Here is a 444481-nt window from a genome sequence, read left to right on the forward strand (position 1 = left end):
CTTTCTCCGGGATGTCACGGAGCGGCTTCGCCCGGGGGATGTGGTGGTCTTGCGCCTCGCGCGTCTGTTCTGTAGGCGCGTCCGCAGACGAGTCAAACGGACCGAGCGACGCCTCGAAGTGCTTGGCGATCTGTGAGATGTCGCCTTCGAGGAAGTTCATCAGCGCCGTCTCGGCCTCGTCGTCGAGGTTGTGGCCGGTCAGCAGTTTGTCCGCGTCGAGTTCCTCGGCGTACTCCGAGAGGAGGTCCCGACGGAACACGCCGCAGTAGGCACAGGCGGCCATCCCCTCGGGGTCGTCCTCGACGACGTCGTCCATCTGGACGCCGAACTCCTCGGCGTAGGAGACGGTGACGTGTTCGATGCCGAGGTCGTCGGTCAACTCCTCGCAGGCCTCCAGACTCGCGTCGCGGTAGCCCTCGATACCCTCGTGAATAGAAAGGGCGACCAGTTCGATGCGGGGGTCCTCGGCGAACGTGTCGTGGAGAATCTGCGTGAGGACGACGCTGTCCTTGCCGCCCGAGAGGCCGATGACCCAGGTCTCTGGGTCCTCAACCGTGGCGTCGTCGGACACGAGGCCGTCCTCGCGGATGCGACGGCGGACCCGTTTCGTGACCGCTCGGCAGAGATGAGACTCACAGAGGTGAAGCCCGGAATAGGCCGCGTGTAACACCGCGTTCTCGCCGCATTTGTCGCACTCCATCGTGACGAGTAGTCGTGGCCGCAATGGTGAGAGGGTTTCGTCTCGGCCCCGCCAGGCCAGGTCGTGCCGAATCGGTCACAGCCACACTCACAGCATGTCGGGGCCGTGCTGTAACGCGTCGAGGACCACCTCGACGGTGTCCTCGCGGCCGCTGGACGAGAACAGTTCGTGGCCGCCGTCGTACAGCCGGATGCGGTCGGCCGGCAGGCGCTCGCCGACGGCACGCGGGTCGACGACTGTGTCCGTGAGCGAGCAAAACGCCGCGGCGGCGTCCCGGGCCGGGGGAAGCGACCGCTGTGCCCGCAGCACCGTCCGAAGGAAGGCGGGTGAAACCGACGACGGGGCGTCCGCGAGCTGCCGGGCCGTCGCCAGGTCGCCGATAGAATCGGCGTCCAGCGTGTCAATCGGGATGAACGGTCTCGTGATTGGCAGGGACGCGATAGCGTCGAGCATCGGCCCCGGAACCGGGAAGTCACTGTCCCACCATGGGCTCAGGTACACCCGATTGCCGATGCCATCGGCGTCGAGGTGGGCCGCTGTCAGCCCGCCCGCACTGTGCCCGAGCAGGTCGAACCTGTCAAGGTCGGTAGTGTACTCCTGAATCGGCCCGACCCACTCCCGCCGGTAGTCGGAGATGTGTGTCGGCAGTTCGACGGCGTGGACGCGGTACGCTGCCGCAAGCTGGTCGATGAGCCACTGGACGTTCCGGTGTCGACACCGGTTCCCCCAGCCGAGGACGAGCAGGCAGTCCTGGGTAGCCCCCTCGTCGTACACGCGAATCTGCATACGCGACGTTCCCGCGGCGGAGACATAAGCCCGGGTGAACGCCTGACAGCCGCCCGTCGTGTTGCCGGCGTGGGTAGCCAGTTGGTGCGCTCAGGGCCGCCACGATAGCCACGCCCCGTGTGGCTCGTAGTCGGCGAGACGTGTCGTTTCGATGTCGCCATCAGTCCAGCGCCTCCAGTCCAGCCCCACCGACTCGCCGCCCGACAGGTCCCGCTGACCGGTGAGCCAGTGCAGCGGGCGCTCGGCCATCAACTCTTCGAGAAACGCCGTCAGCGCCTCGCTCAGTTCCGCCGAGACCTGATACAGCACGAGCGTGTTCACGACACAGACCGGTACGTCGGACGGAATCTCGTCGAGTACCGCTGGCAGGTCATCGAGCATATCGCCCTCGATAAGCTCGGGTGGGTCGTCCCGCGCAACCGACAGCGAACCGTCTAAAACGGCGCGCCGCGCCTCGTGTTCGGGCCAGACGAGCGCGCGGAGCCAGTCCCTGTCGGCCTCGTCGGTCACGTCGAGCGGATTGCGGTCGATGCCAACCCGGGAGCGGATAGCTGGAGGGGTCTCTGGAAGCGGCGGATCGCCGCGCCGGACGCTGCTCTCGATGGTGACTAGTGAGTCGCCGTTACCCACTACGCGACCGTCGTAATCGTAGCGGTAGCGGTCGAACAGGAGGTTCAGGCCGGCGCTCGGCCCGAGTTCCACCAGCGCGAGCGGCCCGTCGGCGGCGCGGGCCACCTGTGCGACGGCCGGATAGAGGACCGCGCTGCGCCGCACCGCGTTCGTCTGCGTGCGCCGACTCCGCAGGAGCGCCCGGATGTCGTCGGCATGGTCGAGACAGAACGCGCGGAAGGCCGGGAAACACTCCTCGTCGGGATCGCGCGCCGACGGGGAGACATTCGAATAGTACTCGGCCAGCCGGTGGTCCGGGTGACGCCGAAGCAGGTACTGGACCGCGGCCAGCAGGAGGTGCGGGGCCTGGCGGCCCGCCGGTGCGGTCGCCGCGAGGTCCAGTATTTGCCGGTCCGTCGCGGCGTGGTGGCAAAGGTGGGCGTACAGGGGGGAGGAATCGTCAGCCCACTCAGTCAGGTCCCGGAACTGCGTCTGGAGGGAGGACATAACGGCGGAGACACCGCACTGACAGATGAGTGTTCGGCTCCCGGTAGATACTATTTAGACCGTCACACATGTAGCTGGACCAATGAGTCTGTGCCGGCAAAACGAACTCGGACGAGTCACAGTCCTCACCGCGACGAGTGGGTGCGGGATACTCTCACAGGTGGGGAGTCATGGGAACTGAGTCCGCGGACGTGGCCGTCATCGGCGGCGGTGTCGCCGGGATGAGCACGGCCGCGCGACTGCAGGCGGACGGTTACTCGACGGTCGTTCTCGAACAGCACCACAGCGTCGGCGGCTGTGCGGGCTACTACGAGCGGGCGGGGTTCCGGTTCGACGTCGGCGCGACAACACTCGTCGATTTCGTGCCAGAGGGTGTCGGCGGCAAGCTACTGTCGGCCGTCGGCTTCGATCCCCCAGCGATAGCGATACAGGACGCCTACGATGTCTGGCTGCCGGACCGGACAGTGACGCTGTACCGCGACCAAGCCGACTGGGACGCCGAGCGGCGTACGAAACTCGGCGACGACAAGCGACATCTCGCGTTCTACGACTTCATCGACGACCTCTCGGCGCGGCTCTGGCGGCTCACCAGAACAGACGTCAAGATGCCGATACGGAGCGCCGGCGACCTCGTTCGGAACGCCCGCGCGGTCGGCCTTCGGGACCTTCCGCTGGCCAGATATCTCCGCTGGACGATGGCCGACGCGATGCGCGACCACGGCGTGTACGACGACCGACCGCTCCGAGCAGTCGTCTCGATGCTCGTCGAGGATACGGTCCATGCCACGCTCGACGACGCGCCGCTGTTGAACGCCGTCCTCGGGATGACGATCCGTCGGACGGGGCTGGGCCGGGCGACCGGTGGGATGTACGGCTTCTGGGAGTCCTTCGTCGACCAGTACACGGACATCGGCGGGCGAGTCGAGACCGGGCGAACCGTGACTGCGGTGACCGACTCCAACGGCGGCTTTCGCGTGGACTCGGCGGCTGGTCCGGTCGACGCAGATCAGGTCGTCAGCACTGTCCCAGTCCCCGTTACCAGAAGCCTCGCGCCGACGGTCGTCGGCGACAGACTCGACGACTACTGTTCGATGCTGCAAGCCCACGAAGGGAGCGCACTCGTGCTGTTTCTCGGCGTCCCGGCAGCCGAGGTCGACAGCCGCGAGCGGACGCACCACCAAATTCTGCAGGCCTACGACGAACCGCTGGGCAACGGGAACAACATGTTCGTCTCCGTCTCCGCGCCGGGTGACGACGTGAGCGCACCGGCAGGACACCGGGCAGTCATGCTGTCCACCCACTGTGCAGTCGAGCCGTGGCAAGGCCTTGACGAGGCGGCCTACGGGGAACAGAAGGCGGCCGCTCGCGAGCAACTACTTGCAGGCGGCCGGACCGTCTATCCCGACCTCGGGACCGATCCGGTCGTCTCCGAGGTGGCGACGCCGGTCACCTACGAACAGTTCACGAACAGACCCCGCGGGGCTGTCGGGGGATACAGGCAGACGCCGGCGAACGCGAACCAGGGGGCCGTCCCACAGGACGTGGGCGTCGAGGGGTTCTACCTCGCCGGTGACACCACATGGCCAGGCCTTGGCACCGTCGCCTGTGTCAAAGGGAGCGAAATCGCGGCCGACCACGTCCGGAGCTGACCACTACGGCGTGGCATAGATCGACCACCCCGACATGGTACGGGCGACACGCGACATGACGGGCACGGAGAGTCAGCGTTTAGGCCACGCAACTGGTAGCGGAGACAATGAGTCTGGACCGTCCGGAGGCAGTCGAGCGGGTCGAGGAAATCGTCGCCACAGTCGAGGACGAGACGATGCCGGTCCCGGTCCGGGAGGTGTGGGTGTACGGCGACGTGGCGCTCGGGCTGGACCCGGTCGAGCGACTGGACGTGTACGTCACCAAGGACATCCTGTTCAAGGACGCGCCGGAGCGCGCCGAAGAGTTCCAGCGCAGTCACGGCGTCGACGGCGTCGGCAAGACCGTCCGCGCCGCGTGGGCCGACGAGCATCCCGAGTACATCCGCGCGAACGCCAACGGCCACGCTGCGCCCGAAAAGTGCCTCGCCGCCCACCTCCTGAACGACGACGAGCCGGTCCACCTGGAGGTGTGTAACGCCTCCTTCGAGGACAACGTCACCCAGCGGCTCAAGGGGGCGAAGATGCGAAACGACTACGAACAGATTCTGGACCCGCGCGGGGCCTGCCTGTGGCTCGACGGCGAACGGTCGCCCGACGCGTTCCAGAAGCTCCGTGACAACGAGTTCGTCTTCCCGACGCTGACCCAGTCGCTGTCGATGCTCGGGATGGACGAGACGGAGGCCGGCGATGCCGCCGACGCGGTCAAAGAGTACCGGGCACAGCAGGAGGGAGCGACGGTTCGGGGCGACGTGGTGTAGGCGGTCGCCGCCGGCTTTGGTAGGCCGATTACTGCAGCCATGGCGCGTCGACCGTCGAGAATCGGTGTCCGCAGGCGGGACACTCGACGAGCCCCGAGCCGCGCTCGCCGTCGTCGACGGCAGCGAACCGACGGCTCCAGGTAACGTGTCGGCACTCCGGACAGCGGCGGACGAGCGGTGGTATCATGTAGAGACGCGAATCGGTACGTGTCGTCCGTAGCTGCTCGCCCCGCAAGGGTCTATCGGCGGTCAACATCGCCCCGCATGGGGCCGCCGGGCGCGAACACAGTCCATGACAACTACAACGCGATTTTGAGCGAACGGAAGGGATACACCCACACCACGGGAAGGGAATCGTATGCAACGGACGCGACGAGCGACCCTGGGACTGGTCGGTGGCATGGCAATGGGTGCCCTGAGCGGCTGTCTCGCGCCGGGCGGGAACGGCAGTGGGGACGGCGGCACGGAAACACGCACGCATCCGTCGCCGGGAACTGCTCCCGGCACCGAGACGGACGACGGAGCCACCGACACCGAGACGGAGGACGGCGGCACGGAGACGGCCACCGACGACGAAACGCCGACGGACACGCCGGACGGGCTGCCCGGCGACCTGGACCGGGTCGATACGCCGCCATACGAAATCGAGGACGTCGAGTGCGACTTCGACAACTCCGGCGAGGGCGACCGCGACCCGCTGTATCTCTGTGCGAACATGCCGGCCGAGCCGTCGCTGTCGTTCGAGCAGGCGTCGACGCGAGGGACGCTGTTTGCCGACGAAGGGCTACGGACGGGTTCAAACGACAACGGTGACCAGCTCTACGCGACACTGCTGACAGACGCCGACGACATCGAGCGACTCGAAGACAACAGCGGTGACGCGTACAGTCTCGCCGCCGACACCGACTTCGAGAGTCACGCCGTCCTCGTCGTTCAGACCGGCTGGGGCTCCGGGTCGATTCTCCCCCACCTGAAACGCATCGAGGAGACGGCGGACGGCATCCACGCGTTCGGCTGTTACACACAGCCCTGTGTCTACACCAGCGATTTCACCGCCCGGTCGACGGTCGCCAGATTCGAGCATCCGGACGCGCTCGACAGCGGCGTCGTCAGCCTGACTGTCGACCCGTCGACGCGGTACAACGTGGCGACGGGTGAGAACGTGGTGACAATCGACCAGTCAAACTGACCCCTGTGTTCTTTGCGACCTGCGGGTGAAGCGACAGCTATGGCAGCCCTCCCGATTCGAACCCTCCACGTCCTCGCGATGGCGGCCCTCGTCGGCGGTACGACCCTCCTCTGGTACAGCTATCGGAGCGGCGCTATCGCCTCGCTCGCGCCCGCGCGACAGTTCGAGTGGCTGTTCTGGGCCGGCGTCGGCGTGCTCGTGTTCACCGGCGTCGGCAACCTCGGCACGCTCGGACCGCCGGGTCCCGGAACCGACTGGGGACGGACCCTGCTGGTGAAACTCGTCGTCGTCGTCGCCCTCGTCGTGGGATCGGTCGTCCGGACGCTCCTCCTCGTTCAAGCCAGCGACCGCGAGGCAACATCCGGTGACCTGTCCCCAACCCTTCTGCGAACGCTTTCGCGGGCGTACGGCGTGACGGCAGCGGTCCTCCTCGGTATCGTCGTCCTCGCGGAGGTCCTCGCACATGGCTGAGGACCGCCGTGAGCGGAGAGCTGAAAGCGAGATAACGACCGGGGCCGAGACCGAGCCAGCACACACCGCGGAACGGGCCAACGCGCGACCGGTCTCGCTCGTGACGTGGACGCTCGCCACGTTCGACACCGCCCTGTTCGTCCTGCTCGGCGTCCTCGCCGCTCACGCGAGCGGCGGTCTCGCCGACCTGCTCGCCGGGCTGAACACCCTCGTCGGCGTGGCCGTCTTCTGCTACCTCTGGGCGCTGTTCGTCCTGGCGGTCCGATGGGTTCACGGCCGGGTGGCGCTCGACTCGGCCGGAGTCAGCACGCTCGTCCTCCACGGAGTTGCGGCCGGCTGTGCCACCGGCGTCGCGTTCCTGCTGGGCCTGTTCGCGGTGGCGCTCGTGCCGACAATACAGAGCGGCGGGGTCCGACTGCAGGCGGTGCTGCTTGTCTTGCTCATCGGGGCCGGTGTCGCCGCTGTCGTCGGCGGCGTCGTCGGACTGGTCGCCAGCCTGCTGGACGGCGCAGTCTACAGACTGGCGGGCTATTTCCTCCCTGAAGCCGAGAACGAGCAGGTCACGGAACCTCGCCGACAGTGACGAAGAACGGGACCGTCTCGCGGCGTTCGTAGGCCTCCGCTTGCATCTGCTCGATTACGTCACGGCCCATCGACCGCCAGCGCTCCCGGAGCGCGTCGTACTCGGCGGGCGTCGCCTCGCCGTTGAGAATCGTCTCGCGGTCGTGGGCCAGTCCGGTCCCGGTCGCCTTCCGCCGGGCCGCCTGCATCGCCGCGTCGTCGTAGGGCGGCTCGATGCGCTGCTCTTGGTCGTACTGTGTCGTCGAGACGACGGACAGCCCCGCGTCGCGGAACACGTCGGCGGCGTCGCTACCGAGGGTGACGTCCGTTCGCACGCCATCGAGAAAGAGCCGACGAGCGCGGCGGGCCAGTATCGGTTCCGCGTCGACGGTCGACTCGACGGTGACGGCGGCGTTGTTCGGCTCGATGGCGGCCACGCGGTCGGTGGCGACGCGGGCGAACTCCCGAACCGCGACCTCGGGGTCTGGGAGGTTGATGAGCAACGCCTGACACACCACCAGGTCGAAGCTGTCGTCGGCAAAAGGGAGTCGCGTCGCGTCCCCGCAGACGGTCGGGTCGCCGGCGGCGGCCAGCAGGTCCGTATCGGCGTCGAGGCCGACGACCGTTCCGTCGGTCTCCTCGCGGAGGACGCGGGTCAGCTCGCCGGTCCCACACCCCACGTCGAGGACGCGCTCGCACTCGCCCAACTGCAAGCCCGAGAGCGCCGCGCGGGAGTCGGCCCACATCCCCCGGCGGGTGGTTTCGAGGTAGTCGGCGGAGAACCTGCGCACAGTTCCGCAGAGTCGAGTCGACCTAAAAAGTACCGCGGTCGAACGCGCTCGCGCTCCCTCACAGAATCGAGGAGATCGGATACGTGCGCTCGATAGCGGCGTCTATTCGCCGCGCAGCTCTTTGACGCGCTCGATGTTCCAGGCGAAGCTCTTGCCGTCCTCGGTCGGCGTCTCGAGCACCAGCGGCACGTCGCGGATGGCGCCGTGGTTGACGAACGCGCGCATCCCGTCCTCGCCGATGTGGCCCTCGCCGATGTGGGCGTGTTCGTCCTTGTTCGTCCCGCACTCGTGTTTGGAGTCGTTGAGGTGGACGCAGGCGAGATCATCGAAGCCGACGACCTCGTCGAACTCCGCCAGCGTCTCCTCGACGGCCTCGGGCGTCGAGAGGTCGTAGCCCGCAGCGAACATATGGGCCGTGTCGAGACAGAACTCGATGTCCTGGTCGGTTCGTTCCCGGACCGTCGCCAGGTGCTCGAACTGGCCGCCGAGTTTCGTCCCGCTGCCCGCGTCGGACTCGACCAGCACGGTGACCCCCTCGGGGATGTCGAGGTCGTCCAGTACGCTCGCGGCGTTGTCCAAGCCGCCGTCGACGCCCGCGCCGGTGTGAGCGCCGAGGTGGACGTTGACGTACTCGATGCCCAGCTTCGCGGCGGCGTCGACCTCCTTCTGCATGGAGTCCAGCGACTTCTCGCGGAGGTCGTCTTTGGGCGTACAGAGGTTGACCAGATACGACGAGTGGATGACCCACGGGCCGACGCCGTGGTCGGCTGCGAGGTCGCGGAACTGCTCAGCCTCGTCGTCGTCGATGTTCGGGTCCTGCCAGACCTGCGGCGAATGGGAGAATATCTGCCCGCAGTTGCCGCTGTACTCGACCTGTTCCTCGACGGCGTTGTAGACGCCGCCGGCGATAGAGGTGTGTGCCCCGACTCGTACCATGCACACCGGTCGGTGATGCCCGACAAAAGAGGTTCCGGAGTGGTACGATCGGTTATAGCTCGTGTCCGGATTTCGCCGGAGCGGGACGACAGACCGGGGAACAGAGATACCCGACCGCCTCAGATCCACTCGCGGACGGGTGGGATCATGCGGAGGCTCGATAGCGCGAGGTATGCACCGAACAGGACGAGTACTACACCGATAGCTGCCGGGAGCGGCGTTGCTGACAGTAGTAACGCTGCGCCCCAGGAGGCCAGTACGATGCCGATACCGACCAACATGAGCGTGCCGAGCGCGCCGAGCACTGCGTCCTCGGTAGCCACCCGGACAATCGCGTACAGTTCTTCCTCGGAAAGCGTTGCGGCGCTGCCGTCGGCTGCCCGAGGGTCGGCGGAGGTGTCGGCAGAGCCGTCATCAGCGGGGGACGAGACCATGCTACTGCTTGGCCGGGTTGCCACAAAACGGTAACGTAGTTCTGTTGTCAGTAACGCTGGACAGTCCACCCTCGTAGCCCGTCATTGCAGGTGTGAGGGTCACGATGAATCGACCACGTATTCTTAGCAATAGCCAACCATCTAGTTTTGAGCGTCTTCAGTCGACTGGTAATCGACTTATACCGGCCTCGATAAGTTAGTAATAGCCAAATGACTGAATCACAGGCCGCAGTTGATGAAACACGCGAGTTCGAGTTCGTCTTGCAGTTCGACGCGGGAGCCGATAGCCTGATGGACGTGTTCCGGCAGTACGAAAGCCTCTCTGTGTGGTCCTCAGCCATCTTCGTCGGTGACGACCACATGTGGCGGCTGGACCACGCGAAAGGGACGCCCGAGGCCCTGAACGCGTTCGACGAGGTCTTCCTGGACGAAGACCGCTGTAACGAGTGTTTCGACGTCGTGAGCTGTGAGACGACGCGGACGTACCACATGCTGGACCGCGGGGAAACGTCACGGACAGTGTACACGTTACGTCGCGAAATCAGCGGCTGTCAGTCGCTGCCGAGTTTCCTGCACCGGCACGTCAGTGAGGGGACTATCTTCGAATCCCGGCGGACTGGCGACGAGTACCGCTGGCGCGTCCTCTATCCGGGGTCGAACCCCATCGGCGAGGTGTACGACAGAATCGAATCGAGCCTCCGCGACGGCGTCACGCTCTCGGTGTCTCACATCACCAGTGCCGGAAACTGGAAGGCCACCGAACGGGTCGCGACGAACTTCTCGCCCCAACAGTGGCGGGTGCTGAAGGCCGCCGTGACCCACGGCTACTACGAGCGGCCGCGGGAAGTCTCGGTCAAGGACCTCGCATCGATACTAGACGAGCCCCGGTCAACCGTGCAGTACCAGCTCCGGACTGCCGAGGACCGCCTTATCTCGCAGTTTGTCGAAGAAACACTCTGAAAGGCGATCTTTCAGGATAGGACGCGGCTCGTGGTGGCCCGGCACGGCCGTCATCGCCGGACCGCACCGCCAGCGTCAGGGCGACCGTCGAATCCACTCGTCTGCGTCGAACTTCTCTTCCGCGTGCTCGCGTGCGCATGCCAGTTCGTCGTCCGTCCACGAGCCCTCGGTCGCGTCGACCCACTCGGCCAGCGTCGAGCGGAGCGTCTCGACAGCCTCGGCGCGGTCGATATCGGCGTACTCGTCTATCGCTCCGACGCGTTCGGTGAACCGCTCCGAGTCGGGGTCGGCGGTGAAACAGCCGCAGTGGCGGTCGGGGCGCAGCGAGACGGACAGGGAACCGTGCTGGATGACGGCGTCCTTCTGGCGGTACTGGGCGTTCCCGCTGAGTTTGCGGCCATCGGGGCCGACGATATCGTGGGCCGGATGGAGTTGCCGCAGGTAACAGGCCGGCTGGTGGACCGCCGACCGCTCGTCGTCGGCAAACGACGCGTCGACGCCCATGCGTTCGAACGCTTCGAGCACCGGCTCGCAGAACTGCTCGTAACACGCCATCAGGTCGCCCGGCACGGCCTCGGCCGGCGCGATGATGCCGTACGAGATGTCCGCCACGCTGTCGTGGTAGATCGCCCCACCGCCGGTGGGCCGTCGCGTCACCCCAACGTCCTCGCGCTCGCAGAACTCCCAGTCGATCGTGTCGGGGTCCTGTCCGTAGCCCAGCGACAGCGTATCGGGCCAGGTGTACACTCGAACCGTTGCCGGACCGCCAGCGGCGACGGTTTCGGCAGCGGCCGCTTCCAGCGCCATCGTCATCGGTCCGGGTCGTGTTTCCTCGCCGATGACGCGCCACTCCAGGTCGGCCAGTGACATACCCGGGCTTCGTGACGCGATGCGATATGAATTGCGGGCTATAGTAGCCATTGAAAATCAATGCACACCTGATCGCACGATGGCAGTGTGATCAGTGTGTAAATCGTTTCAATTGTTACTATAGCAGCGGGTGGAATGACTGACGGGGTCGTTGTTTATGCAAAGAGCCAGAAAGCCCCCGCTCGCTCGACTCCTGCGACTCGCTGCGCGCTTCCTCGCTCCTCAACGTCGCTCGTCAGTGCTTGCATCGCCTCGAACGTCGAGCGAGCGGCCCCTTTCAGTCCCACCCGTAGCCGGTTGGACAAAGAATGCTGGGCGGGACTGAAAGGGGCGTTGTCGGCGCTGTGCGCCGACTGCTCGGGAGACCGCAGGTCTCCCGGTGGCCGGCTGGACGAAGGCGGGCGATGTAAGCACCACAGGAGCGACCGGAGGGAGTGACAAGGAGCGCAGCGAGCCCCCCGAGTTCAGCCGGCCGGGGCTTTCTGGCTGTACAAACACCTGTTTCCAATCACGAGAGCGACAGAAGTGGGTCCTAGCCCTGAACGTTCCCGCAGTCGGTACAGGTGAGTTCGAACCGGCCCTCGGCGAGGGCGACGCTCTGGGTCGTCTCCGCGTCACACTCCGGGCAGTGCGCTCTCGATTCCAGGTCGTCCCAGTCGTGAGTTGCACCGGGCGCGCCGAAGGCCCAGCCGACGACGCGCTCGTCGCCGGCGTTGTATCCCTGCTGGAACTCGCCGGGTTCGAAGCGAATGAGTTCGCCGCCCGAGACGTCGACCTCCTCGCGGTCGAGGCCCACCTCGAAGGTGGTCTGTCCCTGCTCGATGTAGAACACTTCTTCCTGGTCGTGGTGGCGGTGGAGGCTCCCCGAGAAGGAGTCACCGGGTTCGAGTTCGAAGTAGTTCGCCGCGAAATGCTCGGTCCCGAGTTTTCGGGAGACGGGCTTGCGGATATCGTGTACCTGCATCGGGTTCCGTTCGACCGGTACGTCGTCGATAGTTACTGTGTCCATGATCAGTGTCGTCCTGAGTCGGGCCACCGCTGGCCCCTGTGGTGTGTTCGCAACCCAGCATTAGTAGACACTGTTCCAGAGTTTATAGTTTTTCGGGAAGGCAAACAGTAGTCGGCCGCTCCGGCGGTTACCGTACAGAGCGGGCTATTCCGCTGATGTGGGCCGCTGTTCGAGTACGTCAGCCATCACATGGGCCTCGGCCTTCCGAAGGTGTTCGGCAGCGGTTCCGGGAGCACAGCCCAGTTCGGCGGCGACGTCGTCGACACCGCCCTCGCGGGGGTCAGCGTAGTACCCGCAGTCGACGGCAGCGGCGACAGCTTCGAACTGCCGGTCGGTGAGCGCCGCCCCGGTATCGAGCCGCCGGCTGTCGTACTCCCCGACCTCCCGAACGTCGACGGAGACGCCGTCGGGCACCGTCTCGACTGCCTGCTGGACCGTCCCGCCCGGGCCGACCAGCGTGAGCCCGACCGTTCCGTCGGCGCGGTAGGCCACCGGCGAGACGATGACCAGGCCGGCCCGTGTGAGCGCGTCGACGAGGTCGTGGCCGGTCGTCGACGGCGAGTCCTGTACGTAGAGGTAGAACGTCTCGTCGGGGCACGTCGAAATGGCGTACTCCCGGACGGTGTCAGCCTGTTCCAGCGCCGCCCGGTAGGGCTCCGGCGGGAAGCCGTCGACATGAAACAGCAGCGTCTGGAGGTCGGCACCTATGTCGTTGCCCCGGAGGAGATAGCTCGCCTCGTAGCCGTCGTGCTCGACGACGAACTGATGCATCGGGTGGCGGACCTCGGGGGCCATCCACAGCGAGAGCGTGACGTATTTCATACCTGGCTGTTCCGAGCAGTATTTAAAATAACCTCGGGCGTGAGGGGATAGTCCGAGGCACTCGGCCGCCGAACGCACGGACACTGAGATGGCCCAGACAGTCCACCGCACCGACGACGTCCATCCGCTTATCGAGCCGATTGCCGACCACGTCCTCTCCACCGAACGCCACGAGAACGCTCCGGCTGTCGTCATCCGCGCTGACGAAGTACAGACCGTCCTCTCGACGCTGAAAGAGAATGTCGGCTTGGACCACTGCGCCTGCGTCACGGCACAGGAGTACGCCGACCGGTTCGAAACGATCTATCACCTGCGGCGCTACGCCGACCCGACACAGGAACTCTCGGTCGTCGTTCCGACGCCCAGGGAGTCGCCGAGCAGCGAGTCAGCCGCACCCGTGTACCCGACGGCGGCGTGGCACGAGCGGGAGGCCTACGACCTGGTCGGCATCGAGTACGCGGACCACCCTGACCTCCGGCGCATTCTCCTGCCCGAGACCTGGCAGGGCCACCCGCTGAGCCGGGACTACAATCAGGACCAGCCACAGATCGTCTCCTTTCGCGAGCACGAGCGCCTGCTCGAAGACCGCCGCGAGGGGCCGGAGACGATGCACCTCAACATGGGGCCACACCACCCCTCGACCCACGGCGTCCTGCACCTGAACGCCCAACTCGACGGCGAGCAGGTGGCGGCCGTCGACCCAGACATCGGCTACATCCACCGCTGTGAGGAACAGATGTGTCAGCAGGGCACCTACCGCCACCAGATCATGCCGTACCCGGACCGCTGGGACTGGGGCGGGGCCGGGCTGTTGAACGAGTGGGCCTACGCCCGCGCGGCCGAGGACCTCGCCGACATCGAGGTGCCGGCCTACGCCCAGGTCATCCGGACGATGGGCGGGGAGCTCTCGCGCATCCTCTCGCACATGCTCGCGGTCGCGACCTACGCGCTGGACGTAGTCGGCGAGTTCACCGCTACCTTCCAGTGGGGGGTCCGGGACCGCGAACTCGTCCAGGACATCCTCGAAGACCTCACCGGCCAGCGGCTGATGTTCAACTACCTGCGGCTGGGCGGCGTCGCCTGGGACCTGCCCGAGCCCCGCGAGGCGTTCTTCGAGAAGATACGCGCGTTCCTCGACGACCTGCCCCACAAGCTCACAGAGTACCACGACATGCTCACCAGCAACGAGATCCTCCAGTTGCGGACGATTGACACGGGCCACCTCCCGCCCGAAACCGCGAAGGCCTACGGCTGTACCGGGCCGGTCGCGCGAGCATCCGGCGTCGACTACGACCTCCGACGGGACGACCCATACGGCTACTACGACGAACTCGACTGGTCGGTCGTCACCGAGCAGGGCGGCGACAACTTCTCACGCCTGCTCGTGCGCCTGCGCGAGGTGGAGGAGTCCGCGAAGATCATCGGCCAGTGTGTCGACCTGCTGGAGGACTGGCCCGAGGACGACCGCGAGATTCAGGCCAACGTCCCCCGTACGCTCCGGCCCGACCCCGACACCGAAATCTACCGCGCCGTCGAGGCCGCGAAGGGCGAACTCGGCATCTACATCCGCTCGGACGGGACGGAGACGCCGGCCCGGTTCAAGATCCGCGGCCCCTCCTTCTCGCACGTCCAGGCGCTGTCCGAGATGGCGCGTGGCGAGTACATCCCCGACCTCGTCGCGACGATAGGTAGTCTGGACACCATCATGGGCGAGGTCGACCGGTAGGCCGGCACCCATCTGCGACGAACACAGCCAGTGAGTTTTGTACGCCGGGCACGTACGTCCGGTGATGACTGAACAAGCGACATTCGCGGGCGGTTGCTTCTGGTGTACGGAATCGGTGTTCAAGCAGGTCGACGGCGTGACCGATGTGATTTCGGGCTACGCCGGCGGCCACGTCGCCGACCCCAGCTACGAGGCGGTCTGCCGCGGGGAGACGGGCCACGCCGAGTGTGTACAGCTCACTTTCGATCCGGACGAGGTGAGCTACGAGGACCTGCTCGCAGTCCACTTCACGACGCACACCCCGACGACGAAAGACCGGGAGGGCAACGACGTCGGCACGCAGTACCGCTCGGCCGTGTTCTACCACGACGAGGCCCAGCGCGAAACCGTCGAAGCCCTCATCGAGGAGATAGAGCCGGGCTACGACAGCGACATCGTCACCGAAGTCGAGCCGCTGGAGACGTTCTATCCCGCCGAGGAGCACCATCAAGACTACTTCGAGAAGAATCCGGACCAGAGTTACTGTCAGTTGACCATCCCGCCGAAAATCGAGAAGCTCAAAGAGAAACACGCGGAACTGCTGGCATGAGCTTCGAGTACACGACGGAGGTCGAGGTCCGGTACACGGACATCGACACGTACGGCCACGTCAACAACGCGACGTACGCGACCTACTTCGAGGAGGCTCGCATCGACTACCTGCACGACGTGGTCGACTGCGGCGAAGCGCTGCTCTCGGGCAGCGAGTCGGGCACCGGCATGGTCATCGCGAACCTCGAAGTCGATTACATCCAACCGGTCCGGATCAGCGACTCCGTCGCCGTTGCCGTCCGGGTGCCCCGTCTGGGCGGGAAGAGCTTCCCCTTCGAGTACGAGGTCCGGACCGAAGACGGTGTGGCTGCGACCGGGGAAACGACTGTCGTCACGTACGATCGCGACACGGAATCCTCGCGTCCGATCCCCGAAGACTGGCGGGAGCGGATTGCGCAGTTCGAAGGGCTGTAGCCACAGCCGATAGCATGACGCCGCCCATTTCGTTCCGCCCACGCTAGAAATCATCGAGCCGACCGGTGGTTTTATTTTTCATCGAGATGTTGTATTGAAAACATATGGAATATAGTACCGACCTCGGACGGCGCGCCCTCTTTGCCCTCGCAGGCGTAGCACTCCTCCTCGTGGTCGGGTTCGTCCTGTCCCAGTTCCTCCCGACGCTCGTGTTTACCGTCTTCCTGTACTACGCCAGCCGACCGATTTATCGACGGCTCGGGCGGCTCCCGATGCCCGATTCGTTCCTGAATCGAGCTGTCCCCTACCAGAAGCAGGTCCATGCGGCGGCCACGATTTTCTTCTTTCTCCTGCCGTTCGTGGTTCTGGTCGGCTACACGCTCGTCCTCATTGTCCCCGAGTTACAGGCGTTCTTCGGCGAGGGCGGCCTGGGCGCGGCGTACCTCGCGCAGTTCCAGGATCTCCAGGGTGGTTCACTGCCAGGGCCGCTCGCCGACCTCGGCTTCACCGATGTGCTGGCAATGGGACCGGCTGAGGTGATCGACCTGTTGCGAAACGCGAGAGTCCAGTCGTGGCTGGGGCAAATATCCGATACGCTCATCGACTCCGTAAGTATGCTTACGGCGCTACTGCTGCGCGTGTTCATCATGTTCGCCGGAACGTACTACCTGCTTACCGACGGACCGCGCCTCGTCGGCTGGTTCCTCGATACCTTCGACGGATCGGGCGTCCTCAGGGAGTACGCGGCAGCAGTCGATGAAGAACTGTCCTCGATTCTCTTTGGGAACATCCTGAACGCACTGGTGACTGGTGTCATCGGGATTTTCGTGTTCTCGCTGTACAATCTGGTCGCTCCCGGCTCAGTGCAGGTTCCGTTTGCACCACTCGTCGGCGCACTCACCGGCATCGGGAGCCTCGTTCCCGTTGTCGGAATGAAAATCGTCTACCTGCCCGTCACTGCACTGCTTGCGGTCTCCGCGGTCGTCACGGGACAGCCAGCGGCCCTGGCATGGGTTGTCCTCTTTCTCACAGTCACGCTGGTCGTCGTCGACACGATCCCGGATTTCCTGATTCGGCCGTACGTCAGCGGCGACCTGACCCACATCGGCCTGTTGATGTTCGCGTACATCCTCGGACCGATCGTGTTCGGCTTCTACGGCATCTTCCTGGGCCCGATCCTGCTGGTCCTTGCCGCCCAGTTCTTCCGGATTATCGTTCCCTACATCATCACGGGCTCAGTCGCAACGACGCAAACGTCGCTCTCCGACTACGACTCCGCGGAGTCGTAACCGTAACGGGCTATCCGTTCCCGAGTCGGGCGCTGGCGGTCCCGAAGTCGAGACAGCGACTGTCGACCGACGAGTCGACTCGGTCGAGCCACCGCAGTTCCATCACCGAGAGCCGGTAGTGACACGTCGACGGCTCGATCTGTTGCCAGTAGATGTACCGGACGTCCGGTACTGGTTCGGCCTCGTCGTAGGCCGCTGGGAGGTCGTGGGTTTCGAGGTCCGACATCGGCACCGGTCCCGGCGTCTCGACGGGTGTGAAGACGACGCCGACGCTACCGAGGAAGGCGACGTTCACGACGAGGACCAGCGCGAGGATGACGCCGAGATTCTGCGCCTGTTGTCTGTCGCGAAGCACCGTGGCAATCATGCCGATACCGATTGCGACGAACGCGAGCCCCGGAATGAGGTCGGTGTAGCCGCCAGTTTCGAAATCGACGAACAGTACCAGAAACGCGAACCACGCTGCGCCGACCGGAATCCACCATTCGGTGCGCCCGGCAACGCCGTCAGTGTCAGTGAAACAGCATCGAGCGGTGTGAGCGAGGCCGAGTCCACCGAGCAAGACGAACGGTGACGCCCATTTGAAGTGGACGACACCGGCGACGAACCGAGCGAGCAACGACGCGTGTTCCTCCGTTTGTAACGGTACGAGGAGAACCTGAACGACCATCTCCGAGGCTGAATGCCAGAGGAGAAACACCGGTATCAACATGACGACGGTAAAACCGAGACCGCCGGCGACGACACGCTCAAGCGCCCGCGTGTCGCGCCGTTGGATCGCTAGACCGACCACGATCAGCGGGAAGATGGCCCCAGCCTGCCAGTATCCAACACTGGCTGCCGCAGCCACGCCACTCAGTGCCGGGTAGCCACGCGTGTACAGATATATCGCCAGTAATCCACAGAGAACGAGGAGGTATTTCGCTTTGAACCCATACGCCGGCCGGACGGCAAACCCCGGCAACAGGAACATCGACAGGCCAGCCAGCAGCGCAGCGATATCATCGCCAGTGATGTCATAGACCAGTATCACGACGAGTCCGACGATTGCACACACCGCACCGCTCATCAGCACCACGCTGAGGAGGTGGAGTCGGTACATATCGCCACCGGACAGCAATGCCAGTATCCCGGTCGTCTCGTAGGACAGCGGCAACTTCGGTTCCCAGGCGTCGACGTACAACCGCCCTCCGCGTGTCAAATACCAGCCGAGATGCTGGAAGATACCGGCGTCGGGTGCCATGGGCGGTCGAGTGGAATCGAGTGTGATTGTCAGGAAAACGTACAGTTGCGTGCCGACGGCAAACAGTACCGGAAACGCGAGTCGTCTATCGTGGGGATGGAGGGCAAGCGAGCGAAGCAGATCTCTGAGTTGATCTTTGTTTCGTCTGCTCACACGGGCTGTTTGTGTTCAGGTGACCAAAAGTATAGACTAATTTAGAACATATTCAGTAGCCAAAGGCAGCTACTGTTCGCATTACATATACTGCTACCGAGATTAGGATTGTGTTTTTAGATTGATGTGTCGCTCGTGATTCCGTTCAGACACCGTTCATATAAAGGGAGTCTGCAACCGTTCAGAGCCCGTGTTCACGAGTACTCAGTCGTGATTTGAGCTACAGAAACGGTAGTACAGCGGTGATACCCGACCGATAATACTACTATATGAGCCTGTACCATGTGGGTTAAAGTATTCCCTACTCGGCAGGACATTGTCTCAGACGCTGTTGGGCGCGAAACATCGAAACCAAGTCCGTATCGGAGTAGCTAGATACCCATATTAAAGCAGGTATATTCAGCACGAGGGAACCTGGGCCCGCTTACGAGCGCACTGTGCTTTGATCTGACTCAGCACGGGGACGCTGGACTGGGTTTGAAACGTCTACTCGGCACGGAGCGACTGACAAGACCAACACTGGATACTCCGCAGAACAGCCCGCTCGCCCACCAGCGGTACTGATCGGCACATCGACAGTCCGATTGCAAACCGAACAGCGACGAGGCCGAGATATGATTTTGTATAGCGAATACTAATTTATCAATGCCCTCCGCCGAACGCGTCGGCCTTTTACCAGTTGGCCCAGTAGAGAACCCTAATGGTCCAGAACGTGGCTTCAGTGATGGCGGAGCTGGAACCCGAGGACTTCCATCTGCTCTCCGGCGTCGAACAGGGGATGCGGTTCTCGGAGTACGTCGCCCGCGAGAAGTTGACCGAGTTCTCCCGGCTGACGACGGAAGACGTCGACTACCGGCTCGACCGGTGTGCGGACCGGGGGCTGGTCGAGCGTAAGACCATCCAGTACGAGGGGTTCAAACTCACGTTCGAGGGGTACGACACGCTTGCGCTGCACACCTTTGCCGAGCGCGACACTATCGAAGGAGTTGGGTCGCCGCTAGGCGTCGGCAAGGAAAGCGACGTGTACGAGGCCCAGTCGTACAAACCGGTAGCGCTGAAATACCACCGCGAAGGGTACACCAATTTCCGTGAAGTGATGAAAGAGCGGGAGTACACCGCCGACCGCGACCACGTCTCCTGGCTCTACACCGCCCGGAAGGCCGCCGAACGGGAGTACGATGCCCTCGAAACGCTGTATCCGGACGTATCAGTCCCACAGCCTATCGACACGAACCGCCATGCGATTGTCATGGAGAAGATAGACGGCGTCGAACTCTCCCGAACGAAACTCGAACCGGAACAGGTACTGCCGATTCTGGATCTCGTGCTTGAGGAGATGCAGACGGCCTACCGCGAGGGGTACGTCCACGCGGACATGAGCGAGTACAACGTCTTCGTCACGAACGAGGGCGTCGTCGTCTTCGACTGGCCCCAGGCCGTCCCGACCGACCACGAAAACGCCAGGGAACTGCTAACCCGCGATGTGGAGAACATCGTGAGCTACTTCGAACGAAAGTACCCGCAGGAAATCAGCGACGTGGACAGGGACGCAGTCGCCGAACGGCTGGCGACCGACGCGTTCGAGTCTATTACCGAGTTTACCGAGTAGCGACGTTTTAGCCGCTACTCACCTTCTGTTGGCTGTTCACGGACGAGTCGGAGCTTGGCCGATCGCGGGCTGAATAAACCATATAATGCGATATCAAATCGGTCAAACCGTACTGAACGGGTCGGTTCGAGACAGCGGTGAGAGAGGCGGTGTGTTCCCGGTAGCGAGGTCGAGTACCACACGACGGACTCGCTTCGCCGAACAGTGGGTTCAACTGTTCCTTACCGAGCTTCACAGATTGGATTAGGCAGTCCTAAAAACCGCAGACGTTTTATATTATTAGGTTGGCCTAAAACATATGGCAGACGACGGTACTGCGTGCGGGGCACAAACGGGGAGAGACCCGCGGAGGGCTCGATGGCAAGCGGTTTCGTATCGTCGAGGACTACGTCGGCACCCTTCGCGGGGTAGCGGCGTGCACCGCGGGCCATATCCCGAGGTCCCAGTGGCGAGCAGTTGCTCGACCGCCCGTGCTCTGCCGACACTATTGGGGGGCGTCTGCCTGATGAGTGGCGACAGCGATAGCGGGATATCGGGGGAACCGGACGATGGGTAAACGCCCGCAACGGTCGCGCGCTCGACTGTGGGCTTGGGCCTACGCGGTGGTCTTCGGGACCGGGGAGCAGTCGAAGGGGGAATCGACGGCTGGTACGCCCGCAGCAAGCGGCGGGGATGGGGCGGATTCGGCGGAGCGATGAGAACGGCGCCGGAGTATTTGCTGGCGATCTACATCGCACAGCACCGGAACGACCCGCCAGTCGCACCGGGAGAGTTGGGGGAGATGCTCGATCGGTCTCCGGCGGCGGTGACGGAGATGTGCCAACGACTCGCCGAAGACGGTCTCGTCTCGTACGAGCCCTACGATGGCGTGACGCTAACTGAATCGGGGCGCGAGGAAGCCGCAGAGTTACACGAGACGTACGTGACCGTCTCGTGGTTCTTCCGAGGCGTGCTCGATCTCGACGACCACGAGACGGAAGCGATGGAACTGGCCGGTCTGGTCAGTCCGATGGTCGCCGAGCGGTTGGCGGCCACACTGCCCTGTGACGCCGGGGCAGAAGGTACACGGGGGGTTGCCGATTCAGACTCGACGACCTCCGATGGGGACACTGCGTGAGAGCGTATCGGTCAAGGTGCGAGGATTACAGCCGGCGTTCTGAGCGTCCGCTCGTATCTGGATCGCAACTGTCGGCATTTTCTCGATACTGGCCGGGTCTCGGTTTTATTCACACCGGACAGCGTTCGCCGTCGAGGAGAAGGCGGTGGATCGGCCGGACTGAGTCAGTGTGTGGACGGAGCCAGGTAGCTATCTGCGAGGATTCCAGGGCGGGAACTAGACCGGCAATGTATTCTCGGGGACCGTGCCGTCGTCGGACCAGCCGCGCGCGTCGTAGTACTCGTCGAGCGCTGCCTCGAACGACGGGAGTTCGTAGGGGAGCGCGTCGTCCGTCCGGTCGAAGCCGCGCTGGTTGTTGAAGTGGCGTTCGAGGGTCACGGTGCGAGCGCCAACGGCCAGCAGGTCCTCGAAATCGGCATCGAAGAGCTGTTCGTAGCGCTCGGGGGTCATGAAGTCCCGCGAGAACTTGCAGACGACGCCGCTGTCGTTCAGCGCCATCAGGTTCTCCCGCTCGACCAGCACGCCGGCTTTCCCGAGCGTCCCCTCCGGAGCCACCGCCTGTTCGTCGGGGACGAGCGGGTACTCGACGGAGTAGAACGTCGCGTACATGTGGTCCGCGCCGCGGTTGGCGACGGCGTAGGAGAGCCCCTGGCCGTGGAGGACACGGCCCTCGTGAGCCGCGAAGTCCATCCCCTTGACCGTCCAGTTCTCGACGCCGAGGTCGTCGTGGCAGCGGTCGATACCCTCCGCCAGCGTGTCGCCGATACCGTCGCGGTGGGCGATTTTCGCGACGGTCTCGTGAATCAACTCGGTATCGCCAAACGCGTCCTCGCTGTCGAGATACGCGGCGACGGTGTTGCCGGCGGAGATGGCGTCCATCCCGAGGCGGTCACAGAGTTCGTTGGACTGCATCACGTCCACGATGTCGTCGACGCCGGAGTTCGACCCGAACGCCATCGCCACCTCGAACTCGGGGCCTTCGGTTTCGACGCCGCGCTCCTCGTCCCGTGTCGGGAGCTTGCAAGCGAACGCACACGCCGAGCAGGTCCCCTTCTTGTACTTCTTCGATTCGACTGCGTCGCCGTTGATGCCCTCTACACCCGGGAACGACTGCTCGGAGAAGTAGTAGGACGGGAGCCCGTTGACCTCGTTGGCGAGGTCCATCACCGAGACGGTTCCCTGCCGTTTCATGATGTGGTCCGCTGTGGCGGCTTCCCGGTGAATGTCCGTCTGTATCGGTGGAATCTCGATGTCCGGCGGGGAGTCGCCCGCGAACGTGAGTCCCTTGACGTTTTTCGCACCCATGACCGCGCCGAGGCCGCCGCGGCCGAACGCTCGTTCCCCGCTCGTCATGATGGACGCGAACCGAACCCGGTTCTCGCCGGCCGGGCCGATAACGGCCGTCTGGTCGGCCTCGATACCGTGTTCGGCGTCGAGGTACTCCAGCGTCTCGGGAACAGTCGCGCCGGCGAGGTCGGGGACGGCCTCGAACTCGACGCCGTCGTCCCGAACGTGGAGGATGACGAGTTCGTCGCTCTCGCCGGTGAGTTCGACAGCGCTGTACCCGGTATCGGCGAAGTTCCTGGACATGAACCCGCCGGCGTTCGAGGAGAGCAGCCCGTCAGTCAGCGGCGAGACGCCGGTACAGTTCATCCGGCCGGTGAAGCTCATCTGGGCGGCCTGCATCGGCCCCGTCGAGAACACCAGTCGGTTCTCCGATCCGAGCGGGTCAACGTCGAACGGGATCCGCTCGTGGGCGAGCCGCGTCCCGACACCGCGACCACCGAGGTACTGTTCGAGGATGCCGTCTATCTCCTCCGTGTTTGTCTCACCCGCTGACAGGTCGACTGTCAGTAGCGGCCCCGTTGAATGTATCATGATTGTTCCTTGACTAGCGATGATCTTATCGATTGTGCCATGGGCGACTGTTCAACTGAAGCCGTTCCTACCTCCATCAGGAAGCAATAAAACCCATAGTCGGTGTAATGGCGTTTTACCGTGGTTTCGGTCGCAGTTCATGAAATCATGTTTACACTATAAGTATGATCAACAATAACACATATCTTACCCTCCGAGGGATGTGTTCATGTCTCAAGATGCAGATGCCAGCGGAACGTCGACAGTATCGCGACGACGGATGCTTCAGACTACGGGTGCCGCCACACTGGCCGCACTCGCCGGCTGTAACACCGGTACCAACGACGGAGCCAGTAGCGGAGGCGGCGGTGGGGCCCCCGACCCGGTCCGTGAGCGCGTCGACGTCGATGTCGACGAGATTCAGGACGGGGGGACCCTCCGGTTCGGCCTCGGTGCCGGAATCGACTCCTTTGACCCGTCCTACAGCACCAGTGCGCCGTCCGGGAACGTCCACGGCCTCGTCTACGAGAGTATCATCACACAGGACGCCGCAGGCACCGTCTATCCCTGGCTAGCGAAGTCCTGGGAACGGGTGGACGTACAGGAAATCGAAGACGGAGCCTACGAACCGTACATGGTGTCGGCGGATACGGACGACGACGGGAACCTCGTCGCCGACGACCAGATACTCATCCGGAATCAGGAGGCCGGTGAAGTTCTGACTGTCAACGAGGCCCCCGACGCCGTCGAAGACGGTACCTACGGCATCAAGTACCAGGCCAAACTCCACGAGGGCGTCACATTCCACAACGGCGAGGAGATGACCGCCGAGAACGTCGCCCGGTCCTACGAGGTCGTCGAGAACTCCTCGATTTCGGCCCAGACGTTCGACTCGTTCCTCTACGCCGAAGTTGTTGATGACTACACGGTCAACATCTACGGGCAAGAGCCCGATGCGGAAGCCGACAACCAGCTCCCGGTCGACGTGTACCCGATGGAGCACATCGAGGAGTACCCAGACACGGGCGCGGACCCGCGCAACGACCACACCCCCATCGGGACGGGACCGTACCAGTTCGAATCCTACGAGACCGAGGAACGTGCCGAGTTCAGTTCCTTCGACGACTACTGGCTCGACGACCTCGGCCTCGACGCGCTGGAGTGGTGGGACGGCCCGGACGGCTTCCCGACGAGTCCGGTCGTCGACGAAGTCGTGGTCGCTATCGTGCAGGACAACGCGACCCGTGCCGCGGCGCTCAACAACGGCGAGATCGACCTCACGTACGGGCTCAACACCGGCACGTACGGCGAGTACCGGAGTGCCGAGGACTTCCGGCTCAGCGTGACTAATGCCGGCGCGTACAACTTCCTCCAGTACCCCGTCACCCAGTCGCCGTGGGACGACCCGCGCATCCGCCGGGGCGTCAATCAGCTGATTCCCCGTGCCCAGATCGCCGAGAACATCTACAACGGGTATCGGAATCCGGCCTACACGCCGCTGCCTGAAATGGCCGCCAAAGCGGGGACGGTGGACTACGAGGCACTCACCGAGGAACTACGCCCACAGACCGAGCAGAACACCGAGGCGGCGACCGAACTGCTGCAGGAGGCCGTCGACGACCGCGGCGTCGAGACGCCAATCGAGGCCACAATCGAGACGAACGCGACGGACGACCGCCTGCGCGAGGCCGAACTCATCGCGCAGGTGCTGAGCAACACGGAGTTTTTCGACATCAGCGTCGAGGACTTCGAGTTCACAACATTCATCCAGCGCATCCTCGGCTCCGAGTACTACCAGCAGGGCAACATCGTCCTCATCGGCCTCTCGGGGACGTTCAACCCCGGCAGTTTCTACGACGCCGTCAACTCCATCGACAACTTCGGCCAGTGCTGTAACTTCAACCGGATTGACACGCCGGAGCTGGACGAAATCGCGACGGAGGCGCGGTTCTCCGTCGAAGCCGTCGAAGACTCACAGTTCCGGGGCGAGCAGTACGACAAGGTGTGGCAGGGACTTATCGAGCAGGCCCCGAACAGCTACACTGTCTTCGGGACAAACGTGACGGCGCTGTCGGCGGAGTACGTCGGCTACAACACGTACACGTTCTCCAGCAGCATCCTGCCCTACGGCCTGCACGCCCCAGAAGACCAGCAGGTCGCCTATCTGAACCGGGAGTAACCCATGGGTCTCAGACGCTTCATCGCAGTCCGGGTGCTCACGACCATCCCGATACTGTTCGGAGTCTCGATGTTCACCTTCGCGATGGTCCACCTGACGCCAGGAGACCCGATCGACCAGTTAGTGGCGCTAAACCCCCAGATTTCGGCCGCCGAGGAGGCGGCGATACGTGCCAGATACGGGCTCGACGGCCCGGTGTGGCAGCAGTACCTCACCTGGATAACCAACGTCCTCCAGGGCGATTTCGGGACGGTCATCAACGTCGACCAGCCGGTCGGTCCGTACATTATGGACCGGTTACCACAGACTATCGCACTGGGCCTGTTCGGCTGGGTTATTGCCCTGCTCATCGCGATTCCGACCGGCATCTACGCCGCCGTGAACAAGGACACGCTGGGCGACGACCTCTCGCGGGTGTTCGCGCTGTCGGGCATCTCGCTGCCGAACTTCTGGCTCGGCCTGATGCTCATCCTCGTGTTCGCGCTCTGGCTCGACCTCTGGCCGGTGCTGGCCCCGAACAAACCGCTGTTCTCGCCGGCAATGCTGAAGTATCTCGTCCTCCCGGGCGTCACCATCGGAACAGCGTCGTCGGCCACGCTGATGCGGGTGATGCGGTCGTCGATGGCCGAGGAGATGAACAAGGAGTACGTCACGGCGGCCCGGGCGAAGGGGTTGCCCGAGCGGACGGTCGTGTTGAAACACGTCCTGCGGAACTCGCTCATCTCGGTGACCACTATCGCCGCGTTCCTGACAGCAAGTATCTTCGCCGGCGCTGTCGTCGTCGAATCGGTGTTCGCCTGGCCCGGGCTGGGAAGAGCCTTCGTCAAGGCGATCTCCGGCCGCGAAGTCGACCTCATCATGGCGATCACGCTGTTTACCGGTGTGACGATCATCCTGGCGAACCTGCTCGCAGACATTGTGTACGCGCTGTTAGACCCACGAATCCGCTACGACTGACCAATGAGTACTGAACGAGGACGCATACGCATAACGGGGTTCGACGCCGACCGCGTCGAGTCCCGCGAACCGCTATCCGACTGGACAGAGGAACGAGACACCGAAACCGAGAGTCGCTGGGAGCGCGCCTGGGGCGAGTTCCGTGACAACCGGAGCGCGATGCTCGGGCTCTATATTGTTGCCCTGATGGGAATCCTGGCTGTATTCGCACGCCCAGTGACAATCGCGGGCGTGACGGTCCAGCCCTTCTCGCTGGCCCCCTACGACCCGAGCGCGATTCTGTACGTGCAGGGTCTCGACGTGAGCGCGTACGAGGCCCCGTCGCTGGCCCATCCGTTCGGCACCGACGGCTCCGCCCGGGACGTGTTCTCCCGCGTGCTGTACGGCGGCCGGTTCAGCCTCTCGATTGGCTTCATCGTGGTCTCGATTACCGCCGCCATCGGGCTGGTGTACGGTGCCATTGCGGGCTACTACGGCGGCCGGATCGACGAAGTGATGATGCGGCTGCTCGACCTTATCTTCGCGTTCCCCGGCCTCCTGCTGGCGTTGATTATCGTCGCCGTGCTCGGCAAGGGGTACTGGGAGCTGGTGCTCGCGTTCACCGCGTTCGGCTGGGCCGGCTACGCCCGACTGATACGCGGTGAGATACTGAAGGTCAAGGAAAACGAGTACGTCATGGCCGCGAAGGCGCTGGGCGCGCGTGACCGTCGCGTCATCTTCAGACACGTCGTCCCCAACGCTATCGCACCGCTGGTCGTCCAGGCCTCCCTCTCCATCGGGACGGTCGTCATCGGCGTGGCGGCGCTTGGCTTCCTTGGCCTCGGGCTCCCGCCCGGGTCCGCCGAGTGGGGGACGATGCTGGACGCGACGCGCGAGACCATCGTCCAGGGTCCCGGCGGGACGATTCCCTGGTGGGTCACCGTATTCCCCGGCGGCGCGATCTTCCTGTTCGTGATGTCGATGAACCTCATCGGTGACGGCATCAACGACGCGCTCAACGCGCAGGAAGGCACTGACGTAGCCACTGGAGGCGAGGTCTGATGTCACTGCTGGAAGTCGAAGACCTCACGGTGAACTTCTACACTGAGGAGGGCGTCGTCACCGCCGTCGACGACCTCTCCTTTCACATCGACCGCGGCGAGAAGTTCGGCGTCGTCGGCGAGAGCGGCGCGGGCAAAAGCGTCACCGCGCTGTCGGTGATGCGCCTCATCGAGGAACCGGGCCGCATCGAGAGCGGGACCATCCGCTTCGACGGCCAGGACCTGATGGAACTGTCCGATTCAGCGGTGCGGGACGTGCGGGGCAACGACATCGCGATGATATTCCAGGACGCCCAGACCGCACTGAACCCGGTGTACACCGTCGGCGAGCAGATCTCCGAGGCCATCCGTCACCACCTCGACTACGGCGACGCGGCCGCCCGGGACCGCACGATTCGGCTGCTCGATGACGTTGGTATCCCGGAACCGGAGGCCCGCTACGACGACTACCCCCACGAGTTCTCCGGCGGGATGCAACAGCGGGCCATCATTGCGATGGCGCTGTCCTGTGACCCGGAACTGCTCATCGCCGACGAGCCGACGACGGCGCTGGACGTGACTATCGAGGCGAAGATCCTGGACCGCCTCGACCGCCTCGCCGACGAGTACGACACGGCCATTCAGCTCATCACCCACGACCTCGGCGTCATCGCGGAGATGTGCGACCGGGTGCTGGTGATGTACGCCGGCCGCGCCGTCGAGAACGCCCCTGTCGAGGAGCTGTACTACGACCCGAAACACCCCTACACCGTCGGGCTGATGAGCGCCATCCCACGCATCGGCGACCGGCAGGACCGGCTCCAGACGATTCCCGGGACGATGCCGGACCTTGTTGAGGTCCCCTCTGGCTGTAGCTTCCACCCGCGCTGTCCCTTCGCCGAGGAGGCCTGTACGCGCAAACAGCCGCCGCTCGTCGACCCCGAAACCGGCGACGGTGTCGGTCCGTCCGACCGCTCGGCGGCCTGCCTGGCCTACACTGGGGACCTCGATAGCGAACTGGACTACGAAGTCGAAGTGAAAGGGGGTCGGGGGAGTCCGCCCGACGATACCCAGCCCGACCCCCGCGGCGGGCGCACGGACACGGAACCACCCCAGGCCGACTCCGACCCGGTCGGTCTCGACACCGACCTGTTAGACCGCGATGGCCCAGACGACTCGGGAGGGCAACAGGATGGCTAAGACGGCCGATAGCCCGATCCTGGAGGTCGAGAACCTCACGAAGTACTACGAGTCTGGCGGGACCATCGTTGACACCCTGCTGGGCCGGAGTCAGGAGGTGAAAGCCCTGGACGGCGTCGACCTTGAACTCTACCCCGGTGAGACGCTGGGTATCGTCGGCGAGTCCGGCTGTGGCAAGACGACGCTCGCCCAGACGCTGCTGCGGCTCATCGAGCCCACGGCCGGCTCGGTCCGCTACAAGGGCGAGGACTTGACGGGAGCCTCGGACGACCGCCTGCGGGCGCTCCGGAAGGACATCCAGTACATCTTCCAGGACCCCTTCGCCAGCCTCAATCCGCGGCTGACGGTCGGCGACATCGTCGGCGAGCCGCTGGACATCCACGGGATCGCGGACGGTGAGGAGCGAACCGAGCGTGTCAAAGAGTTGCTTGAGACCGTCGGGCTGAGCCCGCGTCACACACACCGCTACCCCCACGAGTTCTCCGGTGGCCAGCGCCAGCGTATCGGCATCGCCCGCGCGCTCGCCGTCGACCCCGAGGTCATCGTCTGTGACGAACCCGTCTCGGCGCTGGACGTGAGCGTGCAGGCCCAGATTCTGAACCTGCTTGCGGACCTGCAGTCGGAGTTCGGCCTCTCCTACGTCGTCATCGCCCACGACCTCTCTGTCGTCGAGCATATCTCCGACCGCGTGGGCGTCCTGTATCTCGGGGAGTTCGCCGAAGTCGGCCCAACCGAGGACGTGTTCCAGCCGCCGTATCACCCCTACGCCGAGGCGCTGCTGTCGGCCATTCCGGAGCCGGACCCCGGCTGGGAAGGGGACCGTATTTTCCTCTCCGGCGACGTTCCGTCGCCGCTGAACCCCCCGTCGGGCTGTCGGTTCCACACCCGCTGTCCGAAGGTCATCCAGCCCGAAGGCACCGACATGGCCCAGTCCGAGTGGCGGTCACTGATGGACCTGAAACAGCGGCTCCGCAAAGCCGACTCGCTCGAGGCCGTCACCGCCGTACAAGAGGGCGTCGAAGACGAAGACCTGAGTCAGCTCTCGCGGTCCGCACTCGAGACCCGGGTCCGCGCCGAGTTCGGCCTCCCGGACACGGTCGGCGACCGGGAGGCCGAGGACGTGCTCGCGGCGGTGCTCGACCACCTTCACGACGAGGCCTTCGAGGACGCGCTGGCGGCGATGAACGACGCCTTCAGCTCCCCCTGTGAGCGGACTGACCCCACGCTGTTCGGTGTCGGTGACGACCACCGCATCGCCTGCCTGTTGCACGACGACGAGCGGCCGGACACGCCGACGCGGACGGGGTAGCACCGAGCAACGCTTTTGCGCACGCCAGCCCACAATCCGACAATGCGTCGCATCTACGACTCGGGGGCGCTCCACCGCGACGACGACGAGCCACAGGCACCCACTGAGCGCGGGGCACGGCCACAGGCCGCACGCAGTATCGACGGCGGGGCCTGGAGCGACCGTCTGGTGCCGACGTGGCTCCGCTATCGCGCCGTCTCGGTCGACATCGAGGTACCACAGACGGAGTATCCGGCGGGAACCGAGGTGCCGTTCGTCGTGACGATGCAGAACGCGCTTCCGGTGCCGATAACGCTCCCGACGGACTCGCCGCGGCCGTGGACGTGGTACGTCGACGGGGTGCCCGAGGCGTCCCACGTCGACAGCGTGCCCAGCGAGGACGGCAGTCTCCGGTTCGACCGCGGCGAGCGGAAGCAGTTCAGACGTCGGTGGGACCGGATGTTCCGGGTCAGCGACGACGAGTGGGAGCCTGCATCGGCCGGGGAGTACACTATCGGCGCCGGGCTGAGCGTGGCCGACGCTGGCGAGCGTGGCCTGTACAGCGAGATGACAGTCAGCATTCGCGATCAGTAACGACGCGAGCAATCGCGCACCGGACGACGCGGATCAGGATTCGGCAGGGATCGGCGCAGGTGTGGGAGTCGGCTCTGCCGGTGTTTCAGTCGGGGTTACAGCTTCCTCGTCTGTCCCGAAGCCGCCACCGAAGGCACCCCCGGCATTCGGGTCGGGTGCTTCACCGTCGAGCAGGAACGAAAGCAGGTTCCCGATGAACACCTCGTTGTCGGCGTCGTATATCTCGGAACTCCGGATGAACGTCGAGTCGGTGACAAACACCATGTTGTCGTTGCGGACGACTGTCGCGTACGTGCCGGTGCGGCGCGTCTCCAGCGTTCGGGTGCCCTCGGCAGCGGTGAACTTCGTCTCGGCATCGCCGTTCACCACCGCGTAGCCGGCGGTGTCGAACGTGATCGTCTCGACACCGTCGGTCAGTTCGCCGTCGTCGCTCGGCGACGCGTAGATGGCCTTGAAGTTGTTGTCGTTGGCCTCGTCGTCGACGTTGTACAGCTGTTCGGCACCCATCCGGACGCCGTATCGCTCGGTGGCGTTGTTGGCCCCGAACGACACCGTCGTCGTCGACTGGGTGAACCCGGTCGACAGGCGCGTCTGTGTCGGTTCGGCCAGGACGACGACACGCCCGCCGTCGTCCGTGTACTCCTGTAGCGCTTCGCGTTCCGCTTGCGAGTAGCTCCCGAGCGGTTGGACGATGAGCACACCGTCGTACTGGCCCAGTGAATCGGCGAACGAGGCGGTGCCGGACGTGCCGTACTCGATGCTGTGGCCCGCCTCGAACACCGCCTCGGTGATCGGTTCGAGTTCCGATTCGGACACCTGATTGCCGTGGCTCGTGTCGACGAGTATTCGCTTGTCACTCGCCTCGGAGTCGACCGATATTTCCCCGTCTTCGGGGTCGACAGGCGCGTTGACGGCGTCGGGCTGGTACTGCGACGGCGACTGGCCGTCGATCGACTGCCCGTCCGGCGGACCGGACGACCCCGGGTTAGCGACTGCGAGGAGGAACGTCCCGCCCAGTATCGCCACGAGAACGACGATAAACACGGCGAGCGGCTTGACGATACGGCCCTCAGTCATTGCGGATCACCGTTGCGTTGTTGTCCTCGGCGGGGATTCCCCAGACGGCGTAGTACTTCACCGGCTCCCGGAACGTCGTCTCGCTGTCGTCGGGATGGACGAGATAGGTCACGTTGTTCGCGCCCTGTACGGTTTCAGCGCCGGCAGGGACGATGATGGCGTTGAATTGGGCACCGCCGCTTCCCAGATACGCCACGTCGTACCCGTCGCCCTCGATGTCGTTCGAGAGCGCGGCGGCCCGCTCGATGGCCAGTTCGGAGTCACCGATGCGGTCGGCGAAGCCGTTCTCGGTCGCCTGTGCGCCGAGGTACGTGCCCCCGTTGGCGACTTCCTCGCGGGAGACCGCCAGTTGCTCGCCGCGGTGGCGCATGACCGTCCCGACGAAGGACCGCTGGAGCACCTCGATGTCCTCGCGGAGACCGTCCTTGCTTATCTGGGCCTTGTCCGGACCCGAGCGGACGAACGTCTCGCCCTGCTGTTCGGTCTGCTCGATGAGGCTCAGCGGGGCCTGGACGATGACGCCGATACTGCCGACGTTCGAACTCGGCTTGACCACGATCTCGTCGGCCGGAGCGATGCCGTAGTAGCCGCCCGAGGCGGCCGTGCCCTCGACGTAGGCGACGACGGGCATCTCGCTGGCGGTCCGGTTCACGGCGAGGTAGAACTCCTCGCTCGAGTCGACCGGCCCGCCGGGGCTGTCGACCCGGAGGACGACTGCCTCGATTGATCCGTTGTTCCGTGCTTCGCGGAGGTCCTGCGTGACGGCGTTGACGTTAGCGTCGGTTGTGCCGCCGCGAAGGGTGACGACGGCGACGCTCGGGTCGTCGTCGCCACCGCTTGGCACGCCGTTCCAGATGACCGGCGCGAATATCGCGGCGACGACGAGGGCGAGCGTGACTGCGATCACGTACGACGCCGTCATCGCCGAGAACAGTTGTTCTCTCCCAAACATCTATACATCCCGTTCGGACTGCGGGAGTAATAAACCCCGGTCGGCGTCCCCTGTCGCGGTCTGCCGCACTGGACAGGCTGAGAGAGCAGCAACCAACGGTTATTGGGCTCCGGGTCGTGCAACCGGTATGGAAACCCGAGCACTGGGCGACACTGGGCAGGAGAGCACGGTGCTGACGTTCGGCTCGATAGCACTCAACTGGCTCGAACAGGCGGGGGCGAACCAGCTGGTCGAACTTGTACTCGACCACGGCGTCAACCACTTCGACGTGGCACCGACCTACGGCGACGCGGAGCTGAAACTGGGGCCGAAGCTCCGTCAGTACCGCGAGGAGGTCTTCCTGGGCTGCAAGACCCAGGAGCGCGAGTACGAGGGGGCAGCCCGGAAGATCGACCGCTCGCTGAACCGCCTCGGCATCGACACCATCGACCTCTACCAGATTCACGGCCTGGAGTACGAGGAGGAACTGGACACGATCACCGCCGACGGCGGCGCGCTGGACGCGATACGCGAGGCGAAAGACGACGGGAAAATCGACCACATCGGGCTGACGAGCCACGGTAATCCCGAACTCATCCTGGACGCCATCGACCGCATCGACGACCTGGAGACGGTGATGTTCCCACTGAACCCCGTCGTCGCCGGCAAGGACGGCGACGAGTACGACTACGAGGCCGTGCTGGACCGCTGTGAGGCGGAGGGCATCGGCACGCTGGGCATCAAGGCGTTCGCGAAGGGGTCGTGGCCGCCGACCGACGAACTGGCCGAGGCCGACCGCCCGTACGCGAACTGGTACGAGCCGGTCGACACGCCGGAAGTCATCCGTGAACGGTTCGACTTCGCCGCCGCCCAGGGCCTCGATACCGTCGTCAGCCCCGGCGACCCGAAGCTCGTGGCGATGGTGCTCGACGCCGCCAGCCGCTCGGAGGGGATGGACGAGGCCCGCCAGCGCGCGCTCATCGAGGAGGCGCGCCACGACGACAGCCCGGTGCCCGAGCAACTGCACCACTGAGCGTGGACGGCGTTCCGGAGACGGTGACGGCCGCCCTCGCCGACCGGCAGGTCGAAGGCCAGGTCTGTCTTGAGGCGGGGGCCGGCGTCGGGAACACGACGGCCGGACTGCTGGCCGCGGGCGCGAAGCGGGTGTACGCGGTGACGAACGACGCCGACCACGCCGCGACGGTCCGCGAGCGCGTCGGCGACGGGAACGCCGACCGCCTCGTGGTCATCGAGGCCGACCTCCGGGCGACGCCGCTTGGGACCGGCAGCGTCGACCTCGTCACCGCCCACGGGCTCTGTAACGTCCTGCCGCCTGCCGACCTGGACGCCGTCGCGGCCGAACTGGCACGGGTGGCGAAACCCGGTGGGCGTCTCGTCGTCGACGACTACGCGGTGCCACCCACCGACGGGGCTGTCAACCGGCTGTTCGCGCTTGAGAACGCCGCCGCGCGGGTGGTCGACGGCCGGCCGGCGCTGACGTTCTACCCCGTCGCCGTGCTGGCTGCGGTGTTTGCCGATCACGGCTGGACTGTCGAACGCCGAAAGACGCTGCTCGACCCCGTTCCCTGGACCGAGGCGCATCTGGACGCCCACGCCGACGTGGTGCGTGGATACGCAGACGAGCTTCCGGACGTGATTGGGGAACCGCTGGCCGCGATAGCTGCTGACCTCGTGTCTGCTATCGGCTCCGAGCGAACCGGGACGATGTACAGTCTCGCCTTCCGGCTAGTAGATGTGTGAGACGTTTGGAGACACTGCAGCGCGAGTGCGTAGTCTAACAGCCAGAAAGCCCCGGCTGGCTGAACTCGGGGGACTCGCTGCGGTCCTCGCTCGCTCCGCTCACTGTGGTCCTTACGTCGTCCGCCGTCGTTCAGCCAGCCGCCCCTTTCAGTCCCACCTCGTAGCTGTTTGGCCAGCCGGCAGGGATGGGACTGAAAGGGGCCGCGTTCTCAGCGAACCCCGACGACGCAAGCATCTACTGGAGCGCAGCGAGTCGCGGGAGCTGAGAACGCGGGGGCTTTCTGGTTGTTCAATCACGCAACCACACAAACAGATGCAACTTTTCCTAGCAACCGAACGGCTAAGGACGCCCCGGCCCACGGGCAAATATGACGCTCGACCGCTTGTCCGAGTTCGACGCCGAACCGGAAGAGGGCGAAGTCATCGACGGGGAACTGGCAGTGACCGACGACGTGCTGGTGAAGGCGTTCGCGCTGGGGCCGGACGCGACAATCGACCCGCACGAACACGATGACGCGACGAACGTGTTCCACGTCGTCCGCGGCGAGGTGACGGTCCAGCAGGAGGAGAGAGAGGAAGCCATCGCCGCGCCGGGGGTCGTGCTGAACGAGCGGGGGCAGGCCCACGGCGCGCACAATCACACCGATGGCGTCGTCGTGCTGACCGCGAGCCTCTGTCCGCTGCCGGGACAGTAAGGGGCCGCTGTCGGGATACCAGAACTGACCGGCCGTTTCCGCACCACGCTTATCGGTGTTGCAGTTCACTGACAAGACATGGCCGAACCACTGCCGACGAACGGACTCCGCAAGACAGTCGATAGCGGCGGCGTCGCGCTGGGCGTCCTCGATAACACATACAGCCCGACACTGGTAGAGTTCTACGGCGACCTCGGGGTCGATTTCATCTGGCTCGACTTCGAGCACGGCGGGCCGGACCCGTGGGACGCGGCGACAGTCGAGAACCTCCTGCGGGCGGCCGACGGCACCGGGACGGAGCTACTGGTCCGCCTGCCGGATACATCCCCGACGCTGGTGCGGAAGGCGCTGGACCTGGGGGTCAAGAACGTCTTCCTGCCGCGGGTCGAAACTGCCGAGGAGGTGCGCGAAGCGGTTAAATCCGGCCGGTTCCGGTACGACGGCGACCCGGGCGACCGGGGACTGGCCGCGCCCCGAGCGCGCCGCTGGGGCCTGGGCGAGAACTACATCGAGGCCTCGGACGAGGAGACGCTGGTCGGGACCACAATCGAGACGAAGGAGGCCGTCGACAATATTGACGCGATTCTGGACGTACCTGAACTCGGTTTCGTGTTCATCGGGCCGTTCGACCTGTCGGTGTCGCTCGGTTATCCCGGCGAAATCGAGCATCCGGAGGTGCAGGAGGCGGTGGAGACGGTCCGCTCGGCGGCAGTGGAAGCGGACGTCACCGTCGGCGGCCTCGGGTTCGGGATGGACGACGTGAACGAGAAGGCCGAATCGGGGTACCAGATACTGCACGTCGGGAGCACGACCGGCGCGATAGAGAGCGTCGTCCGCGGATGGCTGGACGATTTCGAGGGACAGCGGGGCTAAGAGAAGATTGGGGTTCCGTGACGGCTTAGGCGCTTGCGCCGGACTCGGCACCGCTCGTCGCGTCGACGGCGCTGTCGTCGAGTTCCGCTTCGGCTTCGAGCAGTTCGCGGTAGCGCTCGCGGATGGTCACGGTGCTGATGTCCGTGGCCTCGCTGACGGTTTCCTGGGTCATCTCCTCGCCCAGTAGCAGGCCGGCGGCGTAGATGGCCGCGGCGGCGAGGCCGACGGGGCTCTTGCCGCTGTGGACGTTCGCTTCCTTCCCCGCTTCGATGAGGGCGCGGGCCTGGCGTTCGAGGGCGTCGTCGGCGTCGAGTTCGGAGATGAACTTGCTGAGGTAGGTCGCGGGGTCCGGCGGGCCGACCTGCAAGGAGAGTTCCCGGTTGAGATAGCGGTACGCACGGGTGAACTCCATCTCATCGACGCGGCTGACGACGGCCATATCGTCGAGCGTCTGCGGGAGGTTCGACTGTCTGATTGCGGCGTACAGCGCGGCAGTCGCCATCCCTTCGATGGAGCGGCCGGGAAGCATCCCCTCATCGAGGGCGCGGCGGTAGATGACGCTGGCCGTCTCGCGGGCGCTCTCGGGGACGCCGAGGGCGCTCCCCATCCGGTCGATCTCGCCCAGCGCCTGCTTGAGGTTTCGCTCGGCGTGGTCGCGGGTTCGGAACCGCTCGTCCCAGGTCCGCAGGCGCTGCATCTTCTCGCGCTGGCGCGTCGACAGGGAGTTGCCGTAGGCGTCCTTGTTCTGCCAGCCGATGTTGGTCGACAGGCCCTTGTCGTGTTTCATCTCCGTCGTCGGGGCACCGACGCGGCGCTTGTTGTCGCGCTCCTGGCTGTCGAAGGCGCGCCACTCCGGTCCGTGGTCAATCTCGTCCTCGTCGACGACGAGGCCGCAGGATTCACAGACCGTCTCGCCGCGACTGTCGTCGGTGACGAGGCTCCCGCCACAGTCCGGGCAGGCGTGGCCGGTGCTCGCCTCGGACTCGGCCTGTTCGTCCACACTGTCACCGCGTTCGTCGGGGGAATAGATGCTGCGTGTCGTCATAGTGTGCCTCTGCGAGCGCGTGGGACGCCCGCGGTCGTACCCAATTATAGGGGTGCATCCCCCATGACGACTCGTTTGGCACACGCCGAACTTTGGACAGTCGGTGAGTTGTGTGAGATGTTCTACTGCAGTCCGGGACTCTGTTCCCGCTCTGAACCGCTGTGGACGGGGTGATACGCCCCGGTCCGATTCAGGAGCCAGAATGTGACGGCGACGACTACACGCCGGAGCGACCGATGCGGAGCCGTCCGCCCTCGGCGACGTCTTCGTCGGCCTGAACCGGCCCCATCGACCGCGTGACGAACGACCGGACGATCCACGCTTCGGCCCGCTGGAGGCGGTACTGGAGCGTCGACCGCGACACGTCGAGCGTCTCGGCGAGGTCGGTGAGCGAAGTGTCCCGCGGCGTCCGGTAGTAGCCGTGTTTGACGGCAGCCTCGACGGCGGCCTGTTGCTCCGGCGGGAGCTCCGCCAGTGTCACGGCCTCGTCGACCCAGTACGAGGGCGAGCTAAGCTGCCGGAACTCGACGGTGAGCCCTTCGCGGAGTTCGGATTCCATCTCCTCGAACAGCCCGTCGACGCCGGCGTCGCTGCACAGGAGCAGCCGCCACTCACACCGGCTCCCACGGCGTTCGGTCTCGACGAGGACGCCGCGGCCGACGTGGTCGATGGCCAGCCGCGGAATCGAGTGACAGTCACCCGCTTCGGAACGGTAGCTGTACACCGTCCGGGCCCCGGGGTCCGAGCCGATGACCTCGTACGTCCAGTCGGTCTTGCAGTTGCGGGTCCCGATGCACTCGGTACACTGGACCGGGTCGTCGTACACGTCGTCAAGCTGTTCGAGGGCGGTCTCCGGGCCGGCGACCCGTTCGAGCCGCCACATCCCGTCTCGCGTGACGTTGCACGCGATAGTCCGGGAGTGGGTCTCCGGGTAGTCGATGAACACGTCCATCACGGGGTCGACGTTCCGCTCGTAGTCGATAGTGAAGATGAACTCTCGCATATACGTCCCGTTGCGCGTCGAGCGGCTTATACGCACTGTCTCATTCGGCGTATGCCAAACAAGCCGTGATTAACACGCAAGGCCACCGATAGAGTATGTCGTGTCCTCTCTCCTCATCTACTGGCGAGTCGCCCGGTGGCCCGGTCACCGGCGGCACGCCGGACGACTCTTCGTCACGCATTCGCGGATACGAACTGCCGGCACACAACTGGCGACACACCGTCCTCTACGGGGTGGTGTCTTGGGCGGTCGTGGCCGCTGCGTGGCTCGCCGTCCCGGCCGGCCACCCCTTCCAGTTGGGCGTCACGCTTTCGGGACTGTTTGCGGCCCCGCTATTGCCGGTCGCGCTCTGCTGTGATTACCGGCAGGCCAGGCGCGTCGGGACGTGTGACCCCGGGCTTCGCGCGTATCTCTCGAACCTCGTCCGAGATATCAAGACAGCAGTCACGGGTCAGAGCGCCCTCGGCGACCAGCGTCGGGAGTTCATCCGCTGCTGAGTCGGGGTAATACCACTCGCCGACAACCGTTTCGACGGTGTTAGCGGTCAACCCTGGCCGTATATTTACAGCCAGTCCGTCTCGGGGTCGATCCGGTTCGGTGGCGTCTCACCGGCCAGCGCGGCCTCGACGTTCGCAGCGACGGCGGCGTTGAGGTCGTCGCGGGCTTCCTCGGAGTACCACGCCGCGTGTGGCGTGACGATACAGTTGTCGAGGCCGACCAGCGGATGGGCAGCCGTCGGCGGCTCTTCGCCCAGTACGTCGAGGCCGGCGGCCGCAATCGTCCCGTCGTCCAACGCCGCCCGAAGCGCTCTCTCGTCGACGAGGCCGCCGCGGCCGGTGTTGACGAGGACGGCGTGGTCGCGCATCGCCGCGAGCGCGTCAGCGTCTATCATCTCCGCCGTGCTCTCGGTCAACGGCGCGTGGAGGGAGACGTAGTCGGCCCGCTCGTATAGCGTCCCCAGCGTGACTTTCTCGACATCGGCTTCGGCCATCTCCTCGGCGTCGACGTACGGGTCGTACGCGATGACGTCGATGTCGAACCCTCGCAGTTGGTCGCGCACTCGCCGCGCGATGGGGCCGAAGGAGACGAGGCCGAGCGTCCGGTCGCGGACGCGATGGACCGGGCGGGTCCGCTCCCAGCCCCACCCGCCGTCGCGAACATCGCGGTCGTAGGCCGTGAGCGTCCGAACGCAGTCGAGCAGGAGCGTCACCGTGTGGGTCGCGACCTCGTCCGTGCAGTACTCAGGGACGTTCGTGACGGTCACGCCGTTGTCCGCCGCCGCGGACACGTCGATGTTGTCGATACCGACACCCGCTCGCGCGACGATCTGAAGGTCGTCCAGCGCGTCGAGCACCGCGGCGGTGACCGGCGTGTTCACGTCCACGACGAGCGCCGCTGCACCGGCGGCAGCGTCCCGGACCGCGTCCTCGTCATCTGTCTCCGCGACGACGACATCGGCGTCGAGTTCCGCCCGCAGTCGGTCGACAGCTATCATCGGGTCATCGCTTGCGACCACACGTTCCATACGCGGAGTCATGGGCTGGGACGCTAAAACGGGTCGAAGTCGTTCCCATCGGATAGGAATTCGAGGTCCATGATCGATTGAATACAACGAATAAATCAGTTGCTCGTTCGATTCACGCGGTCCGAGCGCTGTGATTTAAGCCACTCGACCGCCAACCCAGCGGTATGCAAATCGAGCTGCGGTTTTTCGCCAACTTCCGGGAAGCCGTGGGGCAGAAAACGGTTCAGCGTGAGTACGAGAGCGGCCTCCAGGCGGGTGACGTGCTCCGGCAGCTCTCCGAGGAGTACACCGAGATGGACCTGTTCGAGGACGGCGAACTGCGGGAGTACCTGACGATTCTCCGGAACGGAACGGATATTGCCCATCTCGACGGGCTGGAGACCGCGCTGGAGGACGGGGACGAGCTCAGCGTGTTCCCGCCAGTCGCCGGGGGGTAGCTCGGTCCGGCGGAGCAGGCGGGACTCGAATCAGCAGCAGAAGATGAACGGGAACATCAGCCCGACGCGGTCACCGGCTTCCAGTTCCGTATCCAGTCCGTCGAGGTGTTCGTTGAACTCGCCGTTGACCGTCACTCGCGCGTAGCATCTGGTCTGCTCGCCTTCGGGGTTTTTCGCCCAGTCGCCCGGCAGGTCCGCCATCTCCGGGGCCCAGCCCTCGGTGGTGGCGTCAGCTTCGGTTTCCGCGATGAGCATGTCGCTCACGTCGTACTCCCGGAAGAACGCGTCGAGGAAGTCACGCAGCGTGTCCCCTTCGAACGTGTACGACAGCGACGGTTCGCCGACGACCCGGCGAACGTGGCCGGTACACCTGACCTCGACAGTGGTCAGGTCCGGTGCTGACGACTGTCGCTCTACTGTCTCACTGCTCATACGTATTCTACAGCCCGCCGACACAAAGCAGTAGATGCGAACATGTTCGCCTATCGCTGGGATTTATTGGCCGCGAACTCTGTGTGGCGATATGGACGACATCGAACTGGGGATTCCGTCCGGGATTGTCGACTCGCTGCCGCCGGACAGCGAGGACACGAAACGCGACATGGAGCAGGCCGTCGGTGGCTGGGAGCGGGAACTCAACGCGGCCCTCGATTCCGAGGAGCCGGCCAGCGCCGTCGTCGACCACATCGAGCAGTTCGAGAGTCGGTGGGAGGCCTACGACGAGTACGTCGTCGAACTCCGGGCCTGGGGCCAGTCCCCCATCTACGCGATGGCCTGGCGCGACCTCCACGCCGCCGTCATCGCTCAGATTTACGACCACGCCGACCTAGACGAGCGCATCAGCCGCGAGCGAAACGCCCGCATCGTCGACGACGGCATCCGGCCAGGATAGAAGGTATCCGTCCGGGAGAGGTGGAGCCATCCGGGATAGCGCTGTTGTGGCAAACGAGCGCCGGACCGCCGATAGGTTTAGACGAGCGCACCCGTAACGACCACGTAATGGAGCGTGAACGGAGTTTTCGCGGCATCTCGGTGCGAGCCGCTATCGGCTATCTGGAGAACCTCGGCGGCGAGCAACGCGGCGAGGCGACCGTCGAAGGCGACGGCTGGGCGGCGACACTGTCGGAGGAGAAAGTCGCTATCGGGCCGAGCCTCCAGCTCAACGAGGTGACGATCCAGTTCGACGGCGACCCGGAGACGCTGGAGCCGCTCATCGAGAAGTTCGCACAGAAAGCGATGCGGGCGGGCGGCTGACCGGGGCGCGATGGCCGACCCGTCGTATCCCATCGAGGGGCAGATCGTCCTGCTGGCCGGTACGCAGGCCAGCGTCCCGCTCGATCGACTCCCCGACCTGCTCGGAAAGGTACAGACGTATCTCCGGGCGAACCGGGCGACCTACGACAGGGAGTACGAGCGCATCAGCGGCCCCAGAGAGGCCGATTACGTCTGCGCCGAGTCGGGCCACTGGGACAGTATCGGCACGAAACTCGGACTGAGCGACCGCGAGCGGGACGCGGTTCGGCGGGCCCACGCCACCCAGTTCGAGCGCGACGGCCGGCGGCTGGACAGAAGCGAGGAGTTCGAGACGACGCTGGAAATTAGAGACGTGCTAGCGGTCAGTTCCGAACCGTAATCGTCTCCAGCACGCGCTGGGAGAAGTCCGTCTCCGAGAGGTCGCCGTTTTCGAGGTCGTCGATCCATTCGCTGTCGACCGACCACTCGCCGAGTACGGTGTCGTCGAGGTCCGTCACGGTCGCCTCGATGTCGACCCCGGACCAGTCATCGGCGTGCAGATCCCGGAAGACGTTGATGACGCGGCCGATTTCCCGGTGGGGGATGACAGCCGCCTCGTCGGCCGAAATCGATTCGTAGGTGAGCCGGTACGTCTCGCCCTCGTCGTCGAACTCGGTGACGTAGACGCCGTGGCTGGTCAGTCGGGACTCTACCTGGAATTCGAAGTCGTCGATATCTTCCTTGCGCATTAGAGAACTGAAGTGTGTTCGGCGGTCAGTGCGAATTCAGTCGTCGCTCGGGGCCGCCGCGCCGCCGGAGCTGACGCCGGTTCCGGGGCCGATGTCGATGCCAAGTTCGTCGAGTTTCTCGTCGGGCACGACGCCGTCCTCCCAGTCACGCACCTCGTAGTACTCGTCTTTCATCTTCGAGAGCTCCGCGAGTTCCCCCTCGGAGCCGCCCTGTGCCGGCATCGCGTGCTCGTCGCCCTCGACGAACCGGTTGGGCAGGTCGTCGTCGGCTCCGTCGAAGCCGGCGAGGTTGTTGTAGTACCGTTCGAGGTTGTAGATGCGCTCGCCGGCTTCCATCAGTTCCTCCTCGCTCACGTCCAGCCCGGTCATGCCGTTGTACTGCAGGACGTACTCCTCGATACCTTCCGCGAAGGCGTTGAACTTGCAGATGTCGAAGGAGTCGCTGATGGCGTGGAGGTCCTGGAAGGTGGCACACAGTTCGCCTTTGCCCTCCCACTCTCGCGGATTGACCTTCTCTGGGATACCCAGGATTTCGGCTGCCGGCGTGTAGCCGCGCAGGTGACACGCCCCGCGGTTCGAGGTCGCGTACCCGATTGCCATTCCCTTCATGCACCGCGGGTCGTAGGCGGCCATGGTCTGGCCCTTGACAGCGAGAGAGTTGGTGTGGGCGTCGAACTCCTCGGCGAGGTGGTCCGGCCCCTCGGCGAGGTGGTCCGCAAGTTCCGTCTCGCGGTTGGCGATCATCTCGATCATGTCGATCATCGTGTCGGCGTCGCCCCAGTCCAGGCCGTCGCCGAGCTCGTCGAGCTTGCCCTCCTCGGTCATCTCCATCGCCATCGCCATGGTGTTGCCAACGTCGATGGTGTCGACGCCGACGTCGTTACACCGTTCGAGCATCACGGCGATCTTGTCGCGCTCGACGTGGCCGGAGTTCGGACCGAGCGCCCACGCGGACTCGTACTCGTAGGACTCCGTGCGGACGTTCATCTCCTCGCCCTTGTGCATCGCCTGCACCTCGACTTCCTTCTTGCAGGCGACCGGACAGGAGTGACAGGTCGGCTCGTCGACCAGGATGTTCTCCCGGACGTTTTCGCCGCTCACCTTCTCGGAGTCGATGATGCGTTCGCCGTCGCCCTCCGACTCGGACATCGATCGCGTCGAGGAGTACTTCGCGTTTTTCGTCGGGAGGCCGTCCATCTCCTCGGTGAGGTTCATCAGGACGTTCGTGCCGTACATCGAGAGGCCGCCCTCGTTGGGCGCGGTCACGTCGGACTCCTGAATGACCTGCATCGCCTGCTTGTGACCCTCCTGGAACGTCTCCTGGTCCTTCGGCTTGGGCATCCGGGTGCTGGACTTGACGACGACAGCCTTGAGGTTCTTGTTGCCCATCACGCAGCCGGTGCCGCCGCGGCCCGACGCGCGGTCGTCCTCGTTGATGATACAGGCGTACTTGACCTCGTTTTCACCGCCCTGTCCGATGGCCATCACCGAGAGGTTCTTGCCCAGCGAGCCGCCCTCGATTTCGCCTTCGAGGTCGTCGATGGTGTCGTGGACGCCCTGCCCCCAGAGGTGCGAGGCGTCGCGCAGTTCCACTTCGCCGTCTTCGACGAGCGCATACACCGGCTCGTCGGCCTGGCCCTCGAACAGCAGTCCGTCGAAGCCCGACCATTTCAGCCGCGCTCCGGACCAGCCGCCGTGGTGGGAGTCAGTGACCGTCCCCGTCAGCGGCGACTTCGTACAGATGGCGATCCGGCCGCTCATCGTCACCTGTGTCCCCGTCAGCGGCCCGTTCATGAACGCCAGCAGGTTATCCGGACCCAGCGGGTCCACGTCCGGTCCCTGATCGAAGACGTACTTCACGCCGAGCCCGCGTGCACCGATGTACTTTTTCGCGTCTTCCTCGTCGATACCTTCGTAGGCTACGTCCCCGTCCCCGAGGTCGATTCGCGCCACATGGTCCTGAAAGCCACCAAGGTCTGTCATGGTAATACATGACTCTCCGGCTGGGAACAACTTAACGATTTGTGTTGCTAAACCACAGATATCCGACGTTTTCAGCGGTCGCGTCCCTGCGTGAGCGGGTCACATCCGCGAGTCTGGTCCGAACCGTTTAAGACTCCGAACGGCAAACTCCGGGTAACTCGCTGGACGACGGGCACCAGCGGGCACCTGCGTGTGCAGGTCGGGATGTGAGTCGCGTCGAGCGCGACTTGAACCACGCAACGCCCGTGGTGAATACATATGGCACGAAGCGCATATTCGTACATTCGAGACGCCTGGAAGAACCCGGGCGACGGACAGCTCGCAGAACTACAGTGGCAGCGCCAGCAGGAGTGGCGCGACGAAGGGGCCGTCGAGCGCATCGAGCGCCCGACCCGCCTCGACAAGGCCCGCTCGCAGGGCTACAAGGCGAAACAGGGCGTCGTCGTCGCCCGCGTCTCCGTCCGCAAGGGCGGCGCACGCAAGCGCCGACACAAGGCCGGCCGTCGGTCCAAGCGCCAGGGCGTCACGCGCATCACCCGCCGGAAGGACATCCAGCGCGTCGCCGAGGAACGCGCCTCCCGCACCTTCCCGAACCTGCGCGTGCTCAACAGCTACTCCGTCGGCCAGGACGGCCGCCAGAAGTGGCACGAAGTCATCCTCATCGACCCGAACCACCCGGCCATCCAGAACGACGACGACCTGTCGTGGATCTGCGCCGACGACCAGGCCGACCGCGTCTTCCGCGGTCTGACCGGTGCCGGCCGCCGCAACCGCGGCCTCAGCGGCAAGGGCAAGGGGAGCGAGAAGACCCGCCCGTCGCTGCGCAGCAACCGCGGCAAGGGCAAGTAACCCACCTTTTTCCGCCTCGGGTGCGCGAAGCGCACCACTCGGCGCAAAAACGTGGTCCTCGTGAGCGAAGCGAGCGAGGTGGTTCGAGACGGCATTGCCGTCTCGTCATGCCGGAAATCTTCGATTTCCGAGCAGCTCGAAAGACGAGCGAGCAACGCGAGTCTTTCGGTGGCGAAAAAGGCCGAACGCTCGCTCCACTCGCGTTCGGTGAACCGCGCTTGCTTCGCTCGCGCGGATGCCCCTCCGTGATTTTCGACTTCAATTCTTCCAGACATCCGGCCCTAGCGCCATCTATAGAGGTAGCCGACTACACCCAGACGCCCTGTTGGCGGTCCATGATACTGACAACGACGACGTGTGGCAGCGTGACGACGGCGATGAACACCAGATACAGCGCGACCCATTCCGGAACCGACCCGGGCGGGTTCGGGACCAGGAAGTACAGCCCGCCGAGCAGGGCGAGCGAGGCGACGGTCAGGGGTGCGGCGTCGCGGGCGAACCGCGCCAGGGCGGCCGTCGGATCGCGGTTTTCGAGCGCGGCGGTAGCGTCGTCGTCGACCAGCAGCAGGCGGGCGACGTGGCGCAGCGAGTGCCAGAGACAGAAGTAGACGCCGATGGCAAGCACCGGCGGCACGAGGGCGAAGTAGGCAAGGAGTCCCAGCGTCTCACCGGCGTCGAGCAGCCACGGGCGTCGGGCGTCGGCGCGGGTGAACCCGACCGCCAGCGTTGCCACGACGAGCGCGCCGTAGGCGATTGCGAGCGCGGTTCGAACGTCCGTCCGGAACGCCCAGCCGATAGCGGCCACGGCGTCGGGCGCGAACAGCGATACCAGATCCGTCGCCACGCGGCGGTACCAATCGGGGAAGGCGAGCAACGGGACCAGCATCGGCAGGCCGCCGCGGACGAGGACGGTCCCGACCCGCTGTGGGAGCGACCGGAGGTGATCGGCGTCGGCCAGCGCGCGCAGCGCGTACAGGTCGCCCTGGCCCCAGTGGAACCACGTCACGGCGATGAAGAGGACAAACGCCGCCGCGGGCGCGAGGAACCAGGCGGCTGCGTAGGCTCCGCCGACGACGCCGTAGAGCGCGAACACGCGGGCGATAGCCCGCCAGTCCGGGCGCTCGCCGCGGGTGCGTGCGACCGCGAGGTGGTCGACCGCGCCGTGGGGGAGGCCGAGCAGAACGGCACTGACGACCAGCGGGGCGTACTGGAGCGCGGGCGGTATCGAGACCCCGGCGAGGAACGGAGCAACGACGGCGAGGCTGGCAACCCAGCCGGGGACCAGCGCGACCCGGTAGAGAACCGACGGCTCGACGGTGGTGCGGCGGCTCAATCCCATCTGTCCCGAAGCCAGACGTAGAGCACGACCCCCTGCACGACGAACAGCGTCGTCAGGAAGAAGAACACCGCCTCCTCGATGGGCAGGTCGAGCAGGGGAATCGTGTAGCCGGTCGTGTACTGTTTCGAGAGGGTCCAGACGCCGAGTCGGATGGCGACGCTGTCGATACCACAGAGATAGGCCGTCGGGACCAGTGTCGCGCCGCCGACGGTCCGCCACTTGCCGACGAGGAAGTGCCACCCGAACAGCCACTGGATGGCGAGAATCGGCCCGCTCCAGACCAGCAGGGACCCGAGGTACAGTCCCGAGTCGGAGCGCAGGAGCGCGAGGCCGGACAGAACGACGACGAGCGCGGCGGCGAGTCCGACGAGTCGCGTTCGCATCGGCGTGGTCAGTGGGCGCTCCGTGTCCACCCGAAACCGGGCCACCCACAGCCCGACCATCGCGGTCTGCAGGACGAAAAAGAGGTACTCGCCGAGGGGTATCGACCAGAACCGCGCCAGCACGGTGCCGTCGCCGTACCACCAGACGCCGCGCCGGATGAGCGCGCCGTCCCACGGCGTCGTGTAGACGAGGGCCAGTCCTGCGAGGATTGCCGTCCCCGTGAGTACGTCCCGGCGGCTCCCGAGGCGGTAGGTGGCTGTCAGTGCCAATCCAGCCACGACCGGCACCACGAACAGGGCGTGGAACTGGAGATACGTGAGCGTGGGCAACATTAGTTCAGGTACAACAGGGAGTCAGAAACGATACCCGGTGCGTGGCTGTCATCCACGCCACGCGGGTTGCCCGTGGCCGTGGGCGTCCGTCGGCGTCTCGCCGGGGCCGCGCTCGGAGACAGCGCTCACGGTGTAGAACGTCGCTTCGGGGTCGCCGTTGCGCCGCCAGTGCCACCACGTACGGGCGAGCAACCACAGCCGGCGGCGGCGAGTGAGGTCCGGCGTCTCCGTCAGCACGTCGTAGCCACGGTCACGGATGAGTCGGTGGTGGTCAGCGTACAGGACCGCAGCCAGCAGCACGCCGAACTGGCAGTCCTCCGGGAGGTATCGGATACCGGCCACGCCCTCGCGGTACAGTTCGTCGGTCCGAGCCAGTTCCTCCTGCATCACGGCTCGGAAGGCGTCGTCGACCTCGGCGTCGGCCAGTTGCTCCTCGGTGACGCCGTGGCGGTCGAGCGTCTCCTGTGGGAGGTACACCCGGCCGTAGTCGTGGATGTCCTCGCGGACGTCCCGCAGGAAGTTCGATAGCTGGAACGCTTCGGCCAGCGCCGTCGCGTGGGGCAGGGCCTCCGCCTTCTGTGGCGGGTCCATCACCTCCGTCATCATGTGGCCGACAGCGACGGCAGAGCCGCCCATGTACTCACGGAGGTCCTCGAACGTCTCGTAGCGGGCCTGTGCGATGTCCATCTCCATCGCGTCGATGAAGACGTTGATCGTCTCCTCGGAGATGTCGTGACGCTCGGTCAGGTCCTGAAACGCCGCCATGACCGCCTCGTGGTCGGTTTCGGCCGGGTCGACGTTCCCGAGCGCGGCCTCGCGGATTACCTCCAGTTGCTCGTGCTGGACGGTCGGGGGCGGCCCGTCCGTCTGGTCGACGACCTCGTCCGCGACCCGGAAGAACGCGTACATGACGTAGGTCGGGTGGCGGATACGCTCCGGAAGCAGACGCGTCGCGAGGTGAAACGTCCGTCCGGTCTCCTGCTGTATCGATTTGCTGGTCTGGATGTTATCGGAGTGCATTGAAAGCTATCGGGCGGTCATTCGGCGGGCGATGCGTCGCGCGCTTGTCGGCAGGCTGTCCGTAATAGTTCGGTCGATCCGTGAGTGTGCCGCTGTCACGGGGGACTGTGTCCCGTCGGTTCGCCGGAGACAAACAGGACACTGGTTCTGTATCACTACATGTATATACGGTTGTTATCGGTATAAGCGGACTACCAAACTGCTTCGGGGATCGTGCCAGGAGTCCGCCGCAGGCGTAGGGATTCGCAAGCACTGGTTACCAGTTTTCGAACACTTCTTCCAGTAGCTTTCGCTCACCCGCACGGAGGTGCTGGTGGAACGTCGACGGGCAGATGTCCATCGACTCGGCCAGTTGCTCGCCGGAGACGTCGCGTGGCCAGTCGAAGAAGCCGCCGAGAAACCCCTTCCGAAGCGCCGTTAGCTGGCGGTTGGTCAACCGCTCTTCGACGTTTGCGATGAACGCCTGCCGGGAGACCGGCGGTTCGTCCCGTTCTCGCACGGAGAGCAGTTCCGTCTCCGGATACTGGCTGCGGACCTGCTCGACCACGCTTCGGGTCTCCATCGACGCCGGGAGCGTGACGGTGACTGTCGCCTTCCCTGGTTCGACCAGAATGTCGCCCGTCTGGGCCCCGCGGTCGGCGACGACCGAGACGACCGGCGGGTCCGACACGGTGAATTCGAACAGCGCCGACGAGTCCGCCGTCGAGACGTGTGAGACGCCCGATACCTGCGGGTGGTCGGCGGCGACGGCACAGACAGCCGAGGGGTCGTCCGTCTCGACGAGGAAGAACATCACCGTCTCCTCGCCGTCGGGGACGCTCCCGCCGTACTCCATCGAGCAGCCGAGTTCGCTCGCCACGTCGATGTAGAACACGTCGGGGTCGGTGACCTGCAGTTCGAGTTCGGTGACGTTGTCGGCGGTCAACAGCCGGCTGGTCTCGCGGGCGTCGATGGCCGCCGCAGTCGCCCGGCCGATGGTCCCGAGCACGGCCTGTTCTCGGGGATCAAACACGTCGTCGCTGTCGGCGTAGACGGTGAGGACGCCGTACAGCGACTCGCCGGAGACGAGCGGGACTGCCGCGACCGACGCGACGTCGGAGTCGGCGAGTCGGCTGTGTTGCTCGTCGATGTCACCGGTCACGACCTGCATCTCCTCGGTTCGGGCCGCCTCCGCAACCGGGTCGTCGGCGTTAAGCGGGATGGACAGCGTTGTCGGGTGGTCGGCGGAGAGTGCCGTCGACGACAGCGTCTCGTCGCGTAGATCCAGTTCGGACACCCAGGCGAACTGGTAGGAGTCGACCTCGGCCAGCCGGTCACAGACGGTCTGCTGGATGGCCTCGCGCGAGTCGACGGTCAGTACGTCGCCCATCACCGCTTTCAGCAGCCCGTCGACCCGGTCGACGAGCTGTTTGAGGTTCTGGCGCTCGGCTTTGAGCTCCTCGCTGCGGCGCTCGGCCGCCAGTTCGGCGAGCTTCCGCTGGGTGATGTCGATGTGTGCGACGACCGCGCTCCCGGCCTCGTCGTCGGGGAGCGGTGCGACCCGCATCAGAAACCACTGCTTCTCCTCCGGGGAGTGACACGGGTACTCCATCGTGAACAGGTCCTGCTCACCGTCGATGACCGACTCGATGCCGCCGAGTGCCTGCCCGGCGTACTCGTCGGCGTCGATGTCGGTCGTCGCGAAGTAGTTCGTCCCCTCCATCTCCCCATCCTCGTCGCCCGCGAACTCCCGCCAGGCGCGGTTGGTAAACAGAATCGTCCCCTCGTCGTCGAGGACAGCGATGTTGATGGGTAGCGTGTCCAACGTCGAGTGAGCGAGTGTCTCTGGTGGCTTCATTCAGTGTCCCTGGCTCCGAATAGCCGATACCCTGTGTAGTGGCGGCGGGTGAATAAACGTGTGGCCCGGAACGGGGAACTGTTGCCTGTGCGGAAAACTCTAAGCGCTGTCAGTCGCAACTGGTTCGTATGTTCGGGTCCCGGAACTCCCGGGCGGAGTCGGTCACCTGTATCGCGTGTGGGGAGTCCGTCTCGCGGACCGAGGCCCGCGAGTACGACAAACACGGCGACCGGTGGGACCGCCGGAACAAGACGTTCGAACACCTCTGTAAAGCCTGTTTTGCCGACCTGTGCCAGCAGCCGCGGGACGGCCTCGAAACGACGCTCGACGCCGCCGGGGCCGGCGAGGCCGACCAAGAGACCTTCCTGAGACGGTTCCGAGAACTCTCCGAGGGCGACACGCACAGGGAATGAGACGGGGAAGTCACGGCCCAGTCCCACCCCGACAGCCCTAACTACGCCCTGTTCGTACCGGGTGACATGACTACAGAGGACGCGCAAGCGGCCGCCGGGACCGCCGAGGGGCAAGGCCCCGTCGAGATCGACCCGGAGATGGCCCGCCATCTGGAGAACAAGCGCGAGGAACTGTTCGAGAAGTTCGGCATCCCCGACGAATTCCCGCCCGAGGTACTGGAGGAGGCCAAAGAGCGCACGCAGGACGTGCAGGCCGAAATCGAGGACGAGGTCGACGAACGCGAAGACCTCCGTGAGATGACCACCTGGACGACCGACCCTATCGACGCCCAGGACTTCGACGACGCCATCTCCATCGAGGAGCGCGAGGACGAAATCGTCCTCTGGGTCCACATCGCCGACGTGACTCACTACGTCAACCCCGACACGAAGATGTGGGAGCAGGCCGTCGAGCGCGGGAACACCGTCTATCTCCCGGCCTACACCGTCCACATGCTGCCGCCCGTCCTCGCCGAGACGGTCTGCTCGCTGGTCCCCAACGAGGACCGGCTGGCCCACACCGTTGAGATGCACCTCGACAAGGAGAACCTCGGCTACGAGGAGATCAACATCTACAAGTCCGTCATCCGCAGCGACGCCCGGCTAACCTACACCGAGGCCGAGCGCCTGCTGGACGAGCCAGAGACCGCAGAAGACGTGCTGGAAGACCAGAGCGTCGACCTCGCGGAGAAAACCGAGCGCGTCTGGGAACTGGCCGACCGGATGCACGAGCAGCGCAAGGAGGAGGGCTCGCTCGTCCTCAACCCCGCCCGCGACCGCGCCCACACCATCATCGAGGAGTGCATGCTGAAGGCCAACAAGGCCGTCACGCACGAGCTGATGTGGAACCGCGGCGTCGAGGCGATGTACCGCGTCCACCCACAGCCGAGCCCCGACGAGTGGGACGAGGCGCTGGTCGAGATCCAGGAACTCGACGGCGTCTCTATCCCCGGCGACGCCTGGGACGACCCGCGGAAGGCCGTCAACGCGACACTCGAACAGGCCCCCGGTCGCCAGCTCGACAAGATTCAGTGGGCCGTGATGAAGGTGATGCCCCGCGCGAAGTACATGAACGACCCCTTCGGCGGCCACCACGCCCTGAACTTCGAGATTTACGGTCACTTCACCTCGCCGATTCGCCGCCTCTCGGACCTCATCAACCACTGGATTGTCTACACTAACGACGTGCCCGAGGACCTCATCGCGCTGTGTGACCGCGCCAGCGACCGCCAGAAGGACGCCGAGCAGTGCGAGCGCGAGTACAAGAACTTCCTGCAGGAGGTTGGGCTGGACCCGTCGGCGGTCAACAACCGCGGTATCGAAGTGGTGGAGAATGCGGATGACGAGGACGAGGATGAAGACGCTGAAGCCGATGCCGCCGACGCAGCCGTTGAAGAGTAACGGCTAGCTAAAGTATCGGGTTCTGTTGTGCATGGTTCTGCAGCTACGGCCGTCGGGAGCCAGAAAGCCCCGGCTGGGTGGGACTGAAAGGGGCCGTGCTATCGGCGAACTCCGACGACGCAAGCACGCGAAGCGCGCGCAGCGAGGCGCAGGAGCCGATAGCGCGGGGGCTTTCTGGCTGTTCAAATACCACCACAAAGCCGTAGCAGCACCAAACAACCATCCCAGAGAGTCGCGCATAGCAAAAGCAAGACCTTTTCACAATCGGTGCGGCACTGCCCGTATGTGCCCTCCAGCACCCGCAATCGTCACCGAGGGGTTGACGAAGCGCTACAGTGGGGTCTCGGCGATAGCGGACCTTGACTTCACAGTCCCGCGCGGGACGGTCTTCGGCTTCCTCGGTCCCAACGGCGCGGGCAAGACCTCGACGATTCGCATCCTGACGACGTTGACGAACCCGACAAGCGGCACCGCCCGAGTCGCGGGCGAGTCGGTCGCCGACCGCGCCGCGGTGGTCGAACACATCGGCTTCCTCCCCGAGGAACCGCCGCTGTACGACGAACTCACCGGCCGGGAGCAACTGGAGTACGTCGCCGGCCTGCGCGGCCACGAGGACTGGGACCGTGTGGAATCGCTGCTCGACCGGTTCGACCTCGACGGGGACGCCGACCGGCGCGTCGAGACGTACTCGAAGGGAATGAAACAGAAGCTCGGCCTCGTCCAGGCGCTGTTGCACGAGCCGGAGGTTCTCTTTCTGGACGAACCCACCTCGGGGCTGGACCCGCGGGCCGCCCGGACAGTGCGTGACACCATCAGCGAAGTCGCGGCCGCTGACACGACGGTCTTTCTCTCGACGCATATCCTGCCCGTCGTCGAGGAGCTGGCCGACACCGTCGGCGTCCTGTACGACGGGGACCTCGTCGCGGAAGGGGCTCCCGACGACCTGACCGGCAGCGTCGAGTCCGGAAGCACGCTCGAAGACGTGTTCCTCGACGTAACCAGCGAGCGCCCGGGAGAGCGATGAGACGGCCGGACGGACGGCGGACGCGGCTGATAGCGCGGACGGAGCTGCGGCGCACCTGGCGCAAGCTCATGGGCACGACGCGCGGGACGCTCCTACTGCTCGGCGGCGGGTTGGGCATCCTCATATACAGTCTCGCTATCGGCGCAGGGGCGTTCTTTCTCGGCGGCTTCCTCGCCGACAGCGACCCCCACACCGTCAGGCTTGCGACGACGGCGGGTATCGTCGGACTGCTCGGCCTCGTCGGCTTCTTCACGCTTCAGCATACGGTGAAGTCGGCCGGCGAGCCCGACGCCGCTGACGGCCTGCTGACGACGGTCCCCTACGAGGACGCGGCGGCCGGGCTGTTGGCCGCTGAGGCTGGTCGCGTGTCGCTCGCGCTCGCCATCCCGATTCTGGCGCTGGTGGGCGGGCTCGCGGCTGGTGATGCCGGGGTGCTCGTCGCAGCCGTGGCCCTCGTCGGGTCGGTCGCGGTCGCCTTGCTGGGGACGGTTCTCGGCTTCGGCCTGGGGCTGGTGACGAAACTGGTGGCGAACCGCTCGGCCTTCGTCGCCAGTCACCGCGCGAGCGTCGGAGCTGCTGTCTCGCTCATCCTGCCGCTTGGCTGGGTCGCAATGACGGCCGTCCCGACAGTACAGCTTCGCGTGCTCCAGTTGGCGACCCAGTCCCCGCTCTCGTGGCCCGCCGACGTCGTCCTGCTCGTACTGGGAACCGGCGGCAATCCGGTCACTGCCGCCGTCGCCACAGCGGGGATTTTCGGCGCGCTCCCGGTCGGCGCGGTTGCGTGTCTGTGGCTGGCCGGGCGGGCCTGGTATGCCGATCCGGTCCAGCCCGACCACGAGTTCGACGCCGACGAACGAACGCTTTCAGACCGCCTGCTGGCGGGGCGGGTCCCAACCGCGACCCGTGTAGTCGCACAGAAGTCGTGGCTCCGAGCCAAGCGAGCCCCCGTCACCGTCCAGTTCGCAGTCATGCCGTTCTTCTTTCTGGTGTATCACCTCCAGATTGTCATTCTGGAACGGGTAGTGCCGCCGACGCTCCCGCTCAGCGCCGGCCTCGCCAGCGCGGCGGCGTTCGGGGCCGCGTTCTCGCTCAACCCGCTCGGCGGCGAGGAGGGCGTGCTGCCGCTGACACTGACCGCCAACGTCTCCGGCCGGGCCTTCGTCACCGGACTCGTCCTCGCGGGCGCACTCCCCGGCGTCGTGGTGACGACGCTATTGGTCGTCGGCCTCGGCGTCGCGGCCGGGACACCGCCAGTCACGCTCGCCGCCGGACTCACACTCGCACTCGTGGCAACCCTCGCCGCGCCGGCCATCGCCGTCGGAACCGGCGTCGTGTTTCCGAAGTTCGAGTCGTCGTCAGTACAGGGCCGGGAAGTGGTGGTCCCGAGCGGCTGGGCGTTCGGGCTGTACTTCCTCGTCCTCGGCGTGGCCGTCGTGCCAGGAAGCCTGGCGTACCTGCTCGCCGTTCGCGGCCTGTTCGCGATACCATTCGGTGTGACGTGGCTCCTCAGCGGGGGACTGGTGGCGAGCGTCGGGATCGCCGTCGCTGGCGCTGTCGCCGGGTTCCTCTATGCCGCCAACCGCGTGGCGACCTACCGACTCGACTAGCAGATGGGCTTCGGGTCCAGTCCCATCGCCTCCAGCGTTTCCGCGTAGTCGGCGTACGCCGCGTCGATGGCTTCGGTCGCAGCCGCCGCTGCCGTCTCGCGCTCGGATTCCGGGAGGTTTCCGAGAGCGGCCTCCCCGTCATCGAGCGCTGCCGCTTCCTGTCGAACCTCGCGGAACGTATCGGCCCGCTGTTCGGCCGCCTCGTTGATGAAGAAGCTCACTACCTGCAGGTAGAACCGGTCGGCGACCAGCGGCGCGGCGACGAGGCCGGCCCCGACGCGCCGCGCAGTCCCACTGACGGTTTCGAGGTGATCAATGAACCCATCGGAGTTCCCAGCGTCTGCGTCGATACGGTCCGCCCGCTCGGCCGCGGCCTCGGCGGCTGCCTCGAACTGCGTCGCCACGTCGCTATCAGTCTCGGCAGCCCACCGGTCGAGGATATCTGCGAGTCCTGACTCGCGGGTCGCCGCTGCTGTGAGCACCGCCTCCGTCTCCAGCGTCGCATCTGTCGCTGCGATAAGCACCTTGTCCGAGCCCAGCCTGTCTCGCTCTGTCTCGGTCTGGTCACGGACGGCGTCGATAGTGGCTCCAGCGTCCATACGTCCGCTGGGCGCGGCAGGGGCTTGAAATCCCCGCCCGATTTATCCGCCGGGCAGCGCTACAGTCGGTATGGTCGAGGACTACCCTGACCCGCCGACGGACCCGCCGTCACTATCGGCAGCGGCGTTGCAGGCGAAACTGGACGCCGGCAAGTCGCTCCGGTTGCTCGACGTTCGCAACCGCGACGAGTACGAGCAGTGGCGGATTCGCGGCGCGTCGGTGACGGCGACACAGCTCCCCTTTACGAAGTTCCTCCAGGCGAAGGTGACCGGCGAAGTAGACGACGTCGTCGGCGACGTGGCCGGCACCGGCCCGATAACGGTCGTCTGTGGCCGCGGCGAGGCCAGCGCCTTCGTCGCCGGACTGCTGACTGAACACGGCGTGGAGGCACAGAACCTCAGCGACGGCATGGAGGGGTGGGCACGGCTCTACGAGGCCCGCGAGATTCCCTGCGACGCCGCAACCGTCCTCCAGTACCGCCGGCCGTCGTCCGGCTGTCTCGGCTACATGGTCGTCAGCGACGGCTCGGCCGCTGTCGTCGACCCGCTGCGGGCGTTCACCGACCGGTACGTCGCCGACGCCGCCGACCACGACGCCTCGCTCACCCACGCTATCGACACGCACGTCCACGCCGACCACGTCAGCGGCGTCCGCCGCCTCGCCGCAGAGACCGGTGCGGAACCGGTTCTCTCCGAGCGGGCAGTCGCCCGCGGCGTCGAGGACGTGACTGCACTGGCCGACGACGAAACGCTACCGGTCGGGTCGGCCACACTGGAGCCTCGCCCCCTGCCTGGCCACACAACTGGCATGACTGGCTTCACCGTCGGTGACGTGCTCCTGGCCGGCGACAGCGTCTTCCTCGACAGCGTCGCCCGCCCGGACCTCGAAGCCGGGGCCGACGGCGCTCGCGACCTCGCCCGCGACCTCCATCGCACGCTGACCGACCGACTCGCGGCGCTACCCGATGAGACGCTCGTCGCCCCGGGCCACTACAGCGGACCGACGACACCGGCTGACGACGGTACGTTCACGGCTACCCTGGGCACTCTCCGCGACCGGCTCCCGGGGTTCGCGATGGACCGCGAGTCGTTCGTCGAGTACGTCTGTGACGACATCCCGCCGCGCCCCGCCAACTTCGAGCGGATTATCGCCATCAATCTCGGAACGGAGACGGCCGACGACGACACCGCGTTCGAACTCGAACTCGGCCCGAACAACTGCGCGGCCGCGCCGTCGGACGCGGTGTGACACCGCCGCGAGACAGCAGCTACAACGGGAGTCGCTTGCGGATCTGATCGAGAATCGATTCGTCTTCGTCCGGCTGTGATTCCCCCACCACGCCCTCGCCCGGGAGAATGACGGTTCGCTCCCCGTTGTCCTCGACCTCGATGAGGCCGTCCGCCTTGAGAGCCGCGAGCGCGTCCTCGATACGGTCGATATTCTCTTCCGTCCGCGACCGAAGCTCGAAGACGGTCATCCCCTCATCGCGGCGGTCCGCGAGCGCATCGAGCACCGCAACCTCTGTGTCGTCCCGGTCGCGATACTCCGGCTTCGCTCTCATATGTCCCTCTAAAACCGGCTGGGTCTAATCTTTGTCCCTCGTGAATCTAATCTGGGAACCTGATCCGACGTGTTATAAACTTCTGAACCGGTAAGGTAGACCCCTGATCGAAGCGGTCGTCAGCGACAAACTCGCTGTGACTTATGATTCCGAACCGAGTGATTCGCTACCGTCCCTTTTCATGGTAAGCTGGCCCCTCTTCAGTGGTAGAGCCATACTTTGCCATGAAGACTTGGAGCGACCATTCGTCGGTATAGTACTTGTACGCCCAAATATATTTGATGTGAGTTGTTTCAAACACCCCGCCGTCTTCCGTAACAAACGTTACATTGACCGTATCAGGAATGTACGTGTGGTCCCGGTCTGGAAGGTGGTCATCATTATTGTTATAGTCTTCTACAATGGCATAATACTTCCAGAGCGGGTTTAGCCGGTCATTTCGGGTCTTAGTGAAGTTTGTGGTGTCACGCATTTCAACCGTTATGTGGTATGAGTCATTGTCAGGGAAGGCCTCCATCTCGACAGAACGGTTCTCCTCATCTGCATCGTATAGATACTGCATGTTCTCATCGAATTCCTCAAACTTCTCTGCCTTGCTGAGATCGCCTTCAGTAGTAGATTCGGTTTCCGTTTCAGTTCCTTTGGTAGCTACTGGCGTACTCTCGGTTTCCGTTGGCTCAGGTGTTTGGGTCTCAATACTCTCTGGCGTGGGTTCTGGCGTCTCCGTCGGCGAAACTGTCTCTTCGGCTGGCCCGCTGCCTCCCGCGAACGCAGAGCAGCCGGCAGAGATAATTAAGAGAGCAATGGCGACAGAGCTAACGATAGTTCTAGTCTCACTCATCGTTTTGGGTCTCATTGTTGAGGTCTGTTTCCTTGTTTTCTTTTTCAGTAGGTGGGAGATTCAGAGTTGCAGTCAGGTTTGGCGTTGGTTCTGGTAACGTGCCAGTTGCTGATCCGTCGCCGTCCACTCCCGCAGATGGTGAATCATGTACAGTCTCGCCACCGGCGCTCAAAAATGTGATTCCGCGGACAAGGACGGTGAAGACAGCCACGTAGGCGAACGCAGTCAAGATGCTAACGTACCCCTCTCCGGACTGGATTCCGGGCATCGGTGATTCCTTATTTGCATACCAATGGGCGTCCGTCCACATCATAAGCGGAGTGGTGACTGTGGGTAAGAGAGTGCCTGCAACCGTCGCTAACAGGCAGGCGACTACCTCTTGTGTACTATTCTTTACATAAATCATATTTAGAATTTATTTATTGTCATCTATAAGTTTTAATTCCGAAGTCAGATCTGAAATCTGTTACCAAAAACTCCACCCTCCGCTACCGTCGCCGCCACTGTCATCGTCATCGTCGCTACCGCCTCCGAACCAACTCCCGGTGTCACCGTCGTCATCACCACCGCTGTCCTCATCATCGTCATCACCGCCACCGATTATGCCGTCAAGGAGACCTCCCTGATCATCGTTATCACTGCCACCACTACCATCATCGTTACCGTTGCTATCATCATCGTCACTACTACTGCCGTCATCGTCATCGTATGACCAGTCATATCCACCGTTGTCATCGTCGCCACCGTCCTCATCGTCGTCATCGTCTCCGCTATCTGGGTTCATCAGGTTATTTGGCACGCTGGATGCTGGACGAGTACTACGACTCTCATCGCTGGAATCGTCGTCATTGTAACTGCCGCCATTATCAACATCAATGAAACCGTCCTGATTCTCTTCCTGTTCCTTTATATCGTCTTTTCGTTCATCGACAGTCTCCTTACTGAACGTGCCTCCGTAACCGTCCTCGGAGTACTTGTTCATGTTCTCTTCATCGATGATCTTGGTGAGTTCATTATCCACGTACACCCACAGGCCGTCCCGGCCGTCAGTGTCGACGATGGTGTCGCCGATAGTCATCGCGGCCGAAGTACAGCCCTTGTTCTGCCCGTCGACGTAGTAGCTTCCGCTACCACCCGGGCAATTACTGCCGCCGCCACCGTTGCCGGACGAGTCGGCGACCTGAACCGTTCGATTGGCGACGCCACGCCGTCCAGCGGCATCGTAGGCGACCGCACGGACGGACACGGAGCCGGACTGGTTGAATGTGTGCGTAATGGTCGCGGTCCCGTTCTCACCGGCGAGTCGCGTCTGGTTTTGGGCGGTGCCGTTGACGACCCAGGCGAGCGTTCGGAGGTCGGCATCACCGGCGGTCGCGTTTGCAGTTAGATTCCGCTGGAGGCCAACGGGAACCGCGGGCGGGGCCGACATCGAGACTGACGGCCCACCGGCGGCCACCACATCGACGTGGAGCGTGTCCGAGCGCGACGCTCCGTCGTCATCAGTAACCGTGACAGTGACGTTGTACTGGCCGGTCTCGGCCGGCGAGAACGTCGTCTGAACGCAGGTCTGGCAGTCAGGCGTGCGCGTCGTGCCGTCCGGCGTTTCGATGGACCACTCGACCCTCTCAATTGTGCCGTCGGGGTCGCGCGAGCCGTTGGCGTCCAACTGGACCGTCGTCTCTCGCTCGACGGACTGGTCCAGTCCGGCGTCGGCAAGCGGTGGCTGGTTCTCGGCCGCCACCGCTGTCCCGCCGAGAAGCGCCGAGAGGGCGAGGACCGACACCACGAGTGTCGTCGTCCGCTGCATTGGCGTAGCGTAGGGCCGGTATCGGTTATAAAATTTCACAATTCAGGTTGAAATTAATATAGCTGCGTCGTGAAACAGGTAGCGCTCTGTCACGAATGGTCGAGCTAACGGGCAGGGTTTAAGTACGCCACGGTGGGAAGTTCTGGCAATGGGTCTCAAATGTTCCGTCCTCGGGCACAAGTACGGTGAGACCACCGTCGAGCGCGAGCGCGAAGAGCAGGGTAGCGAAGTCGTCATCACCATCCAGGAACGGGAGACCTGTGAGCGGTGTGGAAATACGCGGATCGTCTCGGAGAACAAGGAGGTCACGGCAATCGAGACGCCGTCGGACATCGCCAGCGATCTCGTCGAAGACGAGTCCGAATCCGAAACGTCCGAATCCGAGTCACCGCCGGAAGACGAACCTGCTGACAGCGTGGCCGAACCCACAGACGAGGAATCGGAGCGCTCGGGTGGCTGGGATAGCGTCGACGACCCGGTCGAAGCACCGGACGATGCAGGAATCGGCGACGAAAGCGTAGACGCCGGGGAACCGGTCGATCCGTCGGCTGACGACGCTGAGATTATCGACGACAGTGACGATGGCGAGGAGGAAAGCGGCGACGTGGAACTGGACGAGCCGACGACGACGGTCGACGTCCCGGACGCCGAAGGCGAGGAACCGGTGACCGAGGACGAGACCGACCCGGAGAAAGACGACGGGCTCATTCTCGGCGAGGAAGAGGAATCGGAGTCGCCCGGCGACGACCGCCAGCCCGGTGAGTGGCCCGATGAACCGGGGGACGACGGGGACGGCTGGTCGCCGGAGACGATGCCGGTCGATACCGGAACGGACGACGATTCGAGCGTCGAACCGACCAGCGACAGCGCCGTGACGGTTCCGGAAGGCGAGTTCGCCTGTCCGGAGTGTGGATTCACCACCGAGGTGGAATCGACGTCGTTGCGCGCTGGGGACTTCTGTCCGGAGTGTCACAAGGGGTCACTTATCACCCGGGACGAGGAGTGAACGCAAAGGGTAAGACAGCCCCTCGCAAAAACTCGCCCATGCGAGAGTACAAGATGCGACGGGGCGAGCATCTCGAAGACCGCGTCCCAGACATGGAAGCGTTCGTCGAGGAATACTTCGGCGAAGTAACGGATACAGAAGAGTACGAAGGCAACGACCTGCTGGTCGTCGACGACCCCGACAACCCCGTGTTCGACCGGGTCGTCGCGGGCCGCGTCGAGTACGGCTCGAAGAAAGACAAGATCGCACTCCACATCGACGAGCGACCGGCAGAGGACGTCATCGCCGAGGGCAACGTTGACGCGGCCGAGGACGCCGTCGCTATCAAGAACGATTTCCTGGAGGAGGCAACCGACCGCGACGCGAAGGCGCGGCGCGACTCGCTGAAGCGTTCGGTCGAGGACGACGCCGACGCCCCGGACAACGTCTAACGACGGGCGTCGGGCGCACGCAGTCCGTGAGTACCGGCAGGCTGGTACTGCGTATCGGTTCGACACGGCCCGCGTAGCCATCCGGGAGTTCTTCGATATCGACACTGAGTACCGCCAGTATCACGCAGCGTCAGACGGGCGTCACATCTAAATACGCTTGTGACATAGGTTCACATACGCCTCACCCGGAGGCGCGCACAAGTATCCGGGGCACGAGACACCCCTCGTGTTGCCACGGAGCCAGCTCCGGGGCAGCCTGTCATAGTTTGTCCGCCCGCCGGAGCGGACCCAATCCGGCATTCGAGCGCGGCCAGGCCAGTTACCGAGCCGGCATTCCCGTTTTATCGGCGCGATATCGACGACAAAATGCAGCCGTTGATCGGAAAGATTCGAGAGTCAGAACGGCGCTACTCGGCGAGCCCGTAACCGCGCTTGAACAGCACGTAGTCGATTGACAGCACGACCACGGTCGTCCCGGTCAGGACGGCCAGCGACGTGTTCGGGTCGATTTCGGTGACGCCGATCATGCCGTAGCGAACGCCGTTGACCATGTACACCATGGGATTGAGCAGCGAGACGTTCCGCCAGAACGCCGGCAGGACTTCGAGCGAGTAGAACACCGCGCCGAAAAAGACCAGCGGCCGGAGGATGAACTGGTTCATCACCGTGAGGTAGTCGAAGTCGCTCGCCCAGAGGCCACCGATGACGCCGAGGCCGCCGAACAGCGTGGTAATCACCAGCAGGAACGAAACGAGATACACGGGGTTGGCGACAGGGACGGAGGTGAACACCAGTCCCACGCCGACGATCAGCAGCGACGTGACGACCCCCCGGAGTGCGCTGGCCGAGACATAGGCGGCCACCATGCTCCGGTTCGACATCGGGGAGGTGAGGACCGCCTGGATGTAGTCGTTCCGGCGTAGTTTTACACAAGTTTTATTCAATAGGCCTGTGACAGTAGAAGCACGATGGTAGAAAAAAAGCGTGTTAATCTGACCGTCAATCCCGAGACGAAAGCCGAGTGGGATAGTGCCGTAAATGATTCAACGGAGTACAGTAGCCTCTCCGACCTAATCCGTCAATCTGTCGCGCACGAACTCTCAGACTCGCCGGGCGCGGCCCACGCACCGGACGGCCGCGAGACGGAACAGGTGGCACAGCCGGAAGCGGACACAGAGATACTGGAACAGGTTACGGATACTCTGGATAGCATGGAAAGTACCCTCTCAAACTTAGACAACCGTCTCTCCAACGTTGAACAGGAGGTTACGGCCACTGCACAGGCAGACTTGAGAAACAAGGTATTCGACTCTCTCCCGAAACACGACTCTGACGACGGGCCAGATGGGAAATCAGCAGAGGAGATAGCGGAAGAAATCGGAGCAGACCGGGACAAAGTGAGTAACCTCCTGATAAAATTGGAAAACCAGACTGGCGTGGTCAGAGAGGTTATGAACGTCGAAGGTCAGCAGTTTTTTGCACGAGAGGATGACCAATGACCGACTTCGAGACGGTCTTAGAACGATTTGAAGACCGCCGGAGTCGTGACTCAAGCTCCGCCACTGTTGACAGGTACGCCCTTCACGTTCGTAACTGGCGAGAGTGGCTAAGTGAAGACCGGAGTAAGTCCCTCTGGAACGCAGACGCGGTTGACCTTCGAGTGTATATAGAGGAGCAGACAGACGAAGGCTTAGCCCCCACGACAATTAGCCAGCGAGTATCTGCTATCTCAAAATTCTATCAAGATTGCGACAAACTGGCTGATAGGTACGATATGCCAGAAGTTCCGGAAAACCCGTATGAGGGACTCGATAAGGATGATAAGAAATTATTCAGAGGCACTACGAAAAAGAAAGATGGGCTGAAAGACAGTAACACGGACGAGTACCCATATCTGGAACCGGAGAAAGTCGCAGAACTTGTTGAGAACGTCCCTGCGCCCCGTCTCCGTAATGAACTAATAATCAAAATGTTATTCAACTGTGGGTTTCGCCGTGGAGAAATAGCTAACGCGAAGGTGGAACATATCGACCGAGAGGATAGGTCGGTCTATATTCCCCCTCGAAAGTCGTCAGAGGGGCGTTACGTTGCCTACAACCAAGATTATCTCGGTTTCCAACTTGCCCAATGGCTTGATTATGGCGGGCGTGAGAGTATGACCTATGCCGCAGATTCTGACTATCTCTTTCCGACCAACGACAATGAACACCTCTCAGGAGATTACATCAACAGAATAGTCAAAAAGGCGGCAGAAAGCGCAGGGCTTCAAGAAACAATCAACGAGTACGCAGACGGTCGGTCCATACACAAGGTCACAGCTCACACGCTACGCCACTCTTTCGCAATGGCACAACTAAACGCCGGTACGGACGTTCGGTCACTTCAGACTCTCTTAGGGCATGACGAACTGGATACTACTCTCATCTATCTTCAGCAGTCGAAAGAGGAAGCCAAAGAAGCAAGTCGGGCTTTTCATCCGGGGGGATAGACTACCCTCACCCTATGGCCGGCGAATAAAGCCTAAGTGTGGTAGTCTGTTTAAAATCACTCTCCGGAGTCTTCATCTGACTCTTTTTGAGAGTCGTCAGCGCTATCGGATAAAGCAGTCATCTCAAATCCATCAGGGGCATCATCTGGTTTCTCGACTTCTTCCTCAGTATCGCTGTCATCATCGGACATATGACATTCTTCATCACTCCAGAGTATTATCTTTTCCCCAAAACACTACAACTGGAATGATAATCAGTAATGGGTATTCAAATTCGGGGGGGACTCCTCCAGAGATTTGAATGAGTCCAGCCACAGAAAAAAATAGAATTGCCGCTATGGACGCCCATAGTCCATTTTGAAAACAGGACTTTTCATGCTCGTGCGCATCTTCTGCCTTTTGTATTGCATCCGTATAAGCGTACAGTAGGTTTCGATAAAATTCATTTTCAGTAGACCCACTTGAAATCATCTTATCCATAGAAATTCCGCCTTTCTTCCCAATTCCCCGTTTAAATTCACGGGGGTGATATACCTGCACGCAAGACCAGATAGAGTATAGAAACGAGATAAACCCTGAAAGAAGCGTTAAACTGATATTTAGTCCGGCAAAGGAGACGCCTGTAACAATAACGCTCAACGAAAGAATATTAATTTTCACCAAATCAATCGCCCGCTGGCTGATTTCATGATGAGATTCAAGTATTTTGTCTAACGTGCTTTGTAGTTCTTCAGTAGATTTGGCATATAGGTCAGATTCTCGAACGTTTTCTGAGCTATTCACATCAGATGACATCATTCCATAACATTCGTTGAGAGTACAAATATGTACTTACTCTGCTTATTTCAGCCAGAGCGGGTAGTTTCAACTATCCGAAACTGTCAATACAACCTATATCTACCTCCGCAACTTGTCAAAGAGTGACAACTCCAACAAGTCCCGTCGCCAATCAGGGATTAGATGTCAACGCCGATTTTAATCTACCTCAGTTGATGCTAAGAGTGTTGTTTCCACGTTCTGATGTTCCCACTGTTGTCCGCTTGCTATTCGCGGCGCATCGGACAACAACATTCCCTCATACTGCACTTTCGGCCACATTCGTCCTTCTTGAAGAGTTCCGTTGAACGTTTTCGTTGAGAAGTTTCGTTGAAACTTTCGTTGAAAACATCGCCCCCGAGGGGGGACGATGCAACTCTCAAGTTGCAGACTCCCCCCGAGGGCAGAGATTGCATCCATCAGCCGCGAATCACCATCGGGCTATTGCCTAAGGACTCTTAGTCGCGTAACACAGGCACGGCTCTCCGGGTTGTATTCCCCTCAAGTCGCACTTATCAGCCTGTGGCGGTCCACCACCCAAGACTATCGCGCGAGGCCTACCCTGTGGATAAGCCCCTCTAACCTCAAACGGATGCACTACTTGCTTCACGTCGCGCCTCACTATAATGAAAGGTAAAGGGTTTATATAGGGCGGGGGTGGTTTGGTATAATGAAAACATTTCTTTGGCTTCAATAAAAGCAATAATAACCCAAAGTAATATATAATAACCCAAGGTTATAGAAGGCCCACGAAAGCGCAATTCTCGATTCTCGCGCGCACATCCAACCTCAAAGTTTTCCTCGGGAAGCCCCGCGCTGGCCTCTTGAGCAGTTGTGCCCTCGTAGGAAGAATATTTATGCCGTTAGTAACCAAGTGGTAAACGCCTCGTAAGAGGCACGTCACGAGACTTCTGCGGTCTGGTCTCGGACATTGCCGGGCTTACACCCCGATACCACTGTTTCAGAAAGGTCAACCCTCGCAGTTGTGTCCTCTCAGAAGCTACTTCGGGAAGCCCCGCGCCAGCACGACCTCGACCTTCCCGGCGTCAAAATCCACGGAATCCACGCCAGCAGGATATGCGGGGTTACTAACTATTTCGGGAAAATTCTACTCCAATGTTCCAACCTTCCCACCTATAACTACCTTAGAATAGTATATATCTATCCTTGAAGATTCTAAGGTAGTCTCCATGACATGGGTTTTCGTCTTCATTACACGGCTCTCGATTCCGGGCCGCGTGCAATCGTATACTGATGGTATGGAAGCTTACTCTGCCAGTCCGTAGCCGCGCTTGAACAGCAGGAAGTCAATTGATAGAACAACTACTGTCACCCCGGTTAGTACGGCTAAGGACGTGTTGGGATTGATTTCTGTAACCCCAATCATGCCGTACCGCACGCCGTTAACCATGTAGACCATCGGGTTAAGTAGCGAGACGTTCCGCCAGAGTGGTGGCAGTACGTCAAGTGAGTAGAACACCGCGCCAAAGAACACCAGCGGCCGGAGGATGAACTGGTTCATCACCGTGAGGTAGTCGAAGTCGCTTGCCCACAACCCACCGATTACTCCAAGCCCACCGAACAGCGTAGTGATTACCAGTAAGAACGCGACTAAGTACAGCGGATTAGCAACAGGGACAGACGTGAATATCAGCCCCACGCCGACAATCAACAGAGACGTGACAACTCCCCTGAGTGCGCTGGCCGAGACGTAGGCGGCTACCATACTCCGGTTTGACATTGGGGAAGTCAATACAGCCTGAATATAGTCATTCCATCTCCCGTGGAAAATGGTAAATGAAGCGTTCTCGAAGCTGTCTGAGATAGCTCCAAGTACCACCAGCCCCGGTAGAACGAACTGGAGGTAACTCACCCCTGCGATTTCTCCAATCCGACTCCCGAGTATCACACCGAACACGGAGAAGTACAGCGTGTTCGTAATAATCGGTGGCAGGAACGTGTTGTAAGGGCGTCTAACGAACCGGAGTATTTCCCGTCGAACCAGTGTCAAGAACTGAGTTGTGTTCTGGTTCATACCGCACCCCTGTTGAATAGAACTTGAGTACTTTCATTTCGGATGTAGTCGTTCCAGCGCCCGTGGAAGATAGTGAAGGAGGCGTTCTCGAAACTGTCCGAGATGGCCCCGAGTACGACCAGTCCGGGCAGGACGAACTGGAGGTAGCTCACGCCCGCAATTTCCCCAATCCGGCTCCCCAGAATCACGCCGAACACGGAGAAATACAGCGCGTTCGTGATAATCGGCGGGAGGAACGTGTTGTACGGCCGGCGGACGAACCGGAGTATCTCCCGGCGGACCAGCGTCAGGAACTGGGTCGCGTTCGCGTTCATGCGGACACCTCCGCGTACTCGCGGTCGTCGCGGGTCATGTCGACAAACACCTCTTCGAGCGACGCGCGGCGGATCTCCAGCGAGGTGACGGTGTGGCCCTGTGCTTCGAGTTCGCGCATTATCGCTGGCGCGGTCTGGCTCCCGCCCATCGCGGTGACGGCCAGCCCTTCGTCGGTCAGTTCGACGTCGGTGATCCCCTCCACGTCGAGTCGCGGGGCCGTCCGCGGCATCTCGGCGAGTTCGAGGACGATAGTGTCGGTGCCACGGGCCATCAGGTCGTCGGGAGTCGCCACCTCGACCTTCTGTCCGTCGTCCATGATCGCGACCCGGTCACAGAGGCGTTCGGCCTCCTCGATGTAGTGCGTCGTCAGCAGAATCGTTGTCCCGGCGTCGTTCATTCGGTTGATAATCTCCCAGAGGTCGTGGCGGAGCTGGACGTCCACGCCCGCCGTCGGCTCGTCGAGGATGAGCAGATCCGGATCGGAAACCAGCGCGCGCGCGAGGACGAACCGCCGTTTCATTCCGCCGGAGAGCCAGTCGAAGCGTGTGTCGCGCTTGTCCCAGATACCGACCGTCTTCAGCGCGTCTTCGGCGCGCTCTTGGGCCTCGGCCCGACCGATTCCGTGGTAGCCGGCCTTGTGTTCCAGCACCTCGATGATGGGGAAGAAACGGTCGACGTTGAACTCCTGTGGCGCGACGCCGATGCGGTCGCGGGCCTCCCGGTAGTCCTCTTCCACGTCGAAGCCGAACACTTCGGCGGTCCCCTGGTCCTTGTGGACGAGGCCGACCAGCGTGTTGATGAACGTTGTCTTGCCGGCCCCGTTCGGCCCGAGCAGCCCGAAGAACTCGCCTTGCTCTACTGTCAATTCTAGGTCGTCGAGCGCCTGGACGTCGCCGTAACGCTTCTGTAATCCACTGGCGCGTATCGCCGGTTCAGTCATTGCCGCTCTTAACGTGGCGACACCGAAAAACGCATTGAAGCCCCCGAAAACCGGCAGTTAGACTGATACAAGCTGACAAGATCGACCGAACGGCGAGGTCCCGTCGGCCGGGCTGTCACAATCCTACTGACCGAGGCGTTCCCGGGAGATGCCGACGCCAGCCGGCGTGATGATGAGCTGGTCGTCGTCCTTCTGGACGATGTCGCCGCCGACCTCGTTGGCGACCTGCTTGAGTTCGTCGCTGATGTGTTCCATCGTGCGGTCCTGCGTGGAGTGGCGCGTGATGTCCGCGACGACCACGTCACCGTCGTAGACGGCGTCTTTGATGTCGATGACGTCCTGCTTGTCGCTGATACGGGCGATCCGGACCTGGCGTTCGAGTTCCGTCCCGGTCATCTCGAATTCGTTCGCGTCCAGTTCGACGTAATCCTCGGTGTTCCGAGAGGATCCAGACTCCCCGAGGATCTTGCTCATCAGTCCCATGTCACTCACGGCGTGCGCTACCCGTTTCAACTTTTCGTCCATCGAACGTATCGCCACAGCACACCCTTATCAGCCGTGGTGACGATCAGGAACAGCGTGTACTGCACAAGACGTTATTCAGTGGCGGAACAAACACCGGAAACGATGCGCCCGCCCTCCATCAGGAAAACTCCCCTCACCGTCACGGCAGTCGGTGGTGTCCTTTATGCCGTCGCTGTGCTGTCGTGGCTGTTTGCGAACGGCGTCCACTTCGCGTCGCAGGACCCGACGACATTCGCGTTCGGGGCCGGCTACGCCGCCGTTGGGATGGTCCTCGTAGCCGCTGTCCCGCTGTATCTCTGTAGCCGCCTCTCACTCGTCACGCCGGTGCTCATGACACTCTGGCTGCTCGGCAACACTGTGTCTCAGTGGCTGTACGGGACGCATCTCCACCCGCTGTCGTCGTATCTCACCGTCTGGCCCCTGCTGCTCGGGGTGGCCGTGGGCGCTGGCGTGGTCGAAGCGGTGGTCAGAATCGGCATAGACCGTACCCTCGACCGGTCCGGGCTTCGGCCGCTGGTGTGACTGGAGTGCGATATCGGTGGACTGCGCTACACCGAGAACTCGAACAGGTCGTCGCCGACGTGGTGGAGCGACTTGACGACTTTCCCGCTGTCGCCGACCATGTCGTCGCCGCTGGTCTGTGCGCGGCCGACGGCGAGGAACTTCCCGTGGGACTCCTCGTTGATGACGATCAGGTCGCCCTCGCTGATGTCGTCGTCGGCCTCGGTGATGCCCGGTCGCATGATGTCGGCGCCGTCCGAGACAAAGGAGACGGCCCCGGCGTCGACGGTGACGACGTGTTTCTGTGGCGGATGCTGATTGGCACCTTGTACTGTGAGGAACGGTTCTTTCTCGGCGGCTTCGCCGCCTCCATCCGAGGGACGGGGTCCCTCGCGATCCAGATAAAGCACGAGCGGGTCGCCATCGACGAGGACGACGTCCCAGTCGCTGTCGTCGAACTCGACCTTCTCGAAGCTGTCCGCGTCGAGTTCGACACCGAGGTTGTCCGACAGCGCCGTCGTGATGGTGTCGACCTCGTCCGAACGGAGGTGGTGTCGCGACTTGACTTCCATACCCGCGTCTCCTCGGCGACAGAGGGTAAGCGTAACGAACCGTGCGGACGGTGTGGCGGACGCAGGTTTTTGTCCGCGCGGGCTAAGGTCAGGGTATGCGAGTCGTCACGCTGCTGCCCTCGGCGACGGAAATCGTCTACGCGCTCGGCGTCGAGCCGGTCGGTGTCTCACACGAGTGCGACTATCCGCCGGCGGCCCGCGAGAAGCCGTCGGTCAATCGCTCGCGCGTCGACCCGACGGCGTCGAGCGGCGAGATCAACGAGCAAGTCGCGGCTGCCGAGGAGAGCGGCGGCGTCTACGCTATCGACCGCGAGACGCTGGTAGAACTGGACCCCGACCTCATCGTCACCCAGGGCGTCTGTGACGTCTGCGCCGTCGACCACGTCATCGTCGCCGAGGCCGTCGAGGAACTGGGACTGGACGCCGACGTGCTGACGCTGGACGTCCACAGTCTCGACGACCTGTTCGAGTCCATCCACCGAGTCGGTGCGGCGGTCGGGCGCGACGACCGCGCCGCAGACCTCGTCGCGGACCTCCGGGACCGCGTCGCGGCGGTCGAAACCACGGCGGCGCGAGCCGAGACGACGCCCCGCGTAGCGGTGCTCGACTGGCTCGACCCGGTGATGGTCGGCGGGCACTGGGTGCCCGAAATGGTCCGGAAAGCCGGCGGCACCTACGGCATGGAAGAGGCGGGCGCTCACTCCCGGCCCCGCGAGTGGGAGGAGGTCGTCGACTACGACCCCGAGGTGCTGGTGGCCGCGCCCTGTGGCTTCGACGTGGCACAGACCCGCGAGAACCTCGCCGACCTGACTGAGCGGCCCGGGTTCGACGACCTGACCGCGGTCCGGGACGGCCGGGCGTACGTAATGGATGGCCACCACTACGTGAATCGGTCGGGGCCGCGCCTCGTGGACACGCTTGAGTTCCTGGCGGCGCTGTGTCACCCGGACCTGTTCGAAACGCCGCCGAAAGATGCTGCCGTCAAACTCGGGACCGTCCGGGCCTAAGCGGCGGCCGCGGCCAGGCCAACGTAGGTGTTGCCGACCACGACGGCCGCGCCGAGGGCGACGACGGACAGGAGCCAGGCCCGCCACAGCGGGACCCGCTCGACCACGTCACGACACTCAAGCAGGACGACGCCGACGTAGAGAACCACAGCCATCTTCAAAGCGATTACGAGCAGCGGTTCGTGGATAAGGAGGGTCCGTATCCAGGGGTTAGCTTCCAGTCCCGGCCCGGCAAACCGGGCGGCAAACAGCGTCGACAGCGCGTCGCCAAAGCCCCAGACGAGCACCAGCGAGAACACCAGTTCGACGTAGCTGGGCATCTGGAGACGAACCGAGAGGGGGTGAGACGCGTGGTCAGGGTGGGACATGTGAGTGGCTACCGTTACTCGCGGCTATCAGCGCATAAAACTCGGTTCCGCAGTATCAGCCGTGAAAACTGGCGCAAGTACAGAGCGAGCCGGCCAGTACAAAGCGAGCCGGTCAGTCCTCGGCGAGCGAACAGCGACCCTCGTAGCTGGCGTCGGCGACGCTCGCGATGGCCGGGTCGTCGCCACACACCGGGCAGTCGGGGTTGGCGGCGACGGGGATTTCCTCGAAGGACATCTCGGCGGCGTCGTAGGCGATGAGTCGGCCGTCCAGCGTCTCGCCGTAGTCCATCGCGAGCTTGACGACTTCGGTCGCCTGCATGCATCCGATGGTACCCGGTAGCACGCCTAAAACGCCCGCAGTCGCGCAATCAGGGACAGTTCCCTCCGGCGGCGCTTCGGGGAACAGACAGCGGTAACACGGGCTGTCGCCCGAGAACGTCGTCACCTGTCCCTCGAACTGGAAGATAGCGCCGTGTGAAAAGGGCGTGCCCGAGAGCGTGCAGGCGTCGTTGACGAGGAACCGCGTGGCGAAGTTGTCGGAGGCGTCGACGACGATGTCGTAGTCGGCCACCAGGTCGGTCGCGTTCTCCCGCGCCAGTCGCAGTTCGTGGCGGTCGACGGTCACGTCGGGATTGAGGCCGGTGACGAACTCGGCAGCGCTGTCGACCTTCGGCCGGCCAACGTCGTCGTCGCCGTGGATGACCTGCCGCTGGAGGTTCGACCGCTCGACGGTATCGTCGTCGACGATTCCGAGCCGGCCGATACCCGCAGCCGCGAGGTACTGGAGGACCGGTGCGCCGAGGCCACCGGCCCCGACGACCAACACGTCAGTGTCGAGCAGCGCGGCCTGGCCCTCCGGCCCCACGTCGTTCATGATGATATGCCGGGAGTACCGGTCAAGCTGTTCTGGGTCCAGATCCGGTCGCATAGCGAGGATTGGCAGCCCGGAGAAATAAACGCCGGGTTCGTCGTGGATGCAGTTCGGGACGGAGCGCCGAGACGCACAGCCAGAACAGCCGGCCGCTCAGTTGTTTCGCTCGAGGTCCGCAACGAGGTCGTCTATCGCCTGATTGATATCGCTGAGAAGGTCGGTTTGCTCATCGGATTCCTCGGCGATGTCGGCCGTACCGTCGGCGATATCCTCGGCTGCGTCCGTGGACTGGTCGATCATGCTGGCCACTTCCTCGGTCGAGGCGGCCTGCTGGTCTGTGGCGGTGGCGACCTCCTCGATACCGTTGTTGACCTCGCGGACAGTGTCGTCGATCTCTTCGAGGATTTCGGTCGACTCCTCGACAGTGTCGATACCTTCGTCGATCTCGTCGTTGCTCTCTTCGAGGCTCTCGACGGCGTTTTCGGTGTCGTCCTGAATGCCGTCGATCATCTGCTCGATGGTCGTCGCCTGCTCCTGTGACTCCTCGGCGAGGCTCTTGACCTCGTTTGCGACGACGGCGAACCCTTCACCTGCCTCGCCGGCGCGGGCGGCCTCGATAGACGCGTTCAGCGCCAACATGTTGGTCTGGTCGGCGATGTCGTTGATGACGTCGACGATCTCGTCGATCTCCTCGACGCTCTCCTGAATCGTCTTGACGTCCTCGGCGACGCTGTCGGCCGCCTGCTGGATGTTCTCCATCGCCTCGTGGACGTCGTCAGCGTTCCCCTGCCCGCGTTCGGCGAGTTCCTTCGCTTCGCGGGAGGCCGCGGACACCTCCTCGGACGACGAGGCGATCTGCTCGACCGACGCCGAGAGGTTCGACACCTCGTTTGCGATGTCTGTCAGTCCCTCGTACTGCTCGGCGGCCTGTTCGCGGATCTCGGCAGTTTCCTCCGCGATTCCGACCGACGAGTCCTCCAGCTCGGCCAGCATCGTCTGGACCTCGCTCGCTGCAGTGTGGCTGTAGCCGGCCTCCGTGTCGATATTCTCCGCGACGTCGTCCTGGATGTCTGTGTCGATCCCCGTCCCTGTTTGGTTCGGTACATTTTCCGTCGGTCTCTCAGCCATAGTAGTCGTCACAATGGGAGGGGAATATAAAACGAGTTGCCCGATAATATCAGAGTCGATATCTGGAACGGAGTCCGTCGACCGTCGTGTCAGCAGTCGTACAGCGCACGGTACTTCTCGTCGGCGTAGTCGAGGAAGTGTTCGGCAGTGAAGGACTCACCCGTCGCTTCTTCGACGAGGTCGTCAGTCCGATAGCGTGCGCCGTGCTGGTGGACGTTCTCGGTGAGCCAGTCGTGGATGGGGCCGAACTCGCCGGCGCGGACGTGGTCGTCGAAGCCGTCGATATCCTGCCGAGCGTGGTGGTCCAGTTGCGCGGCCAGCACCGACCCGAGCGTGTAGGTGGGGAAGTAGCCGAATGCGCCGTTGGTCCAGTGGATGTCCTGCAGGCAGCCCTCGGCGTCGGTGTCGGGGCGGATACCGAGATACTCCTCCATCTTGTCGTTCCAGACTTCCGGTACGTCCGCCACGTCGAGGTCCCCGCGGATGAGGTCCCGTTCGATTTCGAAGCGGACGATGATGTGCATGTGATACGTTAGCTCGTCCGCCTCGACCCGGATGAGGTTGTCGTCGTACACCTCGTTGAACGCTTCGTAGAACTGCTGGGCGGTGGCGTCGGTCCCGAGATGGTCGTTGGCCGTCTCGGTGAAGAAGTCCCAGAACGGGCGCGAGCGGCCGACGTGGTTCTCCCAGAAGCGGGACTGTGACTCGTGAACGGAGAGGTCGCGATTGTCGCCCAGCGGCGTGCCGTACGCTTCCTGTGGCAGGCCGAGCGTGTACGTCGCGTGGCCGAACTCGTGGATGGTCGAGCCGAGCGCGTCAAGCGGGTCCTCGGGGGTGAAGCGAGTGGTGACGCGGGCGTCGAACTGCGTCCCCATCGAGAACGGGTGGGGTGCAGTGTCGAGGCGGCCGCGGTCCCAGTCGTAGCCAAGCGTGTCAAGCGCCGTCTCGACGAGGTCGTGCTGGGTGTCGTCGTCGTAGGTGCCCTCGAATGGGTCGGCAAGCGTCACGTCGCTGTCGGCGATGTCGTCGATGAGCGGAACGAGCGCGTCACGGAGGTTCGTGAGTACTTCCTCGGCAGTGTCGATGCCGAGATACGGCTCGTACTCCTCGAACAGCACCTCGTAGGGGTCGCGGTCGGGGTCGATGGCGGCGGCGTACTCCCGGCGGAGTTCGACCAGTTCTTCGAGCGTGTCGGCGAAGGCGTCGAAGTCGTCCTCGGCCTTGGCCTCCTTCCAGACGGGGAGGGCGTTCGAGGACGCTTCGGAGAGGCGTTCGACGAGGTCCGCGGGGACCCTGGTGGCTCGTTCGTGGTCCCGCCGGACCTCCCGAACGACGGCCTTCTGGTCGGGGTCGAGGTCGGCGTCGTCGAGTTCGTCCAGCCAGTCGGCCAGGGCGTCGTCGGTAAGCAGATCGTGATGGAGCGTCGAAATGGCGGAGGTCTGTTTCGCCCGGGCCGGCGTGCCGGCGTCGGGCATCATCACCTGCTGGTCCCAGTTGAGGACGCCCCCGGCGTCCTCGATGTAGTGGAGGCGGCGGACGTGATCCAGGAACTGCTCGTACGTGGACTCGCTGTCCTCGCTCGCTGTTGCCATACAGCGGCGTTAGGCCGGGGTCCCTAAAGAACCGATGCCGCCGGTAAGGAGTGTGGTGGTTGGCATGACGGTTCAACGAAATCTGTTGGATTGGAGCACTGTCTTCAAACAGCCAGAAAGCCCCGCCATGTCGGCGGGCTAAACAGCGACCGGATGGGATTTCAGGCGCACTGAATTTGGTGAGAAGACGAATACGACACGCGGCCACACACTCACAGCCGAGACTGTGGCCACGACTCGGCAACACGCTCGTAGATGTCCTGACACCGTTCCAACACAGCCAGCGACACGCTCTCATCACCAGTGTGGGCCTCGCCGGGTTCGGCCGCGCCGACGATTACACACTCGGTCCCGGCCTGGGCGAGCCAGCCGGCGTCGGTCGCGTGCGGTTTGACGACGTGTTCGGGTGTAGCGTCCTGCGCGGCGGTAGCGGCGTCCAGTGCCGCGTTGGCGAAGTCGGCGTCGCCACAGGCCATCGGCGGGAGGTCCTGGTCGACGCGCCAGGAGACGCCGTCGATGGCCTCGACCCTGTCAAGCGGCGCGCGCTCGCCGGGGACCGTCCGCTCGTCGACCGTGACCGCACAGCGCTCGGGGATGACGTTCCAGGCCGAGCCGCCGTCGATTTCGGTGACGGCGACACTCCCGCTCATCTCGTGACCGAGCACGGTTGTCGACGGGAAGTCGAGGTCCCGGACCACGTCGACGGCGTCAGTCGCACGGTAGATGGCGTTCGCGCCGGCCTCGGGTTCGCTGGCGTGGGCCGCGGCACCCTCGGCGACGATAGTCGACCCCCGCCGGCCCTTGTGGGCGACGGCCACGTCCGTCGTTCCGGGTGCGGAGTAGCCGGTCGACCCCTCGCCGACGACAGCGTAGTCGGGGGCGAAGCCGTCCTCGATGGCAGCCTGACAGCCGACGCCGCCCTGTTCCTCGCCAGCGAAGGAGGCGAAAACGAGTTCCCCGGCGGGGTCGGCATCCCGGAAGGCCAGCATCGCCGCGGCGACACATCCCTTCATGTCTGCCGCACCACGGCCGTAGAGGCGGCTGTCGTGTTCCTCGACGACGTACTCGCCGCCGGCGTCAACCTGCGACCCGTCCGGCGGGACCACGTCGTGGTGGCCGACGAGGGCGAGCGACGTATCGCCCTGGCCCTTGCGGGCGATGACGTTCCCGTGGTCGTCGCGGGTGACCTGTGCGTCGGTGTGGTCCCGGAGCCACGCTGTGATGTGCTCTCCGGCAGCCGCTTCGTCGTCGTGACTGGGGATCGAAACGAGGTCGCGAGTCAGCGACGGCAGCGTCTCCATACCGTGGCTCGGGAGCGCGGGCAGCAAAAAATCCGCGACGGGCTCGGGGGGCTGTGTCTCGCCGAACAGAGAACTACGGGACAGGCCTAAACAGTTCGGTAGTGCCCAAATACATACCAAATACGTATATTGAGGTGATGCGTTCTGAAATAGCGGTCGAAGCGGCCACAGCCGAGGAAGTCAGCGAACTGCGGCGGGCACTGCGGGGCAACCAGCGCGTTGACCTCGTTGCGACGAACGCCGAAACAGTCGAACTCAGCGGTGAGCGGCGCGGCCTCCGAGAGCTGACCCGGACGCTCCTAGTTCGCGAACGTAGCGCTCGGGAGTTCGGACAGGCGGCGCTCGCCGCAGCCGACCGGAGTGTCCGAACGCGGTTGCAAAAGGCCGTCTAGGTCGGCTGCGCTACAGCGTCTGTCCCGTTTTCCCAGTTGTGGTGCACAGAGACAGCGTACGGACTCCACACCCTTATCAACGGCAGTCTCCAACTGCCGATATGGAAATCGTACCGGACACGAGCGTGGTCATCGACGGCCGCGTGTCCGACCAAGTGAAGGCCGATGCCGACCCCGACACCGACGTCGACGGCATGGGCTTTGCCGGCGCGACGGTCGTCGTTCCCGAAGCCGTCGTCGGCGAACTCGAAGCACAGGCGAACGACGGCCGAGAGACGGGCTGGGAGGGGCTCGAAGAGCTCCAGACGCTCGTCGACCTGGCCGAGGAAGGCACCATCGACGTGGAGTACGTCGGCCGGCGGCCAGACGCTATCGAGAAACGAGAGGCCGGCGAGGGGCAGATTGACGCGCTCATCCGGGACATCGCCGGTGACCGCGGTGCCACGCTCGTGACCAGCGACGACGTGCAGGCCCAGGTGGCCCGCGCGAAAGGGCTCGCAGTGGAGTTCGTCGAGCCGGTCAAGCGGACGGTCGACCGCCTGCAGATCGAGAACTTCTTCGACGAGGGGACGATGAGCGTCCACCTCAAGGTCGGCGTCCAGCCCTACGCCAAGAAGGGCTCTATCGGCGACATGCAGTACACGCCGATCCGCGACGACCCTGCAACCGAAAGTGAGCTACGGGAGTACGCCGCCGACATCGAGGAGAGCGCGCGCGCCTCGCCGGACGGCTTCCTCGAACTCGACGAACCCGGGATGACCATCACACAGTTCCGGGACTTCCGGATCGCCATCGCGCGGCCGCCCTTTTCCGACGCACTGGAAATCACGGCGGTCCGGCCCATCGTCAAGACCGAGCTGGACGATTACGAGTACGCGGACCAGCTCCGGGATCGCTTCACCGAACACCAGCGCGGCGTCCTCATCTCCGGCTCGCCCGGGGCCGGGAAGTCCACGTTCGCACAGGCGGTCGGGGAGTTCCTCGTCGACGCCGACTACGCAGTCAAGACGATGGAGAAGCCGCGGGACCTTCAGGTCGGCCCGAACATCACGCAGTACACCGAACTCGGCGGCTCGATGGAGAAAACGGCCGACTCGCTGCTGATGGTCCGGCCGGACTACACCATCTACGACGAGGTGCGCAAGACCGATGACTTCGAAGTGTTCGCTGATATGCGACTGGCCGGCGTTGGCATGGTCGGCGTCGTCCATGCGACCCGCGCCATCGACGCGCTTCAGCGGCTCATCGGCCGCGTCGAACTCGGGCTCATCCCACAGATCGTCGACACCGTCGTTTACATCGAAGCCGGGGAGGTCGACACGGTCTACGACGTGACGACGGAGGTCAAGGTCCCGCAGGGACTCATGGAGGAAGACCTCGCGCGACCGGTCATCATGGTCAAGGACTTCGAGACCAACCGACCGGAGTTCGAGATCTACACCTTCAACAACCAGGTCGTCACGGTCCCGCTGGGCGACGACGAGGGCCAAGAGGACTCCGGCGTCGACCGCCTCGCCAAGCAGGAGGTCGAGCGCGAGATTCGCTCTATCGCCCGCGGCCACGTCGAGGTCGAACTGCGCGGGCCTAACACCGCCGTCGTCTGGGTCGAGGACGACGACATCTCGCAGGTCATCGGCAAGGGCGGCGGCCGCATCTCCGACGTGGAGAACCGCCTCGGCATCGACATCGACGTGCGGACCTTCGAGGAACGGCCGTCAGGTCCCTCCGGCGGCCCCCAGACCGAGTCCGGCGGCAAGGAGGGCGAAATCGTCCAGCCGGAAGTCACGTCCCGGCACGTCATCGTCCCGCTCGACGGTCACGCTGGCGATACGGTCGAACTGCAGGCCGACGGCGAGTACCTCTTCACCGCGACGGTCTCCCGCAGCGGCGAGATTCAGGTCTCGCGCGGGTCGGGCATCGCCGAGGAACTAGAGCGAGCGATCGACCGCGGCAGCACGATTACTGTCGTCCCGTCGTAGAATATTGTAGCGGTCGCAAACGGTTTTGGTCCCTGTACGCCGAGCGGAGCGAGGCGTTTCACCGACGTGAGGCCGGAGGCCGAACCGTCGGCCTTTTTCATCGACGTTTTTCAAGGAGTGGTTCCTACAGTGGGCGAAGCGAACGAAGCAACCCGACGCTGAAAAAGGTCGTAGAGCGAGCCATCGACCGCGGCAGCACGATTACTGTCGTCCCGTCGTAGACTCGGCGAGCAGGACAGCCGCACAGGAGTTTGACTAGCGCTCTGTCGAATCGTCCAGCAGGATACGACATCGGTAACTAATCGTGTCGGATTCGACAGTCGAACTGCCGAAAACGACAGCTAAATTCCGGTGGAGCACGACCGACTAGCCATGACCGACGCAGTCGTCAGGAGCTTACAAGACCAGGCGACGCTGGCCGCCCGAGTGGAGCGCGGTGACGCACCGGAGTGGGTCGGGGCCCACTGGCGGACGTTCCGCGAGGGGCTGACCGGTGAGCGGAACGGCTCCCCGTTCCCCTGTTTCTTCGGGGCGGAGTCGGTTCGCGACGGCGACCCGCTGTACACAGCGGTCCCGTCGATGAGTGACCCGGACGCGCTGTTCGACCTCGGCCAAACGCTGCTCACGTATCTGGAGACCTATCAGGACCACAGCGAGCGGGCCTCACTGGTCACCTTCTTCCGGCCGCCCGAACGACCGCTAACGGAGGCCGAGTACCATGACCGGCTCTGGCATATCCTCCAGTTCCTCCACGTCCACGACCCGGAGCCGTGGCCCGAGGACATCCCGACCGATCCGGATGACCCGCACTGGGAGTTCTGCTTCGGCGGCGAGCCGATGTTCCCGACCTGCCGCGCGCCGTTCTACGACACGCGAAAGAGCCGCTACTGTCCGGTCGGGCTGGAGATCACGTTCCAGCCCCGGGCGCTGTTCGAGGACCTGAACGTCACGGCCGATGCCGAGGCTGGCCAGCACGCCCGCGAGATCATCCAGGGACGGCTGGAGGAGTACGACGGCGTCTGTCCTCACGCCGACCTAGGCGATTGGGGTGTCGAGGGCGACCGAGAGTGGCCCCAGTATATGCTGTCGTCGGACGAGGACGCGTCGCCGGACGAGTGTCCGATAACCGTGACGCGCGAGCACCCGAAATCGAAGTGGCTCATCGAGACGCCCGCCCCGGAGCCGGCTCACTGACATGGTCGACCTTCCCGAGACGCCGGTGCTCGTGCTAGTGGATTTCCAGCAGGGGTTCGACGACCCGGCGTGGGGGACGCGGAGCAACCCCGACGCCGAGGCGAACGCGACGCGCCTGCTTACCGAATGGCGAGAGCGTGGGCTTCCGGTCGTCCACGTCCGGCACAACTCGACGGAGCCGGATTCGCCGCTCCGGCGCGGCGAACCGGGGTTCGCGTTCAAGCCGGAACTGGAGCCCGAACCGGGAGAACCGACGGTCGAGAAGCGCGTCAACGGCGCGTTTGTCGACACCGAACTGGAGGCGTGGCTCCGCGAACGGGACCACGAGACGCTCGTCGTCTGCGGGCTGACGACTGACCACTGCGTGTCGACGACGACGCGGATGGCCGAAAACCGCGGGTTTGAGGTTGTCGTCCCGGACGATGCGACGGCGACGTTCGACCGAACGCTCGACGGCGAACGCTTCGACCCGTCGCTCGTTCACCGGACTGCATTGGCGCAGCTACGCGGTGAGTTCGCGGAGATCGCGACGACGGACGACGTAGTCGCGTCGCTGTAACCAGCGGCTGCGTGAACGCGTCGCGAAACAGCCAAGCGAGAAGGCGTGTCAGTCCGAGACGGCGGCGTCCGCTTCCGCCGGTTGGTCGATAATCTCGTAGAGATTCTGTCGCGCGTCGGCGAAGTACACGTCTTCTTCGATGACACCGACTTCGTCGAGTCGTTCCAGAGCGTAGCGAACGGTCCGTGCCGAGAGCATCGACTCCTCGACGATGCCTTTCTGTGTCAGCGGGCCGTCGTACTCCAGAACCTTGTATACGAGCTTTGCGCTCGGCGGAAGGTCTGCGATGGCCTCCCCATCAGAGTCCGTCATTACCCGTAATCACAAGCGCCGGGCGCATAAAGATTGAGGAGTCCATCTCGCCGCCGCACGCATTCGCGGCCGCGTCACAGTACTGAACCGCGCACCTTTTGGTTGCGGGTAGTGGAACGTGTGGTATGGCTACGGAAACGGCGGACGGAATGAGCTCCCATATGCGGGGGCTCACTGTCACGACGCTGACAGCCGTCGCTGGCATCGCCGCCGCGTTCGGTTCCAACGAGTTAGCGGCCACGCCGGACGCCCCGCAAGGGATACTTGTCCTCGCGGTCGCTATCGCAGCACAGTTCCCGATTCTGCGGGTGATCGGCATCGACACGGACGACCTCTCGGCGAAGGACGTGCTCTACATCGGCTTCATGACCTTCTCGCTGTGGTTCGTCTCGTGGGGCATTCTCCTCACGACGGGAGCGTAACGATGGCTGAAGACAGTATCGCCGTCGTCGACCTAGAGCGGTGTCAACCCGACCGCTGTAACTACGAGTGCATGAACTACTGCCCGCCAAACCGCAGCGGGAAAGAGTGCATCGTCAAGCGGGAGGACGAGTACGAGGAGGACGAGCCCTTCGAAGGCCAGCCCGACCAGGTCCGCATCTCCGAGGAGATCTGTCTGGGTGAGTCCTGCGGTATCTGCGTCAACAAGTGCCCGTTCGACGCTATCGAGATCATCAATCTCCCACAGGAGCTGACCGACGACCCGGTCCACCGCTACGGGGAGAACGCCTTCGCGCTGTACGGGCTTCCGAGTCCCGCCGAGGGCCAGGTCACCGGGATTCTCGGCCCGAACGGCATCGGGAAGACCACCGCCGTCCGCATCCTCGCCGACGAGATGCAACCCAACCTGGGCCGGTACGGCGAGGAACCGAACTGGGACGAAATTCTCGACGAGTACCGCGGGACCGCCCTGCAAGAGTACCTCGAACAGATGCGCGACGGCGACGTGAGCGTCGCTCGCAAGCCCCAGTACGTCGACCGGATTCCGGACCAGTTCGACGGCAAAGCCATCGAGCTGCTGGACCAGACCGACGAACGCGGCGACCTCGACTACCTCATCGAGCAGACGGGTATCGAGCCGGTCGTCGACAACCACATCGACGACCTCTCCGGCGGGGAACTCCAGCGGGTCGCGCTCGTCGCCACGCTGGCGCGGGACGCCGATTTCTACTTCCTCGACGAGATCACGCCGTATCTGGACATCGGCCAGCGGATGACCGCCGCACGGCTCATCCGGGAACTCGCCGAGGAGGAGGACCGCTCGATGCTCGTCGTCGAGCACGACCTCGCCATCCTGGACCTGCTCGCGGACAATATCAACGTCGCCTACGGGACCCCCGGCGCGTTCGGTGTCATCACGCCCCCAAAATCGACGAAGAAGGGCATCAACGAGTACCTCTCGGGCTACCTCGAAAACGAGAACATGCGCATCCGCCAGACGGACATCGAGTTCGAGGAGCACGCGCCACGGAGCGCTTCCACCGGCGACGTGGTTATCGAGTACCCCGAGCTCCAGAAGAGCTACGGCAGCGGCGAGTTCTCGCTGGACGTCGAGGCCGGCACCATCCGCGAGAGCGAAGTGCTGGGCGTCGTCGGCCCGAACGGTATCGGGAAGTCGACGTTCGCGAAGATGCTCGCCGGCCGGCTCGAACCGACCGCGGGCGACATCGACACCAGCCTCGACATCGCCTACAAGCCCCAGTACATCGAGATAGACCAGCCGATGCGCGTCGACGCCTTCCTCGCGTCGATTACGGACGACTTCGGGAGTTCCTACTGGAACACCGAAATCGCACAGCCGCTCCAACTGGAGTCGGTGATGGAACAACAGCTCACCGACCTCTCGGGCGGGGAGCGTCAGCGGGTCGCCATCGCGGCCTGCCTCTCGAAGGACGCCGACCTCTACCTGCTGGACGAGCCTTCTGCCCATCTGGACGTGGAGCAGCGCGTCATGGCGACCTCTGCCATCCGGCGCTACGCGGAGAACCACGACGCGACGGCGATGGTCATCGACCACGACATCTATATGATCGACCTGCTGGCCGACCGCCTGCTCGTCTTCGACGGCGAGCCGGCCCGGAACGGCCACGCCGCGCCGCCACAGGGCATGCGCGAGGGGATGAACGAGTTCCTGAAGAACCTCGATATCACCTTCCGCCGCGACGAGCGGACCTCACGGCCCCGCATCAACAAGCCCGACTCGCAACTGGACCGCGAGCAGAAGAACGCCGGCGAGTACTACTACGCGCCGTAGGCTCAGGGCGGAGCGAGGTCGGCGAGAGCCAGACGGCGACTGTCTCGTCATCGGAAATCTACGGGTGGAGGGAGCTCAGCCGGAGCCGTTTTTGCGAGAACAGCTGTGCTCAAGCGGTTTCGTCGACGGAGGTCGCTGCTCGACGGTCGCGCCTGCCGAACCGCGCTCGGCGTGCTGTTGAATCCACAGATCATCTCGGGAGTTAGCTGGTGAGACTACGTCACAGGTGGTAGTACAGCCGCTACTCGCAAAGGGGAGACGCAGGAATAGTCCGCGGCGTTACGCCGCTGGATCACTGTCACTGCTCGTCTCGGACCCTGCGACTGCATCGTCAAGACCGTCGGCGACTTCTGCCGGGTCGAACTCCTCATCGGGGTCGAGTTCGCGGTCGGTCTGCTCGTCTGTCTGGGGTTCAGTGACTGATTCGTCACCGGTGACCGTCACGAAGATGTCTCGCAGTTCCGCAACGCGCTCGGGGGACTGACTCTTGCTCATCGCGTATGTGTACAAGTACCACAGGAGTGTAGGCGCTATACCGAATCAGTTTGGTATCTGTTCGCAAACTACAGGACGTTTCGCTGGCAAGAGCCACACAGCGAGACTTCCTTCACGTCGACTTGTCGGACAGTGGGGGAGAAGTTCATCACGCAGCGCTTGTTGTCACAGTGCTCCAGCCCGAGGGTATGGCCGACTTCGTGGACGACCTCCTTGCGAACCCGCTGTGAGAAGATCTCGCCGGCCGAGCGGTTCGAGAAGCCGCCATCGGAGGAGGTCTGGAGCCGATACGTGGAGATGACGCTGCCGGAGCCGCCGAGGTACGCGAGACCGAAAACGTAGTTCCGACGGCGGTAGAAGAGGTCTTTCGGCGTGATAGCGATGTTTTTGCCGCCGGAGCCGACCCGGCGGGCGAGGTCGATAAACTCCTCTGCGCGGTACTGGTCGCGGTCCCCATCGTACGCGCCGGCGGGAATGGACTGTGGCTCGTGCATCGAGACCTCACAGTCGTAGACGGAGCGAAGTCCGTCCGAGGCCTCGCGTTTGACCTGGGCCGAGACCTCGCCCACCGGCACGATGTCGACGTGCATGGGAACGCATATGCGCCCGCATCTCATAAATTGTACGACGTGACCGACACCACCGACCCGCTCGTCGACCGACTGGCGTCCGTCGATTCGGTCGTCGAGGTCGGCGTCGGAAACCACCCTGACGTAGCCGGGGCCCTGGCCGAGCGGGGCGTGGACGTGACCGCAACGGACATCGTCGAACGGGCGGTCCCCGAGGATGTGCGGTTCGTTGTCGACGATATTCTCGACCCCGACGAGTCTGTCTATGCGGGGTGTGATATCGTGTTCGCCCGGAATTTACCACCGGAACTGCACCGGCCGACGCTAGCCGTCGCCAACGCCGTCGGGGCGGCGTTCTGGTTCACCACGCTGGGTGGCGACCAGCCGACGGTCGCCGTCGAGCGCGAACAGCTCCCGGGCGGGGAGACGCTGTACCGGGCGAAAGATAGCAAGGCGCTTGAGTGAGGACCGCCTTCGCTCGCTCATGCAAATCGACGCGGTCGTCCTCGACATCGACGGCGTGCTGGTGGACGTGGCCGACTCCTACCGCCGAGCTATCGTCGAATCCATCGACCGGGTGTACGGCGATACAATCGAGAAATCGGCGGTCCAGCAGTTCAAGGACGCCGGCGGGTTCAACAACGACTGGGAACTGACCTACGCAGCCGCGCTGTTCGTTCTCGCCGGCCGCGAGTCGGCTGTCTCCGACCTGGCGGCGTTTACCGACGCCATCGCCGAGCGCGGCGGCGGTCTCGACGCGGCCGAAGCCGTGGTTCGTGACCTGCTCGACGATTCGGCCGAAGACCGGGTCTTTGACGCCTGGGACCCCGAACAGCTCCGGGACGTGTTCCAGACGCTGTATCTCGGAACCGACCTCTACCGTGATATTGAAGGTGGGGAACCGATGTTTGACGCGCCGGGGTTCATTCATCACGAGCCGCTGCTGGTCGACGACGAGACGCTGGCGGCCCTGCAGGACCGCTTCGCCGTCGGCGTTGTCACCGGCCGCCCCGCCGCCGAGGCCGACATCGCGCTGAAGCGGGTCGGCCTTGACCTGCCGCCGGAACACCGCTTCACCATGGACGACTGGGACGAAGGCAAGCCCCACCCCGCCGCCCTGCAAACACTCGCCGAGCGCTTCGACGCCGAGCGGGTCGCCTTCGCCGGGGACACCCTCGACGACGTTGCGACCGCGGTCAACGCCGACGAAGCCGACGACGACCGCGTGTACTACGGCATCGGCGTCCTCACCGGCGGGCTGACCGGCGACGCCGGCCGCCGGACGTTCGCCAACAACGGCGCGAGCGCCGTCGTCGAATCGGTCACCGACCTCCCGGAACTTCTCGACGCGGCGTAGCCCGCGTCACCGGCAGCGCCCCTCGACCACAAACAGCAACGGTTTCACCGGCGGGACAGAGACCTCGGGTATGCGACGACTGCCGACGTTTGGCTGGGCAGTCCTGGTGAGCATCTGGGCCGGGCTCGTCGGGGGCGCGGTCATCCGTGAGCCGTCGGTCGATCTGGTGCCGCTGTACGCCGTCACCTGCCAGCTAATCGGCCTCGTCGCGGCCTACTGGACGATGCGCGAACGCGACGACATCCTCGAATCCGTCCACCGGCCGGGCCGTGTCGGGATGTTCATCATCGTCCTCTTTTTCGTGATGGTCCCGCTCTCGACGATATTTGCTCTCTGGCTCGGGGCCACCTCGGTCCCCGGCGTCGCGACACAGTGGCTCAGCTATCTGGTGGGCCTCGGGAGCGCGCTGTACGTCGCCTTCGCCGGCGGGTTCGACCGGGCCTGGGAAGAGTACACCTGATACTGTCGGCTGTACATCTGTGAAGAATTTCGCCACACGGGGTGGCGAATATCGGACACTAGGGACAGCCAACAGTATGACCGAACCTGTCACACAACGTTTATTCAGTGGTCGGCCTACGCCGTAAGTATGGACATCGCGTTGCTTGGCGGTACTGGAGACATCGGCCAAGGTCTCGCCCTCCGCTGGGCTGACGACACCAACCACACGATCATCATCGGCTCCCGGAAAGCCCAGAAGGCGGCGAACAAAGCGGAGGAGTACGAGACAGAACTGGCCAGCCGCGGCCACGACGACGTGGCAATCGCCGGCCTGGGTAACGAGGACGCCGCCGCCCGCGCCGACGTAGTGGTCGCCGCCGTCCCCGCCTACCACCTCACGGACACCATCGACGCCGTCGCCGACGAACTCGACGACGCCACGCTCGTTTCCCCCGCCGTCGGGATGCAACGCGACGAGGACGGCTTCCACTACAACCGCCCCGGTGCCGGCAGCGTCACGCAACTGGCCGCCAACGCCGCCCCCGACGACACGCCTGTTGTCGGCGCGTTCCACAACCTCGCGGCCGGTCGCCTCGCCAACCTCGACGCCGACCTCGACTGGGACACCATCGTCGTCGGCGACGACACCGACGCCAAGGACACCGTCTGTGAACTCGCCGAGGGCATCGAGGGGATTCGCGCCCTCGATGGCGGTCCGCTCGCCAACGCCGCCGAAATCGAGGGGCTGACGCCGTTGCTCATCAACGTCGCCCGCCACAACGACGGCCTGCACGACCTGGGCGTCCGCTTCCAATAGTACCTTTTTACGTCACCCCCTCTCCTCGCGCGCTCACAGAGCGCGCTGTGGGGAGCGGGTTCGCAAAAATCTACGCTAAAAACGACCTTCTCGCTCCCGCTGGTCGCGAGAAGTGAAACCGCTCGCCGCTGGCGAGCGGTATGTTTTGCTGCACTCACTCGGCTACCGCAACGGCGGCGCTACTACTAGTCCTGCTTCGGCGGCAGCCCTACCCTTCCCCGACGCCAGCGACGAGACGCTGGCGCGGCCGCTATCGGGGTGACGAACCACAAAAAACGACTGAGTTACGCTGAGGCCTGCTGCAGCGCGTCGTCGATGTCGTCAGCCTGCGTGACGCCGACGAAGCGCTCAACGATGCCGTCGTCGTTCTCGATGATGAGCGTCGGGAGGGAGCGCACCTGGTACTCGTTGGCAACGTCCTGTTCCTCGTCGACGTTGATCTTCTCGAACTCGACGTCCGTCCAGTCCTCCTCGAGGTCTTCGAGGATCGGGTCCTGCGTTTTGCAAGGGCCGCACCAGTCCGCGTAGAAGTCCTTCAGTGTAACCGTCATAGTACTCTGTTCGTGTTAGCCCGCGGTATCTGATAAGGGTTATCCATGTGTACCGGAGGCACGCAATCGCGGGCGACCCGAAAGGCTTAGTGTTGGTGATACACCACCCTGAAGTATGAGTGGCAGCGACGGCGGCGGACTGATGTCCAGTGCGGGACTGGTCCGATATTTCGACGCCGAAGACCAGAACACGATCCGTATCGACCCTCGAACAATCGTCGCGACCGGCGTCATGTTCGGGCTGTTGATGCTCGTGCTGAACGCGATGATCGTGTAGGCGATTCCGCACTGTTTTCTGCTCCCCGCCACTGACTCGCGGGTATGCACTTCACGCAACGCGAACAGCAGGCGCTCCGCGACGCCGGCGTCGATCAGGAGACCATCGAAGCGGCCTCCGACACAGTAGTGGACGCCACCGACGACGCGGCCGCAGAACTCGAAGCCTTCTTCGACGGCCGCGAGACGGTGTACTCCGATATGGACATCGCCCACAGTTCCAGCGAGATTCAGGAACACACTGTCGAATACTGCGACCTGTTCACCCACGCCGACGACATCCGGGGGTATCTGCGCTTCGGCACCTGGGGCGTCCCGGTCGAGGGCGGACGCGTTCTGAGCGACGAGAAAGTAGAGCTCTCGCTGGGGCCGACAGTCCACGGACGGGTCCGCTTTGCCGCCGCCGAGGACGCGCTATGACCGTCCGGGTCAGGGGCATCTACGCGACGGCGCTGACCCGGTTGCTGCGCGAGGCAGACCACGAGGTCGTTCAGGCGTCGGAACCGATCCAGAACCGCTTCGACGGCGAGTTCGCCGACGAGCGGGCGGCGGTCACCGTGGCGACGACGGACGACCAGCAGGGCGTCGGCGTCATGGGGGACACCGATATCGCCAAAGGTGTCATCGACCGCCTGACCGAAATTGGCCGGGACACGCTCCACTGGGACGACCCGACGCCAGAGGGCGCGGTCTACGCCGGCACCGTGACCGAGACGCTGGGGAGCGGGGCTGTCGTCGACCTCGGCGACGGCGAAGGCTTTCTCCCGTACTCGTCCTCGGACGAACGCGTCGAGACCGGCGATACGCTCCGGGTGCAGGTCGTCGGGGCGAGCGCGCCGTGGACGAACGGCCGACCCGTACTAGAGACGACCGTCGCGGTCCGCGGGTCGCTGCTCTCGCTCGTGCGCGGCGAGACCGCCAGCACACCGGGGACTGGCGGCCCGGCAATGCTTGACCTCATCGCTGCGGAGCCCCGGGACGGCTGGGGCGTCTCGTGGGAATCAGCGAGCGAGGACGCGAGCTTCGACGCGCTGGCCGAGGCCCTCGACGCCGCCAACGACCGCGCGGCGACCGTCGACGACGCGCTTGCGGGAGCCGACGCCCCCGAGGACTGCGCCCCCGGTCGCTACGACGAGGGGCTTTCGACGGCGTGGCTGTGGTTCGGCCGCGAGAGCCGCTTCGCGCTCGACGAGGCCCGCCGCGAGGTGACGGCGACGATGTCGGGCCACCACCGCGTGAAGGCCGGGGACCGCGCCGCCAGCGCCGCCGTCGACTACGTCGAGGCGCTGTGTGACGACATCGCGGCAGACGGCGAGACCGACTTCCCCTTCGCCGTGACAGCCCGGCAGTTCGGCCCGCAGGTCGGCGGGTCGCTGTCGCTGGGCCACGGCAAGCCCGACGGTCGGCTCATCACGCTGGGCAACGGCGAGGTCCAGTCGGTCGACGACGACGGAACGGTGACCATCGAGCGGGAGATGAGTCCCGGCGGCACCTACGACGCCCTCGGCGTCCCGAAGGAGGCCGGCGACATCGCCGAGACAAAGGTCAAGGAGGGGCGCTGGTGGTATCCGACGGTGTACCGCGACAGCGACGGCGAGAAGAAGGGCACCTACGTCAACGTCTGCACGCCCGTCGAGGTATTCCCCGACACCGCCCGGTACGTGGACCTCCACGTCGACGTGGTGAAACACGCCGACGGCACCGTCGAGCGGGTCGACGACGACGAACTCGACGCGGCCGTCGAGCGGGGACACATCTCCGAACCGCTGGCCGAGCGCGCCCGGAGCGTCGCCGCCGCTGTCAAGAGTGCGCTGGAGTGACGGAGCGAGGCCAGTCACGCGACGCGGCGTCAGTCGTGCCGGCGTCGGGCGCGCCAGGCTGCCAGCCCGACTGCAGCCAGCGCCGAGCCGACGCCGAAGCCGGGGCCGCCGACACCGAGGGAGGTGCCGTCAGTGCCACCGGCCCCGGCGTCCGTAGCCGACGCGTCGGCCGTCGGCGTCCGTATCCGCGGGTCCGGGAACGTGTACAGCGCGGGCTGGACCTCCGTCCCCTGACTCGCGTTCGTGCTCCCGGCGACGAAACAGCCGGCGGCCCGCTGGGCGGTCCAGAAGGAAGTCGCGTCGGTGTTTCGCCACTCGAAAACCTGTTCGGGGGCGGTCGGGTCCGTCAGGTCGTGAACGCGGACGCCGCCGTTGTACCACGCGGAGTAACAGCGGTTGTCGGTCAGTTCGAAGTTGTGTGCCGTCGTGAGGATGCCCCCCGGCGTGGGGTCCGAGGTCGGCGGTGGGTCGAGCGTCGACAGCAGCTCGGCGTCGTCCGGGTCGCTGATGTCGTACAGGTCGATGCCGCTCGGGCCGCCGCTGCCGTCGTCACTGAGGTCCCACGACTCGCCGCCGACGCCCAGCAGCGACGCGTCCTCGTCGACCGTCACGAAGTGGTCGTTGCCCGGCGGTTCGCTCCGCTCGGTTCCCGGGTCCTCGATGGCGACGAGGTCCTCGGGAGTCCGGCCGCGGACGTTCGCTACCAACGAGATATCACTCGGGTCTGATACGTCGACAATCCACGTCCCGCCGTCCCAGTACGCCAGATACGCCCGGTCGTGCTGCACCCACACGTCGTGCAGCGGCCAGAGGCTGGTCGGCACGTCGGCCCAGGCGTCACCGGCGTCTAACAGCGACCACTCGCCGACTTCCTGCTCAGTTTCAGTGTCGACGACGAGCAAGGGGTTACCGTCGCGGTCGTTCGCGGTCAGATAGGCGTAACGGCCGTCGAAGTGGCAGTTGTGGATACGCGTGTCCAGTTCGAGGCCCGCGATTCGTGTCGGGTCCCGCCTGTCGCTCACGTCGAAGACGACGAAGCCGTGGGCACCATCGGCGGGGTGGGCCGGCCCAGCGGCCAGCAACCGCGAGCCGCTGACAGCGAGGTCCTGCACGCGCTGTATCGGTCCGTTGTCACTGTCGGCCAGCAGGTCCGTCCGTCGGCTGAGCGGTCGCGGACTGGTCGGCGTGACGAGGTCGACGAGCGCGACGCCGTCGCCCGTCGCGACGTAGGCCGTGTGTCCGTCGGGGCTGGTAACGACCTCGTACACCGTCTCCATCTCCAGCACGCCCAGCGGGTCCTCGCCGACCGGGGTGTCGGAGGCCGCTGGCTCGGCCGTCCCGTCACCGGTCGGCGACGGATGGCCACGGGTCGTCCCCGTAGCCAGACCGACACCTGTTCCTGCGAGGGCGAGTCGTCGGAGGACCGTCCGGCGGCGCATAGCCGTCCCTGCGGGAGCCAGGGCAAGAAGGATTCCGGTGCCCGCAGATCGATTAGTTCCCCTGAATGGCGTCGATGACCATCGCTGCGGCGATGATCGGCTCCTTGGGGACCGTGCTGGCGTCGTCGATGGTGATCTCGTAGCGGTCTTTCAGCGAGAACTGCCCGTCGATGTTGCCGACGTGGTTGCCGTCCTGGTCGGTGATCTCGTACTTGTGGGGGATCCACCCGCCGAACGGGACGACGTTGCGGGCGATGGTCACGAGCGCGCCTTGAGAGTTGATTTCGGCGATCTTCGCCTCGGTACTGGCGTCCCGAATCTTCCACGTATCTTGGAAGATGGAGTAGTCGTTGTCGAGGATGACGATGTCCTCGCCGGTCTTGGAGTCGGTCAGCACGTAGTTACCGGCCACGTCGATGATGCCGCCGGCCTTGACCTGGAACACCTCGTTGTCGTTTGCGTCGACGAACGGGAACTCCTCTTTCATCTTCATCATCTTCTGTTTCCCGCGGAGGACGACGTTCCCGGCGGCGTCCATGGCTTTGTACTTGCTGCGTATCAGGCTCTGTTCGACTGTGTAGCTGTCGTCGGAGAGGTCGATTCCGGTGATATCGTAGTCGCTCGTTCCCATACCAATCTCATATTCGATATTCGTGGTAAATCTTTCGCCACACTGTTCAAAATAAAAATAGGCCCACGCAAGGAGTCCGCCGCCGAGACCCGAACCGACAGGGTTTCCCGCCTACCGACCAAGTAAAATCCAAGAATGAGCAAGGATATAATCGAGGTCCGAGGGGCCGAGGAACACAACCTCAAGGACGTCGACGTGGAGATTCCCCGCGAGGAACTGACAGTCGTCACCGGGCTGTCGGGGTCGGGCAAATCCTCGCTCGCATTCGAGACGGTGTACGCCGAGGGCCAGCGGCGCTACATCGAATCGCTCTCCGCCTACGCACGGAACTTCCTGGGGCAGATGGACAAGCCACAGGTCGAGAACGTCGAGGGCCTGTCACCGGCCATCTCTATCGACCAGAAGAACGCGGCCAACAACCCCCGCTCGACGGTCGGGACCGTCACTGAACTGCACGACTACCTCCGTTTGCTCTACGCGCGCGTCGGCACGCCCCACTGTCCGGAGTGTGGCCGCGAGGTCGGTGAGCAGTCCGCACAGAACATGGTCTCCCGGATTCTGGAACTCCCCGAGGGGACCCGCGCCAAGCTGTGTGCGCCGGTCGTCCGCGACCAGAAGGGGGCCTTCGAAGACCTGTTCGACGACCTCGTGAGCGAGGGGTACAGCCGCGTCGAGGTCGACAGCGAGGAGTTCGACCTCACGATGGACCGACCTGAACTGGACGAGAACTACGACCACACGGTCGACGTGGTCGTGGACCGCGTGAAGATCTCGCCGGACGCCCGCTCGCGCATCACGGACTCCGTCGAGACCGCGCTCGAAGAGGCCGACGGGACGCTGAAGGTCATCCTGCCAGACCCGGCGGCGGGCGCTGCGGAGACGCTCGGTGGGTCGGATGCCAGAGCCACCGGCGACCTCGCCGACGGGGACGAGGAAGGCGACGGAGCCTCCTCGGATCGTGTCGTCGTCGAACTCTCCGAGGATCTGGCCTGTACCCACTGTGGCATCGATATCTCCGAAATAGAGACGCGGTCGTTCTCGTTCAACTCACCCCACGGAGCCTGCCCGGAGTGTGAGGGGTTGGGCGAGACGAAAGAGGTCAGCGAGGACCTCGTCATCACCGACCCGACGAAGCCGCTCAAGCACGTCTTCGAGCCCTGGAGCTACGACCGGACGTACTACTCGCGGCAACTGGACAACGTCGCCGAGCACTTCGGCGTGGACCTCTCGACACCGTTCGAGGAGCTAGACGAGTCCATCCGGCGGCAGTTCCTCTACGGGACCGACAGCCAGGTCCACTTCGAGTGGCGAACGAAGAACGGCACCCGAGAGAAGACCGAGCGCTTCGAGGGCGTCATCCCCAACCTGGAGCGGCGACACGTCGAGACGGATTCGGACCGCGCCCGCGAACACATCGAGGAGTTCATGGCCACGACGACGTGCCCGGCCTGCGAGGGGACGCGACTCAAAGCCGAGTCGCGGGCGGTCCTCGTGGACGGCACCTCGATAACCGAGGTCAACGAGATGTCCATCAGCGACGCGCTGGCGCACTTCGAGGGCATGGAAGAGACCCTCTCGGCCCGCGACCGAAAGATCGCCGAGGAGATCCTCAAGGAAATCCGGGCCCGCCTTGGCTTCATGACCGAGGTCGGGCTGGACTACCTGACGCTGGACCGCGAGGCATCGACGCTCTCTGGCGGCGAGAGCCAGCGGATTCGGCTGGCGACCCAGATTGGGAGCGGCCTCGTCGGCGTCCTCTACGTCCTCGACGAGCCCTCCATTGGGCTGCACCAGCGGGACAACGACCGGCTGCTGAACACGCTCGAAGAGCTCCGGGACCTCGGCAACACCCTGCTGGTGGTCGAACACGACACCGAGACGATGCGTCGGGCTGACACCATCATCGACATGGGGCCGGGGCCGGGCAAGCGCGGCGGCGAGGTCGTCGTCAACGGCCCGATGGACGACCTCATCGACACCGACGAGTCGGTGACCGGGAAGTACCTCTCGGGCGAGCGGACGATTCCGGTCCCCGACAGCCGCCGGGATTCCGACGGCGAAATTACGGTTCGGGGCGCTCGCCAGCACAACCTCGCGGACCTCGACGTGTCCATCCCGCTGGGGACCTTCACCGCCATCACAGGCGTCTCCGGCTCCGGGAAGTCGACGCTGATGCACGACGTGCTGTACAAGGGCGTTGTCCGTCGGATGAACGATACTGACGTGAACCCGGGCGAACACGACGCCATCGACGGCCTCGACGACATCGAGACGGTGCGGCTCATCGACCAGTCGCCCATCGGCCGCACCCCTCGCTCGAACCCGGCGACGTACACCAACGTCTTCGACCACATCCGGGAGCTGTTCGCCGAGACGAACCTGGCGAAACAGCGCGGCTACGAGGTCGGCCGGTTCTCGTTCAACGTCAAGGGCGGCCGCTGTGAGGGCTGTGGCGGCCAGGGGACGGTCACCATCGACATGAACTTCCTCTCGGACGTGACGGTGCCCTGCGAGGAGTGTGGCGGCGCGCGCTACAACGACGAGACGCTGGACGTGACCTACAAGGGCGCGACCATCGCCGACGTGCTGGAGATGACCGTCGAGGAGGCCTACGACTTCTTCGAGAGCCATTCGGGGATTCGCCGCCGGCTGGAACTCCTGAAGGACGTGGGCCTGGACTACATGCGGCTGGGCCAGCCTTCGACCACGCTCTCCGGCGGCGAGGCCCAGCGCGTCAAGCTCGCCGAGGAACTCGGCAAGAAGGACTCCGGCGAGACGCTGTACCTGCTTGACGAACCCACGACCGGGCTCCACCCTGAGGACGAGCGCAAGCTCATCGACGTGCTCCACCGGCTCACCGACGACGGCAACACGGTGGTTGTCATCGAGCACGAACTCGACCTGGTGAAAAACGCCGACCACATAATCGACCTCGGGCCGGAGGGCGGCGAGAACGGCGGCGAACTCGTCGCCGAGGGCACCCCGGAGGACGTGGCCCGGACCGAGGCGTCCTACACCGGGCAGTACCTCCGTGACCTCCTGCCGAACGTCGAGCTTGAGGGGCCGCGAGCAGACCGCGAGCTATCGGCCGAACAGCCGGCTGCGGACGACGACTAATTGGCCGCGTCGTCGATCAATCGCTCCGCTCGCTTCACGAGACTCGCACTGAGGCGGGCTCCGACTTCATCCATCGCATAGAGCGTCTCCTTTGCGGCGTCTGGATCGATATCCCCGGTTTCCACGGCACGGACGAGTACACCGATTGTCCCCGAAACCGGTAGCGATATTGACTTACAAGCCTTCCGGAGCGGTTTGTCATCGGTGATGACGACACACTCGTCCGCAAGTCGAGCGCCGGTGAGCAGTGCAACATCGCCGTCGACGATCATTGGAACTTTTCTTTCGGTATCGATTACTGACCCAGGATCGTTCCCGAGTCGAGCCGCTGAATCGGAAACGAGTTCATCTTGATCTTCCTCTCCGGCCCAGGCGAGAATATTAGTTTGAACGATACTCCCTTCATCTATGCAGGTGTCGAGTGCTGATTTAGCAGGCTCTTTCGAGATCTCGAATTTTACCGCCCGAGGGACGACCAATCCTCCACGCACGGAATCGAGTAAATCAATCGACCCGGTTTCAGCTAATGTAATAATAACGCTCGCATCAAGAAGTACGACCCGCCCGTTCCAGATCATCGAAGTGCGTCTACGTCGTCAGCCAGATCGACCTCGTCGTAGTTCGACAGAACTCCGCGGTCGTTCGCTTCAGCCATCATCTCCGCGATGGTGAGCCCTGCCAACTCCGCCGCACCGCGCATCCCGACCGCTCCGTCCTGATAGCGCTGGAGGGCGACCCGAATGAGTTCCTCGCGAGCGCCTTGCCGGATCGCCTGTCGGATCGCGTCGCTCCGACTCTCTCCTTTCGCCTCAGCGAGACGCGCCACCAGATCGAGTTCCGTATCGCTCATTCGAGTAGTGACGTTCTCCATGCGAAATGCAACGTATTGCATCGTATTAAGCGTGCGGTCATACCTGAGAGTGATGCCGTGTTCCGGGATAAATCTCCGCACCTGCCACCACGTTTTAGTCGACGGCGAAACCTGATATAGCCAGCTATGGCGCAGTCGACAGCGGACCGCATCGAGCGGAAACGGGGTATCGGTGGGCTGGCGAAGCAGGCGAACCCGGCCTTTGCCGTGGGCGCAGTCGCAGTCCCGCTCATTGCGTTTGCGGGGGCCGTCGCCAGCGGCAACATCCGGGCGCTAACCTACGTACATGTGATGGCTGGGGTGCTGTGGACCGGCATCGACCTGTTCATGGGGCTCGTGTTGGGACCAGTGCTTGGCGGCCAGGAATCTGAGGCACGGGCCGACTTCTTCGCCTCGTTCACGCCCAAGATGACGTTCCTGATGCCGACACTGGCGACGGTGACCATCGCCGGCGGCATCCTGCTGGCGCTCAGGCTCGGGAAGTTCCCCAACGCCGACCCGTGGCTGGCGCTGCTGACCGCCGCGACGCTGATTCCGGTCGTCCTCCTCATCGGCTCCCAGTTCGATGCGCTGACCGACCCGAAGACGCTGGGCGTCCTCGGCGTCGCCGTCGTTGGTTCCGGCGCGTATCTGGCGGCCACGCTGCCGGCCTTCGCGATGACCTCGTGGTGGATCGTCGCGACGCTCGCTATCGTGACCCTGCTGTCCGTGCAGGGCTTCGGCGTCATCCTCCCCGGCGAAATCCGCATCTACCGGCAGGTCGTCTCCGAGAACCCGGACGTTGAGCTCGTCTCCGAGATAGGGATGCGAAACGCCAAGCTGGGCGGCCTGCAGGGGCTGTTGCAACTGGCAATCGTGTTCGTGATGGTCGGCCTGCGCTGGTGGACGCCGTAGTCTGTCTGTGGGTACCGCCCATCGGAGGCGACAGGAACAGTAATCCAGACCACATGCGCTCTCGTGTCGGCAGAACAACTACAATCTATCCGGAGTTAGCACACGTCGTATGTCCGACCCTGAAAGCGGTGAAACGGACCCCGAAACGGTACTGGAGGAACTCGCCGGACTCCCGACGCTGGCCCATCCGACGGCGTCCCCCGACGGCGACGAAGTGGCCTTCTACTACGACGTGAGCGGGCGCAACGAACTCCACATCCTCGATGTCGAGAGCGGGACCTGCGAGCAGTGGAGCGACGGCGAGGTGCCACGGAACGCCCGCTGGCACGTCGAGTGGGGAGCCGATGGCGAGCGGGTGTTCTTCCACCTCGACGACGACGGCAACGAACAGAACGACGTGTACGCCATCGACCGCGACGGGTCGGTCGAGGCAGTCGTCGAGATGGACGGGCAGGTGGTGATACAGGACGTGGGCGAGGACGGCGAGACGCTGCTTCTGGGGTCGACACGCGACGGCCAGATGAACCTCTACGGCCACGACCTCGCGAGCGGCGAGACGGCGAAGCTGACCGATTACGACCGCGCGGTTCACACGGGCATCCTCTCACCCGACGGCTCGCAGCTGGCGTACACGACCAACGAGACCGACGACTTCGACAACATGGACGTGTACGTGAGCGACGCTGACGGGGCAAACCCGAAGCCCCTCGAAATCGGTGTCACCGGCGCGGAGGCCGCCCCGGCCGACTGGGGACCCGACGGCGACCGCCTGCTGGTCGTGGACAACAGCGACGACCTGTCCCGGAGCGGCGTCTACGACCTGGAGACGGACGAGGTAACGTGGTTCGGTGGTGAGTACGAGGAGGAGCCACAGGCGTTCCTGCCCGACGGTGAGCGGTTCTTGGCCGTTCGGACCCGTGAGGCCACGAAGGTGCCCGTCGTGTACGGCATCGAATCCGGCGAGGAGCGCGAACTCGACCTGCCCGAGGGCGTCGCCTCCTTCGGCATGATGGGCGGCGACCCGGTGCTTTCCGGGGACCGCTTGCTGACGCTCCACACAACGCCGACGAACCGGCCCGAACTGCTCGCCTACGACCTCACCGCCGACGAAACGACGACTCTCGTCGAGGCGGAGTACGGACCGTTCTCGCCCGAGGCCTTCGCCGACGCCGAGTACTTCGCCATCGAGTCCGACGGCGTCCCAGAGACGTGGCAGGCCGCAGTCGAGTACGACCCTTACAACACGCTGGAGATCGGCTGTCTCCTCTACGATTCTGGCGAGCGGCCGTCGCCGCTCATCGTGAATCCCCACGGCGGCCCGCGCGGGATGGACAGCAAGTCTTTCGACCTCTACACGCAGTTCCTCGTCCACCGGGGCTTCTCGGTGTTGCAGGTGAACTACCGGGGCTCGACCGGCCACGGCCGCGAGTTCATCCGCGAACTGTACGACGACTGGGGCGGGGCCGAGCAGGGCGACGTGGCCTCGGCCGCCGAGCACGTCCTCGCGACGCGTGAGTGGGTAGACGAGGACCGCGTCGTCGTCTTCGGCGGCTCCTACGGCGGCTACTCGGCGTACTGGCAAATGGTCCAGTACCCTGACCTGTACGACGCCGGCGTCGCCTGGATCGGCCTCACGGACCTCGAAGACCAGTACGAGAACACGATGCCACACTACCGGACTGAGCTCATGGAGAAGAACATGGGCACCCCGGCGGAGAACCCGGCCCTGTACGAGGAGCGGTCGCCCGTCACCCACGCCGATAACCTCGACGCCCCGCTGTTCATCGTCCACGGCGTCAACGACCGCCGGGTCCCCGTCTCGCAGGCCCGCCTGTTCCGCGACGCGCTCGAAGCCGCCGGCTACACCGAGGGACCGGACGGCGATTTCGAGTATCGGGAACTCGGCGAGGAGGGCCACGCCTCTTCCGACATCGAGCAGAAAACGCGGCTGTTCCGCCTGCTCGATGGCTTCCTCGACCGCCGGATCGGGACCGAAACGGTCGCCGCCGACGACTAAGCTCGGCGGCTGCTTCGCCGCGCTGTACGTCTTCGCGTTGACGCGGTCGGTCAGTCGCTGACACCGCCAGTGTTCTTGGCTCGGGCGTCGTACAGTCGGCCATGCACACCGCCTACGCTGCGCTCGGTGATCGCGTCCTCGTCGGCGACGGCCACAGCGGCTGGGACGACGGCCTCCTCGGCCACAATATCGAGTGTGTCGCTGCAGGAGCGGCCGAATTGGGGCGTGCCTTCGTGGGAACCGCCGCTGCTGGCCTCCAGCGGACGACCGATGGCGGAGCGACGTGGGAGTCGGCCCTTGACGCCGGGGACCGCGTGACGAGCGTCACAGTCAGCCCACACGACGCCGACGTGGTGTGGGCCGGGACGGAGCCGAGCGCGGTCTATCAGTCGACCGACGGTGGAGAGACGTGGACTGAGAACTCCGGGCTGACGGAACTGGACTCGGCTTCGCGGTGGTCGTTCCCGCCGCGGCCCGACACCCACCACGTCCGGTGGATCGCCCTCGCGCCGGACGACCCGGAGCAGGTGTACGCCGCCATCGAGGCCGGCGCGTTCGTCCGCAGTCCCGACGGCGGCGAGAGGTGGGTCGACCACCCCGACGGCGCGCGGCGGGACAACCACACGCTGGCGACCCACCCCGACGCCCCGGACCGGGTGTACACCGCCGCCGGTGACGGCTACGCGCTGTCGACCGACCGCGGCGAGACATGGACCCACCCGCAGGAAGGATTAGAACATCGGTACGTGTGGGGGCTAGCCGTCCATCCTGACGATCCGGACTGCATCGTCGTCTCGGCGGCCAGCGGCCCTCGGTCGGCCCACAGCACCAGCGGCGAGAGCTACGTGTATCGATGGGGTGGTGACCGGTGGAGACAGTCGATGGACGGTCTACCGGGGCCGGCGGGACTGGCCCGGCCGATTCTCACCGCCGACCCGGACGACGGCTTCCTCGCGTTGACGAACTACGGCCTGTTCCAGTCGCAGCGCGGGGAGACGTGGACTCGGGAGGGTCCCGACGGCGTGGGCTGGCCAGCCGAGTACGACCAGGTCCCGAGCGGACTAGCCGTCGTGTGAGGGGCGGCCGAGCAAGTGGCCGGCATCAGAGTCCGTCCGCAGCTACGCCAGTCGGAGCAAAACGGCACCGAGACCACTCGTCACGGCCGTCGCAACGGTCGCGAGCAGGAGAATCTTCGCCGCCTTTCGCCGGTCGGCGCGAACAGCCTCGCTCGCGTCAACGCGCCCGCTGGAGCCGCCCGACCCGGAGAGGTCGTAGCGGGCGAGTGCCCCGAAGGCGACGCAGAACCGGAAGTAATCCTGCAGCGCGCCGACGTACCCGCCGAAAACAAAGGGAATAGCCGCCCACAGCGACAGGTCGGGTATCGCGCCGAGGGTGGTGGCGAGGGCGATACCGATGGCGACTGCAAACGAAGCAATGGCCGACAGTCGGCGGGCACGGCGCTGGTTCGCCCCGATGTTGCAGACGCCGGGCTGGTACTCTGCCATGGGCGGTGACAGGGGCTACACCGACAAATACGCCCTGCTTCGGCTGGTGACGCGACGGCCGTTTCGGCGGTTAGCCGAGAAACAGGCTCATTCGCGAGTCCCTGAGACGGATAGCTGACCCGGCGGTCGTCCGGAAAACGGGTACAACAGCCGTCTGAATCGAGAAGGTATTTGGTTCGTGACACCGAGAGAACGTGTATGCACGATGTTGTGGTGGTCGGCGCGGGTCCGGCTGGGTCCCGGTACGCGCGCCAGGCGGCGAGTCGGGGGCTCGACGTGGTGGTGTTCGAACAGGGGGAGATCGGCAAGCCGCTGGCCTGCTCGGGCCATGTGAGTACAGATATCTGGGATTTCACCGAGGACGCCCGCGACGAACTGTTCCAGAACGAGATCTCCGGCGCGCGGTTCCACACCGGCGGCCCCGGGAGCCAAGACCACCCATTCTACAAGGACGAGGTCATCTCGAACGTCATCGACCGCGTCGGCCTGGACAAGCACCTCGCGGGGTTGGCCCGCGACGCAGGCGCGGACGTTCGCGAGGAGCATTCTGTCGTTGGCGTCACCGAGGACCGCGACGGCGTCACCGTGGAGGTCCGGGGCGACGACGGCGTCGAGACGCACCGAGCGAAAATGGTTGCCGGCTGTGACGGCCCGAAGAGCCGCGTCCGGCGGGAACTGGACCTGCCGGAGCCCGACGAACTGCTCCACGGCGTGCTCGGGTTCAGCGACGAGGTGGACCACGGCGACTTCGTCGACGTGCACCTCACTGTGCCTCGCTTTTTCGCCTGGCGCATCCCGCGGGGCGAGGCCGGCGTCGAGTACGGGCTGGCCGTGCCGCCAGGGGATGACGCCCGCGGCCGCTTCGAAGAGTTCGTCGACGGCTACGGCGTCGAGACCGACCGCCGGTGCTCGGGGCTCATTCCCATCGGCCCGCCGAAGCGGGTCACCGGTCGGCGGTCGTTCCTCGTCGGCGACGCCGCGGCACAGACCAAGCCCTTCACCGGCGGCGGCATCCGCTACGGCATGACCGCGGCCGACCACGCGGCCCGGGAAATCGACCCCGGGGACCCGGCGACGCTGGGCGAGTACGAGCGAGCGTGGCGCGACGATCTCCGGCAGGAGATCCGTCTGGGCCATGCGGTTCGGGCCGGCTACTCCGCGCCGGAGCCGATACAGAAAGCCGGGATGAAGGCCTTCGAGGGCGAGATCGGCGTCCACATGGACCGACCGACGACGCTGTTCTCCCGCGAGCAGTTGGCGGCGCTGTTCTCCCGGTCCTGACGGACCTGTTACTCGACTGGTGTGTGCAGATAACGTTTTTACCGACCAATATAAAAGGACGGGCGTGGTAACACGCCGACGAACCTACGTCCTCGCGGGCCTGCTCGTTCTCACCGGCTGTCTGACGACAGTCCTGCTCGCGCGAGTGCTATCGACGATATTCTTCGCAATCACAGTCGCATACGTCCTGTTCCCCGTCTCGAAGTGGCTCGGGCGCCACGGGCTCAACAAGCGAGTGTCGGCGGCCGTGACGACTGGTATCGCCTTCGTCAGCGGCACACTCATCGTCGTCCCGCTCGGGGCCGTGCTGTATCTCCGCCGTCGTGACCTGTTTTCGTTCTTCCAGCAACTCCCTCCGATGGTGACCATCGATGTCGGCGGGTTTAGCTACCCGGTCGAGATCGCGCCGACGTTGCTATCAGCGCGACGGATACTCACGGATTTCGCAGTCGACCTCGCGGCAGAATCGCCCGTCCTGGCGCTGAAAGCCGTCCTGTTTACGATTCTCGTCTACGCGATGCTGTGGCGGCCACAGGCACCGAAAAAGGCCGCCTATCGGACGGTGCCGGCGTCGTATCACGAGGTCGTCAACCGACTCCATCAGCGACTCCGGGGGACGCTGTACGCGATTTACGTTCTCCAGGCGGCGACGGCGTTCGGGACCTTCGTCGTGGCGTGGGTCGTGTTTTGGCTGCTGGGCTATCAGGGCGCGTTCGCGCTGGCGGTGGTCGCCGGCATCCTGCAGTTCGTCCCCGTCATCGGCCCCAGCGTCGTCGTCCTTACCATCGCTGTCGCGGACCTCATCAACGGAAACATCACCGGCGCGATACTGGTGACCGTGTTCGGCCTCGTCTTCGTCGGCTTCCTCCCCGACGCAGTCATCAGGCCGAAACTCGCCCGCTACACGACCGGCCTCCCGGCCAGTCTCTACTTCGTCGGGTTCACCGGCGGCGTGCTGACGCTGGGCGTCATCGGCTTTATCGCCGGGCCAGTCGTCATCGCGCTGTTGGTCGAACTGTCGTCGCTGTTGACGAACGAGCAGCAAGGAGACCAGCAGCAACTGACGTAGTGTGGACTGTGTAAGCGGTCGCGACGCCGACTCAGTTTGTCTCCAGCGGCCGCCCCTGTGCCTCCCATTCGGTCAGGCTCCCTTCGTAGAAATCCACCTGCTCGAAGCCGAGATGCCGCAAGACGACGTAGGTGTGGCTGATGCGACGGGCGGTGTTACAGTAGAGGACGACGCGTTTCTCGGGGACGATGCCCGCACGTTCGAGAACGGATCGTGCCTCGTCTTTCGGAAGCAGTCCCCGCGTCTCGTCGTCGACGAGGTCCCGCCAGTCCAGCAGGACCGCACCGGGGATGTGGCCCTCGTCGTACTCCCCGTCCTCGCGTGTGTCGACCAGCACCGCGTCAGGGTCGTCCGCGGCGTCAGCGACCGCGTCCGGGCCGACCAGCGGCGTCGAGTCGGGACGCGTCACCTCGTAGTCGGTCGGCTCGACGGCCGGCGACTCGCTCGACGTTTCCCGTTCCAGTTGCCAACTGGAGAAGTCGCCGTCGAGGAGATGGAGCCGGTCGGGGTCGTGGCCGAATAGTTCGGCCGTGACGAGGAACCGCGCGGCGAAGACGCCGTGGTGGTCGTCGTACGCGACGATGTCGCTCTCCGGGGAGACGCCGGCCTCCGAGAGCAACTCTGCCCAGTCGCCTTTGTCGGGGAGCATCCCTTCGCCAGCGTCGGCGTCGGACTCCGCGCCGTGTTCGTCTGCCCGGAACGAATCGAAGGGCACGCTCACCGCATTCGGGAGGTGGCCGAGGCCGTCGTACTCCCAGGCGTCGCGCACGTCGACGATTCGGATACCCTCGTCCTGGCTCGCCACCCACTCCGCAGAGACGAAATCAGTCATTGTCGTGGCGTTACCGCTCTGTCCGCTTGAAAACTCCCATCGCAGTCGGTCGAAGGTGGTTGCAAATATTGCCCATTCTCGCGGGAGAACAGACCGAGCCGTCCCGGACATGGTACTCCATGGCCCTTATTCCCTCCACCGCTGGAACGCCGTCTTTCGCCCCCTCCAAATAGGGGTAATATATGCCGCCAGGGTGGATGAGTGGCCGAACATGCCGAAAGTCGTGGTAATATATGTCTGGTAGACTTACGCTTCGATGCACTATGACTGACTACGCTAACGACGTGCTCGTCTCGGCCGACTGGGTCAGCGAGCATCTGGACGAGTTCCAGAGCGACGACCCCGCCCACCGACTGGTAGAGGTGGACGTCGACACGGAACTGTACGACGAGAGCCACGCACCCGGCGCAATCGGCTTCAACTGGGAGACAGACCTCCAGGACCAGACCACGCGGGACATCCTCGACAAGGACGACTTCGAGGACCTGCTCGGTGCCCATGGCATCAGCGAGGACTCGACAGTTGTCCTCTACGGTGACAACTCCAACTGGTTCGCCGCCTACACATACTGGCAGTTCAAGTACTACGGCCACGACGACGTGAAGCTCCTCGACGGCGGCCGCGAGTACTGGGTCGAGAACGACTACGAACTCACCGACGAAGTGCCCGAGTTCTCCGAAGTCGACTACGAGGCCGCCGGTCCGCGCGAGTCCATCCGCGCCTACCGAGAGGACGTCGAGAACGCCATCGAGCGTGAACTGCCGCTCGTCGACGTCCGCTCGCCCGAGGAGTTCTCCGGCGAGATCCTCGCACCCCCTGGACTCCAGGAGACCGCCCAGCGCGGCGGCCACGTACCCGGTGCCCAGAACATCTCCTGGGCGGCCGTCACCAACGACGACGGCACCTTCAAGGACTACGACGAACTCGAAGCGCTCTACGCCGAGTACGGCATCGACGGCGACTCCACGACGGTCGCCTACTGCCGCATCGGTGAGCGCTCCTCCGTCGCCTGGTTCGCCCTGCACGAACTGCTGGGCTACGACGACACCATCAACTACGACGGCTCCTGGACCGAATGGGGCAATCTGGTTGGTGCGCCTATAGAGAAGGGCGAAGCGGACGACTAAGCGCAGCGAAGGAGTTCGCTTCGTAGTGGAACGGGGAGCCCGCAGGGCGACCCGTGGAACAGGCGAGGCTGAGTAAGCGCAAGCGCACGAAGCCTCGAATCGAAGCGGCGACCAACGGGAGCCGCGGAGAAAGGCGAAGCGGACGACTGACGCGAGATTCGACCGCAGGGAGAATCTCGGTTGAGCGAGCGGGCCTTGTCCGCGAGCAGCGTAGCGAAGGAATCGGCCTCGTAGCGGAACGGCGACCACCGGGAGCCGTGAAGCAAGGCGAGGCCGAGTAAGCGATAGCGTACGAAGCCTCGAATCGAAGCGGTGACGGCTTACTTTCTGATTTTTGTAGCGTTGTTCGAGAGCAAGAGCGTCGCTGAGACAGGGCTCCGCACCGAACAGTCAGTCGCCGACCTCGACATACAGCGTTGTCCCCAACCGTACATTCAAGTCAGATGCGGGTCGTACACCCGAATGTGGACCGAAAGGAACTCGAACGGGAACTCCGCGACGCCTTCGACGCCGACCCCGATATCGTCACGGTCGTGGCCAGACAGGCACGGGACCTCTCGGAATCGGACCAGTTCGTGACCGACTTCGGGGCGGAGCTGACGGTGGGGGATGTCGTCGACAACCTCGCGGACGCGCCCGAGGACTATCAACTCGCCGAGCGGTGGAACTGGTGGCTGGGTGCGCTTGACCTCTCACACGGCGGCTACGCGCGGTTCAGCGTGCGACAGGACATCGACAAGACGTCCTGACCTGTCGCTGTCGGTGTTTCTGCGTGGATGGAAAAACGGCGCGACGCCAGTCAGTGTACGCTAAGCCCGTGTGCCTCTCGTGCGTGTTCGAGGAGTTCCTCCGTCGTGTCGAACTCCTCACCGCAACTGCACGTGTGGTACGTCGTCGGGGGTTGCTGGCGTGTCGCCATGACAACTGAACAATGAGCCCCGAGTATAATAATTGTTTATGCTAGCGTGATAACACTGCCCAGTCGACGTGTTATCTTCACACAATACCGGAACCGAAAACAGTCCCCTGACAATTCAGAGTGGCTAAACGTCCAGATATCGTCATATTCTAGTTCATAGATATTCCGTCGGTCCGGTGGCTAAGAACACGGTTCGGTCAGAACCGACGAACGGAAACGGGCGCGACGCTTCCGTCCGCATAATGGATGTGCAGTTTCTCGGCGGGGCGGGTGAGATCGGCCGGAGTGCCGTCCTCATCGACGAGTCGCTGTTGCTGGATTTCGGGATGTTGACCGACTCGCCGCCACAGTTTCCGGTGCGAACGCCGTCTCCGGACGCCGTCGTCGTCTCGCACGGCCACCTGGACCACGTCGGGACCATCCCGGCGCTGGTGTCGGGCGACGCGCGGCCGCCGATTCACTGGACGCCGCCGACGTACGAACTGGCGATGACGCTCGCGCGGGACACGCTCAAACTCCACGGCGGGACGGTCAACTGCCCGTTCACCGAGACAAACGTCAGACGGGTCACGCAGGTGTCAGAGACCCACGGCTACCGCGAGTCGTTCGAGGCCGCCGGCTACGAAGTCACGTTCTACAACGCCGGCCACATCCCGGGGAGCGCACACGTCCTCGTCGACGATGGCGACACCCGACTGCTGTACACGGGTGATTTCCACACCGACGACCAGCGCCTCGTCTCGGGGACGACAGCACGCCCCGACGCGGACGCGATTATCTGTGAGAGCACCTACGCCGATGTCGACCACGAACCCAGGAAGACAGTCGAGGAGCGGTTCGTCGAGAGCGTCGAAACGACGCTCTGGGAAGGCGGGACCGTCGTCGTGCCTGCTTTCGCCATCGGCCGAACCCAGGAGATGCTGCTCATCTGCGAAGCGCACGACATCCCCTGTTACGTGGACGGGATGGGCAAACAAGTGACCGAGATGCTTGGGCAGTACCCCGAGTTCGTCCGCGACGCGGACGCGCTCCAGCGGGCGAAGTCCCACGCGCGGTTCGTCACAGGCAGGGACGGCCAGCGAAAGCGCATCACCGACCAGAAGGCGGCCATCGTCACCACCAGTGGGATGCTCTCCGGCGGCCCGGCGATGACGTACATCCCCGAAATCCGCGGGAATCCGATGAACAAGATCACCATGACCGGGTATCAGGTCGAGGGGACGCCGGGGCGGGACCTCATAGAGACCGGCAGCGCCGAGATAGACGGTCGGATTATGCCGGTCAGCGCGCGCGTCGAGCAGTACGACTTCTCGGCACACGCCGACCGCGACGGGTTGTTTGAGTTCCTCGACAGCTACCGTGACACGCCGGTACTCGTGAACCACGGCGACCGCTGTGAGGCCTTTGCGACCACGCTCCGCGAGGACGGCTACGACGCGACAGCGCCCGAGCTAGGCGCGACCGTCGCCATCGAGTAGACGGTTACACAGCCGACCTCGGCCCCGCTCAGTCACTCTCGTCCGCGTCTCCGGTGGCTCGCTGTTTCAGCCACTCGTCGAGCAGGTCGCGGATTGCGGCGTCCCGGTTGTCGCGGTGGTCGGCGAACGCCTTGTCGTCAATCGCGTCGAGCAACTCCTCGTCCAGTTCGACCTCAATCGATTCGAGGTCCAGAAACGCTTCGTCCATTGATTACGGGGAGTTGGACGGCCAGAGAAATATATCCTCGTCAGACAGCCGTCGGTCAGTCGCGTGACGGCGACCGCGAAGGCGGGGAGTTCCAGAAGGGTGTCAGGAGACCGCCATGCTTTGATTACGACTCGCGTCGTATCCATAGTCAGTGATGGGCTCGCTACAGTCTCTCATCGGTCCCCACCGGCTCGACGCGCTCGGCGCGTGGGCGGTAACGGGAATTCTCGTGGGTGGCGTCGGACGGTTCGCGGCCGGTGGCGAATTCGATTGGGCAGTGCTCACGGCACTCCTCGTGGCTATCGCGGTCACAGTTCCGTTCGCCACGCGGGACCTCGAAACGACGGTGCCCGCGGAGTTGCTCGGACTGGTCGCGGTACCGGTACTCGTCCGGGCGTTCGGCGGCTTCCCGCAGGTCACGCCGTTCCTCGTTGTCGCCGGGGTTGCGCTGTTGCTGGCCGTCGTGCTCGATGCGTGTACCTCACTGACGATGACGCCGCGGTTCGCGACGGTGTTCGTCGTCATCGTGACAATGGCCGTCGCGGGCGTCTGGGCAGTCGGCATCTACGCGACTGACACGCTACTGGGAACCACGTTTCTCGACGGGCAGACCGAACTGATGTGGGATCTCGTCACTGCAGCGGGTGCCGGTATCGTCGCCGGCGTCGTGTTCGAACTGTACGTCGAGCGGTCAGCACGCATCGCTCGACTCCGCGTCTCGAACCCGGATCCCCCGGCAGTTGACCAGTCGGAAGCGTCCCTTCCTGGAAACGGAACGCACCATCACATCGCTGTCCGGACGCTACAGGCTGTCCTCGGTGTGATATCCGCATTCGCGCTCGTTCGGGGCAACGTGACGCTGTTCGTCAACAGCGGCGGCCCGCTGGCGATAACGTTCCTGCCGGCGCTGTTCCGCCGGGAGTACGGCTACGCGATGGACACCGGTATCGTGCTGTGGATCACGGTGGCGTCGACGCTGCACGCGGCCGGCGCGTTCGAACTGTACGGAGCGTTTGGCTGGTACGACAGTCTGGCCCACGCCGTCTCAGCATCGCTCGTGGCCGGCGTGGGATACGCGGTCGCACGAGCAGTCGAACGCCACTCCGGAGCGGTTGCTTTCAACAGGAAGTTCCGCGCGACCTTCGTCGTTCTGTTCGTCCTCGCGGTGGGCGTCGGCTGGGAGATCATGGAGTTCACCAGCGGCGGCATCGCATCGATGATCGGCGGCGAGGCGGTCCTCGCCCAGTACGGCACGAGCGACATCGTGAACGACCTCGTGTTCAATACGGTCGGCGCACTCGTCGTCGCGGGCTGGAGTACCGCCCACTTCGAAGGGCTCGCAGCCCGACTCACCGGCCGGGTCGGGAGTCTCGCGGGCGGGGATTGAGTTCTTGCTGGCCGCTGTCCCCGAAAGCGACTCAGTAGCACAGCCGGACGTACACGCATGGAACAGACACATCTCGGTTTCGACCGCTACTTCGAGGTCGTCATGGAGACCGACGAGGCACAGGCCGCGGAGATGACCGTCGAATCGGGACAGTCCGTCGGCGGGCCGGAGAACTATCACGAGGACAGCGACCAGTGGTTGTTCGTGGTCAGCGGTACCGGCGTCGTCACCGTCGACAGTGACACCCGGCGGGTCGATGCCGGCGACCTCGTCCGCATCGAGGCCGGCGAACGCCACGGCATCGAAAACGACGGGGACGGACCGCTGGAGACAGTCAACTTCTACACGCCGCCGCGGTAGCCGTCTCAGGACGCCGTTTCCGAAGCCGAGACGGACAGTTCGTAACAGGAACCGCCCCGAAGGACGAACCCCACACCCGACTCGGCGAGTGTCCGAGCCAGACTGCCAGTGACGGTCGACTCTCCGTTGGACTGGAGCGCCGTATCGAGCGTCTCGGCCTGGGCGTCATCGAGCGACAGCGGTTCGAGCGTCACACACCGGTCGTCGTCGGCCTCTTCGAGCGTATATGTGACTACGACCGGCTTGTCGCCGTGGACGTCCAAGGTGAACACGTAGTACGACTCGTTGTAGATGTACACTGAGTCAGTCGGGTCGAAGCCACCTTCGTCGGAGTCGTAGCGGTGCTCTCCCGATTCTATCGCGTCGACGACGGCGCGCCGGTCGCTGTCCGGGAGGTCCGCCACACGCACCGTCGACTCGTTCCCGGGGTCGTCGACTTCGCTCACGCTGTACTTGTTGATGTAGCCGCCGGACCCGCTGGTCCGCTCGACGACCGCGTACGTCGTGCCCTCGAACGCGAAGCAGTCGAAGTCGCGAAGCACATGCGCCCACCTGTGTTCGGTCACGTCTGCCGACGTATCGCGGGTAGCCGCTTCGAGTTCCCCGAACGTCTCGGGAAGGACGCCGACAGTCGCCGTTTCGGGCACTGCTGCGGCGTCGACCGGTGACAGCACTACCGGGCCTGGCGTCGCTGTCGCCGTGGCTTCTTCTGTCGAGGGATCGTCGCTGAGCCCGGAACAGCCGGTCACGAGTGTACAGGCGATGGCTCCAAGAACGGTCCGGCGGGAGGGCATAGTCGCCGGTTTCCGGCCGAGCGGTAAATGCTTTCAGCGTCAGGCGACGCCGGCCTCGGCATCCATCGGGTCCTGAATGTCGCCGACGACCTCTTCGAGCAGGTCCGTGACCGTCACCAGCCCGATGACTTCGCCGTCCTCAAGGACGAACGCGAGTTCCTGATGCTCGGCCTGGAACTGGTCGATGGCGTCGCTGACGGTCGTGTCCGGCGACATCGTCATCGGCGGCGAGGCGACGGCTTCGAGGTCGATACCGTCCAGCAGACCGCCCGACCCGTCCTGCTCCTCACGCTCGTCGACGAGGGCGGGAATGTAAACGATACCGAGGAACTCTTCGAGCGTCTCGCCGACGAGCGGGTAGCGGGTGTGTGGCGTCTCGGCGATCCGCTCGGCGTTGGTCGCGTCGTCGTCGGTGGGCGACAGCGCAACGATGTCGTCCCGCGGGACCATCACCTCGCTGACTTCGCGGTCGCCGACGCGGAACGCGGAGAGGACCTCTTCACGGCGCTCGTCGGGCACGTCGCCGCGGTCCAGAACAGAGCCGAGTTCGTTGCGCAGTTCCGCGCGGGACTCGATGCTCTCGACTTCAGCTTCGAGCCACGCGCCGGACATCTCTACGCCGAACAGCCCCAGCGTCCACTTTGCGACCCCGTCGCCGACCTTGATAATCGGCGAGATGACCCACGCGAAGTAGTACAGCGGCGTCGCGCCGTACCGACAGACGAACTTCGCGCGCTCGACGCCGAGGTACGTCGGCGTCTGCTCGCCGTGGGTCAGGTGGACGAGGTTGATGATGAGGAAGGCGATGGCCGCGCCGGCCCCGACCCCGGCCAGCGCGGAGGACTGGAAGTACGGCTCGAAGATGGCCGCGAGCGCCGGTTCGGCGACGATACCGACGGCGATGCTGGAGGCGGTGATACCGACCTGACAGCTCGTCAGGTAGATCTCGAGGTCGTCGGTCATCTCCCAGGCGCGCCGGAGGCCGGGCTCGTCGAACTCCGATTCGGTGTACTGTCTGGCCCGCGTCAGCGCGAACTCGATGGCGACGAAGAAGCCGTTTGCGAGGATCAGGGCGATTCCTGCAAGCAGCCTGAACGCGATTTCGACTGGTTGCATGTGCCGGCAGGGTTCACGTTCCGGCGGTGAAAAAGTGGGGATTGCAGTCTCCACTCACGCCACGGCAGTACCGTTGGCCGTTCTCAGGTGCTTTCGAAGTCGTACTCGACGCCAGTGAGGTCGGTCGAGACCGCCCAGAGCCGCTCGGCGGTCTCCTCGTCACGCGAGGCCTCGTTCGACTGCTGGAACTCGGGCGAGCCACGCATATCGAACAGCCCGCCGGGTCCGACGTACTCGCCGCCGATGACGTCATCGGCGGTGGCGGCGTACAGCATCGGGAGCGCGCCCTGTTCGGCGGATTGCGCGAAGACGGCGTTGGCGATGCCCATGGCCGCAGTTCGCAGCGTCGAGCCCATCTCCCTCGGCCCGCGGAACTGGAGGTCGGTGTCGGCGTAGCCGGGGTGGCAGGCGACGCTTAGCACGTCGTCCCAGCCGTGGTTTCCCAGACGACGCTGGAGTTCGTAGGCGAAGAGGAGGTTTGCGAGTTTGCTCTGGCCGTAGGCCGACCACTTCCCGTAGGAGCGGTCGCGCTGGAGGTCGTCGAAGTCGATTTCTCCCATCTCGTGTGCGCCGCTCGACTGCGTGACGATCCGGGATTCGCCGTCGGCGGCCCGGAGCAGGTCGAGCAGGTGTCCGGTCAGGGCGAAATGGCCCAGGTGGTTGACGCCGAACTGCGTCTCGAAGCCGTCGGCCGTCTCGCTCCGGGGAATCGCCATGACGCCGGCGTTGTTACAGAGGATGTCGATAGCGTCGTAGTCGTCCCGGAGGCTGTCGGCGAACGACGCGACGTTCGACAGGTCGGCCAGATCACACTCCCGGATGTCGAGCGTCGCGTTCGGAACGGCCTCGCGAATCTCCGCGGCGGCTGATTCTCCGCGCTCGACGCTCCGGCAGGCCATCACCACTGTTGCACCCCTGCGAGCGAACGCTTTCGAGCCTTCGAGACCCAGCCCGCTGTTCGCGCCAGTCACGACCACAGTTCGGCCTCTCAGCGGGGGCATGTCTTCGATAGTCCAGCCAGTCATTGACGGAGTTACGGGCGCGAGACACTGAAACCCATCGCCGGTGGGAGAGTGAGAGTCTTATGCCGTCGCCCCCGTGTTTCCAGTAATGAGCGACGTGTCGGTCACCGTCTACACGCGGGAGGACTGCCATCTCTGTGAAGAGGCCATCGAGACAATCGAGCGGGTCGCCGACGACGAGGGGGTCGCCATCGAACTGGACCTCATCGACGTCGACGAGGACCCCGACCTCCGCGAGGAGTACGGCGAGCGCGTCCCCTACGTCTTCGTCGACGGGTCGCCGGCGTTCAAATACCACGTCGTCGAGGGAGAGTTGCGCGAGAAACTGCAGCGGTCGGCGTAACCGCAGGGGCCGGACCTACCAGAGCCGTTCGCTGTCGGGACCGGGTCGGCGCTATTGGGCAAGTACCAGTGCTGTTTATTATTTCTCGATGAGAACACGTCGGCGATGCCCTCCAGTATCAGCGAGACGCTCTTTAGTGAGCCGTCCGGACGCCCGATTACACTCGTCCACGCCGCCGGGGCACTCATCTTCGCCGGCCTGTATCTCTACGGCTGGGTCGTCGATGGCACCCCGGCTGCTTGGTTGCTCACCATGGTAATCGGGACCGGATTAGCCGGCACTGCGGAAGCGCTTCCGAAGAGCCGACACCAAGCGGCCGGTATCCTCCGGTCCGTCGCGATTCTCGTGTTCCTCAGTCTCGTCGTTGCGTCCATCGTTGCACCCGAGTTCATCGTTGGCTGACCGCTGTACTGTGTGGGAGTGGCATCGTTCCCCTTTGGCTGGGCTACTTCAGGAGTGTGCGCACGGTCGCCGACGAACGCCGGTGCTACTGACCGCGTTCGACCGCGTGTTTCAGTGCTTCAGCGGCCGCCGCCGGGTCGTCGGCCTGCGTAATCTCGGTGATAACAGCTACGCCGTCGGCCCCGGCTTCGACGACCTCGGTGGCGTTCTCGACCGTGACGCCGCCGATACCGACGAAGGGAATGTCCACTGCCTCGGCGATAGCGGCGACGCGGTCGGTGCCGATGGCGTACTCGTCGTCGTCGATGTCGTCTTTCGATCCGGTGGCAAACACCGCGCCGACGCCGAGGTAGTCCGCGCCGGCGGCCGCGGCCGCTTCGGCGTCTGCGACAGTCGAGACGGAGCGGCCGATGAGCGCGTCGTCACCCAGAAGCTCCCGCGCAACGGGAACGGGAAGGTCGTCGTCGCCGAGGTGGACCCCGTCGGCGTCGAGGGCCTGTGCGATGTCCACGCGGTCGTTGACGACGAACGTGACGCCGGCCTCGCGGGTCAGCGCTCGCAGTTCCCGACCGAGTTCGTAGCGTTCGCGCGCGGTCCGGTCCTTCTCGCGGAGCTGAACGACGCCGACGCCGCCGTCGATCGCGTCCGCGACGATGTCGGCGGTTGTCCGGCCCGCCGAGAGCGACGCCTGCGTGACGAGGTACACGTCCCAGTCGACCATAGCGGATTTCGGAACCGATGGCCCTTGTGTGCTGTGCGTTCGTCAGGACTCCGTTTCGGCTGTCGAACTCGGCGCGTTCGCCTCGTCAGTGCCGGCGTTGTCAGCCGTGAGCGCGCCGTCGCGGACGGCCATCCGAAGGCCGAACTCGGCGATGTTGCCGCCGTGTTCCGCTGTTCTGGAGAGGCTATCGAGGGCACGCGTGAGCCGGTAGTCGGCGTCGCCGGCTTCGAACAGCTGTCGGTCGAGGTCGGTTATCCGCTGGCGGACGGCCCGGCGCGTGGCCAGCGTCTGTCGAGCGGTAGCGACGCAGGCGTCACCGATGATGACGCGGACGGCGTCTTCGACGACGGTTCGGACTTCCTGAGCGATACCTTCGAGGGCTGTGACGATGGTCCGCCCTGGCTGGCCGTCGAGCTGGTCGGCGACGGTCCCGATTCGCTCGGCGTGGTCGGCAACGCGTTCGAGCTCGTTCGCGGTCGCCCAGAGGCTGAACAGTTCGGGACGGGTCAGCCCGAGCGCGTCGATCTCGTCGAGCCGTGCCAGTCCCCGCTCGAAGTAGCGGTCGATCATGGCGTACAGCCGGTCGGCCTGCTCGTCTCGGTCGGCCCACCGGTCGCTGGTCGTCCCGGTCGTGAGCGCGGCCATCGCATCCCGGTGCATCGACAGGGCGACGAACTGGAGCTGGCGGACCGACTGCCTGACCGACACCTCGCCGGCGTCGAGCAACGTCTGGACCGTGACTTGTGTCTCGGTTTCCTCGGCGACGGTCACGCCGGTCAGGTTCCGAGTGACGCGTTCGATAGCCCGGAGTTGTTCGTCAGTGTAGCCATCAGGGACTTCGAGGACGACTGATTCGACGCCGGCGGCGTAGGCTGCCCGAAGTAACTGTTCTATCTCGGCCGGGTCGTCGGTCCCGGCTTCGAGTTCGACGCGGTTCCGCGCCGTCGTCTGGGACTCGGGGGTCTGGATCACTAGCAGGCCGTCGATGTGCGTGTGGAGGTTCACCGTCGTCCCGGCCGTACAGTTCTCCGATTCGGCCCACTCTTTCGGCAGCGAAACGGTGTACGTGCCGCCGCCGACGGTCTGTATCTTTCGGGTGTCCATGCTTAGTAGATGAGTTCCGAGTCGGTTTCGACCATGTACAGCGTGCGTGCCGCGATGTTGACGGCGTGGTCGCCCACGCGTTCGAGGTCCCGCACCGTAAGCAACAGCGCCGAAACGTCGTCGAGGAGTTGCTCGACGGCCCAGCCGTCGTCGCCGTCGGCCTCCCGCTCGATGAGGTCCCGGGCAACGGTCTCGCTGGCCCGCTGACAGAGCGCGTCGAGTTCGTCGTCGTCAGCCGCGACGGCGCGGCATTCGTCAATGTCTTCACGTCTGTACGCGTCGATACTGCGCTCGACCATCTCGGTGGCCTCGCGGCCGATTGTGTCGACGTCGACTTCCGGGGCGAGACGACGGTCGGCGGACTGCGCGTAGGCCGCGAGGTTCGTGGCGAGGTCCGCGACGCGTTCGAGGTCGGTGATAATCTTGAACGAGGCGGCCACGAATCGGAGGTCGGTCGCGACCGGCTGCTGGAGGGCGAAGAGGTCGATGCAGTCGGCTTCGAGTGCCAGATACAGGTCGTTTATTTCGTCGTCGCCGTCGATGACCGACTGTGCCAGGTCCTCGTCGACGGACCGAAGCGCAGTGAGGGCCGCTTCGAGTCGCTCGACGACGAGTGTCCCCATGTCGACGACGGCAGCCCGGAGTTCGTCCAGTGCTTGCTGGTACGACTCTCGTGACATGGGTCACCCGAACTTGCCGGTGATGTAGTCCTCGACGCGCTGGCTCTCGGGGTTCTCGAAGATCTTGTCCGTGTCGTCGTACTCCACGAGTTCGCCGCCGGTGAGGAACACGGCGGTCTGGTCAGAGATGCGAGCGGCCTGCTGCATATTGTGAGTGACGATGACGACGGTGTAGTCCTTCGACAGTTCCTCGACGAGGTCCTCGATCTTCGACGTGGCGATCGGGTCGAGCGCCGACGCCGGCTCGTCCATCAGGATGACCTCGGGGTCGACGGCCAGACAGCGGGCGATACAGAGCCGCTGTTGCTGGCCGCCTGAGAGGCCCAGCGCGTTGTCGTCGAGGCGGTCGCTGACCTCGTCCCACAGCGCGGCCTGTTTCAGCGAGCGTTCGACGAGTTCGCCCTCCTGTTCCGTGTCATCGCGGCCGAACAGGCGCGCGAGCAGGCCCTTGTTGATGTCGCCGTGCTTGCGGGGACCGTAGGAGATGTTCTCCCGGATGGACTTGGGGAACGGGTTCGGCGACTGGAACACCATCCCGATGCGTTTGCGAAGCTCGACGAGGTTGGCGTTGGGGTCGTAAATCTCAGTACCGTCCAGCTCAACCGAGCCGTCGATTCGAGCGGCCTTGATACGGTCGTTCATGCGGTTCAGACACCGCAGGTACGTCGATTTGCCACAGCCCGACGGGCCGATGAGCGCCGTGACGCTGTTTTCCGGAATCTCCATCGAGACGTCTTTCAGCGCGTGGTCGTCGCCGTACCAGACGTCGAGGTTCTCGACCGAGAGCTTCGTATCGCCGTCGAACTCGTACTGCCGCCACTCCTCGCGGACCTGCTCCTCGCTCTCACCGGCCGTCGTTTCGGTGCTCGGCGAGGCGGCTGTGACCGTCTGCTCGCCGTTCGTTTGCGTGTCCGTGCTCGGCTCCGTGTTGATGCTATCACTCATAGTTGAGTTTCCTCCGGAAGTACGTCCGCGCCGTGATACCGACCGCGTAGAACGTCAGGACGACCATCAGCAGGATGAACGCGGTCGCCCATCCCATCTGCGGCGACCCCGACACTCCGGCCGCGATGACGGCCCACACCTGCGTCGGCAGTGACGCCGAGGCCGTCAGCAGGGCGTCGTTGGCGATGAACGGCGGCCCCGAGACGAAGCGGAAGCCGTCGATGACGTCGACGCTTTCTGTCGCGTTCAGCGTCGACCCCAGCACCAGAATGAGCGGGGCAGTCTCACCGGCGATACGGCCGACGCCGAGGATGACGCCGGTGATGACGCCCGGCATCGCCGCCGGCAGGACGACGCTCTTGATCGTCTCCCACTGGGTCACACCCAGGGCCGCGCTGGCGTCCCGGTACTCGTCGGGAACGGCCTTGATCGATTCCCGCGAGGTGATGAGCACAAGCGGCAGGAGCATGAAACCAAGCACCAGCATTCCGGCCAGCAGCGACTCGTCGCCGCCCAGCCGCGGAATCAGGAACGCCGCCCCGAACAGGCCGAAGACGATACTCGGCGTGCTCCAGAGCGCGTTCGTCGCGATTTCGACGACCGCGGTGAACCGGCCCTGCTCGGCGTACTCGGTGAGGAACACCGCCGCACCGACCCCCAGCGGGACGGCGAACAGCGTCGCCCCGACGACCAGCCACACCGTGCCGACGATTGCGGGCATGATCCCGCCGGGTTCGGCCCCAAGCGGGATGTAGGCCTGCATCACCATCGGCCACGAGAAGCTCCCCTCGTTCGAGACAGCGACGCCGAGCACGGTGAACGAGACGCCGGTCGCGGCGACGTGCAGGCCGACCAGGGCGGTGAAGCCGGCCGCGCCGACGAGGCCGAGGCGCGTCTCCTCGGTCAGCAACCGGCGGGTGATCGTCTCCTCGCTGGACCGCTTTGCGACAGTCGTGAGTGTCGCCAGTGCGAGCGAGGCGACGGCGGCCCCGAACGCGACCACGGGCACGAGGTTCACCGGGCCGACCCGCGGATTGATGCCGGCGACGGGCTGGAGCAACAGCGCGGCCAGCAACAGCCCGAGTCCGCCGAACACCCCCAGCGTGAACAGGGGAGCCTCGCGCTGTGCGCTGTCGGCCAGCGTCGGCCCGTCGCTGGTGAGCACGCCGACGAGGGGGGTGACGGCGAGGCCGCCCGCGGCGACTGCTCCGGCGACGACGGCGGCGAATCCGAGCGTCTCACCGAGAGGCAGACCGAACGGAGCCGGGCCGAGAATCAGGAAGAAGCCGATGAGGACGACCAGCACGAGAGCTGCGGTCGGGACGGCCTGTCGGATCGACCCGGTCCGCTCGGACTGCGTCCCGACGTTTCGGAGCGAGCCGAACGAGCGGAAGAAGGTGACTGCGAGCAGCACCGCTGGTGCGAGCAGCAGTAGCGGCCCGACCGTCGTGTCGGGGGTCACTGCGAGTGCCGTATCGAGTGCCTGCCCCTGTCGGTTGACCTGGACAGTGTAGGCGTAGGAGTAGCGCAGCGGGGACCCGGTGACGAGCACACTCACGAACGTTGCGGCGAGCGCACCGACCGCCGCCAGCGGGAGGACCCGAAACAGTTGTCGAGCGCCGTCGTTCCAGTCGTTTGTGCCCGCGGGTGTGCGAGCGAACTGGACGGCGGCGAGGAGGGCTGGCGTCAGGAAGACCAGCGCGGTCAGCGCACCGACCGAAAGTCCGCGGACAGCGTAGCCGACGCCCTTGAGCGTCACGAACACGACGATTGTCGCCATCACGGCCACCATCAGGAAGGCGTTGAGGTTGATGACGAGGAAGGCTCCGTACTCGCGGCCCCGAGCGCCGAACCCGGCCCGACACTTGGCGGCCGACCAGGCTGACAGGAGCGTCCCGACGAGGAGGAACACCGGGATGACCGCGCCGCCGGTGAAGCCACCGGAGAGCGTCTGGGGGTTCCACTGCCAGCCGACGCCGATGGTGCCGGTCACGATTGTCAGCCCGAGCGCGCCGACGACGAGCGCCGTCGGGAGCGTCGAACCGAGGTCCTCGCGGGGGAGAATCGCAAGCAGGAACAGGCCGACGCCGGCGACGGCGGCCCCGATGAGCCACGGGAGCGAGCCGAACCCGACGAGGGCACCCCCGACAGCCGCGCCCATAGCGAGGCCGATTGCGCCGAAGGCCACGCCGGAGAGCAGCCCGGCGCTCATGTTCGGTTCCGTGTCCACGAGTTCGAGTCGGGAGGTGACGCCAGCGGCAGTGATAGCCAGCGCCTCGACCAGTAACACGGCCCCGAGTAGCGTCGCCATCGTCACCGGAAGGAGCGCCGCGAGGACAGTCAGCGCGACCACCGAGACGACGAGGCCCAGCCCGATGCCGCGCACCCGCTGTGAGGTGACCGGGACGACGTTGGCGTAGGAGGCGAGGCCGGTGATTCCGACGGCCCCGACGACGACAGCAAGCAGTGTCCCGAGCGCCGTGGTGAGGCTGCTGCCGCTGGCACCGGGCGGAACCAGGTTCACGAGCGTGACGAGCCCGAGCGTGAAGCCGATAACGCTGAGTGCGATTGCCGCATCGAGCCCCCGGTCGTAGCTGTTCGAGTCCGCACTGACGAGTCGGTCGGTGGTCGCGTAGGCGTCACTCATTGTTGCCCCTTCAGTTTCCGCTGCATACGTCGCTCGATGTACTGCGAGACGATGCTCATCCCGGCGACGATGACGAACAGCATGACGCCGGCGACGAACAGCACGTCGACAGTGCTCTCGGATGCGCTCCCGTACTGGGTCGCAATCAGGCTGGTCAGCGTCGCGTTCGCGTCGAAGACGTCGAACAGCGGGTCGGCGAACTGCGTCCCCGAGGCCATGATCGCGGCGACGGCCATCGTCTCGCCGATGGCCCGGCCCAGTCCGAGAATGACGGCCGCGGAGATACCCGAGAACGCCGCCGGGATGGAGATGCTCTTCATCGTCTGCCACTCGGTCGCGCCCATGGCGACGGAGCCGTCACCCATCGACTGGGGGACGCTGGAGAGGGCATCCTCGCCGACGGAGACGACCGTCGGCAGCGCCATCACGCCAACGACGATACCGGCGATGAGGAAGCTCGCCCCGTCGTCGAGGAAGTTCGTCTGGATGAAGCCGTTCAGCACCTGAAAGCCGATGAACCCGTAGACGATAGAGGGGATGCCGGCCAGGATCTCGACGCCGGGCTTGATGATCTCCCGCAGACGGTCGCTAGCGACCTCGGCGATGAACAGCGCGCCGAACAGGCCGAGCGGCCCCGCCACCGCGCCCGCGATGACGGTGACGACTACCGTCGCCCAGATCATCGGTATCAGCGAGTACGCCCCGCTGAGCGGGTTCCAGTACGTCGAGTCCGACGGCAGGACGGTTTCGAGCCAGAAGAACCAGCGGGCCTCCCCGCCCTGCTCCGGAATCAGTAGCAGTCCGGTCCCGTGTTCGAGAAACGCCGGCAACGCGCTCGCGAACAGGAAGAACGTGATGAACGCGACGGTCAGCACCGTAAGGACCGTCGCGACCAGCGTGAGCAGGCGTGCGACTTCGGCCTGATAGGTAACCCAGCCGACCGCGGTGACGAACACGAACGCCAGCAGCATGGGCAACGCAAGAGCGGGCCGAAACAGGAAGACGAGAATCGTCGCCACCAGCGTCGTCGCGACCGCGCCGACAGCAAGCGTCGACCCGTCAGCTCTGTCCTCGCTCGACACCGTCTCGCCCTCCGTCGTAGGTATGTCCTCTGTCATAGTATGGAAAATCGACCGGCACGGTCGATAGTCGTCCGACGACTCTCAGTTGCGGTCGATCACACCTGGTCGGGGAGCTTGGCGCGCTCTTCCTCGCGGCGGCGCGAGCCGAGCTTGAAGTAGTTGTTCGGTGCGACGAAGGTGTCCTGACCGAAGTCGGACAGGATCATGTTGATGACCGCGGCCTCTTTCTCCGAGGTGCCTTCCCAGGTGTACATGTGGAGGTCGCGCGACAGCGGGTACGCCTTCGAGTCGAGACCGTTCTGGTCGTCCTGATAGCTGTAGGTTGTCCCCTCCCATTCCAGCGAGATGGGGGCCAGCCCGTCGGTGTCAATGAACGCCAGCGCGAGGTAGCTGATGGCGTTGTCGGCCTGTGCGATGGCCTGTGCGAGGCGCTGATTCTGCCCGTAGCGGTTGGCAACGGAGGTGTCTTCCTCGGAGTTGCCGAAGACGTTGGAGACGAAGGAAGTTCGCGTTCCGGAGCCTTTGACGCGGGCGAGGACCTGAATCTCACGGTCCGGACCGCCGAGTTCGCTCCAGTTGGTGATTTCGCCCTTGTAGAGCCCCTTGAGCTGGTCGCCGGTGATCTGCTCGACACCGGCATCGGCGATCTCCTGGGAGACGACCAGCGGCTGTCCGTCCACGCCGACGACGTGGTCGACGAACTGCTCGTAGGAGTCGCGGTCGGGCAGTTCGTCCTCGACGTTTCCGGAGGAGTTGCCGAGGTCGTTCTGCCCGTTCATGACCTTCTCGATTCCGGTCCCGGAGTGTGAGAGGCCGACAGTGTACTGGAACGGCGGCCCCTCCTCGCCGCCGGCTTCGAACCCGTACAGGCCGGCCCAGTAGTCGGCGAGGTTCTGGTCCGTGTCGATGTCGTACTCTTCGTGGGGCCAGTACTCGGTGTCGCTGGCCGGTCGGTTCGCGTTCCAGTAGGACGCTGCCGTGTTCGCGATGGGGTACACCGTCGAGGAGCCGCCGGACGAGAGTGCGCTGGTACCGCCGGAGCTACCGCCCTCGTCGGTGCTTTCGGTCGCTTCCATCTCCGTCGACACCGCTTCGGTGTCCGCACTCTCGCCGGAGCTCCCGTCCGACTCGGAGTCGCCGCTACCGCTGGAACAGCCAGCGATCGCAGCGATACCGGTCGCACCTGTCGTTGCGATGAATTTCCGCCGCGATACGAACTCTGACAGCCCGTCTGGGTCGTGCGCCATCACCAGAGTCAAGCAGGACGGCTAATAAGTAACCTGCTAAGATTGCTATATCTATTGGGTTATTACTATATAGATATAGTATGCTAAACAGCCACAAATGGGCAGGCATATATCAGCGAGCACGTCGTCATTGTGCCTTCAGCCCCCCGAATACGCCGCATATGGGCGAGTGGCCGAGTATAGCTTTTTCAGCCGTTTGAACTACCTACACCGGCGAATTTCGTCGCCGAATCGACGGTTATCCGGAGAATATGTCCCCAAATATTAGAGCTTGGATATAGTATATAGATATGAGTGGATTTATATCATCCCGTGAACGAGTGCCAGCCACATGGAGACACGCAAGGTCCAGGTGACAGGCGGGTCGACATACACCGTCTCCCTCCCCAAAGAGTGGGCGACAGAAAACGACGTGAGTGCGGGCAGCGTCGTCGAATTCCACGCCGAGCGGGACCTGCTGTTGCTCGCTCCACAGCGGAACAACGGCCGCGTGGAGGGGAGTCTCGACGTGGAAGGACTCGAAAACAGGCACGAACTCACGCGGGCGGTGATGACGATGTACGTCAGCGGCTTCGACATCATCCAGCTCGAAGCGACGCGGATAACAGCCGAACAGCGACGCATCATCCGCGATGCGACTCAGGGACTGGTCGGTTTAGAGATGATCGAGGAGACGACCGACCGGGTCGTCCTGCAGGACCTGCTGGACTCCTCGGAGCTGTCGGTCCACAACGCGATCACACGAATGCGGCTGGTCTCGCTGACGATGCTCTCCGACGCTGTCGAGGCGCTCATCGAGGACGACGACGACCTCGCGGCGGACGTGATCCAGCGCGACGACGACGTCGACCGCCTCTGGTACATGGTTTCGCGTGTGTTTCGCACCGTCCTCCGAAACCCGACGACAGCTGACGAGATCGGTTTCCCACGCGAGACCGTGTTCGATTTCCAGTCCAGCGCCCGCCAGCTAGAGCGTATCGCCGACCACGCGACCAAGGTCGCCAGCCTCTCCCAGGAAATCGGGGAAATAACTGGGGAAACCGCAGAACTGCTCGATCAGCTGGAAGCCGAGGCTATCGCCGTCCCCGAGACCGCGATGGACGCGCTGTTGACCGAGGACTCCGACGAGGCCGTCGAACTGGCAAACGAGGCCCGGAGCCAGATCCCCGACGTCGACGGAACCGCTCGCGAAGTCGACGGGCAGATCCGCGAGTTCGACCCACAGAGCGCACAGGTACTGGGCCTCATCGTCGACTCCCTGTCCCGGACCGCCGACTACGGCGGCAACATCGCCGAGAGCGCGCTCCAGAAGGCCGCACCGCGACCGCAGTCCTGACGGGTCGTCAATACAGAGAACGACGGACAGCCGTCCTGTGATCTCAACGTGTCGAAACCAGACAGTGACGGCGGTGCCGCCTGATCGTATCGAGGCACGCGAGGATGTCGGCGAGCGCCGGACACGTCGCCGAACAGTCGCCGTAGAGATACCGGACGAGACTGGTCCCGTCGATGCCCGAGATGGCAGCGGCCGACCGGCTGTGTAGCTGTCGCTGGCGGGTCGCTGCTGCCGTCTCACAGTCGGCTTCGATTTCGGCGAGCTGGTCGTCAATAGTGTCGAGTCGGGCTGGGTCGGTCGTTCGCCGTGCGTTCGCACCCAGTGCGGCCCCGCGGCGTTCACAGTCGTCGAGCGTCGCTCGTACCGACTGTAACGACTCCCGTTCGCGTTCGAGCGCCGGGAGCAACGTCTCGCGTTCGTCGCGTGCCCCCTCGCTCGCGGTCAGCAGTGCCTCGTACAGTTTCGGGGTCAAGCGTGTTCCCGTGGCGATCTGCGTGCCGAGTTCCGGCCCGAACTCCATCGACATATTCGCCTCCAGCGAGTCGTCGTACTCGGCCTCGAAGTGTGGCACGGCCATGACCGTCTCCCGGTAGGCTTCCCGGACGGCGCGCAGGCTCGTCTCTGGTTTCGGCTGCCGGGCACTGAGCGCCGACATCCCCCCGGCTGAGGTGTCGACAGTGCCTGCGGATTGTCCCGTCGGTTCGATGGACACGAGTCTGGTCCGAAAGCGCCTGAAAGCCGACAGTTCAGCCTCGATACAGTCAATCTCCCGCTGAACGACGGCGAGCGCCTGCTCGATCTGTGGCTGGCTCGTCTCAGTGTCAGACACGGAGTACTCGACCGAACCGTCAGCTGTCGTCGTATAGGTATTTTATATGTTCGCTATATAGTCGACAGTACCGCTATCGCCGAGCAGCCAACGGGTGGTTCGGGACAAGTTCGGCAGGCCGCGCGACTACTCTTGTTCCAGCGGTTTCGGGAATAGCAGGACGCGGGGAGATCATACCGGGCAGCCATGCTGTCAGATTGTCCGTTCGCATCGTCGTCAGCGGATGCACTTTTGCCACACGGGCAGGTACGGCTCGACGGTGGCGATGACGAGATGTTACCCCCGCTGAGCCTCGGTTTCTAGTAATATATGCGCTTATCGCTCGGGTAGCTTCCACCCCTGCTCGACATCGACAAGTTCGTCGGATTCGGGTAGTTGGTTCACAGGCCGTTCAACGATATCCATGATGTCGGCGGCTCTGAAGACGCGGTTTTGATTGTTTCCGGTTATCTCCTCCACGACGCCATCTGATTCGAGTGTTTCGACAGCATTGTTCGCAGTCTGATACACGACACCAATCCGCTCACTGGCTTCGCGGACGGTAAAATACGGATCTTCGAACAGTGCGAGTGAGAGGTGATGGACAGATTTCGCTGCGTCCGAGTATCGAGACTTGTACTCTTTTCGCTTGTCGACGAGCAGCCTTGCTCGGAGGAACGCCTCTTCTGCCTGCTCTCGGATGCCTCGGAGAAAGAACTGGAGCCATTCGTCCCAGGCGCCCTCTTCACTCACAGCGAGCAACCGATCGGCATACTCGGTGCGGTGTCGTTCGATATACGAACTGAGATAGAGCATTGGGTAGTGGAGTAATCCACTCGAGATGAGCATGAGGACCACGAGCAGTCGTCCCACCCGTCCGTTACCGTCTTTGAACGGATGGATCGTTTCAAACTGATAATGAGCGATTGCGACATCGATTAGATCGGGCCAATCAGAGCCCTGCTGAACGAAACGCTCTAAATCGTCCATCAGCCCCGGAACCATATCTGGCTTCGGCGGAACGAACCGAATCTGCGTCCCGATTCCGTGCGGCCCTTCCTCTTCTATTGCAGTATATCCCGGTCGAAACTCGCCAGGCAATGGTTCGTCGCCATCTGATCTTCCCTTGATCAGTAACTGCTCGTGGAGCGACTTGATGAGTTCTGTCGTGATGCTCTGTCGTTCAATACCCGCGGTCTGGAGAAACGAAATAGCATCGTCGAGAGCGGTGATGTAGTTTCGAGCCTCTCTGACATCGGCTTCGTGGGCACTCTCGACTGTCTCTCTAATCTGGAGTTCGTCGACATCGTATCGGTAGAGATCAGACACAGTCACGGCTGTCCCTTCGACCTGGGACGACTGCTCAGCCTCCTTGTAGACAAACGAACTGAACACAGCGCCGGGATTGTCGATCTCACTGCCGAGTCCCTCTAGTCTGCCGAGGGACCACATCGCTCTCGAGACTTCCGCAACAACGGCATCCGAGAGTTCCAGTGTCGGAGGCAGTTTATCCGGGAAGTACGCCTTCGAGAGATGTTCATCGGTCCGGAGTGGCATGTACTGCCCGGGTGCAGTTGAAGGGAGATCGTATCCGTCTCTCATTGCACATGCTTGAACCCCATTTGATTAAAAATTTCTGTGTATTATTAGAATTGCAATTGTGCTTGAGAGAGCGTATGACAATATCCACCTGAAAATTTGGATTGTGTGGTGCTAAATCACGACTATTGCAGTCCAAGCCGATATCGATGGTATCAGTTCAGTCTTGTCCGAGGGAACACGTCGGTCCCCACGCCGACGCCAGTCGGGGCCTGTTTCGTTAGCTCGGACAGTATCCAAGGCTATGCAACGAGAAATAAATCACGCAATCGATACCACACCAGGAACGGACTGCTTTTCAGCCCCGGCCTGCTACGGAACAACGGTGGCGATGACGAAATGTTACCCCCGCTGAGCCCCTTGTGACGATGGACTTTTCCTGAGCCACCATTTCGACTCCAAACAGCGGCTAAAACGGTGCAGCAGGGCCTTCGTCGGTGTCTCCGTCGGCAGTCGTACTGTCCGACATCGTCTCTCCGCCAGCGTTCTCGCGCTCCAGCGGTCCGTCCCAGCCGTTCAGCCCGGGTTCGAAGCTTACCACGTCGCCATCGAACCCTTCGTACGACGCGATGAGCCGGGCGGCCTGCACGCTTGACTTTCCTTTCGGACACACTGTCACGACCTCGTCGTCGCCTTCGAACCGTTCGACCTCATCGACGAGCGACGGGAACGGGATATTCTCGCTCTCCGGGATGTGACCTCGTTCGAACGCACCCGGGGACCGGATGTCGACCACTCGGACCGTCCCGTCTTCGAGTTTCGACCGCAGCTCGTCGGCGTCGATTTCGCCGTCCATATCCAGCCGCTAGCGGGCGATACCTAAACCTTCACCGGCTACAGCAAACCGTCAGCCTGTGCCAGCAGGATACCTTCGATGGTTGCGTCGTTGGCCGGTTCGCGCCGGGCGACCTGCAGCGCCTCGTCGATGGGTACCGTCGTCACCGAGAGGAACTCGTTGTCGTCGAGTTCCCGGTCGACGGGTTCGAGCCCCTCGGCGAAGACGATGCCTCGGCGATGGCGGAGCACGCCGGTCGAACACGAGAACTCCTCGATAAGTGAAACGCCGGCGGCCTCGAAGCCGGTCTCCTCGCGGAGTTCGCGCGCGCCGGCGGCCGTGTAGGACTCGTCGTCCTCGACGATTCCGGCCGGGAGTTCGAGACACTGCTCGCGGATGGTCGGGCGGTACTGGTCGACCATGACGAGTTCGTCGCCGGTCGTGGCGACCACGACCGCTGCATCGGGCAGTTCAGCCCAGTAGTAGTCCTTCTCGGAGCCGTCGGGCTGGCGAACCCGGTCGTAGCCGCCGGTGTACCAGCCGGTCTCGTACTCGCGTTCGCTCTCGACGATTGGCCACTCGTGGGCCGGTTCGCGGGTCATACGTCCTGTCGGACCGCGACGTGGTAAAACGTGCCGTTGTGCCTGACGACGACGCCGTCGTCGGTCACGGCCCCGTCGTACTGCTGGCGGAGCGCATCGCGTTCGTCGAAGGGCGAGTGGGTGAACGCGCCCTTGAATCCCAGCGGTCCGCGCCAGTACGGCTCTGACTGCCCGGTCGCCGACGGGGATGCGTCAGCCAGCGCCGCGCTCGTGTACGGGAAGCGTCGCTCGGACTGGGTGCTCCAGTTGATCGCCGTGCCGTTGTCGACGCTATACTCGCCGTCGGTGGGCGTGGCGACAGTGTAGTAGGGGTCCCCGCTCTTGAGGAGGCCCGGCAGCGCACCCAGCGCCAGCAACAGGATGACGACGGCGATGATGCCGAGCAGGGTGTTCCGTGTGACCGGGCGCATCAGACGACCTCGCGGTAGATGCGACCGAAGGCCTGGCGACGGAGCGTCCCGACGGCGGCCCGGCGTTCGTCCTGAAACGTCGCCGCGACGGCTTGCTCTGCGAAGGGCGCGGCGTGCCAGACGACGTTGTCGACGTTCTCCGCGCCGACCAGTGTCACCTCGCAGTCGGTGTCTTCGCGCCACTCCTCGAACTCCGCCATCGACCCGACCTGGACCGCGAGCGATTCCGCGAACAACACGTCGCGGGCGGTTTCGACCACCTCGCTGGTGACCCGCTCCTCGTAGGTCTCCGCGTCGAGACCCATCGCCTTCGCGACTTCCTTGACGACGACCTGCGCCGTCGGCCCGAACGCGTCGTAGCGCTCGCGGGCCTCGGCTGCCGATGCCGGCGCGAACTGCCCCTCAGTGTCCATACGTCCCCTTGCCGCCGGCGGGACTATTCGGTTTCGTCTCCGGACTCGCCGGCGTCGTCGTCAGCGTCGAACGCCGACGCGTCGCTGTCAGCGGCGTCCGCGTCGGTTTCGTCGTCGCTGTCGCGCAACATCTCCCGCGTCAGGTCTCGCGCCTCGGCTAGCACCTCGCTGTCGTGGTCGCTGAGCGCGTTCGACCCCCGGTGTTGGTCCGCGCCCTGCGGGAGGTCGTCGTGGTCGTGGCCTGTGCCGTGGTCATGTTCATGACTGTGCCCGTCGCCGCTACGGTCGACGGTGTCCTCGAACACCTGCGGGAACTCCGTCTCCTCGGCGTACTCGACGACCACGGTGGACAGTTCGTCTTCTCCGAGTTGGCCCCAGTCGGGGACGCGCTCGTCGAGCCACGCCTCGTGGTCGTCGCCGCCGGTCATCGCCGTGAACGCGAGGTGGTTCGCCAGATGCACGTCGTCGGCTTGCGGGTCGTCACACACTGGACAGGCGTATCCCATCGGTGTACGAACCGAGGACACGGAGCCGTATATGCGGTCGGGATCTCAGAGAGATGCGCGGCCCGGGGATGTAGCTGCTACGGCCAGAGACCACACTTACAGCAGCCGGACCATCACGAGCGCGTCCTCGCCGTTGCTGTAGTAGTTCGGAATGGTCTTCCGGTGTTCGAACCCGAAGCGCCGGTAGAGCCGTCGCGCTCCCTCGTTGTCGGCTCGGACTTCCAGTTTTATCGACCCGGCACCCGTCTCGCCGATGACCTCCATCGCGCGCCGCAACAGCGCGCTCGCAACCCCCTGCCGACGGTACGCCGGCCGAACGGCGAGATCCTTGATGTGGCCCAGCGGGGTCCCGTGGTTCGGCACTGTATCCGCGATGACGTAGCCCGCGACAGCAGGCGGGTCGCCGTCGTCGTTGCCGGTCTCGGCGACGAGAAATCCCGCTTCGTCGAGGTAGCTCTCCAGCGCCGAAAACGGCCACGGCTGTGGAAACGACGCCTGTTCGATGCGGTGGATCTCGATGAGATCCGCGCGGACGGCGCGCCGAACCGCTGGCGTATCCGGCGTCTCCGGCCCGTCAGGAGCGACCGTTGTCACATGTGTACTTCGGTGTGGCCCTACATATGTGTTACCGCCGACCGAAGATACCCTGGTATCTGACTGTTTGTCGATAGGTGCTGATAGTTCATGCATCGATAGGGCCAAGACAGAGTTAGAACGCCGGAAGGTTCTTTAGTCTGACGAGTCTACGTGTAATTGCACCCGTTTTGGGTGCCACCACCCCCACCCCCACCCCTCTTTCCGAACTTTTCCATCGCTGCCGAGTTGTACTAGATGTAGGTTCTGTCAGAACCGACTGCACACGCCGGGGAAGCGACAGCAGTCACAGAAGGGCACGATGGGTCTGGCACTGTCGCGAGGCAGACTTCGTATATCGCCGTTGACCTGAGACAGCCGTGGTACTAAGCCTGGTTTCACTGCCGGAAAAATCACGGTCGAGGGGCAACCCACTGTCTCACGGCGCGAAGCGCCGTTCGCACAAACCGAGCGTCTTCGCTATTCCGGCTTCACTGCTCACAAAAAAACCGCGTTCGCAAGGCGACCGCGCGACGCTCGGAATCGCTCTGCTCGCGGGACCTGCGGTCCCGCTCCCAATACGAGGTTTCTGCGAAACCTCGCGTGTCTCACGGCGCGACGCGCCGTTCGACCCGCAAGAGACTCCTCACTACGTTCGGAGTCTCTCTAGTCGTCTGCAGGTGCAGCGCCGCCTTCGTCGTGCTGCTGTTTCGTGTGCGAGAGCTTGCCACCGGCGGCGAGGATCTCGCGTTCGCGCTCGGAGGCGTCGAGCTGGCCGGTCGCTTCCCAGTCGTCGTTCACGCGGATGGTGAACTCTTCCTGGCCGGAGCGGACGGCTTCGGCAGCGTCGTCGACGACCTCGATGTCGTCGCCTTCCTCGATCTTCTCGTAGGTCTCCTCGTCGATGGTGAGCGGGACGATACCGAAGTTGAACAGGTTCGCCTTGTGGATGCGGGCGAAGCTCTGTGCGAGGACGGTCTCGATACCCAGATACATCGGGCACAGGGCCGCGTGTTCGCGCGAGGACCCCTGACCGTAGTTCTCGCCAGCGACGAGCACGCCGCCGTCGGCTTCGAGTGCGCGCTCCGCGAACGTGTCGTCGACGCGCGAGAGCGTGAACTCGGAGAGCTTCGGGACGTTCGACCGGTACATCAGGATGTCCTGCGTGGCCGGGATGATGTGGTCCGTCGTGATGTTGTCCTCCATCTTCAGGAGGGCTTCACCGCCGACTTCGGTCTCCAGCGGGTCCTTCAGCGGCACATCGCCGATGTTCGGGCCCTTGATGAGTTCGTCGTCGACGGCCTGGTCGGGCGCGATGAGGTCCGACTCGGAGTTGCCGATGTACTGGTCGGGCATCTCCAGACCGGGGGCGTCGAGGTCGCCGAGTTCGTCGGCGAGGTCCCGCGGGTCGACGATTTCGCCTTTGATGGCCGCCGCGGTGGCGACTTCCGGCGAACAGAGGTAGACGTTGTCGTCCTCGATCCCGGAACGACCCTCGAAGTTGCGGTTGAAGGTCCGCAGCGAGACGGAGTCGGAGGCCGGGACGTGGCCGATGCCGATACAGGCACCACACGTCGCCTCGGAGAAGTTGACGCCAGCGGCCATCATCTCCGCGGTCCAGCCCTCGCGGGCCAGCATCTCGGAGGCCTGCTTGGAGCCGGGGGCGACGATCATCTCGGTCTTCTTGTCGATGTTGCGCCCTTCCAGCATCTTCGCGGCCGGGAGGATGTCCTCGTAAGCGCCGTTCGTACAGGAGCCGATCATGACCTGCTCGACGTCGACGCCCTCGACTTCGCTGACGGGGACGACGTTGTCGGGCATCGACGGCTCGGCGATGAGCGGTTCGAGGTCCGAGAGGTCGACGACGATCTCGTCGGCGTACTCGGCGTCCTCATCGGGGCCGATGTCCTCGAAGACGTCCTCGCGGCCGAGGCGTTCGAGGTAGTCCTTGGTCTGGTCGTCCGTCGGGAAGATCGAGGAGGTGGCACCGAGTTCGGTCCCCATGTTGGTGATGGTGGTCCGCTCGGGGACGGTCAGCGTCTCGACGCCCGGGCCGGTGTATTCGAGCACCTTGCCGACGCCGCCCTTGACCGAAAGCCGGCGGAGCAGCTCCAAGATGACGTCCTTGGCGGTGGCCCATTCGGGCAGTTCGCCTTCGAGGCGGACGTTGACGACTTCCGGCATCTCGATGTAGTACGCGCCGCCACCCATCGCGACGGCGACGTCGAGCCCACCGGACCCAATGGCGAGTTCGCCGAGACCGCCGGGGGTCGGCGTATGGGAGTCGGACCCGAGCATCGTCTTGCCGGGTGCCGCGAAGTTCTCCTTGTGGACGTTGTGACAGATACCGTTACCGGGGCGTGAGAAATGGGCCCCGAACGTGCCTGCCGCAGAGCGGAGGAAGCGGTGGTCGTCGGTGTTCTTGAAGTCGAACTGGTAGGTCTGGTGGTCACAGTACTGGGCGGCCAGTTCCGTCTGGACCTCTTCGAGGCCCAGCGCTTCGAACTGCAGCCAGACGAGCGTCCCGGTCGTGTCCTGTGTCAGCACCTGATCGATCTCGATACCGATCTCTTCTCCGGGTGTTAGCTCCCCTTCGACGAGATGGTCGTCGAGAATTTTTTCCGTAAGCGTCTGTCCCATAACGTGCGTCAATGGATGGCGCGGCGGTATAAATCCCGCGTATTCCGTCGTATTTTTCATATAAAAACCCGCTCCGTCCGTCGCTCAGAAGCGAGTCAACCGACCGGAGGGCGATCAGCCAGATCGGCAGGTCTTTCCACGACACTCGCACAGAGTCGCGTATGTTCAAAAGCGGGCGGTTCGTCGCCGATGCCCTCGGCGACCTGAGAGAATCGCAGGTACAACCGAACGGCGTCGACCTCACGCTCGGTGCGATCTACGAGCAGAGCGAGCCGGGACGCATCGAACGCGGCGGCAAGACCGTCGGCGACCGTCAGGAACTCGAACCCAGCGACGGGATCTATCAGCTCGACCGCGGCGGCTACATCGTCGAGTACGCCGACCGGGTCGTCATTCCGGATGGACACATCGGCTTTCTCCTCCCGCGGTCGTCGTTGCTCCGTAATTCGTGTATGCTCGATACGGCTGTCTGGGACGCCGGCTACGAGGGGCGGGGCGAAGGGTTACTGGAGGTCCACCACCCGATCCAACTCGAACAGGGCGCGCGGATCGCACAGCTCGTTCTCGCCGACGCCGCTCACGAGGGGACGTACGAAGGGTCGTATCAGGGTGAGAATCTCTGATGCGTGATCGCGGTCCGAAACACGTCTCATAGCCTGAGACATGGTAGGCCATGCTGTGAATTTAAGTGGATTTCCTGAGTGCTATCGATTGGTGCTTGAAGCAACTATACCCCGGTCCATACTGCCGTCAGCCTTCAGTACCCGGAAATTACACAAGCACCGTTTTCAGGTACGACAACTGTCTGACCGGGGTTTATCACCGTTGCTGCGTGACAGTGAGACATGATAGTAGAATTTCACATCGATGCCCCCCTCTTGCAGCGAACAGCTGAAACGCTGAGTAAAGCAGCGATACGGATACAGCGACTTCACTGCGAGAGTGGCGACTGCCGTGCCGTCGCCTGGATTGGCCCCGTCGAGCGGCCCGCCATCGAAGCGAATCTGGCCCAGGACGAGAGTATCACCGACTATGCCCACGTAGCGGCAGAAGGAGATGGTCACTGGTACACCCTGCATACAACTGACACGATAATCGATACGATCGGAGAAGCGTTGTTGAACGCGGACGGGTTCCTGCTCGGTGCCGCACAGACCGGCGACGACTGGGTGTTTCGAGCCCGGTTCCCCGAGAAGAGTTCGGTGCTGTCGTTCCGTGACGTGCTCGTGTCCAGTGATATCAACATCGACATTCAGACCATCACCGACGACACGGAAGCCTCTCCCCAGTTCGGCGTGACGGATCCACAGCAAGAAGTGCTGTTGCTCGCGCTCAATCGTGGCTACTTCACCGTCCCGCGAGAATCGTCCCTCTCGGACCTCGCCGCGGAGTTGGGGATCTCCAGTCAGGCCGCCTCGGAGCGGCTCCGTCGCGGGACGCGAACGCTGGTGCAGAACACGTTGGCGGCCCCTGAACGGCCGCTTGTCGGCTCACCGCCCGAGTAACCCACGGACGGCTTCCGGTTGGTGGAAAGCGAAGATGGTGGAACGCCGGCCCTCTGTGAGCAGCCGGTCTGGGGGCGATATATTGCCGAATAGCTGCGTTCTGTGTTGTCTGGGCTGACAGTGTGCGGATACGGGCCGTCTGATGCGTCATCGGCCCACCGGTTATTTCAGACAGTGAAATAGCTCGTCCGCTGTTATAAGAGAAGGGAGCGTACACTGGAGTATGAGCTCGAACGAGGGGACCGTGTATATGCTGCGGAACCGGGCCACGGAGGGGTCCGACGACTGGGTCAGCCCCGAACCCGCAGGTGATGTTATTGCCGATGCGGTGATCGAAGCGACAGATCTAGATGCGGACGATATTGACGGGCTGGATACGTACGTCGACATCGGGTCACTCCGTGCGGTCGTCACAGAGAGGACGACGGAGGCGCTGACGTTCGCCGTCGAAGGACACGACGTGACGATTACCGCTGACGGAGAGATTTCCGTCGACAGTTGAGTCGGTGCTATGTCCAAATGACATAAGACGATGGCCCGAGAGCCCCAGATATGACCCGCGTGGCACTCATCGCACACGACGACGAGAAGCCCGAGATGATCGACCTGGCTCAGAGCTATGAATCGACACTCGCGGAGTTCGACCTCGTCGGGACCGGCACGACGAGCAAGCGCATCATGGCCGAGACCGACCTCACAGTCGAGCGAAAGGAGAGCGGACCGATGGGGGGCGACACGCAGATCGGCGCTGAGGTCGCCGAGGGCCGGATGGACGGCATCGTCTTCCTCCGGGACCCGCTGACGGCACAGCCCCACGAGCCGGACATCTCGGCGCTCCTGCGTATCTGTGACGTCCACGACGTACCGCTGGCGACGACGCGAGCCTCAGCGGAGTACATCCTCGAAGGGCTGGTTCGGGACGAAGCCGACGACTAGCCCGCCGGGAACGGGAGACGACCGTCTGCGGTCCGTTTACAGCGGGAGCAAGGCGAAAGCCCACCCCTTCAGGGGTGTGGATGAAGCCGACAACCCGGCAGCTTCGCCTGTAGCCTCACTCCGCGTGCGTCGGTCGTTCGGCGTACTCGATGGGGTCCCGTTCGCCGATACGCTGGAAGGCTTCCAGCCGGAAGGCGCAGGCGTCGCACGTCCCGCAGGCCGGTTCGTCGTCCCGGTAGCAACTCCAGGTGTCCTCGTAGGGAACGCCGAGTTCGACGCCGCGCTCGGCGATGTCGGTCTTGGACCACTCGACGAAGGGCGCGGCGAGGTCGATGTCGGTGTCGGGTTTCGTGCCGGCGTCGATGACGCCCTGAAAGGCGTCGAAGAAGGCGGGCCGGCAGTCCGGATACCCCGAGAAATCCTCGCTGTGTGCGCCGATGAAGACGGCCCCGCAGTCGTTGGCCTCGGCGTAGGAGACCGCCATCGATAGCAGGTTGGCGTTCCGGAACGGAACGTACGAGGTCGGAATCTCGTCGCTGTCGGTGTCGGCGTCCGCCACGTCCATCGAGTCGTCGGTCAGCGACGACGCGCCGATTTGCGTGAGGTGGCCGGTCTCGACGTGGAGGAAGTCCGCCGCGTCGACGTGGTCGGCCAGCGCGCTGGCGCAGTCGTACTCCCGGTCCTCGGTGTTCTGCCCGTAGCTGGTGTGCAGCAGGTACAGGTGGTCGTAGCCGCGGGTCTGTGCTTCGTAGGCCGCCGTGGCGCTGTCCATGCCGCCGGAGGCGAGCACGACAGCGCGGGTGTCGTCGGTCATCGTTGTACGTGGTGTCGCAAGCAGTTACGTTCCCGGTTCGTCGTTCCAGAGGTCGACGTGGAGTCGCGGTGTGTACCGGTAGCCGTACTCCAGCGCGAGGTCCGCAACGGTCTCCCGTGTCGCTTCGAGTTGGTCACGCGTCTGGCCCTCCGGCATCAGTAACACGTCGTCGTCACACACGCGGGCAGACGTAGCGTCTCGGAGTCGCTCGACGAGGCACTCGATTTCGGCCATGTCCTCGCGGCCCGTGACGACGAACTTGAGTTGCGTGTCGTAGGTTTCGACGAGTTCGGCCAGCGTCGGCACGTCGAGCCGGCGCTCCTCGTGGCGGTCCGCCCACTCGCCGTCGCCGTCGGGGTCGCGGTCGGCCGTCGGCGTACTGGAGGCCAGTTTCGGGCTGACGCTGGCGAGGTCGATAGGGGCGTCGGGGACGACGGTCCCGTTGGTCTCGACCGTCGTGTGGTAGCCCCGGTCGGCCAGCCGCTCTAGCAAGTCCGCACTCGAATCGTGGATGAGCGGTTCGCCACCGGTGAGGACGACGTGGTCGGCGTCGTACTCCTCGATAGCGGCGAGCACGTCGTCGACGGTGAACCAGTCGTGGGTCGGCTCCCAGGAGGTGTGATAGGAGTCACAGAACCAACAGCGCAGATTACAGCCGCTGGTCCGGACAAACACGCTCGGGACGCCCGCCAGTCGGCCCTCGCCCTGAAGCGACTGGAACAGTTCGTTGATGGGGAGGTCGCCCGTCTCCGCGTCGGCGTCGGTCCCCTCGATATCGGCCCCGGGCGCGTCGTTTGCGACCGGCATCAGCGGGTACAGAGTTCGCTGGTCTCCCGGACGGAGACGGCCACGTCCGACACCGTCTCCGGGAGGCGGTCGGCGAGGCGCTGTTCCAGTATCGCGGCCATGACTTCGGCTGTCGGCGGGTGGTCAAGCACGACCACGGCGTCGCCGTCGCCGCTGGCGTCGAAGGCCTCAACCAGTGGGTCGCCGGCCTCCAATAGGAAGCGGTGGTCCCACTCGTCGACCACGTCCGTGACCTCGCCCTTGTCGACGACCCACCCCTCGTCGGTTAGTTCGCCGGTGATGCGGACGGTGATTTCGTAGTTGTGTCCGTGCGGGCGCGAACATTTCCCGTCGTGGTGTCGCAGTCGATGCCCCGCAGAGATCCGGATCGGCCGGTCACCACCGACGACGAGTTCGCGTTCGCCCGCGTCGGCGAGCGTGTCCTCGGCCTTCGATAGTCGCTGAGACATACCACGGTATTATCATTCGGTGTCTTAACTCTCACGGGAGCTGGCCCGCCAATGTCTCGATACTACGGAGCCAACAGTAGTTCGATGACCGGTATCAGCAGTCGTCGTCGACGGCCGCAAGTCGTCGGTTCATCGCTCGTAGATACTCGGCGGCAGCGTCGGGATGGTCGGAATCTAGCGCGGTACGCACTTGCTCGCAGCCGTGCAACAACCGCGACCGCAGATCACACTCCGGCAGTTTGTTCCGGCTGACCGTCTCAGCCGTCGCAACTGTCTGTCGGGCCGTATGGTACTCCGCCGCGATAATGGCTGTTTCGCCCTCTTCAGCGAGTTGTGTCAGCACCGCGTGGACGTCGCTGGGCAGGTCTCTGGGCACATCCGCTGTTAGTTATGCACAGTCATAACGCTCGTGTTAGTTGTACAGCGATGGGCGGCGGCCCGTATCGCGAACGACTATCGGCAGCGGACATCGGCGTAAGGGATAGGTCGCTGCAGCCCACAGAGTCGGGTGTGACACGACGTGCCGTCGAACGGGAGTTCGAACGTTACCTCTCGCAGTTCGTCGACGAGACGTACGCAGCCTTCGACGTGGCAGCCGTGCTACGCGGGTCAAACGGGAGCGGAAGCCGCGTTGCGGGCAAACTGCTGAACAACAGCCGCCCGCTGGAGCGCCACGTCGTCCGGCCGAAACTACAGTCCTACCAGCAACAGATACTCGCCCAACTGGAGCCGGTGCTTGATTACGCCGCCACTGACGCGGCGTTCGATACCTATGCTGACGAAGTGCTGGCCCGTGATATCTACTGGAACGCGCTCCGCAACACCGTCCGTGGCGACCGCCGGGACCGGATTCGAGAGACCCTGCTGGCCCGCCAACAGTCGTTCGGTGACGACCTCGCGCCGCTTGTCGCCGCCGACAGCGACGACTTCTGGACCGCCGTCACCGAGTCCTACGAGAAGGAGACGGCGACGGATATCGTCCGGACGCACTTCGAGTTCTCCGTCCCACTGCGGGAGAATCAGAACGCCTTCGCCTTCGAACTCACCATCGACCCCGGCGAGGTGCTGGGCGGTCTGGCACGAGCCCTCCCCACGCTCGACGTCGAGTTCACTGACGAGGCGTTGCGGTCGATGCGACGGGCTGAACAGCAGGTCATTCCGTCGGCGAAGGCTGACGTAGAACAGGCCTACGAGTCATAGACCGGCTCCGCCGCTGGGTGTCGCCTTGCATCGCGCTCGCTACTGACTGGTGTTCCTCAGAGGAATAGTCCGAAAGTGGACACGACGGCCGTCTTGGCACATGGACGGCCGTTGTGTCAGGTATTGGTGTTGGTGTTGACTGACGACGGCAGGTATGGTTTACTCACGTCGACTCGGCCTCGGACTCCGCGAGACCGATAAGCATGGGAGCTTGGCAGCGAACGCCGGTGACGGCGTTCACATACGGGCTACAGTACGTAGACCAATCAACCTGCCATCGATTTCCAGGTACCCATATGGTAAATAACCTACGGAATATGTTACTTCTATACTGAGTAAATCATTATATCCAATCGTCAGCGACCAGAGAACCGGAACACTGGAGGGGGCGAAAATACTAGAAATCTGGTAGTTCTTTCGTACAGGTCGCGGGAGTCGAACGTGGCAGTGAAGGGACTGGCGTCGTGTCAGTCGTCGAAGGGCCAGTCACCTGTGATCCGCATCCCTTCGGCGAGGTTCTGGGCTTCGAGCGCATCGGCTATTTCCGTGGGATCTTTGTGAGCAGATCGCACTGAGTCGTCTGCAAGTGTCACGGCGAGTTCGGTCAAGAGGACGGCCTGCTCGCGGAACGTCCGGGGTTCCAGTTTGTCCAGCGTATCGGCGTGGGTGTGGCCCCAGCCACGCCCCTCGCCGCCGGTTTCGCTGGTTACATGATAGCCGGGGACGCCCCGCCGCACGAACGGCCAGTGGTCGCTGTGAGGGCCTTGCTCCGGCGTGAGCGAGATGGGGTGGTCGAAGCGGTCAGCCACGTCATCGGCGGCGGCCGCCAGCGCGTCGAAGCCGTGGGTGTAACACTTCAGCGTGCGGCCCTGAACGACGCCGTCGAAGTTGAGCACGGCCGTTACGTCGTCGAGGGCGGTCTCGTCGGCCAGGCGGTTCGACCCCACGAGGCCGACCTCCTCGGCACCGAAGGCGACGAACTCCACGCGCGTCTCCAGTTCGTCCTCGCGGCCGGCCAGCGCGCGGGCGGCCTCGACGACCATCGCCGTCCCGGCCCCGTTGTCCATCGCCCCCTCCGCGATGTCGTGGGCGTCGACGTGGCTGGTCACCAGCAGTCGCTCGTCGGTGTCCGGTCCCAGTTCGGCGTGGACGTTCTGGCTCGTCGCGTCGGGCGTCTCGCAGTCGACGCTGACGGTGACGTCGTCGCCCGCGTAGCGACGCGCCAGTCGCGCGCCCGTCTCGCTGGCGACGCCGATAGCCGGAATCTCGCCGATGGGTGCGTCTGCTGTCCCGACGCTTCCGGTCGGCGGCAGCACGCCCTCGACGTGGTTGCGGTAAATAAATCCGGTTGCGCCGGCCTCGACGGCGTGATAGTACTTTTCCCGGCGGTGGATGTACCGGTCGTACCAGTCGGGCACGTCGGAGCGGGCCAGCACTACTTTGCCCTCGCAGTCGGCGTCTTCGAACTCCTCCGGAAGGCCGTGTCCAACGTCGACCAGTTCACCGGTCGCCTCGCCGGCCGGCGACCGCGGCAGAGCGATACACTCGTGGGCCTGCGCCGCGACCGGCGACCCGTCGGCGCGGACGGCGCTGTCGCCCCGTTCCCAGCCCTGGATTCCGAACTCCGAGAGCCGAGCGTCGCGGGCGTACGCCGCCAGCGCGTCCCGGGTCGCTTCTGCCGCCGCCCGTTCGCCGTCGCTGCCCGCCATCCGGTTCCCGATGTCGACCAGCGTCTCCAGGTGATCCCAGCCGGCCGTGCTGGTGAACGTCTCGCCGATCCAGTCAGTGTCGTCCATACGTCCCGGTGGGGCCGTGCCGGGTTTGAAATTAGGGGTCGTCGTGCTGGTCGTCCTCTACGGCCTGTTTCTCCTGACCAAGCCCGGCGACATCACCTACGACGCCTGGGTCCACGCGACAGTGTTCGTCATTCCAGCTATCGGGTTTCTGGGACAAACCCTCCAGCAAGCGCTGTCGGGCTGAGCGGAATCGGTGCCGGTCACTTCCAGGGGTTCGGCACCAGTTCGGCCTGTACCGTCGCGCCGACGGCGAGGTGCGCGTCGGTCGTCGGCTCGGCGATACAGAGCAGGACGTAGCCGTCTTCCAGATGCTGCTCTTTGAGCGCCCGCGTCGGGCGGTGATGGACCACGTCGCCGGACAGCAGGCGAGCGGTACAGGTCCCGCATGCGCCGGTTCGACAGCCGAACGGCAGCCCGATATCCGCGGCCTCCGCGGCGTCGAGTATCGTTTCGCCGTCTGGCACCGAAACCGTCTCCGTCCGGTCGCTGTCCCGCCAGTCCAGCAGGACCTCGGTCATCGGCCGCCCAGTCGCATCGTCCTCATTGCCACACGTCGCTGGTACAGTCGCCGTCGGGCCACCGGATCTCGTGGGCGCGAGCAGGGCCTTCGGGCAGGTCGCCGAAGTCCACGAGGAAGTCCCGGTCCAGCGACATCGTCCCCGTCCGCGGGTCTACGTCGGCTTTGAGCATCACTGACCCCTTTTCGGCCTCCTCGGGGAAGAACTGGTTGTCCCACGAGGAAAACAGCGACGTCGTCCAGTAGAGGCGCTCGCCGTCCAGCGATAGCTGGAGCATCTGCGGCCCGGCAACGATGTCGCGGCCCTGGACCTGCTCGATGTCGCCGAAGTAGCCACCGATAGAGATGGAATCGGCCTTTCGGGGGTTCGACGGGTCCGAGATGTCGTACATCCACACCTCGCCGTGGAGCCAGTTCGACCCGAACAGGTACCGGTCGTCCATCGAGATGAGGATGTCCGTCACCAGCGCCGGCACCGGCATGTCCCAGTCCTCGTGCTCGCGGTCGTCGAACTCGATGACTGGCTCGGCACGGTATTGGCCGTCCGACTCACAGAAGTGGATGATGTTCGAGGACAGCGCCGCCCCGACGTAGCCGTGGGTGCTCTCGGGCGTGTGCAGGAACCGGGCCTCCAGCGGAATCAGGCCGTCCTCGCCGAGGTCGATTGTCTGCTCAACGGTGCCGGCCTCCCAGTCCCAGAAGTTGAGCCGCTGGCCGTAGTTGCCGTCCTCGACGTCGTCCAGGTCGAACCCGGGGTAGTACGTCTTCGGGGCCGCCCACTCCGTCGACAGCATCACGTTCTGGCGGGGCTGGTACCAGTAGTCGTAGTTCATCTCGATCTCGCCGGGCGGGTCCCACCGGCCCTGCACCTCGAAGTCGTCGTTCAGTTCCAGAAAGCCGCCGGGGAGGTCGCCGTCGGCGTCGCCCAGCATGGAGATGAGAATCTCGCCGTCGGGGATGCAGTGGACGGTGTGGGGCGCGGAGAGGTCGTGCTCGTACACCGCCTCCGGTTCGATGACTTTCGTCAGTTCGGGGTCGCGGCGCTCCTTCGTGTCGACGATGTGGATGCGGGAAGACCGCTGGCCGGGTATGACGAGGTGTCGGCGCTCCAACCCCTCCATGTGGCACGACGACGAGCAGGCGTTCCACCCGAAGTGGTGGAGTTCGTCGCCCTTGTTCGGCATCTGGACCCGGTTGATGATTTCACTGTACGTGTCTGAGTCGGGGGCTACGTCGACGACGGCCAGGAAGTCCGGCGCGTCGACGTCCTGGCCGACGTGCAGCCCCATCACGTAGGCGGTCCGTTCGCGCTCGGCCTCCTCGATGGCCGCCTGCGGGGTGGCATAGCCCGGCCCCTCGTGGTCGTGATGCTCGTGATGGTCGTGTGTCTCGCTCTCTGACGGCTGTTCGGCGTCACTCATGCATGTTAGTTACATACACATTACATTTTAGCAACGTGTTCCGGATGAAACGGCCGCTACATGCGGCATGGTAATGGCGGCGTCCGGATCGATGGGCGGGCCGCCGCTGGCTTCACGCCAGTTGTCGCCAGCTCCAGGTCGGTTCCCAGCCCAGCAGCCGCTCGGCTTTCGTCGTGTCGATGAGCGTCGCATACGGGTTCTCGTCGTCGGCTGTCGGCCCCCGGTAGTCAGCATCGGGGTACAGTTCCGCCGCGAGTTCGGCGCTCGGCGTCTCGGCGCTCGTATCTGGTGCCGAGACCCAGACGCGTTCGTGGCCGTCGAACGACGCCGCAACGGCCCGCTCGACGAGCCGAACGGCGTCGGTGGTGTGGACGTACGCGTACAGCGTGTTCCGCTGGGTGTGGAAGTGCGGTGACGCCCGAGACCCGGCGAGTGTCCGGTCTGCCTCGACGAACGTCTCCCTGGCCAGGTCGTCGTCGACGACCCACGGAAGCCGAAGCGACGTGATAGTGTCCGGGGCGTCCGCGCTCCGGCGGGCGAACCCGTCGGCGGTGATCTCCAGTGCCTGTTTCCCCATTGCATACGGGTTCGACGGCGTGAGGCGGTGGTCCTCGTCGATCGGAAGGTAATCGACTGTGATGGGGGCCGGTTCGAACCCGCCGCCGATAGCGCTGAAACTCGACGCCAGGGCAACCGTATCGACACCCAGTTCGCCGGCCGCCTCCAGCACATGATAGCTGGACATGACGTTGCTCTCGTAGGTCCGGTACCCCGGCGTGTGGTCGGGCGTGGGACTCATCCCGAGATGGACGACCGCGTCGGGGCCGGATTTCGCGAGTGCGCCGTAGACCTCGCCCGCATCGAGCAGATCAGTCCTGACGTATGCGTCCGAATGGTCTTCCTCCCGTTTGCCACGGGAGAGGTTGACCGTTCGATACCCCGCTGCAGTCAGGTGTTCGAGGACGTGCTGGCCGACGCGGCCGTTGCCACCAGTAACGGCGACCGATTCGGGCATAGCTACGTCTGCACCGCACAGCCCCAAAACAGTCCCGCAGGGCCTACGACTCCATCAGCGACCGCCGAACGGCGTCTTTGATTGGCGTCTGTTCGATCGGCACGACGTCCTGCAGGTCCATCTCCGGGTCGACCGTGACCGGGTTCCGCATACTCTCGGCCAGCGGCCGCGCGATGGCGTACTGTACGTCTGTCGTGAAGCGAAGCCAGTGCGAGGACAGACCCGGCGTCATCACCGGCACGGCAATGATAAACACCCGCTTGCCCTTCTCCGCGGCGGTGAGTTTCAGCAGCGACTCGTAGGACCACACCGACGGCCCGCCGATGTCGTAGGTCTCGCCGCGGGTCTCGTCGGCACCGAGTAGCTCCACGAGGTAGCTGATTGCGTCGTCGACGCCGATGGGCTGACACGGCGTTCGGACCCACTTGGGGACGAGCATCAGCGGCAAACGGTCGGTCAGGTCGTCGACGATCCGGAAGCTCGCGCTCTCCGGGCCGATGATGACCGCCGCCCGGAGTACTGTCAGGTCGAACGACCCCTCCGCAAGCACCGATTCGACTTCGCGCCGCGACGCCAGATGAGGCGAGAGGTTCTCCTCGTCACCGCTGATGCCGCTGAGATAGACGACCCTGTCGACGCCCGCAGCCGACGCCGAGTCGGCGAACCGACGAGCGTAGCGACGGTCTAACTCGGCGAAGTTCTCGGACGTGAGCGAGTGGATGAGGTAGTACGCGACGTCGATATCATCGCAGAGCCCATCGAGGGAGTCTGGGTCGCCGAGGTCGCCCTCGAACGGCTCGACCCCGTCGGGAAACGATTCCTCGCTCGCGCTCCGGGAGAACGCCACCACGTCGTGGCCTGCGTCGTTCAGGGCACGAACCAGTCGCTGTCCGATGAATCCGGTCGCACCCATAACGAGCACACGCATGTGTTCGTACATCTGGCTGGACCGACAAAGGCTCTTGTGCCCCCAGCCCAGTGACACATCGGCTGACCAGCACCGATTGCACTAGCCAGCGCTGTCACTCAGATGCGGATAACAACGTGACACCGTGAATATCTGAGGTGTCAAATAGCCTGAGAGAGAAGTGGACGTATGACACTTCAGAGCAGCCTGTCAGCCAGTGCCGTCGCGCCACACACGCTCCCACTCCAGTTCGGTGGCGGACTCATCGAACTGGCAATTCTGTTCCTCGTCCTCGCGCTGGTCGCGGCGATCCTCGGTGCGCGCGGTGTCGCCGGGCTGAGTATGGATATCGCGAAGTGGCTCGTGATTATTTTCGTCGTCCTCGCCATCATCTCCTTTGTCCTGTAGAGCCGTCGAGCCGCCGGACACTATGGCCTTGTCGGTATGTAGGCAACGGTGAGGGATTTGAACCGAGTGGAGACGATCGCCCTCGCTTCGCTCGGTCGCTGCGACTCCCCGGGTTCAAATCCTCGCTTCCGGTTCGCTCACCGCTCGTAAAACTCGGGTTCGCTGCACGGGCGGCGAGGGATTTGAACCCCCGACCATCTGGTCCGGAACCAGGCGTTCTGTCCGCTGAACTAGCCGCCCACGAAAAGTGCTATCAGGCTGTCCGTCTTAACGGTTGTGAACCGCAGCGTCAGGGTGACTCGCCGGTTTCGAGGGTGAAGTCGCTGGTCGGATAGGCGACACAGGTCAGGCAGTACCCCTCTTCCATGTCGTCATCCATCAGCGAATCGTTGTTGCTGTGGCGGATGTAGTCCTCGGCCGGGCCGTCCTCGATGTGGCCGGCACAGGAGATACACTGGCCCTCGCGGCAGGCATAGGGGAGGTCCCAGCCCTCCTCTTCGCCGGCGTCGAGGAGCGGCTCGTTGTTGGCGACCTCGATCGTTTCACCCTCCTTGGCGAATTCGATCTCGTAGTACTCGACCTCGTCGTCAGCGATATCATCGGGGTCGAAGCCTGCGTCCTCTTCTTCGGCCTCCTCGCCTTCGCCGAGTTCGCCTTCGGCCTCACCAGCCGGAATCGCTGTGGCACCGCCACCGCCGATAGAGCGGTTGTACGGCTCCGGAAAGTCCGTCTCGGGGACTGTCGCGGCCCGCTGCTCGAGGACCTCCTGGGAGATGTCTTCCGGTGCCTCCCAACCGGTCCCTTTGGCGTAGTGGAGCGCGACCACTATCAGGGTGAGCGTGGCCCCGGCGGCGAGTCCAACGAGTTCTACCATGTGTCCGGCTATGGAATACTGGTTTAATTAGCTGTTGTTTCAGCGCGCAAACGCCGCCGACACCGCTGGACGGGGCAGCCCTCGGCCAGAGCGGGAGCACGGGAATCCAGCCGCTGCGACCGGTTCCTACTCGCGACGCGGGACATCGTGGCGGCCGAAGCCGTACCGGAGTCGACTGGCGAGGCGCCGCGAGAACCGACCGTCGTCGGCCCGCGAGCCGAACCGCTCGGCCAGCGCCTGGTAGATGAGCGGCACCGGGATTTCCTGTTCGAGCGCCTCCTGTACGGTCCACGTCCCGGTCGACCCGCCCTCGACGCGGTCGGCCACGTCCCCGAGGTCGTTGCCCTCCTCACGGAACGCCTCCTCGCAGAGTTCCAGCAGCCACGAGCGGATGACGGCCCCGTTGTTCCAGGTGTTGGCGACCGATTCCAGATCGAGGTCGTACCGGCCGTTGGCCAGCAGTTCGAAGCCCTCGCCGTAGGTCTGCATCAGCGCGTACTCGACCCCGTTGTGGACCATTTTGACGTAGTGGCCCGAGCCGGCCGGCCCCATCCGGTCGTGGCCGTCTGGGCCGGTCGCGACGGCGTCGAAAACGGGGACCAGTTCGTCGTAGGCCCACTCCGGGCCGCCGACCATCAGCGAGAAGCCCAGTTCCGCACCGGCCGGGCCGCCGGAGGTGCCACAGTCGAGGTAGGCCGCGTCGGTCGACTCGGCGCGGCGGATCGAGTCCTCGAAGTAGGAGTTGCCGCCGTCGACCACGATGTCGTCGCCATCGAGTGTCGGAGCCAGTTCGTCCAGCGCGGCGTCGACCGGGTCACCCGCCGGGACCATCAGCCAGATCCGTTTCTCCGAGCCGAGTTTCTCCGCGAGATCTGCGATGGACGACGCCGGCCGAGCGCCGGCGTCCGCCGCGTCAGCGACGCTCTCTTCGTCGATGTCGAAGACGACGACCTCGTGGCCGGCTTCGAGCACGCGGTCGACCACGATGCGGCCCATGCGTCCGAGTCCGATGACGCCAAGTTCCATACCGGGGAGTCGCCGACCGAACAGGTAGGGGTTGCGGTTCGACAGAAAAGCGTGGCACGAACACCACCCGTGCCGTCGTCAGTCATGGTACCGCCCCAGCCGACATCTCGGAAGCGGTCGTGGGAGCCAGCAGTTGCCACGAGTCCTGTCCCGTACTGCACCGGACACTCCGGCTCTGGGACGCAAAAAATCCACGGAATACAATCACATCATCTGTTGTAATCCCGGGACCACCGCCGTTTTGTTCCGGCCACTCCTGGTGGGAATATGGACGACCGCATACGCGAACACGCCAGGATTCTGGTCGACTGGAGCGCTCGCATCGACGCGGGCGACGACGTGGTCGTGGCCGTCGAGGACGGTGCCCACGACCTCGCGGTCGCGGTGGCCGAGCAACTCGGCGAGGTTGGCGCGAACCTCCTGTCGACGTACCAGTCCGACGAACTCACGCGGGCCTATCTGGGGGCCCACGACGGGTCATTCAGCGAGAACCCCGAGTACGAACTGGCGCTGTACGAACGGGCCGACAGCGTCCTGTTCCTGAAAGGGTCGCGGAACACTACCGAGACGGCCGACGTGGACAGCGACCAGCGGCAGGCGTACTCGACGGCTCGGCAGGCAATCAGGGAGGCCCGTCTGGACACCGACTGGGTGTCGACCCAGCACCCGACGCGGGCGATGGCCCAGCAGGCCGGGATGGCTTACGCCGAGTACAAGGACTTCGTCTACGACGCGACGCTGCGGGACTGGGAGGCACTGGCGGAGGAGCAGGCCCAACTGAAGGATATCCTCGACGACGGCAAAGAGGTCCGAATCGTGGCTGACGGGACGGACATCACGCTGTTCATCGACGGCCGCATCGCCGTCAACTCCGCCGCCAGCGTGGCCTACGACTCCCACAACCTCCCCTCCGGCGAGGTGTTCACCGCCCCCTACGACACCGCCGGCGTCGTCACCTTCGACGTGCCGATGACGATACAGGGCCGCCGCGTCAAAAACGTCGAGCTGACGTTCAAGGACGGCGTCGTCGTCGACTGGGCGGCCGAGCAGGGCGAGGCTGTCATCGACGAAATCATCGGGACCGACGGCGGCTCTCGCCAGTTGGGCGAACTCGGCATCGGGATGAACCGCGGCGTCGACCGCGTCACCGACAACATCCTCTTCGACGAGAAGATGGGCGGGACGGTCCACCTCGCGCTCGGGCGCGCGTACGACGCCTGCCTCCCTGAGGGCGAATCAGGAAACGACAGCGCCGTCCACGAGGACCTCATCACGACGATGGGCGAGGGGTCGCGACTCGAAGTCGACGGCGAGGTCGTCCAGCAAGACGGGCTGTTCCGCTGGGAAGACAGTTTCGAGGGATAGCTGTCGCGGTACTACGGTGCTGTAGGTCGGGAGTCGCTGTCGCGGTGTCGTGGGCCGGGAGTCGCTGTCGCGGTGTCGTGGGCCGGGAGTCGCTGTCGCGGTGTCGTGGGCCGGGAGTCGCTGTCGCGGTGTCGTGGGCCGGGAGTCGCTGTCGCGATGCCGCTGGCCGGGAGCGCCCTCCGTGGCGTGACCCGGGGAAGGGGAGGTCTGTTTCGGGGTAGTGTTCGAAGAGTACCGCGAGCGGAGCGAGCAGTTTCACTCCGAGCGCGGCCGCAGGCCGCGACTCGGAGGTCGTTTTTGTACTAAATTTTTGCGAGTGGGGGTGCTCGCAGGCCGCGAAGCGGCCGAGGACACCCCCCGAAGTAAAAATTTAGATGGACAGGAACTGCGACACCAGCCACTTCGTAAACGTCCCGGTAATAGCGCCGATCCACGAGAGCATGACGAAGTGCATGTACGTGTTGGCGTTGTGGCCGCCGTCGACGGTCCGGATCATCAGCGACGACAGCATCGCGCCGAACATGATAATAATGACAAGCAGGAACTCGATGAGCGGGATGTTGTAGACGCTCGTGTTGATGAGCGACGCGGCGTCGAGCCGGCTCCCGGTGGACAGGTCCAGCGACATGCCCGCGAGGATGTTGACGACCTGGAGGCCGATGAAGAAGGCGAAGGTCGACGCGGCGGTCATCCCGTAGAGGAGGCCGACGAGCGTCGTCGTCGCCTGCTTGCGCTTCTGGCGGAGTTGCAGCACCTGGTTCATATTCTCGGAGATGAGCTCGCCCAGTTGCTTGGGCGATCCACCCATCTCGCGGCCGATGAGGTACATCTCGGAGAAGGTCTGGATGAGATAGGAGCGACAGTCCGCGGTGAAAAAGCGCCAGGCAGCGGTCGGCTCGATCCGCATGTTCAACCGTTTGTAGAGGTTGTCGATGTTCGGAGAGAGCGCGCCGAAGTCCTTCTTGCGGAGGGTACGAAGCACTGTACCGGTCGTGGACTGTTTCGCGCCCTCGGTCGCCCCGAGCGCACGGATGAAGTTCGGGAACTCCGAGTCGCGGTCCTTGATGCGCTGTTCCTCCTGCCGGAAGACGATACCGGGAATGATCATCGGGGTTATCGGCGCGGCGGCATAGAGGGGCAGCGGCACCTCGTCGAACATGAAAAAGAGGTCGTTCAGCGTGATCGGCGAGATACCGAGCATCCCCCCAAGCGTGATGAACACGAGCAGCATCGACAGTCCCACGCCGGCGGCCATCGATTTGTTGAGTTTGGACTCAATCGGCGACGGGTAGTCGACCGGATGGAACCACACCGGGTCGTAGGGAGCCATCGATCGGATGGCAAGGTAGAAGCCGGTCTGGACGAACACGAACATCACGATGACGGCGCTGACGGTCATCGTCGGGTTCGTTCCGGTCAGCACTGGCAGAACGACGGCGAACACCAGCGCGAACGTCATCGACAGAATCATCGAGAGGTAGAGGTCTTTCATCACTTCCAGGCTGTCGAGCGAGCTCTTGTACACCGTCGAGTAGTGCTGGATGATCTGCTCCTGTTCAGTCAGGAGGTAATCGTCGAGTCCCTGCCCGGCCCCGAGCGTGTACGCGAGGCGGTCGAAGAAGTCCGAAACTGCGCGGCTCGGGACCTGTTTGGCGCGGCGACGACAGGCGTCGTCGAGGCTCAGGTTCCAGGTGTCGACTAGCTGGACGATGCGGTGCATCTCCATCGCGAGTTCGCCGTACTCGTCTTCCTCGGCCAGCGTTCGGAACACCTCCATCCGGTCGATCTTCGTCGTCGCCAGCACGGTCATGTGCGTGATAAGCAGGTGAAACCGGTTGTTGAGTTCGCGCTTGCGCTGGCTCAGGAGGATCTTTGGGTAGAAAATCGCCGACGCCATCACCAGAAATCCAAGCAGGGGAATCGGTGCTCGGACCGCAAGGGGTTGATCCAGCAGTAAGGCGACGACCGTGGAAATAGCGAAAAAGGCGACGGCTGGCAGCAGGATGAGGAAGAGATACCGCTCCAGCGGGATCGTCATCTGGCGGTAGGACTCCACGAGCGACTGGATCGTCTCGGATATCGTCAGGTCGAGTCCGCTTTCGGCTTCGCCCTGTGCCATCGTTAGTCAGGCCTGGCGATGTTGAACGGAATCCCTTCGACGCCGTCACGCTGGAAGTCGGAGATGAAGTCGTTGACTTCGTGATACCCCAGAATACCCTCCTGGATGGCCCGCTCGATCATGTCAGCACGGAACTGGAGGTCGTCGTAGATGTCACGCGTGTCCTCGTACCCCAGGAGGGTCGCGATCTGCTCTTCGAGGACGAAGGAGTTGTTCATCCCCTGGAAGATGATTTCGTCCTCGACGGGGTCCCAGTTGAACACCTGCCGGGTGACGACACCGTCCATCTCCTTCGAGTACCCCTCGATCTCCTGAACGCTCGTCACGCGGCGCAGGACCTGATCGCCCTGCTTGACGCGGTTCTGGAACAGCGCCACGTCGGCCACGTCCATGAACGTCTCGGGGACGTTGATGGGTTCGCCGGTGAAGCGCTGAATCATCGAAACGATGTCGCTCGCGTGGAACGTCAGCATCACCGGGTGACCGGTCTGGGCGGCCTGGAACGCCATCCGCCCCTCTTCACCACGAACCTCCCCGACGATGATGTAGTCGGGGCGGGAACGCAGCGCGGCGGCGACCAGATCGAACATGTCGATGCTGGTTCCCTCGTCTTCGCCCTCACGGGTGAGGAGTTGCTGCCAAGTGTTGTGCGGGGGCAGCACCTCGGCGGTGTCCTCCGCGGTGTAGATCTTCGCGTCGTCGGGGATGAACGAGGTGATGGCGTTCAGCGTCGTCGTCTTCCCGGACGCCGTCTCCCCGACGACGAACACCGTCTGTTCGTTCTCCAGACAGAGCCAGAGATACGCGGCCAGTTGCGGCGACAGCGTCATCCACTTGGTAATCTGGAAGATGGAGAGCGGCACCTCGTCGCCCTGACGGATAGTGAGCGAGGGGCCTTTGAGGCTCACGTCGTCGGAGTAGATGAGGTTCAGACGTGACCCGTCCGGCAGCGTCGAGTCGACGATAGGGTCAGAGTCAGAGACGGGGTCGCCCATCCGTTCGCCCATGTTGCGGAGCCACTGGTCGAAGGCCTCCTCGCTCTGCCACTCGACGGTGGTTTCGAGCATGCCATAGACCCCGTGGTCGACGTGGCATTCGCTTCGGCCGATAACGTGAATGTCCTCGTTGGCCGGGTCGCGCATGACCGGTTCGAGCGGGCCGAGGCCGACGATATCGCGGTTCAGCCGGTAGAGGATGTTCTCGTAGGTCTCCTGTGTGACCTCGACGCTGTTCACGTCGGTCAAGTTCGACAGGCGTGTGAGGACGCCGCTGTCGCTGTCTTCGTCTCGGACTTTGGTGGTTTCCTGCAGGAGTTCCTCGATACGGTCGTCGAACTGGGCCTCGTTTTCGGGCGCGGGCTTGTTGACGCTGCGCTGGAGCAGGCGGTTCCGGACCTTCCCGAAGACGGCCCGCTCGTCCTCGTCCAGCTCCGGTTCGATGGCGTAGTACTTCATGTCCTGGCCAACGTCGCCGTAGATATGACAGAAGATGGGGCCGCCGACCGGGTAGAGCACGTTCGGCCGGTTCGTCTCGTACTCGTCGTCGGCCTCGTCGATGAGCATCGGGAACTCACCGGTGATCTGCTTGAACTTCTTCAGGTGGTCCCGCAGGTGGGGCCGCCGCGCTGCCATCTGTCGAAGTTCGTCCGACGGTTTCGCACGTCCGTGGTCTGTCATATCTTATATCACCTCTAGGCGACGCTGCGCGATTCGATGACGATGCCGGTTCCCGAACGGACCGAGAACCCGATGGTGTCACCAACCTGCTCGCCCATGCCGGCGAATCGGAGGACGTTGATCTGCCGGCGCACGTCGTTGCCAACCTCGATCATCTCCAGTTCGATGAACACGTCAGCGATGGCCCGGAACGGACCGATAGCCTCCTCGTCGAGCGTCGACGGGTCGACGGTGAGCATGATACACTTGCCCTGGGAGATGACGTCCCGGAAGTAGGAGATGACCTCCAGTGCGGCCTGGCGCTCCTCGTTTTGCCGGACGAGGGCCTCGAACTTGGGGTCGTTCCGGAGGATAGCGTCGAAGGTGTCGATGACGACGACGTCGGCGTCCCACATCACCTCGGCCTCCATCAGTCGCTTGAGGAGTTCCTTCCGGTCGGACTGTTCGTCACCGCCGGTGAGCGCGTTCGACTCGCCGATGTCGGCGTGCAGGAACAGCACGTCCTCGTCGAGGATGTGGTCGACCATGTCATAGGACAGCGAGTGCATCTGGTCGAGGAAGCTCCCGACGGTGAGTTCCGTTGAGAGGTATGTCACCTCGTGGCCCTCCTCACAGAGGCCGTAGGTGAACCGCTGGCTCATGGCGGATTTGCCGGCCCCGTAGTCACCCTCGACGAGGATGATACTGCCGGGCGGGATACCACCGCCCAGTTCCTTGTTCAGTCGGTCGTGATCGTCCAGTCCGAGCGAGAATAGGTCAGTACTTGCGATACTCATGTGTTGAACTCGAACACCTCCTCGTCGCCGTTGACAATCAGCTTGAGGCGGTGGTCGCCGCCACTGAGGTTGTCGTTGATGTCGATGCGAACGACCTCACCGGGCCGCCAGCTGTTACCGCCGTCCGGCTCCAGCGTCACCGTGTAGTCGGTGGCGAAGGTGCCGTCGACGAACACATCTATCTGTCCGGGGACTGGCGCTAACGTCTCCGATCCGGTGTTTTTGACGTGAACCGTGATTGTGTTCGCGCCGCTGTCGTAGATGGTGTCGCTACCGCTGTCGGAAATGATTTCCACGTCGGTCCGAACGTCGCTGCTTACGTCCAGCCCCTGTTCCGAGACAGCGTTGCTTAGCTCGCCGATACTGCTCGTGAATACGCCGGCAACGCTCGCAGCGATGGCCATCGACGCGATGAACAGGATCAGGTGTGAGACGGAGACGCTCGCCATGTTAGCTCACCACCATCGTTTCGGCGATGCCGTTCTCGGTGACGACTTTCACCCGGTCGGGCTGACTACTGAGTGAGGTGACGGTAATCTCTAACCGCTCCTGTGACGCCCAGATATCCGTCGAGGGGTCGGTGTCAACGGTCGTGTCATAGCCCGCCTGATAGTCGTTGTCGACCAGCAGGTCGGTTGCTTCCACCGACAGCGTCTCGGAGCCAGTGTTGTCGACGGTCACGACGAGATTCTCGCTGCCGCTTGCGTTCCACGTCGCCGAGACAAGCGAGATGTCGGTGTTTTGCTGGTCGAGCAGTCGGTCTCGCTGGTCCTCGCGAGCGTCGTTGACGCGCTCGAAGCTGTTCGCGGTCGCGGAGTAGAACATTCCGAAGCCGATGAACGCGGCCACGAAGATAACGGCTGCCGAGCCGCTAACGCTGAATCCCATCGGAACCACCTCCACCGACCAGTTTCGAGAGCGCAACGGCGTCAGCCCCGCTGTCACTGTCAAGCTGCGAGATGTAGTGCAGGCTCTCCGTGTGGTGGTCGATAGACAGCCCATCCCCGGTGTCGTTCACGTCGTTGAAGCCGCGGAGGTACTCCTTGAGCTGGTCCGCGACCGACTCGTCGATCCAGTCGATAGTCTCGTAGTAGTCGATGGCGCGAGCCGTCTCGCGGTAGCCCGAGTGCTGGACCAGGAACTCGAGCCACTCGACGATGATGAGGTCCGCTGCGAACCCTTCCGGCATCGTCGCCAGGTACGGTTTCCCGTCGTCGTCCGCATCGGCGGCCGAGCCGTCGTCTGCCACTGCCTCGTCGCTACTGCCGGTGGCCGCCGTCTCAGTCTGTGTGGCAGTCGGTTCCGGCTCCGGTTCAGGTTCCGGTTCGGGCTCGGGCTCCGGTTCCACGGCTGGCTCGGGTTCCGGCTCCGGTTCCACGGCTGCCTCGGGTTCCGGTTCGGCTTCCGTAGCCGCCTCGGCCTCGTCACTCCCGTCGTCCTCGATGACCTCGTCGAAGAGGTCGTCGTCTTCCAGCCCGCCCATATCGTCGTCCGAATCCTCCTCGCCCAGCAGGTCGTCGTCCGCTTCTTCCTCGGGTTCCTCGCCCTCGGCCCACTCGGCGTCGCCGGACTCGTACTCGTCTTTGAGCTCTGCGAACGATTTGCCGCCGTCGCCGTCGTCGCTGTCCTCGTCCATACTCTCCCCGTCGTCCATGCTCATCCCATCGTCCATGCTCATGTCGTCCTCCGTGTCGTCGAAGTCATCGAACTCCTCGTCGAACGACCCGCCGTCGTCCTCGAAGCCGCCCATGTCGTCGCCACCGTCGTCGGGAAACATGTCGTCGACACCGCCGTCGTCCATCGACATGTCGCCGCCAGTGTCCTCCGTCAGGTCTTCGTCGAAAAAGCCCTCTGCGTCGGCGTTGGCGACGTCGTCGTCGATGTCCTCCTCGGTATCGTCGCTCCCGTCGTCGTCGAACAGGCCGAAGGAACCGCCTTCAGCCATGCCACCCATGCCGCCGTCGACGTCGTCGGCGAAGGGGTTGACGCCACGGGTGACCATCTCGTAGATATCGAGCAGTTTCCGGACGTTCTCCTCGGTCTCTTCGACGGACTCGGAGATGCTCTCGTTTTCTGTCCGAACCGTGTTGACCGTCGAGGAGAGGCTACCGACCTCGTTTTCCAGTTCGTCGAGGCGGTGTTCCAGTTCGTCGGTGTCGGGTCCGCTCGCGTCCTCCATGTCGCCGAACTCGTCGTCACCGAACCCGCCCATGTCGTCGCCGCCATCGTCGAGCCCACCCAGACCGCCGAGGTCGTCGTCACCGCCACCGCCGTCGTCGGCCATCAGACCGCCGCCGTCGGCCATCTCGCCGCCACCGCCGTCCTCGCTCGCGTCCCCGCTCTCGTCGTCCGATAGAATCGAATCGAACATATTCTTGATGCTCATACCGACCAGCCCGCCGGTCAGCAAGACAAAGAGGGCGGGTGCCAGTCCAACCAGTTCCGGTGAGACGGCTGGAGCCAGCGGCACGAGAGCGAGACTACTCATCTCTTGTATCTCATGCTGTTTCTACTCTTGAATATTCCCCTTAGCGTATCATATTTGATAATAATATCCCATTTTCCCGACTCAGATACAGTAAATTAACGATTCAAGTACTAGCCTGTTACATTTCAGGTTAATTTCGGAAAGAAAATCAGGGAACAGAGAGGGTCAGTGCGCCCCCGGCAGACGAGCGGCGGTCATCCGTCTGACGCTCTGAGTCGCGCACGAGTCCTGCTCGCAGACGTCACAGCGTTATCGAATCCGTGTTCGCGCTTTTGACAACGAAATTTCCGGTGTCCGCTTCGAGTTTTACAGACCGGCCGTGATCACCGCCGAGGTCCTCACCAACGACGGGTACGCCGTGTTCCTCCAGCGTCTCGCGAACCTTCTTGGCGTTGCGCGAGCCGATGGAGGAGCCGTTCTCGGAGAAATCGAGCATGTCACTCCCACCGGCTATTTTCGCTTCCATCGCCTCCGTCGACGCCCCGGCATCCGCCATGGCCTCGATGAGCGCCTCGATGCCCGTGTCCGCGAACTTCGCATGGTTGCCGCCGTCGATATCGGCCGCCGACGGAAGCATGACGTGAACGAGACCGGCCACCGTGTTACGGGTGTCGTATACCGCAATCCCGATACAGGAGCCCAGCCCGCTCGTGGTCAGCACGGCCGGCTCCGTAGTCACCTTGTACTCCGCGATGCCGACCTTGATGCGCTCGGGCGAACTCTGTGCGGGACTATCCGTCTGGCTACCATCGTATACTTTCATTATTTGAATATCTGTTCGACGTCCGCGCCCGTCTCGGTCGCCCGCTCGACATCGAGGTCGTCGAGGGCGGCGCGAAGCTCTTTCTCGTTGGGCAGGGCGTGAATCTCAGCCTGGAACTCGATGTCGTCGGTCCGCATCTGGGAGTCGATGATGAACGCGTGCTCCTGATACTGTCCGACCTGCGCCGCCAGCGGGTCCATAATCGCCCGCCCCATGTCGTGGACGACCCGCGGCGGCGTGTGCTCGACTGAGGTCTGCAGGACGTTCGCCCAGCCGTCGACGAACCCGCTCGTCATGATGTTCCCCAGTTCCTCGATGGCGGCCTTGTGCTGGTCGGTTAGCTCGTCGCTGTCCATCTCGATGGGCATCATCGCCTCCGCGACGTTGATCGCGGAGACCTCGTCGAACAGCACCATGAGGTAGCCACTGGGCGTCCCGGTGAACTCGACGACCGTCCCGACGAACGTGTCCGTGCCGATCTGCTTTGGCACGTCCTCGATGGGGGCGAAACTGATCTGTGTCACCTCCGACTCGGTCGGGATGCCGGTCATCATCTCGACGTTGTCAGCGGCTTTCTGGGTGCCGCTGGTCGTCATCTCGTTGAACGTCTGGAGCTTGTCGATGGGGATGGCGTCACCGTCCGTGTCGACGTGGTCCATCATCATCTCCGTGAGCGATTCGTACTCAGGGAGCATGTAGATGTAGAAGTTCACCGACTCGTCGATCCATTCGATCTCCGATTTGAACACGAACACCTGCTGGTGGTCGCCGTTCTCGGGTGCATCGGGAAGCACGTCACCGCCGGACTCCTCGATGTACTCCGGCGGCGAGTGGTCGATGGTCGCACCGACGTAGTCGGCCCAGCCGTCGATGAAACCGCTCATCATGATGTTGCCGATCTCCTCGATGCCACTCCTGGCCATCGCCTCGTCGTCGCTGCTACCGGGCATCATCTCCTCGGTGATCGTGCCGGCGCTGTCTACGTCGAAGGCAAGAACGGTATCGCCCTCCAGAACGCCATCGAAAGAGAACTGGACGCCGACGAAGTCACGGCCGGCCAGTTCCTCGCCGACGTCTGCTCTGTCGAGCAGCGTTATCTTGGTTACGTCGACGACGGCATCGATGCCCGTCATCTGGCTCATCGACTGCGTGGCCTGTTCGGCCCCCTCGTGAGCGAGTTGGTTGAACGTACCGAGCGACTGAATATCGACGTTCATCTATGACGGGACGACGTCCTCGATAGCCTCCATCACGCTGGGTTTCTGGAACGGCTTGGTGATGTATCCGTCAGCCCCCGCTTTCACGGCCTCCTTCATCTTCTCTTCCTGGCCAACGCTTGTACACATGATGACGTTCGCATTGGGATTGGAAGATTTGATCTCGTCCGTGGCCTCAATGCCATCCCGGATGGGCATCACGATGTCCATCATCACCAGGTCCGGCCCTTCTTCTTTGAACACTTCGACAGCTTCGACACCGTTCTCGACCTCCCCAACGATCTCGTGGTCTTCTTCGAGAATCTCGCGGAGGAGGTTACGCATAAACTCTGAATCGTCGGCGATCAGTACGTCTGGCATGCCTATCAAGCCTACATATCGTGATGAGTTAGATAAAGGTGTCCCGTAAATTATCGCGTGTGATATCGGTGGGTCCCGAAACCCAGTTACACCGCAGGGAGATGCGGTGTGAGAACGCGGATGAAATCGAGCGCGAAGGGGCCGTACTGGAAGTACACGAGCCCCGAGAGGAGGAGGTACGCTGTCGTCAGCCCCGCCGGGAGCGCCAGACCCAGTGCGCCCACTCTGGACGGGACGCGGTCGGGAACGAGTGTGCGGCCCAGCACAGCCCCAGCACAGACCACGGCACCACCGAGATTGAGGAGTGCGTGGAACTGTACCGCTTCCCCGAGCGCCAGATCAAGTCCGGCAACGACGCCGAGTCCGATGAGGAGACCACCAATGGTACTCGCAGCGTACCCGCCGGCGAGCCACCGCTTCGCGTCGCTGACGGTTTCGTGGACCGCCGGAATCCGAACGACACCGTACATGATCAGCGGGACCGTCGGCAGCAGATATCGAACAGTGAGCTGTGTGTGCAGTGGCAGGCGGCTCAGATAGACGAGCGTGAACACAGCTGCGAGGGCCGTACCGAGCATATCGGTCTGGGTTCGGGGGGAATAGTGCGACGGACGGACATTCCACTGCCGCCTCCGCTGAGCAACTGACCGGACTAGGACCACGGGGAGTGCCGCGACCGCGCCGAAAAGCGGGACGGCCTCGACCATCGTGAGTTCGATCGCCTCGTAGGAGTTAGGAGCGTAGTTGATCTGTGGCGCGGAGCCGCTCCGCAGGAAAATCTGTGACATTCGCTCGGGCGTAGCCAGGACGTCGAGACCACGGCTGACCGCATCCGAGACGAACACCATCGCGGGGGCCGCAGGTCCCATGATCCGGTCGAACAGGCCGAGAATCGGTGTTATGATCGGCGTTCCGGTATCACCGTCCGCCCCTGTGGAATCACTGCCACCACTAGACCCGCCACCACTTCCGTCGGAGCCCCCGCCAGTCCCACCGTCCGTTCCGGCACCCTCAGTGCCGCCAGTGCCGCTACCGCCACCGGTTCCGGCATCGCCGCCGGTCTCAGGTGTGAATTCGACGTTCGCACCCCCGACGGCGGATAGCAACCGCGGCGGTTTGACCGGGTTCCCAGAGATAAGGAAGTTCGTCACGAGCATCGGGAGCGAGCCGAGGAAGAGCGCGAGGGCGGCAACGGCCAGATGGAGAAGCGAGTTTCGCCTTGCAGTGACAAGGTCTACGAGAGCCAGCGTCACCACGAGAAAAAAGCCCTCGAAGGCGTGGGTCCAGGTTACCAGACCAGCGGCGATGTACGCGCCGGCACGAAAACCCAGCCCGAGCCGAAATTCGGCGTCGGCATACGCAACTCGGCTCCGAGCGAACAGATACACCGTCGTCAGTATCAATAGCCCTACCAGAACGTGCCGTTTCGGAAGCGAAGCCCAGAACCCGACAGACGAGGCGATACCGATTGCGACACCAGCCGCCAGGGCGACTGAGCGGTCGTGCCAGATTCCGACGAGGCGGTAGAGAACGACGCCGGTCGTCGCTGCTGCGAGCATCGTCGAGATCTGGAACGCGGCTATTGGGAGCGAAGTGCCCGGGAGGGCTGTTGCTGCCAGCGCACCGACCAGAAACAGGACAGCGACGAGGCCGCTACCGACCCACAGCACCGTTCGCTTGGCGACATTGGTGTGGCGCTGTCCGAGCACGCTGACGTGAGCCACGAAGACGAGCGCAGTGCCCGACCAGAGTCCAAGGAGCAGTAGCCGGGGTGTAATGAGCACGGACAGCGCTTGCAACGCCCAGACCAGCGGGACAGCCAGAAGTATCTGGCCGTAGTTGCGTCCGTAAAGCCTGCCGCCGGCCTCGTGCAGACCCGGTTGCGCGCCGAGTGTCAGGGAGTACGGCGTCTCTACGATGTGGAGGTGCCCGTTCGAGACAGCGACGAGTGCGTTGGCAGTGGTGTACGTGTCGGTGACGAAAATCCCAACGCGCCAGTAGAGCCCGAACGTCACGAGCAGGCCGAGCCAGAGGGCATAGCCGTAGCGGTCACCGAAGATTGCCGTTCCGACCTGTCGGCAGCGGCCAGTGAACTGCTCGGCGTCTCGAATCATTGCTCCACCTGCACTGTCACGTTTTCAGCAACGATTGTCTCAGCGGTTTCAAAGCTCTGGACACGAAGCAGGACGGTCCCCCTGTACACGTCCCGCTCCAGTGACGACGGCGGTACCGCCCTGTCACCGGGTGCGAGCCGGTACGTCCCGGACTGACCGTCCGAAAGGACCTGTTCGTCTTCGAGGGAGATGTCGAGCGCAGGGACCGCGACCTGATACAGCAGTCTCGGACGCCCCGTCACGGAGTCGACAGTCACACTGGCATCGGGCACTCGGAGATACGCGACGTTCGTGCCGAACCGACCGTCAGTGAACCGTATCTCCGACGTCGGCAGTTGGACGGAACTGACAGTCGCCGTCCCGTCGCCGATAGTCGTCGGCTGTGTCCTGACAGCGTCGACGCCGACGAGTGGTCCCGTCACGACGAGCGTTACCAGAACGAACAGGGCAACGGCCGTCGGCGGATGGCGCGGGACCATTATCTACCCTACACACTGCCGTGCCCGGATTTAAATCCCTCGTCGGTTGGGCAGGTTGCTGCCCCTGTTCATCGCGATAGCTGCTCGATTGCAGGTGGTCGTTGTGGAAATGACCTACAGCGCCCCGTCTCAGAGTTCGGCACCGTCGGCGGCCTCGACGGCTTCCAAGAGATCAGCGATAGAATCGTCCGGCGTCAGTTGCGTCGACCGGACGAGCTGTTTGATGACCGCTGGCGGATAGCGAACCGGCACGTTCGATTCCGACAGCAGAATACCCAGCACTTCCTCGACCGGTGTCGACCCGTCCATCTGACGGCCGTACCAGAGCATGAAGCTCTCGAAAACGGTGACGATGTCGTTGGAAGCGAGCTGCTGCTGGTCGACGTCGCCGTCGAACTTCGCGGTCACGTCGAAGCCGTATCTGGCGTTCGAGTCGGCCATCTGTTCGGCGAGCCACTCGTGGACGTTTGCATCCGAGAACTCGGGAGTCGACGGCTCCGGGTCCGGTGCAGGAGACGGCGGGGATTCAGACGCCGAATCCGACGAAACCTGATTCCCGTAGGAGTCGTCAGTGCGGACATCCGACGAAACGACGTAGCGGCCCTCGTCGATTTCAGTGACGTGCTCGTCGTCGGCGATATCGAGCTCTTCGGGCGAGAGTACCTTGCCCTCTTCCGGATTCGGTTCGTCTGACCGCCGAGCCATAGGTACTAGTGTGTGAGGCTATCGTATAACTCCGTCGCTGGTCAGGGTGGACGAAAAGAGAACTACGTCGAACCGAAAAGATAACCGAATTTAGAGGCTGACTGCGGAGTTACCAGACAGAGTCTCCGGGACGACCAGCCGAGCGGTCGTCGTGCCACCGGACTGGGTGTTCAGGCGAACCGTCGCCGTCTCACCCTCACCGAGGCCGTCACCGGTGCCGCTTCCGCGGATCAGCTCGGCACTGAAGACGATCGTCGCGCGGTCAGACGGATCGTTCAGGACCTGGCTCCCTGAAATCGAGTCGTCGTCGTCCTGAACATCGGCGACAGCGAAGGAGGACCCGTCGGGGTCCGGGGTGTCACTGTAGCCAGACGAGGTGAGGTCGTACGAGCCAGTAGTGTCGACCCACTGGGCGATCGTACTACCGATGTCGATGTTCCCCGCACCGGGTGCCTTCTTCACGGTCAGCTTGACCGTGTCGATCGTGTTGCTTGAAGAATCGATGTCTTCACCGACGGCGTTGACGAGCTGCAGTCGGTTCGTCACTTGGTCACTGCTCTGTTGTCCGGTTTCCTCGGCGCTACTCTGGAGGAAGCCGGCCGTGTTGATCAGGACGCCCGCAGCGATTGCCGCCACCAGCACCATCGCGATGAACACGATCAGGGTGCCGATACCGACCTGCCCGCGGTCGTCGTCGTTCGTTAGTTCCGTTAGCATTGTTGATCCGGGTCTGTCTGACCCTATCTGTTGACTCTTTTCATGGGTAATAATACCTCCTCTCAAATTATACGTCTTGATAACCAAGTCACTGATCGTCGTAAGCAACAGTCTCAGCGGCCAAAACAGATATTTGTCCGAGAATAGACGGAGCGTTGAATTCTATCTCTGAGAGCAGTAGTCAACAAAAACGTCTGGCCGTGTGAGGACTCCTAAATGACCGTTACGTGTCGGAGCCAGTAGTGTGTCGCAAGCTAACCGGTGGAAAGCATGCAGAAGGCAGAAATAAGCTACGAGTATATCAGCAATTGAAACTGAAAGATATGACGCCTTAGAGGCTGACTGCGGAGTTACCAGACAGAGTCTCCGGGACGACCAACCGAGCAGTCGTCGTGCCGCCGGACTGGGTGTTCAGGCGAACCGTCGCCGTCTCACCCTCACCGAGGCCGTCATCAGCATTGCCACCGCGAATCGCTTCAGCGCTGAAGATGATCGTCGCGCGGTCAGACGGGTCGTTCAGGACCTGACTTCCCGAAATCGATCCGTCATCGTCCTGGACGTCAGCAACGGAGAACTCGCTTGAGCCTGGGTCGCCGTCGTAGGTCCCTTCGTAGGTGAGGTCGTACGAGCCACTGGAGTCGACCCACTGGGCGATCGTACTACCGAGATCGATGTTCCCTGCACCGGGTGCCTTCTTGACGGTCAGCTTGACCGTGTCGATTGTGCTGCTGGATGATCGAATGTCTTCACCGACGGCGTTGACGAGCTGCAGTCGGTTCGTCACTTGGTCACTGCTCTGTTGTCCGGTTTCCTCGGCGCTGCTCTGGAGGAAGCCGGCCGTGTTGATCAGGACGCCCGCAGCGATTGCCGCCACCAGCACCATCGCGATGAACACGATCAGGGTACCGATACCGACCTGCCCGCGGTCGTCGTCGTTCGTTAGTTCCGTTAGCATTGTTGATCCGGGTCTGTCTGACCCTATGCAACCGTTCTTTTCGTCAGTAATAATACCTCCCCCCGAATTATATTACTTGATAATAGGTCTCTGAGGGGCTGAAGAGGTGTTTCGATAGAAGAACACCTATAGTTAGGTCTGAAGAAGATAACTGAGCTACGTTGCCTCTAAGAATCAGATTTAATTGCTTCTATAGGTTGGTATCAGCGATGGAAATAGCTGGTTGTCTTGTGTGTGGTCGAGAGGTATCGTGTTGCGTGCAAGCTGGTGCGGTCTATACGAAAATAGACGTTGAAACCGGAGTCGACAGAGAAATCCGCTCACGGGCAGGGTGGTCAGCTGATGCAGCCGAGAAACACACTCACTCGTACGTGACGAGACTGTACATCACGAACAGATAGCCGAACGTCGTCAACCCACTGTTGACTAGCAACAACGACCGTACGCCCTCGAAGTCGTTGATGAACGCGCTAATCATCGTCGCGGCCGCGCCCGCGATTGCAAGCGAAAATCCCACCGAGAGGTGAAGCATCGCCTGCCGGGATGTCTGGATGTACGCCCGCATGGCCATCCCGACCATTGTCAGTCCGGCCACGACGAACACCAGCGTCGATATGGCATAGAGAAGTTCTATCATCAGCACTGTACAGGGCTACAGCGAACCCGTTATTAAATCCACGCTCGAAAATATCTTTCGTGATAACGCCGAGAAGAGGCGTTCTACCGCTCAGATAGAGTCCGCCACGCCTCGTCGAGTTTGTTAGTCACTTCCGACCGCTCTTCGATGTGGACAGTCAGTTCGTCGTCGAAATCGACCCGGACCTCGTCCACGTTCCGCCGATACACCTTGATACGTCGGCGGTCGTCAGAGAGGATGTTGTCGTGTAGTTCCAGGAGGTCGTGTTCGGTCAGTTCGTCGATGCGTCGGTAACACGTCGCGATGGGGATTCCGAGTTCGTCGCTGAGTTCCTGTGCGGAGACCGGTTCGTCCGTCGCGTCGAGGATTTCGGCACTGTATTTATTGCCAAGCGTCTGAAGAATCTCCCCTGAATCCATCGTTATCAAATCATAAATTCAGTCGATAATAAAGCTATCGCCTGTGATATCGACTGAAAGGAGACAAACACGCACTACAGGACGCTCGTACGAAAACAGCGGCCTGTGCCGCTGTATCCGTCGTTCTACCGAGTAATAATGGCTTTATTGTATCGCTAAATTGGTGATTCTTCCTCGCTCATCATCGAGAAGGCGCTGGCGTTCTGGTGGACATCGATACCGCCGCGGTCGATCTCCATCGGATAGATGTCCGTCTCGATGTTCTGCTTTCGCATCTTGGCGACCCAGACGTATCTGTTCACACCGGTATCAGTCGGCGTCTGGATAAGGTAGATGTTGCCGTCGGTCAGATAGTTCTCCAGCCCGATCTCGGTGTCCGGGAAGACGGCCCCCTGTTCGTTGGTCATCAGCGTCGTGAGACCGCTGTCGCTGAGGATATCGGTGAACTTCAGGAGATACGTCCGCTTCTCCTTCTCGTTTTCGAAGAACAGTTCGAACATGGCAAGCGAGTCAAGCACCAGTCGGTCGTAGTCACCGTCTTCGAGTTCCTCCAGCAGAATATCCAGCGAGGAGGTGAAGTCGTTCTCGCGCAGGAGCACCTGCTTGTCGTACACCTTGATGTCGCCGTTTTCGACGTGGTCCTGCCAGTTGTCGAAGCCGAGAGATTCGGCGGCCTCCCGGAGGTCTGACTCGTCCTCCTCGAAAGAGAGGTAGATGCCCTTCTCGTCGTATTTTTCGACGCCGTTGTAGATGTACTGGAGACAGAGGATCGATTTCCCGGCCCCGGGGTTGCCGCTCACCAGTGTCGTCGAGTTCTTCACAATGCCACCGTTCAGAATGTCGTCGAGGCCCTCGATCCCCGTTTTGGTTTGCTCAATCATAGTTTCGGAAGGAACTGAAAGTTGATTGGATACTTCTCTGTCGGGAATGTTAAAAAGTCTTGCTGGTGTGTCGCTAAACAAACCGGAATCAGTCACCAGCGTGGACGATGGCGGGGTCCACCCAGATAACAAAACTGTCATCTCGCTTGATCACGCCCCGGATTGAGCCGGCGTCGTTCGCGGGGGACCGGTCGACCTGCTCCGGCGTGATCTGGACTACCTGATACACCTCGTCGACGAGCCAGCCGGCCGCGCCCTGTTCCTCAACGATCTCCGGGTCGAAGACGATGATGCGCTTCTCTTCGCCCTCGTCCTCGATACCGAAGACGACCTTGGGGTCGACGATCGATGTCGTGCGCCCGCGAAGGTCCATGACGCCACGGACGTGCGGCGGGGCGTTCGGGACGGACGTGAGTTCGCCGATATCGACGATCTCAGTCACGTAGTCGATACTCACGCAGTACGTTTCCGAGCCGAGCTGGAACTCGAGTACCTGGCCGGTGGTGGCTGACTGTGCTGCCATTGCGGTTCTTATCCAAACTGTCGCGGACAGGGGCGCATAAAGGTGCCTGCTGGGCTATCAACTTTGATTACGTGGGCGGAGTATTTATTTCGGGGCCGGACGGGATTTGGAAGTAGGTATGAGGATGTCTCGTTCGCCGATGTCTCCTGTCCGACGGGAGCGTTGGTGATATGGCAGATGGTGTCCGCGCCGTGGTCGCAGACGACTCTCACTTCATGCGGAGTGTCATCTCTGATATCCTCAGCGATGGCGGTATCGATGTCGTCGCGCAGGCGCGTGATGGCGAGGAGGCAGTGTCGGCCGTTATCGAACACAAACCGGACGTCGTGACGATGGACGTCGAGATGCCGGTAATGAACGGCATCGAGGCGACGGAGCGCATCATGGCGGAGTCTCCGACACCGGTGTTGATGCTGTCGGCCCACACCGACGAAAACGCCGACGTGACGTTCGAGGCCCTCGATAAGGGCGCGGTCGACTTCTTCACCAAGCCCGGTGGCGAGGTGTCGATGGAGATGTCACGCCTGAAAGACCAGCTGGTCGAGATGGTCAGCTCCGTCGCGGCGGTCGATGTTGGCGCGACACACAGCCACGGCGGGACAACCAGCGACAGCGGAGCGGGCTCACCGACGGCTGGCAGTTCAGCCACTGACCGGAGGGCAACCGGAGGCTCGTCGAGTCAGACGACCTACGTTGCGAACCCGACGCTCGTCATCGGCTCTTCGACCGGCGGCCCGAAGATGGTGGAACAGGTAATGGAAAACCTCCCCATCGAGGCCGACCTCCGGGTGCTCATTATCCAGCATATGCCGGAGGGGTTCACCGGCCGGTTCGCCGAGCGGATCAACACGCGAAGTGATTACGAGGTCCGGGAGGCCACAGACGGGGCGCGCATCGGCGGCGGCGAGGGACTCGTCGCTGCCGGCGACCGGCACATGGAGGTCAAGAACTACCGGAACGGCCGACTGCGGACGAAGCTGACACAGGACGAACCGGTCAACAGCGTCCGTCCGGCAGTCGACGTGACGATGCGGACGGCCGCGGAGACGATCGACGACCCGCTCGTCGGCCTCATCCTCACCGGGATGGGCGAGGACGGCGCGGACGGGATTCGGCGGATCAAGCAGGCCGGTGGCAAGACCATCGCACAGGACGAGGCCACGTCCGCGGTGTACGGCATGCCAAAGCGCGCCGCCGAGACGGGCTGTGTGGACACTGTCTTGCCTATCGACGACATTGCGGACGGCATTATCGACACGATTACCACTGAGGTGACCTGACAATGGACGACCAGTATTTAGACGCATTCATCCGTGAAAGTGAAGAAGCGATTACCGAACTCAACAACTCGCTGCTCGAACTCGAGTCCGACCCCTCCAACACGGAGGCGATGGATTCGATCTTCCGGACAGCCCACACGCTGAAGGGGAACTTCGGAGCGATGGGTTTCGACAACGCAGCGAACCTCGCGCACGCGATGGAGGACCTGCTCGACGAGATGCGCCAGGGCGAGATGGAGGTCACGCCGGACCTGATGGATCTCGTCTTCGCCGGCGTCGACAAGATCGAGGTCATCGTCGGGGAGATCGAAGAGCACGGCGAATCGGGGACGGAGACCGACGAGATGGTCGAAGAGCTCCGCGCCGTCCTCGAAGAAGGGGCCGCCGCCGCGGGCGACACCGAAACGGCGGACGACGGCGACTCCTCGGACAGCGACGAGTCGCTCTCCACGGATGCCAGCGTCAGCGATGCCGACATCGACGCCGACGCTGTCAACGAGCGAGTCCTGCAGGCCGAGATCAGCGTCGGGGAGTCGGACATGCTCGGCGTCGACTCGATGCTGGCCGTCGAGTCCATCGAGGGGCGGTTCGACATTCTCGATTCGAGTCCGAGCCGTGCCGATATCGAGGACGGCGAGTTCGAGGACACGTTCGTCCTGTATCTCGACGGCCCCGACGCGGCGACCGTCGACGCCGAACTGGGGACGACCGGCAAGGTCGACAGCTTCGACGTGACCGACGTGACCGACGAACTGGTGAGCGACGCAGACACCGGCTCCGATGCTATCGAGAGTACTGACACGGGTTCGAACGCAGGCTCGGACCCGAACCCGGGTGCCGAAGAGGAACACAGCGTCGACGAGATCAAGTCCGTCCGCGTCGACGTGGACCAGCTCGACGACCTCCACGGGCTCGTCGAGCAACTGGTCACGAGCCGAATCAAGCTCCGGCGTGGTGTCGAGAAAGACGACCTCGACTCCACCGGCGAGACGCTGAACGAACTGGACAAGATCACGGCGAACCTCCAGAACACGGTGATGGATATGCGGCTCATCCCGCTGAAGAAGGTCGTCGGGAAGTTCCCGCGGCTCGTCCGGGACCTCGCGCGCGAACTCGACAAGGACATCGAGTTCGAGATCGAGGGCGAGGACATCGAACTCGACCGGACCATCCTCACCGAGATCTCGGACCCGCTGATGCACATCCTCCGGAACGCCGTCGACCACGGCATCGAGTCGCCCGAGGAGCGAGAACAGGCAGGCAAGGACCCGACTGGCCACATCACGCTCCGGGCCTCCCGCGAGCGCGACCACGTCATCATCGAAGTCGAAGACGACGGGGCCGGGCTCGACGTGAGTGGAATCAGGGAGAAGGCCGTCGAAAAGGGCGTCCGCTCGCCCGAGGAACTGGACGCGATGGACGACTCCGCGGTGTACGACCTCGTGTTCCATCCCGGCTTCTCGACGGCCGACGAAGTGACTGACACCAGCGGGCGCGGCGTCGGCATGGACGTCGTCCACGACACAGTCTCTCAGCTCGACGGGTCGGTCAGCGTCGACTCCGAACCGGGCGAGGGAACGACGGTCTCGCTGCGCCTGCCGGTGACGATGGCTATCGTCAAAGTGCTGTTCGTCAAGGTCGGCGGCGAGGAGTACGGCGTCCCGATCAAGAACGTCGACGAGATTACCGGAACAGAGGAGGCGAAGCAGGTCAACGGTCAGGAAGTCATCAAGCACAACGACGAGATCTACCCGGTCATCCACCTCGACGACACCTTCGACATCGAGGGCGAGACGGCAAACGGCGACGGGATGCTCGTCCGCATCCGCGAATCCGAGCGCCAGGTCGCGCTCCACTGTGACTCGGTCAACAGCCAGGAGGAGGTCGTCGTCAAGCCCCTGGAGGGTATCCTCTCGGGAACGCCCGGCCTCTCGGGCACGGCCGTCCTCGGCGACGGGAACATCGTCCACATCCTCGACGTGGTGACCCTATGAACAAAGGTAGCGAGCGCACCTTCGAGGACCTCGTGGAGTTCATCGGCGAGGAGATGGACTTCGAGTCGGGCTTTTACAACGACTCGTATCTCGACCGCCGCATCACCGCGCGGATGCGCCGGACCGACACCGAGGACTACCAGTCCTACCAGCGACTGCTGGAGCGCGACGACGGCGAGCGCGAGGAACTGCTCGATTCGCTGTCGATCAACGTCACCGGCTTCTTCCGGAACCCGGACGCGTGGGAACGACTGCGGCCGGTCCTCCGAGAACTCACGGAGAACAACCGCACCGTCCGGCTCTGGTCGGCCCCGAGTGCCGACGGCCGCGAGCCGTATTCGGCGGCGATGCTGGCGCTCGACGACCCCAAGGTCGACGCCCGCCGAGTCGAGATCACGGCGACGGACATCAACGCCGACATCCTCGAAGAGGCCCGAAAGGGCACCTACGCGACCTCCCAGACGACCGACATCGCCGACGAGTTGGAGCCGCTGGACGATTACACGAAGTACATCGAGCAGGACGGCAACACGTTTGAGGTTCGGGACCGGGTCAAGGAGATGGTCACGTTCGAGCAACACGACCTCATCCGAGGGGACCCCAAACGCGATTTCGATCTGGTGTTCTGCCGAAACCTCCTCATCTACATCGATTCGGAGTTCAAGGTCCCCATCTTCGAGACGATCCGCGGATCGCTCCGCGAGGGCGGCTACCTCATGATCGGCATGACCGAGACGCTGCCCGCGGAGTGTCGGGACTCCTTCGAAGCGGTCGACAAACGCCACCGCATCTACCGGCGTGTGTAGCGACCAATGAGCCTCTACGAACTGGAACGGGACGGCAAGGCACAGGAACTCATCCGCCTCCTCAGGGAGAGCGACAACGAACGGGTCAAGACCCGCGCCGCGGAGCTACTGGGGAACTTCGACGACCACGACGACCGGCGCGACGTGGTCAACGCGCTCGTGGACGCGGCCCAGAGCGACAGCGACGCGATCACCGGCGCGGCCATCGACTCGCTGGACGAACTCGGCGACGACGCGATCACGCAACTCATCGGGAGTATGGCCGGCGTCGACCTCGAAGACGACGCCGCAGACTGGGTGAAGGCGAAGGCGTACATGCAGGTACTCGACGCCGATGTGCCGGAACTCCGGATGGCAGCGGCCAACGGCCTCGGGAACCTCGATCAAGCCGACGCGGTTCCGAAGCTGGCAGAGCGCTTCGAGGACCCAGACCCGCGAGTACGAGCGCGGGCGGCCCGGTCGGCCGGGAAGATCGGCGACTCGCGGGCGACGACCCCCCTCGAAAACGTGCTGACGGACCCGAAAGCCGCCGTCAGGCGCGAGGGGGCGGACGCGCTGGGAAACATCGGGAACCGGCAGGCGTTGCAGGCGCTGCTCCCGCTGTACGAGGACGATGACGAGCGGGTCCGGCGCATCGCCGTCGGCGGGTTCGGGAACTTCGGCAACGACCGGCCCGTCGACTATCTCATCGAAGCTCTCTCGGACGAGTCGGCCGCCGTCCGCCGGACAGCCGTCTACTCGCTCATCGAACTCCTGTCGAACGTCCCGACCGACCAGAGCCACCAGATACGGGACACCGTCGTCGAGAAGCTCTCGAACACAGACGACCGCAGCGTCGTCGTGCCGCTGGTCGAGATTCTCGAAGAGAGTACGCAAGCGGCCCAGCGGCGCAACACCGCCTGGATGCTCGGCCGGGTCACCAGCCAGGAGGAGCGGGACCGAGTCATCGAATCGCTCGTCGACGCGCTCGGCGAGGACGACCAGATGCTCCGGCAGTTCGCCGCGACCAGTCTCGCCGAACTCGGCGACGACGACAACATGGTGGAGCGGCGGCTGCTCAAAATCGTGCAGGACGACGACGTCGACCCCGAGATCCGGGGACAGGCTATCTTCACGCTCGGGAAGGTCGGGGGCGAGCGGTCCCGGAAGACGCTTGACAAACTCATCGACGAGACCGAACACGACGTGATCCGGAAGAAGGCGTTCTCGGCCATCTCGAAGCTCGGTGGCCGCGGATGAATCGTCCGAGTGGATTAAGACGTGGCAGAGCGTACACGGGAACGATAGCTGGCTAACCGATGAGCGACGGAGAACACGCACTGGTCGATACGAAGGGGAAGTTCGTCCAGGTCGTCTCGGACGGGCGCAAGCGAAACGACATCGAGTGGCTACCCGGTCGGGTCCTCCTCTCGAACAAGCGCCTCGTCCTCGCGACCAACGACGGCAAGCGGACCATCCCGCTGTCGAAAGTCAGCAGCGTCACGGCCAGCCAGATGAACCAGCCCCTCGCACAGGTGGACAGCTACGTCAAGGTGCAGGCCGGCCGGAACGTGACTCTCATCTCGGCGAAAAAGGCCGATGAGTTCCAGGAGAAACTCTACAGCACGCTGCTTGACCAGACCGTTGTCCTCATCAATCATCCCGCAGTCAAAGGTGGTGTCGTCCAGGACGGCGGCTGGGAGAAGGGGCGACTCAAACTCGACGGCGACTGCATCAATCTGGCCATCGCCAGCGGCACGTTCGTCGAACTGGATATCGACGACGTAGGAACGGTCGAGAGCAAGGAGAAGACGATTCGCGGGGACGAGCGACCGCTGTTAGAGGTCGAACACACTATCGAAGGAACCAGCGTCGAGACCCACATCTCGGGGACGCCCCGACACGTCTCGCTCATCGAGGGGCTCGTCCGGCAGGGCGAGCAGCGTAACATCGCCGACGACGTGGACCTCTCCGACAAAGAGACACAGGTGCTGATGGCGCTGTACTCCGGCATTTCGCCGTTCAAGATTCCTGACTTCGTCGACATGGAGATCGAGGAAGTCGAAGACGTGTACGACCGGTTGATGGAGGCTGACATCCTCGAACCGGTCCGGACACGCCGGGAGGTCCAGCTTGAGGCCCGCGGCCGCTCGATCGCGAGTGACGCGATGGCCGACCAGTAACCGAGACGTGTGACGGTGCGACCGGGACGGACGGTTCGACGCGTTTTTGAAGCGCGGTTGATTGAGAACAGGTATGGCAGAATTCACGGTCGCCGTCTCCGATCCGGAGGACGGCCACACCTACCAGATCGACGTCGACGGACAGGACGCAAACCGCTTCATCGGCCGCGAGCTCGGCGACGAGGTCGACGGCGGCGCTGTCGGCCTCGATGGCTACACGCTCGAACTGACCGGCGGCTCGGACACCTCGGGCCGACCGATGCGACCCGACGTTCGCGGCGTCACGACAAAGGAGATCATGTCCGACGGCGGCGTCGGCTTCAAGCCGACCACCGACGGCGAGCGCAAGCGCATCACCGTCCGCGGCCGCGAGGTCAGCGACGACACGCGCCAGATCAACGCGAAGATCACGGCCCGCGGCAGCGACGACGTGGCCGAACTCCTCGGCGACGACGACGAGTAAGTCAGTGCCGGACCGCGTTCCCAGTGACCACGAAACCGTCGAGACGCATCGCGTTCCCGTCGAGTCGGTCGGCCGAACCGACCGACCGCGGGTCGTGCTCCCGGACGAACTCGATTTCGACGACGGCGACACCGTCCGCCTCGCGCTGGACGGCGACCGGTACCACGCCGTCGTCGAGACGAATCTCGACGGCGAACCGGTGCTCTCACACGTCGCCGACAACCGCCGACTGGCCCGTGAACGGGACGGGACGAACCGCCTCGCGGAGTGGGTCGCCGACAGCGAAGTCTCGCTCGGCGGGTCAGCACATCTCGACGTGGTAACCGACGGAACCGAGTACGGCCTCCGAACGCCGGGCAAGCGCGTCGTCTATACGGCGACCGGCGGGCCGGACGCCTCGCTGTCAGATATTGCTCGAAACCTCGACAACTGACGCCGTTGGCCCCCGTTCTCCCGAATGAAGCCGATTTTTGCTGCTGATACTCGCGCGAAACGCTCAATATCAGTGCTGATGTACATCGGGTAACGGACGAATGTCGGAATCAGTGATCGCGGATTTCGTCGGCAAATTCAACTCCGAAGTGGCCGGTCGGGGCGACCCCATCAGGGGTCGGATCGTCCTCTCGCAAAAGCGGCTGGTACTGGCCGCGAGCGAGGACGACAAGCTGACGATCCCGCTGGACTCGATTTTCGACATCGCCATCGGACAGGTCCCGCCCGACCTGGGCGATTTCTTCGACTCGACGGTGACGATCGCCTTCGAACGCAAGGGAAAGCGACTCGTCGCAGCCATCGAGGCCGGTGACGAGAAAATCGAGAAGTTCGGCACGGTGCTGTTCAAGGCTGTCATCAACGGCACCGAAACGACGGTCAAAGAGCGCGCCCGCGTCGGTGGCCGGGTCACCGACGAGTCGTTCAAGACCGCGAAGCTCTTTCTCACACCCGGGAACGTCGAGTTCCGACGCAAAGACGGGTCGTTCAACGTCGATCTCAAAACGGTGTCGGACTTCGACCGGAACACGCGGGAGATCAACGGCACGGGCCGGCCGGTACTGACAGTCCGGCACATGAAGGACGGAACGGCCATGACGACGCTGGCCGCGATGGCCTCAAATCGTAAGATGTCCATCCTCGGGCGCTATCTCCGCCGCGAGTACGCCGAGCTCATGGAAGAGCTCAAAGACGTCGAGCTCACCAAGGACAAGAAGGAGGTGCTGGTCGCCATGTACTCGACCGGCGACATGGACGGGATGCCGCTGGCGAGCATTCTCGGCAAGGACTCCTCACAGGTGTCGATGATTCTTCAGGACCTCTCCGCTGACGGGCTCGTACAGGACGGGGCCGACGGGCCGGCGCTCACGCCGACGGGTAAGGTCGTCGCCAGCCGCCACCTCGAAGACGTCAACGCCTGATACGGATTGTTGTAGATTATTTCCGGATAGTGCCGATCACGGGGTCGACATATACCGGTAAATCGCTACAACAATCCGTATGAGACGGATTGTCTACCTGTTTACTCCTCGGCCGCGACAATCGTACTGACTCTGGCATTCTCTTTGAGCTGCAGCCCCGCGCCGCCGACCGATAGCGGCACGCGCGGGAGCGCGTCGACGTGTAGTGTCGGATGCGTCGCGCCGCGTTCAAGCAGTTCCGTCCGCGACTGGAGGGTCACCGTCGCCTCGCCAGTCAGTGATTCGTTGTACTCGATGAGGTACTGGCCGCCCCGCAGCGTCCACCACTCGTAGTCGTCGTCCGGGTCCCGCTTCTCGCTCGAATGGGGTGTGACGCCGGCCGCGTCGAGTTCGCCGCCGCCGAAGTCGATCCGCCCCGGCTCGACGACCTCGTACACCTCGGCGACGGTGAGGTCGAACCCCGGGCTGTCGGTCTGAGTCGGTTCGTGAACGATATCCGTGACGTACTCGCCGAAGTCGGTCATGTGCGACTGTATCAGGCGAGTACGCGTAAAAGTGGGGCCGGAAGCGGCGGCACAACGCGTATTGGACTCGGTTGCAAAGCACGGCTGTGGCGTACTCGTGGCCGCTCTCGCCGAAGGTGACGCTGGTCGCCGCGATTCTCGTGGTGCTGCTCGCCGGCGCGGCGACGATGGTCGAGCCGGGATCACCGGGAGCGACGGCCGAGCGCGGGCAGGCGCCGACGAAACTGGTCGAACCCAAACCCGGCGAGAACGTGTTCTGGCCCTACACTAGTCGGTCGCGGTCAGCCTCGGGCCGGACGCTGGCGATAAACGTCGTCGTGTACGGCGACATGGCGACTATCCGTGACTATCTGACCCGCGGTCGGGACCCGGGCTGGAACAAGACAGGGGCCGACGAGCAGGACATCGACGCCGGCGAAGGACCGATAACGGAGGGCAACGCCACCAGCGGCACGCTCGTCGAATGGAGCGCAGCGACGGGGTCGACCCGCTACCTTTACGTCCACGACCGGACGCTCACCGAGGACCGGGCCGACGAGGTAACCCGACGGCCGTACCGTGCGGTTTCGTACACCGGTCCGCTGGGCAGAGAAGCGGCCGGGGCCTGGATCGAGGAGACCGACCAGCTCCACGACGGGACGTATCTGGGAGCACGCCACCACATCCGGCTGTACGAGTCGCCCTACGAGTCGGACAACTGGGTCGCTATCCAGGCTCACAGCGAGCACTGGGACTGGTTCCGGCTCCGGCATACAGTCCACGGCACCGAAGCGGCCCAGAACCGGGTAGAAGCCCAGTTCATGGGCGAGCCGTTCGCCGACGGTGTCTGGCGGCTCTACCTCGATAACGGCGGCGGGTCCGGCTCCGACGGCTGGGCGACAATCGTCGACCTCGTGGGAGACAGCGGCGGCAGTGGGCCCGGCCCGATGGCGCTTGGCATTACTGGGCTGGTGCTGGGCACGGCAGTCCGACGCCGCCACCGACGGCGGGACCGTTCGCGGGCCGACACCACGCAACCGCTGCTGTCCGACACGCCACTGTCGCGGTGGCTTCGGTCCAGCGACCGCCTCAGTCCCGGACCGGTCGACCGTCTCGTGCGCGGCCTCTCGTACCTGCTGCTTTTCGCCGTCCTCCTCGGGCTCTACCTCGGCGTCCGGTTCAGCGGTGTCGCGCTCGAACGGGCGTTTCCAGCGGCGGACCCCAAGTTCATCGCCGCGCTCCTGTACCCGGTACTCGCCTTTGGTCTCCCCGGCGCGGCGTACCTCGCCGGCCGGAACCTCGACCCGGTCCGGAGCTTCGCGGCGGCGGCGACCGGCACCGGAACTGCGTTCGTGCTGGACTACCAGTACCTCGCTGTCACGACCCTGCCACTCAACGTCGTGCTCCACCGGCTCGGCCTGGCCGTCGCACTCGGTGCCGTGGCCGCAGGGGCTGTGACTCGTGACACCACCACCAAGACAGTGAACCGTATCATCGGTGCCGGCATCCTCCTGTGGGTGTATCTCCTCGTTGCGGCGCTAGTGGGCTGGCTGTAGGGCTGGGAGGAACGCGGCACTTTTGGCCGACGAGTGACTCCCTCTCTGCATGACCAAACACACGGAGTTTCTGGCGGGCGAGCGGCCCGAAGACGTGCTGTTCTTCCTCCACGAGGACGCCGTCTCGAACCCCGGCGCGCTGGCCGAGTACGCCGACGAAGTCGAGGACGGCCACGTCCTCGTCCTGCCGGGCGACGACGGCCGGAGTGCGTTTCAGTCGGCAACGGGCATCGACCCGATGGGACTGGCCCAGCAGGCGATGGGCACCGAGGGGGACATCGGCGACGACCTGACCAGCGCGGTCTGTCCGGTCGCCGAGGAGGAACCGGAGAGCGACCACACCACCCGCTTTGTCTTCGCCTTCGCCGAGGAACAGAACGAGGACGTGGGCGGGCTCTACGCCGAGGGCGACGTTGTCCACGCCTACGCGGTGTGTGCCTGCGGAGAACGGTACAGCGACAAGTGGGTCGTCGGGGAGTAGCTTACAGCAGGAACGGTTCGGCAAGTCTGACGAGCAGTGCCTTCGGCAGGCCCGTGACGGGACTGCCGTCGTGTGCATACGAAATTCCGACCTCGTCGCGGGTGACGCCGTGGCGGAGGTGCTGGATACCGTCGAGGAGGAACCAGCAGCCGAGAAGCGTCCCGGGAACGACGACCCACGTTAGGCCGGCGGCCGACACCGTGTACGCCACGAAGCCGAACACGAGGAGCCCGAACACCATGTGATCGGCGTAGTCGCCGACAGCGGCCTGCGCGGCGTCGGCGACGAGCCAGACACAGAAGGCGAGCGCCGCCGCGACCGCGGCGTACCGTACCGAGCCGTCGAGGACGTACAGCGTCACGCCGACGGCAACGGCGCTTCCGAGTCGCTGTCGCACAGCTGTTTCGCGCGCGATTCGCGTGTGGAGGGACTCGGGCATCACCCGGCAGTGACGACGGAGAGATAAATCAACGTTGTGTCAGGGGGCGAGATACCGTTCAGTTCGTTCGCGGGTCCACCTATCGGTCGGTGTCGACGCCTTCCGCTTCTTCCTCAGGTAGTCGGCGGAACGCATCCACGATAGCCTGTTTCGCCACGGCCCCTTGCGTCGTCCAGTGGTGGGCGTAGTCCATCATGTCGTCGTAGATGTCGGGCTTGCAGCCCGCCGCCTTCGGGTGGCCGCCGCCGTTGACCTGCTGGGCGACCTCGTGGGCGCGCTCGAAGTTATCCGTCCCACGAATCGAGGCGGAGCCGGCGGGCTTGACGATGACGGCGGCGTCAGCGCCCTGCTCGCGGAGCGCCTCGGCGACCTCGTTCTGGGAGCAGCGGCCGTAGGTGACGCCGACCGTCCACTCGCCGACATCGCGGAGTTCGGCCCGCTCGACGGCCTTCTCGATGAGCGCCTCCTTCTCGACGCGCTTCTCGTCGAGGAACTCGTGGAACTCCGGAGAGAGGTCGGGGCCGTGGTCGCGGACCGCCTCGATGTACTCTTCGGGTTCGCTCCAATAGGACAGGTCCGCGAGGTCGTCGCTTCGGGGGTCGTCGCGGATCCAGAGGTCGTGGTCGCGGGTGACGGCGGCGAGGTCGGCCCACTGCTCGTCGAAGTCGTAGTCGAGTTCCGAAAGCGCCACGTCGGCGGTACACACTTCCTCGCTGTCCCCGACGGTGCGCTCGACGCCGGCCGCGTCGACGTCGTCGGCGAGATCGTCGGGCCACTGGTGGTGGTCGAACCAGACGACCCGTTCGACGGTGTCGACCAGCGAATCGAGGGGCGCGATGTCGGACTCGCGGTCGGGACAGAGGTCACAGATGAAGACGGTCGCGTCGGGGTCGGCGTACTCGGCGGTCCATTCGAGCGCTTCCGTGAGTTCGTGCGGGCCGGCGGGCAGCAGCGCACCTTCCCCGTGGGCCTCGCGGATCAGTGCTGTACAGGCCAGTCCGTCTGCGTCCGGGTCGGCGATAACAATGACGCCGGCGTCGTCCAGCGTTTCGGCGGCTTCCGCTTCGGCTTGCTCTTCCTCGTAGGAATCCGGGATAAAGAACCCCTCTCCGGGGAGTACGGATTTGCGGCCGATAGAGAGACGGTCGTCGTCGATGAGCCAATCGTCCATGCCCCAGCAAGCGGGCGCGGCGTCAAGAAGCCGTCGGGTTCCGTTACACGTCCTCGCGCTCGGGGTTGGGTTCGCCTTCGAGCTGGCGGACCGTCAGCACCGGCATCGGGGCCTCCCGGACGAGTTCCTCGGCGACGCTTCCCAGCAGGAATCCATGTTCGCCGTGGCGGCCCCGGGTCCCGCTGACGATGACATCGGCGTCGTGTTCCGCCGCATACATGCAAATTTCGTCGGCCGGGTCGCCCTCCCGGACAGCGGTGACGAGCTCCTCGTCTGCCTCGGCGTCGGCGGCCTCCAGAATGAACGAGAGGGCGCGGCCGCCAGTGGTCGCCAGCGCGCGCTCCAGCGCCTCGCGAACCTCTTCGGGAGTCGTCTCAACCTCGCCGGTGTCGACGACGTACAGCCCGTGGACAGTTGCGTCGAAGCGCGCTGCCAGGTCCAGCGCCGCTTCGACGGCCCGCTCTGCGCTGCCGGAGCCGTCCGTGGCGATGACCACCGTATCGAACATACACCACGCATCGAAGCCGCGACTAAATACACTGTTGGTCACGGCGAGGGACGCTCCGGATGACGCCACGGGGTCGGCACGAACCTCGGTGGATTTTTGCCGGCCGGGGCCGCACTGGCGAGTGATGGACATCGACCTCGTACTCGCGCCGGTCGACGGCAGCGACCAGTCGGAACGAGCGGCCGAGTACGCGATCGCCGTCGCGGAGCGGTACGACGCCGATCTCCACCTGCTGTTCGTCATCGACGAACGGCTCCACCAGGATATCGACAGCGGCGACGTGAGCGCAACCGCGATCGCCGAGGAGCATCGAGCGTTCACCGAGAGCATCCGGGAACGGTTCCGCGACGTCCACGACGGCACGTTCGAAACGTCGTCCGCGACCGCGTTCTCCGAGACGCGACTGATGCAGACACCGGGCAGCGTCGTCCTCGACGTAGCGGAGGACGTCGACGCGGATTTCATCGTCGTCCCGCGCGAGGAGAGAAGCGAGGGCGAAGAGGCCGTCGGGCGCGCGGCGATCTACGTCATCGAGTACGCCAGCCAGCCGGTACTCACCGTTTAGAGACGGATCGCCATCTCTATCTCGAAGCTCTCGGCGCTACTGATCTCGAAGCCGACCTTCTCGTACAGCGATATCGCCGGGTCGTTCCACCGCTCGACGGTGAGCCAGACGTGGTCGATACCCTCGGCCTGGCCGTGACCCAGCAGCGTCTCGACCAGCGCCGTCCCGATACCAGCGCCCTGGTAGGCCTGTAGCACGAAGATAGCGAGTTCGTGCTCGTCCTCGTTGTCCGGGACCAGCGTCGCGTGGCCGGCGACAGTGTCGTCGTGTTTGGCGACGACGTTTACACAGTCGCCGTCGAGGATCGTTTCGAGCCACTCACGGATCGCTTCCTCTTTGACCGGCGGGATACCCTGCGCACGGTCGGCAGGGTCGAAATCGAGATACATCTCGACGAGGCTCTCCGTGTCGGCGTCGTCGGCGGGAATGACGTCGATGGGACGGTCCTTGCGGTCGGTGATCGTCCGCGGCGGCTGTGGGAACTCTTCGGCGGGTTCGTCTGGGTACGTTCGAGTCATCGGATGAGAGTCACTGGCGTCTGTGCGTTCAGCAGGACGAACTCGACGATGGGACCGAGCTGTATCTTCCCGAGCGGCGAGCGGCCGCCACCGCCGAGGACGATCCTATCGAACTCCTCGCTCTCGGCGATGTTCACCAGCTCGCTGCCCGGAGAGGTGCCTTCGACGTGGCGGATCGGCGGCTCGAGCCCGCTTTCGTCGATCTGCTCCTGTATCCGCTGCTGGACCGTTTCGAGGTCGGCGTCGATGTCGCCGTTTTCGAAGACAGCGACGGTCAGCTCGTCGCCTGTTTCCGATACGCGTTCGAGTGTCTCAGTCAGTGCCTGGTAGGACAGTTCGCTGCCCCCGACACCGAGCAGTATTTTCATAGTCGGGCCATGCATGGGAGCGGTAAAAAATCCACCCGGCTGAACTGTCGGTTGGAGACAATGACAGCGGGGCGGCGGCGATACCCTTTTTCACCGCGGGCACGCATTCCCGGCTATGACTGAGGGCGCACCGCCGGACGAGACGGACGTCGAGGCGGCAGACGACGGATCAGCCGGACACCAGCCGGACGACCCGGCGGCCGCGGATGACGGGGCCGACGACGGCGACACCACGGAAAGCGGCCCCGCCGACTCGGCCACCGAAGAGACAGCACCGGCTGAGTCAGCCAGCGAGGCGACGGCCGCCACAGCCAGTGACGTTCCGTCCGACGTCCGGAAGTACGACCGCTTCAAGAAGATCGAGGGCGGGACCTACGACCGCGCGAACGATTTCCTCCGGGACCGGACGTACATCACCGCCCGCGAGTGGGCCATCGCCCGCCTCTGTGCCGACTTCCGGACCGAAACGGGCGTCGAGATGACGAAGATCGGGGAGAACCTGCCCGAACTCGTCCCGTTCATGACGGACACGTACACGCCACAGGCGGTCAACCAGGCCCGCGCGGCCTTCGAAGACAAGGTCCGGAAGGCGGGGGCAACCTTCCTCTACGGCGCGATGTGTGACTTCTTCACCGCCGAGGACCTCGACGACGTGATGTACGAGGCCACCGAGGTCGCAAAGTTCCTCCTCGAAGTCGAGGGCGTCGACCTCGCCGTCGAGGACGAGATGGAGGCCGAAGACCGGATTTCCTCGGTGATGCGGGAGGTCCGCGAGCAGTCCGCGGCGCTGCGACACGACGAGGTGTGTTGTCCGGAGTGTGGGAATGAATTCCAAGTCGACGAGTAGACACGGCTGAGATGGACGGTATCGACCCCGACACACAGCCGTCGATGTCGGTCCACGAAGCGACACAGAAAGTGCTGCGGACCGACCTCGCCATTGGCATCGGCGGGGCGGTGCTTGGCTACGCGGAGTCGGGGACAGCACTGGTCGACGTACTGGCGGTAGTTGTCGGGTTCGGACTCCTGACGGGGATCACGGTGGCTGTCGTCGAACACGACGCGGTCCCGGGCGTCTACCCGGAGGTCGCCGCACTGGCGGCGTTCATCGTGCTCGCTGGAGCGGTTGCCGCCCTCGTGACGCTTTCCGAGGCGTCGGTGACGCTCGTACTCGCGGCCGTTCTCTCGGGCTTCGGTGTCGGTGTCATCACCAACCGGGCACTCTACGGTCTCGTCTTCGACGTGCCGGCGTACCGGCTGACCCGAGTTCGAGAGACCTCGTAGCTAAGCGGTCTGTGACCCGTCCGGAACCAGGTTTCACTCGGGGAAGAACGGTTCGGGGTCCTCGTGGGAGACGGTGACCACCTCGTCGTCGGTGAGCGGTCGGATGTGTGAGTAGAGTCCGTGATCGGCGGCGACCTGCGAGAGGTCCGCCCGGTCGGTCTTGTCGTAGTACAGCGGCACGAGCACGGCGAGGTCGTCGCCACATTCCAGCGCGACGAGCAGGAACACCATCCCGTCGTCGGTCGCCCGGAACACCTCGCTGCGCTCGACGGTGCGGTCTTCGAGCGCGTCGGCGACCCGCCGGAACTCGTCGCCGGGAACCACGACATCGAAGCCGAGCCGCCGGGTCTCCGGCTCGTATTCGCCAGTCTGTTCAGCCATCGTTCGCGGCTCGCCGGTCAGTACCGCCACGTCTCCGGGGTGGAGTTCGATAGCCTCGCGCCCGTCGTCGCGGTACTGTGTCGCCGTGGCCGCCATGTCCTCGATGACCTGTTCCCAGTGACCGACGACACGGTCGAAGGGGTTAGACTCGGGGTCGACAGGGTCGTTCATACGTCGAGTGTGGCGGCGGCCGGGATAAATTGTTGGTGGGCCAGTGGCACAACAGTTTTACTGGTATTTTGAGAAGAAGGCGACAGATGCGCGACCTCTTAACATTATCTGACCTCCGAACCCAGTTCGAGACGGACCGCGGCACCGTCAAAGCCGTCGACGGCATCGACCTCACTGTCAGGGAGGGCGAAACCGTCGGTCTGGTCGGCGAGTCGGGGTCAGGGAAATCCGTCACAGCGTTATCGGCAATGGATATCGTCGACGAGCCCGGACACATCGCCGGCGGGGAGATCCGGTTCGGCGCGCTTGAGACAGTCACACGGCTGTCTCGGCAGTATCCGAAGGCAGTACGGACGGCCGACGGCGACAGCGGGTTCATCACCATCGACGCGGCGACGGTCGACCGGGGCCGGCTCCCCGACTCGGTTTCGACGACGGCTGACGACAAGGCGCTCGCCGAGCAGTTCATTCGGAAAGCTCCGAAAAAGGCTCTTCCGGAGAGCGGCGACGCGCCCGTCACGATTACCGATGGCTACGTCGATCTGACGGCAGCCCCTGAGCGGGTGATGCGGGACATCCGCGGCGGCGATATGGGGATGATATTCCAGGACCCGATGACGTCGCTGAACCCCGCGATAACGGTCGGCGAGCAGGTCGCGGAGAGCCTGCGCCTCCACCGCTACGGGAGCAAGCGGAACGACTCGTGGTTCAACGCCGTCCGGGAGATTACGCCCTCGCTCAGCCGGGGCAGCGAGATGGACGAGGAGATCCGGTCGGACGTTATCTCGCTGCTGGAAGAGGTCGGAATCCCGGAGCCGGCCGACCGCGTCGACGAGTACCCCCACGAGTTCTCCGGCGGGATGCGCCAGCGCGTCCTCATCGCCATCGCGCTTGCGTGCCGACCGAAGCTGCTCGTCGCCGACGAGCCGACGACGGCGCTCGACGTGACTATCCAGGCACAGATTCTGGACCTCATCGACGACCTCCAGGCGGACCTCGGGATGTCGGTCCTGTTCATCACGCACGACCTCGGCGTCGTCGCGGAGACCTGCGACCGCGTCGCCGTGATGTACGCCGGCGAAATCGTCGAGGAGGGGCCGGTCGAGGAGATATTCCAGAACCCGTCACATCCCTACACGTACACGCTGCTGGAATCGATACCGGGCGAGGGAACGGAGCGGCTGACTCCGATCGAAGGAAACGTTCCCAGCCTCATCGACATGCCCGAAGGGTGCCACTTCGCTGACCGCTGTCCGTGGGCCGAGCCCGAGTGTCGCGAGGGCGAGATTCCGTATCTCCAGCACGGGCCGGACGACGTCACCCACCACTCGAAATGTATCCTCGAATCGTTCGACACGGACGAATACGGCACTGGTGACGCCGGCGTCGCCGCGACAGAGACGACGCGAACGGACAGACGGCTCATGGAGGTTGACGGGCTGAAAAAGCACTTCTCGCGGGCCGACGACCTGCTGGACAAGTACATCGGGCGCGAGCCAGAGTCCGTCAAAGCCGTCGACGGTGTCTCGATGGACATCTACGAGGGCGAGACGCTGGGGCTCGTCGGCGAGTCCGGCTGTGGGAAATCGACGACCGGCCGGACCATCCTCAGACTGCTAGAACCGACAGACGGGACCGTGGTCTTCGCCGGCCAAGACCTCGCGGACCTCGACAAGGATGGCCTGCGAGAGGTGCGTCGGGACCTGCAGATGATTTTCCAAGACCCGATGTCCAGCCTCGACCCGCGGATGACAGTCGGCCAGACGATCATGGAGCCGCTGAAAATTCATGATCTCCCGGAAGACACCGGTGACGGCTCACGCCGGGAACAGCGGGTCGACCGCGTGGCCGACCTCATGGAGGCGGTCGGGCTCGACCCCGACCAGTACGACCGCTACCCGCACGAACTCTCAGGTGGACAGCGCCAGCGGGTCGGTATCGCTCGCGCGCTCGCCGTCGACCCCGATTTCATCGTCTGTGACGAACCCGTTTCGGCGCTGGACGTGAGCGTCCAGGCACAGATAATCAACCTTCTGGAGGACCTCCAGCATGAGTTCGGCCTGACGTATCTGTTTATCGCCCACGACCTGTCGGTGGTGCGCCACATCTGCGACCGCGTCGCGGTGATGTATCTCGGTGAGGTGGTCGAAATCGCCGACACCCCGGACCTGTTCGCGGACCCGAAACACCCCTACACGCGGGCGCTCATGTCGGCGATCCCAGAACCGGACCCGACCGTGGAGGCCGACCGGATACTGCTGAAAGGCGACGTCCCGTCGCCGATCGACCCGCCGTCGGGCTGTCACTTCCGGACACGCTGTCCCGAAGTCATCCCGCCCGACATCGACATCGAACAGGAGACGTACCGCGAGGTAATGGACTACCGGCAACGGGTCGAGGACGAGGCCATCGCCATCGATGCAGTTCGGAAGCAGGCCCGAAAAGCCGACAGTGCCACAGCGGCGACGGACGGTGGCGCGGACCTTACCGAGCCGCCGAGCGGCAGGGGGGAGGTACCGATGGCAGCGTTCAAACAGACGATGTTCGACCGGTTCTTCGAAACGAGCCTGACCGGAGAGAACCGCCGCGTCGTCGAAACGTCGATTGAGCATCTCGCGGACGAGGACTGGGACGCCGCCGCGTCGGCGCTACGGGATCGGTTCGAGAGCGTCTGTGAGACACAGCACCCCGAACTACAACCGGACTCCCATCCAGCAGCGTGTCACCTCTACGAACAGGAGGACGAAAGCAGTAACTGAATAATATTACTTAGCTGCACATAACTCTCAGGAGATATATAGCAGAATCATTGATCTATCCGGTACAATTATAATATATCTGTTTGAACAAAGTCCCATGTCATCCGGTGATTCTCTGGACAGACGGAGCTTCCTTACCGCGGCCGGCAGTGCCGCGGCAGCCGCAACGCTCGCAGGTTGTTCCGGCGACGGCGGCGATGGTGGCGGAACCGAAGGTGGAGACGGTGGCGACGGCACTGGTAGCGACGGCGGTGACGGCGGAGACGGTGGGAGCGACCAGACGCTCGTGTACGCTCGCGGTGACCACCCCGAAAGCTACGACCCACAGCAGTCGACCAGCGGCGAGGTGGCGAAGGTAACCAATCAGGTGTTTGACACCCTCATCCAGTTCGCGGCCGGGAGCGGCGGCCAACTCGAAGACGCGCTCGCGACCGACTACACTCTCGAGGGAACTACCGCGACGCTGACGCTTCGCGAAGGTGTCACCTTCCACAACGGCGAGGAGTTCACCGCGTCAGACTTCAAGGCGACCTGGCAGCGGTTCACCCAGAGCGACTACGAGTACTACCTCGGCGACGAGACCCGGTCGGGGTACGGCCCGTTCACGCTCGGCGACTGGATCGAAAGCGTCGACGCGAGCCAGGACTACGAGCTGACAATCGAGCTTACACAGCAGTTCGCGCCGTTCCTGCGGAACCTCGCGATGTTCGCCTCGGCAGTCCTCTCGAAAGCCCAGATCGAGTCGTTGGGCGACAACCAGACTGACCTCGGAAGCGAACCCGCAGGCACCGGGGCCTTCCAGTTCGACACGCTCGACAACCCGAACGAGCGCATCCGACTGCGGGCCAACAACGACTACTGGGGTGACGGCCCGAACGTCGGAACGGTCATCTTCAAGACCATCACCGAAAACAGCACGCGAGTGCAGGACGTCATCAACGGGGCCTCACACATCACGGACAACCTCGACTCCTCCGGATTCCAGCGCGCCGAGGAAAGCGGGACGGCGACGCTGTTGCGGAAGGACGGCATCAACCACGGCTACATGGCGATGAACATGGCCCGGTTCGAGCCGTTCCGGGACCGGCAGGTCCGCCAGGCCATCGCCCACGCCGTCAACACCGAGGCCATCGTCAACCAGATCTACCAGGGCTTTGCGACCCAGGCCTCCCAGCCGCTCCCACCGGACGTGCTCGGGCACAACGACGACCTCGATCCGTATCCGACGGACAAGGAGCAGGCCCAGTCGATGCTCGAAGAGGCGGGCTACGGCGATGGCTTCGAGTTCGAACTCGCGACGTTCTCGAACCCCCGCGGATACAACCCCAGCCCGGTCAACACGGCGAACCAGGTGAAGTCTGATCTGGAGGAAATCGGTCTGACGGTCAACATCAACCAGTTCTCCAACTTCGGGCCGTATCTGGACTACACGTCGGCCGGGAAACACGACGCGTGTTTCCTCGGCTGGTACACCGACAACGCCGACCCGGACAACTTCCTGTACGTCCTGCTGGACCCACAGGTCGAGATGGACGCCGTGCCCGACGGGCAGGACTGGGTCAGTTTCGACGCCGACGGGTACAACACCCTCAACGTGTCCGGCTGGGCCAACGCCGACTACATGGAACTGGTCCGGGAAGCCCAGAAGACCTACGCGGAGGGCGACCGCGAGACGATGTACGAAGAGGCCAGCCAGATAGCCTACGACGAGTCCCCGTGGGTGTTCCTCGACTACGCCGAGACGCTCCGGGCGGTCAACGAGGCTGTCGTCGAAGACACCTACACGATCAGCTCCGTCGGTGGCCCGTATCTTAACACGGTCGAGCTGCAGTAGCGCTTCAAGGGAACTTCCGAATGAACTGGACACAGTTTCTTTTCAGGCTGGCTGAGCCGGTGGTACCGCCACGGTTCGTCATCAAGCGACTGCTGTTGCTCATCCCGGTGCTGTTCGGCGTCGCGTCGGTCGTCTTCGCGATCCTCCACCTGGCTCCGGGCGACCCGGCTGTCATTATCGCCGGCCAACGTGCGTCAGCCGAACAGCTCGAACAGATACGTGTTGAACTGGGACTTCGGCGGCCGCTCTGGGAGCAGTACCTGACCTTCCTGTGGGACGCAGCACGGTTCGACTTCGGACAGTCCTACAGCATTAGCCGCGGTAACAGCGTCCGCTCGGTCATCGCCGACCGACTCCCGATCACGCTCGAACTCGCGATTTACGGTCAGGCGGCGGGCATCCTGCTCGGCCTGCCGCTGGGCATCATCTCCGCGGTCAAGCAGGATTCGCTGACAGACCACGTCACCCGGATCGGGGCGCTGACAGGTATCTCGGTCCCAATATTCTGGTCCGGTCCGCTGCTCATCCTGCTGTTCTCGACGTACCTCGACGTGTTCCCGACCAGCGGGCGTATCGCCTCAACGCTGTTTCTGCCCGACACCTGGACGCTGTTCGGCCGGGAACTGCCCCTGACCGGGATGATAACGGTCGATACGATCCTGCTCGGAAACACCGAGGCCTTCCTCTCGGCGGCGCATCACCTGTTCCTGCCGGCGGTGGTCATCGGCGTCTACTCGACGGCGCTCATCTCGCGGATGATGCGCTCCTCGATGCTCGAAGTCATCCGGCAGGACTACATCCGGACCGCGCGGGCGAAGGGTCAGGGTGCGAAAATCACGCTGATGAAACACGGCTTCCGGAACGCGCTGATTCCGGTCGTCACCGTCATCGGCATCCAGTTCGGGACGCTGCTGGGCGGGGCAGTCCTGACCGAGACCGTGTTCGGCATCAACGGGATGGGGCTGACTATCGTCACCGCCATCGGCGTCTCGGACTACCCGGTCGTGCAGGGAACGGTGCTCACCTTCGCCTTGCTGTTTACGCTCGTGAACCTCTTCGTCGACGTCACCTACAGCTACCTCGACCCACGGATTCAACAATGAGTACGGACACCGAGACACGGGGCACGCTGGGACGCCTGCGGGCGTCCCCGTTCCTCGCCGACCTGCTGACGAACCGCCTCGCCGTCGTCGGGCTGACGATCATCCTCGGCATGGCCGCTGTCGCCATCTACGCCCGCGTGACCTACGACCTCGGCGCGCTTGCCGGCTCACAGCTCGGTACCGAGATCGCTGACCGCGCACCGCCCGGCTGGCTCGGTCCCGCGCCCGCGAATCAACAACTGTTCGGGACGGACGCGGCGGCCCGTGACATCTACAAGCGGAGCCTGTACGGCGCGTGGCTGGCCCTGAAGTTCGGGACGATTACCGTCGGTACATCGACTACCGTCGGTGTCGGCCTGGGTATTATTGCGGCGTACTACGGCGACGTGACCGACAACGTCATCATGCGGACGATGGACGTGCTGCTTGCGTTCCCGCCGCTATTGCTCGCGCTCGCGCTGGTCGCCATCTTCCCGCGGGACCTCGGTCTCTGGCGGGCCGTGGTGGCGCTCGTGCTGGTGTACACGCCGCGGTTCGCCCGAGTCGTCCGCGGGGCCGCGCTCAAAGTGCTCGAAGACGAGTACGTCGACGCCACAGTTGCGCTTGGCGCGACCGACCCGCGAGTTCTCGTCCGTCACATCCTGCCGAACACGCTCGCGCCGATCACCGTCCAGTCGACGCTGAACTTCGGGCTCGCCATCATCGACCTCGCGGCGCTGTCTTTCCTCGGGTTCGGCGCACAGGCCGGGACGCCATCGTGGGGCCTGATGCTCTCTCGCGGTGTCGAGAACGGCCTGCTGACCGGCGAGTGGTGGCTCTCCTTCTTCCCGGGGCTGTTCCTCGCTATCACCGTCCTCGGGTTCAATCTCCTCGGCGACGGGATGCGCGACGCGCTCGATCCGCGGATGCGTGATGCCATCGACTGATGGCCCAGAGCGGTGACCCACCCCGACTCCGGCAGTACGTTGCGGCCCGGGCACGACTGGTGGGGAGTGGCCTTGTCGTCGGTCTGGCGCTTGGCGGCCTCGGAACGGCGGGCTGGACGCTCTACACCGGTGATGTGCGGTCGAGTGAAGCGACGGTGTTCGCCCTCGGCGCACTGGTGTTCGGCTTCGGCCTGCTGGGCTGGTCGGGGTCGATACTCGCCGGCCGCGGCATCGAAGCCATGCAGGAACACATGGGCACGCGAAGCAATTGGACCGAGCGCGACTCGCGGCGGGCAATGGCCCGTCTCTGTGGCGGTGGCGGCGGAATAATGGTCGGGACGTCCGTCGTCGCGGCGCTACTCTAGCCGTTCGCCGTCCGCGCCGCGGACGTTCTCGCCCTGATGGTCGTAGAACACGTCCTCTTGCGCGGTGCTGTCGGCAGCTTCCAGCGCGTCGCCGCGCTCGTAGACGACTGTCCCCCGGACCATCGTCCATTCGGGGAACACCGCCTCACGGCCCTCGAACGGCGTCCAGTTGCACTTCGAGTGGAGCGTCTCACCGCTGATCTCGCTCGTCTCGGTCGTGTCGACGAGCACGAGGTCGGCGTCCTTGCCGGCTTCGATGGCCCCCTTCTGCGGGATGTCGAAAACGTCGGCGGGATTTCGTGCGGTGAGGTCGCGAACGCGCTCGTAGGTGAGGCCGCTGTCCGGGTCGCGTGCTTCAGCCAGTAGGAGCGGGAGAACAGTCTCGACGCCAGGGACGCCCGACGGAGCGTCCCAGATGCTGGCGTCCTTCTCCTCGCGGGTGTGTGGCGCGTGGTCCGTCGCGATCATGTCGACGGTGCCGTCGACAACACGCTCGTAGAGCTTCTGGCGGCGCTTCTCGCGGCGCAGGGGCGGGTTCATCCGTCCGAACGTCCCCAGTTCGGAGAGGTCGCGCCGAGAGAGCAGCAAGTGATGGGGCGTCACTTCGGTCGTCATCCCGGCCTCGCTGGCGATGTCGACGCCCTCCGGCGTGGAGGTGTGCGCGATGTGAATGGTCGTGTCGTGCTCTTTCGCGACGGAACAGGCCCGCTCGACGGCCTTTTCTTCAGCTTTCGCGGTCCGGAACGCGCTCCAGGCGTCGGCGTCGTCGCGGGCCCTCGCGTCGTCGTTGAAGTAGTCGGCGTCCTCGGCGTGGACCGTGACCGGCACGTCGTTGTCAGCAGCGGCCTCCAGCGCGTCGGCGAACAAGTCGGCCTCGATACCCATGTCGCCGGTGGAGTCCGCGAGGAACACCTCGCCGAGCGCGAACAGGCGACGGCGCAGGAGGACGTTCGGAATCCAGTCGGCCGTGACGCCGCCGTTGATACCCCAGTCGACGACGGAGTCGGCGGCGAACTCGGCTTTCTGGTCGAACGCCTCACCGTCGACGGTCGGCGGGTCGGTGTTTGGTTGGTCGACGACAGTCGTGACGCCGCCGGCCGCCGCCGACCGTGAGCCGCTCTCCCACGTCTCCTTGTGGGGGTAGCCGGGCTGGCGCAAGTGAACATGAGCGTCGATCATTCCCGGGAACAGACGCTTTCCAGTCGCTTCGATGACGTGCTGGTCGGATGCGTCGAGGTCGCGGCCGACTTCGACGATGGACTCGCCACGCACCCGGATGTCGCGTTGGTGACCGTCCGGCAGCGTCGCGTTACGGATGAGCATACGCCCAGTCGGCCGGGCGCACCCCTAAGTCTCTCGGATAGCGCTCACCGACACGTCGCGGCCGTCAGCCAGCGACCGCTCCAGCGCCGCGATGACCCGGTCGGGGTCGTCGGTCCCCCCGGCGTTGGCGACGCTCCCGACGCTCATCGGGTCGAACGGAACGTCGAGCGCCTCGTAGATGGGAGCCAGCACCTCGGCGATAGACTCGTGGTCCCGAACGACGACGATACCGCCGACGACAGCCACGGACTGGCGGACGCGCTGGGCGAGCCCGGCAATCTTGCCGTCGGCCTGGAGCGAGTGGCTCCCCGGACAGAAGGAGGCGTCCGGTTCGCCCGTCCGAGCGGAGATTCCGCAGTCGTCGAGCGCGCGCTGCACAGCGGCTTTGGCCCACTCGTAGCGGTCGTCGATGGTCCCTCGCGGGTCATCGGTCGGGACGGCGAGCGAAAACGAGACGGTCGACCCGGTGTAGGCGACGGCGCGACCCCCCACGGCGCGCTCGATGACGGTGTACCCCCGGTCGCGAGCGGCCCGGCGTGCTCGGTCGTAGCCGTCGCTGTTCGTGTCGCGGCGGCCGAACGCGACCTGTCTGTGCGGTCGCCAGGCTCGCAGAGCTGGCTCGCGGTCTTCGGCGACCGTCTCGGCCATCTCGCGGGTCCGCTCGAAGTCGGTTTCCGGGTCGGCGGCGCGGCCCCGTAGCAGACGCATAGCGGACCGTGCGGCCCCTCGGTCTTAAAACGATCTGCCGGTCAAGCAGATACCCCTCAGCGGCGGATAGCGAACAGGCGACACACAGCTATCGCGGCGGGACGTGTCGCGCTCCCGCTGCCCCCGCCGCGGTCCTCGTCAGCGCACACGAAGCGGTGGCCCCGGCATGGGTCTTGAACCCTCGGACGACAGAGCCATAGCGGTACACCCCTAATCGCCGTCGATGCCCGTCACGATACCGCGGGACGTGCTCGTCCAGTACTACCGGTTTTCCCTGTACAACTCGCCGTTCGACGCCCACGACGAGGGGTGTGCCATCGACCTCTATCCCGACGGCGACCGCGCGCCGTCGCCGGTCGCCGGCAAAGTGCTCGACACGAAGACAGTGCAGGCTCCGCCGAAGGCATACGCCGCCGAGCACGACCACCTCATTCTGGTCGATACCGGCGACACCGTTGCGCGACTGCTGCACGTCGACCCCGCCGTCGAACCCGGCGAGACGGTGGCCGTCGGCGACGACCTCGGGGAGCTGGTCCGGGCGGGCTTTTTCGCGCCGTGGGTCCCGAACCACATCCACCTCGGCTTCCGAGCCCCGGACGCCAACCCCTACCGGGCGTCGGGGTCGCTGCCGGTCGACGTGGCCGTCGACGTGACGCCGCTGTCCTGGGACGGGACCGGCACTGTCGTCGACGGCGGCGAGACGTGGGTTCGACTGGACGAACCTGCACATCCGGCTCCGGGCGAGTCCTTTGTCGGCATCGCCAACGACGTCGATGGCGACGAGTCGGGCGTTCTCGACGGTGGCCTCCCCCACTACTCGGGCGGTGGATTGCTGGCCAGCAGGGGGACAGCGGCCACCGCTATCGCCGGAACGCGTGTCGGGACGGCCGATGGCCGAACGGTCGCATGGGACGACCTGACCGTGCTGGCAAACGGCGAACCGATAACCGGCATCGCGCTGTTCTGTGGCCGCGAGCGCTTCGGCGCGAAGCTCGTCGGCGAAGGCATCGACCTCGCCGTCGGTGACGAGGTGCAGGTAACCATCGAGCGGGCCACGACCGGTGACAAGGCGTCGCTGTGACTATGGTTTGTCGTACCGCTCGGGATGTGCGCGGAAGTCCAGGTCGTACTCGGGATCTTCCTTGACCTCGGCCACGTCGCCGCGAGCAGGGTCCCCAGCCATCCGTCAGGCGAAGGCGAGTTCGTCTCGGTCGGTCAGTTCGCCGAACAGCCAGTCGGCGTGGTCTAGTGCGTACTCGCGGTGGTCCTCCTCGATGTAGCCGACGGCGTCCTTGACGAGGACCGGGCGGTAGTCGCGCAGGCCGGCGCTAGAGGCGGTGTGGAGCACGCAGACGTTCGCGAGCGTGCCACAGATAGCCAGGTCCTTGATTCCGTGGGCGTCGAGCCACCCCTCCAGTTCCGTCTGGTAGAAGGCGTCGTAGGTGTGCTTGACGACGACCAGATCCTCGTCCTGCCGGTCGAGGTCCTCGACGAGTTCGGTCTCCCAGGAACCTTCGACGACGTGTTCGCCCCACCGGTCGAACTCGTCGTAGTAGTGGGTGTCCTCGAACTGATCGGGTGGATGGACGTCGCGAGTGAACACGACTTTCGCGCCGGCCTCACGGGCGCGCCCGACGAGTTCGGCGCAGGGCTCGATAGCCGCTTCGCTGTCCGGTGCGTAGAGGCTTCCATCGGGGTGACAGAAGCCGTTCTGCATATCGACGACGACCAGAGCGGTCTGTGCTGGGTCGAGTTCCATGTGCGGGTGTTGAGTTGGGTTGACTACGAAAGTTACTCCCCCGGAGCTTTCTGAAATGCGAGAACAGATGCAGACGGTCGAAACGCGGTCTCCGACCGACGAATGTTCCCGCGATTAGCGTGTGACTTTTCACTGTGGTAACCCACTCTAAAGGTAGATGCGTCGCCCTTTCGCCCTCATCGTTCTCTGTGCCGTTGTGCTGTTACTGGCGGGCTGTCAGGCACCCAGTGCGTCGCCCGAGATGGAAACCGGTGGCGACGACCTGACTGCTAGCGAGCCCGCGACCGACTACGGGAGCAACGACTCCGCCCCGCCAGCGCCTGCGACGGACCGGCTGGGCTACGAGAACGGCTACTGGTACAACGAATCGCTGTCGGTAACAACCGAGGACGGACTGAACGAGACAGAGCGGGAAGCCGTCGTCGCCCGGACGATGGCCCGCGTCGAGCGGATTCGCGGGCTGGAGTTCGAGGAGACAGTGCCGGTCTCCGTCGTCTCGCGAGCCGAGTATCGAAACAACACGGGCGGCGGCGAAACCGGCGATTCGCTGCGTCGGTTCGACAACGCGAAGTTCGAGGCGCTGTTTTTCATCGGCGAGGACCGCGACTCCATCGCCGTCCAGAACAGCAACCGCGGGGAGAGCGTGCTTGGCTACTACAGCAGCCAGCGCGGTGAAATCGTCATCGTCAGCGATTCCGAGACGCCGACGATAAGCCGGGGGACGCTGGCCCACGAACTCGTCCACGCCCTGCAGGACCAGCACTTCGGTCTCGAAAGTGACGCGCGGACGCGGGATCAGGTGCAGGGTCGAAACGGAATGGTCGAAGGCGACGCCGTCGCCGTCACCCAGACCTACACCGACCGCTGTGGGGAGGCGTGGCGCTGTATCGACAGGCCCGCCCAGAGCGGCGGTGGCGGCGGCGACCGCCACTTCGGCATCAACTTCATGCAGTATTTCCCCTATAGCGACGGTCCCGGCCTGATCGGAGATCTCCGAGACCGCGGCGGCTGGAGTGCTGTCAACGACGCCTACGACGACTATCCCGACGGGGCCGCCGAAGTGACCTACTCCGAGCGCTACCCCGAATGGGAACCCGAGTCAGTTTCGCTTGCGGACCGGTCCAGCGACGACTGGGAGCGGGTCAGGCCCTCGACCGACCGGGACCGCCCCGATTACGCCGTCGTCGGCCCCTCTGCCATCGCCGGATCGATGGCGTACACTATCGCCGACGACTACAACGAGTCGAGCGTCGTCCGGACGCGTGACGTCATCAACTACGAGGACGGATCGCTGGACAGCGACGACCCGTACAACTACGACCTGCCCGCGACCGACGGCTGGCAGGGCGGCCGGATGCACGTCTACGACAACGGCGACGAGACGGCCTACGTCTGGAAAACGACCTGGGCCAGCGAGGCCGACGCTCGCGAGTTCGCCGACGCCTGGGAGGAGGTCATCGCCCACTGGGGCGGCACCAGAACCGCGGAGGGCCACTGGCTCATCGAGGAAGACAGTCCCTACACCGACGCTGTCGCCGTCAGAGTCGACGGGGAGACGGTCACCGTCGTGAACGCGCCGACGGCCGACGAACTCGACGAGGTCCACGATGCGTAAGGAACTGCTCATTGTGCTGGCGGTCGTCCTGGCGGGCTGTACAGTCCCGTCCTTCGGCGGCAGCGACCACCCCGAGACACCGAACGGGGGAGACGCCATCGGCTACGAGAACGGCTACTGGTACGACGACTCGGTGTCGGTGACGACTGACGACGGCTTGAACGAGACAGAACGGGAGGCCGTCGTCGCCCGGACGATGGCCCGCGTCGAGCAGGTCCGCGACCTGGAGTTCAAAGAGCCGGTCCCGGTTTCGGTCATCTCCCGGTCGGAGTACCAGAACCGGTCTGGGGGCAACGAGGGCGGCGGCAGCAGTCGTCCACAGGACCCCTGGAACGACCAGGTGTGGGAAGCGCTTCTGCTCATCGGCGAGGATTCGGGCAGCAGCGACGAAATCGACGACACGCTCTCGACGACGGTTCAGGGCTACTACTCACCGAGCGAGGACGAAATCGTCATCGTCAGCCCGACAGAGACGCCACAGGTCGACCGGCGGACGCTCTCACACGAACTCGTTCACGCCCTGCAGGACCAGCACTTCGGGCTGAACGGGTCCGCGAAGACACAGGACACGCAACTGTCTCGGCAAGGCGTCACCGAGGGCGAGGCCAACTACGTCCGCATCCTCTACGAGCGCCGCTGTGGTGACGGCTGGGGCTGTATCGCCCTCCCGGACCGGGCCAGTGACGACGGCGGAAGCAGCGACGGAGACGACGCCAGCCAGGAACCGAGCTACAACGAGGGGCTGTTCACCGTCCTCTACCAGCCCTACGTCACCGGGCCGCGGTTCGTCGACCAGGTGCGCTCTGACGGCAGCTGGGACGCCGTCGACGCCCTTCACGACGACTTCCCCGATAGCACCGAGCAGGTGCTCCACCCGGAGAAATATCCCGATGAGAAGCCCGTGAACGTCAGCGTCGCGGACCGCTCGAACGAGGAGTGGAGCCGCTTCGACCACGACCCGGTCGGCGACACGGTCGGGGAGACCTCGATCTACGCGATGATGTACCACAACGGCCAGACGGAGGGCGACCGCTACAGCTACGAGAGCGAGATATCGGCGGGCTGGGGCGGCGACCTCGTCGTACCGTATCGCAACGGCTCCGGCGGCTACGGCTACGTCTGGGAGACCCGCTGGGACACCGAGGAGGACGCCAGCGAGTTCGCACAGGCGTATCGAGCGGCGCTGACCGAGGAACACGACGCCAGCCAGCCCCGAAGCAACGTCTACGTCGTCCCGGCGGACGACCAGTTTAACGACGCCTTCCGCGTCGTCCGGTCCGGCAAGACCGTCCGCATCGTCAACGGGCCGACGGTGAGCGACCTCGACGAGATTCACCAGCCAGCAGGCTGAATGCGGCGCGTCAGCGGGCGAGCGCCGGCTAACCGAGCGTGCGACGGTACGCGAAGCGGCCGAATCCGATGACGGTGACGAGAGCTGTCGCGTACGCAGTCAGGTCGTACGGTGGCCGCGAGACAGCGAGATAGACGGCGACCGTCCCGAGCGAAGCGAGGCCACAGACGGCCCAGAGGGCGACGGTCCAGCGGCCGCTGGTTGGTGCGTCTGTGTCCCCCGTGGCGTCCTTGCTCCCGCCGTCCGCGGTGTCTCGGTCGAGAATCCGCGTGGGGTCGTCCGGAACGTCACCACCGGTATCGGACTGTGAAAACGGGTCGCGCTCGTCCCGGTTCAGCGGAATCCGTGAGAGGACGAACCGTAGCCACCGCGTTCGCGGCGTCAATGTGTCGCCGAGCAGCAGGAGGCCGAACGCGATCAGGACGCCAGCGGGAAAGAAGTCAAAGCGCTGAACGAGGTAGGCGTCACCGGGACTGTCCGGGTTGTAGTAGACGGGTACCGACGCCCCCGTATCGTAGTTCGACAGCACCTGCACGGCGCGGTCCCGCCGGTTCGTGTCGATGTCGGACCCGAAAGCGATGTCGCGACCCGTGTAGGCCTGGCCGTCGACGCGATAGGTGTAGGTCACGTTCGGCCGGTAGTGCTGATTGCCACCCAGCGTCGGTCGTCCGATCTCGGTGTACGTGTCCATCTCGCTAGCCTCGACCGTGCCTGTCGTCGTGGCATAGCCAGTCGCGGTCCGGTACTGAGAACCGCCGAGGATGGTCCCGGTCGCAAGCAGCGCGAGCGCTAACAGGAGGGCGACGGAGCGGCGAGGACTGAGCACGCCCGGTGGATACCTGCGGTACCGCAGAAAGCGTTACGAGTGCGAATCCTCGGAAGACCGCGACGTGCTGAAAACGGCATCTCGCGACCGCCAATCGGACCGCTTTTTCAGGCCCCCGGTCCTAGACCACCCAATGACCGAGGAGTTCGACGTCGTCTCGCCAGAGGCGATTCGCGAGGGGCGGGCGACCGACGCCTACTTCGACCGGACGATGGAGGCGCTGGAACACGCGGGAAAGAACCCGGACGTGGTCACCGAGGTGACGGCGAACCAGTTCGCAACGGGGCAGTGGAAGCTATTGGCGGGGCTGAAAGACGCCGCCGCGTTGCTGGAGGGGCGACCCGTCGACGTGGACGCGCTCCCCGAGGGCCAACTGTTCGACGGCGGCCCGGTGATGCGAATCGAGGGGCCGTACCGGGAGTTCTGTCGCCTGGAGACGGCGCTGCTTGGCTTTCTCTCGCATCCGACTGGCGTCGCGACGCGGGCGCTAGAAGCCCGGTACGCCGCACCGGAGTCGACGGTTCTCTCCTTTGGCTCGCGGCACGTCCACCCATCGATAGGCGCGATGGTCGAGCGGTCGGCGCTGCTGGGCGGCCTCGACGGCATCTCGAACGTCGCCGCGGGAGAAATCATCGGCCGGGAGGCCGGTGGGACGATGCCCCACGCGCTGATGATTTGCTTCGGCCGCGGGAACCAGGAAGCGGCGTGGCAGGCCTTCGACGCCGCTGTGCCGGAAGAGACGCCGCGCATCGCGCTGACGGACACCTACAGCGACGAGACCGACGAAGCCCTCCGCGCAGCGGAAGCCGTCGACGACCTCGCGGGCGTCCGACTGGATACCACCGGGTCGCGCCGCGGGGACTTCCGCCACATCGTCCGAGAGGTGCGCTGGACGCTGGACGCCTACGGCCACGAGGACGTGAACCTGTTCCTCTCGGGCGGTATCACTCCGGCAACCATGCGAGAGCTTCGGGACGTGGCCGACGGCTTCGGCGTCGGGAGCTACGTCGCCAACGCCGATCCGCTGGACTTCGCGCTGGACATCGTCGAACTGGACGGCGAGCCGGCGGCCAAGCGGGGGAAGCTCACGGGCAGAAAGTCCGTGTACCGCACCGCCGACGGCGGCCACCACATCGGTCTGGCCGACCGCGACGGGCCAGCGGACGCCGAGTCGCTACTGGAACCACTGATTCGTGACGGGGAAGTCGTCAGGGAGTTCGACCTCGACGGGGCCATCGACCGCGCGGCTGCGGACGCCGAACGGGTCGGCTATGAGGGCGTGACCGCGGCCGAGTAACGGGCGTTAAGTCTCGGGCCTGCAAATACGGGGTATGGTCGACCGCATCATGAAGGTCAACGCGTACACGACCTTCGACCTGCTCGACGGTGAGGTAGAGGGCCACGGCTTCGAGGAGGAGGCCCTGGCCGTGCTGAACGTGACCGCGCCGCGGAAGAACCCGGACCACGTCGAACTCCAGTTAGAGATGGACAACACCGACCTCGACGCGGTGAAACCACATGCGGACTCGGTGACGCTGTCGGCGGCCCAAGCCCGCGAACTGGCAACCGAACTGGAGGAATACGCAGGGAAGGTCGAAGACGCACAGTCGGAGTAGTCTGTCACTCTCAGTTACATTCAGTCGTTACGACGGTTCGGTAATTCTATGGTGTGAAAACACATACCACGAGATATGTCAACCGAGACGCCCGGTAATCCAGCCGCACGGGAGCTGGGCTACTGCCCGTGCTGTGGCTACCAGACACTCCCCGAGGGGCGGCCCGGGTCGTACGAGATGTGTCCGGTGTGTCACTGGCTCGACGACCCAATCCAGTTCGGCGACGCGGAGTTCGTCAGCGATACGAACCATGTGTCGCTGACGGAAGCGCGCGAGAACTTCAGCGAACACGGGGCGTGTTCCCCCGACGAGGCCGGGGACTGCGAGGAGCCGACGGGCCTCGACCGCGACCCGAACTGGCCCTACGAGGGGTAGTGCCCGAACTCAGGCCGCGAGCGCGATATCCAGATACAGCATGACGATGACGCCGGCCATCAGGCCGAGCGTCGCGACGCGTTCGTAGCCGCGCTGGTGCGTCTCGGGGATTATCTCGTCGGAAATCACGAACAGCATCGCGCCCGCCGCAAACCCCATCGCGTAGGGCAGGAGCGGTTCGACGGTCACGACGGCGACAGCGCCGAGCACCGCGAGCGGGATTTCCACGACGCCGGAACGAATCCCGGTGAAGACGGCGTAGAGTCGCCGGTCCAGACCCGCGTTGATTGCCGCGACGGAGACGGCCAGCCCCTCGGGGATGTTCTGGATGCCGATGGCGAGCATCAGCGAAATCGCGCCCCCGATCCGGAGCGGGTCGCCGGCGGCCGCGCCGAAGCCGACACCGACGGCCAGCCCTTCAGGAACGTTGTGCAGCGTGATCGCGAGGATGAACAGGATGACGCCCGTCAGTTTCGACTCGTCGACCGAGAGGTCCTGACTGGGGTTGGCCGCGTCCGACCGGCGGCTCCCGGTCAGGAGGTAGTGGGCGTGCGGGACGAGGCCGTCCGCCCGGTCGAGGAACAGCGCGCCGAGCGCGACGCCGACGAGCGTCGGAATCGGATTTCCGGCCGAGTACTCCTCGATACCGGGGATGATGAGGCTCGTGAACGCGGCGGCCAGCATCACGCCGGCGGCGAAGCCCAGCGCCGTGTCCAGCGCCCGCTCCGAAGGGTCACGCCAGACCAGCACGAGCGACGCGCCGAAGAGGTTCATCGTTGCGATGATGACCCCGCCGACGAGGCCGTTTATCAGCGGGTCGGTGCCGACGAGGTCGACGAACAGGTCGACGAACCCGGATTGCATTGTCGAGTAGTGGACGTCGCCCCCTCTTGGATGTACCGGCAGTCGGGAGGGGGCGTCTCAGGTTCTGGTGTCGTCCCCGTACAGATCGGAAAACCCCGGCTCGCTCAGGTTGTCCAGCCGGCTTCAGGTAGCGCCTTCTACTGGTAGGGACCATATTCGAGCGAGTAAACGCTGTGTTAGAACGGTTCCGGCGACCCGACGAGCCGCTGCATCTCCATCGCGCTGGAGAAGTCCTCGCGGGAGACCACACGGGTCCCCTCGGGGCCGTCGACGAAGGCGGCGGTGGCTCTGGCGGTGTCGAGTTGGACGAGCGCGTCGAAAGCGGCCGTCTCCGAGGCAAAGCGCGGCAGGTCGGTCTCCATCAGGTCGGCGACGGTGTCGGCCTCACGTTCGGCCTTCGAGAGTTCCCTGAAATCGCCGACAGTGACGACGCCGACCACGTCGCCGCCGCGCGTGACAGCGAACTCCGTCCGCCGGTCGGCGAACATCCGGTCGACGAGGTCCTCGACGCTGGCGCTGGCCTCGATAGTCGCGTCGAGCGGGCTGGCCACGTCGTCGACGGTCAGCCCTTCCAGCAGGGCGGCCAGGGCAACCGTGCGGGATTCACTCGACGCAGCACCGTAGACGAACAGTGCGAGCAGCAACAGCAGCGGGCTGAACGAGAGGACGCCGACGACGGCGAACAGCACGGCGAACCCGGTCCCGATTCGAGCGGCGATGCGGGTCGCCGTCGCGTAGGGCCGCTTCCGCGCGAGCAGCGCCCGGAGGACGCGGCCGCCGTCCATCGGGAACGCCGGCAGCATGTTGAACACGGCGAGGAAGAGATTGGTGACGGCCAGCCAGCCAACGACGAACAGTGTCACCTGCGCGCCCGCCGGCAGGGCGAACAGCGCGGCGTAGCAGGCGAGCCCGGTCAGAATACTCACGGCTGGGCCGGCCAGCGCGATGACGAGTTCCCGGTTCCACTCCTTGGGCATGGATTCGAGGCTGGCGAGGCCGCCGAGAATCCAGAGCGTGATCGACTCTACCCGGAGCCCGTAGCGCATCGCCGCCCAGGCGTGGCCCAGTTCGTGCAGTGCGACGCTGGCGAACAGACCCACCGCCGCGGCGGTGCCGATGAGCCACGGCGTCTGGCCCGCGGTCAGCACCGTGAGGTCGAGCGTCACGCCGGAGAGAGCGCTCACGATGCCGGCGTACACCGATATCTGAGCCCCGCTACCGATAATCCAGGCCAGCACCGGCAGGAAAATCAACAGCGAGACGTTGACTCGTATCGGAATCCCCCAGACCGTCGTGATGTGGAAGTTTCGCACGGGAAGCCAAACGAACAGTGGCCGGGTATAACTTCTGACTAGGGATGACGCCGACGAGTAGCGGCCTTATTCAGGGTGTAGCGTGTACGGACACCTAATGACAGTTCGACACGACGGGCTGACCGTCGACTGGCTGGGGTACGCGACGCTCCGGTTCGCCAGCGACGACACGGTGGTGTACGTCGACCCCGGCCGGTACGGCGTGCTCACCGGCGAGTGGGAGCCCCACACGGACGGTATCGGCCATCCGCCCAGCAGCGACTATCGGCCGGAGGACGGCGACGTGGTGTGTGTGACCCACGTCCACCACTACGACCCGGACGGCATCGAGCGCGTCGCAAGCGAGGACGCGACAGTCGTCGCCTACGAGGGCATCGACGAGCGCGTCGGCGACCGGGACCTCCCGCCGCTGTCCTCGCTCCCCTACGACGTGGTCGAGGTCGGGATGAAATCACAAACGACGGTCAAGGACGTGCCCATCTGGTCCACGCCAGCGTATAACGAACCTGACGGGCCGCATACGCTCCCCGATGGAACACCCTACCACCCGGAGGGCTTCGGCTGTGGCTTCATGGTCGCCGTCGAGGGGACCAGGGCGTTCTATCCGGGTGATTCGGACGTACTGCCGGGGCATCGGACCCTTGAGGTGTCGCTGCTGTGTCCGCCCATCGGCCCGCGGGCGACGATGGACCGCCACGAGGCCGCCGCCCTGGCCGCGACTATCGACCCGGACCTCGTGTTGCCGGTCCACTACAACACCTTCTCCAACCTCGAAGCCGACTCCAGGGAGTTCGCCGCCGACGTGGCCGAGGCCGGCGTCCCGGTCGTGCTGGACGAGCAGTGAGCGAGTGCCCGCACATCTCGAATCTTACCCGCGTTCGGCCCACTCGCTCCGATCCCGATGGGCGTCGGCGACCTCCTCGATTTCGTCCGGCCCGAGCACGCCGCGCTCGGTGACGACCGTCACCGCCGACGCCGGTGTCACATCGAAGGTAGGATTCGACACTGAGATATCGGCGTCACCGTCGTACACCTCCCAGGAGTCGCGTTCCTCCCTGTCCCACGCAGCGCGCGGCGTGAACTTGTCCGTCGCACACACGGCGTAGCAGTCCACGTCCGCGGCGGCCGCTGACAGCGCCGCGGGACGGGTACCAACTTTGTTGACCACGCGGCCATCCGGAAGGACGCGGTCGGCCCCGACGATGAGCGTGTCGGCGTTCCACGCATCCAGTTCGTGACCGAACGCCGCGTCAGTAGTCAGCGTCACCGCGGCGCTGTCGGCGAACGTCTCCGCGACGCCGACGCCTTCACCCCCGGGCCGTGACTCGGCGACGAGCACGGCCTCTGGGGCAGCGGCGTCGACCACGGCACGGACTGTCCCGGAGCGAGACAGCGTCGCGAGGCGGTCACCGACGTGCTCGGCGGCGACGGCGGCGGCGACGCGGTCGGCGGTCACCGCGCGGCTCAGCGTCTCGGTCGCGGCCCGCTCGACGGCCGCCGGCGACTCGCCGGTGACGGTAGCCATCGCTCGGTCGAGACGGTTCGCGACGACGACCATCGAGGGACGCGCCGCACGTATTTCGGCGGCAAGGGCGGCGAGCGCGTCCCAGCCGTCGCCGTCCCGTTCGGCCGTCTCAATGTCGTCGCTCCGTCCGGCGTCAGCCAGGGCGGCCTCGTCGCGCAGCACCTCCAGCGCCCGGAGCGACAGCCACGCCGAGCCGTGGGTCCGGTCCTCGCGTACTGTCGCCACTCGCGGGCGAACGCGGTCCCAGGAGGTCCACAGCCGCGGGACCGTCTCGCGGACCAGTATCTCGGGCGGGTGGACCCACGCAGTCTCGGTCGTCTCCTCGTTAGTCGCGACTGTGCGGGCCGCACAGTCGAACAGGAACGGATGAACGACCCATCGAACGCCCCGGTCGTCGTCAGCGACCCGAAACGGGTCGCCCTGACGGACGAGCGTAACCGCGTCAGCCAGCCCGGTCTCCTCGTCGATTTCGGCCCGCGCGGCCGTCTCCGGGTCCCGGTCCCGGCCAGCGTCGTCGGCGACGTGTCCCGCGACCCCGCTCCACTGGCCCTGATACGAGCCGACTGCATCGCTCCGGCGCAACAGCAACACCTCGCCCTCGCTACGCAGGAAGCACGTCACGACGGGGCGTGTCTCCATACGGGCGTGAACGGCTGGCCGGGGCAAGAAAGTCCGGGCCAGTGAGAGCCACAGTCGAGGCGGGACGCGTTGAGAGAACTACAGCGCGTCGAGCAAGCGGTCGATGTCGTCAGCCGTGTTGAACGCGTGGACCGACGCCCGGAGCGCTTCGGGGTGGGAGAGCGACCTGATAATGACACCCTCCGCCGCGAGTCGCTCGACGGTCGCCTCGGGGTCGTCGGCAGTGAACGTCACGAGTCCCGACTCGTAGTCGCGTGGGCTCAGCAGTCGGTCGTCGAGGCCGTCCTTAAGCCGGTCAGTCAGGCGTTCGACACGGGGCTGGATCGTATCGAATCCAACCCCCTCGACCGTCTCGATAGCGTTCGCGAGCGCAACGTACGGGACCGGCGAGGTGGTGCCGACCTCGAACCGGCGCGCACCCTCGTAGTATTCATATCCGGCCCCAGTGGGATTCTCGACGCTCCGGTAGCCGATGCGAGTCTGGCGCAACCGGCTGTACGCGTCCGGGTCGACGTAGAGGAACCCGCCGCCCCAGATACCAAGCAGCCACTTGTGCCCCGCAGCAGCCACGAAATCCGCGCCCCATTCGGTCACATCCACAGGGTGTTGCCCGACGGACTGGACGGCGTCGACGAGCACCTGCGCGCCGGCGTCGTGGGCCACGTCGACGACGTCCCCGACCGGGAGTCTGGTCCCGTGTGTCCAGGTGAGCGAACTCAGCGCCACCAGTCTGGCGTCGGCCACGGCGTCTTTCACGTCAGCCATGTCAATCCGACCACCCTCGGTTTCCAGTACGCGGACCTCGATATCGTGGGTGTCGGCCAGCCGGTCCCACGGGAGCGTTCCGGCGGGGTGTTCGAGGTCGGTCCGGACCACCACGTCGCCGGGCTGCCAGTCGATAGCCCCCGCAACCATGTTGACCCCATCGGCGGTACTCCGAGTGAACGCGACGTTGGTGGCCTCGGTTCCGATGTGCCCGGCGACGACTTCGCGGGCCGCCGCGATAGCGTCCCACGCAACCGTGTAAGGGCCGTCACCGGCAGGTGCGTCGAAGGCGTGGCGTTCGAGGAACGCCGTCGCAGCGTCGACTACGGGGCGCGGCGTCGGCCCGCTTGCCCCCGTGTTGAAGTACGTACACCGTTCGAGTGCTGGAATCGACGCTCGGAGCTCGGCTGGGTCCATGTCCGTTTCGATGGCCCCCGACGCCTTCAGCCCTGTGTGACCCAGCAGCCGGTTGCGCCAGCCGATGTCCGGGACAGCAGGACGGTTCTGTTTCTGCGGGCGTCCGAGCCGGCAAAGTGTTTTATTTTGTTGCGTTCCACAACCTCAGTCGGTTGTTTCAGTATTTTCTGATCGTTGTCGCTCTCCCGAACAGTAGATGGAATCTGGAGGAGCGACTCAGTCCTGTTGACACTCACAGCCGCCCTGCTCGAAGAACTCCGCGACGGCGTACTGGCTGCCACATGACTGGCACAGCACCTGCGCGTCCAGAAACACCTCGAAGTCCTCGATGTCGATGCGGCCCGTGTCGCGCAGTTTCTCGATGCGCTGGTCGGTGACCGACAGCGTTCTGGTCAGTAGCCGCTGAATGCTCTCGAGATCCTTTTCGATCTTCTCGTCGTCGGACAGCCCCTGGTACTCCGCGCCGCGCCACTCCTTCAGATACGACCGGATAGCCTGGTAGGTGATGAAATCGGTTTCGAGACCATCGACGTCGACGCCGTTGCGTTCGAGTCGGTTGACCGTGTCAGTCCGAACGCCCGTGCTGATGTCGTCACCGGTGAGGTTCTCGTAGGTCGATTCCACGTCGCTTTCGAGGGCACTCAGGCCCGCATCGACCAGCTCGCGTTCGAGGAGGCGCTTGTTGAAAAACTCCGCGAGGTCACGGAGGCTCATGCGCTCTTCACCGTCGCCCGTCCAGCGGGCCTCCATCTCCGCACCGAGTCCATCGAGTTCGTACTCGTCGATGAGCCGAGCGACTTTGCTCGACGGCCGGCCGTCTGTCGTATTCGCCATCTGTTGTTCCCACGTACGGTAACCGGAACTAAAAGACTACGGGGTTAGATCGAGGTGATGCGGTTGAAGTCGTCGTCGAGCGCCTGAGCGTCCTCCGGCAGGAGGGCGACGACGAGATGCTCGGCGTAGTCGGCGAAGTACTCGACGAGTTCGGCGATGCGCGCGGAGTCGATGGCCTCCAGCGAGTCCAGCAGCATGAACGGAACGCTCTCGTGGAGGTCGTGCACCAGATAGCCCGCGAGAGCGAAGATGAGCCCGGTCACTTCGCGCTCGCTCTCGCTGAGGTGCTCGATGGTGTCCTCGTAAGCCGCGCCGTTCTCGGTGGTCCGGACGATGTGGAGCTCGAACACCGTTCGGTCGACCTTCTGACGTCCCTCACGGACGGTCTGCTCGACGCGTTCGATCCAGATGCGTTCGAGGTTCTCGTACTCCAGAATGCCGAGGATAGCGTCCATGTGCTCGTTGAACTCGTCGACGGCGTTGGCCTCGATCTGGTCGATTTTCGTCCGCTTGTCGGTGAGTTCCTCGATGAGGGCATCGCGCTCCTCGCGGAGGTCGTCGGCCCGTTTGACCATCTCCTCTATCTCCTCGATCTCGGCCGACACGTCGTCGAGGTCGGACTCCAGGCTATCGATCTCGAACTCGAGCTGGTTCGCCTCCCGGTGCAGCGAGAGGATCTCGTCGAAGTCCTCGGATTCGAGGTTGTCGACCTCGTCTTCCAGCGACTCGACGTCGTCAGTCAGTTCCTCGCGCCGCTCCTTCAGGGAGGTGATCTGCTCTTCGCGGCGTTCGATCTCCGTTTCGGTCTCCTGTATCTTCCGCTCGACGTTCTCGCGACGGCGCTGCTTCTTTTCCGCCTCGCGCTGGTCGGTCTTGAGATCGTCGAGTTCCGACTTGATGTCGTTGAGGTCCTCGACCTTCCCCCGGCGGAGGTCCTGCAGGCGGTCGACGGTGTCTTCGATCTGCTCGCGGTCGACCGTCGAGCCACACGTCCAGCAGACGACGGATTCCTCGTCCTCGCCTTCGAGGAGTTGCTCCGTCACCGCGCCGTCGGAGCCTTCGGGCGCGTCTTCGAGTGACTGGATGACGTCGTAGTCTTCCTCTTCGAGCCGTTCCTCGTTGTACTGGATGAGGCTCTGGAGGTCGGAGATCTCGCTGTTCAGCCGCTGGCGCTGGTCGCGCAGGCTTGCGATCTCGTCTTCGAGGTGCTGCTGGTCGCCCATCGGCGTCTCCGGCAGTTCGTCCAGTTCGTCTTCGAGGTCAGATCGTTCACGTTTCAGCGAGGAGATGCTCTCCTCCTGTGCCTCGATGTCCCGCCGGACGGATTCGAGATCCGACCGTGTCGAACGGAGTTCGTCGAGTTTCTCTTCGAGGACATCCTGTTCCTGACGGCTCTCCTCGATATCTCGGCTGCTGTTGTCGATCTCTTCTTCCCGCTCGGCCAGTTCCTCGCGTTTCTCCTCGATCTGCTCGCGGAGTTCGGTCCGGCGCTGTTCGAGGTCCGGAAGGTCGCGCTGGCGGGATTCAACCGTGGCGAGCTCGTCGTTGATGTCGCCCTTCTCCGCTTCCAGCTGTTCGACCTCCGAACGGATCGCGTCGATGTCGACCGGCCGCATGATGATCTCGCGGAGGTCGTCGCCCCGAGCCACGGACCGGCGCGCCTCGTTGGTTTCGAGGAGGAACGCGAACAAGTCAGCGACCTCGGGGTCGTCGAGGTATCCGTCGCCGTCGAACTGGACAGCGTCCCCCGCCCGCGTGAGCGTCCGTTCGTACATCTCATCCCCGTACGTGAGGGCAACACTCCCCTCGTCGGCGTCGCCTTTCAGCGTGGCCTGCGTACTCCCCATTGCCGCCATAATAGACTGCAGAAACGACGTCCGGTTTGTGGCGTTCTTTCCCGTCAGCACCGTCACGCCCGGTGGAATCTCGACTGACGTCTCGTCGATCCCACCGATATTGGTGACATCGAAATGGGCGACACTAGATCCTTGCTTTGATTCTGGCATTGGTCTGCTGTAGTCGGAGCGGATATAAAAATAATTTCATTGCCGAAAACCAAATTACACACTTGGCGTCCCGAGTGCGGGCGGACACGCCAGACTCGACGGTGATGATACACGGCAGACAGCGCACAGACTGACAGCCGATTCCGGAATAACACCTGTACCAATATTATTCCGATACGGAGGGATTGGCGACAGGGAGAGAGGGTAGATCGCTCTGATACTGGCGTTTTATTGTGGATAGCAATCTCAACCGCTTGTGGACCTCGTTAGATGCCAACCTATAAGTCGGCGTGATCGGAAGCAGGTCGTATGACCCGTTACGAAACGCTGCTCGAGGTCGAACTGGACGAGTGGGACAGTGGGTACGGTGTCTTGCAGATCGTCGATCCGGATGACAGCGACACCGCCGAGTTACGGTTCTGCTACTTCAACGAAAACGGCAAGTTCACGAACCGGCCGCTAACGCTACGACCCGACGAAGAGACACTCGACCGGACGACGCGGATGGTGGAGAACCTCGGCTACGTCGCCCGGACGTTCGACCCGGCAGAGATCCGTGAACTCGTCGACGCGCTCGGCGAAGAACGGGTTATCGAACTCGCACAGCTCGTCGACACGCTCGGTGAAGCGCGGCTAGCGGAGATACTCGGGGAGTGAGGATGGCAGACACCCACCCACTGGTAACGGTCGAAACCATCGTCCTCGTGGGGCTGGGGGGGTTCGCCGGCTCGAACCTCCGGTACTTCGTCGGCCTCTTTGTTCCGGGGTTGCAGGGGACGCTGCTGGTCAACGTCCTCGGCAGTTTCGCGCTCGGCGTACTCGTTTACGAAGGGCTGCAGGTCGGTGCGTTGGCCAGCGAGACGAAGCTGGCCGCGTCGACCGGCTTCATCTCGTCGTTTACCACCTACAGCACGTTCGCGGTTGAGACGGTGTTAACGCCCGAGTGGGCCGTCGCGAACATCGTCGGCAGCTACGCTCTGGGGTTTGCCGGTGTCCTTGTCGGTCGTGAAGCCGTCCGACTATTCGCCGGTGGTGAGCGCTGATGGTCGCTATCGAGCCCGCGCATCTTGTCGGCACCGGCGGCGCTATCGGGGCACTCTGTCGCCACTATCTGGCGGGGGCTGTCCAGCGAGAGACGCTCCCGCTCGGGACGCTCACGGTGAACGTTATCGGGAGCTTCGTCCTCGGACTGCTGACGTTCGCCAGTGTGACCGGGGACGCGGCACTGCTGGTCGGTGTCGGCGCATGTGGCTCGTTCACGACGTTTTCCTCGTTTTCCGTCGGGACGGTGCGGCTATGGGAGGACGGCTATGTAGCGCTGGCCGTACTCAACGCCGTCGGCAATCTCGTCGGTGCGCTGGCCGCAATCGGGCTGGCCTGGGGCATCGTGCAGATCGTGTGAATCCCGCCGGCCCCTCAGGTTTCAGGACCCCCCGCAGAGACTTCGTGGTTCCTGTCTGCTTCGAGGTCGCTTGCCCGCGGCGTCTCGCCGCCGTGGGGCGTCCGCCGCTCGCGGACAGTCACATGGTGGACAGATTCGGTGCCGTCGTCAACAACGAGCGCGTCACCGGTCATCTCTGGCAGCCGGGCCGCGAGATCACCGTCGAGATACGTCGGCCGGGCCGCCCGCAGCGCGTCAATGTCGGCCGCGCTCGTCAGTCGGTGGGCGACGAGCAGGTCCGTCTGCGAGACGGTCGTCGCCGGCACGGCGCTGGGTCGCTGTGTCGCCAGCACACAACTCACCCCGGGTTGGCGGCCCCGAGTGACGAGTCGGTGGAGCGGACGCCGGGCGACGCCGTCGGTGAACGCGTGCGCTTCGTCGACCAGCAGCCACGGCAGCCGGTCCGTCTGCCCAGCCATCCGACCATCGTAAAGTGCAGTCGCGACAGCGGCGAGGACCGCGCCGGCTGGCCGCGAATCGAGTCCCGAAACGTCAAGCACGGTCAGGCCGTCGCTGCACAGCGCCCCCGTTTCGATACCCGCAGCATCGAAGATATCCCATGACGCAGCGAGCGCAAGATGGTTTGCCGCTGCGCGGCCGGTGCTCGCCGCCGCATCTGAATCAGCCACCCACGAGCGCATCCCCTCGAGGGTCGAACGCTCGCTCGCCGCTCGCCACACGAGCGCTCCCGCGCCCCGTTCCGGGTCGAGGCCGAGCACCGCACACCATTGGCGCGGGTCGAGCGCGTCCGCGCGAACGCTGGGGTCGACCACCGTGACAGACACGTCCGCGGCGCTAAGTGACGTGAACGCCCCCATCGGGTCGACGACGACCGGCGAGACCCCCTCGGCAGCCAGCAGGCCCTCGGCGAGGACGCCGAGCGTGTACGTCTTCCCCGACCCTCGCTTGCCGACGACGAGACCGACGTGTGGCCGGTCGACATCGAGGTCGACCGCAGCGCCGCGGCTCCCGTCGCGGGCCCGATAGTGACCCAGCCGCGCCGTCGCCCCCGTCGCCTCCTCGCGTCCGATAACGACCATGCCGGCGGTTGCTCCGCTCTGATATTTGAACGTTCGTCCGGGGATTCAAGTACGAACCCGGGGCCACCCTGACCCATGTCAGATTCGCTGTGGCGCGACGAACGTGCTATCGAGGGACTGCCGATACGTCTGGTCATCGCGCTGGTGGTCGGCGTCGCCTGCCTCTCCGTGATGATGAGCACCATCTCCGGAATCGAGACGTTGCAAGTAACCGAGGTCGATGTTGAGCCACATCCCGAAGTGGCTAATCCGGGGACACAGGACGTAGTTGTCACTGTCGTCGACTCGAAGGGGTCGCCCGTCTCCGGCGCGACGGTGGTCGCGAAAAGCGGGACTGCAACGCTCTCGTCGGTTAAGACTGGCGAGACAGGGAGTGCAGGGAACGCGACCCTCTCACTGTCGCCGTCGCTCGGACCGAATCAACAGGACGGCACCGTCACGTTCGAAGTGAAACCACCGGCTGGGAGCAACTACGAGGACGCCCGCTCGAACACCGACTTGCTCGTCGTCGAGTCGCCCTAGCCGTCCCAGTCGATCCACTCCTGCTCCCAGCCGGCGCGGGACTGGGCTGCCCGGCGGGCGCGCTCGCGGTCTTCACGGTGGGTCCGGTTGCGCTCGACGGTGTCGGCCTGCTCGCCCTCGACGAGCATCGGCTGGAACGCGACGGTGCCGTGTCGCGTGACCGAGCCGTCGGCCTCCACGACAGCGAGGGACTGTTCACCGGTGCCAAGCGGCATCACCAGTCGACCGTCATCGGTCAGTTGCTGGAGGAGCGCCCGCGGCGGGTCGATTGCGGCGGCTTCCAGAAGAATACGGTCGTACGGTGCGTATTCGGGCAGCCCGGCAGCCCCGTCGCGACGGTCCACGAGGACGGCGTCGTAACCTGCTTCTGCCAGGTTCTGCCGGGCTTCGATGACGAGCCGCCGCGTGATATCTATCGCATGAACGTTGGCCGCACCGACGTGTTCTGCAAGCACCGCGGCCGTGTAGCCGACACCGGCACCGACCACGAGCACGTCGTCGTCTTCCTCGGGTGACAGGGTTTCGAGCACTCGACCGGCGGTACTGGGCGAGAGCACACGCGTGCCGAGGCGCTCGAACGGGCGGTCGGAGTAGGCCTGTTGCTCGCCGACGAAGGCCTCCCGGGGGACGGCACGCATCGCCGCCGACAGCCACGCGCTCCGGACAACACCCTTGCTCTCGTGTTGCAGGCTGTCGACCATGTCGTCCCGCAGTACCGCTGGGTCCATACCAGTATATTCGACCAGAGCTATATCAATGGCGCGACAACGGCGGCGTCTGTCGAAAGACCCTACTGGAGCGGGACGAATCGAACGCCGCCGTGGTCCTCGCTATCGAACGTGCCGTCGGCCTGTTTCTCCGCCCGGATGAGACGCTGTCGCCCGTCACCGATTGGAGCCAGCAGGATACCACCGTGGCGGGTCTGTTCGACGAGCGGGGCGGGGAACTCCGGCGCGGCACAGGTCAGATACGTCCGATCGTAGGGGGCGTGGTCGGGCCACCCCTCCTTGCCGTCGCCGGCGCGAACGGAAACGTCGCCGTAGCCGGTCGCTTCCAGTGTTTCCCGAGCTTCGTCGGCCAACGATGCATGGTACTCCACGCTGTAGACGTTCTCGGGGCCGACCAGTTCGGCGGTCACCGCGGCGTGGTAGCCACACCCCGTACCGACCTCTAACACCTGGTCCCCCGGGGACAGGTCCAGTAACTCGGCCATGATTGCGACCATGTGCGGCGCAGAAACCGTCTGACCCGACCCAATCGGGAGCGGGCGGTCGGCGTAGGCGTCGTGTCGCTTGTCGTCCGGAACAAACCCGTGGCGGGGAACCGACGCTATCGCCGCGAGAACGGCCTCGTCGGAGACGCGCTTGCGAAGACGGTCAGCCAGCCGCGACCGCTCTCGGTCCCAGTGGGCCATCCTACCACGCCGACCACGCCGTGGTCGACTCGTCCCTGACGTACAGTCGGTTGATGTCTTTCGCGATACCCATGTCGCCGTCGTGGTCCATGTTCTCGTGGTCGTAGCCGTGTGCGTCGTCGCGGACGTGAATCCCCTCGACGGTGAACTCCTCCTCGCCGAACTCCTCGGTCTCGCCGACGACGAACTCGTAGTCGCCGGGGACGTGGAGCTTGAAGCTCTCGGTCTCGTCGTGAGTGCCGTCCTTTGGATGCATCGTGACGTTGACCGAGACGTTCCCGACCGCCCGCGACCAGATAGTCTCGACGTCCTCGGCGGCCGCCTCGTCCTCGCGGCCGTCCGCGGTCTCCAGGCTGGTGATCCGCGCCGTCACGACGGCTTCCTCCGTCTCCAGCAGAAACTCCTCGCCGACGGACAGTTCTTCCTCGGCCGGGACATCGACCTCGGCGGTGAAGGAGTCCCCGTCCTGTGAGACGACGACGCTTCGCTTCAGCGTCTCTTCCTCCGGCAGTTGTTCCTTGTGGACGTGGTCGCAGTCCGTACAGCGAACCGTCACATGGCCGCCCGGCTTCAGCACCTCGTGAACCGTTTCCAGGTCCGGCGAACAGGCCGGACACGGGAGGGCGATGCGGTCGCCCGGTGTAGCGTCTGTCATATGCAGCCGTTGACTACGCTCCCGTAAATGGTCGTCGCCACGGCGCTGCTCGTGGTTCCCACTCGCACAGTCACGCCGACCTTCTTGAGCCGCGGGACGAAACAACGGGTATGGCGCGCCGACAGAGCCGTACTGACATCGCAAGCGGTGCCATCATCGCCCTGACAGCCCTGGCCGGCGTGGCGGTCTGGTCGCGCCTCCCCGCCGAAGTCGCGATTCACTTCTCCGCGTCGGGCACGCCCGATAACTACGTCTCGAAACCGGTCGGCGTCGTTCTCATGCCGGCGCTGATGCTCGGAACACTCATTGTACTGAAAGGGGCGTTCCGCTACGACCCGCCGGACGTACCGCGGGTGGCGGCCACCATCACCGTCGCAACGATGGCGTTCATGAGTGGGATACACGGGCTCGTGCTCGCGTGGAACCTCGGCTACCCGGTGCCGTTCGACCTCGTCCTCGTCGGATCGCTGGTCTGGGCGGTTGGTATGGTCGCGTACGCGTTGAAAGCAGAATACGTAGACTGATAGCGGCGGTCGGCTGTCAGTCAGCGTCCGCTACTCACCGGTCTTTGTGGGAGTCCGTTCTCGCCGCGTGGCACGACACAACGCGAGGAAGTTCCACTTCCTCGCCGTCCTCACGGCTCCCGTCAGTCGCCGTTCGTCTTTGGGAGATCTACGATCTCCCCACGTTCGCGGCGTTACCGCTCACTCCACCCGAGGAAGTTCCACTTCCTCGCCGTCCGCATACACGGTCGGTTCCGTCAAAATCCCGTCCAGATGAATCGGCGCGTGCACGTCGCCGCCCATCGCGTGGTCGTCGCCGATAGCGATGTGGACCGTCCCGCCGGCCTTCTCGTCCAGCAGGACGGAACCGACAAGTTCGGTCACGGCGACGTTCGTGCCGATGCCGAGTTCGGCGAGATTGTACGCGTCCCGACCGACCTCCTCGGCAGCGTCCTCGACCTGCGCGCGGATTTCGGGGTCGTCGATGTCCGTGACGTAGCCGTCCTCGACCTCGAAGGTGAGGCACTTGCCGTCGAGTTTGCCGTGGGGGCGCATCGTCCCGTCGACGACGAACGTGCCGTCGGCCGTCTCCGGGGCGAGGAACACTTCGCCAGCGGGGAGGTTCGACATCTCGCCGGCCTCGTGGACGATACCGGTGTCCATGTGCCACTCGCGCGCACCGATACCGAACGTGATGTCGGTCCCCTGGGGCGACGTGACCCGGATTTCCTCGGCGTCTTCGACCTGCGCCAGCACGTCCTCGCAGTGCTGTTCGATGCGGTGGTAGTCGGCGTCTAATCCCATCAGGAACACGCCCTCGCTGATGCCGGGCAAGGTTGCAACGCGAGCGCCAGCCTCGTTAGCGTCAGTCCGAGCCTCGGTGTGGCTCAGGCTCTTGGTCGTCGGCGCGAGCACGACATCGGCAGTTTCCATCGCGCCAGCGACCGGCGCAGGCGGTTCCGCACCGTGTTGCTCGCCCGGCGGGTAGCGTACGAAAACGGCGTTATCGGTAATCTCCGCGGCGACACGGTACAGCGCCTCGCCGATTGATTTCCGCTGGTCGTCAGTGACGACGGCGCATGACTCGTCGGGCTGGAGGTTCAGGCACTGTTTGACGGCGGTCTCGGCGGGCGCACGAAGCGACGAGTTGTCCATACAACTGATTGTGTACTCCGACTGAATAACTCTTGATGGACTGTCGGCGTAGGGCGTCGAAACGCGCTACGTCTCAGTGTTTTCAGAGAGATGTGGTCAAAGCTCACAATCGCCAGAGGTACAACTATGTGAGTTAATTTCTCCGTATATTAATCACAAAGAATATACTCTCCCCGGAGATATGGACGTGTATGCTCCACGTGGGCATCAACGGCTTCGGCACCATCGGGAAACGCGTCGCTGACGCGGTGCGTGTCCAGCCAGATATGACAGTTGCGGGCGTCGCAAAGCGCTCGCCGAACTTCGAGGCAACTATCGCAGACGACCGCGGCTACGACCTCTACGCCGCGGACGGCCGCGAACCGTTCGATGAAGCCGATCTCGCGACGGCCGGTACGGTCCATGACCTCATTGAAACGAGCGACGTGGTCGTCGACACCACGCCAAGTGGCGTCGGCGCGGCCAACGCGCCGCTGTACGCCGAGCACGACACGCCAGCCATCTTCCAGGGTGGGGAGGACGCCGATGTGGCAGACGTGAGCTTCAACGCTCGCGCCAACTACGAGAACGCAGTCGGGGCTGACACGGCCCGCGTCGTCTCCTGTAACACGACTGGACTTTCACGCCTTCTCGCGCCGCTCAAGGAATCATACGGCGTCGAGAAATCGCGCGTGACACTGGTCCGGCGCGGTGCCGACCCGGGCCAGACCGGTCGTGGCCCCATCAACGACACACTCCCCGACCCCGTCGAAATCCCCTCCCACCACGGTCCTGACGTCCAGACGATTTTTCCCGACCTCGACATCGACACGATGGGGATGAAGGTCCCGACAACGCAGATGCACACCCACAGCGTCAACGTCACGCTGGAAAGCGAACCAACGACAGAGGAAGTCACGTCGCTGCTGACCGACGAATCGCGACTGTTCCTCATCCCGAAGACGCTGGGTATCGACGGTGCAGGGAAACTCAAAGAGTACACCCGCGACGCCGGTCGCCCGCGCGGTGACGTGTGGGAGAACTGTATCTGGGCCGAATCAATCACAGTCCAGGGGCGGGACCTCTACCTGTTTCAGGCGATTCACCAGGAAGCCGACGTCGTGCCGGAGAACATCGACGCCGTTCGCGCGCTCTCGGAGCGGACCGCAAGCGCCGAGAAGAGCATCCGCCGGACCGACGAAGCCCTCGGCGTCGGCCGCGGCCTCGTCGAACACGACGGCAGCCCACAGCGCGTCGACAGTCACGCCGACGACTGATTCTCACCCCAGTTTGTGGAACTCGACTTCGCCGGTGTCCGTCGACAGCGTCGCAACCGAGAACGGCTCGGAGGCCGGCGGAATCGAGATGCCGCCGGGATTGATTCGTTCCGTGCCCCCGCGCTCCTCGTAACCGCGTTCGTGCGTGTGCCCGTGGAAAACGTAGTCGTAGGTCCCACAGTCGACCAGCGCGTCGACGATCTCCCCGCTGGTCCCGTGATACACCGCGATGGTGTTCCCGTCGATGGTCAGCTCGCCCATCTCGCCGAAGTACGTGCCGAATTCCTCGACGGTAGACTGGACTGCCCACTCGCCGTCGTTGTTGCCACGAACGGCGTAAAACGACCAGTCGCCGTCGAACGGCGTCACCGAGAAGGGGGCGACGAAGTCGCCGCAGTGGACGACCGTCTCACAGTCCGCCTCCGAGAACGTCTCCACTGCGGCTTCGACCTGCGCGGCGTTGTCGTGCGTGTCCGAGACGATACCGATCTGCATACCGACGACGTTCAGCCGGCAGCGACTTGAACGTGTGGCCCTCGACACTGGTGGGACCGCCGTCGTCACACAGACGCGATGCTTTTGTTTAGTCACCGCCTACGGCGACCGATGGCACGGGGACTCATCGGGACAATCGAGCTGATGGTCGCGGTCGTACTCGCCGCGCGGGTCACCCTCCTCGGCATCGATAACCTTGCCCGCGGCCAGACGGCGATCGGTGCGGTCTTTCTCGGGTTAGCCGCCGCCTTACTGATTATCGAGTGGGTCGCCCCCTCTCCGACAGATATCCCCGGCGCAATCGCCGGGCGGGCCCGCAGTGCGCTCCCCAGCGGGAAGCCACCGGACAGTAGCGACGACGACTAACTCTCGTCGCGCCAGCGGTCCGAGGTGGCTCTGTCCACCGCCGCCATGTGGTCGTGTTCCTCGACCGTTTCGGCCCGCAATTCCTCGGCCTTCTGGACGGGCTTCCCTGGAACACGCGCTCGAACGCCACGTCGAGCGCGACGAGACGAGGTACTACCTGGAAGGTGGAATCATCGACGAGGAAGGAAATCGGCGGCTTCAGTCGGCCGCGATGGTCTCGCTGGCGTCGTCGAGCAGTTGCTCGATGGAGCGGTCGCTTGGCTCGTTTTCCAGCAAGACGTCGATAGGGAGCGTCGGCGCGCCGTCGACGAGGTTCTCGAGCAGGACGAGTCGCTCGCGAGCCCGGGACATCCCGACGTAGAACACGCGCCGTTCGTTGTCGGTCAGCGTCGGGACGGGACTTGTGTGTTTCGTAAACTCGTCCATTCCGGGTACCTCGATACCCTGCTGGTCGACAGTCGCGGCCATCTGCTCGACGACTTTCTCGGTGAGGTCGGTCGCGACGAACACATGGTCGGCCTCGCGACCTTTGGCGGAGTGGATCGTCCCCACGCGGACGCGGTCGGCGTCCATCCCGGTGTAATCGCCGGTGAAGTACGCGTCGACGGTCCGCTCCTGGAAGTTGGTCACCTTCCGGAGCATATCGCCCGCAGAGGCCGCGTCGGGGAGGAACGGAACGTGCTCCCGGACCACGTCGGGTTTGATCTCGATGTCGGCGATGTCTTCGTCCTCGTGGGACTCGTCGATCTCTTCGAGCGCGTCGAAGAGTTCGTCACGTTCGCCCGTGCCGAAGGCGGAGTCGACGAGCATATCGGCGAGCCGGCGCGCTTCGAGCACCGTGAGCGGTTCGTCGGCTTCGACGGCTTCGAGCCCGTTGACGTACTGGGTGAGCCGGTCAGTCCACATCCGCTGGTCGGTGAGACAGGAGAAGGGGATCCCGTTGTCGATGAACTCGTCGATGAACTGGAACATCTGGTAGCGAGCCCGGAACAGCACCATCACCGTCTCGTCGGACTGCTCGATGGTCCGCGTGACGTTCCGGGAGAGGTCGAACATCGAGGGGTTCTGGACCGCCTCGACGCGGCCGCCCTCCTTGCGCGGATTGAGGTCCTTCTCCTGGCGTTTCTCGATGTGGCGGACCTCGCGGTTGACGACGTTCAGGATGCGCGAGGGGAGCCGATAGGAGTTGGGCAGCACCTCGTCCTGAGTGACGACTTCTTCGAGCAGGAGGTCCGGGTCCGCGCCCTGCCAGGCGTAGACGACCTGGTCGTCGTCGCCGGCGATGAGCACCCGCTCCATGTGGGGTTTCCACTCGTCGTAGACGTCGTACTGTAGCGTCGTGATATCCTGAAACTCGTCGATGATGAGGTAGTCGACGTTGGGGAGCAGCGAGCGCTGGGCGACCCGTTCGAGCATGTCGGCGAAGCCCGTCAAGTCGTTTTCGCCCTTGTAGGTGCGCCAGCCGCGGATGGCGGCGGGCACGTCCACGCGGTCGTCGTCGGTCGGCCACGTCGGCGTGTACTTGTTGCCGGTCTGGGCGTTGTCGTCGATCTCCGGCGGGAGTCGGACCTCCTCGTCGTCCCACTTGAAGGGCACGTCGTACCAGTCGGCCACGTCGCGGCGGGTCCGCTGGAGCCACTGGCTCGTCGCGATGATCTTGTTCCCGAGGGTGGTCGAGCGGGCCGACCGACGCCGGGACCCTTCGTACTCGTCCTCGTAGTCGATGCCGAACTCCTCGCAGAAGGCCTCCTTGTCGTCCTCGCCGACGACGTCGCCGCGGGAGAGGTTCAGCAGTTCGTACGCCTTCGCGTGCATCGTACAGACGTTCCCGCGGAGGGCGCGAGGGGACAGGCCGAGTCGGTCCGCGAGTCGCTCACGGATCTCGGCGGCCGCCGCACGCGTGTACGAGACAACCAGTACGTCACGGAAATCGACGTCGTCGTCTTCCAGCAGTTCGTCGACGCGGTCGAGCAGCGCCGTCGTCTTCCCGCTACCGGGCCCACCGAACAGGCGGACAACCTCGGTGGTCGAATCAGTCATTGAACATGTAGTGGGACCGCGGCCAAATAAACAACGTGCTTTACGGGGACGACAACTGACAGGCGCACCCGAACGGATTTCTCATCGGTACAGCGACACGTACAGCATCGCGAACCCGATGATGAACGGGATCGTCTCCGCCATCTGGAAGAACACGCGAACGATGGCACCGGTCTCGCCGGCGCTCAGTTGCGTGATGACACTGGAGATAGCGACGCCCATACTGATGAACGCAAAGCCAACGAACGCGTACTGGAGGCGTTCTGACGGGCGTTTCCGGTAGGCCTGAAAGCTAATCAGGGTGATCCCGAGCGTCAGCCCGAACACCACCATCCGCATCAGGATGAGCGCGCCGCGTGCGATAGCCACGCCGGTCGTCATGCAGTCACGCCTCCGCTGGAGAGTGAATTCATTCCGGGTTCAGCTCGTCCCAGAGCTGACTGAACCGGTCCGGGAGGTTCTCCTCCCGGTAGATGCGTACTTTGTACTCCTCGTCTTCGAGCGAAATGACCGTCGACTCGAAGTTGGACTCGTACACCTTGTAGTGGTTTCCGTCCTCGGCGACGAGCGTTCGGTCGGTGACGAGGTCGTACTCGTCGAGCAGTTCGATACGTCGATACACCGTCGGCAGCGAGAGGTCACACTCCTCTGCGAGTTCCTTCGCCGACTGCGGTTCCCGACTGATTGCGGCGAGTACACGGCGCGCGTGCTGGTCGCCGATCGTATCGAGAATCTCCTCGATGCTCTGTTCCTCAGCCACTACACCAAGATTCGCGTCATATTATATAAGCGTTTTCGAGCACTGTGGTGGTTTCACGTTCAGAAAACACTGCCCCGTTTATATGATGATAGCCACTGTAGCACTCATTGCGGATTGCGTTCAGGTGAGACGATGTCCGGAGACAACCTCCGTCGCGTGACGACGGGTAAGATGCAGGGCCAGAACGCCGATGAGCGAGTGACCCCTCTCGGCGAGACAGAGCGCCCGGAATCGCATGACCCACCCAGTCGTGACGCCATCACGGAGTCGTTGGATCCGGTCATTGACGACGTCGTCGGCGGCGATATCGCGGTCGATGACGGCCTGGTCACACAGAGTCTGGAAGAGCTCCTACTGGCGATGATCGCAGTCGCCGATGGTGGCACCCACGGGACCGGACTGATGGAGGAACTGGAAGCCCAGTTCGGTGCCGAACTGAGTCCGGGGACAGTGTACCCCCGGCTACACGAGTTAGAAGCGGATGGCACGCTCCAGATGCACGAACTCGTCCAGACGAAGCAGTACGGAATCGCGGACGATGCGGCTGCGAAAGAGCAGATCGCAACGTCCGCGTACCAACATCTCGCGCTCGGGCTGTTCCTCCATGCGTCGCTCGATGCGCTGTAACCACCACAAACCGGTCCACTCGCCGACACACGACCCCCCAATCGTCGGCTACGAACCGGTCGGCCCGCCGACACACCACCCCCAACCGTCGGCTGGCCACACAAAGACTCCCCACTTCCTTTCTGCGCAACGTGAAACAGTCCCGACTGCTTGAGCCGTTGCTGTCCCGACACGAGACGTAGGGAGGCTCATCCTGGCAGAGAGCGAACTGTCGGTTCTGCGGGTCAGTACCACCGCTACCGGATGAAGGCGGAAGGGATGAAAAGGGAGTATCCTTACCGTACCGGTGTCCAGCCACACACCGAGCACTGTGCCGCTGTCGACTCGTGAAGGCCGCCGCAATCGGGGCACTGCTTCTTGTTATAGCTCTCTTCCCAACCACTCTGGTCCACGTCGTGGCCACGCTGGGAGAGGAACTCGTCGAACATATCGTCACTACTCGGTGCGGACGCCATACATGCTATGGTATATCACATCAGTATATAGGTTTAATGGTATTGTGAAACATTGCCATAAGTAACGACGCACCATGCGCGACGAGACGGTCAGTCACAGCGAGCCGTGCCACTCAGGAGCCGTACAACCAGGAGACAACATCAGATGAGCAGTCGTTCAGACGGTGCGCTGGCCCGGTTGTGTCCGGTACCACCCGTTAGCTGTCGGTCGCAGCCGGGTGGGTGTAGTCAACAGTGATACGGGTGCTTGCGATGAGCGCGTTCGCGATGGCCTCTGACGCCTGTTCCTGCTCTGTCCCACCTTCGAGAGACAGCTTCTCGCCAAGTGCGAACACCTGAAACCGGTGTTCGTACGGCTGGCCGGCTGGCGGACACGGCGGTTCGTACCCCGGCTCGTTGGGGGGCTGTGTTCCCTGTCGAGCGCCGCCGAGCATGTCGAGGGTCGGCTCGCGATGGAGGCCGGCCGGAATCCGTTCCGTCTCTGGTGGGACGTTCCACAGCGTCCAGAACACCGGCTGGCTAAACACGCCTCCGTCATACTCGGCTGTGACGGCGAGTGCTGCCGTCGGTTCCGGGACGCGCTCGATGACGAACGGCGGCGAAACGCCGTCGCTGTCACAGGTGAACCGGGCGGGAAGCTCGTCCCCGGAACTGAACGCGGGGCTCGATACTTCGAAAGCCGGTGCTGTGTCGTCCGACTGCCCGGTACAGCCCGCGCTCCCGACCAGTGCTGACGCCCCGAGCGTCTGGACGAAGTGGCGACGGCGCATACCAGAGTGGGAGGGATAGGTCGTAATCTGCCTTGTGATACCCCGCCATGTACCACATCAAATCCGGGGAGGGGACACCACTGGTCCCTATCAGGGCGAACATGTTCCCGCCCGTCGCCAGCGACTGAGAACGTCTTACCCCCTTCTTATTTTGGGGTACTGGAGTTCCAACCATATGGAACTCAAACGCAAAACGATCGCGAAGGTGATCGCCGCCGCGTTCGTCTTCAACCTCGTCGTCATGGGGGCTGGCGCGTGGATCGCGTATCAGGAAGCGCCACCCATCCCGGAGCAAGTTGTCGGACCCGACGGCGAGACGCTCGTCACGGGTGAGGACATCCGCGACGGGAAGAAGGCGTTCCAGAAGAACGGACTGATGAACCACGGGTCGATTCTCGGGAACGGCGCGTACTACGGCGCGGACTACACCGCCGACTCGCTGGAGTTGAAAACCCAGCATATGCGGACGTACTACGCCGAGGAGCGCTACGGGACCGAGTACGACTCGCTGTCGACGGCCGAACAGGCCGCCGTCGATGACGACGTGAAACAGGACCTCAGTGGGGAGTACACCGGCGGGAACATCGAGTACTCCGCCGCGGAGCTGTACGCCCACGAGCAGGTCCGTCAAGAGTACGTCGAGCGGTACCACGAGGGCAGCCACGAACGGGGCATCCCCGAGGGGATGATCGACTCCGAAGCCGACGCCCGGCAGTTCGCCGACTTCGCCATGTGGACGGCGTGGTTCTCCCACACCGACCGACCTGGCGGTGAGCACTCCTACACGAACGACTGGCCATACGAGCCAGCCGCCGGTAACGACGCGACCGGCGCGGCGATGACCTGGAGCGTCATCGCGATGGTGCTGCTCGTCGCCGCCGCCGGTGGCGGCATCTGGCTGTACCAGTCCGTCAGCCTCCCGGAACCGTCCGCCGGCGACCTCTCGGTTCCCGAGCCGGGCGACGTGAGCATCTTCCCCAGCCAGCGGGCCGCCCTGCGGTTCATCCCGGTCGCCGCCGGGCTGTTCCTCGCGCAGGTGTTACTCGGTGGATTACTCGCCCACTTCTACATCGAACGGGCAGGGTTCTTCGGCATCGAGGAAATATTCGGCGTCCACATCCTCCAGTTACTGCCTTTCGCGATGGCGAAGACCTGGCACATCGATCTCGGCATCCTCTGGATCGCCGCGACGTGGCTCGGTGCCGGGCTGTTCCTGCCGCCGCTGTTGACCGGCCACGAGCCCAAACGCCAGTCGACGTACATCAACGTGCTGCTCGGGGCCATCGTCGTCGTCACCGTCGGCGGCCTCGGCGGCATCTGGCTCGGCTCGCACGGCTACTTCGGCGACCTCTGGTGGCTGTTCGGCAACGAAGGGCTAGAGTACCTCGAAGTCGGGAAAGTCTGGCAGGTCGGACTGCTCGCCGGATTCGGTCTGTGGGCCGTCCTCTCGATTCGGGGCCTGAAACCGCTGCTGGACCGAGAGCCGGTGTTCGGCCTCGCCCACATGATTCTGTACGCCGGCGGCTCGATTGCACTGCTGTTTACCGCCGGGTTCTTCTTCACCCCGGAGACCAACATCGCCGTCACGGAGTTCTGGCGCTGGTGGGTCGTCCACATGTGGGTCGAAGGGGCCTTCGAGTTCTTCATCGTCGCCATCATCGGGCTGACGCTGGTGTCGATGAACCTTCTCAGCCGCCGCAGCGCCGAGAAGGCGGTCATGCTCCAGGCGTTGCTGGTGATGAGCACGGGTGTTATCGGGGTCTCTCACCACTACTGGTGGGTCGGTATGCCCGACATGTGGGTCCCCATCGGGAGCGTGTTCTCGACGCTGGAACTGCTCCCGCTGGTGTTCATCCTCTACGAGGCGCTGGGCCAGTACCGGGCCATGTCGGAAACCGGCGGGTTCCCCTACAAGCTCCCGTTCATGTTCATCATCGCCAGCGGGGTCTGGAACTTCGTCGGGGCCGGCGTGCTCGGCTTCTTCATCAACCTCCCGCTCATCAACTACTACGAGCACGGCACCTACCTCACGGTCGGCCACGCCCACGCCGCGATGTTCGGGGCCTTCGGCTTCCTCGCGCTGGGGATGGTCACCTACATGCTTCAGCTCGCCATCAAGCCCGGCCGCTGGGACGGCTCCTGGCTCCGGGCGGCGTTCTGGTGCTGGAACGTCGGCCTGGCGCTGATGGTGTTCGTCTCCGTGCTGCCGGTGGGCTTCCTCCAACTGGAGGCGGCGTTCACCGGGAGCTACGCCGCGGCCCGGAGCGTGGCGTTCTACAACCAGCCGCTCGTCCAGACGCTGTTCTGGGCGCGGCTCCCCGGTGACACGCTCATTATCCTCGGGACGGCCATCTACGCGGCCGACCTGATCCGCAAGCGGTTCGTCCTCCGGAGGTCCGAAGACGACCCTACGGTCGAGGACATGGCCGTCGCGGAGGGCGTCATGAGCGACGACTGAGTCACCGCCGGTCTCCGGCTGTGGTCATTACAGCCGAAACACGGCTCGCCGACAGCAACGAGAAGAGAGTGAACTGACGGATCTAGACGGGGAACTGCGTCGCCGTCCCGGCGACGATGACCCACGTCACGAGGACGGCGTTGATCGTCGCGCCGACCCAGACCCGACCCGTCTTCCTGAAGAAGTAAGTGCTGACGAAGGCCACGATGCTGAGCAGGGCGACGAACTGCAGCGCCAGGATTGTCAGCAGCGGGTGGCCAAGCGGCAGGGGCTGGCCGGTCAGCAGTGGGATGTACTGAACCGCCAGCAGCACGACGAACCCACCGACGACGATGAGCCAGTTCGTCGCCATCGCGCGGCGGAGCGACCGGGACTCGCCCTCGGGACGGAGTTGACCGTGCAGGAGCGCACCGAGGACGACGAAGAAGGCAAACAGCGGCAGGAGATACGAGAAGCTGATCCGGAACTGCGCCGGGGACAGGAGTTTGATGGCGAACACCCAGATGCGGAAGTCGGTCTGGAACAGGAACGCCACGACGGCTTCCAGCAGGTACAGCACGGCGACGGTGCCGACGCCGGCCAGGACCGAGATGCCGAGCGTTCGTGCACCATCGCCCGTGTCAAGGCCGTAGTTCGCCAGCGACACCGACGGGTCGTCAGCGTTGCTCGTGTAGTGCCACACCGCGAACAGCACCGCGGTGATGACCGCGTTCCCCAGCGCCCAGACGATCACGCCGTTGTTGATCTGCTGTGGGAACAGCCAGCTGAGGCCGACAATCGCCGGTGCAACGTCTTGCAACGGGAAGTACGTCACAATCGGTATCGCCGCGGCGAGCAGCGACGCCCCGTAGCGTTTCACGCCGGTCATCCCCTTCCCGTCGGGGTACTCCCGTCGGAGCCTGTCGGTCGGTGCCCGGTCGATGAGCAGACCGCCGACCGGGAACAGCGACAGCACACCGCCGATGAGGGCGACAAAGGTCCCAAGCGATTTCCAGTACCAGACCTGGTTGCTCGGGTCCATCTCGTCTTCGCCTTCGAGCGTTAGCTGGAGCCACTCGATGGACGCGCCGATGGCTGCGGTGGAGAAGTGGTCGCCGGGGTGGGTCGTCGCCGGTGTGTACAGTTGCCGTGCGGTCCCGTCCTCGACACTGCCGTAGGTACGCCCCTCCTCGACGGCGCTGTCCGTGCCGAACACCGTCTGGAGTTTGTCGCTCTGCTCAACGTCGGACGCACTCGCTGTCCCCCACATCACCGGGGAGAACTCGTCGTACTCGCTGAACACGACGGCGAGGTTCCGTGGGAACGAATCGGTGCCTTCGGGGGCGCGGTTCGACCCAGTCGATGACCCCTCGATGACCATCGATTCGTACCCGTCCGGGTGGGCCGCGGCCGCCGTGACGACGGTCCAGCCGCCCATCGAGTGCCCTTCGAGGCCGATGTTTTCGTTGTCGACGTAGTCCAGCGACCGGAGGTATTCGAGGCTGTCAGGGCCGCCGTAGCCGTTGTTGAACGCCGGCGCGTCCGAGTAACCGTGACCCGTCTGGTCGATGGCGAGGACCACGAAACCTCGCCTTGCGTACTCGATAGCGAACGGCGACTGTGTCTCCTTCGAGTTGATGTAGCCGTGAACGGCTAACACCCCCGGCTGTGGGGAAGCGCTGCTCGCCTCCTCAGGGATGTACAGCGTCCCGCTCATCATCGTCCCGTTGGTCCCGGAGAACTTCACGTCGCGAACCTCGACGGAACCGGCGTCTGTTTGTACTGTCCATGCGAGCCCGCTCCCGCTGAATATCAGGAGTAGCGACACTGCAGCTACGAACCACAGTCGTCTATCATCGTTCATGATAATACCACGGACGCAGGTGAGACACTCAGTGAATTAAACTTACTGTAAACTCTAAGCCAACGGTAAAGAATTGGGAGCGGCGCTGAAAACGGTATTCTAACCCGTTGAAATGGGGGACAGATTCCACACGCGTACTGGACAGTGCTCCGATTCCCACTTCATTACCAATTATTCGGCGTTATCAATAAACCGGTTTATCGGGCATCTACGGTCACAAATAGCCACTTCTGTTTCAATTACTCGCCCCATGGACGAGGTTACGCGCCGCCGAGTTCGTTGGTCCAGAGGTGTTCGATGTCAGCTTCGAGATCAGCCGTATCGAGCGCTTCGACGCCCGACAGGTACTCGCGGGCGTCTGTGAGGTGCTGCTGGACGGCGGCCACGTCGTCGACCGACTTCGCGGCACAGAGCGACACCCGCGCCCGGTTGATTTCCAGCCGCTCCCCGAGCGCCTGCGTCACCGGGATGTCGTGCTCGTCGCCGAGCTGTGCCATGCGGTCTAGCACGCCTGTCGGGACTTCCAGCTGGGCCGCGAGCTCCCGGGACGGCAGATCGACCGTGATATCGGTCGTCTCACACTCGCACTCACCCCACGGTGCGATAACGTACTCCTGCCCCTCTGTGGACATGTGACACGGAACAGTCCGGACACTCATATTTACTCACAGGCTAACAGGAAGAATGAAGCGGATACCGGTCGGTTCGGTGGCGTTAGTCGTCGGCTTCGGCGGCCGCTGGCCGGGGAATCGTCACGTCCGTGAGCCCCGCCTCGATTTCCTCGCGTCGGCCCTCGAACTTCCCGGGCAGCACCAGCCGGCCACCGAGGTCGTCAAGCGGTTCGTCGCTGTCGTACCCGGGGCCGCTCGTGGCGAGTTCGAACAGCACGCCGCCGAACTCCCGGAAGTAGACCGAGCGGAACCAGTGGCGGTCGATCTGTGACGTGGGGCGCAGTCCCGCACCGCGAACGGCCTCGCGCATCGACTGCTGGTCCTCGTCGGTCGGCGTCTGGAAGGCGACGTGGTGGACCGTGCCGTGGCCCTGCCGGCCGCCCTCGATAGTCGGCAACACGTCGACGTACTTCCCGACAGACCCCGTCGCGGCGTAGCGGGTCCGCTCGTCGCCGGGCGTATCGCCCTGTGCCTGCTCGGTGCCGACTTCCTCGAAGCCCATCTTCTGGAGCAGGTCCTCCGTCGGTTCGGGGTCAGCGAGCCAGAGCGTCACCGAGTGGAAGCCACGGATGGCGGCGTCTTCGGAAACGAACTCCGTCCACGGCTCGGTCGGGTCGTCGTCGGGAATCTCGACTTCGACCAGTTCGACCGGGAGCCCGTCCGGGTCACGGAACGGGAGGACAGTCTCGCCGAACCGCTCGACACGGTCGTCGTAGTCGACGCCGTACTCGTCGAAGCGGTCCTCCCAGTAGTCGAGGCTCCCCTCGGGCACGCGGAACGCGGTGCGTGAGACCTGTCCGGAGCCGACCTTCCCCTGTGCGTGGTCCTCCCACGGGAAGAACGTCATGCTCGTCCCGGGGTTCCCCGCGGCGTCGGCGAAGAAGAAGTGGTACGTACTGGGGTCGTCCTGGTTGATCGAGCGCTTGACGAGCCTGAGCCCGAGCGTTTCGACCCAGAAGTCCATGTTCTGCTGGGGATCGCTCGCGATGCATGTGACGTGGTGGATGCCCGGAGTAGGGGTGGCTTCGGTCATTGGGAGCAATACGTGCCGGAACTACTTGAGTGACTGCTGACGCGAGTGTTACCGGGGTACAGTCGGTGGCAACCGTTGGCACTGGCGAGTCATGCGACGGACAGCAGTTATATATGACACTGGTGGGACATTCGCGTATGGCAGACGCGGACCGGACAGCGATTCTCGGCGGGACCTTCACACCGATTCACAACGGCCACCGGGCGCTCCTACACAAGGCGTTCCAGACCGCAAGCCACGACGGAAGTGGCGACGGCCACGTCATCGTCGGTCTGACGAGTTCCGAACTGGCGACAGAGACGCGTAGCGACCCGGCACACGCGGAGCAGTTGGGTGCGTACGACGACCGCCATGCCGCGCTCGATGCCGAGTTGGGCCAGTTAGGCGAGTCATACACCGCCACCTACGAGATTCTCCAATTAGAGGACACGCAGGGACCAGCCGCGACGCGGGCGGACGTGGATGCGCTCGTCGCGTCGCCGGAGGCGAAGGCACAGCGCCGCGCCTACGAACTCAATCAGCAGCGGCGGGACGCGGGGCTCCACCCGCTGGAAATCCACACGCCGCCGTTCGTCGTCGCCGAAGACGGCACGCGGATCAGCAGCACCCGGATTCGGAACGGTGAAATCGATGTACACGGCCGCTTGCTCGACGCGTCAGAGTGAGAGACGGGTGAAGTGCCACAGTATCTCTGTGCGTCAGACTGTCACTCCACGGTATCCGGACTGCCTGTGTCCAACAGTTCGGCGGCCCCGTCGACAGTCAGTGGCACGTCCTCCGTTCGGCCCTCGAACAGTCTGACGACCTGTGGCGGGCGCAGGTCACAGTCCCGCAGCAGGTCAGTATCGGTCAGGATGCGGCGGGTGGGCCCCTTCGCGGCAATCGTGCCGGTATCGTCGAGCAACAGGACTCGGTCCGCGACGTGTGGGACGAGTTCGGTGTCCGGCGTCGAGACGACGAGCGTGACGCCGTCGGCCGCGAGTTCGTCGAGCAGGTCGAGGACCGTTTCCCGGTTCGCGGCGTCGACGTTGCTCACCGGTTCATCAAGCAACAGTACGTCCGGTTCGACGGTGAGCGCGCTGGCGAGAGCAGCCCGGCGCTGTTCACCGCCGCTGAGCCGGAACGGCGGTTTCGACAGGAGGCCGTCGAGGTCGAGCCGGTCCGCGACTCGCTCGACGCGGCGGTCGACTTCCGCGCGGTCGCAGTCGAGCTGGGCCGGCCCGTAGGCGAGGTCCTCGCGGACGGTCGGGTTGAACAGGTAGTCCGCCGGGTTCTGCGTGAGGACGCTCAGGCGACTGCGAACTGTGTCGGCGTCGGCCGTCTCGCCGAAGTACCGGACCCGCCCGCCATCGGGGTCGACCAGGCCGCCCAGCAGTTCCAGCACCGTCGACTTGCCGGCCCCGTTCGGGCCGAGCAGCGCTACGCGGTCGCCGCGCTCGATGGACACGTCGACGCCGTCGACGGCCAGCGTCCCATCGGGGTAGGCGTATCGAAGGGCAGTCGCCTCGATGGCAGTCACGCGACCACCACCACGACAGCGAGTGCGACGACCAGTCCGAAGGCGAGGTCGGCCCGCCCGAGCGGTTCCCGGGGCCGTGTCGGGGTCGAGCCGGTGCCGCCGCGGGCGCGAGCGGCCCGCTGGACCCGCTCGCCGCGTTCCAGACTGCGGACGAGAAACGAGCCCACGAAGTTCCCCGAATCGCGCCAGTTCCGGCGGAGACTCGGCTCGGCGATGGTTCGACTCCGGCGAGCCCGGACCATGCGTTCGAGCTCGGCGAAAAAGAGGAGCAGATAGCGGTACGTGATTCCGAGCAGCGAGACGGCAATCGACGGGACCCGGAGCCGGCGAAACGCCGCCAGCAGATCGGCGAAGCGGGTCGTCAACAGTAACACGGACAGGAAGCCGACACACGCGGTTACGCGAACGGCGAACGTGAGTACGTAGTCGACGCCGGCGGCCGAGAGCGGGAGCGACCCCAGCGAGGGGCCGCCCATCAAGAACGCCTGGGGGGCGACAACGACGAACGCGAACGCCGGCGGGCCGGTCAGCCGCCCCAGGAACGTACGGATAGGTATCCGAGAAATGGCCGCAAGCACCGAAGCGAGTAGGGCGAGCGCGCTGACGACTGCCAGCGTCCGCTGTGTCACGGTAAGGGCGACGAGCGCGACGATGCCGACGAGCTTGACCGTCGGCGTGACGGCCTGCAGAAACCCGTCCCGGTCCGGCAGGTCCTCTGCGAGCAGAAACCACTGGGCGCTGGCCGCGATGGCTGCGACGGTCCGGTCGAGCAGGTCTCTGCCGGCCATGTGCTACTGTCGCTGGTCGGTATCCGCCCCGAGCAGGCGACCGATGCCGGCACCGAGGAGGAGCGTCAGCGCCGTCCCGACGACGGCCGACACGAACGTCCCGGTCGCGCCGCCGAGGCCGGGGACGCCGTAGTCCGGGAACAGCGCGGTACCGACGGCGGTGGCGTGTTCCGTCGCATCGGTCGCCTCGGCGGCGTTTTCGAGCGGTTCGGCGTAGCCGACCTGCCCGGCCGCCCACCCGAACGCCGGTGCGAGCAGCGTCAGGACCAGCAACGCGGCGAGGGCACGGGGTAGCCAGTCGGGGCGATTCCAGGCCATCACGCACTCACCTCCGGGGCGGCGTTCGGTCGCAGGTCGGGGCGAGCGCGGGCCAGATAACGGTAAACCGAGGCGGTGATGGCCCCCTCGATCAGGCCCAACACGAGATGCCCGACGCCCATTATCGACAGCGTCGTCAGCAACTGGTACTGGAACGCAGAGGAGAGGCCGAGCTGGAGCGCGGCGGTCAGCGCGCCGGCCGTAATTCCCAGCCACCCCGCGACGAAGGCCGCGCGGAACTCGCCGTATGGAACGAGCAGGCGATAGATGGCGTAGCCGACGTACACCTCGACGACAGCCATGTTGAACACGTTCGCGCCAAGCACCACGAGCCCGCCGTCACCGAAGACGAGCGCCTGAATCGTGACGACAGTCGCGACACAGAGCGCGCCCAGATGCGGACCGAGGAGAATCGCCGCGAACGCGCCCCCGACGAAGTGGGCGCTGGTGCCCCCGGGAATTGGCCAGTCAAGCATCTGTGCGGCGAAGATACTCGCTGCGACGACACCGAGCAGCGGCGCGCGCGCATCGGAAATCTCACCGTTGACACGCTTGGCAGCGACGCTCAGAACGACGACCGCAAGCGCACCGAACAGCAACGCAAGCGGTAGATCGATATACCCGTCGGGAATGTGCATGCTACCCGGGTCTGGCCCCGGCGCGGTAATAATACTTTTTCATCGGGCAGTATTACTGCCGACGAGTGAGTATTACCGAAGCCCGGATATCCATATGCGAGCCCCTCTCTATCGACACACATGAGTGAGGACCTCGACCGGATCAGCCTGACACTCCCCTCGTCGATGGTCGACCGACTCGACGGTATCGTCGACGACTGGGAGTACGCGAGCCGGTCGGAAGCCATTCGTGACTCGCTACGTGACTTCTTTGCGACCTACGAGTGGGAGTCCGGTGACGAAAAACACCACCACGGAACCATCGTCATCGTCCACGACCACCACGTCTCGGGCATCGCAGACGAGCTTCAGACGGTCCAACACGAGATGGCCGACATCATCACGTCCGTCCAGCATATTCACCTCTCCCACGACACCTGCATGGAGACGCTGGTCGTCGAGGGCGCGGGCGGCAATATCACGGAGCTAGCCAACCGTCTCCGGGCGATTGGCGGTGTCCAGCAGGTCAAGGTCGTCGTCGTGGACGAGTGAGTTGTGGGCGTGTGAGTCGCCTTCCCCTCGAAAATATGAGACTCCGACCGCATTGCAGACCGTTTTGCCAGTGGTGGACATGGGCCCTGCCGGTTTCGCGGTTCCGTCATGCGGTTACTAAAAGTAAGTCGGTGAGTCATTGTTACACCTCAGGGAGGTAATCGCGGCGCTGTTCGGACTTCTCACGCTCGCCACGGCGGTCGTAATGTTTGTCGAGAATCTGATCGCTCGCGTTCAGTCGGTCCGACACCACACGGCGCGGGACATCCTCACGCCGATACGCGGTGACCCTGCCACTCCGAACGTCGTGTGGTGACCGAGCGGAAGGACACGTTGAAGCCTTCCGATTCGACGTAGCTTCACACTCCTCCGGGTCACGGTCATGCGGGCATTCCGCTCCCCGCCAGCATGGTCGGGTAACCCTGTACATCGTCGTCCGGAACGTCGACGTGGAAGCACGACCCTGAGAGGTTGTAACGAGCGGCCGACGCCCATGCTCGTCGAAAACCGGTTCACGCGGACCATCAATGTAGTCCTGCAAAACGTTGGCAACGTGATCACTGATAGCGTTCCAGCGCTGACCCTTCTCCCCGTTCTTTAGCGGTGTATCGGTCTGTGGGCGATGGACAAACTTGATGCCCGGATTGTCCTGTTCGAGCTCGCAGTCATCAACATCCAGTCCACGAATCGCGCCCATGCGGGCACCGGTATGCCACAACAGCAGGGCGATGACGTGGACCCTTGATGCGTACTTGTACATCTGGAGATAGTCGAGAATTACATCAGCGCGCTCGGGGTCGAGCGTAGATGCACTCACCTCGCCAGCGTTGCTGATCGTCGGCAGTGGGACCTTCGTCCGAAGATCCTCGGGAACTGCATCCACCTCAGCAGCGAATCGGAGGAACGAACGGACCGTGGCCAGCTGCCCTCGGAGGGTTATGGGCTCGATCTCGTCGCGTCCCTTCCCGTTTCCTTCACGCCGCCAGACGCGATAGGCGTACAGGTCCCGGCCCGAAAGGTCGTTCAAGTTCTCAATACCCTCTTCGCGGCAGAACTGCTCGAAGGCTTCTAACCGGTACTCCTGTGACTGGATCGTTGATTCAGTCAGTTCGTCCTGTCGGGCCTTGAGGTACATATCGACGGCTCGGCCCGGTTCCAGTGGTTGGAGATCGTTACTCACGCCATCTCACCTCCGCGCACTGACCGCCCATCGTCAAAGCTGCGGGCCGCACAGCCTGAACAGATCGGCTTGAGGGTCCGTGCATCAATCCCGTCAGCGTCAGCTCGACAGGTGGCGCAACTGCCGTCGTCAGAACTATTCGATTGCGATGCTTCGGTGTTCGTGCGGGGCTGTAACCCCGTAATGGTGGATTCGCTCATGCTCACACAGAGCGCGAAGCCACCTTTTCGGGCGGTGTACCAGACCGCCCGTTCGTCACGAACCAAGGAGAGTCATCTTCAACCGAATCAGGTGCTTCGCACATCCACAAACAGGCCGGCTATGCATAAATGCATTGGTGGCCTTAATTCGAATTGTTAGTGAGAAATAAGATAGTCTATACTCTTGTGGGAATTGAATGCGTCAGTCAGGATCTTGGATGACTATCTGGGATGACCGAATACTGGAGATAATCCGCGAAGAGGAATCAGGAACCTCAACGGAACTCGCAAAGCGAGATGAGATCCATATTGCCCAGTCAACGGTTTCTCGTCGACTACAGAAACTTAGCGAACATGATCTCCTCCGCGCTCTCGGAAATGGGGTTTACGTCCTCACTGATGAAGGAGAAGCATATCTCGAAGAAAAATACGACGCTGAAAGAGAACGCTACATCAACGGTGGCGGATCTTCCGACGGAGAAAATGGTGCTGATGCGGCTGACGGTCCCGGAATCAACAGCTGACGACGTTGCCCTAAATCATGTCACGCAAGCCCGCCAAATGGATGGTCCCGCTCGATGAACGAATTCTCGAAATACTGAAAGCCGAAGGTTGGTCATCACCTCGATACATTGCCGAGAAGGTATCGCTCCGTGCCTCTGTGGGCCGTGTGCGTGAACGCTGCCGGATGCTTACGTACGCACAGATGATCGAACCGCTGACCCGCCAGTTCCAGAACTACGATATCACAGGGTATGGGCTCCGGTATCTGGAAGGTCGGTTAGATGCCAGTAATCAGCCGTGGCCGTCAGCGAAGAAAGTTCTCAGGGGTTAGTGCGACGAAGACAGTATGGCTTTTAGCCGTATACCTCTGTGCTGTTGTTTTTTTGGATTCAGCCAATCTGACAGATGATTACAGTTACTTCGCACTGATGAGCCATTATTAAGTTGGCAATCTGGATATCATTTCTATGGACGATACGATTTCTGAGCTGTGTCAAGAGTACGCTGAGTTTGTCGAACAACGGGACTGGAGCCGCTTCCATACCCCGCAAAACCTAGCGATGGCCATCTCTATCGAATCGAACGAATTGCTCGAAGAGTTCCTCTGGTTCAACAATCCAGCATCGGAGGAGGTACAGAAGGACGACGACCTCGTGGATGCTGTCAGCGACGAACTTGCCGACGTGGTCATCTACGCGCTCGGAATGGCCAATCAACTGGATATTGATCTCGCTCAGGCCGTCGAAGAGAAAATGGCTGAAAACGAGGAACGCTTCGACGAAGAGACCGCCGAAGAGATCTCAGCGGACCTCGACGAGTGGCAGTAACTACGTCGTGATCTCTCGCAATCGGGCCATAGATTTGTCGGGTCCGTCAATCCGACCATTGTCGATCCAGTAAGTGAAGATACCGTCCGACTCGACCGATTCGAGAATACTCAGGTATTCTTCCGACGGCGGCTGACTGAGAATCAGACACAGCGTTGCAGATAGAGACGATAGTTCTCCGTCATCGTAGATATCGCGTTTTCGATACTCCAGCACCTGACCGAGTGCCCGTCTGATCTGGCCACGCTCGTTACCCGGATGGATCGACTTCGCTTCGCCAAGGACCACGTCGTCATCAGAGGACATGATCAGATCGCTTCGTTCAGTCTCTCCTCCATCGAAGCCACGGTCGGAAAGATAGTCTTCAAACGTGTCCAGAATCTCCTCATGTTCAATCGTTCCAGAGATCGTTTCCTTGACCGACTGCTCGTACGTGACCTCTCTGTTCTCGGCCCCTTCTTCATCGATATCTCGTTCTCGGTTTCGTTCTCTGATCTCGTTGCCAGACGCTGACTCATCGTCATCTTCAGGTGTGGATTGCTCCAGACTCCCGTCCAGACGCTCTTGGAGCAGCGGGAACAGTTTCTCTGGTGACTTAATGTTGCCCGGAGAGCCCTGTGCCGGAATCTGATAGCCCGCACGCTCTCGCATCTCGCCAAACGTGATGATATTCTCAGCGATTGCGTGGATGTCGTCGACCATTTCGGAGACGTCCTTCTCCGAAACTGGTGCATCTCTAATCTGGTCTGTGTCTCCGAACCAGTAGATCTCAGAGAAGTGAATGAGGTACGGATAGTTGCCGTCGAGATGGAGTTCTTCCCACCAGGCAGGTTCATTTTTCGTACTCTTCGCACCAACACGACCGAGACCGATGATACCGGTACTAACATCGGTCAAAGCACCTCTTGGAGTCTCCAGAAACTCAGTCGATGATGCGTGAAAAACAAAGACCTCTCCAACCTCGATTTCTTCCCATGCTTCCTTCTTGTCTGGACGAAATCCCCAGTACCCCTGATGGAACGTCGTCAACCAGTGTTCTATCGGCCCTGTGAGCTTCCGAAAGTTCAGTCCGACATCCATCTCTGTCTCTTGCCGTAGCCCTGCGCGGTGATTATGTTTTCCCTCACGTCACTTTTCGATGATAATCTCCGTTTGGAGTGTGATCTCATAGGTACTAGGGACAGCGAGCGTTTCGGCGATCTCCCGTTTCTGCTGAACGGTCAGATCATCACGGGCCAATACCTCTCGGATTCGCTCGTCGATTCGCCATGAAAACTCAGCAGATCGCATGAGTGCCTTCGTCTTGTTACAGTCCCAGAACTCAGCAGCCTGCTCAATGGTGTCCGTGCGATGCGCGTGCTTACCGTCTTCACGGATTCTCATACAGCCCGCTCGTGAACACGAGGTCAAAAGACAGGTATTCTCGACTAACTCGAAGCCCAATTACTGATAAAGACCGCTGCGGCCCATGCCCATCGCAGCACGCTCACATCGACGTTCCCACCCGATTGGTTCCGAGTATGCACACGGGCAGTTCCCGCTCGTGTGCATATCGCGTCGAGCACGATCTTCGAGCTGCAACCCCGTGGGTCTGAACTCAAGTATCCTGTTTATTGCTTGTATCCGCCTGCAATAATCCCCACATAGACAACCTCCAGATCCCAGAGAGCATTTCGGAATTTCTCAAATCGACCTCTAAGTCTCTGAGTCTCCTTCAGGTCTTCCTGGATTAAAACTAAATTGCGCCCCAATTCAGGAACGAAACCTCGTATTTCATTTGGCGAGTAATCTTTCACAGCTATTTCTTTCCGCCAAGTGTCGTGTTGAAGATTATACTGTCCGTCTTTCAAGAGAAAGTTCACACGGTCATTAATCGTATTTCCGAACTTACCCTCACACTGTGACAAGAAGCCATATTTAGAGTTCGTTCTAGCTTTATTCATAAGCGATTCGAAAGCACTGTCATCGTCTAAGAGTAACGCTAATGAAGCGGCCTTTTCCGCACGATGATGCCCCAAAGCCTCTGACAATATGATGTCTGCCCAGTCTGATTCATCAACCTCCATCAGCCAGAAGCCGCCCAGAAGGTAGTTCTTAAAAGAGCTATTTGTGAGAAAAGTAACCGCTGTTTTGTCTAAGGAGAGTGAGTTTGGTTCGGCATAGTATTGCCAAAGTGGTTTTGCCTCGATGAAATCATCACCTCTGTATTTCCACTGGGCGATATCTTCGTTCAGTTGTTCATCTAGAGATGAGGCTGGCTCTCTAGTGAGCCTTTGCGTTAGTTCCAAATCAGCACTCGCTGGATCCTCAGCTGTAGTAAAGGGTATACCCTTGTCTTCCGGTAGGGCGCCACTTAGCCGATCGATCCACTCAGGACCAATTTCAATAGCTTTGTGAACACCATCAAGAATTTGCTGCCGCTGTTGACTGATTCGGTATTGAATTATTTTCTGAATATCTTCTCTTGTAGCAATGCTTTTACTAGATCCTTTTCGTAAATATATCAGCCCTCTATGCAAAACCCGGTCATTACCGTTATAGATGTCCTGTACCGTTACACAAGGGGGATCTGAAAGAGGCGTAATTTCAAGAACGCCCCATTTTTTAGCCTCATGCTCAAATTTGTGCCAGGCGAGTTTGGGCGATGGAGATAGATTACTGTCTATGGTTTGTTGGATAGATGCTCCATCGTAACTGAATATGTGTCTCGGTCCCTCTCCGCGATATTCGATTCTGCTTTCATCTATGCCGACTAATTCGCCGTCACCATCAATTCCAATGAGAATGTAATGTGAATCCTTATCTGTAATCGTATTCGCCATCGCGGCAATATCTCTTATAAATTCAACTTTATATTTTGTTATCCCGCCAATATCATAATCTATCTTATTATCTACCCAGTCATACTCCTCGCCATCAAGTTCATTGATTAGGTCAAGAGCGGATTGTTTATCCATAATTTGGAAAGAGACCTTGACACAATGTTTTGAGTTGGTGATGAAATAACTACCTCACTTTTACCGAACCTCCCAAGACCGGCGGGCATGGCCGCACTCGCGGCCAGATCAACCATGTTCGGAAAGATAGACATCGAAGACGCCCTGGCTGGTGTGATTTTCACCGCCAGTGCGTTCGTCACCAACGGTATCGCTTCAATCAGTCTGCTTGGCTATGACCTCGCCGCGTCTGTGTTCACCGTTCAGGGCACGAGCATCGACCTGGCGTTTCTCCTGTCGCTCGCCGCCTTGGCGATGGCATACGCCACCAACCGCGTCAACGAGAGTCGTAACAAGAACTATCAGCTCGACACCGATCTCGTCGAGATCGCCAAGGGCTCGGCCACTGTCGAAACCTACCTCGCGCTCGGGACGCTCGTCATCGTCCTGTTCACCGGGCTGAACATCCTCGGCGCGCAGGATATCGTGGTCGGCTCGGCTGCTATCGGCCTTGTCGTCGTGGGCGTCGAGGCTGCCGGCTACTACGTCATCAGCTACCTGGGGTGAATCCGATGGACCGCATACTCAGCTATGGGCTTATGGGCGTCATCGGCGTCTCTGCGTCCACAATTGCCGCGGCTGTCATCGGCTCTCCGCTCCCTGTCGTCAGTCCAGCCGTCGTCGCCGGTGGCGTGATCGCCGCACATCACGCACAGCAGAAGGACACCGCCGGCGCTGACGACCAGGAGGTTCGCGCCAGCGTCGAGCAGGTCGAGACCGACGGGGGCCGCGAGCAGTGACCCGCGCCCGCTCGGTCCTACTCGCCGCGCTCATCGTCTGTTCCGCCGTCATCGGGGCTGTTGGTCCCGCGCTGGCACAGTCGACGGAGACGGATACGCCCCAGTCGGGCACTACCACGTTGGAGTTTAACGGCGGAGAGAACATCTTAGTCGTAGACACGACGGATATGAGCGGAACTGTTACCGTGACGTTCTCTACCCAGGGAACTCCGGGGTCTGGTTCCCAGCCGCTCGTTAGAGAGGAGGTAGACACCACGACAACCGACGGCGTGGCGCTGGCTAATCTCGGCGCGTACGAGACTGTTACCGCGACCGTCGAAGGAGAGGGAACACCCACGACCTCGACCCACGGCGGACGGCTCGGCACGCCTGACGGCTACACTATGCTGGGCGGGACCGGCGGAGATGCAGACCTACAGTGTGGTGTCAAGGAGAAAATCGCTCAGGCGCTTGATGCTGGTTTCACACAACTGGACTGTACGGCACAGCCGGGAACCACGACCGTCAACACGACAGGAACGGATGCCCTACAAGTAGAGACGGACCTATATCAGGCCGCACAGAATGATAAAGCGGCGTTTGAGAATACTGAATCAGTCGTCAATAACCGACTACAGGACGCTCAAACGCAGGCGCTCATTGTCGGTCAAAACGCCTACATCAAGTCACTGAACAACGGGAGTAGCCAGTCCGCCGCCACAACTGAGGCAAAGACTGCCCAAGATGACTACTACGCGGTCGCAGAGCGCAACGTAATCGCGGAGTGGAACCGGCAGGTGGCAGACTGGAAATACCGCTACGATACCGCACAGTCCGAGTCTGGACTACAGGCTGGCGGTGTCGTGCCTGGGCAAGAGTCGCAGGACTCCCCCGGGTCCGCTAACGTTGCTCCAAACGTTGCCAGTACGTCGAGTTTCTACCCAGACAACGGTGATACCATCACGCTACAGGGAACCACGACGAAGCAGTATACGCTTGTCAATGGTAGCACTGTTCAGGTGACTGGTCTACAGTTCTTGATTGATGACGGTGGCGATGGTTCTGGCGCGTCTGTTACGCTCTACCCGGATGAAGGCACTAAATCAGGCACTGACTCCGGTGGCAATTTCGGCGCGACCATTGATGGACTGGCTACCTACGATGAGCAAAACGGCGTCGTAACCACTGCTAAAGTTGGGAAGTACAGTACGATGCTGTCCACTGTCCAAACCCAACACAGCGACGCTAACTCACAAATACAGACTGTGGTCGACAACACGTACACGGAGTACCAGTCTGGAGAAATCAACAATAGCGACCTCGTGGACCCGTACGTGCTGGCGTCCCAGCAGTCGCCAGGCGATGACTTCCAAGGATGGGCCGCCGCACAGTTGACCCTGATAGGGACGAACAGCCCCGACAACTTCGACCAGATCGGGAGCTTCAACGTCACGACCGAGAGCGGCCAACAGTACGAGGGCGTCCTGTTCTCACAGGAGAACCCCACCAGCGGGCAGTTCGAGAACGGAACGACCTACGATACAGCGAACATCGGCGGCACGCAGTATGTCGTCACCAGTGACCAAATCGTAGAGTTAGACGGGACGTTCACCATCGACAAAATCACCACGACAAGCGGTGAGACAACTAAGAACGTCACCATCCAGAAAACCACCTACGAGACGACGAACGTCACCGAACTCAAGCAGCAGTACGAGGATCTGGCGTACCGGCGCGCACAGATTGAAGCTCGTGAAAAGGCTCTACAGCAGTCTGCTGGCGGTGGCCTGCTCGGTGGCGGCAGTGTTCCGCCCGTCGTGGCACTGGCCGTGATCGGCACGCTGCTCGGAATTGTCGTTCTCCAGAACTAACCACCCATGCGTTCCATTTTCTTCGTCGCGCTGCTCGTGGTCAGCCTCGGCTGCGTCAGCGCCCCGACCGCCGCACAGTCCGCGGGCAATCTCCCCGCCGAAACATCCGGCCCACAGCCCACAGCTAACGCTACCGAAACCACCCGTATCGACGGACAGACCGAAATTGTCCGCTCAGAGTACCTGCCGGACGAGGGTATCGCTCGCATCACCCTCCGGTCGAGCGGAGTCCAGACCGTAACGATCTCCGACGCCGGCCGCTTCCAGGAAGGCGGGAAGATTCCCGTCCGCACGGTCGCCATGCGCTCGGACGATACCGCTACTGTCGAGATTCCCGTCACCGAGAAAGACGGCTACGTCGGTGTCGCCATTTCCACGGCGAACACACCACTGTACGCCGAAATCGTCCAACAGCCCTCCGGTGGCGGGCTCGATATCCTCCGTGCGCTCTCGTCGTTGCAGGCGTGGCTCGCCGGAGCAACTGTCGCGTTCATCTGGATGATCGTCGCCGGCTACAACGTAATTCGCGGCGAGAATGGCCGTCCGGAGGTAGCATGAAGCCCGCACCGACCTTCCAGAACAACCGCGACCGGCTTGTCTACCTGCTGGCCGAGTACAAGCTACTTATCGGTGGGATGCTCGCCGGTGCAGCCGTGCTGTTCGCCTACTACCAGCCACAGCTGCCGACCCTGCCGACGTGGATTCCCGCCATCGCTGTCGGCTGGCTCGTGCTGGCGATCCCCTGCTATCTTGTCGGTGCGAAGATCGCCCGCTGGCTTCGACGGCGTAACTGGGTCGAAGTTCACCACGTCAACGCCGTCGAGGACACCACCGAGAAGTACTACGTCCCGCCGGAACTCTGGCGCGAGAAAGAGATCGACGGCCCCGATCCGTACCCCGTCAACGGTGGCAGTGCGTGGGCCGTCCGCGAGTACGAGTATCTCGAGGATATCGGCCAGCTCCGCGTCGAGGGCGTCTGGCTTGAAGGCTGTCAGGACACCCAGCTAATGACCAGCAAGAAGCAGATGCAGGACATCCACGGCTGGCTCATCGACCGCGCCGAGGAGTTGGCAGCTATCCGTGGCCGATGGAGTCGTGGCAGTGTCGAACTGCAAAAGAAGCTCGTCACCGCCGACGCCGAAGCCAACGAGCGCGGCCAGATGATCCAGAAGACAGCGGCCAAGGAGACCTTCGGTGACCTCATCGAAGACGGCGAGAATCCCGAAGACGCACCCACCATCCACGACCTCACCGACGCACCCGACCCAACAGCAGACGCCGCTGTGGGCTATGGGCAAGACGAACCGACCGGCGAGCAACCGCAGGACCCACGACTAAACGATGACTGACGACGGAAACGACCTCTACACGCCTGCACAGTTCCGCGAGTATCAGGATGGCTACGGCCAACGCGATCCTGACGAGGTACACCAACACGCCGGAATCGTTCGCGATAAGAAGCTATCCCGCTACCTCTCGATTCTCGAAACCCACTACGACCCGCGACACTGTGACCGTCCAGAGAAGATGCCAGGTCAAGCCAAGGACCTCTCGCACGTTCGGGAAATCGTCCGCATCGAAGGGACCGAGACGGCACGGCGGGCCATGGCGAATGGCGATATGCAGTCACTCAAGCACTTCACCGGAGACGCCGGCCAGCGGGCCGATATCTCCGGAATCAAAGCCATCGACCAGCTCCGCGCACAGATGACCGGCCCCGCCCCGATGTTCTACGAGTGGGCCGAACCCGGCACTGGAAAGTCGAATTTCGCCTGTTTGCTGGGACAACTCTGGAAGGAACAGCAGCCCTCGGACGCCCTGGTCGCATCGAACATCCGGACCCTCGAGGAAACCGACGAGTGGACCGACTCGGACGGCGACCGCCGCGACGGCTGGCTGGCGAACTACGGTGAGCTGAACGAGTGGCTGAAGCAGGATGGCGATCCGATGCACAACGAACAGGTCCCGAAGCTGTTCATCTTCGACGAGGCCAGCAGCAACGCGGGCGGAAGCGGGAAAGACGGCTACGACACGAAGACGAAACTCGGGCCACTCACCTACAAGATCCGGAAATACGGCGGGTCGCTCATCATCATCGGTCACGACGGCCGCGACGTGCATCCGCTCGTTCGGGAACTCGGTGTCTGTGTCCACAAGGAGGGGCTGAAAGAAGCGACCTTCTACGAGGATGTGCGGAACCGGAAGGGCGTCAACCCGATCTTCTCCGTGTCGGGTATCCCCGAGACGGACTGGCGCTACGATGACAAGGAACCGACTACGTGGTCCTGGTCAAGCGGGGAAGAAGACAGCGGCGAGGTGGACCCGGAAGACCTCTCTCGAAAACTCGCGATCTACACTGTCATCACAGCCAAGGAATCTGAACCGGACAGACCAAATCACGAAATCGCCGATTTCGTGCCCTACAGCACCGAATGGGTCCGACAGCGCTGGAACGAGTATCAGGACGACGGAAAACACCGAAACGTAGTTGGTGAAGTGACGGAGCTAACCGCATGACAGCGACAGGATTCGAGCAACCCAACAACAACCAACCCCCCGGCGTAGCCCTGTTGTTGGCCCATGGCGTGCGCTCGCGGTGCGAGCACACGCAAGCCATGGGCAACGGCCGGGCACAGCCCGGAGGAGTATCTATATATGACGCACGCGGGGTGTGCGAATGAGTCGAAGTCATAAAGCCAATCACTACGGCACGCTCGTCGAGCGGAAAGCAGCCGACCGGTACGATCTTGAGCTAGATCGGTGCAGTTGGCATGACGCGAAGCGACCCGACGGAACGCCCGTTGAAATCAAATCGGCGATGCATCGTCATGCCGACGGCCAGCCCGGTACGTTCAAGCTATACGACCAGTATCACAATCGGCTACGTGCTGAGAGTGGATGGTACGTTTTTGGGGTCTATCGAGTTCGTGGACAGGGTATCAATGTATTAGAGTGGGAAATGCGTCACTCATCCCGTCTGCCTCAACTAAATTGGCATGGCGGTGGATCACATCGGAGTGCTAAGCAAGCAAAAATAACAGTAACAGAAATGTTCCATCAGTAATTTACTTAGTATTCTAGGATATTTCCACCATTTTAATATAAGATAAATAGTATTATTTAACTCTCTAACGCTATCAAAACATACTTTATGTGACCAGATTAGTTATTCATTATGCCTCAGACCTCAATCGGGGGGCAATTAGTATTATTCTTGTTTCTGCTGATACCCGGTTATGCAGGTCTTAGAAGCTATCTTTGGGCTAATATTGCATTAGACGACACTACTAGATTAACTAAACTGGTCCTTTTAGCGCTCGGTGGTTTTGCTTCGCTTGTTATTGTTTCCATCGCTAGACAATTTTGGTTGGAATTTGCTTTCATTCCGGACAGTATGGCAATATCAGGCGGCCTATCGATAAACACAATCTCTGATTTGTCGGTTCTGCAAGCAGCTAACCTAATTACAGCACAGTCCGTAGCTGGGCTTATTCTTGGGCTTCTAATTGGAAGTTTGAAATATATTCTTGTAGACGTTGATAACCCCCGTCGAAGAGACTTAAATCGTCCATGGGACGAGATATTTTCTCATGTATCTCGTGGAGATGAAATCACTGTTGTTACGCGGTATGGAGAGAAAATAATGGGTAATTTGGAACAAATGGGAGATTCCTCAGAAGATTATGACTTAGTTCTGAGCAGCCCAAAGAAATCGTACATTAATGAAAATAATCAGACAGAGAGTCAGGACCATGTGCCTCTTGGACAGCTATCATATCACCACTCTCAAGATATCTCCCGCATCGAAGCCTATGAAGAAAAAGCAGATATAAAAAGAGGGTGGGTCAACAGACAATATATAGCTTTGCTCCAGAAAGGTGTAAACATAAAAAAGAGGTCATCTAAGGGCGCTTCACGAATATATTATCAGCTAAATAGCCATCTCGAACGGACTTATGAAAGCTATCGTATTCCGATTTTTGTTCAATCAGATCGAGATGAGAAAGAACTTGATCTCCAATCAGAATATGCGGTATCAACATCGAATCAGGCGGACGACGAAACACCTCAGTCAGAATCAGAGAACTGAGGTCTAATACTGATAAACACTGTTCTCTTGATATTCCGGATATTCATCGTAGACGTGCTCAATTAGGTCTCGCAGAGACATATCTTTGTATTTATTGACAGTATTTTCAGCAGCATTAAACACTTTCTCAACATCGTCGACCCCCAATAACTGCTCTATGACTTCACTACCAGTATCTGTTAACTCGTAATCATACCTCTGGTTTCCGCCCATTGTTCGGGATTTGGAGATATCAACTAACCCTTTACGCTCTAATGCTTCGATGTCCTCTAAGAGCCGTTTTGAGAATGGGCCATAATCATATTTTTTAAATGAATATGCGTCAAACTGGTCTCCCAACTCTTGTTCATCAAGCAAGAATGCAAGTTTTTGAAGACGGGTTTTACCGTTCAGGCTTCCTTCAGAAGCGTCTAACAAGGCAAGGGGAATAAGCTTCTCTTTCGATATTTTTACTTCTGGAGACATTGCTGAACGGGGTTCAGTCCTTATAGACACTTGTCCGTGCTCATGTATAATTATTTTGTGAAACTACGATGTTTCAGCCAGTGAAATATTCCGGTTAATCCTCTCAATCAAACCTGTGTAGGGTATTTTGATGATGTGGCCTTAGCCACACCTCTAAACGGAATCACAACCCCCCGGGTTTGATTCCGTTCGGGCGACGGCCGAGCCATTGGCTCGGTCAGCCTCGATCACATCGGCGACCGTGCCGGACAGGGAGAGAAATCGGCAAAACAAGCGGTGTTTTCGGGGTGCTGGATAGTGATGCCTCTCAGCAGGCGGGCCGCTACTCGGTAGCCAGCCAGCGCCAGGCCGTCCCTCGCGAACCGTCTGCGAGCTGAACCTGGGCCTGCCGGTAGCGCTCTTCGGGCATTCCCGCATCCTTCCAGACGCGGAAGCCTTCACGAATTGCTTTCCCGTGCTTCTCGATCTCCCCGAACCGCAGTGTCATCTGCGCCTCGCGAGCGTCGTTCACATCAACGCCGTGGCGGGCTGCCCATGCGATGAACGCGCTCATCGTATTCTCCAGCCCACGCTCGGCAGCTTCCGCGGCCTTCGCCGCGGTGTCAACAGCACGGCGAGTGGCTTCACGCGCTTCGTCAACGGCGGCGTGAACCATCTCCGCGACGTACTCCGACCGGAGCGATACGTCGGCATAGTCCGAGATCACCAAGTCTTCCATCTCTCGAAGCGCTCGACGGACACTCTCGACATGACGGCCGTACTCGTCGGCGATATCTGCCGGAGCAACCTGCCCGCCGTCTGCCACCAACATCTCCAGGGCTTCCCACTGCACCGGCGAAAGCCCATCTGAGAGGTGGCGCACGACGACACTCTCCTGCTTCTGCTCGACTCGCGTTAGATCCAAGCCTACCGGTTCGGGGCCAGAGTGGTCCACCTCCGGCTCGAAGTATGAATCTTCGACGAATGGGCCGGAATCCGACGGTACGATATCGATACCCGCATCGGCCAGTACCGACAGTACAGTCTGATCTAATTCCCGTTCCAGCGTCTCCAGATCGCGCCACCGGACAGTTTCGTCATCATCCAGCAGCGAGGCCTGCAGAGACGAACCGACTTTCGGGTGAGATAGCGGATGGTCGTCGGGCACAGACAGCGCCTCACGGGCGTAGTAGTGCTTCACCTCCTTGGGGAGGTGGTGATCGGGGAACGCCTCTCGAATCCGCTTCGGGCCGAGTGTGGCCGTGTGGTAGTATCCTGGTAAGTTCCGCCCCCGCTCGTCGTCATCGTTCTGGACGATCTTCCGATAGCCACGGCGGTCGGATTCTAACAGGTGGCCCATCGCCGCAATCGGCCCGTCGCGAGCGTGGACCGGCCCACTGGCGTCCCGATGAACCCGGGCGTACTTTTCGGCGTCCTGAACGTTGCTGTAGGGGTGTGGCTCCTCGAAGTACCGACCGGTGACGCCGATCTCGATGGCTGCCCGCTGCAGTAGCTCGGGATATCGGTGGAACTCAATATTCGACCCTTTCGCACGGACGTTCACACCTTCGCCGAAGCCGTCCGGAACGGGAATCTCGATACGGCTGCCGTCGTCACGCTCGCCCTGCATTCCGGGCCAGCGTGGGGCGACGTGAGCCACGAAATCCTGCTGGCCGACCGAATCCTCTTCGGGATGACGGGCGACCTTCAGCCGGTACTCGCGCATATTCTGCAGCTGCCAGTCCGTTCCCTGTGGCGTCCGCTCGCCGGGGTGAACGATATTGCTGTCCTGGTAGGAGAGGCGAACGACCCACCGCTCGCCGTCCTGCAGGAACTCGCTGCTCTTTGACCCCTCACCAGCCTTCACCTCGCTGTCCATCGCGAAAAACGGCGCAAGGCCGTCGCTATTGAACAGGAGATTGGCGTGGAGTTCGTGAGGGGCCAGCCCTATCGTTCGCATCGCCCCCCGTCAGTCTTGACGGCGGCCACCGCCCGCTCGACCTCGGCTTGACTCTCCGCAAGCGGTTGGAGATTCGTCCAGTCGAACTGAAGGGGTTCACTCGCTTCGACGTCGTACAATTCTGAGGCGCGGACGAATCCAGTCACGCCGGAACCACCTCCACTTTCTCACGAGCGCGACGCAGGAGGTTGCCCACAGTACCGGGTGAACGGCCAGTCTTGCGGGCGTACTCCCGTGGCCCATACTGGCCCATGCCCACAGCCTCGTACACCTCTCGCTCGGCGTCAGTCAGCGGGGACAGGTCCGGTTCGTAATCGAACAGCGAAGACTGGGGGCTCACCGCCAGTCACCTCCGAAACACTCCGGGTTCCCACAGAGTTTGTAGTGCGGCCGATACGCGGCAATGGGAACCTCCGTGAAGTCCGCGTCACTTCGGTAATCGGCTTCGGGACAGGCGGGTGTTGGCTCAGCAGCGTCCGGATCGAGGCGGTGTAGCGTGTCCGCGTACTGCGAACGGTTCCGCACGCCCTTCTCGGGCAGCGTAGTGGGCGCTGACGCTTTACTCATCGCCCGCACCTCCGGATCGCAAAATCGCCAGACGGCGGCTACCCCCAACAAGATGCTTGTTGAACTCAGAATTTAGCGGGGGTATCTTCGTACCCCGATTCCGCTGTTCTCCGCCCGCTCGCACACCTATCGCTGCCGGTTCGTAACGGATACGCTTCGGGCAGAAACTGGATGGGCCCTGCCGGATTTGAACCAGCGCTCAATCGGTTATGAGCCGATCGCTTTAACCAGACTAAGCTAAGGGCCCTCAGAATGGTGTTGATGAGTCCGCATCTTTAGCCTGTCGGGTTGGAGTGGTGGGGTTTCGGAGATGCAAGCGAGACAGGACAGAAAGACCATGCATCGGTTCAGCGGCCGAAAGCCGACGCTACAGCGACGGACTCGCAGCGCTCGTCGAGTTAGGAGTGAAAGAACGACGCCACCGCCAGGGCTCGAACCTGGGACAACCTGGGTAACAACCAGGTGCTCTACCAACTGAGCTACGGCGGCGCGAACGCATCCAATCATTGCCAGAGTTGGTAATTAGGGCTTTCGTTTCCAGTCGGCATCGACACGCTTTCACGCACTTGTGCGCAAGCGGCGGTATGAGCGATGAGTTCGACGCCGTCGTCGAGGAGATGCGAGCACGGGCCTCGCCAACCGACGACGAGCGAGCGCAGTTACAGCGGGTCGCCGGCGCGGTGATGGCCGACGCCGAGGCGGCCGTCGCCGACCTGCCGGTCGCTGCGGAGGTAGTGCAAGTCGGATCGACGGCCCGTGGAACGTGGACCGCCGGCGACCGAGACGTGGACGTGTTCGTCTGCTTTCCGCCGTCTATCGACCGTGAAGAGCTGGAGGAGTACGGGCTGACGGTCGGACACGAAGTCCTCCCCGATGGGCGTGAGGAGTACGCCGAACACCCCTACGTCGTCGGCAAGCGCGAGGGGTACGCCGTGGATCTGGTGCCCTGCTACGCGGTCGAGGACGCCACCGAGATCCAGTCCGCGGTCGACCGGACGCCGTTTCACACCAGATATCTGCAGGATCGACTGGACGACGACAGCGCGGGCGAGGTTCGGGTGGCAAAACAGTTCCTGAAAGGCACCGGCGTCTACGGGAGCGACCTCCGAACACGCGGGTTCTCGGGCTATCTGACGGAGCTGCTGGTACTCGAGTACGGCGGCTTCCGGGCGTTCGCCGAGGCAGTCGCGGACTGGCACCCGCCGGTTCGGCTGGACCCCGAGGACCACGGGAGCGAGACGTTCGACGACCCGCTGGTCGTCATCGACCCGACAGACCCGGAGCGCAACGTCGCGGCGGTGCTGTCCGAAACGAACGTCGCCAGGCTCCAGCACTACGCACGGGACCTCCTCGCCGAGCCGCGAGCGTCGCTGTTCACCGAGGACGACCCTGAGCCGCTCGTAGCGGCAGATGTCGAAGACGCTGTGTCACGGCGGGAAACAACGCCGGTGGCGCTTCGCTTCGTCGCTCCGGACGTGGTCGACGACCAGCTCTGGCCGCAACTCCGGAAATCCCTCGATGGGCTCCGCAGCGAACTCGACCGACGAGGGTTCGAGGTCCTGCGGTCGGCCGCATTCGTCGAGGACGGCAGCGGAGACGACGGGGGCCGAGCCGTCGACAGTGCAAGAGCTACCGCCGGCGGCGACAGCGGATCACCAGCACAGCGGGACGCCGTCCTGCTGCTCGAATTTGCCGTCGCCGAGCGGCCGGCCGTCGAGCGCCACGAAGGGCCGCCGGTCCACGTCCGCGAGCACGCGATCGGGTTCTTCGAGAAGTACGACGACGACCCCGAGGTGGCCGGCCCCTTCATCGACGGCGACCGCTACGTCGTCGAGCGGCCACGCGCGATCACCACAGCTACCGGGTTCCTGTCGAGTGATGCTGTCTTCGACGTGGGGCTGGGGCCGCGGATCGAGTCGGCACTGGAGGGCGGCTACGAGGTACTGGTCGACACAGAGATTGCAGCGCTTGCCGACGGTTTCGGCGTCGATCTGGCGGACTACTTCGAGCCGAAGCCCTGATCGGCGAGGTCATCGAGAACGTCGCGGGCATCGTCGCTGACGTCGTCGTCCGGCTCCATCGGCTGGTAGCCATCGAAGACTTCGTGAACGGTCGTAACCGAGTCTGAGAGGGTATCAAGTCCGTACCCGCCTTCGAGAATGATCCCCAGCGCGGCGTCACAGGCGTCTGTGAGCGAGCGCATGCGATCCGTCATTGCGCCGTACCCTTCCGTCGAGACGCGCATCCGTGAGATCGGGTCGTGCTCGTGCGCGTCGAAGCCAGCGCTGATGAGCAACAGATCGGGGTCGTAGTCCTCGATGGCCGGCGCGATGCACTCGTCGATCGCGGCGAGGTAGTCGGCGGTGTCAGCGCCGGGCTTGTACTTCACGTTGAGGTTCGTGCCGTCGGCGTCGCCCGTGCCGGTCTCCGCGACGTCGCCGGTACCGGGGTAGAGGCCGTCTTCGTGTATCGAGGCGTAGAACACGTCGGAACGGTCGTAGAAGATGTCCTGTGTACCGTTCCCGTGGTGGACGTCCCAGTCGAAGATAGCGACGCGCTCGGCGTCGGCTTCGAGAGCCGCCTGTGCTGCGACGGCCGCGTTGTTGATGAAACAGAAGCCCATGGCGTCGTCGCCCACAGCGTGATGGCCGGGCGGTCGGCCCAGAGAGAACGGTGTGTTGCGGCCGGAGTTGCCGTCAAGCGCGGCTTCCGCCGCCCAGACAGCGAGGCCTGCCGACGCGAGCGCGGCGTCCCACGTCTCCTCGACCGCGACGGTGTCGGCGTCCCAGTTCCCGCCGCCGTCGTCACAGAACTCGCGGAATTCCTCGATGTAGTCGGCGTCGTGGACCTCGCGCACGAGGTCGATGTCGGCGTCGTCGGCGGTGACGTACTCGACACCGTGGTTCTCCTTGAGCGCGCGCCGTATCGCTCGAAGTCTGTCGGGACTCTCCGGATGTCGCGGCCCGGTGTCGTGATCCAGACAGACCTCGCGGTAGCCGAAGTTCATTCAGTAGTACTGGGCGAGTTCGAAGTACGTTTCGACGTCAGCTGCCTTGATAGTCCGGCGGTCAGCGTGACGCGCCAACGTGGCGGCCGCGGCGGCCGTGTCGTCGGCGTACGTTTCGAGGAGCGACGCGAGGGCGACGCGGGCGTCCATTGCGACGCGGTAGTCGTCGTCGATGTCGAGCCGTGCGATGCGGTCGACCGGCGCGACGGGGAGTTCGAGGCCGTCCTTCTCCGGGACCTGCTCGATACCGAAATCGGCCGGCATCAGCGTCTTTCGGCCGTCCGTGGTGGCCTCGGTGGCTGCTGTGACGGCAAGCGAAGCGCCGTGGTCCTGTATTCGACGAGCCAGTTCCTCCGCAGCGTCGGCACTCACCCGGAGCCCGTCCGCGTTCCGCCGAATGACCGCATCCACCGGTGCGAACGGTAGCTCGACACTCATACCCAAACCCGGGAGTGTTGCGGTCTTAAGAGTTTCCGTAGCGTCGCTCGGCGACTCAGAACACGTCCTCAGCGTGGAGTCGGTCGTCGCGGAGTTCGCCACGGACCGTTATCTCCTGCCCTAACTGCACGCGCTCGCCGGTTTCGACGCTCATCGTCTGCTCGCCGTCGTCGAGCACGACAGGGTCGCCGGTCTGGACGACGGTACCGGTGAACTCCACCTGCTTGCCGGCGCTCTTTGCGCCACCGTCCGGCGACGTGTCGCCGGTACCAGCACTGACTGCGGCCGCCCCGTCGCCGCTGTTGTCGGTATCAGCGTCGTCTGCACCGTCTCCGAAGGAGGACAGGCCAGCGTGTTCGGCGTCGGTCGTCTCGGCGCTGGCTCCCCCGCCTGCGCCACCAGTCGCCAGGTCCGCGCCGTCGTCGAGCACGACAATCGTGGAGTTCCAGCTCGCCGAGGCCTCCTTGTCGTCCTGCCAGCCGTCCTGGATTTCGACATCCGCCGCGAGCACTTCGTCGCCCGGCGCGATATCCTTGTCCGCCTTGTCGCCCCACAGTGCCACGCGGATGTCGCCCGTCGCGTCCTGGATGCGGACGTTCCGGACCTGCCCCTCGCTGCCGTCGTCGCGGTCGAACGTCCGCTTGGGGTCGGCCGAGCGGACGACGCCGGCGATGTCGACCGTCTCTTCGAGTTCGACCTCGGCGATGGGGTCGGCGTCGGGCTCGAAGGCCACGTCGTCTTCCACTTCGTCGACGGCCCCCTGGTCGCCGACGTGGAGTTCCAGCGAGCCGTCCCGCTCACGGACGTAGCCGTCGATTATTTCGACGGCCGCGCCCGCGTCGAGTTCCTCGGCGCGGTCGGCTCGGTCGTCCCACAGCGTCACCCGGATGCGCCCCGTCTCGTCGCCGAGTGTGAGATTCGAGACGCGGCCCTCGCTGCCGTCGTCCCGGTCGAACGTCCGGATCGTATCGGTGTCGAGGACGAGCCCGCGCAGCGTCACGTCGGACTGACCCATCGTCAGCGCGTCGATTGACGAGCCAGCGCCCGGCTCCACGTCGATTGTCGCGTCCTCGTCCGGCTCCGCCTTGTCGACGGACACCTCCAGCCCGTTGTAGCCGTCCTTCGGCCGACCCTTGACCCGGAGCACGTCGCCGACCTCCAGTTTCCCCTCGTCGATATCGACGGCCTGGCCGTCCCAGAAAGCGAGCCTGAGGCTGCCGCTCTCGTCGGCCGCCTCGACGTTGATGACCCGGCCGTCCTCGTCCTCCTCGTCGCGTTCGAAGGTCTTCAGGTCGCCGACGGCCATCACTTTGGCGAGGAACTTCACCTCGTCCATCCCGGGTTCGATATCGGCGATGGCGTTGACCTCGTTCTCGTTGAGCTCGTGGGCCAACAGCATCGCGGCCGTCTCCTCGTCGGCGAGCCCGCCCATCTGCTCGACCTTCTCCTCGACGGCCTCGCGGAACTCCTCCTCGGGGACGTCCGTCTCTAAGTCCTCGTAAATGTCCTCTATCGCACCCATCTATCTATGGGACGCTGGGCTGGGGCGCGCTTAAGCGTTGTCGTTGGGCGAGCGAACGGCCGCTGTCGGTCGATTTCGGTGGTCTCCCGTCCATTACTCGAAGGTGGTCACGGGATGGGATATAAACCCTCGTCCGCGGGTCCGACAGCGGGCACTGTTATGCCACCGTGTTGAGAGGGTCGTGGGCAGCCGTTAGCGTGTCGCTGTTGTCACAGGGCTCTGGCCGTCGCCGGTGTCGTGCGACACAGACACCGTACCGGGGAGCCCGTTCTCAAACGTCGCCGTCGCCCGGTAGTTGATTTCCATAATGGCCTGCGTACACACATCGCCAGCGTCCGGTTTATCTTTCGTCCCAACACTGATGTGCAGTTCATCGACACTCGAATCGTACGTAACGTCTGTTAGGTCGGCCGTTTTGCACCCGTCAGATCCCCAGATAGTGCCTTCGACGACGACTTGATCGCCGTCGAAAGCCACCGTTGCCGAACTCGTCTGTGACCCGGACTGTCGCTGGGTGACGCTGAATGTTGTCTCGTTCACACTCGGGGTTTCACTCGCGCCCTCTGTGGATGTTTCCCCGCTACCGGGCGCCCCACCAAAGCAGCCAGCGAGCGCTATTGAACAACCGAGACCACCGTATCGTAGGAGTTGTCGCCGCTTCATATTCGCCCGAATGTAGTCCAGTTGAAAGATACTCCCGGTCGCTCAAACCAGCGTTGTAGCGAAGTGTGCCTACTCGTCGCGTGACGGCACGCGAACCGTCACCCTTTTTAGGTGCACCACCCTCTCTGGAAATGAGTCCGGATAGGGTAGTGGACTATCCTCTTGGCTTGCGGAGCCAGGGACCGGAGTTCAAATCTCCGTCCGGACGTTCACTCCGTTCACGACTGGACGTGCTCCACGCTCGCGATGCTCGTGTGGAACTCCGTCCGAACGGTTCTACCGACGCAAACCGCCGAGCGACGGTAATACGGTCTCGCTGTCGAAACTTTGCACAGACGCCGATGTGGTTTTCCGACCGCGAATCCAACGCACCGTGTGCGCGACCATCTCCGTGCCGGCATCGCAGTGTACAACGAAGGTCGCTACCACGCCGCTCACGACGCGTGGGAGGCGTACTGGCTAGACCTCGACGAAGGTGACGACGAGCGGTTTCTGCACGGTCTCATCCAGTTCACCGCGGTCGTCCACCACGCTAGCGAGGAGAACTGGTCGGGCGCGCGGGGACTGGCCGAGAGCGCGACGGAGTACCTCGACGGCCTACCCGACCCGTACCGCGAGGTGGCGCTAGACAGGGTCCGGTCGTTCCTCGCGGCGACGGCGGCGGACCCGCACCACGCAGCGGCAGACCCGCCATCGATGATCCACGATGGCGAAGCGATTGGCTACGATGCGCTTGCTTTCGACGCGACTGCCATCGCTGCCGAGGTACTGGCGGAGGCTGGCCGGTACGACGAGGCAGTCATCGACGACGCTGTTGACCGCGCGCGAGATGAACTCGACGGCGACGGCGGCTCGCAGTTCGTCGGAATGTTGTTCTCGTTCGTGCGCGAGCGCGACCAGCGCCCCGTCGTCTACCAGCGGCTCCGGGACCACGTCGAACTGGAACAGCAGAAAGACGACGACGTGCGGGGGCTGTTCGAGTAGCTCGAGCCGCTTGACTGGCTGGTTACCCATTTAATCAACACAACGGATTTTCCGGAAATCCGCACCGACTATGCCCGTGGCAGCCCAACCGACAGACGACCGAATGAGCGACTCGATTGAACGTCCGAGTCCCGCAGACGCGGAGAGAGAGGCCGCCCCGGAGAGTGCTGTTCTCGACCGAATCAGGGGCTGTGTCGAGGACGTGAGTCTGGCGTTCGACCGGTGGGACGACGCTCACGTACGGGGGCCGGGGCTGTACGTCGTCATCGAGCGCGACCCGACGACGGCGTTTTCCGACCCGATGGGGTCGAACCGGTGGCCGGTCGAGGACTGCCCGAGCGTGTTCGACCAGTCCGGGGCGCTGTTCGAGGCGGCCCAGTCGGTTGCGGTTGCGTGTGACGGCGCAGTTGTCGTCCGCAGTGACGGCACAGTCAGACCATCGATGGTTCGGCTCACGCAGTTGACTGAAGCGGAGGCGGAAACTGTCGACCAGCTTCCGTATGCTGACTGGATGGGGACACGACACATGAGTGCGCTGGAGACCTCCACTCGGGACGCCGTGTTTGCAGTGGTGACGCTGAGCGAGGAGAACGGGCGGGTCACTGTCTTTCGAGACGGGACCTACGAGGACCGGCAGCACGACGTCCTCGGCGAGAAGTGGTAGCGGTCCGTGGTGTGCCCGCCACGGCTCCGGTTCGGCGACCCGGGCTTCGATACGGGCGTTTTTGCTGGGTTCGTGTCCCAACCCACGCACTTATGTCAACACTCCGAATAGATGGAGACATGAAGTCCCGCCTTATCCGTGCGTGGAGTCGTGCCAAGAACGCTGCCGCTTTCGCTGCCGTCGGTGCTGGAATCGGTGGGCTGTTCAGTAAAAGTGCTGCGAGTAGTGGTGCCGCGCTCGGCGCACTCGTCGGCGCCACGATCGGCGAGAAGCGAGCGAGCGTCGGCCCCATCTCGGAGAAGATAACAGACGAAGCGAGTGGGATCGTTTCTTCGGACGAATAGAACCGGACTGGTGTCCGACAGAGCGACTGGACGATTCGAACCAGCCTGTTGCTCGGAGACGCTACCGTATCGGCGCAGGCGGCAAAAGCTCACTGACGCCGGTAACGGCGCTACGGTTCCGGTTCGGCGACGCGTTCTTCGCCGTCGAAGTGCGCGGAGTTGTCCTGTGGGTCGTAGCCAAGTACCTCTTTCGCGCGCTCGATGGAGTAGTACTTGCGGTCGTTGTCGGAGATCCCGTAGACGATTTCGTACTCGTAGTCGGCCTGGAGCGCGCAGTCGTGGATGTGAGCACAGTCCCGGTAGGAGAGCCACATCGCCTGCCCGCGCTCGTAGTCTATCGGCGGGTGGCCCCGCGTGAGGTTGCCGATACGGATGTTGCAGACGGAGAGCCCGTACTGGTCGTGGTAGTAGCGGCCCAGCACCTCGCCGGTGGCTTTCGAGACGCCGTAGAGGTTGCCGGGGCGGGGAAGTTCCGTCCCGTCGAGGCGGTACTGGTCGTCCGGGCGATACATCTCGGGCGTGCGCTCGTCCGTTTCGAAGGAGCCGACGGCGTGGTTCGAGGACGCGAAGACGAACTTCTCGACGCCCTCGTCAACGGCGGCCTCGTACATCTTCTGGGTGCCGTCGATGTTGTTTTCGAGGACGGAGTCCCAGGGGGCTTCGGGCCGGGGGTCGCCGGCCAGGTGGATGACGGCGCTGACGCCGTCCATCGCCGCGGCCACGTCGCCCTCGCTGGACACGTCCCCGACGAGGTACTCGTGGTCGGGCTCCTCGGCGGGTGGGCTGTGGAACATGAGTTTCCACTCGTAGGCGTCCTCGAGGCCTTCGAGGATGGCCGCCCCGACAGCGCCGCCAGCGCCGGTGAGCAGAACCGGGTCGTCCATTCGTATGAGACGATACGTCGCACGCAATAGGTAGCTTGCGGTTCGCTTTTGTGTCGCCCAGCCGGACCGAGCGTATGGAACCCACAGCTCCGCAGGAGGCGTGTTTCGAAGCGGGCGTCAAGTTCGGGTCGCTGTATCACCAGTTCGCGGGGACACCGATCAGCCCGGCCAGCGCCGACTCGCTCGCGGCAGCGATGGAGGAAGCCATCGAGAACCAGCCGTTCTGTGAGGCGGTCACCGTCAGCGTCCGAACAGAGGCGCTGGAAGACGCTATCGCCGAGGGGGGTGCGGACTACACGGAGCTCACCGGGCGGCTCATCGACGTCGAGATGCGCATCGAATATGAGGGGGCCATAGTGGAGACGAGCATGGCGATGGAGGACGGCTACCCGCTGATGCAGGTCGACGCGGTGCGGGAGTGAATGGCTGGACGGGAGCCTGAATCCCTGTCACAGCCCCGAAAATTTTACCAGAGCGGGCTGTGAGGCTTCCGGTATGGCCCTCCACGCAGTCGACGATATCGACGACGCAATCGACGCGACGAAGTCGTTTCTATTCCCGTTCGAGAAGGGGACGTGGCTCCGAATGGCGTTCGTCGTGTTCTTCATCGGTGGCGGTGGTGTCGGACTGAACAACGTCCAGTCGTTCAGCAACTTCGGCGATTTCGGCGGGAACGGCGGACCCGGCGGTCCCAGCGGCCCGGGAAGCGAGTTTCAGCTGGCCGCGCCGCTTGAAACTGTGATGTCCGTGCCCGGGAACCTCGCCTTGCAAGTCTCCGAGCCCGGCGTCCCGTCCGGCGCACCGGACGAACTACTCGCCGGGGCTGGGCTCCTTGTGCTCGCCGTCATCGGCCTGTTCATCCTGCTGGCATTCGCGTACGGCATCCTGAGTAACTTCATGGAGTTCGTGTTGACCCAGGCGCTCATCGACCGCGAGATACACGTCCGCCGGTACTTCAGCGAGCACGTCGGGAACGGAATACGGCTGTTCCTGTTTCGGCTTGTCCTCGGGGTTATCTGGCTCGGGATCGCGCTCGTGATCGGTGCAGCAGTGTTCTTCCTCGCGCTCGGTGGCGAAGCCGCAAACGTCGGTATGTCGAGCGCCCTCGCGCTATCGGGACTGTTCATCGCCGTATTCGCGGTACTCGCGATAAGCTACGGTATCGTCTTCGGCTTTACCACGGTGTTTGTCGTCCCGCTGATGACGGCGGACGATGACGGCGTCCTCTCCGGTTGGTCGCGGCTCTGGGGGTCGATGAAACGCCACCCCAAGCAGTACCTCGCCTACCTGTTTTTCTCCATCGTCCTCCAGATCGGTGTCGGTATCGTCAGCGCGATTCTCGGCATCATCGCATTTATCGTCGTTCTGATCCCGTTCGGGCTCGTTGCGTTTGCGCTGTATCTCGCGCTCCAGAATTCCGTCGGCGTGGTCCTGGCCGGGGTTGTCGGGCTGCTGGGGCTGCTGGTCCTGCTCGTTATCGGTGCACTCATACAGGTCCCGCTAACGACGTTCCTGCGGTACTACGCGATGCTCGTGCTGGGTGACATCGACGCAGACATGGACCCGATTCCCGAGGTGCGCTCGGCCATCCGGGCTGAGTAGCCACAACCGCTTTTCGGTTTCAGGAATTACCGACCGGTCACGTCCTGCGGTTTCACTTTCACTTTCAGGCGGGCTTTTAATCCCTCACCGCACCAACGTCTCCGTATGAGTCAGTCAAGTCTGGACGACGACGAACTGTTCGGCGAGGCGGCCAATGAAATGCGCACGGACGTCGAGGAGTCGCTCGCGAAGGCTCGCGACGCGCTCCCCGAGGCCGATTCGGTCTGGGACGTGGAGGCCGACAACACGCTCGGCGTTCTGAACTCCCTCAAAACGGCACTCGACGTGGGCGACGCCGAGGACCACCTCCGCGACGCGAAGAAGTGGTACACGATGGGCGAACGCGCCGACGCCTTCGAGGACGCCGATGACCTCGCCGAGGAAATCGAAACCATCGCCGACCTCATCGACGACGTCGACGACGCTCGCGAGCAGATCGGTGACCTCACCGCGACGATCCCACAGCTCCGAAGCACGCTCGAAGAGTTCGAGGGTGAAGACGGGGCGGACGCGGAGGCGGACGGCGACGCCGACGCGGAAGCCGAAGCCTGAGCGCAAGCTAACCACGTTCCGGCGAATGCACACCGCGTTCTCCGCCGGTCACCAGCGCATCGCTTGCGTCGTCCAGCGACTTTTGTCCCGCAAGTCCCGGTTTCGGTGTAGTTGACTACAGAAACAGGTCCGACCGGTGCCTGGCAACCGGTGTGACATTCTATCCAAAGCCGTATTTACGGCCGGTCGAGCGCTTAAGTGTTCGTGGAGCAACAGTTCCGGCCACGCGATATGGACGACAGACTCACACGCCGAACGTTCGTCTGTGGCGTCTCGACTGTTGTAGCGACCGGTCTCGCGGGCTGTAGCGAGGAACAGTCGGGCGGCGGCGCGGGGACACCTACCCGGACAGACGGAACCGATAGCATGGCGACAGAGCCATCGAACGGCGGGGATACCGACACCACAGAAGCGGAGACCGGGGCGTATCGGAACGGCGTTGGACAGGACGCCAGCGTCTCCTTTTCAGTCCCGGATACTGGCGCGACCCTCACGAGCCCCTCGGTACAGTGGCAGGCCATCGCCGACGGCGTCTCCATCGAAGAAGCCGGGGAAGTGACCAGCGGGGCCGGGCACTACCACATCATCGTTGACGCCGACCCTGTAACGCCGGGCGAGACAATTCCGACGGACGACGCCCACATCCACTACGGGACCGGGCAGCGAGACGGCGTGCTGGAACTGGACCCCGGCGAGCACACGCTCCACCTCCAACTGGGGGACGGCGCACACACGGCGATGGCACTGACCGACAGCGTCAGCCTGACCGTCAGCGACGAGGCCAGCCTCAGTGTCGAGACGAGCGTCGACGGGAGCGTGGTTGACTGGGAAGCCACCGCCGAGAACTACACCATCGGCCCCACCAGCGACGGTATCACGTCGAATACGGGCCATCTGCACGCGATCGTCAACACCGATCCGGTGCCGACCGGCGAGGTCATCCCAAACGATGCGCGACACGTCCACTACGGCGACGGCTCGACGAGCGGGAGCCTCGACCTCGCCGAGCAACTGGGCGATGCATACGAGGCCGGCGAGCAGACCGTTCACTTCCAGGTCGCATCCGCGACACACCGTGCGACGACGCTCACCGCGTCGGAGACAGTAACGACGGAATAGCCCGCAGTTTCAGACGTTCCTCGGCCTCAGACGATAGAGTCCGGGCGCGTCGAGAAGTAGTTGAACACCGCGCCGAGTCCGATGCCGTAGACGACGTGGGCGACGAGCGTCAACACTGCGTACAGCACCAGCGTAAGTCCGGACTGGTCGGTGTAGAAGGCGAGCACGAATCCGGTCCACATCGCGCCGCCGAAGAACGCGCCGCTGACGGGATCGGACTGGCCCGGGAGGTACGCTTTCAGCGAAGCGAACAGTAGCGGCCACGGGAACATCCCGCCGCCGAGGAAGATGAAGAAGCCGAACAGTACCTCCGGAACGTAGCCGGTCAGGCCCACGAGCTCGGTGAGGATTGCGAAGTCGTCGAGACTGAACGCGCCCAGTGACTGGGCGATGAGGAAGACGACGGACATCATCGCTGTCCCGACCAGCCCGCCGGCAGCACCGACGACACCGTCGGCGAGAATCCCGGCGAGGCTATCGAACTCCTCGACCTCTGTGAGGCCGTCGTCGTTGATAGGCGGGTCCTCGACGCCGGGTGACGTGTCTTCCATGGTGTGTTGTAACATGGCAGTAGATAAAAAAGTTCCCGCACACGTTAGGCCAGCGAAGGACATATGTCAGAAATCTGTCCGCAATACCTATTACAAGGTGGGAAGAATCATGAAGAAATGGCGGTATCCTTGATAACATACGCCACGGTTGTGTTCCCCTTGCACGGTGGCGACGTCAGGGCACCCAGTGCGGTGTTCGACCAGATCTTCGAGGTGTTCCTGCTGCTGGGAACGGCCGTCGGGGTGGTCGTCGTGGCGTACACGATGTACCACGCGCTCAAGTACCGCGACGACGGGGGCGGAACGGACCCGTACGCCGACAAGGTCGAACGGCCCGAAATGGGGGAGATGCCGACCGGCGGCGCGGGTGGCCGGAAGGTGTTCTACTCGTTCAGCATCAGCGCCATCATCGTCGTCTCGCTCATCGCCTGGACGTACTCGCAACTGCTGTACATCGAGCAGGGGCCCGATCTGGCTCAAGAGGAGGCGCTGGAAATTGACGTGGAGGGATACCGGTTCGGCTGGGACTTCGTGTACCCGAACGGGCACACGACCAACACGCTCTACGTGCCACAGGACCGGGTGGTCAGGTTACAGGTGACCGCGACGGACGTGTTCCACAACTTCGGGATACCGGAGTTGCGAGTCAAGACCGACGCCGTCCCAGGCCAGTACACGTCGGCCTGGTTCACAGCCAACGAGACGGGGACCTACGCCGCCAAGTGCTACGAGCTGTGTGGCAGCGGCCACTCGCTGATGACGACAGATGTGGTTGTGATGCCACAGGACGAGTACGAGGAGTGGTACGCGGAGACAAACGAGACAGATGCAGGCGGCAACGAGACGGCGACCGCTGCCGAAACGGACCAACGAATTACGGCTGAGGCGACCGCCTTCGGAGGTGCGCCCGCATGAGCCAGGAGCACGAACACGGCCTGCCGCCCAAATCATCAGTCAGCCGGTGGTTCCTCACGACCAACCACAAGGACATCGGCGTGCTGTATCTCATCACTGCGCTGTTCTTCCTGGTCTTCGGCGGCGTCCTCGCCCTGCTGTTTCGCCTGGAACTGATCTCGTCAGGCGCTGACCTGCTGGGGTCGATGGGGTACAACCAGGCGGTGTCGACCCACGGACTGCTGATGGTGTTCTGGTTCATCTCTCCGTTTGCCTTCGGCTTCGCGAACTACATCGTCCCGCTGCAGATCGGCGCTGACGACCTCGCCTTCCCGCGGTTGAACGCCCTGTCGTACTGGCTGTACCTGTTCTCGGGCATCCTGATGGGCGTCTCCTTCTTCCAGGGGACTACCTTCGCGGGCGGGTGGACGATGTACGCCCCGCTGAACACGCCGGCGTACATCCCCGGCGAGGGCCTGGGCGCGACATCGGTCGTGCTGGCGCTCATCATGTTCACCGCCGCGGTGACGCTGGGGTCGGTGAACTTCCTGACGACGATGTACCGCATGCGTGCCGAAGGCCTTCGGATGCGAGATATCCCCATCTTCTCGCTGTCGATCAACCTCACCGTCTGGATGATGCTGTTCGCCTTCGCGGCGCTGCTGGCGGCGCTGATGATACTCGCCTCCGACCACATCCTCGGGACGACCTACTTCCAGTACTCCATCGACGGGACGACAATGGCGACCGACGCGGACAACCCGGGTGCGTCGCTGCTCTGGGCGCACCTGTTCTGGTTCTTCGGCCATCCGGAGGTGTACATCGTCTTCTTCCCCGCGCTGGGCGTGATGGCCGAGTGCTTCCAGACCTTTACCGGCCGCCGGCTGGTCGGCCGCAAGTGGTTCATCATCTCGATGGTGCTGGTGACGCTCCAGAGCTTCGTCGTCTGGATGCACCACATGTTCCTGACCGGCATCAACCTCCCAATCAAGACCATCTTCATGGCGACGACCATCGGCATCTCGCTGCCCTTCGACCTGATGGTGTTCTCGCTCATCTACACGATGGCAAAGGGCCGGGTCCGGTTCACCACGCCGTTCCTCTTCTCGCTCGGCGCGCTCATCCTGTTCATCATCGGCGGCATCACCGGCGTCTTCCTCGGCGCAATCGTGCTTGACTACCAGTTCCGCGGGACCTACTGGGTCGTCGCCCACTTCCACTACGTGATGGTCGCGGGCGCGACAGCCCTCTTTGGCGGCCTCTACTACTGGTATCCCAAGATAACGGGGAAGATGTACAACGAGACGCTGGGGAAGATCCACTTCGGTGTCTACTTCCTCGGGTTCAATCTGCTGTACTTCCCGATGTTCATCGCCTGGGAGACGCCGCGACGCGTGTTCGTCTACCCCGACGGCCTGCAGATCTGGCACTCGATGGCCACCGCCGGCGGGTTCATCCTCGGCGCGAGCTTCCTCATCATGTTCTATAACCTCTTCATGAGCCTCTGGCGCGGCGAAGACGTCGGGCCGAACCCCTGGGAGTACGCCACCTCCGCCGAATGGGCCGTCTCCTCGCCGCCGCCGCTGGAGAACTTCCCCGGCGTCCCGAGCTACGCCACCGGCAAGCTGGAGTTCCTCGACGACGAGACGGTCACGGAGCGGACCGAGCGCGCGCCCGGAGCCGCGGCCCACGGCCACGCGGCGACCGACGGCGGGACCGCGACGGACGGCGGCGCGGTGACAGCGAGGGCCGCGGCGACGGCCACCGCGATGGAGCCGGCCCACGAGACCGCTGGCGAGGAACACGCCAGCCACGCCAGTTTCTGGCCGTTCCTCGTCAGCCTCGGCGGGTTCATCGCCTTCCTCGGGCTGTCGGGCGTGCGGACGGGGAGCGTGTTCTACCTGTCGCTGGCGGCCGTCGGCGGGGTTGCGACGTTCGGGTCGCTCGTCGGGATGACCCGCGAGCCGTTCCACGCGCCGGAGATGGCCATCGCCGAGCGGTGGCCCTTCGAGCGCGTCGAGAAGATGAAACTCGGGATGTGGACGTTCCTCGCCAGCGACATCGTCCTGTTCGGTGCCTTCATCGGCTCCTACGCCTTCGTCCGGGTCGCCTACGGCTGGACGGCCTGGCACCACGACCTCATCCCGGCCGAACATGTGACGATGCCCGGTCTCATCAACACGTACCTGTTGCTCACGTCAAGTTTCCTCGTCGTGCTGGCGATGGTCGCCGCCGAGCGCGAGAGCAAGCGCGGGACCGTCGCCGCGCTGGTCGGGACGTTCGCGCTCGGGGTCGGCTTCCTCATCAACAAGGGACTGGAGTGGCAGCACCTGTTCCACATCAGCACGGAGGCGTTCCCGAACGGGTGGGGCCTCTCGACGAACATCGCGTCGTCGACGTTCTACCTGACGACGGGGCTCCACGGCGCCCACGTCACCATCGGGCTCATCATCTGTGCGTACATGACCATCAGGGCCTGGAACGGGGCCTACCAGGGCGACGACAGGGCCATCGAGTACTTCGGCCTGTACTGGCACTTCGTCGACATCGTCTGGCTGTTCCTGTTCCCGCTCTTCTACATCCTCTAGAACAATGGACTGGAAAGGCTACACCGTGATATACGTCGTGTTGTTCGCCTTCGCGACCGCACAGGCGGTCGTCGAGTTCACCGGCCTCGTCGAGAGCGCCTACTGGGTCGCCTTCGCGCTCATCATGGTGCTGTCGGTTATCAAGGCCGTCGGCGTCGCCGCGTACTACCAGCATCTGCGCTGGGAACCGCGGGCCGTCACGTACCTCGTCCTCGGCGGAACCGTGGCCGCGCTCGCGCTGACCGGCGCAGCGGCATACTCGATACTGTGACCGGCCAAACAACCTGAAAATCAGGCCACCAGCTGGAAGCCAATGGCGATGAGAAAGAGCACACCGGCGACAGTCGCGGATTCGGCGACGGCCAGCGAGCGGGGGTGTCCCCGTCGCGTCGCCGACAGGTAGACGCCAAACAGCAGGTAGCCACAGAGGCCCGCCCCGCCGACGACAGCGACCGCCAGCCCCGCTGTTGCCTGCGTCTCGACGGGGCCGGAGATGGATGCGACGACGCCGACCAGAAGGCCGACGACCAGCACCGCGAACGCGGCGACCCAGACCATCGGCTGGTCAGCCATTTCCGTGAAGCGACTCTCGCGGTCGACCGCCGGGGACCGGCTGCTCGTCGACGCCCCCGGACTGTACTGATACCAGCCGCGCCCGCGGACCATCCATGCGACCACCGCCATCACCAACACGCCCATTAGTGCCGTGCTAGCGAGGTACGCGGTTGCCATGTGAGACCATTACAAGACAATGCGTAATAATCGTTTGTGCCCGGCCAGCCGGAAGACGGCGTTTTCGCCGTTTCAGTCGTCGGTAACTGCCGACGCTCGACGGCTCGAGAATAGCGTTCTCGCCGGTTCAGTCATCAGCCAATGCCGACCACTGACGGCTCGGACAAGGAGTCCTCGCCGCTTCAGTCGTCGGCATCCGTCCGCGCCCGTCGCTGAATCGCACGCTCGACGAACTCTTCGGGGAGTTCGTCGATTTCGCCGGCCTGGACCGCCCAGAGGTTGGCGTAGAGGCCGTCCGCGGCGAGCAGGTCGTCGTGGGTCCCGCGCTCGACGATGCGGCCGTCCTCGACGACGAGAATCGTGTCGGCGTCTTTCACCGTCGAGAGTCGGTGGGCGATGGCGAACGTGGTCCGGTCGGCGGTCAGGTCGTCGAGCGACCGCTGGATGAGCATCTCCGTCTCCGTGTCGACGTCGCTGGTCGCCTCGTCGAGGATGAGGACCTCCGGGTCCTTCAGAATGGCCCGCGCGATGGCGATGCGCTGGCGCTGGCCACCTGAGAGCTTGACGCCGCGTTCGCCGACCATCGTGTCGTAGCCGTCCGGGAGGTTGCGGACGAACTGGTCGGCCTCGGCGGCCTTCGCGGCGGCGACGATCTCCTCGTCGGTGGCGTCGAACGTCCCGTAGGCGATGTTTTCGCGGACGGTGCCGTAGAACAGGAACGTCTCCTGACTGACGTAGCCGATGGCCCGCCGGATGCTCTGAATCTGCACGTCCTGAACGTTCTGGCCGTCGATGCGGACCGTACCGGAGTCAACGTCATACATCCGGAGCAGGAGCTTCAAAACGGTGGATTTCCCCGCACCGGTCGGGCCGACGAGAGCGACCGTCTCGCCGCCCGCAGCCTCGAAGGAGATGTCCGAGAGTACCGACTCGTCGTCGCTGTCGTAGCTGAAGGACACGTCCTCGTACTCGACTCGGCCCTCGGTCACGTCGAGCGGCGGCGCGTCCTCGGCCTCTTCGAGGCGGCCGGGCGTGTCCATCAGCCCGAACACGCGCTCGGCGGAGGCGTAGGCCCGCTGGTACATGTTGATGATCTGGCCGAATTGGGCCATCGGCCAGACGAACCGCTGGGTGTAGATGATGAAGGCGACGAACTGCCCGCGGGAGAGGCTCGCCGTCAGCGGCCCGGGGGCCTGTCCGGTGACCATCAGCCCGCCGACGATGAACGTGACGACGAAGCCGATGCCCGAGACTAGCCGGAGGCCGGGGAAGAAGGTGATTCGCGTCTCGATGGCGTCCCAGTTGGCATCGAGATAGCTCTCAGAGGTGTCCTCGACCCGGTCGGCCTCGTAGGGCTCGGTGTTGGCGGTCTTGATTATCTGGATGCCGCTGAGGTTGTTTTCGAGCCTGGAGTTGAGTTTGCCGACCGTCGAGCGGACTTCGGCGTATTTGGGCTGGATGACGTCGATGAATCGCTTCGTGAACACGGCGATAATCGGCACGGGCAACAGCGCGACCAGCGCCAGCTGCCAGTTCATGTAGAACAGGTACGTGGCGATGCCGACGACCATGATTATCATCCGCGAGGCGGAGTTGAGCCCGTCGTTGAGGAACTTCTCCAGCCGGTTCACGTCGTTCGACAGCACCGACATCATCTCGCCGGTCTGCTTGTCGGCGAAGAAGTCCATGTTCAGCCGCTGCATCGTCTCGTAGGTGTCCGTCCGGACGGCGTGCTGGACGTGCTGGGCGAACTTGTTCCAGCCCCAGTTCCGGCTCCAGTGGAAAACAGCCCCGATACCGAACGAGGCGGCGATGATGCCGGCGGTGAGCCAGAGCTGTGGGCCTTGCCCGCTGGGAATCCAAGTGTCCGGGACTAGGAAGAGACCGTATTCGGCCTCCTGCAGAAAGATGGCGTCGATAGCCAGCGCCAGGAGGAGCGGCGGCAGCAGGTCCAGCATCCGAGCCACGATAGAACTGAAGAGGCCCACGACGAACGCCCCCCACTGGCCCCGACCGTAGTCAGTAAAGAGGCGGAGCATCGGCTGATCGACGCGTTCTCTGGCATCCTCGAACACGTCGTCGTCCGAACCCGCGTCGAAATCCATTGTCGAAACCAGGGACCGAACCCGCAAAAGGCCGTCGGGCTACGTGGCTTCGGGCGGCAGTTCGACCCGGTCGCCGACCTCGACGCCGGTGTGGTTCGTCCACCCGCGGTTCACTTCGAGGACGTACTTGCCCCGCCCCTCGTAGCCCGTCAGGCCGCTCTCGCTGGTCCCCTCCGGCGGGAGCGACGCGTGATGGATGGTGGTGATGGTGCCGTTAGCGTCGATGAAGATGATGTCGAGCGGGAACGACATGTTCCGCATGACGTAGGTGTGCTGGCCCGCCTCGTCGTGGACGAACAGCATCCCCTCGTTGGGTCCGAGCGACGCCGTCTCGCTCAGTCCGACGCGCCGCTGAGTAAATGTCTGCGCGATTCGCACCTCGACTGTCCCCAGCGGTTCCCCGGCCTCTTGTTCACGGACCGCGACTGTCGTCCCTGGGGTCGAAGCCCCCGTCGCGGGCTGTGTTGCGGTCGTTGTCGCCGCGTCCGACCCCTCCCGGACCGTTACCGTGCCTTCCTCGTACTCACCGGTTCCGAGCACTTCGACCCAGAGGCCGGTCTGGAGGACCACGGCGGCGGCGACGAGGAGGCCGACGAGTCCGAGGACGACCACGGCAGGGCGCTGCATACTCCGTGTGAGGGGCAGGCCGTGGGTAATACTGTCGGTGCCCACTGTCGACCGAGAGAGAAAGCGTTATTCCTGCCGATGGAAAACGGTGGCATACGGGTCCGTGGTCTAGTTGGTTATGACGTGGCCTTTACAAGGCCGAGGCCGGTGGTTCGAATCCGCCCGGACCCACTGAACTTCTCGCGGCGCTCACTGACGAGCGCCGCGTGTGTGATGCGACCCGGGCGGTTCGAATCAGGGAACGAAGCAGCGCGGAGTGACCGTGGTTCGAATCCGCCCGGACCCATCCTGCGACGAACGGACGTGAGGAGTGGATAGTCCCTGTGGATTCGATTCCTGCCAGTCGCGCGCAACGCAGTGAGCACGTCTGGCTTCGGTTCGAATCCGCCCGGACCCACTGAACTTCTCGCGGCGCTCACTGACGAGCGCCGCGTGTGTGATGCGGCCGGGCGGATTCGAATCAGGGAACGAAGCAGCGCGGAGTGACCGTGGTTCGAATCCGCCGGGAGAGCAGTGCTCTCACGAGGACGCCCCGACCCATCGATTCTATCGCGAACAATACGTGAGGAGCAGGGGTTTCTGTGACTTCGATTCCGGCCAGTCGCGCGCAACATCGTGGCCCAGATATCAGGGCATCTATCTCGATTGATAGTCGCCCGTAATCCATATATCCGGAGTGGTGGTAGTGCGTGGCATGATAGATGGCTCGACGTGTCCGGCCTGCAGCGGGCACGTCTCGACGACCAACGGCACTGAGTACGAATGCGACGACTGTGGCGAGACGTTCGACAGCGCGGACCTGTTCCTCCCGTAATCGGCGGTCGAACCGCCCGGTCGATCCCACAGAACCTGCGCCCGCTTTCGAAATGCTTTTTTCTACCCTCGTCATCGCTTGGAGTGCACGCCGCCTTAGCTCAGACTGGGAGAGCACTCGACTGAAGATCGAGCTGTCCCCGGTTCAAATCCGGGAGGCGGCACTCCTCTGAACCCGACCGCCGAGCGAAGCGAGCGCGGCGGGTTCTGTGAGTGGACCCCGAGCGGATTTGAACCAGACGAGTTGCAGCGCCGAGCGGAGCGAGGCGACCGTCTCGGCGTGGTTCACAATCCGGGAGGCGGCATTTTCCTGCGTACAAAATGAGCAGTGAACACAGCCCCAAGCAGATTTGAGCGAGACCAGAAAGGCACAGCGAGCATTTCAGGGCGTGGGTCACAATCCGAGAAGCGACATACCATCTTTTTCCAGTTCGTTAAAAGCGAACCACTCGTCGCAAAAAGTGGGGGAATAGCCGGACGGTCCCGCCGGTAGCGTCCGGTGAGACTGTAACGTACCTCGCTCGTCATGGTACGTGGGTTCTTTGTGACCGTGTCTACGCATCACCTGCTGAGGGGTGGGGGGACCCGAACATATTTGTACAGTGGAATCAGTGACGAAACAAGGTCATGGCCGGGGGTGATATTCAGTTCCATCCAGTCGTTGCGGCACTCTACGACCCCGTACAGTGGTACTTCGAGCGGTGTCAGGTTCCGGAGCATCGGGAGTATCTGGCGGCTGGACTGGACGGGACAGTTCTCGAAATCGGCCCCGGAACCGGGCCGATGCTGCCGTACTACGAGTCCGAGGCCGAGGGGACGGCATCGTTCCACGCCGTCGAGCCGGACCCGGGGATGTGGCAGCGGGCAGAGGAGAAAATCGCGGACGGCACAGTCGAGATGGCGCTGGTCAGTGGCCGCGGCGAAACGCTGCCTTACGGTGACAACACCTTCGACTACGTTGTCGAGTGTGGGGTGTGCTGTTCAGTACCGACTATCGATCCGATGCTCGCGGAGATTGCCCGAGTGCTCCGACCCGAGGGGGAGTTCCGGTTTCTGGACCACATCCGATCGGACGGGTGGGTTGGCCGGAGTCAAGACCTGTTGACGCCGCTGTGGCGCAGAATCGGCGGTAACTGCCACCTGAATCGGCGTCTTCGGCCGAAGATCGAGGCATCAGATCACCTTCAGTTGAGCGAGTGTACGACGCCGACGATTGGTATCTGGCCGATTCGCGAGTTCGCTCGCGGGACCGCGACGGCAGGCGACTAGGCGGCGACCGCTGCGTCGCCCCGGTCGGTTCGACACAGCCGCCGGAACAGGTAATTCCGTGGCGACGAGTGGCATGGGTATGACAGAGGAGCCAGCACACGAGCAGATGGAGCGCCACGCGACCCTGACCGACGAACTCGCGGCCCTCGGTGCGGAGCGGGACGCCGTCGCGGCGGCAGTACAGGACCGGCTTGCCGACGCGGTTTCGGAGGCGATAGCAGAAGCGGGCGCGAACGTCGGGAGTCTCGGGCAGTCCAAGGACGGCAAGCGGTTCCGATTCGAGGCGCGGCTCGACCGGGCGGCGCTGGTGGCGGCGGTGACGGAAGCGCTGCCGGACGGGTTCGTCGTCTCCCACGTCAACGAGGACGGGACGCTGAGCGTGGACTGGACCGGCGACAGCACCACGCCGTCGAAGCGGGAACACGGGGCCATCCTGAAGGCGATCATCGCAGAGGCGACAGAGACGGACAGCGACGGCTTCATCGAGTCCGTACCCAGCCGCGACCGCGTGCTGGCGCGGGCGGTGGAACTGGGCGTCGACGAGGGTGACGCGGCGGACCGTCTCAGTCGGCTGGCGACGCTGGACGTGGTTGACATCACCGACGAGGGGATATACCCCGACGAGAACTTCTCGCGGTACTAGCGGACCAGAGCGGGTGCCGGCCGACGGCAGACGGCAGGGACACGGGTGGCCGGCGTCGGCGTGACCGACGTTTATTACTTGATCCGGCCAGTGGTGTCAGACGAAATGGCAGTATTATCGACAGAAGACGAGGGGAAGTTCCTCATGGACGCACAGGGAGAGCAGATCGGCATCGTGACCGAGGTCGACCCGAAGGGACAGGTCGCGTACGTCGAGCCGGAGCCAGATCTCACCGAAGCCTGGGTGCAGGGGCTCGGGTTCGGTGACGCCGACGAGGACGATATCGAGGTCGCCGCCGACGCCATCGGAACGATCACTGACAGCGAACTGCGCGTGACTGTCGACCTGTAGTCACGCGACGGACTCGGGACGCTCGCCCACCACGAGCGTCCACCACTTGACGAACTGCGTCCGTTCGTAGAGGTCGAGCAGCCGCGCCGACACGTCCGACTCGGAGATGCTCGCGAGCATCAGCGGTGATCCGAGCGTCCGTTTCGCGATGACCTCGAACGAGCCGGAGACGAGGTCGGTGACGGCGGTCTCCGAGAGGTGGCCGTAGATATCGGTGTCCTCCTCCAGAAGCCCCAGCCGGAACGCGGCACCCTTGGTGAGCTTGCGGTACAGCCCCGGCGTTCCTTCGAGCAGGGCGACGCGGCCGCCGGGGCGGAGCACGCGGGCGGCTTCGCGAATGATTTCCGGGCGGTCCGCGGGCGGGACGTGATGGAGGAACCGGCGGCCGATGACGGCGTCGAAGGAGTCGTCGTCGAACGGCAGCGCGCGGGCGTCACCAGCCAGCGCCGGCTTGCGGACGGTTTCGGCGTTCGACGGCCAGCCTTCCAGTCCGACATCGGCGCGGGGATGCATATGCTGGCCGAACGCGAGTTCGAGCGTCCGGCCGGGCGGGAGCTGTTCGGCTAGTAGCTCGTCGTGTCGCTCGTAGATTCGGTGCAACAGCGGGTGTTTCCGGACGTTCCGCGGCCGCTCGACGATGGCGCCGTCCTGAACGTCCCAGGTCGCGTCGGACATATTACGGCCTCACAGCACGGAGTCCCCGGCGGTCGCACGAAACTATAGAGGCGATAATAGAGCGGCAGCTGACTAATACCGGAATAGCAGGTTTCTAAGGGCGTTCTCACTGGGACAGTCGTGTAACGTCGGCAGACAACAGCCGAAAAGCGAGTCTATTCGATTTCGATCCGGTTCGAGTCGTCGGCGTCGTCCGCGCGCGGCAGCGTTATTTCGAGAACGCCGTTGTGGTAGGTGGCGGTGATGTCGTCGTCCACGACCGGCTCGGGAACAGTGACCCGTTCGGCGACCCGTCGGCTGTGGCGGCGAGCGCTGTCGCTGGTCTCTTCAGCGACCGTGCTCTCGCCCTGGATGCTGAGGACGCCGTCCTCGAAGCGGACGACGAGGTCGTCGCGCTCGAAGCCCGGGAGGTCGACCATCACGGCGTATCCGTCGTCGGTCTCGTCGACGTGGAGGTTCGTGTCGATACCGGGCCGGCGGTGGCCGCTCCGGCGTACGTCCGTGGACGGTCGGTCGGTACGGCGTTCCGGACTGTCGTCCATCCGGTGTCTCGAATCGTCACCCATCCGGCGGCCCAAACTGTCGTCTGTCCAGCGACTCTGGCTGTCGTCCATCATCGACCGTCGCGTCTGTGCGAAGAGTCGGAGCATCGTCTCGAACGGATCGTTGCTGTGTGTCATAATCACCTTATATAGGCTAGTACTGATATTAACAGTTGCGTAACATGTGCTATCACAGGGAGACAGAAGCGCGTGCTCCGGGCAGACGCTCGACCGGGTCAAAAGTGCGTCATGGGCTACCGTAGCGGAACTGTTTTGGCAGGCGTACAGCTAGAACAGCCAGAGCAAACCGCCGAGTACCCGGTCCGTCGGTGGCCGGGCGACTGGACACGACACACACTATGGCAACCGATTCCGGCACCCGGATAGACCCTTCGGCCGACGAGGTATCGAACTACGACTACCAGAACGACCGCGTCGCTCGGTCGGGCCTCGTCGACGACCTAAAGACACGGATCGACGGCGAGGTCCGGTTCGACGAGTACTCGCGACAGTTGTACGCGACCGACGCCAGCCTCTACGAGGTGCTGCCTATCGGCGTCGTCTATCCGCGGTCGACCGATGACGTGGCCGCGGTCATGTCCTACTGCGCCCAGCGGGAGATTCCGGTCCTTCCGCGGGGCGGCGGGACGAGTCTCGCCGGCCAGACCGTCAACGAGGCCGTCGTGCTGGATTTCTCGCGGTACATGAACGACCTCGTCGAAGCGCGACCCGACGACCGGCGGGCGCGGGCCCAGCCGGGCATCAAGCTCGGCGACCTGAACGCGGCGCTGGCCGACCACGGGCTGAAGTTCGCGCCGGACCCCGCGTGGGGCGACAAGAGCGTGCTCGGCGGCGCTATCGGCAACAACTCCACCGGGGCCCACTCCCTGCAGTACGGCAAGACCGACGCCTACATCGAGGAGTGCGAGGTCGTCCTCGCGGACGGCACCGTCACGACCTTCTGTGAGGTCACGCGCGAAGAGTTGCGCGACCGAGCGGCCCCCGACGGTGACCTCGAAGGGCAGATTTACGCCGAAATCGAGCGGATACTCACGGAGGAAGGCGAGGAAATCACGAGCCACTACCCGGACCTGAAGCGCAACGTCTCGGGGTACAATCTCGACTGGGTTCTGGAAGACGCGCAGGACGGGACCGTCAACGTCGCCTCGCTGCTGGCCGGCAGCGAGGGGACGCTTGCTATCGTCACGGAGGCCGAGGTGTCGCTGGAGCCGATTCCCGAGACCAAGTCGATGGCCCTGCTCGCCTACGAGGGGCTCATCGAGGCCATGGAAGACGTTTCGGACATCCTCGAACACGACCCGGCGGCCGTCGAGGTGCTTGACGACGTGCTCATCGACCTGGCCCGGGACACCGCCGAATTCGAGGACGTGGTCGGCATGTTGCCCGAGGGGACCCGCACGGTGCTCATCGTGGAGTTCTACGCCGACGACGCGGAGAGCGGCCGGCGGAAGGTCGCTGACCTGCTGGCGGACCGGACAAACGGCATCGACTCGGTCGCGGACCCAACAGATGGCCGGACCGTCGTCGACGCGCCGGTGCGGGCGTTCGACGCCATGGAGGCCCACGACGAGGCCAAACGCGAGAAGTTCTGGAAGATGCGCAAGTCCGGCCTCCCCATCCTGCTCTCGCGGACGACCGACGAGAAACACGGCTCGTTCATCGAGGACACCGCCATCCCGCCCGAGAACCTCCCGGAGTACGTCGCTGACTTCCAGGATATCCTTGAGGAACACGACACCTTCGCCTCCTTCTACGCCCACGCCGGTCCCGGCGTCCTCCACATCCGGCCGCTCATCAACACCAAGTCGGTCGAGGGCGTCGAAACCATGGAGTCCATCGCCGACACGGTGACCGACCTCGTCGTCAAGTACGGCGGGAGCGTCTCCGGCGAACACGGCGACGGCCGCGCCCGCACGCAGTGGAACGAGAAGCTCTACGGTGCGGACCTCTGGGAGACGTTCCAGGAACTCAAATCCGCGTTCGACCCCGACTGGCTGCTCAACCCCGGCCAGGTCGTCGGCGTCGACGCGGGCGAGGTCGAGTCCGGCACAAAACCGGAGCGGGCGCGTACGGTCGACATGACCGAGAACCTCCGCTTCGACCCGGCGTACGAGTTCGACGCCGGCTTCGACCCCGCACTGGAGTGGGACAACGACAACGGGATGCAGGGGATGGTCGAACTCTGTCACGGCTGTGGCGGCTGTCGCGGCCCGCAGGAGACCACCGGCGGCGTGATGTGCCCGACCTACCGCGCATCCGAGGAGGAGATGACGACGACCCGCGGGCGCGCGAACATGCTTCGGCAAGCGATGAGCGGTGACCTTCCGGACGACCCCACGGACGAGGAGTTCATGCACGAGGTGCTCGACCTCTGTATCGGCTGCAAAGGGTGTGCGAAGGACTGCCCGAGCGAGGTTGACATGGCGAAGCTCAAAGCCGAAGTGACCCACGCGTACCACCAGGAACACGGGTCCAGCTTCCGGGACAAGGTGTTCGCCAACGTCGACTCGCTGGCGGGGTTAGGCAGTGCCTTCGCGCCGCTCTCGAACCTCGCGACGAAGGTGCCGGGCGCTCGGACCGTTCTGGAGAAGACGGTCGGTATCGCCACGGACCGCACACTCCCGAGCTTCCAGCGGACGACGCTGCAGGACTGGTTCGACGAACGCGGCTCGCAGGTCCCGGCGGACGAAGCCGAGCGGCAAGCCCTGCTGTTCCCCGACACGTACACGAACTACAGCCACCCCGAGGTCGGGAAGGCCGCCGTCCGCGTGCTCGAAGCCGCTGGCGTCCACGTCGAGTTGGCCGACCGGACCGACAGCGGGCGACCGGCCCACTCGAAGGGCTTTCTGGACCAGTCCCGAGCGACCGCGCGGGACAACGTCGACGCGCTCGTGCCCGCAGTCGAGGAGGGCTGGGACGTGGTGCTGGTCGAACCGAGCGACGCCGTGATGTTCCAGTCGGACTACCTGGACCTGCTGTCGGGCGAGGACGTGGAGACGCTCGCGGCCAACGCCTACGGCGTCTGTGAGTACCTCGACACCTTCCGGCTGGACAAGGGGGCCGACTGGGACACGCCGGGCGAGACGCTGACCTACCACGGCCACTGCCACCAGAAGGCGACGAAGAAAGACCACCACGCCGTCGGCGTCCTCCGGCGGGCCGGCTACGATGTCGACCCGCTCGATTCGGGCTGTTGTGGCATGGCCGGCTCCTTCGGCTACGAGGCCGAGCACTTCTCGATGAGCAAGGCCATCGGTTCGATCCTGTTCGACCAGATCGGAGAGAGCCGCGGCGACACCGTCGTCGCGCCCGGTGCGTCCTGTCGCACGCAACTGGACGACTGGGACGAAAGCGACGGCGAACCGCCCCATCCGGTGGGGAAACTCGACGCTGCCTTAGCCTGAGTCGGTCTCGCCCGGTTGGCGAACCGCCTGAACGATTCCGACGGTCTGGCCGACCAGCGCAAGCCCGATGCCGGCGAGCAGCGCGGTTTCCGCCGGCGGGAACAGCGCGCCGGCGTAGACCGCCCCACCGAGAACGCTCAATACTGCTCCGGCCGTGTACGCCCGCTGGCCTGCTGGAACGCGCTTCCCGGTGTAGTAGAGGCCCACGCCCGGAACGACCATCCATCCCAGTATCGTCGTCGTCAGGAACGGGATCCGGAGCGGAGCGTAGAGTAAGCCGACGATACCGCCGACGGTCAGGAGGAGGCCGACGAGCAGAATGTCGCGCCAGACCCGGAGGACGCCCGTCTCCATCTCGTCCCACGAGAGAGCGGCGAAAGCGGCAATGAGGACGGCAGCGACGACGTGAAACACCAGCACCGTTCGGTCAGTGACCACATCGAGATGAGCCAGCCCCACGAGCAGCCACGCGAGCGGGATGAGTACGGTCGGGCCCTGTGCGCGCAAGCGAGGGAACATACGCCTCACTGTGCCTCCCACAATCAAGAAACGTCGGTCGTGCGGACTGGTGTCATGCCCGTGGGAGTTCGACGACGAAGTGTGCGCCGTCGAAGTCGGTGTCGGGGATGGTCGTGTCGGGTTTGCTGGCGGCGTCGGCGAGATAGATCTCGCCGCCGAAGCTCGTAACGAGCGTCTCGACGAGATGGAGTCCGCCACCGTGCGTGTCGCCCGCCCGCGGGTCGAAAACGCTGTCACACCGGTCGTCGGGAATCCCCGGCCCGTCATCGACGAGACGGTCCCGTGCGCCACGGTGCATAGTTACGATTGGGGTTCCGGCTGGTTCCATTCGGTTAGTGAGACGGTAAGACCGAACGTGACACCGGAGCGTCTCCAGCTAGATTGGAGAGACGACTGCGTATGTGGCATGCCAGTATTACACACTCCATAATCGCCAGACAGCGGCCGGATAGATCAGTTTCCCACCAGAGCATCGTACCGACACTGTTATCCGTGGTGCTGGCATCTCTTTGGTTGCAATGGCGAAAGGAACGGTTGATTTCTTCAACGACACTGGCGGTTACGGTTTCATCGACACTGAGGACGCGGACGAAGACGTCTTCTTCCACATGGAAGACATCGGCGGCCCGGACCTCGAGGAAGGACAGGAGCTCGAATTTGACATCGAGCAGGCGGACAAGGGTCCGCGCGCCAACAACGTCACACGGCTCTAACAATGGCGGAAGGCACTGTCGACTTCTTCAACGACACTGGTGGTTACGGCTTCATCGAAACCGACGATGCGGACGAAGACGTCTTCTTCCACATGGAAGACGTCGGCGGCCCTGACCTCGAAGAGGGGCAGGAAGTCGAGTTCGACATCGAGCAGGCGGACAAGGGTCCGCGTGCGACCAACCTCACGCGACTGTAAGACGGCTTCTGTCTACAGTCTAGCACTATAATCACTTGTCAGCGGTCGCGGTGTAGCGTACACGGCAGTGTCGCTGGCATGCACATAACTCACGACGAGCGACGGCGCTCGCCGAGACACGTCACGACGTGATCAGTGGCGACGCCGCCCGATAGACGATCTCCATCGGCAGCCCCGCCGCATCTCGCGGCGGCTCGGGCGGCAGCGTGTACAACTCCCCGTCGCCCGGCTGTGCTGTGTACGCGAGAGCGACGGCGTCCAGCACATCGTGAACGGCTACCGCCGCGCCGCCGGTCGCTTCGGCGGCTTTCTGGACCGTCGGGGCGGCGTCGCGGTCGTAGTGGGCCAAAACCCGCATCCGCTCGGCGTATCCCCCGGCGGTGCGCTTCGAGTAGCTAAGCGGCTCGCCACCGAAGGCTCGAAAACAGACCTCCGGGTGGGATTCCCGGATGGCTGCGGCAGCCTCGGGCAGTTCCTGCAGGAGTTCGTCGACCCGGGCGAGGCTGTCGCTGCGTGCGAACGCCCGCTCGGAGAGTTTCTGTCCGGTCTTGCGCTTGTGGACGCGGTTGGCCGTCGAGTAGCGCTGTTTCCGGGTCGCTTCTCGTACCGGCGGCGTGCGAACCGCCGCGCTCCGCTCGCCGAGCACCGACCGGGCGAGTTCGTCACACCGGCGGTCCGGATCACCGGATTCCACGAGCCCAATCGGCACTCCGACCAGAATCAGCCGAGCGCGCTCCTCGTACGCTGACCAGCACTCGCCGATACTGTCGAACACCGATGCGTGGTCGAACCCGTCGCCGGTGAGCGCCACAGCGACCCAGGACTCGTCGCTCCGGTCGACACCGACGTACAGCGGTTCCGCCATTATCGATACTCGTTCGGATAGGCGCAAAAGTGTATCCCGAGGTGTTCGTTGTCCAACCGGTCCAGCACCCGAGCTATCGGCCGCGGCGCAGACTGTTCCGGCGGCTGTTCGTTACGACTGCCCGAACTTCGTGAGTTCCTTGAGCGGCACTAGCCGGTGTTCCATCGCCGGCTTCGTGTAGCCGGCGGATTCCTCGGAGACACCGCTTGTGAACACCAGCAGCTTCTGTTGGAGGACGTGCGGTACGCCGTCGTTGTCCCGGATGATGTCGACCGAGCGCCACGCTTCGTCTTCCATGCGTCAGAGTCACACACTGCTGCTACCTGTCTCTTTCCCCGTCAGGAGTCCGGCCCGACGAATATCGTCCGGAGCCGCGCACCGCAGTCCGGACAGCACAGCGTCTGCCAGCGGTCGTTGTCGAGGTCACCGAACGTCTCCCGGCGGACCGCCTCATCGACGGTGACCGACCGGCCGCAGGTGTCACACTCCTCAGCCATGCGTCAAGGTTGGCTGGCCACGGACAAAACCCGCTCGCCCACAGGCATTTAGCCGGTGCAAGCGTGGGGCCGGATATGGACGGCGTCGTACTCGCTGCCGGCGAAGGGACGCGGATGCGACCGCTCACTGCGGACAAGCCGAAGGGACTGGTCGAGGTGGCCGGAAAGCCGCTGCTGACACACTGTTTCGACACGCTGCTGTCAGTCGGCGTCGACCGCCTGGTCGTCGTCATCGGCTACCGCGGCGATGACATCGTAGCTCGCTACGGTGAGCGGTATCGGGACACCCCGATAGCGTACGTCCGGCAGGACGAACAGTTAGGACTGGCCCACGCGCTCGAACAGGCCCGCTCGGCCGTCGACGGGACCTTCGTCGTGCTGAACGGCGACAACGTTTGCCGGGCAAATCTCGACGGGGCCATCGAGCGCCACCGCGAGACCGACGCCAGCGCGACGCTGCTCGTCGAGGACGTGTCGCGGGCCGAAGCCAAGACGACCGGTGTCGTCACGACGGACGACGAGAACCGGGTGACCGGTCTCGTCGAGAAGCCGTCGGACCCGCCGTCGACGATGGTCACGCGAGGCTTTTTCGTGTTCGAGCCGGCCGTCGGCCACGCCTGCGCGCTGACGCGACCTTCCGAGCGGGGCGAGTACGAACTCCCCGACGCAATCGACCTGTTACTGAGCGCCGGCCACCGCGTCGAGGCGGTCGAACTCGACGGGTGGTGTCACAACGTCAACGAACCGAGCGACATCGACGCGGTCGAGGAACGGCTCGGCTGACGGCATCGACCGCTGCCAAGCGAAACAGCGCACGGACGCGGCGACGGAACATCGAAGGAGCGTCACCCCAAGACAGGGGTATGACAGCCGTTCGGCCGCTGGCGCTCGTCGCACTTGCCGCGGTCGTCGCACTGGCGGGCTGCGGTGCGTTTTTCGGTGGTGGCGACTCGGCAGGGTCGGAAGCGACGATAACGCCCGCCGACGTGCCGACGGACGAGACGCGAGCAGTCGAGACGACAGGCGAGGGGAGCTACTGGGGCAACGTCTCCGTCGACACCAACAGATCGGCGGTGACACAGCCGCGGGTCCTCGAACTGCGACCGAACTGCGAGCGGCCGCCGGCGCTGGTCGTCCACATTCAGGTGCTGGCGCTCCAGAACAACGACCCGGCGACGAACGAGGGCATCAACACGACCTGGCAGTTCGCGTCGCCGTCGAACCGGGACCTGACGGGACCGTATTCGAACTTCGTCCGGACTATCGAAAGTGGGTTCGAGCCGCTCCTGAACGCGACAGGCGTGCGGTACGGACCGCTGGACCGCGACGGCGACACCGCGTCACAGCCAGTGACGGTCGTCGATGGGAACGGAACGACGACGAGCTACCAGTGGACGGTCGAAAAGCAGACCGAAGCGCCCTACGAGGGGTGCTGGATGACGACGGGCGTCGCGCCAGCTTAGCCTTCCATCCCGCTGAAGGAGAGGCCGCCCTCGATGTAGCGCTGGGCGAACAGGTACGCCAGCATGATCGGCGAGGCGAAGGTGAGCGCGAACGCGGAGAACCGCGCCCACGGGATGGAGTACTCGTCGACCATTGCGTACAGGCCGACCGGCAGCGTGTAGTTCTCCGTCCCCAGCAGGGTCTGTGCGACGACGAACTCCGTCCACCCGGTAAGGAAGACGAAGATGAACACCGTCGCCAGCCCGGCGGTCGACATCGGGATGATGACCTCGGTGACGACCCGCCACGGCGGCGCGCCGTCGACGACGGCGGCCTCCTCGTAGGAGACCGGGATGCCGTCCATGTACGTCTTCAGCAGCCAGGTGTTGAACGGCACGGCAGTCGCCGCGTAGTACACCGCAAGCGCCAGTTTGCTGTCGTTAATGCCGAACTGGACGTACAGCGCGTACATCCCGATGAGCAGGGCAACGCCGAGACCGCCTCCGACCTGTGTCATCAGGACGTAGAGGAACAGGATCTTCCGGCGGAAGAGGAACTCTCGCCGCGAGAGGGCATAGGCCGCCGGAATGATGAGCGACATCGCGATCAGCACGGTGGGAATCGCCACCATGAGGCTGTTCCAGAGGAAGTGCTTGAACTCCGAGGGGCGGTCGACGCCGTAGTCGGACGCGTCGAGAATCTCGATGCCCGGCGTCTGGAACACGAAGGCAAGGTCGGTGAACGGGATGGCGGCGGAGATCGAGTACGACGGCACGATGAGGTCACCGATAACCCAGATGAACGGTTTGACCGTCGGATTAGTGGGAAACAGCGAGAAGCTCTCGGACGTGTACAGCGAGCTTCCGGAGCCGGAGAGGGCCGCCATCAGAATCCAGTAGATCGGGAAGAGCAGTGCCAGCACGACCAGCGTCGCACCGATGGTCGAGAGAATGACCTTCAGGACTTCGGACGCGGGCAGTTCGCCCCGACGGACGGCCTGTACGGTGTAGGACCACTTGCGGACCGTCCGCGCGGGCATCGTCGCGAACGTCTTGATGTCGTTGCCGAGCTTTCTGGCGATTGCACCGAGGAGCATTAGTCGTTCACCCCGTCGGCGAGTTTGCCTTTCTTGACGTTGAGCCACATGAACGCGCCGATGAACACGAGCGCGATGATGCTGATGGCCGCACCGCGGCCGTACTGCTGGAACGACAGCGCCTCACGATAGCCGTAGACGACGATGAGTTCGTTCGCCCGTGCCGGGCCGCCCTGGTTGAACACGAACGGGATGAGGAACTGCTGGAACGACGCCGCGGAGGTCAGAATCGACGCGAACAGTACTGGCCGTTTGATCGACGGCAGCGTGATATGAGCGAAGCGTGCGAGGAACCCCGCGCCGTCGACGACGGCCGCCTCGTGGAGTTCTTCGGGCACGTCCTGGAGTGCGCTGACGGTGATGATGACCATGAACGGGTACGCCAGCCACGCCTCCGTGACGTTGTACGCGACGAAGGCGGTCCAGCGGCCCGAGAGCCACGCGACCGAACTCGCCCCAAACGCGGTCAGCAGTTGGTTCATCAGCCCGAATTCGGCGGAGCTGAAGATGCCGCGCCACACCGTGATGGTGAAAATCGGCGGCAGGCCCATCGGGAAGATGATGAGCGAGCGCAGGACGCGCTTGCCGCGGACGAGTTCACTGGTCACGATAAGCGCGATGGCCAGGCTCGCCCCGATTTTGAGCGTGACGCTCGTAGCGACGAACAGCCAGGTGACGCCGAAGGAGTTCCAGAACTGGCCGTCGGTCAGCACGTCGGCGTAGTTCTCTAGCCCGACGAACAGCGCGTCGCCGAACGTGAGCACGGCGACGACGCCCTCGCCGGCGAACAGGTTCGCCGGATCTGCGTTCGTAAACGAGATTCCCAGCAGGTACAGCACCGGGAACAGCATGAACGCCGAGAAGACGAACAGCCCCGGGAGCACTAGCAGTAACGACGCGTCGTCCCGCGTCAGAAACGGGACCGACTCGATGCGGTCCGCCGCCCGTGAAACCGTACTCATGGGCGTTTCTCACTCCCAGTTGCTGCGGATTTCCTCGGCGGCGGTTGTCAGCGCATCCTCGGCGCTCGCGTCGCCGTTGAACGCCTCGATGAGGGCGTTCTCAAGCGGCGACCACACCTTGTTCATGCGCGGGTCGGTCGGCATCGGGACCCCCTGGCTGACGGTCTGGGAGTACGTCTGGACGTGGTCGGGGAGTTCGTCGCTGCCGACGAGGCTGTCGAGCACCGGAATCGCGCCCTGCTCCTGAGCGAGTCGCGTGGCGTGGTCTTCGTTGGTGGCGAACCACTCGACGAAGTTCCGGGCGGCCGTGGCGTCGGCTCCGCCCTCGCTCATCGCGTCCGCGAAGTACCACATCGAGATGCCGGTGTACGGCGTCGCTTCGCCGCCGTCGATGGCAGGGAACGTCGCCACCTCGTAGTTCACGTCGCTCTGGTTCAGCGTCGGCAGGTACCACGGCCCGTTGACCGCGAAGGCGGCGTTCCCCTCCGAGAACGTCGCGGCCTGCGGTTCGTAGTTCGGGTCGTCGGGCATGTACGGACGGAGGGTGTCGAGCGCGAACTGGAGCCCTTCGATGGCTTCGTCGGCATCCAGCCCGAGCACCGGGTCCTGCTCGGGGTCGAAGTAGTAGCCGCCGAAGGCCTGTATCCAGCCGCTCGTGAAGTACGGGTCGAACGGCGCGGCGAGGCCGTATTGGCTCTTGTCGGGGTCGTGGTACGCCTCCATCGCCGCCACCATGTCGTCGATGGTCTCGGGCGCTTCGTCGACGATGTCCGCGTTGTAGATGAGCGTCACCGTCTCCGCCGAGTGCGGGAGGCCGACGACGGCGTCGTCGAACTGGACGGCGGAGGCGGCGGCGTCCGTGAACTGGTCGAGGCTCACGGAGAGTTCCTCGGACTGGTCGACGACGAACTCCCGCTGGTAGTAGTCGCCCACCCAGTCGTGTGCCCACTCGAAGATCTCCGGCCCCTGCCCGGCCGGAATCGCGCTCGTGGTCTTCTTTTCCATGTTGGAGATGTCCGAGCCCTCGACGCCGAACTCCGTCTCGCTCGCGAACGACTCCATCGCGGCCTCGCGTGCGGGTATCTCCGAGTCCTGAAGCTGGTACCACGCCGTCGCGGTCCCGCCGGACTGCTGACTCCCGCCGCCTGACCCATCGCCGTCACCGGAAGCCGTTTCCCCCTCCGAGCCGCCACTGCCCTGCTCTTGCACACTACAGCCAGCCAAGGCCGTAGCCGCCCCGACACCGCCGATCCGTTTGAGCACCGTCCGTCGTTCCATTGTCATGGATAGATATGGGATGAAATAGTCCTTCATAACTTAAATCATTCGGAAATAGAAGGAGACAATGATGATAGATTTCGAGAATCGGCGTGGAGTCGCTTCTCCGTGTATCGGTTTTCAGCAAACTGGGTGCGGTAGAACAAACGAAGTAATATTCTTTCTAAAATTCAGCGCGAAACGTAACACTCACAGTACCGACCCTGTACCGTAGGCGTATGCACCATCCAGGCCCGCCACGGTTCGCCACCGTCGGCGAATCGGTCGAACTGGCCCCGCGTCAGCCCGACCCCGGCATGGCTGCCGAGTGGCGGTTAGTCGAGCGGCCAGCGGCGAGTACGGCAGCGCTCGGCGACGGCCCGGTCTGTCACCTCGAACCCGACGTGCCGGGCGTCTACCGAGCGGCGGTAACCGCACCGGACGGCACACACGAGCAAGTCGTCCGGGCGTTCCCAAGCATCACCGAGACGGCCCGGTTCAGCGTCACGGCGGCGGACTTCGACTGCGACGGCGGTACCGACGACCTCGCCGTCGCCGACCGCGCCATCGTCATCGGGAAGTTCAACGATTTCACGATGGGCACCCACTGGGCCGAGCGCGACGGCGACGAGTGGGTCATCGAGACAGAACTCCCGCCGGGGACCCACCACGCCATCTTCAGTTTCGACGGCTCCTTCGAATCGACCGCGACCGACGAGGTCACTGTCGAGGGACCGGGACGCCCACGAGTCGAACTCACCAGTCAGACGGAGGACGGGGGCCTCGTCGTCTCCGCGGACGCCCGCGCGGCCCCGTCGGGGAGCGAGCCGGAGGTCGAATTCTATCTCGACGGCCGCGACACGCTGGAAGAGTCGGCTGTGACCATCGGCAGCGACGAACTCCGGGTACCACACGAAGCCCTACCCGAAACGACCCGGATTCACGCCGTCGCCGTCGCTGAGCGCCACAGCGTCGCGGACACGCTGGTCGTGGAACGCGACAGTGGAACCGGAAACGCGACCGCAGACGGCACAGTGACCGTGTCACGGCCCGCCGACCCGCCGGACTGGGCCGGTGACGCCACCATCTACGAGATATTCGTCCGGTCGTTCGCCGGCGAAACCGTCGACACGAGCTTCGAGGCCATCGAGCAGCGGGTCCCGTACATCGAGTCGCTGGGCGTCGACGTGGTGTGGCTCACGCCCGTCCAGGCGAGTCCGACCCGGCACGGCTACCACATCACTGACTTCTTCGACACCGCCACAGACCTGGGAACACGCGAGGAGTTCGAATCGCTGGTCGACCGGCTCCACGACGCGGGGATTCGGGTCGTCTTCGACCTGGTCATCAACCACAGCTCGCGGGACCACCCGGCCTTCCAGCTCCACCGGGCCGGTGTCCCCGAGTACGCCGACCACTACGAGCGAATCCCGGCGTCACAGGACGTCTCCGATATCGACTGGGCTGGCGAGGACGCGCCGGGCTACTACTTCAACTGGACGCGAATCCCGAACCTCAACTACGACTCGCTCGCGGTGCGGCGCTGGATGCTCGATGTGGTAGACGAGTGGCGCGACGTGGTCGATGGGTTCCGCTGTGACGTCGCCTGGGGCGTGCCACACGGGTTCTGGAAGGAAGTCCGGGAGCGGGTGAAAGCCGACGACCCCGAGTTCCTGCTGCTCGACGAGACGGTCCCGCGCGACGCTGCCTTCGCCGAAAACGAGTTCGACGTCCACTACGACACGGACCTGTTCGACACGCTCCGGGACATCGGGACCGGCGAGGAACCGGCGTCGGCGCTGTTTGAGGCGCTCGACGCGACGGTCGAACACGGCTACCCCGACCGCACGGCGCATATGCGATACGTCGACAACCACGACGAGGACCGCTATCTCGACGAGTGCGGGGCCGCGTCACTGCGGGCGGCCGTCGGGGCCACGTTCACCCTGCCTGGAACACCCATGATATACGCCGGCCAGGAACGGGGCGTCGAACAGCAGCGCGGAACGATGCGCTGGCACGACGGCGACAACGCACTGACCGACTTCCACCGGCGACTGGCGGCCCTCCGAGCGGACCACGCCGCACTGCGCTCGCCCGGGATACGCCCGGTTCCACACACCGTCGAAACGGGCGATGCGGACAGCATCGTCGCGTACGAGCGCACCGACGGCGATGAAAGGCTCGTGGTCGTGCTACACTTCGGCGACGGCACGGCGACCGTCTCGCTCGACACTCCAGTCGGGGACACCAACCTTCTCAGCGGCGACCCGGTCGATAGCGGCGGGGCGGTCGAGGTCGGAGATGTCGTCGTGATACCGCCGGCGAGCGGTCACTGACGGCACTCAGTTTCACGACCGACTGAACTTTGCTAGAACTTCTATGAAAAATCCCATCAAACTTATTAGCGATGGGTGTGAGACTCTGTGTAATGGCGAGTCTCGAACTAGACGGTCTCCGGAAGGAGTTCGACGGTGGCTCCATCGTGGCGGTCGACGACGTCGACCTGTCCATCGACGACGGGGAGTTCGTAACGGTGGTCGGCCCGTCGGGGTGTGGGAAATCGACGACGCTACGGATGATTGCCGGGCTTGAACGGCCGACGAGCGGTCGTATCCGTATCGGCGACGAGGACGTGACGGACGTCCACGCCCGCAAGCGCGACGTGGCGATGGTGTTCCAGAACTACGCGCTGTACCCGCACAAGTCCATCCGCCAGAACATGGCCTTCGGCCTCCGGATGAGCACGGACCTCTCGAAGGAAGAGCGCGAGGAGCGAGTCACCGAGACGGCGGAGATGATGGGTATCGGGGACTTGCTCGATGACACGCCGGACCAGCTCTCCGGCGGGCAGAAACAGCGGGTCGCGCTCGGGCGCGCCATCGTCCGGGAGCCGGACGTGTTCCTCTTCGACGAGCCGCTGTCGAACCTCGACGCGAAGCTCCGGACGACGATGCGGACGGAAATCCAGCGCCTGCAGGAGGAACTCGGCATCACAGCCGTCTACGTCACCCACGACCAGGAGGAAGCGATGACGATGGGCGACCGCATCGTCATCCTCAACGACGGGGAGCTCCAGCAGGCCGGTCGGCCGAAGACGGTGTACGAGAACCCGACGAACCAGTTCGTCGGCGGCTTCGTCGGTTCGCCCTCGATGAACTTCCTCGACGTGACCGCGGAGCCACTCGGCAGCGGCATCCGGCTCACCGGTGCTCACGACGACTTCTCCTACGACCTCACGGGCGGCCGTGCCAGTGCCTTCGGCGACATCGAAGGCGGTTCGTACGTGCTGGGTATCCGACCGGAACACGTCTCCGTCAGCGACGGCGGCGACCAGAACGCCGTTCCGGCGACGGTCGACGTGCTCGAGCCCATCGGTAGCGACAACTACCTCTATCTCGATCTGGGCGAATCGAAAACCGGGTTCGAGGGCGACGGTGCGCCGGATTTCATCGCCAGGGTGAGCACCGACGTAGAGCCGGCCATCGGCGACCGCGTGCAGGTGTCGTTCGACGAATCCGCTGTCCATCTGTTCGACCCGGGGACCGGCGAGACGGTTACAGCCGGCGAGGACGCGCCCGTCGCAGCACCGCAGTAAGGGATAGGCAGTGTCCACGTCCGGGCGTAGTCACTGTTTTCGACCAGTTATAGAGTCCCTACGGCCATCCGCTACGTTTGCGAGTGCGCGAGCAGCGCGGTCCGTAAAAAACCACTCGCGGGCGCTCAGCGGCTCGGCAGTTTACTCGCGGGCGCTCAGCGGCTCGGCAGTGAGCTCCCCGGCGTCAGCGAGGTGGGCGACGGTTGCCAGCCGGAGCGCGTGGGGCCAGCCGAGCGGCGTGCCACAGTCCGGCGTCCCGTCGTCGAACAGTTGCTCGGGAAGGTAGCCGCTGGACTGGACGAGCGAGCCGCCGGGAAGGATCTCGTCCAGCAGGTCCCGGGAGCGGCCGTAGGCCGCCGTCGCTCGGCTGTCGTCGGCGTCACGCAGGAGCGCACCCAGCTGGGCGGCACTGTTTGCGCCCCACGCCGTCGAGACGGTCCAGACTTTCTCGCGGTCCTGCGAGCCGCGCCGCCAGTCGTCGCCCTCGAAGCGGATGAGACCCCGGATGTCGCCGGTGTCCCGTTCCAGCCCGTCGAGTGTCGTCTCGACGTGGGTACAGAGCCGGTCGCGGGTCTCCGCCGGCAGGTCGATGGCCTCTGCAGCGACACGACAGGCCGCAGGGAGAGCCAGCGTCGCGGAGTCCAGTCGGTCGTCGATGGCTCCGTCGTGTTCGCGAAGGGCGTAGCGGTCACCGGTCCACAGCGCATCAAGGGCTGACAGCACTGTTTCGGCCTGTGACCGGGCGTGGTCCCGGAGCGCGGCGGAGACCGGTGCGCGGGCGACGGCCGCGTAGGCGTGCAGGAAGGTCGCAGCGGTGTGCGTGAACCGACCCTGCATGTTCTCCCAGGCGTTCTGGCAGGCGATGGGGAGGCCGTCGTCGGCCAGCGTGTCGTCGATGCTCTCGACGGCGCGCCCGAGCGTGGCTTCGATGCACTCCGGATTCGCCGGCTCGCCGGTTCGAAGGTACGTCGCGAGGAAGGTGGTGACGCTCGCGGTCTGGTCGGCCTGGTAGTCCGCGTCCGAACCGCTCTCGAGCCGAGCGTTCGCCCAGCCCGGCGCGAGCGTCTCGTCGCCGGGCCAGACCCGGTGGGGCCAGCTACCGTCCGGTTGCTGGGTGCGACAGTAGAACGCGGCGGAGCGCCGGTGCCACGACTGTAGTCCGAGGTCGAACGTCCCGTCAGCTTCGAGCAGGAACGCCGAAATCTCGGCGTCGTCGCGGAACCATGTGTACCCGTACCCGCCGGAGGTGACGTAGTACGGGTCGAAGTCCGGCGCGGCGATTCTGGCCCCGTTCGCGGCCGAAAGCAGCGAGAGGACGCGAAGGTCGGCCACGACGCTCTCGCGGTTCGGCGTGTCCGCGGGCACGCTCCATCGCCGCTGTGCCTGGCCCGCTTCGAGTAGCGTCTCCGAGGTGTAATGGTCGCTCACCAGCCGGTCGATGGTCGACAGCGCCGCGTCACGGCCGATATCGTTCGTGTCCGTCAGCAGCGTGGTCAGCGTGACGCCCCCGTCGACGAACGGCGCGGACAGCAGGACACCACCAGTCAGCGTCGTGTCCTCGTACCGTCGTTCCCCTGTCGCTCGGGGGAACGAGACCGGCTCACTGTCGACGAGTTCGGGGAACCGCTCGGGAATCTGGCCCTGAACGGCGTCGAGTTCGGTAGAGACGCCGACGAAGTCGTGTTCGGAGCGATGGTAGGCCTCGACGGTGTTTCCGTGCATCAGCAGGCTCTGTCGGCCGTCCCGCCCGTCAGGTGCGAAATCGACGAACGCCCGAAGCGACACGTCGGCGGGTGCGTCGCCGCGAAGTTCGAACCGGGTGACGTGGGCCTGCTCGATAGTGCAGTCCGTCTGGACGACGGCCCAGTCGCCGCAGTCGTGGATGGTCTCGACGACGCCGGCGTCACCGCGATACCGCTGGTCGGCGTCGGCGCTGAACCACGTCGTCGAACCCGTGTCGATGCCGAACCGAGAGCGGTCGATCCCCGTGAGCCCACACAGCGGATAGGAGTAGTCCCGCAGCGAGCCATCGCTGTCGACGTGCACCAACCGGCTGTCGAGTCCGGAGAAAGTGCCCGTCGTAGAGCGGAACTCGCCCGGGAACTGGTGGCGGCGGTCCCGGGTCCGCTTGAAGTCGTTAAGTGCCGTCCGGAGCGTCATTGGTGAGAGACACCACTGCGGGGGATATAAAATATGGTGTAATAGTTTTTCATTCTTGTGAGCGCGGTGTGGGCCAGTCGACGATACGGCCCATTGGGCGGCTTCGGGGGCGTTGGCGGGCCACACAGCACCGAAACACAGTTATCCGCCGCCGGTACCAGATGTGAACAGATGGACGATTCGACTCTCAGGGACAGGCTGGGGCAACTGGGCCTGTCGGAGAAGGAAGTCGACACGTACCTGTCGATTCTCGGCAGCGGCGAGGCCACGGCCAGCGAAATCGCCGACGACACCGGCGTCTCAAAACGGTACGTCTACAGCATCAGTGAATCGCTCGAAGACCGGGGGTTCATCGAGGTCAACGACCACGTCGTGCCCACGACGATACGCGCCCGGCCGCCCGAGGAAGTCATCGACGCCCTGACCGACCGGCTCGAAGAGATGAGTGGGGCGCTCGATTCCCGATACTCGGCGAGTGCGCGGGAACCACAGCAGTTCGACGTCATCAAGTCCCGGGTGACAGTCATCAAGCGGCTCACGGAGTACATCAGAAACGCGGAACGGGAGATCATGCTGTCGGTTCCCCAGCAGTACCTCCCGGAGATCTCGGAGGAACTGGTCGCGGCCGTCGACCGCGGCGTCCTCGTGATGCTGGTCGTCAGCAGCGCCGACGGCCTGGAGCCGGACGACGTGCGCGGGCTGGCCTCCGTGGTCCGGTCCTGGAACCAGCCGATGCCGATTATGCTCACCGTCGACGCCCAGTTCGGCCTCGTCTCCCCAGCGGAGATGGTGACACGCACCAACTCCGACCAGCGCGCTATCGCCTTCGTCCAGCAACAGCTCGTCCCCGTGCTGTCGGGGTCGTTCCTCGGGAACTACTGGCTGATGGCCACCGAGGAGACCGTCACCGACCCGGCCCCGCTCCCCGCCACCTACCACGACTTCCGCCACGCCGTCCTCCAGGCGACGCTCCATCTGCGCGCCGGGCACGACATCCACGTCTCCGCAGAAGTACGAGCGGTACAGGCCGACGACGACACCACCACCATCGAGGGGACCGTCGTCGAGACGAAACAGGGCGTCGCCGAGCCACAGACCAACTCCTACCCCATCGAACACACGCTAGTCGTCGATATCGGCGACCGGACTGTCTCGCTGGGCGGCTCCGGGTCGTTCATCGAGGACTACGAAACCGACGAAGTCACGCTCTCGCTGGCCGAGTGAAGAGAGCAGTCCGACAGCGGAGGCAAAACAGCCGTTCAGTTGCGCTGGCTCGGGTCCGGCCAGCGATAGATGACGTACGTTTCCGACTCCGGTTCGTCCACGGGAGCCCAGACGAGTCGAAGCGTCGCGTCGCTCAGGTCCAGAGATTCCCCAGTCGTGATACCGGAGAACTGTCCACGATGGATCGTGATTTCTGTCCCCGACGTAATCCGCGTCGAGGCCTGTGCCTGTATCGGGTCGGTGTCAAGCGTCACGTCGCTGCCGTCGGAACTCCTGGCACCGGAGACGACGACAGTGAGGTTGTCCCGGTAGACGGTTTCGCCGCTTTCGAAGCTGAGATTCAGATACTCCCCATTGCCGGTAGTCCGCTCGCTGTAGTCGGCCACGATAGCGACCTGCGGTGCCTGCGTGGGTCGCTGCTCGCTGAAGCCGAGCGCGAACACACCGATGGTGGCAGCGAGAATTGCAGCAATTCCGACGAGGATAACGACGCCAATGACTGGGCTCACGGCCCGACTTCGCCCGTCTACCCGACTCATTGAACACAGGTGAGAACTGGGTATATAAAAGGAACAGCGTCGACTCAGCGTTCGATATCCGGCCGCGAAACGGCCCGGTTACGCCGTCGGAAGTAGCGTTTCGGGGAGGTCGCCCGGCAGTTCGTCGCGGTCGTGGTCGGCCTCGAAATCGGGGTCGGGCCCCATCGGGACGATGCGCTTCGGGCTCACGTCGGGGTGGGTGGTGTAGTAGTGCTCCGTGATGTGGTCCATGTTCACCGTCTCGGCGACGCCGGGGAGCTGGTAGAGGTCCCGGAGGTACGGCCAGAGGTTGTCGTACTCGCGGATGAGCTTGTGGTTGCACATGAAGTGGGTGTGGTACACTTCGTCGAAGCGCACGAGCGTCGTGAACATACAGATGTCCGCCTCGGTCAGGCGGTCGCCGGCGAGGAAGCGCTGGTCTTCGAGCACGCTGTCCCAGTGGTCCAGGGCGTCGAACAGCTCCGCGACGGCCTCGTCGTAGGCCGACTGGCTGTTCGCGAAGCCACAGCGGTAGACGCCGTTGTTGATGGGCTCGTAGATGTCGTCGATGATCCGGTCGGCCTCGTCCTGATAGCCTTCGGGGTAGAGGTCGACGTCGTTGTCGGCCACGTCGTCGAACTCAGTGTCGAGCATCCTGAGGATCTCCTCGGACTCGTTGTTGACGATTGTCTCCTCCTGTTTGTCCCAGAGCACCGGGACCGTCACGCGGCAGGTCGCGTCGGAGTCGGCCGCGACGTAGACCTCGCGGAGGTAGTCCGATCCGTTGACCGTATCCGGCGTGCAGCCGGCCTTGTCTGGCGTGAACTGCCAGCCACCTTCGGCGCGGAACGGGTCCACGTAGTCGACGGTGATGGCGTCTTCCAGGCCCAGGAGCTTTCGAGCGACCAGAATCCGGTGGGCCCACGGGCAGGCGCGACAGGCATACAGGTGATACCGGCCCGCCTCGGGCTGGAACCGCGCGTCGGGGTCGTCCTCGACCCGGTCTCGGAAGGTGGTGTCCTGCCGGTCGAAAGCCCCGTCCTCGTCTGTCGTTTCGTACGCGTCAGTCCGCCACTCGCCGTCGACGAGCATATTCATGGTAACAGTCGTACGCGCGCGAGTGGTAAAAGAGCGCGGTGACAGCGGTGTTACCGGTCCAACACCGATGTTCCCGACGCTACCGAGAGCAGGGACTCCAGCAACGACAGCAACGGTCAGTCCGGGGCCGCTGGCGGTCGCGGGCCGGTGTATGGGACACCACGGCACGCCGCCGGGCGGGTTCGAAGCCCTTATTGGGCCGCTCGGCGACGTATTCTCCAAGAGTACCTATGTCGGACAAACCCGCCTCAATGTACCGGGACATCGACAAGCCCGCGTACACCCGACGCGAATACATCACAGGCATTCCCGGGTCGAAGATCGCACAGCACAAGATGGGCCGCAAGCAGAAGGACGCCGACGACTACCCCGTCCAGATCAGCCTCATCGTCGAGGAGACCGTCCAGCTCCGTCACGGCTCGCTGGAGGCTTCCCGCCTGTCGGCCAACCGCCACATGATCAAGGAGCTCGGCGAAGAGGGCGACTACAAGATGACCCTCCGGAAGTTCCCCCACCAGGTCCTGCGCGAGAACAAGCAGGCGACCGGTGCCGGGGCCGACCGTGTCTCTGACGGGATGCGCGCCGCCTTCGGGAAGATTGTCGGCACCGCCGCCCGCGTTCAGGCCGGCGAGCGACTGTTTACCGCCTACGTCAACGTCGAGGACGCAGAGCACGTCAAGGAAGCGTTCCGCCGCGCCTACAACAAGATCACGCCCTCTTGCCGCATCAAGGTCGAACGCGGCGAAGAGAAGCTGATCGCGTAGGCCTCGCGTCTTTTCCACCGTTCGAATAGCCGTAGCGGTTGCACTGCTACCGGTCAGTGCTCGTCTCGACAGGCCCGGCTACGGCTCGCCGTCCGAGAGACGCACAGTGAGAACAGGCACGTCCGCCGTCCGAACGACCTTCTCGGTGACGCTCCCCAGTAGAAACCGGTCCAGGCCGCTCCGGCCGTGGGTTCCCATGACGATCATATCGACGCCCGCAGTCTCGGCGTAGTCGAGGATCTCCTCGTAGGGATCACCCATTCGGCGCTCGGCGACGACAGCCGTGCCGTGGTCAGCGATATCGTCGACCGTCTCGTCGACGACCTGCTCGGTCTGTTCCTGCAGCGATTCGATGGTCGTCGCTTCTGCTGCGGCGCTTCCGAGATAGGTCGAGTCGACGACAGAGAGAACGTGAATCGTCGAGTTGTGCGTCTCTGCCAGTTCGAGCGCGTGTGCAAGCGCTTCGTCCGCGCCGTCACTGCCGTCCGTCGGGAAGAGAATGTCGTCGTACACGCGTGGTCTATTATTCCCGGACATACTTAGCGCTTATCTGTCATTTCCGCCAATAGTTGCGTATTCATCCATTATACGCTGCAATTCTGTGGCTAGCGAGAATAGGTACGCGACGCGCAGCAGAGTCCGGTCATCGTGTGCCGAGAGCGGCTGCGAGCGTGTTTTATCCCTCCACGACAACTGCAAGCTATGCACAGGCTGGCCGTCGCCACGAACGCCGAGACCTTCGAGCGGATGCAGGGGCCGCTGGCGGCCCGTGACATCGAGGTGGGCCACGTCAAGACAGCCGAGCGGACGCTGGCGCTCGACGAGCGTCCCTTCGACGCGTACGACGTGGGCTTCGTCTACCCCTCCCGAATCATGGAGGGAGCGGTCGCCGACGCCATGCTGGACGTGCCGTGGGTCAACGACCGCGAGGCCATCCTCCGCTCGCGGAACAAGGCCGACGTGCTGGCGCGTCTCGGCCGTGCAGACGTCCCCGTTCCCGAGACTGTCGTCGTGTCGAACCCGGCGAGCGAGGCCGAGCTAACGGCGGCCTTCGAGCGGTTCGACCCGCCCGTGGTCGTGAAGCCGAACTCGACGACCCGCGGCGTCGGCGTGGCCAAGGCCCACGATCTGGATTCGTTTCTCGGCATCGTCGACTACCTCGATCTGGTCCACGACTACCGCGCGGTCGGCGACCAGTCGTTTCTCGTTCAGGAGTCCGTCGCCGACGCCGCCGACTACCGCGTGATGGTCGTCGACGGCGAGTACGTCGGCGCGGTGGAGCGCCGACTCCCCGAAGCGAGCCGCGAGCAGGGCCGGTGGAAACACAACGTTCACCGCGGGGCCGAAGCCGAAGGGCAGGAACTGCCAGCGGCGCTACGGGAACTGGCCGAAGACGCGGCCGACGAACTGGAGATTCCGTACCTCGGCGTCGACCTGCTGGTGACCGAGGACCGCGCAGTGGTCAACGAGACGAACGCCCGGCCGACCATCGACTCGGCGACGAAGTACGAGGACGGCTTCTGGGACGATCTGGCGGCGTTGATACGGCAAACGGCTGAACAGTAGCAGTGCAAGCGTGCTGTTGCTGGCACGCAGAAAACCAGAACCGTGTATTGGGCGCGCTACAGTTCGATGTCGGCGGAGTCCTCTTCGGGGTCGAAGGTGACTTCGAGGATGCCGTTGTTGTACGTCGCGGCGGCTGAGTGTTCGTCGACGCGGGTCGGCAGGGTCAGTCGTTCGTGGTACTCGCGCTCCGGACTTTCGGCGTTGATCGTGAGGACAGTGCCGTCGCACTTGAGGTCGATTGCGTCCTTGTCGACGCCCGGAACGTCGGCGACGACCCGGATCTCCTCGTCGGTTTCGTGAACGTCGACGTGGAGGTCGGCCCCACCGCCACCGGTGTCCCGGTCGATGTGGACGTCGCCTTCGGCCCCCATCATCTCGTCCATCATCCGCTCTATTTCCCGGAAGAACTCGTCGAACGGGTCGTCACTGTCATCGCGTCTCATTCCTATAGACCAGTACGCCCGTCCGTTTCAAAAGCCTTCGGACGAATATAGTACCTGTTACAGACGCCGTCGAGCGGGTACTCTCACACGAACGGTCACCTTCACTATTAATCATTCGCACTCGAACGCGCATAAACAAACACAAATTTACAACAAATCCGAAAACACTTTACACTGACCGACTGCCTCTCTAGACACCAATGAGTGAGCCAGTCCGCGTCGGCCTCAACGGCTTCGGCCGTATCGGCCGCAACGTATTCCGCGCATCGTTACACAACGACAACGTCGAAGTCGTCGGTATCAACGATGTGATGGATGACTCTGAGATCGACTACTTCGCCCAGTACGACACCGTCATGGGCGAACTCGAAGGGGCCAGCGTCGACGACGGCGTCCTCACGGTCGAGGGGACCGACTTCGAAGCAGGCATCTTCCACGAAACAGATCCCACACAGCTCCCGTGGGACGACCTCGATGTCGACGTGGCCTTCGAGGCGACCGGCATCTTCCGCACCAAGGAGGACGCGAGCCAGCACCTCGACGCCGGGGCCGACAAGGTCCTCATCTCCGCGCCGCCGAAGGGCGACGAGCCGGTCAAACAGCTCGTTTACGGCGTCAACCACGACGAGTACGACGGCGAAGACGTCGTCTCGAACGCCTCCTGTACGACCAACTCCATCACACCGGTCGCGAAGGTCCTCGACGAGGAGTTCGGCATCAACGCCGGCCAGCTGACGACGGTCCACGCCTACACCGGCTCGCAGAACCTGATGGACGGCCCGAACGGCAAGCCCCGCCGTCGCCGCGCGGCCGCCGAGAACATCATCCCGACCTCGACCGGTGCCGCGCAGGCGACCACCGAGGTCCTGCCCGAGCTTGAAGGCAAACTCGACGGGATGGCCATCCGTGTCCCGGTGCCGAACGGCTCCATCACCGAGTTCGTCGTCGACCTCGACGACGACGTGACGGAGAGCGACGTCAACGCCGCCTTCGAGGAGGCCGCTGCCGGCGAACTCGAAGGCGTGCTCGGCGTCACGAGCGACGACGTCGTCTCCTCGGACATCCTCGGGGACCCGTACTCCACGCAGGTCGACCTGCAGTCGACGAACGTCGTCTCCGGGATGACGAAGATCCTCACCTGGTACGACAACGAGTACGGCTTCTCGAACCGGATGCTCGACGTGGCCGAGTACATCACGGAGTAGTCGTCGCCCGGCCGTTTTATTCAGGAACTGGTCAAAATAGAAGGAAAGTTTATCACGATTGTTCGCAAAACATCTTGGTACACACAGAGTGTGAATCAGTTCCACACAACTGGTCGGCTCTGTGTGTCGGCGCAGTCAGCCGTATCCGCAGTCGACAGCCCGTGACCCACAGTTGGGTACAGCGGACGAGGGACCACCACTCACTCCCACCCCATCCCTTCTCTCCCTTTCCGAGTCAGTAGCCGAGGCAGAAGGCGTAGTGACGGTATGGCTCGGCCGGGCGAACCGGCCGCTATCGGACTCGGAAACCGTTAAGCGGTCGGCAGGTTTCCTCCCGAGTGATGACCTTCCAGACGCTCGACGACCTCGACGACGGACAGCGCGTCCTCGTTCGACTCGATCTCAACTCACCGGTGGAGGACGGCACAGTACAGGACAATCGACGGTTCGACCGCCACGCGGAGACGATCAGCGAACTGGTCGACCGCGGGTTCGAGATCGCGGTGCTGGCTCACCAGGGCCGCCCGGGTCGCGACGATTTCGTCTCACTCGAGCAACACGCCGACATCCTCGCGGAACACATCGACCACGACGTGGACTTCGTCGACGAGACCTATGGGCCGCAGGCGATTCACGACATCGCGGCTCTCGACGGCGGCGACGTACTCGTTCTGGAGAACACGCGGATGTGCGACGACGAACTGCCCGAGGAGGACCCCGAAATCAAGTCACAGACGGAGTTCGTCCAGACGCTGGCCGGGGAGTTCGACGCCTACATCAACGACGCCTACTCGGCGGCCCACCGCTCACACGCCTCGCTGGTGGGCTTCCCGCTAGTCATGGACGCCTACGCCGGCCGCGTGATGGAAACCGAGTACGAGGCCAACACCGCCATCGCCGAGAAGGAGTTCGACGGGCAGGTGACGATGGTCGTCGGCGGGACGAAGGCCACCGACGTCATCGACGTCATGACCCACCTCGACGAGAAGGTCGACGACTTCCTGCTGGGCGGCATCGCCGGGGAACTGTTCCTCCGGGCCGCTGGCTACCCGGTCGGCTACGACATCGACGACGCGAACCTCTACGACGAGCAGTGGGAGCAAAACAGCGAGAAGATCGAGTCCATGCTCGAAGACCACCGCGACCAGATCACGCTCGCGGTCGACCTGGCCTACGAGGACGAGAACGGCGACCGCGCCGAGCAGGCTGTCGACGATATCGAGGAGAAAAGCGTCTCCTACCTCGACGTCGGCAGCGAGACCGTCATGGAGTACTCGCCGATCATCCGCGACTCCGAGGCCGTCTTCGTGAAGGGCGCGCTGGGGATGTTCGAGGACGAGCGGTTCTCTGTCGGCACCGCAGGCGTGCTCGAAGCCATCGCCGACACCGACTGCTTCTCCGTCGTCGGCGGCGGCGACACCTCACGAGCTATCGAGATGTACGGGATGGAAGAAGACGAATTCGGCCACGTCTCTATCGCGGGCGGGGCCTACATCCGGGCGCTGACCGGCGCGGAACTGGTCGGCGTCGAAGCGCTACAGCGTTAACTGCGGCCTTTCGTCTCCGCGTGTCGCAGGTCCCAGTCCTCGATTAGTTCGTCAGGCACCTCGACGATTCGCCCGGTTTCGGTCGGTTCCGTCCGTGCGTGACGGCCAGTCCAGTCGTGGTCAGCGTCGGGCGTAGCTGCCATACACCGCGCTACCAGCGGCGAGAATAAATTCCTTCCGCCAGGATGTTGTAAGTAATTACTCGGTTCCGAGTCTATATTGCGTCTCCGGGAAGCGAAGTGCTTTCCGCCAGCCGTGCTGTATCTGGGGTATGTTCACCGGAATCGTCGAGACGACCGGCGAGGTGCAGGCGGTTATTGACGACGAGGGCGGGCGTCGGATGCGGATCGGCGCGCCGTTCGAGGGACTCGACCACGGGCAGTCGATCAGCGTCAGCGGCGTCTGTCTCACCGTCGAGAAGGCGGCCGACGGCGAGTGGTTTGAGGTGTTTCTCGCCCGGGAAACCCTCGCTCGGACGTTCTTCGACGACCTTTCGGGCGGCGACCAGGTGAACCTCGAACGGGCGATGCCCGCGGACGGCCGGTTCGACGGCCACATCGTCCAGGGCCACGTCGACACGACGACCGAGATTGTCGGTATCGAACAGGAAGGCGAGGACTGGACGTTCACCTTCTCCCTGCCCGAGGCCCACCGGGACTATCTGGTTCAGAAAGGGTCGATAACGGTCGACGGCATCAGCCTGACCGTCGCCGACCGTCGCTCCGAGGAGTTCGACGTGGCGATCATCCCGACGACGTACGCCGAGACGACGCTGTCCGAGAAGTCGGTCGGCGAACCAGTCCACCTGGAGGTCGACGTGGTCGCGAAATACGTCGAACAGTTGGTCTAGGGGTCGAACTCGGTCTGTTCCGGGCGAAGCGCAGTCTCGTCCGGGTCCTCGTGAGCGCGCTTGTACGCCTGCCGGTAGGCGTGAACTTTCTTCAGCAACAGCAGGCCGAAAATCGAGTCGTACACGATGACGAACCCGAAGAAGGCAACGAGGAAGTCGACATTATAGATGCCAGCCAGAATAGCTGTCACCGGGCCGGCCAGCGTGTTGTAGACGGCGTGGATGAGCGAAGCAATGAGCAGCCCTTTCAGAACGATCGGGCCGGCGTCGTCGGGGTTGAACTTCGCCAGCCCGAGGTAGTAGCCGGCGAAGGCCGAGTAGATGACGTGACCCGGCCCCGCGAGCGCTCTGATCGCGGTGATGTCGCTGCTCGCGGCGAGTAACTCGACCGTCCCGGTAGCCATCTCGGCGTTCTGTGTGATGTACAGCGCGTTTTCGATAGTCGCAAAGCCGAGACCGGCGACAGCGCCGTACACCGCACCGTCGACGACGGCGTCGAAGCGGTTGTCACGGAAGGCGTACAGGCGTACCGCCAGCAGTTTCACCGTCTCCTCGACAGGACCGACGATGAGGAAGAAGAAGAACACCTGGCCGAGAAACGGCACCAGACCGAATCCGGAACCGATAGCCTGTATCGGCGCACCGAAGATGCCGTTGAGCACGCCCGCAAAGCCGGCGAACAGCACACCGAGGAGGAACGTCCCCACGAGCAGCGTCAGCGGCTCCTGGGTGGTCACGTCGGCGTAGTAGATGTAGGCCGCGAGTCCGAGCGCCGGCACGGCAGAGAGGATGGCCATCCCGGCAAACAGCGGCTGGTCGCTGAGCGCGCCGAGGCTCCCGAACGCGACCTGCAGGAGGAGGATCAGAATGGCTGCAAGGATGACCAGATACCGCAGCGTCCGTATTCCGATGTGGTAGAGCCAGTGGGCGAACCGGTCCAGCCTCGACCGGGGCTCCCAAGTCGATATCTCATAGAGGTCTGCCGACCCGTCCGCGTTTACCTCGACCGGGTCCTGCCGTCGCTTTCCCATGTGCCACGTCTACAGGCCGCCTCACCTAACCGTTTGGTTCGACTATATCCGAAGGGACACTGAACGGCGTCGTAGACGACGCCGGAGGAGCCAGAGACGGCCCTGCTACCGGATCTTTGCAGAGGAGACGAGAGGCTTTTCGCACAGGCTCACTAACGGTGACGTATGACGCTACGTGCGGGTGTACTCGCTGTTCAGGGCGATGTCTCTGAACACGGAGACGCGATCAGGCGGGCGGCAGCGGCCCACGACCAGACGGCGGAGGTCGTCGAGATACGCGAGTCCGGAGTCGTCCCCGACTGCGATGTGCTGTTGCTACCGGGCGGGGAATCGACCACGATATCGCGGCTCATCCACCGGGAGGGCATCGCCGACGAAATCCAGTCCCACGTCGAAGCCGGCAAGCCGGTGCTGGCGACGTGTGCCGGGCTCATCGTCAGCGCGAGCGACGCACAGGACGACCGCGTCGACACGCTGAACGTCATCGACGTCTCCGTCGAGCGCAACGCGTTCGGGCGACAGAAGGACAGCTTCGAGGCCCCACTGGCGGTCGAGGGTCTCGACGACCCGTTCCCGGCGGTGTTCATCCGCGCACCGGTCATCGACTACGTCGGCACGGACGTCGAAGTGCTGGCGACGTGGGACGACCACCCAGTCGCGGTCCGTGAGGGACCGGTCGTCGGCACGTCGTTCCACCCCGAACTGACCGAGGACCCGCGCATCCACGACCTGGCCTTTTTCGACTCGGTGGAGTCGTAGCGACGGCCTGAAGGCCCCGCTGACCGAACGGCGGCTATGAGCGACGACACCGGCGACGTTATCGACGAACTGTTCGCTGTCATCGAGGACCGCAAGGCGAACCTTCCCGAAGACTCCTACACGGCGTCGCTGTTCACCCACGAGAAGGGCGAAAACGCCGTGCTGGAGAAGCTCGGCGAGGAGACGACGGAGTTGATTCTAGCAGCTAAAGACGACGACACCGATGAGCTCGCCCACGAATCGGCCGATATCGTCTATCACCTGCTCGTCCTGTTGTCGATGAAGGACATGGACGTCGACGATTTGCGGGCGGAGTTGGCCAAGCGGCGGTGAGACGATCCGTCACCAGGTGAGAGGCCGCGACAGATTGACACGGACACAGTTCCTATCAGGGGTATGGGCCATGTGGCGTCGGGCGTTACAGTCCTCTGTGTCGATGACGAACCGTCGTACGCAGACCTGATCGCGACACATCTCGAACGCAACGACGAGGCGATCGACGCCACCGGGGTCACGAGCGCTACGGACGGACTGTCATATCTGGACGAGCACGACGTGGACTGCATCGTCAGCGACTACGACATGCCCGGCATCGACGGGCTGGAGTTTCTGGAGGCGGTCCGCGCCAGAGACCCGGATATGCCGTTCCTGTTATTTACCAGTCAGGGGAGCGAGTCACTCGCAAGCGAGGCAGTCTCGGCCGGTGTCACTGACTATATTCAAAAAAGACATGGGTCCCAGCAGTACGCCGTGCTCGCGGAACGAGTCCGAAACGCAGTCGAACGAGTCAGAGCGAAAGCAACGGCCGATACCGCACAGGAGCGGACGAAACGGATTCTCGACGTGACGAGCGATGCGGTCCTCGTCAGCGTGACCGACACCGTCGTGTATGCGAACCCGGCGGCGGTGGGGTTTTTCGGCGCAGCAGACAGCGACGACCTCTGTGACCGGCCACTGACCGACCTCGTCGAACCGACAACGGACGGCGGGACCGAGACCGTTGAACGCGTCGTCGAGAACGGCCAGACGGCCGGCCAAGTCAGCCGGACGATACGGACCCTCTCTGGCAACAGAGTGCAGGCCAGCGTCACGGCGTGTGACGTGACCTGGGACGGCGAAGACGGCACAGTTTCGGTCATCAGCGACCGGGGCGATACGGACGAGCGCGAACAGCGGCTCGAAGCGCTGCACGAGGCCACCCGGCAATTGATGGCCGCAGAAGTCCGCAACAAAGTCGCCGGTATCGGGGTCAACGCCGCCGCCGAGATTATCGGACTCGACGCGAACGCCGTCCACCTCATCAACGACGATGGGCAACTGGAACCCGTCGCCGCGACCGCGTCGCTCCGGCAGTTGGTCGGTGATATCCCGACATTCGAGCCGGGCGACAGCATCGCCTGGCGGGTGTACGAGCACGGCGAGGCGACCGCAGTGCCTGACGTGCGGTTGGAGGAAGACGTACAGAACCCCGAGACGCCGATACGCAGCGAACTGTATCTGCCACTGGGGGAGTACGGCATTCTCATCGCCGCATCGGCGACTATCGACGCGTTTGACGAAGCAGACATCGTCGCTGGACGCATCCTCGCGGCGAACATGGAGGCGGCCCTCGCCGCTGTCGAGCGCGACAAACAACTCCGTGACCGTGAGCAGGAACTATCGACGCAAAACGACCGTCTGGAACAGTTCGCGACAGTCGTCAGTCACGACCTTCGCAACCCCTTAAACGTCGCTATCGGCCGACTGGGTACGCTGAGAGAAGAGTGCGACGACGACAACATCGTTGCGATAGAGCAGGCGCTCGACCGGATGCAGGCGTTGATTGACGACCTGCTGTTGCTGGCCCGGACCGGCGACAGCGTCGCGGAGATGGAAACGGTGGCACTGGCGACGGCAGTCAAGGACTGCTGGGAGGTAGTCGATACCGACGGCGCGGCACTGGTGGTCGACACCGACCGCAAGATACAGGCGGACATGACGCGGCTCAAACAATTACTGGAGAACCTGATCCGAAACGCCGTAGAGCACAGCGCTACGGACAGTCGGATGCAGTCCGGCGGTACCGATAAACACGACGCTCCAGGCGTGACAGTGGCGATTAGCGAAATACCGGGCGGGTTCGCCGTCTCGGATGACGGCCCGGGCATCCCCGAAGCCGACCGAGAGAGGGTGTTCGAAAGCGGCTACTCGACGACGACTGACGGCACCGGGTTCGGACTCTCGATAATCTCACAGATCGCCACTGCTCACGGGTGGACGGTCACGCTCACCGAAAGTGAGAGCGGCGGCGCACGCTTCGAGTTTACAGGCGTCGACGTGGCATCGGAAGAATAGGGCGCTCAGTTGTCGTCTGCGTCGCGGGCTTCGCTCATGTGCTCCCAGATTTCGGTGCAGCCACAGCCATCCGCAACGTCCGCGAGATGCGCCCGCTCCGGATCGTCCGCTTTCGACTTGCTCATCGTCTCTGTCATGTAGTTACTGATAGTTACCGTAGTTGATAAGGGTCGTCTGCGGCGCGGTGGCAGCCCGCTCGCGGGCAGTCGTGCGCTGTATTCACTCGAATACAGTCCTACAGTAAAAATAGTCCAAAATATCTATGCTCGGAGCCTAGTCTGACCGTGGATTCTAACACGGAAAGTGCCGGTTCCGCCGGGCTGTGGCGACGAGCGGCGTCGAAATCGGACAGATCTATGCTGCCGTTCGTGGTCATTGTGGCCGGTGGGATCTTGATCCTGCTCGCGGTCGTTCAGGCGGTGCTGGCCTTTCGAGCCACCGGGTCGATACTGCTCGCGCTGCTCGACCTGCTGTTCATCGGCGGCCCGGGCGGCATGCTCATATACACGGGCTACTGGCTGCCACAGTCCGAGATCACTAAGCACCACTATCCGCGGATCATCGCGTGGGTGCTTGGCGGTATCGCCGTGATGTTCGGGTTCATCCTCCTGCGCGACCTCCATCCGGGCGTCACTGTCGAGTGGGCGAACGGGACCCAGGCCATCGCGCTGATGCTCGGCTCCATCGGTGGGCTAATAATCGGTATCGAGGAGACGAAGGCTACCATACGGACGAACCAGCTCGAAGCGTACACACAGCGGCTCGAAACCCAGGAGCAAGAACTCAAGCGACAGAACGAACAGTTAGAGCGGTTCGCCGGCGTCCTGTCACACGACCTCCGGAACCCGCTCAGCGTCGCGCGTGGCCGTCTCAAGCTGGCCCAGGCGGACCACGACAGCGAGCACCTCGACGCTATCGGGACCGCCCACGAGCGGATCGATACGCTCATCGAGGACCTGCTGACGCTCGCACAGCAGGGCGAGCAAATAAGCGACGTCGAACCCGTCGACATCGGGCCACTGAGTTCCGACTGCTGGGCGACTGTCGGGACTGGGAACGCAGCGCTCGAAACCGAAGCGATGCGGCCGATTATGGCTGACCAGGAGCGGCTGCGACAGCTCGTCGAGAACCTGTTTCGGAACAGTGTGGAGCATGGCTCCACGGGCAGTCGGACGGGGGCCGACGACATTGACGGCGGTGAGCCTGACCTGACGATTACGGTTGGAGAACTCGACGACGGGACCGGCTTCTACGTCGAGGACGACGGCCCCGGAATCCCCGAAATCGACCGGGAAACGGTGTTCGAGAGCGGCTACACGACAGGAGATGGCGGGACGGGGTTCGGACTTGCGATAGTCAAGGAGATCGCGGGAGCTCACGGCTGGCGTATCCGGGCGACAAGCAGTGAGAGCGGCGGCGCGCGGTTCGAAATAACTGGTGTCGAGTTCGCGCCCTGACCGGGTGACCGCGGTTATTCTTCGACTGGCGCGAACCGATGCCGGACGACCTCGCTGTCGTCGTCCCACTCGAAGCTGCCGTGGACTTTCTTCATCCGCTCTTTGTACGCGTCGAGGTCTTCCGACCCCTCACGCTGTGCGTCCTCGTCGGTCATGTCGCCCAGTGTCCGGTGTGTTACGTCTGTCACCGCGAACTCGGTGCCGTCGATCTCGAACGTGTCGCCCTCGTCGGCGTACTGGTGGCCGCGGTGCATCTGGGTGACCCGTCCCTCGGCGGCCATCTGCTGGACGTGGTCGTTGGGGAGAATCTCGCCGGCGTCGATGTGTGCCATACCGGAACTGCGGTCGGGACGCTCAAAAACGTGACTCGCAACAGTTTGGGGAGCGATTGAATGCGCTTTTACGCTCCGGACGTCAACGTGACCTATGAGCCATCCCTTCGAGGGTCTGCCGACGACGCCCACCGCCGAGGAGCTCGTGGACAAAGCCTTCTCGCGGGCGTCGCGCGCCGGCGGGGCCAAGGACGGGAACGAAGCCCAGCAGTCGATGCTGATGACGGCGTCGAACATCGCCTCCGACAACATGGAGAACGTGGTGACGGCGTGGCCGACGATCGACGATCTGGACCCCTTCTATATCGAACTCGCCGACGCGGTCATCGGCGAAGCCTACCCCGCAGACAACGACCCCGGTATCGACGCGCTGAAACAGCACCTCGCAGAGGTTTCGTGGGCCGCCGACAAGGTCGTCGAGATCCGCCAGGAGTACGAGAGCCGCGTCGCCCGCGGCGACATCGACACCGCCCGGAAGCTCCGCAAGCAGGCGTTCGCCCGTATCGCCGACGTGGTCGAGGAGGTCGAAGACAACCTCGCCGCCATCTCGACGGCGCACAACGCCCTCAAAGACATCCCCGACATCCGACCGGACGAGCCGGCCATCGTCGTCGCCGGCTACCCCAACGTCGGCAAGTCGTCGTTCGTCAACCGCGTCACGCGGGCCGACAACGAGATCGCCTCGTATCCGTTCACGACGACGCAGATCCGCGTCGGGCACTTCGAGGACCAGCGTATCCGCTATCAGCTCGTCGACACCCCCGGCCTGCTCGACCGGCCGCCGGAGGACCGCAATGAGATCGAATCACAGGCCGTGAGCGCGCTCGAACACCTCGCCGACGCCGTTCTCGTGTTCGTCGACCCCAGCGGCGAGTGTGGTTACCCGCTCGCGGACCAACTGGAACTGCGCAACGACATCGAAGCGCGCTTCGACGTGCCCGTACTGACGATTGCGAACAAGAGCGACCTCTCGACGGACGTCGAGGCCGACCACTACATGAGCGTCACCGAAGACGACAACGTCGACGGCGTGTTGCAGGCCGCTATCGACGCGGTGGGGTACGAGATCGAACTGCCGTTTGACGAGTAGCGAGACGCCGACCAACGGGAGGCGTCTCGAACACTCCGAGCGGGGAGCGAAGCGACCCGCGAGGACTGCGGTCACCAACGGGAGGCGTCTCGAACACTCCGAGCGGGGAGCGAAGCGACCCGCGAGGACTGCGGTCACCAACAGGCAGTGTCTTTGAAAACGCCGAACAAGGAACCGCAGTGGCGAGTCAGAACGGCTTATTCTAGTTCGTACGAGACACTGACAGAGGCGTCGACAGTGACATCGCCGGGCTGGATGCTCGTCCGTCCGCCGGCATCACTGGCGGCCATCGCTTCCGCGTACACGACGGCGCGGCCGTGGTCGCTGGTCTGGACCGTGACGGCGTCACCGACGGACCGATCCTCCGCAGCGGCGACGACTTCGGCGTCCGTTCGGGCGTTGTCCATCGCGGTCGTCAGGGCTTCCTCGCGAGCGGCCTGTCGCGTCTCCTCGCTCAAGGAGTAGCGCACGCCCTCGACGCGGTCCGCGCCGGCGTCGACTGCGGCATCGATGAGTGTCCCGGCAGTCGAAACGTTGCTCGTCTCGGCTTCGACGGTGTGGATCGCCACGTAGCCGACCTGTTCGCGGCCCTCTCGACTCTCCTCGTACTCGGGGCGGACCTGGAACCGCGAGGAGGTCACGTTCGCGCCCTCGTCTTCCAGCGCCGACGTAATGGCGTCGGCGTCACCGCTGAGGTTGTTGCGCGCTGCTTCGGCAGTCTCACCGCGGCCCACGGCGGCGACGGTGACGGTTGCACGGTCGGGCGCGCGTTCGACGGTCGCGTCAGCGTTGACGCTCACGGTCGAATTCGTCGACGGCGCGACGGCCCCGGTGTCCGCGAGTGCGAACCCGACGCCGCCGGCGACGAGCAGTGCCAGCACACCAGCGATTGCGAGTGGTCGTGATACCATATCGTCTCCGACACACCCAGTGGTATTTACATCGTCGAACGCTCAAAGTCGGCTTTGAGCGTCAGCCGTTCCGTTCGACAGTGACGTAGCGAACTTCCGTCGCAACGTCTCGGCCGGCCGCGTCATCAGCCAGAGCATCCAGTTGGTCGACAAGCAGTGGCTGCTCCGCGTCCGGCGGCAGACCGACGGTGACGATGACGCGGCGCGGCTGTTGGAATATCGCAGTGTTGGTGTACTCGATTTCGACCGTCAGCACGCGAGCCGGCGGGTCGACGCTGCCCTGGATGGCGTCGCGGATGTCCGACTCCGTCGTCGCCTGCTGGTAGGAGTCGAAGGTGACGCCGCCCAGGAACGCCGACAGGACGAGTATCGACAGGACGAGGACGCCGATTCGTTTGACAGTCGCCGACCGTGCGTCGCTCTCCTGGAACCAGTGTTCCGGGCGGTAGCCCTGGTACCAGAGCCCGACGAGCACTGCGAGGTTGATCGAGAGGACGTTCACCAGCAGGAGCACGGCGGACCCGAGACTGACGAGCGGCTGGCCCCACGCGATACCGATGCCGACCGTGGCCGCCGGCGGGATGAGCGCGACGGCGATCATGACGCCGACCAGTGCCGTCGAGACGCCGCTGGTGAGGCTGACGACACCGGCCGCGCCAGCGCCGAGCGCGACGATCAGCGAGAGGAAGTCGGGGGCGACCCGCTCGCGTATCTGGCCGACCGTGGTCACGTCGGCGAGCGGCGGGATGACGTTGGCGTACCGGACCAGCAGGGCGAAAACAGTCGCGCTTGCTACGGCGAGTCCGAGCCCGACGGCCTGGAGTTTGACGCCCTGAATGAACATCTCGTGGTCGTCGACAACGGTGCCGACGTTGGCGGTCATCGCCGGGCCGATGAGCGGCGCGATGACCATCGAGCCGACGACGACGGCCGGGGAGTCGAGCAGGAGCCCGGCAGTCGCGATAATCGCGCTGATGATGGTCATGAGCGCGTAGTTCGACATCGAGGGAGCGAGGTCGTTTGCCTTCGAGGTGAGTTCCTCTCGCGCGATGCGGTCTTCGTCTTCCTCCTCGGCGTACGTCTCCTCTAGCTCGTCGAACTGACTGGAGATGACGGTGTTCGCGTCCACGACGACCGTATAGCCGTCGTCGTTGATACCGACGTCCCGCAGCTCTTCGAGGACTGGTTCGAGTGCGTTGGTCGGGACTGGAAAGGTGACGACAGCGGTGAACTCCCGCCCGCTCGTCTCGTCGGTGAGCACGTAGTCGATGCCCTCCTCGGCCAACACGCCCAGAACGGCGTCGCGCTTTCCGGTCGGAATCAGTATCTGTACCAGCCGCACGGCTCCGGGTGGGACCCGCGAGGGTAAAAAAGCGGCTAGTTAGCGGGTCCCGGGTGCAGAACTGGAGCGAGACGCGGCTATGAATCGCGAAACAGTCGGTCCTCGGGAAACGGACGCGCTTTTCCCCGCCGGCGGAGTACACGGGGTATGTTCGAATCACGACCGGACCGGGACGCCGAGGTGGTGCTCGTCGGTCGGTCAAACGTCGGGAAATCGACGTTGATGCGCGAGATAACGGGCCACACGTTCGACACGGGCCAGCGACCCGGTGTCACGCGTTCGCCCAACCACTTCGACTGGGCCAGCGCCGATTTCGTCATCAGTGACCTCCCCGGCTTCGGGTACATGAAAGGCGTCCCCGAAGACGTCCGCGAGGAAATCAAGACCGACGTGGTCCAGTACGTCGAGCGGAACGCCGAGAACATCCTCGTCGGCATCCTCGTCGTGGACGGCAAGTCGGTCATCGACATCATCGACCGCCACTCCGGCCCCGACGAGATCCCACACGACGTGGAGATGTTTCACTTCCTCCGAGAAGTGGGCGTCGAACCCGTCGTCGCCGTCAACAAGATGGACAAGGTCGACGACAAGGACGACCGCTTGAACGAACTCTGTGACCGACTCGGACTGCACCCGCCATGGCAACAGTGGCAGGAGACTATCGCGCCGATCAGCGCGAAGCGCGGCTCCGTCGAGCCGCTGAACGAGGCCGTCCGGCACCACCTTCACGAGGCCCAGCGGGACGACCTGTTTCAGTTCTTCTGATCCACCGGCTCTATGCAGCGGTTTCTGGGTTCGTGATCGGTCTGCAGTAGCTTCGAGCCGTACTCAGGGGCCCTTCGGAACAATGAAAAGTCGGCATGGACTCGCCGGGTAGTAGTCTGAAATTTACACGACAACGGGGGGTTGTGTTTGGTAACGTTCATGTTAGATTCGCTCCAGTTGCTTCTTTCGAACCGCCATTTTCTCCTGATTCGTCCGCACGTCGTAGTGCTCGTACAGCACTTCGAGCGATACGTCGCATCGCTCGCTGACGATCTCCGGAGATACGTCGCTGTTCAGGTGGTACGTGATACTGCCGCGCCGGAGTCCGTGAGGTGACCGAGAAGACGGGCACTTACTGTGGGCCGCACGCGAACCCAGTGCCTCGCAGGTCGACGGGTCCGACGGATTAGCGTCGTGGGGACACCCATTGAGAACGCACGGCTGGGTGAGCTTGTTCACCCACTTGTAGATGGTATCACCTGTGGGCCGGCCGTGCTGCGAGGTGATGAGTGGCTTGCGGCCGTAGTCGTCAGTCCGTTCGTAGCGGTCGGGGTTGTCGAGGTAATCGTCGACGACCTGGTAATCACTCGGACCGAGGTAGACCCACCGCTCGCCGTCTTCACCGTTCTTGAGTTTCGTTCCCTCGTCGATTCGGTGCTCCAGTACCAGCGCGTAGTCGTCGGGACGAAGATCGTCAACGTCCAGTGACCGAAGGGCCGACCGGCGCATCGCCGTCTTCCACAGAATCAGGAAGACAACGTGGTCCCGGCTTGCGTAACGGTAGTCGTGAAGAAAGTCGAGTATCCGGTGTGCCCGGTCTGCGCTCAGGTGAACCTCACGGCTTTCGGCTCCGTCGGGCAGCTCGGGGGCATGGACCTTCTCGGCCAGCCCATCGTCGACGCCCTCGATGTCGGCCCAGTATCGGAGCGCTTCGCGAATCGTCGAGAGTTGTTTCTGGAGGGTCAGCGCCGCGATGTCTCCCCGTCGCCATGCCACGAAATCAGCCAAGTCGCGGCCGGTAAGGTTGTTCAGGTTCTCGATATCACGTTCCTCACACCATTCGTTGAAGAACCGGAGTCGCGTCTTCGCGTTTCGCATCGTACTCTCGCGGACGGAGGGTTCGCGGTGTCGGAGGAACCGCTCGATACCTTCCTCCGGCGAGAGATCCATCAGATCCTCGCTCATGCTTGCCCCCGTTTTCGCTTCCGGTAACAGCCCAGACAGCGGGATTCACCGGGATAGCAGAAGTTCTCACAGCCGTCCGTTTCGCATTTATCCACGTCTTCGATGACGCGGTCGCTCACGCAACCGCACCTCCAGACGGGACGTACCGGTCTCCGCAGGCTGGTCGACTGGCTATACCGCTGGTCGTTGGGCTACTTTCAATAGCCCGCTTGCTCTCGTACTTCATGGGTCGTTCAAATCCCTCGCAGGGGAATCGACCCACCCGGCGTGTTCCAGCACGCCGGACCTTTGCAGGTCCAGATGGGCAGGTCAAACGCTGATTAAACCGCCTTCTTGAAATAGTTTACTGACGATTGTTAATTGCTGATTGACGAATGTAAGTAGATTCAAGTTTTCTCGTCGTTAAATACTGGTCATCGGTGATTCTATGAGTCCTGCAACGCGAGATTCCGATACCATGCGAAAACAGGCGGACTGGATGGTTCCCTCGGATGATCGAATCCTCGAACTCATCCGAGAGTATGGGAACCTCACGCCGTCTGCTATCGAAGCCAAGGGCGGGCCAGTCCGACAACACGCCAGTAGCCGATGTAGTGAACTGGCCGAATACGGACTGCTCGAACAAGTCCATCGCGGACTCTATGGAATCACCGAAGAGGGTACTGCCTATCTCGACGAGGAACTCGACGCCAGCGAACTCGATCCCGTCGAAGACGCCAACTGACATTCTCTTAGACCCTCGCGAGTCGTGCCGTCACGTCACCGGCCCACTCCGGTAATTCAAGGTCGGCTAACTTGCCGTCGCGCCAGCTCGTCACGATCTCTGTGTCACCATCTCGGGTAAGATCGACGCGCCACTTCCGGCCGTCTTCAGCGGTAATGTCGAACCGTGCCCCACCATCTCCGAGGGCTTTGATGTGTTCAACGCTCACCTCTTCACCAGTGTAGACTTCAATTGTTCCTTCCATACACTGTGGACCGAGGGGAAGAAACGGGTTAAAAAGGTGCTATACTTCCGGGAGAAAAAGGAGGGATGTTCCCGTCATCGAAACTCACTGTTGCTCATTCTAAAATATGATTTGGACACTCCAACAAGGCATAGTGAGTCAATGCCCTTCTGAGGATTCTGAAGAAATACTGATTTTCTGGCCAATTCAAAACAACAAACGTCGTAACCTCCCTATCAGAAGGAGATTAACCATGTTAATTTATTGACTTGGCGTTCGATTTTGGGGTTAAAATGAGTAAATCTACAACAGGAACATCTCAGGAAGGGATTGGACAAGATATTGATACTAATCCGATTCAAGGGTGTGCACACATTTATCAAAGGTATGAGATATCTGGATACTGCGGACGCCCCCTGTGGGAAGGGAGGGACCGGTGCATTTGGCATGCTGATGAAGAAAATAAACCTATTTCTGAATTGCGAGAACAACGTTCTGATGGACCAGAACTATTGGACGGAGCAATACTGAAACAGATCTCAGTAGACGGAGAAATATCCTTTGAGCAGTGCAGTCTGAATAATGTGGACTTTCATGATTCACACTTAAATTCTGTGAGTTTTAGAGGGGCTGAAATTCAAGGGACGAAATTTGATGGGGCAACAATTCATGACACGATATTTACAGGCTCTGATCTTACTAATTGTGGGTTTAACAATGTAGACTTCTCTGAGATAGACTTTGTTAATGTCAGGTTGACTGGGGCTGATTTTAGCGATTTAGACTTGAGGGATAATTCATTTACGCGGTCAGTGATGGCGGGCGTGAATCTTCGTCGCGCTATTTTAAACGGCGTGGACATGTCAGAAACAGATCTCTGGAATGCTAATTGTACTAATGGAGATTTTTCAGGAGTTGATCTATCAAACGCAAATCTATGGTGTGCAGATTTTAGTAGGACAGATCTTAGAGGGGCAGATTTGAGCAGTGCCCGGGTTGTTCGTACTTCTCTAGCGGGAGCAAAATTGAAGAAAGCAGATTTCTCTAATGTCCATATTTCGAGGACCCCAATAAAAAGAGAACAAGTTGGTGGGGCGATTTTCCCACTAGATTCCCTTTTTGAGGATGGTTCGACTTCTTCCCAAGTCCGTATTCGATTTAAATCGAACGAGAGTCTATCTGATCTCGAATTATATAACTTTATTCAGAATCTTAATTTAATGTATAGTATAATAGCAGAAAACCACGATATCATTGAACAATACACCAGTGTAGATTATTATCAGCTAGAGGACCAGAAAGACTCTATCTGGAACGTTTTAGAGTCCAATCCTGACATAAGCATTCCAAACAAGAGATATGAAATCGAATTATTGTCAATTGAGAAAAAGAGTCCGCTGACGATTGTCGCTTCTGGGATAGGAGTTGTATTAGTAACGTCACTAATCCTATCCGGAGGGACTATGTCACTAACAGCCGGTCCTGCAAAGGTACATGTTGAACTAAATTCTATAGGTGATGGCATAGAGGATCTTGCGAATGGCTTGGAGCGGGTTGAGGAAGTATTGGATGATACTGATCCTTCCGAAATGGACAACGAAAATAACTAAATAATATTTGAGCGATTTGCGCGCTGTATTCACCCACGAAAACGCTGCTACCTGCATGAACCACCGTTTTCGATTATCACACAGCATATTTGATTCTTACTCCTCTGCCAGATGTCATTCGCAGGCTATAGTGCAAGAGCAGCGGTTGTTGAATCAAATAGCGTAATTCAACACAATCTGAGCTACTACCTCTCGATCACAAACTCGATACACTCGGTGTCGGTTCTCTCCCTTCACTTCACTCAAATCGTACTCCACCAGTTTCGAGAGCTTTGTCCGCCGGGCCCGCTCCGAAATCGGTGTTTGCTCACGTCCACGGTATGCCTGGTCGGCGATAGCGTCGTACCGATCATGCAGTTCCCCTGCCTCCAGCCCATCGCCCATACGGATCAGTTCGTACAGTAGTTGATGATGGAACGGCAGTGACTCCAGATTCAGCTCGCGGATATGCCGTCGCGCCCGTTCGAACGACTCGCTCACATCCTTGTCAGTAATCCGGTCGTGTTGCAGTTCCTCCGCCCGAAGTGCAGCTTGTCGGAGTGCCTGTATTCCGTTCCGTGCAACACCGGCCACCTCATCAGCAATTGTTTCTAACTGCTCGCGGGTAACTGACTCCGACGGAAGCCCGAGGTTCGCCCGTGCTTCGAGAATGTCCGCCAGCTCGTCGACACTGTAGCGGTCCAGACCGAACTCCGCGAATGACAGCCGCCGCCGGAGTCTCCCATCAAGTCGGGATAACCACTCATCTGGGTCGTGGCAGATAACGACGACAGATAGGTTCTCGACATCTACCAGCCGGTCCAGTGCATCAGTCGATGGGAGACCGTCAGCCTCGTCGAGGACAACGATCACCGGACTGGTGACGCGCTCTTGGAGCTGGATACAAAGGTCCTCGCGAGGGACGTTCACCGACGGGTCACTACCGGGGAGATCGTGAAGGACAGAGCGGACAACACCGGCGGTCGTTTTCCCGAGGCAGCGAACATGGGCCGTTTGAACGTCGGCGTGTCCAGTGAGCTTCTGTAGTGAGTGTCTGGTCAGCGCTGTCTTCCCCACACCTGGTGGACCGTGAATCAGTACGTCGTGGGCCTGATCACCATCAAGTGCCGGTTCCCACGCACGAGATAGGTGGTCAACAGCGGCTTCTCGATGGAGGAGACGACGCGGGAGGTGTTCGTCATCAAAGACAGCAGGGTCGGCGATCATGCTGGGTGAGGGTGAGAACAGGCGGGGATATAAACTGGTGCGACACTTCCGGGAGCGGCTTTCGTTATAGACTTATTATATAATTAACCAGTAGTCAATCAAGTCGTGGTTCGTACGTACTTCTGCGGATAAGTAAAGCCAGATCCTAGGTCGATAAAGCTCTGGGATTGGGAATTTCCCTCAGTGCTTTATCAAAGGCCTGGTGTTCGGTTTCTGGTTTAGCCATCATTTGCCCTGTCTGTCCCTGTAGGTGTGCACCTACTGCACGGGCAATTTCATATGAGAGTTTTGGTGGGACAGCATTTCCTATAAGATTGGTCACATGGACCTGATAAGGGTTACTGAAATCGAAATCATCAGGAATTGTCTGGAGACGTGCACCCTCTCTAACAGTAAGCGCTCGATGGGTGGACGGATCAGGATGTATATGCCGTCCTTTCATCGGTTTATGAAATCCTGTTCTGATAGTGACAGCTGGCTCGTCCCATAGTAGTCGACCAAATAAGTCGTGCCCTGAGTCTTCATAGTCCTTCCAGCAATCTGGTAGAAGGTCTGGTGACAAATCAAACCGATTTCCTCCTTCTGGAATTTGTTTCATCCGTTTGATCGTCAGATCAGAGAAGTTGCGACTATCATGCCAGTTCTCATCAGTTGGTTCTCTTGGTAGATCTCCTATCGCCTCTCGGACTGTTGGAGCCGTTTTTGTAGTGGGCATTGGGAAGAAAGGTGTCCCCGATTTACTTCCAAATATGAACCCACGTTCTCGACGCTGTGGCACCCCATACTCTTCCGCAGAGAGAGTATCCACAATAGTAGTGTATCCCATCTTTTTTGCAGTTCGGACTGCATCCAGACCCTCCTTTGATGAGAGGAATCGAGGTACGTTTTCTAATAAGAAGACTTCTGGATCAATGTCTGAGACCGCTTTAAAAAACTCCCGCCAGAGTGTGTTTCTGTCGTCATCCAGCTCATCTGTCTTACTACTATTTAGATTCGAAAATCCTTGACAGGGGGGTCCTCCTAACACTATATCAGCGTGTGACCATTGCCTAAATCCTGATATTTCAGATATATCGTTTTGGATAACATCGGCATCAAAATTCTCCTTGACAGTTTCTGCTGCCGCATCATACTGATCAACCGCAAGTATCGTCTCAAAACTAAAGTCATCAAAACCGAGATCTGAGTATCCAAGATTTCCTATCCCGTTTAAACATTCTGGATTATCGAAACCTAGTGAGAACCCCCCGGCACCACTGAATAGATCTACTATTTTGAACGTATCTTTAGACATTTGGTTATTGGTAAATACAGCGGCTTAAGTATCAAGATTGGGACGCCGGCGAAACCCTCCGACAAACAGAAAATCGCCAGACCGCGGTTGACTATGTAATTAATACATTTCCTACTATTTCTAATTGGAATTAATGTGTTCAATCCTTATCCAAGTTTGCTCTAGATAGATTCCGCTTCTGGGATACTTTTTTACCATTATCACTTCTTGTGACGACACAATGAATAGCGTCTTCGAAACCGAGTTTCCTTGGAGTGAAAATCAAAAGAGAGTTATTGAACACCGCGATGGACCACTACAAGTCATAGCCTGTGCGGGCTCAGGAAAGACGCATACAATTTCGGCTCGAATTGCAGAAATGGTCAGTGACGGTACTCCTCGCGATCAGATATTGGCTACTACTTTTACCGAAAACGCAGCTGAAGAGCTCAAAGTTCGAATTAGGTACTGGATGGAGGAAGCTGGCTTAGAAAACCAGACGTTGGGCGACATGTTTGTCGACACGATTCACGCATTTTGTCAGGAAGTTCTGACTGAATATGGTGAAAATGAACAAACATATGATTTGTTGACTGATAATGAACAACGTGCTTTCATTTCGGAGCATTTCAGAAGGATCGGTTTAGATAACAACAAGCCAAGAGTAAGGGATGCAAAATACAAGAAAATAGATTGGTTCAAAGAAGACATTAATATACTCCGACGTGAGGAAATTGTTGATGATGTCCGTGAATCTACCGACAAAAAGGCTCGAAATCTAATTGAGTCATATGATAATTACCAGGATTTGTTAGAGCAGTATCACTTCTTTGATTATCAGGAACTCATCTATCGAACTGTCGAATTATTGGAAAGTGATCCTGAGATATTGGAAGAGGTTAGAGACGAGTATAAGTACATTATCGTCGACGAATATCAGGACGTAAACGAGATACAGGAGCACTTGATCCAACTCCTTGCCGGTGAAGACAAAAATCTCTGTGTAGTAGGTGACGATGATCAGTCTATTTATGGGTGGCGGGGTGCCAAACCGGAAAATTTCCTCACTTTTGAGAAGCGATATCAAGCAGAAAAAGAAGTGCTTGCCGAAAACTACCGATCCACAGAACTCATTGTAGATCTGGTTGAAGAATTTATTGGACAAAACAGTAATCGTATCTCGAAGCCTATGGAGAGTTCTACCGGCTTTGAAGTCGGTGACGTGTATCAAAATTACTTTGAACAAGAGACTGAAGAAATAGAATTTGTATTAGATAGAATTGAGGAGTTGATTGGGACGGTATATGAAGATTCGGAAGGAGAAAAACAGACACTCCACCCGGGGGATATCGGGATTCTATTCCGGCGTCGGGCGGATATGGAAGCCTATCAGGATGCGTTACAGGAAAGAGATATTCCATTCACGATTCGGGGACAAAAGAATATCTTCGCCCATCCAATTTCGAATTTCATTCGCTTAGCATTCGGTTTTATTGCAAGAGGCGAAAATCCCAGTTTCCAGGTTGTTGATGTTGAGGCAACCTCACACGTTAATGATGAGATTGAATGGAAGCAGGTTTCAGAAAGAGAACTACGACAGTCAATCCGAGATATTGATTTGATCGCTTCAAGTGAAGAAAAAATAATATCATTCCTGAAAGATAGGCGTAACTGGTATTCAGATCCTTCCAGTAGGCGTATTGAGCCGCAAGAAGAGCTACAAGATCTCTTGGTTGCGATGGGCGTTGGAACACGGATTTCCGAAGACGAAGATCCGGATCCGTTCCCAGAATCAATCATGTATAACCTAGGTAAAGTTAGTGAGCTAATTAAAGAGTTTGAGCGGGTCTATGAGATTATATTCCCGGATCAGATTACTGAGCTAGTTGAATTTTTGGACCAGTCTTACTACTTCGGTGATGCCAATGTGGAGGACGAGACTCTGCTGGATGCTGTTGACCTGCTAACTATCCATGGTGCCAAGGGGATGGAATATCCCGCCGTTTTTGTCCCTTCACTCACAACAAAAAAATTCAACAACAAGCCTCTGATTCCTCGAGCTTATGCTCGACCCGAGAGTTTAGAATGGATTCCTAGAGATATATTCAATTATGAGGCCGAATACGAGGCAACAGAAGAGGAACTACGCCGGCTCTGCTATGTCGCTTTAACGAGAGGCGAGAAATTCTTGCACATAACCGGATCTGAATATAATATCGGCTATTCCCCCCGTCAATCAGAATCCCCATATTATGAAGAACTACGAAAGATCGACCATCCCGGTGTCTTGTACGATCCTGTTCCAGACCCAGCGCCACGGGAACAAAGAGAGATTGAAAATAGTGACAAAGAATACATTTACCCAACATCATTTAGTGAATTAAGATACTATCAAAAATGTCCATATAATTTTAAACTTAGGGACATATATGGATTTGCACCACCTATTGACCAAGCCTTTGGGTATGGTTTTGCAATTCACGATGTCCTCCGTGAAATTCACGAAAGATACGAGCAGGACCAATTCACACTCCCGATATCGCCAGGCGAGATCAGGGAGTTAGTACAAGATCCTGATCGCTTCCACTTGAGATATGCAGCCGGTGAGATAGAAAATAACCTACGGGACTCCGCTCAGGACATTCTTAGCACGTACACGCAGGAATACCAAGATGATATGCTAGCCGCATATCGATCAGAGGTCCCATTTGAAATCGTAATCGGCGATAATGACTCTGATGGAGCGGCTATCGTTTCAGGTGACATTGATTTGCTTGAAAAACGGGATCCACATACAAAAGAAGTTGAAGAGATTGACATAGTCGACTTCAAAACATCAGAAAGACCCGTAGGAGATGAGGAACCAGAGAAACTCAGAGATGCAAGGTTCCAAGTTCAGTTATATGGACTTGCTACGCGGGAAGAGCTGGATCCAAATGTAACAGATGGATATGTTCACTATCTAGATCAAGATGCAACGGAATCCGGATCTGAAAACCCCCACCGGCTTCCGGTCGATCTAGATGACACTAATTTGGATCGAGTAGGTCTGCTAGTTGATAACCATGTAGAAAAAATCATGGACCGAGACTTCCATCCAGAGCCTTCCGAGAAGGTCTGTAGTGAATGCGACTTTAACGACATCTGTGCCCACTCCGAGGCAGACTAACAAGCCAGACAACCCTTACCGCCACCGACTCTCCACACTTGTCCGATACCGCAATCCAAGAACGCTGGTGTTGAACTGCTGAATCATCTCGGGATCCAGATCATCACGCGCTTTCTGGATATTCTCCTCACTCTCGACCAGGTGGGTCAGCGCTGCATCCAATACGTCAGACATTGGCGGATCATCGTGCTGATCTCTCGCGACAATTGCACTCGCCTTATCCAGTAGTCGCTGCCGTTCGTCAGTGATCTTGAGGCTGGTACGTCGGGTCATTGTTTAAACGAGTGTATGTACCGGGGGTTGGTTCGCGTCGTTCTGGAGTGAGCGACAGGGTGATTCTTCATAAACTGGGGCAGGGGCGTCGGCGTGATCGGGGCGACCTCCCAGCCTGACCGGTTCGATTCTATGCACCGTAGCCCACGGCCCACAGCCCACAGGTGCATACATCGAGGATTGGCGTTACATCTGAGTCTGACCCCGTGGGATCGGGCTCGCATCATGGGCTGACCAACTCTAATCGGTAGTCGCCCTCGTCGTCCTGGTCGAGACTCTCGACCTTCGCCCAGTGGTTGCCCACCAGCTCGCCATCCTCGTCGACGACACCACGCTCGCGGAGATCGTCTATCGGTATCGAGACGGTCACACAGCCGCCTGCCGGGGAGAGTTTTCGCATCTCCATGCCACCGGCGGTGCAGTCCCGATACTAAAATTTACTGAGTCCCGGGAATACCGCGATTCGGTGCTTTCTAGCCAGCAGACTGCACGGCCGGAATACGGTCGTACTCACGGCCGGTGCAACCCATGTTCGGAAAGATAGACATCGAAGACGCCCTGGCCGGTGTGATTTTCACCGCCAGCGCGTTCGTCACCAACGGTATCGCTTCAATCAGTCTGCTCGGCTACGATCTCGCTGCCTCTGTGTTCACTGTCCAGGGCACGAGCATCGACCTCGCGTTCCTGCTGTCGCTCGCCGCCCTGGCGATGGCATACGCCACCAACCGCGTGAACGAAAGTCGTAACAAAAACTACCAGCTCGACACCGATCTCGTCGAGATCGCCAAGGGATCGGCCACTGTCGAGACCTACCTCGCGCTCGGGACGCTCGTCATCGTCTTGTTCACCGGGCTGAACATCCTCGGCGCGCAGGATATCGTGGTCGGTTCGGCCGCAATCGGCCTTGTCGTCGTTGGCGTCGAGGCCGCCGGCTACTACGTCATCAGTTACCTGGGGTGAATCCGATGGACCGCATACTTAGCTATGGGCTTATGGGCGTCATCGGCGTCTCTGGGTCCACAATTGCCGCGGCTGTCATCGGCTCCCCGCTCCCCGTCGTCAGTCCCGTCGTCATCGCCGGCGGTGTGATCGCCGCGCACCACGCACAGCAGAAGGATACCGCCGCCGGCGCTGACGACCAAAAGGTTCGCACCAGCGTCGAGCAGGTCGAAACCGACGGGGGCCGGGAACAGTGACCCGCGCCCGCTCCGTCCTGCTCGCCGCACTCATCGTCTGTTCCGCCGTCGTCGGGGCTGTCGGTCCCGCACTGGCACAGACAGCCACCGATAGCGGACCAGTCACCTACGAGTACACCGGTTCCCCAACGACGCTGATTGTTGATACCAGCAATCTCGACGGTGGCACGGAGTTCACCGTCGAGTACACCACGCAGGGCGGCCCGTCCACCGGGACGACCGTCTTAGCCCGTGAGACGTACAACACCGCGAACCTCAAAGAAGATCAATTGCTGTTCTACAACGAGGGCGCGTATGAATCGGTGAACGTCACGGTGTCGGATTACTCCGGCGGCGAACCGATGTTCGACTCTCGGAGCGGGGTTCTCGGCGGGGTGAACCTCGTTCGTACCGTTGTCGGGACCACCGGCGGCGACTCTGATACTACCTGCGACACGTCCGACAAAATCGGTAATATGGTGAGTGGTGTCGATAATCTGGACTGCACGGCACAGCCCGGGAGTACAACCGTCAACACGACGGGTACGGATGCCTCACAAACGAAGCTGGACATCTACCAGTCCGCTCAGAACAGCAAGGCACAGGCAACGAACTACCACACCACGCTGGATAACTACCTGTCCGATACAAAGATTCAGGCACGGATTATCGGTAAGAACGCCTATATCAAGGCCCTGAATAACGGTAGTAGCAAGGCGGCAGCAAAGACTGAGGCTAAATCCGCAGTAGCGGACTACTACGCTGTCAAAGAAGATAATCTGCTGACCGAGTGGGACCTTCAAATGTCAAACACTGAGTATTGGTTTGGCATTGCTGATACCGAATCGGGGATTGATTATCAGTTCGTTGCTCCTGAGCTAACTGTTGATGACCGTGGAGGGGCAAGCCCAACAATCAACTCGTTCGGATCAACCTCTGTAGAGTTGGTTAATGGCACATCCAAGTCTGTGCAAACTGTGAAGATATCTCGGGCTAGCGGGAGCGGGTCTACCACGGTCGGTCCTGAGGATGGCAGGTCGACCCACGTTGAATCTGGCTCCGACCAGTACACTACTGATGGATTGGTCGTTAAGTCTACTAACGACGGCGACCAGTTCTTATTCGTTGATTTCGCGGGGTATAAGACTCAAATGGACGCGATAGAGTCTCAAAACACGCAGGTACAAAACGACATGGATACGCTGGCCGAAAATACCTATAACGCCTATCAGAACGGCGAAATCAACAACAGCGACCTCGTAGACCCCTACGTGCTGGCGTCCCAGCAGTCGGCAGGCGACGACTTCCAGGGCTGGACCGCCGCGCAGCTCACCCTACTCGGAACAAACTCCCCGGAGAACTTCGACCAGATCGGGAGCTTCAACGTCACCACTGGAGACGGCACGCAGTACGAGGGCGTGCTGTTCTCTCAGGAAAACCCCGCCAGCGGACAGTTCGAGAACGGATCGACCTACGATACCGCGAACATCGGCGGCACGCAGTACGTCGTCACCAGTGACCAAATCGTAGAGTTAAACGGGACGTTCACTATCGACAAAATCACCACTACGAGCGGTGAGACCGCTGAGAATGTCACTATCCAGAAAACCACCTATGAAACAACCAACGTTACCGAACTGAAACAGCAGTACGAGGACCTGGCGTACCGGCGCGTACAGATTGAAGCTCGTGAAAAGGCTCTACAGCAGTCTGCTGGCGGTGGTCTGCTCGGTGGTGGTAGTGTCAGCCCCATCGCGGCGTTAGCCATCATCGGCACACTGCTCGCTGTTGTCGTGCTACAGGACTAACCACCCATGCGTTCCATTTTCTTCGTCGCGCTGCTCGTGGTCAGCCTTGGCTGCGTCAGCGTCCCGACCGCCGCACAGTCCGCAGGGAATCTCCCCGCCGAAACACCCGGCCCACAGCCCACAGCCAACGCTACCGACACCACTCGCATCGACGGACAGACCGAGATCGTCGGCTCGGAGTACCTACCGGAAGAGGGTATCGCCCGCATCACGCTCCGGTCGAGCGGAGTCCAGACCGTGACGATCTCCGACGCCGGCCGATTCCAAGAAGGCGGGAAGATTCCCGTCCGCACCGTCGCCATGCGCTCGGACGATACCGCTACTGTCGAGATTCCCGTCACCGAGAAGGACGGCTACATCGGTGTCGCTATTTCCACGGCGAACACGCCACTGTACGCCGAAATCGTCCAACAGCCCTCCGGTGGCGGGCTCGACATCCTCCGTGCGCTGTCGTCGTTACAGGCGTGGCTCGCCGGGGCAACTGTCGCGTTTATCTGGATGATCGTCGCTGGCTACAACGTCATTCGCGGTGAGAACGGCCGTCCGGAGGTAGCATGAAACCTGCACCGACCTTCCAGAACAACCGCGACCGGCTTGTCTACCTGCTTGCCGAGTACAAGCTACTCATCGGTGGGATGCTCGCCGGTGCAGCCGTGCTGTTCGCATACTACCAGCCACAATTGCCGACCCTGCCGACGTGGATTCCCGCCGTCGCCGTCGGCTGGCTTGTGCTGGCGATTCCCTGCTATCTCGTCGGTGCGAAGATCGCCCGCTGGCTTCGCAGGCGTAACTGGGTCGAAGTCCATCACGTCAACGCCGTCGAAGACACCACCGAGAAGTACTACGTCCCGCCGGAACTCTGGCGTGAGAAAGAGATCGACGGCCCCAATCCGTACCCCGTCAACGGTGGGAGTGCGTGGGCCGTCCGCGAGTACGAGTATCTCGAAGACATCGGCCAGCTCCGCGTCGAGGGCGTCTGGCTGGAAGGTTGCCAAGACACCCAGCTGATGACCAGCAAGAAGCAGATGCAGGACATTCACGGCTGGCTTATCGACCGCGCCGAAGAACTCGCCGCGATCCGCGGTCGGTGGAGTCGTGGCAGTGTCGAACTGCAAAAGAAGCTCGTCACCGCCGACGCCGAGGCCAACGAACGCGGCCAGATGATCCAGAAAACAGCGGCAAAAGAAACCTTCGGCGACCTCATCGAAGACGGTGAAGATCCCGAAGACGCACCCACTATCCACGATCTCACCGACGCGCCCGACCCAACAGCAGACGCCGCTGTGGGCTATGGGCAGGACGAACCGGCCAACGAGCAACCGCAGGACCCACGACTAAACGATGACTGACGACGGCAACGACCTCTATACGCCCGCACAGTTTCGCGAGTATCAGGATGGCTACGGCCAACGTGATCCCGACGAGGTACACCAACACGCTGGAATCGTTCGCGATGAAAAGCTATCCCGCTACCTCTCGATTCTCGAAACCCACTACGACCCGCGACACTGTGACCGGCCAGAGAAGATGCCAGGTCAGGCCAAGGACCTCTCGCACGTTCGGGAAATCGTCCGCATCGAAGGCACTGAAACAGCACGGCGGGCCATGGCGAACGGAGATATGCAGTCGCTCAAGCATTTCACTGGTGATGCCGGCCAGCGGGCCGATATCTCCGGTATCAAGGCTATCGACCAGCTCCGGGCACAGATGACGGGTCCCGCACCGATGTTCTACGAATGGGCCGAACCAGGTACAGGGAAGTCGAATTTCGCCTGTCTACTCGGACAGCTCTGGAAGGAACAGCAGCCCTCGGACGCACTTGTCGCATCGAACATCCGCACACTCGAAGAGACCGACGAGTGGACCGACTCGGACGGAGATTGTCGTGACGGCTGGCTCGCTAACTACGGCGAACTGAACGAGTGGCTGAAACAGGACGGTGACCCGATGCACAACGAACAGGTTCCGAAGCTATTCATCTTCGACGAAGCCAGTAGCAACGCAGGCGGGAGCGGGAAAGACGGCTACGATACCAAGACCAAGCTCGGGCCGCTCACGTACAAAATACGGAAGTACGGCGGATCGCTCATCATTATCGGTCACGACGGCCGTGACGTACATCCGCTCGTTCGGGAACTCGGTGTCTGTGTCCACAAGGAAGGGTTGAAAGAGGCGACCTTCTACGAAGACGTGCGGAACCGGAAGGGCGTCAACCCGATTTTCTCCGTATCTGGTATTCCCGAGACGGATTGGCGATACGACGACAAGGAACCGACTACGTGGTCCTGGTCGAGCGGCGAGGATGACGGTGACGAGGTAGACCCGGAAGACCTCTCTCGGAAGCTTGCGATCTACACAGTCATCACGGCCAAGGAGTCTGAACCGGACAGACCAAACCACGAGATTGCCGATTTCGTACCGTACAGCGCCGAATGGATCCGACAGCGCTGGAACGAGTATCAGGACGACGGAAAGCATCGAAACGTGGTTGGTGAGGTGACGGAGCTAACCGCATGACTGCGGCAGGATTCGAGCAACCCAACAACAACCAACCCCCCGGCGCAGCCCTGTTGTTGGCCCATGGCGTGCGCTCGCGGTGCGAGCACGCGCGAGCCATGGGCAACGGCCGAGCACAGCCCGGAGGAGTATCTATATATGACGCACGCGAGGTGCGCGAATGAGTCGAAGCCATAAGGCCAATCACTACGGCACGCTCGTCGAGCGGAAAGCCGCCAAGCGGTACAACCTCGAATTAGATCGGTGCAGCTGGCACGACGCGAAGCGACCCGACGGAACACCGGTTGAAATCAAGGCCGCTATGCATCGGCACAGCGATGGACAACCAGGGACGTTCAAACTCTACGATCAGTACCACGAGAAGTTGCGGTCTGTGAACGGGTGGTACGTTTTTGGTGTTTATAGAGTGCGTGGACGAGGTATAGAATTGTTAAACTCGAAGATGAAGCATTCATCTCGGTTACCTAACTTGAACTGGCATGGTGGCGGAAATCATAGAAATGCTAGTCAGGCTAAAATAAGTTTATCTGAAATTTGCTACTAAATATTTGAAACAATATCCAACGTACGAAAGTCAATGGGGTGGATTAACTATTTACTGCTTCTCAACAATAACTACTTATATATCACATGGATAATCTCACCTCATAGTCTAAATTAAGATGTCAAGCAAAATTGTTGAGCTACTGTTCCGGTTGTTTCCAGATTTTCGCCGCAGTATCCGTGAACGCTCAAAGATTAGATCTGTTCATAAGAATTCACTCCAGCGGTTCAAAATAGATAGGAACGCAATTGCTAATTTTGAGGAAATTGATGAGTCCACACTTGGGTATATCACTGAAAATTATCATTTTAGATTGGTTCAACGGATTAAACAATACGGTATAGAACAAGAGGATAGCCATTATCATATTCCCAATGAAGAAAGACAGAAACAGATACGCAGTGATCTAAAAAAGGTCATTATACTTATTACACTCAGGAATCTTTTATCCTACTTCTTTTGGTTATTGTACATTTTCATTGCTGCAATATTGATTTGGCAGAGTGGAAGTAGCGTTATCCAATTTGTTGAATCCAGTGTTAATTTTGATGTGCTCAGTCAAGCATTAATTCTCTAACTTCACGAGGTGATAGAGGTCTTGGTACTGGTTTCCACTTGTAGAACTTTCCGTCCACGCTGCAGGGAAGTGTCTCATATGTTTTGATACGGACTTCAATTATACCGCACCCATCAATATCATAAGTAAAAGTATGGTATCGGAAATCACCTTCAATGCGGTCTTCTAAGAGGACTCCAACTTCAACTTCAACTTCGCTTGGATCACCTACACCAGTGAATTTGCCTTCTCCCGATATTCCAATGAATATTGTTCCGCCTTTATGATTTGAAAATTCAACAGCTTTCCGTGCTAACTTGAAGTCGTCTTCCGGCACTTGTGGAAAAAAAGTAAGTACTTCTGGTTGTGATTGACTCTTGGCATTGTGTATGTCTTTTTCCTCAAGCGGTGTTTCACCCGAACTCTCTCCCCAATTCATTGCTGATTACGCTTCTCTCGATACTTTTCGATTACTGGGTCAAGCGACAACTCAAATTCAGTACCCGGCTCAGATATTCTGTCCTTAAGATCTTCAAAAAATTCCAGTGGAGGATACCTTTCGTTTGGTTGAAGACCTTCCCAATATTCGTATATAAATGCGAGTTCTCTTACAAAGTCTACAGAAATGAGGACCCGTCTCAAATCAGAAAACGTCTTTATATCGCCCGAGTTGGCCTTGATATGAATTCTCCCATTCTCAGATATATCTGCTGAAATGTAGTTATTATTATAATTAAACATACCTCCTAGCATAGTCAATTCACCTTGTACAGTTAAGATAGATAATAAAACTTGGGTAGAGCGAGTGATGTCTTCAGATTCTGAAGCACGGTTCATTTCTCCAAAGTCGGTCGACTTGCCTCCAGTTATTTTAGCATCTGTGAGTGTGTCAATCTTGAAATTACCGGATATTGAACCATCGTGGCAGGCATTGTAAAACAACCATAAGAGGAAGTCAGAGTCAAAGTCAAGAGACTTGAAAGAATTGTGTTTGCCAGTCCATTCCTGAAAGTTATTTTTTGCACGACTAGATTCACTTTTGCTTCCGCGAATCAGCACAAAATTAGGGTGGACCCAATAGCTGTCAGTGGACTCTACGGATCTAACAGCGAGTTCTTGTATTTCACCCTCATCATTCAAACCGGTTACTTTCTCGAATGTTTCATTCCTAACTTTCACTTCCGTTACTTCTTCTAATAAATCGTGTTCGTAGCTATTTGGATGAATATCCGGAGCAGGATAATACTCAGTGAACGGTTGCTTTGTAATTCCAACAGGAGACTCTTCTACATTTACGAGATCTTCAAATAGAGGACATTTACTCAGTAAAGAGTCGATAGATTCCGTCTCACTGAAAGACAGTATCTCATTAAATACGAGATATCCATCGTAGCTGAAAGACTCATCTGATTTCATAAACAGATGTAGAATTGAATCGAATAAAAAGGTAGGTACTATTTATTGATAGTATAGGCAGAACTCTGAAACCGAGAAGCTGTAGCGGTGTGTTTTGATGATGTGGCCTTAGCCACACCTCTAAACGGAATCACAACCCCCCGGGTTTGATTCCGTTCGGGCGACGGCCGGGCCATTGGCTCGGTCGCGCCTCGATCACGTCGGCGATCGTGCCGAACAGGGAGAGAAAACGGCAAAACAAGCGGTATTTTCGGGGTGCTGGACAGTGATGCCTCTCAGCAGGCGGGCCGCTACTCGGTAGCCAGCCAGCGCCAGGCCGTCCCTCGCGAACCGTCTGCGAGCTGAACCTGGGCCTGCCGGTAGCGCTCTTCGGGCATCCCCGCGTCTTTCCACACCCGGAAGCCCTCGCGAATTGCCTTCCCGTGCTTCTCGATCTCCCCGAACCGCAGGGTCATCTGTGCCTCGCGGGCGTCGTTCACATCAACACCGTGGCGGGCGGCCCACGCGATGAACGCGCTCATCGTGTTCTCCAGCCCACGCTCGGCTGCTTCTGCGGCCTTCGCCGCAGTATCTACGGCTCGCCGAGTGGCTTCACGCGCTTCATCAACGGCGGCGTGAACCATCTCCGCGACGTACTCCGACCGGAGAGACACATCGGCGTAGTCCGATATCACCAAGTCTTCCATCTCTCGAAGCGCTCGCCGAACACTCTCAACATGACGGCCGTACTCGTCGGCGATATCCGCCGGAGCAACCTGCCCGCCGTCTGCCACCAACATCTCCAAGGCTTCCCACTGCACCGGCGAGAGTCCGTCTGAGAGATGGCGCACGACGACACTCTCCTGCTTCTGCTCGACTCGCGTCAGGTCCAGTCCGACCGGTTCGGGACCGGAGTGGTCTACCGCCGGCTCGAAGTACGAATCTTCGACGAATGGGCCGGAATCCGACGGTGAGATATCGATACCCGCATCAGCCAGTACCGACAGCACGGTCTGATCTAACTCCTGTTCCAGCGTCTCCAAGTCGCGCCACCGGACAGTCTCGTCATCATCCAGCAGCGATGCCTGCAGGGACGAACCGACCTTCGGGTGGGATAGCGGATGGTCGTCGGGCACAGACAGCGCCTCACGGGCGTAGTAGTGCTTCACCTCCTTGGGGAGGTGGTGGTCGGGGAACGCCTCTCGAATTCGCTTCGGGCCGAGTGTGGCCGTGTGGTAGTATCCTGGCAGGTTCCGTCCGCGTTCGTCGTCATCGTTCTGGACGATCTTCCGATAGCCGCGACGGTCGGATTCTAACAGGTGGCCCATCGCCGCAATCGGCCCGTCGCGAGCGTGGACCGGCCCACTGGCGTCGCGATGAACCCGGGCGTACTTCTCGGCGTCCTGAACGTTGCTGTAGGGATGTGGCTCCTCGAAGTACCGACCGGTGACGCCGATCTCGATGGCCGCACGCTGCAGTAGCTCGGGATATCGGTGGAACTCGATATTCGACCCTTTCACGCGGACGTTCACACCTTCGCCGAAGCCGTCCGGAACGGGAATTTCGATACGGCTGCCGTCGTCACGTTCGCCCTGCATCCCGGGCCAGCGTGGAGCGACGTGAGCCACGAAATCCTGCTGGCCGACCGAATCCTCTTCGGGATGACGGGCGACCTTCAGCCGGTACTCGCGCATGTTCTGCAGCTGCCAGTCCGTTCCCTGTGGCGTCCGCTCGCCGGGGTGAACGATATTGCTGTCCTGGTAGGAGAGGCGAACGACCCACTGCTCGCCGTCCTGCAGGAACTCGCCGCTCTTTGACCCCTCACCAGCCTTCACCTCGCTGTCCATCGCGAAAAACGGCGCAAGGCCGTCGCTATTGAACAGGAGATTGGCATGGAGTTCGTGAGGGGCCAGCCCTATCGTTCGCATCGCCCCCCGTCAGTCTTGACGGCGGCCACCGCCCGCTCGACCTCGGCTTGACTCTCCGCAAGCGGTTGGAGATTCGTCCAGTCGAACTGAAGGGGTTCACCCGCTTCGACATCGTACAATTCTGAGGCGCGGACGAACCCAGTCACGCCGGAATCACTTCCAGTTTCTCACGAGCACGACCAAGGAGGTTGCCCACAGTACCGGGTGAACGGCCAGTCTTCCGGGCGTACTCGCGCGGCCCATACTGGCCCATGCCCACAGCCTCGTACACCTCTCGCTCGGCGTCAGTCAGTGGCGACAGGTCCGGTTCGTAATCGAACAGCGAAGACTGTGGGCTCACAGACTCTCACCTCCGTCAGTCCGGGCTTCCACTCGACCGCCCTGATTCCGCTGTGGCTGGTCTTCCGGATCGGGGTAGTCGAGTTCTTTCCCAGCTGCAGTTCCCCGCGAGATACGGGGCATACAGTCACAGGCTGGACAGCGGTGGGCGATATCATCGCCATCGCCGAAGGTCCGCCGGAAGTCACGCGAGACATGTGCCCCGCAGTGCTGGCAGTTCGACTTCTCGATAGTTGCGTTCTCGACAAGTCGGTTACTCAAGAGAAACCACCCCCGCTCGGGAAGCGGCCAAATCCTTCGCAAAATCGCAAGACTGCACCCCAAATGATTCGTAACCGTTCGTGGTTCGATTTGATTTCGAGTTTATACGCAGAAGGATCTGCGAGTAAGAATCAGATAGAAGGGCGTAGCCGACGCTTTTCGGGATAGTTCGCCAGAACGAAGTAACGCTATGGACTCGCCGGGATTTGAACCCGGGGCCTCTTCCTTGCGAAGGAAGCGATCTGCCACTGATCTACGAGCCCGCGTGGTCTGCCACTCGAACGCGGAGTTATAAAAACCCTGCGCGTGAGAGCGGCCTTCGATAGCGATTCACACTGTCCCGGCCAGCGGTTCGGACGGGTGGCACAACGACGCTGTCGCGAAGCGACAGGCCCCGAGGCTCAGTCCTCGAGGACGATCTCGATGGAGACGTCGTTGGGAACCTGGATGCGCATCAGCTGGCGCAGTGCCCGTTCGTCGGCGTCGATATCGATGAGCCGCTTGTGGACGCGCATCTCCCAGTGTTCCCACGTCGCGGTCCCCTCGCCGTCGGGGGACTTGCGGGTGGGAACCTCAAGCGTCTTGGTGGGGAGCGGAACCGGACCGGAGAGTTCGACCCCGGTCTTGTTCGCAATCTCCCGCACGTCGGCGCAGATGTCGTCGAGGTCCTCGGGGCTTGTGCCCGCGAGCCGAACGCGTGCCTGCTGGGACATACGTTATCGCTCGTTGACGCTGAGGACTTTGCCGGCGGCGATGGTCTGACCCATGTCGCGGATAGCGAACGAACCGAGCTCCGGAATCTCGGAGGACGGCTCGATGCTGAGCGGCTTCTGTGGGCGGACCGTCACGACGGCAGCGTCCCCGTTCTGGATGAAGTCGGGGTTCTCCTCGGCGACCTCGCCGGAGGACGGGTCGATCTTCTTGTCGATGGACTCGACAGTACAGGCGACCTGTGCCGTGTGGGCGTGGAAGACCGGCGTGTACCCTTCCGTGATGACGGACGGGTGCTGCATCACGACGATCTGGGCCTGGAAGGTCTCGGCGACCGATGGCGGGTCGTCGGCCGGACCACAGACGTCACCGCGTCGGATGTCGTCCTTGCCGACGCCGCGGACGTTGAACCCGACGTTGTCACCGGGCTCGGCCTTCGGGACTTCCTCGTGGTGCATCTCGACGGTCTTCACTTCACCGGAGACGTCAGACGGCTGGAAGCTGACGTTGTCGCCGGTGTTCAGGATACCCGTCTCGACACGGCCGACCGGGACCGTACCGATACCGGAGATGGTGTAGACGTCCTGAATCGGCAGTCGGAGCGGCGCGTCCGTCGGCGGCTCCGGAGCCGGCAGGTTGTTGAGTGCTTCCAGCAGGATTTCGCCGTCGTACCAGTCCGTGTTCTCGGACTCCTCGGCGACATTGTCGCCTTCGAACGCCGAGAGCGGGATGAACTTGGCGTTGTCAGGGTCGAAGCGGACCTGAGTGAGGAGGTCCTTGACCTCTTCGACGACCTGCTTGTACTCGGACTCGCCGTAGTCGACGAGGTCCATCTTGTTGACACCGACGACGAGCTCGCCGATGCCCAGGGTGCGGGCCAGGAACACGTGCTCCTGGGTCTGCGGCTGAACGCCGTCGTCCGCGGCGACGACCAGGACGGCGTTGTCGGCCTGGGACGCGCCGGTAATCATGTTCTTCACGAAGTCGCGGTGACCAGGACAGTCCACGATGGTGAAATCGTAGGCGTCGGTGCTGAACTCCTGGTGGGCGATGTCGATGGTGACACCACGCTCACGCTCTTCGGCGAGGTTGTCCATGACGTAGGCGAACTCGAATCCGCCCTTGCCCTTCTCCTCGGCTTCTTCCTTGTGCTGTTCGATGACGTGCTCCGGTACCGATCCTGTCTCGTACAGGAGTCGGCCGACGAGCGTGCTCTTCCCGTGGTCGACGTGGCCGATAATGGCCAGGTTCTGGTGTTGTTCGTCGCTCATTGTTATCTCTCACGCGCAGAGGCGCTGTATCGGGTTTATTAGCTGGTGGTTCATAAAACGATTTCGAAAGCGTGTAAGCGTCAGCCCGTCGCTTTCTTGCGATTCGGCACGACATGGCATGGTAGTGTGGCACCCAATAGCTTGGTCAGGGAGAACGACCGATACCGACAGTCACGGCCGGGTTTGTGTCCTTCGGAGTGACAAACGGGACTGCCAACTGAGGGAAGCACAGTGAATAAGAGAACGATGCGGGCGTGTCGGAAATCCCGCTGTCTCGTTACAGTCGGCCGATATCGGCAAGCACCGCGCTCGCCGTCTCCGGGCCGCCGGCACCGCGGCCGGAAATGTTGAGTTGGCCGGCGTGCTCGGTTTCCAGCTGAGCGATGTTGCGGGTCCCCGAGACGGCAAGCGGCGCGTTGTCCGGAACGAGCCGCGGGCCGACGCGGACGGAGCCCTCGACGACCTCGGCGATGAGCCGAACGGTCCGGCCGTCAGCCCGTGCGAGTTCGAGCGCACTGCCGGAGATATCCTGAATGCCCTCGACTTCGGCGTCGTCGAGCGTGTATTCCGTCTCGTCATCGGCCAGGACGTTCGCGATGATGACGCCTTTCAGCGCCGCGTCGGTGCCGTCGACGTCGAAGGTCGGGTCGGCCTCGGCGACGCCGAGGTCCTGTGCCTCCGCGAGGACGTGCTCGTAATCGAGACCCTCGGTCGCCATCCGGGAGAGGATGAAATTCGCCGTCCCGTTGAGCACCCCGCGGACGGCGGTGATGTGGCTCGGGTCGAAGTCGTCGATGGTCGAGAGGACCGGCATCGCACCGCCGACGGTTGCCTCGAACAGCACGCCCCCCTCGCTCTCGCGTTCCAGCGCGCGAACGTCGGCGTACCGCTCTGCGACCGGGCCTTTGTTCGCCAGCACGGCGTGGCAGTCTCGTTCAAGCGCGGCCTGAACGTGGCTGAATCCCGGTTCGGCGTCGCCGAGCGTCGTCGGCGTCGCCTCGACGAGTACGTCGTACTCGGCCGAAAGCGCGTCTTCGGGTGCGGCACTGCCGACAACGCCGTCGGTTCGCTTCCGGTCGAGCACCTCGGCAGTGTCGATGCCGGCGCTGTCGATGACGGCACTACTGGAGTCAGCGAACGCGGTGACCGAATGGCCGTGGTCGCTCGCTAATTCGACGACGCTGGATCCGACTGCGCCGGCTCCGATGACGGCGAGTCTCATGCCTCACCTCCCGCAGCGAGCGGCTCGATGACGTGGAGCCCCTTCTCGTCGGCGACAGCACGAATCGAAGTCATCGTCTCGTCGACTGCCCCTTCCTCGGTCGCCAGTCGGATGCGCGCGCTGGAGGCGTCGTCGGTTCCCTCCGGTGCCGACAGCGAGAGGTCGGTCACGGTCGCGTCAGTAGATTCGTGAATCCGCGAAAGTGTGTCAGAGAGGTCTGTGTTGACGAGGTGGCCGGTGAGGATGATCGTCAGCGCCTCGCTGTACTGCTCTGCCCCGGCCTGGATGACGTTGATGCCCGCGTCCCGGAGGGCGTCGACGATCCCGTCGAACCGCTCGGGGGTCGCCTCCAGGTCGACCTCCACGGGAATGTGGCCCCGCGGGGTCACGTTCCCCCGCTCGTGGAAGATAGAGAGGAGGTTCCCGCCGTTCGTGGCGATGGGCTCGAGCGCCCGCAGCAGTTCGCCCGGTTCGTCGACCAGCTCCAGCCGAACTGTGTAGGACCGTACCTCGTCGGTCGAGTCGCTCATCGCCCGCTCACCTCCTGAGTATCTCGGCTCATTGTGGATGACTCAGCAGGGGCACGTATAAGAAACCGTTCGTTTGGTCTCACGGCAGAAAGCGGTCGTACAGGTCGTCGATCCACTCGTTGTACGCCTCGCCGCGAGGCGACCCCCAGGGATTGCGTGAAAAGTAGTACATCGCCGCGAACATCCCCGCAAGCGTCAGTGCCAGCCCCGTCGGCAGGACGAAACTCCAAATGAACGTCGACGTGCCGGCGATGACAGCAGCGACGAGAAGGTCCACAATCTGATGCAGGCGGTCGCTCATACCGTGCTGTTCGACGTCGGTTGACCTAAACGTGGGGCTCAACCCTACTCGTGCCGGATACAGACAGGTGAACGCTACGTTTTTTTGCCTGACAGCAGAGGGATTCGTATGTGTACGCCCTCCAAGCCACATCGCTGTCGACAGGTGCAGCGCTGCTCGCCGTCGGAACGTTCGCCGTCGTCGGAGCGGGCATCGGCGCGCTCGGAAGCGCGGTCGTACGACGACTCTCGAACCCCGTCGCCAGATACCGGCAGTTGTTCCTCGCTATCATACTCCCGTTTACGCTGCTGTCGTACGTCGTCTTTCTGTTGCTCGGACTCGGCCACTTGATTGCCGGCGGGCAGCCCGGAGTCGTCGGAGCAGTGGTAGCGACGTTCGCCGAGCTACTCGCCGCCGGCACCGTCGGACTGGCCGCCTACGCGCCGACTGTCCCGGGTATCCGCAGCGTTCGTGACATCGAACTCTCGACAGGGCGGGCGGTGGTCCGGATGGGGCGGTACGTCCTCGGAATCACTGCGTTGGTGACTGTCGTCGTGGTGCCGCTCGAAGCCGGGCTGTCGCCCCCCGGACTGCTGGCTCTCGTTGCCGTTTTCGCTGTCACCGTACAGGCCGTCTCACCGTGGTTCATCCCGCTAGTGCGGTCGGTCGATAGGCCGGACGAACCGACAGCGGAGACGCTGGAGCGACTCAAAGAGCGTGCGGGACTGACTGTCCGAGACGTCCGGGTGTTCGACACCGAACATGAGAGAACCGCGAACGTGACCGTGCGCGGCGTCCCCGGCTATCGTCGCCTGTTCCTGACGAGCACGTTCCTCGACGTGTTCGACGACGAGACGGCGACGGCCCTGCTCGCAGTCCAGGCCGGCCGCCAGAACGCCCGAGTCCTTGCCCGGGTCGTCGGCGGCCTGCTCGTCGCAGTAGTTCCGCTGTTCGTGGCACTGGCCGGCATCGGCCCGCTGTGGCCCCTCGTCGGCGCGAGTCTCGGACTCATCGTCGTCAGCCAGTGGGTCACCCGCCGCGGGGTTCGGGCCGCCGACGATTACGCGGCCGAGCGCGTCGGCCCGGGTGCCGTCGCGGACGCCCTCGAACGGTACGCCGACATCCACGACATGGAACCGTCGAGACGACGGCTCGCGAACCCGTTCTCGAAATCGCCACCGCTGGGGAACCGAATCGACCGGTTGCGGGGACAAGCGGGAGAGTGAGAGCTGTTCGGTGGCGGAACAAAGAGGGGTCAAAGCGCGGGAAGGCATACCGTGCGCCGACGGCGCGCGGTTTCACTCCGAGCGCGCTCGCAGAGCGCGACTCGGAGGTCGTTTTTAGCGTAGATTTTTACGAGGAGTGGTTCCCGCAGCGCCGCCGTCGGCGGCGCGAGGAAACCCGACGAAGTAAAAAGGTACTTAGAAGTAGTCGATAGCCGGGTTCAGTTCCTGCTTCATGCCCTTGCGCTCGCGGATCTCGCTGATCTTGTCCGGCTGGAGATTGTCGGCGAGGACCTGGAAGCCGGCGTTCTCGGTGTTCCAGGAAGCACGGCCCTCAGTGGCCGAGCGGATGTCGGAGGAGAAGCCAATCATCTCGTCGACCGGCGCGACGCCTTCGACGACCATCAGGTCGCCTTCCTGGTACATGTCGTCGACGCGGCCACGGCGGCCCTGGATCTCGCCGCTCGCAGCGCCCATGTGGTCGTTGGGCACGTCGATGCGGACCTGCTGAATCGGCTCCAGCAGCTTGATGCTGGCGTCGATGAGCGCGTTGTGGACAGCCTCGCGGACGGCCGGGATGACCTGGGCCGGGCCGCGGTGGATGGCGTCCTCGTGGAGGCGAGCGTCGTGGAGACGGATGAGCGACCCCTGGACCGGCTCGGACGCGAGCGGGCCGTCGTCGAGGGCTTCTTCGAGGCCTTCGATGACGAGTTCCATCGTCTCGTTGAGGTGCTGGATACCCTTCGTCTCGTCGAGCAGGATGTTGGTCCCGTGGATGTGCTCGATGTTCTGGGAGTCGTCCTTGTCCATGCCGGCCTCCTGCAGCGCTTCACGGCGCTCCAGTTCTGGCATGTCCATCGACGCCTCGCCCATCTTGATGGTCTCGACGATGTCCTCGCCGAGCGGCTCGATGCTGATGTAGAAGCGGTTGTGGTTGTTCGGCGACCGACCTTCGACTTCGCGGCTGTCTGCCTGCGGGGCCTCGCGGTAGACAACAATCGGCTCACCGGTGTTGATCGGGATGCCCTGGTTGCGCTCGATACGCTGGCCGATGACTTCCAGGTGGAGTTCACCCTGCCCGGAGATGAGGTGCTCGCCGGTGTCCTCGTTAATCTCGACCTGAATGGTCGGGTCTTCCTTGGCGACCTGCTGGAGCGTCTCGATGAGCTTCGGCAGGTCGTCCATGTTCTGTGCCTCGACGGACTTCGTGATGACCGGCTCCGAGATGTGCTCGATGGACTCGAACGGCGTCATCTCCTCGCTGGAGACGGTGGAGCCAGCGATGGCGTCCTTGAGGCCCGTGACGGCGGCGATGTTCCCGGCGGGAACGTGCTCGACTTCCTCGCGCTCGCCACCCATGTAGATACCGACGCTCTGGATGCGGTTCTTGCCCGCAGTTCCGGAGACGTACAGCTCCTGGCCCTTCTCCAGCGTGCCGGAGAAGACACGACCGGCGGCGATTTCGCCAGCGTGGGGGTCGACACCGATGTCGGTAACCATCAGGACGACTTCGCCGTCCTCGTTGACCATCGCCATGTCCTCGGCGAGCTGGGATTCGGCGTCGCCACGCCAGATACGCGGCACGCGCATCGGCTGGGCGTCGACAGGGTTCGGGAAGTGCTCACACACCATGTCGAGCACCACGTCGGACAGCGGCGTGCGCTCGTGGAGTTCCTGGCGGTTGTCGTTGCGCTCGAGCTCCATGATTTCGCCGAAGTCCATGCCGGTCCGCTGCATCGACGGCATCGAGACGCCCCACTTGTACAACGCGGAGCCGAAGCCGACGGTCCCTTCCTCGACGGAAACCGTCCAGTCCTCGATGTCGTCCATCTCCTCGGTCATACCGCGGATGAGGTCGTTGACGTCCTGAATGACCGCGAGCAGGCGCTCCTGCATCTCCTCGGGTCCTTCCTGAAGCTCGGAGATAAGGCGGTCGACCTTGTTGATGAACAGCGTCGGCTTGACGCCCTCGCGGAGCGCCTGCCGGAGCACCGTCTCGGTCTGGGGCATCGCGCCCTCGACGGCGTCGACGACCACCAGCGCGCCGTCGACGGCACGCATCGCACGGGTCACGTCGCCACCGAAGTCGACGTGGCCGGGGGTGTCGATGAGGTTGATGAGGTGGTTCTGGTCCTCGTATTCGTGGGTCATCGAAACGTTAGCCGCGTCGATGGTAATCCCACGTTCCTGTTCGTCTTCCTCAGTGTCCATCGCCAGCTGTTCGCCGGCGGTGTCGTCGGAAATCATGCCGGCACCGGCCAGCAGATTGTCTGTCAGTGTCGTCTTTCCGTGATCGACGTGAGCAGCGATGGCGATGTTCCGGATGTGCTCCGGATCGTCCATCAGTGTCTCACATTCTTGGACGATTTTCTTACGTCGGCCCATTATACAGCTTTCTATCAACAGCAGGGTCAAAAGGATAGTGTTTCACTACGGCCGTGACCGCTTGAAATTCGGCCGTTCGCGTGGGATAGTCTCGCATTAGCAATCGCTCGCAGTCAGAGGAGTATACCCAGCGATTATAATTATTTGCAGTCGGATGAGTAATGATTGCAAAGGTATTAGCGCCAGCCAGCAGACGGAAGCGTATGACTCGACGTCCACACCTCGACACGATTGCAGTCGATACCGAGACGGCGTCAGCAGCAGGGGATGTCACGCTCCCGATACACCTCTCGTCGACCTACGAACTGGCCGGGCTCGATACGGACCTGTCTCTTGAGGACGTCGACCCCGGTGAAGGCGAGTTCCTCTACTCGCGGCTGTCGAACCCGACACGACACGGCCTCGAACAGGAATTAGCCGCGCTAGAGGACGGAGAGCGGGCCTATGCCTTCAGTTCGGGGACAGCGGCCGTTGCAACAGCGGTGCTCTCACTGGTCGAACCGGGCGACCACGTCGTTGCGTTCGACGACCTGTACGCGGGCACGCGACGGATGTTCGAAACGCTGTTCCGGGACCAGCTTGGCGTCGACGTGGAGTTCGTCGACGCGACTGACGCCGACGCTGTCGCGGCCGCGATGACGCCGGCAACGGAGTTAGTCTGGGTCGAGACCCCGACAAATCCGTTGATAAAACTCTGTGATATCGATGCGATTGCGGCCGTCGCCGCCGACTACGACGCGACGGTCGGGGTCGACAACACCTTCGCGAGTCCGTACTTCCAACAGCCGCTGTCGCTCGGTGCGGACCTGGTGGTCCACAGCACAACGAAGTACCTCAACGGCCACAGCGATGCTGTTGGCGGCGCATTGATTACCGACGACCCCGAGGTCGCCGAGCGGGTAGAGTTCCGCCAGCAAATCGCCCTCGGGAATATGCTCGCCCCGTTCGACAGCTATCTCATCTCACGAGGTATCAAAACGCTGGGCGTCCGGATGACTCGCCACGAGAACAACGCCATGGCCCTTGCGCAGTACCTCGACGACCACGAGCACGTCGAAACGGTCCACTACCCAGGGTTAGAGAGCCACCCGCAGCACGACCTGGCTCGCGAGCAGATGCAGGGCTTTGGCGGCGTGCTCTCGTTCGAACTGGCCGGAGACATGGCCGACGCAAAACAATTTCTCGAAGCTCTAGAGACGGTGACGCTGGCAGTCAGCCTTGGCGGCGTCGAAAGTCTAGCGGAGCTTCCGGCGGCGATGACGCACGAACCGCTCTCACCGGCGGCGCGGGACGAACTCGGCATCTCTGATACGCTCATCCGCCTTTCAGTCGGTATCGAGGATGTCGAGGACCTCCGGGCGGATCTGGAGCGCGGTTTCGCGGCGCTTGAGTCCTGAGCGCTGCGTGCGAACGCTGCCCCCACCCGTGGATTAATAGCTCTGTGGCCCATGAGAAAGTGACACATGGACGTGCACGTGCAGGGTGGGCCGGCCGAACCGTTTCTCGGGGCGCGGGACCTCTTCTCGACGGAACACGACCTGAAACGACCAGTGACAGTCCGGGTCCGAGAGGATCCTGATGAACGTACCCGCGTCAGCCACAGCGACGACGCCCACCGGCTGACAATCTCCCGCCAGGCCGCGACGAGCGCGATGGCCCGCGAGCTGGCGTTACACGAGTACGCACACATGCACCACCACGAATGCGGGCATCCGTCGCACACACAATCGACGCGAGAAGCCATCTACCTCGCGCTGGCGGGGCGTTCGGTCGAACAGCGAAAGCTCACGCACTGTTACCAGATCGCCAACCACATGAAAGACGTCTACGCCGACGATATCTGGATGCCAGTGGTGCCCGGCGACAAACTGGTCCCGTTTCTGGAAGCCAGCCTCGCGGCCGCCGTCGCGGACCGCCCCGGCGATCCGCCGACCTGGGACCGCTCGACGTCACCGACCCGAGTGCGCCACCCCAGCGAACCGGCCGCACGGCTGACGCCGGCTGCAGACCCGGATATCACGGCCGTCAATGCGGCGTTCGCCCTTGCGCTGTGTGAGCGCCACGACCTGGTCGAACCGGACCACCGGCTGTACGACCTCGCCCACGCCGCGGCCCAGGACGCCGAATCGGTCGACCTCACGGAGTTCAAGCGCCACTTCGCCTCGCTGTCGCCCGAGCCGAACGAGTCCGAGTTCCGGAAGGCGCTCGTCGACGTGACTCGCGCGTACGCCGGCGGCGGCGGCCGAGCGGCAGACTGAAACCGAATGTCCCGGGAAGATCGGCTCACTGACGGCCGGGTGTTGTCACACGCAGGCGATAGCCTCGTCGCCACCGACTGCCGGCTTCGCTTGCGCGCGAACACAAATTAACTGGCAGAACTGTTTTTGCGTGGACTTGTGAACTAGTTGACTATGACCGAGGCGCTTCGCGGCCGGCATCTCGACGGGGAAACCGATGTCGTCGGCGAACGGATTCAGGTGTTACACATCGACGACGACCCTGATTTCGTGGCTGTCGCAGCGGATTCCCTGGAGGCTGCGGACGACCGGATCTCCGTCGAAACCGCGACCAGCGCACGAGACGGGCTCGACCAGCTCGCCGAAAACGGGTTCGACGCCGTCGTCTCCGACTACGATATGCCGAAGATGAACGGCATCGATCTGCTCGATGCGATTCGGGAGACAGACCCGGATCTGCCGTTCATTCTGTTCACCGGTAAGGGCAGCGAAGAGGTGGCCAGCGAAGCCATCTCGATGGGCGTCACCGACTATCTACAGAAGTCGTTCGGAGTCGAGGTGTACGAGCTACTGGCCAACCGCATCGAAAACGCGGTCTCCGAGTACCGCGCGAAGCGACAGGCCGCCGAGTCAGAGCGCCGCGTCCGGGAGCTCACCGAGGCAACCAACGATATTCTCTGGGAGTTCACAGCCGACCTGAGCGAAGTCCTCGTGATCAACTCCGCCTACGAGGATATCTGGGGGCGGTCAGTGGCCAAGCTCCGTGACAACCCCTACGATTTCCTGAACGGTATCCATCCCGAGGACCGCGAACTGATGAAAGACGCGATGCGGCGTCTCATGCACGGCGAGTCGGCCGACGTCGAATGCCGTGTCAACGCAACAGAGGAGTATCAGCGCTGGGTCTGGATACAGGGCGAGCCGATAATGAACGACGACGGCGAGGTCGTTCGCGTGGCCGGGTTCGCCCGTGACATCACCGAGCGGCGGAACCGCGAGCGCGAACTCGAAGCCACCAAGAACCAGCTCACAGAGCACAACCAGACGCTCCGGAGGCTCTACGAGATCAGCGCCGACCCCGACGCCTCGTTTGAAGAGAAGATACAGGCGGTTTTGGACCTTGGTCGGGAGCGCCTTGGGACCGCCAGCGCGTTCCTGTCCGCGAACGACGCCGACCGCGACGAGTTCACCGTCCGCTATGCGAGCGGGAGCGACGAACGGCTCAAGCCGGGAACCGTCACGCCGCTGTCGGAGGCGTACTGCCGGAAGATGATCGACACAGGGAGCGTCATGGCAATCGCCGAAGCGTCCGAAGAGGGGTGGGCCTCGGACCCAGCATACGACCGCTGGGAATACGAGACGTACATCAGCGCCGAGGTCCGTGTCCGTGACGCGCATTCAGGGAGCCTCTGTTTCGTCGACCGGGAGGCCCGCAAGACCCCCTTCACCGAGGACGAGAAGACGTTCGTCCATCTCGCGGCGCAGTGGGTGAGCTACGAACTCGAACGCCAGCAGCGCGAGCAACGCCTCGAGCGGTACAAGCAGTACACCGACGACATGCTGGACGCCATCGACGACGTGTTCTACGTCCTCGACAGCGACGGCCGCTTCCGGCGCTGGAACGAGAGTCTGCTGAACGTGACCGGCTACTCGGCCGCCGAAGTCGCCGGGACCCACGGAGCCGAGTTCTTCCCGGCGGAGTATCGGGACCTCGTTGGGGCCGCTATCGAATCGGTGTTCGAGGGCGACACGACCCGCGTGGAAGTGCCGTTTATCACGAAATCGGGGGACCAGATCCCCCACGAGTTCACGGCGACCCGCGTCGAAGACCCCGACGGGAACCCGATGCTGGCCGGCATCGGCCGGGACATCACCGAACGGAAGGCACGCGAGCAGGAGCTTACGCGAACGAAGGAACTCCTCGACCAGGCCCAGCGGATCGCGAGCGTCGGCGGCTGGGAGATAGACGTGACGAGCGAGCCGCCGGATATGACGGTGACAAGCGAGTTCTACCGGTTGCACGGCCTGACTCCGGACGACGAACTGAGCGTCGACTCTATCGTCGACCTGTACCACCCCGACGACAGGGAGACGGTCATGACCGAGTTCGAGCGGGCGATAGAAACAGCAGAGGGATACGACATGGAGGTGCGTATCGGCGACGACGACCACGACCGATGGGTCCGCGCACTGTGTGAACCGGTCACCGAGAACGGCGACGTTGTCAAACTCCGGGGCTCTGTCCAGGATATCACGGACCGAAAGCTCCGAGAGCACGAACTGGAAGGGACTCGCGAGCGGATGGAAATCGCGCTAGAGACCACTAATACGGTCGTCTGGGACCGCGAGTTCGAGTCCGGCGACCTGTCGTACTACCCCGGGTCCGAGACGCTGTACGGCACTGACATCGAGTCGCTGGACGAGTTTTTACCGCTGGTCCATCCCGAGGACCAGTCGGAAGTTGCGGCCCGAATCGAATCGGCGACCGAGACCGGCACGTACGAAGCCGAGTTCCGAATCGTCCGTGACGGCGAGGTCCGCTGGATGGAGGCGAAGGGCCGCGTCGAATCCGACAGCGACGGGACGCCAGTCCGGGCAATCGGTATCGACCGTGACATCACCGAGCGCAAGCGCCGCGAGCAGGAACTGGAGGACACGAACGAACGTCTCGAAGAGTTCACGAGCATCGTCAGCCACGACCTCAGGAACCCACTATCCGTCGCCGAGGGACGCATCGAACTGGCCCAACAGGAGTACAACAGCGAACACCTCGACAGCGCCAGCGACGCGCTCGCGCGGATGCGGACGCTCATCGACGACCTGCTCGCGGCCGCTCGCGACGAGCAGTCAGCGGTTGACGCCGGCGTAGTGGCGCTCACGGACACGGCCGAACAGTGCTGGCACAACGTCGAAACCAACGATGCCGAACTCACTGTCGAGACAGACGCCGTCGTTCGTGCTGACAGGAGCCGATTGGAACAACTGCTCGAGAACCTGTTCAGTAACAGTGTGGAGCATGGCTCCACAAGCAGTCGGCCGGGGGCCGGCGACAGCGTGGAACACGGCAGCGACGACGTGACGGTTACCGTTGGAGAACTTGACGACGGCTTCTACGTCGAAGACGACGGCGATGGCATCGACGAATCGGAGCGGTCACGCGTGTTCGAGACCGGCTACTCGACGTCAGACGCCGGGACGGGGTTCGGGCTCTGGATCGTCGCGGAGATCACCGACGCCCACGACTGGACAGTAACTATCGACGAGGGGAGCGAGGGCGGCGCACGGTTCGAGATTTCCGGTGTCGATATCGTGGAGTGACAGAATAGCGAAACCACCATCCACCGTTGTACTCGGGCGCACGCAGGCGACCGGCTAAACCGGCACGAGCGGCGACACCGACAGCGCGATGCCGACGGCGAGCACCGGGTAGTCGCGTCGGTCAAAGGCAAGCGGCGGAAGTGTCGGGTTCCACGCGAAACAGCGGGCCCGCAGGGCGACCGAGAGCCGGTCCGAGCGGTCGAGCGTCCGTTCTAGCGACCGGACGGCGAGCAGCCGAGCGCGGTCCCGTAGCGGGCGAGCCTCGCCACCACGGGCGTGGATCGCGTCGCGCACCTCGCGAACGTCAGCGAGCACCAGCGGGAACAATCGGACGACGAGCGCCATCCCAATGCCGAGAATCTGGCCGGGTTTTCCGGGTATCAGACGCTGGACCGCCGCCCGCGTGTCCCGAACCGGCGTCGACGTGAGGTAGGCAGCGCTGACGAGCAACACCGGGAGGATGCGCCCGACGTGCAGGGCCGAACGGAGCGCCGGGTCGACGCGAAACCACGGCGGGCCGAGCGCCACGCCGGCGACGACCGGTGCCAGCGCCAGCACGGCGAGGACGACCCGGTAGGAGCGCAGGACGGCCAGCGGCGAGAGCCGTGCCGCCGCGAGCGTCCCCAGCGCGAACGCGGTCGTCCCGACGAGCCACGGGAGCGTGGGGTGTGCGACCGCGGCGATGGCGAGCCCGAACTGGACCAGGAGCTTCGACCGCGGGTCCAGCCGATGCGCGAACGTCGAGCCGGGCCGGTAGCTCAACATCGTGGGTCGCGGATACCGAGGTCCGGGAGCGCATCAAGTGCTTCGGCTGGCGACGCATCGAGCACGACCTGCCCATCCTGCAGCGCGACGAGGCGGTCGGCCCGCTCGTGGAGGTCCCGGAGGTCGTGCGTGACGACGATGATGCCCGTTCCATCGGCGGCCAGCGCGTCGAGGTGGTCGAGCACCGACTCCCTGGCCGGCCAGTCGAGGCCGACGAGCGGTTCGTCGAGCACGAGGTAGTCCGGTTCCATGGCAAGCGCCCCGGCGATGGCGACGCGGGCCTGCTCGCCGCCGGAAAGCGCGTCGATACGGCTATCGGCGGCACCCCCGAGGTCGACGGCGTCGAGTGCCGTTTCGACCCGGCGGTCGATCTCGTCCCTGTCGAGGCCGAGGTTCTCCGGACCGAAGGCCACGTCAGCCGCCACGGTCGCCGCGACGAACTGGTCGCAGGGGTGCTGGAACACCATCCCGATGCGTGTCCGGGCGACGACGGGGTCGTCCGTCACGTCCGTCCCGTCGACGGTGACCGTTCCGGCGTCGGGCGTCAGCAGGGCGTTGAAATGCCGGACGAGCGTCGTCTTGCCGCTCCCGTTCGGTCCGACGAGCAGGCAGTACTGACCGTCGGGTATCGACAGCGTGAGCCCGTCGAGGACGTCGACGTCGCCGTACCGATAGCGCAGGTCGCTGACCGCTATCATCGACCGTCGAGATATCCGCCCTGCACAATGGCTACTGCGATACCGAGCTTCAGGAGGTCAAGTGGTATGTACGGAGCCATCAGAGCGGTGGCACGAGTGAGCGGAAGGCCGGCAACGAACGACATCCACGGGATGCCGATAGCGTACACGACGGCGATCGCCGCGGTGAGCGCGACGACCTGCACCGGGACAGAGAGATCAGCGACCGGTTTGGGCGCTATGCTTCGGTGTGCGATAGCGCCGGCGACGACCGCGCCGACGAGGAACCCGACGAGGAAACCGCCGGACTGGCCGGCGATGACATACCCGATACCCGCGTTCGCGTTCGAGAACACCGGCGCACCGGCGATACCGACCAGCAGGTACAACAGGAGCGCGACGCCGCCCCACAGCGGTCCCAGTAGCAGTCCGGCGAAGAACATCCCGAACGGCTGCAATGAGAATACCACCGGCAGTCCCGGAAGCGGGATAGATATCTGTGCGAGCGCCGCGGTCAGCGCCGCGAGCAGCACCGCCTTCGTGAACAAGCCCACAGTCTCGTCGTCGACGAGGTCGACGGATTGCTCTGTTGCCATGGGTCTCCCTCTCTCGTCAACCGAAATATAGCCAGTGGTTCACGGAACGGGTGCCCGCCCGCGCTGGTCACTCGGCCGGCGTGATGCGGGCGAGCACGTCGTCGCGCTCCCGCGGGAAGCCGTCGCCGGCCCGCCCGTCGCGGTTCGACGTAACGAGGTAGAGGCCGCCGTCCGGCCCCTGCTCGACGTGTCGAATCCGACCGAGTTCGTCGGCCAGCAGGGAGTGGGTCGTCGCGGTGTAGACGTCGTCGGTCCAGTCGGCGTCGTACACCTCGGCGTCGTCACCCGGTGGCAGGTCCCCACCGGCCGGCGTCAGCGTCGTTGCGAGGAGTTTCTGGCCCTTCAGGCCGCCAGTGAGCAGTCGGTTCCGCAGCGACGGCACGGCGTCGCCGGTGTAGAACAGCGACCCGGAGGGAGCCCAGCCGCCGGCGTTGCCCGTGTTTGCGAGCGGGCGGCGGACCTCGGAGCCGGCGTCGGCGTACTCCTCGTGCTTGCGGGTGTCGGGCCAGCCGTAGTACCCCCCAGCCACGAGGCGGTTGAGTTCGTCCCGGCCGGTCGGGCCGTGCTCGGAAGCTACGACAGTGCCGTCCGGAAGCCACGCGAGCCCCTGTGGGTTCCGGTGGCCGTAGGTGAACACCCGCGGGTCACCACCGAGGTCCGGGTTTCCGGGTGCGGGGTCGCCCGCGGGCGTCACGCGGAGGACTTTCCCACCGAGCGAGTCGGTGTCCGCGGCCAGTTCGCCGGACCCGGCGTCGCCGGTCGTGATCCAGAGGTAGTTCTCGGGGCCGAACGTGAGCCGACCGCCGTTGTGTATCTTGCTTCCGGGAATGTCGTCGACGAGGACGGACTCCGTGGCGGCCGGGTCCTCGGCCGAGACGTCCATGGCGACGACCCGGTTGACCCGCTCGTCGTCGTCGGTTGTCGTCGTGTAGTAGACGTACACCACCGGCGGCTCGGGGTAAGTCGGGTGCGCGGCGACGCCGAGCGTGCCGCCCTCGCCGCCCGTTACCCACCAGCCATCGTCGCTCGATTCCGCGTCGATGACCGCTGCGGGTTCGGTGACTGTTCGGACGCTGCCGTCCACAAACGAGAGGACGCGGCCGACCCGCTCGGTGAGAAACAGCGTTCCGTCCGCGGCAAACGAGAGGTCCCACGGGATTTCGAGGTCCTCGATGAGCGGTTCGGTGGCGAGCGGCGCGTCTGTCGGCGACGCGGTCGGAGCCGCCCAGTCGGTGTCGGGTGACTGGCTGCGCTCGTGGCTAATGGATACGTCGTAATGGTCCAGCGCCCGAGCCGGGTCTGCCGCCGTTGTGGTTGTCGGCGTCGGGTCCGAGCTACCGTCCTGTGTCCCGGACTCACCGCGACAGCCGGCCAGCGCGGTCGCCCCGGCGGCGGCGAGCGCGGCGAGATACTGGCGACGAGACCCGCCGTCCTGGCACGGTTTTCGCATAGATTTCACTGCAGAGCAAAGAAGAATAAAGATGTCGGAGACAGCCGGGTTAGCGAGCGGCGGCCGCGACGCGTTCTTTCTCTTCTTTCTGGTTGACCGCGTAGGCCTGGACGTCGTCGTTAGCAGCGCCGATGAGCTGCTGTGCGAGCGCCTCGGCGGCGCTCGTGGTGGTCTTGAACGAGCCACCGTACACGCCCTCTGCGATGAACTTCAGGGCCTGGTCGACGCGGCGCTGTGGCGCGACGTCGACGGCCTTCGGGACCGAGATACCACCGTATTTCAGGCGGACGGTCTCCTCTCGCGGGGCGCTGTTCTCGACAGCGCTGACGAGCACCTGAATCGGGTTCTCGTCGGTGCGCTCGTGAACGATTTCGAACGCCTCAGTGACGATGGAGGTCGCGAGCTGCTTCTTGCCCGTGTTCTCGTCGGTCTGCATCAGGCGGTTGATGAGCCGCTCGACGATGCTGATCTCGCTTTTCTTGAACTGCTTGTCCGCGTGTCGCCCCATCGTGTGGGCGATCGGCGTGACAGTGATGTAGCGCTCAGTCGAGGGGTCGGAGTACTCGATATCCGTGATCTCCCACTCGCCGAACAGCTTCGCACGGGCCGTCTCCGGCTCGCTTTCCGCAGCCTCGTCAGCGTCAGCCTCGGGTGTGTCTTCGGCACTCATGGTTATCGGACCGGTTTCTCCGCGTTCCCGCGAACGAGTTCGATGAGAGAGACGCCGTTGACCTTCTCGACCTTGTAGTTGACACCGGAGAGGTCGCCCATCGCGCGGCCCTTCGCCCCGCCGATACCCGCAATCGTGACCTCGTCGTGCTCGTCGATGAAAGAGATAGCGCCGTCACCGGGACAGAACGCGGTGACCTGCTTACCGTTCTTGATGAGCTGGACGCGGACACATTTCCGGATCGCGGAGTTAGGCTGCTTGGCCTCGATTCCGACTTTCTCCAGTACGATACCTCGTCCCTGGGGCGCACCCTCGAGCGGGTCGGACTTCTTGCCCAGGCCGCGTTCGCGACGCGCGTAGTCAGTGTCGGACCACCGGTGCTTCTGGCGGTCCTTCTTGAGCTTGCGCGCGGCGTACTTGCCGTTCGCCATAGTAGGCACTGGTACCTTTCGGAGGTACTTAAGACTCCTCTTTCGGACTCAGCCGGTAGCGCTTCCGTGTGTGGCGTTCTGTGCCATAGACGGGGGAAATCAGGTGCAGACCTGCGTTAGATAACGCGAAGAGAGGTCACAACAGCGGGAAAGAAACGGGTAACAAGGTGTTTCAGTCGGCGTATGACGCGCAAAGCAGTTCCCGGCGGTCCTTCGGGAACCCATTTTCGATTATTTCAGGCTTCACAGAGTTTTCTGAGACTATTTCGGGAGACTCCACTAGCATCGGTCTGCGGAATTCGTCACACCCGACAGTGTACGTATCAGGAGTCACAGACACCGGTCCCAGTCCGCCAGGCCGGGAGATAGCCCGGCCACATGGAATCAGGTGTGATAACTGGGCAGATGGTTTCTAGTACCGGCGCTTGAGTTATTCAGACAGACCTGCGGGTAGTATCTATGAAACTCGAACAACGTCTCCCAGACATCGTCCGGCGAACGTACCTCCGGAAGTTGACGCTCATCATTCTCTGTATTGCCCTGCTCGTTGCGGGTGTCAGCGTCACTGCGGAGCGGACGGTCGCAAACGAACTGACTGAACAGCGCGAGAACGAACTGCAGACGGGTACCATCCAGACGGCCACGACAACAGCGGACTGGGTCCGTAGCCAGCGAAACGCCGCACGAACTCTCTCAACGCTGTCCGACGTTCAGGAGGGGAGTCCAACGATGATCCGTGGCGCGTTACAGCGGCAAGCGTTCTACCAGCCGGAGTCAGTGTATGCCATCCACTACGTCAACGAGGAGACCCTGGAAATCGAGGAGTCGTCGCTGAGCGACCGACGCGACACGTCGCTCCGAACTGACGACTTCGAGTGGGAAGGTGGCGGCCTCTCGGTCACCGGGTCGAACTCGGTCGATATGTCGACAGTGTACACTTATGACGGGGGGAAGTACATCGCCTTCGCGAGCCCGGTCGCCCGGAGCGACAAACTGGTCGTCGTGGTCCACAACGTGACCGCGCGGACGGCCCAGTTCCGCAACTCCATCGACGGCGGTGAAACGCGGATTATCCGACAGGACGGCACGGTCCAGTTCGCCGAGGACGCCTCGACTATCGGGACGCAGTACAACGTCTCCGCCAACCTGACCGCACTCACAGCGGGAGAAAGCGACGTGGCCCGGAGCGGGCCGTACCTGCTCGCCGCGGAGTCCGTCGATGACACGCCGTGGATCGTCGTCAAGCAGGCCCCGAAATCGACCGCCTTCGCGTTACGTGACAGTATTCAGGGGAGCTTCGTCGCCATCATCGGCGTTTCACTGGCCGGGTTCGCCCTCATCGGCGTCCTCGTCGGTCGCGGCATCATGCAGTCGCTCAGACGGCTCTCGACACAGGCGGAAGCCCTTGCGGTGGGGAACTTCGACACCGACATCGAACAGTCTGACCGCCTCGACGAGATCGGCGACGTCCAGAACGCCTTCTACGAGATGAAGACGTATCTCGACACCGTCGCCGCACAGGCCGACGCGCTCTCCAGACAGGCGTTCGACGACCCGGTGCTCGACGAGGACATCCCCGGCCAACTCGGGGCGTCGCTATCGAGCATGCACGGCAACCTCGAATCGTTCATCAGCGACCTCGAACAGGCCCAGCAAGAGGCCGAAGAGTCCAAAGAGGAGGCTGAGGAGTTGGCCGGAACGCTCGAACGGCAGGCCGAGGAGTTCTCGGCCGTGATGCGGAAAGCGGCCGACGGCGACCTCACGCAGCGACTCGACACCGACACGGACAACGACGCGATGGCCGACATCGCCGCCGCGTTCAACGATATGCTCGCCCAGCTCGGCCAGACAGTCATGCGTATCCGGGAGTTCGCTGACGACGTCGACGGCTCCGCCGACCAGATCACCGCGAGCGCCACGGAGGTCCGTGACGCCAGCGAGGAGGTCAGCGAATCCGTGCAGGAGATCGCCGACGGCGCGGAGACGCAGTACGAGAACATCGAAGAGACGGTCGACGAGATGTCAGGCCTCTCCGCGACGGTCGAAGAGGTCGCAGCACAGGCCGACGAAGTCGCGACCACATCGAACGAGGCCGCCGAAATCGGTGAGACCGGTAGCGAGCGTGCGTCGGAGGCCATCGAGGTGATGAACGACATCGAGACGCGAGCCGACGAGACTATCGACCGCGTCGAGTCCCTCGACGAGGAGATGGAGCAGATAGGCGACATCGTCGATCTCATCGACGACATCGCCGAGCAGACCAATATGCTCGCCCTGAACGCCTCTATCGAGGCCGCCCGAGCCGGCGAAGCTGGCGAAGGGTTCGCCGTCGTCGCCGACGAGATCAAAGGCCTCGCCCAGGAAACGACCGAGGCCACCGAAGAAGTCTCGACGGTTATCGAGGACGTGCAGGACACCACCGGTGACGCCGTGACCGACATCAGGCAGATGGGCGACTCCGTCACGGACGGTATCGACACTGTCGACGACGCGATCAAGTCCCTCGAACAGATCGTCGACCGCGTCGAGGAGGTCAACGACGGCATCCAGTCCATCAGCGACGCCACCGACGAGCAGGCCGCGACGACGGAGGAAGCAGTGGCGATGACCGACGAGGTCGGGACAATCAGCGAGGAAACCGCGTCCCGCGCCGAGAACGTCGCCGCCGCCGCGGAGGAACAGACCGCGACGATCAACGAAGTCACCGGCGGCATCGAGTCCCTCTCGGATCAGGCCGGCGACCTCAGCGAACTCCTGCAGACGTTCGATGTCGACAGCGGCACTACGCACAGCGATACCGACGTGTACGAACACGGCACGGACGACCCGGCCACTGGCGACGACTGAGCGTCGCCTCCTGTTTCATCTGCCACTTACAGTTTCGGTTCGGCGCTCGACGTGACCAATTGGTAGAGGCCATAGCTACCGAAAAGAACCCCGGCACAAACGCCGAGCGCGGAGCCGATATCCTGTCGCTGGCTGAACCGGACGAGATAAAAGACCGCGGTTAGTCCGCCGCCGACGAGCGGGTACGCCGGTGACGCGAGCAGTCCCTCGACGAGACTCGTGGCCCCCACCAACACGAACAGCGCGAGCATAAACGCGCCTTCGAGTCCGGACGGGGGGTTCCCCAGAACGTGTGCGTGATACAGGTAAATTCCGACGATAGTCAGCGGAGCCAGCAGGTCGCCGCCGTCTGGACGCCGGAGTGCAGGCATAGCAGTCGGTTCACGACCAATCAAAAAAGCGGTTTCTGTCCGTCCCCACATCGACTGCCCGAGCAGGCGGGTCCGTGGACCCGCTCAAATCACCCCGCTCAGGTCAGTTCGATGCCGTCGATTTCGAAGTGTCGCTTGGCCAGTTGCCGGGCGGCGTCGATGTTTCGGCCTTCGCGACCGATAGCGGCCCCGCGGTCTTCCTGTGCCACTTCGACGTAGGCGACGGTGTCGTCGTTCTCCGAGACGGTGACGTTGTACACCGCGGCCGGCGCGAGCGCGTTGGCCACGAAGTCCTCGGCCGTCTCGGCGGCTTCGACGAGTTTGACCTCGCGGCCGAGACGCTCCTCGACACGCTCGACCGTCTGACCGCCCGGGCCGATAGCGTCGGCCATCTCCCCGCGCTTGACCAGATACACCACCTGGTCGTGGTCTTCGTCGACGATGCAATCCCGGACGGTGACGGCTGCTTCGTCCTCGAAGAGGGCGACCAGTCGACGCGCTTCGTCCGAGAGTTCGACCCGCATCAGTCCTGGGTCGTACCCATCCGGAGGTTGACGTCGCCGGTGCCGAGCTTGATCGGCTTCCCGACGATGACGTTCTCCGTGACGCCGTCGAGTTCGTCGACCTCGCCGTGGATGGCGGCGTCGAGCAAGTGATTGACTGTCACCTCGAACGCTGCACGGGCAAGCACGGAGTCTTTCGACCCCGAGATACCGTGGCGGCCGATGGACTCGATGGTCCCCTCGTTGGTCATGATATCGGCTACGAGCATCAGGTGCCGGACGTTCACGTCGTCGAGCCCCTGCTCTTCGAGCGTGTTCATCGTCTCGTTGATGAGCGTCTCGCGGGCCGCTTCAACGCCGAGTTCCCGGTAGATCTCGTGGATGTTGTTACACGTCGTTCGGGAGGCGTCGACGCCTTCGATGTCCAGCACTTCGCCGAAGTCCGATCCTTCGGTGTAGAGGACGAACTCCTCGCCGTTGTCGGTCTCCTCCTTGCGGATGACGACGCGGGTGATCTCCTCGATACCCTTGAAGACTATCTCCCGGAGCTCCTCGACCAGTTGCAGCAGGTCGCGGTAGCTGGGTTCCTCCGGACCGAACTCGATGACGGTGCCGGCCTGCCGGGTCGAGACGCCGAGGTTCGACTCGATGGTTTCGGCGATCTCCTCGGCGATGGCGTCCGTGTCGTTGACCGTCGGCCACCGCTCCAGCAGGGTGTCCTCGTTGAGGTCGATCTCGACGAGCATGTCCGCGACGTTCGTCGAGATGTCACCCAGCGCGAGGATGCGCGTCGCCTCGATCTTCCAGACGACCTCATGAGCGCGCTCGCGGTCGTCCGCGTACTCCTCGTCGAGGTGGACCGTCATCATCGGCGTGTCCGGGGTCTTCCGGGCGTCTACCAGCTCAATGAGCCGCGGCAGGCCCTGGGTCACGTCGATCTCGGCGACCCCCGCGTAGTGGAACGTGTTCATCGTCATCTGCGTTCCCGGTTCGCCGATAGACTGGGCCGAGACGGTCCCGACCGGGTCCAGCGGGTCGACGCGCGTGTCGAGGTAGCGGGACTCGACGGCCTTGGCGATACGGTCGGCATCGTCGACGCCGACGCCCCGTTCCTCAACGGTGCTGTACACCTCGTTTTTCAGCCGTCGCGGCAGCTCAGTGTCCTCGACGACGGCCTCGATGTCTGCTGATACGTCGTGTGCTGTCATTGTTAGTCGTCACCCTCGGCCATCCACCAGTCGTCCGCGTGCTCCGAGAGGTTGGTCCGCTCGGTCCGCGTGCCGAGGAAGCTCTCTTTCTGCTTCTCGCTCTCGAACTCCTCGTCGAGGACGCTGTCTGCGATCTGCTCGACGTCGACGGCGTCACCCTCCTGATTAGAGGAGACGTCGACCGGCGACGTGCCGTCCTCGCCGAACTCGAACTGAACGATGGTGTCGCTTGTGTCCCGGACGGTCCCGTCGTACTGCGTTTCGAGTTCGGACAGGGCGTTGATGAGCCGGCGCTGCAGGTACCCGGACTTCGATGTCCGGACGGCCGTGTCGACCAGCCCCTCGCGGCCACCCATCGCGTGGAAGAAGAACTCCTTCGGGCCGAGCCCGGAGCGGTAGGACGCCTCCACGAAGCCGTGGGCGTCCGCCGAGAGGTCGTTCTCCTCGAAGTGCGAGAGGGTTCGGTTCTCGTAGCCGCGGTTGATCCGCTCGCCACGGACTGCCTGCTGGCCGACACAGCCGGCCATCTGGGTCAGGTTCAGCATCGACCCACGCGCACCGGACTCGGCCATGATGACGGCCGGGTTGTCCTCGCCGAAGTGGTCCTCGGCGATGTCACCGGCGGAGTCACGCGCCTTGCCCAGCGTCTGCATGATCTTCATCTCCAGCGTCTCGTCGACGGTCCGACCGGGCAGCGATTCGAGTTCGCCGCGGTCGTAGGTCTCGATGAGTTCCTCGACGCGGTCGTACGCGCTGTCGATGGCGTCGTTGATCTGCTCTTCCGCCTCACGCGGGATGGACTCGTCGTCGATGCTGATAGAGAACCCGAAGTGCATGATCGACCGCATCGCCAGCGCCGAGACCTCGTTGACGAGAATCCGGGCACGGGTCCGCGAGTAGTCCTTGGCGATGGTGTCGACGATTTCGCCGCCGAAGGCCCCGACGGCGTCCTCGTCGATGGTGCCGCCGGTCATCTGGCCGTCCTCGACGACGACGGTGTCGCCGGCGGAGGACGTGAACTCCAGGTTCAGGTCGTCCGGCAGCAGTTCCGAGAACAGCGACCGGCCGGTCCAGTACTCCTCGCCGTCCTCGTCGACGCCGTCGGCCTCGGGCAGTTCGTCGATGCGCGTCGCCCGAAGCAGGTCCAGCGCCTGCGTCTCGTTGAATTTCGGATTGGTGTGGGTCAGCAGGTAGGTCCCGCTGATGTGGTCCTGAATCGCACCGATGATGTTCTCGCCGAAGCGCGGGGAGAGCATCTGTTCCTGCACGCGCATGAGGACGCGGGCCTCGGCCCGGGCCTCCTCGTTCTGGAGGGCGTGCATGTTCATCTCGTCCCCGTCGAAGTCAGCGTTGTACGGCGGACAGACCGTCGTGTTCAGCCGGAACGTCTTGTACGGCATCACGACGACCTCGTGGGCCATGATGGACATCCGGTGCAGCGACGGCTGGCGGTTGAAGATGATGATGTCGCCGTCGACAAGGTGGCGGGACACTTCCCACTCCGCTTCGACCTTCTCCGCGAGTTCCTCGCAGTTCTTCTCGGTCACCTTCAGCCGGCGGCCGTCCGGCCGCTTGACGTAGTTCGCGCCGGGGTGGGCTTCCGGCCCGTTGGAGACGTACCGGCGGGCCTCTTCGAGATTGCGCTCGGTGACGTTCATCGTCTGGGTCATCTCCTTGGCGACCCGGTCCGGCACGCCGACCTCGTTCAGCGAGAGCGTCGGGTCCGGCGAGATGACGGTACGAGCGGAGAAGTTCACGCGCTTCCCGGACAGCGAGCCACGGAAGCGGCCCTCCTTGCCTTTCAGGCGCTGAGAGAGGGTCTTCAGCGGGCGGCCGGAGCGGTGTCGCGCCGGCGGCGTCCCCGAAATCTCGTTGTCCATGAACGTGGTGACGTGGTACTGCAGCAGTTCCCAGAGGTCCTCGATAATCAACTGTGGCGCACCCGCCTCGCGGTTCTCCATGAACCGCTGGTTGATGCGGATGATGTCCACGAGCTTGTGGGTGAGGTCGTCCTCGGAGCGCTGGCCGTTGTCCAGCGTAATCGAGGGCCGTGCCGTCACCGGCGGCACCGGCAGCACCGTCAGAATCATCCACTCCGGGCGGGAGCGGGCCGGTTTCATCCCCAGCACTTCGATGTCCTCGTCCGGGATGTCCTCGAACCAGTCCCGGATGTCGCTTGGCATCAGCTTGTTCATGTCCTCCTCGGTCAGGTCGACCGACAGCGCCTTCTCTAGGGCGCGGCGGTCCTCCTGACGCGGGCGGAACTCGCCGCTGAGAATCTCCTGAACACGGCTGCTGTCGATGCCGGTCTCCTCGGAGAGCTCGATGGGCGAAATCGGGTCCTCGGACTCCTCCATCGCGGCGGCGATCCGCTCGGGGTAGTCCGAAGCCAGCACGTCCTGGACCTCGTAGTACGTGGTCGGCTTCTCGTGTTTGATGTCGTACTGCTTCTCGCCACAGAACGGACAGCGGTCCTTCTTGCGGGCCTGCCGGATGGCGGCCTTGGTCACGTCGTTGAGGTCGCGACCGAGGTCCTGGGTCCGTGTCAGTCGGTCGGCGAACTCCTCGCGCTCGTGCTCGTCGAGACAGAGCCGGGAGCACTCCCGGCAGGTCCCGCGCAGGAGCCGGCGGATGAGCTTCGCGAAGCCGACGTGGATGACGGGTGCAGCGAGTTCGATGTGGCCGAAGTGGCCGTTACACGACCCGCTGTGTTTCCCGCAGGTCTTGCACTCCAGGCCGGGGTCGATAACTCCGAGCCGTGGGTCCATGAGCCCCATGTCGATGGGGAAACCGTCGTCGTCGTACGTGTCGGCCGTAATCACTTTCGTGGCCGACATCTCGCGGTACTCCTCGGGGTCCATCAGCCCGAAACTGAGCTGACCGATTTCCTGGGGTGTCTGTTGTGAGCTCATACTGCGTCCTCCAGTTCGATCCGCGGCGCGATACCGAGCGCCTTCATCTCGTCGAGCAGGAGCTTGAACGCGTAGGACATCTCGACCTCGTGGATGTCGGTCTCCTCCTCGCAGTTCGGACAGTAGATGCGCCGTTGTTCGACGTTCTCGACGGCGGTCATCCCACACTGCCCGCAGACGTTGATCCACTCGCGGTCGGACTCATCGAGCAGGCGCTCCTTGAGCGCCATCGCCGCGCCGTGCCCGATGAGCACGTCCCGCTCCATCTCACCCACACGCAGGCCACCTTCGCGGGCGCGCCCCTCAGTGGGCTGGCGGGTGAGTACCTGCACCGGCCCGCGCGAGCGGGCGTGCAGCTTGTTCGAGACCATGTGGTACAGCTTCTGGTAGAAAATGTCGCCGACGAAGATCTCCGCGTCGATCTTCTCGCCGGTGACACCGGAGTACATCGTCTCCTTGCCGCTGGAGTCGAAGCCGTGCTCTTCAAGCGAGCCCCGGAGTTCCTCCTCGTCCTCGCCAGTGAAAGCAGTGCCGTCGACGCGCCGGCCTTCGAGCGCGCCGACCTTCCCGCCGATCATCTCCAGGATGTGGCCGACGGTCATCCGCGACGGCAGCGCATGCGGATTGATGATGAGGTCCGGGACGACGCCCTCCTCGGTGAAGGGCATGTCCTCCTGCGGGGCGATGTGGCCGACGACACCCTTCTGGCCGTGCCGCGAGGCGAACTTGTCCCCGAGTTCGGGGATGCGTTCGTCACGAACGGAGACCTTCGAGAGCTTCGAGCCGTCCTCGCCTTCCATCAGCGTGACCGTGTCCACGACGCCGGATTCGCCCGAGCGCATCGTGACGCTCGTCTCCCGGCGTTTCTGGGGTGAGAGGCCGCCCATGTCGTCCGGCTCTTCGAGGAACCGGGGCGGGCTCGTCTTGCCCAGCAGGACGGCGTTCTCGCCGACCTTCGTCTCGGGGTTCACGAGACCGTCGTCGTCGAGGTGCGTGTACGCTTCCTCACCGCGTGCGCCGCGGACCTCGTCGTCGGGAATCTCGAAGCGGTCCTCCTGACCGCCGGGGTAGCGCCGTTCCTCGCCCTCGTAGGTGCGGAAGAAGTGCGAGCGGGCGAGCGCGCGGTCGACCGACCCCTGGTTCATCACCAGCGCGTCCTCGATGTTGAACCCCTCGTAGCTCATCACGGCGACGACGAAGTTCTGCGCCGCGGGGCGGTCGTCGTAGCCGATCTGCTCGGTGGTCTGGGTCTTGACCATCGAGAGCTGCGGGTAGTGCAGCAAGTGCTGGCGCGTGTCCGGGCGAATGCGGTAGTTCGCCGACGGCAGGCCCAGCGACTGTTTAATCATCCCCGACCCCATCGTAATCCGGGGCGAGGCGTTGTGTTCGGGGTACGGAATCATCCCGGCACCGATACCGAACATCAGCTGCGGGTCGACTTCCAGGTGCGTGTGCTTCTCCGTGAGTTCGTCCTCGTCGACGCCGACGAGGATGTCCTCTTCCTCCTCAGCGTCGATGAACTCGACGAGGCCACGCTCGACGAGTTCCTCGAATTCGAGCTCGCCCTCTTTGACCTGCTCGACCTCCTCGTCGGTCATCAGCGGCTCGCCGTCCTCGACGACCAGCAGCGGGCGGCGGGCACGGCCGGCGTCGGCGTTGATGATGACCTCACCGGTCCGGTTCTTGACCGAGACGTTGACCATCTGGGAGACGTCCCCCCGTCGTCGCGCCTGTCGTACCTGTTCTGCGAGCTGTTCCGGGTCGGGATGTGTCCCGACCAGACTACCGTTTACGTATACTTTGGCTTCGCGTCCCTGACTCATATTAATCGTCCGCGGGCTGCTGTTCTATCGACTCGATACCGGGGATGCCCTGGACCCCCATCTCTGCGAGTTCCTGTTTGAGACCCTGCGGGTCCGACACGTCCTGTGACAGCTCCATCGCCTGGGCGAAGTTCTTCACCAGCCCACAGTTGGGGCCTTCAGGCGTCTCGGAGGGACAGATGCGACCCCACTGGGTCGCGTGCAGGTCCCGTGCCTCGAAGTGGGGCTGAGAGCGACTGAGCGGTGAACGCAGTCGCCGGAGGTGTGACAGCACCCCCATGAAGTCGGTCCGGTCGACCAGCTGGCTCACGCCGGAGCGGCCGCCGACCCAGTTCCCCGTCGCGATCGGGTGTTCGAGTCGCTCGGTCAGCACGTCCGAGCGAACGACCGTCGAAACGGAGAGCTGACGGTTCCGCATGTTGGCCCGTTCGAGCTGGTACTTCACGTCCCGGGCGAGCTTGTTCAGCGCCGTCCGGAACAGGTCGGTCATCAGGTCGCCGCTGACCTTCAGCCGCTTGTTGGCGTAGTGGTCCTTGTCGTCGGATTCGCGACGGCCCAGTGCCAGTTCGAAACACGCCTCGGCCATCCGGCAGAGGTAGAACGCCTTGTTGATGCGGACCTCCTCTTCCTCGACGCCTTCCTCGTGCAGATGCGGGAGGAGATAGCGGTCGATGACGTAGTTGGCCCGCTTGAGCTGGTAGTTCTTGCCCTGCCCGGAGGCGACACGCTTGCCCAGCGTCTCGATGGCTTCCTCGGTCGTCTGGACCTCGGCCTCCTCCAGGTTCTCCAGCATGAACTTCACGATTTCCGGGTCCTCGCTGACGCGGTGGACGATCTCCTCGTCCGATTCCAGCCCCAGCGCGCGGACCAGCGTGACGAAGTCGATGCTGCCAGAGACGGACGGGAACGAGACTTCCAGCAGTCCGTCCCGCGTTCGTTCACACAGCACCAGGGCGCGGTACCCGCGGCGCTGGGAGAACGTCTTGGCGACCTGCACCTCGTCGCCGTACTTGGTGTCATACTCGGCCAGAATCTTGTTCGGGGCGAGGTCCTCGCTGGTCATCAGCACCCGCTCGGAGCCGTTGACACAGAAGTAGCCACCGGGGTCTGCGGGGTCCTCGCCGATGTCGATGAGCTCCTCGTCGGTGAAGCCCGCGATGTTGCACTTGTTCGACCCGACCATGATGGGCATTCGCCCGATCTTGGTCTCGGTCCGGTCGACGACTTCCTCCGGCTCCTCCTCGCCACCGCGGACGATGGCCATCTCCATGAACACCGGCGCGGAGTAGGTGATGTTGCGGAGGCGGGCCTCCTGCGGGTACAGCAGTTCCTCGCTGCCGTCGGCCTCACGAACCCGTGGGGTGACGACGCGGACGTCGCCGAGTTCGACCCACACCGGTTCCTGCCCTTCCTTGTCACCGATATCGGTCTCGATGGTCTCTTTCTCGTCGACGACCTGCTGCATCCCTCTATCGAGGAAGGCGTTGAACGAGCGGAAGTGGTGTTCGGCGAGCCGTTCCTTGGCGAAATATTCACGCGATATAGCGCGGCGATCTTGTGTGTCCATTATTCTACCACCAGTCGATACACGACGGCTTCGTCCGTCGTTCTGGAGTCGCGGACGATCCGAACCACGTCACCGACTTCGGCGTCATCGGGCAGCGCCTTGTCGGTGCGCTTGATCTTCGGAAGGTCCGTTTTCTTGATTTCATACTCCGTGAGTACTGCTTCGAGGTCGTCCTCGTCGACGACACTGTGGTCTGGGACGAGGTCGTGTTGACTTACATCTACCATGTGTGTGCGTGTGCGTTTGGCCTGCTGCTGGAGAAGGTGGCTGTCACGAGATACTACAGGGCCGTACTGTCGGGGCGCATATAACACTTACCAAGTCGCTCTGCTGTGGCTACCGGACCCGCCCACCCTCACGGACTGCGGGCGTGGTTGCTCCTACCACCCACATGAAGCAGAGCGGACATAGAACTTTGGGTCCCGTCATGTGCACTCATCACGGGGCGGGTTTCTTTGGAAAGTCTTAATACCGACACCAAGGTACGAAGAAATGCAACGAAGGCCCGGATGGTGTAGTGGCCCATCATACGACCCTGTCACGGTCGTGACGCGGGTTCAAATCCCGCTCCGGGCGTTCCTATTGCGACCTAACTGACGAGTACCGTGCAGTATGTGCTCGTAGGCTGCCCGGATGGTGTAGTGGCCCATCATACGACCCTGTCACGGTCGTGACGCGGGTTCAAATCCCGCTCCGGGCGTACTTTTCCGACGAACAAATCCGCGAGTCGGGAATCCGTAACGAGCGGATTTGAATCACGCAAGACGAGCACCGCGAGTCTTGCTCCGGTTCAAATCCCGCTCCGGGCGCTCACTCCCCTCCGGGCACGTTTTGCTGACTCTTCAGCAGACAGTAAACACCGCCTACTGGTCGATAAAACGGCATATACTGATACCACACGCGCGGCACAATAGCAGACGTCCGGGGAAGTGCCCCCTTGGCCTGTCATAGTGTCCGTCCACCGGGCCGGACGTGCTATCACTTCACGCGGTGCGGCATATGTTTTGTGTTGGTTGTAAGGCGTGCCGATTAGCGGCTGCCAGCGACAAACTGTTTACGAGGCCCCGCAAAAGAGGGGCCATGGAGGACGTGGATGGCGAGGAAATGCCCGGCGCAATCGTCGAGGCGTTCCTCGAACGCGAGGAGGGCGTCCGGGCGCTGCTTGAGGAACTGGAGAAGCTCACTATCGAGGGCCGTCACGAGGAGGTCCGCGACCGCGTTCGCAATCTGGCCGACAGCGACGAGTCGGTGTTTTACACCGTGGCCTTTAGCCTCACCAACTCGCGGCAGTTCTTCGGCGACGTGGAGGCGCAGCTGGACGTGACCGCCGCGGACCGGCTTCGGGACCTCGCCGACACGTTTCCCGCGCTGGCCGAGCCGTTCAACATCGTCCGAACGGAGCGGGCGGACGACCGCCTCAATCCGGTGACGGACACGAGCTACGCGGTGAGCTACCACCGCGGCGTCGAGTCGCCGATGGTGACCTACAGCCCGCTGTCGGGCGAGCAGGAGCTGTACGAGTCCCGTGGAACGCCGAGTGAGGTGTTGCGGGTGGCGTCCGACCTCACGAGCGCGACGACCGACGCGCTGGACGTGGCGATGGACAACGACTACTCGGTCAACACGGAGGAGCTAAGTGCGCTCATCGACCGCCGCGAAGAGTTGGAGACGGAGCTGAGCAAGCTCCGGGACCAGCTCGACGAGCTTCGCCGGACGCCGGTCTCGGACGAGTAGCGACTGACGGTTCACATAGGCAGAGAGCGGTACAGAGGGACAACCCGCGTCGCAGTGCCGCAACTGAGGCGTTTATGTGTCACGGCCCTAAATGCACAGATACGATTTGCTATGGGAATGGACCGACTGGAAGATCAGGTCGAGAAGGAGGGGCGGGACCTGTCGATCCTCGAAGCCGTCATCGAGAACGGGCCGATCGGTATCGTTCGGCTCGCCGAGGAGACAGGGGTCCCGAAACACAAGGTGCGGTACTCGCTACGGATGCTGGAAGACGACGAACTCATCGAGCCGACGCCGCAGGGAGCGATTCCGGTAGACAACATCGACGAGCGGGTCGCAACGATCAACGACGGCATCGACCGACTGGTCGAGCAGTTGGACGGCCTGCGGGACGTGTTTGCGGCCGCGGAGTAGCGCCGACGGGACGACCAGTCGGCACCCGTTTCCGTGGCAGTAACCCTTTTCGAACGCCGGCGTGATGGGTCGGTATGGATGTCGCTCTCATCAGCGATTCGCACATCCCCTCCCGGGAACACGAAATCCCGCCGTCGTTCCGGGAACGCATCGAGGTCGCCGACCACGTCATCCACGCCGGTGACTTCGACAGCAAGGGGGCGCTCGCTGACATCCGCCACATGGCGACGGGGCTGACCGCCGTCTCGGGCAACATCGATCCGCAGATCGGGTTGCCGGACCGGGCGACAGTCGAACTCGGCGGCGTCACGTTCGTCGTGACACACGGCACCGGGTCGCCGCGGGGCTGGGCGGACCGCGTCGCGAGAGCGGTTCGGGAAGCGGCCGACAGCAGCGCCGTCGGCGTCGCCGGCCACACGCACGAACTGACGGACACTGTCTACGAGGGAGTACGACTCCTGAATCCCGGTAGCGTCACGGGGGCATCGCCGGCCAGCCGACCGACGATGCTGACGGCGGCGGTCGAGGACGGGACGCTCGACGTGGCCAAGCACGAACTGTAGCACAACGCGGCAGGCGCGGGACACTGTGAGCGGCCACCGAGAGATGGCGGCAGCCGTTGCCGCTGTTGGCCGGCTTTGCAGCGAACGCGGGTCTTTTTCCCGCAGGGACCGCAGAGGCGGTATGGAAGTGTTCGCGGTCGAGGGGTTGCCCGAGGTCCGCCCCGGCAACGACGTGACCGAACTGCTCGTCGAGCGGGCCGACCTCCGGGACGACGACGTGGTCTGTGTCGCCAGCACCATCGTTTCCAAGGCCAACGGACGCGGCCGGTCGCTGTCGTCGTACGAGCCAGGCGAGCGCGCCGAGCGCATCGCGGCGACCATCGAGGACATCGCCGGTGAGGAGAAAGACCCTCGAATGGCACAGGCGATTCTCGATGAGTGTACTGAGGTGCTGGTCGAAGCCCCCTTCATCCTCGGCGTGACGGAGTTCGGGCATATCACCGTCAACGCGGGCATCGACCGCTCGAACGTGCCCGGCGCGGACCTCCTCTTGCTCCCCGAGGACCCGACGGCGGAGGCCGAAGCGATCCGCGATGGTATCCGCGAACAAGCGGGCGTCGAACCCAGCGTTATCGTCACCGACACGTCGGGCCGGCCGTTCCGACTCGGTCAGCGCGGGGTCGCGCTGGGCTGGGCCGGGCTCCCTGCCTCTCGGGACTGGCGGGGCGAACACGACCGTGACGGCCGCGAACTCGAAGCCACCGTCCAGGCCGTCGTCGACGAACTCGCCGCCGCGGCCAACCTCGTCACCGGCGAAGGCGACGGCGGGACGCCCGCCGCAGTCGTCCGCGATTTCGACTTCGGCGACCACGCGGGCAGCGAGCAACTGTTCCGCGACCCGGAGAAGGACGTAGTCAGACAAGCACTCAGAGACTGGTCTCATGTACGCGATTGAACTCACCCCGGAACACCCGGTCGATCAGCTCGCCTCCTTCGCAGCACAGGCCGAATCAAACGGACTCGACGGCGTCTTCGCCAGCCATCACTACAACAACCGCGACCAGTTCATGTCGCTGTCGGCGATGGCCGAGCGGACCGACGACGTGTTGCTCGGTCCCGGCATCGCTAATCCCTACGAGACACATCCGGTGACGCTTGCCTCGCGGGCCGCGACGCTGGAGGAACTGAGCGACGGCCGGGCCGTCTTCGGTATCGGGCCGGGGGATAAATCGACGCTCAGCAACCTCGGTTTCGACCACGACGACGCCCTGCGCCGCGTGCTTGAGACGTTCACGACCGCCCGGAAGCTCTGGGACGGTGAACGTGTCGACCACGACGGTACCTTCGAGGCGGTCGACGCCGGGCTGAACTACGAGGTCGGCGAGATTCCGGTGTACGTCGGCGCGCAGGGGCCACACATGACCCGGATGGCGGCGAAGCACGCCGACGGCACACTGTACAACGGAGCGCATCCAAAGGACCTCGCGTGGGCACGCGAGCAAGTAGAAGAGATGGCCGACGAACGGCCCGAGGAGTACGGCGAGTTCGACCTCGCGGCCTACGCCAGCGTCTCGGTCGCCGAGGACGAGGCCGAGGCGCGGGAGGCCGCCCGACCGCCGGTCGCGTTCGTCGCCGCGGGGTCGCCGCCGCCGGTGCTCGACCGCCACGGCATCGACCACGACGCCGCCGAGGAGATTGGGCAGGCAATTTCGGCCGGCGAGTTCCCGACCGCGTTCGAGGCGGTGACTGAACCGATGCTCGACGCGTTCTGTATCGCCGGAACGCCGGAGACAGTCGCTGAGCGCACGGCGGAGCTAGAAGAGTATGCTGACAGTATCGTGTTCGCGTCACCGCTCGGGCCGGACGTCGAGACAGCTATCGATTTGCTTGGGGCGGTCCTCGACCGCCGGAGCCACTGAACAGCGACAGCACGGCCCCCAGCGACAGGTACCCGAAGAAGACGACCGAGACGGTCGTGATGACGGCACCGACGGCGAGCATGAGTGCCGCCAGCGGGTCGTTCAGTGCCACGTCGATGAACCAGCCGGGCATGTCGATGACGCTCTGGAGCAGTTCCGACAGCAGTCCTTGCATTACCTGAACGTTAGCGTGGCCCTACTTTGTGTTTGCGTTCCCGGCCACAACGTGGTTGCTCGTGGGTCGCTGTCGTCCGAGGCCACGGGCGGACGAACCTACGCGGCGGGCTCGAGTTCCGCTGAGAAGTGTCTGAGTTCTTCCATCGGTGGCTCCCAGACGATTTTCAGGCCGGTGTACTCGTCGCGACGGTCGCGAACGCGAGCAGCGGTCTCCGCGATGTGTTCGAGGTGTTCTCGCCAGTACGTCCGGCGAGGAAGGGCGAGCCGAACGAGTTCCGGGCGGTCGGTCCCGGGGAACGCAAACGAGCCGAGTTCGACTGTCCGGACGCCGCCTTCGCGGTAGAGTTCGCAGACGAGCCGCTGCCCGGGGAACTGGTCGGCGGGGATGTCCGGGAGCAGGGCGGCCGCATCGATGTAGACGGCGTGGCCGCCGGTCGGCGTGACGATCGGGATATCGCGCTCACGCAGGAGGTCGCCGAGGGTCGCGACTTGTTCGATCCGCTCGGCGACGTACGGCGGTTGGACCGCTTCCCGCAGACCGGTGGCCATCGCTTCGAGGTCACGACCCGCGAGACCGCCGTATGTCGGGAACCCTTCGTAGAGGATCGCGCGCTGTTTGCACTGTTCGAACAGGGAAGTGTCGCGGACGGCCGTGAACCCGCCGATGTTTGCGAGGGCATCCTTTTTCCCGCTCATCGTGATTGCGTCCGCGGGGCGTAACTGCTCGCGAGCGATCTCACTGAGGGGCGTGTCGGCGTATTCGGGGTCCCGTTGCTTGATGAACTGTGCGTTTTCGGCGAACCGACAGGCGTCAATGACGAACGTTGCGTCGATTTCCGTGGCGAAGGCGGCCGTCTCGCGGATGTTCGCCATCGACACTGGCTGGCCGGCGGCGGAGTTGTTCGTGATCGTCAGGACGACAGCCGAGACGGCGTCCTGCCCGTACTCCTCGACAGCGTCCCACCCTCGCTCTGTGGCGAAGTTGCCGGCAAACGTCCCGACGCTATCAGTGGTCAGGTCCGTCTCTGCCGGGCAGTCGACTGCAGTAGCGCCTTGATTCGTTACGTGTGCGCGGGTGGTGTCAAAATGCGTGTTGTTGAGTACGACATCACCCTCGTCCAGTAGCGCCCCGAACAGGACGTTCTCCGCGCCGCGGCCCTGATGTGTCGGCACCACGCGGTCGAACCCCATCACGTCAGCGACCGTCTCACGGAAGCGTTTGAACGAGCGCGAACCGGCGTACGCCTCGTCCCCGCGGACCACGTCCGCCCACTGGTCGTCGCTCATCGCGCCAGTCCCCGAGTCAGTCAGCAAGTCGATAAAGACGTCTTCTGCAGCGAGGTTGAAGACGTTGTGCCCGGCCTCGGCGAGCGCTGTCTCGCGTCGCTCACGGGGCGGAAGCTGTATCGAGGTTACCGATTTGGCCTTGTACGAGCGCATGCTGTGTCGCAGGACGCCGATTGACTTATTCCCCATCTGATATTTTGTGTACAGAAGTGGGCTGAGATGTCCATTAGCAGACGAGTACGGGTATCGGTGGACAGGAGAGACGGGCGCTAGCGGTCGACAATACAGCCTTTGAGCGGCCGGCGGGGTACCTGTTTCCGGCAGGCAGAAATAGCGGGCATTTTGAGGCCAGAACTGCTGGAGGGACGTATGAGCGTTCGCGAGGAATTCGACGCGTGGGCGGCCGAAGGCAAAGACAGAGGGATGGAAGACCGGCACTGGCACACCGCCAAGCACGTCCTCGCCCGGATGCCGGTCGAACCGGGCGACACGGTGCTCGACCTCGGAACGGGCTCGGGCTACGCACTCCGTGCGCTCCGTGACACCAACGACGCCGGTCCCTGCTATGGCCTCGACGGGTCGCCGGAGATGCTCCGGAACGCCCGCGAGTACACGGACGACGACGGCATCGGGTTCCTGCGCGGCGACTTCGACGCGCTGCCGTTTGCGACCGACAGTATCGACCACGTCTTCTCGATGGAAGCGTTCTACTACGCCAGCGACCCGCCACACACCCTCGAAGAAATCGCGCGAGTGCTGCGACCGGGCGGGACCGCCCACATCGCGGTGAACTACTACGAGGAGAACGTCCACTCCCACGAGTGGCAGGAGTTCATCGACATCGAGATGACCCGCTGGAGCGGCCCGGAGTACCGCGAGGCCTTCCGCGAGGCCGGTCTGGCCGTTGCGTCGCAGGACACAATCCCCGACCGCGAGGTGGAGATTCCGCCGGCGGATGGGTTCCCCACGGACGAGTTCGAGACCCGCGAGGCGATGGTCGAGCGTTACCGCGAACTGGGGACGTTGCTGACCGTCGGCGTCGCCACCGAATAACGAGGCAGGCAGCAGCGCACGGCGTCGGAACGACCGACAGGGTATTTTGTGACCGCAACCAAAACCAGGGTGTATGGCCAAAGACGCCTCGCTGGAGGACTTTCTCGACGATAGCAGCGAGAGCGAGGACGAGGGGGACAACGGTATTTCTGCGGGAGACGATACTACAGAGACGGAGAGCGAAGCCCCCGATTCCGGAGCCTCGACTGACGCGGTCGACCCGGCCGTGACGACGTACGCGTGGTCGCCCGAGGGAGCGGCGTGTGACGAGTGTGGCGAGGTCGTCGAGCGCCGGTGGACACAGGACGGACTCCTCGTCTGTGGGGCCTGCAAGTGCTGGTGAACCCCGCTACCGGCCGTAAATCGGATGTGTGTTGTTCTCACTCATCCACAGAGTTACATACGCTCACGCCGTAGACAGGGCTACAACTGAACGGCCCGGAGGATGTGGCACCCACACAAGACACTTACTGGTCGACAGGGCAAACTATCTCACCAGTCCCCGTGCCAAGGCGTCGTCCCACGAGATCGCGACTATGACAGACACTGACACCTCACGCAGTCAACAGTCGGACAGTCCCCTCCGCGACGCCACACGCGTCGCCAATCAGGTGATCGAAAACGTCGAGCAGGTCATCGTCGGGCAACACGACGCAATCGAGCACATCGTGACGGCGGTGCTCGGCCGCGGACACATTCTACTTGAGGACGTTCCCGGCGTCGGCAAGACGATGCTGGCCCGCTCCGTCGCGGCTTCCTTCGACGGCGAGTTCAAGCGAATCCAGTTCACGCCGGATCTCCTCCCGACCGACGTGACTGGCGTCAACGTCTACAACCAGAAGACACAGGAGTTCGAGTTCCGACCCGGCCCGATCTTCGCCAACGTCGTCCTCGGCGACGAGATCAACCGTGCACCGCCGAAGACGCAGTCGGCGCTGCTTGAGGCGATGGAAGAACAGCAGGTGTCCGTCGACGGGACCACACATCCCGTGCCACAGCCCTTTACCGTGATCGCCACGCAGAACACGGTCGAGCAGAACCGGGCCTACGACCTGCCGATGGCCGAGCTCGACCGGTTCATGACGAAGCTGCACCTCGGGTACCCGGACGAGGCGGCGGAGACGGAGATGCTGGGTGACGTGGTGGGCCACCATCCCATCGAGGACCTCACGTCGGTCGCTACCCTCGAAGCGCTGTCTGCCGCCAGGGAGACGGTGGCGGACGTAACCGTCGAGGAACCCATTCGCTCGTACGCGACCCGGCTGGCGCGGTACACGCGGGAGAACGCGCAACTGGGCGTCAGCCCGCGGGGGAGCATCTCCCTCCTGCGGGCGGCACAGGCCCGGGCCGTCCTCGACGGCCGCAGTTACGTCATCCCCGACGACATCCAGACGGAAGCGCCGGTCGTCCTCCCGCATCGCATCCACACCGAGAGCAGCGAGCAGGACGCCCGGGCGCTCGTCGCTGAGGCACTCGATACCGTCTACGTCGAATGAGACCGACGCGCCGCGGTTTCGCCGTTCTCGCCGTCGCCGTTGCCGCCCTTCTGGTCAGTGCCAGGTTCGGTCAGCCCGGGCTCACCGCCGTCGCCGGCCCGCTGTTCGTCGGCGTGTTCGCCGCCGCCGTGCAGGTTCGCTGGAGTGGCGCGCCGACTGTCGAGCGGAGCCGCCTCCGCCGTGGCTTTCCCGGCGAGACGAAACCCGTCGAGTTCCGTGTCGACGGCAGCGGCATCGCAACGGTCACCGACCGGCTTTCCGAGGGCCTGGACGGCGAGACGACAACTACCAGGTCCCTGCCGGCGACGGTGACCTACCGAGTCACCTACACGGCCCGGGGCGAGCAACGGGTCGGCCCCGTCGAGGCGACGGTGACGGACGCGCTGGGACTCATTCGAGAGCGCTACACCATCGAGAGCAGGGCCGACGTGCTCGTGTATCCGCCCGTCTACCGGCTGGGCGGGACGGACGCGTTCGCACGAGCGTTCACGCCGGAGAGCGAGGACCGGCAGTCGTTCGACCGACTGCGGGAGTACGTCAGCGGCGACTCGCTACGGGACGTGCACTGGAAATCCAGCGCCAAGCGCGAGGACCTGCTGGTCAAGGAGTTCACTGACAACCGGAGCGACAGGGACCTGCTCGTCGCTGCTGAAGCCCGCGAGGGGCACGCCGACGAGATGGCCGCGGCGGCGGCAACCATCGCGATGGCCGCGCTGGAGAGCGGTCTCGCGGTCGAACTCGTCGTCCCGAACGGGGCAGTCGAGCAGGGGTACGGCGACACCCACCGGACGCGACTGCTCGAACTGCTGGCCCGGGCCGACGCGGGCCGGACCGGCCGGGCGGACGACGCCGACGTGGTCGTCACGGCCAACAGCGACGGCGTCACAGTGTCGGTCGACGGCCGCCGGCAGTCCTTCGCCGATGTGACCGCCAGTCGGGACAACCCCCTCGCGGGCGAGGTGAACGGATGAGCGCCGCCGTCGTCGAACGAGTCCGCCGCCGAGTCCCGTGGAGCGGGTCGCGGATACTGGCGCTGCTTGCGGCGGCGCTGGCCATCGGTGCGCCGCTGCGGACGATGTACTATCTCAGCGACGTAGTCGGCGACCCGACGCTGTTTCTGGCGCTCACCGCGCTCTCGCTCGTCGGCGCGACGCTGCTGGCCCGCGTACTCAGGCCGCCCCTCGCGGTCGGCGTCGGCGCAGTGCTGTTCGCCGGCGGCCTCGGCGCGTACATCCTGAACCTCTCGACGGACCCGGCGGTGACGGAGCTGCTGGCCGACACCGCCGCCCTGCTGACCGGGCGGTCGCTGCTGCAGATCGCCAAGGTCAGGCTGTGGGTGCTGTCGTTCGCGCCGGCACCGGTGTTTCTGACGTGGTACTTCGCCCTGCGGCGCTGGTACGTGACGGCGACAGTGGCGGCCGGAACGGCGCTGGCGTTCTTCGCCCTAACGACCGACTCCGGCGTGGTGACGACACTGCTGGGCGTGGTCGGCATCGCGGCGACCATCGGCTTCGGGACGCTCGATACGCTGTCGGCGGACGAGCCGGCGGACCTGACGAAGCGACCCGATGCGATGTCCGGCAGCAGCGAGACGGGACAGACGGACGACGACAGCGAGGGCATCGACGCCGGGCGGCGTGCCGTCCTCGAACAACTGGCGGCGATAATCGTCGTCCCGGCGGCGCTCTCGCAGGTCCCGATTACCCGGGACAGTTTGCTGTCGTACGACGACGGGTCGGACGGCCAGACCGTCGAAGGGAGCCTCTTCGACGCCGGAGAGTCCCTCTCAGTACTCGGGAGCATCTCGCTGACGCCGGAGATACGGTACACGGTCGAAAGCGAGGAACCGCGCTACTGGCGGGTCGCCTCCTACGACCGCTACACCGGCAACGGGTGGGTTCGGACGGGGAACCCCACCCCGTACGACGACCAGCGCCTCGACTCTCCTGAGGGAGAGACCCGGACGCTGCGACAGGAGTTCCGGGCGGAGTCGACCATCGGGACCGTCCCGGCCGCCTGGAAGCCCGTCCGCTACTCGGGGGAGCCGTCGGTATCGGTCTCCAGCGAGGGCGGGTTCCAGCCCGACGGCACGCTGTCGACGGGCGACAGCTACGAGGTCAGGAGCGAACTGCTCGTGGCGACGCCGGACGGGTTGCGTGAGGCCGGCACTGATTACGACGACGCGACCGCGGAGCTGTACACCCAGCTCCCCGACAGCACGCCGGACCGGGTCACGGAACGGACGGCTATCCTCACCGCAAACGCCGAAAACCCCTACGAGACGGCGCTGGTCGTCGAGCGGTGGCTACAGGAGAGCAAGGGCTACTCGCTCGACGTCGACCGACCCGACTTCAACGTCGCCGACGCCTTCCTCTTCGAGATGGACGAGGGGTACTGCGTCTACTTCGCGACGACGATGGTGACCATGCTCCGGACGCAGGGCATCCCGGCGCGCATGACCGTCGGCTACACGTCCGGCCAGCGAATCGACGAGAACCAGTGGGTCGTGCGCGGGCTCAACTCCCACGCCTGGGTCGAGGTGTACTTCCCCGGCCAGGGCTGGGTGCAGTTCGACCCGACGCCGTCCGGGCCGCGCGAGGCGGTCAGACAGCAGCGTATCGAGGAGGCGAGTTCGGACGAATCGTCACCCACTGTCGGCGACGACAACCCGGTCGAACAGTACACGCCGTCCGACACGTCGACACCCGCCCCGCTGACCGAGACCGACGAGACCGAGGCCGAGCCGACTGAGACACCAACGGTCACAGAAACCGACACGCCAGCCGGCACTGCAAGGGAGCCGGGCTCGGGCGATGATGCGGGGCCGAGTCTGCCGGAACTCCCATCGCGCGAGGAGATGACGCTCGGCGTCGTTGCACTGCTCGGCATCGCGGCGGGTGCGCGTCGGTCCGGCCTCAGCGGGCGAGCCTACCGGGCGGTGTGGCTGCGCTACCAGCGCCGCGTGGACCCCGAGACCGACATCGAGCGGGCGTTCCAGCGGGCCATGTACGTCCTTTCGACGGAACACCGGGCTCGCGAGAGCGGTGAGACGGTACGGGCGTATCTCGACGCGATAGGGGCCGACGACCGGGTCCGTCGGCTGGCGGCGCTACGGGAGCGGCTCCGGTACGGCGGCGAGGTCGACGAAGCGATTGCCGACGAGGCCGTCGAAATCGCTGATAGAATCGTCTCCGCCCGGTAGTCCCCGACAGTGTTTAATAGGTCGTGTTCGTAGGCGCGATTGTAATGTCGGAAGTCTGCTCGACGTGCGGGCTGCCTGAGGAGCTCTGCGTCTGTGAGGACGTCGCTAAGGAGTCCCAGGAGATTAACATCCGCATCGACGAGCGCCGTTACGGGAAGGAGGTAACGATTATCGAGGGATTCGACCCGAAAGACGTCGACATGGACTCGCTGTCCTCAGACCTCAAATCGAAGTTCGCCTGCGGTGGCACTGTCGAGGACGGGCAGATAGAGCTCCAGGGCAATCACACGGGCCGCGTCGAGGATTTCCTCCGCGACAAAGGTTTCAACGTCGCCTGAACTCCTGACTGCCAACGGTTCTCGTGAGAGCGCCGTGGCAAGCCGCCGCTGTGACCTGCTCGCCAGCTTTTCAGTCTGGTCTGCTCGCGAGTGTTCGCTGCGGCCGGCCACGAGTGGCTCGGGTCTGGCTGTTTTTTACCGTCGTGGGCGCTTCTGGTAGCGACCGGTCGAGACAGATTTTGTTGCATGATACCAGCACCCATAATCGGCGGTCAACTATTTCAACCACGGGGAGGTAACTGTTTGCAATGTTCGTTGTACCCCGACGGGTGGTGGCCGTCGGACTCGTGGTCCTTCTCCTCGGTGGGGGATTCGCGTCGCTCCCGGTGGCGGCGAGCGCTGACCACGGGGCGGTGACCTGGTCCAGTGTCGACACAGCAGTCGGCGGAGCCAGCGAGAACAGTACGTATCAGGCTGATAGGGCGTCAGAGCAAGATAGTGGTGGAATAGTCGAGACAACGGCCACTGCCGAGGCGAACGGTTCGCTAGCCCGGATCGGAAGCGCCGACACACATCGACGCCAGCCACGGGGACTGGGCGGGGACACAACCGGAACGGAAGCCGTGACAGCGGCTGACATGGGAACGGGGACAGCCACGTCGGGTGCGACACAGACCAGCGACGGTGACGTGATTCAGCAGACACAGACCTACGCGCGCATACCGGAGGAGCCGGGCGAAGTCGCGGTGACTCTGACCTACGAGATTCCGGACCGGGTCGTCGACCTCGAAACGCACGTCCCAGCGGCGGCGACGGTGACCGAAACGGACGGGTTCGAGCGCGTCAACGAGTCCGTGTACGAGTGGGAAGAAACGACGGATACGGCGACGGTCAGCTACCGCATCAACCCGAACCGGACCATCGAGAAGAGCGGTCCGGAGGGAGCCGAGGGCCGCTATCTCAGCGTCGATACGGGCGACTGGGCGCTGCTCACGCGCTCACGGACGCCGACGCGCTGGCGATACACTGGCCAGGACCCAGTCAGGTACAACCGCACGGTCCGGACGGCAGGCCCGGGTGCGGCGGGCGAGGAGATCGTGTACCTCGGCGAGGTAGCGACCTTCGAGGAGACGGCGCACAACCAGACGTTCACGCTGGCTGTGCCAGAGCGGGCGACGATGACGGCCTCGCCGATTTCGGTCCTCGACTCGATGGCGAACGCATCGAACGCCCTCCGGGTCGGTGACCGTGACGAGCAGGTGTTCGTCGTCGCCGCGCCGTCCGAGGCCGTCGAGTGGGGCGTCGAGGGGTATCAGATCGGTGACGCAGATATGTGGGTCCAGTCCCGGCAATCGCTGGATACCGCCAACAACGTCTGGCTCCACGAGTACGTCCACAGCCGGCAGGCCTACGAGACGACGCGGGAGACGCGGTGGACGGTCGAGGGCTGGGCGACGTACTACGCCGCCGTCCTGGCGCTGGAACAGGACCGGATCGGGTTCGACGAGTTCCGGGCACAGCTCGCAGCGGGCGGACGCCCCGTCTACAGCGACGTGGCGCTGACGGACCGGTCGAGTTGGACGAACGACGCGAACTACAGGAAGGGTTCGCTGGTGGCTGGGCGGACAGATGTCCATATCCGCTCGGCTACTGACCGCAACAAGACACTCCAGACTGTGTTCCAGTCGCTAAACGGCTACCGCGACCCGGTCACGCAATCGCAGTTCCTCACCGAGGTCGAGGCCGCTGGCGGGGCAAGCGCCCGGAACACGACCGCGACGGAGACCGAAACGACAACGACGGTGGCGATGTGGAACGAGACGACACACCGGCGGTTGTTCGGTTCGATTCCCGCTCGTATCGGCTACGGTCTCCCACCGGTCGACCGTGCGGACGCCTACCGCGCAGACAGTCTCTACCGGTCAGACACACCGGTCGGCGGAAGCGAGCCGATCCGGCTGGCGACCAACGAGACGCTCGCGGTCGACGCAGTCGTCGAGAACGCCGGTGGCGAGGCAGGGGCGTACAACGTGACGCTCGCGGTCAACGAGACCGTCGTCGCCGCGAAACAGGGCCAGATCGAACCGGGGGAGCGGACCGAGGTCGAAGTGACACACACGTTTGCCGACCCCGGCCGATACGTGATCAGTATCGACGGCGACACCGTCACTGTCGTGGTGACGGAACCGGCAGCGGCCAGCGTCACTGACGTCACCGCGAGTCCGCAAGAAGTCAGGCAGGGGGACAGTGTGGACGTGACCGCCACTGTCGCCAACGACAACGAGATTCCGGGGACAATCGCGGTCGAGTTCCGCCGCAACGACACCGTGTTCGCGGAGCAACGGCTGTATCTCCCGCCACAGGCGACGACGACAGTCGTGCGGACGGTCACCCTCGGCGAACCCGGAACAGTCTCGCTGTCGGCGGGTGACGGACGGACCGCGACGGCGGTCGAGGTGGTCGTCTCGACGGAGACAGCCGAACCAACGTCGACGCCGACGGAGCGGCTCACAGACACACAGACGACAGCCGGCGAGGGCAACGGCTTCACCGTGCTCGTGACCGGTCTCGCGGTGTTGCTTGCGGTCCTGATCGCCCGCCAGCGCGGTTCCTGACACGAGCCCGAAGGGAACAGTTATTGCGGTCGGCTAGCCGTTGTCAACCGTGAACGTCGGAATCGCGTACGCCGTTCTGTCGGCGCTGGTGTTCGGGGTGTACCTGTTCGTGATGAAGCGGTGGTTCACCGGGTATCCGTCGCCGGTGTTCCTGTTGCTTACGTACAGCCTGGTCCCCATCGTCTACCTCCCCATCGTCTTCGTCAGCAACGAGCCCTTCCTCCCGGCGGGCAACCGCGTCAACGTCCTCGCGTCGGTTCTCGCGGTGACGGCGGTGACGGCGGTTGGACTGCTCACCCTCTTTCGGGCGATCCGCGTCGGCGAAGTCTCCTACGTCTCGCCGATCAGCAAAATCGTCCCCGTGTTCGTGTTGCCGCTGGAAGTCGGCCTGCTGGGCCAGCATCTCTCGGCGCTACAGGTCGGCGGTGTCGTCGTCGCGACCGCCGCCGTCTACGTCGCGAACTGGCAGGGCACAGCGTTACTGGCCCCGCTCAAGCGGGCCCGGCAGTCCCGGCCCGCACAGCTAGCCTTACTGTCGGCTGCGGCGTTCGCGCTCGTCGATGTAAGCAAGCGGGTGCTGATGCAGGAACTGGCCGTCGAACCGACGACGTACATCCCGGTGATGGCCGTCGGCATCGCCGTCTTGATGACGCCGCTCGCGTTCCGGTATCAGGTCCCGCCGGGATGGCGGGGGGACCTCCCGAAGTTCGTCGTCGCGGCGATGTTCGTCGCCTACGCGAACCACATCGTGTTGCTGTCCTTCCAGTTGCTCCCGGCGAGTATCGTCTCACCCATCGTCAACGGGCAAGCCATCGTCGCCGTTATTCTGGGCGCGATTGTTCTCGACGAAGCGCAGTTCCGAGCACGCCTGGCCGCTGCGGGGCTGGCTATCGTCGGTATCGCGATGATATCGGTCGGGTAAAAAGGTCAGACCGACTTTCGCTCCGACGAGCAGCCGACCTGTACCGCATAGCTCGATTGAAGCCACGCGGTCGGGTTCTCAGTGTCGTAGACGACGACGTCGCCGCCGCCAGTTGTGAAGCTGCCGTACTGCTCGTCGGAGTCGGTAGTATCGCGCGACGCTGGTTCCATTGTGGTACAAGGGCACATCCGACACAGTGACACATAAATGTTTCTCAAATGTAGTATGGGATATTATTAGCATACTAGGATTTGGCCACATAGTTTCGTCCGACTGAGAGACCAGCACCGATATGTGGCCGCCAGTGAAGTCATCAGGTATGACACGAGCGGACGCCCCAGTGACGCCGCCAGTCGTGCTGACCGTCGCCGGCAGCGACTCCGGTGGCGGGGCCGGTATCCAGGCCGACGTCAAGACCATCGAGGCCTGTGGCGGCTTCGGGACCAGCGCGATTACGAGCGTCACGGCACAGAACACCACGGGCGTACAGGGTCAGCATCTGCTCCCGATCGACCAGATCGAGGCCCAGATCGAGGCGGTCACGGGAGATTTCGACGTGGCCGCGGTCAAGACGGGGATGCTCGCGACGAGTGACGTCATCGACCTGGTCGTGGAACACGCCGCCGACCTGCCGAACCTCGTCGTCGACCCGGTGATGGTGGCGGCGTCGGGCGACCGGCTACTGGCCGCCGAAGCCGAAGACGCCTACGAGACCCTCATCGCCGAAGCGACGCTTGTCACACCGAACGCCGACGAGGCCGCCGTCCTGACCGGCCGCGACGTCGACAATCCCGAGACCGCGGAACGAGCGGGCCGCGACCTCGTCGAGATGGGGGCCGACAGCGCGCTCGTGAAGGGCGGCCACGTCCCGGGCGACGCCGTGGTCGACACCCTCGTGACCGAGGACGGGGTAACGACGTTCCGCCACGACCGCATCGACACCGAGGCCACCCACGGTTCGGGCTGTACGCTGTCCTCTGCCATCGCGACGCAGTTGGCCCACGGCGACGACCTGCCGACGGCAGTCGGAGACAGTATCGACCTGCTTGCGAGCGCGGTCCGGTACAACCTCGACGTTGGTGAAGGCCCGGGTGCGGTCCACCACCTCGTCCAGACGCGCAACGACGCCGCACGCCATCCGACGAGCGAGGCCGTCGAGCGGGCTGTGTCGGCGCTCGTCGAGGCGGACGTGTCGACGCTGGTCCCCGAGCGAGGGATGACCGTCGCCGGCGCGACGCCCTACGCGGAGACGCCGGACGCGGTCGCCGCCGTCGAGGGCCGCATCGCCCGCACGATGGACGGCGTCCGGCCGAACCGCGGCGTCCGCTTTGGCGCATCGACGACGGTGGCTCGCGCCCTCCTGGCCGCCCGGGAGCACGACCCGGCGATTCGGTTCGCCGTCGACTGCCGGCTGACCGACGCCGTCGAGGACGCGCTGGCGTCGCTGGACGGCCGCGTCGCTGCGTACGACCCCGGTGAGCGCCCGGACGGGGTTTCCGACGACGCCACGGCACAGTGGGGCGTCGACCGGGCGTTCGGGACCAGCGACGGAACGCCGGTCGCCGTCGTCGGCCGCGAGGGCGTGGGTACCGACGGCCGCGCAATGCTGCTCGCAGCGGACGCCGACGACCTCGTCTCTCAAGTAGAGACAGTCCACGAGACCGTCAGGGACGACGGGTAGCGGGCCAGTCGGTCGTGCGCTGGTCCGGCACAGACGGTGGCCGCGTTTAACCGCGAGCAACGCATACCCGGACGTATGAGTGAGACTCAGTCGAGCGAGCGGATCACGGTCTTCTCGGACTACGTCTGCCCGTTCTGTTATCTCGGACGCGAATCGCTCAGGCAGTACCAGTCGACGCGCGAGGACGAACTGGAGATCGACTGGCACCCCTTCGACCTCCGGAGCGGGAAGCGCAACCCCGACGGCTCTATCGACCACTCCGTCGACGACGGCAAGGACGAGGACTACTACGAGCAGGCCAAGCAGGGCGTCCGCCGGCTGCAGGAGAAATACGACGTGGAGATGGACCTGGACATCGCCACCGACATCGACTCGCTGCCCGCCCAGATCGCCTCCTACTACGTCAAAGAGCACTACGACTACGAGACGTGGCTGGCCTTCGACGTGTCCATCTTCGAGGCGCTGTGGCAGGACGGAGCGGATATCGGCGACGAAGACCTGCTGGTCGACCTCGCCGAGGACGCGGGCGTCGACGGCGACGAAATCCGGTCGGCGCTCGCCGACGACGCCCTCCGGTCTGCGGTCCGCGAGAAGTTCACAGCGGCCAAGCGCCAGGGCATCACCGGCGTCCCGACGTTCGCGTACGACGGCCACGCCGCACGCGGTGCGGTGCCGCCCGAGCAGCTAGAACGGCTGGTCGAAGGTACCTGAGCGGCGCGGTCAGATATCCGCGGACGGCCCTCACGCGACGCGGTTCCGCAGCGACTCGCCGCGGTCGATCCGTTCGACGTTCTCCTGAACGAGGGCCGCGATATCCTCGTGATACCGGCTCGTGGACGCAGCGACGTGTGGCGTCACGATAGCCGACTCGTGGTCCCAGAGCGGATGGTCGTCTGGTAGCGGCTCCTCCCAGTGGGCGTCGAGGGCTGCCCCGGCAATCGTCCCGTCGTCGAGCGCGTTCAGCAGCGCGTCCTCGACGACGACAGGCCCACGGGCGACGTTGACGAGGTAGCTGTCGGCCCGCATCTGCGCGAGCAAAGCGGCGTCGACCATGCCTTCGGTCTCCTCGGTGAGCGGACAACACAGCACGACGAAGCGTGCGTCGGCGACGGCGGCGTCCAGTTCGTCGGGTGTGTACACGCGCTCGACGTTCTCAGCGGGGTCACCGGAGCGGCGAACGCCGACAACATCCATCCCCAGCGCGTCGGTCCGGTCGGCGACGCCCTGACCGATGGTGCCCAGCCCGACCACGCACACCTGCTCGCCGGTCAACGTGAACGGCGCGTCGTACGGCTCCTGCGTCCAGTCGCTATCGCCCTGTCGGTCCCGATAGACGTGGAGACGGCGGGCAAACGCCGTCAGATAGCCGACGACGGTTTCCGGGACGGTGTCGCCGTGGATACCAGTGCTGTTCGTCAGTACCGTCCCGGCCGCCTCGTAGGCGTCCACGTCGAACTCGTCGTAGCCCGCGCGGATGCCGTGGACCCAGGCGGCGTCCAGAAACGCCTCCCGCGGGGAGAACGTGACGACGCAGTCACTGGCATCGAATGAGGCGTCATCACCGACAGTCTCGACGCGGACATCGGGTCCCTGTAGCGCGGCGACCATCGCCTCCAGCGGACAGGCCTTCGCAACTGACTCGTGGACGGCGATTCTAGCGATATCCATACAGGCCGCTGGCGTGGCGATAGTATAGTGCTTTTTGCCGAACTGCAGTCCGCTCACCGGTCAGTTTGGTCCGGTAGAGACGAGCCGATAGCTCGATGGTAGGCGGACAGCACGAGGGCGTGAAACGCGACGAGAACGCCGACACCGACGACGATGACTGCGACCTGCAGCGGCGTCGAGAGCAGCCCCAGCGAGACGATGAGCGTCGTCGCGCAGGCCGGTGCGTGGACCGTATCTGTTGCAATCATCCCCCAGCTCGTCACGACGAGCGAGAGGGTCGCGCTCGCGACGAGGCGGAGCCCGGCCATCGAGAACGCGGTCGGGTCCGCGACGAGTGAAACGCCGCCAGCGAGCAGGCTGTACGCGAACAGCCCCGCAACGCCGCCGATGAGATGGCTCGCGACGACGCTGCCCAGCCCCGTCCGGTCGCCGTCCCGCTGAAACGCGAGGATGAACGCAGAAGGGCCGAGACTCGGGAAGATGAACGGCTGCCCGCTCGCCCACGCGAGCGTCCCGAGGACGACGAACAGCACGCCGGCGTACAGACTTGTCCCGACCCGATGCCGTCGCATTGCTCCCGGTAGGAAACTGAATGAATAAGACAGTCACGGTCCGACAGAGTGGCGCCGTAGTCCCGAGTGGGGACAACAGCGGCCAGCGGCTCCAGTCAGAGAGCGGCCATCGACGTATCGTCCTCGCTCGGGGCCGACGGCGGCCTCCCGTCACGCTCACGGAGTTGCTCGAACGCGACCGCGATAATCGCCGTGCCGTACAGCGACGCCAGTGGTTGGATGACGATGGTCGGAAGCTGCGAAGTCGGCCCCGAAAGCGCCAGCGCGCCGACGAATCCGATGACACCGCCGACGAGCGCCGCGGCGGTACCGACAATTAACAGCAGTCCGAACAGCGCCAGCCGGTTGCCCTCGGTGAGCCGATAGCTCTCTTTGAGCGCCGCGACGAAGTTCCGGTCTTCGACGATGACGTACGGCATCATGAAGATGAACGCGACGTAGGCGAAGATGCCAGGGATGAGGAGCAGGACCGACCCGACGAACACCAGTAGGCCGTAGACGATCCCGCCAACAAGCACGTTCACCATCGCTAGCGGTACGTTCCGCGTGAACGCTCCCTCGGGGAAACTGTCGCGTGTTCCGGTAGCGAACGTCCGGAAGGACACGATGGTGAGATACAGTGAGACCACAGAGCCAATGGCGATACCGGCACCAGCGACATTGAGCGAGATGTCGAGGGTCAGCGGCAGGGCTGCGGCAATCTCACCGTATCCCATTCTGGCGTAGGTCGTCGCCAGGATTGTGTTGAACAGTGCTTGAAAGCTAGCCATCAGGGCAAAAAACGCTACGAGTAGTATCGCGCCGGTACGACTGAACAGCCGATACCCCGCCTCTTCGAGGACGGAGCCGATTTGGAGGGCCATCAGGGGAGCGCTTCGACAAGCGGGGGCATAAGTGTTGTCTCAGTGTGAGAAAGCCACTCGGTTCACGCGTCCGATTCCGACCCGCTTTCGACGAACTCGATTAGCTCCTCGGCCGGGACGAACCCGTCGGCACGGCGGTCGATAAGCTCCCCGTCGGCAAACAGCAGGAGCGTCGGGACGCTCCGGACGTCGAACGCGTCGACGGCATCGAGGTCGCGTTCGGGATTGAATACGACTACTGTCGCGTCGGTGGCCTTCGCGGCGATGTCGAGTATCGGCTCCATCGACTTGCAGATTGTACAGCCGCTTGTCCGAACCATCGCCAGTACGCGGTCGGCCGTCGCCAGCACGTCGTCGAGTTCGTCCCGCGTTTCGACCGTCCGAACGCCGTGTTCCGTTGTCGTGTCCATATCTTCGGTCGTGGTGTCCATACAGTCAGTACGTGCCACAGCGCGAAGAACCCCGCGACGGGTCACAGCCGCTCAGCCGCGGTTGCTGTGCGTGGCCGTCAGTCCTCGATCTCCCGCACGACCGACGCGGGGTTCCCCTGAACGACGACGCCAGCGGGAACGTCGTCAGTGACGACAGCGCCGGACCCGATGACGGCGTCGTCGCCGACGGTGACGCCCGGATTGACGACCGCCTGACCGCCGACCCAGACGTTGTCGCCGATAGACACCGGCTTCCCGTACTCGACGCCGCTGCGTCGTTCGGCCGGGGCAAGCGGGTGCGTCGCGGTGTAGATGTGGACGCCCGGCCCGAGCAGGCAGTCGTCGCCGATATCGACCCGGCACACGTCCAGCACGACGCAGTCGAAGTTCGCGTAAAAGCCGTCGCCGACGTGGATGTTGTCGCCGTAGTCACACCGGAACGGCGGTTCGACGTGGCAGTCCGCGCCGACGGAGCCGAACAGCTCCTCGATGAATGTCTGTCTGGTGTCGGTATCCGACGGGTCAGTCCGATTGTACTCCCGGGTGAGTTCGTTCGCCCGCTCGCGGGCGGCGACGAGTTCCGGGTCGCTCGCGTCGTAGCGCTCGCCCGCGAGCATCTTCTCCTTCTCAGAGGACATGGCGACCAGCCTCCGAAGTGTCACCCACTGCGTAGCGAGGGATACTCATAGTGGGCCGTCGGAGCGCCCTGATAAGAGGTGTTGGGGTTGGCAATCCCGAACAATAACCCCCTCCGCAAGCCAGTTGAACAATCCACGCGGGGTGGGGCTTTCTGGCTGTTCGAAGTCTCACTCACGTACCGAAACAGTGCCCATACTGCTAGCCCGGAACGGATTTATAGTCGACCGTCGCCTACCATGGTTCGTGAACCGCACGGCAGCGCTCGACGCAGTCGTCTTCGGTGTCGACATCCAGAGCGGCGACGTGCGCGGTGACGCGCCGTCGTACGCGCTGGTGGTCTTCGACGGGGAATCAGTCGAGCGAGACGTGGTCTCGCGGCGGAAGCTCCGCCGGCGCATCGACGACGAGGAGCCGGCTATCGTCGCGACGGACAACATGTACGAACTCGCCGAGGACAAGGACGCCCTGATCCACGTCCTCGGGTCGCTCCCCGACGAGACGAAACTGGTGCAGGTGACCGGCGACGAGCGGCCGGAACCGCTCTCGCGGGTCGCCAAGCGCCACGGCGTCCCCTACGGCAAGGACCCGATGGAGGAAGCCGAAGCCGCAGCCAGACTGGCCGCTGCCAACGTCGGTCAGGAAGTGTCGGCGTTCACCGACACGACGGAGGTGAAGGTCTCGCGGGGCCGCTCGACCGGGAAAGGCGGGTGGTCCGAGGACCGCTACACGCGGCGCATCCACGGCGCAGTCCGGAAGCGCGCCCGTGAAATCGAGTCCGAACTCGACGCGGCCGGTCTGGAGTACGAACGGGACGTGACCGAGAAGTACGGCGGCTTCTCCAACGCCGTGTTTCAGGTGTCGGCCCGACCGCAGGAGATCCCCGTATCGAGAGCGCGTTCGGGCGATACGCGCGTCGAAATCGAGCGCCAGCGGCGGGACGGCATCGAGTTCAAGCCGCTGGCGAAGCGGCGCGACCACGTCGTCGTCGGCGTCGACCCCGGGACGACGACGGCTGTCGCCATCGTTTCCCTCGACGGCACTGTACTGGACGTGTACTCTTCGCGCACCGACGACGCCGCCGCGACGACGGAGTGGATCATCGAACGCGGGCGCCCCGTGGTCGTCGCCGCCGACGTGACGCCGATGCCCGAAACCGTCGAGAAGCTCCGGCGCTCGTTTAGCGCCGCGGGCTGGGAGCCCGACACGGACCTCCCGGTCGACGAGAAGAAACACCGGACCCGCGAGGAGGCCTACGACAACGACCACGAGCGGGACGCGATGGCCGCCGCGCTCTACGCCTTCGACCACCACGCCGACCAGTTCGAGCGCGTCGCGAGCAAGGTGCCGCCACAGCACGACGTGGGGCCGGTCATCGACCGCGTCGTCGCCGGCGAGGAGAGCGTCGAAACGGTGTTGCGGGACCTCGAAGACGACGACAGCGAGGACGAGGACGGCACGGCCCACGAACCGCGGGAACTCACCGACGACGAGAAGGAAATCAAGCGGCTGAACGCCCGCATCGAACGGCTCGAATCACACGTCGACGACCTCAAAGAGACGATCAAGCGCAAGGACGACCAGCTCGCCGAGAAGGACAAACAGCTGGAGAAGGCCCGCAGCGAGGGCCGGCGCGAAGTCAGGAAAGACCGCGAGGTGACGCGGCTACAGCGACGCAACGAGGCCCTCGAACGGAAAGTCGAGGAAGAGGAGGAAAAACGCGAGGCGCTTTCCGACAAGCTCGACCGGCTGAAGGCGCTGTGGAAGCTCGACCACTCGAACTTCGCCGACGTGTCGGAGAAACAGGAGGGACTGACCCCGGTCAAGGTGGTCGAGCAGTTCACCAGGGACGCCATCGCGGACGCCGACGAGCGGTTCGGCCTCGTCGAGGACGACATCATCATGTTCCGGGACGCCTCGGGCGCGGGCCGGTCGACGGCGCAGCAGTTGGCCGACATCGACCCGGAAATCGTCCTCCGGAACGGCAATCTCTCCGATATCGCCGATCAAGTGCTGTTCGACAACGACATCCCCGTCGCGCCGGCGGAGATGGTCACCGTGCAGGAAGTCGACGAACTGGCCGTCGCCCGCGAGGGCGAAATCGAGGCCGCAATCGAGGACTGGGAGGAACGCGCCGCCGACCGCCGGAAGGAACAGAACGCGGAGATGGTCGACCAGATCATCAGCGAACACCGGGCCGACCGGCCGACGAGCGAGAACTAAGCGCTGTGCGGGCTATCGACGGACAGTAGCTGTTTGGAACACCGTTCAGTGTCACTCGCTGAACCGCGGGCCGTCTGTACTGCGTGGTTATATTCATGGGGTGCCTCTCTCTCGCATGGATGACCAGTGTCGTGTTCTGGCGGCCGCACTCGAAACGCTCGGCGATGTCTTCTACGTCTACGACGCGGACGGCCGGCTTGCCTACTGGAACGCCCGACTGAACGAACTGTTTGGCCTGACGGACAGCGAACTGTCGGGAACGGACCCGACCGAGTTCTTCGTCGCTGACGACCGTCCAGCCGTTGAAGCAGCCATCGAGGAGGTGTTCGACTCGGGGCAAGCAACCGTCGAAGCGCGAGCCGAGACGACGGAGGGAGTGGTGACGTTCGAACTCAGCGGTCGGCTTCTCACGGCGGACGACGGCACAGTTCAGGGATTCAGCGGTGTGGGTCGCGATATCACTGACCGGCGTGAACGTGAGTGGCATCTCAAGCGACAGAACGAACGGCTCACCGAGTTCGCCGACCTCCTGGCACACGACCTCCGGACGCCGCTTGCCGTCACCAGCGGCCATCTCGAACTCGCTGCCAAGGAGCTGTCACCTGAACGTATCGAAGCTGCCAAAGACGGGCTGGGACGGTTAGAAGCCATCATCGACGACATGCGGACCGCGACCAGAGAGGGCGCGCTGGCGGTCGACGAACGGACGGTCGATATCGCTGACGTGGCAACGACGGCGTGGAGCCACGTCGAGACCGCCAGCGCGGTGCTGGAACCGCCGCCGTCCATACTACTCGAAGCCGACCCAGAGCGATTGCTCCGACTGTTCGAGAACGTTTTCGCCAACGCCGTCACACACGGTCCTGAACGCGACGAACGAGCATCCGACGAGGAAGGAGGAGGCGACGCCACCGAAATAACGGTTCACGTCGTACCGACGCCCGACGGCTTCGCAATCGAGGACGACGGCCGAGGAATCGCTCCCGAGGAACGGGAGCGAGTGTTCGAACCGGGCGCGTCACGGGCGGCTGACGGGACCGGCTTCGGCCTCTACATCGTCAGGACAATCGCCGAAGCCCACGGCTGGACAGTACGTGCCACAGCAGGGGACCACGGCGGTGCACGGTTCGAGTTCGACGTCGATGCGGACACCGCCTGTTAGTCGCGCTCGCGTCAGGGCATACCGTCGCCGCCCATCCCGCCACCGCCCATGCCGCCACCCATCCCGCCCATGCCGCCGAGTCCGAACGCGCCGAGCAGGCTCGTGACGAGGCCGTAGACGACCAGCCCGAGACCGCCGACGACCAGAGCGATACCGACGGCGACGATGGGTGCCTTCCACGCGACCAGACCGATGCCGGCGAGCAACACGACGATGCCGCCGATACCAACCGCACCGAGTTTGTCGAGCATACCCGTGTAGGCCAAGCGGGCGGACAAAAGCCCGTCGGTCAGTGCTCGAACTCGGTGTCGACGTTCTGTGCCGCCGCGACCATCTCGGCGATGGTGTCCTGACGGCGAAGCAGTCGCATCGTGTCGCCCTCGACGTCGAAGGTGCCGTCCATCGCCGCGGCGGAGATATCCATATCGCCTTGCAGCATCGTGACCCACTGGCTGTAGGGGCCACGGAACGCGAAGTCGTACTCGGGGTCCGCAACGGTCCCGGCAGCAGTACAGACACCATCCTTGATGACAACGACGAACTGTATCGGTTCGCCGGTATAGGCGTCGTCAGCGCGGATTTCGAAACAGAATACGGCGGTGAAATCGTCGGCGCTGTCAGCGAACGCGGCACGCTCGTTTATTCGGTCGCGCCACGCGGCGGCCCAGTCATCGGCCTCTGTCGGCAGCGTCACAGTCATTGGCAGGCGATATGCGAGGGGGGCTTTTCTGTGTTGTCCTCCGGTCCTACGCCCGCGCCCGGCCGACGACCACGACGGCGGCGAGCAATAGACTGCCCCCGACCAGAAACCATGGGCCGACCCGCTCGCCGAGCAGGGCCGCGCCGAGCGCGGTCCCGACCAGTGGCTGGGCGACAAACAGCACCGAGACGGTGCCGGCATCGACGTATTCCAGCCCCTTGTACCAGAGGTACCACGCCGCCGCGGTAGCGAACACGCCGAGATATGCGACCGCGCCGAGTACTGCCGGGTCCGTCGGCAGCGAACTGATCGGGCGGCCAAGTAGCCACAGTTCGCCGGCCGACAGGACCGCGAGCATCGGCGTCGCCGTGACGGTGGCGTAGGTAGCGGTCTCCAGGGCCGAGAACCGCGCCACGAGCGGTTTGCCCCAGACGGTGTAGGCGGCCCACGCGACGCCAGCACCGAGCAGCGCGAGGACGCCCGCCGGGTCGAGCGTTCCGTCGAGACCGCTGTCCACGACGACGAGCACCGTGCCCGCGATTGCGAGGCCGACACCGATGGCTTTCGCACGGGTGAGTCGCTCGTCGACGACGACGGCGGCCAGCAAGAGTGCGGCGACCGGCGTTGCGACGGTGAGAAGCGACCCCTGGCTGGCGGTCGTCAGGTTGGTCCCAACGAACTGCGTGACGATGGTCGCGGTCACCAGCGCGCCGAGACCGACGAACCCACGCCAGTCGGCTCGGGTCGGCGAGCGAGTGGCCACCGTGGATTTGACGACGGCGACCAGTAGTACTGCCCCGATAGCGACGCGGAGAAACCCCAGCGTGACGGGCGGAATCGCCCCGAACCCCCACTTGCTGACGACGTACATGCCGCCCCAGAGGACCGCGGCCAGAAGCGGCGCAAGCACGCCAATCGTTCGGTCCAGCCGGCTCATCATATTCGGCCAGTCGCAACTGGGCGACAGGAGAGAGATGGCATCAGATGCATAGGTAGTGTGTCGTTGGTTCGAAACTGGAACGGTGGTGGTATCAGCGGCGCGATTCGCCGCCGAGATACAGCCGGGAGACCTCGGGGTCGTCGAGCAGCGAGTCCGCCTCGCCCTCGAATTTGACCGTCCCCTGGTCGAGGACGAACCCGCGGTCGGAGATGCCCAGCCCCTCGCGGGCGTTCTGCTCGACCATCAGAATCGACGTGCCGAGTTCGTTGACCGTCTCCACGTCGTCGAACACCTCCTTGGCCGTGTTCGGTGCCAGCCCGGCGCTTGGCTCGTCGATGAGGAGCACATCCGGTTCCATCACGAGCGCGCGGGCGAAGGCCAGCACCTGCCGCTGGCCGCCAGACAGCGTCTTCGCGTTCGCGGTACGCTTGTCGTCGAGGATGGGGAACCGGTCGTACAGTTCGGCCACGACCTCGTCGAGGCCGCCGTCGCGGGCGACCCCGCCCATCCGGAGGTTCTCGTCGATGGTCAGCGAGCCGAACACGTTCTCGGTCTGTGGGACGTAGCCGACGCCGATGCGGACGATGTCTTCGGGAGCCATCCCGCCGATTTCGCGGTCGCCGAGACGGACCGAGCCAGTCCAGGGCTCCAGCATCCCGAACACCGTCTTGAGGACGGTGGACTTGCCGGCTCCGTTCGGGCCGACGAGGCAGGCAATCTCCCCCTCGCCGAGCGTCAGCGAGAGGTCGTCGAGCACCTGGACCTCGCCGTAGCCGCTGTCGACGCCGTCGACGGTGAGGATCGGGTCGGTCATTCCGACGGCCCTCCCAGATAGGCGTCGATGACGCGCTCGTCGCTCCGGACCGCCTCGGGCGGCCCCTCGACGAGGACACTCCCCTGATTGAGGACGATAATCGGGTCGGCCAGCCGCATGATGAAGTTCATGTCGTGTTCGATGATGAGGAAAGTGATGCCCTCCTCGTTGAGTTCCTCGATGAACCCCGCCAGTTTGTCGGCCAGCACGGGGTTGACGCCGGCGACGGGCTCGTCGAGCAGGAGCAGGTCGGGTTCGGCCATCATCCCGCGGGCCAGTTCGACCAGTTTCATCTGGCCGCCCGAGAGGTCCGTCGCGGGCTGGGTGGCCAGGTCGCCGATCTCGAACCGTTCGAGCATCTGTTGGGCCTGTTCCAGCGAGCGCCGTTCCTCCTGTTCGACGGTGTCAGGCGAGGTGAACAGCGGAATAATCGACTCCCCGGTCTGGTTGTGCGGTCCCACCAGCAGCGCCTCCCGGACGGTCATCCCCTCCGGTTTGCGCGGCGTCTGGAACGTCCGGATCATCCCCTGATCGGCGATCTGGTGAGGCTTCTGGCCGGTCACGTCGACACCGTTGACTGCGACGGAGCCTGCATCGGGCTCGTAGAAGCCCGAGACGAGGTTGAACAGCGTCGATTTGCCAGCGCCGTTCGGACCGATAAGGCCCGTTATGGTGCCGCGTTCGACCTCGATAGACGCGTCGTCCGTCGCTACGAGGCCGCCGAAGCGTTTCTCCAGCCCCTCAGCACGGAGGACGGGGTCCTCTTTCCCGAGGACTGGGCCGTCGGAGACGAGCGACTGCTCACTCATCGCGACCACCGCCCAGCGAGTCGGGCCAGATGAGTTCGCGCTCCGGCGGGAGAATCCCCTCCGGGCGGAGCCTGACGATAAAGATGATGAGCAGGCCGACCAGCATGAGTCGGAGCGGTGCCGCGCCGATGGGCAGCGCGCCAGTGTCGGTCAGGAAGCGCGTTCCCTGCTGGATGGCCACGATAGTGAATCCGCCCAGCATCGCGCCGCGGTCGCTGCCGGTGCCGCCGAGGATGACGGCGACCCAGACGTAGAACGTCGTGATCGGCTGGAGGTCCTGCGGGCTGACGAACAACACGAGGTGGGAGTAGAACACGCCCGCGAGCGCCATGATGAGGCTCCCGATGACGAAGGCCTGCATCTTGAACGCGAACGTGTTCTTGCCCAGCGTCTCCGCGAGGTCCTCGTCGGTCCGGATGGTTCGCAGGACGCGGCCCCACGGCGACTGGTGGATGCGCCGGAGGAACAGGTAGACGGCCGCGACGATCACCGTGACCAGCACGACGTTCAGCGCGCTGGTGACGACCGACTGGCTCATGTAGAACAGCGGCGTCCCGCCCACGTTGAACACGTAGGGGTAGGTCAGGTCGCCGAGTACGGGCCAGTCGGAGAAAAACAGCGGGATGCCGGTCAGCCCGGCGCTGCCCGCCGTCCACTGGGATTCGTTGAGGATGAAGATACGGACGACCTCCGCGAGCCCCAGCGACGCGATTGCGAGGTAGTCGTCGCGGAGTTTCAGCGTCGGATAGCCGATGATGACTGCGAGCACCGCGGCGAGACCGAGACCGCCGAACAGCGCGACAATGGGGCTGACACCGCCGGATATCGGCGAGCCGGACGCCGTCAGCAACGCGGTCCCGTACGCGCCGAGGCCGAAGAAGGCCGCGACGCTGAAGTTGATCATGCCACCGTACCCCCACTGGACGTTCAGCCCCATCGAGAGGAGCATATACATCGCCGACAGCCCGACGAGATACAGCAGGTACGCCGGGGCGAGGAAGCCGGTGATGACCGCAAGGAGCAGGAGCGCGGCGAGCGCGCCGAGCAGCCCCGCGACGCCTTTCTCCCGGGGCGAATACCCACCGACATCGAGCGTGCTCATGTCATATCACCCGCGATGCCGCGGGGCCTGACAAGCAGGACTGCGACCATGATGACGAACGCGACAGCCGGCGCGTAGGCGTTGCTGATCGGGAGGCCGATATCACCGAGCAGCGGCGTCAGTTCGTGGAGCATCCCGATGAGCAGCCCGCCGAGCATCGCACCGTACACCGAGCCGATGCCGCCGAGGATGACCGCGGCGAACACGACCAGCAGGATGTTGAAGCCGATGCGCGGGTCGAGCTGGCTGTACAGCGCGAGGAAGACGCCACCGGCGGCAGCCAGGGCGCTGCCGACGACCCACATGACGAGGATGACGCGGTCGGTTCGAATGCCGCTCACGCGTGCGAGGTCGGGGTTGTCGGCCGTCGCACGCATCTTCCGGCCCAGCGTCGTCCGCTGGAGCAAGAGGTGCAGAGCGACGACGAGTACCGCCGCGCTGACGATGATTGCGACGTCGCGCTGTGTCACTGCGACGTCGAGCGTGTCCAGCAACACCGGAATCGGCCCGCTGCGGCGGATATCGTACTGCAGGAAGTCCGTCCCGAAAGACGCCTGTAGCACTGCGCGGTAGACGAACGCCACGCCGATGCTCGTGATGAGCAACCCAATCGAATCCGTATCGAGGGGCTTGTACACGAGAATATGGGTGAGGACAGCGACGACGGCCGCTAGCGCCATTCCGACTGCCAGGGCGATGAAGAACCCGATCGGGAGACCGAGAACGGTGCCGCCGAGACCGCCGAACACGCCGAACGCGACGAGTGCCCCGTAGGCACCCAGCGTCATCGTATCGCCGTGTGCGAAGTTCGCGAAGTCGGCGATGCTGTAGACCAGCGAGAGCCCGATACTCCCGAGGATGATGATACTACTGAAAACGAGCCCGTTTGCCAGGTACTGTAATATCTGCGCCATTGGTGAAAATGGGAAAGAGTCGTGGCCGCCTTAGCCCTCGATGAAGCCGGCGGATTCGTACGCGTGGTCAACGACCTCGAACACCTGTAGCAACCCGACAGGGTCGCCGTTCTCGTCGAGGTCGATCGGGCCGCTCACGCCGGTGTAGTCCACGTCCGACGGCGAGCCGCCGTTCGCCAGAATCTCGTGCGCGTCCGCGTACGTGGTCGCCTCCTCGCCCTCGGGACGGGTCACGTCCCGGACGACTTCACTGAGTGCCGCGCCCGTGAACTCGTCGGCGGCTTCGATAGCGAGTGCGCTGACGACCACCGCGTCGTAGGCGTACGCCGACCACGACGTTGGTTCCTCGCCGAAGCGCTCTTCGAACTCCGAGACGAACCCCTGGTAGTTCTCGGCGTCCTGTGGGACGCTCGGAACCACTGCTTTCATTCCATTGAGACTTCCCTCGGGAGCGGATTCGAGGACCTTCGGCCCTTTGACGCTGTCGCCGCCGTACCAGGCGGCCTGGTCGGTGACGCCCAGGTCGAACGCCTCCTGAGACATCGTCGCGAACTCCGGCTGGTAGGTGATGAACACCCACGCGTCGGCGTCGGTGTCAGCCATCGAGGAGATGGTACTGCTGTAGGAGGACTGCCCCTGGTCGTGGGGTTCGTTGTAGACGATCTCCCCGTCGAAGGCATCGACGAAGGCCTCGCCGACAGACTGCCCGTAATCGTTGTTAATCCAGGCCAGCGCGGCGGACTCGTTGTCGTCCTCGTCGAGGAGCGTCGAGATCGCCTCCGCCTGTGCCTTGCCGGCCGGCGGCATCCGGAGCAGGTCCGGGAAGTTCGTCAGGTTCGGGCTGGTGCTGTTCTGACTGATCTGGACGACGTCCGTGTTCTGGACGACGCTCTCGTGGATGGCCGTGCTGACACCGCTCCCGACGGTCCCGATAAGCAGCGGGACCTCCTCCTGATTGACGAGCGTCTGGGCCGCGCTGACCCCGCCCTGACTCGTGCTCTGGTCGTCCTGCTGTGAGATCGCCAGTTCGCCGCCGTTGACGCCGACCGAGTTGACGTCGTCGAGCGCGATCTCCTTCCCGCGCTGGTTCCGCTGCCCGAACGCGGACAGCGACCCGGAGAGGCTGTCGACCATCCCGATGGTGTAGGTTTCGGACCCGGAGTCCGTCGAGGTGTCCGTCGATGCACCGTCACCACCGTCGCCGTCACCTCCATCACCGTCCTCGGGAGCACCGCCGGAACAACCGGCGAGGCCGACGAGTCCGGCACTGGCAGCCGCTTTGATTACGCTTCGCCTGTCGATCGAGCGCTTGTCATGGTCGTTCATGGTATACTGATATCCTTTTTCGTAAGTCCCTGTATAACCCTGTCACCGTCCATGGTAGGCACCCTGTTCTGGACGGCGTACGGAAAGCCGTCAATTAATACTTCTGGAACGCCTTTCCCGCATAGAGTATCGCTACGGCTATGGAACGAACGGAGTTTATCACGGTAGACACGCATACGGGCGGAGAGCCGACGCGCATCGTACTCGACGGCATCGAGGCCGACACACTCGCCGGAGAGACCGTCCGGGAGAGACGCGACCGGTTCGCAGCCACAGCAGACGGCGTCCGAAAACTCCTCATGCAGGAGCCCCGTGGACACGCGGATATGTTCGGGGCGGTCCCGGTGCCCACCGACCGGGCCGACCTCGGGGTCTTCTTCATGGACACTGACGGCTATCTGGACATGTGTGGCCACGGCCTCATCGGGGTCGTGACCGCACTCGTCGAACGGGGCGAACTCCCCGAAACGCGGGAACTGACCGTCGAAACCCCGGCCGGGCTGGTCGACGTGACGGTCGAGATAGCTGACGGCGTCGTCCGCCGCGTCGCGTTCGAGAACGTCGACAGTTACGTCTGTGAGACGGTCTCCGTCGAACAGGACGGTGTCCCGGTCGAGGCTCGTATCGTCTATTCCGGGAACTACTTCGCCGTCGTCGACGCTGAGAGCCTGGGTGTCACGCTCGACGGCGAGGATGCCACGCAGTGTATCGAGCCCGCACTGGCACTCCGCCGAGCAGTCAACGACGTCGCACCCGAAGACCCGGTCACCGGTTCGTCAGTGACCGTCTCGGCAGTCGAACTCACCGCCGGAGGCGACAGCAGCCGGAGCTGTGTGGTGTTCGCCGACGGGTCTATCGACCGCTCTCCCTGTGGGACGGGGACGTGTGCGCGGTTGACGCTTCACCACGTCGACGGTGACCTCGCTGTTGGCGAGCGTGTCGAAGTGACCGGCCCGGTGGGGTCGGCGTTCGAGGGGTATATCAGCGAGACAAACGTCGACGGCGGTGTCACCGTGACCAGCCCGGTCGTTTCGGGTACAGCGCATATCACGGGCGAGCACACGTTTTACCGGGACGACGACGATACGCTCGGCAGTTTCACACTCACTTAATTCCAGGTCTTGAGGAGGGATTTTTTTGGTAGGGGGTGCGTTTAGGCCTATATAGTGGCGTAGTTTCGATAATGATTCCGCCGATAGCGAACAACTTCGTCGCCGGGGAGACAGCCCCGGGGGCGCTCGACCACGTCGCTTCGCTCAACGACGACGGCGTCAAGGGCATCCTAAATCTGTTAGGCGAACACTACGACGAGCGCCAGCCCGCCGACGAGGACGCAGACCAGTACATCGAGTTAGTCAAAGAAATTGACAGAAGCGGCCTCGACTGCGCTATCTCGGTCAAGCCCTCGCAGATCGGCCTCGACGTTGGCGACGACGTGTTCGTCGAGAACCTCGAACGGATCGTTGCGGCGGGCGACGACCACGGCGTCTTCGTCTGGGTCGACATGGAGGACTACACGACGACCGACGTGACCCTCGACGCGTACGAGCGACTCGTCACGGACCATGAGGGCGGCGTCGGCGTCTGTACGCAAGCGAACCTCAAGCGGACGCCCGAGGACCTCGAACGGCTCGCGCCTCTTCCCGGGAAGGTCCGGCTGGTCAAGGGGGCCTACTCCGAGCCGGAGAGTGTTTCCTACAAGAAAAAAGAGCGCGTCAACGAAGCCTACCGCGACTGTCTCGAACTGATGTTCGAGGAGTTCGATGGCGGCATCGGCGTCGGCAGCCACGATCCGGCGATGATAGACTACGCGAAGGACCTCCACGACGAGTACGGCACTGACTACGAGGTGCAGATGCTGATGGGCGTCCGCGACGACGCCCAGCGTGACCTCGCCGCGGAGGGCGTCCCGATGTGGCAGTACATCCCCTACGGCGACAAGTGGTTCTCCTACTTCTACCGGCGCGTCCGCGAGCGCAAGGAGAACGCGCTGTTCGCTGTCCGGGCCGTGCTGAGCTAGAGTAACTTCGACGGTGTACGGCCCTCCCCCTCGAAACAGGCAACCGGGTTCCCGTTCTCCCAGGGGTCGGGGTCCAGCGCGTCGGCCCCATCGAAATCGTTTCGCGTCGTTCTGGCCCGGACAACTCGCGTCGAACTGATATAGTACGTGACGTACTGGGTTATATAGTCGAAGTTCGTACCGGGGTGAATCGTCCCGGAACCGACGTACTGCAGTCGGACGACGGCCGAATTAGCGGGCCCCGAGGCGACCCAGAAATCCTGGACAGAGATGTCGAACTGGGTCAGGTAGCTGTCGGACTGGCCGTCAGTCGTCATGTCCCTGTTCGCTAGCATCTCGGCGTTCTGCCGGTAGGCCAGTTCGAACGCAGTGGCGTACTCCACCGCACCCTCGCCTGCCGGCTCCGATGGCGGCCGCCCGGGATACCCACGGGGAGCAAGCGCCCCCTTCCGGTCGACTGGCTCAGCCATCGGTCTCGAAGCGGCCGAGCAGGACACGTTCGGGGGCGTTTCCGGAATCTGGATCGCCCATCCAGTGGCCGGCGTCGGCGTCGCTGTGGCTGCCGGCGTCTCAGTTGAGTCAGCCCCGTCGAAAGCGAAACAACCAGCTGTGGAAAGCCCCGCCCCGATGGTGGTGAGAGCCTGCACGAAATGACGGCGTGTTATCCCCATGGCACACGTGGCAGTAGCGGCTCCGATGGTAAACGGTTTCAGGACATTCAAGAACGTATTTGAGCCATCCATCTGGTTGATGTGAAGGAGCACAGTTCCCAGTCCACCATGGTCAACTCGAAGGCTCTGCAACGAACCGTCACACGGTTCTACCAGAACCTCGACGGCCTCTCCGAGCAGAAACAGAACGGGAACAAGGTGGGGAAGCTCAAGTGGAAGTCACCTCGGGAGTTCCAGAGTATGACGTATTCGCAGTCCGGCTTCGAACTCAAAAACACGAGTGGCCGACACGCGATACTCTGGCTCTCCAAAATCGGAGACATCAAAATCCGCTACCACCGCAAAATCCCTGACGAAGCGGACATCAAAGAAGTCACGGTCAAAAAAGAGACGACCGGTGACTGGTTCGTCTCCTTCGGCCTCGAAACCGACGACGCTGCCCTGCCCGAGAAACCCGCGCTGGACGAGTTAGATTCAAGCAACAGCGTGGGTATCGACCTCGGAATCTTCAACTACGTCCACACCAGCGACGGCAAGACGGTGGATTGGCTCGGCCTCGAAGACGAGTACGAGCGACTCCGTCGCGAGCAACGCAAGCTCTCACGGAAGCAGAAAGGGTCGAACAACTACGAGAAACAGCGTCGGGAAGTGGCGAAGGTCAAGCGTCACATTCGGCAGAAGGTGCTGGACTACCAGCACAAGATTACGACGTGGCTCGTCCGTGAGTACGACGCGGTGTTTGTCGAGGATTTGGACGTGAAGGGAATGTTGGAACAGTCGCACAACGCTCGCAACAAGCAGGACGCGGCGTGGCGACAGTTCATCACTCTCCTTGATTACAAGGCCGACCTGTACGGTTGTCACGTCGTGCAGGTCGAAGCGCGAGGCACCACCAAAGAATGTGCGTCGTGTGGTGTGGAGACAGCGAAGTCCATCTGGGTGCGTGAGCACTCCTGTCCGTCGTGCGGATTCGAGACGGACAGGGACGCGAACGCGGCGATGAACGTCTTGCAGAGAGGCTTTTCTGAACTAGGGCTGGGATGGCCCGAAGAGACGCCCGTGGAGACTGCGCTCCCTACGGACACACCTGACTTTCAGCGTGTGTCTGCAAAGCGCGTCGTGGAAACGGGAAGCCTCGGGGCTTGACCCCGAGGCGATTCACGCCACTCTCGCTGTGGCTACTGGTCCGGGTCGAGCAGTTTCGCTTCTGCTTTCCGGAGATGTTCGAGCAGTGTCGTCTTCGAAACGCCGAGTTTCGACGCGAGTTCGCGCGTCGAGATGCCCCGCGGCCACGCGTAGTAGTCCTCCTGTCTGGCGAGTTCGAACGCCTCGCGCTGGCTGTCCGAGAGCCGGTCCATCCGCCGGAGTTGCTGCGGATTGCCGCCGCCGGCGGACGTGATTCGAGTCACTTCGATATCGGCCGACTGTTCCTCGCGGATTTCGTCGAGGAGCGACTCGGCCTCGTCGCGGGAGTCCGGGAAAAACACCGGCCAGTGTTCGCGACCGTGACGGACCCGAACCGGGTCGTTGTGGATGAACCCCCGCGAGAGGAGGCTGTCGCTGATGGTGTTGTCCGGGTCGTACTCGACGAACAGCTCGCGGGTCGTGTTCCCCGGCGACGAGCCCGTGCCAGTCGCGCCGTGGCGCTCGCGTAACTCCAGCACGGAGTCGGTCAACGACGAATCACGGGTCGCGTCGATGAGGTCCTCGACGTCGTTAATACTGTCTGCGTACGCCGTAAACAGGCCCTTCACGCTGCCGTTCTGCGTGTTGTACACGCCGTGAGCCAACAGGCCCGCCGCGGTCTGATCGGTGACTTCGAGGGTCCAGCAGTCAGGATGCCAGATGCTCAGGGTGAGCTGGAGTCCCCCGTGTTCTGATTGTGCTTCACTCATACTGGGCGCCCTCCGTATGAAGGGGTGCTAAAGACAGTCACGATATGGACGCAGATAAAGGTGCGGTTCATAAGGGGAACACCGACCATGGGAGATAATGCCGGATTGTAAATGACATATCAGGCTACGACCGGCCCCCTGACCATGGACGGTGGAACATATTGGTGGGGGACGCGTACAGTACCTACCATGAGTACAGACGACTCACGGCGACACTACATCGACGGTGAATGGACGACAGGCACCGGCGACGAAACGTTCACAAGTCAGAACCCGGCCACGGGCGAGGCGCTCGCCTCGTTCCACCGCGGGACCGAAGACGACGTCGACCGCGCGCTAGCCGCGGCAGAGGACGCGTACGACGAGTGGCGCTCGCTCTCGCACATCGACCGCGCGGAGTACCTCTGGGACATCTACCACGAGCTGCGTGACCGCCACGAGGAACTCGGCGAAATCGTCACCATGGAGTGTGGCAAGGAGATCAGCGAAGGGCTGGCCGACGTGACCGAGTCCTGGCACATGGTCGAGTGGGCCGCCGGCAACGCCCGCCATCCACACGGCGACGTGGTACCGTCCGAAATCGCCAGCAAAGACGCCTACATGCGGCGTAAGCCGAAGGGCGTCGTCGGCTGTATCACGCCCTGGAACTTCCCGGTCGCCATCCCGTTCTGGCACCTCGCAGTGACGCTGGTCGAGGGCAACACCGTCGTCTGGAAGCCCGCCGAGCAGACGCCGTGGTGTGCCCACATCATCGCCGAGATGTTCGAGGACTCGGGCATCCCGGACGGCGTGTTCAACCTCGTGCAGGGCTACGGCGACGCCGGCAACGCCATCGTCGAGGACGACCGCGTCGAGACGGTCCTCTTTACCGGGAGCGCGGAAGTCGGCCACAAGATCGCCTCCAAGGTCGGCGGCGAACCCGGCAAGATCGCCGCTTGTGAGATGGGCGGAAAGAACGCCGTCATCGTCACGGAGGAAGCCGACCTCGACATCGCCGTCCACTCGGCCGTGATGTCCAGCTTCAAGACGACCGGCCAGCGCTGTGTCTCCTCGGAGCGGCTCATCGTCCACGAGGACCTCTACGACGAGTTCAAGGAGCGGTTCGTCGACATCGCCGCGGACATCGCCGTCGGCGACCCGCTGGAGGAAGACACCTTCATGGGGCCGCTCATCGAGGACGACCAGGTCGAGAAGTTCAAACGCTACAACGACCTCGCCCGCGAGGAGGGCGCAAATGTGCTCGTCGACCGCGCCGACCTCGGTGCCGAAGAGATTCCCGAGGGTCACGAGGAGGGCCACTGGGTCGGCCCGTTCGTCTACGAGATCGACTACGACGAGGACCTGCGCTGTATCAACGAGGAAGTGTTCGGGCCCCACGTCGCGCTGCTGGAATACTCCGGTGACTTCGACCGCGCACTGGAGATGCACAACAGTGTCGACTACGGCCTCGCCGGCGCCATCATCTCCGAGGACTACCGCCAGATCAACCAGTTCCGCGACGAAGCCGAAATCGGCCTCGCCTACGGCAACCTCCCGTGTATCGGCGCGGAGGTCCACCTGCCCTTCGGCGGCGTCAAGAAGTCCGGCAACGGCCTCCCGAGCGGCCGCGAGGTCATCGAGGCCGTCACCGAGCGCACCGCCTGGACGCTGAACAACTCCAAGGACATCGAGATGGCACAGGGGCTGTCGGCGGACATCATCACGGATGAGTAAGTCTGTCCAGCCGCCGGAGGTCGGCTCCGTCTGCCCGCGCTGTCGCGGGGAGACGACGACGGCGACCGGCATCGAGAGTTGCACCGACTGCTCGTGGGTCGGCTGTCTCGGCGCTGACTGACGCGACGACATCGCTTTTCCGTACGGCCCCAGCGTCTGTCCCACACCGTCACGGGGGCCACGGACCGGGTTCTCGGTCCAACTTTTCCAAACCTTAAACCTCTCCCCGTCGAAGTACCGTCTATGAGCGACAACGACAGCAGAAAGAACCTGCGGATGCCGGAAGAGGACGAGGTGTTCGCCGTCGTCATGGACATGCTTGGCGCGAACCGCGTCAAGGTACGCTGTATGGACGGCGTCGAGCGCACAGCCCGGATTCCGGGCAAGATGCAAAAGCGGATCTGGATACGCGAAGACGACGTAGTCCTCGTCGAACCCTGGGACTGGCAAGACGAGAAAGCCGACATCACATGGCGCTATGAGAAACAGGACGCCGACCAACTGCGCGAGGAGGGGCACATCCAGGAGTAGCCTGACATGTATCTGGCCGCGGGCTCGACGGAGGCAAAAGCGTGACCGAGGGGCAGTTCGGCCTGCTCGATACGGACGACGTTGACTCACCGGGTGACGAATGGGAAGAGGTCGACGTCTCCGACACGGAAGCCGACCGCATCGCCCGCAAGCGGGACCGCGAGTTCAGCGAGTTCCGCGAGCGCATCAAGGACGCCGACCAGTTCAAGGTCGAGGCCAGCGTCTTCGACGACGCCACCTACGGCGCGCTGTACAAGCTCGTGCAGGACGGCCACATCGACGCCTTCGGTGGCCCAATCTCGACCGGAAAAGAGGCCAACGTCTACACCGCACTCTCTGGCGACAAGGAGGTCGCCGTCAAAGTGTACCGCATCAACGCCTCCGATTTCAAGGACATGCGGAGCTATCTCGACGGCGACCCCCGGTTCGAGGGCATCGGCTCGGACAAGAAGAAGGTCGTCACCGCGTGGGTCCGCAAGGAGTCCTCGAATCTCAAGCGCGCCCGACGAGCGGGCGTCCGCACGCCGGAGCCCATCGCCGTTGAGCGAAACGTCCTCGTGATGGAGTACCTCGGAACCGAAGAAGGCCGCAGCAAACGTCTCAGCGAGGTCCACATCGAGAACCCAGAGACGGCCTACGAGGTCGTCAAGGAGTACACCCGCCGGCTGTACGACGCCGGCCTCGTCCACGGCGACCTCTCGGAGTACAACATCGTCTTCCACGAGGGCCAACTGTACATCATCGACCTGGGCCAGGCGGTGACCATCCACCACCCCAACGCCGACGATTTCCTCGAACGGGACTGCCGCAACGTCGCGAACTTCTTCGCCAGACAGGGCGTCGACGCCACGCCCGAGGACCTGCTCGCGTACGTCCGGGAGTACGCGACACCGAAGGACAAGGACGACACCGCCCCGGGGAGCGACGACGACGCCGTCCCGCAGGGGACGCCAGCCGACCGTCGTGACGACGAGTAACCACCAGCGTTCTGTTCGCGTGATGTTTTTTGGGGGGTAGAATCTTATCGCAGCGGCGATATGTGAATTGTAGCCATTATCACCCATGGCACTGAGTTCCGGCAGACAAACCGCAGCACACTGCCGTTGTTACCCGCTTCCTCACAACCCGGTTTGACTGTGAAAACCACGGTACGTAAAATGTTAGAGGGCGTATATATACACATGGATGACCTGTCACAGTGCTACCCATGCTGTGTGAGTCGGCGCTGGCCTGTTCCAAGCAGGTGCGGCTGATGGACACCACCCCATCAGACAGCAGTTCGGATCAGCAGACCGCGAACAGCGACGCCTCGGTGTCTGAGCGCCTCATCGAGGGACTGTCCTCGCATGCGGTGTTCATGCTCGACGCTGATGGCACCATCACGACCTGGCCCGACCCGGCAGCGACGCTGTACGGCTACGACCGGGACGCGGCGGTCGGCCACCACGTCGACATGCTGTTTGCCGACCCCGAGGAGATGGAGACGACCGTCGAATCACTTCTGGCGGAGGCGGTGGACGAGCCCATCGAGACACAGCACTGGCACCGACAGGCTGACGGGTCGGTGTTCTGGGCGACACTCTCGCTCTCACCGCTCGAAGATGGGGAATCCGAAGGGTTCGTCGCAGTCAGCCAGGACACGACCGAGAAACACCAGTACGACAAGATGCTCGAACGCCAGAACGACCGGCTCAAGGAGTTCACGGATATCCTCGCCCACGACCTGCGGAGCCCACTCAGCGTCATCTCCTCACGGGTGCATCTGGCCCGCGAAACCGGTGACGAGGAACACCTCGACGCGCTCGAAGAGACGAGCGACAGGATGGCCCGCCTCGTCGATGACCTGCTCTCTGTCGCCAAGCAGGGCAACGTCGTCACCGATCCGGAAACGACGAACGTCAAGGACGTCGTCGACACCGCCTGGGAGGGGGCCGGCGGAACCACCGAGCGAGCCACGCTCCACTACGACCACGTCGGCTCGGTGAGCGCCGACGCCGACCGCCTCATCGAACTGTTCGAGAACCTCTTTCAGAACAGTATCAGGCACGGCGACGGCGCTGTTATCGTCCGCGTCGGCCCGCTGGACCACGGCTTCTACGTCGAGGACGACGGCCCCGGCATCCCGGCCGACAATCAGGACGACGTGTTCGACCACGGCTTCACGACTGCCGAAGACGGCAGCGGCTACGGGCTCTCGATTGTCCGGACCATCGCGGGCGCACACGGCTGGGACATCCTCGTCACCGACAGCGACACGGGCGGCGCGCGGTTCGAAATTACCGGCGTCGAGTTCCTGGACTGAAATGGCTTCTGCCGGCGGACGGGCGCCCGGCATCTTACAGTCACGCGACTGCCGAAGTTTTAAACAGGCAGACCCTCCTACAGAGAGGTATACTTATGCAACACGTGAAGATTCCGCAGGACCGTATCGGTGTGTTGATCGGCGAGGGAGGTGAGACCATGCGCGAGATCGAGGAGCGCGCAGAGGTCCGGCTGGATATCGATTCCGAGGACGGCACGGTGAAAGTCGAGTCCGTCGGCGACCCCGTGACGGCGCTGAAAGGCCCCGACATCGTGAAGGCCATCGGCCGCGGGTTCGCGCCCGACGACGCGCTGGCGCTGCTCGAGGACGATATGATGATGTTCGAACTCATCGACATCGAGGCCGCCTCCCGAAACAAGAACGACTTCCGCCGCCAGAAGGGCCGGCTCATCGGTGAGGGCGGCCGGACGCGGGAACTCATGCAGGAACTCTCCGGCGCGGCCGTCGTCATCTACGGCTCGACGCTGGGCATCATCGGCGGCCCGGAGCAGGTCGACGCCGTGCGAGAGGCCGCCGAGATGATTCTGGACGGGGCTCCCCACGGCTCCGTCTACTCGTTCCTCGAACGCAAGCACAACGAGATGAAACACAAAGGCCTCGAATACCACCAGTTCACCGGTTAACTCCGGTAAATTAGCTGTTTTGACTTGCGCGTACGCGTCATGATCCGCGAGGCGCTGGCGTCGAACAGTATGAGTGCGTACGGTCGCGGCTGAATCCCGTCAGCGGCGCACCACACCGTTTTCCCGAAACACGCTCTACGAGACGGTATGCCGACTATCGCCGATACCCATATCGTCAACCGGGAGCGCGTCCAGCCGACCCACGCGAACAACTACAACAGCGCCCACGGGGGAATCGTGATGAAGTGGATGGACGAGATCGGGGCGATGTCTGCCATGCGGGCCGCCAGGGAGTCCTGCGTGACCGCACAGATGTCTCGCGTCGACTTCGAGCGCCCGATACCCATCGGTGACACCGCGCTCATCGAGTCATACGCCTACGCGACCGGCCGGACCAGCGTCCGGGTTCGAATCGAAGTCGCCCGCGAGGACCCACACACGGGCGAAACGGAGGAAACGACAAGCGCCTACGCCACCTTCGTCGCTGTCGACGACGGCAAACCGACGCCTGTCCCCGAACTGACGGCCGAAAGCGAGGCATGCAAGCAGTTGCGCGAGACGGCGCTGGCAGAAGAGCCAGAGCGGTAGCCAGAACGAGCCACAGCAGAGCATCGCTGGGGACCGGGTACGTTCGCGCTCTGGACTCAGCGTTCGAGATTCCGCGGCGTGTCGAAGTAATTGAGCATATCCAGCACCGCGCCCATGATGAAGCTGATGACGGCGATGACCAGGACGAGCCCCGTAAGCAGTGTCGATATCGGAGGGTTCAGCGTGAACTGGAACGCGGCGATGAAGACGCAGGTGACCATTCCGACGACCAGCAGGAACGAACCGGCGCTGGGGTCGTCTCCGGTGAGGAATTCGAATCCGGCGAGGAAGCCAGAGGTCTGTGGGGGGTCCTCGGCAACGTCTTCGGTCATTGCTCGGCCTCGGACTGTGCCGTTGCCGCGGCCCGTTGAATGATCTGCACGAGGTGAGACACCCAGAGTCCGCCGGTGAAGCCGAACAGGGCGGAGACGATTACGGCTTTCGTGAGGGTGGCAAGCGGGGCAACCGCCGCTAGCAGGCAGAGTCCTCCGAAGAGGAGCATCAGTCCGTACTGGATTCTGGTATCGAGGTCGAGGCGTGTGATGGTCTGGGCGAGGGTTGAGCGCATGTGTCGATAGTGGTGGCTGGTCGGACGGCCGGCTAGTTGTGACTCGATACCACGGCGGAATCCGGCGTCAGTTCCTGTTCAGTCAGCGCCCTCTTCGAGAAGCCGTTTGATTTCGCCGAGTTTGAGGTATGCAGCGAGACTGAGAATAGTCGCGGGCCAGAGACCGATGAACTGGCCCCGCTGTTTGTCACCCCGGACGTAGTAGAAGTACAGCGCCAGGGCAACGGACGCGACGGACGCCAGCGCGGCGGGCCCCATGGCGCGGCCGTTCTCGGCTTGCGATACCGCATCTGCCGCCTCGTCGTGTGTGGTACTCACATGCACTGTTAGGCCTACAGCAGTATATCCCTTTGCAAGCAGTCAGCAGAACTGAAGGTTTCGGGGATTCCACGCTTCGGTGCAATTTCGGGCTTGCAATTGCCGCTATTGCCTCACCAGATCACGGAGTCCCGTCGCTCTGTACAGTTAATTCGTTGTAGAAAGCCTCGGCCGGAATTTGAACCGGAGCCAGACGGTCGCCCCCCGCTGGTCGGCGCTGCGACTGGCAGGGATTCAAATTCCGGATCCGGCGTTTCACGCGCTCCGGACCCATCGCTGGCGCTCTGGGTCAGTCGCTTGGAAAAAGCCTAGGCCGGAATTTGAATCCGGGGTCTCGTCCTTACCAAGGACGCGCTTTACCGCTAAGCTACCCAGGCACGCATCAATGTGTATCCGGCAATTGTCTAAAGTCGTTTCGATTCGGGGCCGGTGTGTCGATTAGTATCAGTGGTCGGCCGCGGCCTCGGTCCCGTCGCCGGATGGCTGTTCGGCCCCCGCGCGGGCCCGGAGCGCGTCGGCGACCTCCTCACGGAGCAACTCGGCGTTGGGCGGGAGGCCGTCGACGGCCAGTTCAGTCGCGTACTCGCGGAGTGTCGGGGTGGGACGGATGCCGGCGGCGGTGACGCCGGCGACCACGGCGAGTTCCAGAATGTCAGTTTCGAGCGCGGTGTCGAGACTGTCGTCGTTGGTCGTCTGACGGACTGTCTGGTCGTGACCGAACGAACGGACGACGGAGACGGCGGCGTCGGCGGCCTCGGTCCTGGCGAGCAGGTAGAAGCCACGCGAGACGAGGATGTCCGCGATGAGGATATCCAGGTCGGCCGTGTCGCGGTCGCCGTTGACCCAGGGGTCGTCGCGGGCCAGTTGGCGAGTGAGCGAGAGTCCCTCGTAGATGAGTTGAACGCCGGCGGCTCGGTCGGCGACGCCGTCAGCCAGGTCGACCGGTGGGTCGCTGGTCGCGCCCGCGCTGACGAGCGTCAGGACGCCGGGCGCAAGCGACGCGTCGTCCAGGCGAGCGGCGATCCGCTCGTGAAGCCGGTCAGGCTCGACATCGTCGACTGCCGCCAACGCCGCTCGGCGAACTGCCGCCACTTCCTCCATTATGAGGGTCTAGCGACGGGAAGGGCAAAGACCTTTGGAAACCGCAGAGTCACAGCAGGCATGGTACAGACCACGAGCGGCGATGGTATCCGGACCCTGACGCTCGACCGGCCCGACCAGCGCAATGCGCTCACCAGCACGGCGCTACGTGACCTCGAAGCAGCAGTCGAGTCAGCGACCGAGCCAGTGCTGTACCTCCACGGCGCTGGCGAGGCGTTCTGCGCCGGCGCGGACCTCGACGAGGTCAAGGCCCTCGATTCGGAGCGCGCCGAGGCGTTCGCGGCGCTGGGCCAGCGGGTCGCTCGGACGCTCGAATCCTACGACGGGGCCGTCGTCGCCGGTATCGACGGCGCGGCGCGGGGCGGCGGCGTCGAACTGGCGCTGGCCTGCGATATCCGGGTGGCGACGCCCGGCGCAACGCTGGCCGAAACCGGGGTCAAACTCGGCCTGTTCGGGGCCTGGGGCGGGACGGCGCGGCTCCCCGACATCGTCGGGACCGGCGACGCGCTGGATATCGCGCTCTCTGGCCGAACGCTTGATGCCGAGACGGCCCTGCAGATGGGGCTTGTCTCGCGGGTCACTGCGGAGCCTCGGGCCGTCGCCGAGGAAGTGGCGGCCGTCGACACGGACGCGCTACGAGTGCTGAAAGCACGGATGCGGGACGACGCCGACAGGGAGACCCAGGAGCGCCGTGAACAGCAGGCCTTCGCCGACCTCAGCGCGAAGACGGAGTAGGGAAGGGTACAAGACGACGCCTCGCATACGGGCCGCCAATGGTCGACTGTGAGTACTGCGCGGAATCGTTCGACGGTGACGACGCCTATCTCGACCACCTCGCCGACGCCCACGACGGCGAACTGGGGGCTATCGACCGTCGGCGCGTCGAGGAACACACCGGAGGCGAGGACGACGGGACCCTTCCGATGGGTCCAATCATCATCGGCATCGTCGTGGTGTTTGCTATCGGACTCACAGCATACGCGACTCAGCTGAGTGGGGGGGACGGCGGCAGCGACACGGACCTCGTCGGGACGGCGGGCGCACAGCCGCTTTCGGCAGTCGAGGCCTCCGGGGTCGAAGCGTCGCCATTGGACGACACCGGCGACAGCGACCGACTGGCCGGCGTCGAGCAGTTCCCTGACAGAGGGACCACCCACGTCGAAGAAGGCAGTGCTATCGACTACCAGCGGGTCCCGCCACTCTCCGGGACGCACTACGCTTCGACAGTCGATGCAGGCTTCTACGAGGCGACGCCGCTGCTCGGTTCGCTCGTCCACACGCTCGAACACGGAGCGGTCATCGTCTACTACGACCCCGATGCAATTTCCCCAGAAGCCAGAGAGAGCCTTCGGGAGTTCTCCAGCACCCACACCGGCACCTGGCGGAGCGTCGTCGCCGTCCCGAACCCCAACGACGACCCGCGGGCGACCTACGTCGTGACGGCGTGGCGGCACGAGCTAACGCTGGACAGCTACGACGCCGACACCGTCCACGCGTTCCTCTCGGAGTATCTGGGCCGCGGGCCGGAGAACCCGGTCCGCTGACGGCTAACTCGAAGGAACAGGCCTCAGTACAGCGGGTCCGCACCCGGCGGCATCGCTCGCTTGTGGGCGCTCGATTCGTACATTTCTCGGACAGTCTCGACAACATCCAGCGGGACACCGAGCCGGTCGGCCGTCGCAGCCGCCGGGACGCCGCCGTCGATATGCAGGGCGAGGATAGAGTCGAGCGTGTCGTAGTCCATCCCCATCTCGTCGGCGTCGGTCTGGCCGGCCCACATCTCGGCGCTGGCGGTCTTCTCCGCGAGGTCGTCGGGGACGCCGACGTGTTTCGCCAGCTGCCGGACCTGCTGTTTGTACAGCGCCGCGATGGGATGGCAGTCGACCGCGCCGTCGCCGTACTTCGTGTAGTAGCCGACCAGCGCCTCGCTCCGGTTACCGGTGCCCAGTACCAGCGCGTTCTCGTGGTTCCCGACGAGATAGTTCAGCACCGCCCGGCAGCGAACCCGGAGATTGCCGACGGCGAGCTGGTCACCCTCGGCGTCGGGATAGGCGTCGAGGAACGCGTCGACGAGCGGGTTAATTTCGATGACGTCGTACTCGATGCCGAGCAGGTCGTTGGCCACGCGCTCGGCGTCGCTCATGTTGTCCGCGCGGTTGACCTCGCTGGGCATCACGAGGCCGTGGACAGCGTCGCGGCCGAGCGCCTCGACAGCCAGGTGTGAGACGAGTGTGCTGTCGATGCCGCCCGAGAGCCCCAGCACCACGGTGTCGACACCGGCGGCGTCGACCTGCTCCTCGATGAACGACGTGATATGGTCGCGGTGGGCGTCCAGTTCAGCCTCGGAGAACGTCAGGTCGATCGGGTCGTTGGCCCGTACGACGGAGTCCGCTGTTGCCATATCTACTAGTTGGCCGGGCGGAACTAATACCCATCCATCGGCGCGATATTTTCGGACGACCGTCCAGTCGAAACGCTACGTTCAAGTGCGGTCGCTGTTGACAGTTCGATACGGGGTTCGCAGGTCCGACCGACCTGCAGTCTACCGAAGTGCGCCGGTGGTGAGCAAATCCGACGGATTTGCGAGCCTCGGCGCGCGAGTGAACGTAGTGAACGATGCGCGCCGGTGGTCCAGTGGTAGGACATTGCCTTCCCAAGGCAATAGCCCGGGTTCAATTCCCGGCCGGCGCATTTTGATGCGAGCAAGTCGCGAGCAGCAAATGCAGTCCACGGGAATTGAATCACGCGAGGCGAACAGAGTGAGTCTCGCCATCGGGTTCAATTCCCGGCCGGCGCATTCCCTGCGGTCGTTTACTGTCCGATGTTCGCGAACGGACTGGTTCGCTCACTCCCGGCCGAGGCATTCTTCCCGTCGTTTCCCAGTGTGAGCGACACAGCCCGCGGACCGCGGGATACTTGTCGGGGCCGGGCATACCCAGTGCCAACAGATGGACGCGCCGCTGTGGACGGAGACACACGCCCCGGAGTTGTCGGACATCCGCCAGCCGAAGGCCCGCGAGCACCTGCAAGGAGCCATCGAGGAGCCGATGAACCTCCTGGTCCACGGACCGAAAGGGAGCGGGAAGACGGCCGCTGTCCGAGCCTTTGCCCGGGAAGTCCACGAGAACCCCGACGCGGACTTCACGGAACTCAACATGGCCGACGTGTTCGGCATGACGAAAAAGGAGGTCTCGAACGACCCGCGGTTCGCGTCGTTCATCGACAGCAAGCGCCGCCGCGAATCCTCGAAGGCAGACCTCATCAACCACGTCCTCAAGGAGTCCGCCAGCTACTCGCCGGTGTCGGGCAGCTACAAGACCATCCTGCTGGACAATGCCGAGGGGATGCGCGAGGACTTCCAGCAGGCACTGCGCCGGGTGATGGAGCAGTACTACGAGGCGACGCAGTTCGTTATCGCGACGCGCCAGCCCTCGGCCGTTATCCCGCCGATCCGCTCGCGGTGTTTCCCGGTCGTGATGCGCGAACCGACTCACGAGGAGACGGCGTCCGTACTGGAGGACATCGTCACCGCGGAGGGCGTCGACCATGACGACGACGGCATCGAGTACGTCGCCGGCTACGCGGAGGGTGACCTCCGGACCGCAGTGCTGGCCGCCCAGACGACTGCCGAAGCCGAGGGCGAGGTGACGATGGACGCCGCCTTCGAGACGCTGAACGCCGTCGAGGCCGACGACCAGGTCGAGCAGATGATCGACGCGGCCGAGGACGGGCGCTTTACCGACGCCCGGTCGACGCTGGACGACCTGCTCGTCGACGAGGGATACGGCGCGTCCGATATCCTCGACGATATGCTGGAAGTGGCTCGGTCACGCTACTCCGGGGACCGACTGGCCGAGATTCACGAGATGGCCGGAGAGACGGATATGGCGCTCGTGGACGCGGCCAACGAGCGAATCCATCTCTCACACTTCCTCGCACAACTGGGCGAGCGGTAGGGAACGGCTGCCGGCCGATAATGCTCTGGGGCGCTGTACGGGACACAGCCGGCCGCTACTGTACGTTCCCGCGCCTCTTGCCGAACCGCGATACGGCGCGGTGACATGGAATCGCGGACGCTCAGCCGCCGAGGCGGCGTCAACCGCTTCGAAATCCTTTTACGCGCTTCGGCGGGTAGATACGGACAACGAACCATGGATATCGACATCATCGAAGAAGACGAGAATCCCATGTTGCACCGCACGGACGTCCGGTTCGAGGTCGTCCACGACGAAGCCACCCCCTCCCGTCTCTCTGTCCGCGACTCTCTTGCGGCCACGCTGAACAAGGACGCGGAAGAAGTCGTCATCCACAAGCTCGACACCAAGTTCGGCATGCGGAAGACGGTCGGCTACGCGAAGGTCTACGACAACCCTGAGTACGCCCGCGACGTCGAGCAGGACCACATGCTCGAACGCAACAAGATCGTCGCCGACGGCGAAGAGGAAGCGGAGGAAGCATAGATGCCACACAACGAGTACTACAGCGACGACGGCGAACTCGACCGCGAGACCTGTCCCCGGTGCGGTGACACCGTCCTCGCCGAGCACGAGGACCGCCAGCACTGCGGCAAGTGCGGCTACACCGAGTGGAAGTAAGGCCGCCCGATGCGTATTCTGGGTATCGAAGGTACCGCCTGGGCAGCCAGTGCTTCGGTGTTCGAGACGCCGGACCCAGCCCGGGTAACCGACGACGACTACGTTTTTATCGAAACTGACGCGTACGCCCCAGACAGCGGCGGCATCCACCCGCGCGAGGCCGCCGAGCACATGGGCGAGGCCATCCCGACCGTCGTCGAGACGGCCATCGGACATGCACACGAGCGGGCGGCCGCTGGCGGTACGAACGGGGACGGAGACGACAGCGCGCCGATTGACGCCATCGCCTTCGCTCGTGGCCCGGGACTCGGCCCCTGTCTTCGCATCGTCGCCACAGCCGCTCGGGCGGTCGCCCAACGGTTCGACGTGCCGCTGGTCGGCGTGAACCACATGGTCGCTCACCTCGAAGTGGGTCGCCATCGCTCGGGCTTCGATTCGCCGGTGTGTCTGAACGCCTCCGGCGCGAACGCTCACATCCTGGGCTACCGGAACGGCCGCTACCGCGTGCTGGGCGAGACGATGGACACCGGCGTCGGCAACGCTATCGACAAGTTCACCCGCCACATCGGCTGGTCCCATCCCGGTGGACCGAAGGTCGAACAGCACGCCCGCGACGGCGAGTACCACGAACTGCCCTACGTCGTCAAGGGGATGGATTTCTCCTTCTCGGGCATCATGAGCGCTGCCAAGCAGGCCGTTGACGAGGGCGTCCCGGTCGACGACGTCTGTCGCGGGATGGAGGAGACCATCTTCGCGATGCTGACGGAAGTCTCCGAGCGGGCGCTGTCGCTGACCGGTGCTGACGAACTGGTGCTGGGCGGCGGTGTCGGCCAGAACGACCGCCTCCAGCGGATGCTCGGCGAGATGTGCGAGCAACGCGGCGCGGCGTTCTACGCCCCCGAGGACCGCTTCCTGCGGGACAACGCCGGGATGATCGCGATGCTCGGCGCGAAGATGTACGCGGCCGGCGACACAATCGCCATCGAAGACTCACAGATCGACTCGAACTTCCGGCCCGACGAAGTGACCGTCACCTGGCGCGGGGCCGAGGAGTCAGTCGACAGCTATCGAGCGGCGGACGACGAAGTCCAGGGCGCGGAGGCGACCGTCCGCTTCGAGGAGGACCGAGTCATCAAGGAGCGCGTGCCGCGGAGCTACCGCCATCCAACGCTCGACGAACGCCTCCGAACCGAGCGGACCCGACAGGAAGCCCGGCTCACCAGCGAGGCACGCCGACACGGCGTCCCGACGCCGCTCGTGCGGGACGTGGACCCACAGGAAGCCCGCATCGTCTTCCAGCGCGTGGGCGAGGCGGACCTCCGTGAGGGGCTGTCGGAGGCGCGCGTCGCGGACGTGGGGCGCTGGCTCGCCCGCATCCACGACGCCGGATTCGTCCACGGTGACCCGACGACGCGGAACGTCCGAGTCGGTAGCCACGACGACCAGACGGACCGGACCTTCCTCATCGACTTCGGCCTCGGCTACTACACGCAGGAGGCCGAGGACCACGCGATGGACCTCCACGTCCTCGCCCAGTCGCTCGCCGGGACCGCGGACGACCCCGAGACGCTACTGTCGGCCGCCGAAGACGCCTACCGGACCGAGAGCGACCACGCCGACGCGGTGTTCGCCAGCCTCGACGACATCGAGGGGCGGGGCCGGTATCAGTAGAATAGGAACCAAGGGAGGTGCTGAGTCGCGGTCGGCGGAGAAAGCATACCGCGAGCGTAGCGAGCGGTTTCACGCGAATCGCTCCGCGATTCGCGCTTTTTTCGCCCACGTTTTTCGAGGAGCCGTCCCCGCAGCGAGCGAAGCGAGCGAGGAACGGTGACGATGAAAAAGGTGGTGGACAAATGGTTTAACCTCGGCCCGAATAGGAATCGGTATGGCAGAAAAACCCCAGTCGGGAACGTTGTTCGGCGTGCCGTACAACTTTGAACGACCGAGCCTCAAGCGGTTGGTGTCGGCCTATTGGAAGCCGGGCGATGACATGCTGGTGGAGAAGCCGTTCGGCATCGGCTACACGCTGAACCTGGCGAACTGGCGCTCGTGGGTCGTGCTGGCGGTCGCCGGCGTGATGCTGTATCTCGAACGCGGCGGCAGCAGCGAGGAGTTCGAGTCCGAGAGCGAGGACGAACCGGTCGAAGTCGTCGTCGACTGAGACGGATTGGTTGAGCGGTTGCGGAGTTTCGACGGCTCTTTTATCGCCGGTCGCTGTGTGCCGGTATGCTCAATTTTGTCACGACCAATCCCGGAAAGGTACGGGAAGCGACCGAGTATCTCGACGACGAGGTCGAACAGTTCGACTTCGACTACCCGGAAGTCCAGGCCGATGACCTGAAAACGGTCGCGGCCGAGGGGGCGCGGGCGGCCTACCGAGCGGGTGACGGGCCAGTCATCGTCGACGACGCAGGGCTGTTCATCGACGCCTTCGACGGGTTCCCCGGGCCGTACTCCTCCTACGTCGAGGACACCGTCGGCGTGGAGCGCGTCTGGCGCATGACCGAGCCGGAGGACGACCGCGGCGCGGCGTTCAAGACGGTCATCGCCTACTGCGACGGCGAAGGGTTCGAGGCGACGCCTGATCCGGGCGGGATCGACCGCGAGGACCGGCGCGGACAGGACCTGGCGGCCGAAGACCGCGGCGCGGCGACGACGGACGAACAGGTCCACGACGGGAGCGCGGGGAGGAGCAGCGAGACAGTCCCGGTAAAGCTGTTCGAGGGGCGCGTGAACGGCGAGATTGTCGCCCCGCGCGGCGAGGGCGGGTTCGGCTTCGACCCGATCTTCGAGCACGACGGAACGACGTTCGCGGAGATGAGCACCGAGCAGAAAAACGCGATCTCCCACCGCGGGCGGGCGTTGTCGAAGTTCGCGGAGTGGTACGGTGAGCGGTAGCGAACCGTCCGTCGAGGGATGTGCCGCATCCCTCGGAAGTTCCAGCGGCGAGGGACCGACGGCGCTGGAACCCGAAGCGACACCGGTCGCGGAGTGGTACGGTGAGCGGTAGCGACGTGCCGGTCGTCGGGACCGGCGGCACCGCCCTGATAACCGGTGCGTCGGCGGGCATCGGCAAATCGCTGGCACAGGAGTTCGCCGCACGCGGGCACGACGTGGTGCTGGTCGCCCGGAGCGAGGAGAAACTGGAGCGGTTGGCCGAGGATCTCGAAACGAGGGGCATCACGGCGACACCAATCACGATGGACCTCGACCACGCGGCGGCCGCCGAAGCCCTGTACGAGGAGGTGCTGGACCGCGGGCTGGACATCGGTGTCCTCGTCAACAACGTCGGCGTGGGGACCTACGGCCCGTTCGCCGAAAGCGATCTCGACGCCGAGCGGACGCAGTTGCGGCTGAACGTCATGCTCCCGGTCGAACTGACGCGGCTATTCCTCGACGAGTTCGACGACGGCGGCGCGGTTATCAACGTGGGTTCAGTCGCCGGGTTCCAGCCGGGACCGAATCTCGCTGGCTACTACGCGAGCAAAGCGTACATCAACAGCTTCAGCGAGGCGCTGGCCGAGGAACTCCGTGAGACACCGGTCGACGTGACGGTGGTCTGTCCCGGCCCGGTCGACACTGACTTTCAGGAACGGGCCGGGATGACGGACTCGATGGTTGGATCTGTCGCCTCGAATACGCCCGAAGCAGTCGCATCGGCGGCCTACGAAGGGGCCGCCACTGGCGAGACTGTCGTGATTCCGCGGCGGTCGATGCGGCTTATCGACCGGCTGGTCAGGGTGACGCCGCGCTGGGTCGTCCGGCGCGTCGCAGCGCTGGTCAATCGAGGCCGGTAGAGAATCAAGAGCGAGAATGCCATCTGAACGAGGCTCGTATCGCCATGTTCTGAGTCTTCGTCTACTGATTCCTTTTCAATATCCGAGAATTAGACTGGAACATTATTAAACACTGTAAGAAAAGGGTTCGTATGCTCACAGATCTGGTCGGACAGTACAAAGCGGTGATACGCGAATCACTGGACTTCTTCGGCGTCTCCGGCTCCGTCGAGCGGAAGGTGCTCGCGGCCGTCGGTCTACAGTTTGCCGCCTCGGTCGCGCTGGCAGTCGTCTCTCTCGTCGCCAGCGGGACCGTCCGGTTCGTCGTCACCGGTGTATTGCTCGCTGGCGCTATCGTCGCGTTCGCCAACACGGTGTTCATCACCCGCGAGGACTTCGTCGAGCCAATCACAGCCATGGCCGCGGGTGCGGACCACATCGCGTCCGGCGAACTCGACGTGGAACTGCCAGAGAGCGAGCGCGACGACGAGGTCGCCGAACTGCTCTCGTCGTTCAGGTCGATGCAATCCTATCTGCTAACGGTGTCCCGGCAAGCCGACGCGCTCTCCCGGCAGGAGTTCGACGCCGATGTTCTTGATGAGGATGTCCCCGGAGCTTTCGGAGAGTCGCTGGAGAAGATGGCCGCCAGTATGGACGACTACACCACCGAACTCAAGACGATGACCAGCGACCTCGAACGGCGCTCCCAGGCGCTGAACGACCTCGTCGTCGCCTTCGGTGACGCCGCCGAACGGGCGAAAGACGGGGACCTGACGGCCACTATCGACGAGGACTTCGAGGCCGACGACGAGCAGTTCGACGCCGTTGTCCAGAACTACAACGACCTCGTGACGACGCTGGGGGAGACAGTTGCCACCGTCGCCGCGTTCGCAGAGGACGTCGACGAGACGAGCGATCACGTCACCCGGAGCGTCGAAGAGATCGACGATGCGAGCGACGAGATTTCCCGGTCGGTTCAGGAGATCTCGGCCGGAGCCAGTCAGCAGGCGTCGCGTCACGACGACGTCGCCTCGGAGATGAACAGGCTGTCTGCCACCGTCGAAGAGATCGCCGCGACCGCCGAAAGCGCCGCCGCGACCGCCGAGCAGGCGACACAGCGAGGCCGAGAGGGACGCGCAGACGCCGAGCAAGCTATCGGTGAACTCGACGAGATGGAGGCCCGTATCGACGACATCGCCGTTGCGGTCGAGAGTCTGGTCGACCAGATCAGCGAGATTGACGACATCGTCGAGGTCATCACGGACATCGCCGAGCAGACCAATATGCTCGCGCTGAACGCCTCCATCGAGGCGGCCCGCGCGGACGGGAGCGGTGACGGGTTCGCCGTCGTCGCCGACGAGGTGAAGACGCTCGCCGAGGAGACCCGCGACGCCGCGACAGACGTGTCGGACCGCATCGAATCGGTCCAGCACGAGGCCAGCGAGACCGTCAGCGACGTAGAGGCGACGAACCAGCAGGTGACCGACAGCGCCGCGACCATCGAGTCGGCGCTCCGGGACTTCGAGGACATCGTCGACGTGCTCGGCGAAGTCAACGATTCGATTCAGGAGATATCGGGAGCTACCTCCGAACAGGCGGAGACCACGCAGGAGGTCGTCGATATGGTCGACGAAGTCGCGACTGTGAGCGAGCAGACCAACGAGGAGTCCGAGGCCGTCGCCGCCGCGACCGAGGAACAGACCGCGACGATTACCGAAGTGACCACCGAAGTACAGGAGATGGCAGCCCAGACCGACGAGTTGCGTGAGGTGCTTGCGGAATTCGACGTTGCCGAGGACGCAGCCGGGCCGTCGGGAGAAGGCGCCACAACCACCGTAACGACGGCTGACGACTGAGCAGCAAGACCACTCGCTACGCGCGTGGGTCACGGTCCGGACCGGGATACTCGCCGTCCTCGACGACTGGGTACAGTGACTCCGGGTCGAACAGGCGCGCGAAGGCGTCCGGTGGTCTGACACTCAGAGACATATGACGGTTGAGCGACGCGCTGGTCCGGGCGCTGCGCAGGGTATCATCGTAGGAGAGGAGGTGCTGTGCGCCGCCCCGATAGGCCGATGCCAGCGCGGGCTGGTCGCCGGCCGGGTGGTCGACGATGTCACAGTCGGGTTCGATCCGCGCCCGCCAATCGGCTGCCAGGTCGTCGTCAGCGAGGTCGGCGATGACGGCAGTAGCATCGGCTAACAGGTGGTCACTCGCGACGAGCGTGACCCACGAGTGCCGGCGGATGTGGTCGATAGCGGCACGGGCATCGCTGTCTGGTCCACACAGCAGATCGGCGGCGAGGACGTCGGCGTCTGCGACGACACGCGCCGGCGACGGCTCACGCATCGTCGTCCTCCGCCCGGTGCTCGTCGAGGGCCACACGGACAGCGTCGACCGTGGTCTGGTGGTCCGCCGCGCGTTCGAACAACGTCGCCCAGGTCATAGCAGGAAGCAGTAGCTGAACGGGCAAAAAGCCGTGCCGTCTGTCGTCCGTCGGCCGCCTGTCTGACGGGTATTTATGTCTACCGGTAGCATTCCACCCGGTACGGGCGCGTTTCCACGGCTCCAGTGGACGTCGGTGCCACTGCGTGCCATCCTATCCTCCCCAGACGCGCCCGGACACCGCGATCCTCCCTTTCATATTCTACTCCCCCCGGCTTTCGCCGCAGACGGCAAGCGCTATCGTCCTGAAAAAGAGACGACAACGCGGGATGCGGTCCCGGAATCTCAGGCTGACGCGTCGCCACGAAGCGTCGCCCGAATGTCGTCCAGCCCGCCGGGGTCAGCCATGATCGCAACGCTGTCGCCCGGTTCGATTTCGGTCTGTGGGAGCGGAATCGTCATCGGTTCGTGGTCTTTGCCGTGTGCGTAGATGTGTGCGTCACCGGGCAGTTCCACCTCGACGACTCGTTTCCCGACGAACGGCGAGTCGTCGGGGATTCGGATACTCGCGACCGAGAGCTGTTCGGTCAGGTCGGCGAGAACGTTGAAGTCACCGCCCAGCAGTGCCGTCTTCGCGCCGGCCGCGCCCAGCCGCTCGGGGTAGATGATCTCGTCCACGTCGGCGGCGTACTTCTCGTAGATCTCCTCGCGGTAGTCGGCGTCGATCCGCAGGACGGTTCGACAGCCGAACTCCTTGCCGATCATACAGGCGGTGAAGTTCGTGTTCAGGTCGCCCGTGAGGCCGCCGATAGCGTCCGCGGTTTCGATGCCGGCATCGATGAGGACGCTCTCCTCATTGCCGTCACCCTGAACAGTCTCGAACCCGGTCTCCGTGGCCCGTTCGACCTTTACGGGGTCGTTGTCGACGATAACAACCTCGTGGCCCTCGCTCTGCAGAATCCGTGCGGTCCGAATGCCGACGCGGCCATAGCCAACGATAACGAACTTCATGGACAACGGTACGACGGCCACCATTAAAAATGTGAATGGGTGACAGGGTGGCGCGCGTTAGCCTTCTGTCGTCGCGGCTTCTTCAGTCGCGTTGTCCGTTTCGTCAGTCTCGTCGCTTTCGTCAGTCTCCTCGGTTCCGTCTTCGGTCTCGTCTGCTGGCGGCTCTTCGGTCTCGTTAGCTGGCGGCTCTTCGGTCTCGTCTGCTGGCGGCTCTTCAGTCTCGTCTGCTGGCGGCTCTTCAGTCTCGTCTGCTGGCGGCTCTTCAGTCTCGTCTGCTGGCGGCTCTTCAGTCTCGTCTGCTGGCGGCTCTTCAGTTTCGCCTTCGGTCGGCTCCTCAGTCTCGTTCGCCGGCGGCTCTTCGGTTTCATTCGTTGGCGGCTCTTCGGTCTCGTTCGCTGGCGGCTCTTCGGTCTCGTTCGCTGGCGGCTCCTCGGTCTCGTTAGCTGGCGGCTCCTCAGTCTCGTTCGCGGGCGGCTCTTCGGTCTCGTTTGCGGGCGGCTCTTCAGTTTCGCCTTCGGTCGGCACCTCAGTCTCGTTCTCAGTCGGCTCTTCGGGCACATCGACGGCCGACTCGATGGTTATCTCGGCGAACGCGCCGTCGTCGCGCGTGAAGACGCTATGAGTGTACGTATCCGGCTCGACACCGGTCGTGTCAACGGTGAACGTCACGTCAGTGGATTCGTTCGCGTCGAGGGTCACAGACTCGGAGGCCAGCGGCTGGCCACCCAGTCGGAACTCGACGGTCTGTGTCGTGTTGAAGTCGTTCGGGTTGGCGACGGACGCGTCGACAGTGATGTTGTCACCGGCGGTAGCGGTCGTCGGTGCGTCGAGGCTCTCCAGGGTGAACGATTCAGAGACGGTAACTGGAGCGACCTGCCCGTCGTCGCTGGTGAAGACACCGTGGCGGTAGTCACCGGGCGCGACGCCGGTTGTGTCCGCGGAGAACTGGACTGTGGTGGTCTCGTTGGGCTCAAGCGTGACGAGCGTCCGGTCGACGACAGCCCCGTCGAACCGGAACGCCACGGATTCAGTCACTGTAGTGTTCTCGTTGTTCGTGACCGTCGCGGCCACGTCAGCAGTCGAGTTCGGTGCGACGCTCTCCGGGGCAGTCAGGGAATCGACTGCGACACCTGTGTTCCCGGCTTGTTCTGACGGCGATGCCTGTTGCGCTGTCACGCCCGGTACAGCCCCGACCTGTGCGGTGAGGCCGCCGACGACGAGTAGCGCAGCGAAAACGGCGAGTGTGCGTGTGCGTATCATGATGTAGTTCTGCGGTGATCGGAAGGCAATGCGAACGATGCAACGGGTGACCAACACATAAACTGACGAGACAGTTCAATAGAATATAATAACCTGCTAAGCCGTCATCTGTTACTGCTGGCTCGGGAAAGTGAGACTGGGTGACACTTACCCAGTATTAAATTGTTTTGCTGGTGGTTAAGGTCTCGACGGAGAAGCGCGCGAGACAGTGTGTGACGCCGGAAAGCAGCCGCTATTACCAATCAGTAGAAACAGTCATGTCAGATCCCGATACACAAACGAGCGTCGCAGTGACAAGACGAAGAGTGCTACCGCACCTGTGACGACACCCTTTCGACACCGGTTTACCCGTCGACAGTAGAGGATTCGATGACTATGCGCGTGACGTTTCTCGGGACGAGTGGGGCCGTGCCGACGACCCAGCGCAACACGAGCAGCATCTTCGTCAACCGCGACGGCGACTACCTCCTCTTCGACTGCGGCGAGGGCACACAGCGGCAGATGATGCGCTACGGCACCGGCTTCGCTATCGACCACCTGTTCGTCACGCATCTCCACGGCGACCACGTCCTCGGGATTCCAGGGCTGCTCCAGACGTGGGACTTCAACGAACGCGAGCGGCCGATTGCCGTCCACACGCCGGCGGGCACGCGCGGGAACATCAAACAGCTCATCCAGGCCAACGGGACGACACCCTCGTTTCCCGTCCGCATCAACGAGGTGTCGGCCGGAGACGTAGTCCTCGACCGGCCGGAGTACGAGATTCGAGCCATCGAGACGGCCCATCGCTGTGCCAGCGTCGGCTACGTCCTCGACGAGGACGACCGGAAGGGGAAGTTCGACCGGGAGAAAGCCGAGGAGAAGTTCGGCATTCCGCCGGGGCCGAAATACTCCAAGCTCCACCGCGGCGAACCCGTCGAACACGAGGGCGAGACCATCCAGCCGGAGGCCGTCGTCGGGCCGCCCCGTCCCGGCCGACGGTTCGTCTACACCGGCGACACGCTCCCGAAAGAGAGCGTCATCGAGGCGAGCGAGGGCGCGGACCTGCTCGTCCACGACGCCACCTTCGCGGAGGACCGGAAGGAACGAGCGAAGGCGACGGCCCACTCCACTGCTCGGGAAGCCGCCGACGTGGCGCGACAGGCTGGGGCGTCGACGCTGGCGCTGACGCACATCTCGACGCGCTACGCCGCGAGCGCCGACCAGTTAGTCGACGAAGCCCGCGACGCGTTCGACGGTGAGGTCGTGCTCGCGGAAGACGGGATGGAGCGACGTGTCGAGTTCCCGGACGCGGACGAGTACTGATGAGATAGTGCAGCATTTATTCGTTGAAGCAATAACGGAGCCATGACACACCGATTAGTCCACGTCGGTCTGGGCGGCCAGGGCTCTACCTGGGCGACAGACGCGATTCCGCCGAACGTTCACGACGACCGAATCGAGGTCGTCGCCGCGGTCGATACCGACCCGGAACGGCACGAAGTAGCCGAACGGGAACTCGGGCTGTCGCCCGAGGAGTGTTACACCGACCTCGAAACCGCGCTCTCGGAGCGGCCGGCCGACATCTGTTCTATCGTGACGCCGCCGTCGACCCACGAGGCCGTGGTGGAGACGGCGCTCGCCCACGACCTGCACATCATCTCCGAAAAACCGATCGCCCACACGCTAGAGGCGTCGGTTCGGGTCGCCGAGAAGGTCGATAAGGCCGGCAAGAAGATGGGGGTCACGATGAGCCACCGGTTCGACCGGGACAAGACGACGTTCCGGCGCGCTGTCGAGGAGGCCGGCGACATCGACTATCTGACGGCTCGGTACACGGGTAACGTCCGCGAGCGAGGGTTCTACGCCGACTACGTCTACGAGATGGAGAACATGCTCCTGCTCGACGGCGCAATCCACCACCTCGACATCCTCGCGTCACTGGCCGATTCGCCCTGCGAGCGGGTGTACGCCGAGACGTGGACGCCCGAGGAGGCCGACTACGACGGTGACTGCAGCGGCCTCGTGACGCTGCATTTCGCTGACGGCACCCGCGCCCAGTACGAGGGCAGTTACGCCAACGCGACGACGCTGAACGGCTGGGGCCACGAGCAGTTCCGCGCCGAGTGCTCGGACCAGACGGTCCTCCTCGACCGCCGCGACGTCGAGCGGTTCCACGCCGACGCATACGACACCGGGAACTTCGAGAGCATCGGCAAGGGCGACGGCAAGACGGTACCGCTGGCAGAGCGGCCCCACTGGAAAAACGCCTGGCTCATCGAGCAGTTCTGCGACTGGATCGACGGCGGCGACCCGATGCCGACGAACGTCGACAGCGTCCTCGAATCGATGGCCATCGTCTTCGCCGCCATCGAGAGTAGCGAAACCGGCGAGGCCGTCGACGTGCAGGCGCTGCTCGACGACGCCCGCGCGAACGCCTGATTCCGCGTTTTACGCCAATTCACCGCGGAAGACATCGCCGCGGGGCTCGTACTCCATCTCCTCACAGACAGCGGTAGCCACGTCCGCGCTCCACTCGCGCTCGACGAGATGCACCGCGAGGTCCAGCCCCGACGTGACGCCGCCACAGGTCAAGACGTCGCCGTCGTCGACGACCCGGGCATCGACCACTGTCGCGTCGGTCGCCCGCAGGTCCTCGATTGCCCCGCCGTGTGTCACCGCGGGCCGGCCGTCGAGCAGACCGGCCCGGGAGAGGACCATCCCGCCGGTACAGACGCCGGCAACAGTCGTCCCGCGGTCGTGTGCCGCCGCGACGGCCTCGGGCAGGTCCCCGCGTTCGGCCTCTGTCCAGACGCCGGCCTCGTTTCGGTCGTTCCATCCGCCGCCGGCCACGACGAGCAAGTCCGGCACAACGTCGGCGAGCGGGCCGTCAGGCTCGACCCGAAGCCCATGGCTCGCGGTGACTATATCCGATTCGCGTACCGAGCGAAGCGTCACGTCCCACGACGCGCCAAAGCGCGCCGCGTTCTCGAACACCTCGTAGGGGCCGATGGCGTCCAGTTCGTCGAACCCGTCGAAACAGGCGATTGCGACAGTGTCCATGCCCACGACACGGCTGACAGCGGCAAATAGCCCGGTGATTGTGCGGGTCTCGGTACCGTCCGACAGTTGTCCGGAGCGCTCTTTGCCGACGCCGCCGAGCGGACAGGTATGTCCCACCCGTTTCACATCGTCGACGTGTTCGCGCAGGAGCGATACACCGGCAACCAGCTCGCCGTCGTGACGGACGCCGATGACCTGCACGAGGACGAGATGCAGGCTATCGCCGCGGAGATGGATTACTCGGAGACGACGTTCGTCACCGGGGAGCCGAGCGACGGCGCGTGGCCGGTCCGCATCTTCACGCCCGCGGCCGAGGTCCCCTTCGCCGGCCACCCGACCCTCGGGACGGTACAGGTCATCCGGGACCATCTGGCTGAGGGGCATCCCGAAACGGTGACGCTTGACCTGCCCGTCGGTGAGGTTCCGGTCGAAGTGCGAGAGCGCGACGGGCGGGAAACCCTGTGGATGACACAGCAGCCCCCCGAGTTCGGCGAGCAGTTGGCCCACGCGGACCTCGCTGCTGTACTCGGCCTGCCCGCTGACCGATTGGACCACGATTGGCCGGTGGAAATCGTCTCGACGGGGCTGGCGACAATCGTCGTGCCGGTGGCCGACCGCGACGCGCTGGGAGCCATCGACCTGGACCGCGACGCCTACGACGCCGTGACCGGCGACCGCGAGGCCAAGAACGTCCTGGCGGTCTGTCGAGAGCCGCGAAGCGAGGACAACGATCTCGCCGTCCGCGTGTTCGCGCCGTTCTACGACGTGCCGGAGGATCCCGCGACGGGCTCCTCGAACGGCTGTCTGGCCGCGTATCTCGCCCGCCACGAGATGCTCGGCAGTCCTGCCGTCGAGGCCCGCGTCGAGCAGGGCTACGAGATGGGGCGGCCGTCGCTATTGCACCTCTCGACTGACGGCAGCGGCGAGGACATCAGCGTCCGGGTCGGCGGCAGCGTCGTCCCCGTCGCTCGCGGCGATCTGCTGTAAGCGACCGCGACAGCCGCGTTACCGGCACACTCATTTCGCCCCGTCCACAACGCCGCGGCATGGACCTCGCACACACCGCGATCTGCGTCTCGGACCTCGACCGCGCAATGGAGTTCTACGACGCGCTGGGCTTCGAGGAGACGAATCGGTTCACGTTAGACGGCGTCGAGAACGTCTATCTCGGCCGGGACGGTGACGGCGACCTGCAACTGCGCTACGACCCCGGCCGTACCACCCCAATCGCGCCGAATCGCGCCGACGTGGACCACATCGCGTTCACCGTCGACGATGTCGAGGCGACCTTCGAGACAGCTATCGACGCCGGCGCTGCGCCGGTGCTCGAACCGACGGAAATCGACGCCGCCGACGCGTTCGCCGCCTTCGTCGAGGACCCCGAAGGGTACACGCTGGAGTTCTACCGCTGGCTCTGAGCGGCGGGACCGACGGCGAACGAGCAGTGCTCACCCAAGCAGGGAGCGCACCCGGCTGCGCCACAACGCTGCCGTCCGGGTGGCGACGAGTCGGGCCGGTGCGGACACCGCAGCGAGGAAGCCGCCGAAGCCGACGAGACACGTCACGGCGGCCACGCTGGCAACGACAATCGGGGAGAGGCCGGCACGCGTGAGGCCGGCGACTGCACCCGTCGTGAGTGCAAACGAGACGCCGAGGCCGATAGTGAGATACGCCGCAATCCCGGGTTCGAGCGGAATCCGCCCGAAGACGCCCCGAGCGTAGTAGATGACGTACCCGAAGACGACCAGATTCATGACGCCGTACCCGGCGGCCCCGGCGACCGCCCCGAACTCCGCCCCGAAGATCGCGGGCACTGGAACGCTGAACGCCAGTCCGTAGAGCTTCGTGCGGAAGGTCACGCTCGGTTTCCCGACACCCTCCATGGCGTGTGACGTGAGCGTCCAGAAGCCGCGGAGGATGTTCACGCCGCCGACGAGCAAGACAGTCGTCGAGAAGACACCCTCCGAGCCGGCGAAAGCGATCCGCGCAACCACGTCGTGTGCGGCCAACAGGTAGCCGAAAACGACGAAGGTGACGCCCGTCCCGCCGGTAACAGCCCCGTCGAGGTACGCGAGTTGCGTGTCGCCGGCGGAGGAGTCCCCGCTGACCTTCGTGAGCAGCGGGGAGGAGAGCCGCCAGGAGATCGTCGCCCCGAAGTCGGCGAACCGGTCGGCGGCCTCGTAGATACCGACGGCCGCCGGGGTCGCGACCACGCCTAACACGTACACCGGCATGTTGTACGACAGACGGTCCAGGACCTGGTCCGGGACGCTCCACTTGGCGAAGTTCCAGGCGCGCTCGACGGCGTGTCGATCCGGCAGCGCCGGGACGACACCCAGCGCGACGGTCACGGGAACGAGCACCGCCAGGCGAACCCCGGCTACGACGAACAGCAAGTCGCTGGCGGTCGTCAGTGTCGGGGCCAGCGCCAGCAGGATAATGAGCTGGATAGCGCTCTGGACGCCGTTAAGCCACGTCTGTACGCTCGGGTAGCCGATGGCACCGACCAGACTCGTCGCGATCATCGACAGTGCAACCGCAAGGGCGTACAGACCGACAGGCGCGAGCAGTCCCGGGGACACCACGGTATTGCGGACGATGACGCCGGCCAGCGCGGCCACAGCCCCACCGGCGACGACGAGATAGCCGAGGGCAAAGAGTATCGCCAGGCCGAAATACGGGCCGACAGCTTCGCCCCGTTCGCTGCCGACCTTCTGCAGCGTCTGGCTGATACCCCGGATCGGACGGAGGACGAGCGAGACCGAGATGCTGATGAAGAAATACGTGCCAGTCGCCCCAGGCGACGTGACGAACGCGTAGACGATGCCGCTGAGCACGAACAGCGTCGTCGAGAACAGCGCCCCGCTGGTCGTCAGAATCGAGGAGTCCAGCAGGTCTATCTCGTCGCCGTCGCGCTGTTCGACCATCGACCGAGTATCAGTGCTGGGGCCGGGAAAACGGTGCGGTGGTTGCACTGGCAGGCGGAACAGCAATGTGACAGGCGCTGTCGCTCCTCACTCGCAGTCAGTCACAGAAAACATCCGCTCACGGCTCACTCCGTTCGCCGTTTGCGTTTCCGGAGGTTCTCACTTCGTTCGAACTTCCCTACGCCAGGACTGGGATTTGAACCGATGGCGAGACGTTCCGGGGTGCTCGCTTCGCTGTGCTCCCGGGGCTGCGACTCGCGTGCTCAAATCCCAGTCAATGTACGTTTCGTGACTGCTGGCTCGCTCGTCGCTGTCGCTCCTCACTCGCAGTCAGTCACAGAAAACGCCAGGACTGGGATTTGAACCCAGAATCCCGAAAGGGAACACGCTTTCCAGGCGTGCGCCTTACCGTTCGGCCATCCTGGCACGTATTTCGAGAGTGCGAGGGCGGGCGATTAAGGGCTTTCGTTTCCGAACAGCCGGGGCTGCATGCGGTAAGAGGCCAGCGTCGCCCCGATGCCGACGGCTACGGCGACGCCAGCTTTGGCCGATATCGACACCGGCGTCCCGGCCAGCAGTTCGTAACCCTGAACGAGAACCAGAAACGCGAGGCTCCCGACGACGCCCCACAGGATGCTGCCCTTCGTTCGTGGGTCCATCAGCGCCCTCCGCTCCGTGCTGTTGTATCGGCAGGTACTGTCCGTGCGAGCCGTCGCATACACGAAGCGGTGGCCGCCACGGCTAAAGCCTCGCCGGAATCAGTCGAGAACAGTTCGCTCGGCGCGCTCTGGCTCGGGGGAGAGACCCAGTCAGACGAGCACGTCGACCTCGTACCCCTCGTCGGTGAGCGCGTCGATGAGTTCGTCGACGTGGTCGTGGCCGCGGGTCTCCAGATCCAGTTCGACCTCGGCCGAACTCATCGCCACGTCGCGACTGGTCCGGTCGTGCTCGATGCCGTAGATGTTGACCTGCTCGCGCGAGAGGACCTCGACGAGTTCCTCCAGCGCGCCGGGGCGGTCCTGGAGGACGGTCCGGATCTTGAGATAGCGGCCGGTCTCGACGAGGCCGCGCATGATGACGTTGGTCAACATGTTCAGGTCGATGTTCCCGCCACACAGCGCGGGGACAATCGTCTCGTCGTCCTCGAAATCGAACTTCTCCTCCATGACGGCGGCCAGCGCGACGGCACCCGCGCCCTCGGCGAGTGTTTTCGAGCGCTCTAACAGCGTCGTCAGGGCGACAGCGATCTCGGAGTCCGACACCGTCACGACCTCGTCGACGCGTTCGCTGATGACCTCGAACGTCTGTTCGCCGGTGGTACGAGTGGCGATGCCGTCGGCGATGGTCTCGACGCTGTCACGTTCGATTCGGTGGCCCTTCTCCAGGGATTCGGCCACGCTGGACGCTCCCTCGGCCTGGACACCGACGACGCGGATACTTTCGTCCTTGCCTTTGAGCGCCGTGGCGATGCCGCTGATGAGCCCGCCGCCGCCGATTGGAACGACGACCGTGTCCACACCGGGGAGGTCCTCGTAGATTTCCAGTCCGATGGTCCCCTGACCCGCCATCACTTTCTCGTCGTCGAAAGCGTGGACGTAGGTCCGGCCCTCTTCGCGCTCGAGTTCGTGGGCGTGTTCGGCGGCCGCGTCGTAGTCCCTGCCGTAGAGGACCACGTTGCCGCCGTAGCTCCGGGTCGCCTTCACTTTCGAGACCGGGGCTCGTTCCGGCATCACGATTTTCGAATCGACGCCGATTCGCGTGGCGGCCAGTGCAACTCCCTGGGCGTGGTTGCCGGCGCTCGCCGTGACGACACCGGCTTCCCGTTCAGCGTCCGAGAGCGACGCGATGCGGTTGGTCGCACCGCGTATCTTGAACGAGCCTGTCCGCTGGAACAGTTCGAGCTTGAGATGGACATCCGCGCCTGTCATCGCAGAGAACGTGTGCGAGTAATCGAGCGGTGTGTGTCTGGCCGTTTCGGAGACGGTGTCCTGTGCCGCGAGGACGTCCTCAAATGAGAGCATGGGAGTGGCTATTCACCGGACCGTGTTATACTGTCGGCCGACCATGCGGCATCGACGGTCGCCACAGCCGCGACTGCTCGGGTAGTGTCCTGAAACGGAAAGGGGGAGCGTGTGACTGCACGCGGGAGAACGAACGCGATTGACTTAAATCCCGTCGTAGCGCGGTGAAAGTGAAAGTGCAGGACAGCGTTCGGGTGGAGCTGCCCACCTGTCGTTCATCACATGAAGTGAACGTTGGCTAGCCGGACAGAACTGTTTTACACTCGGTATCCCAGAACGTAGTAGATGGATACCTGGCTGCGACGGACGCTGGTGTATATCGTCGCACTTGGCGGCATCATCCTGGGGTACGCGTTCGCGTACGACTACGGAATGGCGACGTTCGAAAACGACCCGCAACCGTTCCTGCGGTCGCTTCGCGTCGTGGTCGAAACGTTCACCACGACCGGGTACGGCTCGGACGCGCCGTGGAGCACTACGGAGATGCGGCTACTCGTCATCGTGATGGACATCACCGGCGTCGTGCTCATCTTCCTCGCACTGCCGGTGTTGCTGTTTCCGCTGTTCGAAGAGGCGATGGAGACGAAAGCCCCGAATACGGTCGAAAACGGTCTCAGCGACCATGTCGTCATCTGTCAGTTCTCCCCCCGCGGCGAGACGCTCGTCACCGAACTCGACACCTGGGACGTCGACTACGTCGTCGTCGAACCGGACCGGAACCGGGCCAACGACCTCTACGAAGACGGGTACTACGTCATCCACGCCGACCCGCAGTCCGTCGACGGCCTCGAACGGGCCAATCTGTCGTCCGCCCGCGCGCTCGTGGCCGACGCGTCCGACCAAGTGAACACCAGTATCATCCTCACCGCCCGCGAAGTCGACGAGTCCGTCCAGACCGTCAGCGTCGTCAAGGAACCCGACCGGGCGAAGTACCACGACCTCGCCGGCGCCGACGCCGTCCTGTCACCGCGAGGCCTACTCGGCGAGAGCCTCGCGAGCAAGGTCACGACCGGCGTCTCGACGACGCTCGGGGATTCGATAGAGATCGGCGAGGACTTCGACATCGCCGAACTGCCGATCCACCGCGGGAGCGACCTCGTCGGAACAACGCTGGCCGACAGCGGCATCCGCGAGGGGACCGGCGTCAACGTCATCGGTGCGTGGTTCCGCGGCCAGTTCGTGAGTCCGCCCGACCCTGACGCTGAACTCGACGGCAGTACTGTCCTGCTGGTCTCGGGGACCGAACGTCAGCTGGAAAAGCTCAAGGAAATGACGCTTTCCAGCGTGCGCGGCTTCCGCCGCGGGGAGACGGTCATCATCGGTGCCGGCGAGGTCGGCCAGACGATCACGTCGGCGCTCACGAACGCCGGGGTGCCGCACACAGTGCTCGATCAGACCGACGAGCCCGGCGTCGATGTCGTCGGTGACGCCACGGAGCCCGATGACCTGCGACACGCTGGCGTCGGCGCGGCCAGAACGGTTATTCTTGCCCTATCGGAGGACACCGACACCGAGTTCGCGACACTTGTCATCCGTGACCTCAACCCAGATGTCGAAATCATCGCCCGCGCCGAGGAAAGCGAGAACGTCCAGAAGATGTACCGGGCGGGCGCGGACTACGTCCTCGCGCTGTCGACGGTCAGCGGCCGGATGCTCGCCTCCACGATCCTCGAAGACGAAGACGTCATCTCGATGGACCAGCAAGTCGAGGTCATCCGCGTCGCTGCCGACGGCCTCGGTGGTACGACGCTCGGCGAGGCCGATGTCCGCTCGCGGACGGGCTGTACGGTCGTCGCCATCGAACGCGACGGCGCAGTCATCACCGACCTCGGTCCTGACGTGACTATCGAACCGACTGACAAGCTCGTCATCGCCGGCACCGACGACGGCGTGACGCGGTTCAAGTCAGTGTTTGGCTAACCACCTTTTTCGGCCTCGGGTGCGCTTCACGCACCGCTCGGCGCAAAAACGTGGTCTTGCTGAGCGGAGTCGTTCGAGGGGCGCTTGCGCCCCTCGTGATGACGAGAGAGCGAAGCTCTCTCGAACCACGAAGCAAGGCTCGAAAGACGAGCCTCGCGAGTCTTTCGGTGGCGAAAAAGGCCGAACGCTCGCTATGCTCGCGTTCGGTGAACCGCTCACTTCGTTCGCGGACAGTCGCTACGCGTCCGTTACCGCAGAGTTCGATATTGGAGAGACTCGACAGGGGATGCATCTTGTGCCGATTCCGAGAACCGGCGGCGTCGCCGCCGGACGCTGGCCGCCCTGCCCTTCCCCGGTTCGCGCGATGAAACGCGCTCACGGCCACGCGGTAGTGATAGGCTACGGACGACTGACAGCGGGAGCGCCTTACCGCTCGTCCAGCGGCACGAACTCCGTCTCGTCGGGGTTCTTGCCGACGTACCGGGCGCGGGGTCGGATCAGACGGTTATCCTCGATGTACTCGAAGACGTGGGCGACCCAGCCGCCGACGCGGGACATCGCAAAGATGGGGGTGTAGATGTCGATGGGGATGCCCATCTGGTAGTACGTCGATGCCGAGTAGAAGTCGACGTTGGGGGCCAGCCCCTTCTCTTCCATGAGGTAGTCCTCGATGGTGGTCGACATCTCGTACCACTTGAGCGTCCCGGCGGCCTCGCCGAGTTCCTTCGAGCGCTCGCCGAGAATCTTCGCACGCGGGTCCTTGACGTTGTAGACGCGGTGGCCGAAGCCGGAGACGCGGCGGCCCTCGTCGAGGGCGTTCTTGACCCAGTCCAGCGGGTCGGATTCGGCGTCGTCGACCTCCTTTAGCATCTCCATAACGTCCTGGTTGGCGCCGCCGTGGAGCGGTCCTTTCAGCGTCCCGATGGCGGAGGTGACCGCGCTGTGAACGTCCGATAGCGTCGACGCCGTCGTGATGGCCGAGAACGTCGAGGCGTTAAGCCCGTGGTCGGCGTGGAGGACGAGTGCCTGGTCGAACACGTCGGCGAGCACGTCGTCGGGCTCCTCGCCGTTGAGCATGTACAGGAAGTTCGCGGCGTGGTCGAGGTCGTCGCGAGGTGCGACGGGTTCCTTGCCGTCGCGGATGCGAGTGAACGCCGCGATGATGGTCGGAATCTTGGCCGTGATCCGCCGCCCAGTTTCGAGATTGACCGTCTCGTCGGTCGGTTCGGCGTCCTCGGGCGCAGGGTCGAACGCCGAGAGCATCGACACCGCGGTCCGCAGCGCTGCCATCGGGTTCTCGTCCGCTTCGGCGAGCTGTCGCACGGTCGAGATGACATCGTCGTCCACGCCGCGTGCGTCCACCATCGCCTGCTTGAACTCGGAGAGCTCGTCCCGGTTCGGCAGGTGACCGTGCCAGAGCAGGTACAGCACCTCTTCGTAGCTGGCACCCTTCGCGAGGTCCTCGATGGTGTACCCCCGATACACGAGCTTGCCAGCGTCGCCGTCGATAACGCTGAGTTCGGACTCGGCGACGATGACACCCTCGAGTCCCTTCTTGAGGTCGTCGGACATACGCAATCTCTTCCCTACCTTCCGGGAAAAACATTTTCTTTCCGAGCGTGTGTGGCACAATGTCAGGAACAGTTATTGGACGACTGTCCATCTGATTACCGGTCTATTTGGGTCGATACCCCAACGTAGCACCCACACTGGTATGCAAACGGCCAGTCATAGCCAATAGCGGGGCGCGCTATCTCCTCACACAGTGAGGAACGTTTTTGCTCGGGGGCATCGAACCGGCGGCCATGGACCCGACAGGGACGGTCGAGTACGAACCGGTCAGCGTCAAGCAGGTACTGGCCGAGATGAAAGACACCGCCGAGTTGCTCATCGACCTCTCGTACTCGGCTGTCCTGCTGGGTAGCGACGACGTGGCCGCGGAGGTGCTGGAGTTAGAGGAGAAGATGGACGTGCTCCAGTTGCGCGCACGCATGAGCCTCCTGATGGCCTGCCGGTCGACGGCGGACGCGGAGTCGCTGGCCCCCGTCCTGGGGATGGTCGGGGCCGCCGAGAAGATCAGCGACGCCGCCGGCGACATCGCCAAGATAGTCCTAGAGGATATCGGCCTGCCGGATACGATGCGGGCGGCCCTGCCCGAAGCCGTCGAGACGCTCGTGCGGGCGACAATCGGTTCGGACTCTCGGCTAGCCAATGAGACGCTGGGGGGCCTGAACCTCGAAACCGAGACCGGCGTCCGCGCGCTGGCGATTCGCCGGCAGGGGAACTGGCTGCTCAACCCCGACCGGGAGACGCGCCTCGAAGCGGACGACGTGGTACTGTTCCGTGGCCCCGAGGACGGTATCGCCGAGGTGTATCAGGACGCGACCGGCGACGTGTACGAACCGCCGGAACCGCCCGAGGGTGGCGTCCGGGACCTCGAACGCGCCGTCGACTCTATCGTCCTGATGAAAGACATGGGCGAGCTGGCGGTTGACCTAGCCTACGGCGCGGTACTGTTCGACAGCACAGAGGTCGCCGAAGAGGTCGTCGAACTCGAAGCCGAGGTCGACGCGCTGCAGTCCCGCTTCGAGGCCTGGACGCTCCGGGCCGCCGCTGACATCGACGACCCCGTGTCGCTGCGGGGCCTCGTCCACCTGGCCCGGTCGACAGAGGTTATCTCCGACGCCGCACTGGAGATGAGCGAGGGTGTCCTGCGAGGGCTGTCGACGCATCCGGTCGTCGCCGAGGCCGTCCAGGAGTCCGACGAGGTCATCGTTCGGACGACAGTGTACCCCGACAGCGATCTCGCCGGGACGACCATCGGCGACGCGGAAGTCAAGACGGCAACAGGTATGCGCATTATCGCGATCCGCCGCGGGGCCGGAGAGAGCGATCGGACCGGGCGCGAGGGCGGCGACTGGGTCGTCTCGCCAGGGCCGGAAACGCAGATTCAGACGGGCGACGTGCTCATCGCGAAGGGGACTCGAACCGGCGGCGGTCGGCTTACAGAACTGGCCGAGGGAAAATAGCGTTTTGCTACTGTCTTGCGAGTCGCACAGCCGACAGGGCCGTGAACAGCGCCGTCAGCAGACCGCCCAGCGACGTCGCGAGAACGAACCCCAGCGCCACGTAGAACCCCATCGGGCGCTGGGTCCCCGGCAGGACGAACAGGGCGAACAGCCCCGCCGTGAACAGGCCGGCGAGTACGAAGCCGATTTTCGCGTTCCGTGGCACGTTCAGCGCCGCGACCATCGCCGCTTTCCCGCTCTGTGGCTCGGACTGGGACACACCTGTCGATAGGGCCGGCGGCCCCAAGATGCCGTCGGTCCGGCGCAACTGCTGGCGGAATCCGAACCAGTAAAGGCTCCCAAGGCAAACGTGGGAACAATGGTTACTTTCGGTACGGCGACCGCCGCCCCCGGTGAGAAAGACACGGGGCGGCTGGAGGTCGGTGAGACCCGCGACGGGTCGACGTTCGGGCTACCGGTCGCCGTCGTCAACGGTGTCGACGACGGACGGACACTCTACATACAGGCGGCCAGCGACGGCGACGAACTGAACGGCGTCGGCGTCATCCAGCGAACACTCCCGCAGCTCGACCCGACGGAGCTATCCGGGACGATTCTGGTCTGTGGCGTCGTCAACTACCACGCGTTCCAGGTCGCCGAGCACCGCAACCCGATCGACGACACGAAGATGAACCGGGCGTATCCGGGCGACAAAACGGGCACGTCGAGCGAGCGCATCGCCGCGGCGACGTTCAACGCCGCCATCAGCGCCGATTACGTGCTCGACCTACATCAGGGGTCGACCTCGCAAATGATCGACGAGGTGCGGGTCCGGTGTGGCACCCGCCACCGCCTCCACGAGGAGTGTCTCGAACTCGCGAAAGTGTTCGGCTGTGGCTACATCCTCGACCAGAAAGGCCCCGACGGCCAGTTGGCCCGCGCCGCCCCCGACGAGGGCGTGCCGACAATCGACCCCGAACTCGGCGGCTGTGTCGGCTGGGACGAGGATTCCATCCAGCGCGGTGTCAACGGCGTCTTCAACGTCCTGAACTACTACGGGTTCCTCGACGGTCACCACGACACGCGCCCCCAGACCCGCGCTTCCGGGTTCGAACAGTACGGCTCTCCCGTCGGCGGCCTCATCGACCTCAAGCCCGACCTCGGCGACCGCGTCGCCCGCGGCGAGACGCTGTTCGAGGTGACCGACGTGTTCGGCGAACCGAAGGCCGAAATCACCGCCGACTCCAGCGGCGTGTTCTGGCGTGCCCGTCGACTCCCGCAGGTCGCGACCGGCGAGTACGTCTGCTCGGTCGGGACGAACGTGGATACCTACTAACAACCACTTTTCACTTCGGAGGGTGTCCTCGGCCGCGGTGCGGCCGCCCGGCCATCGCTCTGTGCGCTCCGCCAGCCCAGCCGCAGGCACCGACTACCGCGCCACAGACGCCGCCAGCTTTTGGACGGTTCGCCACGGAGCAAGCCCATGCGCACCTGTAGCGTCTGCGACCGGGAGTACCCCCGTGAGGTACCCTGGCGGTGTTCCTGCGGGGCTCCGCTTGATTACGCCAGCCAGCCCCTGCCCGACAGCCGACCGGCGCAGTTCTCGCGGGCCAGCGGCGTCTGGGACTTCGCTGACTTCCTCCCGATGGGTGAGCGGGTCAGTTTAGGCGAAGGCTGGACGCCGCTGGTCGACGCGCCCGAGTGGGACGCCACGTTCAAACTGGAGTATCTCCACCCGACGGGGAGTTTCAAGGACCGCGGCGCGGCGACGGTCATCGCCGAAGCGCTCGAAGTCGGAGCCGACCGCGTGCTCGAAGATTCCTCGGGCAACGCCGGGCTGGCAGTCGCGTCCTACGCGGCACGAGCGGGCCTGGACGCGAAGATATACGTCCCGGCGAGCGCGAAGGAAGCGAAGGTTCGCCGCATCGAACGGACCGGAGCCGACGTGGTCCCGGTCGAGGGGAGGAGAGAGTCCGTAACCGCGGCCTGTATCGACGCCGTGGAGAACGGGGCGGGCTGGTACGCCAGCCACGCCTGGAACCCCGCGTTCTTCGCCGGGACGGCGACGGCCGCCTACGAAATCGCCGCCCAGAGAAACTGGAGCGTGCCGGACGCCGTCGTCACACCGCTCGGTCACGGGACGCTGTTTCTCGGCCTCTACCGCGGGTTTCGGGCACTGGAGCAAGCTGGATGGACGGACGCTATCCCGCGTATACTGGGGACGCAAGCGGTCGGGTACAGTCCCATCGCCGACGAGGAGGGCAGTACACCGGACGCCGCTGCTGCCAACGATCTCGCCGACGGGATCCACATCCGTGACCCGCCGCGTGCCCATCAGATACGGCATGCAATCGACGAAACCGATGGTGCCGCCGTCGCCGTCTCCGCGGCGGCAACCGAGCGAGAGCGCGACCGACTCAGTGGGGCAGGGTTTCACGTCGAGCCGACGTGTGCGACGGCGACGGCGGCGCTCCCTCAGTTCAGAGAGCGGGGAGAACTCCAGGACGGTGACGACGTGGTTGTTGCGTTGACCGGACGAAACGGCTAGCCTACCGCATCAGCAGTGTCGAGACCGGAAAGTCGGCATCGACGGAGAGCCACTGGTCCTCTACGTCTGTCGTGTCGACATCTGGCGCGTAGCAGATGAGTCGCTCACTACCGTCGGGACGGGAGCGTACCACGGCAGGTAGCGTTCCCTCGTCAGCGTCAGCCGCTGCCGTCACCGCACTCGTCGACCGGGTATCGGAGTCCATATCTCGATTCACGACAGGTATCATTATTGTTACCTGTCGATTATCGGGCGTAAGGGCTACTGAACGTCGTCAAGCGGGACGAGAAGGTCAGACGAAACGGCCAGCCAGTTCGCTTCCAGTTCGGAGGGCGTGCTGCCGGGCAGATACAGGATCGAGCGCTGGCCGCCGCCCGCAGCCGGCTCGTGTTCGACAGTCAATAGCTTCTCGGCGACCTCGCCGTCGGCCGTATTTCGCCGCTGGGTGTCTGCCCCTTCGGTGCTCATGGCCGCACATAACGGTATATCAATATTGTTATCCGTAGTCTAAATCGAGATATATCCCCGTATTACCGGAATATTCGTGGTGCTTACTCGACGGTAGCCGGTTCGAACCAGATGGAAGACAGGACCAGGGCCACGATTGATCGTCGGGTGGGAGGTTTACGTGACGATATCACACCGCATTCGAATTGTTGTCGCTCATTTCCGCATAAGTCGTCCCCGAGGTCGAGAGAGACCGGTACACCGCGACGCTAATCCGTCTCAGCGGGACGGGTGAGTGGGCGCGTCGAACCCGCCACGGACCAGCGGCTTGGCGATGTGGCGGCGCGCGACCGGCGGCACTTCGTACCAGCCGCGTTCCAGTCCCCGCTCTATTGACTGCTCGGTCTTGCCGTCGGCGCTGGTCCCGCAGTCCCGACACCGATAGCCCTGGTTCCGGCCGGCGGATTTCATCGACCGCCCACAGTCCGGGCAGTCCGGCGTGACGGGTTCCGTCCGAACGAGTTCCCGAGCCGCGAACTTCTCCAGTTTGAGCGTGCCGTCGGTCACTTCGCCACAGGCGGTGATTCGGTCGCCCACCCTGAGCGAGCGGACCCGGTCGCGAAAGCCCTTCGTCGGCTCGAAGGCCGCACAGTCGAGGGTCGTATCGTCGCCCTCGAGCGTAACGAACACATGCCCGCCCTCCCGCGTTTCGGGGGCCTCGACCACGTCGCCGGTGACGCGGTAGGCGCTGTCAGCCGTGACCGCGTCGAGGGTCGCGTCCTGTAGATGAACGTCCGTTCCCTGGTTCGTCACGAACGTCGCCCGGCGGGCGATGGGTTCGCTGTCGATCGCGTCGGCGACGGCGCGACAGGTGTCGGGGTCGTCGCCGCGGATCCCGTAGAGAATCGGACACGGCGTCCGGGGAACGCAGACCGGATAGCCCGATGCACGGTCGACAGTGTCCCACACGTCGGGGTAGTACTCGGCCGCCACGGCGCGGACGCTCTCGCCGTCGACCGCCCGCTCAGTGCCCCACCGGTCTTGCTCCCGGTAGGCGATGTGTTCGTAGGTCCAGTCCGACAGCGCGGCCCAGGCCCCGACCGCCGCGAGCGCGCCGACGAGGCCGCGGCCGTTGCCCCGCTGGCAACGGGCGAACCCGACCACGTCGGCTAGCGTCGTCGCAGCCATCGGGTCCTGTATCGACTGGATTGTCTCGCGGGCGAACGTTGCGACCTGCGGTGGGACGTCTTCGGGGTCGCAGTCGGCGACGACAGCGCCGGGGTTGGTCCGCGGGTCGTCGGTCTCGGCCATGTCGAGCACGTCCTCGGCCAGTCCACGCACCGTGTCGGCGTCGAGGTCAGTATGCACCGCCAGCGCCGCGTTCCCGCGGGTCTTGTGCTCGACGGCGGGGTTCAGTCGGACGAGCAGCAGTCGCTCGACGGTCCCGCCAGCGTTCCGTATCGACTCCGCGAGGGTGGCGGCGGCGTAGGTCGTACACATCCCCCGCTCGCGCGAGTCCGTGTCATCGAGGCCGACGACAGTCACGCTACTCTGTAGCCCCGAGGCGGTCAAACGCCTTTCGTCACGTCCCGGTTCCCGGCCTGAAACCTCAACGAACGGCGCAATGCATATAATGGGTGAACGGTCTAGACTCAGTAGAGGTACAGAGTACTATGTCACGGTCGGCGCTGGTGGAAAACGTCATGGCGATGCTCGAAGACGCTGGCTTCCTCGTCAGCGACCGCTGTGCGATTCGTCCGAAGAGTTTCGACATCGCTGCTCGTCGCGGTGAGGACGTGTTGCTCCTGAAGATACTGGGCAACATCGACGCCTTCGACGCACAGACAGGGGGCGAGATGCGGCGACTGGGCACGTACCTGAACGCCACGCCGATTGTCATCGGCCTCCGGACGCGCGACGAGGAACTGAAACCCGGCGTCGTCTACTTCCGGCACGGCGTCCCCGTGCTGTCGCCCGACACCGCGATGGACCTGTTCGTCGAGGAGGTCCCACCGCTCATCTACGCCGCTCCGGGCGGGCTTTACGTCAACATCGACTCGGAGATCCTCGCCGACGTGCGCGAGGACCGCGACTGGTCGCTGGGCCGTCTGGCGAAGGAACTTGGCGTCTCCCGACGGACGGTCTCGAAATACGAGGACGGCATGGACGCTTCCGTCGAGGTGGCCGCCGAACTGGAGGACCTGTTCGACGCGCCGCTGACCTCGCCGGTGAGCGTCCTCGACGGCGCCGAAGAGGTCCGGGACGACGAGCCGACACCGGACGACCCCGATGTCGCACCGGAAGACCAGCCGATTGTGACGGTATTCACCCGTATCGGCTTCGAGGTCCACCCGACGGACCGCGCGCCCTTCAAGAGCGTCAACGAGAGCGACGACGAGCACGGGCAGGTCCTTGCCGGTCACTCGGCGTTCACCGAGACGGCCGAGAAACGGGCGCGCATCATGTCCTCGGTCGGCGAGGTAACCCGGACCCGGTCGGTGTACGTCGTCGACGAACTCCGGCGGGAGTCCGTCGAGGGGACCGCGCTCATCGAAAAAGAGGAGATGGAGAACATCGAGGACGCCATCGACCTGCGCGACCTCATTATGGAGCGCGGCGAGGACCGCGAGGAAGTCGCCTGAGCGGGCGCTCTCAGTCTTCGCTGTCACGTAAAAACGAGAACCACCGCAAGCCCCGGGTCTACTGCCCGTACGTCTCTTCGAGATACTCGACAATCCACCTTTTTCGTCGTTACCCCTCCTCGCTCGTTCCACTCGCTGCGGGAGGGGTCTCTGCTCACGGGCGCGATGCGCCCGTTCGCATGGTCAGCGGGACCTTCGGTCCCGCTCGACTCGAAAAACGTGGGCGAAAAACGGTCGCGCGTAGCGCGACCGCGATAGAGATGTCTTACTGCCCGTACGTTTCTTCGAGATACTCGACGATGTCGTCGGATTCAGGCATCCCGTCGACGCCGTTGTCCTCGTCGACGAGGACGGGAACGCCCGTCTGGCCCGAAACCTCCTTCACTTCGGTCCGCTCGCCGTGGGACCGCGGGACCATGTGGGACTCGTAGTCGAGGCCCAGCTCGTCGAGTTTCTTGATTACCTTCGCACAGTACGGACACCCCTCGAGTTCGTAGAGTTCGAGATTAGCCATTTGCACTCGTGGGTAGGCGAGCCAGCGTCAAGAACACATCGGTGGTGTGTCCCGGCCGCGCAGGGCCGAGAGCGTTCCGGCCAGCGCTACACGTCGATATCGTCGGGTGCGTCGGCCAGCAGGTCCGACGCCGTCACGAGCGAGGACAGTTCGAGGTCGTGGTCAGCGAGGTTCTCGCTGGCCCCCTCCTCGCGGTCGACGACGACGAGCACGCGATTGACGACAGCGCCGGCCTCGCGGAGCGCCTCGGCGGCGTCGACCGCGCTCTGGCCGGTCGTCGCGATGTCTTCGAGGATGATGACCTCCTCGCCGTCGGCCAGATCCCCTTCGATTCGGTTGCCCGTGCCGTACTCCTTTGCCTGCTTGCGGGCGATAACGTAGGGGATGCCCGTCTCGACACTGGTGACTGCGACCAGCGGGACCGCACCGAGGGCGACGCCGGCGAGCGTGGCGTCCGTGTCCCACTCAGCGATGCGCTCGGCGAAGGCCCCGGCGATGAGATCCAGACAGTCGGGGTTTGTCTCGAAGACGTACTTGTCGACGTAGTAGTTCGACGTGCCGCCGTGGGAGAGCTCAAACTCCCCGAACTTGACGGCGTCGGCGTCCCGTAGCGCCGCGATGAGGTCGTCGTTTGCCATACGCTCACTGCACGGTCACGGGGCTAATGACTGTTGAATTCGGACAGCGACATTCCTAAGCCCCTCCGCGTCAGACACTCGCTCGAATGCAAGTTTTCGGGTCGAGCGGCGTCCGGGGTGTCGCGGGCGATGAGCTGACACCGCGGTACGTCCTTCGGGTTGCACAGGCCGCCGGGGACGTCTGGCGTGACGACCACGACCGCGTGGCAATCGCCCGGGACACGCGGACGACCGGGCGGACGTTTATCAACGCCGCGACGAGCGGCCTGACGACCGTCGAGTTCGACGTCGACCGCCTCGGCGTCGTGCCGACGCCAGGGCTGCAGGCCTACTGTGAGCGTGAAGGGGTTCCGGGCGTGATGATTACTGCGAGTCACAATCCGGCCGCGTACAACGGCGTGAAGCTCATCGGCGCGGACGGCGTCGAACTGACGCGGGACACGCTCGACCACGTCGAGCAGTCTCTGCGAGACGACACCCCGGCCTACGCGGACTGGGAGACAGTCGGGTCCGACACCGCCATCGATAGCGCCCGCCGCCGCTACCGCGAGCAGGTGCTGTCTGCCGTCGACCGCGACCGTATCGCCGACGCCGACCTCACTATCGTCGTCGACCCCGGGCACGGCGCGGGCTCGCTGACGAGCCCCGACCTGTTCCGCGAACTCGGCTGTGAGGTCCACACCGTCAACACCCAGCCCGACGGCCACTTCCCCGGCCGCGACCCCGAACCCGTCGCCGAGAACCTCGGAGACCTCCGGGCGTTCGTCCGGGCGACCGACGCCGACCTCGGCTTTGCCCACGACGGCGACGCCGACCGCGGGATGTTCGTCGATGAAACCGGGACACACATCGAAGGCGACGCCGCGCTGGCGGCGCTCGCGGCGGCGGAAATCGAGTCGGGCGACGGCGTCGTCTCTGCGGTCAACGCCTCCCAGCGCCTTGTGGACGTGGTCGAGGACGCCGGCGCGACCCTCTCGCTGACCCCCATCGGCTCGACGTACATCGTCAGCCGCATCCGCAAACTGCAGGACGAGGGGACCCACGTCGCGATTGCCGGCGAAGGCAACGGCGGCATCCTCTTTCCCGACTACCGCATCGCCAGAGACGGCGCGTTCACCGCCGCGAAGTTCCTCGAACTCGTCGCCGAGCGGCCCGCGAGCGAGGTGGCCGCGGACTACGACGACTACTACAACGTCCGGCGGAACCTCGAATACGAGACCGAAGACGAGCGCGAAGCGATGCTCGAAGGCATCGAGGCCCACGCGAACGACGCGACGGCCGACCTCGACACGACGGACGGCTACCGCCTCGACTACGGCGACGGCTGGGTACTGGCCCGACCGTCCGGCACGGAGCCCGTCGTCCGGGTCTACGCAGAAGCGCGGACACTCGACCGCGCCGAAGAACTGGCCGAAACGATGGTCACGCGAGCGACCCAGCGGACAGACACTTACAGCGGCGAATAAGTCTCCAGCGCGTCGTCGATAGCCGCCCTGGCCTCGCGGGCGGTCGATAGTTCCTGTTCGACAGCGCCGCTTGCCAGTCGCTCGCGCTCTGATTCCGTGAGTTCCGAGCGAGCGACGGCGCTCTCCCGGAGCCGCTCGTAGTCGTCCCGCTCAGCGAGTCCACGCACCTCCCGTAGCCCCGCGACCACGGACTCGTCGGCGAAGCGGGCGACAACCGAGCGGTACTCACGGCAGAACCACGGCAGAGCGTCGGCCGACGGCGGCGGCCAGTCGACCCGCACCGGCTCAGCGTCGAGCCGCCGGAGATACGTCTGCCGGGTGGCGACGGCGCTGCGGAGCGCCGCGGCGTCGTCGACGTAGTGGTCCAGTTTCGAGGCGGAGTAATCGGCGTACTCAAGCAGTGTCGGAATCGGCTCCCGGCCGGCGTCGTGCTCGCGGACGTAGGTCAGCAGTTCCGCAGGCGGGGACCGGAACTCGACCAGCGGGTACGCCTCCGCGCGCTCGATGACGGCCAGGGCCTCCCGGGCCGGCGTGTTGCGCCGAAACTCGGTGAACGCCTCGGTGACGGCGTCGTTGTAGCGCTCGATGGGGTCACGGAGATGCTCGACCGGCGCATCGAGGTCGGCGTCGCCGAGGCGCTGGAGGCGTTCGAGGTCGTCGATGCGGTCGCTCAGTTCGTCGCGTCGACGGTTCGCCTCGGTCCGGGCCTTCTTGTACCGCTCGCGTGCGTCGTCAAGTTCGTCGAGTCGCCCGACGAGGTCGCCGACGGGCGACAGCATCTCGCGGGCCTGCTCGAAGTCGCCCTCGGTGAGTCGCCGCTGCTGGAGGAAGTCGTCGACTTCTTCGAAGGTATCGCGCTCGGGCAGGTCCTCGGGGAGATCGTCGGTCAGCGTCCCGACGCGGCCCTGAAACTCCATGAACGCCTCGAAGTCGCCGCCGCCGGTCGCCCGCCCGTCGTAGCTTTCGAGTAGCGTCCGCAGTTCGCTGTAGATGCCACGGCAGTCACGGAGCGCGTCTGCGCCGACCTCCTCGACGCGTTCCTGTGCCCGGTCGTGCGTCTCGGCGGCCTGTTCGAGGCGCTCAACGGTGTCGGGAGTTCCTGCACTGCTTTCGATCTCAGTATCGGATCGCGCCATCAGTACACGTCGTCGGGGTCGAACACTCGCTCGCCGACCGTCTCGCCGTCGACAGTCCGGTGAAAGCAGGACTCGTAGCCGGTGTGGCACGCCCCGCCGGTCTGGTCGACGACGTACAGCAGCGCGTCCCCGTCGCAGTCGACCCGCACCTCTTCGACGGCCTGCGTGTGGCCGCTGGTCCCGCCCTTGTGCCAGAGTTCGTCCCGGCTCCGCGAGTAGTAGTGGGCTTCCCCCGTCTCGCGGGTCTTCCGGAGCGCTTCCTCTGTGACGTAGGCGAGCATGAGCACCTCGCCGGTGTCTGCGTCCTGTGCGACAGCGGGGATGTACTCCTGCTCGTCGAACGCGAGGTCGACCTCGGTCATACTCGGGCCGAGGCGTGTCCGCAAAATAGGTCTTCTGCTGCGGGGGGTCAGGCCAGCCCAACAGCCTGCAACAGCGAGAACAGCACGTCGCCGTAGGTGAGCGAGACGATCAGCCCGGCGAACATCGGGACGAGGAACGGAATCCCGGGCGAAATCCACACCTCGTCCTGTTCGGCGAGCACGTCCAGTCCGTCACGGAGCTGGGCCGGCGACGTGCCGTAGGCGGAGTGGTCGATGTCGTCCAGAAACCGCTCGGCACCCCACGGGTCGTCGATGGCGGCGGGACGGTCGGTCTCATCGGCCCCGGCGTCACGGTCTGCCGGTCCTTCTACGTCGTCGGCCACCGGATCGCCGCCGTCGGTCGCCAGGGAACCGTCGCCGGGGTCGTTCGGAACCGCCGGGAGGGAAGTCGGACGCCGATGGTGGTCGGGATCGGCCCGGATGTCGGCGAGCGAGCAACCGCGCCAGCGCAGGTACATCCGGAGGGCGTCGAGGTCGAGGCCGCCGCGGTCGAACCCGTCGGGCGATTCGAGCAGTCGACCGTACTCTTCAGTGACGTCGGCGGCGGCGACGGGCCGGCCGATGAACATCGCTAGGGAGAAGCGTCCCCGAGCGAGGTTGCCGGCGGCGACGGCCAGCGGATAGACGATGCCAGCAAGCACGGTGTTCGAGAGGATCGTCAGCGAGAACACGCCGATAGCGCTCTGCTGGAGCGGGAGGGCGACGGTCGACAGGTAGTACACCGGATAGACGGGAAAGAGGACGGCGGTGAGCATGAACGCCTTCGCGTCGGCCCCGCCGAACCCGCCGACGAGCCAGAAGCCGTACGACAGCGGAATGACGAAGCCGAGACTGATCGCGACTCTGATGAAGAACAGCCGCTGGCCGACCACTGTCGGGCCGGCCCAGACGGTGTAGGCGTCCCACAGCAGGAGCACGACCGCCAGCACGGCAAGCGGGGTCCAGGTCCGGTTGGGCACCCGGCGGGTTTTCACGTCGCGGTAGGCCGCCCACCCGAACACCGGGACGGCGACCAGCCGAAGCAGGTCCGGTATCGACCCAAGCACGGCTGTACGCAATACAGGGGTACCCCTAATGGTTCCGGTACGACGGCTGTCCAAGGCAGTCGCTGCTGGAAGAAGAAAGTGTAGTGCGCTGCAGGAGCCGCGTTAGATGACGCGGTTCTGCAGGTAGTCGAGGTGCTTGGCGTTGTAGACGATCTTGACCTCGTCGGCGTCCGGGCTGCCGATACAGGTCAGGCGAACGTTCTTGTCTTCGACTTCCTCGTCGCTGAGGATCTGCTGCATGTCCATGTCGATGTCGCCTTCGAGAACGATGGCGGCACAGTTCGCACAGGCACCGGCGCGGCACGAGAAGGGCCAGTCGTAGCCCTGCGCCTCGGCGGCCTCAAGGATGTACTCGCCTTCGTTCACCTCGAGGGACCCGTAGTCCTCACCGTCGAGGTCCATATCTGACGCCTCTGCGAAGACGTCGTCGTCGTACATGTCCCAGCCGTTATCGTCCACTACTTCGTAGTTAAGGTACTCTACCGTGGGCATCACCTGATTGGTTCGAACCCCGCCCTGTTAGACTTTGCCCTTCGGTTTTAGGCCGTGCAAAATAATGAGGGACAACGCGGGGATTCGTCGGAACTGACGGCATCTGTTCGGGCCGATACTGTTCAGGCGATCGGCAAAAACTTGAACACCAGATACGCCGCGAGCGTCGCAATCGACGGGACGATGTTCTGGAGGAAAATCACTCTGGCGGTGGTCCCGGGTTCGAACAGGTCCGACGCCGACGGGATGTCCTCCCGTGATTCCTCGCCGATGGGTTCGGTCTCGGCCGGCTTCGGCGTCCCCTTTTTTCCGCCGACGGTCGGCGCGTCCGCAGCCTCCGCGTCGGTGGTCAGCGCACCGACAGACGCGACGGGGGTCTCACCATGCACAGTATCGGAGATACTCGTCGTTCGCGTTGCACGGCCCCACCCGAGACCGACGATACTCATCGTGGCGATGATGACGAAACTCGCCGGAATACCCAGCGCGGAGAGGAAGGTGACGATGGTGGAGGCGACCGCCGCGACCACGATGGCGGCGACCAGCGGGAGGTCGGTCAGGTCGTTGCCGACCGTGTCCATCGTTCGGCGGGCAATGGTGAACGCACCGAGACCGATGGCCCCGCCGCCGAGCAGGATAGCCGGGTACATATCTAGCGAGCCGTTCCCCACAAGGGGGGCGACGGCGTTGGCAACGTTCGACGCGCCCGCCGAGAAAGCCATGTAACAGCCGATACCGATGACGACGACGGTCCCGACGAACTCACGCGGCGTCGTGTTCTCGCCGAGTGACGGCTGTGGAATCGAGCCGGACCGGTCGAAATCCAGTAGCGACCCCTCGCTCTGGGAGACAGCGAACCACTCGACGAGGCGCGGGTAGAAGTACCGGCCGATGACCCCGCTGACCCAGAAGGCGATGATCGGGGAAACGAGCCACCACGAGACGATTTCGAGCATCAGGGCGGCGTTTAGCGTCCCGCGAGCGAGGCCGAGACCGGCGATAGCGCCGACAGCCGTCATCGAGGTCGACGCCGGGACGCCGACCACGTTCGAGAGAAACAGCGCGACGCCGATGAAAAACAGCACGACGATGCTGATGAGCGGCGAGAAGGCGGTCTCGACGAGGTCGCTCCCGAGGCTTTCGACGACTTCCGGGCCGACGATGAGTCCCCCGGCCAGCGCGAAGATGGTCATCAGGGCCGCCGCGGACAGTTTCGAAAGCGTATCTGACCCGACTGCAGGCCCGAACGCGACACCCGTCGAAGACCCCCCGATATTGAAGCCGACGAAGATAGCCACCAGAACACCGAGGGCAAAGAGAACTTCGACCATACAGGTGCCAGTCCCTCACTGGGTTAAAACATACCGAACGGGTACTGCGCCAAGCGACGGCGACCGCCGCTACGACGACCGCTCGTCCGATCTACCCTCGTCGGTGTCGGACTTGCCACCCTCCTCCGCGAGGTGCTCGTCGTCAGCCGGCATCGTCTCCTCAACCTCCGCTGCGGTCTCCTCGACTTCGTTTGCCGTTTCCTTGGCCGCTTCAACCTCGTCGGTGACCGATTCGGCGGTCTGCTTCGCGTTGCTGGTCTTGTCTTTGACCTCGGTGGTCTTGTCTTTCACTTCTGTCGTCCGGTCTTTCGCGTCCGTCGCCTTGTCCTTGACCTGGGTCGTCTTGTCCTTCACCTCGGTCGTCTTGTCCTTGACTTCGGTCGTCTTGTCCTTGACTTCGGTCACCTTCTCGGCGGCGTCCTCGTCGCCGGTCTCGGTCGCAGTCTGTTCGACTTCGTCGGCCGTCCGCTCGACTTCGTCGGCTGTCTGCTCGACCTCGTCGACGGTCTCCTCCACTTCGTCCGCTGTCTGCTCGACCTCGCCGGCCGTCTGCTCGACTTCGTCCGCGGTCTGTTCGACATCTTCGGCAGCCTCGTCGACCGTCTCGGCGGCGTTTTCGACCTCGTCGGCGGTCGTCTCTAGCTCCTCGGCTGTCGTTTCCAGTTGCTCGGCGGCCTCTTCGAGTTCAGCGGCCTTCGTGGCGACGTCCTCGTTCGTCCGTTCGAGGACGTTCGCGAGGACGAGGAACTGTAGCAAGCCGACGACGACGAATGCCGAGATGGCGACGCTCGCGGCAGTCGCGAGCACCGACGTCGTGCCGGCACCCAGCGGCAGGACACCGAAGGAAGCCAAACCCCAGGCCAGCGCCAGGCCGACGGCGGTGACCAGTACGGCCTGTTCGAACAGCCGGTACTCGCGCTCGTACCGCCCGAACATGATTGCTTCGAGCCGACGGGCAAGCGGTGTGAGGACGAGTGTGGCAGTAACCATGGCGAACCTTCCCTATCACGGCTTAAAAGGATGCGGGTCACTGGAGGGAGACGGCCGTCCGCACGTATCGGACCGACACGCTTTCGACGGCCGCCGCCGGACCACCGGCCATGTTCCCCGAATTCGAGGTCGTCCCCGCAGTCGACATGCAGGACGGACAGGTGGTCCAGCTGGTCGGCGGCGAACGCGGCACCGAAAAGACCTACGGCGATCCGGTCGAGGCCGCTCAGCGGTGGGTCGACGCCGGCGCGCGGACGCTTCATCTCGTCGACCTCGACGGCGCGTTCGAGGGCGAGCGACAGAACGCGGCGGCCATCGACGCCGTCCTCGACGCGGTGGGTGACGACGTGGGCGTGCAACTCGGCGGCGGCATCCGGACCGCCGAGGACGCCATCTCGCTGCTCGACCGCGGGCTTGACCGCGTCATCCTCGGCACGGCGGCCGTCGAGACGCCGGAGATCGTCCGCGAAATCAGCGACGAACACCCCGGCAGTGTGCTGGTAAGCCTCGACGCGAAGGACGGCGAGGTGGTCGTCTCCGGATGGACTGAAGGCACCGGTCTGGACCCCGCGGAAGCCGCCGAGCGGTACGCCGACCTCGGGGCCGGCGGCATCCTCTTTACCGACGTGGACGTAGAAGGGCAGCTCGAAGGGGTTCGGACCGATCCGGTCCGCCGGCTGGTCGACAGCGTCGACATCCCGGTTATCGCAAGCGGCGGCGTGGCGACCATCGACGACGTGCTATCGCTACGGTCGGCCGGGGCCGCCGCCGTCGTCGTCGGCAGCGCGCTCTACGAGGGGCAGTTCACGCTCGACGCGGCGATCGACGCGCTCGCCGAGGATTAATCGAGCGGGACGAACGGCAGCGTCGCCCGCGAGTCGGCGCTGTAGGCCAGCGCGTCGGACTGGCTCACTCCCTCGGGCGTCGTCAGGTCCATGATTCGCGGGGCGTTCTCGACCGCATCCGGCTTCGCGCCGCCGAAGACGTAAGCCTCGGCTTCTTCGGCAACGGGCCGTAGCGACCCGCGGTCCTCCGACTGCACCATCGCGACGACTTCGAGGTCCGCCGCGTCCGCGCCGCCGACGGCTTCTCTGTCGAGGGAGAGCGTGACCGTCCCCGCATCTACGTCGACGGCCTCACCGAGTGAGACCGCCTCCCCGTCGTCGTCGGTCAGCGCCGCACCGCTGGCGTCGACCGCGCTCTTGGAGAAGCCGCTGATTTCGATGCGGTACTGCCACGGGGCCTCGAAGTCGACGGTCGCGCCGAGGTCGTCGAGGCTGGTCGTCGACCCGCTGTCGGCGCTCGGGTCCCGGAGCCAGAGGACGAACCACTGCGGCGAGAAGCCGCGGCTGCTGCCGAAGGCGTTGTAGAGGGTCGCCACCTCGAAGGTGAAGCGGTGGAGGCTCGGCGTCTGCTCGACAGTCACCGACTCCAGATCGAACGCGCCCGACTCGAAGTCGTCGCTGGTCGGGTAGGTGTACTCGCCGGGGCCGGTGTCGTCGCCGGACGGGTCGGCGAGTTCGGCCACCGTCGCGGGCGGCTTGACCGTCACCGTTCCGCTTGCCAGCGTCGTCCCGTCCGGGAGCGTGACCGTCACCTCGTACTCGCCAGCCGCGTCGATGCTGTAGCCGAACTCGTAGGTGGCGTCGCCTGTGTTGGGCGGGAAGCGGACGTTCTCTGTCCTGACAGTCTCGCCGCCGACGCGGAGCGTCACCGTGGTCCCGCCGATGAACGCCCCGTCGTTGCGCCCGGTGGCCCGAATGAACGGCTCCTGGATGAACACCTCGTCGCCGATGGTGACGTCGAAGTCCTGTGCTGGCCGCTCGTACGCCGGCAGATCGTTGATTTCCTGCCCCGTCGCGCGTCGGAAGCGGACGGCCGTCCCGCCGCTGCCGACCATCGACGCGAGCAGGGTCGTCCCCGGAGTGACGATTGCCTCGTCGACGCGAACGTCGGTCAGGTTCTCGTCGTAGGCCGCGTCGATGCCGTCGGCGTAGATTTCGGCGACGTACTTCGGGCCGCTGGGGCCGTTACCGTTGCCCGTGCCGTTCTTCCTGCCGTTGCCGCCGGCTTCGTTCGTCCCGTTCTTCTCGCCGTTGTCGTTCCCCGGCCCCTGTCCGTTGCTGTCCGAAGCAGGCGAGAGGAACTCCAGGGGTACGTCGACGGCGCGGCCGCCCTCGTCGGTCATCGCGCCGAGATACCATTCCTCGCCTTTCTGCCGTACAGTGACCATGTAATCGCCGATCTCGGCGTCGAGGACGCGTGTGTCGTCCCAGCCTGCGGCCGGAACGTCCTCGATGAACTGGAACGCCTCGACGGTCTCGCCGCGGATGGGCGGCGTCTCGGGTTCGGGCATCGATTCGCCGGATGCGGTGACCGCCATCGAGTCGAGGTTGAAGCCGCCGGTGTCCTCGGCGGTCAGCGAGAGGGCGAGTTCGTCCTCGTCGCCCGACAGCGAGACGGTCGTCGAGACGGTCTCCCAGACGTCCCAGTACTCGGTGGGCGGGAACGTTAGCTGGCCGGCCTCGCTGCCGTCGACCAGCACCGTCGCGGTGCGGTCGGTGTCCGGCGAAACGGCGTTCTCCTCGGCGTCGCTGGCGTACCGGAAATGAACCTCATACTCGCCCTCGCTCGCACCTTCGACAGCCCAGGAGACGGTCGCACCGGGCGCGGCGCTGTTGGGGTCGATGGCGACGTACTGCTCGCCCTGGGCGTTGGCCCAGCGGGCGGCCGTCGAGAAGCCCTCGATGTCGCCCCACTCGGCCTGGGCGACCTCGCCGACGGCGGCCGTCGACGGCTGGTCGGCCAGATAGGAACTGGGTAGGTCGGCGGCCATCTGGAGGCCGCTGAAGTACGTCGGGTACATTGCCAGTTGCTTGGCGCGGGTGGTCTCGATGCCGCCCGACCCCGAGTCCATGTCGAAGATGCCCGGCGTGTACTCGACCGGCCCGCCCAGCATCCGCGTAAACGGGAAGGTGACGTGGTGTTCGGGGCTCACGTCGCCGAAGGAGTCGTACTCCTGGCCTTTGACCCCCTCGCGGGTCATCAGGTTCGGGTAGGTCCGCCGGCGGCCGGTCGGGTGAATCGGCTCGTGAATGTCGAGCATCTGGCGGTTGGCCGCCGCGGTCTCGGCGACCAGCGTGTGGTGGTTGACCAGCACCTGATTGTGGTGATTAAAGTCGTCGCCAGCGAGGCCGCCGCTGTCCGAAACGTAGCCGTTCTTGATGGTCCGGATGCCCAGGCCCTCGTACAGCGAGAAGGCTTCGTCTAGCTGTGACTCGTAGTTCCGGAAGCCACCCGCCGTCTCGTTGTGCATCGTCATCTGTGTCGGTGGGTCGAGACTTGCCCCGTAGCTCGTGACCGCTTCGAGGTCGAAGTCCGGGTACGGCTCGGTGAAGTCGAAGGCCCTCCCGCCGCCGTCGGGATAACTCGACCAGCCTTCGTTCCAGCCCTCGATGAGGACACCGGGGATGTCGTGCTCGCTGGCGAAGTCCATGTACTGCGTGGCGCGGCCGGTCTGTGCGCCGTGGTTGCCGGAGGTCTCCCCGGTGTACTCCCAGTCGGCGCGGCCGGTTATCATCAGCCACCAGACGCCGATGAACTTCTGGGGCTCTATCCAGTCGACGCCCTGCGTGAACACCTCCTCGTCGTAGTCTTCGTTGAGGTTCACCACCAGATTCGACTCGACGAGGTCGCCGGCGCTGGTCCCCACCTGAACTGTTCGCCATGGGGTGACGTGCGGGGCCGACGCCGACACCTTGGTCCCGTCGGGCAGCGGCGCGAGCGTCGATTGGAAGGTCGTGTCACCGGCGTCCGACGGTGTGAGCGCGAGCGAGGCGTAGTCCGTGAGGTCGGCCTCGTGGACGGCGAGGTGACGGCCGTCGTCGGTTCGCATCGTCATCGGCGTGTGGACGCCGTCGAAGCCAGTGCCGTCGAGTTCGCCGGCCACCTCGCTCAGCGGCGTCTCCTCGTACTCCACCTCGAAGTTGTTGTAGTCGTTGGGAATCCACCACGAGGTGTAGTCCCCGGCGAAATTGTACTCGGTCCGCTCGGATGTGACGACGAACTGGTCGCCGAAGGGCTCCCCGAAGATGAATCGGAAGCCGACGCCGTCGTCGAACACCCGGAAGACGAGCGTCCCGAACCGCTCCGCCCCGGCCGACTCCGCGACCCCCAGCCGGAGTTCCGTGTACCGCTCGGTGATTTCGTCGTAACGGTCCCAGACCGGCGTCCAGCTGGTGTCGACCTCGGTCCGCTCGCTCCCGGTGACTGTCAGGCCAGCGGCGAAGGCATCCTGATTCCGGAACTCGAAGCCCAGTTCCGACGCCCCAATGAGCGTCGTCCCGTCGTGTGCAACCTCGTATGTTGGCACACCGTCGCTGACATCGACAGTGAGTGTGACTGTCCCGTCGGGCGACGAGACAGTCCGTGTGGCCGAGTCGTCGCCCGCTGTCACCTGTGCGGCAGCGTCGTCGGAGACGGAGACCGAGAACGCCGACGCGGCGAGGAGTGAACCAATCCCACCGAGGAACTGTCTTCGGCTCGGTTTTGATTTAGGCTGTGATCTTTCTTCAAACATCGAGTCGTTCCTGCCACGGGTCAATAATAAAAGTTCACCTAGAATTACGTACCAGTTGGTCAGTGAGGCAGTGAACACCATCGGAATATCGCGTTGCAGCCGAAATGAGGGGTGGCTGAACGCCTATCCGGCTCGCACCCATAATGTAGATATGGACCGCAACGAGGTGCGTCGCGCATGGGACAGCGTCTCTGAGACCTACGCCGAACGGCGCGACCCGAGCGGGTCGGACGCAGCCCTGCTCGACGACCTGCTCGAACGGCTCCCCGAAACGCCGACAGTCCTCGACGTGGGCTGTGGCGACGGCGCGCGAACGCTTGCGAATCTTCCGTCGAACAGCGTTGGGCTCGATTTCTCGCGTGTGGGCCTGGACCTCGCCGCCGAGACGGTGCCGGACAGCCGTCTCGTTCAGGGGGATATGACGGCGCTCCCGATTGCGACCGACGGCGTGGACGCCGTCACGGCCTACCACGCCGTCTTTCACGTCCAGCGAGACCAGCACCCGGAAGTCTACCGGGAGTTCGCCCGCGTCCTCCGGCCGGGCGGCACTGTGTTGATGACGCTGCCGAGCGGCCAGTTCGAAACCGTCCGGCGCGGCTGGATGGGCGGGTCGATGTTCTTCTCAGCACCGGGTCGGCGAACGACCCTCGACCAGTTGGCCGACGCCGGCTTCAGCGAGACGGAGACGGTCACCGCGACGGACCCCCTCGGGAGCGATAGCGAGTTCGTCTTCGCCACGCTCGACGGCGATTAGCGACCGCCTACTCCCCCAAGTCGTCGGCCGTGCTGACGTGCATCCCGACGAACTGCCACTCGCGTGCCCCACCGGTGGCTTCCAGCGTCCCGCTCCAGCGCGTGTCGTACTCGTGGCGGACCCCGGCCTCGGTGTCGAGCCAGCACAGGTCGACGGCGTCGCTGAACCATGCGTAGCCCTCGCGTTCGGTCACTCGGAGCGCACGGCTCTCGACGGTCCAGTCTCTCGTCGTCTCGGTCTGCTCCTGTAGGCCTGTCGTGGTGGCGTCAGTCCCGACCAGCTGTTCGGAGATGCCGAACTTGACGACCGAGCGGTCCGCGTCGTCGGCGAAGAAGGGACCGAGCGGCTCGCCGGCCCGGAGCGCCGCGTAGTAGGCCTCGATAGTCTCGCTTGCGTTCATGTGGTTCCGTACAGCGGCCAGGCACTTCACTGATATACCCGATGCTCTGGCTGTTCGAGACACCAGTCCCGGTTTAATTACTGCTCCTCACACCGGACCCGCAATCCTTACGCCGCGGACGGCCACACGGACGTGTATGACAGAGGCGACGGGAATCGTCGGGGAGTTCCTCACGCTCAAGGAGGGGACCGACGCGGACCTGCTGGCGATGCAGTGTGGCGACTTCTACGAGTTTTTCGACGAGGACGCCGAAATCGTCGCCGACGAACTCGACCTGAAGGTGAGCCAGAAGTCCTCCCATGGCTCGTCGTACCCGATGGCGGGGGTGCCGGTCGACGACCTGACGCCGTACGTCTCTGCGCTGGTCGAGCGGGGCTACCGGGTCGCCATCGCCGACCAGCACGAGACCGAGAACGGCCACGCCCGCGAGATAACGCGGGTCGTCACACCCGGGACGCATCTGGAGACCGGCAACGAGTCGGCGCAGTACCTCGCCGCGGTCGTCCGAGAGGCCAGCCGGGACGGCGGTGACACCTACGGCATCGCCGCGACGGACGTGACCACGGGCCAGTTCCAGGTCACGCAACTGGACGACGCCGACGCGGGCGAGGCGCTGACGGAGCTGTACACGTTCGCGCCGGCCGAGATTCTTCCCGGACCCGAACTGCGCAACGACGACGAGTTTCTGGACCGCCTTCGTGAGCGGACGGACGCGGCACTGACGCTGCACGACTCAGCATCGTTCGAGCCGGGACGGGCGAGCCACACCGTCCGCGAGCAGTTCGGGGGCGAGACGGTCGACAGCGTCGGCATCGGCGACCAGGACGTGGCGGTACAGGCCGCCGGTGCGGTGCTGTCCTACGTCGAGGACACCGGCGTCGGAACGCTGGCGGCGGTCACGCGCCTGCAAGCGTACGGCGAGCGCGACCACGTCGACCTCGACGCGACCACACAGCGCAACCTCGAACTCACCGAGACCATGCAGGGCGACAGTTCGGGGTCGCTGTTCGACACCATCGACCACACCGTCACGGCCGCCGGCGGGCGACTGCTCCAGCAGTGGCTCCAGCGACCCCGGCGCAACCGGGCCGAACTCCGGCGTCGGCAGTCCTGCGTGGCGGCGCTGTCGGAGGCGGCGATGGCCCGCGAGCGGATTCGAGAGACGCTGTCGGACGCCTACGACCTCGAACGGCTGGCCGCCCGGGCCACCTCCGGGAGTGCGGACGCGCGGGACCTGCGAGCGGTCGAGGAGACGCTGGCACTGTTGGGGCAGGTCGCCGACGCCGTCACCGAGACCGAGCGGCTGGCCGAATCGCCGCTTGCCGACGCTCTCGACGGCGCTGACCGCGAGGCGGCCGACGCGCTGGCCGCGGAACTCGACAGTGCACTGGTCGCGGACCCGCCGGGGACGGTCCGACAGGGTGGGCTGTTCAAACGGGGATTCGACGACGACCTCGACGAAATCATCGACGAGCACGAGGCCGCGCTGGAGTGGCTGGAGACGCTGCCGGACCGCGAGAAGGAGCGGACCGGCATCACCCACCTCTCGGTCGACCGGAACAAGACCGACGGCTACTACATCCAGGTCGGCAAGAGCGAGACCGACGCGGTCCCCGACGGCTACCAGCACATCAAGACGCTCAAGAACTCCAAACGCTACACGACGCCCGAACTCGACGAGAAGGAGCGGGACGTGCTCCGGTTAGAGGAACGTCGCCACGACATGGAGTACGAGCGCTTCCAGGCACTCCGAGAGCGGGTGGCCGAGCGCGCGACGCTGTTGCAGGACGTGGGCCGGGCACTCGCGGAACTGGACGCGTTCGCGTCGCTCGCGGTCCACGCCGTCGAGAACGACTGGACCCGGCCGGCGGTCGTCGAGGGCAACGAACTCTCTATCGAGGCCGGCCGCCACCCGGTCGTCGAGCAGACCACCGAGTTCGTTCCGAACGACCTCTACATGGACGACGACCGGCAGTTCCTCATCGTCACCGGGCCGAACATGAGCGGGAAGTCGACGTACATGCGTCAGGCGGCGCTCATCACGCTGCTTGCCCAGGTGGGCAGTTTCGTGCCGGCGCGGTCGGCGACGGTCGGCCTCGTGGACGGCATCTTCACCCGCGTCGGCGCGCTGGACGAACTCGCCCAGGGCCGCTCGACGTTCATGGTCGAGATGCAGGAACTGTCGAACATCCTTCACTCGGCCACCGACGAATCGCTGGTGATTCTGGACGAGGTCGGCCGCGGGACGGCTACCTTCGACGGCATCTCTATCGCCTGGGCGGCGACGGAGTACATCGTCAATTCCATTCAGTCCAAGACGCTGTTTGCCACCCACTACCACGAACTGACGGCGCTGGGCGAGGAATTGCCGACCGTCGAGAACGTCCACGTCGCGGTCGACGGCGAGCCGCGGTCCGCGGAGGGCGACGGCGACGTGACGTTCCTCCGAACGGTCCGGGACGGGCCGACCGACCGCTCCTACGGCGTCCACGTCGCCGACCTCGCTGGCGTCCCCGAGCCGGTCGTCAGTCGCTCACAGGAGGTGCTCGACCGCTTGCGCGACGACAAAGCTATCGAGATTCGGGGCAGCGAGCGGGACGACGGCGGGACGACGCAGGCCGTGTTCGACCTGGATTCGGGGCAGTTCAGGGACGGCACGGCTCAGTCGTCGAACACATCAGCCGGTTCGACGGCTGAGCCGGTCGCGACCGACGGTGACCCCGAACACGCGACCGGGGAGGCCGCGGCCGAGGCCCCTGACGGCGACGAGGCGGCAGCGTCCCTCGACCCTGAGACGGAGACCGTTCTCTCGGAGCTGACCGAACTAGATGTCAACGAGACGCCGCCGGTCGAGCTGATGGCGAAGGTACAGGAGTGGCAGGCCGAACTGGACGACGAGTAGCAGACGTCACCCGATTTTCAACGGAGATACTCACGCCCGAAAGGGTATACGGGAGTTGTCACTGCTAGAAGGCAATGACCGACCGGATCCGCGTTCTCCACGTCGACGACGACCCGGCTGTCGTCGAAGCGGCCACGAGCGCTCTGGAACAGGAGCACTGTGGCATCACGGTCGAGACAGCGACGAGCGTTGCCGACGGCATCGAACGGCTCAACAGCGACGCGTTCGACTGTGTCGTTGCCGGTTACGACCTGCCGGAGCAGACCGGCGTCGAGTTCCTCGACGCGGTCCGCAAGCGAGCGCCGGACCTGCCGTTCATCCTGTTCACCAGCGAGGGGAGCGAAGCAGCCGCCAGCAACGCGATTTCCGCCGGTGTCACCGAGTATCTCCGGGTCGACGGCGGCGCCGAGCCGTACGCACGGCTCGCACACACCGTCGTCGACGCCGTCGAACGGACAGCCGACAACATCGAACACGCACAGAACACGCGACGCGAGCGCGCTATCGAGGAGCTACACTCCACCGCCAGGGCGTTCATGCGAGCCACGACTGAGGATGCGGTTGCCCAAGTCACAGTGGACACCGCCAGAACCATCCTCAATATGCCGGCCAACGGCGTCCACTTCGCTGACGGCGACAGCCTGTATCCGGTCGCCTGGACCGAACAGGTCGAGGCGCTCATCGGCACGCCCCCGGTGTTCGAGGCCGGAGAAGCGCTCGCGTGGCAGGCTTTCGAAACCGGCGAGGCCCGGGTCCACGACGATATCACGTCGAGCCCGGACCGGTACAATCCGGAGACGGACATCCGCAGCGAGCTCATCCTTCCGCTCGGGGACCACGGCGTCCTCCTCATCGGGTCGAGCGAGGTCAGTGCGTTCGACGACACGGACGTCACACTCGCACGGACGCTCTCGGTCCACGCGACGGCGGCCCTTAACCGTCTCGACCGTGATCGCCAGCTCCGCGAGGAACGCGAGTTCATCGACCAGGCGCTGGATACGCTCGACGACCTGTTCTACGTCATCGGCACGGACGGCAGCCTTCGGCGGTGGAACGAGCGCATCCCCGAAGTCACGGGATACAGCGACGACGAAATCGGCGAGATGGCGGTCGCTGACTTCTTCCCCGATGACGAGCACGGGGCAGTCGAAGCAGCGATAGACGAGACGCGAACCACCGGCCGAGTAACTCTCGAAGCCGAGATTCTGACTGCCGATGGAGAGCGGATTCCGTACGAGTTTGCCGGCACCCGGTTGACAGACGCTGATGGAGCGGTCGCCGGGACCGTGGGTATCGGGCGGGACATCTCCCAGCGCAGGGCGTACGAACGGCGACTGGAACGGAAGAACGAGCGCCTCGACGAGTTCACCAGTATCGTCAGCCACGACCTCCGAAACCCGCTGACAGTCGCGGAGGGGAATCTGGAACTGGCCAGAACAGAACGCGACAGCGACTATCTCGACGAGGTGTCGCGTGCCCACGAGCGAATGCGAGCGCTGATAGACGACCTCCTCACCTTCGCACGCGCCGGCGAAACGGCGACCGACCTCGAATCCGTCACGCTCGCGAACATCGTCGAGGAGTGCTGGCAGACCGTCGAGGGGGACCGGGCGACGCTCGTCGTCGAGACCGACCGTCAGATCCGGGCTGATACGGCGAAACTCCGCCGGCTGGTGTCGAACCTCCTCCGGAACAGCGTGGAACACGGATCCACGCGCGCTCAGGCACCGTCCGACCGCACCGCGGAACACGACGAGGAGAAGCTAACTGTGCGGGTCGGGACAGTCGAAGACACGGATCGGCACGGTTTCTACGTCGCCGACGACGGGCCGGGCATTCCATCGGAGGACCGCGAACAGGTGTTCGAGGGGGGCTACTCGACCGGCGAGAACGGGACCGGGTTCGGGCTCAAAATCGTCAAGCGGATCGCCGAGGTCCACGGGTGGACGGTCACAGCCACCGAGAGCGAGGCCGGCGGCGCGCGGTTCGAGGTAACGGGGCTCGAACCTGCCTGAGCAGGCAGACCAGTCGCCGAGTGTGGGCCAGCGACATCTGCGGCAGGCCCACTGCGGGACGTGACTGGCCTTTTGGTTCTGAAGCCCTCAGTATGGGTAATGTCATCCCAGCGCCCTCCCCGGCGGGGCTCGCGGCCCGCCGAGCAGTCGGCTGCGCCGAGGGACGGAGCGACGCCCGCACTCGCCGTCGAGGGGTTGTCAAAGCAGTTCGGCAGCGGTTCGGACGCGGTGACGGCCGTCGACGACGTGTCGTTTCACATCGAGCAAGGCACCGTTGTCGGCCTGCTGGGACCCAACGGGGCGGGCAAGACAACGACGATAAAATCGATTCTCGGGCTGGTGTTGCCGGACGCCGGCAGTATTCAGGTCCAGGGCATCGACATGAGCGAGAACCCGCGGGCAGCCTACCGCCACGTCGACGGGATGCTCGAAGGGGCGCGAAACGACTACTGGCGGCTGACCGTCCGGGAGAACCTGCGCTATTTCTCGACCATCAAGGGCGTCAAGCCGGATGCCGTCGCCGACCGTCACGAGCGGCTGCTGGCGAAACTCGACCTCCTGGAGAAGGCCGACGAGCCGGTCCGGGACCTCTCCCGCGGAATGAAACAGAAGGTGTCGCTGGCGAGTGTGCTGGCCAGCGAGTCCGATCTGGTGTTTCTCGACGAGCCGACGCTTGGACTCGACGTGGAAAGCTCGCTGACGCTGCGTCGGGAACTGCGCCGCATCGTCGACGAGCGCGACCTCACGGCCGTCGTCAGCAGCCACGACATGGACGTCATCGAGGACGTCTGCGACCGGGTCATCATCATGAACGAGGGAGAGATCATCGCCGACGACAACGTGGCGGCCGTCCTCGACCAGTTCACCGCGAACGCGTTCGCCGTCACCAGTCCCGACATCACCGACGACCTGCTTGCGACCATCCGGGAGCGCTTCGAGGTGGCCGACGTGACGAGCGTCGAGCGGGGCCGGCGCGTCGAGGTAGCGACCGACAGCGACGGGTTCTACCGCCTGCTTGCGCTGTGTCGCGACCACGACGTGACGCTTGCCGCTGTCGGCACGGTCGAACCGGACCTGGAGGACGTGTTCGTCGAAATCACGGGCCAGGAACGATGAGGGAGGGGGAGCCAGACAGATGACTGCGAGCGCCGACACGCACGCGGGCGACAGTGACGGCAGCGATACCCCGACAGTCGATGCCGCCATGCAGGCGGGCTATCTCGACCTCGCGCGGGCGGTGCTGTACCGCGAGTACCTCATCTTCGTCCGCTATCCGGCCAACGCCGTCGGCGGCATCGTCATCTCGGTGTTCTTCTTCGGCCTGCTGTTCTACGGCGGCCGGATGCTGGCCGGGCAGGCGATAACCGACTCCATCGAGGGCATCATCGTCGGCTACTTCCTGTGGTCGCTTTCCGTCGGCGCGTACCAGTCCATCTCGAACGACATCGGAAGCGAGGCCCAGTGGGGCACGCTCGAACGCCACGTCATGACGCCGTTTGGCTTCGCGCCGGTCGCGTTCTGCAAGGGCGTCGCGAAGGTCGTCCGGACGTTCATCACCTCGACGGTGGTGCTGGCGGTGATGCTTGCGATTACCGGGACGACGCTCCAGTTGAACGTCCTGACCGTCGGCGTCGTCGCGTCGCTGACCATCGCGTCGGTGCTTGGTCTGGGATTCGCTGCCGGCGGCGTCGCGGTGCTGTACAAGCGCATCGGGAACTGGCTCAATCTGCTCCAGTTCGGGTTCATTATCCTCATCTCCGCGCCC

The 444481-nt window shown here is 63.6% G+C and carries 470 protein-coding genes, 12 tRNA genes and 3 pseudogenes (2 of these 485 only partly in view); 228 read left to right on the top strand and 257 right to left on the bottom strand.

Annotated features, from left to right (window positions below; all coding sequences use genetic code 11):
* The 3 genes from ncsA to VI340_RS11770 all read right to left on the bottom strand — a co-directional run.
* Positions 1–700, bottom strand: partial view of a tRNA 2-thiolation protein NcsA gene (ncsA, locus tag VI340_RS11760; RefSeq protein ID WP_008308109.1) — the 5' portion only. 296 nt of this gene lie to the left of the window's left edge; only the first 700 of its 996 coding nucleotides appear in the window; the start codon lies at positions 698–700; its stop codon lies off the left edge, out of view.
* 87 nt (positions 701–787) lie between these two features.
* Positions 788–1486 carry an alpha/beta hydrolase gene (locus VI340_RS11765; protein ID WP_336328972.1) on the bottom strand — a complete coding sequence of 233 codons (699 nt, stop codon included), beginning with the start codon at positions 1484–1486 and terminating at the stop codon, positions 788–790.
* A 90-nt stretch (positions 1487–1576) separates the two neighbouring features.
* Positions 1577–2602 carry a DUF2332 domain-containing protein gene (locus VI340_RS11770; protein WP_336328971.1) on the bottom strand — a complete coding sequence of 342 codons (1026 nt, stop codon included), beginning with the start codon at positions 2600–2602 and terminating at the stop codon, positions 1577–1579.
* A gap of 170 nt (positions 2603–2772) precedes the next feature.
* Between VI340_RS11770 and VI340_RS11775 the strand changes: the two genes are divergently transcribed.
* Together VI340_RS11775 and VI340_RS11780 are read left to right on the top strand one after the other, a co-directional pair.
* On the top strand, positions 2773–4251 hold the full coding sequence (locus VI340_RS11775) for a phytoene desaturase family protein (protein ID WP_336358402.1): 1479 nt from the start codon (positions 2773–2775) through the stop codon (positions 4249–4251).
* A 107-nt stretch (positions 4252–4358) separates the two neighbouring features.
* Positions 4359–5009 (top strand): DUF7095 family protein, encoded by a 651-nt coding sequence (locus tag VI340_RS11780; protein ID WP_004591112.1) that lies wholly within the window; start codon positions 4359–4361, stop codon positions 5007–5009.
* 28 nt (positions 5010–5037) lie between these two features.
* On the opposite strand, the gene VI340_RS11785 is transcribed toward VI340_RS11780, so the two are convergent.
* A complete protein-coding gene (locus VI340_RS11785; RefSeq protein WP_008308102.1) occupies positions 5038–5196 on the bottom strand; it encodes a hypothetical protein in 159 nt (52 codons plus the stop codon).
* 171 nt (positions 5197–5367) lie between these two features.
* On the opposite strand from VI340_RS11785, the gene VI340_RS11790 reads away from it, so the two are divergent.
* Genes VI340_RS11790 through VI340_RS11800 form a run of 3 tightly spaced genes read left to right on the top strand, consistent with a single transcriptional unit; the run spans position 5368 to position 7252 of the window.
* Positions 5368–6198 carry a hypothetical protein gene (locus tag VI340_RS11790; RefSeq protein ID WP_336358403.1) on the top strand — a complete coding sequence of 277 codons (831 nt, stop codon included), beginning with the start codon at positions 5368–5370 and terminating at the stop codon, positions 6196–6198.
* 39 nt (positions 6199–6237) lie between these two features.
* Positions 6238–6669: a CopD family protein gene (locus VI340_RS11795; protein ID WP_336328968.1), complete on the top strand. Its 432-nt coding sequence runs from the start codon at positions 6238–6240 to the stop codon at positions 6667–6669.
* A complete protein-coding gene (locus tag VI340_RS11800; protein ID WP_336358404.1) occupies positions 6662–7252 on the top strand; it encodes a hypothetical protein in 591 nt (196 codons plus the stop codon). The genes VI340_RS11795 and VI340_RS11800 overlap by 8 nt, the downstream gene beginning before the upstream one ends.
* On the opposite strand, the gene VI340_RS11805 is transcribed toward VI340_RS11800, so the two are convergent.
* The 3 genes from VI340_RS11805 to VI340_RS11815 all read right to left on the bottom strand — a co-directional run bounded on the left by VI340_RS11805 (position 7230) and on the right by VI340_RS11815 (position 9391).
* Positions 7230–7976: a class I SAM-dependent methyltransferase gene (locus VI340_RS11805; protein ID WP_336358729.1), complete on the bottom strand. Its 747-nt coding sequence runs from the start codon at positions 7974–7976 to the stop codon at positions 7230–7232. The genes VI340_RS11800 and VI340_RS11805 overlap by 23 nt on opposite strands.
* Before the next feature lie 147 nt (positions 7977–8123).
* Positions 8124–8957: a deoxyribonuclease IV gene (locus tag VI340_RS11810; protein WP_336358405.1), complete on the bottom strand. Its 834-nt coding sequence runs from the start codon at positions 8955–8957 to the stop codon at positions 8124–8126.
* 119 nt (positions 8958–9076) lie between these two features.
* A complete protein-coding gene (locus VI340_RS11815) occupies positions 9077–9391 on the bottom strand; it encodes a hypothetical protein (protein WP_336358406.1) in 315 nt (104 codons plus the stop codon).
* Between the two features lie 210 nt (positions 9392–9601).
* On the opposite strand from VI340_RS11815, the gene VI340_RS11820 reads away from it, so the two are divergent.
* On the top strand, positions 9602–10351 hold the full coding sequence (locus VI340_RS11820) for a helix-turn-helix domain-containing protein (RefSeq protein ID WP_008308088.1): 750 nt from the start codon (positions 9602–9604) through the stop codon (positions 10349–10351).
* 75 nt (positions 10352–10426) lie between these two features.
* On the opposite strand, the gene VI340_RS11825 is transcribed toward VI340_RS11820, so the two are convergent.
* From VI340_RS11825 to VI340_RS11835, 3 genes are all read right to left on the bottom strand, one after another.
* Entirely contained in the window at positions 10427–11221 is a 795-nt protein-coding gene (locus VI340_RS11825) for a lipoate--protein ligase family protein (protein WP_008308087.1), read from the bottom strand.
* Between the two features lie 532 nt (positions 11222–11753).
* Positions 11754–12230: a cupin domain-containing protein gene (locus tag VI340_RS11830; protein WP_336328964.1), complete on the bottom strand. Its 477-nt coding sequence runs from the start codon at positions 12228–12230 to the stop codon at positions 11754–11756.
* A gap of 144 nt (positions 12231–12374) precedes the next feature.
* Entirely contained in the window at positions 12375–13052 is a 678-nt protein-coding gene (locus tag VI340_RS11835) for a helix-turn-helix domain-containing protein (RefSeq protein WP_336358407.1), read from the bottom strand.
* A gap of 88 nt (positions 13053–13140) precedes the next feature.
* Between VI340_RS11835 and VI340_RS11840 the strand changes: the two genes are divergently transcribed.
* The 4 genes from VI340_RS11840 (at position 13141) to VI340_RS11855 (ending at position 17072) form a co-directional block, all read left to right on the top strand.
* Positions 13141–14778, top strand: a complete 1638-nt coding sequence (locus tag VI340_RS11840) for an NADH-quinone oxidoreductase subunit D (RefSeq protein ID WP_336358408.1) — start codon at positions 13141–13143, stop codon at positions 14776–14778.
* A gap of 64 nt (positions 14779–14842) precedes the next feature.
* On the top strand, positions 14843–15367 hold the full coding sequence (msrA, locus tag VI340_RS11845; protein ID WP_336328961.1) for a peptide-methionine (S)-S-oxide reductase MsrA: 525 nt from the start codon (positions 14843–14845) through the stop codon (positions 15365–15367).
* Positions 15364–15783, top strand: a complete 420-nt coding sequence (locus tag VI340_RS11850) for an acyl-CoA thioesterase (RefSeq protein WP_008308081.1) — start codon at positions 15364–15366, stop codon at positions 15781–15783. The genes msrA and VI340_RS11850 overlap by 4 nt, the downstream gene beginning before the upstream one ends.
* Positions 15784–15887: 104 nt before the next feature.
* Positions 15888–17072 (top strand): AI-2E family transporter, encoded by a 1185-nt coding sequence (locus tag VI340_RS11855; RefSeq protein WP_008308079.1) that lies wholly within the window; start codon positions 15888–15890, stop codon positions 17070–17072.
* 10 nt (positions 17073–17082) lie between these two features.
* On the opposite strand, the gene VI340_RS11860 is transcribed toward VI340_RS11855, so the two are convergent.
* Entirely contained in the window at positions 17083–18315 is a 1233-nt protein-coding gene (locus VI340_RS11860; protein ID WP_008308077.1) for a DolP-mannose mannosyltransferase, read from the bottom strand.
* 853 nt (positions 18316–19168) lie between these two features.
* Here VI340_RS11860 and VI340_RS11865 point away from each other — a divergent pair.
* Together VI340_RS11865 and VI340_RS11870 are read left to right on the top strand one after the other, a co-directional pair.
* Complete coding sequence (locus tag VI340_RS11865) at positions 19169–20077, top strand: serine/threonine-protein kinase RIO2 (RefSeq protein ID WP_008308075.1); 909 nt, start codon at positions 19169–19171, stop codon at positions 20075–20077.
* Between the two features lie 694 nt (positions 20078–20771).
* Positions 20772–21194, top strand: coding sequence for a metal-dependent transcriptional regulator (locus VI340_RS11870; RefSeq protein WP_008308073.1), 423 nt, complete (start codon positions 20772–20774; stop codon positions 21192–21194).
* A gap of 216 nt (positions 21195–21410) precedes the next feature.
* Here the strand turns inward: VI340_RS11870 and VI340_RS11875 are convergent, their stop codons facing one another.
* Positions 21411–23072: an aldehyde ferredoxin oxidoreductase family protein gene (locus VI340_RS11875; RefSeq protein WP_008308071.1), complete on the bottom strand. Its 1662-nt coding sequence runs from the start codon at positions 23070–23072 to the stop codon at positions 21411–21413.
* Positions 23073–23280: 208 nt separating this feature from the next.
* Here VI340_RS11875 and VI340_RS11880 point away from each other — a divergent pair, with 208 nt between their 5' ends.
* Genes VI340_RS11880 through VI340_RS11905 form a run of 6 tightly spaced genes read left to right on the top strand, consistent with a single transcriptional unit; the run spans position 23281 to position 30288 of the window.
* Positions 23281–25230 (top strand): ABC transporter substrate-binding protein, encoded by a 1950-nt coding sequence (locus VI340_RS11880; RefSeq protein ID WP_336358409.1) that lies wholly within the window; start codon positions 23281–23283, stop codon positions 25228–25230.
* Between the two features lie 3 nt (positions 25231–25233).
* A complete protein-coding gene (locus VI340_RS11885) occupies positions 25234–26187 on the top strand; it encodes an ABC transporter permease (RefSeq protein ID WP_058994369.1) in 954 nt (317 codons plus the stop codon).
* Positions 26188–26190: 3 nt separating this feature from the next.
* A complete protein-coding gene (locus VI340_RS11890; RefSeq protein ID WP_336358410.1) occupies positions 26191–27228 on the top strand; it encodes an ABC transporter permease in 1038 nt (345 codons plus the stop codon).
* A complete protein-coding gene (locus VI340_RS11895) occupies positions 27228–28406 on the top strand; it encodes an ABC transporter ATP-binding protein (protein ID WP_336328957.1) in 1179 nt (392 codons plus the stop codon). The genes VI340_RS11890 and VI340_RS11895 overlap by 1 nt, the downstream gene beginning before the upstream one ends.
* Positions 28399–29715 (top strand): ABC transporter ATP-binding protein, encoded by a 1317-nt coding sequence (locus VI340_RS11900; protein ID WP_151103767.1) that lies wholly within the window; start codon positions 28399–28401, stop codon positions 29713–29715. Before VI340_RS11895 ends, VI340_RS11900 begins: the two co-directional genes overlap by 8 nt.
* Positions 29716–29757: 42 nt before the next feature.
* A complete protein-coding gene (locus tag VI340_RS11905) occupies positions 29758–30288 on the top strand; it encodes a hypothetical protein (RefSeq protein WP_336358411.1) in 531 nt (176 codons plus the stop codon).
* A 33-nt stretch (positions 30289–30321) separates the two neighbouring features.
* Here the strand turns inward: VI340_RS11905 and VI340_RS11910 are convergent, their stop codons facing one another.
* Positions 30322–31365 carry a DUF4350 domain-containing protein gene (locus VI340_RS11910; RefSeq protein WP_008308060.1) on the bottom strand — a complete coding sequence of 348 codons (1044 nt, stop codon included), beginning with the start codon at positions 31363–31365 and terminating at the stop codon, positions 30322–30324.
* Positions 31358–32317: a S49 family peptidase gene (locus tag VI340_RS11915; RefSeq protein ID WP_336328955.1), complete on the bottom strand. Its 960-nt coding sequence runs from the start codon at positions 32315–32317 to the stop codon at positions 31358–31360. The genes VI340_RS11910 and VI340_RS11915 overlap by 8 nt, the downstream gene beginning before the upstream one ends.
* 127 nt (positions 32318–32444) lie before the next feature.
* Here VI340_RS11915 and VI340_RS11920 point away from each other — a divergent pair, with 127 nt between their 5' ends.
* The 4 genes from VI340_RS11920 to VI340_RS11935 all read left to right on the top strand — a co-directional run bounded on the left by VI340_RS11920 (position 32445) and on the right by VI340_RS11935 (position 35625).
* A complete protein-coding gene (locus VI340_RS11920) occupies positions 32445–33329 on the top strand; it encodes an aldo/keto reductase (RefSeq protein WP_336328954.1) in 885 nt (294 codons plus the stop codon).
* Positions 33326–34057 carry a class I SAM-dependent methyltransferase gene (locus tag VI340_RS11925; RefSeq protein WP_336329289.1) on the top strand — a complete coding sequence of 244 codons (732 nt, stop codon included), beginning with the start codon at positions 33326–33328 and terminating at the stop codon, positions 34055–34057. Before VI340_RS11920 ends, VI340_RS11925 begins: the two co-directional genes overlap by 4 nt.
* 368 nt (positions 34058–34425) lie before the next feature.
* Positions 34426–34752, top strand: a complete 327-nt coding sequence (locus tag VI340_RS11930) for a cupin domain-containing protein (RefSeq protein ID WP_008308055.1) — start codon at positions 34426–34428, stop codon at positions 34750–34752.
* A 78-nt stretch (positions 34753–34830) separates the two neighbouring features.
* Positions 34831–35625 (top strand): HpcH/HpaI aldolase family protein, encoded by a 795-nt coding sequence (locus VI340_RS11935; protein WP_008308054.1) that lies wholly within the window; start codon positions 34831–34833, stop codon positions 35623–35625.
* A 25-nt stretch (positions 35626–35650) separates the two neighbouring features.
* Here the strand turns inward: VI340_RS11935 and VI340_RS11940 are convergent, their stop codons facing one another.
* Positions 35651–36670: a transcription initiation factor IIB gene (locus VI340_RS11940; protein ID WP_008308052.1), complete on the bottom strand. Its 1020-nt coding sequence runs from the start codon at positions 36668–36670 to the stop codon at positions 35651–35653.
* Positions 36671–36887: 217 nt separating this feature from the next.
* Positions 36888–37673 (bottom strand): helix-turn-helix domain-containing protein, encoded by a 786-nt coding sequence (locus VI340_RS11945; protein ID WP_336358412.1) that lies wholly within the window; start codon positions 37671–37673, stop codon positions 36888–36890.
* A gap of 95 nt (positions 37674–37768) precedes the next feature.
* Between VI340_RS11945 and VI340_RS11950 the strand changes: the two genes are divergently transcribed.
* Complete coding sequence (locus VI340_RS11950) at positions 37769–38170, top strand: hypothetical protein (RefSeq protein ID WP_008308049.1); 402 nt, start codon at positions 37769–37771, stop codon at positions 38168–38170.
* A gap of 65 nt (positions 38171–38235) precedes the next feature.
* Here VI340_RS11950 and VI340_RS11955 read toward each other — a convergent pair whose 3' ends face one another.
* On the bottom strand, positions 38236–39198 hold the full coding sequence (locus VI340_RS11955) for a C-terminal binding protein (protein WP_008308046.1): 963 nt from the start codon (positions 39196–39198) through the stop codon (positions 38236–38238).
* 164 nt (positions 39199–39362) lie between these two features.
* On the opposite strand from VI340_RS11955, the gene VI340_RS11960 reads away from it, so the two are divergent.
* Positions 39363–39635 (top strand): ubiquitin-like small modifier protein 1, encoded by a 273-nt coding sequence (locus VI340_RS11960; protein ID WP_008308044.1) that lies wholly within the window; start codon positions 39363–39365, stop codon positions 39633–39635.
* Between the two features lie 30 nt (positions 39636–39665).
* Here VI340_RS11960 and VI340_RS11965 read toward each other — a convergent pair whose 3' ends face one another.
* Entirely contained in the window at positions 39666–40067 is a 402-nt protein-coding gene (locus VI340_RS11965; protein WP_008308042.1) for a MoaD/ThiS family protein, read from the bottom strand.
* Positions 40068–40158: 91 nt separating this feature from the next.
* On the opposite strand from VI340_RS11965, the gene VI340_RS11970 reads away from it, so the two are divergent.
* The 3 genes from VI340_RS11970 to VI340_RS11980 all read left to right on the top strand — a co-directional run bounded on the left by VI340_RS11970 (position 40159) and on the right by VI340_RS11980 (position 41268).
* A complete protein-coding gene (locus VI340_RS11970) occupies positions 40159–40527 on the top strand; it encodes a hypothetical protein (protein WP_336358413.1) in 369 nt (122 codons plus the stop codon).
* A gap of 107 nt (positions 40528–40634) precedes the next feature.
* Positions 40635–40889 carry a hypothetical protein gene (locus tag VI340_RS11975; protein ID WP_004958362.1) on the top strand — a complete coding sequence of 85 codons (255 nt, stop codon included), beginning with the start codon at positions 40635–40637 and terminating at the stop codon, positions 40887–40889.
* 10 nt (positions 40890–40899) lie between these two features.
* On the top strand, positions 40900–41268 hold the full coding sequence (locus tag VI340_RS11980; RefSeq protein WP_336358414.1) for a hypothetical protein: 369 nt from the start codon (positions 40900–40902) through the stop codon (positions 41266–41268).
* Here VI340_RS11980 and VI340_RS11985 read toward each other — a convergent pair.
* Both VI340_RS11985 and VI340_RS11990 read right to left on the bottom strand, forming a co-directional pair.
* Positions 41252–41617, bottom strand: coding sequence for a hypothetical protein (locus VI340_RS11985; RefSeq protein WP_008308036.1), 366 nt, complete (start codon positions 41615–41617; stop codon positions 41252–41254). The genes VI340_RS11980 and VI340_RS11985 overlap by 17 nt on opposite strands.
* Positions 41618–41653: 36 nt before the next feature.
* The gene (locus VI340_RS11990; RefSeq protein ID WP_008308035.1) at positions 41654–43600 is read right to left on the bottom strand and encodes an aldehyde ferredoxin oxidoreductase family protein; all 1947 of its coding nucleotides are present in this window, start codon (positions 43598–43600) and stop codon (positions 41654–41656) included.
* 258 nt (positions 43601–43858) lie between these two features.
* On the opposite strand from VI340_RS11990, the gene VI340_RS11995 reads away from it, so the two are divergent.
* On the top strand, positions 43859–44449 hold the full coding sequence (locus VI340_RS11995) for a 50S ribosomal protein L15e (protein WP_008308034.1): 591 nt from the start codon (positions 43859–43861) through the stop codon (positions 44447–44449).
* A gap of 307 nt (positions 44450–44756) precedes the next feature.
* Here VI340_RS11995 and VI340_RS12000 read toward each other — a convergent pair whose 3' ends face one another.
* From VI340_RS12000 to VI340_RS12015, 4 genes are all read right to left on the bottom strand, one after another.
* A complete protein-coding gene (locus VI340_RS12000) occupies positions 44757–45782 on the bottom strand; it encodes a Brp/Blh family beta-carotene 15,15'-dioxygenase (protein WP_008308033.1) in 1026 nt (341 codons plus the stop codon).
* Positions 45779–46504 carry a lycopene cyclase domain-containing protein gene (locus tag VI340_RS12005; RefSeq protein ID WP_336358415.1) on the bottom strand — a complete coding sequence of 242 codons (726 nt, stop codon included), beginning with the start codon at positions 46502–46504 and terminating at the stop codon, positions 45779–45781. The genes VI340_RS12000 and VI340_RS12005 overlap by 4 nt, the downstream gene beginning before the upstream one ends.
* Positions 46505–46552: 48 nt before the next feature.
* Positions 46553–47524 carry a phytoene/squalene synthase family protein gene (locus VI340_RS12010; protein WP_336358416.1) on the bottom strand — a complete coding sequence of 324 codons (972 nt, stop codon included), beginning with the start codon at positions 47522–47524 and terminating at the stop codon, positions 46553–46555.
* A 256-nt stretch (positions 47525–47780) separates the two neighbouring features.
* A complete protein-coding gene (locus VI340_RS12015; RefSeq protein ID WP_151145322.1) occupies positions 47781–49361 on the bottom strand; it encodes a bacterio-opsin activator domain-containing protein in 1581 nt (526 codons plus the stop codon).
* 128 nt (positions 49362–49489) lie between these two features.
* Here VI340_RS12015 and VI340_RS12020 point away from each other — a divergent pair, with 128 nt between their 5' ends.
* The 4 genes from VI340_RS12020 (at position 49490) to VI340_RS12035 (ending at position 53845) form a co-directional block, all read left to right on the top strand.
* A complete protein-coding gene (locus VI340_RS12020; RefSeq protein ID WP_151145319.1) occupies positions 49490–49774 on the top strand; it encodes a DUF7562 family protein in 285 nt (94 codons plus the stop codon).
* Between the two features lie 66 nt (positions 49775–49840).
* Positions 49841–51214, top strand: a complete 1374-nt coding sequence (locus VI340_RS12025) for a ribonuclease R family protein (protein ID WP_336358417.1) — start codon at positions 49841–49843, stop codon at positions 51212–51214.
* 283 nt (positions 51215–51497) lie between these two features.
* Positions 51498–52238 carry an ABC transporter ATP-binding protein gene (locus VI340_RS12030; RefSeq protein ID WP_336328949.1) on the top strand — a complete coding sequence of 247 codons (741 nt, stop codon included), beginning with the start codon at positions 51498–51500 and terminating at the stop codon, positions 52236–52238.
* On the top strand, positions 52235–53845 hold the full coding sequence (locus VI340_RS12035) for a hypothetical protein (protein WP_336358418.1): 1611 nt from the start codon (positions 52235–52237) through the stop codon (positions 53843–53845). Before VI340_RS12030 ends, VI340_RS12035 begins: the two co-directional genes overlap by 4 nt.
* On the opposite strand, the gene VI340_RS12040 is transcribed toward VI340_RS12035, so the two are convergent.
* On the bottom strand, positions 53842–54444 hold the full coding sequence (locus VI340_RS12040) for a hypothetical protein (RefSeq protein ID WP_008308017.1): 603 nt from the start codon (positions 54442–54444) through the stop codon (positions 53842–53844). The two genes, VI340_RS12035 and VI340_RS12040, sit on opposite strands and share 4 nt — an antisense overlap.
* A gap of 70 nt (positions 54445–54514) precedes the next feature.
* Between VI340_RS12040 and VI340_RS12045 the strand changes: the two genes are divergently transcribed.
* Positions 54515–55693, top strand: coding sequence for an MBL fold metallo-hydrolase (locus tag VI340_RS12045; RefSeq protein WP_336358419.1), 1179 nt, complete (start codon positions 54515–54517; stop codon positions 55691–55693).
* A gap of 19 nt (positions 55694–55712) precedes the next feature.
* On the opposite strand, the gene VI340_RS12050 is transcribed toward VI340_RS12045, so the two are convergent.
* The 4 genes from VI340_RS12050 to VI340_RS12065 form a co-directional block, all read right to left on the bottom strand.
* On the bottom strand, positions 55713–56006 hold the full coding sequence (locus VI340_RS12050) for a DUF6432 family protein (RefSeq protein WP_008308015.1): 294 nt from the start codon (positions 56004–56006) through the stop codon (positions 55713–55715).
* Positions 56007–56172: 166 nt separating this feature from the next.
* Complete coding sequence (locus tag VI340_RS12055) at positions 56173–56847, bottom strand: hypothetical protein (RefSeq protein WP_049942808.1); 675 nt, start codon at positions 56845–56847, stop codon at positions 56173–56175.
* Entirely contained in the window at positions 56840–57253 is a 414-nt protein-coding gene (locus VI340_RS12060) for a hypothetical protein (protein WP_049942807.1), read from the bottom strand. The genes VI340_RS12055 and VI340_RS12060 overlap by 8 nt, the downstream gene beginning before the upstream one ends.
* Positions 57254–57313: 60 nt before the next feature.
* Entirely contained in the window at positions 57314–58654 is a 1341-nt protein-coding gene (locus VI340_RS12065; RefSeq protein ID WP_008308013.1) for a PKD domain-containing protein, read from the bottom strand.
* Positions 58655–58802: 148 nt separating this feature from the next.
* Here VI340_RS12065 and VI340_RS12070 point away from each other — a divergent pair, with 148 nt between their 5' ends.
* Positions 58803–59660, top strand: a complete 858-nt coding sequence (locus VI340_RS12070; RefSeq protein ID WP_336358420.1) for a DUF7093 family protein — start codon at positions 58803–58805, stop codon at positions 59658–59660.
* A gap of 38 nt (positions 59661–59698) precedes the next feature.
* Positions 59699–60091 (top strand): DUF5611 family protein, encoded by a 393-nt coding sequence (locus VI340_RS12075; protein ID WP_008308010.1) that lies wholly within the window; start codon positions 59699–59701, stop codon positions 60089–60091.
* A gap of 407 nt (positions 60092–60498) precedes the next feature.
* Here the strand turns inward: VI340_RS12075 and VI340_RS12080 are convergent.
* Positions 60499–61011 (bottom strand): annotated as a pseudogene (locus VI340_RS12080) (ABC transporter permease); the annotation flags it as partial.
* Positions 61012–61059: 48 nt separating this feature from the next.
* On the opposite strand from VI340_RS12080, the gene VI340_RS12085 reads away from it, so the two are divergent.
* Both VI340_RS12085 and VI340_RS12090 read left to right on the top strand, forming a co-directional pair.
* Positions 61060–61590: a hypothetical protein gene (locus tag VI340_RS12085; protein ID WP_336358422.1), complete on the top strand. Its 531-nt coding sequence runs from the start codon at positions 61060–61062 to the stop codon at positions 61588–61590.
* Positions 61587–62579, top strand: a complete 993-nt coding sequence (locus tag VI340_RS12090; RefSeq protein WP_336358423.1) for a tyrosine-type recombinase/integrase — start codon at positions 61587–61589, stop codon at positions 62577–62579. Before VI340_RS12085 ends, VI340_RS12090 begins: the two co-directional genes overlap by 4 nt.
* Positions 62580–62635: 56 nt before the next feature.
* On the opposite strand, the gene VI340_RS12095 is transcribed toward VI340_RS12090, so the two are convergent.
* The 6 genes and pseudogenes from VI340_RS12095 to VI340_RS12120 form a co-directional block, all read right to left on the bottom strand.
* Positions 62636–62770: a hypothetical protein gene (locus tag VI340_RS12095; RefSeq protein ID WP_336358424.1), complete on the bottom strand. Its 135-nt coding sequence runs from the start codon at positions 62768–62770 to the stop codon at positions 62636–62638.
* A gap of 13 nt (positions 62771–62783) precedes the next feature.
* On the bottom strand, positions 62784–63374 hold the full coding sequence (locus VI340_RS12100; protein WP_336358425.1) for a hypothetical protein: 591 nt from the start codon (positions 63372–63374) through the stop codon (positions 62784–62786).
* A 1288-nt stretch (positions 63375–64662) separates the two neighbouring features.
* A complete protein-coding gene (locus VI340_RS12105) occupies positions 64663–65430 on the bottom strand; it encodes an ABC transporter permease (RefSeq protein WP_336358426.1) in 768 nt (255 codons plus the stop codon).
* Positions 65430–65744 (bottom strand): annotated as a pseudogene (locus VI340_RS12110) (ABC transporter permease); the annotation flags it as partial. The pseudogene VI340_RS12110 and the gene VI340_RS12105, both read right to left, overlap by 1 nt.
* On the bottom strand, positions 65741–66685 hold the full coding sequence (locus VI340_RS12115) for an ABC transporter ATP-binding protein (protein ID WP_008308007.1): 945 nt from the start codon (positions 66683–66685) through the stop codon (positions 65741–65743). The pseudogene VI340_RS12110 and the gene VI340_RS12115, both read right to left, overlap by 4 nt.
* 123 nt (positions 66686–66808) lie before the next feature.
* Complete coding sequence (locus tag VI340_RS12120) at positions 66809–67168, bottom strand: cell division protein SepF (RefSeq protein ID WP_008308005.1); 360 nt, start codon at positions 67166–67168, stop codon at positions 66809–66811.
* Positions 67169–67312: 144 nt separating this feature from the next.
* Between VI340_RS12120 and VI340_RS12125 the strand changes: the two genes are divergently transcribed.
* Positions 67313–67732, top strand: coding sequence for a hypothetical protein (locus VI340_RS12125; protein ID WP_008308003.1), 420 nt, complete (start codon positions 67313–67315; stop codon positions 67730–67732).
* 26 nt (positions 67733–67758) lie between these two features.
* Here the strand turns inward: VI340_RS12125 and VI340_RS12130 are convergent, their stop codons facing one another.
* Positions 67759–68283: an RNA-binding protein gene (locus VI340_RS12130; protein WP_336358428.1), complete on the bottom strand. Its 525-nt coding sequence runs from the start codon at positions 68281–68283 to the stop codon at positions 67759–67761.
* Between the two features lie 95 nt (positions 68284–68378).
* Between VI340_RS12130 and VI340_RS12135 the strand changes: the two genes are divergently transcribed.
* Complete coding sequence (locus VI340_RS12135; protein ID WP_336358429.1) at positions 68379–69290, top strand: cobalamin-binding protein; 912 nt, start codon at positions 68379–68381, stop codon at positions 69288–69290.
* On the opposite strand, the gene VI340_RS12140 is transcribed toward VI340_RS12135, so the two are convergent.
* From VI340_RS12140 to VI340_RS12160, 5 genes are all read right to left on the bottom strand, one after another.
* A complete protein-coding gene (locus VI340_RS12140; RefSeq protein ID WP_336328942.1) occupies positions 69287–69658 on the bottom strand; it encodes a DUF5658 family protein in 372 nt (123 codons plus the stop codon). The two genes, VI340_RS12135 and VI340_RS12140, sit on opposite strands and share 4 nt — an antisense overlap.
* A 112-nt stretch (positions 69659–69770) precedes the next feature.
* Positions 69771–70586: an SAMP-activating enzyme E1 gene (ubaA, locus tag VI340_RS12145; protein WP_336328941.1), complete on the bottom strand. Its 816-nt coding sequence runs from the start codon at positions 70584–70586 to the stop codon at positions 69771–69773.
* A gap of 96 nt (positions 70587–70682) precedes the next feature.
* On the bottom strand, positions 70683–71657 hold the full coding sequence (locus VI340_RS12150) for a methyl-accepting chemotaxis protein (RefSeq protein WP_336328940.1): 975 nt from the start codon (positions 71655–71657) through the stop codon (positions 70683–70685).
* Positions 71658–71746: 89 nt separating this feature from the next.
* Positions 71747–73249: a carboxypeptidase M32 gene (locus VI340_RS12155; RefSeq protein ID WP_336358430.1), complete on the bottom strand. Its 1503-nt coding sequence runs from the start codon at positions 73247–73249 to the stop codon at positions 71747–71749.
* A 212-nt stretch (positions 73250–73461) separates the two neighbouring features.
* The gene (locus VI340_RS12160) at positions 73462–74550 is read right to left on the bottom strand and encodes a M20 family metallopeptidase (RefSeq protein ID WP_336328938.1); all 1089 of its coding nucleotides are present in this window, start codon (positions 74548–74550) and stop codon (positions 73462–73464) included.
* A 137-nt stretch (positions 74551–74687) separates the two neighbouring features.
* Here VI340_RS12160 and VI340_RS12165 point away from each other — a divergent pair, with 137 nt between their 5' ends.
* From VI340_RS12165 to VI340_RS12180, 4 genes are all read left to right on the top strand, one after another.
* Positions 74688–74942, top strand: a complete 255-nt coding sequence (locus VI340_RS12165) for a hypothetical protein (protein ID WP_008307988.1) — start codon at positions 74688–74690, stop codon at positions 74940–74942.
* 101 nt (positions 74943–75043) lie between these two features.
* Complete coding sequence (locus tag VI340_RS12170; RefSeq protein WP_336358431.1) at positions 75044–76921, top strand: PINc/VapC family ATPase; 1878 nt, start codon at positions 75044–75046, stop codon at positions 76919–76921.
* Positions 76922–77293: 372 nt separating this feature from the next.
* Entirely contained in the window at positions 77294–78115 is an 822-nt protein-coding gene (locus VI340_RS12175) for a YqcI/YcgG family protein (RefSeq protein ID WP_336358432.1), read from the top strand.
* 1 nt (position 78116) lies between these two features.
* The gene (locus VI340_RS12180; protein WP_008307983.1) at positions 78117–78674 is read left to right on the top strand and encodes a cysteine hydrolase family protein; all 558 of its coding nucleotides are present in this window, start codon (positions 78117–78119) and stop codon (positions 78672–78674) included.
* Positions 78675–78722: 48 nt separating this feature from the next.
* Here VI340_RS12180 and VI340_RS12185 read toward each other — a convergent pair whose 3' ends face one another.
* Positions 78723–78986 carry a winged helix-turn-helix domain-containing protein gene (locus VI340_RS12185; RefSeq protein ID WP_004514919.1) on the bottom strand — a complete coding sequence of 88 codons (264 nt, stop codon included), beginning with the start codon at positions 78984–78986 and terminating at the stop codon, positions 78723–78725.
* Between the two features lie 125 nt (positions 78987–79111).
* Between VI340_RS12185 and VI340_RS12190 the strand changes: the two genes are divergently transcribed.
* Both VI340_RS12190 and VI340_RS12195 read left to right on the top strand, forming a co-directional pair.
* A complete protein-coding gene (locus VI340_RS12190; RefSeq protein ID WP_023843411.1) occupies positions 79112–79408 on the top strand; it encodes an EMC6-like membrane protein in 297 nt (98 codons plus the stop codon).
* 2 nt (positions 79409–79410) lie between these two features.
* Positions 79411–81240: a ribosome biogenesis/translation initiation ATPase RLI gene (locus VI340_RS12195; RefSeq protein ID WP_336358433.1), complete on the top strand. Its 1830-nt coding sequence runs from the start codon at positions 79411–79413 to the stop codon at positions 81238–81240.
* A 279-nt stretch (positions 81241–81519) separates the two neighbouring features.
* Here VI340_RS12195 and VI340_RS12200 read toward each other — a convergent pair whose 3' ends face one another.
* Both VI340_RS12200 and VI340_RS12205 read right to left on the bottom strand, forming a co-directional pair.
* On the bottom strand, positions 81520–81735 hold the full coding sequence (locus VI340_RS12200) for a hypothetical protein (protein ID WP_008307977.1): 216 nt from the start codon (positions 81733–81735) through the stop codon (positions 81520–81522).
* Between the two features lie 68 nt (positions 81736–81803).
* Positions 81804–82325 (bottom strand): archaemetzincin family Zn-dependent metalloprotease, encoded by a 522-nt coding sequence (locus VI340_RS12205; RefSeq protein WP_004514915.1) that lies wholly within the window; start codon positions 82323–82325, stop codon positions 81804–81806.
* 30 nt (positions 82326–82355) lie between these two features.
* On the opposite strand from VI340_RS12205, the gene VI340_RS12210 reads away from it, so the two are divergent.
* From VI340_RS12210 to npdG, 4 genes are all read left to right on the top strand, one after another.
* Positions 82356–82769: a UPF0146 family protein gene (locus VI340_RS12210; RefSeq protein WP_008307974.1), complete on the top strand. Its 414-nt coding sequence runs from the start codon at positions 82356–82358 to the stop codon at positions 82767–82769.
* A 19-nt stretch (positions 82770–82788) separates the two neighbouring features.
* Positions 82789–83661, top strand: a complete 873-nt coding sequence (locus VI340_RS12215; RefSeq protein ID WP_336358434.1) for a TIGR01548 family HAD-type hydrolase — start codon at positions 82789–82791, stop codon at positions 83659–83661.
* A 70-nt stretch (positions 83662–83731) separates the two neighbouring features.
* Entirely contained in the window at positions 83732–84121 is a 390-nt protein-coding gene (locus tag VI340_RS12220) for a hypothetical protein (protein ID WP_336358435.1), read from the top strand.
* 129 nt (positions 84122–84250) lie between these two features.
* Complete coding sequence (gene npdG, locus VI340_RS12225) at positions 84251–84919, top strand: NADPH-dependent F420 reductase (RefSeq protein ID WP_008307971.1); 669 nt, start codon at positions 84251–84253, stop codon at positions 84917–84919.
* A gap of 284 nt (positions 84920–85203) precedes the next feature.
* Here the strand turns inward: npdG and VI340_RS12230 are convergent, their stop codons facing one another.
* A complete protein-coding gene (locus VI340_RS12230) occupies positions 85204–85470 on the bottom strand; it encodes a thioredoxin family protein (RefSeq protein WP_008307970.1) in 267 nt (88 codons plus the stop codon).
* Positions 85471–85585: 115 nt separating this feature from the next.
* On the opposite strand from VI340_RS12230, the gene VI340_RS12235 reads away from it, so the two are divergent.
* Genes VI340_RS12235 through VI340_RS12245 form a run of 3 tightly spaced genes read left to right on the top strand, consistent with a single transcriptional unit; the run spans position 85586 to position 87566 of the window.
* Positions 85586–85747, top strand: a complete 162-nt coding sequence (locus tag VI340_RS12235) for a preprotein translocase subunit Sec61beta (protein WP_004514908.1) — start codon at positions 85586–85588, stop codon at positions 85745–85747.
* Between the two features lie 44 nt (positions 85748–85791).
* Positions 85792–86166, top strand: a complete 375-nt coding sequence (locus VI340_RS12240; RefSeq protein WP_336358436.1) for a DUF7532 family protein — start codon at positions 85792–85794, stop codon at positions 86164–86166.
* The gene (locus VI340_RS12245) at positions 86163–87566 is read left to right on the top strand and encodes a DUF402 domain-containing protein (protein ID WP_336358437.1); all 1404 of its coding nucleotides are present in this window, start codon (positions 86163–86165) and stop codon (positions 87564–87566) included. The genes VI340_RS12240 and VI340_RS12245 overlap by 4 nt, the downstream gene beginning before the upstream one ends.
* Before the next feature lie 29 nt (positions 87567–87595).
* Here VI340_RS12245 and VI340_RS12250 read toward each other — a convergent pair whose 3' ends face one another.
* Complete coding sequence (locus VI340_RS12250) at positions 87596–89005, bottom strand: LVIVD repeat-containing protein (RefSeq protein WP_336358438.1); 1410 nt, start codon at positions 89003–89005, stop codon at positions 87596–87598.
* 52 nt (positions 89006–89057) lie between these two features.
* The gene (locus VI340_RS12255) at positions 89058–89636 is read right to left on the bottom strand and encodes an LURP-one-related/scramblase family protein (RefSeq protein WP_008307958.1); all 579 of its coding nucleotides are present in this window, start codon (positions 89634–89636) and stop codon (positions 89058–89060) included.
* A 135-nt stretch (positions 89637–89771) separates the two neighbouring features.
* Between VI340_RS12255 and uvrA the strand changes: the two genes are divergently transcribed.
* Positions 89772–92753, top strand: a complete 2982-nt coding sequence (uvrA, locus tag VI340_RS12260; RefSeq protein WP_336358439.1) for an excinuclease ABC subunit UvrA — start codon at positions 89772–89774, stop codon at positions 92751–92753.
* Here the strand turns inward: uvrA and VI340_RS12265 are convergent.
* A complete protein-coding gene (locus VI340_RS12265; RefSeq protein WP_336358440.1) occupies positions 92750–93331 on the bottom strand; it encodes a DUF3368 domain-containing protein in 582 nt (193 codons plus the stop codon). The genes uvrA and VI340_RS12265 overlap by 4 nt on opposite strands.
* Entirely contained in the window at positions 93328–93624 is a 297-nt protein-coding gene (locus VI340_RS12270; RefSeq protein WP_008307955.1) for a UPF0175 family protein, read from the bottom strand. Before VI340_RS12270 ends, VI340_RS12265 begins: the two co-directional genes overlap by 4 nt.
* A gap of 126 nt (positions 93625–93750) precedes the next feature.
* Between VI340_RS12270 and VI340_RS12275 the strand changes: the two genes are divergently transcribed.
* The 3 genes from VI340_RS12275 (at position 93751) to VI340_RS12285 (ending at position 97611) form a co-directional block, all read left to right on the top strand.
* Entirely contained in the window at positions 93751–94518 is a 768-nt protein-coding gene (locus VI340_RS12275) for a hypothetical protein (protein WP_008307953.1), read from the top strand.
* A gap of 109 nt (positions 94519–94627) precedes the next feature.
* On the top strand, positions 94628–96535 hold the full coding sequence (locus VI340_RS12280; RefSeq protein WP_336358441.1) for a S9 family peptidase: 1908 nt from the start codon (positions 94628–94630) through the stop codon (positions 96533–96535).
* A 101-nt stretch (positions 96536–96636) separates the two neighbouring features.
* Positions 96637–97611 carry a WD40/YVTN/BNR-like repeat-containing protein gene (locus VI340_RS12285; protein ID WP_008307949.1) on the top strand — a complete coding sequence of 325 codons (975 nt, stop codon included), beginning with the start codon at positions 96637–96639 and terminating at the stop codon, positions 97609–97611.
* 42 nt (positions 97612–97653) lie between these two features.
* On the opposite strand, the gene VI340_RS12290 is transcribed toward VI340_RS12285, so the two are convergent.
* Positions 97654–98040, bottom strand: coding sequence for a hypothetical protein (locus tag VI340_RS12290; RefSeq protein ID WP_336358442.1), 387 nt, complete (start codon positions 98038–98040; stop codon positions 97654–97656).
* Between the two features lie 198 nt (positions 98041–98238).
* Here VI340_RS12290 and VI340_RS12295 point away from each other — a divergent pair, with 198 nt between their 5' ends.
* Both VI340_RS12295 and VI340_RS12300 read left to right on the top strand, forming a co-directional pair.
* The gene (locus tag VI340_RS12295; RefSeq protein WP_336358443.1) at positions 98239–99321 is read left to right on the top strand and encodes a geranylgeranyl reductase family protein; all 1083 of its coding nucleotides are present in this window, start codon (positions 98239–98241) and stop codon (positions 99319–99321) included.
* Positions 99322–99385: 64 nt separating this feature from the next.
* Complete coding sequence (locus VI340_RS12300) at positions 99386–100390, top strand: AI-2E family transporter (RefSeq protein WP_008307936.1); 1005 nt, start codon at positions 99386–99388, stop codon at positions 100388–100390.
* A gap of 31 nt (positions 100391–100421) precedes the next feature.
* On the opposite strand, the gene VI340_RS12305 is transcribed toward VI340_RS12300, so the two are convergent.
* Positions 100422–101222, bottom strand: coding sequence for a sulfurtransferase (locus tag VI340_RS12305; protein ID WP_008307935.1), 801 nt, complete (start codon positions 101220–101222; stop codon positions 100422–100424).
* 263 nt (positions 101223–101485) lie between these two features.
* Between VI340_RS12305 and VI340_RS12310 the strand changes: the two genes are divergently transcribed.
* The 3 genes from VI340_RS12310 to VI340_RS12320 all read left to right on the top strand — a co-directional run bounded on the left by VI340_RS12310 (position 101486) and on the right by VI340_RS12320 (position 104746).
* Positions 101486–102349, top strand: a complete 864-nt coding sequence (locus VI340_RS12310) for a sulfurtransferase (RefSeq protein WP_008307934.1) — start codon at positions 101486–101488, stop codon at positions 102347–102349.
* Between the two features lie 443 nt (positions 102350–102792).
* Positions 102793–103098 carry a hypothetical protein gene (locus VI340_RS12315; protein WP_008307932.1) on the top strand — a complete coding sequence of 102 codons (306 nt, stop codon included), beginning with the start codon at positions 102793–102795 and terminating at the stop codon, positions 103096–103098.
* A gap of 412 nt (positions 103099–103510) precedes the next feature.
* Positions 103511–104746, top strand: coding sequence for an MBL fold metallo-hydrolase (locus VI340_RS12320; RefSeq protein WP_336328924.1), 1236 nt, complete (start codon positions 103511–103513; stop codon positions 104744–104746).
* 28 nt (positions 104747–104774) lie between these two features.
* On the opposite strand, the gene VI340_RS12325 is transcribed toward VI340_RS12320, so the two are convergent.
* Positions 104775–104954: a ribbon-helix-helix protein, CopG family gene (locus VI340_RS12325; protein ID WP_050037068.1), complete on the bottom strand. Its 180-nt coding sequence runs from the start codon at positions 104952–104954 to the stop codon at positions 104775–104777.
* A 154-nt stretch (positions 104955–105108) separates the two neighbouring features.
* Here VI340_RS12325 and VI340_RS12330 point away from each other — a divergent pair, with 154 nt between their 5' ends.
* Together VI340_RS12330 and VI340_RS12335 are read left to right on the top strand one after the other, a co-directional pair.
* Entirely contained in the window at positions 105109–106341 is a 1233-nt protein-coding gene (locus VI340_RS12330) for a hypothetical protein (protein WP_336358444.1), read from the top strand.
* Positions 106342–106398: 57 nt separating this feature from the next.
* On the top strand, positions 106399–106701 hold the full coding sequence (locus VI340_RS12335; RefSeq protein ID WP_336358445.1) for a cupin domain-containing protein: 303 nt from the start codon (positions 106399–106401) through the stop codon (positions 106699–106701).
* Between the two features lie 5 nt (positions 106702–106706).
* On the opposite strand, the gene VI340_RS12340 is transcribed toward VI340_RS12335, so the two are convergent.
* The 3 genes from VI340_RS12340 to VI340_RS12350 form a co-directional block, all read right to left on the bottom strand.
* The gene (locus tag VI340_RS12340) at positions 106707–107495 is read right to left on the bottom strand and encodes a hypothetical protein (RefSeq protein ID WP_336358446.1); all 789 of its coding nucleotides are present in this window, start codon (positions 107493–107495) and stop codon (positions 106707–106709) included.
* Between the two features lie 39 nt (positions 107496–107534).
* The gene (locus VI340_RS12345; RefSeq protein ID WP_336328920.1) at positions 107535–108611 is read right to left on the bottom strand and encodes a hemolysin family protein; all 1077 of its coding nucleotides are present in this window, start codon (positions 108609–108611) and stop codon (positions 107535–107537) included.
* An 83-nt stretch (positions 108612–108694) separates the two neighbouring features.
* A complete protein-coding gene (locus tag VI340_RS12350; RefSeq protein WP_336358447.1) occupies positions 108695–109636 on the bottom strand; it encodes an oxidoreductase in 942 nt (313 codons plus the stop codon).
* A gap of 85 nt (positions 109637–109721) precedes the next feature.
* Here VI340_RS12350 and VI340_RS12355 point away from each other — a divergent pair, with 85 nt between their 5' ends.
* Positions 109722–109976 carry a glutaredoxin family protein gene (locus VI340_RS12355; protein ID WP_336358448.1) on the top strand — a complete coding sequence of 85 codons (255 nt, stop codon included), beginning with the start codon at positions 109722–109724 and terminating at the stop codon, positions 109974–109976.
* 105 nt (positions 109977–110081) lie between these two features.
* The gene (locus VI340_RS12360; protein WP_336358449.1) at positions 110082–110378 is read left to right on the top strand and encodes a hypothetical protein; all 297 of its coding nucleotides are present in this window, start codon (positions 110082–110084) and stop codon (positions 110376–110378) included.
* A gap of 85 nt (positions 110379–110463) precedes the next feature.
* Here VI340_RS12360 and thiE read toward each other — a convergent pair whose 3' ends face one another.
* From thiE to VI340_RS12395, 7 genes are read right to left on the bottom strand one after another with little or no spacing between them, the layout of a single operon-like run.
* Positions 110464–111099: a thiamine phosphate synthase gene (gene thiE, locus VI340_RS12365; protein ID WP_336358450.1), complete on the bottom strand. Its 636-nt coding sequence runs from the start codon at positions 111097–111099 to the stop codon at positions 110464–110466.
* A gap of 42 nt (positions 111100–111141) precedes the next feature.
* Positions 111142–112203 (bottom strand): phosphate uptake regulator PhoU, encoded by a 1062-nt coding sequence (locus VI340_RS12370; protein WP_336328917.1) that lies wholly within the window; start codon positions 112201–112203, stop codon positions 111142–111144.
* Positions 112204–112205: 2 nt separating this feature from the next.
* Positions 112206–112883 carry a phosphate signaling complex protein PhoU gene (gene phoU / locus VI340_RS12375; RefSeq protein WP_008307909.1) on the bottom strand — a complete coding sequence of 226 codons (678 nt, stop codon included), beginning with the start codon at positions 112881–112883 and terminating at the stop codon, positions 112206–112208.
* Between the two features lie 3 nt (positions 112884–112886).
* The gene (gene pstB / locus VI340_RS12380; RefSeq protein ID WP_008307907.1) at positions 112887–113828 is read right to left on the bottom strand and encodes a phosphate ABC transporter ATP-binding protein PstB; all 942 of its coding nucleotides are present in this window, start codon (positions 113826–113828) and stop codon (positions 112887–112889) included.
* Entirely contained in the window at positions 113821–116475 is a 2655-nt protein-coding gene (pstA, locus tag VI340_RS12385; RefSeq protein WP_336328915.1) for a phosphate ABC transporter permease PstA, read from the bottom strand. Before pstA ends, pstB begins: the two co-directional genes overlap by 8 nt.
* The gene (gene pstC, locus VI340_RS12390; protein ID WP_008307904.1) at positions 116472–117593 is read right to left on the bottom strand and encodes a phosphate ABC transporter permease subunit PstC; all 1122 of its coding nucleotides are present in this window, start codon (positions 117591–117593) and stop codon (positions 116472–116474) included. Before pstC ends, pstA begins: the two co-directional genes overlap by 4 nt.
* Before the next feature lie 59 nt (positions 117594–117652).
* Complete coding sequence (locus VI340_RS12395; protein ID WP_008307903.1) at positions 117653–118804, bottom strand: PstS family phosphate ABC transporter substrate-binding protein; 1152 nt, start codon at positions 118802–118804, stop codon at positions 117653–117655.
* 331 nt (positions 118805–119135) lie between these two features.
* Here VI340_RS12395 and VI340_RS12400 point away from each other — a divergent pair, with 331 nt between their 5' ends.
* Complete coding sequence (locus tag VI340_RS12400) at positions 119136–120140, top strand: phosphate uptake regulator PhoU (protein WP_008307902.1); 1005 nt, start codon at positions 119136–119138, stop codon at positions 120138–120140.
* Positions 120141–120183: 43 nt separating this feature from the next.
* Here the strand turns inward: VI340_RS12400 and VI340_RS12405 are convergent, their stop codons facing one another.
* The 9 genes from VI340_RS12405 to VI340_RS12445 form a co-directional block, all read right to left on the bottom strand.
* Positions 120184–120969: a DUF7260 family protein gene (locus VI340_RS12405; protein WP_008307901.1), complete on the bottom strand. Its 786-nt coding sequence runs from the start codon at positions 120967–120969 to the stop codon at positions 120184–120186.
* A 315-nt stretch (positions 120970–121284) separates the two neighbouring features.
* Positions 121285–122550, bottom strand: a complete 1266-nt coding sequence (locus VI340_RS12410) for a Fic family protein (RefSeq protein WP_336328913.1) — start codon at positions 122548–122550, stop codon at positions 121285–121287.
* 406 nt (positions 122551–122956) lie between these two features.
* Positions 122957–123343: a rhodanese-like domain-containing protein gene (locus VI340_RS12415; RefSeq protein WP_336358451.1), complete on the bottom strand. Its 387-nt coding sequence runs from the start codon at positions 123341–123343 to the stop codon at positions 122957–122959.
* Between the two features lie 38 nt (positions 123344–123381).
* Positions 123382–123924: an NUDIX hydrolase gene (locus tag VI340_RS12420; RefSeq protein WP_008307898.1), complete on the bottom strand. Its 543-nt coding sequence runs from the start codon at positions 123922–123924 to the stop codon at positions 123382–123384.
* Positions 123921–124334 (bottom strand): hypothetical protein, encoded by a 414-nt coding sequence (locus VI340_RS12425; RefSeq protein WP_008307897.1) that lies wholly within the window; start codon positions 124332–124334, stop codon positions 123921–123923. Before VI340_RS12425 ends, VI340_RS12420 begins: the two co-directional genes overlap by 4 nt.
* Complete coding sequence (locus VI340_RS12430) at positions 124334–124747, bottom strand: DUF5809 family protein (RefSeq protein WP_008307895.1); 414 nt, start codon at positions 124745–124747, stop codon at positions 124334–124336. The genes VI340_RS12425 and VI340_RS12430 overlap by 1 nt, the downstream gene beginning before the upstream one ends.
* A gap of 23 nt (positions 124748–124770) precedes the next feature.
* Positions 124771–125253: a DUF5810 domain-containing protein gene (locus VI340_RS12435; RefSeq protein WP_336358452.1), complete on the bottom strand. Its 483-nt coding sequence runs from the start codon at positions 125251–125253 to the stop codon at positions 124771–124773.
* A 96-nt stretch (positions 125254–125349) separates the two neighbouring features.
* Positions 125350–125847, bottom strand: coding sequence for a ribosomal protein S18-alanine N-acetyltransferase (gene rimI / locus VI340_RS12440; protein WP_008307891.1), 498 nt, complete (start codon positions 125845–125847; stop codon positions 125350–125352).
* Between the two features lie 645 nt (positions 125848–126492).
* Positions 126493–128466, bottom strand: coding sequence for an aconitate hydratase (locus tag VI340_RS12445; protein ID WP_008307889.1), 1974 nt, complete (start codon positions 128464–128466; stop codon positions 126493–126495).
* Positions 128467–128627: 161 nt separating this feature from the next.
* Here VI340_RS12445 and VI340_RS12450 point away from each other — a divergent pair, with 161 nt between their 5' ends.
* From VI340_RS12450 to VI340_RS12465, 4 genes are all read left to right on the top strand, one after another.
* A complete protein-coding gene (locus VI340_RS12450) occupies positions 128628–129089 on the top strand; it encodes a deoxyuridine 5'-triphosphate nucleotidohydrolase (RefSeq protein ID WP_008307887.1) in 462 nt (153 codons plus the stop codon).
* 222 nt (positions 129090–129311) lie between these two features.
* Positions 129312–129971 (top strand): helix-turn-helix domain-containing protein, encoded by a 660-nt coding sequence (locus VI340_RS12455; protein WP_005537411.1) that lies wholly within the window; start codon positions 129312–129314, stop codon positions 129969–129971.
* A 223-nt stretch (positions 129972–130194) separates the two neighbouring features.
* A complete protein-coding gene (locus tag VI340_RS12460) occupies positions 130195–130473 on the top strand; it encodes a HalOD1 output domain-containing protein (RefSeq protein WP_336329301.1) in 279 nt (92 codons plus the stop codon).
* A gap of 50 nt (positions 130474–130523) precedes the next feature.
* A complete protein-coding gene (locus VI340_RS12465) occupies positions 130524–130907 on the top strand; it encodes a methylglyoxal synthase (protein ID WP_008307882.1) in 384 nt (127 codons plus the stop codon).
* Positions 130908–131022: 115 nt separating this feature from the next.
* On the opposite strand, the gene queC is transcribed toward VI340_RS12465, so the two are convergent.
* From queC to VI340_RS12485, 4 genes are all read right to left on the bottom strand, one after another.
* On the bottom strand, positions 131023–131721 hold the full coding sequence (gene queC / locus VI340_RS12470; protein WP_336358453.1) for a 7-cyano-7-deazaguanine synthase QueC: 699 nt from the start codon (positions 131719–131721) through the stop codon (positions 131023–131025).
* Positions 131722–131745: 24 nt separating this feature from the next.
* Complete coding sequence (locus tag VI340_RS12475; RefSeq protein ID WP_336358454.1) at positions 131746–132528, bottom strand: 7-carboxy-7-deazaguanine synthase QueE; 783 nt, start codon at positions 132526–132528, stop codon at positions 131746–131748.
* Entirely contained in the window at positions 132528–132977 is a 450-nt protein-coding gene (locus VI340_RS12480) for a 6-pyruvoyl trahydropterin synthase family protein (protein WP_008307876.1), read from the bottom strand. The genes VI340_RS12475 and VI340_RS12480 overlap by 1 nt, the downstream gene beginning before the upstream one ends.
* Positions 132978–133071: 94 nt before the next feature.
* Positions 133072–133353, bottom strand: a complete 282-nt coding sequence (locus VI340_RS12485; RefSeq protein WP_008307874.1) for a hypothetical protein — start codon at positions 133351–133353, stop codon at positions 133072–133074.
* Between the two features lie 134 nt (positions 133354–133487).
* Between VI340_RS12485 and VI340_RS12490 the strand changes: the two genes are divergently transcribed.
* Positions 133488–134177, top strand: coding sequence for a hypothetical protein (locus VI340_RS12490; RefSeq protein ID WP_336358455.1), 690 nt, complete (start codon positions 133488–133490; stop codon positions 134175–134177).
* 467 nt (positions 134178–134644) lie between these two features.
* Here VI340_RS12490 and VI340_RS12495 read toward each other — a convergent pair whose 3' ends face one another.
* Positions 134645–135973 carry a M28 family peptidase gene (locus VI340_RS12495; protein ID WP_008307872.1) on the bottom strand — a complete coding sequence of 443 codons (1329 nt, stop codon included), beginning with the start codon at positions 135971–135973 and terminating at the stop codon, positions 134645–134647.
* A gap of 25 nt (positions 135974–135998) precedes the next feature.
* On the opposite strand from VI340_RS12495, the gene VI340_RS12500 reads away from it, so the two are divergent.
* Entirely contained in the window at positions 135999–136157 is a 159-nt protein-coding gene (locus VI340_RS12500) for a hypothetical protein (protein ID WP_167320670.1), read from the top strand.
* Between the two features lie 16 nt (positions 136158–136173).
* On the opposite strand, the gene VI340_RS12505 is transcribed toward VI340_RS12500, so the two are convergent.
* The 4 genes from VI340_RS12505 to VI340_RS12520 form a co-directional block, all read right to left on the bottom strand.
* A complete protein-coding gene (locus VI340_RS12505) occupies positions 136174–136491 on the bottom strand; it encodes a 2Fe-2S iron-sulfur cluster-binding protein (protein ID WP_336358456.1) in 318 nt (105 codons plus the stop codon).
* 22 nt (positions 136492–136513) lie between these two features.
* A complete protein-coding gene (locus tag VI340_RS12510) occupies positions 136514–137911 on the bottom strand; it encodes a selenium-binding family protein (protein WP_336329306.1) in 1398 nt (465 codons plus the stop codon).
* Between the two features lie 112 nt (positions 137912–138023).
* On the bottom strand, positions 138024–138926 hold the full coding sequence (locus VI340_RS12515; protein WP_336358457.1) for an NAD-dependent epimerase/dehydratase family protein: 903 nt from the start codon (positions 138924–138926) through the stop codon (positions 138024–138026).
* A gap of 43 nt (positions 138927–138969) precedes the next feature.
* On the bottom strand, positions 138970–139854 hold the full coding sequence (locus VI340_RS12520; protein WP_336358458.1) for an NAD(P)H-binding protein: 885 nt from the start codon (positions 139852–139854) through the stop codon (positions 138970–138972).
* Between the two features lie 168 nt (positions 139855–140022).
* Between VI340_RS12520 and VI340_RS12525 the strand changes: the two genes are divergently transcribed.
* Positions 140023–140241, top strand: a complete 219-nt coding sequence (locus tag VI340_RS12525; protein WP_008307860.1) for a DUF1328 domain-containing protein — start codon at positions 140023–140025, stop codon at positions 140239–140241.
* A 167-nt stretch (positions 140242–140408) separates the two neighbouring features.
* On the opposite strand, the gene VI340_RS12530 is transcribed toward VI340_RS12525, so the two are convergent.
* From VI340_RS12530 to gnd, 3 genes are all read right to left on the bottom strand, one after another.
* Positions 140409–140481 (bottom strand) — tRNA-Arg (locus VI340_RS12530).
* Between the two features lie 49 nt (positions 140482–140530).
* Positions 140531–141115, bottom strand: a complete 585-nt coding sequence (locus VI340_RS12535) for a 2Fe-2S iron-sulfur cluster-binding protein (protein WP_336358459.1) — start codon at positions 141113–141115, stop codon at positions 140531–140533.
* 126 nt (positions 141116–141241) lie between these two features.
* Positions 141242–142165, bottom strand: coding sequence for a phosphogluconate dehydrogenase (NAD(+)-dependent, decarboxylating) (gene gnd / locus VI340_RS12540; protein ID WP_336358730.1), 924 nt, complete (start codon positions 142163–142165; stop codon positions 141242–141244).
* A gap of 243 nt (positions 142166–142408) precedes the next feature.
* Between gnd and VI340_RS12545 the strand changes: the two genes are divergently transcribed.
* Positions 142409–143506, top strand: a complete 1098-nt coding sequence (locus VI340_RS12545) for an aminopeptidase (protein ID WP_008307850.1) — start codon at positions 142409–142411, stop codon at positions 143504–143506.
* 370 nt (positions 143507–143876) lie between these two features.
* Here the strand turns inward: VI340_RS12545 and flaJ are convergent, their stop codons facing one another.
* From flaJ to VI340_RS12635, 18 genes are all read right to left on the bottom strand, one after another.
* Complete coding sequence (flaJ, locus tag VI340_RS12550) at positions 143877–145625, bottom strand: archaellar assembly protein FlaJ (protein ID WP_336358460.1); 1749 nt, start codon at positions 145623–145625, stop codon at positions 143877–143879.
* A 2-nt stretch (positions 145626–145627) separates the two neighbouring features.
* Positions 145628–147301, bottom strand: a complete 1674-nt coding sequence (locus VI340_RS12555) for a type II/IV secretion system ATPase subunit (RefSeq protein ID WP_008307847.1) — start codon at positions 147299–147301, stop codon at positions 145628–145630.
* 14 nt (positions 147302–147315) lie between these two features.
* Entirely contained in the window at positions 147316–148077 is a 762-nt protein-coding gene (locus tag VI340_RS12560) for an ATPase domain-containing protein (protein ID WP_004515259.1), read from the bottom strand.
* Positions 148074–148526 carry a CARDB domain-containing protein gene (locus VI340_RS12565; protein WP_336329312.1) on the bottom strand — a complete coding sequence of 151 codons (453 nt, stop codon included), beginning with the start codon at positions 148524–148526 and terminating at the stop codon, positions 148074–148076. The genes VI340_RS12560 and VI340_RS12565 overlap by 4 nt, the downstream gene beginning before the upstream one ends.
* Position 148527: 1 nt before the next feature.
* Positions 148528–148965, bottom strand: coding sequence for a flagellar protein F (locus tag VI340_RS12570; RefSeq protein WP_008307843.1), 438 nt, complete (start codon positions 148963–148965; stop codon positions 148528–148530).
* A complete protein-coding gene (locus VI340_RS12575) occupies positions 148949–150565 on the bottom strand; it encodes a FlaD/FlaE family flagellar protein (protein WP_336358461.1) in 1617 nt (538 codons plus the stop codon). The genes VI340_RS12570 and VI340_RS12575 overlap by 17 nt, the downstream gene beginning before the upstream one ends.
* Before the next feature lie 241 nt (positions 150566–150806).
* Positions 150807–151328, bottom strand: coding sequence for a chemotaxis protein CheD (locus VI340_RS12580; protein ID WP_008307841.1), 522 nt, complete (start codon positions 151326–151328; stop codon positions 150807–150809).
* Entirely contained in the window at positions 151328–152545 is a 1218-nt protein-coding gene (locus tag VI340_RS12585) for a chemotaxis protein CheC (RefSeq protein ID WP_336358462.1), read from the bottom strand. The genes VI340_RS12580 and VI340_RS12585 overlap by 1 nt, the downstream gene beginning before the upstream one ends.
* Positions 152546–152905 (bottom strand): chemotaxis protein CheY, encoded by a 360-nt coding sequence (cheY, locus tag VI340_RS12590; protein ID WP_170096955.1) that lies wholly within the window; start codon positions 152903–152905, stop codon positions 152546–152548. It abuts the gene before it with no gap.
* Positions 152906–152991: 86 nt separating this feature from the next.
* On the bottom strand, positions 152992–155019 hold the full coding sequence (locus tag VI340_RS12595; protein WP_336329314.1) for a hypothetical protein: 2028 nt from the start codon (positions 155017–155019) through the stop codon (positions 152992–152994).
* Positions 155016–155498 carry a hypothetical protein gene (locus tag VI340_RS12600; protein ID WP_336358463.1) on the bottom strand — a complete coding sequence of 161 codons (483 nt, stop codon included), beginning with the start codon at positions 155496–155498 and terminating at the stop codon, positions 155016–155018. Before VI340_RS12600 ends, VI340_RS12595 begins: the two co-directional genes overlap by 4 nt.
* Positions 155499–155627: 129 nt before the next feature.
* A complete protein-coding gene (locus tag VI340_RS12605; protein ID WP_004590732.1) occupies positions 155628–156203 on the bottom strand; it encodes a DUF7500 family protein in 576 nt (191 codons plus the stop codon).
* Between the two features lie 90 nt (positions 156204–156293).
* A complete protein-coding gene (locus tag VI340_RS12610) occupies positions 156294–156920 on the bottom strand; it encodes an archaellin/type IV pilin N-terminal domain-containing protein (RefSeq protein WP_008307832.1) in 627 nt (208 codons plus the stop codon).
* 331 nt (positions 156921–157251) lie between these two features.
* Positions 157252–157875 carry an archaellin/type IV pilin N-terminal domain-containing protein gene (locus VI340_RS12615; protein WP_336358464.1) on the bottom strand — a complete coding sequence of 208 codons (624 nt, stop codon included), beginning with the start codon at positions 157873–157875 and terminating at the stop codon, positions 157252–157254.
* A gap of 361 nt (positions 157876–158236) precedes the next feature.
* Entirely contained in the window at positions 158237–158512 is a 276-nt protein-coding gene (locus tag VI340_RS12620; RefSeq protein WP_004590763.1) for a DUF7521 family protein, read from the bottom strand.
* Positions 158513–158595: 83 nt separating this feature from the next.
* Positions 158596–158931, bottom strand: coding sequence for an ArsR/SmtB family transcription factor (locus tag VI340_RS12625; RefSeq protein ID WP_004515272.1), 336 nt, complete (start codon positions 158929–158931; stop codon positions 158596–158598).
* 155 nt (positions 158932–159086) lie between these two features.
* On the bottom strand, positions 159087–159812 hold the full coding sequence (locus VI340_RS12630; protein ID WP_008307829.1) for an RAD55 family ATPase: 726 nt from the start codon (positions 159810–159812) through the stop codon (positions 159087–159089).
* Between the two features lie 88 nt (positions 159813–159900).
* Entirely contained in the window at positions 159901–160335 is a 435-nt protein-coding gene (locus VI340_RS12635; RefSeq protein ID WP_008307828.1) for a chemotaxis protein CheW, read from the bottom strand.
* A gap of 170 nt (positions 160336–160505) precedes the next feature.
* Between VI340_RS12635 and VI340_RS12640 the strand changes: the two genes are divergently transcribed.
* The 8 genes from VI340_RS12640 to VI340_RS12675 all read left to right on the top strand — a co-directional run bounded on the left by VI340_RS12640 (position 160506) and on the right by VI340_RS12675 (position 168452).
* Entirely contained in the window at positions 160506–161615 is a 1110-nt protein-coding gene (locus VI340_RS12640; RefSeq protein ID WP_008307826.1) for a protein-glutamate methylesterase/protein-glutamine glutaminase, read from the top strand.
* A 2-nt stretch (positions 161616–161617) separates the two neighbouring features.
* Positions 161618–163609, top strand: a complete 1992-nt coding sequence (cheA, locus tag VI340_RS12645; RefSeq protein WP_008307824.1) for a chemotaxis protein CheA — start codon at positions 161618–161620, stop codon at positions 163607–163609.
* A complete protein-coding gene (locus tag VI340_RS12650; protein ID WP_008307823.1) occupies positions 163606–164415 on the top strand; it encodes a CheR family methyltransferase in 810 nt (269 codons plus the stop codon). Before cheA ends, VI340_RS12650 begins: the two co-directional genes overlap by 4 nt.
* A 6-nt stretch (positions 164416–164421) precedes the next feature.
* Positions 164422–165654, top strand: a complete 1233-nt coding sequence (locus VI340_RS12655; protein ID WP_008307821.1) for a HEAT repeat domain-containing protein — start codon at positions 164422–164424, stop codon at positions 165652–165654.
* A 59-nt stretch (positions 165655–165713) separates the two neighbouring features.
* Positions 165714–166577, top strand: coding sequence for a CheF family chemotaxis protein (locus VI340_RS12660; protein WP_336329318.1), 864 nt, complete (start codon positions 165714–165716; stop codon positions 166575–166577).
* Positions 166578–166650: 73 nt separating this feature from the next.
* Entirely contained in the window at positions 166651–167040 is a 390-nt protein-coding gene (locus VI340_RS12665; RefSeq protein ID WP_008307817.1) for a 30S ribosomal protein S6e, read from the top strand.
* Between the two features lie 4 nt (positions 167041–167044).
* Complete coding sequence (locus tag VI340_RS12670; protein ID WP_008307814.1) at positions 167045–167473, top strand: DUF7112 family protein; 429 nt, start codon at positions 167045–167047, stop codon at positions 167471–167473.
* A gap of 100 nt (positions 167474–167573) precedes the next feature.
* Positions 167574–168452 (top strand): CheF family chemotaxis protein, encoded by an 879-nt coding sequence (locus VI340_RS12675; protein WP_008307812.1) that lies wholly within the window; start codon positions 167574–167576, stop codon positions 168450–168452.
* Between the two features lie 101 nt (positions 168453–168553).
* Here VI340_RS12675 and VI340_RS12680 read toward each other — a convergent pair whose 3' ends face one another.
* Positions 168554–168976: a deoxycytidine triphosphate deaminase gene (locus VI340_RS12680; RefSeq protein WP_008307810.1), complete on the bottom strand. Its 423-nt coding sequence runs from the start codon at positions 168974–168976 to the stop codon at positions 168554–168556.
* Between the two features lie 86 nt (positions 168977–169062).
* Between VI340_RS12680 and VI340_RS12685 the strand changes: the two genes are divergently transcribed.
* Together VI340_RS12685 and VI340_RS12690 are read left to right on the top strand one after the other, a co-directional pair.
* Positions 169063–170511, top strand: a complete 1449-nt coding sequence (locus tag VI340_RS12685) for a hypothetical protein (protein WP_336358465.1) — start codon at positions 169063–169065, stop codon at positions 170509–170511.
* 49 nt (positions 170512–170560) lie between these two features.
* Positions 170561–170992, top strand: a complete 432-nt coding sequence (locus VI340_RS12690; protein WP_008307806.1) for a DUF5807 family protein — start codon at positions 170561–170563, stop codon at positions 170990–170992.
* Position 170993: 1 nt separating this feature from the next.
* On the opposite strand, the gene VI340_RS12695 is transcribed toward VI340_RS12690, so the two are convergent.
* The 3 genes from VI340_RS12695 to VI340_RS12705 all read right to left on the bottom strand — a co-directional run bounded on the left by VI340_RS12695 (position 170994) and on the right by VI340_RS12705 (position 173110).
* Positions 170994–171431: a hypothetical protein gene (locus tag VI340_RS12695; protein WP_008307805.1), complete on the bottom strand. Its 438-nt coding sequence runs from the start codon at positions 171429–171431 to the stop codon at positions 170994–170996.
* A gap of 79 nt (positions 171432–171510) precedes the next feature.
* Entirely contained in the window at positions 171511–172602 is a 1092-nt protein-coding gene (locus VI340_RS12700) for a DHH family phosphoesterase (RefSeq protein WP_008307804.1), read from the bottom strand.
* Between the two features lie 43 nt (positions 172603–172645).
* Entirely contained in the window at positions 172646–173110 is a 465-nt protein-coding gene (locus tag VI340_RS12705; RefSeq protein WP_008307803.1) for a universal stress protein, read from the bottom strand.
* Positions 173111–173234: 124 nt separating this feature from the next.
* Between VI340_RS12705 and VI340_RS12710 the strand changes: the two genes are divergently transcribed.
* Entirely contained in the window at positions 173235–173675 is a 441-nt protein-coding gene (locus VI340_RS12710; protein WP_008307802.1) for a universal stress protein, read from the top strand.
* Here VI340_RS12710 and VI340_RS12715 read toward each other — a convergent pair.
* Both VI340_RS12715 and VI340_RS12720 read right to left on the bottom strand, forming a co-directional pair.
* The gene (locus VI340_RS12715) at positions 173672–174193 is read right to left on the bottom strand and encodes a GNAT family N-acetyltransferase (RefSeq protein WP_008307801.1); all 522 of its coding nucleotides are present in this window, start codon (positions 174191–174193) and stop codon (positions 173672–173674) included. The genes VI340_RS12710 and VI340_RS12715 overlap by 4 nt on opposite strands.
* On the bottom strand, positions 174190–174561 hold the full coding sequence (locus tag VI340_RS12720; RefSeq protein ID WP_008307800.1) for a universal stress protein: 372 nt from the start codon (positions 174559–174561) through the stop codon (positions 174190–174192). The genes VI340_RS12715 and VI340_RS12720 overlap by 4 nt, the downstream gene beginning before the upstream one ends.
* Positions 174562–174676: 115 nt before the next feature.
* Here VI340_RS12720 and VI340_RS12725 point away from each other — a divergent pair, with 115 nt between their 5' ends.
* On the top strand, positions 174677–175408 hold the full coding sequence (locus VI340_RS12725) for a DUF5806 family protein (RefSeq protein ID WP_008307799.1): 732 nt from the start codon (positions 174677–174679) through the stop codon (positions 175406–175408).
* Between the two features lie 11 nt (positions 175409–175419).
* A complete protein-coding gene (locus tag VI340_RS12730; protein ID WP_336358466.1) occupies positions 175420–175845 on the top strand; it encodes a hypothetical protein in 426 nt (141 codons plus the stop codon).
* Positions 175846–175878: 33 nt separating this feature from the next.
* Here the strand turns inward: VI340_RS12730 and VI340_RS12735 are convergent, their stop codons facing one another.
* The gene (locus tag VI340_RS12735) at positions 175879–176397 is read right to left on the bottom strand and encodes a DUF7529 family protein (RefSeq protein ID WP_014041360.1); all 519 of its coding nucleotides are present in this window, start codon (positions 176395–176397) and stop codon (positions 175879–175881) included.
* Between the two features lie 86 nt (positions 176398–176483).
* Between VI340_RS12735 and VI340_RS12740 the strand changes: the two genes are divergently transcribed.
* The 5 genes from VI340_RS12740 to VI340_RS12760 all read left to right on the top strand — a co-directional run bounded on the left by VI340_RS12740 (position 176484) and on the right by VI340_RS12760 (position 183384).
* Complete coding sequence (locus tag VI340_RS12740) at positions 176484–179156, top strand: ABC transporter ATP-binding protein (RefSeq protein WP_336358467.1); 2673 nt, start codon at positions 176484–176486, stop codon at positions 179154–179156.
* 97 nt (positions 179157–179253) lie between these two features.
* Complete coding sequence (locus VI340_RS12745) at positions 179254–180990, top strand: ABC transporter substrate-binding protein (protein WP_336358468.1); 1737 nt, start codon at positions 179254–179256, stop codon at positions 180988–180990.
* Positions 180991–181010: 20 nt separating this feature from the next.
* The gene (locus tag VI340_RS12750; protein WP_336358469.1) at positions 181011–182093 is read left to right on the top strand and encodes an ABC transporter permease; all 1083 of its coding nucleotides are present in this window, start codon (positions 181011–181013) and stop codon (positions 182091–182093) included.
* On the top strand, positions 182090–183019 hold the full coding sequence (locus VI340_RS12755) for an ABC transporter permease (protein WP_008307786.1): 930 nt from the start codon (positions 182090–182092) through the stop codon (positions 183017–183019). The genes VI340_RS12750 and VI340_RS12755 overlap by 4 nt, the downstream gene beginning before the upstream one ends.
* The gene (locus VI340_RS12760) at positions 183019–183384 is read left to right on the top strand and encodes a DUF7268 family protein (protein WP_336358470.1); all 366 of its coding nucleotides are present in this window, start codon (positions 183019–183021) and stop codon (positions 183382–183384) included. Before VI340_RS12755 ends, VI340_RS12760 begins: the two co-directional genes overlap by 1 nt.
* Here VI340_RS12760 and VI340_RS12765 read toward each other — a convergent pair.
* Both VI340_RS12765 and VI340_RS12770 read right to left on the bottom strand, forming a co-directional pair.
* Entirely contained in the window at positions 183376–184707 is a 1332-nt protein-coding gene (locus VI340_RS12765; RefSeq protein WP_336358471.1) for a dihydroorotase, read from the bottom strand. The genes VI340_RS12760 and VI340_RS12765 overlap by 9 nt on opposite strands.
* A gap of 24 nt (positions 184708–184731) precedes the next feature.
* The gene (locus tag VI340_RS12770) at positions 184732–185415 is read right to left on the bottom strand and encodes a lipoate--protein ligase family protein (RefSeq protein WP_336358472.1); all 684 of its coding nucleotides are present in this window, start codon (positions 185413–185415) and stop codon (positions 184732–184734) included.
* Between the two features lie 223 nt (positions 185416–185638).
* Here VI340_RS12770 and VI340_RS12775 point away from each other — a divergent pair, with 223 nt between their 5' ends.
* Positions 185639–186496 carry a hypothetical protein gene (locus tag VI340_RS12775; protein ID WP_336358473.1) on the top strand — a complete coding sequence of 286 codons (858 nt, stop codon included), beginning with the start codon at positions 185639–185641 and terminating at the stop codon, positions 186494–186496.
* Between the two features lie 105 nt (positions 186497–186601).
* Here the strand turns inward: VI340_RS12775 and VI340_RS12780 are convergent, their stop codons facing one another.
* Complete coding sequence (locus tag VI340_RS12780) at positions 186602–187174, bottom strand: cysteine hydrolase family protein (RefSeq protein WP_336358474.1); 573 nt, start codon at positions 187172–187174, stop codon at positions 186602–186604.
* 157 nt (positions 187175–187331) lie between these two features.
* Between VI340_RS12780 and VI340_RS12785 the strand changes: the two genes are divergently transcribed.
* Positions 187332–188789: an Hvo_1808 family surface protein gene (locus VI340_RS12785; protein ID WP_336358475.1), complete on the top strand. Its 1458-nt coding sequence runs from the start codon at positions 187332–187334 to the stop codon at positions 188787–188789.
* On the top strand, positions 188782–190140 hold the full coding sequence (locus VI340_RS12790; protein WP_336358476.1) for an Hvo_1808 family surface protein: 1359 nt from the start codon (positions 188782–188784) through the stop codon (positions 190138–190140). Before VI340_RS12785 ends, VI340_RS12790 begins: the two co-directional genes overlap by 8 nt.
* A 28-nt stretch (positions 190141–190168) precedes the next feature.
* On the opposite strand, the gene VI340_RS12795 is transcribed toward VI340_RS12790, so the two are convergent.
* On the bottom strand, positions 190169–190966 hold the full coding sequence (locus VI340_RS12795; RefSeq protein ID WP_336358477.1) for a DUF3592 domain-containing protein: 798 nt from the start codon (positions 190964–190966) through the stop codon (positions 190169–190171).
* 133 nt (positions 190967–191099) lie between these two features.
* On the opposite strand from VI340_RS12795, the gene VI340_RS12800 reads away from it, so the two are divergent.
* From VI340_RS12800 to VI340_RS12810, 3 genes are all read left to right on the top strand, one after another.
* A complete protein-coding gene (locus VI340_RS12800) occupies positions 191100–192263 on the top strand; it encodes a nicotinate phosphoribosyltransferase (RefSeq protein WP_336358478.1) in 1164 nt (387 codons plus the stop codon).
* Positions 192264–192297: 34 nt separating this feature from the next.
* Positions 192298–192582, top strand: coding sequence for a DUF6360 family protein (locus tag VI340_RS12805; RefSeq protein WP_008307772.1), 285 nt, complete (start codon positions 192298–192300; stop codon positions 192580–192582).
* Between the two features lie 75 nt (positions 192583–192657).
* Positions 192658–192957, top strand: coding sequence for a CPCC family cysteine-rich protein (locus tag VI340_RS12810; protein ID WP_008307770.1), 300 nt, complete (start codon positions 192658–192660; stop codon positions 192955–192957).
* A gap of 9 nt (positions 192958–192966) precedes the next feature.
* On the opposite strand, the gene VI340_RS12815 is transcribed toward VI340_RS12810, so the two are convergent.
* Both VI340_RS12815 and VI340_RS12820 read right to left on the bottom strand, forming a co-directional pair.
* Complete coding sequence (locus tag VI340_RS12815; RefSeq protein WP_008307768.1) at positions 192967–193821, bottom strand: ZIP family metal transporter; 855 nt, start codon at positions 193819–193821, stop codon at positions 192967–192969.
* Between the two features lie 176 nt (positions 193822–193997).
* Positions 193998–195134, bottom strand: a complete 1137-nt coding sequence (locus VI340_RS12820; RefSeq protein WP_008307766.1) for a site-2 protease family protein — start codon at positions 195132–195134, stop codon at positions 193998–194000.
* Positions 195135–195231: 97 nt separating this feature from the next.
* On the opposite strand from VI340_RS12820, the gene VI340_RS12825 reads away from it, so the two are divergent.
* Positions 195232–195978 carry an MBL fold metallo-hydrolase gene (locus VI340_RS12825; protein WP_336358479.1) on the top strand — a complete coding sequence of 249 codons (747 nt, stop codon included), beginning with the start codon at positions 195232–195234 and terminating at the stop codon, positions 195976–195978.
* A 24-nt stretch (positions 195979–196002) separates the two neighbouring features.
* On the opposite strand, the gene VI340_RS12830 is transcribed toward VI340_RS12825, so the two are convergent.
* From VI340_RS12830 to VI340_RS12845, 4 genes are all read right to left on the bottom strand, one after another.
* Entirely contained in the window at positions 196003–197298 is a 1296-nt protein-coding gene (locus VI340_RS12830; RefSeq protein ID WP_336358480.1) for an NUDIX domain-containing protein, read from the bottom strand.
* A 78-nt stretch (positions 197299–197376) separates the two neighbouring features.
* Positions 197377–198480 (bottom strand): aminotransferase class V-fold PLP-dependent enzyme, encoded by a 1104-nt coding sequence (locus VI340_RS12835; RefSeq protein ID WP_336358481.1) that lies wholly within the window; start codon positions 198478–198480, stop codon positions 197377–197379.
* Positions 198481–198696: 216 nt separating this feature from the next.
* Entirely contained in the window at positions 198697–199314 is a 618-nt protein-coding gene (gene rdfA, locus VI340_RS12840) for a rod-determining factor RdfA (protein WP_008307760.1), read from the bottom strand.
* A gap of 44 nt (positions 199315–199358) precedes the next feature.
* Entirely contained in the window at positions 199359–201320 is a 1962-nt protein-coding gene (locus VI340_RS12845) for an archaea-specific SMC-related protein (RefSeq protein ID WP_336358482.1), read from the bottom strand.
* A 309-nt stretch (positions 201321–201629) separates the two neighbouring features.
* Between VI340_RS12845 and VI340_RS12850 the strand changes: the two genes are divergently transcribed.
* The 3 genes from VI340_RS12850 to crcB are packed head-to-tail and all read left to right on the top strand — an operon-like array spanning position 201630 to position 202722.
* On the top strand, positions 201630–201977 hold the full coding sequence (locus VI340_RS12850) for a hypothetical protein (RefSeq protein WP_008307758.1): 348 nt from the start codon (positions 201630–201632) through the stop codon (positions 201975–201977).
* A gap of 2 nt (positions 201978–201979) precedes the next feature.
* Positions 201980–202363, top strand: coding sequence for a fluoride efflux transporter FluC (locus VI340_RS12855; protein ID WP_008307757.1), 384 nt, complete (start codon positions 201980–201982; stop codon positions 202361–202363).
* Positions 202363–202722 (top strand): fluoride efflux transporter CrcB, encoded by a 360-nt coding sequence (crcB, locus tag VI340_RS12860; RefSeq protein ID WP_008307755.1) that lies wholly within the window; start codon positions 202363–202365, stop codon positions 202720–202722. Before VI340_RS12855 ends, crcB begins: the two co-directional genes overlap by 1 nt.
* A 14-nt stretch (positions 202723–202736) precedes the next feature.
* Here crcB and VI340_RS12865 read toward each other — a convergent pair whose 3' ends face one another.
* The gene (locus tag VI340_RS12865; RefSeq protein WP_336358483.1) at positions 202737–203801 is read right to left on the bottom strand and encodes an ATP-binding protein; all 1065 of its coding nucleotides are present in this window, start codon (positions 203799–203801) and stop codon (positions 202737–202739) included.
* A gap of 75 nt (positions 203802–203876) precedes the next feature.
* Here VI340_RS12865 and VI340_RS12870 point away from each other — a divergent pair, with 75 nt between their 5' ends.
* Positions 203877–204323: a DUF7382 domain-containing protein gene (locus tag VI340_RS12870; RefSeq protein ID WP_008307753.1), complete on the top strand. Its 447-nt coding sequence runs from the start codon at positions 203877–203879 to the stop codon at positions 204321–204323.
* Here the strand turns inward: VI340_RS12870 and VI340_RS12875 are convergent.
* The 3 genes from VI340_RS12875 to VI340_RS12885 all read right to left on the bottom strand — a co-directional run bounded on the left by VI340_RS12875 (position 204320) and on the right by VI340_RS12885 (position 206392).
* A complete protein-coding gene (locus tag VI340_RS12875) occupies positions 204320–205051 on the bottom strand; it encodes a protein-L-isoaspartate O-methyltransferase family protein (RefSeq protein ID WP_008307752.1) in 732 nt (243 codons plus the stop codon). The two genes, VI340_RS12870 and VI340_RS12875, sit on opposite strands and share 4 nt — an antisense overlap.
* 62 nt (positions 205052–205113) lie before the next feature.
* Entirely contained in the window at positions 205114–205737 is a 624-nt protein-coding gene (locus tag VI340_RS12880) for a protein-L-isoaspartate(D-aspartate) O-methyltransferase (RefSeq protein WP_336329342.1), read from the bottom strand.
* Between the two features lies 1 nt (position 205738).
* Positions 205739–206392 carry an HVO_0476 family zinc finger protein gene (locus VI340_RS12885; protein ID WP_008307750.1) on the bottom strand — a complete coding sequence of 218 codons (654 nt, stop codon included), beginning with the start codon at positions 206390–206392 and terminating at the stop codon, positions 205739–205741.
* Between the two features lie 110 nt (positions 206393–206502).
* On the opposite strand from VI340_RS12885, the gene VI340_RS12890 reads away from it, so the two are divergent.
* The gene (locus VI340_RS12890; RefSeq protein ID WP_008307749.1) at positions 206503–206916 is read left to right on the top strand and encodes a DUF1648 domain-containing protein; all 414 of its coding nucleotides are present in this window, start codon (positions 206503–206505) and stop codon (positions 206914–206916) included.
* A 180-nt stretch (positions 206917–207096) separates the two neighbouring features.
* Here VI340_RS12890 and VI340_RS12895 read toward each other — a convergent pair whose 3' ends face one another.
* Entirely contained in the window at positions 207097–208050 is a 954-nt protein-coding gene (locus tag VI340_RS12895) for an aminopeptidase (protein ID WP_008307748.1), read from the bottom strand.
* Positions 208051–208241: 191 nt separating this feature from the next.
* Between VI340_RS12895 and VI340_RS12900 the strand changes: the two genes are divergently transcribed.
* Positions 208242–209306: a type II glyceraldehyde-3-phosphate dehydrogenase gene (locus VI340_RS12900; RefSeq protein ID WP_008307747.1), complete on the top strand. Its 1065-nt coding sequence runs from the start codon at positions 208242–208244 to the stop codon at positions 209304–209306.
* Positions 209307–209309: 3 nt separating this feature from the next.
* On the opposite strand, the gene VI340_RS12905 is transcribed toward VI340_RS12900, so the two are convergent.
* Positions 209310–209801 (bottom strand): metallophosphoesterase, encoded by a 492-nt coding sequence (locus tag VI340_RS12905; RefSeq protein WP_008307746.1) that lies wholly within the window; start codon positions 209799–209801, stop codon positions 209310–209312.
* A 111-nt stretch (positions 209802–209912) separates the two neighbouring features.
* Between VI340_RS12905 and VI340_RS12910 the strand changes: the two genes are divergently transcribed.
* Positions 209913–210167, top strand: a complete 255-nt coding sequence (locus tag VI340_RS12910) for a DUF7533 family protein (RefSeq protein WP_336358484.1) — start codon at positions 209913–209915, stop codon at positions 210165–210167.
* Between the two features lie 198 nt (positions 210168–210365).
* On the opposite strand, the gene VI340_RS12915 is transcribed toward VI340_RS12910, so the two are convergent.
* The 3 genes from VI340_RS12915 to VI340_RS12925 form a co-directional block, all read right to left on the bottom strand.
* Complete coding sequence (locus tag VI340_RS12915; RefSeq protein WP_008307744.1) at positions 210366–212207, bottom strand: UvrD-helicase domain-containing protein; 1842 nt, start codon at positions 212205–212207, stop codon at positions 210366–210368.
* A gap of 81 nt (positions 212208–212288) precedes the next feature.
* Positions 212289–212588 carry a DUF7521 family protein gene (locus VI340_RS12920; protein ID WP_008307743.1) on the bottom strand — a complete coding sequence of 100 codons (300 nt, stop codon included), beginning with the start codon at positions 212586–212588 and terminating at the stop codon, positions 212289–212291.
* 28 nt (positions 212589–212616) lie between these two features.
* Entirely contained in the window at positions 212617–212967 is a 351-nt protein-coding gene (locus VI340_RS12925) for an ArsR/SmtB family transcription factor (protein WP_004515333.1), read from the bottom strand.
* A gap of 132 nt (positions 212968–213099) precedes the next feature.
* Between VI340_RS12925 and VI340_RS12930 the strand changes: the two genes are divergently transcribed.
* Positions 213100–213594 (top strand): PadR family transcriptional regulator, encoded by a 495-nt coding sequence (locus VI340_RS12930; protein ID WP_049942798.1) that lies wholly within the window; start codon positions 213100–213102, stop codon positions 213592–213594.
* A gap of 275 nt (positions 213595–213869) precedes the next feature.
* On the opposite strand, the gene VI340_RS12935 is transcribed toward VI340_RS12930, so the two are convergent.
* Positions 213870–214049: an HVO_0416 family zinc finger protein gene (locus VI340_RS12935; RefSeq protein WP_004515335.1), complete on the bottom strand. Its 180-nt coding sequence runs from the start codon at positions 214047–214049 to the stop codon at positions 213870–213872.
* 197 nt (positions 214050–214246) lie between these two features.
* Positions 214247–214819: a YbhB/YbcL family Raf kinase inhibitor-like protein gene (locus tag VI340_RS12940; protein WP_336358485.1), complete on the bottom strand. Its 573-nt coding sequence runs from the start codon at positions 214817–214819 to the stop codon at positions 214247–214249.
* Between the two features lie 175 nt (positions 214820–214994).
* On the opposite strand from VI340_RS12940, the gene VI340_RS12945 reads away from it, so the two are divergent.
* Positions 214995–217277: a nitric-oxide reductase large subunit gene (locus VI340_RS12945; RefSeq protein ID WP_008307737.1), complete on the top strand. Its 2283-nt coding sequence runs from the start codon at positions 214995–214997 to the stop codon at positions 217275–217277.
* Between the two features lie 82 nt (positions 217278–217359).
* Here the strand turns inward: VI340_RS12945 and VI340_RS12950 are convergent, their stop codons facing one another.
* From VI340_RS12950 to VI340_RS12960, 3 genes are all read right to left on the bottom strand, one after another.
* Positions 217360–219120: an alpha/beta fold hydrolase gene (locus VI340_RS12950; RefSeq protein ID WP_336358486.1), complete on the bottom strand. Its 1761-nt coding sequence runs from the start codon at positions 219118–219120 to the stop codon at positions 217360–217362.
* Between the two features lie 260 nt (positions 219121–219380).
* A complete protein-coding gene (locus VI340_RS12955; protein WP_008307722.1) occupies positions 219381–219752 on the bottom strand; it encodes a hypothetical protein in 372 nt (123 codons plus the stop codon).
* Between the two features lie 82 nt (positions 219753–219834).
* Complete coding sequence (locus tag VI340_RS12960) at positions 219835–220824, bottom strand: ring-cleaving dioxygenase (RefSeq protein WP_336358487.1); 990 nt, start codon at positions 220822–220824, stop codon at positions 219835–219837.
* Positions 220825–220961: 137 nt separating this feature from the next.
* Here VI340_RS12960 and VI340_RS12965 point away from each other — a divergent pair, with 137 nt between their 5' ends.
* Positions 220962–221489 (top strand): phosphopantetheine adenylyltransferase, encoded by a 528-nt coding sequence (locus VI340_RS12965; RefSeq protein ID WP_008307720.1) that lies wholly within the window; start codon positions 220962–220964, stop codon positions 221487–221489.
* 41 nt (positions 221490–221530) lie between these two features.
* Here the strand turns inward: VI340_RS12965 and VI340_RS12970 are convergent, their stop codons facing one another.
* The 4 genes from VI340_RS12970 to VI340_RS12985 are packed head-to-tail and all read right to left on the bottom strand — an operon-like array spanning position 221531 to position 224087.
* Complete coding sequence (locus VI340_RS12970; RefSeq protein WP_336358488.1) at positions 221531–222343, bottom strand: energy-coupling factor ABC transporter ATP-binding protein; 813 nt, start codon at positions 222341–222343, stop codon at positions 221531–221533.
* Complete coding sequence (gene cbiQ, locus VI340_RS12975) at positions 222340–223131, bottom strand: cobalt ECF transporter T component CbiQ (protein ID WP_336358489.1); 792 nt, start codon at positions 223129–223131, stop codon at positions 222340–222342. The genes VI340_RS12970 and cbiQ overlap by 4 nt, the downstream gene beginning before the upstream one ends.
* 3 nt (positions 223132–223134) lie before the next feature.
* Positions 223135–223449, bottom strand: coding sequence for a PDGLE domain-containing protein (locus tag VI340_RS12980; RefSeq protein WP_008307713.1), 315 nt, complete (start codon positions 223447–223449; stop codon positions 223135–223137).
* Positions 223449–224087, bottom strand: coding sequence for an energy-coupling factor ABC transporter permease (locus tag VI340_RS12985; protein WP_005537288.1), 639 nt, complete (start codon positions 224085–224087; stop codon positions 223449–223451). The genes VI340_RS12980 and VI340_RS12985 overlap by 1 nt, the downstream gene beginning before the upstream one ends.
* A gap of 120 nt (positions 224088–224207) precedes the next feature.
* Between VI340_RS12985 and nikR the strand changes: the two genes are divergently transcribed.
* Complete coding sequence (gene nikR / locus VI340_RS12990) at positions 224208–224618, top strand: nickel-responsive transcriptional regulator NikR (RefSeq protein ID WP_008307710.1); 411 nt, start codon at positions 224208–224210, stop codon at positions 224616–224618.
* A gap of 142 nt (positions 224619–224760) precedes the next feature.
* Here the strand turns inward: nikR and VI340_RS12995 are convergent, their stop codons facing one another.
* Entirely contained in the window at positions 224761–225753 is a 993-nt protein-coding gene (locus VI340_RS12995) for a tyrosine-type recombinase/integrase (protein WP_336358731.1), read from the bottom strand.
* A 442-nt stretch (positions 225754–226195) separates the two neighbouring features.
* Here VI340_RS12995 and VI340_RS13000 point away from each other — a divergent pair, with 442 nt between their 5' ends.
* Both VI340_RS13000 and VI340_RS13005 read left to right on the top strand, forming a co-directional pair.
* Entirely contained in the window at positions 226196–226522 is a 327-nt protein-coding gene (locus tag VI340_RS13000; RefSeq protein WP_420182064.1) for a helix-turn-helix domain-containing protein, read from the top strand.
* Positions 226523–226969: 447 nt separating this feature from the next.
* Entirely contained in the window at positions 226970–227329 is a 360-nt protein-coding gene (locus VI340_RS13005; RefSeq protein ID WP_336358491.1) for a nucleotide pyrophosphohydrolase, read from the top strand.
* Here VI340_RS13005 and VI340_RS13010 read toward each other — a convergent pair whose 3' ends face one another.
* The 3 genes from VI340_RS13010 to VI340_RS13020 form a co-directional block, all read right to left on the bottom strand.
* Positions 227330–228409: a hypothetical protein gene (locus VI340_RS13010; RefSeq protein WP_336358492.1), complete on the bottom strand. Its 1080-nt coding sequence runs from the start codon at positions 228407–228409 to the stop codon at positions 227330–227332.
* 48 nt (positions 228410–228457) lie between these two features.
* Positions 228458–228712 (bottom strand): DUF7692 domain-containing protein, encoded by a 255-nt coding sequence (locus tag VI340_RS13015; RefSeq protein WP_151103846.1) that lies wholly within the window; start codon positions 228710–228712, stop codon positions 228458–228460.
* A 227-nt stretch (positions 228713–228939) separates the two neighbouring features.
* A complete protein-coding gene (locus VI340_RS13020) occupies positions 228940–230286 on the bottom strand; it encodes an AlbA family DNA-binding domain-containing protein (protein WP_336358493.1) in 1347 nt (448 codons plus the stop codon).
* Between the two features lie 114 nt (positions 230287–230400).
* Between VI340_RS13020 and VI340_RS13025 the strand changes: the two genes are divergently transcribed.
* From VI340_RS13025 to VI340_RS13055, 8 genes are all read left to right on the top strand, one after another.
* Complete coding sequence (locus VI340_RS13025; RefSeq protein WP_049939178.1) at positions 230401–230832, top strand: hypothetical protein; 432 nt, start codon at positions 230401–230403, stop codon at positions 230830–230832.
* 5 nt (positions 230833–230837) lie between these two features.
* Positions 230838–231065, top strand: a complete 228-nt coding sequence (locus tag VI340_RS13030; RefSeq protein ID WP_336358494.1) for a hypothetical protein — start codon at positions 230838–230840, stop codon at positions 231063–231065.
* The gene (locus tag VI340_RS13035; RefSeq protein WP_336358495.1) at positions 231062–232915 is read left to right on the top strand and encodes a hypothetical protein; all 1854 of its coding nucleotides are present in this window, start codon (positions 231062–231064) and stop codon (positions 232913–232915) included. The genes VI340_RS13030 and VI340_RS13035 overlap by 4 nt, the downstream gene beginning before the upstream one ends.
* A gap of 6 nt (positions 232916–232921) precedes the next feature.
* Positions 232922–233473 (top strand): hypothetical protein, encoded by a 552-nt coding sequence (locus VI340_RS13040; protein WP_336358496.1) that lies wholly within the window; start codon positions 232922–232924, stop codon positions 233471–233473.
* On the top strand, positions 233470–234264 hold the full coding sequence (locus VI340_RS13045) for a hypothetical protein (RefSeq protein ID WP_336358497.1): 795 nt from the start codon (positions 233470–233472) through the stop codon (positions 234262–234264). The genes VI340_RS13040 and VI340_RS13045 overlap by 4 nt, the downstream gene beginning before the upstream one ends.
* Positions 234257–235432: a hypothetical protein gene (locus VI340_RS13050; RefSeq protein WP_336358498.1), complete on the top strand. Its 1176-nt coding sequence runs from the start codon at positions 234257–234259 to the stop codon at positions 235430–235432. The genes VI340_RS13045 and VI340_RS13050 overlap by 8 nt, the downstream gene beginning before the upstream one ends.
* Before the next feature lie 160 nt (positions 235433–235592).
* Positions 235593–235979: a hypothetical protein gene (locus VI340_RS19850; protein ID WP_442905122.1), complete on the top strand. Its 387-nt coding sequence runs from the start codon at positions 235593–235595 to the stop codon at positions 235977–235979.
* Positions 235980–236090: 111 nt separating this feature from the next.
* The gene (locus VI340_RS13055; RefSeq protein WP_336358499.1) at positions 236091–237005 is read left to right on the top strand and encodes a hypothetical protein; all 915 of its coding nucleotides are present in this window, start codon (positions 236091–236093) and stop codon (positions 237003–237005) included.
* Between the two features lie 3 nt (positions 237006–237008).
* Here the strand turns inward: VI340_RS13055 and VI340_RS13060 are convergent, their stop codons facing one another.
* The 7 genes from VI340_RS13060 to VI340_RS13090 all read right to left on the bottom strand — a co-directional run bounded on the left by VI340_RS13060 (position 237009) and on the right by VI340_RS13090 (position 240465).
* Positions 237009–237470, bottom strand: coding sequence for a hypothetical protein (locus VI340_RS13060; RefSeq protein ID WP_336358500.1), 462 nt, complete (start codon positions 237468–237470; stop codon positions 237009–237011).
* A 322-nt stretch (positions 237471–237792) separates the two neighbouring features.
* Positions 237793–239409: a DUF7845 domain-containing protein gene (locus VI340_RS13065; protein ID WP_336358501.1), complete on the bottom strand. Its 1617-nt coding sequence runs from the start codon at positions 239407–239409 to the stop codon at positions 237793–237795.
* On the bottom strand, positions 239397–239555 hold the full coding sequence (locus tag VI340_RS13070; protein WP_336358502.1) for a hypothetical protein: 159 nt from the start codon (positions 239553–239555) through the stop codon (positions 239397–239399). Before VI340_RS13070 ends, VI340_RS13065 begins: the two co-directional genes overlap by 13 nt.
* Positions 239552–239749, bottom strand: a complete 198-nt coding sequence (locus tag VI340_RS13075; protein ID WP_336358503.1) for a helix-turn-helix transcriptional regulator — start codon at positions 239747–239749, stop codon at positions 239552–239554. The genes VI340_RS13070 and VI340_RS13075 overlap by 4 nt, the downstream gene beginning before the upstream one ends.
* On the bottom strand, positions 239746–239976 hold the full coding sequence (locus VI340_RS13080) for a hypothetical protein (protein ID WP_049938981.1): 231 nt from the start codon (positions 239974–239976) through the stop codon (positions 239746–239748). The genes VI340_RS13075 and VI340_RS13080 overlap by 4 nt, the downstream gene beginning before the upstream one ends.
* A 172-nt stretch (positions 239977–240148) precedes the next feature.
* Positions 240149–240223, bottom strand: a tRNA-Ile gene (locus VI340_RS13085).
* A gap of 169 nt (positions 240224–240392) precedes the next feature.
* A tRNA-Asn gene (locus tag VI340_RS13090) sits at positions 240393–240465 on the bottom strand.
* 95 nt (positions 240466–240560) lie between these two features.
* On the opposite strand from VI340_RS13090, the gene cca reads away from it, so the two are divergent.
* Positions 240561–241997: a CCA tRNA nucleotidyltransferase gene (gene cca / locus VI340_RS13095; protein WP_336358504.1), complete on the top strand. Its 1437-nt coding sequence runs from the start codon at positions 240561–240563 to the stop codon at positions 241995–241997.
* Here the strand turns inward: cca and VI340_RS13100 are convergent.
* The 4 genes from VI340_RS13100 to VI340_RS13115 all read right to left on the bottom strand — a co-directional run bounded on the left by VI340_RS13100 (position 241976) and on the right by VI340_RS13115 (position 245483).
* Positions 241976–242983, bottom strand: a complete 1008-nt coding sequence (locus VI340_RS13100) for a histone deacetylase family protein (RefSeq protein WP_336329349.1) — start codon at positions 242981–242983, stop codon at positions 241976–241978. The two genes, cca and VI340_RS13100, sit on opposite strands and share 22 nt — an antisense overlap.
* Positions 242984–243421 carry a histone gene (locus VI340_RS13105; protein ID WP_004515366.1) on the bottom strand — a complete coding sequence of 146 codons (438 nt, stop codon included), beginning with the start codon at positions 243419–243421 and terminating at the stop codon, positions 242984–242986.
* A 55-nt stretch (positions 243422–243476) separates the two neighbouring features.
* Positions 243477–244943, bottom strand: coding sequence for a single-stranded DNA binding protein (locus tag VI340_RS13110; protein WP_336329350.1), 1467 nt, complete (start codon positions 244941–244943; stop codon positions 243477–243479).
* Between the two features lie 192 nt (positions 244944–245135).
* A complete protein-coding gene (locus tag VI340_RS13115; RefSeq protein ID WP_008307671.1) occupies positions 245136–245483 on the bottom strand; it encodes a hypothetical protein in 348 nt (115 codons plus the stop codon).
* A 258-nt stretch (positions 245484–245741) separates the two neighbouring features.
* Between VI340_RS13115 and VI340_RS13120 the strand changes: the two genes are divergently transcribed.
* The 4 genes from VI340_RS13120 to VI340_RS13135 all read left to right on the top strand — a co-directional run bounded on the left by VI340_RS13120 (position 245742) and on the right by VI340_RS13135 (position 247598).
* A tRNA-Arg gene (locus tag VI340_RS13120) sits at positions 245742–245814 on the top strand.
* Between the two features lie 167 nt (positions 245815–245981).
* Positions 245982–246590, top strand: coding sequence for a DUF309 domain-containing protein (locus VI340_RS13125; protein ID WP_336358505.1), 609 nt, complete (start codon positions 245982–245984; stop codon positions 246588–246590).
* A gap of 103 nt (positions 246591–246693) precedes the next feature.
* Positions 246694–247254, top strand: coding sequence for a diadenylate cyclase (locus VI340_RS13130; protein ID WP_008307669.1), 561 nt, complete (start codon positions 246694–246696; stop codon positions 247252–247254).
* 119 nt (positions 247255–247373) lie between these two features.
* Positions 247374–247598, top strand: coding sequence for a hypothetical protein (locus VI340_RS13135; protein ID WP_008307668.1), 225 nt, complete (start codon positions 247374–247376; stop codon positions 247596–247598).
* Between the two features lie 110 nt (positions 247599–247708).
* On the opposite strand, the gene azf is transcribed toward VI340_RS13135, so the two are convergent.
* Positions 247709–248482 (bottom strand): NAD-dependent glucose-6-phosphate dehydrogenase Azf, encoded by a 774-nt coding sequence (gene azf, locus VI340_RS13140; RefSeq protein ID WP_008307667.1) that lies wholly within the window; start codon positions 248480–248482, stop codon positions 247709–247711.
* Positions 248483–248556: 74 nt separating this feature from the next.
* Between azf and VI340_RS13145 the strand changes: the two genes are divergently transcribed.
* The 4 genes from VI340_RS13145 (at position 248557) to VI340_RS13160 (ending at position 251755) form a co-directional block, all read left to right on the top strand.
* Positions 248557–248904 carry a dihydroneopterin aldolase family protein gene (locus VI340_RS13145; RefSeq protein WP_336329352.1) on the top strand — a complete coding sequence of 116 codons (348 nt, stop codon included), beginning with the start codon at positions 248557–248559 and terminating at the stop codon, positions 248902–248904.
* A gap of 73 nt (positions 248905–248977) precedes the next feature.
* Positions 248978–250084 carry a DUF7544 domain-containing protein gene (locus VI340_RS13150; RefSeq protein WP_336329353.1) on the top strand — a complete coding sequence of 369 codons (1107 nt, stop codon included), beginning with the start codon at positions 248978–248980 and terminating at the stop codon, positions 250082–250084.
* 105 nt (positions 250085–250189) lie between these two features.
* The gene (locus tag VI340_RS13155) at positions 250190–250636 is read left to right on the top strand and encodes a DUF5790 family protein (protein ID WP_008307664.1); all 447 of its coding nucleotides are present in this window, start codon (positions 250190–250192) and stop codon (positions 250634–250636) included.
* A 231-nt stretch (positions 250637–250867) separates the two neighbouring features.
* The gene (locus VI340_RS13160; protein WP_336358506.1) at positions 250868–251755 is read left to right on the top strand and encodes a DUF4399 domain-containing protein; all 888 of its coding nucleotides are present in this window, start codon (positions 250868–250870) and stop codon (positions 251753–251755) included.
* 26 nt (positions 251756–251781) lie between these two features.
* Here the strand turns inward: VI340_RS13160 and VI340_RS13165 are convergent, their stop codons facing one another.
* Positions 251782–252306: a DUF6789 family protein gene (locus tag VI340_RS13165; RefSeq protein ID WP_008307662.1), complete on the bottom strand. Its 525-nt coding sequence runs from the start codon at positions 252304–252306 to the stop codon at positions 251782–251784.
* Positions 252307–252423: 117 nt separating this feature from the next.
* Here VI340_RS13165 and coxB point away from each other — a divergent pair, with 117 nt between their 5' ends.
* From coxB to VI340_RS13180, 3 genes are read left to right on the top strand one after another with little or no spacing between them, the layout of a single operon-like run.
* Complete coding sequence (gene coxB / locus VI340_RS13170) at positions 252424–253221, top strand: cytochrome c oxidase subunit II (RefSeq protein WP_336358507.1); 798 nt, start codon at positions 252424–252426, stop codon at positions 253219–253221.
* Positions 253218–255788: a cbb3-type cytochrome c oxidase subunit I gene (locus tag VI340_RS13175; protein WP_336358508.1), complete on the top strand. Its 2571-nt coding sequence runs from the start codon at positions 253218–253220 to the stop codon at positions 255786–255788. Before coxB ends, VI340_RS13175 begins: the two co-directional genes overlap by 4 nt.
* 4 nt (positions 255789–255792) lie before the next feature.
* Positions 255793–256059 (top strand): cytochrome C oxidase subunit IV family protein, encoded by a 267-nt coding sequence (locus VI340_RS13180; RefSeq protein WP_336358509.1) that lies wholly within the window; start codon positions 255793–255795, stop codon positions 256057–256059.
* A 20-nt stretch (positions 256060–256079) separates the two neighbouring features.
* On the opposite strand, the gene VI340_RS13185 is transcribed toward VI340_RS13180, so the two are convergent.
* The 3 genes from VI340_RS13185 to VI340_RS13195 form a co-directional block, all read right to left on the bottom strand.
* Complete coding sequence (locus VI340_RS13185) at positions 256080–256520, bottom strand: hypothetical protein (protein ID WP_336358510.1); 441 nt, start codon at positions 256518–256520, stop codon at positions 256080–256082.
* A 182-nt stretch (positions 256521–256702) separates the two neighbouring features.
* Positions 256703–258625 carry an ABC transporter ATP-binding protein gene (locus tag VI340_RS13190; protein WP_336358511.1) on the bottom strand — a complete coding sequence of 641 codons (1923 nt, stop codon included), beginning with the start codon at positions 258623–258625 and terminating at the stop codon, positions 256703–256705.
* Positions 258626–258664: 39 nt separating this feature from the next.
* Entirely contained in the window at positions 258665–259252 is a 588-nt protein-coding gene (locus tag VI340_RS13195; RefSeq protein WP_336358512.1) for a DUF192 domain-containing protein, read from the bottom strand.
* A 97-nt stretch (positions 259253–259349) separates the two neighbouring features.
* Between VI340_RS13195 and VI340_RS13200 the strand changes: the two genes are divergently transcribed.
* From VI340_RS13200 to VI340_RS13220, 5 genes are all read left to right on the top strand, one after another.
* A tRNA-Val gene (locus tag VI340_RS13200) sits at positions 259350–259423 on the top strand.
* A 732-nt stretch (positions 259424–260155) separates the two neighbouring features.
* Positions 260156–260229, top strand: a tRNA-Phe gene (locus VI340_RS13205).
* 463 nt (positions 260230–260692) lie between these two features.
* Positions 260693–261334 (top strand): class I SAM-dependent methyltransferase, encoded by a 642-nt coding sequence (locus tag VI340_RS13210; RefSeq protein WP_336358513.1) that lies wholly within the window; start codon positions 260693–260695, stop codon positions 261332–261334.
* A gap of 73 nt (positions 261335–261407) precedes the next feature.
* Positions 261408–261977, top strand: a complete 570-nt coding sequence (locus VI340_RS13215; protein ID WP_336329361.1) for a hypothetical protein — start codon at positions 261408–261410, stop codon at positions 261975–261977.
* A gap of 105 nt (positions 261978–262082) precedes the next feature.
* On the top strand, positions 262083–262328 hold the full coding sequence (locus VI340_RS13220) for a hypothetical protein (protein ID WP_008307653.1): 246 nt from the start codon (positions 262083–262085) through the stop codon (positions 262326–262328).
* Here VI340_RS13220 and VI340_RS13225 read toward each other — a convergent pair whose 3' ends face one another.
* Together VI340_RS13225 and VI340_RS13230 are read right to left on the bottom strand one after the other, a co-directional pair.
* Positions 262329–263003: a class I SAM-dependent methyltransferase gene (locus VI340_RS13225; protein WP_336358514.1), complete on the bottom strand. Its 675-nt coding sequence runs from the start codon at positions 263001–263003 to the stop codon at positions 262329–262331. It lies immediately after the preceding gene.
* Positions 263004–263158: 155 nt separating this feature from the next.
* Entirely contained in the window at positions 263159–263683 is a 525-nt protein-coding gene (locus VI340_RS13230) for an Hsp20/alpha crystallin family protein (RefSeq protein ID WP_008307650.1), read from the bottom strand.
* A 221-nt stretch (positions 263684–263904) separates the two neighbouring features.
* On the opposite strand from VI340_RS13230, the gene VI340_RS13235 reads away from it, so the two are divergent.
* The gene (locus tag VI340_RS13235; protein ID WP_336358515.1) at positions 263905–266970 is read left to right on the top strand and encodes an FAD-binding and (Fe-S)-binding domain-containing protein; all 3066 of its coding nucleotides are present in this window, start codon (positions 263905–263907) and stop codon (positions 266968–266970) included.
* Here VI340_RS13235 and VI340_RS13240 read toward each other — a convergent pair.
* Together VI340_RS13240 and VI340_RS13245 are read right to left on the bottom strand one after the other, a co-directional pair.
* A complete protein-coding gene (locus VI340_RS13240) occupies positions 266962–267489 on the bottom strand; it encodes a hypothetical protein (RefSeq protein WP_008307647.1) in 528 nt (175 codons plus the stop codon). The genes VI340_RS13235 and VI340_RS13240 overlap by 9 nt on opposite strands.
* A 52-nt stretch (positions 267490–267541) precedes the next feature.
* Positions 267542–267787 carry an ATP-binding protein gene (locus VI340_RS13245; RefSeq protein WP_336358516.1) on the bottom strand — a complete coding sequence of 82 codons (246 nt, stop codon included), beginning with the start codon at positions 267785–267787 and terminating at the stop codon, positions 267542–267544.
* A 220-nt stretch (positions 267788–268007) separates the two neighbouring features.
* Between VI340_RS13245 and VI340_RS13250 the strand changes: the two genes are divergently transcribed.
* Together VI340_RS13250 and VI340_RS13255 are read left to right on the top strand one after the other, a co-directional pair.
* A complete protein-coding gene (locus VI340_RS13250; protein WP_004515390.1) occupies positions 268008–268202 on the top strand; it encodes a cold-shock protein in 195 nt (64 codons plus the stop codon).
* Positions 268203–268204: 2 nt separating this feature from the next.
* On the top strand, positions 268205–268399 hold the full coding sequence (locus VI340_RS13255; RefSeq protein ID WP_004515391.1) for a cold-shock protein: 195 nt from the start codon (positions 268205–268207) through the stop codon (positions 268397–268399).
* A 121-nt stretch (positions 268400–268520) separates the two neighbouring features.
* Here the strand turns inward: VI340_RS13255 and VI340_RS13260 are convergent, their stop codons facing one another.
* From VI340_RS13260 to VI340_RS13270, 3 genes are all read right to left on the bottom strand, one after another.
* On the bottom strand, positions 268521–269264 hold the full coding sequence (locus VI340_RS13260) for a DUF429 domain-containing protein (RefSeq protein WP_008307640.1): 744 nt from the start codon (positions 269262–269264) through the stop codon (positions 268521–268523).
* Positions 269265–269375: 111 nt separating this feature from the next.
* Positions 269376–269561, bottom strand: coding sequence for a hypothetical protein (locus VI340_RS13265; RefSeq protein WP_008307638.1), 186 nt, complete (start codon positions 269559–269561; stop codon positions 269376–269378).
* Between the two features lie 41 nt (positions 269562–269602).
* Positions 269603–269761, bottom strand: coding sequence for a hypothetical protein (locus tag VI340_RS13270; RefSeq protein WP_008307637.1), 159 nt, complete (start codon positions 269759–269761; stop codon positions 269603–269605).
* Between the two features lie 75 nt (positions 269762–269836).
* On the opposite strand from VI340_RS13270, the gene VI340_RS13275 reads away from it, so the two are divergent.
* On the top strand, positions 269837–270544 hold the full coding sequence (locus VI340_RS13275; RefSeq protein ID WP_336329367.1) for a nucleotidyltransferase family protein: 708 nt from the start codon (positions 269837–269839) through the stop codon (positions 270542–270544).
* An 80-nt stretch (positions 270545–270624) separates the two neighbouring features.
* Positions 270625–271224, top strand: coding sequence for a DUF4864 domain-containing protein (locus tag VI340_RS13280; protein WP_008307633.1), 600 nt, complete (start codon positions 270625–270627; stop codon positions 271222–271224).
* On the opposite strand, the gene VI340_RS13285 is transcribed toward VI340_RS13280, so the two are convergent.
* The 3 genes from VI340_RS13285 to VI340_RS13295 are packed head-to-tail and all read right to left on the bottom strand — an operon-like array spanning position 271221 to position 274546.
* On the bottom strand, positions 271221–272300 hold the full coding sequence (locus VI340_RS13285) for a sugar ABC transporter permease (protein ID WP_008307631.1): 1080 nt from the start codon (positions 272298–272300) through the stop codon (positions 271221–271223). The two genes, VI340_RS13280 and VI340_RS13285, sit on opposite strands and share 4 nt — an antisense overlap.
* Positions 272300–273262 (bottom strand): carbohydrate ABC transporter permease, encoded by a 963-nt coding sequence (locus VI340_RS13290; RefSeq protein WP_336358517.1) that lies wholly within the window; start codon positions 273260–273262, stop codon positions 272300–272302. Before VI340_RS13290 ends, VI340_RS13285 begins: the two co-directional genes overlap by 1 nt.
* A gap of 9 nt (positions 273263–273271) precedes the next feature.
* The gene (locus tag VI340_RS13295; protein WP_336358518.1) at positions 273272–274546 is read right to left on the bottom strand and encodes an extracellular solute-binding protein; all 1275 of its coding nucleotides are present in this window, start codon (positions 274544–274546) and stop codon (positions 273272–273274) included.
* 212 nt (positions 274547–274758) lie between these two features.
* Between VI340_RS13295 and VI340_RS13300 the strand changes: the two genes are divergently transcribed.
* The gene (locus VI340_RS13300) at positions 274759–276858 is read left to right on the top strand and encodes an alpha-amylase family glycosyl hydrolase (RefSeq protein WP_336358519.1); all 2100 of its coding nucleotides are present in this window, start codon (positions 274759–274761) and stop codon (positions 276856–276858) included.
* 92 nt (positions 276859–276950) lie between these two features.
* Positions 276951–278117 (top strand): ABC transporter ATP-binding protein, encoded by a 1167-nt coding sequence (locus tag VI340_RS13305; protein WP_008307624.1) that lies wholly within the window; start codon positions 276951–276953, stop codon positions 278115–278117.
* A gap of 141 nt (positions 278118–278258) precedes the next feature.
* Here VI340_RS13305 and VI340_RS13310 read toward each other — a convergent pair whose 3' ends face one another.
* Positions 278259–280277 carry a glycoside hydrolase family 15 protein gene (locus tag VI340_RS13310; RefSeq protein ID WP_336358520.1) on the bottom strand — a complete coding sequence of 673 codons (2019 nt, stop codon included), beginning with the start codon at positions 280275–280277 and terminating at the stop codon, positions 278259–278261.
* A gap of 171 nt (positions 280278–280448) precedes the next feature.
* Here VI340_RS13310 and VI340_RS13315 point away from each other — a divergent pair, with 171 nt between their 5' ends.
* Complete coding sequence (locus VI340_RS13315) at positions 280449–281501, top strand: TrmB family transcriptional regulator (protein ID WP_008307622.1); 1053 nt, start codon at positions 280449–280451, stop codon at positions 281499–281501.
* 35 nt (positions 281502–281536) lie between these two features.
* Here the strand turns inward: VI340_RS13315 and VI340_RS13320 are convergent, their stop codons facing one another.
* On the bottom strand, positions 281537–282010 hold the full coding sequence (locus VI340_RS13320) for a type IV pilin (protein WP_008307620.1): 474 nt from the start codon (positions 282008–282010) through the stop codon (positions 281537–281539).
* A gap of 108 nt (positions 282011–282118) precedes the next feature.
* A complete protein-coding gene (locus VI340_RS13325) occupies positions 282119–283117 on the bottom strand; it encodes a glutathione S-transferase family protein (RefSeq protein ID WP_336358521.1) in 999 nt (332 codons plus the stop codon).
* A gap of 230 nt (positions 283118–283347) precedes the next feature.
* On the opposite strand from VI340_RS13325, the gene VI340_RS13330 reads away from it, so the two are divergent.
* Complete coding sequence (locus tag VI340_RS13330) at positions 283348–283881, top strand: 50S ribosomal protein L16 (RefSeq protein ID WP_336329373.1); 534 nt, start codon at positions 283348–283350, stop codon at positions 283879–283881.
* A gap of 78 nt (positions 283882–283959) precedes the next feature.
* On the opposite strand, the gene VI340_RS13335 is transcribed toward VI340_RS13330, so the two are convergent.
* Positions 283960–284394 carry a universal stress protein gene (locus VI340_RS13335; RefSeq protein WP_336329374.1) on the bottom strand — a complete coding sequence of 145 codons (435 nt, stop codon included), beginning with the start codon at positions 284392–284394 and terminating at the stop codon, positions 283960–283962.
* Positions 284395–284583: 189 nt separating this feature from the next.
* On the opposite strand from VI340_RS13335, the gene VI340_RS13340 reads away from it, so the two are divergent.
* The gene (locus VI340_RS13340; protein ID WP_336358522.1) at positions 284584–285447 is read left to right on the top strand and encodes an ATP-grasp domain-containing protein; all 864 of its coding nucleotides are present in this window, start codon (positions 284584–284586) and stop codon (positions 285445–285447) included.
* A 56-nt stretch (positions 285448–285503) separates the two neighbouring features.
* Here VI340_RS13340 and VI340_RS13345 read toward each other — a convergent pair whose 3' ends face one another.
* Positions 285504–285890: an Hsp20/alpha crystallin family protein gene (locus VI340_RS13345; RefSeq protein WP_004590910.1), complete on the bottom strand. Its 387-nt coding sequence runs from the start codon at positions 285888–285890 to the stop codon at positions 285504–285506.
* Between the two features lie 200 nt (positions 285891–286090).
* On the opposite strand from VI340_RS13345, the gene gap reads away from it, so the two are divergent.
* Both gap and VI340_RS13355 read left to right on the top strand, forming a co-directional pair.
* Complete coding sequence (gene gap / locus VI340_RS13350; RefSeq protein WP_008307604.1) at positions 286091–287095, top strand: type I glyceraldehyde-3-phosphate dehydrogenase; 1005 nt, start codon at positions 286091–286093, stop codon at positions 287093–287095.
* Positions 287096–287436: 341 nt separating this feature from the next.
* Entirely contained in the window at positions 287437–288642 is a 1206-nt protein-coding gene (locus VI340_RS13355) for a phosphoglycerate kinase (RefSeq protein WP_008307602.1), read from the top strand.
* Here VI340_RS13355 and VI340_RS13360 read toward each other — a convergent pair.
* Entirely contained in the window at positions 288639–288785 is a 147-nt protein-coding gene (locus VI340_RS13360; RefSeq protein WP_008307600.1) for a hypothetical protein, read from the bottom strand. The two genes, VI340_RS13355 and VI340_RS13360, sit on opposite strands and share 4 nt — an antisense overlap.
* A gap of 128 nt (positions 288786–288913) precedes the next feature.
* Here VI340_RS13360 and VI340_RS13365 point away from each other — a divergent pair, with 128 nt between their 5' ends.
* Complete coding sequence (locus tag VI340_RS13365; RefSeq protein ID WP_336358523.1) at positions 288914–289492, top strand: riboflavin synthase; 579 nt, start codon at positions 288914–288916, stop codon at positions 289490–289492.
* On the opposite strand, the gene VI340_RS13370 is transcribed toward VI340_RS13365, so the two are convergent.
* Positions 289489–290523 (bottom strand): PrsW family intramembrane metalloprotease, encoded by a 1035-nt coding sequence (locus VI340_RS13370; RefSeq protein WP_336358524.1) that lies wholly within the window; start codon positions 290521–290523, stop codon positions 289489–289491. The genes VI340_RS13365 and VI340_RS13370 overlap by 4 nt on opposite strands.
* A gap of 165 nt (positions 290524–290688) precedes the next feature.
* On the opposite strand from VI340_RS13370, the gene pdxT reads away from it, so the two are divergent.
* From pdxT to VI340_RS13385, 3 genes are all read left to right on the top strand, one after another.
* Positions 290689–291282, top strand: coding sequence for a pyridoxal 5'-phosphate synthase glutaminase subunit PdxT (gene pdxT, locus VI340_RS13375; RefSeq protein WP_008307597.1), 594 nt, complete (start codon positions 290689–290691; stop codon positions 291280–291282).
* 36 nt (positions 291283–291318) lie between these two features.
* Positions 291319–291615, top strand: coding sequence for a phosphoribosyl-ATP diphosphatase (gene hisE, locus VI340_RS13380; RefSeq protein WP_008307596.1), 297 nt, complete (start codon positions 291319–291321; stop codon positions 291613–291615).
* Positions 291616–291678: 63 nt separating this feature from the next.
* Positions 291679–293616 (top strand): response regulator, encoded by a 1938-nt coding sequence (locus VI340_RS13385; protein WP_008307595.1) that lies wholly within the window; start codon positions 291679–291681, stop codon positions 293614–293616.
* Positions 293617–293621: 5 nt separating this feature from the next.
* On the opposite strand, the gene VI340_RS13390 is transcribed toward VI340_RS13385, so the two are convergent.
* On the bottom strand, positions 293622–293753 hold the full coding sequence (locus VI340_RS13390) for a hypothetical protein (RefSeq protein ID WP_275039403.1): 132 nt from the start codon (positions 293751–293753) through the stop codon (positions 293622–293624).
* Between the two features lie 219 nt (positions 293754–293972).
* Here VI340_RS13390 and VI340_RS13395 point away from each other — a divergent pair, with 219 nt between their 5' ends.
* Entirely contained in the window at positions 293973–295073 is a 1101-nt protein-coding gene (locus VI340_RS13395; protein ID WP_008307591.1) for a sensor histidine kinase, read from the top strand.
* Between the two features lie 14 nt (positions 295074–295087).
* Here VI340_RS13395 and VI340_RS13400 read toward each other — a convergent pair whose 3' ends face one another.
* Positions 295088–295405, bottom strand: a complete 318-nt coding sequence (locus VI340_RS13400) for an ASCH domain-containing protein (RefSeq protein ID WP_336329382.1) — start codon at positions 295403–295405, stop codon at positions 295088–295090.
* 94 nt (positions 295406–295499) lie between these two features.
* Here VI340_RS13400 and VI340_RS13405 point away from each other — a divergent pair, with 94 nt between their 5' ends.
* Positions 295500–296495, top strand: coding sequence for an NOG1 family protein (locus tag VI340_RS13405; RefSeq protein WP_008307588.1), 996 nt, complete (start codon positions 295500–295502; stop codon positions 296493–296495).
* Between the two features lie 197 nt (positions 296496–296692).
* On the opposite strand, the gene VI340_RS13410 is transcribed toward VI340_RS13405, so the two are convergent.
* On the bottom strand, positions 296693–297406 hold the full coding sequence (locus VI340_RS13410; protein WP_336329383.1) for an SIMPL domain-containing protein: 714 nt from the start codon (positions 297404–297406) through the stop codon (positions 296693–296695).
* 61 nt (positions 297407–297467) lie between these two features.
* Positions 297468–298748, bottom strand: coding sequence for a TIGR00341 family protein (locus VI340_RS13415; protein WP_336329384.1), 1281 nt, complete (start codon positions 298746–298748; stop codon positions 297468–297470).
* 147 nt (positions 298749–298895) lie between these two features.
* Here VI340_RS13415 and engB point away from each other — a divergent pair, with 147 nt between their 5' ends.
* Positions 298896–299513, top strand: coding sequence for a GTP-binding protein EngB (gene engB, locus VI340_RS13420; RefSeq protein WP_008307583.1), 618 nt, complete (start codon positions 298896–298898; stop codon positions 299511–299513).
* A 162-nt stretch (positions 299514–299675) separates the two neighbouring features.
* On the opposite strand, the gene VI340_RS13425 is transcribed toward engB, so the two are convergent.
* On the bottom strand, positions 299676–300698 hold the full coding sequence (locus VI340_RS13425) for a tyrosine-type recombinase/integrase (RefSeq protein ID WP_336358525.1): 1023 nt from the start codon (positions 300696–300698) through the stop codon (positions 299676–299678).
* Positions 300695–300817, bottom strand: coding sequence for a hypothetical protein (locus VI340_RS13430; RefSeq protein ID WP_255359480.1), 123 nt, complete (start codon positions 300815–300817; stop codon positions 300695–300697). The genes VI340_RS13425 and VI340_RS13430 overlap by 4 nt, the downstream gene beginning before the upstream one ends.
* A 338-nt stretch (positions 300818–301155) precedes the next feature.
* Here VI340_RS13430 and VI340_RS13435 point away from each other — a divergent pair, with 338 nt between their 5' ends.
* On the top strand, positions 301156–301422 hold the full coding sequence (locus tag VI340_RS13435; RefSeq protein WP_336358526.1) for a PhiH1 repressor: 267 nt from the start codon (positions 301156–301158) through the stop codon (positions 301420–301422).
* A 7-nt stretch (positions 301423–301429) separates the two neighbouring features.
* Here VI340_RS13435 and VI340_RS13440 read toward each other — a convergent pair whose 3' ends face one another.
* On the bottom strand, positions 301430–301666 hold the full coding sequence (locus VI340_RS13440; protein ID WP_336358527.1) for a hypothetical protein: 237 nt from the start codon (positions 301664–301666) through the stop codon (positions 301430–301432).
* Positions 301667–301938: 272 nt separating this feature from the next.
* Between VI340_RS13440 and VI340_RS13445 the strand changes: the two genes are divergently transcribed.
* Positions 301939–303255 carry a pentapeptide repeat-containing protein gene (locus tag VI340_RS13445; protein ID WP_336358528.1) on the top strand — a complete coding sequence of 439 codons (1317 nt, stop codon included), beginning with the start codon at positions 301939–301941 and terminating at the stop codon, positions 303253–303255.
* 153 nt (positions 303256–303408) lie between these two features.
* On the opposite strand, the gene VI340_RS13450 is transcribed toward VI340_RS13445, so the two are convergent.
* Complete coding sequence (locus VI340_RS13450; protein WP_336358529.1) at positions 303409–304461, bottom strand: Cdc6/Cdc18 family protein; 1053 nt, start codon at positions 304459–304461, stop codon at positions 303409–303411.
* A gap of 145 nt (positions 304462–304606) precedes the next feature.
* The gene (locus tag VI340_RS13455) at positions 304607–305755 is read right to left on the bottom strand and encodes a DNA cytosine methyltransferase (protein WP_336358530.1); all 1149 of its coding nucleotides are present in this window, start codon (positions 305753–305755) and stop codon (positions 304607–304609) included.
* Between the two features lie 220 nt (positions 305756–305975).
* Here VI340_RS13455 and VI340_RS13460 point away from each other — a divergent pair, with 220 nt between their 5' ends.
* A complete protein-coding gene (locus VI340_RS13460; protein WP_336358531.1) occupies positions 305976–308903 on the top strand; it encodes an ATP-dependent helicase in 2928 nt (975 codons plus the stop codon).
* Positions 308904–308918: 15 nt separating this feature from the next.
* Here VI340_RS13460 and VI340_RS19855 read toward each other — a convergent pair whose 3' ends face one another.
* Together VI340_RS19855 and VI340_RS13470 are read right to left on the bottom strand one after the other, a co-directional pair.
* Positions 308919–309176, bottom strand: coding sequence for a DUF7386 family protein (locus VI340_RS19855; RefSeq protein ID WP_442905123.1), 258 nt, complete (start codon positions 309174–309176; stop codon positions 308919–308921).
* A gap of 223 nt (positions 309177–309399) precedes the next feature.
* A complete protein-coding gene (locus VI340_RS13470) occupies positions 309400–309582 on the bottom strand; it encodes a hypothetical protein (RefSeq protein ID WP_005537171.1) in 183 nt (60 codons plus the stop codon).
* A 122-nt stretch (positions 309583–309704) separates the two neighbouring features.
* On the opposite strand from VI340_RS13470, the gene VI340_RS13475 reads away from it, so the two are divergent.
* The 7 genes from VI340_RS13475 (at position 309705) to VI340_RS19860 (ending at position 315220) form a co-directional block, all read left to right on the top strand.
* Positions 309705–310136 (top strand): hypothetical protein, encoded by a 432-nt coding sequence (locus VI340_RS13475; RefSeq protein WP_049939178.1) that lies wholly within the window; start codon positions 309705–309707, stop codon positions 310134–310136.
* Positions 310137–310141: 5 nt separating this feature from the next.
* Entirely contained in the window at positions 310142–310372 is a 231-nt protein-coding gene (locus VI340_RS13480; RefSeq protein WP_336358533.1) for a hypothetical protein, read from the top strand.
* Entirely contained in the window at positions 310369–312159 is a 1791-nt protein-coding gene (locus VI340_RS13485) for a hypothetical protein (RefSeq protein ID WP_336358534.1), read from the top strand. Before VI340_RS13480 ends, VI340_RS13485 begins: the two co-directional genes overlap by 4 nt.
* Positions 312160–312165: 6 nt before the next feature.
* Positions 312166–312717 (top strand): hypothetical protein, encoded by a 552-nt coding sequence (locus tag VI340_RS13490; protein WP_336358535.1) that lies wholly within the window; start codon positions 312166–312168, stop codon positions 312715–312717.
* On the top strand, positions 312714–313508 hold the full coding sequence (locus VI340_RS13495; RefSeq protein ID WP_336358536.1) for a hypothetical protein: 795 nt from the start codon (positions 312714–312716) through the stop codon (positions 313506–313508). The genes VI340_RS13490 and VI340_RS13495 overlap by 4 nt, the downstream gene beginning before the upstream one ends.
* Positions 313501–314676: a hypothetical protein gene (locus VI340_RS13500; RefSeq protein ID WP_336358537.1), complete on the top strand. Its 1176-nt coding sequence runs from the start codon at positions 313501–313503 to the stop codon at positions 314674–314676. The genes VI340_RS13495 and VI340_RS13500 overlap by 8 nt, the downstream gene beginning before the upstream one ends.
* A 160-nt stretch (positions 314677–314836) precedes the next feature.
* On the top strand, positions 314837–315220 hold the full coding sequence (locus VI340_RS19860) for a hypothetical protein (RefSeq protein WP_442905124.1): 384 nt from the start codon (positions 314837–314839) through the stop codon (positions 315218–315220).
* Positions 315221–315774: 554 nt separating this feature from the next.
* On the opposite strand, the gene VI340_RS13505 is transcribed toward VI340_RS19860, so the two are convergent.
* The 11 genes from VI340_RS13505 to VI340_RS13555 form a co-directional block, all read right to left on the bottom strand.
* Positions 315775–316215, bottom strand: coding sequence for an AlbA family DNA-binding domain-containing protein (locus tag VI340_RS13505; RefSeq protein WP_336358538.1), 441 nt, complete (start codon positions 316213–316215; stop codon positions 315775–315777).
* Positions 316212–317192 carry a hypothetical protein gene (locus tag VI340_RS13510; protein ID WP_336358539.1) on the bottom strand — a complete coding sequence of 327 codons (981 nt, stop codon included), beginning with the start codon at positions 317190–317192 and terminating at the stop codon, positions 316212–316214. Before VI340_RS13510 ends, VI340_RS13505 begins: the two co-directional genes overlap by 4 nt.
* Positions 317193–317482: 290 nt before the next feature.
* The gene (locus tag VI340_RS13515; RefSeq protein ID WP_336358540.1) at positions 317483–319099 is read right to left on the bottom strand and encodes a DUF7845 domain-containing protein; all 1617 of its coding nucleotides are present in this window, start codon (positions 319097–319099) and stop codon (positions 317483–317485) included.
* A gap of 142 nt (positions 319100–319241) precedes the next feature.
* Positions 319242–319439, bottom strand: coding sequence for a helix-turn-helix transcriptional regulator (locus tag VI340_RS13520; protein WP_336358541.1), 198 nt, complete (start codon positions 319437–319439; stop codon positions 319242–319244).
* Entirely contained in the window at positions 319436–319699 is a 264-nt protein-coding gene (locus tag VI340_RS13525) for a DUF7563 family protein (protein WP_004590698.1), read from the bottom strand. Before VI340_RS13525 ends, VI340_RS13520 begins: the two co-directional genes overlap by 4 nt.
* A gap of 191 nt (positions 319700–319890) precedes the next feature.
* Positions 319891–319962 (bottom strand) — tRNA-Ala (locus VI340_RS13530).
* A 138-nt stretch (positions 319963–320100) separates the two neighbouring features.
* Positions 320101–320412 (bottom strand): 30S ribosomal protein S10, encoded by a 312-nt coding sequence (gene rpsJ, locus VI340_RS13535; RefSeq protein WP_004515425.1) that lies wholly within the window; start codon positions 320410–320412, stop codon positions 320101–320103.
* Positions 320413–320415: 3 nt separating this feature from the next.
* Positions 320416–321681: a translation elongation factor EF-1 subunit alpha gene (tuf, locus tag VI340_RS13540; RefSeq protein WP_005537153.1), complete on the bottom strand. Its 1266-nt coding sequence runs from the start codon at positions 321679–321681 to the stop codon at positions 320416–320418.
* Positions 321682–321958: 277 nt separating this feature from the next.
* Complete coding sequence (locus VI340_RS13545) at positions 321959–322903, bottom strand: homoserine dehydrogenase (RefSeq protein WP_008307544.1); 945 nt, start codon at positions 322901–322903, stop codon at positions 321959–321961.
* On the bottom strand, positions 322900–323433 hold the full coding sequence (locus tag VI340_RS13550) for an amino acid-binding protein (protein ID WP_008307542.1): 534 nt from the start codon (positions 323431–323433) through the stop codon (positions 322900–322902). The genes VI340_RS13545 and VI340_RS13550 overlap by 4 nt, the downstream gene beginning before the upstream one ends.
* Before the next feature lie 79 nt (positions 323434–323512).
* Positions 323513–323734, bottom strand: coding sequence for a hypothetical protein (locus VI340_RS13555; protein ID WP_004959077.1), 222 nt, complete (start codon positions 323732–323734; stop codon positions 323513–323515).
* A 152-nt stretch (positions 323735–323886) separates the two neighbouring features.
* On the opposite strand from VI340_RS13555, the gene VI340_RS13560 reads away from it, so the two are divergent.
* Positions 323887–324939, top strand: a complete 1053-nt coding sequence (locus VI340_RS13560; protein ID WP_336358732.1) for a peptidase — start codon at positions 323887–323889, stop codon at positions 324937–324939.
* Positions 324940–325134: 195 nt separating this feature from the next.
* On the opposite strand, the gene VI340_RS13565 is transcribed toward VI340_RS13560, so the two are convergent.
* Positions 325135–327321 (bottom strand): elongation factor EF-2, encoded by a 2187-nt coding sequence (locus VI340_RS13565; protein WP_008307537.1) that lies wholly within the window; start codon positions 327319–327321, stop codon positions 325135–325137.
* Between the two features lie 203 nt (positions 327322–327524).
* On the opposite strand from VI340_RS13565, the gene VI340_RS13570 reads away from it, so the two are divergent.
* From VI340_RS13570 to VI340_RS13580, 3 genes are all read left to right on the top strand, one after another.
* The gene (locus tag VI340_RS13570; protein ID WP_336358542.1) at positions 327525–328718 is read left to right on the top strand and encodes a trans-sulfuration enzyme family protein; all 1194 of its coding nucleotides are present in this window, start codon (positions 327525–327527) and stop codon (positions 328716–328718) included.
* Positions 328719–328784: 66 nt separating this feature from the next.
* Entirely contained in the window at positions 328785–329579 is a 795-nt protein-coding gene (locus VI340_RS13575) for a DUF5781 family protein (RefSeq protein WP_008307533.1), read from the top strand.
* 153 nt (positions 329580–329732) lie between these two features.
* Positions 329733–332876 carry a PAS domain S-box protein gene (locus tag VI340_RS13580; RefSeq protein WP_336358543.1) on the top strand — a complete coding sequence of 1048 codons (3144 nt, stop codon included), beginning with the start codon at positions 329733–329735 and terminating at the stop codon, positions 332874–332876.
* A gap of 54 nt (positions 332877–332930) precedes the next feature.
* On the opposite strand, the gene VI340_RS13585 is transcribed toward VI340_RS13580, so the two are convergent.
* From VI340_RS13585 to VI340_RS13610, 6 genes are all read right to left on the bottom strand, one after another.
* Positions 332931–333641 carry an energy-coupling factor transporter transmembrane component T family protein gene (locus VI340_RS13585; protein WP_336358544.1) on the bottom strand — a complete coding sequence of 237 codons (711 nt, stop codon included), beginning with the start codon at positions 333639–333641 and terminating at the stop codon, positions 332931–332933.
* Positions 333635–334339 carry an energy-coupling factor ABC transporter ATP-binding protein gene (locus tag VI340_RS13590; RefSeq protein WP_336358545.1) on the bottom strand — a complete coding sequence of 235 codons (705 nt, stop codon included), beginning with the start codon at positions 334337–334339 and terminating at the stop codon, positions 333635–333637. Before VI340_RS13590 ends, VI340_RS13585 begins: the two co-directional genes overlap by 7 nt.
* Entirely contained in the window at positions 334336–334914 is a 579-nt protein-coding gene (locus VI340_RS13595) for a biotin transporter BioY (RefSeq protein ID WP_336358546.1), read from the bottom strand. The genes VI340_RS13590 and VI340_RS13595 overlap by 4 nt, the downstream gene beginning before the upstream one ends.
* Before the next feature lie 67 nt (positions 334915–334981).
* Entirely contained in the window at positions 334982–336364 is a 1383-nt protein-coding gene (locus VI340_RS13600; protein WP_336358547.1) for a PQQ-dependent sugar dehydrogenase, read from the bottom strand.
* Between the two features lie 49 nt (positions 336365–336413).
* A complete protein-coding gene (locus VI340_RS13605; RefSeq protein WP_008307521.1) occupies positions 336414–337034 on the bottom strand; it encodes a 30S ribosomal protein S7 in 621 nt (206 codons plus the stop codon).
* Between the two features lie 2 nt (positions 337035–337036).
* Positions 337037–337465 (bottom strand): 30S ribosomal protein S12, encoded by a 429-nt coding sequence (locus VI340_RS13610; RefSeq protein WP_004515440.1) that lies wholly within the window; start codon positions 337463–337465, stop codon positions 337037–337039.
* Between the two features lie 459 nt (positions 337466–337924).
* Between VI340_RS13610 and VI340_RS13615 the strand changes: the two genes are divergently transcribed.
* Entirely contained in the window at positions 337925–340312 is a 2388-nt protein-coding gene (locus tag VI340_RS13615) for a methyl-accepting chemotaxis protein (RefSeq protein WP_336358548.1), read from the top strand.
* Positions 340313–340338: 26 nt separating this feature from the next.
* Here VI340_RS13615 and VI340_RS13620 read toward each other — a convergent pair whose 3' ends face one another.
* The 7 genes from VI340_RS13620 to VI340_RS13650 all read right to left on the bottom strand — a co-directional run bounded on the left by VI340_RS13620 (position 340339) and on the right by VI340_RS13650 (position 348923).
* The gene (locus tag VI340_RS13620) at positions 340339–340683 is read right to left on the bottom strand and encodes a hypothetical protein (RefSeq protein ID WP_008307511.1); all 345 of its coding nucleotides are present in this window, start codon (positions 340681–340683) and stop codon (positions 340339–340341) included.
* Between the two features lie 98 nt (positions 340684–340781).
* Positions 340782–341207, bottom strand: coding sequence for a NusA-like transcription termination signal-binding factor (locus VI340_RS13625; protein ID WP_005537133.1), 426 nt, complete (start codon positions 341205–341207; stop codon positions 340782–340784).
* Positions 341207–342394, bottom strand: coding sequence for a DNA-directed RNA polymerase subunit A'' (gene rpoA2 / locus VI340_RS13630; protein ID WP_008307509.1), 1188 nt, complete (start codon positions 342392–342394; stop codon positions 341207–341209). The genes VI340_RS13625 and rpoA2 overlap by 1 nt, the downstream gene beginning before the upstream one ends.
* A 2-nt stretch (positions 342395–342396) precedes the next feature.
* Positions 342397–345306 carry a DNA-directed RNA polymerase subunit A' gene (locus tag VI340_RS13635; RefSeq protein ID WP_336358549.1) on the bottom strand — a complete coding sequence of 970 codons (2910 nt, stop codon included), beginning with the start codon at positions 345304–345306 and terminating at the stop codon, positions 342397–342399.
* Positions 345303–347129: a DNA-directed RNA polymerase subunit B gene (gene rpoB, locus VI340_RS13640; protein ID WP_008307505.1), complete on the bottom strand. Its 1827-nt coding sequence runs from the start codon at positions 347127–347129 to the stop codon at positions 345303–345305. Before rpoB ends, VI340_RS13635 begins: the two co-directional genes overlap by 4 nt.
* A gap of 1 nt (position 347130) precedes the next feature.
* Positions 347131–348696, bottom strand: coding sequence for a DNA-directed RNA polymerase subunit B'' (locus tag VI340_RS13645; RefSeq protein ID WP_004959113.1), 1566 nt, complete (start codon positions 348694–348696; stop codon positions 347131–347133).
* Positions 348696–348923 carry a DNA-directed RNA polymerase subunit H gene (locus VI340_RS13650; RefSeq protein WP_004959115.1) on the bottom strand — a complete coding sequence of 76 codons (228 nt, stop codon included), beginning with the start codon at positions 348921–348923 and terminating at the stop codon, positions 348696–348698. Before VI340_RS13650 ends, VI340_RS13645 begins: the two co-directional genes overlap by 1 nt.
* A 276-nt stretch (positions 348924–349199) precedes the next feature.
* On the opposite strand from VI340_RS13650, the gene VI340_RS13655 reads away from it, so the two are divergent.
* The 7 genes from VI340_RS13655 to VI340_RS13685 all read left to right on the top strand — a co-directional run bounded on the left by VI340_RS13655 (position 349200) and on the right by VI340_RS13685 (position 353266).
* Positions 349200–349272, top strand: a tRNA-Asp gene (locus VI340_RS13655).
* A 51-nt stretch (positions 349273–349323) separates the two neighbouring features.
* Positions 349324–349396 (top strand) — tRNA-Asp (locus VI340_RS13660).
* A 380-nt stretch (positions 349397–349776) separates the two neighbouring features.
* Positions 349777–350430: a hypothetical protein gene (locus VI340_RS13665; protein ID WP_005537126.1), complete on the top strand. Its 654-nt coding sequence runs from the start codon at positions 349777–349779 to the stop codon at positions 350428–350430.
* Positions 350431–350547: 117 nt separating this feature from the next.
* Positions 350548–350844 carry a winged helix-turn-helix transcriptional regulator gene (locus VI340_RS13670; RefSeq protein WP_008307501.1) on the top strand — a complete coding sequence of 99 codons (297 nt, stop codon included), beginning with the start codon at positions 350548–350550 and terminating at the stop codon, positions 350842–350844.
* Positions 350845–350918: 74 nt separating this feature from the next.
* Positions 350919–351407, top strand: coding sequence for a metallophosphoesterase family protein (locus tag VI340_RS13675; protein ID WP_008307500.1), 489 nt, complete (start codon positions 350919–350921; stop codon positions 351405–351407).
* Positions 351408–351528: 121 nt separating this feature from the next.
* Positions 351529–352302, top strand: a complete 774-nt coding sequence (locus VI340_RS13680) for a coenzyme F420-0:L-glutamate ligase (protein WP_336358550.1) — start codon at positions 351529–351531, stop codon at positions 352300–352302.
* The gene (locus VI340_RS13685) at positions 352289–353266 is read left to right on the top strand and encodes a 5,10-methylenetetrahydromethanopterin reductase (protein ID WP_336358551.1); all 978 of its coding nucleotides are present in this window, start codon (positions 352289–352291) and stop codon (positions 353264–353266) included. The genes VI340_RS13680 and VI340_RS13685 overlap by 14 nt, the downstream gene beginning before the upstream one ends.
* Here VI340_RS13685 and VI340_RS13690 read toward each other — a convergent pair.
* A complete protein-coding gene (locus VI340_RS13690; RefSeq protein WP_008307497.1) occupies positions 353223–353441 on the bottom strand; it encodes a hypothetical protein in 219 nt (72 codons plus the stop codon). The two genes, VI340_RS13685 and VI340_RS13690, sit on opposite strands and share 44 nt — an antisense overlap.
* Positions 353442–353539: 98 nt before the next feature.
* A complete protein-coding gene (locus VI340_RS13695) occupies positions 353540–354883 on the bottom strand; it encodes a tryptophanase (RefSeq protein ID WP_336329629.1) in 1344 nt (447 codons plus the stop codon).
* 216 nt (positions 354884–355099) lie between these two features.
* Here VI340_RS13695 and VI340_RS13700 point away from each other — a divergent pair, with 216 nt between their 5' ends.
* The 8 genes from VI340_RS13700 (at position 355100) to VI340_RS13735 (ending at position 364296) form a co-directional block, all read left to right on the top strand.
* Complete coding sequence (locus VI340_RS13700) at positions 355100–355783, top strand: class I SAM-dependent methyltransferase (protein ID WP_008307494.1); 684 nt, start codon at positions 355100–355102, stop codon at positions 355781–355783.
* A 73-nt stretch (positions 355784–355856) separates the two neighbouring features.
* Positions 355857–356126, top strand: a complete 270-nt coding sequence (locus tag VI340_RS13705; protein WP_336358552.1) for a DUF7573 domain-containing protein — start codon at positions 355857–355859, stop codon at positions 356124–356126.
* 193 nt (positions 356127–356319) lie between these two features.
* Entirely contained in the window at positions 356320–357279 is a 960-nt protein-coding gene (locus VI340_RS13710) for an AAA family ATPase (RefSeq protein ID WP_336358553.1), read from the top strand.
* Positions 357276–358250 (top strand): DUF58 domain-containing protein, encoded by a 975-nt coding sequence (locus tag VI340_RS13715; protein ID WP_336358554.1) that lies wholly within the window; start codon positions 357276–357278, stop codon positions 358248–358250. The genes VI340_RS13710 and VI340_RS13715 overlap by 4 nt, the downstream gene beginning before the upstream one ends.
* Positions 358247–360481 (top strand): transglutaminase family protein, encoded by a 2235-nt coding sequence (locus tag VI340_RS13720; protein WP_336358555.1) that lies wholly within the window; start codon positions 358247–358249, stop codon positions 360479–360481. The genes VI340_RS13715 and VI340_RS13720 overlap by 4 nt, the downstream gene beginning before the upstream one ends.
* Positions 360482–360525: 44 nt before the next feature.
* Positions 360526–360819 (top strand): stress response translation initiation inhibitor YciH, encoded by a 294-nt coding sequence (gene yciH / locus VI340_RS13725; RefSeq protein ID WP_004516073.1) that lies wholly within the window; start codon positions 360526–360528, stop codon positions 360817–360819.
* Between the two features lie 248 nt (positions 360820–361067).
* Positions 361068–363374 (top strand): peptidase, encoded by a 2307-nt coding sequence (locus tag VI340_RS13730; protein WP_336329405.1) that lies wholly within the window; start codon positions 361068–361070, stop codon positions 363372–363374.
* Between the two features lie 40 nt (positions 363375–363414).
* Positions 363415–364296, top strand: a complete 882-nt coding sequence (locus VI340_RS13735) for a DMT family transporter (protein WP_008307478.1) — start codon at positions 363415–363417, stop codon at positions 364294–364296.
* A 5-nt stretch (positions 364297–364301) separates the two neighbouring features.
* Here VI340_RS13735 and VI340_RS13740 read toward each other — a convergent pair whose 3' ends face one another.
* On the bottom strand, positions 364302–364466 hold the full coding sequence (locus VI340_RS13740; RefSeq protein ID WP_008307477.1) for a DUF7331 family protein: 165 nt from the start codon (positions 364464–364466) through the stop codon (positions 364302–364304).
* A 122-nt stretch (positions 364467–364588) separates the two neighbouring features.
* Here VI340_RS13740 and thiD point away from each other — a divergent pair, with 122 nt between their 5' ends.
* Both thiD and VI340_RS13750 read left to right on the top strand, forming a co-directional pair.
* Positions 364589–365977, top strand: a complete 1389-nt coding sequence (gene thiD / locus VI340_RS13745) for a bifunctional hydroxymethylpyrimidine kinase/phosphomethylpyrimidine kinase (RefSeq protein WP_336358556.1) — start codon at positions 364589–364591, stop codon at positions 365975–365977.
* A 75-nt stretch (positions 365978–366052) separates the two neighbouring features.
* Entirely contained in the window at positions 366053–366688 is a 636-nt protein-coding gene (locus tag VI340_RS13750; protein ID WP_008307475.1) for a DsbA family oxidoreductase, read from the top strand.
* Between the two features lie 30 nt (positions 366689–366718).
* Here the strand turns inward: VI340_RS13750 and ddh are convergent, their stop codons facing one another.
* From ddh to VI340_RS13775, 5 genes are all read right to left on the bottom strand, one after another.
* Positions 366719–367645 (bottom strand): D-2-hydroxyacid dehydrogenase, encoded by a 927-nt coding sequence (ddh, locus tag VI340_RS13755; RefSeq protein WP_336358557.1) that lies wholly within the window; start codon positions 367643–367645, stop codon positions 366719–366721.
* Positions 367646–367698: 53 nt separating this feature from the next.
* Positions 367699–368217, bottom strand: a complete 519-nt coding sequence (locus VI340_RS13760; protein ID WP_008307471.1) for an HPP family protein — start codon at positions 368215–368217, stop codon at positions 367699–367701.
* A 95-nt stretch (positions 368218–368312) separates the two neighbouring features.
* A complete protein-coding gene (locus VI340_RS13765; RefSeq protein ID WP_336358558.1) occupies positions 368313–369080 on the bottom strand; it encodes a glycerophosphoryl diester phosphodiesterase membrane domain-containing protein in 768 nt (255 codons plus the stop codon).
* A gap of 62 nt (positions 369081–369142) precedes the next feature.
* On the bottom strand, positions 369143–369490 hold the full coding sequence (locus tag VI340_RS13770) for a thioredoxin family protein (RefSeq protein ID WP_049942774.1): 348 nt from the start codon (positions 369488–369490) through the stop codon (positions 369143–369145).
* Between the two features lie 98 nt (positions 369491–369588).
* A complete protein-coding gene (locus tag VI340_RS13775; RefSeq protein WP_336358559.1) occupies positions 369589–370149 on the bottom strand; it encodes a sugar O-acetyltransferase in 561 nt (186 codons plus the stop codon).
* 244 nt (positions 370150–370393) lie between these two features.
* Here VI340_RS13775 and VI340_RS13780 point away from each other — a divergent pair, with 244 nt between their 5' ends.
* The gene (locus tag VI340_RS13780; RefSeq protein WP_008307455.1) at positions 370394–372370 is read left to right on the top strand and encodes a DUF460 domain-containing protein; all 1977 of its coding nucleotides are present in this window, start codon (positions 370394–370396) and stop codon (positions 372368–372370) included.
* 115 nt (positions 372371–372485) lie between these two features.
* On the top strand, positions 372486–373532 hold the full coding sequence (locus VI340_RS13785) for a sensor histidine kinase (RefSeq protein ID WP_336358560.1): 1047 nt from the start codon (positions 372486–372488) through the stop codon (positions 373530–373532).
* 11 nt (positions 373533–373543) lie between these two features.
* Here the strand turns inward: VI340_RS13785 and VI340_RS13790 are convergent, their stop codons facing one another.
* The 8 genes from VI340_RS13790 to VI340_RS13825 all read right to left on the bottom strand — a co-directional run bounded on the left by VI340_RS13790 (position 373544) and on the right by VI340_RS13825 (position 380137).
* Positions 373544–373783 (bottom strand): DUF7470 family protein, encoded by a 240-nt coding sequence (locus tag VI340_RS13790; RefSeq protein WP_336358561.1) that lies wholly within the window; start codon positions 373781–373783, stop codon positions 373544–373546.
* 38 nt (positions 373784–373821) lie between these two features.
* Positions 373822–374232, bottom strand: a complete 411-nt coding sequence (locus VI340_RS13795) for an SCP2 sterol-binding domain-containing protein (RefSeq protein WP_336358562.1) — start codon at positions 374230–374232, stop codon at positions 373822–373824.
* 46 nt (positions 374233–374278) lie between these two features.
* Positions 374279–375172, bottom strand: coding sequence for a DMT family transporter (locus tag VI340_RS13800; RefSeq protein WP_336358563.1), 894 nt, complete (start codon positions 375170–375172; stop codon positions 374279–374281).
* A 91-nt stretch (positions 375173–375263) separates the two neighbouring features.
* Entirely contained in the window at positions 375264–375986 is a 723-nt protein-coding gene (locus VI340_RS13805) for an ABC transporter ATP-binding protein (protein ID WP_008307449.1), read from the bottom strand.
* A complete protein-coding gene (locus VI340_RS13810) occupies positions 375983–376795 on the bottom strand; it encodes an ABC transporter ATP-binding protein (protein WP_023843442.1) in 813 nt (270 codons plus the stop codon). Before VI340_RS13810 ends, VI340_RS13805 begins: the two co-directional genes overlap by 4 nt.
* Complete coding sequence (locus tag VI340_RS13815) at positions 376788–377897, bottom strand: branched-chain amino acid ABC transporter permease (protein ID WP_336358564.1); 1110 nt, start codon at positions 377895–377897, stop codon at positions 376788–376790. The genes VI340_RS13810 and VI340_RS13815 overlap by 8 nt, the downstream gene beginning before the upstream one ends.
* Positions 377894–378811, bottom strand: a complete 918-nt coding sequence (locus tag VI340_RS13820; RefSeq protein WP_008307444.1) for a branched-chain amino acid ABC transporter permease — start codon at positions 378809–378811, stop codon at positions 377894–377896. Before VI340_RS13820 ends, VI340_RS13815 begins: the two co-directional genes overlap by 4 nt.
* A 30-nt stretch (positions 378812–378841) precedes the next feature.
* Positions 378842–380137 carry an ABC transporter substrate-binding protein gene (locus VI340_RS13825; RefSeq protein WP_336358565.1) on the bottom strand — a complete coding sequence of 432 codons (1296 nt, stop codon included), beginning with the start codon at positions 380135–380137 and terminating at the stop codon, positions 378842–378844.
* A gap of 140 nt (positions 380138–380277) precedes the next feature.
* Here VI340_RS13825 and VI340_RS13830 point away from each other — a divergent pair, with 140 nt between their 5' ends.
* Positions 380278–381249 (top strand): proline racemase family protein, encoded by a 972-nt coding sequence (locus tag VI340_RS13830; protein WP_336329417.1) that lies wholly within the window; start codon positions 380278–380280, stop codon positions 381247–381249.
* Positions 381250–381320: 71 nt separating this feature from the next.
* A complete protein-coding gene (locus VI340_RS13835; RefSeq protein WP_008307440.1) occupies positions 381321–382157 on the top strand; it encodes a proline dehydrogenase family protein in 837 nt (278 codons plus the stop codon).
* Here the strand turns inward: VI340_RS13835 and VI340_RS13840 are convergent.
* On the bottom strand, positions 382154–382627 hold the full coding sequence (locus VI340_RS13840) for a hypothetical protein (RefSeq protein ID WP_049942766.1): 474 nt from the start codon (positions 382625–382627) through the stop codon (positions 382154–382156). The two genes, VI340_RS13835 and VI340_RS13840, sit on opposite strands and share 4 nt — an antisense overlap.
* 306 nt (positions 382628–382933) lie before the next feature.
* Here VI340_RS13840 and VI340_RS13845 point away from each other — a divergent pair.
* Positions 382934–383974 (top strand): annotated as a pseudogene (locus VI340_RS13845) (RNA-guided endonuclease InsQ/TnpB family protein); the annotation flags it as partial.
* A 32-nt stretch (positions 383975–384006) separates the two neighbouring features.
* Here the strand turns inward: VI340_RS13845 and VI340_RS13850 are convergent.
* Positions 384007–384723 (bottom strand): helix-turn-helix domain-containing protein, encoded by a 717-nt coding sequence (locus VI340_RS13850; protein WP_008307437.1) that lies wholly within the window; start codon positions 384721–384723, stop codon positions 384007–384009.
* A gap of 189 nt (positions 384724–384912) precedes the next feature.
* Here VI340_RS13850 and VI340_RS13855 point away from each other — a divergent pair, with 189 nt between their 5' ends.
* The 7 genes from VI340_RS13855 to VI340_RS13885 all read left to right on the top strand — a co-directional run bounded on the left by VI340_RS13855 (position 384913) and on the right by VI340_RS13885 (position 390501).
* Complete coding sequence (locus tag VI340_RS13855) at positions 384913–386436, top strand: aldehyde dehydrogenase family protein (protein WP_008307436.1); 1524 nt, start codon at positions 384913–384915, stop codon at positions 386434–386436.
* On the top strand, positions 386429–386557 hold the full coding sequence (locus tag VI340_RS13860; RefSeq protein WP_275039401.1) for a hypothetical protein: 129 nt from the start codon (positions 386429–386431) through the stop codon (positions 386555–386557). The genes VI340_RS13855 and VI340_RS13860 overlap by 8 nt, the downstream gene beginning before the upstream one ends.
* 122 nt (positions 386558–386679) lie before the next feature.
* Positions 386680–386967 carry a translation initiation factor eIF-1A gene (eif1A, locus tag VI340_RS13865; protein WP_004516096.1) on the top strand — a complete coding sequence of 96 codons (288 nt, stop codon included), beginning with the start codon at positions 386680–386682 and terminating at the stop codon, positions 386965–386967.
* A 41-nt stretch (positions 386968–387008) separates the two neighbouring features.
* Positions 387009–387944, top strand: a complete 936-nt coding sequence (gene rio1 / locus VI340_RS13870) for a serine/threonine-protein kinase Rio1 (RefSeq protein ID WP_050037182.1) — start codon at positions 387009–387011, stop codon at positions 387942–387944.
* Between the two features lie 275 nt (positions 387945–388219).
* A complete protein-coding gene (locus tag VI340_RS13875) occupies positions 388220–389269 on the top strand; it encodes a two-component system sensor histidine kinase NtrB (protein ID WP_336329630.1) in 1050 nt (349 codons plus the stop codon).
* A 95-nt stretch (positions 389270–389364) separates the two neighbouring features.
* Positions 389365–389913 (top strand): KH domain-containing protein, encoded by a 549-nt coding sequence (locus VI340_RS13880; RefSeq protein WP_004590591.1) that lies wholly within the window; start codon positions 389365–389367, stop codon positions 389911–389913.
* A gap of 147 nt (positions 389914–390060) precedes the next feature.
* Positions 390061–390501 carry an acyl-CoA thioesterase gene (locus VI340_RS13885; RefSeq protein WP_336358567.1) on the top strand — a complete coding sequence of 147 codons (441 nt, stop codon included), beginning with the start codon at positions 390061–390063 and terminating at the stop codon, positions 390499–390501.
* Between the two features lie 56 nt (positions 390502–390557).
* Here VI340_RS13885 and VI340_RS13890 read toward each other — a convergent pair whose 3' ends face one another.
* The 5 genes from VI340_RS13890 to VI340_RS13910 all read right to left on the bottom strand — a co-directional run bounded on the left by VI340_RS13890 (position 390558) and on the right by VI340_RS13910 (position 392488).
* Positions 390558–390833 (bottom strand): hypothetical protein, encoded by a 276-nt coding sequence (locus VI340_RS13890; protein ID WP_336358568.1) that lies wholly within the window; start codon positions 390831–390833, stop codon positions 390558–390560.
* Positions 390830–391069, bottom strand: coding sequence for a hypothetical protein (locus tag VI340_RS13895; RefSeq protein ID WP_008307430.1), 240 nt, complete (start codon positions 391067–391069; stop codon positions 390830–390832). Before VI340_RS13895 ends, VI340_RS13890 begins: the two co-directional genes overlap by 4 nt.
* 78 nt (positions 391070–391147) lie before the next feature.
* Positions 391148–391387, bottom strand: a complete 240-nt coding sequence (locus VI340_RS13900; RefSeq protein ID WP_008307427.1) for a hypothetical protein — start codon at positions 391385–391387, stop codon at positions 391148–391150.
* Between the two features lie 305 nt (positions 391388–391692).
* Positions 391693–391764 (bottom strand) — tRNA-Thr (locus VI340_RS13905).
* Positions 391765–391831: 67 nt separating this feature from the next.
* On the bottom strand, positions 391832–392488 hold the full coding sequence (locus VI340_RS13910) for a DUF7114 family protein (protein ID WP_336329419.1): 657 nt from the start codon (positions 392486–392488) through the stop codon (positions 391832–391834).
* 60 nt (positions 392489–392548) lie between these two features.
* Here VI340_RS13910 and VI340_RS13915 point away from each other — a divergent pair, with 60 nt between their 5' ends.
* Both VI340_RS13915 and VI340_RS13920 read left to right on the top strand, forming a co-directional pair.
* Positions 392549–393223: an enoyl-CoA hydratase/isomerase family protein gene (locus VI340_RS13915; protein WP_008307422.1), complete on the top strand. Its 675-nt coding sequence runs from the start codon at positions 392549–392551 to the stop codon at positions 393221–393223.
* 38 nt (positions 393224–393261) lie between these two features.
* On the top strand, positions 393262–394032 hold the full coding sequence (locus VI340_RS13920; RefSeq protein ID WP_008307420.1) for a DUF3105 domain-containing protein: 771 nt from the start codon (positions 393262–393264) through the stop codon (positions 394030–394032).
* Positions 394033–394055: 23 nt separating this feature from the next.
* On the opposite strand, the gene VI340_RS13925 is transcribed toward VI340_RS13920, so the two are convergent.
* Positions 394056–394889 carry an NAD+ synthase gene (locus VI340_RS13925; protein ID WP_008307418.1) on the bottom strand — a complete coding sequence of 278 codons (834 nt, stop codon included), beginning with the start codon at positions 394887–394889 and terminating at the stop codon, positions 394056–394058.
* Between the two features lie 219 nt (positions 394890–395108).
* On the opposite strand from VI340_RS13925, the gene VI340_RS13930 reads away from it, so the two are divergent.
* The 10 genes from VI340_RS13930 to VI340_RS13975 all read left to right on the top strand — a co-directional run bounded on the left by VI340_RS13930 (position 395109) and on the right by VI340_RS13975 (position 402715).
* Positions 395109–395179: transfer RNA gene (locus VI340_RS13930), tRNA-Gly, on the top strand.
* Between the two features lie 257 nt (positions 395180–395436).
* Positions 395437–396444: an AAA family ATPase gene (locus tag VI340_RS13935; RefSeq protein ID WP_008307416.1), complete on the top strand. Its 1008-nt coding sequence runs from the start codon at positions 395437–395439 to the stop codon at positions 396442–396444.
* 195 nt (positions 396445–396639) lie between these two features.
* Positions 396640–396948 (top strand): 30S ribosomal protein S24e, encoded by a 309-nt coding sequence (locus VI340_RS13940; protein ID WP_004516108.1) that lies wholly within the window; start codon positions 396640–396642, stop codon positions 396946–396948.
* Complete coding sequence (locus VI340_RS13945; protein ID WP_004590578.1) at positions 396949–397083, top strand: 30S ribosomal protein S27ae; 135 nt, start codon at positions 396949–396951, stop codon at positions 397081–397083.
* Positions 397084–397092: 9 nt separating this feature from the next.
* On the top strand, positions 397093–398754 hold the full coding sequence (locus VI340_RS13950; protein WP_336358569.1) for a bifunctional N(6)-L-threonylcarbamoyladenine synthase/serine/threonine protein kinase: 1662 nt from the start codon (positions 397093–397095) through the stop codon (positions 398752–398754).
* 214 nt (positions 398755–398968) lie between these two features.
* The gene (locus VI340_RS13955; protein WP_004590574.1) at positions 398969–399244 is read left to right on the top strand and encodes a DUF5808 domain-containing protein; all 276 of its coding nucleotides are present in this window, start codon (positions 398969–398971) and stop codon (positions 399242–399244) included.
* Between the two features lie 65 nt (positions 399245–399309).
* The gene (locus VI340_RS13960; protein ID WP_336358570.1) at positions 399310–399981 is read left to right on the top strand and encodes a non-canonical purine NTP pyrophosphatase; all 672 of its coding nucleotides are present in this window, start codon (positions 399310–399312) and stop codon (positions 399979–399981) included.
* Positions 399971–400093: a hypothetical protein gene (locus VI340_RS13965; protein ID WP_275039400.1), complete on the top strand. Its 123-nt coding sequence runs from the start codon at positions 399971–399973 to the stop codon at positions 400091–400093. Before VI340_RS13960 ends, VI340_RS13965 begins: the two co-directional genes overlap by 11 nt.
* A complete protein-coding gene (locus VI340_RS13970) occupies positions 400083–400880 on the top strand; it encodes an SDR family NAD(P)-dependent oxidoreductase (protein ID WP_336358571.1) in 798 nt (265 codons plus the stop codon). The genes VI340_RS13965 and VI340_RS13970 overlap by 11 nt, the downstream gene beginning before the upstream one ends.
* A 131-nt stretch (positions 400881–401011) precedes the next feature.
* The gene (locus tag VI340_RS13975) at positions 401012–402715 is read left to right on the top strand and encodes a methyl-accepting chemotaxis protein (protein WP_336329424.1); all 1704 of its coding nucleotides are present in this window, start codon (positions 401012–401014) and stop codon (positions 402713–402715) included.
* Positions 402716–402731: 16 nt separating this feature from the next.
* Here the strand turns inward: VI340_RS13975 and VI340_RS13980 are convergent, their stop codons facing one another.
* The 3 genes from VI340_RS13980 to VI340_RS13990 form a co-directional block, all read right to left on the bottom strand.
* Complete coding sequence (locus tag VI340_RS13980; RefSeq protein WP_008307403.1) at positions 402732–403208, bottom strand: PIN domain-containing protein; 477 nt, start codon at positions 403206–403208, stop codon at positions 402732–402734.
* A gap of 381 nt (positions 403209–403589) precedes the next feature.
* The gene (locus tag VI340_RS13985) at positions 403590–404255 is read right to left on the bottom strand and encodes a potassium channel family protein (protein WP_008307399.1); all 666 of its coding nucleotides are present in this window, start codon (positions 404253–404255) and stop codon (positions 403590–403592) included.
* Positions 404256–404312: 57 nt separating this feature from the next.
* The gene (locus tag VI340_RS13990) at positions 404313–405515 is read right to left on the bottom strand and encodes a hypothetical protein (protein WP_336358572.1); all 1203 of its coding nucleotides are present in this window, start codon (positions 405513–405515) and stop codon (positions 404313–404315) included.
* Positions 405516–405884: 369 nt separating this feature from the next.
* Here VI340_RS13990 and rnz point away from each other — a divergent pair, with 369 nt between their 5' ends.
* Complete coding sequence (rnz, locus tag VI340_RS13995; protein ID WP_008307395.1) at positions 405885–406820, top strand: ribonuclease Z; 936 nt, start codon at positions 405885–405887, stop codon at positions 406818–406820.
* Positions 406821–406862: 42 nt separating this feature from the next.
* A complete protein-coding gene (locus tag VI340_RS14000) occupies positions 406863–407936 on the top strand; it encodes a Gfo/Idh/MocA family protein (RefSeq protein ID WP_008307393.1) in 1074 nt (357 codons plus the stop codon).
* Between the two features lie 9 nt (positions 407937–407945).
* On the opposite strand, the gene VI340_RS14005 is transcribed toward VI340_RS14000, so the two are convergent.
* Positions 407946–408674, bottom strand: coding sequence for a DJ-1/PfpI family protein (locus tag VI340_RS14005; protein WP_008307392.1), 729 nt, complete (start codon positions 408672–408674; stop codon positions 407946–407948).
* On the opposite strand from VI340_RS14005, the gene VI340_RS14010 reads away from it, so the two are divergent.
* Together VI340_RS14010 and VI340_RS14015 are read left to right on the top strand one after the other, a co-directional pair.
* Positions 408666–409544: a PhzF family phenazine biosynthesis protein gene (locus VI340_RS14010; protein ID WP_336358573.1), complete on the top strand. Its 879-nt coding sequence runs from the start codon at positions 408666–408668 to the stop codon at positions 409542–409544. The genes VI340_RS14005 and VI340_RS14010 overlap by 9 nt on opposite strands.
* Before the next feature lie 59 nt (positions 409545–409603).
* Entirely contained in the window at positions 409604–409975 is a 372-nt protein-coding gene (locus VI340_RS14015; protein WP_008307390.1) for a VOC family protein, read from the top strand.
* A 30-nt stretch (positions 409976–410005) separates the two neighbouring features.
* On the opposite strand, the gene VI340_RS14020 is transcribed toward VI340_RS14015, so the two are convergent.
* The 4 genes from VI340_RS14020 to ilvA all read right to left on the bottom strand — a co-directional run bounded on the left by VI340_RS14020 (position 410006) and on the right by ilvA (position 413505).
* Positions 410006–411484 (bottom strand): transporter, encoded by a 1479-nt coding sequence (locus tag VI340_RS14020; protein WP_336358574.1) that lies wholly within the window; start codon positions 411482–411484, stop codon positions 410006–410008.
* A gap of 344 nt (positions 411485–411828) precedes the next feature.
* Positions 411829–411910, bottom strand: a tRNA-Ser gene (locus VI340_RS14025).
* Positions 411911–411939: 29 nt separating this feature from the next.
* On the bottom strand, positions 411940–412143 hold the full coding sequence (locus VI340_RS14030) for a hypothetical protein (protein ID WP_008307388.1): 204 nt from the start codon (positions 412141–412143) through the stop codon (positions 411940–411942).
* A gap of 150 nt (positions 412144–412293) precedes the next feature.
* Positions 412294–413505 (bottom strand): threonine ammonia-lyase, encoded by a 1212-nt coding sequence (gene ilvA, locus VI340_RS14035; RefSeq protein WP_008307386.1) that lies wholly within the window; start codon positions 413503–413505, stop codon positions 412294–412296.
* A 285-nt stretch (positions 413506–413790) separates the two neighbouring features.
* On the opposite strand from ilvA, the gene VI340_RS14040 reads away from it, so the two are divergent.
* Positions 413791–415425 carry a potassium channel family protein gene (locus tag VI340_RS14040; protein ID WP_336358575.1) on the top strand — a complete coding sequence of 545 codons (1635 nt, stop codon included), beginning with the start codon at positions 413791–413793 and terminating at the stop codon, positions 415423–415425.
* A 426-nt stretch (positions 415426–415851) separates the two neighbouring features.
* Here the strand turns inward: VI340_RS14040 and citZ are convergent, their stop codons facing one another.
* A complete protein-coding gene (citZ, locus tag VI340_RS14045) occupies positions 415852–416997 on the bottom strand; it encodes a citrate synthase (RefSeq protein WP_014041557.1) in 1146 nt (381 codons plus the stop codon).
* Positions 416998–417230: 233 nt separating this feature from the next.
* Here citZ and VI340_RS14050 point away from each other — a divergent pair, with 233 nt between their 5' ends.
* Positions 417231–418454, top strand: coding sequence for a potassium channel family protein (locus VI340_RS14050; protein ID WP_336358576.1), 1224 nt, complete (start codon positions 417231–417233; stop codon positions 418452–418454).
* Between the two features lie 7 nt (positions 418455–418461).
* On the opposite strand, the gene VI340_RS14055 is transcribed toward VI340_RS14050, so the two are convergent.
* On the bottom strand, positions 418462–418713 hold the full coding sequence (locus tag VI340_RS14055; RefSeq protein WP_420182172.1) for a DUF7536 family protein: 252 nt from the start codon (positions 418711–418713) through the stop codon (positions 418462–418464).
* Positions 418714–418812: 99 nt separating this feature from the next.
* Between VI340_RS14055 and VI340_RS14060 the strand changes: the two genes are divergently transcribed.
* On the top strand, positions 418813–419769 hold the full coding sequence (locus VI340_RS14060; protein ID WP_336358577.1) for a succinylglutamate desuccinylase/aspartoacylase family protein: 957 nt from the start codon (positions 418813–418815) through the stop codon (positions 419767–419769).
* A 147-nt stretch (positions 419770–419916) separates the two neighbouring features.
* On the top strand, positions 419917–420981 hold the full coding sequence (locus VI340_RS14065) for a pyridoxal-phosphate dependent enzyme (protein ID WP_336358578.1): 1065 nt from the start codon (positions 419917–419919) through the stop codon (positions 420979–420981).
* Position 420982: 1 nt separating this feature from the next.
* Here the strand turns inward: VI340_RS14065 and VI340_RS14070 are convergent, their stop codons facing one another.
* The 3 genes from VI340_RS14070 to VI340_RS14080 form a co-directional block, all read right to left on the bottom strand.
* Positions 420983–421186, bottom strand: coding sequence for a hypothetical protein (locus VI340_RS14070; protein ID WP_050007395.1), 204 nt, complete (start codon positions 421184–421186; stop codon positions 420983–420985).
* Positions 421187–421242: 56 nt separating this feature from the next.
* Entirely contained in the window at positions 421243–421449 is a 207-nt protein-coding gene (locus tag VI340_RS14075; protein WP_336358579.1) for a hypothetical protein, read from the bottom strand.
* Positions 421450–421707: 258 nt separating this feature from the next.
* Positions 421708–422973 (bottom strand): tRNA(Ile)(2)-agmatinylcytidine synthase, encoded by a 1266-nt coding sequence (locus VI340_RS14080; protein ID WP_336358580.1) that lies wholly within the window; start codon positions 422971–422973, stop codon positions 421708–421710.
* 128 nt (positions 422974–423101) lie between these two features.
* Between VI340_RS14080 and VI340_RS14085 the strand changes: the two genes are divergently transcribed.
* Positions 423102–424070 (top strand): transcriptional regulator, encoded by a 969-nt coding sequence (locus VI340_RS14085; protein ID WP_008307370.1) that lies wholly within the window; start codon positions 423102–423104, stop codon positions 424068–424070.
* Between the two features lie 265 nt (positions 424071–424335).
* Here the strand turns inward: VI340_RS14085 and VI340_RS14090 are convergent, their stop codons facing one another.
* Positions 424336–424584 (bottom strand): glutathione S-transferase N-terminal domain-containing protein, encoded by a 249-nt coding sequence (locus VI340_RS14090; protein ID WP_008307368.1) that lies wholly within the window; start codon positions 424582–424584, stop codon positions 424336–424338.
* Positions 424585–424670: 86 nt separating this feature from the next.
* The gene (gene pyrE, locus VI340_RS14095; RefSeq protein ID WP_008307366.1) at positions 424671–425222 is read right to left on the bottom strand and encodes an orotate phosphoribosyltransferase; all 552 of its coding nucleotides are present in this window, start codon (positions 425220–425222) and stop codon (positions 424671–424673) included.
* 86 nt (positions 425223–425308) lie between these two features.
* Here pyrE and glmM point away from each other — a divergent pair, with 86 nt between their 5' ends.
* Positions 425309–426688 (top strand): phosphoglucosamine mutase, encoded by a 1380-nt coding sequence (glmM, locus tag VI340_RS14100; RefSeq protein WP_336358581.1) that lies wholly within the window; start codon positions 425309–425311, stop codon positions 426686–426688.
* Here glmM and VI340_RS14105 read toward each other — a convergent pair.
* The 6 genes from VI340_RS14105 to VI340_RS14130 form a co-directional block, all read right to left on the bottom strand.
* Positions 426673–427824, bottom strand: a complete 1152-nt coding sequence (locus tag VI340_RS14105) for a DUF7118 family protein (RefSeq protein ID WP_336358582.1) — start codon at positions 427822–427824, stop codon at positions 426673–426675. The genes glmM and VI340_RS14105 overlap by 16 nt on opposite strands.
* Positions 427824–428186: a phosphoribosyl-AMP cyclohydrolase gene (hisI, locus tag VI340_RS14110; RefSeq protein ID WP_336358583.1), complete on the bottom strand. Its 363-nt coding sequence runs from the start codon at positions 428184–428186 to the stop codon at positions 427824–427826. Before hisI ends, VI340_RS14105 begins: the two co-directional genes overlap by 1 nt.
* A gap of 47 nt (positions 428187–428233) precedes the next feature.
* A complete protein-coding gene (locus tag VI340_RS14115) occupies positions 428234–429253 on the bottom strand; it encodes an A24 family peptidase (protein ID WP_336358584.1) in 1020 nt (339 codons plus the stop codon).
* Positions 429254–429355: 102 nt separating this feature from the next.
* The gene (gene fer1, locus VI340_RS14120; protein WP_004590522.1) at positions 429356–429745 is read right to left on the bottom strand and encodes a ferredoxin Fer1; all 390 of its coding nucleotides are present in this window, start codon (positions 429743–429745) and stop codon (positions 429356–429358) included.
* Between the two features lie 122 nt (positions 429746–429867).
* Positions 429868–431076: an inorganic phosphate transporter gene (locus VI340_RS14125; RefSeq protein WP_008307357.1), complete on the bottom strand. Its 1209-nt coding sequence runs from the start codon at positions 431074–431076 to the stop codon at positions 429868–429870.
* A gap of 69 nt (positions 431077–431145) precedes the next feature.
* On the bottom strand, positions 431146–432066 hold the full coding sequence (locus tag VI340_RS14130) for a hypothetical protein (protein ID WP_336358585.1): 921 nt from the start codon (positions 432064–432066) through the stop codon (positions 431146–431148).
* A 110-nt stretch (positions 432067–432176) separates the two neighbouring features.
* Here VI340_RS14130 and hisA point away from each other — a divergent pair, with 110 nt between their 5' ends.
* A complete protein-coding gene (gene hisA, locus VI340_RS14135) occupies positions 432177–432911 on the top strand; it encodes a 1-(5-phosphoribosyl)-5-[(5-phosphoribosylamino)methylideneamino]imidazole-4-carboxamide isomerase (RefSeq protein ID WP_008307352.1) in 735 nt (244 codons plus the stop codon).
* On the opposite strand, the gene VI340_RS14140 is transcribed toward hisA, so the two are convergent.
* A complete protein-coding gene (locus VI340_RS14140; protein WP_336358586.1) occupies positions 432908–436645 on the bottom strand; it encodes a glycoside hydrolase family 97 catalytic domain-containing protein in 3738 nt (1245 codons plus the stop codon). The two genes, hisA and VI340_RS14140, sit on opposite strands and share 4 nt — an antisense overlap.
* A 151-nt stretch (positions 436646–436796) precedes the next feature.
* On the opposite strand from VI340_RS14140, the gene VI340_RS14145 reads away from it, so the two are divergent.
* Positions 436797–437399 (top strand): class I SAM-dependent methyltransferase, encoded by a 603-nt coding sequence (locus tag VI340_RS14145; RefSeq protein ID WP_008307349.1) that lies wholly within the window; start codon positions 436797–436799, stop codon positions 437397–437399.
* A 7-nt stretch (positions 437400–437406) separates the two neighbouring features.
* Here VI340_RS14145 and VI340_RS14150 read toward each other — a convergent pair whose 3' ends face one another.
* Entirely contained in the window at positions 437407–437799 is a 393-nt protein-coding gene (locus VI340_RS14150) for a nuclear transport factor 2 family protein (protein WP_336358587.1), read from the bottom strand.
* Between the two features lie 136 nt (positions 437800–437935).
* Between VI340_RS14150 and mutS the strand changes: the two genes are divergently transcribed.
* The 4 genes from mutS to VI340_RS14170 form a co-directional block, all read left to right on the top strand.
* A complete protein-coding gene (mutS, locus tag VI340_RS14155; RefSeq protein ID WP_336358588.1) occupies positions 437936–440701 on the top strand; it encodes a DNA mismatch repair protein MutS in 2766 nt (921 codons plus the stop codon).
* 74 nt (positions 440702–440775) lie between these two features.
* On the top strand, positions 440776–442716 hold the full coding sequence (locus VI340_RS14160; protein WP_336358589.1) for a hybrid sensor histidine kinase/response regulator: 1941 nt from the start codon (positions 440776–440778) through the stop codon (positions 442714–442716).
* A 99-nt stretch (positions 442717–442815) separates the two neighbouring features.
* Positions 442816–443832: an ABC transporter ATP-binding protein gene (locus tag VI340_RS14165; RefSeq protein ID WP_336358590.1), complete on the top strand. Its 1017-nt coding sequence runs from the start codon at positions 442816–442818 to the stop codon at positions 443830–443832.
* A gap of 19 nt (positions 443833–443851) precedes the next feature.
* Positions 443852–444481: the 5' portion of an ABC transporter permease gene (locus VI340_RS14170; RefSeq protein WP_336358591.1), read on the top strand. It continues 216 nt past the right edge of the window; the window shows 630 of its 846 coding nt (coding positions 1–630); it begins with the start codon at positions 443852–443854; its stop codon lies off the right edge, out of view.

The organism is Haloarcula sp. CGMCC 1.6347 (assembly GCF_037078395.1).
GTDB lineage: Archaea > Halobacteriota > Halobacteria > Halobacteriales > Haloarculaceae > Haloarcula > Haloarcula amylolytica.

Coding starts and splice junctions, on each gene's coding strand:
- VI340_RS11765 (WP_336328972.1), bottom strand. CDS start 1,486: ATGCAGATTCGCGTGTACGACGAGGGGGCTACCCAGGACTGCCTGCTC.
- VI340_RS11770 (WP_336328971.1), bottom strand. CDS start 2,602: ATGTCCTCCCTCCAGACGCAGTTCCGGGACCTGACTGAGTGGGCTGAC.
- VI340_RS11775 (WP_336358402.1), top strand. CDS start 2,773: ATGGGAACTGAGTCCGCGGACGTGGCCGTCATCGGCGGCGGTGTCGCC.
- VI340_RS11780 (WP_004591112.1), top strand. CDS start 4,359: ATGAGTCTGGACCGTCCGGAGGCAGTCGAGCGGGTCGAGGAAATCGTC.
- VI340_RS11785 (WP_008308102.1), bottom strand. CDS start 5,196: ATGATACCACCGCTCGTCCGCCGCTGTCCGGAGTGCCGACACGTTACC.
- VI340_RS11790 (WP_336358403.1), top strand. CDS start 5,368: ATGCAACGGACGCGACGAGCGACCCTGGGACTGGTCGGTGGCATGGCA.
- VI340_RS11795 (WP_336328968.1), top strand. CDS start 6,238: ATGGCAGCCCTCCCGATTCGAACCCTCCACGTCCTCGCGATGGCGGCC.
- VI340_RS11800 (WP_336358404.1), top strand. CDS start 6,662: ATGGCTGAGGACCGCCGTGAGCGGAGAGCTGAAAGCGAGATAACGACC.
- VI340_RS11805 (WP_336358729.1), bottom strand. CDS start 7,976: ATGTGGGCCGACTCCCGCGCGGCGCTCTCGGGCTTGCAGTTGGGCGAG.
- VI340_RS11810 (WP_336358405.1), bottom strand. CDS start 8,957: ATGGTACGAGTCGGGGCACACACCTCTATCGCCGGCGGCGTCTACAAC.
- VI340_RS11815 (WP_336358406.1), bottom strand. CDS start 9,391: ATGGTCTCGTCCCCCGCTGATGACGGCTCTGCCGACACCTCCGCCGAC.
- VI340_RS11820 (WP_008308088.1), top strand. CDS start 9,602: ATGACTGAATCACAGGCCGCAGTTGATGAAACACGCGAGTTCGAGTTC.
- VI340_RS11825 (WP_008308087.1), bottom strand. CDS start 11,221: ATGTCACTGGCCGACCTGGAGTGGCGCGTCATCGGCGAGGAAACACGA.
- VI340_RS11830 (WP_336328964.1), bottom strand. CDS start 12,230: ATGGACACAGTAACTATCGACGACGTACCGGTCGAACGGAACCCGATG.
- VI340_RS11835 (WP_336358407.1), bottom strand. CDS start 13,052: ATGAAATACGTCACGCTCTCGCTGTGGATGGCCCCCGAGGTCCGCCAC.
- VI340_RS11840 (WP_336358408.1), top strand. CDS start 13,141: ATGGCCCAGACAGTCCACCGCACCGACGACGTCCATCCGCTTATCGAG.
- msrA (WP_336328961.1), top strand. CDS start 14,843: ATGACTGAACAAGCGACATTCGCGGGCGGTTGCTTCTGGTGTACGGAA.
- VI340_RS11850 (WP_008308081.1), top strand. CDS start 15,364: ATGAGCTTCGAGTACACGACGGAGGTCGAGGTCCGGTACACGGACATC.
- VI340_RS11855 (WP_008308079.1), top strand. CDS start 15,888: ATGGAATATAGTACCGACCTCGGACGGCGCGCCCTCTTTGCCCTCGCA.
- VI340_RS11860 (WP_008308077.1), bottom strand. CDS start 18,315: ATGGCACCCGACGCCGGTATCTTCCAGCATCTCGGCTGGTATTTGACA.
- VI340_RS11865 (WP_008308075.1), top strand. CDS start 19,169: ATGGTCCAGAACGTGGCTTCAGTGATGGCGGAGCTGGAACCCGAGGAC.
- VI340_RS11870 (WP_008308073.1), top strand. CDS start 20,772: ATGAGAACGGCGCCGGAGTATTTGCTGGCGATCTACATCGCACAGCAC.
- VI340_RS11875 (WP_008308071.1), bottom strand. CDS start 23,072: ATGATACATTCAACGGGGCCGCTACTGACAGTCGACCTGTCAGCGGGT.
- VI340_RS11880 (WP_336358409.1), top strand. CDS start 23,281: ATGTCTCAAGATGCAGATGCCAGCGGAACGTCGACAGTATCGCGACGA.
- VI340_RS11885 (WP_058994369.1), top strand. CDS start 25,234: ATGGGTCTCAGACGCTTCATCGCAGTCCGGGTGCTCACGACCATCCCG.
- VI340_RS11890 (WP_336358410.1), top strand. CDS start 26,191: ATGAGTACTGAACGAGGACGCATACGCATAACGGGGTTCGACGCCGAC.
- VI340_RS11895 (WP_336328957.1), top strand. CDS start 27,228: ATGTCACTGCTGGAAGTCGAAGACCTCACGGTGAACTTCTACACTGAG.
- VI340_RS11900 (WP_151103767.1), top strand. CDS start 28,399: ATGGCTAAGACGGCCGATAGCCCGATCCTGGAGGTCGAGAACCTCACG.
- VI340_RS11905 (WP_336358411.1), top strand. CDS start 29,758: ATGCGTCGCATCTACGACTCGGGGGCGCTCCACCGCGACGACGACGAG.
- VI340_RS11910 (WP_008308060.1), bottom strand. CDS start 31,365: ATGACTGAGGGCCGTATCGTCAAGCCGCTCGCCGTGTTTATCGTCGTT.
- VI340_RS11915 (WP_336328955.1), bottom strand. CDS start 32,317: ATGTTTGGGAGAGAACAACTGTTCTCGGCGATGACGGCGTCGTACGTG.
- VI340_RS11920 (WP_336328954.1), top strand. CDS start 32,445: ATGGAAACCCGAGCACTGGGCGACACTGGGCAGGAGAGCACGGTGCTG.
- VI340_RS11930 (WP_008308055.1), top strand. CDS start 34,426: ATGACGCTCGACCGCTTGTCCGAGTTCGACGCCGAACCGGAAGAGGGC.
- VI340_RS11935 (WP_008308054.1), top strand. CDS start 34,831: ATGGCCGAACCACTGCCGACGAACGGACTCCGCAAGACAGTCGATAGC.
- VI340_RS11940 (WP_008308052.1), bottom strand. CDS start 36,670: ATGACGACACGCAGCATCTATTCCCCCGACGAACGCGGTGACAGTGTG.
- VI340_RS11945 (WP_336358412.1), bottom strand. CDS start 37,673: ATGCGAGAGTTCATCTTCACTATCGACTACGAGCGGAACGTCGACCCC.
- VI340_RS11950 (WP_008308049.1), top strand. CDS start 37,769: ATGTCGTGTCCTCTCTCCTCATCTACTGGCGAGTCGCCCGGTGGCCCG.
- VI340_RS11955 (WP_008308046.1), bottom strand. CDS start 39,198: ATGGAACGTGTGGTCGCAAGCGATGACCCGATGATAGCTGTCGACCGA.
- VI340_RS11960 (WP_008308044.1), top strand. CDS start 39,363: ATGCAAATCGAGCTGCGGTTTTTCGCCAACTTCCGGGAAGCCGTGGGG.
- VI340_RS11965 (WP_008308042.1), bottom strand. CDS start 40,067: ATGAGCAGTGAGACAGTAGAGCGACAGTCGTCAGCACCGGACCTGACC.
- VI340_RS11970 (WP_336358413.1), top strand. CDS start 40,159: ATGGACGACATCGAACTGGGGATTCCGTCCGGGATTGTCGACTCGCTG.
- VI340_RS11975 (WP_004958362.1), top strand. CDS start 40,635: ATGGAGCGTGAACGGAGTTTTCGCGGCATCTCGGTGCGAGCCGCTATC.
- VI340_RS11980 (WP_336358414.1), top strand. CDS start 40,900: ATGGCCGACCCGTCGTATCCCATCGAGGGGCAGATCGTCCTGCTGGCC.
- VI340_RS11985 (WP_008308036.1), bottom strand. CDS start 41,617: ATGCGCAAGGAAGATATCGACGACTTCGAATTCCAGGTAGAGTCCCGA.
- VI340_RS11990 (WP_008308035.1), bottom strand. CDS start 43,600: ATGACAGACCTTGGTGGCTTTCAGGACCATGTGGCGCGAATCGACCTC.
- VI340_RS11995 (WP_008308034.1), top strand. CDS start 43,859: ATGGCACGAAGCGCATATTCGTACATTCGAGACGCCTGGAAGAACCCG.
- VI340_RS12005 (WP_336358415.1), bottom strand. CDS start 46,504: ATGTTGCCCACGCTCACGTATCTCCAGTTCCACGCCCTGTTCGTGGTG.
- VI340_RS12010 (WP_336358416.1), bottom strand. CDS start 47,524: ATGCACTCCGATAACATCCAGACCAGCAAATCGATACAGCAGGAGACC.
- VI340_RS12015 (WP_151145322.1), bottom strand. CDS start 49,361: ATGAAGCCACCAGAGACACTCGCTCACTCGACGTTGGACACGCTACCC.
- VI340_RS12020 (WP_151145319.1), top strand. CDS start 49,490: ATGTTCGGGTCCCGGAACTCCCGGGCGGAGTCGGTCACCTGTATCGCG.
- VI340_RS12025 (WP_336358417.1), top strand. CDS start 49,841: ATGACTACAGAGGACGCGCAAGCGGCCGCCGGGACCGCCGAGGGGCAA.
- VI340_RS12030 (WP_336328949.1), top strand. CDS start 51,498: ATGTGCCCTCCAGCACCCGCAATCGTCACCGAGGGGTTGACGAAGCGC.
- VI340_RS12035 (WP_336358418.1), top strand. CDS start 52,235: ATGAGACGGCCGGACGGACGGCGGACGCGGCTGATAGCGCGGACGGAG.
- VI340_RS12040 (WP_008308017.1), bottom strand. CDS start 54,444: ATGGACGCTGGAGCCACTATCGACGCCGTCCGTGACCAGACCGAGACA.
- VI340_RS12045 (WP_336358419.1), top strand. CDS start 54,515: ATGGTCGAGGACTACCCTGACCCGCCGACGGACCCGCCGTCACTATCG.
- VI340_RS12050 (WP_008308015.1), bottom strand. CDS start 56,006: ATGAGAGCGAAGCCGGAGTATCGCGACCGGGACGACACAGAGGTTGCG.
- VI340_RS12055 (WP_049942808.1), bottom strand. CDS start 56,847: ATGAGTGAGACTAGAACTATCGTTAGCTCTGTCGCCATTGCTCTCTTA.
- VI340_RS12060 (WP_049942807.1), bottom strand. CDS start 57,253: ATGATTTATGTAAAGAATAGTACACAAGAGGTAGTCGCCTGCCTGTTA.
- VI340_RS12065 (WP_008308013.1), bottom strand. CDS start 58,654: ATGCAGCGGACGACGACACTCGTGGTGTCGGTCCTCGCCCTCTCGGCG.
- VI340_RS12070 (WP_336358420.1), top strand. CDS start 58,803: ATGGGTCTCAAATGTTCCGTCCTCGGGCACAAGTACGGTGAGACCACC.
- VI340_RS12075 (WP_008308010.1), top strand. CDS start 59,699: ATGCGAGAGTACAAGATGCGACGGGGCGAGCATCTCGAAGACCGCGTC.
- VI340_RS12085 (WP_336358422.1), top strand. CDS start 61,060: ATGGTAGAAAAAAAGCGTGTTAATCTGACCGTCAATCCCGAGACGAAA.
- VI340_RS12090 (WP_336358423.1), top strand. CDS start 61,587: ATGACCGACTTCGAGACGGTCTTAGAACGATTTGAAGACCGCCGGAGT.
- VI340_RS12095 (WP_336358424.1), bottom strand. CDS start 62,770: ATGTCCGATGATGACAGCGATACTGAGGAAGAAGTCGAGAAACCAGAT.
- VI340_RS12100 (WP_336358425.1), bottom strand. CDS start 63,374: ATGTCATCTGATGTGAATAGCTCAGAAAACGTTCGAGAATCTGACCTA.
- VI340_RS12105 (WP_336358426.1), bottom strand. CDS start 65,430: ATGAACCAGAACACAACTCAGTTCTTGACACTGGTTCGACGGGAAATA.
- VI340_RS12115 (WP_008308007.1), bottom strand. CDS start 66,685: ATGACTGAACCGGCGATACGCGCCAGTGGATTACAGAAGCGTTACGGC.
- VI340_RS12120 (WP_008308005.1), bottom strand. CDS start 67,168: ATGGGACTGATGAGCAAGATCCTCGGGGAGTCTGGATCCTCTCGGAAC.
- VI340_RS12125 (WP_008308003.1), top strand. CDS start 67,313: ATGCGCCCGCCCTCCATCAGGAAAACTCCCCTCACCGTCACGGCAGTC.
- VI340_RS12130 (WP_336358428.1), bottom strand. CDS start 68,283: ATGGAAGTCAAGTCGCGACACCACCTCCGTTCGGACGAGGTCGACACC.
- VI340_RS12135 (WP_336358429.1), top strand. CDS start 68,379: ATGCGAGTCGTCACGCTGCTGCCCTCGGCGACGGAAATCGTCTACGCG.
- VI340_RS12140 (WP_336328942.1), bottom strand. CDS start 69,658: ATGTCCCACCCTGACCACGCGTCTCACCCCCTCTCGGTTCGTCTCCAG.
- ubaA (WP_336328941.1), bottom strand. CDS start 70,586: ATGCGACCGGATCTGGACCCAGAACAGCTTGACCGGTACTCCCGGCAT.
- VI340_RS12150 (WP_336328940.1), bottom strand. CDS start 71,657: ATGGCTGAGAGACCGACGGAAAATGTACCGAACCAAACAGGGACGGGG.
- VI340_RS12155 (WP_336358430.1), bottom strand. CDS start 73,249: ATGGCAACAGCGAGCGAGGACAGCGAGTCCACGTACGAGCAGTTCCTG.
- VI340_RS12160 (WP_336328938.1), bottom strand. CDS start 74,550: ATGGAGACGCTGCCGTCGCTGACTCGCGACCTCGTTTCGATCCCCAGT.
- VI340_RS12165 (WP_008307988.1), top strand. CDS start 74,688: ATGCGTTCTGAAATAGCGGTCGAAGCGGCCACAGCCGAGGAAGTCAGC.
- VI340_RS12170 (WP_336358431.1), top strand. CDS start 75,044: ATGGAAATCGTACCGGACACGAGCGTGGTCATCGACGGCCGCGTGTCC.
- VI340_RS12175 (WP_336358432.1), top strand. CDS start 77,294: ATGACCGACGCAGTCGTCAGGAGCTTACAAGACCAGGCGACGCTGGCC.
- VI340_RS12180 (WP_008307983.1), top strand. CDS start 78,117: ATGGTCGACCTTCCCGAGACGCCGGTGCTCGTGCTAGTGGATTTCCAG.
- VI340_RS12185 (WP_004514919.1), bottom strand. CDS start 78,986: ATGACGGACTCTGATGGGGAGGCCATCGCAGACCTTCCGCCGAGCGCA.
- VI340_RS12190 (WP_023843411.1), top strand. CDS start 79,112: ATGGCTACGGAAACGGCGGACGGAATGAGCTCCCATATGCGGGGGCTC.
- VI340_RS12195 (WP_336358433.1), top strand. CDS start 79,411: ATGGCTGAAGACAGTATCGCCGTCGTCGACCTAGAGCGGTGTCAACCC.
- VI340_RS12200 (WP_008307977.1), bottom strand. CDS start 81,735: ATGAGCAAGAGTCAGTCCCCCGAGCGCGTTGCGGAACTGCGAGACATC.
- VI340_RS12205 (WP_004514915.1), bottom strand. CDS start 82,325: ATGCACGTCGACATCGTGCCGGTGGGCGAGGTCTCGGCCCAGGTCAAA.
- VI340_RS12215 (WP_336358434.1), top strand. CDS start 82,789: ATGCAAATCGACGCGGTCGTCCTCGACATCGACGGCGTGCTGGTGGAC.
- VI340_RS12220 (WP_336358435.1), top strand. CDS start 83,732: ATGCGACGACTGCCGACGTTTGGCTGGGCAGTCCTGGTGAGCATCTGG.
- npdG (WP_008307971.1), top strand. CDS start 84,251: ATGGACATCGCGTTGCTTGGCGGTACTGGAGACATCGGCCAAGGTCTC.
- VI340_RS12230 (WP_008307970.1), bottom strand. CDS start 85,470: ATGACGGTTACACTGAAGGACTTCTACGCGGACTGGTGCGGCCCTTGC.
- VI340_RS12235 (WP_004514908.1), top strand. CDS start 85,586: ATGAGTGGCAGCGACGGCGGCGGACTGATGTCCAGTGCGGGACTGGTC.
- VI340_RS12240 (WP_336358436.1), top strand. CDS start 85,792: ATGCACTTCACGCAACGCGAACAGCAGGCGCTCCGCGACGCCGGCGTC.
- VI340_RS12245 (WP_336358437.1), top strand. CDS start 86,163: ATGACCGTCCGGGTCAGGGGCATCTACGCGACGGCGCTGACCCGGTTG.
- VI340_RS12250 (WP_336358438.1), bottom strand. CDS start 89,005: ATGCGCCGCCGGACGGTCCTCCGACGACTCGCCCTCGCAGGAACAGGT.
- VI340_RS12255 (WP_008307958.1), bottom strand. CDS start 89,636: ATGGGAACGAGCGACTACGATATCACCGGAATCGACCTCTCCGACGAC.
- uvrA (WP_336358439.1), top strand. CDS start 89,772: ATGAGCAAGGATATAATCGAGGTCCGAGGGGCCGAGGAACACAACCTC.
- VI340_RS12265 (WP_336358440.1), bottom strand. CDS start 93,331: ATGATCTGGAACGGGCGGGTCGTACTTCTTGATGCGAGCGTTATTATT.
- VI340_RS12270 (WP_008307955.1), bottom strand. CDS start 93,624: ATGGAGAACGTCACTACTCGAATGAGCGATACGGAACTCGATCTGGTG.
- VI340_RS12275 (WP_008307953.1), top strand. CDS start 93,751: ATGGCGCAGTCGACAGCGGACCGCATCGAGCGGAAACGGGGTATCGGT.
- VI340_RS12280 (WP_336358441.1), top strand. CDS start 94,628: ATGTCCGACCCTGAAAGCGGTGAAACGGACCCCGAAACGGTACTGGAG.
- VI340_RS12285 (WP_008307949.1), top strand. CDS start 96,637: ATGCACACCGCCTACGCTGCGCTCGGTGATCGCGTCCTCGTCGGCGAC.
- VI340_RS12290 (WP_336358442.1), bottom strand. CDS start 98,040: ATGGCAGAGTACCAGCCCGGCGTCTGCAACATCGGGGCGAACCAGCGC.
- VI340_RS12295 (WP_336358443.1), top strand. CDS start 98,239: ATGCACGATGTTGTGGTGGTCGGCGCGGGTCCGGCTGGGTCCCGGTAC.
- VI340_RS12305 (WP_008307935.1), bottom strand. CDS start 101,222: ATGACTGATTTCGTCTCTGCGGAGTGGGTGGCGAGCCAGGACGAGGGT.
- VI340_RS12310 (WP_008307934.1), top strand. CDS start 101,486: ATGACTGACTACGCTAACGACGTGCTCGTCTCGGCCGACTGGGTCAGC.
- VI340_RS12315 (WP_008307932.1), top strand. CDS start 102,793: ATGCGGGTCGTACACCCGAATGTGGACCGAAAGGAACTCGAACGGGAA.
- VI340_RS12320 (WP_336328924.1), top strand. CDS start 103,511: ATGGATGTGCAGTTTCTCGGCGGGGCGGGTGAGATCGGCCGGAGTGCC.
- VI340_RS12325 (WP_050037068.1), bottom strand. CDS start 104,954: ATGGACGAAGCGTTTCTGGACCTCGAATCGATTGAGGTCGAACTGGAC.
- VI340_RS12330 (WP_336358444.1), top strand. CDS start 105,109: ATGGGCTCGCTACAGTCTCTCATCGGTCCCCACCGGCTCGACGCGCTC.
- VI340_RS12335 (WP_336358445.1), top strand. CDS start 106,399: ATGGAACAGACACATCTCGGTTTCGACCGCTACTTCGAGGTCGTCATG.
- VI340_RS12340 (WP_336358446.1), bottom strand. CDS start 107,495: ATGCCCTCCCGCCGGACCGTTCTTGGAGCCATCGCCTGTACACTCGTG.
- VI340_RS12345 (WP_336328920.1), bottom strand. CDS start 108,611: ATGCAACCAGTCGAAATCGCGTTCAGGCTGCTTGCAGGAATCGCCCTG.
- VI340_RS12350 (WP_336358447.1), bottom strand. CDS start 109,636: ATGACTGGCTGGACTATCGAAGACATGCCCCCGCTGAGAGGCCGAACT.
- VI340_RS12355 (WP_336358448.1), top strand. CDS start 109,722: ATGAGCGACGTGTCGGTCACCGTCTACACGCGGGAGGACTGCCATCTC.
- VI340_RS12360 (WP_336358449.1), top strand. CDS start 110,082: ATGCCCTCCAGTATCAGCGAGACGCTCTTTAGTGAGCCGTCCGGACGC.
- thiE (WP_336358450.1), bottom strand. CDS start 111,099: ATGGTCGACTGGGACGTGTACCTCGTCACGCAGGCGTCGCTCTCGGCG.
- VI340_RS12370 (WP_336328917.1), bottom strand. CDS start 112,203: ATGGACACCCGAAAGATACAGACCGTCGGCGGCGGCACGTACACCGTT.
- phoU (WP_008307909.1), bottom strand. CDS start 112,883: ATGTCACGAGAGTCGTACCAGCAAGCACTGGACGAACTCCGGGCTGCC.
- pstB (WP_008307907.1), bottom strand. CDS start 113,828: ATGAGTGATAGCATCAACACGGAGCCGAGCACGGACACGCAAACGAAC.
- pstA (WP_336328915.1), bottom strand. CDS start 116,475: ATGAGTGACGCCTACGCGACCACCGACCGACTCGTCAGTGCGGACTCG.
- pstC (WP_008307904.1), bottom strand. CDS start 117,593: ATGACAGAGGACATACCTACGACGGAGGGCGAGACGGTGTCGAGCGAG.
- VI340_RS12395 (WP_008307903.1), bottom strand. CDS start 118,804: ATGGCGCACGACCCAGACGGGCTGTCAGAGTTCGTATCGCGGCGGAAA.
- VI340_RS12400 (WP_008307902.1), top strand. CDS start 119,136: ATGGAGACACGCAAGGTCCAGGTGACAGGCGGGTCGACATACACCGTC.
- VI340_RS12410 (WP_336328913.1), bottom strand. CDS start 122,550: ATGAGAGACGGATACGATCTCCCTTCAACTGCACCCGGGCAGTACATG.
- VI340_RS12415 (WP_336358451.1), bottom strand. CDS start 123,343: ATGGACGGCGAAATCGACGCCGACGAGCTGCGGTCGAAACTCGAAGAC.
- VI340_RS12420 (WP_008307898.1), bottom strand. CDS start 123,924: ATGACCCGCGAACCGGCCCACGAGTGGCCAATCGTCGAGAGCGAACGC.
- VI340_RS12425 (WP_008307897.1), bottom strand. CDS start 124,334: ATGCGCCCGGTCACACGGAACACCCTGCTCGGCATCATCGCCGTCGTC.
- VI340_RS12430 (WP_008307895.1), bottom strand. CDS start 124,747: ATGGACACTGAGGGGCAGTTCGCGCCGGCATCGGCAGCCGAGGCCCGC.
- VI340_RS12435 (WP_336358452.1), bottom strand. CDS start 125,253: ATGGGATACGCCTGTCCAGTGTGTGACGACCCGCAAGCCGACGACGTG.
- VI340_RS12445 (WP_008307889.1), bottom strand. CDS start 128,466: ATGGGACAGACGCTTACGGAAAAAATTCTCGACGACCATCTCGTCGAA.
- VI340_RS12450 (WP_008307887.1), top strand. CDS start 128,628: ATGTTCAAAAGCGGGCGGTTCGTCGCCGATGCCCTCGGCGACCTGAGA.
- VI340_RS12455 (WP_005537411.1), top strand. CDS start 129,312: ATGATAGTAGAATTTCACATCGATGCCCCCCTCTTGCAGCGAACAGCT.
- VI340_RS12460 (WP_336329301.1), top strand. CDS start 130,195: ATGAGCTCGAACGAGGGGACCGTGTATATGCTGCGGAACCGGGCCACG.
- VI340_RS12465 (WP_008307882.1), top strand. CDS start 130,524: ATGACCCGCGTGGCACTCATCGCACACGACGACGAGAAGCCCGAGATG.
- queC (WP_336358453.1), bottom strand. CDS start 131,721: ATGACCGACGACACCCGCGCTGTCGTGCTCGCCTCCGGCGGCATGGAC.
- VI340_RS12475 (WP_336358454.1), bottom strand. CDS start 132,528: ATGCCGGTCGCAAACGACGCGCCCGGGGCCGATATCGAGGGGACCGAC.
- VI340_RS12480 (WP_008307876.1), bottom strand. CDS start 132,977: ATGTCTCAGCGACTATCGAAGGCCGAGGACACGCTCGCCGACGCGGGC.
- VI340_RS12495 (WP_008307872.1), bottom strand. CDS start 135,973: ATGGACGACACTGACTGGATCGGCGAGACGTTCACCAGCACGGCCGGC.
- VI340_RS12505 (WP_336358456.1), bottom strand. CDS start 136,491: ATGACCGAGGTCCTGCTGGACTGGCGGGACAGCGACCGGACGGAGACG.
- VI340_RS12510 (WP_336329306.1), bottom strand. CDS start 137,911: ATGAGTGACGCCGAACAGCCGTCAGAGAGCGAGACACACGACCATCAC.
- VI340_RS12515 (WP_336358457.1), bottom strand. CDS start 138,926: ATGCCCGAATCGGTCGCCGTTACTGGTGGCAACGGCCGCGTCGGCCAG.
- VI340_RS12520 (WP_336358458.1), bottom strand. CDS start 139,854: ATGCGTGTGCTCGTTATGGGTGCGACCGGATTCATCGGACAGCGACTG.
- VI340_RS12525 (WP_008307860.1), top strand. CDS start 140,023: ATGACACTTCAGAGCAGCCTGTCAGCCAGTGCCGTCGCGCCACACACG.
- VI340_RS12535 (WP_336358459.1), bottom strand. CDS start 141,115: ATGGTAGAACTCGTTGGACTCGCCGCCGGGGCCACGCTCACCCTGATA.
- VI340_RS12545 (WP_008307850.1), top strand. CDS start 142,409: ATGGACGACCGCATACGCGAACACGCCAGGATTCTGGTCGACTGGAGC.
- flaJ (WP_336358460.1), bottom strand. CDS start 145,625: ATGGCACAGGGCGAAGCCGAAAGCGGACTCGACCTGACGATATCCGAG.
- VI340_RS12555 (WP_008307847.1), bottom strand. CDS start 147,301: ATGACAGACCACGGACGTGCGAAACCGTCGGACGAACTTCGACAGATG.
- VI340_RS12560 (WP_004515259.1), bottom strand. CDS start 148,077: ATGAGTATCGCAAGTACTGACCTATTCTCGCTCGGACTGGACGATCAC.
- VI340_RS12565 (WP_336329312.1), bottom strand. CDS start 148,526: ATGGCGAGCGTCTCCGTCTCACACCTGATCCTGTTCATCGCGTCGATG.
- VI340_RS12570 (WP_008307843.1), bottom strand. CDS start 148,965: ATGGGATTCAGCGTTAGCGGCTCGGCAGCCGTTATCTTCGTGGCCGCG.
- VI340_RS12575 (WP_336358461.1), bottom strand. CDS start 150,565: ATGAGTAGTCTCGCTCTCGTGCCGCTGGCTCCAGCCGTCTCACCGGAA.
- VI340_RS12580 (WP_008307841.1), bottom strand. CDS start 151,328: ATGAAAGTATACGATGGTAGCCAGACGGATAGTCCCGCACAGAGTTCG.
- VI340_RS12585 (WP_336358462.1), bottom strand. CDS start 152,545: ATGAACGTCGATATTCAGTCGCTCGGTACGTTCAACCAACTCGCTCAC.
- cheY (WP_170096955.1), bottom strand. CDS start 152,905: ATGCCAGACGTACTGATCGCCGACGATTCAGAGTTTATGCGTAACCTC.
- VI340_RS12595 (WP_336329314.1), bottom strand. CDS start 155,019: ATGATTCGAGACGCCGAGCAGTTCACTGGCCGCTGCCGACAGGTCGGA.
- VI340_RS12600 (WP_336358463.1), bottom strand. CDS start 155,498: ATGGTCCCGCGCCATCCGCCGACGGCCGTTGCCCTGTTCGTTCTGGTA.
- VI340_RS12605 (WP_004590732.1), bottom strand. CDS start 156,203: ATGGCTCGGCGGTCAGACGAACCGAATCCGGAAGAGGGCAAGGTACTC.
- VI340_RS12610 (WP_008307832.1), bottom strand. CDS start 156,920: ATGCTAACGGAACTAACGAACGACGACGACCGCGGGCAGGTCGGTATC.
- VI340_RS12615 (WP_336358464.1), bottom strand. CDS start 157,875: ATGCTAACGGAACTAACGAACGACGACGACCGCGGGCAGGTCGGTATC.
- VI340_RS12620 (WP_004590763.1), bottom strand. CDS start 158,512: ATGATAGAACTTCTCTATGCCATATCGACGCTGGTGTTCGTCGTGGCC.
- VI340_RS12625 (WP_004515272.1), bottom strand. CDS start 158,931: ATGGATTCAGGGGAGATTCTTCAGACGCTTGGCAATAAATACAGTGCC.
- VI340_RS12630 (WP_008307829.1), bottom strand. CDS start 159,812: ATGATTGAGCAAACCAAAACGGGGATCGAGGGCCTCGACGACATTCTG.
- VI340_RS12635 (WP_008307828.1), bottom strand. CDS start 160,335: ATGGCAGCACAGTCAGCCACCACCGGCCAGGTACTCGAGTTCCAGCTC.
- VI340_RS12640 (WP_008307826.1), top strand. CDS start 160,506: ATGGCAGATGGTGTCCGCGCCGTGGTCGCAGACGACTCTCACTTCATG.
- cheA (WP_008307824.1), top strand. CDS start 161,618: ATGGACGACCAGTATTTAGACGCATTCATCCGTGAAAGTGAAGAAGCG.
- VI340_RS12650 (WP_008307823.1), top strand. CDS start 163,606: ATGAACAAAGGTAGCGAGCGCACCTTCGAGGACCTCGTGGAGTTCATC.
- VI340_RS12655 (WP_008307821.1), top strand. CDS start 164,422: ATGAGCCTCTACGAACTGGAACGGGACGGCAAGGCACAGGAACTCATC.
- VI340_RS12660 (WP_336329318.1), top strand. CDS start 165,714: ATGAGCGACGGAGAACACGCACTGGTCGATACGAAGGGGAAGTTCGTC.
- VI340_RS12665 (WP_008307817.1), top strand. CDS start 166,651: ATGGCAGAATTCACGGTCGCCGTCTCCGATCCGGAGGACGGCCACACC.
- VI340_RS12675 (WP_008307812.1), top strand. CDS start 167,574: ATGTCGGAATCAGTGATCGCGGATTTCGTCGGCAAATTCAACTCCGAA.
- VI340_RS12680 (WP_008307810.1), bottom strand. CDS start 168,976: ATGACCGACTTCGGCGAGTACGTCACGGATATCGTTCACGAACCGACT.
- VI340_RS12690 (WP_008307806.1), top strand. CDS start 170,561: ATGACCAAACACACGGAGTTTCTGGCGGGCGAGCGGCCCGAAGACGTG.
- VI340_RS12695 (WP_008307805.1), bottom strand. CDS start 171,431: ATGCCCGAGTCCCTCCACACGCGAATCGCGCGCGAAACAGCTGTGCGA.
- VI340_RS12700 (WP_008307804.1), bottom strand. CDS start 172,602: ATGGACGATTGGCTCATCGACGACGACCGTCTCTCTATCGGCCGCAAA.
- VI340_RS12705 (WP_008307803.1), bottom strand. CDS start 173,110: ATGTTCGATACGGTGGTCATCGCCACGGACGGCTCCGGCAGCGCAGAG.
- VI340_RS12710 (WP_008307802.1), top strand. CDS start 173,235: ATGGACATCGACCTCGTACTCGCGCCGGTCGACGGCAGCGACCAGTCG.
- VI340_RS12715 (WP_008307801.1), bottom strand. CDS start 174,193: ATGACTCGAACGTACCCAGACGAACCCGCCGAAGAGTTCCCACAGCCG.
- VI340_RS12720 (WP_008307800.1), bottom strand. CDS start 174,561: ATGAAAATACTGCTCGGTGTCGGGGGCAGCGAACTGTCCTACCAGGCA.
- VI340_RS12725 (WP_008307799.1), top strand. CDS start 174,677: ATGACTGAGGGCGCACCGCCGGACGAGACGGACGTCGAGGCGGCAGAC.
- VI340_RS12730 (WP_336358466.1), top strand. CDS start 175,420: ATGGACGGTATCGACCCCGACACACAGCCGTCGATGTCGGTCCACGAA.
- VI340_RS12735 (WP_014041360.1), bottom strand. CDS start 176,397: ATGAACGACCCTGTCGACCCCGAGTCTAACCCCTTCGACCGTGTCGTC.
- VI340_RS12740 (WP_336358467.1), top strand. CDS start 176,484: ATGCGCGACCTCTTAACATTATCTGACCTCCGAACCCAGTTCGAGACG.
- VI340_RS12745 (WP_336358468.1), top strand. CDS start 179,254: ATGTCATCCGGTGATTCTCTGGACAGACGGAGCTTCCTTACCGCGGCC.
- VI340_RS12750 (WP_336358469.1), top strand. CDS start 181,011: ATGAACTGGACACAGTTTCTTTTCAGGCTGGCTGAGCCGGTGGTACCG.
- VI340_RS12755 (WP_008307786.1), top strand. CDS start 182,090: ATGAGTACGGACACCGAGACACGGGGCACGCTGGGACGCCTGCGGGCG.
- VI340_RS12760 (WP_336358470.1), top strand. CDS start 183,019: ATGGCCCAGAGCGGTGACCCACCCCGACTCCGGCAGTACGTTGCGGCC.
- VI340_RS12765 (WP_336358471.1), bottom strand. CDS start 184,707: ATGCTCATCCGTAACGCGACGCTGCCGGACGGTCACCAACGCGACATC.
- VI340_RS12770 (WP_336358472.1), bottom strand. CDS start 185,415: ATGCGTCTGCTACGGGGCCGCGCCGCCGACCCGGAAACCGACTTCGAG.
- VI340_RS12775 (WP_336358473.1), top strand. CDS start 185,639: ATGCCCGTCACGATACCGCGGGACGTGCTCGTCCAGTACTACCGGTTT.
- VI340_RS12780 (WP_336358474.1), bottom strand. CDS start 187,174: ATGGAACTCGACCCAGCACAGACCGCTCTGGTCGTCGTCGATATGCAG.
- VI340_RS12785 (WP_336358475.1), top strand. CDS start 187,332: ATGCGTCGCCCTTTCGCCCTCATCGTTCTCTGTGCCGTTGTGCTGTTA.
- VI340_RS12790 (WP_336358476.1), top strand. CDS start 188,782: ATGCGTAAGGAACTGCTCATTGTGCTGGCGGTCGTCCTGGCGGGCTGT.
- VI340_RS12800 (WP_336358478.1), top strand. CDS start 191,100: ATGACCGAGGAGTTCGACGTCGTCTCGCCAGAGGCGATTCGCGAGGGG.
- VI340_RS12805 (WP_008307772.1), top strand. CDS start 192,298: ATGGTCGACCGCATCATGAAGGTCAACGCGTACACGACCTTCGACCTG.
- VI340_RS12810 (WP_008307770.1), top strand. CDS start 192,658: ATGTCAACCGAGACGCCCGGTAATCCAGCCGCACGGGAGCTGGGCTAC.
- VI340_RS12815 (WP_008307768.1), bottom strand. CDS start 193,821: ATGCAATCCGGGTTCGTCGACCTGTTCGTCGACCTCGTCGGCACCGAC.
- VI340_RS12825 (WP_336358479.1), top strand. CDS start 195,232: ATGACAGTTCGACACGACGGGCTGACCGTCGACTGGCTGGGGTACGCG.
- VI340_RS12830 (WP_336358480.1), bottom strand. CDS start 197,298: ATGGAGACACGCCCCGTCGTGACGTGCTTCCTGCGTAGCGAGGGCGAG.
- VI340_RS12835 (WP_336358481.1), bottom strand. CDS start 198,480: ATGGACCCAGCCGAGCTCCGAGCGTCGATTCCAGCACTCGAACGGTGT.
- rdfA (WP_008307760.1), bottom strand. CDS start 199,314: ATGGCGAATACGACAGACGGCCGGCCGTCGAGCAAAGTCGCTCGGCTC.
- VI340_RS12845 (WP_336358482.1), bottom strand. CDS start 201,320: ATGCCAGAATCAAAGCAAGGATCTAGTGTCGCCCATTTCGATGTCACC.
- VI340_RS12850 (WP_008307758.1), top strand. CDS start 201,630: ATGACCCGTTACGAAACGCTGCTCGAGGTCGAACTGGACGAGTGGGAC.
- VI340_RS12855 (WP_008307757.1), top strand. CDS start 201,980: ATGGCAGACACCCACCCACTGGTAACGGTCGAAACCATCGTCCTCGTG.
- crcB (WP_008307755.1), top strand. CDS start 202,363: ATGGTCGCTATCGAGCCCGCGCATCTTGTCGGCACCGGCGGCGCTATC.
- VI340_RS12865 (WP_336358483.1), bottom strand. CDS start 203,801: ATGGTCGTTATCGGACGCGAGGAGGCGACGGGGGCGACGGCGCGGCTG.
- VI340_RS12870 (WP_008307753.1), top strand. CDS start 203,877: ATGTCAGATTCGCTGTGGCGCGACGAACGTGCTATCGAGGGACTGCCG.
- VI340_RS12875 (WP_008307752.1), bottom strand. CDS start 205,051: ATGGACCCAGCGGTACTGCGGGACGACATGGTCGACAGCCTGCAACAC.
- VI340_RS12880 (WP_336329342.1), bottom strand. CDS start 205,737: ATGGCCCACTGGGACCGAGAGCGGTCGCGGCTGGCTGACCGTCTTCGC.
- VI340_RS12885 (WP_008307750.1), bottom strand. CDS start 206,392: ATGACAGACGCTACACCGGGCGACCGCATCGCCCTCCCGTGTCCGGCC.
- VI340_RS12890 (WP_008307749.1), top strand. CDS start 206,503: ATGGCGCGCCGACAGAGCCGTACTGACATCGCAAGCGGTGCCATCATC.
- VI340_RS12895 (WP_008307748.1), bottom strand. CDS start 208,050: ATGGACAACTCGTCGCTTCGTGCGCCCGCCGAGACCGCCGTCAAACAG.
- VI340_RS12900 (WP_008307747.1), top strand. CDS start 208,242: ATGCTCCACGTGGGCATCAACGGCTTCGGCACCATCGGGAAACGCGTC.
- VI340_RS12905 (WP_008307746.1), bottom strand. CDS start 209,801: ATGCAGATCGGTATCGTCTCGGACACGCACGACAACGCCGCGCAGGTC.
- VI340_RS12910 (WP_336358484.1), top strand. CDS start 209,913: ATGGCACGGGGACTCATCGGGACAATCGAGCTGATGGTCGCGGTCGTA.
- VI340_RS12915 (WP_008307744.1), bottom strand. CDS start 212,207: ATGACTGATTCGACCACCGAGGTTGTCCGCCTGTTCGGTGGGCCCGGT.
- VI340_RS12920 (WP_008307743.1), bottom strand. CDS start 212,588: ATGACGACCGGCGTGGCTATCGCACGCGGCGCGCTCATCCTGATGCGG.
- VI340_RS12930 (WP_049942798.1), top strand. CDS start 213,100: ATGTCCGGAGACAACCTCCGTCGCGTGACGACGGGTAAGATGCAGGGC.
- VI340_RS12935 (WP_004515335.1), bottom strand. CDS start 214,049: ATGGCGTCCGCACCGAGTAGTGACGATATGTTCGACGAGTTCCTCTCC.
- VI340_RS12940 (WP_336358485.1), bottom strand. CDS start 214,819: ATGCGCCGTCGCCACTTCGTCCAGACGCTCGGGGCGTCAGCACTGGTC.
- VI340_RS12945 (WP_008307737.1), top strand. CDS start 214,995: ATGGAACTCAAACGCAAAACGATCGCGAAGGTGATCGCCGCCGCGTTC.
- VI340_RS12950 (WP_336358486.1), bottom strand. CDS start 219,120: ATGAACGATGATAGACGACTGTGGTTCGTAGCTGCAGTGTCGCTACTC.
- VI340_RS12955 (WP_008307722.1), bottom strand. CDS start 219,752: ATGTCCACAGAGGGGCAGGAGTACGTTATCGCACCGTGGGGTGAGTGC.
- VI340_RS12960 (WP_336358487.1), bottom strand. CDS start 220,824: ATGACCGAAGCCACCCCTACTCCGGGCATCCACCACGTCACATGCATC.
- VI340_RS12965 (WP_008307720.1), top strand. CDS start 220,962: ATGGCAGACGCGGACCGGACAGCGATTCTCGGCGGGACCTTCACACCG.
- cbiQ (WP_336358489.1), bottom strand. CDS start 223,131: ATGGCCGGCAGAGACCTGCTCGACCGGACCGTCGCAGCCATCGCGGCC.
- VI340_RS12980 (WP_008307713.1), bottom strand. CDS start 223,449: ATGGCCTGGAATCGCCCCGACTGGCTACCCCGTGCCCTCGCCGCGTTG.
- VI340_RS12985 (WP_005537288.1), bottom strand. CDS start 224,087: ATGCACATTCCCGACGGGTATATCGATCTACCGCTTGCGTTGCTGTTC.
- nikR (WP_008307710.1), top strand. CDS start 224,208: ATGAGTGAGGACCTCGACCGGATCAGCCTGACACTCCCCTCGTCGATG.
- VI340_RS12995 (WP_336358731.1), bottom strand. CDS start 225,753: ATGTACCTCAAGGCCCGACAGGACGAACTGACTGAATCAACGATCCAG.
- VI340_RS13000 (WP_420182064.1), top strand. CDS start 226,196: ATGCGTCAGTCAGGATCTTGGATGACTATCTGGGATGACCGAATACTG.
- VI340_RS13005 (WP_336358491.1), top strand. CDS start 226,970: ATGGACGATACGATTTCTGAGCTGTGTCAAGAGTACGCTGAGTTTGTC.
- VI340_RS13010 (WP_336358492.1), bottom strand. CDS start 228,409: ATGGATGTCGGACTGAACTTTCGGAAGCTCACAGGGCCGATAGAACAC.
- VI340_RS13015 (WP_151103846.1), bottom strand. CDS start 228,712: ATGAGAATCCGTGAAGACGGTAAGCACGCGCATCGCACGGACACCATT.
- VI340_RS13020 (WP_336358493.1), bottom strand. CDS start 230,286: ATGGATAAACAATCCGCTCTTGACCTAATCAATGAACTTGATGGCGAG.
- VI340_RS13025 (WP_049939178.1), top strand. CDS start 230,401: ATGTTCGGAAAGATAGACATCGAAGACGCCCTGGCTGGTGTGATTTTC.
- VI340_RS13030 (WP_336358494.1), top strand. CDS start 230,838: ATGGACCGCATACTCAGCTATGGGCTTATGGGCGTCATCGGCGTCTCT.
- VI340_RS13040 (WP_336358496.1), top strand. CDS start 232,922: ATGCGTTCCATTTTCTTCGTCGCGCTGCTCGTGGTCAGCCTCGGCTGC.
- VI340_RS13045 (WP_336358497.1), top strand. CDS start 233,470: ATGAAGCCCGCACCGACCTTCCAGAACAACCGCGACCGGCTTGTCTAC.
- VI340_RS13050 (WP_336358498.1), top strand. CDS start 234,257: ATGACTGACGACGGAAACGACCTCTACACGCCTGCACAGTTCCGCGAG.
- VI340_RS19850 (WP_442905122.1), top strand. CDS start 235,593: ATGAGTCGAAGTCATAAAGCCAATCACTACGGCACGCTCGTCGAGCGG.
- VI340_RS13055 (WP_336358499.1), top strand. CDS start 236,091: ATGCCTCAGACCTCAATCGGGGGGCAATTAGTATTATTCTTGTTTCTG.
- VI340_RS13060 (WP_336358500.1), bottom strand. CDS start 237,470: ATGTCTCCAGAAGTAAAAATATCGAAAGAGAAGCTTATTCCCCTTGCC.
- VI340_RS13065 (WP_336358501.1), bottom strand. CDS start 239,409: ATGCGAACGATAGGGCTGGCCCCTCACGAACTCCACGCCAATCTCCTG.
- VI340_RS13080 (WP_049938981.1), bottom strand. CDS start 239,976: ATGAGTAAAGCGTCAGCGCCCACTACGCTGCCCGAGAAGGGCGTGCGG.
- cca (WP_336358504.1), top strand. CDS start 240,561: ATGAGCGATGAGTTCGACGCCGTCGTCGAGGAGATGCGAGCACGGGCC.
- VI340_RS13100 (WP_336329349.1), bottom strand. CDS start 242,983: ATGAACTTCGGCTACCGCGAGGTCTGTCTGGATCACGACACCGGGCCG.
- VI340_RS13105 (WP_004515366.1), bottom strand. CDS start 243,421: ATGAGTGTCGAGCTACCGTTCGCACCGGTGGATGCGGTCATTCGGCGG.
- VI340_RS13110 (WP_336329350.1), bottom strand. CDS start 244,943: ATGGGTGCGATAGAGGACATTTACGAGGACTTAGAGACGGACGTCCCC.
- VI340_RS13130 (WP_008307669.1), top strand. CDS start 246,694: ATGAGCGACTCGATTGAACGTCCGAGTCCCGCAGACGCGGAGAGAGAG.
- VI340_RS13135 (WP_008307668.1), top strand. CDS start 247,374: ATGAAGTCCCGCCTTATCCGTGCGTGGAGTCGTGCCAAGAACGCTGCC.
- azf (WP_008307667.1), bottom strand. CDS start 248,482: ATGGACGACCCGGTTCTGCTCACCGGCGCTGGCGGCGCTGTCGGGGCG.
- VI340_RS13145 (WP_336329352.1), top strand. CDS start 248,557: ATGGAACCCACAGCTCCGCAGGAGGCGTGTTTCGAAGCGGGCGTCAAG.
- VI340_RS13150 (WP_336329353.1), top strand. CDS start 248,978: ATGGCCCTCCACGCAGTCGACGATATCGACGACGCAATCGACGCGACG.
- VI340_RS13155 (WP_008307664.1), top strand. CDS start 250,190: ATGAGTCAGTCAAGTCTGGACGACGACGAACTGTTCGGCGAGGCGGCC.
- VI340_RS13160 (WP_336358506.1), top strand. CDS start 250,868: ATGGACGACAGACTCACACGCCGAACGTTCGTCTGTGGCGTCTCGACT.
- VI340_RS13165 (WP_008307662.1), bottom strand. CDS start 252,306: ATGGAAGACACGTCACCCGGCGTCGAGGACCCGCCTATCAACGACGAC.
- coxB (WP_336358507.1), top strand. CDS start 252,424: ATGGCGGTATCCTTGATAACATACGCCACGGTTGTGTTCCCCTTGCAC.
- VI340_RS13175 (WP_336358508.1), top strand. CDS start 253,218: ATGAGCCAGGAGCACGAACACGGCCTGCCGCCCAAATCATCAGTCAGC.
- VI340_RS13180 (WP_336358509.1), top strand. CDS start 255,793: ATGGACTGGAAAGGCTACACCGTGATATACGTCGTGTTGTTCGCCTTC.
- VI340_RS13185 (WP_336358510.1), bottom strand. CDS start 256,520: ATGGCAACCGCGTACCTCGCTAGCACGGCACTAATGGGCGTGTTGGTG.
- VI340_RS13190 (WP_336358511.1), bottom strand. CDS start 258,625: ATGGATTTCGACGCGGGTTCGGACGACGACGTGTTCGAGGATGCCAGA.
- VI340_RS13195 (WP_336358512.1), bottom strand. CDS start 259,252: ATGCAGCGCCCTGCCGTGGTCGTCCTCGGACTCGTCGGCCTCCTCGTC.
- VI340_RS13210 (WP_336358513.1), top strand. CDS start 260,693: ATGGCCGGGGGTGATATTCAGTTCCATCCAGTCGTTGCGGCACTCTAC.
- VI340_RS13215 (WP_336329361.1), top strand. CDS start 261,408: ATGGGTATGACAGAGGAGCCAGCACACGAGCAGATGGAGCGCCACGCG.
- VI340_RS13220 (WP_008307653.1), top strand. CDS start 262,083: ATGGCAGTATTATCGACAGAAGACGAGGGGAAGTTCCTCATGGACGCA.
- VI340_RS13225 (WP_336358514.1), bottom strand. CDS start 263,003: ATGTCCGACGCGACCTGGGACGTTCAGGACGGCGCCATCGTCGAGCGG.
- VI340_RS13230 (WP_008307650.1), bottom strand. CDS start 263,683: ATGACACACAGCAACGATCCGTTCGAGACGATGCTCCGACTCTTCGCA.
- VI340_RS13235 (WP_336358515.1), top strand. CDS start 263,905: ATGGCAACCGATTCCGGCACCCGGATAGACCCTTCGGCCGACGAGGTA.
- VI340_RS13240 (WP_008307647.1), bottom strand. CDS start 267,489: ATGTTCCCTCGCTTGCGCGCACAGGGCCCGACCGTACTCATCCCGCTC.
- VI340_RS13245 (WP_336358516.1), bottom strand. CDS start 267,787: ATGCACCGTGGCGCACGGGACCGTCTCGTCGATGACGGGCCGGGGATT.
- VI340_RS13250 (WP_004515390.1), top strand. CDS start 268,008: ATGGCGAAAGGAACGGTTGATTTCTTCAACGACACTGGCGGTTACGGT.
- VI340_RS13255 (WP_004515391.1), top strand. CDS start 268,205: ATGGCGGAAGGCACTGTCGACTTCTTCAACGACACTGGTGGTTACGGC.
- VI340_RS13260 (WP_008307640.1), bottom strand. CDS start 269,264: ATGGCGGAACCGCTGTACGTCGGTGTCGACCGGAGCGACGAGTCCTGG.
- VI340_RS13265 (WP_008307638.1), bottom strand. CDS start 269,561: ATGGAAGACGAAGCGTGGCGCTCGGTCGACATCATCCGGGACAACGAC.
- VI340_RS13270 (WP_008307637.1), bottom strand. CDS start 269,761: ATGGCTGAGGAGTGTGACACCTGCGGCCGGTCGGTCACCGTCGATGAG.
- VI340_RS13275 (WP_336329367.1), top strand. CDS start 269,837: ATGGACGGCGTCGTACTCGCTGCCGGCGAAGGGACGCGGATGCGACCG.
- VI340_RS13280 (WP_008307633.1), top strand. CDS start 270,625: ATGACAGCCGTTCGGCCGCTGGCGCTCGTCGCACTTGCCGCGGTCGTC.
- VI340_RS13285 (WP_008307631.1), bottom strand. CDS start 272,300: ATGCTCCTCGGTGCAATCGCCAGAAAGCTCGGCAACGACATCAAGACG.
- VI340_RS13290 (WP_336358517.1), bottom strand. CDS start 273,262: ATGAGTACGGTTTCACGGGCGGCGGACCGCATCGAGTCGGTCCCGTTT.
- VI340_RS13295 (WP_336358518.1), bottom strand. CDS start 274,546: ATGACAATGGAACGACGGACGGTGCTCAAACGGATCGGCGGTGTCGGG.
- VI340_RS13300 (WP_336358519.1), top strand. CDS start 274,759: ATGCACCATCCAGGCCCGCCACGGTTCGCCACCGTCGGCGAATCGGTC.
- VI340_RS13305 (WP_008307624.1), top strand. CDS start 276,951: ATGGCGAGTCTCGAACTAGACGGTCTCCGGAAGGAGTTCGACGGTGGC.
- VI340_RS13310 (WP_336358520.1), bottom strand. CDS start 280,277: ATGACGCTCCGGACGGCACTTAACGACTTCAAGCGGACCCGGGACCGC.
- VI340_RS13315 (WP_008307622.1), top strand. CDS start 280,449: ATGGACGATTCGACTCTCAGGGACAGGCTGGGGCAACTGGGCCTGTCG.
- VI340_RS13325 (WP_336358521.1), bottom strand. CDS start 283,117: ATGAATATGCTCGTCGACGGCGAGTGGCGGACTGACGCGTACGAAACG.
- VI340_RS13330 (WP_336329373.1), top strand. CDS start 283,348: ATGTCGGACAAACCCGCCTCAATGTACCGGGACATCGACAAGCCCGCG.
- VI340_RS13340 (WP_336358522.1), top strand. CDS start 284,584: ATGCACAGGCTGGCCGTCGCCACGAACGCCGAGACCTTCGAGCGGATG.
- VI340_RS13345 (WP_004590910.1), bottom strand. CDS start 285,890: ATGAGACGCGATGACAGTGACGACCCGTTCGACGAGTTCTTCCGGGAA.
- gap (WP_008307604.1), top strand. CDS start 286,091: ATGAGTGAGCCAGTCCGCGTCGGCCTCAACGGCTTCGGCCGTATCGGC.
- VI340_RS13355 (WP_008307602.1), top strand. CDS start 287,437: ATGACCTTCCAGACGCTCGACGACCTCGACGACGGACAGCGCGTCCTC.
- VI340_RS13360 (WP_008307600.1), bottom strand. CDS start 288,785: ATGGCAGCTACGCCCGACGCTGACCACGACTGGACTGGCCGTCACGCA.
- VI340_RS13365 (WP_336358523.1), top strand. CDS start 288,914: ATGTTCACCGGAATCGTCGAGACGACCGGCGAGGTGCAGGCGGTTATT.
- VI340_RS13370 (WP_336358524.1), bottom strand. CDS start 290,523: ATGGGAAAGCGACGGCAGGACCCGGTCGAGGTAAACGCGGACGGGTCG.
- pdxT (WP_008307597.1), top strand. CDS start 290,689: ATGACGCTACGTGCGGGTGTACTCGCTGTTCAGGGCGATGTCTCTGAA.
- hisE (WP_008307596.1), top strand. CDS start 291,319: ATGAGCGACGACACCGGCGACGTTATCGACGAACTGTTCGCTGTCATC.
- VI340_RS13385 (WP_008307595.1), top strand. CDS start 291,679: ATGGGCCATGTGGCGTCGGGCGTTACAGTCCTCTGTGTCGATGACGAA.
- VI340_RS13390 (WP_275039403.1), bottom strand. CDS start 293,753: ATGACAGAGACGATGAGCAAGTCGAAAGCGGACGATCCGGAGCGGGCG.
- VI340_RS13395 (WP_008307591.1), top strand. CDS start 293,973: ATGCTGCCGTTCGTGGTCATTGTGGCCGGTGGGATCTTGATCCTGCTC.
- VI340_RS13400 (WP_336329382.1), bottom strand. CDS start 295,405: ATGGCACACATCGACGCCGGCGAGATTCTCCCCAACGACCACGTCCAG.
- VI340_RS13405 (WP_008307588.1), top strand. CDS start 295,500: ATGAGCCATCCCTTCGAGGGTCTGCCGACGACGCCCACCGCCGAGGAG.
- VI340_RS13410 (WP_336329383.1), bottom strand. CDS start 297,406: ATGGTATCACGACCACTCGCAATCGCTGGTGTGCTGGCACTGCTCGTC.
- engB (WP_008307583.1), top strand. CDS start 298,896: ATGTTCGAATCACGACCGGACCGGGACGCCGAGGTGGTGCTCGTCGGT.
- VI340_RS13425 (WP_336358525.1), bottom strand. CDS start 300,698: ATGAGCGAGGATCTGATGGATCTCTCGCCGGAGGAAGGTATCGAGCGG.
- VI340_RS13435 (WP_336358526.1), top strand. CDS start 301,156: ATGCGAAAACAGGCGGACTGGATGGTTCCCTCGGATGATCGAATCCTC.
- VI340_RS13440 (WP_336358527.1), bottom strand. CDS start 301,666: ATGGAAGGAACAATTGAAGTCTACACTGGTGAAGAGGTGAGCGTTGAA.
- VI340_RS13445 (WP_336358528.1), top strand. CDS start 301,939: ATGAGTAAATCTACAACAGGAACATCTCAGGAAGGGATTGGACAAGAT.
- VI340_RS13450 (WP_336358529.1), bottom strand. CDS start 304,461: ATGATCGCCGACCCTGCTGTCTTTGATGACGAACACCTCCCGCGTCGT.
- VI340_RS13455 (WP_336358530.1), bottom strand. CDS start 305,755: ATGTCTAAAGATACGTTCAAAATAGTAGATCTATTCAGTGGTGCCGGG.
- VI340_RS13460 (WP_336358531.1), top strand. CDS start 305,976: ATGAATAGCGTCTTCGAAACCGAGTTTCCTTGGAGTGAAAATCAAAAG.
- VI340_RS19855 (WP_442905123.1), bottom strand. CDS start 309,176: ATGACCCGACGTACCAGCCTCAAGATCACTGACGAACGGCAGCGACTA.
- VI340_RS13470 (WP_005537171.1), bottom strand. CDS start 309,582: ATGGAGATGCGAAAACTCTCCCCGGCAGGCGGCTGTGTGACCGTCTCG.
- VI340_RS13475 (WP_049939178.1), top strand. CDS start 309,705: ATGTTCGGAAAGATAGACATCGAAGACGCCCTGGCCGGTGTGATTTTC.
- VI340_RS13480 (WP_336358533.1), top strand. CDS start 310,142: ATGGACCGCATACTTAGCTATGGGCTTATGGGCGTCATCGGCGTCTCT.
- VI340_RS13490 (WP_336358535.1), top strand. CDS start 312,166: ATGCGTTCCATTTTCTTCGTCGCGCTGCTCGTGGTCAGCCTTGGCTGC.
- VI340_RS13495 (WP_336358536.1), top strand. CDS start 312,714: ATGAAACCTGCACCGACCTTCCAGAACAACCGCGACCGGCTTGTCTAC.
- VI340_RS13500 (WP_336358537.1), top strand. CDS start 313,501: ATGACTGACGACGGCAACGACCTCTATACGCCCGCACAGTTTCGCGAG.
- VI340_RS19860 (WP_442905124.1), top strand. CDS start 314,837: ATGAGTCGAAGCCATAAGGCCAATCACTACGGCACGCTCGTCGAGCGG.
- VI340_RS13505 (WP_336358538.1), bottom strand. CDS start 316,215: ATGAATTGGGGAGAGAGTTCGGGTGAAACACCGCTTGAGGAAAAAGAC.
- VI340_RS13510 (WP_336358539.1), bottom strand. CDS start 317,192: ATGAAATCAGATGAGTCTTTCAGCTACGATGGATATCTCGTATTTAAT.
- VI340_RS13515 (WP_336358540.1), bottom strand. CDS start 319,099: ATGCGAACGATAGGGCTGGCCCCTCACGAACTCCATGCCAATCTCCTG.
- rpsJ (WP_004515425.1), bottom strand. CDS start 320,412: ATGTCCCAGCAGGCACGCGTTCGGCTCGCGGGCACAAGCCCCGAGGAC.
- tuf (WP_005537153.1), bottom strand. CDS start 321,681: ATGAGCGACGAACAACACCAGAACCTGGCCATTATCGGCCACGTCGAC.
- VI340_RS13545 (WP_008307544.1), bottom strand. CDS start 322,903: ATGAGACTCGCCGTCATCGGAGCCGGCGCAGTCGGATCCAGCGTCGTC.
- VI340_RS13550 (WP_008307542.1), bottom strand. CDS start 323,433: ATGAGCGACTCGACCGACGAGGTACGGTCCTACACAGTTCGGCTGGAG.
- VI340_RS13555 (WP_004959077.1), bottom strand. CDS start 323,734: ATGAGCGACCGCCTGCATCAGATTGTGGACCTTCTCGTCGCTGCTGTC.
- VI340_RS13565 (WP_008307537.1), bottom strand. CDS start 327,321: ATGGGCCGACGTAAGAAAATCGTCCAAGAATGTGAGACACTGATGGAC.
- VI340_RS13570 (WP_336358542.1), top strand. CDS start 327,525: ATGACTCGACGTCCACACCTCGACACGATTGCAGTCGATACCGAGACG.
- VI340_RS13575 (WP_008307533.1), top strand. CDS start 328,785: ATGGACGTGCACGTGCAGGGTGGGCCGGCCGAACCGTTTCTCGGGGCG.
- VI340_RS13580 (WP_336358543.1), top strand. CDS start 329,733: ATGACCGAGGCGCTTCGCGGCCGGCATCTCGACGGGGAAACCGATGTC.
- VI340_RS13585 (WP_336358544.1), bottom strand. CDS start 333,641: ATGTTGAGCTACCGGCCCGGCTCGACGTTCGCGCATCGGCTGGACCCG.
- VI340_RS13590 (WP_336358545.1), bottom strand. CDS start 334,339: ATGATAGCGGTCAGCGACCTGCGCTATCGGTACGGCGACGTCGACGTC.
- VI340_RS13595 (WP_336358546.1), bottom strand. CDS start 334,914: ATGGCAACAGAGCAATCCGTCGACCTCGTCGACGACGAGACTGTGGGC.
- VI340_RS13600 (WP_336358547.1), bottom strand. CDS start 336,364: ATGCGAAAACCGTGCCAGGACGGCGGGTCTCGTCGCCAGTATCTCGCC.
- VI340_RS13605 (WP_008307521.1), bottom strand. CDS start 337,034: ATGAGTGCCGAAGACACACCCGAGGCTGACGCTGACGAGGCTGCGGAA.
- VI340_RS13610 (WP_004515440.1), bottom strand. CDS start 337,465: ATGGCGAACGGCAAGTACGCCGCGCGCAAGCTCAAGAAGGACCGCCAG.
- VI340_RS13615 (WP_336358548.1), top strand. CDS start 337,925: ATGAAACTCGAACAACGTCTCCCAGACATCGTCCGGCGAACGTACCTC.
- VI340_RS13620 (WP_008307511.1), bottom strand. CDS start 340,683: ATGCCTGCACTCCGGCGTCCAGACGGCGGCGACCTGCTGGCTCCGCTG.
- VI340_RS13625 (WP_005537133.1), bottom strand. CDS start 341,207: ATGCGGGTCGAACTCTCGGACGAAGCGCGTCGACTGGTCGCCCTCTTC.
- rpoA2 (WP_008307509.1), bottom strand. CDS start 342,394: ATGACAGCACACGACGTATCAGCAGACATCGAGGCCGTCGTCGAGGAC.
- VI340_RS13635 (WP_336358549.1), bottom strand. CDS start 345,306: ATGAGCTCACAACAGACACCCCAGGAAATCGGTCAGCTCAGTTTCGGG.
- rpoB (WP_008307505.1), bottom strand. CDS start 347,129: ATGAGTCAGGGACGCGAAGCCAAAGTATACGTAAACGGTAGTCTGGTC.
- VI340_RS13645 (WP_004959113.1), bottom strand. CDS start 348,696: ATGGACACACAAGATCGCCGCGCTATATCGCGTGAATATTTCGCCAAG.
- VI340_RS13650 (WP_004959115.1), bottom strand. CDS start 348,923: ATGGTAGATGTAAGTCAACACGACCTCGTCCCAGACCACAGTGTCGTC.
- VI340_RS13665 (WP_005537126.1), top strand. CDS start 349,777: ATGGAGGACGTGGATGGCGAGGAAATGCCCGGCGCAATCGTCGAGGCG.
- VI340_RS13670 (WP_008307501.1), top strand. CDS start 350,548: ATGGACCGACTGGAAGATCAGGTCGAGAAGGAGGGGCGGGACCTGTCG.
- VI340_RS13675 (WP_008307500.1), top strand. CDS start 350,919: ATGGATGTCGCTCTCATCAGCGATTCGCACATCCCCTCCCGGGAACAC.
- VI340_RS13680 (WP_336358550.1), top strand. CDS start 351,529: ATGGAAGTGTTCGCGGTCGAGGGGTTGCCCGAGGTCCGCCCCGGCAAC.
- VI340_RS13685 (WP_336358551.1), top strand. CDS start 352,289: ATGTACGCGATTGAACTCACCCCGGAACACCCGGTCGATCAGCTCGCC.
- VI340_RS13690 (WP_008307497.1), bottom strand. CDS start 353,441: ATGCAAGGACTGCTGTCGGAACTGCTCCAGAGCGTCATCGACATGCCC.
- VI340_RS13695 (WP_336329629.1), bottom strand. CDS start 354,883: ATGCGCTCGTACAAGGCCAAATCGGTAACCTCGATACAGCTTCCGCCC.
- VI340_RS13700 (WP_008307494.1), top strand. CDS start 355,100: ATGAGCGTTCGCGAGGAATTCGACGCGTGGGCGGCCGAAGGCAAAGAC.
- VI340_RS13705 (WP_336358552.1), top strand. CDS start 355,857: ATGGCCAAAGACGCCTCGCTGGAGGACTTTCTCGACGATAGCAGCGAG.
- VI340_RS13710 (WP_336358553.1), top strand. CDS start 356,320: ATGACAGACACTGACACCTCACGCAGTCAACAGTCGGACAGTCCCCTC.
- VI340_RS13715 (WP_336358554.1), top strand. CDS start 357,276: ATGAGACCGACGCGCCGCGGTTTCGCCGTTCTCGCCGTCGCCGTTGCC.
- VI340_RS13720 (WP_336358555.1), top strand. CDS start 358,247: ATGAGCGCCGCCGTCGTCGAACGAGTCCGCCGCCGAGTCCCGTGGAGC.
- yciH (WP_004516073.1), top strand. CDS start 360,526: ATGTCGGAAGTCTGCTCGACGTGCGGGCTGCCTGAGGAGCTCTGCGTC.
- VI340_RS13730 (WP_336329405.1), top strand. CDS start 361,068: ATGTTCGTTGTACCCCGACGGGTGGTGGCCGTCGGACTCGTGGTCCTT.
- VI340_RS13740 (WP_008307477.1), bottom strand. CDS start 364,466: ATGGAACCAGCGTCGCGCGATACTACCGACTCCGACGAGCAGTACGGC.
- thiD (WP_336358556.1), top strand. CDS start 364,589: ATGTGGCCGCCAGTGAAGTCATCAGGTATGACACGAGCGGACGCCCCA.
- VI340_RS13750 (WP_008307475.1), top strand. CDS start 366,053: ATGAGTGAGACTCAGTCGAGCGAGCGGATCACGGTCTTCTCGGACTAC.
- ddh (WP_336358557.1), bottom strand. CDS start 367,645: ATGGATATCGCTAGAATCGCCGTCCACGAGTCAGTTGCGAAGGCCTGT.
- VI340_RS13760 (WP_008307471.1), bottom strand. CDS start 368,217: ATGCGACGGCATCGGGTCGGGACAAGTCTGTACGCCGGCGTGCTGTTC.
- VI340_RS13765 (WP_336358558.1), bottom strand. CDS start 369,080: ATGGCCCTCCAAATCGGCTCCGTCCTCGAAGAGGCGGGGTATCGGCTG.
- VI340_RS13770 (WP_049942774.1), bottom strand. CDS start 369,490: ATGGACACGACAACGGAACACGGCGTTCGGACGGTCGAAACGCGGGAC.
- VI340_RS13775 (WP_336358559.1), bottom strand. CDS start 370,149: ATGTCCTCTGAGAAGGAGAAGATGCTCGCGGGCGAGCGCTACGACGCG.
- VI340_RS13785 (WP_336358560.1), top strand. CDS start 372,486: ATGGATGACCAGTGTCGTGTTCTGGCGGCCGCACTCGAAACGCTCGGC.
- VI340_RS13790 (WP_336358561.1), bottom strand. CDS start 373,783: ATGCTCGACAAACTCGGTGCGGTTGGTATCGGCGGCATCGTCGTGTTG.
- VI340_RS13795 (WP_336358562.1), bottom strand. CDS start 374,232: ATGACTGTGACGCTGCCGACAGAGGCCGATGACTGGGCCGCCGCGTGG.
- VI340_RS13800 (WP_336358563.1), bottom strand. CDS start 375,172: ATGATGAGCCGGCTGGACCGAACGATTGGCGTGCTTGCGCCGCTTCTG.
- VI340_RS13805 (WP_008307449.1), bottom strand. CDS start 375,986: ATGACCGACCCGATCCTCACCGTCGACGGCGTCGACAGCGGCTACGGC.
- VI340_RS13810 (WP_023843442.1), bottom strand. CDS start 376,795: ATGAGTGAGCAGTCGCTCGTCTCCGACGGCCCAGTCCTCGGGAAAGAG.
- VI340_RS13815 (WP_336358564.1), bottom strand. CDS start 377,897: ATGAGCACGCTCGATGTCGGTGGGTATTCGCCCCGGGAGAAAGGCGTC.
- VI340_RS13820 (WP_008307444.1), bottom strand. CDS start 378,811: ATGGCGCAGATATTACAGTACCTGGCAAACGGGCTCGTTTTCAGTAGT.
- VI340_RS13825 (WP_336358565.1), bottom strand. CDS start 380,137: ATGAACGACCATGACAAGCGCTCGATCGACAGGCGAAGCGTAATCAAA.
- VI340_RS13830 (WP_336329417.1), top strand. CDS start 380,278: ATGGAACGAACGGAGTTTATCACGGTAGACACGCATACGGGCGGAGAG.
- VI340_RS13835 (WP_008307440.1), top strand. CDS start 381,321: ATGATTCCGCCGATAGCGAACAACTTCGTCGCCGGGGAGACAGCCCCG.
- VI340_RS13840 (WP_049942766.1), bottom strand. CDS start 382,627: ATGGCTGAGCCAGTCGACCGGAAGGGGGCGCTTGCTCCCCGTGGGTAT.
- VI340_RS13850 (WP_008307437.1), bottom strand. CDS start 384,723: ATGAGTGAAGCACAATCAGAACACGGGGGACTCCAGCTCACCCTGAGC.
- VI340_RS13855 (WP_008307436.1), top strand. CDS start 384,913: ATGAGTACAGACGACTCACGGCGACACTACATCGACGGTGAATGGACG.
- VI340_RS13860 (WP_275039401.1), top strand. CDS start 386,429: ATGAGTAAGTCTGTCCAGCCGCCGGAGGTCGGCTCCGTCTGCCCGCGC.
- eif1A (WP_004516096.1), top strand. CDS start 386,680: ATGAGCGACAACGACAGCAGAAAGAACCTGCGGATGCCGGAAGAGGAC.
- VI340_RS13875 (WP_336329630.1), top strand. CDS start 388,220: ATGGACACCACCCCATCAGACAGCAGTTCGGATCAGCAGACCGCGAAC.
- VI340_RS13880 (WP_004590591.1), top strand. CDS start 389,365: ATGCAACACGTGAAGATTCCGCAGGACCGTATCGGTGTGTTGATCGGC.
- VI340_RS13885 (WP_336358567.1), top strand. CDS start 390,061: ATGCCGACTATCGCCGATACCCATATCGTCAACCGGGAGCGCGTCCAG.
- VI340_RS13890 (WP_336358568.1), bottom strand. CDS start 390,833: ATGACCGAAGACGTTGCCGAGGACCCCCCACAGACCTCTGGCTTCCTC.
- VI340_RS13895 (WP_008307430.1), bottom strand. CDS start 391,069: ATGCGCTCAACCCTCGCCCAGACCATCACACGCCTCGACCTCGATACC.
- VI340_RS13910 (WP_336329419.1), bottom strand. CDS start 392,488: ATGGAGGAAGTGGCGGCAGTTCGCCGAGCGGCGTTGGCGGCAGTCGAC.
- VI340_RS13915 (WP_008307422.1), top strand. CDS start 392,549: ATGGTACAGACCACGAGCGGCGATGGTATCCGGACCCTGACGCTCGAC.
- VI340_RS13920 (WP_008307420.1), top strand. CDS start 393,262: ATGGTCGACTGTGAGTACTGCGCGGAATCGTTCGACGGTGACGACGCC.
- VI340_RS13925 (WP_008307418.1), bottom strand. CDS start 394,889: ATGGCAACAGCGGACTCCGTCGTACGGGCCAACGACCCGATCGACCTG.
- VI340_RS13935 (WP_008307416.1), top strand. CDS start 395,437: ATGGACGCGCCGCTGTGGACGGAGACACACGCCCCGGAGTTGTCGGAC.
- VI340_RS13940 (WP_004516108.1), top strand. CDS start 396,640: ATGGATATCGACATCATCGAAGAAGACGAGAATCCCATGTTGCACCGC.
- VI340_RS13945 (WP_004590578.1), top strand. CDS start 396,949: ATGCCACACAACGAGTACTACAGCGACGACGGCGAACTCGACCGCGAG.
- VI340_RS13950 (WP_336358569.1), top strand. CDS start 397,093: ATGCGTATTCTGGGTATCGAAGGTACCGCCTGGGCAGCCAGTGCTTCG.
- VI340_RS13955 (WP_004590574.1), top strand. CDS start 398,969: ATGGCAGAAAAACCCCAGTCGGGAACGTTGTTCGGCGTGCCGTACAAC.
- VI340_RS13960 (WP_336358570.1), top strand. CDS start 399,310: ATGCTCAATTTTGTCACGACCAATCCCGGAAAGGTACGGGAAGCGACC.
- VI340_RS13975 (WP_336329424.1), top strand. CDS start 401,012: ATGCTCACAGATCTGGTCGGACAGTACAAAGCGGTGATACGCGAATCA.
- VI340_RS13980 (WP_008307403.1), bottom strand. CDS start 403,208: ATGCGTGAGCCGTCGCCGGCGCGTGTCGTCGCAGACGCCGACGTCCTC.
- VI340_RS13985 (WP_008307399.1), bottom strand. CDS start 404,255: ATGAAGTTCGTTATCGTTGGCTATGGCCGCGTCGGCATTCGGACCGCA.
- VI340_RS13990 (WP_336358572.1), bottom strand. CDS start 405,515: ATGATACGCACACGCACACTCGCCGTTTTCGCTGCGCTACTCGTCGTC.
- rnz (WP_008307395.1), top strand. CDS start 405,885: ATGACTATGCGCGTGACGTTTCTCGGGACGAGTGGGGCCGTGCCGACG.
- VI340_RS14000 (WP_008307393.1), top strand. CDS start 406,863: ATGACACACCGATTAGTCCACGTCGGTCTGGGCGGCCAGGGCTCTACC.
- VI340_RS14010 (WP_336358573.1), top strand. CDS start 408,666: ATGTCCCACCCGTTTCACATCGTCGACGTGTTCGCGCAGGAGCGATAC.
- VI340_RS14015 (WP_008307390.1), top strand. CDS start 409,604: ATGGACCTCGCACACACCGCGATCTGCGTCTCGGACCTCGACCGCGCA.
- VI340_RS14020 (WP_336358574.1), bottom strand. CDS start 411,484: ATGGTCGAACAGCGCGACGGCGACGAGATAGACCTGCTGGACTCCTCG.
- VI340_RS14030 (WP_008307388.1), bottom strand. CDS start 412,143: ATGGACCCACGAACGAAGGGCAGCATCCTGTGGGGCGTCGTCGGGAGC.
- ilvA (WP_008307386.1), bottom strand. CDS start 413,505: ATGCTCTCATTTGAGGACGTCCTCGCGGCACAGGACACCGTCTCCGAA.
- VI340_RS14040 (WP_336358575.1), top strand. CDS start 413,791: ATGGATACCTGGCTGCGACGGACGCTGGTGTATATCGTCGCACTTGGC.
- citZ (WP_014041557.1), bottom strand. CDS start 416,997: ATGTCCGACGACCTCAAGAAGGGACTCGAGGGTGTCATCGTCGCCGAG.
- VI340_RS14050 (WP_336358576.1), top strand. CDS start 417,231: ATGGACCCGACAGGGACGGTCGAGTACGAACCGGTCAGCGTCAAGCAG.
- VI340_RS14060 (WP_336358577.1), top strand. CDS start 418,813: ATGGTTACTTTCGGTACGGCGACCGCCGCCCCCGGTGAGAAAGACACG.
- VI340_RS14065 (WP_336358578.1), top strand. CDS start 419,917: ATGCGCACCTGTAGCGTCTGCGACCGGGAGTACCCCCGTGAGGTACCC.
- VI340_RS14070 (WP_050007395.1), bottom strand. CDS start 421,186: ATGGACTCCGATACCCGGTCGACGAGTGCGGTGACGGCAGCGGCTGAC.
- VI340_RS14075 (WP_336358579.1), bottom strand. CDS start 421,449: ATGAGCACCGAAGGGGCAGACACCCAGCGGCGAAATACGGCCGACGGC.
- VI340_RS14085 (WP_008307370.1), top strand. CDS start 423,102: ATGTCACGGTCGGCGCTGGTGGAAAACGTCATGGCGATGCTCGAAGAC.
- VI340_RS14090 (WP_008307368.1), bottom strand. CDS start 424,584: ATGGCTAATCTCGAACTCTACGAACTCGAGGGGTGTCCGTACTGTGCG.
- pyrE (WP_008307366.1), bottom strand. CDS start 425,222: ATGGCAAACGACGACCTCATCGCGGCGCTACGGGACGCCGACGCCGTC.
- glmM (WP_336358581.1), top strand. CDS start 425,309: ATGCAAGTTTTCGGGTCGAGCGGCGTCCGGGGTGTCGCGGGCGATGAG.
- VI340_RS14105 (WP_336358582.1), bottom strand. CDS start 427,824: ATGGCGCGATCCGATACTGAGATCGAAAGCAGTGCAGGAACTCCCGAC.
- hisI (WP_336358583.1), bottom strand. CDS start 428,186: ATGACCGAGGTCGACCTCGCGTTCGACGAGCAGGAGTACATCCCCGCT.
- fer1 (WP_004590522.1), bottom strand. CDS start 429,745: ATGCCCACGGTAGAGTACCTTAACTACGAAGTAGTGGACGATAACGGC.
- VI340_RS14125 (WP_008307357.1), bottom strand. CDS start 431,076: ATGGTCGAAGTTCTCTTTGCCCTCGGTGTTCTGGTGGCTATCTTCGTC.
- VI340_RS14130 (WP_336358585.1), bottom strand. CDS start 432,066: ATGGTTACTGCCACACTCGTCCTCACACCGCTTGCCCGTCGGCTCGAA.
- hisA (WP_008307352.1), top strand. CDS start 432,177: ATGTTCCCCGAATTCGAGGTCGTCCCCGCAGTCGACATGCAGGACGGA.
- VI340_RS14140 (WP_336358586.1), bottom strand. CDS start 436,645: ATGTTTGAAGAAAGATCACAGCCTAAATCAAAACCGAGCCGAAGACAG.
- VI340_RS14145 (WP_008307349.1), top strand. CDS start 436,797: ATGGACCGCAACGAGGTGCGTCGCGCATGGGACAGCGTCTCTGAGACC.
- VI340_RS14150 (WP_336358587.1), bottom strand. CDS start 437,799: ATGAACGCAAGCGAGACTATCGAGGCCTACTACGCGGCGCTCCGGGCC.
- mutS (WP_336358588.1), top strand. CDS start 437,936: ATGACAGAGGCGACGGGAATCGTCGGGGAGTTCCTCACGCTCAAGGAG.
- VI340_RS14160 (WP_336358589.1), top strand. CDS start 440,776: ATGACCGACCGGATCCGCGTTCTCCACGTCGACGACGACCCGGCTGTC.
- VI340_RS14165 (WP_336358590.1), top strand. CDS start 442,816: ATGTCATCCCAGCGCCCTCCCCGGCGGGGCTCGCGGCCCGCCGAGCAG.